This window comes from Kribbella sp. NPDC003505, from assembly GCF_040610875.1.
In the GTDB taxonomy this organism is placed as follows: domain Bacteria; phylum Actinomycetota; class Actinomycetes; order Propionibacteriales; family Kribbellaceae; genus Kribbella.
In genome coordinates this window covers 96,601-548,960 of record NZ_JBEXNA010000006.1, presented here as the reverse complement: position 1 = coordinate 548,960, position 452,360 = coordinate 96,601, and the positions used below count along the sequence as shown (strand labels likewise).

Below are 452,360 nucleotides of genomic sequence, written 5' to 3'. Positions count from 1 at the left end.
CGATCCCGAACCGCTCGGCCAGCGCCTCCCGGTCCGCGTCGGCGGTGACCGGCGTGATCCGGTCGACCATGCAGTTCGGGAACCGCACCTCGTTGTCCAGGAAGTCCGCGGTCGACGGATCCTTCAACCGCGCGAACGCGGCGATCATCTTGCGCGCGACGTGCCCGTTGCCGGGGATGTTGTCGCACGACATCACGGTGAACGGCGGTACGCCGGCCTCCCGGCGCCGGCGCAGCGCCTCGACGATGAACCCGAACGCGCTCCCAGGGGTCGCCCCGGGCTCCAGGTCGGCCTCCAGCCCCGCGGTGTCGAGTTCTCCGGTCACCTGATTGACGTGGTACCCGCCCTCGGTGATCGTCAGCGACACGATCCGGGTCGCCGGATCCACCATCCGCGCCAGCACGGCTTCCGGATCGTCCGGCGCGAACAGGTACCCGACGATCGACCCGACCACCCGAGGCTCGAGGGTCCCGTCCGGATGCTTGACGACCAGTGTGTAGAGACAGTCCTGGGCGGCCATCACCTCGGCCATCCGCCGGTCGTTCGGCAGCACCCCGACGCCGACGATTCCCCAGTCCAGCGCCTTCCCTTCGGTCATCAGCCGATCCAGGTACATCGCCTGGTGCGCGCGATGGAACCCGCCGACCCCGAAGTGCACGATCCCCGGCGTCACCGCCGTACGGTCGTAGGAAGGCACCGGAACGTCGTTGCCCACGGCATCGAGGGAGGCAGCAGCCAGTGCGGTCACTTGACCGCCCCCAGCGACAGCCCCTGGACGAGCTTGTCCTGGGCGGCGAACCCGGCGATCAGCACCGGCAGCGACACCACGATGGACGCGGCACAGACTTTGGCGAGGAACAATCCTTGGCTGGTCACGAACCCAGTCAAGAACACCGGCGCCGTCTGCGCCACCGTGCCGGTCAGCACGCGGGCGAACAGCAGCTCGTTCCAGCTGAAGATGAAGCAGATCAGCGCCGCCGACGCGATCCCCGGCGTGACCACCGGCGCCACCACGGACCGCAGCGTCCGGGTCAGCGACGCGCCGTCGACCGAGGCCGCCTCGAGGATCTCCACCGGCACCTCGGACAGGAAGCTGCGCAGCATCCAGACCGCGATCGGCAGGTTCATCGACGTGTAGAGGATGATCAGCAGCCAGATGTTGTCCAGGAAGTGGACGGACTGCGCGAACAGGTAGATCGGCAGCAGGCCGGCCACCACCGGCAGCATCTTCGTGGACAGGAAGAAGAACAGCACGTCGGTCCACTTCTTCACCGGCCGGATCGACAGTGCGTACGCCGCCGGGAACGCGAGCAGGATGACCAGCACCGTGGACAGGATGCTCGCGGTCAGCGAGTTCAGGATCGACGGCCACGGCCCGGTGTCGAAGAACGCCCGGTAGCCGTCCAGGGTCAGCGGCGCCGCGACGTCCGGCGGGTTCTTCGCCGCGTCCTCCTCGGAGTGGAACGAGGTCAGCAGCATCCACAACACCGGCAGCACGAACAGGATGCCCACGATCCACGCGAGCCCGCTCAAGGCCCAGCCGCCGCCACGGCGCTGATGGCCTTTCACGATCGTGATCTGTCCACCACTCATCGACCGGTCTCCTCTCGGAACAGCGTGGACACCGATCGGAGCGCGAGCGTCGCGATCACGATCGTGCCGATCACCACGATCACACCCGCCGCCGAGGCGCGGCCGTAGTCGTGCGCGGTGTAGAACGTCTGGTAGATCGTGTACGGCAGGTTCGCCGTACCGAGACCGCCCGACGTGATCGTGAAGACCGCGTCGAAGTTCTGCACGACGTAGATCGAGCCGAGCAGCGCGGACAGCTCCAGGTACTGCCGCAGGTGCGGCAGCGTCATGTAGCGGAAGATCTCCCACTGGTTCGCGCCGTCGATCCCGGCCGCCTCGATCACGTCCAGCGGCCGGCTCTGCAGCCCGGCCAGCAGGATCAGCATCATGAACGGCGTCCACTGCCAGACCAGCGCGAAGATGATCGACCACAGCGGCTGGTTGCTGATCCAGTCCGGCTGCGGCGCGTTCTCGCCGAACAACCACTTCAGCACGCCGTTGAACAGGCCGTACGTCGGGTTGTAGAGCGCGTGCTTCCACAGCAGCGCGGCGGCGACCGGGACGACCAGGAACGGCGTGATCATCATCGTCCGGACCGCGCCCCGGCCGCGGAACCTGCGGTCCAGCAGCAGGGCGATCAGCAGTCCGAGCACCAGGCTGATCAGCACGACGCCCGCAGTGAGCACGATCGTCACCCAGATCGCGTGCCGGGTGTTGGCGTCGGTGAGCACGCGGCGGAAGTTGTCGATCCCGGCGAAGCCGCGCTCGTCGGGGTAGTACGCGTTCCAGTCCATGAAGGACACGACGATCGTGACCACGAACGGCAACTGCGTCACGATGATCATGAACACCAGCGCGGGCAGCAACGGGCCGCGCCGGGCCCAGTCGCCGGTCTTGCGCAGCATCGTGCCCTCGGAGCCGGGCGGCGCGGCGCGGCGCGCGGGCTTCACCGCGGTGTCAGGCTTGGCGTCGACGGACATTGGCCCCACCCCTCACTTCGCTTGCCGCGAGCGGTACCGCTCGGCGACGTCGTCGGCGAGCTCCTGCCCGCGTTTCAGTGCCTCGTCGACGCTCATCCGCCCGGCGATCGCCGAGCTCACGTCCTGGCTGACCTGGGTGCCGAGGTCCGGGAACTCCGGGATGTCGACGAACTGGATCCCCGGCGCCGGCCGCGGCTGGGTGCCCGGGTCGGTCGGGTCGGCGTTCTCGATCGCGCTCTTGGTCGGCTCCGCGAACGCGGCGGCCTCCTTGACGTACTCCGGGATCTCGTACGTCGACGCGCGCTTGCCGGCCGGGACGTTGGACCAGCCAACCTTCTCGCCGACGAGCTTCTCGTAGTCCTTGCCGGACGCCCAGGAGATGAACTTCCAGGCGTTGTCCTTCTTCTTCGAGGCCTCCTGGACACCCCAGGCCCACGCGTACAGCCAGCCGGAGCTGTCGGTCTTCACGACCGGCGCCGGCGCGTAGCCCATCTTGCCCTTCACCGGCGAGTTCGGCGCCTCGAGCGAACCGGCCGCCGACGTCGCGTCGTACCACATCGCGACGTTGCTCTGGATCGTGTTGTTCAGGCACTCGGTGAAGCCGGCCTGCGGCGCGCCGGCCTCGCCGTGCGCACGCACCAGGTCGACGTAGAACTTGGTCGCCTCGGTGAACTCCGGCGCGTCGACCTCGGCCTGCCAGTCCTGGGTGAACCAGGTGCCGCCGAAGGTGTTCACGACCGTGGTGAGCGGGGCGAACAACTGGCCCCAGCCGGGCTGGCCGCGCAGGCAGATGCCGCGCATCCCCGGCTGCGCGTTGTCGACCTTGGCCGCGATGTCCGCGACCTGCTGCCAGGTCGGCTTGTCCGGCATCGTCACGCCCTTGGCCGCCAGGATGTCCTTGCGGTACATGAGGAACGACGACTCGCCGTAGAACGGTTCGCCGTAGATCTTCCCGTCCTCCGCGGTCATCGACTGCGTCATCGGCTTCAGGACGTCGTCCTGGTCGAACGACGGATCCTTGCCGATGTAGTCGGACAACGGCGCGATCCACTTGCTCTTGGCATAGATCGGGATCTCGAAGTTGCTGACCGACGCCACGTCGTACTGACCGGCCTGGCTGGAGAACTCCTGGCTGATCTTGTCCCGGACGTCGTTCTCCGGCAGCACGGTGAAGTTCACCTTGATGCCGGTCTGTTTGGTGAAGTTGTCGGCGGTGAGCTTCTGCAGATCGACCATCTGCGGGTTGTTCACCATCAGCACGTTGATGCTGTCGCTACCACCGCCGCCGCCACCGCCGCCACCCCAGCCGGCGCAGCCGCTGACCGCGCTCACCAGGACCGCGACCCCGACCGCTCCGATGCGTTTGCGCCTACTCAGCACATCTGCCTCCGCTCATTTGAGCACGCCTCTGCTCACACCATGAGTGAACCGGGAAGGGGCTTGACCTGTCAAGGGTCTGTGCAACACTTGGGGACACGTGTGCTCATATGAGCGGCCGAGGGATTGGGGAGCGTTGATGGAGACGTTCGGGCCGGCACAGCTGGTGCTGACGGCGTCGATCGCGCGGCGGTACTACGTCGACGGGCGGTCGAAGGTGGAGATCGCGGACGAGTTCCGGCTCAGCCGGTTCAAAGTCGCGCGATTACTCGACCAGGCGCGCAGCAGCGGACTGGTGCGGATCGAGATCAGCCACCCCGGCGCGATCGATCTCGACCTGTCGGCGCGGCTGCAGGAGACCCTCGGGCTGCGCCGCGCGATCGTCGTCGACACCCCCGAGGTCGACGAGCCCGCACTCCGTACCCAGCTGGGCAAGGCGGCGGCCGATCTGCTCACCGAGATCGTGACGCCCGAGGACGTGCTCGGGCTGGCGTGGGCGCGGGCGGTGACCGCGATGACCGAGCAGCTGACGTCGCTCGCGCCGGTGCCCGTCGTCCAGCTGACGGGGGCACTGACCCGCCCGGACGTCGAGGCGAACTCGGTTGAGCTCGTCCGGCACACCGCTCGCCTGTCGGGCGGACCGGCGTACCTGTTCTACGCGCCGCTCGTGGTGCCGGACGCCGCGACCGCGCGGGCGTTGCGGCAGCAGCCCGAGGTCGCGGAGGCGATAAGCCATTTCGACTCGGTGTCGAAAGCGGTCGTCGGGCTCGGGTCGTGGGCGGCCGGGCAGTCGACGCTGTACGACGCGATGGACGAGAAGGCCTGTGAGCAGTTGCAGCGCCGCGGCGTCGTGGCGGACATCTCCGGCGTCTTCGTGGACGCGGACGGCGCACCGGTGCAGAGCCGGGTGACCGACCGGGTGATCGCCATCAACGCCGAGCAGATGGACAAGATCGACGAGGTGATCGCGATCCCGTACGGCCTGGCCAAGGTGGCCGCGGTCCGGGCCGCTGTCCGCAGCGGCCTGGTGAACGCGATCGTTACCCACGCACCCCTGGCGAAGGCCCTGCTGGAGCCGTCAAACTGACGCGCGATGCCTGCTCCAGAGGTCGAGTTGGTCGGAGGTACGGCGAACCGCGGGTTGGTGGTGCGGGTCGGGGATACCGTCCGGCGGCCGCTGCGCGCCAGCAGTACGGCGACGCACGCGCTGCTGCAGCACCTGGAGAGCGCCGGCTTCAAGGGTGCGCCGGCGTTCCTCGGCATCGACGCGCAGGGGCGGGAGGTGCTCTCGTACCTGCCCGGGGAGACGGTGACACCGCCGTACCCCTCCTGGTCGATGACGGACGAGGCGCTCGACAGCGTGGCCGAGCTGCTGCGGGCGTACCACGAGGCCGTCGCGGACTTCCGGCCGACCGGTCCGGAGTGGGCGGAGCCGGTGCCGGCGAGCTACGTCACCGGGCTGATCAGCCACAACGACCCGAACCTCGACAACGTCGTGTTCCGTCACGGGCGCGCGGTCGCACTCATCGACTTCGACCTCGCCGGCCCCGGCTCGGCGCTGTGGGACGTCGCCACCGCGGTCCGCCTGTGGGCGCCGCTGCGTCCCGACGCGGACATCCACGACGTACGACGGGGGCGCGCGCCGGCCCGCCTGCGCCGCTTCGCCGACACCTACGGCCTCACGGACGGCGACCGCCACCGGCTGGTCGACGCGGCCGCCGACAACCACGTCTGGTGCATGGACTACGTCCGCCGCGGCTCCGAGGCCGGGCACCCGTGGTTCCGCCAACGCTGGACCACCGGAGAAGCCGAACTGACCGACCGCACCAACCGATGGTTCAAGCAGTCGGAGGCCGCACTCCGTCTGGCTCTTCTGGATTGAGCTCCCGCTCAGCCTCGGCCCGCCCCTCGTAGTACTTCTCCTGCATCCGCTTCACCCACGGCGGGATGAGCGCCGTCACGATGCTCGGAAAGGTGCCCCACTCCTGGCCCACCGCGTACACCACGAACTCGGCGACGACCAGTGCGATGACGACGATCCAGCCTTCGCGGCAGATTCGAGGTCCCTCGTCGGACATCAGCCCCCGCCGCGTGATCGCTCCGATGCCGAACATCACCCCGATCAGCGCGAACACGGTCGCCCGCGCGATCAGGTACCACTGGTCGGCACCGGCGAACCGGCTGTCCCCGCGAAGAATCATCACCGCGGCGCCAACACCCCCGACCGCGAACAGACCGTAGAACGCGGCCCCCAGTTTCAGCTTCGGCATACCGGGATTATCGAGCCGACCGGATTGGCTGTTACTGCAGGAAGTGGAAGACAATATGCCGGTGCGTTCACGGGTAGTACTGCTGGCGGGGCCTTCCGGCGCGGGGAAGTCGCGCCTGGCGGAGCAGGTCGGCCTGCCCGTCGTCCGGCTGGACGACTTCTACCGCGACGGCGACGACGAGGCGATGCCGCGGTCGCCGCTCGGCATCGTCGACTGGGACGACCCGCGCTCCTGGGACGGCGACCGCGCGGTCGCGGCCCTGGAGCAGCTGTGTACGGCGGGGACCGCCGACCTCCCGATCTACGACATCGCCGCGGACGGCACCGTCGGTCACCGGCCGGTCACCACCGGCGGTTCTCCGCTGCTGGTTGCCGAAGGCCTCTTCGCCGACCGGATCACCGGTGCGCTCCGCGACCGCGACCTGCTCGCCACCGCGATCTGCGTCTACCACCACCGCGTCGTCACGTTCGTCCGGCGGTTCCAGCGGGACCTCCGCGAGCACCGCAAACCGCCGCTGACCCTGCTCCGGCGCGGCCTGCTGCTGTTGCGCGACGACCCGCAGGTGGTCGGCCGCTGCGTCACCGCCGGCTGCGAGCCAATGCACCCCAAGGCGGCCCGGGCCCGGATCGAGACGCTGCTCATCGAAGCGACCTCCTGCTAGCACGCGGCTGTTCGCCTGAAGTTCACCAACTTCTGTTGGTATCGGTGCCGTGAGACGGAATGCGTCAGGCGTCGCCGTGGTCGTGATCGCCGCCCTGCTCGGCATGACCGCCTGCGGGAGTGAGGACAGCGCATCGGCGAGCGCTGCCCAGACCCCGGCCGCGAAGCATTCCGCGCTCTCCGGATCGGCAGGCAAGACAGCGAAGAGCGCCCTCGCCTCGCTGGCCGCGCTCCCCCGTGGATACGTCGCCGACGCCCGCAACGCGCCCCGCCCGTTCACCGCCACGGCGTACCTGAGCACCTGGTCGGCCGACCCGGCGCTGGACCGCGCGCTGCTGCTCAACGCGAGCTTCGTCGAGGGCTACCGGGCGAGCCGGCTCAGCCCGGACAAGAAGAAGCGCTACACCGTTCAGCTGTTCAAGACCGGCTCGGCAGCCAAGGCGAAGACTTTGCAGCAGGGCCTGTGGAGCCAGGACGTTCACGACCACCCGTTCACGATCCCGAACGCGCTCTCCGACGCCCGGGTCGAGTACGACGGCAGCACGGACCAATCGATCGCGATCGCCGAGGCCAGCCTCGCGGTCGGGGCCGTGGTCGTCGAGCTCACCGTCCGCGAATCCGGTGCCCTGGGCACCAGCCTCACCCCGGACACCGCCCTCATCACCGCCCTGGCAAAAGAACAGCACACCCGCCTGACGGCTACCTCCAGCTAGCTAGCCGGCCTTTTCACGCGAGCGGATATCCCCTCGCGCGGGGGGTTCTCGGTTGGTGTGCGCGCGGAGAACCCCCAACAGCAGGGGATATCCCCTCAGGCGATGCGGTCGATCAGCAGGGGGCCGGGTTCGTACGAGTCGGCGACCGCGACCGCGTCGGTCAGCGACTCGAGAGCACGCTCGATGCGGCCGGGATCGTCGGTGTGCAGCGTCAGGAGGGGCTGGCCTTCGGTGATCTGGTCGCCCGGCTTGGCGTGCATCTCCACGCCGGCCACCGCCGACACCGGGTCCTCCTTGCGCGCCCGCCCCGCACCGAGGCGCCACGCCGCGACCCCGACCGCGAGCGCGTCGAGCTTGGACAGTACGCCGGACGCCGGCGCGGGGACGACGTGCTGCTCGGGAGCGACCGGGAGCTCGGCGGCCGGGTCACCGCCCTGCGCCGAGATCATCGCGCGCCAGGCGTCCATCGCCGTACCGTCGCGCAGCTTCTCGGCCGGGTCCACACCGGTGACACCGGCCGCGGCCAGCATCTCGTTGGCCAGGGCTACGGTCAGCTCGACCACGTCGGCCGGACCGCCGCCCGCGAGTACCTCGACCGATTCGCGAACCTCCAGGGCGTTTCCGGCGGTGAGCCCCAGCGGAACGGACATGTCGGTGAGCAGGGCAACGGTCTTCACACCCGCGTCGGTGCCCAGCGCAACCATGGTCTCGGCCAGCTCCCGGGCGTCCTCCAGGTCCTTCATGAACGCGCCGGAGCCGACCTTCACGTCCAGCACCAGAGCCCCGGTGCCCTCCGCGATCTTCTTGCTCATGATCGAGCTGGCGATCAGCGGGATCGCCTCGACGGTGCCAGTCACGTCGCGCAGCGCGTACAGCTTCTTGTCCGCGGGCGCCAGACCGTCGCCGGCCGCGCAGATCACCGCGCCGACGTCCTCGAGTTGCCGCATCAGCTCGTCGTTCGACAGCGCGGCCCGCCAGCCGGGGATCGACTCCAGCTTGTCGAGCGTGCCGCCGGTGTGCCCGAGGCCGCGGCCGGACAGCTGCGGTACGGCGACGCCGCAGGCAGCCACCAACGGGGCCAGCGGCAACGTGATCTTGTCGCCGACGCCGCCGGTCGAGTGCTTGTCCGCGGTCGGCCGGGACAGCGTGCCGAAGTCCATCCGCTCGCCGGACGCGATCATGGCCGCGGTCCAGCGCGCGATCTCGCGCCGGTTCATCCCGTTCAGCAGGATCGCCATCGCCAGCGCGGACATCTGCTCATCGGCGACGTCGCCCTTGGTGTAGGCGTCGATCACCCAGTCGATCTGCCCGTCGCTCAGCTCGCCCTTGTCCCGCTTGGCCCGGATGACATCCACCGCGTCGAAACTCATTACTCCTCCAGAAACTCGGGCCCGAACGCGTCCGGCAGCAGCTCGCGCAGCGGCCGGACCCCGGTCGCGGTCTCGATCAGCAGCGCCGGGCCGCCGTTCTCGTGCAGCAACTGCCGGCATCGTCCGCACGGCGTCAGCAGATGCTCGTGCCGGTCCACACAGGTGAAGGCGACCAGCCGGCCGCCCCCGGTCCGGTGCAGGTCCGACACCAGCCCGCACTCGGCGCACAACGTCAAGCCGTACGAGGCGTTCTCCACGTTGCAGCCGGCAACGATCCGCCCGTCGTCGACGTACGCCGCCGCGCCCACCGGGAAGTGCGAGTACGGCGCGTACGCGCGGTGCATCATGTCGACGGCAACCGCGCGCAACGCCGGCCAGTCGACCTCACTCGGTGACGTAGGGCTCACCGTCGGCCTTCGGTGCTCTGACCCGGCCCACCAGCCCGGCCACCGCGATGATCGTCGCCAGGTACGGCGCCATCAGCAGCAGTTCGCCGGGGATCGGCGTCTGGATGATCTGCAGCTGGGACTGCAGCTGGGTCGCGAAACCGAAGAACAGCGCCGCGACCATCGCACCGATCGGGTGCCAGCGGCCCATGATCAGCGCGGCCAGCGCGATGAACCCGTTGCCCGCGGTCATCTCCTTGCTGAACGAACCGGCGTACCCGACGGTGAAGAACGCGCCGCCGAGCCCGGCCAGGACACCGGCCGCGAGCACCGCGGAGTACCGGATCCGCTTGACCTTGATACCGACCGTGTCGGCCGCCTTCGGGTGCTCGCCGACCGCCCGGATCCGCAGGCCCCAGCGGGTCTGGAAGAGCACGAACGTGACGACCGCGACCGCGATGTAGGTCAGGTAGACCAGGATCGTCTGGTTGAACAGGATCGGCCCGATGAACGGGATGTCGGCCAACCCCGGGATCTTCACCGCCGACAGCACGTCCGGCGTGTTCAGCTTCTCGGCCTGCGGCTGCATGAACTGGTCGAACAGGAAGCCGGTGATACCGGTCGCGAAGACCACCAGGACGACGCCGAGCACGACCTGGTTGACCAGGTACTTGATCGAGAACACGGCCAGCAGCCAGGCCATCACCACACCGCTGGCCGCCGCCGCGATCAACGCCGCGGCGTTGCTGTTCGTCGTACTCGACACCAGCGCCGCGGTGAAGGCGCCGACCAGGAACTGGCCCTCGATCGCGATGTTGATGACACCGGCCCGCTCGCACATCACGCCGGCGAGCGCGCCGAGGATCAGCGGGGTCGCGAAGTTCAGCGTGCCCTGGAACTGGTTGGCCAGCGGGAAGGTCTTACCGGCCGCGGCCCAGCACAGGAAGGCGCCGATGAAGCAGATCCCGAGCAGGGCCGCCAGATAACCGGAGTACGACTGCGGGACCCGGCGGAGCAGGTAGGCGCCCGCGGCGATCACACCGAGGATCCCGAGAACCAGCGCGGTGAACTGGGCGGGGATGCCGAGCAGGTTGTGCTGCAGGTCGCCGGACACCAGCTGGAAGGTCGCCTTGCCGCCTTTGGTGAACGCCGCCAGGGCGAGCCCGATCAGCGCGAACACCAGCATCACGCCGCCGACCCGCAGCCGGCGGGTGCGATCGGCCGGGGCCTCGATCACCGTCGGCTTGGGTGCGGCCTCGGGGACCGCATCCGGAGTCGTCTCGCTCATCCGTTCCAGCCTTTCGCGAGCACTGCGCCGGCGCCGCGTTCCTTCGGCAGGAACCGGAAGATCGAGCGCACCAGCGCCGGGGCCGCGACGAACAGCACGATCACGGCCTGCAGGACAGTGGTCAGGGTCAGCGGCGTCTGCGTCACCAGCTGCATCTGCAGACCGCCGGCGTTCAGCGCGCCGAAGAGCAGCCCGGCCAGCACGGTGCCGAGCGGCGTACCGCGGCCGAGCAGCGCGACCGTGATCGCGTCGAACCCGACCGAGGCCGCGACCCCGTCGGTCAGCGGCAGGTCGGTGCCGAGCACCTGCTGGGTCCCGGCCAGACCGGCGAGCGCACCGGCCACGACCATCGCGATCACGTACGCGCGGCCGACCGACATGCCGGCCGTCCGGGACGCTTCCGCGTTCGCGCCGACCGCACGGAGCTCGAAGCCGATCGTCGACCGGTTCAGCAGCCACCAGACGAAGACCGCGGCGAGCAGCGCCAGGATGAACCCGACGTGCAGCCGGGTGTCACCGAACTTCGGGTACTGCGCGTTGGTGTCGACGATCGGCGAGATCGGGTCGGTCCGCCCGGGCCGCCGGAACGTCGACGTGGTCAGCAGCCAGGCGAGCAGGTAGATCGCGACGTAGTTGAGCATGATCGTCACGATCACCTCGTGCGCGCCGGTCCGGGCCTTCAGCAGGCCGACCACGCCGCCCCAGAGCGCACCGCCGATCAGGCCGGCGACGACCGCCACGATCAGGTGCAGGATCGGCGGCAGGTGCCAGGCGAAACCGACGTACGCCGCGAGGATCGCGCCCATGATCAGCTGGCCCTGGGCGCCGATGTTGAACAGCCCGGTACGGAACGCCAGCGAGACCGCGAGGCCGCCGCAGATCAGCGGTGTTGCCTGGGTCAACGACTCGCTGATCGCCGTCCAACTGCCGAACGCGCCGACCGCGAGCGCCTTGTACGCCTCGCCGACCGCGCTCACCGCCGCGGACACGGTGTCCATCGGGGCGGCGCCGAAGTACTTCACCGCCGCCTGCACCTGGTCGTCGCCGACGATGATCAGGATCGCCCCGACCAGCAGGGCCAGCACGATCGCGCTCAGCGAGACCAGGCCCTGGACCGCCCAGTTCGGCAGGCCGGACCCCCGCGGCTCCTTCGCGGGCGCGGGCGCCGGCGCCACCTCTGTCTCAGTGCTCATCAGATGGTTCCCAGGGTCGTCGGGTGTTCGGTCGCCTCGTCGTGCGCCTCTGCCTTCGACGCGCCGGCCATCATCAGGCCCAGCTCGTCGCGCGGCGTGTCGGACGGTACGACGCCGACCACCTTGCCGCGGTACATCACCGCGATCCGGTCCGCCAGCGCGGCGATCTCGTCGAGCTCGGTGGACACGATCAGCACCGCCGTCCCGCGGTCGCGCTCCTCCACGATCCGGCCGTGCAGGAACTCGATCGAGCCGACGTCCACGCCGCGGGTCGGCTGCGAAGCGACCAGCAGCCGCAGCGGCCGGGACAGCTCGCGGGCCAGCACGACCTTCTGCTGGTTGCCGCCGGACAGCGACGACACCGGCAGGTCGATGCCCTGGGTGCGGATGTCGAACTCCTCCACCCGGGCCTGCGCGTTCTTCTCGATCTCGTCGGTGCGCAGCGCCAGCCCGTTGCCGAACGGCGGCTTGCGGAACAGGTCGAGGACCAGGTTCTCGGCCACCGAGAACGAGTCCACGAAGCCGTCGTGCCAGCGGTCCTCGGGGACGTACCCGATGCCCGCGTCGAGTCGATGCCGGGTGTTCCGGCCGGTCAGGTCCTGCCCGTCCAGCGAGATCGTCCCGGCCGCGATCGGGGTCAGCCCGAGCAGCGCCTCGGCGAGCTCGGTCTGACCGTTGCCCTGGACACCGGCCACCGCGAGGATCTCGCCGGCCCGCACCTCGAGGTCGACGTCGTCGACGGCGGTGAACCCACGCTCGTCGATCACGGTCAGCCCCTCGACCCGCAGGACGGCGTCCTTCGGCGCGGCCGGCTCCTTGTCCACCACCAGGTCGACCGCGCGGCCGACCATCAGCTCGGCGAGCTCCTCCTCGGACGCGGACGGCTCGGCCTGGCCGACCACCTTGCCGCGGCGGATCACGGTGATCTTGTCCGCGATCGCCTTGACCTCTTTGAGCTTGTGGGTGATGAAGACGATCGAGGTGCCGTTCTCCTTGAGCTGGCGCATCACGCCGATCAGCTCGTCGATCTCGGCCGGGGTGAGCACCGCGGTCGGCTCGTCCAGGATCAGCACGCTGGCGTCGTTGACGAGCGCCTTGATGATCTCCACCCGCTGCTGCACGCCGACCGGGATGTCCTCGACCAGCGCCTCGGGGTCGACCTCGAAGCCGTACCGGTCGGAGAGCTCGGTGACCAGCGCGTGGGCCTTCTTGCGGTCCAGGACGCCGCCGGCCCGGGTGTTCTCGCGGCCGAGCATGATGTTCTCCGCCACGGTGAACACCGGGACGAGCATGAAGTGCTGGTGCACCATGCCGATCCCGTGCTTGATCGCGTCGCTCGGCGAGGTGATCTTGACCTTCGCGCCGTCGATCACGATCTCGCCCGAGTCGGGTTGCAGCAGGCCGTACAGCATGTTCATCAGCGTGCTCTTGCCGGCGCCGTTCTCACCGAGCAGGCAGTGGATCTCCCCCGGCTCGATCACCAGGTCGATGTGGTCGTTGGCGACCAGCGAGCCGAAGCTCTTGGTCAGACCGGACAGCTCGAGGTGCATCGGGCAGCCTCCCCTTCAGACGGCGAGCCAGGAAGGCGACGACCTGTGGGCCGGCCTTCCTGGCTCGCACCGTACTACGCGGCGTTGCCGTGGCTCAGGAAGCCTTGGGCTGAACCTTCGACTGGACGGTGATCTTGCCGCTGATGATGTCGGCCTTGATCTGCTCCAGCTCCGACTTCACGTCGGCCGGGATCTTGCTGTCGAACTCGTGGAACGGCGCCAGCGCCGTACCGTTGTTCTGCAGCGTGCCGGTGAACTGGGTGTTGTCGAACTTGTTGTCGACGACCGACACGACCGCGTCCTTCACGGCCACGTCCATCCCCTTCTCGACGCTGCTCAGCAGCACCGAGCAGTACTCCGCGGCGCTCACGCAACCGTCGGTGTCGACCCAGATCGCGTTCACCTTGCCGTTGCTGGCCTTGGCCGCCTGCAGACCGCCCAGACCGGACGGGCCGGCCACCGGGAAGATCACGTCGGCGCCCTGGGTGATCAGGTTCTGCGCGTTGTTCTGGCCCTTGGCCTTGTCCTCGAAGTCACCGGTGAACAGACCCGCCTGCTTGGCGTCGTCCCAGCCCAGGACCTGGACGTTCTTGCTCTTCTGCTGGTTGTAGTAGCGCACGCCCTCGGCGAAGCCGTCCATGAAGATGGTCACGGTCGGGATCTTCAGACCGCCGAAGGTGCCGACCTTGCCGGACTTCGACATCGCGGCGGCCAGGTAACCGGCCTGGAAGCTGGACTGCGCGGTGTTGAACAGCAGCGGCTTCAGGTTCGGGATCGGCTTGGCCGGGGCCGAGTCGACGATCGCGAACTTGATGTTCGGGTTGGCCGTGGCCGCCTTCTCGGTGGCGTCCTCGAGCTTGAAGCCGACGGCGACGATGACGTTGCACTTGGCATTGACCATCGCGGTCATGTTGGTCGGGTAGTCGTTGTCGGACTTCGACTCGGCCTTGACCTCGGTCAGGCCCTTCTCCTTCACCGCGTCCTGCAGGCCCTTGTACGAGGTCTGGTTGAACGACTTGTCGTCGAAACCCCCCGAGTCGGAGACCATGCAGGCCTTGAAGTCCTTGTTGGCGCTGCCGCCTGCGTTGTCCTCGGTCGGCTTGCTGCCACAAGCGGCGACGGCAAGCGTCACAACGCCCACGATCGCCGTTCCCCGCACGTACTTCTTCACCGGACGTCTCCTTCGTCGACCAGATTCTTCTGCCTGCCGCACGCCTTCCCCCACGTGCCGCATCCGCAGACTATAGGGCGACCGCCGTCCTTCTTTGAACGTCAAGCAGGCCTCGATACCGGAAAGTGACCGGCGTTCGCGTCACATTTCGACAACTTCTCCGGTGCGCTCACCCGGTGCTGCCTGGACGTCACGGTGCGCACGCTCCGTGGTTGCGCTCACCGTCCGTGGCCGTGACGGACGGTGACAACTGGGGAGCGCCCCGTCGGGCGGTGGTTGCGGGATGAAACAATCGCGGGATGAGTCATCAGTTGCTGGTCGCGGACGTTCTGGCGCGCGTCGAGTCTGTGCGCGAGGACATGGTCGAGGTACGCCGCGACCTGCACGCGCACCCGGAGCTCGGGTGGCACGAGGTACGGACGACCGAGCTGCTCGAGAAGCGGCTCGTCGACGCCGGCCTGTCGCCGCGGGTGCTGCCGACCGGCACCGGGCTGATCTGCGACATCGGCTCCGGCGACACCTGCGTCGCGCTGCGGGCCGACATCGACGCGCTGCCGGTGTCGGGCGGCGTGGACGCACCGTGGCGGTCGACCGTCGACGGTGTCGCACACGCCTGCGGCCACGACGTTCACACCGCGGCCCTTCTCGGTACGGCGCTGGTGCTGGCCGGGATGGCGCGCGACGGGCAGCTCGACCGGCGCGTCCGGGTGATCTTTCAGCCGGCCGAGGAGGTCATGCCGGGCGGCGCGCTCGGGGTGATCGCGGCCGGCGGCCTGGACGGCGTACGCCGGATCTACGGCCTGCACTGCGATCCGCGACTCCAGACCGGTCAGGTCGGCCTGCGCGTCGGCGCGCTGACCGCCGCCGCCGACAAGCTGCTGGTCCGGCTCACCGGCCCCGGCGGCCACACCTCACGGCCGCACCTGACCGCGGACCTCGTCTACGCGCTCGCCACCCTGGTCACCGAACTGCCCGCCGCGCTCTCCCGCCGGGTCGACCCGCGCGCCGGCATGTCACTCGTCTGGGGCCGCATCACCTCCGGCTCCGCCGCCAACGCGATCCCGTCCCGCGGCGAGGCCGAGGGCACCCTGCGCTGCCTCGACGTCGCCGCCTGGCGCCTGGCCGACGAGCTCATCCCGTCCCTCGCCGCGCAGATCGTCGAGCCGTACGGCGTCGAGGTCGACACCGAGGTCACCCACGGCGTACCGCCGGTGATGAACGACGCGATCGCGATCAACATCCTGCAGAACGCCGTCCACCAGACCCTGGGCACCAGTGCCGCCACCCCCACCGACCAGAGCCTCGGCGGCGAGGACTTCGCCTGGTACCTGGAACACGTCCCCGGCGCCATGGCCCGCCTCGGCGTCCGCCCACCCACCCAGGAAACCGCCGCCGACCTCCACACCCCCGGCTTCGCCCCCTCCGAAGAAGCCATCACCATAGGCACCACAATCCTCACCGCCGCCGCCTTACTGGACTGAACAGGACGGCGCTTCGCGCCGGCCATCTCTCGCCGCCTCCGGCGGCTGCGCGCCCAGGGTGCGCTAATGTCCGCAAGCATGTTCGACGTGCGAGGTAGGACTGCGCATCTGGCGTGGTACCGGACCGATGAGGCGATTGCTGATGTCGCGTTCCTGCACGGCTTCTCGGACTCCGCGCAGTGCTGGGAACCACTGCTCGGCGAGATGCCCGGGATCCACGCGCTCGCGATCGATGCGCGCGGGCACGGTGAGTCCGGGCTCCCGGAGGAACCCTTCCGCTACACCGCCCTCCGCGACGACGCCGCCCTCGTACTGTCGAGCCAGCCACGCGACGGCGGAATGGTCGTCGTCGGCCACTCGATGGGCGCGATGTCGGCCGCGTACCTGGCCGCAGCGAGGCCGGACCTGGTCCGCGCAGTCGTACTGGAGGACCCGCCGACCGGCGGCGCGGATGCCCACCAACCGGACGAACCATGGTCCGAACCGCCCTGGCTCACCGAGATCCGAGCCCTGGACCTGCCGTCGCGGATCGCGCAAGGCCGCGCCAACGACCCCGACTGGCCCAACGACGAACTCGAACCCTGGGCCGTCTCGAAGGCACAACTCAACCCGCACATGTTCGACCTGCCGTACCAGGACCCGCTCTCGCTGACAGACCTGCTCACCGAGATCACCTGCCCCGTCCTCCTCATCCACGGCGACAGCGAACGCGGCTCCTTGATCTCCACCGAGTACGCCGAACGCTGCGCCGAAGCAGCCGCCGGCGACTTCAACGCCGTACACATCCCCAACACCGGCCACTCAATACACCGCGACAACCGCCCGCAGTACCTCGCAGCCCTCACCCCCTTCCTGAACCACCACCGCTGAACCCCTCGACACCTACGTGCATACCGGCGACGGCGGCCGACAGTTGGCGTCGACGAAAAGGTGTGGCCTCTCCCGTCCCACCACATTCCCGGGCGCCGGCAGCACCCCGGCCGACACCACCGTCACGCACCCGCCGAAGGCGGCAGAAGACAGCCACCGCGAAGCGGTGTCGTTTGGGCGGGGGCCTTGCAGGTGTTGGGTCAGAAGGTGTCGGCGGGGACGTAAACGCCCCAGACGTCCCGGAGGGTGTTGCAGACTTCGCCGACGGTGGCTCGGGCTTTCAGGGCTTGTTTCATGGGGTAGAGGCAGTTGTGGTTGCCCTGGGCTGCTTTCTTCAAGGCGGCTAGCGCCTCGTCGACGGCGGACTGGTCGCGGGTTGCGCGGAGGGTGGCGAGGCGGTCGACCTGCTGGGCCTCGATGGCGGGGTCGACGCGGAGCGGTTCGTACGGCTCCTCCTCGGCGATCTTGAACTTGTTCATACCGACGACGACGCGTTCGACGGAGTCGATCTGCTGGGCGATCTGGTACGCCGAGCGCTCGATCTCCTGTTTCTGGAAGCCCTTCTCGATCGCGGCGACCGCACCGCCGTACTCCTCGACCTGGTCCATCAGCTCGACCGCGGCGGCCTCGACCTCGTCGGTGAGCGACTCGACGACGTACGAGCCGGCGAACGGGTCGACCGTCGCCGTCACGTCGGTCTCATAGGCCAGGACCTGCTGGGTGCGGAGCGCAAGCCGGGCGGCCTTCTCGGTGGGCAGCGCGATCGCCTCGTCGTAGGAGTTGGTGTGCAGGGACTGGGTTCCGCCGAGTACGGCAGCCAGGCCCTGGATCGCGACCCGCACCAAATTGACCTCGGGCTGCTGCGCGGTCAGCTGTACGCCGGCCGTCTGGGTGTGGAACCGCAGCATCAACGACTTGGGATTGCGGGCGCCGAACTCATCACGCATCACCCGGGCCCAGATCCGCCGCGCCGCGCGGAACTTCGCGACCTCCTCGAGGAACGTCGTCCGCGCGACGAAGAAGAACGACAGCCGCGGTGCGAACTCGTCGACGTCCAGCCCGGACGCGACCGCGGCCCGGACGTACTCGATCCCGTTCGCGAGCGTGAACGCGATCTCCTGCGCGGGCGTCGCACCGGCCTCGGCCATGTGGTAGCCGGAGATCGAGATCGTGTTCCAGCGCGGCAGCTCCGCCTGGCAGTACGCGAAGATGTCGCTGATCAGCCGCAGCGACTCCTTCGGCGGGTAGATGTAGGTGCCGCGGGCGATGTACTCCTTCAGTACGTCGTTCTGGATCGTGCCGGTGAGCTTGTCCCCGGAGACGCCCTGCTCCTCGGCGACCAACTGGTACAGCAGCAACAGCACGGACCCCGGCGCGTTGATCGTCATCGAGGTGGACACCTGGTCCAGCGGGATCTTGTCGAACAGCACCCGCATGTCGTCGATCGAGTCGATCGCCACCCCGACCTTGCCGACCTCGCCGTGCGCGATCGGGGCGTCGGAGTCGTACCCCATCTGGGTCGGCAGGTCGAACGCGACCGACAGGCCCATCGTCCCGTGGTCGATCAGCTGGTGGTACCGCTGGTTCGACTCGGCCGCGGTGCCGAACCCGGCGTACTGCCGCATCGTCCACGGCCGCTGGGTGTACATCGTCGGGTACACGCCGCGGGTGTACGGGAACTGCCCCGGCTCGCCGAGCTTGGCCGCCGGGTCGAACCCGTCCAGCGGCCCGTACACCGGCGCGAACTCGAACCCCGACTCGCTGCGATGACTCATCCCCCAACGGTATTCCGAACCAGCACCGCACTGGTATGCACCACCGGGTGAGATCGAGCACGCGCGCTGAACTGTTGACTCGTGACGTGGGTCACATCAGGCTGCCGCCATATGCACCGTCGACCGGGGAGGGGCGACATGCGGAGAACGTCGGTTTTCATCGCGGTACTGGCCGTCGTATCGGGGGGACTGGCCGTGGGGCAGGCGGCGACAGCGGCACCGGCGCCAGGAGGTGACGGGCTCGAGGTGTACGTCGGCGACCTGAACGCGCAGCAACTGCAGAAGGTCGTGGACACCGGCGTGGACCGGGCCGACCTGGCCACCGGGAAGGGCGCCGGCGGCACCACGAGGGTCGAGGTCGTCATCTCGGAGCGGCAGGCGGCGAAGCTCCGTTCGGACGGCGTCGATCTGAAGGTCAAGAAAGTGAAGGGACACACCGCCAGCGAGGAGGCCGCACGGCTCGCGGCGGCCGGCCCGACGGTGTTCCGCCCGTACAGCGGGGCCGGCGGACTGCTCGAAGAGCTGACCCAGACGGCGGCCGCGAATCCCGGGCTGGCCAAACTCGTCACGATCGGTACGACGGTGCAGGGCAAGCCGATCGTCGCCGTCAAGGTCACCAAGGACGCCCGCCTGGTCACCGACGGCTCCCGGCCCTCGGTGCTGTACGCGGGCGCCCAGCACGCCCGTGAGTGGATCACCCCGGAGATGGTGCGGCGGCTGATGCACTACGTCATCGACGGCTACGGCCAGAACGCCGAGACCACGAAGATCCTGAACACCAGCGAGCTCTGGTTCCTGCCGGTGGCCAACCCCGACGGCTACGACTACACGTTCGTCGGCGACCGGCTGTGGCGGAAGAACCTGCGCGACAACAACGACGACGGCCAGATCGCTCCCGGCGACGGCGTCGACCTGAACCGCAACCTGGCGACCAAGTGGGGCTACGACAACGAGGGATCGTCACCTGACCCGAGCAGCGACACGTATCGCGGTCCGTCCCCGGGCTCCGAGCCGGAGACGAAGGCCCTCGACCAACTGTTCCAGAGAGTCCGCTTCACGGAGCTGATCAACTACCACTCCGCTGCCGAGCTCCTGCTGTACGGCGTCGGCTGGCAGGTGAGCACGCCCACGCCGGACGACGTGATCGCCGAGGCGCAGGCCGGCGACGACGCGCAACCCGCCGTACCGGGGTACGACCCGGACATCTCGGCGGAGCTGTACACGACCAACGGCGAGACCGACGGACACGTGACAGACACGTACGGGACGATGGCGTTCACGCCGGAGATGTCGACCTGCCAGACCGTGTCGGCCGCGGACCCGAACGACCAGTGGCTGCCCGAGGACTGTGTCAGCGTCTTCAGCTTCCCCGACGACGAGGGCCTGATCCAGGCCGAGTTCGCCAAGAACATCCCGTTCGCGCTGTCGGTCGCGAAGTCCGCGCAGGACCCCGACGACCCGGTCTCCGTGGTCGGGCGGAAGGCCGCTGATCTGGTCGCCGACCCGTTCACGGTCTCGTACGGCACGACCCAGCCGGTCGCCGTGATCGCCAAGCGGGCGTTGAAGAACCTGCGGATCAACTACCGGATCAACGGCGGCGACGCGATCGACGACAAGGTCGCGGAGTGGACGGGCGGCGAGCGGTACGGCGACACCGGCGACCGGTACTACGCCGAGTTCCGCGGCACCGTACGCCGCACCAAGCCCGGCGACTCCGTCGAGGTGTGGTTCACCGGAAACAAGGTGGGGACCGGGGCGGTCTCCAGCGAGCACTTCACCTACAAGGTGGCCAGCGACATCGGCGGACAGGTACTGATCCTGGCCGCGGAGGACGTCACCGGCGCCAGCCCGGCGCAAGGACTGACGACAGCTCGCTACGCCTCCAGCTACGCCAGCGCGCTCACCGCGGCCGGAGTCACTTCGGACGTGTACGACGTGGACGCCAACAACCGGACCGCGCCGCATCCGCTGGGGGTGCTGTCGCACTACAAGGCCGTGGTCTGGGAGACCGGCAACGACATCATCACGCGCAAGATCGGCCAGCCGGCCGGTACGGCTGCTGAGCTGGCGCTCGACCTGGAGCTGTCCGTCCGCGACTACCTCAACGAGGGCGGCAAGCTGCTGTACACGGGTAAGTACGCCGGCTTCGCCAGCAACCAGGACGGCGCCTACTACTACAACCCGTTCGAGGAGCAGCAGGGCGAGTGCACCACACCGCGGGCATACCCGTGTCTGCCGTTGCTGAACGACTTCGAGCAGTACTGGCTCGGCGCGTACTCCCAGGTCGACAACAGCGGCAGCGACAGCAACGGGACCCCGTTCCCGATCACCGGGACGTCCGGCGCCTTCAACGGGTTCGCCGGGACTCTCAACGGCGGCGACTCGGCCAACAACCAGGACCACACCAACGCGTACGTCCTGACGTCGAGTGTCTTGCCGGCAGCCCAGTTCCCGCAGTTCGCGAGCTCGGCACCGTTGAAGTGGCAGCGGCCCGGCGGCGCGCCGTTCGAGCCGTTCACGGGATCGCAGTACATCTACAGCCAGCGCGCGGACATCAGCTACAAGCGGCTGGCCCGGACCGTCGACCTGAGCGGTTTCTCGAGCGGTTCGCTGGCGTTCAAGTTCTCGTACGACACCGAGGCGGACTGGGACTACGTCATGGTCGAGGCGCACACCGTCGGTCAGGACGACTGGACCACGCTGCCGGACATCAACGGCCACACGGCGCAGGACACCGGTCAGAGCTGCCCGGCCGGTTGGGTGCAGCTGCATCCGTTCCTGGCCCACTACCAGGGCGCCGACTGTTCACCGACCGGTACCACCGGCGCCTGGCACGCGTCGTCCGGGGCCAGCGGCGGTTGGCAGGACTGGAAGGTCGACCTGACGCCGTACGCCGGGAAACAGGTCGAGCTGTCGATCACCTATGTCAGCGACTGGTCGACGCAGGGCCTCGGCTCGTTCGTCGACGACGTCTCGATCACGAGGGACCAGAGCACCGAGTCGACCTCGTTCGAGGCCGACCTCGGCGGCTGGGCGGTGACCGGTGCGCCGGCCGGCTCGGCGAAGAACCCGAACGACTGGATTCGGACCACGACCGCCTTCGTCGAGGGCGCAGGCGTGACCACGCCGGACACCGTGTACCTGGGCTTCGGGGCCGAGGGGCTCACCACAGCGGCGATGCGCAACGACCTGGTCCAACGGTCGATGACGCACCTGCTGAACACGCCGTAAACCGATCGTTGGCAGGGCGGCCGATCCTGGCCGCCCTGCCAACGGAAGGCGTTCAGCGCGCCGCGGGGCGATCGACGATGCCCAGAGTTCGCATCCGACTAACCAAGCACAGCCCGGTGGCAACCTGAAGGACACTTCAAGGCCCTGCAGCCGTCGCCAGGCCATCGACGCGGTGTCACGAGAGCGTCGCCCAGGGTTCATGGTCGGTGAGGAACCTTCGAGATGTGCGAATCGTGATGGTGGCCGAGACCTTCCTGCCGCAGATCAACGGCGTGGCGAACACGGCTCGCCACGTCGCCGACCGGCTGCGTGCCCGCGGGCACGAACTGCTGATCATCGCCCCCGGCCCGGGTCCGGACAGCTACGGCGACGTCCCGGTCCTGCGGGCCCGGAGCTTCCGGACGCCGGGGTACAAGGAGTACCCGGTCGGTCTGCCGGACCCCTCGATCGAGCGGGCGATGGCCGACTTCCGGCCGGACTTGGTGCATCTCGCCTCGCCGTTCATCATCGGCGCGTACGGGCTGCGCGCCGCCCGCCGGCTCGGCGTACCGACGGTCGCGATCTTCCAGACCGACATCGCCGGCTTCGCCCGCCAGTACCCCTGGTACGCCGCCGCGGACCGGGGCATCTGGCGCTGGGTACGGCGGACACACTCGCGCGCCGACCGGACCCTCGCGCCCTCGACCTCGGCCGTCGACGCACTCGTGCAGCGCGGCGTACCGCGGGTCTACCGGTGGGGCCGCGGCGTGAACCTGGATCTCTTCGACCCGTCGAACCGGGACGAACAGTGGCGCCGGGAGATCTCTCCGGACGGCAAGCCGATCGTCGGGTACGTCGGCCGGCTGGCGGCCGAGAAGAAGGTCCGGCGGCTCACGGAGCTGACCGATCTGGACTGCCGGATCGTGGTCGTCGGCGACGGGCCGGACCGCGCCGCCCTGGAGCACGCGTTGCCGACGGCAACCTTCCTCGGGATGCGCCGCGGCGCCGACCTGGCGTCGATCTTCGCCGGCCTGGACGTGTTCGTGCACACCGGCGAGCACGAGACGTTCTGCCAGACGATCCAGGAGGCGCAGGCCTCCGGCGTTGCGACCGTCGGCCCGGCTGCCGGCGGTCCGCTCGACCTCATCCACCCCGGCGAGAACGGCCTGCTGTTCGAGCCCGGCAAGTCTGGCTCGCTGCGGGCCGCGGTGAATACGCTGCTCGACCACCCGGCGGCCCGCGGCCGGATGGCGGCCAGCGGCCTGCAGCGCGTGCAGTCGCGCACCTGGTCCGCGGTCGTCGACGACCTGGTCGACCGCCACTACGCCGAGGTGCTCCGGGACGCGGCCGCCGTACGGCGGGTCGCATGACGGGCCTGCGGATCGCCCAGCTGGCCAACTTCGTCGGGCCGACGTCCGGCGGGATGCGGACCGCGATCGAGCACATCGGCCGGGGGTACGCCGAGGCCGGCGCCGAGCGGATCGTGATCACGCCGGGCGAGCGGGACTCCGTGGTCGAGACCGAGCTCGGCACGATCGTCCGGGTGAAGGCGCCGAAGGTGAGCGGCGGCTACCGGCTGATCACCACGCCGTGGACCGTGATCGACGTACTGAAGCGCTTCCGGCCGACCACGGTCGAGATCTCCGACAAGTCGACGCTCCTCCCGGTCGCGCGCTGGGCTCGCAAGAACGACATCGGCACGGTGCTGTTCAGCCACGAACGCCTCGACGCGATGCTCGCCCTCGGAGCGGCGCGCCCGGGTCAGCTGGGCGGGAACGACGTACTCCGGCCGGGCCGGATGCTCGGTGAGCGGCAGGTGCGGTGGGGCTCCGACGGGGTGAAGTACAGCCAGCTCGGCGTGGTCGCCACGGTGTCCGCGCTGTACAAGCTGCTCAGCCGCACGTACGACGCGGTGGTGGTGACGTCGCGGTACGCGGCGGCCGAGTTCGACGAGGTGACGACCCCACTGGTCCGGATCCCGCTCGGCGTCGACCTCGACACGTTCCACCCGTCACTGGGTTCGCCTTCGGACGACGGGCTTCTGAAGCTCGTACACGCCGGCCGCCTCTCCCGTGAGAAGAGCCCGCACCTCGCCGTCGCCACCGCCGCCGAACTGCACCGCCGCGGCGTGAACATCCGGATGGACGTCTACGGCACCGGCCCGCACCTCGACGAGCTGATCGAGATCGCCGGCGACGCCCCTGTGTTCTTCCATGGGTACGTCGACGGCCGCCGTACCCTCGCCAAACACCTCGCCGAGGCCGACATCGCCCTGTCCGTCTGCCCCGGCGAAACCTTCGGCCTGGCAGTCCTGGAAGCCCTGGCCGCCGGCACCCCGGTAGTCACCGCCAACACCGGCGGCGCCCGAGAACTCGTCGACGAATCCTGCGGCCGCTGGGCCCCCGCCAACCCATCGGCTCTCGCCGACGCCGTCCTGGCCCTCGCCCACCACCCCAACCGCCGCGCCGCCGCCCGCCGCCGCGCGGAGCTCTACACCTGGCAATCCTGCATCGACCGCATGCTCACCCTTCACCACCGCCTGGCCCAGAGCCGCCTCGCTGCGTAAGCGCCCGGCGACTGTCCGCCGACCACACTTGCAGGAAGTGGCAAGCGTGTTGCGGTCAGGCCCGGAAACGCGGTAAATCTCTCCCTTTCGCCGGTGCCACTCGGGGTGCGCCGGAGTCCCCTGCCCTGGAGATTCAATGCGCCGCGCCCGCAAACCCGCCCTGTTCCGCGCCGCCCTGGCCACCGCCCTGGCAGCCATCACCATCCCCTTCATCGCCCACGCCGCCTTCGGCGAGGAAACCGCGCTGGGCGTGGTCACCAGGGACATCCTGGTCGTCGACAGCTACGGCACCAAGCGCATCACCGACGACAGCGAGATCACCTCGGCGACCACCCAGGACGGGGAGCTCTACCTGTCGAACGTCTGGTTCGGCCCGCCCCTCGGCCAACGCCTCGCGAACGGCACGACGTACGACGTGGCAGCACAGCGAACCGACTCGGCCGGACTGATCGGCAACGTGTGCCGCACGTTCGACAACCAGGTCTCCCAGGCGAAGTCGGGCGCGCTGACCGTCGACGAGGTCAAGTACGACGGCGACACCATCACCAGTATCTCCGCGAGCTGGACGGTCGAGTGCCAGAACGGTTCGACGACGTCGCAGGGCTTCGTCCGACTGGCCGACGACCGCCCGCACCCACTGGTCGCGCCGGCGCCGGTCACCATGCCCCAGGCGGGCCGGACGGATCCCGTCCAGGCAACCGTGACGCTGACCAACTCCGGCGACGCCGCCACCGGGACGCTCGGCGCGGCCACCGTCGATCCGGCTCTCGCCGACGGCCAGTACTACGACGTCGCCGCCGACAGGTGCGCCGGAAAGAGCCTGGCAGCGGACGAGACCTGCACGGTCGACATCGTCTACCAGCGGGGCACGGCCGGGATCTCCAGGACCCGCATCGCCGTGGCCGCGCCGGGGTATCCAGGGGGCAGGATCCTGGCGGCCGCGACCGGGACGACGATCGTCGCGCCGACGGCTCCCGTCGTCACGCCGTTCCCGATCCTGACCGGGCAGGGCCTCCGCTGGTACGGGGTCATGAACGCCTCGTGGTTGCAGGTCGAACGCCGGCTGCCCGGGGAAACCTGGCAGGACGTCTCCGGCCGGATCGCGGGGACCGCTACGACCTGGGCCGACCGCACGCTCCCGGTCGGCGGAACCGCGGAGTACCGCGTCACGGCCGGAAACGCGGACGGGGCCTCACCGCCGAGCGCCGTCGTGACCGCGACGAGACAGCCGGACGTCGGCACCGGCACAGTCACCGCGCTGTCCGTCGACACCGACGGGCCGGCCGACCGGGTGGTGACGTCCTTCGAGGAGACCTCGGCCGAGGCGAACTACCGCATGCTGCGCTCGCCGGCGCTGTCCGTCACGTTGCCCAATCTGCCCGGACCGGGGGTCTACAAGATCGGCCCGGAGGCCGCGTACCACGTGTCCATCCGGTCAACGCTCGCGTGCTCGATCGACGGCACGCTGCGAGTCGATCAGCTCGCCTACACCGACGACTTCTGGCCGACTGCCACGATGGCAGCGACAGCCGACGGTGTCTGCCGGACGGAGAGCGGCGACGGCCCACACGTAATCCTGGAACTGCGGGTGCACAGCGCACGGCCGCTGGTGGCGATCGCGACCGGCCCGGTCGACGCCGGCCGCGTCGTCGTCGGCCAGGCGTCGGAGCCCAAGACGGTCACCATCCGGAACACCGGCAGCACGCAGGTGCAGCTCGGCGCACCGACCGTCGTCGGAACCACGGCCGGCGACTGGACGATCCAGACGAACCACTGTCCGGCAGCCCTCGCCGTCGGCGCGAGCTGCACCGTCGACGTAGTCGTCCGGCCGTCGGTGTCCGGCGCGCACAGCGCTCAGCTGGAACTGCCGGACAACACAGCCAGAGGGAAGCATCACGCTGCCCTGACCGTCACCGGTGTCGGTACGGCGGCCGCACCGACCAACTTCAAGGCAGTGGGAACGCTCACCGGCGTCGACCTGAGCTGGGATCCGCCGACCGACAATGGGCAGAGCGAGGTGACCGGCTACACCGTGCACCGCCTCGCCGGCGGGACCACGACGACGTTCGAGGTAGCGCCGGCCGCGAACGGAACGACCTCACGCTGGAACGACTCCAACCCGCCGGCCGGTGCGACGTACGCCGTCTCCGCCGGGAACCAGATCGGCGACGGCGTACCGACCGCCGCGCAGGCCCCGCGGCAGACGTCCGATGTTCTTGCCTACAGCAACGGTGGGCTTTACCAGTGGTCGTGGCCGGACGGCACCCAACCGGTTCCGGTCGGCTCGGGCATCCCCGCGCAAGGCATCGGCGAAATGGCTGCCTCGAGCGATGGCCGGTACCTGGCGTACGTGGCGGACGGAGCACTGTGGACCGTTCGCGCGGACTCCCGAGCGGTCTCGACGCCGGTCCGGGTGGCGGCGGTCGGCACCGTGTGGGACATCGCCTGGTCGCCCGACCGGAGCCGGCTGGCCTATGCGCAGACGCAGCCCGGCGAGGATTTCTGCGTCTGGGTGGTCACGCTGCCGAGCGGCGACCCGGTCAAGGTCCGATGCGGTGTCAGACAGCCCAGCTGGCTTCCCGACCTACAGGCACTGGTGGTCGTAGATACCCACGGCGGTGCGCTGCAGAGGGTCGCGGCCACCGCGACCGGCGCCGTGCTCGGCACCTACGCCGGCACCATCGGCGCGACGACGACGGCGGTGTCTCCTGACGGACGCTGGATCGCGTATGCGAGCTCTCCGTTCGCACCCAAGGTGGGCCTCCTCCCCCTGGTCGGCGGCGTGGCACAGTCGACGAGCCTGTCCTACCTGCCCGGCAAGCTGTACTGGTCACCTGCGGCCGACCGCCTCCTCACCTGGGCCCACACCGATACGCACGGCCTGCTGACAGTGGCCGCGGACGGCAAGCTCGGACCCGAGGCGTCGCTCTTCGCGCAGTACATCGAGGGCATTCGGGCGCCCGTGTGGCAGGGCCTGAGCGTCGAGATCCCGCCGACCGCGGCCACGATGGGGAGCGCTGTCAGCATCCCGTTCGACGTCTCCGCCCTCAGCGCCGGCACGTCGACGGTCTGCCGGCTCGACTCGGGCGCCTGGGCGCCTTGTACGTCGCCGTACCGCGCCACCGGCGTGACCGGCGGCGCCCACACGTTCGCTGTGAAGGCCACCGAGCCCAGCGGCCGTACGGTCGTCGGCTCCCGGTCCTTCACCGCCGACGCGACCGGGCCGGTGGCTCGGGTGACCGGGCCGACGTACCAGGCGTCGGTGGCCGCGACGGCGACGCTGACTGTGTCGGCCACGGATGCCGGCGGGGTAGCGTCGTACGACGTTCGGTACCGGCGGGCGACGTCCACGGGGGCGTACGGCGCGTACGTGCAGCCGTGGACGCGGACGACCGCGACGTCGATGAATCTCGCGGTCGCTGCGGGGTACGAGTACTGCGCGTCGGTTCGGGCGACGGACAAGCTCGGCAACGTCGGCCAATGGAGTGCGGACCGGTGCTTCTCGCGGCCGCTCGACGACCGGTCGCTGTCGTTGGCCTCGACCGGGTGGACGCGGGCGACCGGATCCACGTTCTACTTCGGCACCACGACGCAGACCTCGATGTACGGCAAATCGCTGACGCGGACCGTGCAGGGGAAGCGGTTCTTTCTGGTCGCGACCCGCTGCCCGACGTGCGGCTCGGTCGCCGTGTACGCGGGGAACAGGTACCTGATCACCGTGAATCTCTCCTACCCGACGACCCACAAGCAGGTGCTGCTCGGTCTTCCGGTGCAGAGCACGCTCTTCAGCGGCACCCTCAAGTTCGTCAGCGCGTCCAGCGGCAAGCTCGTCCAGATCGACGGGTTGGCAGTGGGCAGAACCTGACGAACGGCAGCTCGACAGGAGGTGTCGCTCAGCCGGGCGCCGGGAGGCGCCTAGCTGAGCGTGAGCCCTCGGTCTGGTGGGCGTATACGTACTGTCGAGCTGCAGACGTCAGGTCAGGTGGTCGTAGTCGCCGCGGACCCAGGCGGCGTGGCGGTCGGCGGAGCGGCGGACTACTGCTTTGGCGTCGACGGGGATGACCGAGCCGAAGTTGTTGTAGAGGCGGTCGTACTCGAAGGGGTCGAGGGAGCGGGCGACCCGGTCGACGACGGCGCCGGACAGGGGGATGCGGTTCGGGTAGCTGCGCATGAAACTGACCGAGGTGCGGTCGGGGTTCGCGAAGATCGTGTCGCCGGACAGGATCACTCCCTTGCCGTCGGCACCGTTCGCCCAGTGCACGACCGCGCTGCCGGGGAAGTGACCGCCTGGCTGGATCAAGGTCACTCCGGGTAGCGGAGTGAGCTCACCGGACCAGGTCTTGATCACCGGGTCCTGCCGCGCGACCCACTCCTTGTCCGCCTCCGAGACGTACACCGGCACGTCGCCGAGGCGGTGGCTCCACTCGACCTGGACGCCGTACATGTGCGGGTGGCTGGCGACGATCGCCACTACCTCGCCCAACGCGCGGATCCGGCCGACGGCGTCGTCGTCGAGGTAGCCGATCGGGTCCCAGAGCAGGCTGCCCTCGGCGGTTGTCAGCAGCATCGACTGCTGGCCGATGCCGACCGGCGGCTTCGAGCGGACGCCGTACAGGCCCGGTTCGACCTCGTCGATGGTGACCTCGGTGCCAGCCGCGGCCAACTCCTCGAGCGTGGTCCAGTGCTGGCCGTCGGCGGGTACCCACTGCCGCTCGTCGGCACAGATCGCGCACACCTCGACCTGCTCCGAGTGCTCCACCGCACACGTCGCACAGATCCAGAAACTCACCGTAACTCTCCCCTCTCAGCGGAAGCCGCCAGTGTTTTCGTTCAAGCCCAGTTGAAGTCAAGGGCATCGAAGGGCCACCGTCGAGGGCCACTCCGGGCCCGTGTCGCTGGGCCACCGACGCGACCGATCTCACACCTGTCAGGACATTTCGGGGTCGGTGGCGGGACTAGCATCGAATCGGCCTGGATTCCGCCAGGCTCGGGAGCTCCGATCGGAGGACGGTTTGCCCAGCAAACCAGCCGGCACGCTCTACCGCGGCCGGGAGGGCATGTGGTCATGGGTCGCGCACCGGATCACCGGTGTCGGGATCTTCTTCTTCCTGCTGGTGCACGTGCTGGACACCGCGCTGGTCCGGGTGTCGCCGGAGGCCTACAACGAGGTCATCGGCACCTACAAGAACCCGGTCGTCGGCCTGCTCGAGGTCGGCCTGGTGGCGGCGATCCTGTTCCACGCCTTCAACGGCATCCGGCTGATCCTGGTGGATTTCTGGGCCAAGGGCCCGCGCTACCAGCGGCAGCTGATGATCGGCGTCGGCGTCGTCTGGGTCGTCCTCTTCGTCCCGTTCGTCATCCGCCATCTGACCCACGTGTTCGGAGGCTGAGATGAGTGACATCGCGGCTCCCCGGTCCAGCAGCCGCTCGAGGAACCTGAAGGGCGGCGGCCGGAACCGCTCCGGCCAGACCAACTTCGAGCTGTACAGCTGGCTGTTCATGCGGCTGTCCGGGCTCGCGCTGGTGATCCTGGTGCTCGGGCACCTGTTCGTGAACCTGATGCTCGGCGGCGGCATCACCGCGCTCGACTTCGGGTTCGTGGCCGGCAAGTGGGCCAACCCGCTGTGGCAGGTCTGGGATCTGCTGATGCTGTGGCTGGCGATGCTGCACGGCACCAACGGGCTGCGCACGATCATCAACGACTACGCGGAGAAGGACCAGACCCGGTTCTGGCTGAAGGCCCTGCTGGTCACGGCCGCGATCGTGATCGTGGTCCTCGGCACCCTGGTGATCTTCACCTTCGACCCCTGCCTCGACCCCAGCTCCACGCTGTCGGTCTGCACCAACAACTAAGGAAGTCATGCAGGTCCACCAGTACGACGTTGTCATCGTCGGCGCGGGCGGGGCGGGCATGCGCGCCGCCCTCGAGTCGAGCAAGCGGACCCGTACCGCCGTCCTCACCAAGCTCTACCCGACCCGCTCGCACACCGGCGCCGCCCAGGGCGGGATGTGTGCCGCGCTGGCGAACGTCGAGGAGGACAACTGGGAGTGGCACACCTTCGACACGGTCAAGGGCGGCGACTTCCTGGTCGACCAGGACGCGGCCGAGGTGATGTGCCGCGAGGCCGTCGACGCGGTTCTCGACCTGGAGAAGATGGGCCTGCCGTTCAACCGGACGGCCGAGGGCAAGATCGACCAGCGGTTCTTCGGCGGCCACACCCGCAACCACGGTGAGGCCGTCGTCCGGCGGTCCTGCTTCGCCGCGGACCGGACCGGCCACATGATCCTGCAGACGCTCTACCAGCAGTGCATCAAGCAGAACGTCGAGTTCTTCAACGAGTACTACGTGCTCGACCTGCTGATGACCGACGGCAAGGCGAGCGGCGTGGTCGCGTACGAGCTGGCCACCGGCGAGCTGCACGTGTTCTCCGCCAAGTCGGTGATCTTCGCGTCCGGCGGTTTCGGCAAGGTCTTCCGGACGACGTCCAACGCGCACACGCTCACCGGCGACGGCATGGGCATCGTGTGGCGCAAGGGCCTGCCGCTGGAGGACATGGAGTTCTTCCAGTTCCACCCGACCGGCCTGGCGGGGCTCGGCGTCCTGCTGTCGGAGGCGGCCCGCGGCGAGGGCGGCATCCTGCGGAACAAAGACAACGAGCGGTTCATGGAGCGCTACGCCCCGACCGTGAAGGACCTGGCGCCGCGGGACATGGTCGCCCGCGCGATGGCGAACGAGGTCCGCGAGGGCCGGGGCTGCGGTCCGGACGGCGCGTACGTGATGCTCGACCTGACCCACCTGGAGCCCGCGCACATCGACGCGAAGCTGCCGGACATCACCGAGTTCGCCCGCACCTACCTGGGCGTGGAGCCGTACACCGAGCAGATCCCGGTGTTCCCGACCGCGCACTACGCGATGGGCGGCATCCCGACCAACATCAAGGGCGAGGCGCTGGCCAACAACGACGACGTGATCCCCGGCCTGTACGCCGCGGGTGAGGTCGCCTGCGTGTCCGTGCACGGTGCGAACCGGCTGGGCACCAACTCGCTGCTGGACATCAACGTCTTCGGCCGCCGTGCCGGGATCGCCGCCGCGGAGTACGCCGAGACCGCTTCCTTCGAGGAACTGCCGGACGACCCGTCGGCGTACGTCGTGGAGCTGGTCGAGGGCCTGCGGACCTCGGCCGGCGAGGAGCGGATCGCGGCGATCCGCGCCGATCTCCAGGCGACGATGGACCTGAACGCGCAGGTGTACCGCACCGAGGGCTCGCTGAAGCAGGCGCTGGTCGACATCGAGGCGCTCAAGGAGCGGTTCAAGAACGTCGGTGTCCAGGACAAGGGCAAGCGGTTCAACACCGACCTGCTGGAGGCCGTCGAGCTGGGCTTCCTGATCGACCTGGCCGAGGTGCTCGTGGTGTCCGCGCTGGCCCGCAAGGAGTCCCGCGGCGGGCACTTCCGCGAGGACTACGACAAGCGCGACGACGTCAACTTCATGCGGCACACGATGGCGTACCGCGACGTCGACGCCGAGGGCAACGTCAACATCCGGCTCGACTACAAGCCGGTCGTGCAGACCCGCTACAAGCCGATGGAGCGCAAGTACTGATGGACGTCAAGGTCAAGATCCTCCGGTACAACCCCGAGGTCGTCGACGAGGCCGAGTGGAAGACGTACTCCGTCACGCTGCAGCCGACCGACCGGGTGCTGGACGCGCTGCACAAGATCAAGTGGGAGCAGGACGGCACGCTGACGTTCCGGCGGTCCTGCGCGCACGGTGTCTGCGGCTCGGACGCGATGCGGATCAACGGCCGCAACCGGCTCGCCTGCAAGACCCTGATCAAGGACCTGAACCCGGAGAAGGAGATCACCGTCGAGCCCATCAAGGGCCTCGCGGTGCTCAAGGACCTGGTCGTCGACATGGACCCGTTCTTCGAGGCGTACCGCTCGGTGATGCCGTTCCTGGTCACCAGCGGCCACGAGCCGACCCGGGAGCGGATCCAGTCGCAGGCCGACCGGGACCGGTTCGACGACACCACCAAGTGCATCCTCTGCGCGGCGTGTACGACGTCCTGCCCGGTGTTCTGGTCCGACGGGCAGTACTTCGGGCCGCAGGCGATCGTCGGCGCGCACCGGTTCATCTTCGACAGCCGTGACGAGGGCACCGAGCAGCGGCTGGAGATCCTGAACGACAAGGAAGGCGTCTGGCGCTGCCGGACCACCTTCAACTGCACCGAGGCCTGCCCGCGCGGTATCGAGGTCACCAAGGCGATCCAGGAAGTGAAGCGGGCGCTCATCTTCCGCCGAGTGTGAGGGTGGGCCCCTCCTCGCGTAAGATTCCTCCGCCGACCTGACCCGCCTCGCGGGGGACATCTCTGCCTTGGGGGGTGACTGTGGAGCCGCGCCTGCGGGAGCTTTCCGACCGCTACTACCGTCGCCTGGCGGAGGTGCTGGAGCGCTGCGGCCTACCCCGCAGCATGCCGCCGTTCCTCGTCCTCGGGGTGCTCGCGGCGACGACCTCGATCGTGCTCGCGGTCGTGCACCTGGCGTCCCACCGGCACCCGTCCGACGGGCCGATCGCGATCGCACCGGCCGCCGCCGGGCGGTCCGGCAGCTCGGTGGTGAACTCCGAGCGGGCGCAGGTGCTGTCGGTCACGATGGTCACCCGGAACCGCTGGGCGGCCGGCTGGTCCGACTGCACCAGCGGCCCGAACTGCCGGTACGCCGCCGTCATCGACCGCGACGGCTCCCGCGCCGTCGCCCCCGAGTGGCCGGTTCCGTATGCGACGCTTCAGGCCGGCAAGGAGGCGATCGCGGTCGCACCGCCGCTCGAGGGCACGCTGACCGGCGCCGCGACGATGATGTTCCGGCTCACGTACGACGGGCCGGTGCTGACCCGGCTCCGGTACCGGCTGCCGACCTCGACGTTCGAGGAGGACGAGATCCTCACCGATCGGATCGTGCCTGGGTCGATCGTCGTGGTCAACCCGCAGGAGTCCTCGGTCCGGCTGCTCAAGACCCGGGGCACCCGGTCGCCGCTCTGCGACGACAGCGGCCGCTGCTGGGTCCTGACCGGGATCGGCCGGACGGACATGCTCTGGACCGACGACGGCGGTCGGAGCTGGGACTCGCGGTCGCTCGACAGCCACAACCAGCTCGGCCGGCTCGCGGTCAGCCCGGACGGCCGCACGCTGCTGACCACCGCGGTGGCCGTCGGCGCCAACGGCCAGACCGTCTCGAAGATGGAGCTGTCCACCGACCGCGGCGCGAACTGGACCACGGTCCAGGACCCGCCGGCCACTCTGAGCGCGTCACCGCTGGCCTTCGACGACGGCACCGCCCTGCTGCTCGGCGGCCGCGCCGGCGACCGCCCGCGGCTCTACCGGGTCCGCGACGGCGCCGCGAAGCTGGACCGCGGCTACCCCGGCGACCTCGCCGACCTGGCCGGCGACTCCGACCTGATGTACGGCTTCGAGGTGCCGAAGCGCCGCACCACCGAGGTCGTGCTCAGCACCGACCAGGGCGCCACCTGGACGAAGTTCGCCCCTCGCTAGTGGTGCTTGGCGGCGCCCTTGAGGGTCTTGTCGACGGCGTTCTTGGGGCCGTAGAGGGCGATGCCGACCAGATCGAGCTCGGCGGTCCCCACCGCCTTCACCGCCGCGCGGTTGTCCTGATCGTTGCCGGTGGCGAACAGGTCCTGGGTGAACACGGAGTGCTCGATGCCCCGGCCGAGAGCTCGCTCGTGCGCCGTGGCCATGAACTCCTTGGAGCCCTCGAACACCATCACCGGCTGCCGGAACATCGGCAGGTACCGCACCCCGTCCGCGTCCTCGTACGCCTCCCCCACGACCTCCGGATGCGTCCCGGCAATCCCACTGACCAGAAACGCCGTCACATTCAACCGCTGCCACACAGCCAGGTCGTCCCGCAACAACACAGCAATCTTCGTATCGAACTTGTCCACACCCCGATGCTCACCGGCGCGCCCGGCTCGGGTCTTGTACGTTCTTAACCACCGGTCAGCAGTTGGGTGACCTGCAGGGTCAGGTAGAAGGACCGCAGCAAAGCGATCGGCGGATCGGTGTCGCGACCAGTCGGGTACACGTCGAAGCCGGCCGACCGGAGCGCCTGATGGCGCTTGTCCAGGTCGCGGTTGAACGCGCCGGACGAGGCCGCGCTGGTGCCGCGCTCGGCCTGTTGCACCAGCCAGTTACGCAGGTCGAGCAGTTCTGTCGGTGCTGCAGGCGTCGCGGTCAGGGCCTGCCCGGTCGCGTGCCGGCGGCGCGAGGCCTCGCCGCCGAAGTGCAGCGCCTCGACCGCTCGCCCGGCAGGGCCCTCGGGGTGGATGAGGCTGAGCGGCTCGCCAACCAGCCCCTCGGCGGTCCTCCTGATCCTGGCCACCACAAGCGTGCCCCGCTCCGGCTCCGGACGTGCTTCGATCGCATCGACCGCGTGGCTAGTCTCCAGCGAGTACGGCAGTCGCAGCGGCAGTACGTCGCCCGCGACATCGGTGACCGGCCATTCGAGTCGTTGCATGACCTCGTCGAAGCGCGCCGGTGCGAACTCGGCGGGTCGCAGTACGGCCCACTCGCGCTGCGGCCCCTCGTGCTCCAGGATGCTCAGCGGTCGCCCTCCGAGCAGGTCGGACCAGCGGTCGGCCGCTGGTACCGCGTCCGCGATCGCTGCACCCGTCATCGGTTCATCGAAGGCGTGCGTTCCGTCTGCGCTCGACAGCCGGCCGTTCGCGGTCAGGCGGGCGCCGGTCAGCTTCAGACGTGCTCCGGTCGTGTGTGACGGGCTGTGCAGGCCGTCCCAGGGACCCGGCGCCGTGTACCGCCCGCGTGGCTCGAAGATCATGCTGCTCGGCCGGCTGTCCGTCCAGGTAACCGGTCGCCCGTCGTCGACCGACCAGAAGACGACCGTCAGGCCGGCGAAGCCCGACGCAGTCCGCCACGGGTACGCGCCGAGACCGATCAACTCGAGCTTGCCCGCGAGCTCGAAGCGCCCGCGCGCGGATCCGACCAGCCGTGGCAGGTCCCCGAGTTCTCCGAGCGCACTGACCAGCGCGTATGTCGTGGCCAGCTGTTCGAGCAGCACCTGTTCGTCGGCCTGGGCCGAGCGGGCCAGCGTCAGCTCGACCTGCCCCGCCATACCACGCAGCAGCCCTGCGAGCCGGTGGTACTCAGCGCCTTGCGCCGAGACCGCCAGCGTCTCGTAGCGTTGGAACAGGGGCTCCGACAGGTGGGCAACACCAAGCTGGACCGTGTCACGCAGCAACTGCTCAACCGCCGACCGCAGCGTACGCCGGTTCTCGCCACCGGACTTCGCCGGCACCCGACGCTCGATGGGCTCCAGCTCCAAGCCACTGGCCCGTTGGTACGCGAGGACGGCCGCGACCTGGTACTTCTCGACCGACCGAAGCCCGCCGTCGACCACGAGGCCACCGAGACCGGCGCCCATCCAGTGGAAGCTGATCCGCGGGCTCAGCAGCGTCAGCACCAGATGCTGCCCCTCTTCGATCCGGATTGCCTCCTCCAGGTCCAGATCCTGCACGTACTCACGGGCCCATCGGTACGCCGCCGTGCCGGCGAACGCCTTGAGGTCGGCCGGCGTGAGCTGGAGCAGCTCCGCGCCCAGCTCCTCGGCGCCATCCGCGGCGCCGTCCTCGGCGCCATCCTCGGTGAGCCACAGACCGGCCGCGATGATGTGCTGACAGGTCGAACCACTCGGGCAGCTACAGGTCGCTCCGGTCGGACCTGTCGGACCGAAGACGACCGTCGCGGTGCCGACTGCCACCTCGAGTGCAGCCGGGCCCTCACCGACGATCGTCGGCGGCGCCTGCTCGAGATCCTTGCGGGCGCGGCGCAGCAGACCCTTCGATGCCAACGCCGCCCAGGCTTCGTCGTCGTACCGGCCGAGCACGGCGACCAACTCCGGACGGATGCTCATCCGGTCACCTCGACGAGCCAGGACGCGAGTTGACCCGGTGTCAGGGCGGCGATCTGCATGCCCTCGTCGGCCAGCCGGCCCGCCATCGCCCGGTCGTAGAAAGGCTCCGCGGTACCGTCGAGCGCCGCGAGTCCGAGTAGCTTCACGCGCGCCTCGGCGAGGCCGCGAATCGCCCGGATCAGGTCCGTCGGCGAGCCGCCTTCGCAGAAGTCGGTGACCAGCACGAGGACGGTCCGGTGCGGGTTCTCGACGAGCCGAGCGCAGTACCGGACTGCCTTGGCGATGTCGGTTCCGCCGCCGAGTTGCACCCGCATCAGTACGTCGACCGGGTCGTCCACGTGCGCCGACAGGTCGACGACCGACGTGTCGAAGACGACCAGCCGGATGCGGAACGCCGGCAACCCGGCCAGGATGCCGGCCATCACCGCGCTGTGGATGACGGATCCGGCCATGCTGCCGCTCTGGTCGACGCAGACGACGATGTCCCAGGGCAGCCGGCGGGCGTTGCGCTCGAAGAACAGCACGTCGGCGAGCACGATCCGCTGCCCGTCCGGGTCGTAGTTCTTCAGGTTGCGGCGGATGGTGCCGTGCGGGTCGAAGTTGGCCGCGACCTTGAGCGGTGAGTGCCGGTGCTGGTGGAGCCGTCCGGCCATCGCCGCCCGGATCTCCAGGTCGAGCCGGCGGCGCAGCTCCTCGACGACCTGGCGGATGATCCGCCGCGCAACCGTGAGCGTCTCCGCACCGAGATGCCCCTTGAGCATGAGCAAGGTCTTCAGCAGGTCCTCGTCCGGCTCGAGGCGTTCGAGCAGCTCCGGATCGGTGATCAGCTCGGTCAGGCCGTAGCGGTCGAGGGCGTGGCGCTCGACAATCTCGACGGTCTCGCGGGGAAACAGCTCGCGCACCTCGGACAACCAGGTGACCAACGCGGGCGCCGAGGCGCCGCTTCCGCCCGGCTGCACCTGGTTCGTCCGGGAGCCGCCTGCGGAACCAGCGTCTTCCTCCCGGACGCCGCGACCGCCGTACTCGCGCCCATACAGGAAATCCAGCGCGGCCTCCATCCGCGCCTGCGGACTGCCGGCCGGCGCCGACCCGAGCCGCCCGTTGGCGTACCGGCCCAGCACCAGCCGCCACCGCTCGACGTCCTGACTCACCCGGACCACCCGCCGAGACCGTCACGCTGCAGCAGCGACCGCGCCTGTTCGGAAACCTGAAGCCGACTGTGCACCTCTTCGGCGGTGGCACTCGGGACCGTCATCGAACCCAAATCGGCGAGGCCCTTCAGCGATGCCACCAGCTTCGCGACCCGATCGGTCTCGATCGGCGTCAGGTCGGCGAACGCCAGCCGGAGCTCGGGCAGGTGCTGCACGAAGGTCGCCTGATCCCACCCGGTCAACCGCCGATCGAGCTCCGCGAGCAGGCTGTGCTCCTGCCACGCCGCCTCACGGGCCGTCAGCAGCAGCCCGGACACGAACGCCACACCAGCCGCAGGTGAGACGCCGCCCGCCAGGTGGCCGGTCACGCGGGAGACCACGTCGTCGGCACCGGAACGGCCCGCAGAATAAGCGATCCCGGCGGCCGCACCCTGCACGAACGGCTCCGCGTGGCCGTCGGCGATCCGGTCCACGAGATCCCAGTACAGGTCGGCGTCGAGGTCACCGCCGGTCTGGGCGACCAGAAGATCTCGCAGCCGCACGAGCGCGTCGGCGGTCGGCCGGGGCTCGCCGACAAGCTGCCGACCGAGGTAGATGGCCCGACGGTACGCCGTACCCAACAGAGCCGGGACCTCGCCGAGTTTGCGCGCCTCGAGCGGCTCCCGAGCCTCCCACAACAGGGCGAGCTGCGTGACCGCGGCGCCCACCGCGGCGAAGGCCACGTCCGCGGCGACACTCGACTTGACCAGGTCCAAGGTCTCGCCGACTCGGTCGTGCAACCCGAGCACGCACGCCTGCGCGAGCAGCGCGACCGCTTCCCGGGCGCCGACAGACGTCGTACGGCGCTCCGCGAGGATCTCTGCGAACCGGGTCGTCACCGCGGTCGAGACGGTCGAGCCGTAGATCGAGGCCTCGACCAACGCCCCCTCGACGAGCGGCGTCCAGCTGTAGTCCCACTTCTCGTGCAGGCGGCCGAGGCCCGTGCCGCGGACGAAGTCGGGACCAGCGGTCCGGTACGCGAACGGGACACCGAGGATCGCCAGGCCGTGCAGAAGCCGTGAGGTCTCGCGATGCGCCGGGTTGCGGTACAGGTCGAGCGAGGTCGACTGCCGGCTGATCTCGTCGACGCGGATCCGCTGCCGGCGCAGTCGTTGCAAGGTGTCCTCGACCAGCGGCGTCCGGCCGGCGCCGGGCGGGAGCTTGCCCATGGCGTCGCCGGTCAGCGTGTACGTGCTCGCCGCGCGGACCAGCACGCCCTCGATGTCGACATCGCCCTTCACGAAGCAGCTCTGCACTGCGTCGAGCAGATCGCTGCGCAGCGGCGCCGGCCGTTCGCGCAACGCGGCCAAGCGCAACGCTTGTTCGAACGCCGCCACGACCGACGGCAGCGGCAGCGGCAGGCGATGCCGCTCACGCAGCTCCATGCTGATGTCGAGCAGCGCGGTCAACGTCGCCGCGACCCGCGGATGCTGGCCGACGGGCGGATCGGTGAGGTTGGTCCAGAGCCGCTGGTGCCAGGCCGGTGAGGTCATCCCGGCGCTGTATCCGTTGAGCCGCTCGAGCCGCTCGAAGGTGTAGCGGATCAGCGCCGAGTCACCCGACACGTTGCCGGTGTCGATCCGCGGACGCGTGGGTGGATCCGCAAGCAGGGCGGGAAATGCGACCGCATGGAACCCGCCGACGACCACCAGCACCGGGCCGTCGTCCGGCGCTCGGGCCGCGAGCGCCTCCCGGACGTGCCACACCATCTCCGCTTCGCGCAGCGTCGTACCGTCGTCGCGCTCGGCGTGATCGGTGCGAGCCATCAGGCAGTACGCCGCCATGCGAGCGATCTGCTCGGCGGTGCTGGTCGTCCGCGCATCGGACTCGAACAACAGCTCCCACAGGTCTTCGGCGTCGGCGCACCCCATCCGCTTCGCCAGCAGGAGGAGACTCTCGCTGTGCCGGAAGTGCCGCTCGTCGAGCAGCGATTGGCCTTCCTCGCCGCCGTCCTGCGGTGTCTGCTGCACAAGGTGTTGCTCGGCCAGTTCCAGGTCGATGAAGCGGCTCGGGATACCGGCAGCTGTCGCGTCGCGAAGCGCCACCAGCTCAGGCGAGTAGTCGCAGAACGGATCGTAGGCCGCCCACCGGTCGCCGTCGCGCGCCGCGTAGGAGTAGACGGCGAGCGGCATCTCGGCCTCGGCATGGGTCAGCAGTGGGATCAGCGGCGTGAAGGCGCGCGGACCTTCGACAAGGACGACGCTCGGGGAGTGTTCCTCGATCAGACGGCGTACCAGCAGCGCACAGGCAGGGCTGTGGTGCCGGACCGGCACCACGACCAGATCGTCGCGGACCAGCTCCGCCGCCAGGTCCCGCACCTCTCCCGCTTCCATCGGACTGCTCAGCGGTCCAGCTCGCGGCGAGCCTCGAGGACGCGGCGCCACTGGCGGTCGGACTTCGCGCGCTGCTTGACCACCACGTCGAAGTAGTGCCGCAGCTTCTTCCCGTCGTCCGGGTTGTCCTTGAGCACCGTCCCGATCAGCTGCCGGGCAACATGTTCACCACCGACCGTCCCGTCGCCGAAGTACTGCGCATCGAGCCCGGCCGCGAACCCGACGGCGACAGCTTCCGCGGACGACAGCACCGCGCTCGGGCGCTCGATCACCGTGCCTTCCGCCGTCACGCCGTCCCGCAGGTCGTGGAACGCCGTGACCAGCAAGGACACCACGTCGTCGGTCAGCCGCGTCTCGACCTCGGACTGCGCGAGCAACGTCGCGGTCTGCTGCTTGACCAACGACTCCTCCAACCGCCGGTCGGCGATCGGCCGCACGGTCTCGAAGTTGAACCGGCGTTTGAGCGCGCTCGACATCTCGTGCACCCCGCGGTCACGCAGGTTCGCCGTGGCCAGCACGTTGAAGCCGCGCTCGGCGAACACCGCGGCCTCGCCGCCGGACAACTCCGGGACATGGATGACCTTGTCGGAGAGAACCCCGATCAGGACGTCCTGGATCTCCGGCTGGACGCGCGTGACCTCCTCGAAACGGCACGGTTTCCCCTGCTCGGCAGCGACGTACATCGGGCCCTTCACGAGCGCCCGCTGGGTCGGCCCCTCGGCGAGCAGCAGGGCGTAGTTCCACGAGTAGGTGATCTGGTCCTCGGTGGTCCCGGACGTGCCCTGGATCGTGCAGGTCGAGTCGCCGCCGATGGCTGCCGCGAACAGCTCGGACAGCATCGACTTCGCCGTCCCCGGCTCGCCGACGAGGAGCAGGCCGCGGTTGCTCATCAGCGTGACCACACAGCGGTCGACCAGCGCGTCGTCGCCGTAGAACTTCTGCCGTACGTCGAGTTCGCGGTCGCCGAGCACGAACGCCCGGACCGCCCGCGGCGACAGCTGCCACCCGGCCGGACGCGCGCCGGTGTCGGCCGCCCGCAACCGGTCCAGCTCGGCGGCGTGCACGACCTCGGCCGGTTCGCGCAGAATCGTTGCCTTGTGCATCAGAACTCCGTCTTCTTCTCCCAGTCCGGATCGAAGCCGGAACCGTCCGAGGCCATCAACCGGACGTCGTTGTAGATCTCCGAGAGCAACACAGCCGGGATGTCGCCGAGCCGCACGGACCTGCCCATGCCACCGCCGTCGGCCGACCGCAGCACCCGGACCACGCCGAGCGCGACCGTCCGGTTCTGCTCGGGCAACGGGTTCCCGGAGAAGCCGACCTCGACGACCAGGCCGAGGGTCGGGAAGCGCTTCTCGTACTCGTAGAACCAGCCGGCGTCCTGCGGCGTACCGCGCGTGTATCCGAGTTTCCCGGTCCGGCCGCGCAGCGCGAACGCCTCGACCAGATGACCCTTGAAGTCTTCGAGGAGGTGGTCGTCGGCGCGCTCGGCCGGCAGCTTGAAGATTCCCTTGCCGAACTGCTGGAACAGCGGCACCACCTCATAGTCGTCGAAGTGCTGCTGCCAACTGCGCACGACGTCGGCGTCCAGCAACGTGTCATGCGCGATCCGCACCACCGCGTCGGCGGCCAACTCGACCTCGTTGTCGTCGGCATCGGTCAAGGTGCCGTCATCCAGCGGCCGGAAGACGGTCTTGTGATCGGCGACCCAGGCCAGCCGCTGGACCAGCCGGCGCATGATCGGATGACCGTTCAGATACCGCTGCCAATCCTCGAACGGCCAGGTCCGCTCGGTGCACAAGCCCTCGTACAACCGGTCGGTCTGCAACTGGACGACCGCCTTCAACTCGCGTCTCGCGGCCGTCAGCGACTTCTTCGCCGCCTTCACCGCATCGGCGTCATCGGACTGCCGTGCCGCCGGCAGCGCCTTGATCTTCTTGCCTTCGGGCGACAGCAGCACGACAGTCAGGTCCGGCTGCAGGACGGCGGTGAACACGCGATCGCCGTACGAGAGCTCGATCCGGCCGTCCTCGTCGAGGCCGGCCACCGGCACGCTGCGGTCGGCGAGCTCGTTGATCGTCCAGCCCTTCCGCTCCGCGAGCGCCTCGGCCTGCCGGGTCGCCTCGTCCTGGAAGCTCTTCGTCCGGAAGCGGGACCCGACCGACAGCATCAACTGGATCGCACTCGGATGGTCGATCCAGGCGAGCATCGCGATCAACGCCTTACCCTGCGCGGCCCGCGTGCCGTACCACTCCTTCAGGTACCGCCCGACCGGCGCTGCGGCCCTCTCCCCAGCACAGGCCGCAACGACCGCCAGCACACCTTTGGAAGCAATCGCCGATCCGGCGGGCTGCCGGCTGAGCGCCGGCAGCATCTGCGCAATCATCTCCTGCTTGCTGAGCCCCGCCATGCCTGGCTGCTGGCTGTAGTACGAGAACCACTGCGTCACCTGCTGCTCGGCGCTCTCGTACGCCTTCTCCTGGCTGATCGGTACGACGTCCTGCGCCAACCAGGACTCGAGCAGATGCTGCCCCAACTTCTCCCGCTCGGTCGCGTCGAACATACCGCAGTACTTGCGCAGCAAAGCGTTCGGCTCCGGGGACTTCGCCTTCACGGCTTGGGCGATCAGCCACTTCAGTACCTCCGGCGGTGCGGCGTCGCCGTTGTCGGCCCAATGCACCTGAGGCAGCAGCTCCCAGCGCATCCATTCGAGGCCCTTGGGCAGCCCTTTCGCCAGGCCTTTCTCGGCGTCCTTGCGGAGACCACCTCGATCGACGTACTTCTCGACGGGCCGCCCGAAACTCTCCAGCGCGTCCAGCAGCGCACCGGTGGTGACGTCGTTCTTCTCCTTGGCGATCGCGGCTTCCAGGGCGGCTACGGCGGGCTCGTAACCCAACCGCTGCAGCCATTGCGCCGCGACCGCACGTACTTCGGCCTTGGTGTCCTGCAGCGCTTTCACGGCCCGCTCCTCGAAGCCGTCGACCCGTGTCAGCGCGTCCTGAGCAGCCCGCCGCTTCGCCTTCTGCGGCCGCAACGCGATCCCCGTCAACGCCTCGACAGCCTCCGCCGGCAACTCCGGCAAGGTCGCCAGCGCCCGGAATGGCGCCTCGTCGCTGGAATAGTAGTCCCCAGTGATCTCCAGCATTTCCAGGAACTGCGGCAAGGCCTGCCGCACGAACGGCGCGACGGCATCGTCCGGCCAATGCGCGCCGAGTCCGTCGTACCGGCGCTTGTAGCGGTCCGCCACGAGCGCGTTGCCGTCGAGGCCCATCGCGTCCAGGATCGCGGCGAGCTCGATCAAGGTCGGCTGCCCGGTCTGACTGAACAAACTGTTGTAGAAGGAGCTCGCCTGATCTGTCAGCAGGTGGTTCCAGCCGGCCATCAGCAGCCCGGTTCTGGCCAGCACCACGGTGGAAACAACCGGCCCCATCTTCGCGGCGTACTGGCCGAGGACCTGGGTCATCCACCAGTTGTGCGGCACCTGGCGCTTGGCGATCTCGCAGGGCACTCCGGTCTCGAGCGTGGTCAGCACCTGCTGCAGGTCGTCCTCACTCAGAACCTCGGCGTCACTGCCGGGCCCGAACGTCCGGTTCCCCCGCATCGCATCGGCCCACACGGTGCGCAGCAACGCCCGCAGCTCGTCGGTGACGGGAACTCGCAGGTCGACGGCACGAATCTCCGGCAGTGGCACGTCCTGGGGCGCGGCGACGGCCCAGGCGTCCAGGAGCTTGCGGACACTGGCGGCCCGGTCGGCGCCGGCGCGCTTTTCGGCCCAGGCCCGCTGCTCGTCGTCACCCGTTGCCCATAGCAACTTCAATGCCTCGAGTCGCTGCTCCGGCTTGCCGCTCTCGGCCAGCACCCGGAGCTCCTCCGGCACGCCCTCGATCGCCAGAAACCGCTGCGCGTCGCCTCGCACCTCGCGGTTGGAGGAGGCGACGATGCACGCCAGCTCCGGCGCGAACTCCGTCAGCGTCTCGGCCGGCAGATGTGTCAGGCACGGGATCGCCGACTGCTGGTGCGCGATCTTGTCGAGCGTCAGCCCGGCCTTGAGCGTCGGGAGGTGCCGCCGTACCGCGTCGTCGTACCCGGTCATGTGGACGACGGCGTGGACGCGGTGGTCCGGGAAATACCCGATGCTGCCGGCCGGCATCTCGAAGGCGATCAGCAGCATCGCGGCAGGGTCGAGCCCCTGCGCGACAAGCAGTTCCTCGAAGCGTTCGTGGCTGAAGGTGGAGCGGACGTTGCCCAACTGAAGCAGGAGTGCGCCGATCCACGACGGCTGGCCGGCCATGTCGCGCGGATAGTAGTGACCGGCGTGCGCCAGCGCCGCACCGAGGACGTTCGCCCACCGCGCCACGACGTCGATCGGCAGCGTCGCAAAGCCGCCCAGGAACCGCCGCAACGCGACCTCTTCGGCAGGCTCTCCGTGCCCGATCACCCCCAGCTTCCAGCACGCTTGATAGCCATCGAATCTGCCGAGAGCCGACCGCGGCGCACCCGTCAGCACATACGACACCAGGTCGTTGTGCAGCACCGTGTCGCCGTCCGCGACCGGCCTGATCGCTGTTCGTAGCGCGGCTTCAAGGTCGGCCGGCACCGTCGTTGTCGTCATCCCCACCCCCAGGTCGTCGAGTCCCCGAAAGCTACCGACGAGCTCCGACAGTTTTCAGCAGTACGGCGGATTCGACGTCACGGCCGTCGCCACCCGCAGGAACACGTTGAAGAGTCGGTAGAGCTGGAGCATGTCGGCTTCGAGGGTCACGGTGCGGTCGTCTTGGCGGGTTACGCCGGGGATGGCGGTGAGGTGGGAGGCTACGGAGGCGGATTGCCAGCGGACGGACAGCGTTCGGGGAGCGGCGGGGCGGGTGGGTGGAGTGAGATTGGCCAGCGCTTCGGTGGTTGTGGACTCGATCGCTTCGCGGGCCTCGGTGACCGGGACCAGTTGGGCGGCGAAGCGGTCCTTGGCGAACTTGACCGGGACGGTCGCCACGGTCGGGTCCCACGCCTTCATCTCGTTGCAGGCGGTGTCGTCGCCGGTCAGGAGGGCGACCGGTACGCCGTACGCCGCGGCGGCCGCGTGGAACAGGCCGATCTCGCCGGTGATCTGGTCGTCGAGCCAGATGTCCTCGATCTCGTGGCCCATGAAGCTGTGGCTGAGCACGCCCAGGACGCCGGCGCGGGCGTGGTACCCGACGCAGAGCGCCGCGTCGTACTCCGGGATCAGGCCCTCCATCATGCCCATCGGCTTCGGGCGGCCCTTGATCAGGCGGGCGCGCGGGTCGAGGAGGTCGGGCAGCAGGTTGCGCATCGGGCCGTGCGCGTCGTTGACCAGTACCTCGGTCGCGCCGGCGGCGTACGCACCGCGGACCGCCGCGTTCACGTCCTCCGTCATCAGGACCCGGGCGCGCTCGTAGTCGCGGCCCGGCGGCTGGACGTCCTCCGCGTCGACGACTCCGGTAACACCTTCCATGTCCGCACTCACGTAGACCTTCACACGCAGCAGCGTATGTTCTGAGTATGAGCGGTCGCGCCGAGGTCCGGGCGTGGCGACCCGGCCTGCCTGGCGTCGTCGAGGTGCTGCACGCCTATTTCCCGTCGCATGCGTACCCGAGCCACACGCACGACGCGTGGACGGTGCTGATCGTCGACGAGGGCGCGGTCCGGTACGACCTCGATCGGCATGAGCACGGGCTCGCGCAGGCACAGGTCTCGCTGTTGCCGCCGCACGTTCCGCACGACGGGCGGTCGGTGTTTCCGGGCGGTTTCCGAAAACGTGTTCTGTACCTGGCGCCGGACCGGCTCGGCGGCACCGACCTGATCGGTGCGGCGGTCGACCAGCCCGAGTACGTCGACGCGCTCCTGCGGCACCGGATCCACCAGTTGCATCGAGTGCTCAGTGACGGACGCGAGGACCTGGAGGCCCAGAGCCGCCTGACGTTGATCGAGGAGCGCATCCAGCAGCACCTCACGCGCCAGGTCGGAGAGCCGGGTAGCGGACGCGTCGGGCCGCTACGGGACGCCGGCGTGGCGGGCCGGCTGCGGGATCTGCTGGACGCCCATGTCGCGGACGGCCTCACGCTGGAGGACGCCGCCCGGATCGTGCATGCGCACCCGGCGCACCTGGTGCGGGCGTTCAGCCGCGAGTTCGGGATGCCGCCGCACCGGTACCTGACCGGGCGGCGGGTCGACCTCGCGCGGCGGTACCTGCTGGACGGGCACCCGGCCGCCGAGGTGGCGACGCTGGCCGGCTTCTACGACCAGTCGCACCTGAACCGGCACTTCAAGAAGGTGCTCGGGGTCACACCGACGAGCTTTGCGGGGCCTTAGCCGCCTTGTAGGCGCGGACACCCCAGGTGCCGAGCAGCGCCGCGATCAGCAGGTTCACGACGATCAGGATCGTGTGCGCGACGTAGTAGCCGGTCGGGCGGTCCTCGGTGTCGACGAGCGCCTTGATGAAGCGCACATAGGTGATGACGTTCCAGGCCGCGATCGCGAGCAGGACAACGGCGTGTTTCCGTTCGAGTTTCACTCAGCCATTCTGACTCGGACGGTCGACCATCCGGAGCAGCTGGGTCCGGTTGGCCACGCCGAAGCGGCGGTACAGGCGGGTCAACTGCGACTCGACTGCCTTCACCGACAGGTACAACGCCGCGGCGATCTCCCGGTTGGTGGAGCCGTCGCGGACCATCGAGACGATCTGCTGCTCGTTGTCGGTCAGCTCCGACGGCTGCCGGCTGCGGCTCGGTACGTCGAGGCGGGCGAGCTCGGTCTCGGCGACCTCGCGCCAGGCGGGTGCGCCGTACGACTCGAACTGCTCGATCGCGTCCAGGAAGGCGGTACGGGCCACCGAGCGGCGCCGCGCCTGCCGCGCGATCCGGCCGCGGGTCAGCTCGCAGCGCGCGAGATCGAGCGGGTAGACCCGGTCTCCCGCCGTACCGACGGCCTTCTCCAGCAGCTCCAGCGCCGCGGCCGGGTCGCCCTGCTTGGCGATCAGCAGCGCCTCGGCGCGATCCAGGCCGAGCTTGACGACGCCGCGGTCCAGGTTCTCGGCGCGGGTGCGGATCTCGGCGATCAGCGTGGCCGCGTCGTCGAGTCGGCCGGCGGCGACCAGGGCCTCGGCGTAGTCGGCGTGCCACGGGATCACCGCCGGGTCCCACGGCATCGCCGCCTCACCCGACTCCGCGATCGCGTCGAACGCCTCCACGGCCCGCTGTGGGTCGCCGGTCAGCACGCCGAGCATCCCGAGACTGGCCAGCGCGGGGCCGGTCCACTCGTCGTTCCCGATCCGGCGGACCTCGTCCAGCGCGGCGTCGGCGAGCTCGCGGCCCATGGCCGCCGTACCGCCCGCCCACTCGGCGCGGCTGGCGATGATCAGACCGACCTCCGCCTCGTCGCCGATGTCGCGCATCAGCTGGTAGCACTCGTGCCCGGCGGCGAGCGCGTCCGCGCCCCGGCCGCTGCGCTCGTAGATCGCCGTCGCCGAGATCAGGACCGAAGCCAGCCAGCGCATCGCGCCGTGGTCGCGGACCTCGTCGGCCAGCGCGGTGATCCCGGTGATCGCCTCGGCCGTCCGGCCGCGGAACAGCTCCTGCATCGCGGCCATCTGGCGCGCGTTCACCGTGGCCTTGGTGAGCGGCAGGCCCTTGGCGAGGTCGGCGGCCTGCTGCAGTACGGCGTCCGCGGACTCTTCGGCGTCCCGGGCGATCAGCACCGAACTGGCGGCGCTGAGCGCGTCGACGATCGCCTCGGTGTCACCGGCCTCGCGCGCCAGCGCCTCGGCGATCCGAGCGTCCTCCTGCGCGTCGTCGAGGCTGCGGTCGAAGTAGTGGCTGTGGCTGCGCTCGATCCGTACCCGGGCCTCGAGCCGCTTGTCCCCCGCGGCCGCCTCGAATGCCTCCGCGAGCAGCTCGACGCGCCGGTCCCGCTCCGGCCAGACGGCGTCCGCGCAGAGCAGCAGCGCCGGCACCTTGATCGCCGGCAGGGTCGCGGTCTGTACGGCGAGACGCGCCATGTCGGCCGACTCCGCCAGATGACCGGCGGCGGCCGCGTCGTCGGCCGCGCGGGTGAGCCGCCGGGCACGCTCGTCCGGCTGCGTGCACGGCGTACGGTCCGCACTCAGACGCCACAGCGTCGCGGCGGCACCGGGCGCTCCACGTCCGGCGGCGACGGTGGCGGCTTCCTCGATCGCCGCAGCCAGTGCCGCGTCGGCCTCCTGGGTGGCGAGGGCGCGGTGGGTCGCGTTCTCGACCGGTTCGTCCACCGCGGCGGCGAGCTGGGCGTGGGCCTGGCGGCGGGCGGCCGACGTGGCCTCGGCGTACACGAACTCGCGGAGCAGCGGATGGGTGAACCGGAGCCGCTCGGCGGAGATGTCGATCAGGCCGAGCGTCTCGGCCTCGGCCAGGTCCGCGTCGATCGGGCGGTCGAGCGACGCCGCGAGCTGGGTCGTGGTCGGGCGCGGCGACGAGGCGGCGTGCAGGAGCAGCTCGTGCGTGCCGGCGGATAGCGTGGCGAGACGTTCGCCGAGCAGGGTCTTCAGGCGGCTGGAGACCGGCAGCGGGTCGTTGGGCGAGACGCTCTTCGGATGCCGCAGTACGGCGCGACCGAGCTCGAGGGCCATGAACGGGTTGCCGGCGCTCGCGGTGAAGATCCGCCGGGCCGTACGAACCGGGAGCGGGCTGGACAGCCGCTGTCGGAGCAGGCCGAGCACGTCGGGCTCGGTGAGCGGCGGAACCTCGAGCTGCAGGACGGGCTCCGGGCACGCGTCGGCCATCACCGGCAGATCGCCGTCGGCGACCTGCTCGGTGGCGAGCAGGTGCACCCCTTCGGTCAGCCGCCGGGCGCAGAACGTGAGCACCTCGAGGCTCGACGGATCCACCCACTGGATGTCGTCGACGACGATCAGCACCGGGCCGGTCGTGGCGAGCCGTCGGAGGACGTGCAGGACGGCCAGGCGCACGGCCAGCTCGTCACGGACCGTGTCCGGCGCGCTCGCCTTCAGCAGCGCCACCTCGAGCGGCTGCCGAAGGTGGTCCGGGAGCACCTGCCAGGCGAAATCGAGCTGGTGGGAGAGCAGGTCGAGGAGCGTAACGTACGGCAGGCCGGCCTCGGCGTTGGACGGTGCCGCGCTGAGGATCCGGCAACCCCGACGAACACGCTCCGCGACCAGCGCCCGGGCCAGGGCCGACTTGCCGATACCGGTCGGGCCGTAGAGCAGCACACTGCCGCTGGTCTCGAGCTGCTTGGTGGCACGCTCGACCAGTCCCTCTCGCCCGACCAGCTCGTCGTCAGTCAATACAACTCCTCGAAGGATTACCTTCGCCGATTATCACAGTCGATCGGTGTTCGACACGGCGAGTGTCACATGAGGAAAGATGCTGGCCACCATCCTGACACCCATTGCTGCCCGGTTCCGAGCAGTCAGCACGGCACGATCGTGCCGGGGCACCGGATGGTCTTTCGACGACTTTGGGCCCCCACCAACCGTTTCACCCCTGCGAGAACGGTTGGTGGGGGCCCAAAGAGCGTGGACGTCAGATGGATTCGAGGTCGCGTTCGATCGCGGCGAGTTCCTCCTCGGTGCCCTGGACCTTGGGGCCGGTGAACCAGCGGCGGGCGGACAGGAACCAGTACGCCGCCGCGAAGCCAAGCACGACGAGGACCGCGACCGGCGTGTAGTTGAACGTGCTACCGGTGACCGGGCTGACCTGCGGCAGCATGAACAGGATCGTGATGAACGCGACCCAGACGATCGCGACGATGCCGATCGGCCGGCTCCAGCGGCCGAGGTTCCACGGGCCCGGCTGGAAGCGGTCACCCTGCAGCAGCCGCAGCAAGGTGGGTAGGACGTAGGCGATGTAGAGGCCGATGACCGCGATCGACGTGACGGCGGCGTACGCGGTGGCGTTCCACAGGTACGGCAGGCCGAGCACGAATGCCCCGCCCGCGGCAAGCCAGATCGCGTTGGTCGGCGTCCGGGTGCGGTGGTTGATCTTGTGCCAGAACTTCGACCCGGGCAGCGCGCCGTCGCGGGAGAACGCGTAGATCATCCGCGAGTTCGCCGTCACCGACGACATCCCGCAGAACAACTGCGCGCCGATCACGACTAGCAGCAGGATCTTCCCGGTGACCATGCCGACCGCGTCGATGAAGATCTGCGCCGGCGGTACGCCGGTGTCGCCGCTGAGCGCGCCGTCGTAGCTCTGGATCGCGAACGTCAGCCCGATCAGCAGCACCCACCCGGCGGCCAGCGACACCAGGATCGACATCACGATCCCGCGCGGGCCCGAGCGGGCCGCGTCGTGCGTCTCCTCGGTCATGTGCGCCGAGGCGTCATACCCGGTAAACGTGTACTGCGCGAGCAGCAGGCCGAGCAGCGCGACGTAAAAGGTGGAGCCCCAGCCGGTGTTGTTGACGAAGTGGCCGAACACGAACGACGCCGACTGGTGCTTGTCCGGGACGAACACGAGCGCGCCGACGATGAACAGCACGCCGACGATGTGCCACCAGACGCTGATGTCGTTGAGCCTGGCGACCAGCTTCACGCCGAACGAGTTCAGCAGTCCGTGCACCAGCAGGATGATCCCGAACAGCAGGATCGTGTGGCCCGGGGTGGCACTGAAGCCGAACTGCAGATCGAGGAACGCGTTCAGGAAGAACGCCGCGCCGAAGTCGATACCGGCCGTCACCGCGACCTGGCCGAGGAAGTTGAACCACCCGGTGAACCAGGACCAGGCGGCGCCGTTCGACGGGGCGAGTTTCGCGGCCCAGTAGTACAGGCCGCCGGCGGTCGGGTAGCTCGAGCAGACCTCCGCCATCGCGAGGCCCACGAACAACGTCATCAGGCCGACGATCGGCCAGCCCCAGACGATCATCACCGGGCCGCCGGTGTTCATCCCGAACCCGTACAGGGTCAGGCAGCCGGACAGGATCGAGATGATCGTGAAGGACACCGCGAAGTTCGAGAACCCGGACATCGTCCGGGACAGCTCCTGCGCGTATCCCAGCTGATGCAGGCGTAACTCGTCGTCGGTCATCGGGGCGGACTCGGTGCGGTCGTTGCTCACTGGGCCTCCTCAGCACTGCGGCTCAATGGTCTCCCCCCAGACCTTTAGCTCATTGAGGCACCGGGTTCCGGACGTGTCAAGGGAAACGGCGCGCATTGACATCGCCGCGTGGGACTGAGTCAATGGTTCAGGGACAGACCAATAGACTCCGGGAGTGTGCCGTGTTGAGCGTGGAGGATTTACGGAGGCTGGTCGACGCCGGTGAGGTCGACACCGTGCTGGTGGCGATCACGGACATGCAGGGGCGCCTTCAAGGAAAACGTTGCGGTGCACGGTATTTCCTGGAGGAGGTGCTGAAGCACGGCACCGAGGGATGCAACTACCTGCTCGCGGTCGACGTCGACATGAACACCGTGGACGGGTACGCGATGTCGTCCTGGGAGCGCGGGTACGGCGACATGGTGATGGCGCCGGACCTCGACACGCTCCGTCTGGTGCCGTGGCTGGAGGGCACCGCACTGGTGCTGTGCGACGTGCAGTGGCTGGATGGTACGCCGGTGATCGCCTCGCCGCGGCAGGTGCTGCGCGCGCAGCTCGACCGGCTGGCCGAGCGCGGCCTGAAGGCGTACGTCGGGACCGAGCTCGAGTTCATCGTCTTCGACGACACGTACGAAACCGCGTGGAACAAGCGGTACCGCGACCTCACGCCGTCCAACCAGTACAACGTCGACTACTCGCTCGTCGGCACGTCCCGGATCGAGCCGCTGCTGCGCGACATCCGCAACGGGATGACCGGCGCCGGCCTGTACGTCGAGTCCGCGAAGGGCGAGTGCAACCTCGGCCAGCACGAAATCGCTTTCCGGTACGACGAGGCGCTGGTCACGTGCGACAACCACTCGATCTACAAGACCGGCGCGAAGGAGATCGCGGCCAAGCACGGCAAGAGCCTGACGTTCATGGCGAAGTACGACGAACGCGAGGGCAACTCGTGCCACATCCACCTGAGCTTCCGGGGTGACGACGGCTCGCCGGTGCTCGCGGGCGACGGTGCTCATGGTTTCTCGCGGTTGATGGAGCATTTCATCGCGGGCCAGCTCGCCTGCTTGTCCGAGTTCACGTATCTGCTGGCGCCGAACATCAACTCCTACAAGCGTTTCGTCCGCGGGAGCTTCGCGCCGACCGCCGTCGCTTGGGGTCTCGACAACCGCACCTGCTCGCTGCGCGTGGTCGGTCACGGCGATTCCCTGCGGGTCGAGAACCGGCTGCCCGGCGGCGACGTGAACCCGTACCTCGCCGTCGCCGCGATCATCGCCTCCGGCCTGCACGGCATCGAGCAGGAGTTGGAACTCGAGCCGCTGCTGGAGGGCAACGCGTACGAGTCCGCCGACAAGGAACACGTCCCAGCCACCCTCCGCGAAGCCGCCGCCCTCTTCACCGGCTCGAAACTCGCCCGCACCGCCTTCGGCGACGAAATGGTCGACCACTACACCAATGCCGCCCGCGTCGAACTCGCCGCCTACGACGCGGCCGTCACCGATTGGGAACGAGTCCGTGGCTTCGAACGCCTCTAGGCCGCGCATCGGCATCACGACGTACCTGGAGCCCGCTTCCTGGGGTATCTGGCAGCGGTCGGCCGCGCTGGTCCCACAGGTGTATCTCGATGCGGTCGTAGCGGCTGGAGGGGTGCCGCTGCTCCTGCCGCCGGTGGGCACCGATCCCTCGGTGCTCGACGTGCTGGACGGTCTGATCATCGCCGGTGGGTGCGATGTCGACCCGTCGTCGTACGCCGCCGTGCCGCATCCGGAAACCGTCGACACCCGCGTCGACCGGGACCAGCACGAAGCCGTCCTGATCCAAGCCGCGCTGGACCGCGACCTGCCGCTGCTCGCGATCTGCCGCGGCCTGCAGATGCTCAACGTGACACTCGGCGGAACGCTGCACCAGCACCTGCCCGACCTCGTCGCCCACGACGAGCACCGGCCGTCGCCTGCAGTCTTCGGTGCTGTCGAGGCGAAGACCGAGCCCGGCACGCTGACCGCGGGCATCCTCGGCGAAAGCGCTCTGGGCAGCTGCTACCACCATCAGGCGATCGACACCGTAGCCTCCGGCCTGAAGGTCACCGCCCGCGCAGACGACGGCACCATCGAGGCAGCCGAGGTGGAAGGCCACACGTTCGCGCTCGGCGTCCAATGGCACCCCGAGGAAACCCCCGACGACCTCCGCCTGTTCACCGCCCTGATCAAGAGCAGCACGTGACATGCCCCCACGTCGCCGGCTGCGACCTCCGCCTGTTCACCGCCTCGACCAGGAGCGGCACGTGACACATCTCCAGATCGCGGCTGTGACCTCCGCCGTTTCCTCGCCCCGGGCGCGCTGCTCGCTCAACTCCCCAGTCCAGGCCGGGAGGCCTCATGACGTATGACGTGATCAACCCAGCCACCGAGAAAGTGATCCGGACGATCTCTCTCGCTTCGGAGGCGGAAGCCGACGCGGCGATCGAACGTGCCGCTCGGGCCTTCGAGACCTGGCGCAACGTGACGCCTGCCGATCGCGGGCGGCTGCTGCGGCGGTTCGCCGACGCAGTGGACGCCGATCTGGAGAATCTGGCCGCGCTGGAGGTCGAGAACGCCGGACACACGATCGGAAACGCCCGCTGGGAAGCCGGAAACGTCCGCGACGTCCTCACGTACTACTCGGCCGCCCCGGAACGCCTTTTCGGAAAGCAGATTCCGGTTGCCGGCGGCATCGACGTCACCTTCCAGGAACCGCTGGGCGTGGTCGGCGTGATCGTTCCGTGGAACTTTCCGATGCCGATCGCGGGCTGGGGCTTCGCGCCCGCGCTGGCGGCCGGAAACACCGTTGTCCTGAAGCCCGCCGAGCTCACACCACTGACCGCTCTGCGCCTCGGCGAACTCGCTTCGGAGGCCGGCCTGCCGCCCGGCGTCCTGGAAGTCGTGCCCGGTAAGGGAACCGTTGTCGGAAACCGTTTCGTCACGCATTCCGCGGTCCGGAAAATCGTCTTCACCGGCTCCACCACGGTCGGCAAGCAGATCATGGCCGGCTGCGCGGACCAGGTGAAGCGCCTGACGCTCGAGCTGGGCGGCAAGTCCGCGAACATCGTCTTCGCCGACGCCGACCTCGAGAAGGCGGCCGCCCAAGCGCCGTACGGCGTGTTCGACAACGCCGGTCAGGACTGCTGTGCACGCAGCAGGATCCTCGTCGAGCGGTCGGCGTACGACCGGTTCCTGGAGCTGCTCGAGCCCGCCGTGAAGCGCTTCAGGGTTGGCGATCCAAGCGATCCGGCGACCGAGATGGGACCGCTGATCTCGGCCGGGCAGCTGGAGCGCGTCGCGTCGTACGTCGAGAACCCCGCGTTTCAGGGGACGGCGCCGGGCGGGCCTGGGTACTGGTTCCCGCCCACCGTCCTGGCACCGGCTTCCGAACGCGCTGTCCGCGAGGAGATCTTCGGGCCGGTGGTCGCGGTGATCCCGTTCGAGGACGAGGCGGACGCGCTGCGGATCGCGAACGACAGCGAGTACGGCCTGTCCGGCTCGATCTGGACCCGTGACGTCGGGCGCGCGCTCCGGGTCGGCCGCGGCGTTGAGGCCGGAAACCTGTCGATCAACTCGAACTCGTCGGTTCGCTACTCGACACCGTTCGGCGGTTACAAGCAGTCCGGCCTCGGCCGGGAGCTCGGAGCGGACGCGCTGGCCGCGTTCACCGAGACCAAGAACATCTTCATCAGCACGGAGGACTGAGATGGACGTCAAGGCACACCGGCTCGAAGGCAGGGTCGCTGTCGTCACGGGTGGGGCGAGCGGCATCGGCCTGGCCACGGTACGGCGGCTCGCGGCGGAGGGCGCGCACGTCGTGATCGGCGACCTCGACCCGGCTGCGGGGAAGGACGCGGCGGACGAGATCGGCGGGTTGTTCGTGCCGACCGACGTCACCGACCCGGCCGCGGTCGACAACCTGTTCAAGCAGGCCTTCGACACGTACGGCGCGGTCGACATCGCGTTCAACAACGCGGGCATCTCGCCGCCCGACGACGCGTCCATCCTGGACACCGGCCTGGACGCGTGGCGCAAGGTCCAGGAGGTCAACCTGACCTCGGTCTACCTCTGCTGCAAAGCCGCCATCCCCTACATGCAACGCCAGGGCCGCGGCTCCATCATCAACACAGCGTCCTTCGTCGCGATCATGGGCGCAGCAACCTCCCAGATCTCCTACTCCGCCTCCAAGGGCGGTGTCCTCGCCATGAGCCGCGAACTGGGCGTCGAATTCGCCCGCCAGGGCATCCGCGTCAACGCCCTCTGCCCCGGCCCGGTCAACACTCCCCTCCTCACCGAACTCTTCGCCAAAGACCCCGAACGAGCCCAACGCCGCCTCGTCCACGTCCCCATGGGCCGCTTCGGCGAACCAGAGGAGATCGCCGCCGCGGTCGCCTTCCTTGCCAGCGACGACTCCTCCTTCATCACCGCCAACACCTTCCTGGTCGACGGCGGCATCTCCGGCGCCTACGTAACCCCGGCCTGAACCCGGCGGCCGGCATCTGGTGGGTAGGCGTCCGAAAGTCAGGGTTGGCAGCCGTTATGCCGATGGCCAACCCTGCATCTCGGACGTCCACCCAGGAGACCGGGGGACGGCGTACCGCGCAGTCCGGCATCTCCGACACCTACGTGACCCCGATCTACGGCCGGCGGCCGGCATCTGGTGGGCAGGCGTCTGAGAGTCAGGGTCGGCGACCGATATCCCGGTCGCCAACCCCGCATCTGCGACGTCTACCCAGCAAACGGGGGACGGCGTACGCCGCGGTCCCCACATCTCCGGCGGTGCAGCCGTCGCAAGGTTGACGGTTCCGGGCTCAGGCGGGGTTCAGCCGTAGGCTGGAGGCATGGTCGTTCAGGCAGATGACGCGGTGTTCCGGCCCGTGCGGGCCGGGAACCCGTTCGAGGAGACGGTCGAGCGGTTGCTGCAGGCAATCAAGCTCGGCGTCGTCGTGCCCGGCGACCGCCTCCCGCCCGAGCGCGAACTCGCCGCCCGCCTGAACGTCAGCCGAGTCACCCTCCGCGAGGCCATCCACGCCCTCACCGAAGCCGGCTACGTGGAGTCCCGCCGCGGCCGGTACGGCGGCACGTTCGTCAACGAGCACCTCCCCAAACCCCGCCGTACGACGGCCAAACGCCTCGCCCGCGACCTGGCCGCCGGCCTGGACGACGCCCTGACCCTCCGCCAAGTCCTGGAAACCGGCGCCGCCGAAGCCGCCGCCGCCCGCGCCCTGACGCCCGCCGAGCGAGACCACCTACAACGCTGCCTGACCGACACAAACGCCGCCACCCTCACGGACTACCGCCGCCTGGACTCGCGCCTACACCTAGCCATAGCCGAGGTGACGGGCTCTCCATCCCTAACCTCCGCAATGGCCGACGTCCGCATGCGCCTCAACGAACTCCTGGACGCCATCCCCCTTCTGGAACCCAACCTCCAACACTCCAATCAACAACACGAGGCGATAGTCACCGCAATCCTCACCAACGACCCCGAAGCCGCCCGCCGCTCCATGCAAGAACACCTATCCGGCACTGAAGCCCTACTCCGAGCCTTCCTCGGCTGACAGCCCCTTTACGCGGGCTCGCACGGCCGGCGACAGACCTCGGAACTCGCCATGTCCCGCAGAAGCTCTTGGACGGTTTCACGCTCGAAGCATTCCCGGTCGGACATCTCGATTGCCCACGGTGCGGCGAGTTGCATCCAGTACGAACGACCGGACCTCCACGCCGATGCGACCGTCAACTCGAGGAGCCTCTCGGGAGTCGAGATTCCACCCCCGCGGAGATCCGGCCAGTGACCGGCAATCTCGGCCAAGACACTGGAGAGATCCCGCTCGAGGTAGGGCCACATCGGGACGAACCCGGACCCGACAAGCGAAGCCCGACCCTCCGACTCAACCCCGACCCCGATCAGTCCGTCGGACATGATCCCGATCCATGCTCCGTCGCCTCGATAGACGACGGGCTTCCAACTGGTCATCCCGACCCCAGCTCAGACAGCGAGGATGGCCTGGGTCATCAGTTCGTTGCGGGCGTCCTGGCCCGTTGGGACGGTGGTGTGAACGCCTTCGCGGAGGTACTGGGACATCTTCGACGGCTGGGTTGCCAGGAATTCGGCCCAGCGGACGATGCGGAGGTTGGCGTACTTCTTGTCGGCGTCGTGGATCTGGGAGTTGATCCAGGCGCTGTTGCGCTGGTCGGCGACCTGGATGGCGGCGGACTTGGCGGTGCGGGAGATCTGGGTGTTGACCCAGATCACGGTGCGGTTCGAGCCGACGATCTTCATCGTGCGGTCCACCTGAGCGGCGAACACCGGCGGGTTGAAGATGTCGTTGGTTCCGGTCGCCATCAGGATCCGCCGCGGCAGGCCGTACTTGATCGCCCAGTTCTCGAGCGCGTCGACGGCGGGCCTGGTCGGCCGCCCCGACCAGTTGTGGACCGCGAGGCTGATGCCGCGGTTCAGGAGTTTTGTGGCCAACGCCTTGCCGTCCTGGACGGCGATGCTGTCGCCGAACATGAACACGCCGTCGTGGTCACGGACATAGGTGATCGTCGCCGTCGTCGAGATCGAGCGGCTGAGAATCGTCCAGTCCCCCAGCTCACCGGAGCCGTAGAGGTCGGCGGCGCTGGCCGACTCCGCTGTCGCCACCCCCGCAACCGCTGCCGCAGCCCCCGCCATCAAGACTTGCCGACGGTTTGGTTTCAGTCTCTTCAAGTTCCCCACAGAGAGGAACTGTGGGCTATACCAATCGGTACGCGCAAGTAGGGCTATTCGAACGTTATATCCGCACGGTGCGGATTGCAGCTTGTTGCAATCCGCACCGGCTGATCCGTCTCAGCTGACGGTCAGAATCTTGTTCGCCGAGAACGCCTGGGCATGGTCGGCGTCGGCCGGGAACCACACCCGGTAGACGATCTGGCCGCGCACGGCCGGCTTGATGCCGAACGCGTACGCGCCCGTGGTGCTCAGCTTGACCGAGGCGATCGACTTCCACGCCCGGTTCGAATACTGCTGCAGGTAGACCAGTTTCCCGTAGTGCGCGGGAGCGACGTACCCGCTGAACTTGGTCACCCCTCCCAGCCGGATGGTTGCCGGTGACAAGGTCGCCGAGATCGTCGGCGCGACCTGCACCGTGAGGTCGACGCTCCGGGTGCCCATCAGGTCCGTGTTGCCGGGGAACGTCATCATGAACACCGACGACACCAGTGGCTTGTACGCGTAGCTGACTGTGCCGGTCGAGGACGTCTTCAGCGCCGCGAGCAGCTTGAACGTCGTCGAGTTCTTCGGCCGTACGTACAGGTTGACCGGCAGCCCGGCGTACACCTTGTTGTCGATCCGCAGCGTGCTCCCGCTCACCGTGATCGTGCCACCGTAGTTCACGAGCGCCGCGGTCGCGCCGATCGTGGTCTTCATCCCCAGCAGCTGGCTGACCGCGACCGGGCTCACCTTCCCGCCGCGGTCCTTGACCCAGGCGGCATAGGTGTACGTCGTGCCTTGCGCGAGGCCGGTGTTCTTCACGCCGGTCGCCGTGCCCGCGTAGACCAGCGTGCCGGTGGTCAGCGTCGGGACCTGGCTGCCCGCGTTCCGCCGAACGACCACCTCGTCCAGATCGGGGAGCGCTGGGATCTGCCAGGTGAGGTTGGCGGCGAGATAGGCGCCTGCGGCGTCGAAGGTCAGCTTCGGCGGCGCCATATCCAGCGTCGAGAACACGCTGCTGAACGGCGCCAGATCCGTCCCACCGGCCTCCTCGACGCCCTTGACGACGATCCGGTACGGGGTGTTGTCCAGGAGCGGGCTGGTCGGTGTGAGGACCGCCTGCTTGGTCTCGGCGTCGTACGTGACGCTGGCGGCGACCGTCGTACCCGTCCTGCCGTGCACGAGGCGGACTGTCGTCGAGTTCACGCTGGTGGCAACGACCGCGCGGGCGAACGTGACGGCCGGGTGAGTGTCCAGCGCCTGCCCGCTCGCCAGGTCAGGCGGCTGGACCTCCCGCACGGGGTAGTCGGCGGTCGGGTTCGTACCGCCTGCGCCGGTCTCCTCGACGGTGAGCTCGTACGGCCGGGTGTCGCGGGAGCCGTTGGCGTTGCGTACGGCGATGAACGTGCTGCCGGTGCCCACGCTGACCTCGGCCGTTGCCGTCAGCGGACCCCACGTTCCGTTGGCGGGGAAGGGGTTCTCGGCGGAGCTCAGTGACTTCAGATCGGTGTCGTAGACGTCGATCCGCGGACCGAAGTTGACCGTGTACTTGTCGCCGTTGAACTCGGGGCCGGTCAGCGTGACCTTGAGGTTGCGGGGCGCCGCCGACACCACCTCGTACCAGTCGGTCTCGCCCTCGGTGCTGATCGTCGTACTGATCTCGTCGGACAGCGGGATCGCGCGCTCAGGGGTGTCGTTGAGGTCGATCGAGTTCATCGGGAAGTCCGGGGCCCAGCGGCCGCCGAGCGCGGCGTACGCGTCGAGGATGCCGGCGCCGTAGTACGGGTCGTTCCCGCGCGGACCGGCGTCGCGGGCAACCGACTTGAGCTTGGCCTCGACCTGCGCCGGGGTGAGCGTCGGGTACTTGTTCTTCACCAGCGCGGCCACGCTGGCGACGATCGGTGCTGAGCAGGAGGTGCCGCTGCAGTAGGCGTACTGGCTCGAGGTTCGAAGGTTGGTGCTGACGACGTCCCAGCCCGGCGCGGCGACGTCGACCCAGTCGCCGTACGAACTGAAGTCGGTAAGGACACCGCCGGCGTTGGTGGCGCCAACCGCGATGACCTCCGGGTAGGCCGCCGGGTACTGCAGCACGGCGCTGCCGTCGTTGCCGGCAGCCGCGACCACGACGACGCCCTTGGCGATGGCCCGCTTGATCGCGTCGCGCAGCACGGGGTTGTCGCCCGGGCTCGCGAGCGAAAGGTTCAGGACGGTCGCGCCGTGCATGATCGCCCAGTCGATGCCTTCGACGATGTCGAGATCGTTGGCGATCCCATTGGCCCCGGCGACCTTCACCGGCATCGCCTTCGCGCTCCAGCCGACACTCGCGACGCCGACGCCGTTGTTGGTGTTCGCGGCGATGATCCCGGTCACCATCGTCCCGTGCCCGTTGTCGTCCACCGGGTTCGGCCGGGTGGTCGAGGTCGCGTTGTACCCGGCGACGAGCCGACCTGCCAGATCCGGATGGCCGGCGTCGACGCCCGTGTCGAGCACCGCGACGAGCTGGCTGCCGGTCGACTTCGACACATCCCAGGCCTGCGGGACCCGGACCGTGTTGAGGTAGGCCTGCTGAAGCGAGCCGTAGTACGGATCATTCGGCACGGCCGCGACCCGTCTGTTGTAGCTCAACGAGGCCAACTCAACCGCCGGATCAGCCTTCACCTTCTTCAGCAGCTCAGGGGCGGCCAACTTGCCCTTCAGCTTGACAATGTCGTCACCGGCCTCGTCCGCCGCAGTCGCCCCAACCTTCGAGGCAGCAGCCCGACGTGCCGACGCGGTGGCCTTCTCCTTGAACTTGACCATCACAGCGTTGGGCTCGAACTCAGGCTTGCCCGTGTCGTGCCGCGAAAACGCCGCCCGCTGCAGGCCAGGCTCAGCCGCGGATCCTGAGGACCCACTCAACGCCACCAAAGACCCAGCCACCAACACAGCCGGGAGCCCACACCGCACCAACTCACCAGCACGCACGAACCCAACACCCCCACCAGATCCCGGAATCACAGTCGCCCGGAGTATGACAGAGGTCTACTCCGGATCGCGCTCCAACCCAGATGCCAAAAGCTGCGAATATTGCTCTTGCACTGTCCGCCACCACCCAGTGACTCGATCGGGTCACTGCTGAGTGGAACTGGCGTTCGCAAAGTCGGGGCTGAGTCCGGAGCCTGTGCCGAATAGCACGGCGGCGTATTCGCCGTTCAAGGCCGAGATATCTGACAGGATCGCCACGTCCGAACCATCCCCGAACACCTCCCGGTGACGCCTCGGCGGGCTTGATATCTGCACTGGAGACGCCACAATCCGCTCGCCACTATCTGATCGCGACACCCACGCCGAATTCACTCATGACATCTAAAACAGATTCCACTAACGCAGCACCCATTCTCTTCTGCGCATCGAGAGAATATTGCCATACCAACTCGAACGGAGCACCCTCACCTCGAGAAAATGCAAGGCATTCGGCAAGTGCGTCAAGATTGGATCCGAAGTATCCGCCCGGGCCATTAATTGATTCCCCGAGCGCGCAATAGAAGCTACTTTCGCCAAATATCTCCCTTCCGTCGATCACGGCAATTTCCGTGGCCCCGTACTTTTTTGCCGCGTGTCCTGTCTCAAACCAGGAGTTCTGAACGACATGGAGCCAGTCACCATGCGATTCCATCGGATATTCAGCCCATTCCCCCTTGGAGATAGGAACCCCCGAAGCCCACCGGCGCCAAATACTGCCCGCCGTAGGGTACGGACAGGTAAGGCCATAGAAGCTCGCAACGAACCCACTCGAGCCTCCGACGTCTCTGACCTCGAATGCGGACCGCAGCATTACGCGTCCGATGTAGTACGAGCCAATCGCCTCGCCAGCCGAGTTGACCACACGCAATTCCATATCGGAAAGATCCTTCCCGATATGAACAGACTCTCGCGCCACACCGAATATTATGACGTCCTCTGGTACCGCGTCATTCGAACCGACAAAGAACCCATCGATTTCCTGCGCCGCAACAATTACTCTTCCAGAGCCCTCTTCAACAAGGTGGTACAACGGAACAGTGGAGTTTCCTCGACTCATCTCAAGCCTCTCTGCTGCCGACACCCAGATCCTAAACGGAGAATCCAAGGAACCATTCACTCCCCTTATGAGTCTCCGTCGTATTCGCTTCTATCCACTACCACCCAGCGTCAGGGAAGTGAGGCGCACTGAAGGGATTAATCGTGCTGTAGTGGTCGGTCGTCCATCCCATGACCGTCCGGCCATCGGGCAGGGTCTTCATTAGAATACGTGAACTGTCACCCTGAGTGCCCGGCACCCGAAATTCCAGTGCTCCAGCCCAGCGCCTCTCGTGAGGCCGCCGCCCTTCAAAAACCTTTTGTAGTCCGGTAGCGGGATCAGTCTGTGGCTCACCTCTCCCTGCCCTGATTGCGTCGTACGCAGAGACGAACTTCCGCGACAATCCCTGCGGGAGCGGATCTGACAATTTCCCGCTGCGGCAGTCGACGTTGTGAACGAGGACCGGCATCTCCCCCGCGAGCACATAGTACGTGTGGAGGTCATCGACGGTCACGTTGTAGGCGGTCGCCACACGTTGTGAGGCGTGGCGGATGCCCTTGACGCGAACCTGGCGGCCGTCGGGCGTCAGAAGCTCATCGCCTGCGTCCAGTTGGTCGGCTTGTTGGAACTCGAGGTCAGTCGCATTCCAGAACGGGTGGTCCTCAGTTGTTGTCAGCGCACCGCTGTCCGTCTCGAGGACGAGCAGGGTGTCGGTGTGGATCCAAAGATGGGTGACTTTTCGCGGGCCGCGTTCACCGGTCTCGGGGTCGGTGGCCAGAACCTCGTCGCCGACCTTCACCTGGGAGATGGGCTTGCGTGTACCGTCGCCCATCTCAACCAATGTTTCGCCACTGAAGCTACGGAAACAACCACCACCTGTGGCACGACTGCCGGTCGGCATCTCCGGCCCGCCGCTGAGGCGAGCACCTCCGCCGTCATGGCCAAGGGGCACTCCCATGGTGCCAGTCGGGGTGTAGGGACCGCATCGGATTCCTGGCTGCTGACACAGTTCCTCGCCGAAGCGTCTGGAGAACACCGTGTCGGACCAGGCGCAAAGCGTGTCCTTGCCGCCTTCGACTTTCCAGGTGTCCAAGTTGTTGCAGCCGACTATCGCCTCATGCCCTTGGCCGCCTTCGTCACCGATGAGTTTCGACTTTGTCGCTTCGTATGCCGGCTTGAAGTCGCTGGTGTCCTGCGCGGTCACCTCGCGGCCGCCGATGGTGATGACCACAGGGTCAGGCGCGCGGCCTCCGCCCGAGGCCAGCGACTCGTTGATGTGGCCGCCGTTCTCGATGCGGCTGATGGGGTTGCCGCCGCCGAACATGTACCTGTTCGCGTTCCACGGGTCGGTGCCAAGCGCGATGTCTTGCAAGGCGCCGTTGAACATGTCGCGGGTGAGGAAGCGGTTCAGGCCGGGGTTGTACTCGCGGAAGCCCATGTCGTACGTGCCGGTGGCGCCGTCGTAGCGGCTGGAGTTGAAGCGGTACGGGTTGACAATATCGGCGTTTGCGGCTGGGTCGTTGTCCTTGATCTCATCGTCGCCGGTGGTACCGATCTTGTCCGGTTGGCCGTAGGCGGTGTAGCGGTATGTCGACGTGGTGGCGCCGGTGGTGGCGTCGGTCAACGTTTCGACGTCGCCGTGGGGGTTGGTGCCGTAGAACGACTTCTTCGAGGTGGTGCCGTTGACTGGGGAGTCGATCAGGGACAGGTTCTCGCCGCCGGCTCCATAGGCGTACGACTTGGAAGTCTTCCAGATGCCGTTGCTGTCCTTCTCCTCCTCGATTGCTACCTGGTCGGCTAGGCCGACGAAGGTGTAGCGGGTGGAGATTGACGCTGCTGCGCCGACCTTTTCGGACTGGTTGGTGACGCGGTCGAAGGCGTCGTAGGTCTGGTTGCGGGTGTAGGTCGGGTTGCCGGCGGTGTCGAACTTCTGTTGGCGGACCAGGCGGTCGTAGCCGTCGTAGGCACTCTGCTCCACGACCTGCGTGCCGGCATCCACTGTGGCGGAGCGGCCGAACGGGTCGTAACGGTAGTTGAGGGTCGTGCCGCCGACGGTCTTGACCAGCCGGTTGCGGTCGTAGGTCATCGTCGACGTCGTCGCGCCGATGACCTGCTCGATGGTGTTTCCGGCCGCGTCGTACTCGTACGACTCGCTGTCACCCTTCTCCACGCCGGTCTTGGTCACCGTGGCCAGTTGTCGGGACGGGGTGTAGGTGTACTTCGAGGCCTGATCCAAGTAGACCGACGAATTCGCCTTCAGAACCTTCTCGACGTCCAAAGAGCGGTCACCGTCGGCGTTGTAGTACAGCGAATGCGACGAGACCAGTTGGCCGAGCTTGGTCTTCTCGGTCTGGATCCGGGGCAGGCCGTCCTCGTGATAGGTGAAGGTCGCGAGGTTCCCGTTCGGCTTCGTGATCGTGGACTGCAGGCCACGCCCGTCGTAGGTGTAGGACCACGTGTCGAGCGGCCCGGCCGGCGACGCACCCGCCTTGACCGTGGCGACCAGGTTCCGGACATCCCACGTGTAGCCGGTGTATCGCCCCACCGCGGGGGTCCCGGTGCTCGTGTCCGCGTCGCGCTGGGCGTTGGTCGACAACACATTGGAGTCGAGGTCGTAGGTGTAGTCAGTCGTCGACTTCCTCGTGCCGGCCTTCAATTCCTGCACCTGCGTCGTACGGCCCAGACCGTCGGAGGTGACCTTGAAGGTGTCGGCCGGGGCGTTCGGATTGGTGTCCTTGACCTCGGTCTGCTGGCTGTTCAGGTCGTAGGTGTAGGTGAACGACCGGGTCTCGGCCGGACTGGTAGAGACCAGCTTGATGGCGTCCGCGCTCACGACGCCGGTCGCCGAGGGCTTCAGCGTGATCGTCTTCGCGACACCGTTCGGGAACGAGTAGTTGCCCAGGTTGATCCACGGTGTGGCCGCAGTGCAAGCCTTTTGATCGACCGTCTTCGTGGCCGCGCCGTCGGAGTGGTTGATCGTGTACGTCGCGGCCGTCGTCGCACCCGTGGCGACCGGGCAGGACGCGTACACGTCGAACGCTCCCGCCACATCGGGCAATACCCGCCAGTTGAACGTGTCGTTGGCCTCCGGCGTACCAACCGCCGCAGCCGCGTGGGTGCGGTAGTTGGCGCCCTGCGTGTTCGTGCCACCAGACACGGTCGCCCACGTACCGGTCGAGGTTGCCTGCCAGGTGTCGGCGTTGTCGACGATGTCGACCGGCTGCTGCGCGGCGGTGTCGGAACGAGCCTGCAACGCACCGTCGGCGTAGTAGGCCCAGGCCTGGGCCCGCTTCGCGTCGTCACCTGGCACAGTCAGCGTGCGGTCGGTCTGCTGACCCAGCTGGTTGTAGCCGTAGGTCGCCGTGATCTGCCACGGATCCGTTGAGGTCTTGATGTCGCCGGAACCGTAATAGGTGAAGTTCGTCCACTGCGCGGCCGGCGGCGCCGTCGCCGTGAATGTCGGCTCGGACTGCGCCTTGATCTCACCGGTCGGGTAGTACTGGATGAACGTGCTCGAGGGCGCCTTGTACGACGACGTCGTCGCCGGGTCGAACGCAGACTTGTTCTGGATCGGCCGGTTGTTCTTGTCGTAGACGGTTTCCGAGTACAGCTCGGGCCGGGTCGGATCGTCAACATCTGCCGGCCGGGTCTGGCGTGTGACGTTGCCGACCTGGTCGTAGGTCAGTTTCGTGACACGCTGCTTCTGGTGTCCGCCGATCGGCGTGTGCGGCACCGACACCTCGATCGGCTGGCCGGCCTCGTCGTACTTGGTCGTCTTCGTGTTACCGGTTTGGTTGACCTCCGACGTGACCAGCCCGTCAGCGTCGTACACCGTCTTGGAGGTGTAACCCGCGGCGTCGGTGACAGCGGTCGGGCGATGGTTCAGGTCATAGACCGTCTGGGTCGTGTAGTCGGTCGCCGGCGACGCGTTCCGCAGCGGATCGAGCACGGCTGTCTGATTGCCGACCTCGTCGTACTCGAAGGTAGTAGTCGGGTTCTGCGCAACCCCAGCTGAGTCGATGAACGGGGTCTCGACCTTCAGCACCTGGCCGATCGGGTCGTAGGTGTACTTGGTGACGAAGTCGTTCGGGTCGGTCGTGGTCGCGACACCCTTCGGCGCGGTCTCGGTGACCTTCCTGCCAAGTACGTCGTAGGTGTAGGCGAGTTGCCGGCCGGTCGTGTTGTTGTCCGGCAGTGTCTTGGTCAACAAGTTGTCTGCGGCATCGAACGTCGACACTGACTGCGCCCCGTTCGGCGCGGTCTGCTTCGTGACGTTGTCGTTCAGGTCGTAGTCGGTCGCCGACGTCCGCACCACCGCGCCGTCGTATGGCTTGGTGATCTTGGTCGGCCGGCCGAACGTGTCATACTCCGAAATGGTCTCCCGCTGGTACACCGTGCCCACCAAGTCCTCGGCGACGCGGGTCACGTTGCCGCGGGCGTCGTAGGTGAACGCCGTCGGGTTGAGTAACGGATCGGTGATCTTGGTCGGATAGCCGCTCGCATCGTACGTGTTGTACTCGGTCACGTTGCCCCGCGCGTCGGTGGCCGTCGCGAGTGTCCCGTCTTCGTTGTAGGTGTACGTCGGCCCGAACCCGAGGCCGTTCATCACCGTCTTGACGTTGCCGTTCGCGTCATAGGTGAACGTGTTCATGCGGCCGGCGGCGCTCTTCTTCGATGTCAGTACAGACATGGGCGCGCCGGTCGCGCCGCTGATCAACGGCTCATAGGTCAGCACGACACCGGGAAGACCGTTCTTGACTGCCATCGCATCTTTCACGACAAGCGGATAGCCGGTCGTCGGGTCGTACTCCCACGTCGACACCGCGCCGTTCGGCTCCTGCAACCGGATCACGTTGTGGTCCTTGTCCCAGGCAAGCAACGTTGCCTTCGGGGCAGCGACGGCGTTCTGGATCGCATCCACGATGCTCGTCGTGCGGCCGAACACATCCACCTTGTACGTCGTCACCGACGGTGTAGCACCATTCACATCGGTGACGGTCGCCACGACATCTTTGGCCGGTGAGACATTCGGATCGGTATAGGAGAAAGTCGTGTCATTGCCACGGCGATCGGTGTACCGCTTGGCGCAGCCGGTGCACTTAGAGTTTTCTGTCGCCGTGTAGTACTCGATCTTGGTGTCCGCCCCTGTCTGAGCGTTGCGTGGGTCCTTGATCGAGCTCAACTTGCCGTTCGTGTTCGTCGACGTGTAGCCGAATTGAAAGGTCTTGATCGCCGCGTCCGCATCGAACGCCTCGGTCAGCGGGTTGAACGGGCCCCCGTCCTCCAGCTTGACCAGTTGCTTCGAGTTGTAGCTGAACTTGAGCGCTCGTCCCGAGATGTCACGAATCCAGCTGACCAGCCCGGAGCCGGTGTCGTAATCCAGCGTCAGGACTGCCCGTCCGAGCGAATCGCGGACGGAAGTCAGCTTGCCCGCGGTGTACTGGTACGACATCGTGTTGCCGTTGCGATCAACGACCGAGGTCTGCAGCTTGGTGCTCTCGTCGAAGTAGAAGCGGGTGCCGTCTGGACGACTGAAGACAAACTCGTGAGCGGTGACATCATGCTTCAGCTCCAGGGCGACACCTGCCGGACGGGTGTAGGTGATCTCCTGAGCGCTGGACGTGTCGACTCTGTAGTAGTGCGTCGTACCGTCGCCGTCGATGAACGAGACCACGTTGTTGCTGTCGACTGAAAGACCTGCACCCAGCCGTGTCAATGTGGCCGCCTGCACAGAGACCCCGTAGCCGGACACCGAATCGCCGTCCTGGCTGTTGTACGCCAGCCTGACGAATGCCGACGGACCGATCGACGGGTTCGACATGGCGTCGTACGACCATACGACGTTTCCGTTGTACAGGTTCGTGAGAACCTGCGACCCGCCTCCGGTCTCCTCGCCGGCGTACGACAAGAACTTCTCGAGACCGAGCCGGTCCGACGTCGGGTCTTCGACGTAGCGGTCGACACACATCAGCCCCGAGATGACGACAGCGCATCCCTGGCTCGGTGCGATTTGATTCGTTGAGGGCCGGTGGTTCTTCGAATACCAGTCGCCGCCTGTCCACAGGTCCAGATACAAGTCGTAGGCCTGCCGCTTTGCGCCGCTGTCGGAGTTGATCGGAGCAACGACCTCCAACTGCAGCACCATTGACTCTCCGGGTGCCAGTGCCCGGCCCAGGGGAGCAAACCGCCGCTCGCTCGACACCGTAATGTCGTCCCAGTTCGGGATCTCGCTAGGCGGAGCCCACCGATACGACAGCTGAGCATCCGCAGGCCACACCTCGTTGGACGTGTTGGACACCGTTACCGAAGTAGTGACATCGGAGTTCGGGTCGAACCGCTCAGGAATCTCGTCAGCTTCGTAGGTGTCGGTGTTGTTCTTCGCCAGGTACTCGATCCACAACCGCGGACGGAGCAGCGTGTCCGGGGACTCGCCGTTCGTGATGCTCACCAATTGCTGGCCCGTCGCGTCCGGTGACTCGTTCTCGGTCTTCAGTAACAGACCGTGGTTGCTGGCCGGGTCGTCGACCCAGGACTGCAGTCTCGTGACCAGATTCGAGGTGATCGCGGTTGACGCGAACTTCAAGCGCTGCGCGTTGCCGTCAGGACGGACCGACCCCAGCGGCTTGGTGGAGTCGTAGTCGCCGCCTGGCGTGGTCCAGTTGATCGTCGACTCGGATCTGTTCCACGTCGCCTGGTCCTCCTTGAACGGCCGGGTCAACGCATACAGCTCGAAGTTGGCCCGACCGCTGCCGGAGCCGTAGTTCGAAAAGAGCTCCACACGAGCGTCGGTGACCTTCGTGCCTTGCTTGATCGCGCGCGTGTCGAACGCGAACACGCCGCGCTCGACCCCGTACGTCGGGTGGTTGTTGCCTACCTGCACCCAGTACCGCGTGTTCGGGGCCTGGGCAGTGCCGCCATCCGGACGCTGCAGGTTGACCGTCGGCAGGGTCTTGCTCAGGGTGGTGTCGGAAATGTCGCCACCGAACGAGCGCATGATCCGGCCCTCGCGCGGCGTCGTCACGGTCTGCACGTTGGACGCGGCCTTGCCGTTGAACGTGCCGTCACCCACCGTCCGCGCCACGACCCAATAGCTGTACGTCGCCGACTCGGATGCGCTCGACGGCTTCGCAGTCGTGTCGGTGAACGACCTCACCTCGGGCGGGACGGTTCCGACCAATGTCAGCGCCGTCGAGGCCGTTGTCGAGAAATAGTCACCGACCGGCGCCGTGCAACCGCCGACCGGCAGGATGCGGCAACCGCGGAAGATCTGGTATTCGACCAGGTCGTCATCGTCGGCCGGCGTCGGATCGTCGTACTTGCTCCACGACAGTTCTGCACCCGAAGCATTGATCGTCGACGGCGCGTTCAGCGTGACACCGGGTTCGTCGTAGGTGACGACCAGATTCGGCCGGGCCGCCGTCTCTCCGCCGAGAGCGTCTTCGCTCGCGGTGTAGTACAGGCCACCGATCGGCGGCGCCGTGATGTCGTCGGCCAGTTTCAGCATCACGCCGTTGTTGGGTACCTCGTTCTTCACCCACTGCTGCACGAGCGAACCGAGCGCGAACGAATGCCAACCATCACGGTCGCCCGCGGCCTTCGTCTGTGTCGAGAACTCCGTCCAGCGCACCGCATCCGCGATCGGCGTGGTCATTGCCGAGGTGTCGCGCTGGATCACCACCCGCGCTGTCTTGCCGGGCTCCGTGTGGACCAGGTTCTGCGGGTTCAACGGCGCCCAACCACCCGACGCCGAACCGACCGTCTGATTCCAGGTCGTTGCGAAGGCGGGCGCCGGAGAACCGGTGATCCAGACTGCCGGCTTGCCACGATAGGAAGCCGCGAAGTAGTAGCCCTCGACCAGATAGTCACCAGCGCTGGGCACCCGCGCATCCCAGGTAAATCTGTCTGCCGTTGTACCGCTCGGCGCAAAGGAGAATGAGCCACCGATAGCGGCGGCGTTGTCGTACTCCTTCCACGCACCCTCGTACGACGTCGACGCCAGATCCTGGTCGTCCACAACCACCCGGTTGTCGGCATACGCCGGGTCCCACGCGGCGTTCATCGACGCCCACGTCGCGGTCGACTCCGACCAGTCCTGTGTCGCCCGGACCGCAACGAAGGTCGGTGTTGTCGTGTCCGAGCCGAACGAGGCTCCGTAGTGCACGTTGAGATCAGCTGAGCGGATCGTCGTACCTGTAGGGATCATCGACGTGTCGAACTTCAGCAGACCGCGCCACGTGTTGTGGCTCGCGTCGTCACCGACAAGCACGGTCGGGTTCGAGCCGTACGGTGTGGTCGCGTTCGCCTGCGAGATCGACGTGTCCTGAGCGGCGTCCGGGTCCGGCACGACGACGATCGTCGGGTCGACGACGATCGGGTAGACCCGCTCCTTCGCGGCCAGCCAGGACCGGTCCGGCTTCAATGTCACGAGGGTCTTGCCACCCTGCTGGCTGATTGTCTGGGTGATCTTGTCCGAGTAGCCCGGTTGGCCAAGCTGGTTTTGTGCCGAGGAGTCGAACATGTTCGGCGCCGGGATGACGTACTTCGGGCGCTCGTCGTCGTTCTTCTTGAAGAAGCCGATCGACCCATCCGGCTGCGTCTTCGCGGTCAGGCCGCTGGTGTGCAGCTCGAACGTGTACTCGTCCGCGGCATCGGCGGGAGCCGTCAGTAGGACGGCTTCCTTCACACCGGTGCGCGAGACGTAGTACCGGACGTCCGCCGTACCGAATACGTCGGGAAAAGCCACCGACGAGTCCTTCATCACCGGCGTCAGTGCCCGCTTCTCACCCGCTGCGCCCAGACCGATCGAAGAACCGTCGGCCTCGAACGTCAGCAGCCGATCGCTCGACTTGCCGAACCGGGTGCGGAAGTTGTTCTTCGCGTTCTCGAAGGAATCGTCACCCGTGCCGGCCGTAACCTTGGTGTCGATGTCCTGCCATTTGCCCTTGGAATCCTTGTAGTGCACGGGTTCCGTCGACAGCTCGACCTGCGTCGTCCCGTCCGACATCCGGTAGCTCGTGGACGACGCGGTACGCCGCTCCTCGAGCTCCCGCACGCGGGTCGGCTTTCCAGCCGCCGCGGCGGTGGTCGACGCGTTCACCACACGCGCGGGCGCGGGCGGCGCCAGCGGACCGAGCGGGGGACGAACCACCTGCGGTACGGCGGCCTGCGCAGCCTGTTGTGGGTGCGCAAGTGCAGTGGCGGGAATCCCGAGTGAGGCGGGGAGGGACAGTAATAGGGCAGACGTCAGCAGAACGCGGGCGCGGCGCATCCAGACTCCAACAGGGGAAGGGGCGGAGATACCAGCGCGGCCCCCGCGGCACCGGTAGAGACGGGCAATTTGTATCCCGCGAACACCCGCCGCGACAACCCCATTGCACGTTGTTGCAGACGACACGCGGGGTCCCGGCGCAGCCATCCCCGACGTGCTAGTGGACTTTGCTGAAACGCCTTGGCCACAACGGCGAATGCCCCGGTCCGCATGGCGGCCGGGGCTTGTCGCGCGAGGTTCAGCTGATGCTGAGGATCTTGTTGACGGTGTACGCCGGGGCGTGGTCGGCGTCACCGGGGAAGAAGACGCGGTAGGCGATCTGCCCGCGGATCGCGGGCTTGATGCCGAAGGCGTACTTGCCCGACGAGCTGAGCTTCACCGACGCGATCGACTTCCACACCTTGCTGCCGTACTGCTGCAGGTAGACGGTCTGCCCGTAGTGCGCCGGCGCCACATACCCGCTGAACACGGCAGTCCCACCCAGCCGGATCGACGACGGCGACAGCGTCGCCGAGATCGTCGGCCGGACCTGCACCGTGACATCCGCGGTACGAGTCCCCATCAGGCTCGCGTTCCCCGGGAACGTCAGCATGTACACCGACGACACCAGCGGCTTGTGCGCCACCGACAACGTCCCGGTCGACGACGTCTTCAACGCCGCCAGCAGCGTGAACTTCGACGAGTTCTTCGGCCGGACATACACGTTCACCGGCAACCCCGCATACGCCACGTTGTCGATCCGCAACGTGCTTCCGCGCACCGTGATCGACCCGCCGTAATTGATAGACGTCGAGGAAACCGAGATGCCCGACTTCATCCCGAGCAATTGCTTCACTGCGGCTGGGCCGTAGTGACCGGCCCGGTCCTTCACCCAGGCCGCATACGTGTACGTCGTACCCTGCGCCAGACCGGTGTTCTTCACCGCCGTCCCCGTACCCGCATAGACCAGTGTCCCTGTGGTCGGCGTCGGCGCCTTGCTCCCGACGTTCCGCCGGACGACCACCTGATCGAAGTCAGGAGTCGAAGGAACAGTCCACGCCAGATTGGCGGACAAGTACCCACCGCCCCCGGTGAATGCGGTCAGCTTCTGTGGCGCCAGGTCGGCGGTCGTGAACACCGAACTGATCGGCGGCAGCACGGTCGAAAAGTCCTGCCGGACACCCGCCATCAGAAGCTTGTACGGCGTCGCGTCGAGCAGCGGCGCGGTCGGGGTGAGTACGGCTCTGCGGGTCGCGGCATCGTAGATCACATCCGCCGGCACCGCCGCGCCGGTCCTGCCGTTGAACAGCCGCACCGTGGTCGCGTTGACAGTATTCGCCTGGACGTCCAGCGCAAGAGTGGTCGACGGCCGCACGGTGACCGCCGCGCCTGCGGAGAGATCGGCCGGCACGACGTCGGAGATCGGATAGATCGATGCGTCCCGCCCACTGCCGGCTCCCTGCCCGAAGACGACCAGCGTGTACGGCCGAGCGTCACGTGATCCGTTCGCGTTACGAACCCGGATGAATGTCCTGTTCGTGACTGCAGGGACGTCTGCGTTCGCGGTCAACGGAACGGTCTGCGGGCGCCCGGTTGCCGGATCGACGTCCGGGTAGGGCTTCTCGCCGTGCTTCATCGGCTTCATGTCCGCGGCGTACACGTCGATGACCGGACCGAGGTTCGCCGGATACTGCGGGTCGTACGCCGCACTGGTCACCCACGTCTGGAAGCCCATGGGGGTTCCCCAGTCGACGACGTACCAATCGGATTCTCCCTCGGTGCCGATGACACCCTTGACTTCGATCGGCTGTCCCCAAGCGGGGGCTGCCACCGACACGGCACGCGACGGCTGATCATTGCCGTCGGCAGGGTTGACCGGAAAGTCCGGAGCCCACCGTCCGCCGAGCACCGCGTAGGCATCGACGACGCCGGCACCGTAGTACTGATCAATACCTCGCGGACCTGCGTCCCGCGCCAGTGTCTTCAGCCGAGTCGCCACCTGCGCTGGCGTATAGGCGGGCCACTTGTTCTTAACCAACGCGGCGACACCGGCAATGATCGGCGCCGCACACGACGTTCCCGTGCACAACCAGATCGGGTCCTGACCGGCCGGCGTCATCGAACGGGCTCCGGTGGTGACGATGTCCCAGCCAGGAGCCGCCACATCGACCCAATCACCGTAGGAGCTGAAATCCGTGAGCGCGCCGCCCTGGTCCGTGGCCGACACCGCGATCACTTCCGGGTACGCGGCGGGGAACTGCGCCGCCGCATTGCCGTTGTTGCCCGAGGCTGCGACAACGACGACGCCCGCGGCGACTGCGCGCTTCACCGCGTCATGCAGGACCGGATTGTCGTACGGACCGGCGAGGGACATGTTGATGACCGTGGCGCCGTGCGCGACCGCCCAGTCGATGCCCTCCGCGATGTCGGCGTCGTACCCCTCGCCGTTCGCGTCGAGCACCTTCACAGGCATCGCCTTCGCGGCCCAGCCGATGCCCGCCACGCCGTACCCGTTGTTCGCCGAGGCTGCGACGATGCCGAGAGCCATCGTGCCGTGGCCGTTGTCGTCGACCGGATTCGGCCGAGTACTGGACACCGCGTTGTAGCCGGGCACCAGGCGGCCCACGAGATCCGGATGACCGGAGTCGACGCCGGTGTCCAGTACCGCGACAACCTGATTGCCGGTCGACCTCGACACGTCCCATGCCTGGGGCATCCGGATCGTGTTCAGGTACGACGCCTGACCGGTCCCGTCGACGACCGGGTAGTACGCGTCGTTCGGCACGGCGGACGCCCACCGCTTGTAGTTCAGCGATGCCAGTTCGACGGCCGGATCGGCCTTGGCCTTCTTCAGCAGGTCCTGAGCGGATTCCGTACCGGTCAGCTTGACAGCCCTGGACGCGACCGAGTCCTCGGTCTTCGCCCGCAGCCTCGTGACGGCGGCCTGCCGGGCAGACGCGCTCGCGGACTTCTTGAACTTGACCACAACCGAGTTCGCCTCGAACTGAGGTGCTGTCGGCGTGTGCGTCAGGGCGAGCGGTGGTCGGTACGGCCGGGACTGCGACGCCGTACCAGCGGAGCCGGTGAGCGCGATCAGACCGGCGGCGACCAAGGCCGCGGGAAGGGCGAGTCGTAGGAGGTTGGCAGGGGTAAGGGCAGGTATGCGGGCGCGGCGCATCCAGGACTCCAGCAGCTAAGGAGGGAGGACCAGTGCGGCCCCCGCGGCACCGGTCTAGACGGCGTCACTTCTATCGTTCGAAGGACCGGTTTCGCAAGCCCGTTGCCGGTTGTCGCAGGCGTCCGGCGCGGTGGTGCCGTGGCACCAGTCAGACACGGAATGGGTTGGCACCCCGCGGGATGGTGGGGAAAATCGCCGGATTCGGCCGCACCGCCCAAAGCGGCCCGATTCGTGGAGGACCGCTATGCGATCTTTCGTTACCCGTCCCCGCGCCCTGGCCGTGCTTCTGGCCGGTACGGCGCTCGCGTTCAGTCCGCTCGGTGGACAGGCGACTGCCAAGGCGCCTGTCGACCAGACCACCGGACCGGCGTGTTTCACGCCGGAGGAAGGCCCGGCCGCCCGTGGTGGCTTCGGTGCCGACCACCGGGACCTCTCGGCGGCCGAGCAGAAGGCCATCGAGGCCAGGACCGCTCAGATCCTGAAGGCCAAGAAAGCGCGCGTCGGCACGCTGGCGTCGGCGAGTGTCCCGGTGTACATCCACGTGATGCTGAGCAAGTCCGGCGCCGGTGACGTCACGTCGACGCAGATCAGCCAGCAGATCGCCGAGCTGAACCAGGACTTCGCAGGTCAGGAGTCCTCGCAGGCGGCGAACACCGGCTTCACGTTCACGCTGGCCGGCGTCGACCGGTACTACAACGACCAGTGGCACAAGGACCGGCAGAGCACCTCGTACCGCTCCCAGACGCGTCAGGGCGGCAAGAACGCCCTGAACATCTGGCTCGTCGACTTCTCCTACCTCGGGATCGCGACCTTCCCGTGGGACTACGCGAGCAACCCGTCGATCGACGGCATCCGGGTGCAGTACAGCTCGCTGCCGGGCGGCTCGGCGACCAACTACAACGACGGCAAGACCGCGACCCACGAGGCCGGTCACTGGTTCGGGCTGTACCACACGTTCCAGGGCGGCTGCACGAGCACGAACGACTCGGTGGCCGACACGCCCGCCCAGAGCAGCTCGTCCAGCGGCTGCCCGGAGGGCCGGGACTCCTGCTCGCTGCCCGGTCTGGACCCGATCCACAACTACATGGACTACTCCTACGACTCCTGCTACAACCAGTTCACGCCGGGGCAGTCGACCCGGATCAGCGACATGTGGACCGCGTACCGAGCCTGACGCTGTGCCTGATTCAGGGCATGAGACCCGACTGTGACATCTGCACCGTCGGCCAACTAGAGTGCCGCCGATGCGTTTGCTTCTGACGGCCTGCGCGACCACCGCACTGGTGGTCGCCGGACCTCTGACAGCGACCGCCGCCGATTCGGGCCCACAAGGCCCGGTCGGCGGCGAGCTGCTGACGGCGAAGCCGACGGTCGTCGCCAACGGGGCGGCACCGCCGGCCGTGCAGGCGTCGGCGTACGTCGTGGCCGACCTGGACACCGGGCAGGTGCTCGCCGCCAAGGCCCCGCACGCGAAGCTCCGCCCGGCCAGCACCCTCAAGACGCTCACCGCTCTGGTTCTGTTGCCCCGGCTGAAGAAGACCGATCCGGTCGTCGGGTCGGATGCGGACGCCGGGATCATCGGCAGCAAGGTCGGCGTGTACCCGGGCCTGCACTACACCGTCGATCTGCTCTTCCAGGGCATGTTCCTGGCGTCGGGGAACGACGCCGTGCACGCTCTGTGCGCCCACGACCAGGGCGGCGTCCCCGCGACCATCCAGCGGATGAACGCGAAGGCCAAGGATCTCGGCGCGCTCGACACCCATGTCACCGACCCGACCGGCCTCGACGCCGACGGGCAGTACTCCAGCGCCTACGACCTGGCCCTGTTCGCCCAGGCGGGGCTCGAGCGCACGGACTTCGCGAAATACGCGTCGACGAAGTACACGAACTTCCCGAACGCCGGGAACAAGGGCACCTACCAGGTCGCGAACCAGAACAAGCTGCTGTTCAACTACGACGGCGCGCTCGGCGTGAAGACCGGCTACACGACGCTGGCCCGGAACACGTTCGTCGGCGCGGCCCGGCGCAACGGGCACACGCTGGTGGTGACGCTGATGAACGCGCCGCACGGCATCACCGGGGATGCCAGCAACCTGCTGACCTGGACGTTCACCAACTACGGCAAGCTCAAGCCCGTCGGCACCCTGGTCAAGCCGGCCGCCGCGCCGCCGAAGACCCAGACGCAGGGCAAGCCCTCCACGACCAAGCAGGGTACGACGACCGGCGCACCGCAGGCCCGCACCGCGCTGACCCCGGGCCAAGCGGTCAAGTCACTCGCCTTCCGCATCCCCGACTGGGCGTACGCCGCCCCGCCGGTCCTCCTGCTCGGCCTGTTCCTCCGCCGCCCGCGGGCGCTCCGCCGCCGCCGTCACCGAGCCCGCGTGTAGGTCAACGCAAGGTTCCCCCGCGGGAACGACTTCACGTCAGCCGGCGGACGAGGTGTCCAGCGCCTGTCAGGAGCGGCGGATGGAGCGAACTGCTCGGAGGCCTTGGAGCGCCAGGGTGGTGATCGTGACGCCGAGGACCGTTCCTGCGGCGACGGCGACCGTGTCTGCCTTGCGTTGCGGGACCGGGACGACCTTGTAGCGCTTGCCGGGCGGGCCGGGGAGCAGCGGTTCGGGCTCGACGGCCCGCGGCTGCTGCCCCGAACCTGCTTCAGACTTCTCTTCCGACCTCTCTTCGCGGGCGTGGGCGTCGAGGGTGGCTTCCTTCGTCCACGCGGCGATCAGCATGATCGCGCGGGTCATCAGGTAGATCCACACCAGCAGCGCCAGCGGCACCGCCACCGCGCCGTACGCCGCGTTCGCGCCGATGACGTGGTTGACGTAGAGGTTGCCGAGCCGCTGGGCGAGGTAGAACACGACGCCGCCGGCGAGCGCCGCGATCAGCGCCACCTTGGGGGGCAGCACGATCCGCGGCAGGACCGTCTGCATGTACAGGAACAGCGCGGCGCCGGCGCCGACCCCGATCACCACGCTGATCAGGCCGAGCCCCCAGTCCGCCAGCCAGGTGCCGTCCAGGTCGACCCAGTCGACGATGCGTTTCGACAACGCGGTCAGGATCGACGAGGCGCCGGTGGCGATCATGCCGATCAGGCCGAGGCCGATCAGGGCGCCGAGGTCGACCGCCTTCAGCTTGACCATGTTGCCCGGCTCGTCGTCCAGTTCGTGCATCGAGCGGATCGAGGCGCGTAGTGAATCGATCCAGCCGAGACCGGTGAGCAACAGCCCGACCGCGGAGATCAGGCCGATGGTCCCGGCGTGCGCGATCAGCGCGTCGATGTCGATCTTGTCGCCGATCCCGGGCAGGTTCTTCTCCAGGGATTTCTTCAGCGCGTCGATCGCCTCGTCGCCGAGCAGCGGGCCGATGATCGCCGCGGCCAGCACGATCAGCGGGAACAGCGACAGGAACCCGAAGAAGCTCGTTGCCCCGGCCAGCCGGTTGCCGCGCCGGGCGCCGTACCGGTTCCAGGCCCGCCACAGCTGCGACCTCGCGAACCGCGCCCAGACACGCTTGATGCTGCCCATGTGACTCCCTGTACCCCGATGAACGAGTCTCAGCCTGCCAGCGGGAACTCGCGCTGTGGGCGCCACACGCCGTCGGCGCCGTGTTCGTAACGGCTGAAGTGCTCGACGTCGAAGGTGCAGTCGTACTCCGACAGGGCGTCGTACGCCCGGTCGAGCGCTTCCTTCTCCAGGTCGTGCGCGACCGTGACGTGCGGGTGGTACGGGAACTTCAGGTCGATGCTGAGCGGGCCGGAGCGGACCTGCGACTGCAGCACCTCGCACGACGAGATGCCCTCCGCCAGCGGGACGAACACCACCGGCGAGATCGGCCGGAAGGTCGCCGTGCCGCGCAGCCGGATCCGGAACCGCGGGAACCGGGCCGCGACCGCGAGCAGGTGCTCGTCGATCAGCTCCAGGTCGCCGGCCTCGATCTCGGTCGGCGGCAGCAGCGTGATGTGGGTCGGGATCGACGCGGCCATCGGATCGCCGAAGTCGGCCCGGTGCTTCTGCAGCTCCGTGCCGTACGGCTCCGCGATCGGGATCGCGACACCGATCGTGGTCATGGGGCCTACCGTCCCTGCGGCGGGCCGGCGACGAAACCGAGGCGGTCGTAGACCCGGGCCAGCGTCGGCTCGGTGACCGCCCGGGCGCGCTCGGCGCCGGCCGCCAGGATCGCGTCCAGCTGCGCCTTGTCGTCGAGGTAGGTCAGCGTCTTCTCCCGGAACGGCGTGACGAACTCGACCACGACGTCGGCGAGGTCCTTCTTGAAGTCGCCGTACCCGCGCCCGGTGTACTCGTCCTCGAGCTCGCTGATCTTCTTGCCGGTCAGCGCCGAGTAGATCGTCAGCAGGTTGGCCACCCCGGCCTTCTCGACCGGGTCGAAGATCACGTCCCGCCCGGAGTCGGTGACCGCGGACCGGATCTTCTTCGCGCTCACCTTCGGGTCGTCCAGCAGGTCGATGATGCCGGCCGGCGAGGACGACGACTTGCTCATCTTCGCCGACGGGTCCTGCAGGTCGGAGATCTTCGCGGTCTCCTTGACGATGTACGGCTCGGGCAGCCGGAAGGTCTTGCCGAACCGGTGGTTGAAGCGCTGCGCGAGGTCGCGGGTGAGCTCCAGGTGCTGGCGCTGGTCCTCGCCGACCGGGACCCGGTCGGCCTGGTAGATCAGGATGTCCGCGGCCTGCAGAATCGGGTACGTGAACAGGCCGACGGTGGCGCGGTCGGCGCCGCCCTTGGCCGACTTGTCCTTGAACTGCGTCATCCGGCTGGCCTCGCCGAACCCCGTCAGGCAGCCGAGCACCCAGGACAGCTGGGCGTGCTCGGGCACGTGCGACTGGACGAACAGGGTGGACCGCTCCGGGTCGATCCCGGCGGCGAGCAGCTGCGCCGCGGACCGGCGGGTGCGCTCGCGGAGCGCCTTCGGCTCGTACTCCACCGTGATCGCGTGCAGGTCGACGACGCAGTAGAACGCCTCGTGGTCGTCCTGCAGGGCCACCCACTGCCGCAACGCGCCGAGGTAGTTGCCGAAGTGGAAGGAGTCCGCCGTCGGCTGGATCCCGGAGAGCACGCGCGGGCGTCGCTGGGAACCGGCTGCGGAGGGGTCAGACGCAGCATGGGACATGCGTCCGATTCTGCCAGCGTTCTCAACTCACCCTGCACCCGGGCGGGTTATCAGTCATATCTCAACGACTATGGGTCACCAGGACCAGCCGCGGGCGGCCAGTTCCTGCTCCTCCTGCCAGCGTTTCTCCTCGGAGCGTTTCAGCTCAGCCTCCCCCGGGCAGCCCGCCAGCCGGCAGGCCTCGTCGAGGAGGTCGTCGTACGCCGCCTCCAGCGCCATCAGCTTGTGCGCACGGGCGTACATGTGCGGCGTGGACTCGATGCTGCGGATCTTGGTGGACAGATGCCCGAGGCGGGTCTGCAGGCGGAGCGTGTCGAACGGGTCCGGCTCGGGCTCCCGATGCCGGTGCAGTCGCGCGGTCAGCCGCGCAGTACGCCGCTGGAGACCGCGCCGCCACCGCGACGGCGGCGGATGCGGCAGCAGCAGACTGAGCAGGACGCACAGCGTCAAGAACAGAACCACGACCGCCAGCCACTCCATCGCACTCCCTCCCCTCCTCCGAGCGTACGGCGGGGAGCGTCGGACGGCGATGGGGTTTTACCCGTTCGTAGCTTCGGGTTTCGTGATTCCGGAGTCGAACCGATGATCAGGTCAGTCCCGGTGGTACTTCGTGACCGCGGAGTCCTGTTTGAGCTTGTCGGCCGCCGCCTGGATCCGCGCGGTCCACTCCGACTGCTGCAGGCCGCCGGCCATGAACTGCCCGGTGGCCGTCGCGGCGGCGTCCGCGAACTGCGGGTACCAGTCGTCGAAGTACCAGATGATCAGCTGGTCGCCGGCCGCGGACAGCAGGTCCCGGGCCGAGCGGAGCGCCGTCCCCATCTCGAGCCCGTCGGCCGCGCCCCGGACGATGGTGAGCTGGCTCGCCTCCGAGGTGACCTGCGCCGCGACGTCGGCCGACAGCAGGGCCCGCAGGTACTCCAGCCCGCCGGCCTTGTTCCGCGCCTTGTCCGGTACGAGGAACGGCGCGGTCGCCGCGACGTGCACACCGCTGGCGAGCGCCGGCGACGAGTCCAGCGGCGGTACGGCGAACATGGTCAGCGCGAAGTCCTGCGGGACCAGGCCCTTCATCTCGTTCTCGAGCCAGTTGCCGCACGGCAGCATCCCGGCCTTGCCGGCGAGGAACCGTTTCTGCGAACCGATGTGGTCGTACGCCGCGGTCCCGGCTGCGAGCAGCCCGCGCTTGGCCAGCTCACCGACCGCGATGATCGCCTTGGTGACGCTCTCGTCCTTCCAGGCGCCGTCCTCGAGGTTGTCGATGCGCTTCACGACGTCCGGCCCGCCGGTCTTGGCGGCCAGCGTCAGCACCAGCTCGAGCAGGTAGTACGGATGGGTGCCGGCGTAGATGAACGGCCCGAGCTTGGCGGCCTTCAGGTCGGCGCCGAGGGCGAGCAGATCCGTCCAGGTGCGCGGCACCTCCCAGCCGTTGCGCTGGAACAGGCTGGCCGAATACCAGATGCCGTAGACACTCGCGATGTAGTTGACGGTGCGCTGAGTCCCGTCGTACCGGCCGAAGTTCAGCAGGTCGGGCAGCAGCTGATCCTTGACCGCCGCGTTCGGGTTGTCCCAGGACGGCGCGTCCAGCAGCTGCTGCAGGTCGGTCAGCTGGCCTTCCTCGACCAGCCGGCCGAGCTCCAGCTCGTCGTCGCCGGTGCTGAGCACCGCGTCGGGCGGGTTGCCCGCGGCGAACCGGGGCAGCAGCTGGCCGGACAGTTGCGGAGCCACCGTCGGCGTGACGACGGCGGCGGCGTACTTCTTCCGGTACGCCGCCGCCGCGAAACCGCCGTACTCCTCACTGATGACCAGGTCGACCGGAGCGGTCCCGTCGACGGTGAACGGGTTCTCCTTCGACACCGGCGGGGCGACCGGCTTCGTGGAACATCCGCTCAGGACCGCGCCGGCCAGCGCTCCCTGCAGTAGTGTCCGGCGTTTCAGCATCCCGGCAGGCTACCTACTTGACGCCTCCGGCGGTGACGGAGACCTGTAGTTGACGCTGGAAGATGATGTAGACGACCAGAACCGGAGCCACCGTGATCACCACAGCCGCGAACAGCGCGCCGAAGTCCACCGCGTAGCCGGCCTGCGACGCGAACGAGGCCATGCCCTGCGAGAGCACGTAGTTCTTCGAGTCGGTGTTCAGCGCGACCGGGAGCAGGAACTGGTTCCACAACCCGAGGAAGTTGAAGATCGCGACTGAAGCCATACCCGGCCGGGCCATCGGCAGCATCACCGAGAAGAACGAGCGCCACTCACCCGCGCCGTCGATCTGCGCCGCCTCGTAGACCTCTCCCGGCAGCGCCTTGAAGAAGGCGTGCAGGAAGAAGACCGTGAACGGCAGTGCGAACGCGACATAGGTGGCGATCAACCCGGGCAGAGTGTTGAGCAGCGCGAGGTTCTTCAGTACGAAGAACAGCGGCACGATCGCCAGGAAGACCGGGAACGTCAGCCCGGCCAGCATGGAGTAGTAGATCAGCCGGTTGCCGGGGAACGTGAACCTGGCCAGCACGTAGGCACACATGGCGCCGAGGATCATCACCAGCACCAGCGCGGAGCCCACGACGATCACCGTGTTCAGGAAGTACCGGCCGATCCCGGCCGTCGTCCAGGCATTGGCGTAGTTCTCGAACCGCAGCTTGCTCGGCAGCGACAGCGGGTTGCCCAGGACCTCCTGCGTCGACTTGAACGAGGACAACAGCGTCCACAGCAGCGGCAGGATCACCAGCAACGACCACAGGATCAGCGCGACGTGGGCGGTCGTCGCCACGCCTCTGCCCTCGCGGGCCCCGTGGTGGGGCGCGCGGCGGGCCCCGGCAACGACGTCGGCCCGGTCAGTGGCGGTGGTTGTCATCGGCGTACCTTCACTTTCCGCTCGCGTCCGCCGGTCAGGGCGTTCACCACGAAGACCAGGAGCGCGAACAGCATCGTCACCGCGGCCAGGACCACGCCCATGGCCGTCGAGTAACCGAACTGCCCCTTGGTGAAGGCAGTGGTGAACAGCTGCTGGGGCATGACCAGGGTGGAGTTCTGCGGCCCGCCGCCGGGGTTCAGCGCCTGCATGTAGACGAAGGCGTCCAGGGCGGCGATCCCGAGGTAGATGTAGGCGGTCTGCACGTTGTCCCGGATCAGCGGCACCACCAGCGACACCGCGGTCCGGAACCGGCCGGCGCCGTCGATCCTGGCCGCCTCGAACACCTCGGGGTCGATACCGCGGATGGCGGCGATGAACAGCACCATGTAGAAGCCGACGAAGCCCCAGATCATCACGAACATCGAGGCCGGCATCGCGGTCCGCGCGTCCCCGAGCCACGCGTAGTTCTCGAACTGCTCGAGCCCGATCTTGGTCAGCACCGCGTCCAGGATGCCCGAGCCGGGCGTGAACACCTGGGCCCAGATCAGACCGATCACGATCGCCGGGATCACGTACGGGAAGAACGAGACGATCCGGTAGAAGCCGGAGTTGCGGAGTCCGCGGACGTTCCCGGTGCCCGCACCGCCGATCGTCACCAGCGTGGCCAGGGTCAGCGCCAGCACGATCGTCACGATCGGCACCACGATCGCGAGCAGGATGTTGTTGCGCACGGCCTTCAGGAAGATGTCGTCGTGGAACAGCTTCACGTAGTTGTCGAAGCCGACGAAGTTCTGCCCTGCGCTGAACCCGGACCAGTCGGTCAGCGAGTAGTACAGCGCCTGCACGAACGGCGAGACGACGAAGATCACGAAAACCGCCAGCGGCAGGCCCAGGAACACGACCATGAAGCTGACTCGATCGAAGGTCAGCGGCCGGCGGCGCCGGGTGACGGACCGCTGGGGTCCGTCACCCGGCACAGCTTCTTGCGTGGTGGTCACTTCGTGACCGGGATCTTCTTGACGGAGCTGTCGTTACGCACCTTGTCGGTGATCTGCTGCAGGCCCTTGGTCAGGCCGGCCGCGTCGATCTGGCCGGACAGGAACGAGTTCCACACCACGAGGTTGTCGGTGTTCATGCCGTACAGGCCGACGAACTGGTAGTCGAAGACGTTGGTGCCGGCCGCGTCCAGCATCTGCGTCTGCGACTGCAGTGCGGTCGAACCGAACCCGTCCGCGGGAACCAGACCCTTGACGATCGTCGGCGCCAGCCGGGTCTTGGCGAAGTTGGTCGCCGCCTCCTTGGACAGCATCGCCCGCAGCAGCTCCTTGCCGCCGGCAACGTTCTTGCCCTTCGACGGGACGATGAACGGCTCGCCGGCCGCGCTGCGCAGCGCCTCGTACGGCAGCTTCGGGGCGTCGGTGAGCACCGGCTCCGGGACGCCCTTCATGTTGAAGCCCGCCTTGGTGGCCTTCTTCATCTCGTTCTCGATCCACGAACCCGAGGGGTAGAGGATGGCCTGCTGGTCGTTGCTCCACTTCGCCTGCGCGGCGGTGAACTGGGTACCGGCGCCACCGGGGACGAAGTACCCGTTCTTGACCATGGTCTCCAGGGCCTTGAAGATGCCCTGGATCTGCGGCATCGACCAGCAGTTCTCCTTGAGGTTCTCCAGCGCCAGCCGGACCTCGTCGCCGCCCTCCTTGATCGCGCCGTCGACGGCCATCGTGTGGTAGTAGGTCGCGGCTTCCTTGCCCCAGACGAACAGGTACTTGCCCTTCGCCTTGGCCTTGGCGCCGAGGTCGAGCAGCCCGTCGTACGTCTTCGGCGGCTCCCAGCCGTTCTCCTTGAACAGGCTGTCGGAGTACCAGATGCCGTAGAGGGTCAGCACGTAGTTCATCGCGACGAACTTGCCGTCGTAGGTACCGGGGTTCTTGGCGCCCGGGTACAGGGTGTCGGCGATCTTCGTGCCCTCGTAGTTGTTGGCCTCGAAGACGTCGTCGAGCGTCGACAGCTGGTCCAGGATCGTGTTGAAGCCGATCTGGTTCGCGCCGGAGTTGTCGATCAGGTCCGGCGGGTTGCCGCCGACGAAGCGCGGCTGCAACTGCTGGGCGATCTGGGTCGACGGAGCGACCTTGAACGTCGAGCCCGCGAACTTCTTCTGCGCGATGTTGGCCGCGAACGTCACGTAGTCGTAGCCGTAACCGCCGTTGAAGATCACCGCGTCGACGGTCGCCTTGTCGGCCATGCCGAACGGGTTGTCCGCGGTCTTGTCGGCACCGCCACTGCCGGAACCGGTGTCGTCGCTGCCACTGCCGGCACAGGCCGCCAGCAGCGTGCTGCCGCCGGTCGCCATCAACGTGCCGACCGCCGCGCGCTGCAGGAACAGCCGCCGCGAGAGGTTGTTGGGAGTGGTCATGTTGCCGCCTTCCGAGTGATGATTCAGGCAGTGCGCCGGATACGACCGGCGTACCGTGCTTCAAGGGCGTGGTTGTGCTCGTCGCCGCCCGGGATGTTCGCGGACAGGTACACCGGCGGCGTCTCGCCGGCGTCCGTCATCCGGCGCAGCACCTCCGCGACCAGCAGCTGCGCGATCAGCGCGGCGGTGATGGACGACACCGCACACACCTTGCCCGCACCGTCGGGCAGGTCGAGGACGGAGTCGCCGTACGGCGCGTGGTTGTCGAGGACCACGTCGGCGAAGTCGATCAGCTTCTTGCCGGACGGGTGCCGCGACTCCATACCGCCGGTGTGCTGCAGCGAGGTGATCGCGATCAGCGGGTGGCCCTTCTCCTTGACCACACTCGCGAGCTCGACGATCGAGCCGTTCACACCGGAGTTCGAGGCGATGACGAACAGGTCGCCCTCGCGGGCGGCGGACAGCTCGTAGAGCTTCCGGGAGTACTGCGGGTCGCGCTCGAGCTCCGCGCTGCGCAGCAGCTCGGTCGGCTCACTGCCGAGCAGCACGAGATCGCGCAGCGCGATCCGGTTGGTGGCGATCAGTCCGCCGGCCCGGCCGGCGATCTCCATCGCCAGCGCCTCGGAGTGGCCGGAGCCGAATGCCTGGATCACGCCGTTCGCGCGCAGCGACGTGGTCATCAGGTCGGCCGCCTGCTGGATCGGGCCGTCGATCTGTGTGGTGACTGCAGCCATGATCGGCATCAGGGTTTGAACATAAGCCTGCGCGCTCACGCCGCTCGTCTCCCCCGTGTTATCGCTGGCCATCAGCGGGCCCACCCCTCGACTACTGTGCTCGCAGCGACACTCCAGGTGCCGACAAATGCGCAAGTTTGCGGTTTGCTGGACAGAACTTTTCTCAACTCGCAGCTAAAGTCAAGGCTCATTCGTGTGATCTCCCCAGATCGGGACCGTTGCGTAACCTTGTTTCCTTGTGCTTACTTATAAGCTCTTTCGAGCAGTTTGGAGCATCGCGTATGTCGGTCGAACGCCCGCTTCCGGACGCTGACGCCGCACCTGTCGACCAGGTGGTCCTGATACCTGCCGGACCGCTGGTCCTCGGCGGCGACCTCGGCGGTACGTCCACCCGGATCGTGATCGCGGACTCTGAGGGCAACGTAATCGGTCGCGGCGCCGCAGCGGGAGGGAATCCGACCAGTCACCCCGCAAGCGCGGCGGCCAACTTCGGGCAGGCGCTTCACGCCGCGCTGGCCGGACTGGACCCGACGGCCGTCCAGGCGGCCGTCGTCGGTATGGCCGGCGGCGTGGCGCTCGCACGGCCGGACGTGGCCGCCCAGTTCGAGGCGGCCTGGACGGGCGCGGGCCTGATCGTTGCCCCCGACTACATCGGCGATCTCGAGGTCGCTTTCGCCTCTGGTACGCCGGAACCGGACGGCACCGTACTGATCGCGGGCACCGGCAGCAACGCCGGTCTGGTGCGCAACCACCAGCTCGTGCGCACCGCGGGCGGGCACGGCTGGCTGCTCGGCGACGACGGCTCCGGTTTCTGGCTCGGTCGCGAGGCGGTCCGCAGCGTGCTCCAGGCACTCGATCTGCGCGAGCCGCTCGGGGTGCTCGGGCAGGCCGTGGTGCAGGCGATCCTGCCCGATCGGGACGAGCACGCTGCTGCACAGCGTGAAGGATACGACGCGTTGCGTGACGATCTGGTGAGGACGGTGAACAGTCGTCCACCCGTTCTGCTCGCCGAACTCGCGCCGACGGTGATCGCGGCGTACGCACAGGACGACGAGACTGCGCGGGCCTTGGTGAAACGCGCAGCCGAACTGCTCACAGAAACGGCCGCCCGGCTGAAGACAACGTCGGACAAGGGCCCGATGGTGCTCGCGGGCAGTGTCGCGGGTGAATCTTCACCCGTCGGACAACTCATCCGGCAGCATTTTGCCGGCGAAGTCCTGACCGCCCGCGACGGCGTGGGCGGCGCCACCTGGCTGGCCCTGGGTGCCCTCGACCCAGCTCTCCCCACCCCTGCCAACCACACCCGCCTGGTTTCACACTGAACCTGAGACCACTTGTGGCGGGCGGAGACCTGGACCAACAGGTCTCAGCCCACCACTGCAGGTCTCAGGTTCGAGGGATCAGTCGAAAACTGACACCGGGCGGACCTCCACCGCGAAGAACTCGGCCTCGGGGATGGTGGCGGCTACCTCCTCGGCGCGGGACTGGGAGGCCACGTCGATGAGGAAGACGCCGGCCAGCTGCTCCTTCGCCTCGGAGTAGGGGCCGTCGGTGGTCGCGCGGACGCCTTCGCGGACGCGAACCACCCGGGTCTTCGACGGCGGGTCGAGCGGCACGGCCGTGATCAGTTCTCCGTTGGCGTCGAGTTCCTTCAGCAAGCCGTCGAGCTGGGCGGCGAGCGCGTCGCGGGCCTTCTTCGGCAGCGCCTTGCCGGCCTCGGTGTGCAGGAACGACGGGTGTCCCCAGGTGATCGGGTTGCTGTGGATCATCAGCAGGTACTTCATGACCGGTGTCCTTTCGGGCAGTTGTCGGATCTTCGCAGCAGAGGTCGGAAGCAACCGGACGCACTCGACATTTCGGCACTTTAGAGTGACGAGCATGGAGGAGATCGACTTCCGGACGGCCGACGGGCGGGTCCTGCACGGGTACGACAGCGCCCCCGGCGACGACGCGCGCCTGGCCGTCGTCTGGCATCACGGCACACCGAACCTGGGGACCCCGCCGGCGCCGCTGTTCGAGGCGGGCGAGTGGCTCGGCATCCGATGGATCTCGTTCGACCGGCCGGGGTACGGCGGGTCGACGGCGGCACCGCACCGCACGATGGCGTCGGTCGCCGCCGACCTGACCGCGCTGCTGGACACGCTCGGCGTCGGCACCTGCGCCCTGATGGGCTACTCGGGCGGCGGCTCGTACGCACTGGGCGCCGCCGCGGTCCTCGGCGATCGGGTCGAGGCAGTCGCGACCTTCGCCGCGATCGCGCCGTACGACGCCGAGGGCCTCGACTGGTACGACGGCATGGTCGCGTCCGGCCGCGCATCGCTGCAGGCCGCCGCCGCGGGCCGGGACGCGAAGGTACGGCACGAGAACTCCGGCGCCGAGTACGACCCCGAGTTCACACCGTCCGACCTGGCCATGTTCGACGGCCCGTGGGGCTGGCTCGGCTCGGTCGCCGGCGAGCAGTCGATGCCCGGCGGCCCGGACGGCCTGATCGACGACGACTGCTCCTACACCCACCCCTGGGGCTGTACGCCGAGTGCGGTCACCGCTCCGACACTCCTTGTCCACGGCACCGCCGACGGCATCATCCCGTGCGCCCACGCCCGCTGGCTGGCCGACCGTCTCCCGGCCGCAACGCTCGAGATCCACCAGGACCTCGGCCATGTCTCGATCCTGAGCCGGGCCGAACCAGCTCTGGAATGGATTCGCGACCGCACTGGCTGAATCGTCAGCTTGTCATCGGGGTACCGGGCGGACGTGCTGCTTGCGGAGCGCTATCGCACGTCCGAGATCCTCGGCCACGGTGGGATGGGCGAGGTCTATCGCGGGTGCGACGAAATCCTGGGTCGCCCGGTCGCGGTGAAACTCCTCCGGCCGGACCTGCGCGATCCGTTCGCCGCGGCACGGTTCCAGCGCGAGGCTCGAGCCGCCGCCATGGTGCGGGATCCGCACGTCGTCGCGGTCTACGACTTCGGCCACTCCAACGGCGAGTACTACCTGGTGATGGAACTGCTGGAGGGCCGCAGCGTCGCGCACGAACTCGCGCTGCACGGTCCGCTCCCCCCGGACCGCGCCGTCGGCATCGTCCAGCAGGTGGCCCGCGGACTGGCGGCCGCGCACCGGCACGGCATCGTGCACCGCGACATCAAGCCGGACAACCTGCTGATCGACGTCGACGGCTCGGTGAAGATCGCCGACTTCGGCATCGCGCACTCGCCCGGCGGAACCATCACGCCGGCGTCGTCGGGCCTGATCCTCGGCACCAGCCTCTACCTCGCCCCCGAGCGGGCCCTGGGACAGCCGGCCACGCCCGCCACCGACGTGTACGCGCTCGGCTGCGTGCTGTACCAGCTCCTCACCGGGCGTCCGCCGTTCGAGGGCGAGAACCCGACCGTGGTCCTCTCCCAGCACGTCCAAGCCACGCCGACCGTGCCCGAAGAGGTTCCGGCACCGGTCGCCGACCTGATCCGCCGGATGCTGGCCAAGGAGCCTGCGGAGCGTCCGACGACCGACGAGGTCGCGTCCTGGGCCTTCACCGACCCGCGGAACGCGACGACGGCCGAGCTCCCTCCCCTACCGCTACGCCGAAACCGGCGAGCGGTTTTCGTTGGCCTGGCCGCGCTGATCGCGCTCCTGGCAGCGGTGATCGCGGGGGTACTCACCAGCCAGAGCGCCGGTACGCCGCCGGCGCCGACGGATGTCGCCCCGTCCCGCACGCCACAGCCGACGGCTCCGTCACCCACGATGGTCACGACGCCGGCCGCGACGGCCACGAAGGTGACCACCACCAAAGCGCCGCCCGCGACCTCGGCACGGCCGACGGCCCGGACCCACGCGACGTCGCAACCCGCTGCCAAGCAGCCTCCGGGCAAGCACAAGCCGAAGCCGGGCAAAACGGGTAAACGCTGACAAGCACTGACATTCCAAGCAATGCCTTGACATCGGATCTGGCCTGGCGCATATTCCAAGCATGTCTTTGGAAAAGGATCCGCGGCGGACGCGGCTGCTGAGTGACCCGCTGGCGATCCGGGCGATGGCGCACCCCGTCCGGCTCGACCTGCGGTCGCTGCTGGGCCGCGAGGGCCCGATGACCGCGGCAGAGGCCGCGCGGCATCTCGGGATCAGCCAGGCGCTGGCCTCCCATCACCTGCGGCAGCTCGCGAAGTACGACTTCGTCGAGCCGGCTCCGGGCAAGGACAACCGCGAGCGGCCGTGGCGCCTGGTCTCGACGTCGCAGTCCTGGCGGGACGCGATGCGGACACCCGAGGGCGCCGCGGCGGCCGAGGTCCTCGAGCAGCTGATGGCCGAGCGCGCCCTCGACGACCTGGCGAAATGGCAGCAGCAACGACTGCACGAGGACCCGGTGTGGCGCGACAACTCCGGCATCGGCCAGACCGGGATCTACCTGACCGGCGAGGAGCTCGCCGAACTCGTCGGGCAGATCGACGCGCTGCTGCAGCGCTGGGTCGACGAGCGGCCCATCGACGACAAGTCCACCCGCCCGCCGGGCAGCCGGCATGTCTCGTTGACCCAGATCCTCACCATCTCACCGGAGCAGGAGGAGCGATGAAGGACTTGTGGGGCGTCCTCGCGCGGCAGCGCGACTACCGGCTGATGCTCGGCGCGGGTCTGATCTCGCTGATCGGCGACTGGCTGCTGCGCACCGGACTCGCGTTCCAGGTGTACGTGCTGACCGGCTCGACGCTCGCGTCCGGCGGCCTGTTGCTGGCGTCGTTCCTGCCGGCCGTCCTGCTCGGCTCGCTGGCCGGCGTCTTCGTCGACCGCTGGAACCAGCGGACCACCATGATCGTGACGAACGTGCTGAACGCGCTCGTCCTGGTCCCGCTGGTCGTCGTCCACGACGCGAGCACGATCTGGATCGTGTACGGCGTCGTCCTCGCGCAGAGCTGTCTGCAGCAGTTCTTCACGCCGGCCGAGCAGTCGCTGGTCCCGGTCCTGGTGAACTCCGAGCAACTCGTGACCGCGAACGCGCTGAACAGCCAGATCCGCGATCTCGCCCGGCTGATCGGCGCCGCGCTCGGCGGTGTGCTGGCGGCCGCCGGCGGGCTGACGCTGCTGGCGCTCGGGGACGCCGCGACGTTCCTGATCGCGGTCGGCCTGGTCGCCGCGATGCGGCATCGGCAGCAGCGGCCCGAGCCGAAGGAGGAGACCGCGGGCGGCGCGATCAAGCGGCTCAAGGACGAGTGGACCGAGGGGCTGCGGCTGTGTGTCGAAGGTCCTGCGATGCGGCTGCTCTTCGTGTTCTGCCTGGTCACCGGGGTCGGCGAGGGCGTCATGAGCACACTGTTCGCGCCGTTCGTCAGTGCCGAGGTCGGCGGCGACGGGAAGGTGTACGGCCTGATCGTGTCGTCGCAGGCAATCGGCGGGATCATCGGCGGCCTGGTCGCCGCCGCGATCGGATCGCGGTGGCCGGCGGCGACCCTGTGGGGCATCGGCGCGCTCGCCTTCGGCCTGATCGACACCGCTCTGTTCCTCTACCCGCTGGTGTCCAGCAGTGTGATTCCCGCGTTCGCCTGCATGATCGTCGTCGGCCTGCCCGGTGCGCTCACCGTCGCCGGCATGATGACGGTCTTCCAGAACCTCACCGTCGACGGCACCCGCGGCCGTATCTTCGGCGCGGTCGGCGCCGCCGAGAGCGTCGCGGTCCTGGTCGGGATCGCCGCGGCCGGCTTCCTCGGCGACGCCGTCGGCATCATCCCGGTCCTCGTCGTCCAAGGCCTCGGGTACGTCGCCGGCGGGCTCGTCGTCCTCAGTCGGCGGCGGATGCTGGCGCCGCGGCCGGAAGCTGTTCTTCCTCAGCCGGCTTGACCCGGTGCAGCCGGACCCGCGCGACCCGGCGGCCGTCCATCTCGGTCACGGTCAGGGTGTGGGTCTCGAACGCGACCTCGTCGCCGGTGGACGGAACCTTCCCGAGCCGCGCGGCGAGGAAGCCGCCGACCGTCTCGTACGGGCCGTCGGGGAGTTCGATCGCGGTGGCGTCGGCGAAGTCGTCGAGGTTCAGCAGGCCGTCGACCTCGATGTCGCCGCTGCGCAGCCGGGTGGTCTCGGCCGCCTCCTCGTCGTACTCGTCCTTGATGTCGCCGATCAGTTCCTCGACCAGGTCCTCCAGCGTGACGATGCCGGCGGTGCCGCCGTACTCGTCGAGCACGATCGCCAGATGCGTGCTGCGGCGGCGCATCTCGGTCAGGGTCGGCAGCAGCTTCGCGGTGTCCGGCAGCATCAGCACCTCGCGCGCCAGGTCGCCGACCCGCACCGAACGGGTCGCGACCGCCGGGTCGAACAGGTCCCGGACGTGCACGAACCCGACGATGTCGTCGGCCGAGCCGTTCATCACCGGGTACCGCGAGTGCGGCCGCTCGGCGGCGAACTTGACGGCCTTGTACGCCGGCATCTCCGCGTCGACGAAGTCCACCTCGGTGCGCGGCAGCATCAGCTCGCGCAACTGCCGGCTGCCGGCCTCGAAGACGTCGTCGACGATCTTGCGCTCCTCCTCGCCGAGCGACTCGTGCGCCGAGACCAGGTCGCGGAGCTCCTCGTCGGTCATCACCTCACGGTTCGCGTTCGGGTCGCCGCCGAGCGCGCGGACCACCAGGTCGGTCGACTTCGACAGCAGCCAGATCACCGGCCGCGCGCCGGACGCGATCCGGTCCACCAGCGGCCCGAGGGCGAGCGCGAATCCTTCCGCCCGCTGCAGCGCCAGGCGTTTGGCGGCCAGCTCGCCGAGCACGATCGACACGTACGAGATCAGGATCGTGATCAGCACCAGCGCGACCGTGTCGGACACCGACTCGGGCAGTCCGAGCTGCTGCAGCTTCGGCGAGAGGCCGTCGGCCAGCGTCGCGCCGCCGAAGGCCGCGGACAGGAAGCCCATCAGGGTCACGCCGATCTGCACGGCGGACAGGAACCGGTTCGGGTTGGCGGCCACTTTCGCGACGATCTCGCCGCGCCGGCCGCGGTGCGAGAGCGCCTTGAGCTGGCTTTCGCGGAGCGAGACCAGGGCCATCTCGGCCGCGGCGAAGACCCCGCCGATCAGCACGAAGACCAGGATCAGGACGATGTTGAGCAGGGTGTCGTTCATGGGTGGGGTTTCCTAGCGCCCTCTCGTCGACAGGCGAGAGGGCGGGCGTTGGGCGTAGTCGTCCATCTACCAACTCTAGCGGTGGGCAGTCCTACCGTGCATGTTCGAGTTTGTTGGTTTACGATGATTCCTGGCCGGACGCGTCGTACGGCCGGGAGGGTCACACGATGAACACACCCCGCGGCGTCCGCCGTACCGACACCAAACTGTCGGACGGCCGCGAGCTGATCTACTACGACCCGGCCGACGCGCCGGCCCGGGTGCCGCTCGAGGACACCCGCGGGCTGCCGGCCCCGCAACCGCAGATCGAGCTGCGCACCGATCCGCTCACCGGGGACGTGATCTCCTACGCGACCCACCGCAACACCCGCACCTACCTGCCGCCGGCCGACCAGTGCCCGCTGTGCGCGAGCAAGCCGGGCAACCCGACCGAGATCCCGGACCACGACTACAACGTCGCGGTCTTCGAGAACCGGTTCCCGTCCTTCGCCGGCCCGGGCCGGACCGAGGTGATGTGCTTCACCAGCGACCACAACCAGTCGTTCACCGACCTCTCCCAGGGCCAGGCCCGGCTGGTCGTCGACACCTGGGCCGACCGGACCGCCGAGCTCGGCGCCCGCGACGACGTCGAACTGGTCTTCCCGTTCGAGAACCGGGGCCGTGAGATCGGCGTGACGCTCAGCCACCCGCACGGCCAGATCTACGCCTACCCGTTCCTCCCGCCGCGGATGCGCACCCTGATGGCGCAGGCGCGCAAGCACCAGGAAGTTGCCGGCAGCAACCTGTTCGCCGACGTGCTGGCCGCCGAGCGCAAGGAGGGCACCCGGGTCGTCGCGGAGAACGGCAACTGGACCGCGTTCGTGCCCGAGGCTGCCCGCTGGCCGGTCGAGGTGCACCTGTACCCGCACCGTCAGGTCGGTGGTATCGACGAGCTCTCGGTCGGCGAGCGCGACGACTTCGCGGAGCTGTACCTCGACGTCCTGAGCCGCTTCGACGGCCTGTACGGCGAGCCGCTGCCCTACATCGCGGCCTGGCACCAGGCCCCGGTCCGGATCGACCGCGAGCTCGGTTACCTGCACCTGGAGCTGTTGTCGATCCGGCGGGCCAAGGACAAGATCAAGTACCTGGCCGGCTCCGAGTCCGGCATGGGCGCGTTCATCAGCGACACCCGCCCCGAGGACGTGGCCGAGACCCTGCGGAAGGTTGGCTCGTGAGCTTTCAGGACGTTTTCGGCACTGCGCCCGACGGCAGCTGGCGGGCCCCCGGCCGGGTCAACCTGATCGGCGAGCACACCGACTACAACGACGGCGTCGTGCTGCCGATCGCCCTGCCGAACCAGATCGTGGTGACCGCCGCCCGGCGCACCGACGGCCGGGTCGCGGTCACGTCCGGCGGTCACACCGGCGTGGTCGAGTTCGCGCTCGACGACCTCGCACCGCACTCGGTCGGCGACTGGGCGGCGTACCCGGCGGGCGCCGCCTGGGTCCTGCGCGAGTCCGGCTACCCGATCGGCGGCGCGAACCTGCACTTCGAGTCCGACCTGCCCTCGGGTGCGGGTCTGTCGTCGTCCGCGGCGCTGCTCTGCGCGACCGCCGTCGCGCTGCTCGGCCTCGTCGACGTGGAGATCGACCCGGCCGAGGTGGCCCGGCTCGCCCAACGCGCCGAGAACCAGTACGTCGGCGCGCCCGTCGGCCTGATGGACCAGACCGCGTCGATGTGCTGCACGGCCGGTCACGCGCTCGCCTTCGACATCCGCTCCGGCGCGCTGGACCAGATCCCGTTCGACCCCGAGGCCGACGGCCTGCGGTTGCTCGTGGTGGACGTGAAGGCGCCGCACCGGCACGCCGACGGCGAGTACGCCGCGCGCCGGAAGAGCTGTGAGCACGCCGCGGCCGCACTCGGCGTACCGGCCCTGCGTTCGGTGGACTACGACGGGCTCGACGCCGCGCTCGCGCGCCTCGACGACGACGTCGACCGGCGCCGCGTCCGGCACGTGGTGACCGAGATCAAGCGCACCGAGGACGCGATCGCGCTGATGCGCGCCGGCCGGCTGCGCGACGTCGGGCCGCTGTTCACCGCCTCGCACGTCTCGTTGCGCGACGATTTCGAGGTCACCGTCCCCGAGCTGGACGTCGCGGTCGACGCGGCGCTCGAGGCCGGCGCCCTAGGCGCGCGGATGACCGGCGGCGGTTTCGGCGGCTGCATCATCGCGCTGGTCGAGACCGCGACGGCCGACTCCGTGCTGGCGGCGATCGAGAAGGCCTTCGCGGAGCAGGGATTCACCGCACCGACCTCGCTCGCCGCGACCCCGTCGGCAGGAGCCTCCCGGATCAGCTAGCGATCACCAGATCGCAGCCCGTGTCCCGCATGGCCTTGCGGGCCGCGGTCGACAGACCGTCGTCGGTGACGATCACGTCCAGGTCGGACCAGGTCGCGAAGGTGCTGAGACCGATAGTGCCCCACTTGGTGTGGTCCGCGACCACGACGACCTCACGGCTCGCCGCGATGAACGACCTGTTGGTCTCGGCCTCCATCAGGTTCGGCGTGCTGAGCCCGTGCTCGGCGTCGACGCCGTGGGCGCCGAGGAACAGCAGATCCAGGTGCAGCGACGCCAGGGCCGCGGTCGCGATCGGCCCGACCAGCGCGTCCGACGGCGTCCGGATGCCGCCGATCAGCACGACGGTGCGGTCCGAGCGCCCGTTGCCGTGGAACACGTCGGCGATCCGCGCCGAGTTCGTGACAACTGTCAAGTTCTCCACCCGCAGCAGCTGACGGGCCAGCGCGTACGTCGTCGTACCGGCGCCGATGCCGATCGCGCTGTCCGGCTGGACCCGGGTGGCGGCCTCGGCCGCGATCGCCTGCTTGGCCGCGGACTCCTGGGTGAGCTTGGCGTCGAACCCCGGCTCGTGCGCGCTGCGCAGGCCGACCGAGGTGGCGCCGCCGTGCACCTTGTGCAGCAGGCCGCTGGAGTCCAGGGCGTCCAGGTCACGCCGGATCGTCATGTCCGAGACGCCGAACCGGTCGACCAGTTCGGCCACCGTGATCGCGCCCCGACTGTTGACCTCGGCAACGATCGTGGCCTGCCGCTGGGCGGCCAACTGGCCGCCGCGGCCGCGTGGCGGTTCTGCTCCGGCTGCGTTCACGCCTCCCAGCCTAATCGCGGAACGTCCCCCTGTCAGGGAAATGTGTTGCCCGGCCGGTGGCAGCGCGTCACGCTGGAGCATGCGATTTCCCGAGGATGTCCCCGAGCTGACCGACGGCGTGGTGACCCTGCGTGCGCACACGGCGGACGACGTCGAGCCGGCGTACCGGATGTGCCAGGACCCGGTGATGCAGCAGTGGACCACCATCCCGGTCCCGTACCTGCACGAGCACGCGGTCGGCTATCTCACCGAGATCATCCCGGCCGGCTGGCGCGAGAACACCTCGTGGGCGTGGGCGATCGAGTACGACGGGACGTACGTCGGCACCGTCGACCTGCGCGACGGCGAGGGCGGGGTCGGCGAGGTCGGCTTCGCGGTGTCGCCGGACGTCCGCGGCCACGGGGTGATGACGCGCGCCCTCCGGCTCGTGGTGCGGCACGCGTTCGACGGGCTCGGCTGGGACCGGGTGATCTGGCGCGCGTACGTCGGGAACTTCGCGAGCCGGCGGGTCGCCTGGAAGACCGGATTCCACGGCCTGGTGACGATTCCGGGCGGCGGGGTGTCGCGCGGCGTCCGCAAGGACGAGTGGGTCGCGTCGATCGGCCGCGACGACGAGCTCGAGCCGCGCGGCAACTGGTGGACGGTGCCGGTGCTCGACGGCGGCGCGATCCGGTTGCGGCCGCTGCGGGAATCGGACGCGCAACGGGTGATGGAGGCGTGCGGCGACGAGCGGACGCAGCAGTGGCTGACCGGCATGCCCTCGCCGTACGGGCTGGACGACGCCAAGGGCTTCATCAACAGCCGGCCGGCCGCCGCGGCCGACGGTGAGGCCGTGGCGTGGGCGGTCGCCGACGCGGTGACCGACGAGCTGCTCGGCAACGTCAGCGTCTTCGGGATGAACCACCGGATGGACAAGACGGTCGGCGAGCTCGGGTACTGGATGCACCCGGACGCCCGCGGCCGCAAGGTGATGTCGAGCGCCGTCGAGCGGGTGATCGCGCACGCGTTCCGGCCGATCGAGGACGGCGGTCTCGGCCGCCGCCGGCTGGTGGTGAAATGCGCCGACGGGAACACCGCGTCCGCGCACGTTGCCGAGGCCAACGGCTTCACCCGGGTCGGCAACGAGCGCCGCGCCGACCGGCGCCGCGACGGCAGCTACGACAACCTCCTCACCTACGACCTGCTCACCGACGAGTACCGCACCCGCCGCTGACATCTCAGGGGTCAACCCCTGAGCAGGCGGGTTGACCCCCGAAAATCCGAGGCCGCAACCCACCAGCTGCGGGGTTGACCCCTCAGACGTCAAGGCGGTAGTGGTGACCGGCTGGAGGCACTGGTTTACGGCCAGTTGGTGACAAACGACACCGGTTCCCCTCGCCGTGGCGCGATCGGGCTGCTTGAATCGACGGGTGAGAGATCGTGAGGAACTCGTCCGCCGTTGGCAGGCCGGGTGGTCCGTCTCGCGGGGCTGGACCACGGTTGAGGAGGACAACGACGGCATCCTGATCGTCCGGGCAGGTGAGGAGAGCCGGCCGACGGAGTACGTCGTACTGGATGCCGACAACAAACCGGAGCGGGTGGAACGAGCCGCCCAGCTGGCCCTCGCCGACGGCGGCGGGCGCGGCTCGGGCTGGATCACGCTGGCCACCGACGACAAGGAGGCCCGGATCGAGCAACTGGAGAATCTCGGCCTGGAGGTCCAGCAGGACCAGGACTGGCTGATGACGATCCAGCTCTCGGAGCAGCCGGCGCTGAAGCTGCAGGACCGCTACGCGCTGCACACCGAGCTCGAGGACGACCTGATCATTACCCGCGCCACGATGCACGGCGGGGTGGTGTCGAGCGGCCGGATGGCAGTCGTCGGCGAGGACGCGGTCGCGGACCGGATCGAGACCGACCCGGCGCACCGCCGGCGCGGACTCGGCAGTGCGGTGATGGCGTCGCTGGTCGAGGCGGCCGCCGCGAAGGGCGCCAAACGCGGCATCCTGATCGCGTCCATCGACGGCCTGCGGCTGTACCGCAGCCTCGGCTGGAAGGTCATCTCCGACATCGTCATCGCGCGCTCCCGCTGACATTCAAACGATTGCCATAGTCAAACCGTTGTAAAGCGCGGTCTTCGCAGGAGTTGGCAAGCTCTTGCCTGGGCAAGGCTGCACAGCATGACGAACCACAGACGTCCCACGCGCAACGGCGTGGTGGGTCCGCTCCTCGCCTCCTTGTCGGCTCTTGCCCTGATGGCCGGGGTCGGGTGGTTCGTCATGCGTACTACGGACAGCAAGGTGACGAGCCAGGAGACGCCCGTCACGACGATGACGACCGCTGCCGACGACGCCCCGTCGACGACCCCGGTCCGTCCGACGAGTCCGTCGTACACACCTCGCCGTACCCCGTCCCAAACCCCGACCACCACCAGGAGCCTGACGCCGCGGCCGACGCGCTCGACGACGGCGCCGAGCCGGGGCGGCACGCCCAGGCCCAGCACGTCGTCACCGACGCCCACGCGCTCCGCGACCCCGACGCCGACCAGGACGACCAAGACCTCCAAGCCCGTCGGCGGATCGGGGCCGGCCGAGTCGCAGGTCCTGGACCTGACCAACCAGGAGCGGGCGAAGGCCGGCTGCGGGCCGCTGCGGACCAACAAAGCCCTCACCCAGGCCGCCGAGGCGCACGCGGCCGACATGGTGGACCAGCACTACTTCGCGCACGACAGCCTGGACGGCCGCACCCCGTTCGACCGGATGAAGGCGGCCGGATTCCGCGGCGGCGCGATGGCCGAGAACATCGCCGTCGGTTACTCCACCGCGGCCGCGGTCGTGCAGGGCTGGATGAACAGCGAGGGGCACCGGGAGAACATCCTGAACTGCAAGTACACGATGATCGGCATCGGCTACGACCCCGGCCAGGTGAAGCCGGAGTGGGGCAACGGCAGCTGGGTGCAAGATTTCGGCGGGTGACCGGTGAGTTCAGTCAATCGTTTTCTTCAGGATTCGTTAAGAGGGTCATCGGCTCTGTAACGATGACCTCGCGCGTCGGTTAAGGTCGCTGTTCGGTGACCAGGGGGGACCTGGCTGTAACACGGGGAACGACGCGCAACTCGGTACGAAAAACGAAGAGGATTCGCCCATCCCATGACGGATTCGCCTACCCCCCGGCGGCACCGCGGCAGTAGACGAGCTCCCCGCAGGAGCCGTGGCCTGGTCGGCCCGATCGTCAGCGCGCTCTCGGTCCTGGTCGCGATCGGCCCAGTGGTCTGGCTGATGTCTCGCGACACGTCCCGGGTCGACGACGCCGGGAAGGTCCTGAACGTCTCCGAGGAGAGCCGCGTCGACGGTGGCTCGGCGGTCGAGGGTACGACGGCCGGCACCCCGCTGATCACCATCACCAAGACCTTGCCGAACGGCCGTACCACCACTGCCGTGGTCGGTACGCCGGCCCTCGGCGGTGCCGCGAACTCCACGACGACCGGCACACCGACCGTCTCGGGTACGCCGAGTGACACGCCCGGCAGCGCGCTCAGCACGCCGACGGCACCCACCGTCGGCGTGACCACCGTGACCGTGCGGCCGACCACGCCGCGCAGTACGGAGACGGAGACCGGCCGGCCGCGGCCGACGAAGACAGCGACCACGACCGCGACCAGCTCGCCGACCAAGTCCCGGAGCACCAGCCCGACCCCGAGCGACACCCCGGAGCCGCCGACGAGCGGCGGCGGGACGAACACGCAGGAGCGGCAGGTCCTCGAGTACACGAACCAGATCCGGGAGCAGCAGGGCTGCGGCCCGCTCCGGCTGGACAGCGCGCTCGTCGAGGCCGCCGGCAAGCACGCGTCGGACATGGTCCGGCGGCACTACCTGGACCACACGAATCCTGACGGACAGGACCCGGGCGACCGGATGGCGGCCTCCGGGTACCGCGGGTCGAGCTGGGGCGAGAACATCGCCGCCGGCTACGACAGCGCGCAGAAGGTGGTCGCCGCCTGGATGCAGAGCGACGGGCACCGCAAGAACATCTTGAACTGCCGATTCACCTCGATCGGCATCGGGTACGACCCCGGCCGGGTGCGGTCGGACTGGGGACCCGGCAGCTGGGTCCAGGACTTCGGCCGAAGCTGAGGCCCGGGCCGACATGGTTGTCATTGTGCCTAGAACACCGAGTGTGGCCGGAACGTTGTCCCAAGGTCACAATGTCCGGCCGGTTCGCGGTCGGTCGCGGCGGGTAGATCCGTCCTTGTCATGTTGCCGGACGTTCCTGGGGGGCTCCGGTGAGACGGCTGGTGAGGCGTCTCGAGCTGACGAGGAACGTCTTGGGGGCGCGACTTTGAAGGGAACAACGAAATAATGTCCGAGTCCGGCAACGGCCGGTACAAACCGCGCCGGAAGGCGACCCGAGCGGCGTCCCGCTCGACGCGGTCCGGCAACCGGTCCACTCCGCCCGCGGAATCCACCCCGTCCGCCCCGGCCGCTCCGCCCGAGCCGCCGCGCTACGCGCCGCGGACCAGCGACGAGTCGCCGTTCTGGGCGAGCGCGCCGAAGGGCGGCTCGTCCAGCGAGTCCCCGTTCTGGGCCAACGGCAACCAGTCGCGCCCTGCCACGCCCCAGTACGCCGCTCGCGGTGCCCTCCCCAGCTACACCGCGCCTGACACCACCTCCGGCCTGCCCACGCGGCCGGCCGAGGAGTCCACCCCCGGTACGGCGAACCGGCGACCTGCCGGTGGTACGCCGTCGTGGGTCGAGCAGTCCCTCGCAGGCGACACCGAAACCCCGAGCCGCGCCCGCCGCGCAGCCCGCGCCGAGTCCCCCGCTCCCCTCGGCGAAACCGCCGGCACCTGGTCCTCCCGCCGAGCCGTCGACGACTGGGCCTCGCTGGCCACCCCCAAACGCCCCGAAGACCGCCCAACCACCAAGGACAGTTCGAGCCGCGCGGGCGCAGGCAGCACAGGCCTGTCGACCGGCACCGGCGGCTCCGGCCTCATGAGCGACCCGAGCGCAGGCGGCGCAGGCCGTGCGGGTCTGTCGACCGGCTCCGGCCTCGCGACCGACCCGGGCGCAGGTCGCGCAGGCGGTGCCGCTGCGGCTGCTGATGATCTGGCCAATGTCGGTCGCCGGTCCGCTGCCCGGATTGACGCGGCAGCGCTCGCCGCCGACCACTCCACCGCAGACCGGCCTACTGCTGCCGGGGGCGGAACTGCGCTCGGGGCGGGCCACTCGACCAAAGACGTGCGGGCTGCCACTGGCGTCGGTGAGGCCGGCCTCGGCGCAGACCACTCGGGCGCAGGCACGCGAACCGCGGCTGGCGCGGGCGGAGCCGCGTTCGGTGCGGACTCGGCTGCAGGCGCGCGGGCTGACGGTGGCATCGGGGCACCTGGGCTCGGGGCTGACCGGTCGGGTGCCGGCGGGCGGGATGGTGCGGTGAGGCTCGGCGCGTACGCGGCGGGTGGAGACGACTCTGCCGCGCATGTTGCTGCGGGTGGCTCCGGGCGCGGTGCTGCTGGACGTGGGGGTTCGGGGCCCGGCAGCGGTGGGCCGGGGCGGCGGGCCGCGGCCCGGTCGGCGGCGGCTGAGCGGGCTTCGCGGGGGCGGCGAGCGGTGATCGCGATCGCGTCCGTGGTGCTGGTGATCACGCCGATCTCGTGGATCCTGCTGCACCAGCCGCAGAACGACGAGGCCGACGCGTCGGTGCCGATCGTCACGCGCACCGACGACACCTACATCACCCCGACCACGAAGGCGGCCAAGGTCACCCCGTCGGCCAAGGTCACCGTCCCACCGACGGCGACCCCGTCGGCGACCCCGACCAGCACCCCGTCGGCCACCCCCTCGACCACGCCGACCGAGAGCCCGACGGACACCCCGACCGACAAGCCGACCAAGTCGTCGACCCGCACCCCCACGGTCGCACCGACCTCGGCCCCGACGTCCGACCCCACCACGGCTCCCACGTCGCCGGGTCGCACGGTCACCACACCCGGCCCGACGCAGACGACCACGACCCCACCACCGGTCGACGGCGGTATGGCGCCCAACGAGAAGCAGTTGTTCGACATGATCGACAACGCGCGCGCTGACAACGGCTGTGCTCCGCTGAAGCAGGACCCGAGCCTGACCACCAGCGCAAGAGGGACAGCAAGCAGCCGGTCAAAGACCGGCAGCGGGATGAACGACTCGTCCGGATCGCAGGTCGGGGCCGGCGGCGACAAGATGAACGCCCAGCAGGCCTACGACGACCTGATGGCGGACAGCAAGGGCACGGTTCTGAACTGCGGGCTGACCACGCTCGGCGTCGGGTTCGGTACGGCCGAGCGGTGCACGCTCTTGCTCTTCTGCACCGACCGCAACGTCTGGGTGGCGAACTTCTCGTAGTAACCCGCGCACGATTCCTCCCTGTTGGTGCGACCATGGTTGGGCGACCTGGTCCACCAACCCGGGGGAGGCTGGATGTTTTCCGAGCGTGATGACGTGGATCGGGTGGAGCCGGCGCATTTCGGGATTCATCCGGACGCGCTGGCGGCGGAGCGGCCGGATCCGCGGCCCGAGGAGGCCAGGCGGATGGGGCTGAGCCGGCACACCGAGGAGGGCGCGGTGCTGTCGTTCGCGTCCTCGCTCGACCGCGGCAAGCCGGCGCACCGGATGATGGCCTGGATCCTGCTCGTCACGTTCGCGGCGCCGGTGATCTACATCCTGCTCGTGCTGCTGTAGAACTCCTGCCGATGCCGCTGCGGCGTCGTCCCCAGCAAGCCGTGGAAGTGATGCCGTAACGCGTCGCTGCTCCCGAACCCGCTCTCCGCGGCCACCCGCTCGACCGGCAGATCCGTTGTCTCCAGCAACAACCGCGCCCGGTCCAGCCGCTGCCGCAGCAGCCAGGCCTGCCCCGAGCTTCCGGTCCGCGCCCGGAACTGCCGGGTGAAGGTACGCCGGGACATCGCCACCGCCCCCGCCCACTCGTCGAGCGAGACCGGCTGGTCGAGTCGCGCCCGCGCCCACACCATCGCCTTCTCGATCACGTCGTCGGCCGGGTCCGGCGGCACCGGCACCGGAATGTACTGCGCCTGCGAGCCGCTCCGGTGCGGCGCGACCACGATGTCGCGGGCAACCTTCTCGGCCATCTCGACCCCGAGATGCGTCCGCACCAGGTGCAGGCAGCAGTCCAGCGAGGCCGCCGTGCCGGCGGATGTCACCAGATCCCCCTGATCCGACCACAGCACGTCCGCCCGCACGTTCAGCGACGGATACCTCGACCGCAGCTCGTCCGCGAACCGCCAGTGCGTGACGACTTCACGTCCCGCCGCGATCCCACTCTCCGCGACCAGGAATGCCCCGAGGCACAGCCCGACCACGGTCGCACCTCGCGCGTGCGCCCGCCGGATGGCGTCCAGCAGTACGTCGGACGCGACCAGCCCGGGCTCCCAGCTCGGCAGCACCACGACATCGGCGCGCTCCATCACCTCGAGCCCGCGGTCCACCGAGATCCCGAACCCGGCGCTGGTGGGAAACGACCCGGGCTGCTCGGCACACACCTGTACGTCGTACCGGTCCGGCAGGCCGCGGCGCTCGCCGAGGACCAGGCACGGCACGGAGAGGTGGAACGGGCTCATCCCGGGATAGGCGAGGACCGCGACAGTACGCATGAGAACAGTATGGCCCGATCTTCGGAAACTATGGCTCCCGGGCCAATGGCGGGACGGGCCGCCAGGCCGGAGGATCGTGGCCATGAAGATCACGCACATCGGCGGCCCGACCGCCGTCCTGAACCTCGGCGGCCTCACGTTCCTGATCGATCCCGCGTTCGACGAGCCCCGGGAGTACCAGCTCCCGGGCAGGGTGATGAAGAAGCTCACCGGACCGGCGATCCCGGCCGCGGAGCTCGGCCCGGTCGACGTCGTCCTGGTGTCGCATGACCAGCACAAGGACAACCTCGACGACGCCGGGCGCGCCCTGCTGGCCGGCATCCCGACGGTGCTCTCGACGCCGGACGCGGCCACCCGCATCTCCGGCGTCCGCGGCCTGGCGAACTGGGAGTCGGTCGACCTGCCGCGTCCGGACGGCGGCGTGATCACGGTGACCGGCGTACCCGCGCTGCACGGGCCGGAGGGTGCGGAGGAGGTCCTCGGCGTGGTCACCGGGTTCGTGCTGAAGGGAGACGGACTGCCGACCGTGTACGTCTCCGGCGACAACGCGTCGCTCGGCCTGGTGAAGGAGATCGCCGACCGGTTCGCGCCGATCGACGTGGCGGTCCTGTTCGCCGGCGCCGCACGCACCACGCTGCTCGACGGAGCCAACCTGACCTTGACGTCCGCCGACGCGGTCGAGGCCGCGCGCCTGCTCGCCGCCGCCGTCGTCGTACCGGTGCACACCGAGGGCTGGGCCCACTTCACCGAAGGCCCCGACCAGTTCGCAGCCGCCTTCGCAGAAGCCGGCCTGTCCGACCGCGTGAAGCTCCTCGAGCACGGTGTCGCGACCGCCCTTGATTGAGCACTTGACGAGCACGGAGCGTGACGGATAGCGTGTGCGACCGCCGGGGGGAACCGGCAGTTCGTGTTCATCGGGCCGGGGGGACGTCGGCCCACTGCCAAGGGGGAATTCCTTGTTCGTACGACGCTTCCGCACGCTCTTTTCCGCTGCCACGGCCGCTGTGGTGCTGGCTGGTTCGGCGCTTCTCGCACCACTGCAGGCCGACGCCGCGATCACCGTGGTCCTGAGCGGCATCCAGTACGACCCGCCGGGCGCCGACGTCCGGACGAACGCCCAGCTGAACAACGAGTTCTTCACCGTGCGCAACATCAGCTCGCGGCCGATCAACCTGTCCGGCTTCCGCGTGCTGGACGCCGCCAACCACCTGTTCGTGTTCCCGCGCGGCTATGTCCTGCCGGGGCAGTCGACGGTCATCGTCCGCACCGGCAAGAACCGCAACCGCGCGCTCACGCTGTACTGGAACCAGAGCTGGTACATCTGGAACAACACCGGCGACACCGCCCGTTTCCAGACGCCGGACGGCAAGACCTTCGACACCTGCACCTACAAGGCCGTCACCGGCCGCTACCGGGTCGCCTGCTAGCCGCGCGTCGCGGGCGCCGGGTCGGCGCCCTCCGGGATCCACTCCTGGACGACGATCTCGTCACCGACCCGAATGGTGCCCGGGGCAAGCACTGCGGCCTTGACGCCGAAGCTCACCCCGCCGCCGTAGGCGGGCTCGCGGCGGTACGTCGCCAGCGTCCGGGTCGGCTCCGGCCCGGACTTGGCGCCGGTCGCCTGGTCGACGGTCGGGACGGCGCAGCGGATGCCGCGCGCGGAGTACCCGATCCCGACCTCACCGGCGGTCATCCGGAGCACCCGGTCCTCGGTGTGCGGCTCGTCCCAGCCGGAGACCACCAGGTTCGGCCGGAAACGGTTCATCGGGATCGCGTCGCCGCCCCGCTCGAGAATGCGGGCGTTCAGCCCGTCGAGTGACGACTGCGACGTGATCATCAGCGCATGTGCGTCGCCGAAGCCGGTCAGCCCGCGATGCGCGCCCCACCCCGGCCGCTCGTGCTCGGGTGTCACCCGGACGAGCGCCGCCGGGGTGCCGAGCCGCTCGGTGAACCACTCGTCGGCGGCCGGGTCCTGGACCACGCCGAGCCCGAACCACTTCTCGAAGAGGCTGACGTCGCGCCGCTTCCCGTCGTACCGGATCCCGATCTCGAGGTCCGGCGCGCCCGGCGCCGACAGCCGGAGCGCGTCACCGGCCACCTCGGCATGCAGCGTCGCCATCGCCGGCAGCTTGCGCTGGCTGAGGAATGTCCCGTCGGGCTGGACGAGCATGAACAACCGGTCGTTCAGCAATCCGGTCGATCCGACCTCAGCGGTCTCGACGGAAATCCCGGCGAGGCCCTTCACCGGGTAGTAGGCCAGGGCAGCAACCTTCACGACAGACACAGGCTCAAGCCTAACTGCCCTTGCTCTGTTGAAACGTGTTGAGTTATGTTTGAACACGTGGAGGACTTCACAGCTGCCTTGCAACAGGTACGTCGGCACGCGGGCCTCAGTTACCGCCGGCTGGCCGAGCGTGCGCACTACTCGCATCCACAGCTGATCCGCGCGACCAGCGGCAAGCAACTGCCGACGTGGGACGTGACAGCGGCCTATCTGCGGGGTTGCGGCGTCCCGGCGGACCTGATGCCCGTCTGGCGCCGGCGCTGGGAGCAGGCGAGCCGCGACCCGCGCGACATCGTGCTGCTGCTGGAAAGCGCCGAGTCCCTCGAAGATCTGGGGGCAGCTGTCGCCGCCCTCGCGCGCCCGCGCTCGCTCCGAGCGCTGGAGCAGGAGACCGGAATCCCCCGCACGACGATCCAGGCCTGGTTCCAAGGCACTCGGAGAGCCGGCCCGGACCGTCTCGACCACCTGGTCCGCTCGGTCGGGGCAACGCCCGAGGAGCGGTCGGCCGTCGCCCGCGCCGCACACCGCCTGAGCGCCGAGCGAGTCGGCACCAGCCGCGACCGGATCAGCTCCGGAACACCGAGGCCGGTGCGCGCGGCGTGAGGTAGCCCTCCGCGTCGGTGAGCGGGGCCGCCTTGCCGGCGAGCTCGCCGAGCGGCATCACGTCGTACGGCGGTTGCGCCCGGCGGCCCGCGTCCGTCAGGTCGGGCACCGGCTGCCGCGACGCGACCATGATCACGTTCCCGAATCCCTTGCCGCGCAGGATCTTCCGCTCCGCGAGCACCACGCCCGCCCCGATCGCCGCCTGAACGGTCGCCGCAGTCCGGCGGATGAACGGCAGGCCGGCTTTGCCGTCGATCAGGTTCGCGACCAGGACGCCGGTCGGCCGCAGCACCCGCGCGCACTCGGCGAAGAACTCCGCCGTCACCAGGTTCGCCGGGACGGCCTCGTGCTCGAAGGCGTCCAGGATCACCAGGTCCATCGAGTCGTCGTACACCTCGGTGATACCCGCACGGCCGCTGACCGGGCGGACCTTGATCCCGGAACGCTTCGGCAGCGGCAGCGCCTCGCGGACGAAGTCGGTCAGGTCCTCGTCGGGTTCGAGCACGACCTGCCGGGACCGCGGGCGGGTCACGGCGACGTACCGCGGCAGGCTCAGCGCGGCGCCGCCGACGTGCAGCACCGCGACCGGCTGGCGTCGCGGCGCGGCCGCGTCCACGACGTCACCGATCCGGCGCATGTACTCGAACGCCAGGTTGCCCGGGTCCGCGAGATCTACCTGCGACTGCGGCGATCCGTCCACCCGCAGCACGAACGTCCCGTCGTGCTGCGCCTCGACACTCGCCAGGCCCGATCCGGTCCGCCGCTCCACCCGGCCATCTTTTCAGGCCGCGATGTGAGCAATCAGGCGGTGCCCCAGCGTTGGGCTGCGACACTCGGCTTGCTAGCGTCCGAAAGACACAATCGGATGAGCTAGGAGCGAGTCGTGAGCACTACACCGGTGAAGGTGGCCGTTACCGGGGCCGCGGGGAATATCGGTTACAGCCTGCTGTTCCGGATCGCGAGCGGGGCGCTGCTCGGGCCGGACACGCCGGTGGAGCTGCGGCTGCTGGAGATCACCCCGGCGCTGAAGGCGCTCGAGGGCGTCGTCATGGAGCTCGAGGACTCGGCCTTCCCGACGCTCGCCGGGATCGAGATCGGCGACGACCCGAACGTCGTCTTCGACGGTGTCAACGTCGCGCTGCTGGTGGGTGCGCGGCCACGGACCAAGGGTATGGAGCGCGGTGACCTGCTGGAGGCCAACGGCGCGATCTTCACCGTCCAGGGCAAGGCGCTCAACGAGCACGCCGCGGACGACGTCCGGATCACCGTCACCGGCAACCCGGCGAACACCAACGCGCTGATCGCGAAGAGCAACGCGCCGGACATCCCCGCCGAGCGGTTCTCCGCGCTGACCCGGCTGGACCACAACCGGGCGCTGGCGCAGCTGGCGAAGAAGACCGGCACGCACGTCACCGACCTGAAGAAGCTCACGATCTGGGGCAACCACTCCGCGACGCAGTACCCGGACATCTTCCACGCCGAGGTGGCCGGCAAGAACGCGGCCGAGGTCGTCAACGACCAGGCCTGGGTGGAGAACGACTTCCTGCCGACCGTGCAGAAGCGCGGCGCGGCGATCATCGAGGCCCGCGGCGCGTCCTCGGCGGCCTCCGCGGCGGCCGCCACCATCGACCACACCCGCGACTGGCTGAAGGGTTCGGCCGACGGCGACTGGCTGTCGATGGCGGTCGTCTCCGACGGTTCGTACGACGTGCCGGAGGGCCTGATTTCGTCGTTCCCGGTGACCACCAAGGACGGCAACTGGGAGATCGTCCAGGGCCTGGACATCAACGAGTTCTCCCGCGGCAAGATCGACGCGTCGGTCGCCGAGCTCGGCGAGGAGCGCGACGCCGTCAAGGAGCTCGGCCTGATCGGCTGACCCTCGTCCTCGGAACAGCGCAGCAGGCCCCCGGTTACGCACCGGGGGCCTGCTGCCGTTCTCACCGCAGGCTGTAGGCGGCGATCACGGTCTGGGTCGTTGTGTTACCGGCCTCGTCCGTCGCCGTCGAGCGCAACGAGACGGTCTTGCCGGCCGGTGTCGGGAAGACCGCCTTCCCGCCCACGACCGGCGCCTGCCGCCAGGTGGCCCCGGCGTCACCGGAGTACTCGATCTTCACCTTCGCGACCGCGCCGCCCTTGACCTCGAACGGCAGCGTCGTGACCGGAGTGCGGGCCATCGTGTTGTTCCCGTCCACGTCGGGCCGGAAGCCGACCGTGTGAATCGGGATGTTCCGCTGGTCCGCGGACGACGTGAACGTAGCCTCCAGGTCCATCCGCGTCGAGAACGGCCAGAGCTGCTGCGTGCCGGTCGTGACCAGCTTGTACGACGCCTTACCCGCCGGCTGGTCCGCGACGCTGACGTAGCCGAACCGGTTCGTGGACCCGACCTCGGTCCCGTCCCGGAACAGCTTCGTGCTGCCCGTCAACTCGATGTGGCCGGCGTGCCCGTCCGCGTCGGTGAGCGAGTACAACGAGATGCCGAGCTGTCCCGCCGACCGCGTCGCGGCGTACACCGACGGCACGAACGCGGCCGCGTTCCACCGCTCCCGGTAGTACCGCCCGGCCTTGTACGGCACCGACTTGCCTTCCAGCGACCACTTGCCGAACGGGAAGTCCGAGCCGTCGGTGTCCTCCTCGGTCGCGCCGCCGAAGCCGTACGGCGTCTCGTCGACGTAGTACCGGATGGTCCGCGGCGGGTCGAGGCGGATGACCCGCGCCCAGCCGCTGTCGCCGTTCGGACCGGTCGGGAACAGCATCTTGAACAGCCGCTTGCCGTCGGCGGAGTTGACCGTCGCGTCGACGGTCGCCAGATCGGACTGCTTTACCAACCGGGCGAAACCGGTCGGGAAGTCGCCGGGGAAGTAGTTCGCGATCCCGTACAGGTACGGCGTGTTGGTGTACAGCCCGTCCTCGCCGGGCACGCCCCACTGCGACGTCACATGTCCGACGAGCTGGTCGGCCGGCAGCTTCGGCCCGGCGTTGTAGGTGAACATCTCGCCGGATCTGAAGCCACTCGCATCGTAGCTGTACGGCCCGCTCTTGATCGTCCGGTCGAACCCGATCCCCGAGTTCGCCTGCTTCGCGGTGGGATCCGGCACCGAGGTGGTGATCGGCTCCGCCTTCCGCGCGTCCAGCACGACGGTCCGGTCCGCGTTCAGCTGCACGCTCGGCGCGACCAGCGTGAAGAAGATCCAGTCCTCCGGACCGCGCTCGAACTCCTGGAACGTGTCGACGGTGTACTCCCCCTGCGGCAGCCGGACGGTGTACGTGCCGGTCGCGTCCGGCATGTTCATGAACGACACCACATCGGTGTCGACACCGAACACGTTCACCGGGTAGTCCACGTCGGGCTTGCCGTCGCGCATCACCATCTTGACGGTCAGGTTGTACGACGGACCCTCCTTGTCGACCCCGACCGGTACGACGACGGTCTGGCCGCCGCCCGTGGCCGTGATCCGCCCGCTGTACAGCCCGTCCGCCCCGCCGAGCGTGGTGTCCGATGTCGCCTGTACGGACGCCGTTCCACCGGCCGGAACCGTGACCGAGTCGGCGCTGAGCTTGAGCGCACCGGCCGGGGCCGCGGCGCCGTCGGGGCCGGTCAGGACCGAGGACAGCGCGAGCGTGACCGGGTCGTCGCCGAGGTTCCGGAACGTCACCTCGCGGGCGACCGGCTGGTCGTCGTCGTGCGGGTACGCCGCGAGGCCGAACGACACGCTGCCCGGCTCGGCGACCACGTTCTGCTTGATCGCCGTGGTCAGGTTGATCCGCCCGGCGCCCTGCTGGAACGCGGTCTGATCCGCCGCGACCTTCGCCGATCCCATCAGCGCGGACTTCAGTTCCGCAGCCGTCCAGGAGGGATGTTCCTGCAGCAGGATCGCGGCCGCGCCGGCGGTGTGCGGCGTCGCCATCGACGTACCGGACAGCCGCAGGTACTTGTCGCCGACCGGTTCGCCGATCGACGAGTCCTTCGACTTCGCCGCGACGATGTCGGTGCCCGGCGCGGTCACGTCCGGCTTCACCGCACTGTCGCCGATCCGCGGGCCGCGGCTCGACGTCAGGTTCAGCTCGTCCTGCTTGGTGACGTTGCCGACCGTGAGCGCCGCGTCCGCGCTGCCGGGCGAATCGATCGTCCCGTCACTGGGACCGCTGTTGCCGGCGGCGACGACGAACAAGGCGCCGGTCTGCGCGGTCAGCCGGTTCACGGCCTCCTCGAGCGGGTCGAGCTCGGGCGTGTCCGGACCGCCGATGCTCAGGTTGACGATCCTCGCCTTGACCTCGGTCGCGGCCCACTCCATGCCGGCCAGGATCGCGGACTCCTCGCAGCCGTAGACCTCGCAGATCTTGCCGTCGTAGATCTTCGCGTCCGGCGCGACGCCCTTGTACCGCCCGTCCGACGCGGCGCCGGTGCCGGCGATCGTCGACGCGACATGCGTGCCGTGACCGACCACGTCGTCGGCGGACTCGGTGGTGAAGTTCTTGGCGCCGGCGATCTGCGGCGCGAGATCGGGATGTGTCGCGTCCACGCCCGTGTCGAGGACCGCCACCGGTACCCCCTTGCCGGTGTACCCGGCCTGCCACGCGTCCGGCCCGCCGATCTGCGGCACGGACTGGTCCAGCAGCACCTTCCGCTTCCCGTCCAGCCAGAGTTTGCTGAACCCGGCGGAGCCGATGAAGTCCTTCGCACCGCTCTTGCTGACCTTCATCGCCGCGCCGCTGATCGACGGCAACTGCCGAAGCACCTTCGCACCCGCGGGCACGGCGCGCTTCGCGTTACCGCTGTACGTCGCGAGCACCGGGATCGTGCTGCTCGACGCGTCGTCGTACCTGTCCTTCACCAAGCCGGCGACATCGAACAGCCGGCGGTCGATCCGGCCGCTTCCAACGTCCTTGCCGACGTCGGCCGGGATCACGTACGTGTGGTCCCGGAACCGTTGCTTGACGAAGCCGACGTTCTCCCGGCCCTTGCCGGGCTCGACGGTCAGCTTGGCGACGTCGCCACCGGGCAGCAGCACCCGGTCGCCGGTGATCAGCGTGACGCTGACGTCCTTGCCGGCACCGGCCGGTGGAACGACGGGTGCCGTTGGCGCCGCCTGAGCAGGCGTCAGGGCCCCGGCGGCAAAGCCCGCGACCGCCAGGACGGCGATCGCGGGCGTTCCTCTGCGCATGTTTCTCGAACTCACAGCCTCACCCCAAAAGTCGGTTGTCGGCGCACCAGCTAGACGCCGCAACCGGCCTTCAGGGTTGCATCAGCCCAATCTGTAGGAACTGATAACGGTCAGGTCCGTTACGTTGCCGGCGCCGTCGACGAGCTGGGACCGCAGCGAGACGGACTGCCCGGCCCGCCAGCTCGCCGGCTTGCCGTCGACGTACAGCGTCGTGGTTCCTTCGCTCAGACCGCCGGAGCCACGGTGGCGTCGGCCTGGCCGGAGGCCGCCAGGGACCGGGCGACGAACCCCGAGGACTTCAGGTCCTCGATCAGGTCGTGGAGGTAGGCAACCGTCTCGGGGCGCTTCGACCTCGCGGTGCCGACAGCCTGCTGGATCTGCATGAACCGCTCGTCGATCAGGCGGAGCTCCGGGTGCTCGGCGACGTACCGGGTGATCGGCTGACGGATGCCGGCCGCCGCCTCCAGCCCCTCGGCCCGGAAGACGTCGACGCCCTCCGCGCCGCGGACGACCGTGGCCTCGCGCAACGTCCTGCTCAGGTAGAGGTCGTACGCCGACCCCTGCTTCACGCCGATCCGCACACCCGCCGCGTCGACCTCGGCAACCGTCGTCAGCGCGGACTCCCGGGGGACGGCGAAGACGCCCTCGATCACGACGTACGGCGCGGTGAACGCGACCTCGGCCGCCCGCGCCGGATCGATCGCGAGGAAGCAGAGATCCGCCCGGCCGGTGGTCATCGCCTCGAAAGACTTCCGGGCCGCGTCGAAGCAGACCAGCTCCAACGGCAGCTCGAGCCGCCCCGCCAGCTCGCGCGCGATGTCGACCGTGACGCCGCTCGGCGCCGCCGCCGTACCCTGCGCCAGCACCGGATTCCCCAGGTTGATCGAGGCCCGCAGAACGCCGTCCGGCGCGAGATCCTCAGCAACAGTTGTCATGCTGCCGACCCTAGACGGCACTGTGTGTGCATGCTGGACAGGTAGTGCGGCTGTGAGACGCCGTACACGCAGACAGATTCACGCTCAGGTGCACTACCTACGCGGCCGACACCTCCTGTCGAGGCTGCACGCCCGCCCTACAGCCGAGGAAGTAGTACAAATGGGGAGCTGATCTCGGCGTTGCACCGTAACCTTCGCTGAGTGGATCTCCAGACTCTCCAGGACCGGTTCGGCGCTCAGCAGGCCGAACCGGTCCACGTCGGTTGTTCCGGAGCGACCGTGGTCAAGCTCAGCCGCGGCCGGGAACGCCTGTACTACAAGGCCGGAGCCGGTCTGGACCTCGAGGCTGACCGGTTGTCCTGGCTGGCCTCGACGGGGTTTCCCTGCCCGCGCGTCGTTGACCGAGGCCACAACTGGCTCCTGACCACGGAGCTCGCCGGCCGGGACGCCTCGCAGGACTGGCCTGCGGCGGACCGTCCCGCGGTCCTGGCCGCTCTGGCCGCGGGTCTTCGCGCCCTCGACGAGCTGACGGGCTGCCCGTTCCCGTCGCCCTTCCCTGGTGCGGGTTCCGCGGTGACGCACGGGGACTACGCGGCGCCGAACGTCTTCATCGACCCGGCAACGCTCCGCTTCGCCGGCCTCCTCGACCTCAGTCGGCTCGGCGTCGGCGACCGCTACCTGGATCTCGCGCTGATGTTCAAGAGCCTCCGCGGCGGCCTCAACCCGCAGTACGGCGGCCTGCCCGCCGCCCGGCGCTTCGTCGAGCTGTACGGCGGGGACCCGGACGACCCGCGTATCGAGCACTACATCACGCTCGACGACACCGGCGACTACGTGCCCCGATAGGCCCGCCGGTAGGCGCTCGGGGTGGTGTGCAGCGCGGCGCGGAACCTGCGGCGCAGATTGGTCGCCGACGAAAGACCGACCCGGAGCGCGATGGCCTCGACGGAAAGGTCCGTTTCCTCCAGCAGAACTCGTGTCCTGGCGATCCTCTGCGCCAGCAGCCACTGCCCCGGAGCCATGCCTACCTGCTGCTCGAACCGGCGTGCCAACGTCCGCGCCGACACGTTCCCGCGGCGCGCCAGATCGTCGACCGTGACGGGCTCCCCCAGCCGCTCCACCGCCCACGCCAGCAGGGCACCCACCCCGTCAGTTGAGCCTCCCGCGCTTCCCGGGCTCTCGGAGCGGTACTGCGCCTGACCACCTTCGCGATGCGGCGGCATCACCATCCGCCCCGCGACCCGCGCCGCATACCCTGCGCCCTGATCACTCCGCACCAGGTGCAGGCACAGATCGATCCCGGTCCCCGACCCGCCACTCGTCGCCACGTCACCGTGGTCGATGTACAGCACGTCCGGATCGACCTTGACCGCCGGGAACCTGCGCTGCAGCTCCTCGGCGTACCGCCAATGCGTGGCCGCCCGGCGCCCGTCGAGCAACCCGGCCGCGGCGAGCAGATAGGCACCTGAGCAGATACTGACGAGCCGAGCGCCGCGTCGATGGGCCCGGGTGAGTGCGCGGACGACGGTCGGGGTCGGCTCGCGGTTGATCGGCAACCACCCCGGCACCACGATCGTGTCTGCCCGGTCGAGCGCGCGCAGCCCGGACGTGACGACCATGTCGAAACCCTCGGTGGTGCGGACGTTTCCCGGCTGCTCGGTACAGACACCGAACCGGTACGGCGCGTCGCGGAAGACTGCGGCGGCGGAGCCCAGCTCGAAACTCGCCTGCGGCGCGGTCACCAGCGCGACAACCCGGTGCATGGCAGAAAAGTACCGCACCAAGACTATCCAGACACTGGGGACAAAGCTGTGGACACCTGTTGGATCAGACGCATGGAGAACTACGAATGGGCGTCCGTCGACGACGCACCGGTCCGCGAACTCTTTCCGGGCATCAGACTGCGCCCGCTCTGGTCCGGGGCGGTCGCGAAGGCGTTCGTCCTGCAGATGGCCCCGGGCTCACGCTGGGAAGGCATCGACGTCCACGATCCCGGACCCGAGGAAGTGTTCGTCGTCGACGGCGTCTTCAACGACGGCGCCCACGACTACCCGGCCGGTTCGTTCATCCACGCCCCGGCCGGGTCGTCGCACGTTCCGCAGTCCGCGAAGGGCTGCACGCTGTTCTTGTTCTACCCCGAGGGTTAGTCGGAGCTGCGGGTCAGTCGGTGCTGCGCAGTTCGGTCGGGGCGCCGTGGACCGCGGGGATGGTGCCGAGCTTGCCGGCCTGGAAGTCCTCGAAGGCCTGGATGACCTCGGCGCGGGTGTTCATCACGAACGGTCCGGCCATCGCGATCGGCTCGCGGATCGGGCGGCCGCCGATCACCAGGACGTCGAGGTTCGGCTCCGCCTGCGGCTGCGACGTGCTCGCCGCCGTACGGATGGTGTCGCCGGGGCCGAAGACGGCCAACTGGCCCTTGCGGATCGGGCGGCGGTCGGCGCCGACCGTGCCTTGGCCGGCCAGGACGTAGACGAGAGCGTTGTAGTCCGGCTGCCACGGCAGCACCATTTCCGCACCAGGGCTGACCGTGGCATGGACGAGCGTGATCGGCGTGTGGGTCGAACCGGGGCCGTTGTGGCCGTCGACCGTGCCGGCGATCACGCGGATCAGTGAGCCGCCGTCGGGAGTGGAGAGCAGAGCGGAGTCGCCGCCGCGGATGTCCTGGTAGCGCGGCGGCGCCCACTTGAGCGCCTTGGGCAGGTTCACCCAGAGCTGGATGCCGTGGAACAGGCCACCGCTCACCACGAGGTGTTCCGGCGGCGTCTCGATGTGCAGCAGGCCGCTGCCTGCGGTCATCCACTGCGTGTCCCCGTTGGAGATCACGCCGCCACCGCCGGTGGAGTCCTGGTGCTCCATGATGCCGTCGAGCATGTACGTGACGGTCTCGAAGCCGCGGTGCGGATGCCACGGGGTGCCCTTCGGCTCACCCGGCGCGTACTCGACCTCGCCCATCTGGTCCATGTGGATGAACGGGTCCAGATCGCGCAGGTCGACGCCCGCGAACGCGCGCCGCACCGGGAAGCCCTCGCCTTCGTAGCCGCTCGGCGCGGACGTCACCGACTTCACGGCACGCTCCCGCACCACGGCCGGGTCCTGCTCGCTGATGCGGGGCAGGACGGTGATGTCGCTGACGGTCACGGCGGGCATGATGTGCTCCTCGCTGGTCGGTAGTTCAAGAATAAACTATCTCCTCGAACCGGAGCAAGAGCGCCCGCATTCCCCGGCTACGCCGCCGCGGAACTGGCCGGCACGCAGCGCCGGATGCGGACCTCCATCACTCACCAACCTCCCGAGAGGCCACTCGTCCGACCAACCTCACGCCGCGCGCACGCGCCCGCGGCGCGCTTGGTGAGTGGCGCACGTCCGCTCACCCGAGAGCGGCCGAGCCGAATGCGACTCGGGCCCGCGCGCGTGGCAGACTCTGGAGTCGTGACGGCGCAGATTCTGGACGGTAAGGCGACGGCGGCGGCGATCAAGGACGAGTTGAAGGTCCGGGTCGCGAAGCTTGCCGAGCAGGGTGTGGTGCCTGGGCTCGGCACGATCCTGGTCGGTGACGACCCGGGCAGCCGGGCGTATGTGGCGGGTAAGCACCGCGACTGCGCGGCGGTCGGGATCGCCTCGATCCAGGTCGAGCTGCCGGCGACCGCGACCCAGGACGAGATCGCCGCCAAGGTCCAGGAGCTCAACGAGAACCCGGACTGCACCGGCTTCATCGTCCAGCTCCCGCTCCCCAAGCACGTCGACACGAACACGATCCTCGGGCTGATCGACCCCGCCAAGGACGCCGACGGCCTGCACCCGGTCAGCCTGGGCAAACTCGTCCTCGGCCAGGACGGCCCGCTGCCGTGCACCCCGAAGGGCTGCGTGGAGATCCTCCGGCGGTACGACGTACCGATCGCCGGCGCGCACGTGGTCGTCGTCGGCCGCGGCGTGACCGCGGGCCGGCCGATGGGGCTGCTGTTCACCCGGCGCAGCGAGAACGCGACCGTCACCCAGTGCCACACCGGCACGAAGGACCTCGCCGCCGTCGTCCGGACCGGCGACATCGTGATCGCCGCCGCCGGTTCGGCCGGCCTGATCACGGCGGACATGGTGAAGCCCGGCGCCGTCCTCCTCGACGTCGGCACCAGCCGCAACGCCGAGGGCAAGATCGTCGGTGACATCGAGGACGCCGCCCGCGAGCAGGCCGCGTGGATCGCGCCGATGCCCGGCGGTATCGGCCCGATGACCCGCGCGATGCTCCTCACCAACGTCGTCGAGGCCGCCGAAGCGAGCCTGGCGCAGTGACCGCCGGCGTACGGCGGAGCGCCGAGACGGGGACGGCGTGCTGATGGCGGGCGAGGCCCAACGCCGCAGCCAGTGGCCGCTGGCGTTGACGCTCCTGGTCGCCCTCACCGGCCTGGTCGTGCTCTGGTTCTACGACTGGCGCAACGGCGTGCTCGTCTTCGCCGGTGCCGTAGGCCTGGCCGCCGTCCTGCGAGCCACCCTCTCCGACACCGCGGCCGGCCTCCTGCAGATCCGCAGCCGCATGTTCGACACCGGCTTCCTGATCCTGACCGCCACCGCCATCGCCGTCCTCGGCCTGATCATCCCGAACTGAGACCGAACAGGGCCCAGGTCTCGGCAGGCCGGTGGTGGAAACGATCAAGGCATCACGCCACCCGAGCATGAAGGAGCTCCGAAGCGGAGCCATCCGCGTGCTCTTCGCGTTCGACCCGATTCCTGATTCGGAGGGAGGAGGAGCGATGAAGTACAGAACGCACGACGAGGTGCGGGGTGAGTTCGTCAAGACCCCGCAGGACGAAGCCGAGCTCGCGGCCTACAAGGACGAGGTGCTGGCGGAGGTGCGGGCGCACCGGCTCGCCGACGTACGTCAGCAGCACGGACTCACCCAGACCGACCTGGCCGACAGGCTGCACATCACGCAGACCGCGGTGTCCAAGATCGAGCGCGGTGAGCTGGCTCGCTCCGAGCTGAGCACCATCCGACGGTACGTCGAAGCGCTCGGCGGGAAGCTCGAGGTGATCGCCGACTTCGGCGACGAACGCCTCGTCCTCGGTTGAAACCAATAACGTGTGCAGAGCGTCGTCGTCATCTGAATAATCTGACGGATGCTGACGATCCGTTCTGCTGGTGATGGAGACGCGCCCGAGATCGCCCGGATGTACGTCGACGCGTGGAACGCGGGGTTCGGCGATCTGATGCCGACGGCAGTGCTGGACGACGCCCGGGTCGCGCGCTGGTCGGAGACGCTTGCCGACGGCGACTGGTGGGTCGCCGAGATCGACGGGGTGATGGCCGGCTTCGTCGGCATCGGCCCGAGCCGCGACCCGATCGACCCCGAACTGGGCGAACTCGACACGATCACCGTCGACGTACCGTACTGGCGCCAAGGCGTCGGCACAGCTCTCCTGCACAAAGCCGTCGAAGAACTGGGCGCCCAGTACGACGAGGCAATCCTCTGGACCCTCGCCAACTACCCCCAAGCCCAGAACTTCTACACCAAGAACGGCTGGACCCTCACCGACACAACCCGCGACAACGGGCACCAGGTCAGCTACCGCCGCACCTTCAGATCGTCCACGCCCAAGGCGCATACACACTGACCCGCACGGCGTCGAGAAGTGGCGGGATGTACTTCACCGAGCATCCCTTGGCGTACGCGTTTCGCGCGGCAAGCACCTTCGCGCGGGTGAGATTGGCCCGCTTGACCTCGTATGCCGTGACGAGCTGCCGCTCCGGCCACGAGTCCTCGGTGTATGACCTGGCCATCCAGTCGTCCGACAACGGATCCGCCGACGAACCGAGCGCGCGGCCGACCTCACTGTTCGCCGGCGGATTCAACTGATCACCACGGTCGTCGCCGGCCCAGTGCCGGCCCGGCGGGTTGTAGTTGGTCTGTACGTCGTACTCGTACTGCCAGCTCCACTCCTCGTACGAGCAGGCGAAGATCACCTGCGCGTACCCCGGACGAGGTGCGCGCAGAGCATCGTTCGGCGCCTTCAGACGCGTCACGGTGATCCGCTGGTACGCCGCCTTCGGCAGCTCGGGCCGTGACGGCAACCGCTTGGTCGGATAGGGCACCGGTGTCGTGGCGCCCGGTGTCCTCAGCTCTCCTGGTGCCGGGGTCGGCTCGATCGCCTTGAGCCCCAACGACACGGACGGCGTCCGCTCACTTTGCGGTGCCGCCTCACTCCCGCAACCCCCGAGCAGCAGCACTGCGACCGCCAAAGCCCCCAGCCTCCGCATGCGCACAACCTACTGCGCGGCGGGGGCCGGGGGTGGATGGTCAGTGGAAGAAGTGGCGGGTGCCGGTGAAGTACATGGTGATGCCGGCCTTGGTGGCGGTTTCGATGGCGGCTTCGTCGCGGATGGAGCCGCCGGGCTGGACGACGGCCTTGACGCCGCCTTCGATGAGGACCTCGAGGCCGTCGGGGAAGGGGAAGAAGGCGTCGGAGGCGGCGACCGAGCCGGTTGCGCGGTCGCCGGCGCGAGAGACGGCGAGGCGGCAGGAGTCGACGCGGTTGACCTGGCCCATGCCTACGCCCACCGAGGCGCCGTCGGCGGCGAGGAGGATCGCGTTGGACTTGACGGCGCGGCAGGCCTTCCACGCGAAGGCCAGGTCGGCCAGGACCTCGGGTGAGGCAGGCGAGCCGGCGGCGAGCGTCCAGGACGACGGGTCGTCACCGGGGGCCTGGAAGCGGTCGCGGTGCTGCAGCAGCAGGCCGCCGCTGATCGCGCGCAGCTCGACCGTCTCGTCGGCGGAGACCTCCGGCGCGACGAGCAGCCGGATGTTCTTCTTCGCCTGCAGGATCTCGGCGGCGCCGTCCTCGAAGGCAGGCGCCACGAGCACCTCGGTGAAGATCTCCGCGACCTGCTTGGCCAGGTCCACCGTGACCGGGCGGTTGGTCGCGATCACGCCGCCGTACGCCGAGACCGGGTCGCACTCGTGCGCGCGCCGGTGGGCCTCGGCGATGTCCTTGCCGACGGCGATCCCGCACGGGTTCGCGTGCTTGATGATCGCGACGGCCGGCTCGCTGAAGTCGTAGGCGGTACGGCGGGCCGCGTCGGCGTCGACGTAGTTGTTGTACGACATCTCCTTGCCGTGCAGCTGCTCCGCCGCGGCCAGCCCGCCCCGCCCGTTCAGGTACAGCGCGGCCGGCTGGTGCGGGTTCTCGCCGTACCGCAGCACAGCCGACTTGTCCCACGAGGCGCCGACCCACGCCGGGAAGCCGGAGCCCTCGCTGGAGTCGGTGAGCACGTTGCCCATCCAGGACGCGACCGCGATGTCGTACTCCGCGGTGTGTACGAACGCCGCCGCCGCGAGCCGCTGCCGCTCCTCGAGCGAGAAGCCGCCCTCGCTCAAGGCGGCGAGCAACGACGAGTACTGCGAAGACGAGGTCACCACAGCGACGTTCGCGTGGTTCTTCGCCGCACCGCGGACCATCGACGGACCGCCGATGTCGATCTGCTCGATGCACTCGTCGACCGACGCGCCGGACGCGACCGTCTCGGTGAACGGGTACAGGTTGCTGACCAGCAGGTCGAACGGCTCGACCCGCATCTCCTGCAGCTGCTCGACGTGGTCGGGCTTGCGCAGATCGGCGAGCAGCCCCGCGTGCACGAGCGGGTGCAGCGTCTTGACCCGCCCGTCCAGGCACTCGGGGAACCCGGTCAGCTCCTCGACCTTGGTCACCGGTACGCCGGCGGCCGCGATCCGGGCCGCGGTGGAACCCGTCGACACCAGCTGCACACCGGCGGCGTGCAGCGCCCCAGCGAGCTCCTCCAGGCCGGTTTTGTCATAGACGCTGATCAGCGCCCGGCGGATCGGCCTGCGGTCGGTGCTCACTTCAGTCGAACCTTTCGTCCGGTGATGGTCCAGCCCTCGCGGACCAGCCGGCCGACCCACTCCACCAACTGGCGGCGTTCGACCTCCTTGATCCGCTCGGTCAGGGATTCTTCGGTGTCGTCGTCGGCCACGGGGACCACGACCTGCGCGATGATCGGCCCGGTGTCGACGCCGCCGTCCACGAAGAACAGCGTCGCCCCGGCGACCTTCACGCCGTACTCCAGCGCGTCCCGGGGACCGTGGATCCCGGGGAACGCCGGCAGCAGCGCGTTGTGGGTGTTGATGTACCGGTCGCCGAAGGCGGCGAGGAAGTCGTCGCCGACCAGCTTCAGGAAACCGGCCGAGACCACCAGGTCGGGCCGGTACGCCGCGACCGAGGCGGTCAGCGCGCGGTCCCAGTCGGGCCGCGACGGGTACTCCTTCACCTTGTGGACGAAGGTCGGCACCCCGGCGGCCGCGGCGCGGTCGAGGCCGGCGATCCCGTCCCGGTCGGCGCCCACAGCGACGACCTGGGCGCCGTACGCCGGGTCGGCGGAGGCGTCCAGCAGGGCCTGCAGGTTCGACCCCGACCCCGACACGAGCACGACGAGGCGCGCTCGCGCCGGATCAGCCGGACCGGGGTCCACAGCAGAAGTCACGGCCGGAAGCCTATCGCCCGGCGTCGGTCTCCTCGTCATCCGGTCGCCCGGGCGGACGCCGGGACGCGACCACCGCCGCCGTGATCGCGGCCCCGATCGCCATCCCCGCGGCCAGCACACCGGCCGCCGGCAGCGCCGCCGGCACCCCGACCGCGGACATCCGCCCGGGCCCGGCCGACCCGCCCGACAGCGCGAGCAGCGCGAACAGGACGACCCCCGCGACCAGCGCCGCCATCGCGCCGCGCAACGCGAACGCGTCCCAGCCCAGCGCGTACGCGTCCCGGTCCACGAGCCCACGCCGTACGACGACCAGCCCTGCCAGCACACCGGCCACCAGCGGCACCACCGCCGTCAGCACCAGCAGGTACGACGGGGTCGCGCCGTCGGCAGGGACCGCGGCCAGCAACGGGAGCGCGGGCAGGTTCCCCACGTCCACGCCGGTCGGGGCGATCGTCGTACCGGTCCCGAGCTGGAACCCGGGCCCGGCGAGGAACGCGACGACGTACAGCACCATGTTCGGCACCAGCATCAGGCAGATCGCGAACAGCACGACCGAGCCGATCACGCCGGCGTCGAGGAGTTCGAGCATCCCGGTGATCCGGGAGAAGTGGATCGCGAGCAGGACGCCGTACAGCAAGGACGCCAGCGCGATCACGGTCAGTACGGCGGCCGTCGCGGCCGGTACGACGTCCCGCAGGCCGGCCGGTGTGGCGTCCGCGAGGTCCTCGCCGGCTCCGGACTCGACCACGATCCCCGCCAGCCCGGCCACCAGCGCGAGCGAGAACGCGCCCAGGAAGGCGGACCACGGCGACACCTTCAGCGAGCCCTCCGCCGTGAGCAACGCGATCACGAGCGCGCCCAGCCCATACACGAGCGCGAACGCGCCGCCCAGCGCGATCAGGTCCTTGGTGCGGTCGGCCGCGCTGGAGCGGGCCGCCGACTTGCCGCCGCGGTACAGGCACCAGGCGAAGAACAGGGTCAGGCCGAGCGGCGCGATGCTGATCCGGCCGGTGCCGATCGTCACCCCGGCCTTGTGGGCGACCAGCCAGGCCGACGCACCGGCCCGGACCGCGCCGGACGCGCCGCCGAACGTCGCCCCCAGCCAGCCGATCACGGCAACGGCGGCGCAGGTCAGCAAACCGGTCAGCAGGCACGCCCCGGCGGAGATCACGGCCGACACGACCAAGGGTTTGGTCCGGGCGGCGATCTCCGACGTCTGCGCAGCGCTCGTTTCGCCGTCCCGCGCGCCCGGGCGGCTCAGCATGTCGGTCATCTGACTCCCATGGTCTCCCCGTCCGCGGACACCACTCGTCCTGACACGCCGGATGTGGGAGACTTCAGGCCGCTTGCTCACGCTCGGTCCACGAGAGTTCGCCTGGTGGTAGCGGAGTGGGGCCCGCCGGGGTTCACCGGGTACTGTCGGGTGGAATCAGTCAGGAGGTCGAGCTTTGGCCGGTTCCCACCGTGCACCACGCGGCGGCGGTCGCGCCGCTGCCCGGGAAGCGCGTCGCCAGAAGGCGCGCAAGCGGAACCAGACGATCGCTGCCGGTGTCGCGGTCGTGGTGCTGGTCGGCGGCGGCGGTGTCGCCGCGCTGAACGCGTTCGGCGGCGACGACAAGGCAGGTCCGAAGGCCGGCAGCGGCCCGTCGGACGACAAGCCGACCAATTCCGACGTCCTGACCGACGACAAGGCGCTGCTGGACGCCGTAGGCGCGAAGACGCTCGGCGCGACCGGCACCTGGGCGGTCACCAAGACCGCGGACGGAGACTCGGCGCCCGACACCGCGTTCGCGTGCCAGTTGCAGCGCTTCGCGGACCCGTCCGGCCTGCGCACCTGGGTCCGCACCCTGCAGAACTCGGCCACCAAGGACACCGCGGTCCAGTACGTCGACGTGTCGAACGACAAGGCCACCGCGGCCAAGACGTACTCGACGGTCGTGCACTGGCTCAGCCAATGCACGACACCGCAGACCCGGTTGTCCGCGGGCTACGTGACGTCCGGCGTCGGCGAGCAGGGCGTGATCGCGGTCTTCGCGCAACTGCCCGGCTCGAAGACGAAGTACCGGACCGTCGCGGTCACGCTGGCCGGGCAGGCGACCATGGTCGTCGAGCACGACACGGTCGCCGCCACCCCGCCGCGACCGGACGCGGTGCTGGCGACCGCGAACGTGGCGGCGAAGAAGATCTGCGCACAGACCGGCGGCTGCGGCACCGGCGCACCGCTGGCGAAACCGGCCCTGCTGCCGAACGTCGACACCCCCGGCTTCATGGCGTCGGTCGACCTGCCGTTGCTGGACGAGATCAACAAGCCGTGGGTGAGCGCCACCGCGAGCACCGGCACCGGCACCGGCTGCGAGAAGATCGACTTCAAGAAGACCAAGCCGGTGAAGTACGGCACGGTCACCTATGTGACGCCGGAGGCGCAGGTACCGACCGAGTTCGGCATGGACGACACGGTCGCCAAGTTCGCCACTGCGGCCGCCGCCTCGAGCTTCGTCAGTCAGGTCAAGAAGAACGTCGACGCCTGCGAGAAGAACGTCTCGAACGCCAAGGTCGAGTCGACCGGCACGGTCAAGACCAGCACCGTCAGCGGCAAGAGCTGGAAGGCGACGTACGACACGGGCGACGGCAAGAAGTTCGTCTACCGGATCGGGATCGCCGGATCCGGGAACCGGGCGGTCTACCTGCTGTACCCGGTCCTGAAGAACCTGGACCTCACCGACGCGACGTTCAACGAGACGCTGATCCGCGCGGTCGACCGCTCCGCCGCCTACAAATAGGAATGGGACCCGCCCGGCTGGGCAGGTCCCGCTCCGTAAGCCTGGGAACTACTTGCTCAGGCCCTGCATGATCTCGCGCATCAGGTTGGCGGTCTCGGACGGCGTTTTGCCGACCTTCACGCCGACGGCCTCGAGGGCCTCCTTCTTCGCGGCCGCGGTGCCGGACGAGCCGGACACGATCGCGCCCGCGTGGCCCATCGTCTTGCCCTCCGGCGCGGTGAAGCCGGCGACGTACCCGACGACCGGCTTGGTCACGTTCTCCTTGATGAACGCGGCCGCCCGCTCCTCGGCGTCACCGCCGATCTCGCCGATCATCACGATCGCGTCGGTGTCCGGGTCGTCCTGGAACGCCTGCAGCGCGTCGATGTGCGTCGTCCCGATGATCGGGTCGCCGCCGATCCCGATCGCGGTCGAGAACCCGAAGTCCTGCAGCTCGTACATCATCTGGTAGGTCAGCGTGCCCGACTTGGAGACCAGGCCGATCCGGCCCTGGCCGGCGATGCTGGCCGGGATGATGCCGGCGTTCGACTCGCCCGGGGTGATGATGCCCGGGCAGTTCGGGCCGATGATCCGGGTCTTGCCGGACGCCTGCGCGGCGGCGAAGAACGCGGCCGTGTCGTGCACCGGCACGCCCTCGGTGATCACCACGACCAGCGGCACCTCGGCCTCGACGGCCTCCAGGACGGCGTCCTTGGTGAACTTCGGCGGGACGAAGATGACCGACACGTTCGCGCCGGTCTCCTTCACCGCGTCGGCGACCGTGCCGAACACCGGGACGGCCTTGCCGTCGAAGTCCTGGCTCTGCCCCGCCTTGCGCGGGTTCACGCCGCCGACGATGTTGGTGCCGGACGCGAGCATCCGGGTGGTGTGCTTGGTGCCCTCGGAGCCGGTCATGCCCTGGACGATGACCTTGCTGTCCTTGGTCAGGAAGATAGACATTGTTCGGCGATCCCTTACTTCGCAGCCAGCTCGGCGGCGCGCTTGGCGGCGCCGTCCATCGTGTCGACCCGCTCCAGACCGGCCAGCCCGGCCTCGTCGAGGATCCGGCGGCCCTCCTCGGCGTTGTTGCCGTCCAGCCGCACGACCAGCGGCTTGGTGACGTGCTCACCGCGGCTCGCGAGCAGCTCGAACGCCTGGACGATGCCGTTCGCGACCGCGTCACAGGCGGTGATGCCGCCGAAGACGTTCACGAACACACTCTCCACCTGCGGGTCGGAGATGATGATCTCCAGACCGTTCGCCATCACCTCGGCCGACGCGCCGCCGCCGATGTCGAGGAAGTTCGCGGGCTTCTGGCCGCCGAACTCCTCACCGGCGTACGCGACCACGTCCAGGGTCGACATGACCAGACCCGCGCCGTTGCCGATGATGCCGACCGAGCCGTCCAGCTTCACGTAGTTCAGGCCCTTGGCCTTGGCCGCCGCCTCCAGCGGGTCGGCCGCCGAGACGTCCTCGAACTCGGCGTGCTCCGGGTGCCGGAAGTCCGCGTTCTCGTCCAGCGTGACCTTGCCGTCCAGCGCCTCGACGTTGCCGTCCTCGAGCTTGACCAGCGGGTTCACCTCGACCAGCGACGCGTCCTCGCCGATGAACACCTCGTACAGCTTGACGATCTCCGGGACCACGGCGTCGATCACGTCGGCCGGGTACTTCGCGGCCTCCGCGATCTCCCGCGCCTTTGCCTCGTCCACACCGGTCGCCGGGTCGATCGAGATCTGCGCGACCGCGTCCGGGTTGGTGTGCGCGACCTCCTCGATCTCCATACCGCCGGCGGCGGAGGCGATGCAGAGGTAGTTGCGGTTCGCCCGGTCGATCAGGAACGAGAAGTAGTACTCCTCGCCGATCGCCGCGGCCGGGACGATGTTCAGGATCTTGACGACGTGACCCTTGATGTCCAGCCCGAGGATCTCGCGGGCCTTCTCCTCGGCCTCGTCCGGGCTCGAGGCCAGCTTGACGCCGCCGGCCTTGCCGCGCCCACCGGTCTTGACCTGGGCCTTCACGACCACCCGGCCGCCGATCTTCTCGGCCGCCGCGCGCGCTTCCTCCGGAGTCGTGACGACCTCACCCACGGTCGTCCGCACCCCGTGCTTGGCGAAGACCGTCTTCGCCTGGAATTCCATCAGATCCACGAGTGTGGTCCCTCTCTCGCCTGTACGGATTCCTGACACTAGCCACCCTCGGGCCGGCAGCGACAGCCGGGGTACTGGCTGAGACGACTGTCACAGCCCTCCCGCCGGTCGTGCGAGGCTGGTTGGCATGACCGATCCTGAGAGCAGACCAGCTGACGACTGGTGGCGTAGCGCCGTCGTCTACCAGGTGTACCCGCGCTCGTTCTCCGATGCGGACGGTGACGGGACCGGCGACGTGAACGGCATCCGGGCCCGGCTGCCGTACCTCGCCGATCTCGGCGTCGACGCGATCTGGATCAGCCCGTGGTACCCGTCGCCGCTGCTCGACGGCGGGTACGACGTCGCCGACTACCGCGACATCAACCCGGACTTCGGGACCCTCGCGGACGCCGACGCGCTGATCGCCGAGGCGCACGCGCTCGGCCTGCGGATCCTGATCGACCTGGTGCCGAACCACTGCTCCTGGGAGCACCCGTGGTTCAAGGCCGCGCTGGCGGCCGGCAAGGGCTCCCCGGAGCGCGACCTGTTCTGGTTCCGCGACGGCAAGGAGGGCGGGCTACCGCCGACCAACTGGCCGGCCGCGTTCGGCGGCGGCGCCTGGCAGCAGATCGACGACGGCCAGTGGTACCTGCACCTGTTCGACATCTCGCAGCCGGACTGGAACTGGGACCACCCGAAGGTGATCGAGGAGTTCGACGCGATCCTGCGGTTCTGGTTCGACCGCGGCGTCGACGGCTTCCGGATCGACGTCGCCGACTCGATGGCCAAGGACCCCGCGATGCCGGACGTGGAGCTGGAGGAGAACGGCGACCCGACGCATGAGAAGTACGTCGGCCACCCGTTCTACGACCAGCCGGGCGTCCACACGATCCACCAGCGCTGGCGCGCGATCGCGGACGAGTACGCCGATACGCCGCAGGGCCCCCGGGTCTTCGTGGCGGAGGCGTGGCTGTCGCCGGCCGAGCGGCTGGCGCAGTACGTGCGGCCGCACGAGCTGCACTCGGCGTTCAACTTCGACGCCCTGCGCGCCGCCTGGGACGCGGCGGAGCTGCGCGAGGTCGTCGACCACACGACCGACAACCTGTGGGCGGTCGGTGCGCCCGCGACCTGGGTGCTGAGCAACCACGACACGATCCGGCACCGCACCCGGTACGGGCGTGACCACAAGGACGCGCTCGAGGGTGCGGGCGTCGTACCGACCGACCTCGCGCTCGGGCTGCGCCGGGCCCGAGCCGCCGCGCTGCTGGAGCTGGCGCTGCCCGGCGGCGCGTACATCTACCAAGGTGACGAGCTCGGACTGCCCGAGGTCGAGGACCTGCCCGAGGAAGTGCTGGACGACCCGACCTGGGAGCGCTCCGGACACACGGTCCGCGGCCGCGACGGCTGCCGGGTCCCGATCCCGTGGTCCGGCTCCGAGCCGCCGTACGGTTTCGGCCCTGGTTCCGGGCAGCCGTGGCTCCCGCAACCCGCCGACTGGGCGGGCCTGACCGCCGAGGCGCAGGCCGGCGACCCCGGCAGCCATCTCAGCCTCTACAAGGATGCGCTCCGGATCCGGCGCGAACACCCGGCGCTCGGCGAGGGCCGGCTGGTCTGGGACGAGGACGCCCCCGGCGGCGTCCTCTCGTTCACCCGCGATCCCGGCTTCCGGTGCGTGGTGAATCTCGGCGAGACCACGGTTCCGCTCCCGCCCCACAGCAAGGTTCTGCTCAGCAGTGAGCCGCTGGCCGGTGCCGGGCTACCGCCCGACACCAGCGTCTGGCTCGAGGAGTAAGCCGCCGTCAGGTGGCTGCCGGTGACCCCGCATCGACCCGTCCGGTCGGTGCGGCCACCGGCGGCTCCGGCTTCCGCCGGCCGACCAGCAGTCCGACGACGATCAGGGCGAGACCGAGAACCAGCAGGATGATCGGACCCCACAGCTGGATCCAGTCGAGCTTGAGCGCAGCATCGTCCGCCTTGGCCGCCGCGTCCGCGACCGACGCCTGGTTCTCGGTCACGTCGACCGCCAGGACCGGGAGCAGCGGGAGCGCGTTGTTGCCGAGCAACACGTTGGCGACCACGGAGCGGTTGATCTTGGTGTCGAGCGGAGCGCCGAGATCGGCGTCGGCCCACACGTCGTACGTGCTGGTGGCGGTGTAGCCCAACGGCACCTGCGCCGGCAGTGCGGCCACCAGCGGAGCGAGCTGCTGCTGCGTCTGCGTCGGCAGCAGCGCGAGCAGTCTGGGCGCCAGCGTCCTCGGCAGTGAGGTCGGCAACTGCTGCTGCAGCGCAGGGTCCGCGAGCGGGCCGGACGCGGTCGCTCGGTAGTGGTACGTCGTGCGCCCCGCGCGGTCCTCGGTGCCGATGTAGGTGACCGGAACAGCCTTCCGGGTCATGGTGTCCCAATAGGTGTAGACGTCGGACGACGGCTCCGGGTCGACCGGCAGAGTCACGGTCAGGCCCCGGTGCTGCTCGACCTGGACGCCGTTGATCGGGTCGGCCTCGGTCATCGTCGTCCGGTCGACGGCGTACGTCTGGTTGCTCTGTGACGACGAGGGGCCGGCCTTCAGGGTCCCGTCGTCGTGGACGATGGCGGTGTCACCGTCGGAGTCACTGACATAGACATGGCGGTCGAGAGTGACCGGGATGTCCCGGGCGAGCGCGTTGGCCACGTCACCCGACTGCAGGGCCGCGGCGTTCAGCACGGTGCCCTTCCCGCTGTACGTCGTGGTGGTGTCGGTATCGCTCGGCAGCTTCGTCGCGGCCGGTGCGACCACGAACCTCAGCGCTGCCGCCAGAATCAGTAGCAGCACTCCGAATCCGATCAGAACCCATGCTGTTCGTCGCATGATGCCCCCTGATTGCGACGACCGCCCCCAGGCGGCCCGGTGTGTGCCGTGGCGGATTCCGCCGTCGATCCCCTGGGGCATCGTCGCAGTCCGCACCGGCCGGCACATCCGCCTGTGCGGATGATGCGACGCGCTGCGTCCTCAGCTGCCGCCATTCCGTGAACACACGTCGGGCCGGGACCTTGGTCGGCCCCGGCCCTCTGTGTCGTCACCTAGCGGTAGCGCTCGCGATCGCGGCGGTCCCGGTCTTCCCGGTCCCGGCGGTCCCGGTCCTCGCGATCGCGGCGGTCCCGGTCCTCCCGGTCCCGCCGGTCACGCTCTTCCCGGTCCCGGCGATCCTGTTCGCGCCGGTCCCGCCAGCTCACTTCACGCCACCTGCCGTGAGGCCGGCGACGATACGGCGCTGGAACAGCAGGACGGCGATCACGAGCGGGATCGTGACCACCACACCGGCGGCCATCTGGCTGCCGAACGGTTGGTCACGGCCCGTGGTCCCGGTGAACTGCGAGACGATCACGTTCGCCGTCTGGATCGACTTCTTGTTGGTCATGCTCAGCGCGATCAGGAACTCGTTCCAGGCCGCGATGAACGTGATGATCGCGGTGGTGAACACACCGGGCGCCGCCAACGGGATGATGACCTTGCGGAACGCCTGGGCCGGCGTACAGCCGTCCACCATCGCCGCCTGCTCGAGTTCCTGCGGCATCTGCCGGAAGAACGCGGTCAGGTTCCACACCGCCAGCGGCAGTGCGAACGACAGGCTCGGCACGATCATCGCCTGGTAGGTGTTGATCCACTTGATGTCGACGAACAGCTTCAGCAGCGGCACCACCAGCGAGATGCCCGGGAACATCGACGTGGTGATGATGATCGCCAGCACGAGGTTCTTGCCCCGGAAGTCGAGCCGAGCCAGCGTGTACGCGGCGATCATGCCGATCACCAGCGTCAGGATCGTCACCGAGCCGGCCACGATCAGGCTGTTCAGCAGACCACGGGGGAACCCGTTGTTGCCGCTGAACACGTCCTTGAAGTTCTGGATCGAGAACGGCGACGGGATCAGCGCGTTCGAGAACTGGTCGGCCGGCCGGCGGAACGCCGAGACGACCATCCAGTAGAACGGCGCCAGGCAGTAGATCACGATCAGCGCGACGCCGAGCAGCGGCAGCCAGCGCTTGACCCAGCCGGACTCGGCGGCCCGGACCTGAGCCGCGTCGGCCCGGGGCTGTGCGGTTGCGGTAGCCATCAGACGTTCCCTCCAGTACCCGGACCGGCGCCAGCGGCGACGACGGCCCGCGCGGCTGCCGTATCCGCGTTGCCGTTCTTCTTCCGGCGTCCACCGCCGCGCTTCTTGGCTCTGGCTTCGCCGATGACATCGGCGCCGAGGATCTTCACGAACAGATAGGCGACGACCGCGACGTAGATGAACAGCACCGTCGCATAGGCGGCCGCCGGACCGAATCTGGTGTTGAAGGCCTCGTCGTAGGCCAGCATCGACAGTGTCTCGACCGAGTTCTTGTGCGCACCGACGAGCACGAACGGCAGGTCGAAGATCCGCAGCGTGTCGAGGATCCGGAACAGCACCGCCACCAGCAGCGCCGGCTTCACCAGCGGCAGCGTGATCCGGGTGAAGGTCTTCCAGGCGTTGGCTCCGTCGACCTTCGCGGCCTCGTAGACCTCGGCCGGGATGGTCTGCAGCCCGGCCAGGACCAGGAGGCCGATGAACGGTGCGGTCTTCCAGGTGTCGGCGATGACGACCGACAGCTTCGACTGCCAGCCCTCGGTCGACCACAGCACCTGGGTGCCGATCACCGCGTTGGCGATGCCGTCGGCCTGGAAGATCCACTTCCACAGCAGCGCCGAGATGACGGTCGGGATCGCCCACGGGACCAGGATGCTGGCCCGGACGATGCCGCGGCCCTTGAAGGCCTTGTGCATGATCAGCGCCATCGCGACACCGAGGGCGGTCTCGAGGATCACGCAGACCACGGTGAAGAACGACGTGTTGTAGAACGCGTTCCAGAACCGGTCGCCGGTCTCGCCCTTGAAGATGGCGGTGTAGTTGTCGAGCCCGACGAACGTCGAGCCCTTGACGATGAACCCGTTCTCGTCGAGCCGCTGACCGCTCTGGTAGAGCGAGTCCCGCAGCGCGGCCATGATCGGGAACAACACGACGACGCCCAGGACGAGCAGCGTCGGGGAGAGCAGTGTCGCGGCCAGCCGGCCGGTGCCCTCGTCGAACCGTTGCTGGCGCTTCGGCTCCTTGACCGGCCGTTCCGCGACCGGCGTACTTGCAGTCACCTGTGCCTCCTTTGCTTCCCGGCCGGAGCCGGGGCAGGGACTGGCCGGGGCCGGTGCGTGGTCACAACCTCCCCACACACCGGCCCCGGCACGACGGTCATTGCGTGATGAGCGATTCGAGCTTGGTCTGCAGCCCGGACAACGCCTGGTCCGACGTCATCTTGCCGTTCAGCGCGTCGTACGCGGCCTGCTGGATCGCGGCCGTGACGTCGCCGTACTTGACCACCCGCGGGCGCGGCTGCGCACCGAGGATCGACGCCTTCAGCGGCGCCAGGTACGGGAACTGCTTGTTCAGCGCGGCGTCGTCGTACAGCGACTGCCAGGTCGGCGCCTGCGACGTCTTCTCGATGTTCGCCTTCTGACGCTCCTCGCTCGCCATGAAGTTGATGAAGTCGATCGCGGTGGCCTTGTTCTTCGCGAACGAGCTGATCGCGTAGTCGTGACCACCGAGCGAGGAGACACCGGCGCCGGACTTGCCCGGCAGCGGCGCGACCGCGAACTTACCGGCGATCTTCGACGAGCCGTCGGTCTTGTTCGCCAGCGAGTAGACGTACGGCCAGTTGCGCAGGAAGAGCAGCTTGCCGTCCTGGAAGGCGCGGCGGCTCTCCTCCTCCTTGTAGGTGATCGCGGCCTTCGGGATGGCGCCGGTCTTGAAGCCGTTCACCAGCTCGTCGAGGCCGGCCTTGGCCTCGGGGGTGTTGACGTTCGGCTTGCCGTCCTTGCCGACGACCTCGCCGCCGGCCGAGTTGACGGCCTCGGAGAAGTTGACGGTCAGGCCCTCGTACTTCTCGAACTGCCCCGAATAGCAGCCCATGCCCTTGCCCTCGGGCAGCGCGGCCACCTTCTGGCACGCGGCGAGCATCTCGTCCCAGGTCTTCGGGGCCTCCGCAATACCGGCCTTCGTCAGCAGGTCCTTGCGGTAGTAGAGCAGACCGCCGTCGGAGGTGACCGGCACGCCGTACAGCTTGTCCCGGTACTTCGCGGTCTCCACCGTCGCCGGGATCAGCTTGCCCAGGTCGGGCACCTTGTCCTCGGGGATCTGGGTGATCCACTGGTTCGCGGCGAACTCCGACGTCCACACGACGTCCATGTTCAGCACGCTGAACGCGTCGGACTGCGCCTGCGCGTTCTGCACCATCTGCTGGCGCTGTGCGTCGGCGTCCTCGGGCAGCTCCTTCAGCTCCACCTTCTCGTTCGGGTGCGAAGAGTTCCAGGCGTTGAGCTGGTTCTGCAGGTTTCCGGACGTGTCCTTGCCGGTGGCGAAGGTGATCGGTCCCCGGCCCTCGAGCGCTCCGGCCGAGCTGCTGCCCCCGCCGCTGCTGCTTCCGTCGTCGCCACTACCACACGCGGTGGCGAGCAGCGCGAAGCTGCTTGCGACGGCCACGAAAGCCGTCCTGCGTGCGTGTGATCGTTCAAACCTCATCGTTTACCTGCCCTCTCCCGATGGGACATCGCTTGGGTCCTGCGTCAGCAGGTCGCAGTCCCCCACCGCGCTGCGATCCGCCCTGTCCGGACAGTAACCGAGAACGGGCCGATGTGTTCTGAGCCACACACAACCCGGCCGGACGGTCTCTGAAACGGACAGCCGCATGGCTGTATGCGACCGCGTTTGGGAAGCCCGCACAACCGGGTATTTCTTAACGATTCGGTATTACCGATTAGTAACCTGACTGAACAGGGCATGACTGTTCAGAACGACTCCGGGCAGTCGTCATTACGCTCCGGAGTGATGCGGAACCAGGCTGCGGGGTCAGGCCGAGGTCGCCGAGGCGTCCCCGACGTTGCTGCGCACCCAGTCGACGATTTCGGTGGTCGTCGCGCCCGGGGTGAAGATCTTGTGCACCCCGAGTTCGGCCAGCGGCTGCAGGTCGGCGTCGGGGATGATGCCGCCGCCGAACACCACGATGTCCTCGGCGTCCCGCTCGGTGAGCAGCTCGCGGACGCGCTTGAACAGGGTCATGTGCGCGCCGGACAGCACCGACAGCCCGATGGCGTCGGCGTCCTCGGCGATCGCCGTCTCGACGATCTGTTCCGGCGTCTGGTGCAGACCGGTGTAGATGACCTCCATGCCGGCGTCCCGCAGGGCGCGGGCGACGACCTTGGCACCGCGGTCGTGACCGTCCAGACCGGGCTTGGCGACGACGACGCGCAACGGACTCGTAGCAGGCATGGGGGCAGGCTAACCGCTGGTGTTCCTCACGGATAAGACACGGAGGCGTGTGTTCCCCCACACGCAGGATGGGAACCGGTTACCTTGGAAGAGATCGGACCACCGGGGGGTCTGGTTTGGTGAGGAGTCGCCATGAGCACCTGGCAGGACGAGGTCCGCGGCGCGCTGGACGGGCTCGCGTACGGCGCCCGCTCGGCCCTCTCGCCCAGCGTGCTGCAGGGAGCGGCGGTCGAGATCGGCTGGCTGACCACGCATCTGGCGATGTACCCGCTCGGCCTGGTCCGCGGCGCCCCCGAACTGCCCGCGCGACTGAACCTCGCCGGCCTCGGCCCGGCTCAGCGCGGCCTGCTCGTCAGCGACGTCCGGGCCGCCGGTACGCCGCTCCTGCTGGCGCACGGGATCATCGACAACCACACCATCTTCGCGCTGATGCGCCGGCAGCTGATCCGTCGCGGGTTCAGCCGCATCCACACGTTCTCGTACTCACCGCTCACGCTGGACATCCGCCGCACCGCCGAGCGGATGGGGCGGGAGATCGAGGCGATCTGCGAAGCGTCCGGGTCGGACCAGATCCACGTCGTCGGGCACAGCCTCGGCGGGCTGATCGCGCGGTACTACGTCCAGCGCCTGGGCGGCGACGCGCGCGTGCACACGTGCGTCACGCTGGGCACGCCGCACCAGGGCACCGTCGCCGCCAAGCTGCTGCCGTGGCCGCTGGTCAAGCAGGTCCGGCCGGACAGCGAACTGATGGCGGAACTGGCCGAGCCGGCGCCGGACTGCGACACCCGGTTCGTCGCGTTCTACAGCGACGTCGACCAGCTGATCGTGCCGCAGCGCAGGGCCCGGATCCGTCACCCTGACCTGACGGCGAGCAATGTCCGGGTGCACGGCGTGGGCCACCTGTCCTTGCCGTTCCACGGCGAGGTCGTGCATCGCATCACCGGCGTACTGGCACATCTGGACGAAGAGCCCAAAACTGCCTGACCAGGAAGCTTCCTGGGCGCTTCCGCCGGATGCACGTGCAGCGGCTCATGCAAAAGTTTCGTGAAGGAGCCGCGGAAAAGTGGGCGGCGGGGTTTGTCACCCCGTGACCCTTCCGTTATGGTCTGTGAGTCCTCCCGGGGAATAAACCCTCCAGGCGGCTGCAGGACAAGCTCCAAGCCCCTCCCCTGTGACCGAAAGGCCACGTTGTGTCCCAGCACCGTGCCGCGGGCGACCGCGTCACGCCCGGCAATGCTGCGCGCAAGCCCGGCGCAGGACGTCAGAGTGCAAAACATCGCGTTGCCAGGCGTAATACCCCCAGCAGTAGCCAGATCGTCGGATTGACCGCCGCGCTCGCCGCGGCAGCCGGAGCTGTCGGCTTCAGTCACAGCTCACTGGCGTCGCCGACCCAGGCGAACTCCGCGGTGAACCTCGCCGCGCTCAGCCTGGACAGTGGTCAGCAGCTGTCCGGTATCACCACGGCCCGCATCCAGGCGCGCCAGCTCGCCACCCGTGACTCCTCCCGGGTCCAGCTGGCCGACACGACCACCACCAAGAAGCAGTCCGCCGCGGCGAAGCTGGCGCAGGCCCGGGCGGTGAAGCTCAGCGCCACCCAGGCCCTGACCGCCAAGCGGGCGAGCGCACTGGCCGCCGCGAAGGCAAAGACCGAGGCTGCCGAGCAGAAGCTCCGCGAGTCGGCCACCCGCTGCGAGATGATGATCTCCGGCTACCACATCACCGCGACGTTCGGGCAGGGCGGCAGCCGCTGGGCCCGCAACCACACCGGCACCGACTTCGCCGCCCCGATCGGCACCCGGATCGGGTCCGTGATGAAGGGCGTGGTGATCTTCGCCGACTGGGCCGGTCCGTACGGCCGTCAGGTCCAGGTCCGGCACGAGGACGGCACCGTCACCTGGTACAACCACATGTCGAAGTTCAGCGTCGAGGTCGGCGAGACCGTGTACGCCGGCGACGAGGTCGGCCGGGTCGGCATGACCGGCAACACCACCGGCCCGCACCTGCACTTCGAGGTCCGGCCGGACGGCGGCGAGCCGATCAACCCGATGCCGTGGCTGCGCAACCACTGTGGCCTGAACCCGTAACGACTCCTTGACTAAGCTGCCGGCATGCGTCCGGCAGTTGGTGAGGTTCTGCATTTCTCCGAGGATCCGACGATCGAGATCTTCCGGCCTTACGTCGCCAGGACCGGCGACAAGATCACCCCGTACGTCTGGGCCGTCGGCCACGACCGGGCCCCCGACTACTGGTTCCCGCGGCAGTGCCCGCGCGCGATGGCCTGGGTCGGGCCGAACACCACTCCCGAGGACGCCGCGGTCGTCACCAGCTCTCTCGAGTTCAGCGGCATCCGGCTCCGCAACGCCCAGCCATGACGTACGGCGAGGTGGCCGAACAGGCCTGGTCCTGGACACTGAGCCAGGTCCGGTGGGACGACAAGGGCCCGTGGATCCCTGATTTCGGCGGCAGCGACACCCCCGACAGGTACCCCGATGGCATGCACAGCGGTGTCGGCGGGCTCGCACACGTGCTGGCCGAGATCCGGCTGACCCGCGCGTGGACCCAGGCCGAGCAGGACCTCGCGACGGCCATCGCGGACCGGGTCCGCGCAACGATTCCGACGACCACGGTGACCACCTTCTTCGACGGGCTGGTCAGCTCGATCGGGGTCTTCACCGCACTCGACGAGCCGGGCACCGGCGCCGCGCTCGCACGCCTGCAGTCCCTTGCGACCGGCAACGGCTGGCACGAGACCTTCCTCGACGAGCCGCGGTACGCGCCCGATGCGGTCGGCAACGACGTCACGCTCGGAACCGGCGCGATCCTGCTCGGGGCCCTGTGGGCGACCCGCCGCGGTGACGACGCCTCGGCGCTCGCGGGCCGGGCCGCGGACCTGCTGCTCGGCGAACGGGAGGAGCTGCCGACCGGGCTCGACTGGCAGTTCGTGTCCCGCCGGTTCCGGACCGACGAGCCGACCGAGATGCCGAACTTCACCCACGGGCTCGCGGGGATCGCGGCGGTGCTCGCGCTGGCCGGGACCGAGCTCGGCCGCCCGGAGCTCGTGGACGCGGCGCGGCGCGGCGCCGAGCACCTGGTCACGATCGGGATCACCGACGAGCGCGGGTTCCGGGTGCCGCGGGTGATTCCGTGGGCGGAGCGGCACGGCGACGAGTTCACCTTCAACTGGTGCCACGGCGGCGCCGGGACCGCGTTGACGTTCAGCGCCCTCGAGCACGCCGGCGTCGAGCAGGTCGCGGGCCAGACACCGCGGACCTGGCGGCGTCGGTGCCTCGACAGTGTGCGGTACTCCGGCATCCCCGAGCGGCTCCGTCCGGGGTTCTGGGACAACGACGGCCGCTGCTGCGGTACGGCGGGTGTCGGCGACGCGTTCCTGGACGCATGGCAGCGCGACGGCGAGAAGCAGGACCGGGACTTCGCCGTACGGATGGGCGACACGCTGCTCGACCACGCGCACCCGGAGGGGTACTGGCGGTTCGTCGAGCACCGCAACGAGGATCCGCTGCTGCCGCCGGGCGTCGGATGGATGCAGGGCGCGGCGGGGATCGCGGCGTACCTGTTCCGGCTGCAGCGGGTGCTCGACGGCGACCAGCGGGCCGTGGAGCGGATGGAGAACTGGTGGGCGCTCAGACCGTGATCACGACCTTGCCGCGGGTGTGGCCGGTTTCGACGTAGCGGATCGCTTCGGCAGCGGCGGAGAGCGGGAAGGTCCGGTCGATGACCGGGGTGAGTTGCCCGGCGTCGGCGTACTCCCGCAGCGTCGTCAGGTTGGCCTTGCTGGGAACGGCGTTGAACATCACGACCCGCTGCGGCACGAACGGCCTCGACAGTTGCCCGCGGATCATCAGCCCGAGCGGACCGAACACGCTACCGCCGCCGTACAGCCCGCCACCGGACAGGACGAGTACCCCGCGGCAGACGAGTGCGCGCCGTAGGGCGGTCAGCGACCTGTTGCCGACCAGGTCGAGGATCACGTCGTACCGCCGATCCCGACGGCTGAAGTCCGACGTCGAGTAGTCGACGACGTCGTCGGCGCCGAGCGAGCTGAGCAGGTCGACGTTCCGAGTGCTGCAGACCGCCGTGACCGTCGCACCGAGGACCTTGGCGATCTGCACCGCGAACGTGCCGACACCACCGGCCGCGCCGTTGATCAGCACGTGCTGCGCCGGCCGGACCTTCGCGGCGTCGCGGAGACACGTCAACGCGGTGTTCGCCGCGAGCGGCAGCGCGGCCGCCTCCTCGAAGCCGAGGCCGGCCGGTTTCGCCGCGACCCGGTCCTGCGGCACGGCGACGTACTCCGCGAACGCCCGCGGCGCCTCGCCGTACACCTCGGCGCCCACCTGTACGTCGGTGACTCCCGGGCCGACCGCTTCCACGTGCCCGGCGAAGTCCGTGCCGCGAATCGCGACGTTCGGCCGCCGCAGGCCGAGATCGGCGGACGGGCGGGCGATGTACGGATCGCCGCGGAGCACGTGCCAGTCGCGCGCGTTCACCGACGCGGCGTGCACCCGCACCAGGACCTCGCCGGCGGCCGGCTCGGGCTTGTCGACGTCGGCGAACGCCAGAACGTCGGGCGCTCCGTACTCGTGCTGAACGACGGCCTTCATCCCATCCCCCTTACAACGTAAGGCTCCTTACGGCGTAAGGTTGCCTTACGCCGTAAGGGACGTCAAGGGGCCTGGCGCGGTCAGCGCCGGCGGTCGAGACCGTCGAGCAGCAGGTCGAGGGCGAACTCGAACTCGGCCTGGTCGTCGCACCAGCCGATCGTCCCGACCGGGTCGTCGTGCGCGATCTCGGCCAGCATCCCGGTCAGGTGCGGGACCTGGTCGGCCAACTCCCGGAGCATCCGCTCGGACGCCGGGCCGGCGCTCGCGGCCGGATCGAACAGTTCCTGGGAGAACCCGAGAGCCCTGCTGCCCAAGGCATGCAGCGCGTGGTGGGCGAGGTCGTACGAGAATCCGCCGGCGCGCATCAACCCGACCAACCGGTCGTGATACCGGACCACCGCGAGGCTCATGGTGGGCCGCGTCTCGAACAGTCGCGGCGCCCACGGGTGCTGCAGCATCACTTCGCGCGCCGACAGGATCCGGCGCCGCATCGCCTGCTGCCAGGTGTCGCCCGGTACGGCGGTCCGTTCGACGCGCTCGTCGATCTCGGCCATCACCAGGTCGACCAGACCGTCGAGCAGATCACCCTTGTTCGCGACGTGGTGGTAGAGCGACATCGCCTCGGCGCCGACCGCCTCGCCGACGCGGCGCATCGTGACCGCCTCGAGCCCGTCGGCGTCGGCGATCGCGACCGCGGCCCGGAGCAACAGCTCGCGACTCAGCGGCGCCCGTGGCTCGGAGTTCGCCTGTGCCACCTGGATTCCCTTCCGACGCTGGGCTTACAGCGTAAGGGACGGCCAGGGAACGGTCAGCGCTGCCAGACCTCGGCGGTGGTCAGGAACGCCGACGAGCCCGGTTTGTCCGGTGAGCCGTCGACCTGGACGAAGCCCGGGACCGACGCGCCGCCGATCGACACCGTGGCGGCGCGGACCGGGGCGATCACCAGGCTGAGGCTGTGGTTGCCGTCGGCGAGCTGGAAGTTGTCGGTCGCGAACAGCCGGCGGTCGAGGACGCCGCTCATCTCGATCTGGATGTCCGCGGCCTTGGCGCTCAACCCGTCGGCGAGGTTCATCGAGACCTGGACCAGGTCCCGCTCGACGGCCGGCTCGTGCCACGGCAGGCCCTGGACCTCGAGGAACGAGCGGACGAAGTACGACTCCAGCCAGGCGGCCAGATCGGGGTCCTCGGACACCACCCGGACGATCCCGTCGAACCACAGCACCACCGCCGTACCGGAGCCGCGGATCGACCAGTCGACCAGCCAGATCGACGCGTACGCCGTGACCTTGCCCTTCTCGTCGAACAGTCGCAGCCCAGGATTCGCCCCCGCCAGGATGATCCGGCGGTTGCTGGCCGACGACTTGGACATGAGCGGGGCACTTCCGGGAGTGGGCCGAAGATCCTTGATTGTCTCAATCTCCGGGTCAGATGCAACGCACCCGTCCAAGAAGTTGACTAGATCTTCTCCACCGGTGCGTAGCGCAGGAGCAGGCGTTTGACGCCCTCGGAGCCGAAATCGATGTCGGCCTGGGCCTGCTGACCCTCGCCGCGGACCACCACGACGGTGCCCATCCCGAAGCTGTCGTGCACCACCCGGTCGCCCGGGTTGAGGCTGATCACCGGCTTGTCGGAGGCGGTCTTGCGGGCCGGCTCGTACCGGCTCGGGATTCCGCTGCCGCGGCTCGTGCCGGTCCCCGACCAGCGGGTGATCGCGGACTCGTCGCGGCGCCAGTCGAGCAGCTCGGCCGGGATCTCCTCCAGGAACCGCGACGGCGGGTTGTGCTGCGGAGCGCCGTACGCCGAACGCACCGCGGCGCGGGAGATCGCCAGTCGCTGCCGGGCCCGGGTGATGCCGACATACGCCAGCCGGCGCTCCTCCTCGAGCTCCTTCAGGTCGGTCAGCGACCGGGAGTGCGGGAAGACGCCGTCCTCCATGCCGGTCAGGAACACCACCGGGAACTCCAGGCCCTTCGCGGTGTGCAGCGTCATCAGCGTGACCACGCCGCCGTCGTCGGCCGCGTCCGGGATCTGGTCGGCGTCGGCGACCAGCGCGACCCGCTCCAGGAACGCCTGCAGGTCGGCGGCCTCGCCGGCCGCGGTCCGCTCCTCGACGAACTCGCGCGCCACGGAGATGAACTCGTCCAGGTTCTCCAGGCGGGTCTCGTCCTGCGGGTCCGGCGACTTCTGCAGGGTCTCGTAGTAGCCCGAGCGGTGCAGCGCGACGTCGAGGATGTCGTCCGGCGGCGCGCCCGAGTCGACCATCGCGGTCAGCTCGTCGAGGATGTCGACGAAGGCCTGCACGGCGTTCACCGACCGCGACGCCATCGCCGGTGCGTCCTGGGCCCGGCGCATCGCCTGCGCGAACGAGATCCGGTCCCGCTGCGCGAGCGCCTCGATCGCGGCCTCGGCGCGGTCGCCGATCCCGCGCTTGGGCTCGTTCATGATTCGGCGCAGCGAGACGGTGTCCTCCGGGTTCACCAGCACCCGCAGGTACGCGAGCGCGTCGCGGACCTCCTTGCGCTCGTAGAACCGGACGCCGCCGACCACCTTGTACGGATGGCCGGTGCGGATGAACACCTCTTCGAACACCCGCGACTGCGCGTTGGTCCGGTAGAAGACCGCGACGTCCGACGGCTTCACCCCGTCGGCGTCGGCCAGCCGGTCGATCTCGTCGGCGACGAACTGCGCCTCGTCGTGCTCGTTGTCCGCGACGTACACCGCGATCTGCTCGCCCTGCCCCTGGTCGGACCAGAGGTTCTTCGCCTTGCGGCCCTCGTTGCGCGCGATCACCGCGTTGGCCGCGGTCAGGATGGTCTGGGTGGAGCGGTAGTTCTGCTCCAGCAGGATCGTCTCGGCGCCGGCGAAGTCCTCCTCGAACGCGAGGATGTTGCGGATCGTCGCACCGCGGAACGCGTAGATCGACTGGTCGGAGTCGCCGACCACCATCAGCTCGGCGGGCGGGGCGGTCGGACCGTTGTAGTCGGCCGCGTCCTCGCCGCAGAGCTCACGGATCAGCGTGTACTGCGCGTGGTTGGTGTCCTGGTACTCGTCGACGAGCACGTGGCGGAAGCGGCGGCGGTAGTACTCCCGGACCTCGGGGAAGGCCTGCAGCAGGTTGACCGTGGTCATCAGCAGGTCGTCGAAGTCGAGCGCGTTCGCCTGGGCGAGGCGCTCCTGGTAGATCCGGTAGCACTCGGCATACGTCTGCTCGAGGTGGTTCTCGGCCTTCGACGCGGCCGTCTCGTGGTCGACCAGCTCGTTCTTCTGGGCGCTGATCCAGTTCAGCACGGCGCGCGGGTTGTAGCGCTTGACGTCCAGGTCGAGCTCGCGGCAGACCAGCGTCATCAGCCGGCGCGAGTCGGTGTCGTCGTAGATCGAGAACGTCGAGTTGATCCCGAACCGCTTGATGTCGCGGCGGAGGATCCGCACACAGGACGAGTGGAACGTCGAGACCCACATCAGCTTCGCCCGCGGCCCGACCAGGTCGACGACGCGCTCGCGCATCTCGGCGGCCGCCTTGTTGGTGAACGTGATCGCCAGGATCGAGCCGGGGTGCGCGTCGCGGGCCGCCAGCAGGTAGGCGATCCGGCGGGTCAGCACCCGGGTCTTGCCCGACCCCGCACCGGCCACCACCAGCAGCGGCTTGCCGGCGTGCACCACGGCGGCGCGCTGCTGCGGGTTCAGCCCGTCGAGCAGCGCATCCGGGTCGGTCCGGGACGTCTTCGGCTCCTCCAGCGGCACCGGGAGCTCATCAGGCGAGAACAGCGTAGTCATCACCCAACACCTTAGGCGCTCCCGCCGACAGTTACCGAAAACCGGTTCGAACCGCGCGTCCGGAGCTGCCAGGATCGGCCCGTGGATGCCTCTGAACTGCGGTACGACGACCTCGTGGACCGGGTCGAGGTCATGTACTACGAGCAGCAGTACCGCGCGGCCGCGGACCTGGTGGACGCGAACAGCGACGGCCTGGAGGCATGGGCCGCCGAGCTCGCCCACCTGAAGGCGTGCCTGCTCGGGGCCTCCGGCGACGCCGACGGGGCGCTGCGGCTCCTGCTCGACGCGAGTACGGCGGGCGCCTGGTGGCGGCCGGCGATCCTCACCGAGGACGACGACCTGGCCGGGGTGCAGGACCGCCCCGAATTCCAGGAACTGGTCAGGGTGTCCGAGACCCGTGTGACCGACGATCCGGCTCCCCCTGTGATCGACCTGCCGGCTCAGGCAGTGGGGGTGGTGGTGGCGTTGCACGGGGCCGGGCAGACGGCGACCCATGCTCGAAGGGACTGGGGTGGGGTGCTGAAGCACGGCTACGCCCTCGTCTGCGTCCAGTCGTCACGCCGCATGTCCCCGATGTACCGCACCTGGCCCGACCGCGACCAGGCGGCGGCAGACATCGCGGCGGCCCTCGCCGAGGCGCAGGCGGTCGCAGGTTTGCCGGTCGTTGCGGCGGGATTCTCCGCTGGTGGGCGGGCAGCCATCGACTGGGCGCTGACCTGCCGGCCCATGGCCGTGGCCGGTGTGCTCGCGATGGCTCCGGCGCTCCGTGAGCTGCCGGCCGGCGCGATGCCATTGTCTCCAGCAACGATCTGGATCGGCGCCGAGGACGACCTGCTGGACACGGTGGACGGCGCGGCCGAACAGCTGACCGGGTTCACGATCGAGCGGATCCCCGGGCTCGGGCACACCTTCCCGGCCGACTTCGCGGACCGGTTGGCGGCCGTTCTCTAGGACAGCTGCCGGGTGAGGTGCAGGACGACCGGCGCGGCGCTGCCCAGCCAGTGCATCTTCGCGTTGTGGTCGTCGTACGACGTGATCCGCAGTCCCGGGACGCCCTCGATCGTGCCCTCGTAGTCCTTCGCGGCCAGGTGCGCGACGACGTCCGCGAGTTCGGGGCCGTCCATCCACTCGATGCGGGCCAGATCGGGCCGCGCCTGCCACATGTCCACCCACGCCGCCGGGTCCTCGCTGAACAGCGTCGTCCGCAGGATCATCGAAACCGCACCGAGCAACGTCGCCGCCGGGGTCGCCGTCAGTTCCAGCAGCGCCCGCTCCTGCTCGGTCAGGTCCTCTGTCAGATTCACCCGCAGGACATTGCCACACCCCCGGCTTCGCTCTGGGCAGACTTGCCGTCAGCAGAAAAGCTGGGACGGACAGGGGCCACCCGGTCAGTGTGGGGACATGGCAGAAGACATGAAACCGCCGCTGTTCAACGAGTCCGCCCGGCAGCGGTTGCTCGGGCAGCGGATCGTCGTACTGGACGGTGTGCTCGACGACGACAACGGGACCCTGCTCGCCAGCCAGATCATGACGCTGGCGGCCGAGGACCCGGACACCGACATCGCGTTGTGGATCCACTCGCCCGGCGGCTCGGTGCCGTCGATGCTGGCGATCCGGGACGTGATGCGGCTGGTGCCGTGCGACGTGTCGACGCTGGCGATCGGGCTGGCCTGCAGCGCCGGGCAGTTCCTGTTGTCGGCCGGTACGCCGGGCAAGCGTTTCGCGCTGCGGCACGCGCGGGTCCTGATGCACCAGGGCTCCGCCGGGATCGGCGGGTCCGCGGTCGAGATCGAGATCCAGGCCAACGATCTGCGGCACATCCGCGACACCGTGCTCGGGCTGATCGCCGAGGACACCGGGCAGCCGTTCGAGACCGTGCACGAGGATGCGCGGCACGACCACTGGTACACCGCGGACCAGGCCCGCGAGTACGGCTTCATCGACCACATCGTCGACTCCTTCGACCAGGTGATGCCCCGAAAGGCGGCCGCATGAGCACCTATACGATTCCGAACGTGATCGCCCAGCACCCCCGCGGCGAGCGCATCATGGACGTCTACTCGCATTTGCTCGCCGAGCGCATCATCTACCTCGGCACGGCGATCGACGCCGGCGTCGCGAACGCGCTGATCGCCCAGCTCCTGCATCTGGAAGCGGACAAGCCCGAGCAGGAGATCAAGATCTTCATCAACTGCGAGGGCGGCGACATGACCGCGATGCTCGCGATCTACGACACGATGCAGTACATCCAGTCCCCGATCGCGACGTTCTGCGTCGGGCAGGCGATCTCCGCCGGCGCGGTCCTGCTGGCGGCCGGGACACCGGGCAGCCGCGCCGTCCTGCCGCATGCCCGGATCGTCCTGCACCAGCCCGCCGCGAGCGGTCGGGGCACGATCCCGGACCTGATCCTGCAGGCCGACGAGGTGGTGCGGGTCCGCGGCCAGGTCGAGGACATCCTCGCGCGGCACACCGGGCAGTCGATCGAGCAGCTGCGGCACGACACCGATCGCGACCACGTGCTGACCGCGGAGGGCGCCAAGGAGTACGGCATCGTCGACCAGGTGATCACCGGGCGGGTGCCGCTCCCCGTCTTCAGCTAACCGGCGGCTTCGAGGACCTTGTCGGCGACGGCCGCGTGGTGGAGGAGGTCCGGCTGTGGGCGGCCGACCCGGTTGGTCAGGTACGCGTACGTGATCCGGCGATCCGGGTCGGCCCAGCCGATGCAGCAGTTGCTGCCGTTGTGGCCGAACGCCCGCGGGCTGCTCAGTGACCCGAGCGACGACACCGTGCCCTCCATCCACCGCGGCCCGCCGAGCTGGAACCCCTGCGACCACCGCACCGGTGCCCGCGCCACCGGGTCGTACTCGCCTTCGCTGCTGGGCTCGACCGCGATCGCGAGCGAGTCGGGCCGCAGCAGCCGGCCCTCCAGCAACGCCTGGTAGAACGCGGCCAGGTCCCGCGCGGTCGTCGACATCCCGGCCGCCGGTACGACGGCCTCACGCGTGCTGCGCCGGTTCACGACGGACTGGATGAACGGCCCGAGCGGACCGGTCGCGCGGATCGGCACGTGCCGGCCCCAGAGCTCGGCGGGCAGGCCGAGGTACGTGTCCGCGACGCCGAGCGGTTCGAGCACGTTGTGCCGTACCAGCTCGTCGATCGGCGTCCCGCTGCAGCGCCGCGCCACCTCGGCGAGGACGAACCCGAACGCCAGCGGGCTGTACGCGACGGTCCCGATCGGCCACCGCGGCGCGGTCTCCTCGATCCGCCGCAGCGAGCGGTTCCAGTCCGTCATCGCGCGGACCTCACCGACGTACGAGCCCGCGTTCGACAGGCCCGAGCGATGCCGCAGCACGTGGCGGACGGTGATCTCCCGCTTGCCGTTGTGCCCGAACTCCGGCCAGTACGCCGCGACCGCGTCGTCGAGGTGCAGCCGCCGGGACTCGACGAGCTGATGGATGACGACCGCGAGGTACGGCTTGCTCGCGGAAAAGAGCCAGAACAACGCATTCGGTGAACACCCGAAGGAACGGTCGACCACCGTCCGGCCGTCCCGGACGACGCACAGCTGCGCGACCGCGCCCCGGGCCTCGATCAGCTCGACCGCCTCCGCGAGCCGGCCGGGGTCGAGGCCGGCGTCCCGCGGGTCGCACGTGCCACCGAACTCCATGAATTCCACTGTGCCCACCCGGGCAAACGGTTAGGGTCGGGAGCGTGACTGTGCCTGAGGCGGACCCGCGGCCGGACCGCGAGATCGAGCGTGTGCTGGTCGTCGTCGCGCACCCTGACGACATCGACTTCGGCGGCGCCGGCACCGTCGCGCTGTGGACCAAGGCCGGTATCGAGGTCCAGTACTGCGTCGTCACCGACGGGCAGGCGGGCGGCTTCGAGCCGGATCGGGACCGCGCCGGGATCCCCGCCGTACGACGGGCCGAGCAGACCGCCGCCGCGCAGCACGTCGGCGTCCGCGACCTGCACTTCCTCGGCTACCAGGACGGTTCCGTCGAGCCGACCCCGCAACTGGTCCGCGACATCAGCCGAGTGATCCGCACAGTGCGTCCGCAGCGGCTGCTCACCCAGTCGCCGGAGCGGTCGTGGCACCGGCTGCAGGTCTCCCACCCGGATCACCTGGCCGCGGCCGAGGCGGCGGTCCGCGCGTTCTATCCCGCGGCCGGGAACCCGTACGCGTACCCGGACCTGGCCAAGGAAGCGTGGGACGTCGGCGAGCTGTGGATGATGGACCACCCGGTCGCGAACCACTACGTCGACATCACCGACACCTTCGACCAGAAGATGGCGGCGCTGATGTCGCACACCAGCCAGCACCGCGACCCCGACGGTCTGCGGGCCGGCATCCGCGCCAACTTCGCGGCCGTCGCCGCAGCGGCCGGCTTCCCGGCCAACCACTACGCCGAGGCCTTCACCGTCGTCCGGGTCTAATCAGTTTGCTTGTCGACGGCTGCGGCCTGGAAGGTTCAGCCATGACGATTTCTCATGCAGTGACCGGGGACGGCCCGGATCTGTTGCTGGTGCACGCCGGAGTGGCCGACTCGCGGATGTGGGCCCGGCAGGTGGAAGAACTGAAGAGCAGCAACCGAGTGATCACGCTCGACCTGCGCGGGTACGGCGAGACGCCGTCGGCGCCGAAGTACTCCGACGCGGGCGACGTGCTCGCCCTGCTCGAGGAGCTCGGCGCGAAGGACGTGACGGCGGTCGGCGCGTCGTACGGCGGGTACGTCGTACAGCAGGTGGCGAGCCGTCGGCCGGAGCTGTTCTCGCGGCTGGTGCTGCTCTGCGCGCCGACCGACAACGTGCAGCCGGACGACGAGCTGCGGGCGTTGTGGGGCGAGGAGAACGCGCTGCTGGAGGCGGGCGACGTCGACGGTGCGACCGATCTCACAGTGCGCCGCTGGATCGGCCCCGAGGCGGACGACGAGGCCCGTGAACTTCTCCGGGTCATGCAGAAGCGCGCGTACGACGTACAGCTCGCGGCCGGTGACGTGGACAACGAGGAATGGCCGGTCGAGCCGGAGAAGATCGGCGCGCCGGTGCGACTGGTCACGGGCGCGCACGACTTCAGGTTCTTCGCCGACAGCGCGGACTACCTGGCAGCCAGGCTCCCGAACGCCGAGCGTGTCGAGCTCCCGTGGGCCGGCCACCTGCCGACCCTCGAGCGCCCCGCGGAAGCGTCAGGCCTGATCGGCTAGCGCGCCCATCGGGTCCCACGCGGGGAGCACGATCGGCTCGTCGTCGAGGCGGGCCTGCAGCTCGGCCGGCAGCGCGGAACGGCGGACGGCGACCTCGAACACGTGCTCGGCGAACCACGAGTCGTTCATCGTCCAGAACCCGTTGTCGGCCTTCTCGTCGCCCCAGCTGTTCTCGACCCGCCACCGGCGCGGCGTGCCGTCCACCACGTCGACGCCGGTGAACAGCATCGCGTGCGTCATCAGTGTCTCGTGGTGCACCAGCCGCTCGGCCTTGTCCAGCGTGAAGTCGGTGTCGTACACCGCGCCGTAGTCGTACAGCTTGGCGTCCCAGAAGCCGAGGTCGGCGTTCATCTGCTTGCCGACGTCGCAGCCGAACCAGACCGGCTCGCCGCCGACGATCGCGTCCTTGGTGAGCTGCTTGATCAGGTCGATCTCGACGTTCAGGTACACCACCGGCGGGGCGTCGATGACGTTGCCGAGGTAGTCCACCGTGAACGTCCGGCCGACCGGGCTGCTCGGGCGCGGGTCGTGCACGAGGCAGACGTACTCGTCGACGGGCAGCTGCACGTACGCCGCCGCGAACTCGGTCGGCGTGGTCCAGCCGTCGCGGTGGAAGCCCTTGTCGCTGTCCTTCCACTGCCACAGGAACTTCTGCGGCGGCGTCCCGAGGTGGATGCTCAGCACCCGGTGCACGGTGGTCAGGATCTCCCGCTTGCGCTCGCGCCGGGCCTCGTCGCCCTCCAGCGCCCGCAGGTCGCGCGCGCCCTGGCGCAGCAGCTTGCGGAGCGTGTCGTTCAGCTGCGCGGTCGCGGACGAGCTCTCGGTCTCCGGCATCGCGGTCTTCGGCACCAGGCCGTGCTTGCGGACCAGCGCGACGAACATGTTCCACTGGCCGCCGTCACCGATCGGGTCGGACAGCAGGTGCGCGACGGTCCGGTCGTCGGCGTCGCGGTCCGCGGTGTCGATCATCGCCTCGAGGAAGAAGTTCGAGCGCTCGAACTTGTCCCAGAACAGCAGATAGTTCTGGGAGAACTCGAAGTCCTTGACCCCGAGCTTCTCGGCCGCGCCGACACGGAGCAGGTTCAGGCCGGCGAACAGCCAGCAGCGGCCGCTCTTCTTCTGGTTGGTGACCTTCCAGTCGTCCAGCAGATGAGACACCGAATGGTCCATCGAGGTGACGATCTGGCGATCCAGGGCGATGCTGTTGACCGGCGTCTGCGTGACGGCGTTCTGCATCACCCGGTACTGCGGGTTCGACGCGAACTCCTTCTCGAAGAGCGCGAGCTGATCGGCTGTGAGATTCCGCTCCATAACAGTCGACGGTATAACAGCCGCCAAGCCCGGACCGCCGCAACGGTGTGGCGAATCGATGCCCTGGCCGAAACACGCCACCCGCGAAGCCTTGCGCTACGCTAGTTGAAAACGACATTCAACAAAGGAGGCGTCATGCCCCGACGCCCGGCCCCGACCGGCAAGCGCAAGCCGAAGCAGAACCCGCTGGACCGCGACGGCATCACCTACATCGACTACAAGGACACCGCCCTCCTCCGCAAGTTCATCTCCGACCGCGGCAAAATCCGCTCCCGCCGCGTCACCGGCCTCACCGTCCAGCAACAGAAACAAATAGCCCGAGCCATCAAGAACGCCCGCGAAATGGCCCTCCTCCCGTACACCTCCTCGGGTAGGTAAGAGCCATCTCAGTGATGGACCTGCCTGAGTTCGATCGCGCGCAGCTGCGCGCGGTCGAGGTACTGCGGGCTGGTGAGGCTGTCGTCGTGACGAGTCCGAGTCCGCTGACGTACGCCGTGGTGGCCCGCGACGCCCGTGCGGTGAATCTCCTGAAAGGCCGCCCTGTCGACCACCCGGTCGGCATCTCGGTCCACACGTCGGCCGCGCACGATCAGCTGTTCCGGTACCTCGACCTGCCGACCAGCGCCCTCGCCATGGTCGACTTCGCGCTCGCCGAGCGGATCGCCGTCCTGGCGCCGATCCTGCCGGACCCGACGATGCCCGAGTGGCTGGCGCCGGCCGTCCAGGACGGCTGCGTGCTGTTCTTCGACGGGTCCTGGGGGCCGCTGGTGTACCTGTGGGACAGTCATCCCTTCCTTTACGGAGGTAGCGCCAACCAAACCGGCCAAGCTCCGGCCGCCTCTGCCGCCGAAGCACGCGCGCAGTTCCCCGCCGGCACTGTGATCATCGACGCCGACGACCGCCGCACGCCGACTGCCGGATATGGAGCCCGCACGGTGATCCGTGTCGACCTGGACGGTCGGCCGACCCTGCATCGAGCAGGTATGCAGGACCGAGCGGCCGGCGGACCCGACACACTCCTGGACCGACTGCGCGAGTTCAGATCGGCGATCGCGGTGCTGGATCCGCCGACCGGCACTCCGCTTGGCAAGACATACCTGTCCACAGCAATCGTTGAAGGCGGCGAGCCCAGGCAACTGCTCCCGAACACGCGTATCCGGCTTGAGTTCGCGCGAACGCCCAACAAGAACGCGGACGGGCCGCGGGTGTACGACGTCGTACGAGCGGACGTCGGCTGCAACAGTCTGGGCGCAGCGAGCGCAGCCGGTGAACTGCTGGCCGACGGGACCCTGTGGATCCCCGGTCTCGGCGGCACCCAGGTCGGCTGCCGACCGCCGCTTCGGAACCAAGAGGAATGGCTCAAGACGTTCCTGACGAGCAAACCCAACTGGCACGTGAACGGCGACGAGCTCACCCTCACCTCCGCAAGTACGACGATCACGCTGCTGGACCGGCAGATCGCCGAACCGGATGTCCCGCTCGACGGGATCAGGTGGAGCGTCGTCACCACCATCACCAACGCCGATCTGCGCCAGGGCTTCCATCGCGCCGACGAGGCGTGGATCAGGTTCGACGACGGGCGCTTGACCGGCTGGACCGGATGCAACGAATTCTCCGGCACCGTCACCCGCACCAACACCGAACTGGCTTTCAGCGACGTCGCCGTCACCGGCCACTCCTGCACAGCCGAGGCTGCCAGGCTGCAGGCGGCGATCCTGGCCACGCTCGGGCCGGCGGTCTCGTACACCATCGACCACAACCGGCTGACTCTGTTGGCCCCGTCCGGCATCGGCCTCGACCTGAAAGCGATGAGTTAGCGGACGCGGAACGTCCGGAATCAGCTGTACGTTGGCGGCATGTCCGACTTCAGGATCAAGGCGCTCACGCCGGAGACGTTCGACGACTTCGCCGCGCTCGTCGAGCGGAACAAGGGCATGTTCGCCGGCTGCTGGTGTACGAAGTTTCATCCCGACTGCGCGGAGAAGGGGCAGAGCGCCGAGGGGAACCGGGCGCTCAAGCAACGTCTGGTGGCCGAGGGAATCGCGCATGCCGCGCTGGTCTACGACGGCGACCAAGCCGTTGCCTGGGCGGAGTACGGCACGCCGGACGAGCTGCCCGACATCCAGCATCGCAAGGAGTATCTCGGCACTGCCGAGCGCCTGCCCGACTACCGGGTCACCTGCATCCTGGTCGAGCGCAGCCGGCGCGGTCAGGGTCTGGCGGTGATCGCCCTGCGCGGAGCTGTCGAACTGATCGCGCAGGCGGGCGGCGGCACGGTGGAGGGCTACCCGCACGACACCGGCGGGGTCCGGAAGAAGAACTCGTCGTTCCTCTACAACGGCACCCGCGCGATGTACGAGCGCGAAGGTTTCACCTACGACCGGCCCAAGGGCCTGGGCAACTGCGTCATGGTGCGCGAGGTGCATTGATACGAGGTCAGCCCGGTGCCGGCCCGGAAATCCGTTGCGGCTGGAGGGCGTCAGGTGCTTGGTTGGTCGGCGACCGCGCCCGGACGAAACGAGATACCTGTGTCGCTGCCTACGCCGACGTTGACCACTGATCGCCTGCGGTTGCGTCCTTTCGGCGACGCGGATGCGGACGCGCTGTTCGCGCTGCACAGCGATGCGTTTGTGCTGCGGTACTGGGACTCGCCGCCGTGGAGTGAACGCAGTCGCGCTGCGCGGTTCATCGCGGCGTGCCGGACGATGGCGGAAGAGGGTACGGGCGCTCGTGTGGCCATCGACCGCGCGTCCGACGGGGAGTTCCTCGGCTGGTGCGGCCTGAGCCAGTGGAACCCGGACTTCCGCAGCGCGTCACTCGGCTACTGCTTCACCGAGGCGTCGTGGGGGCACGGGTATGCGACGGAGGCTGCACGCGCGGTACTGCGATGGGCCTTCGACACACTGGACCTGAACCGCGTCCAGGCCGAAGCCGACACCCGCAACATCGGGTCGGCCCGAGTCCTCGAGAAACTCGGCTTCGTGCGCGAGGGGACGCTCCGGGAAGACTGCATCGTGAACGGCGACGTCTCCGACTCCTGGGTCTACGGCCTTCTGCGCCGCGAGTGGACGCCCACCGCTTGAGGCTTGCTCGGCATGTCGGTGGTCGCGCCTAGCATGCCGGCATGGTCGCCCGGATTCAGATCGCAACCGCCGTCCTTGTGCGCGAGGGCCTTGTGCTCTTGGCACATCGCACCCCTCTGCGCGAGGCGTATCCCGACTGCTGGGGCTTCGTCGGCGGACACGTCGAGCCTGGCGAATCACCTGACCAGGCGGTCCGCCGGGAGTGCCTCGAGGAGGTCGGCGTGCAGATCCACGACCCGCTGCCGATCCCGATGACAGTCGACAACCCCGCCCTCGACATGCGCGGTTTCCTCGTCACGCGCTGGGAGGGGGAGCCGGTCATCGCCGAGCCCGAGGAGCATGACGACCTCCGCTGGTTCCGGCCGGGCGTCCTCGCGGACCTCAACCTGGCCCACCCGGAAAACCTCCTGAACATCCTGAACGCCGTCCAGCGCGCAACCGCCTAGCCCAACGCCGTTCGTTTGCTTGATGCACCCTGCGTCGGGCATCTGCCACTGATTTGGTGGGTGGACGCCTGAGATGCCGGGTTGGCGATCGAGATCCCGGTCGCAAACCCACAATCCCAGACGCCCACCCACCAAACGCCGATGGCCACCGGGCCGCCCGTCCTCGGCTGCCGAGAGGGCGCCGTGTGGATCGACTTAGACCAGGCGGCGGTCGGTGGCCCAGCGGGTCAGTTCGTGGCGGTTGGAGAGTTGGAGTTTGCGGAGGACCGACGAGACGTGGGTTTCGACGGTCTTGACGGAGATGAAGAGCTCGCGGGCGACTTCCTTGTACGCGTACCCGCGCGCGATCAGCCGCAGTACCTCACGCTCGCGCTGCGACAACCGGTCCAGGTCCTCGTCGACCGAAGCGATGTCGATGGCGCCGGAGAAGGCGTCCAGGACGAAGCCGGCCAGGCGCGGGGAGAACACCGCGTCACCCTCGGCGACGCGGTTGATCGCGTCGACCAGTTCGGTGCCGGAGATGTTCTTGGTGACGTACCCGCGGGCGCCGGCGCGGATCACGCCGATGACGTCCTCGGCGGCGTCGGAGACCGACAGCGCCAGGAACTTGATGTCCGGGTGCCGCTGGTGCACCTGCTTCATCACCTCGGTACCGCCGCCACCGGGGAGGTGGACGTCGAGCAGCACGACGTCCGGTTCGGTGCCGACGATCGCCTTCACGGCGGTGTCGACGTCGGAGCCCTCCCCGACGATGTCGACCGAGGCGCCGATCTCGCTGCGTACCCCGGCCCGGAACATGTCGTGATCGTCGACGACGACTACCCGCCTGCTGCTCATCTGTCCATCTCCAGTCGCACTTCGGTCCCTGTCTCCGGATCGGACCGCACCGTCGCGCGGCCGCCGTGCCGTTCCATCCTGCCCATCACACTGTGCCGCAAGCCGAGCCGGTCGTCGGGGACCTCGTCGACGTCGAATCCCTTGCCGCGGTCGCGGACGAACATCTCCACCCGGTCGCCGTCCACCTCGACGAACACGTCGATCTTCGCAGCCCCCGAGTGCTTGGCGGCGTTCACCATCGACTCGCGCGCGGCCCGGACCATCGAGGCGAGCGGTTCGGTCAGGGCGCAGTCGCCGACCGTCACGACCTCGATCGGTACGCCGTGCGAGTCCTCGACCTCGGCGGCCGCCTGCTTCGCGGCGCCGGCGATCGTCTGGTCGGCGTCGTGCTCCTCGTCGTACAGCCAGGACCGCAGCTCACGCTCCTGGGAGCGCGCCAGCCGGGCCACGGCCTTCGGGTCGTCGGCCTGCTTCTGGATCAGCGCCAGCGTCTGCAGGACCGAGTCGTGCAGGTGCGCGGCCATGTCGGCGCGCTCCTGCGAACGGACCCGCTCGGCGCGCTCGGAGTTCAGGTCGCGGGTCAGCCGGTGCACCCACGGCCCGGCGATGACGCCGATCCCGACCACGGCGAGCAGCAGCGCGATCAGGACGTCGCCGACCATCGAGAGCCGGCCGTTCTGCACCAGGAACAGGGTGACCGCGGTGCCGATCAGGACCAGCCCGACGCCGATCCGGACGAGCGACTTCCAGCCGCCCTTGCCGAGCACCAGCCCGAGGATCGGGACCCGGACGTCGCGCGCCCACTTGTCCTTCTGGCTCTCGTCGGCCTGCCGCCAGATCAGTGCCAGACCGGTCGCGGCGAACACCAGCGGCCAGAACAGCTTCCCGGCGATGCCGAGCCCGGCGACCTGCAGCAGGATCAGCAGCCCGGCGCCGATGGCGACCAGCGCGGGCAGCTGCCCGCGGCTCTTCTCCCGTTTCCGTTGCTTCGCCTCGGCGACCGGCGGTGCCGGCTCGTCGGAGCGCAGCCCGCTCCGCGTGTGCGCGGCCAGGCCGGGCGCGGCCGGGACCGTCTCCGGGGCCAGCGGCATCAAGAACCACAACGCGGCGTAGATCAGGATGCCGAACCCGCCGGACACCGTGGTCGCGATCAGCACCAGCCGTACGACGGTGTCCGACACGCCCAGGTGGTCCGCGATGCCACCGGCCACACCGGCGACGACGCGTCCTTCCGTACGGCGGTACGCCCGCCGCGGAGCATCCGTCGGCTGCCGCGCGGAGGCCGGCTGCCCTGGTGGAAGGTACGACTGACCGGGTCCCGAGCCCGCTTGCGCACCCATCCGGGCGGCGTAAGCGGCGTACGGGCCCTGGTACTGCCCTGCCGGGCCTTGCGGCCCCCAGCCCTTGTAACGCCACTGGTCCTGGGTCTGCCCAGGCGGAGGCTCGGGCTGGCCCCCGTTGCTGGAGGTCCCGCCCGGCGGCGCGGCTGCTGGCTGGCTCATCACCACGATCGTCACATGTGGACAGGCCCGACACCAGCAGGCTTGTCCCCGGCCGCCTCCTCAGCCGCTACCCTCCGCGCTCAGGGTCGACTCGGGGAGAACCCCCAAATCCCGCCTCTCCGGGAGTGGTCAGGGTGCATCCCCGATGTCCACGGCGCCCTCTCGTGTGAGTATCGATGGCATGGAGCAGAACCAGAGTGGACCCGCCGGGTTCGACCGCGACCGCCTGCAGAACCCCCAGAGCTGGCGGCGCAGCAGGTCGGACCGCTGGGTCGCGGGTGTCTGCGGCGGCATCGGCCGTGCGCTGAACATCGACCCCGTTCTGGTCCGCGTGGTGATGGCCGTGCTGATCATCAGCGGCCCGGGCGTGATCTTCTACATCGCCGCCTGGGTGCTGATGCCCGACGAGGGCAGTGACCGCTCGGCCGCCCAGGGCGTGCTCGGCGACCGGATCCGGACCGACCACCCGTGGTTCTGGCCGGTGGCGGTCGGGGCCTGCGTGTTCATCGCAATCGCGACGATGTCGTCGTTCGACTTCGGCCGGTTCGTGCCCGGCCCGCTGATCGTGCTCGGAGTCATCTGGCTGATCGCGAAGCAGCGCAAGAGCAACAGCAACAAGCAGGCACAGCGCCCGCAGGACACGGTCCCGCCGGCGTCCCCGGCGTCCTCGCCGTACGTCGGCCCGCAGCCGACCACGGCGTACGTGCCTCCGCAGACCGGCCCGTCAGCTCCCCCGGCGGGCCCGTCGTCCTCGGCCACACAGCGACCCCAGGACCGCACCGTCGAACCGGTCCAGGCTGTGTGGACCGAGGACGACCCTCTCGGCCTGTACGTCGACGAGCCGGCCGCCGCGCCGGCCGCGCGCAAGCCCGCCGAGCCGCCCGCGAAGGGCATGCGCGGGGTCAAGTCGATCATCGTCGTCCTGACCGGTATCGCGATCGGCATCGCCGCGCTGGCCGGCGCGTCCACGGCGACGATGCTGGTCATCGGCCTGGCCACGCTCGGCGGCGGCATGCTGCTCGGCGGGTTCGTCGGCCGCACGCTGGCTCTGCTGCCGCTCGGCATCCTGCTGGCCGCGGGCGCCATCGCGAGCACCGTGTTCCCGGACGTGCCGAAGAACTTCGCCGACACCAACTACGTCGCGCCGGCCAGCCAGACGATCACCGCGACCGGCACCAGCTACCAGTTCGACGCCGGGTCGGTGAAGCTGGACCTGACTCAGGCCAAGTTCGGCCCGGGTGCCAAGGTCGACGTGCACGGCGGCGTCGGCGAGGTGATCGTGAAACTGCCGGCGGACGTCGACGTGCAGGGCGCGTTGTCGACCGAGATGGGAGACGTCGCCTTCCTCGACCAGCACCAGGGCGGCCATAATGCCGAACTGAAGCTCAACGACCTCGGCGCGGACGGCAAGGCCGGTCCGTCGCAGGTCACCCTGGACCTGGACCTCAGGCTGGGCAGTATCAAGGTGGAGCGCGGATGAGCCAGCAACCCCGCAAGACCAGGCCGGACGTGCCGGGTGTGGTGGCCGGCACGGTGCTGAGCGGCGCTGCCACGATCTGGATGCTCACCGACAACGGCGTCCTGCAGACCGACGACCTCGGCGTCACCAGCGCGCTGCTGCTGGTCACCGCCGGCCTGCTCGGCCTGGCGGCGTCGCGTCGCGTCTAACTCGGTAGACGCGGTGGTGGCATTTCTCTAGGCTCCACGGCGTGACCAGCCCGGAGGCGGACAGACCGTAACCACCGGCCGTTCCGTGTGACCCACCGGAACCGCCGGAGACGACTCATGCCGTCCTCCACTGGTTACGGAGCCTCTCCATGCCTTTCGTGCTGTACCTGCTCGGCCTGGCCGTTTTCGCCCAGGCAACGTCCGAATTCATGCTCGCCGGCCTCGGCCCGGACATCGCCCGCGACCTGGGCGTCTCCATCCCTGCCGCCGGCTGGCTGACGTCCGCGTTCGCGCTCGGCATGATCGTCGGCGCCCCGGCGATCGCCGTGCTCGGCGCCCGCTGGCCGCGCCGGCGGACCCTGCTGCTGACGTTGACCGTCTTCCTGGCTGTCCACGTCATCGGCGTCCCGGCCGGCGCCGTGCTCGGCCGGTACCTCGGCTGGCGGTCCGCGTTCTGGGCGGTCGCGATCATCTCGCTCCCAGCGCTGCTCGGGATCCTCCGCGCGGTCCCTTCCCGGGGCGCCGGTCCGGCCACGGTGGGCCGGTTCCACCTCAGGCCCCGACTCGCCGTGCTGTTGTTGCTCGGGGCCCTCGTCAACGGCGCGACGTTCTGCTCGTTCACGTACCTCTCCCCGGTGCTCACCGAGGTCACCGGGCTGGGCGTGGGCTGGGTGCCGCCGATGCTCGCGCTCTTCGGCCTCGGCTCGTTCGCGGGCGTGACGGTCGCGGGCCGGTACGCCGACCGGCGCGACGACCGGTTCGTACTGGTTGCCGGCGGCATCCTGCTCGTCGGGTGGTGCACGTTCGCGCTGACCGCGGCGGCCGTCGTACCGACCGTGCTGCTCGTGCTGCTCGTGGGCGCGTTGTCGTTCGCGGTCGGGTCGACGCTGATCGCCTACAGCCTGTACGCCGGGAGCGCGACGCCCGTGCTGACCGGCGGACTGGCCACCGCCGCGCTGAACGTCGGCGCCGCCGCCGGACCGCTGCTCGGCGGCCCGGCGATCGGCGCGGCCGGGTTCCGCGGACCGCTCTGGGTCAGCGCGGCGCTCGTGGGCGTCGCGCTGGTCGCGGGCGGCTCCATTAAGATTGTGGATCGCGAGGGGCCCGGGTGAAGCGGGTCCCGTGGTCAAGGAGTTCCGATGGTGCGCGGCACCGTGAAGTGGTTCAACGCCGACAAGGGCTACGGCTTTCTGGCCGTCGACGGGCAGGACGACGTGTTCGTGCACTGGAGCAAGATCGTCTCCGACGGGTACAAGACCCTCGAGGACGGCCAGCACGTCGAGTTCCAGATCGTCGACGGGCCGAAGGGCCGGGAGGCCGACGCGGTCACTCCGATCTGACCGGCACGCACCGTCGCGAACCGGTAGCCTGACGTCTCATCGTGTGAGGGGTGAGACGTGGCAGAGCCGGTACCCGTGATCCGGAAGCTCGAGCATGCGCTGGCCGACGACGACTTCGCCTGGTCGCTGGTGCTGACCGGTGAGGACCAGACGGACAAGCTCGCGACGCTGACCGGCGACCTGCGCGGGCCGTTCTCGACGACCGGCGACGGCAAGCAGATCACCTCCGGCTTCTCCTACTGGGGGATCGGTCCGACGATCGCCTGGGCGAACGCGACGAACGACCCTTTCTACCTGGTCATGAAGGCCGGCGCGGAGTCGTTCCAGCGACACTGGCGCAAGGTCCGGCCGCACGTCGAGAACGGCGGCTTCCACGTCGTCAGCCTCGGCGTCGGCACCGGCGTCAAGGACCGCACCATCGTCAGCGACCTGCGTCGGCAGAACCGGAACATGTACTACATCCCGGTCGACATGAGCTCCGAGATGCTGCGGATGGGGACCCAGCCGGTGCGCGACGCCCGGTTCCCGGTCGCCCAGGTGCTGCCGGTGCAACTGGACTTCTCGATCGCGGACAACATGGAAGAGCTCGCCGAGATGCTCGCCCGGCTGGTCGGCGACGAGCCGATCCTGTTCACGCTGACCGGCAACACGCTGGCCAACTTCGACAGCGACGAGGAACTGCTCGGCACCCTGACGCAAGGGCTGCGCGCGCAGGACCGGCTGCTGCTCGAGGTGGCCAGTACGACGCGCCTCGACCAGGAGACCGCCGACGCGGCCGCGGACGAGTACCACCAGACCCGCGCGTTCGCGGAGTTCGTCACCAGCGCGCTGCGGTACAACACCGACCTGAAGATCAACAACGAGCTGGTGAAGTTCGCCGGGGAGGTCGAGGACGAAGACGCCCTGCTGGTGAAGATCTTCTGGCAGAACGACACCGGCGAGGAGGTCCGGATGGAGCTGCCGGACCACACCGAGGTGGTGCTGCCGATCGGTGACACGATCCGGCTCTACACCACTCGCAAGTACTCCACGACCCGGCTGAAGCGGCTGACCGAGGCCTGCAAGCTGACGCCGGTCGAGGCGATCCAGTCCCAGTTCCGGTACACCCGCCGTCCGAACCCGTTTGGCCTGGAGCTGCTGCTGCTCGCCCCGGAGGCGGCCGGCGGGGGCGCCCGCAGCCTCGCCGACGACATCTGGGCCACGTGAGCCGGTTGAACCGGCGGGCCGTCGTCAGCGTGGTGACGTACGGCCTGCTCGCGCTGGCGTTCGTGCTCGGTGTCATCTGGTTCTTCTGGCCGGAGAACTCGCGCTGGGAGCCGGCCGTCAACTCGCTCACGCTGGTGGCCGGCCTGACCGGCATCTTCGTCGAGCGGCTGACCGCCGAGGCGGAGCGCCGTACCGAGGTGCTGCGGGCCGTCGCGGACGAGCTGCACGAGAACACCCGGCTGCTGAACGACGAACGGTTCTCGCCCGACGCCCCGAGCGCCCGGCAGGTGTATCCGCGGCTGGTGGTGTCGGCGGTCGATCTCGCGCTGGTGTCCGGTGCGCTCGGCCTGCGCCGCGACGCCGAGCTCGTCGGGCAGCTGCACCGGTGGCGGGACACCGTGCACCTGTTCAACCGGCGGCTCGACCTGACCGAGATCAGCACGTTCTCGAACTCCATCTCGGCGGCGGAGCTGGCCGCGTTCCACCGCGCGCTGCACCGCGAGAACAGCTACTTCGCGGCCACCCGCGAGAAGCTCGAGAAGCTGCTCGGCGCGCTGCCCGGACTTTAACGGCGGGGGCCGTATTGGGACCGGTTGCTGTCAGTAGTGGCAAATTCTCCCGAGCCGTTGACTTGCCCACGCCGCGAGAGCTTCACTTTCGGACAGGACCGTAAATAGGCCCCCGGAGGCAACCGCATGCGATCAGTCCGCTCACTTCTCGCACTGGTACTCGCCGCTCTGCTCGCCGCACCGCTGACCACGCCGGCGCAGGCAGGGCAGCAACCGCCCGTCGGCACCCTCGTCTCGCTCGGCACGCCGCTGTCCGACGTACTCCTGATCGGAGGCACCGTCGCCCCCGGCCCGAACGGCAAGGCCGCGATCTGGAACGTGTCCACCGGAAGTCCGGCGTACCTGAACGCCATCGACCCGGCCACCGGCGACAGCCTGCTCTCGGTGGCGCTGCCCGGCGCGGACGGCAGCTACGCGGTCGCCGCGACACCGGACGGCACGATCTACGTCGGCACCTACAACAACGGCCACCTGTACCGGCTGCGTCCGGGCGGCGCCGTCGAGGACCTCGGCCGGCCGATCGCCACCGAGACGTTCATCTGGCGGATCACCACAGACGAACAGGGCAACGTGTACGGCGGGACGTTCCCGCACGGGAAGGTGTTCCGATACGACGACGAGACCGGCGCCGTCCGCGACTACGGCACGGTCCTGGCCGGCCAGACGTACGTCAAGAGCATCGACTACGCTGGCGGCAAGGTGTACGCCGGCACGATGCCCGACGCGCACATCCTGGAGGTCGACGCGGCCACCGGCGCGATCACCGAACTGCCGTCGCCGCCCGGCCTCGGCGACCCCTCCGACAAGGTCGTGTACGACCTGAACGCGCGCGGCGGGCGCGTGTACGCGCGGATCAGCACCGCCTTCCCCGGCCCGCTGTACGTCTGGGACATCGCTTCGCGGACCTGGGTGGACGAGATCCCGAACGCGCACGGTCTGGACATCTCCCCGATCGGCGCGGACGGCTCGCTGTACCTCATCCAGAGCAGCGAACTGAAGAAGTACGACCCGGCCACCAAGACGCTGACCGGCACCGGCCTGACCTTCACCGGCCGGATCCAGAACGCCCGCTCGATCGGGTACGCCGACCTGGGCCTGCCCGACTACCCGGGCACCAGCGTCGTCGGCACCCTGTGGCGCGGCGAGGAGTTCCGGTACAACCCGCAGACCGGCAAGTCCGAGATCTTCACCACCAAGGTCCGGCGGGAGCCGATCGAGATCCTGTCCGTGGCGGGCGGCAAGGACGACATCTACGCCGGCGGTTTCCTCAACGGCGGGGTCTCGGTGGTCAACCCGGCCACCGGCGAGGCGAAGTTCAACCGGTTCTCCCAGGTCGAGGCCCTGCTGGAGGGTTCCGACGGCACCGTCTGGGTCGGCGCCTATCCGGAGGCCCGCCTCTACTCCTACGACACCACGAAGCCCTGGAGCAGCCCGGAGTACTCCCCCGGCCCGCCCGGCACGCCGGACAACCCCAAGCAGGTGCTGAACCTGAAGCCCGACCTGTTCCAGACCCGGGCCCGCGCGCTGACCGAGGTGAACGGCAAGATCGCGGTCGGCACCGTGCCCGACGGCGACCGGCTCGGTGGGGCGCTGGTGATCTACGACCCGGCCACCGGCGCCGCCGAGAAGTACCGCAACGTCGTACAGGACGAGTCGGTCTTCGGCCTCACCTCCCACTGCGGCATCATCTACGGCGGTACGTCGATCGCCGGCGGGCTGACCACCACGCCGCCGACCCGGGAAGCAGGCACAGTATTCGCGTGGGACGTGGCCAACAAGAAGAAGCTCTGGGAAACCGTGCCGGTGCCGGGTCGCGCCACGGTGTCCGCGGTCACGATGGGGCCGGACGGCCTGGTCTGGGGCGTGGCCGGGAAGACGGTGTTCGCGGTGGCCCCGGACAGCGGCAAGCTGAAGAAGTCGTTCACGCTCGGTACGACGAACTCCAGCGGCGACATCGTCGCGACCCCGGAGGCCGTCTACGTGAGCATCGACCTGAACAAGATCTACCGGATCGCGCCCGGGGCGAATTCCGTCCCGACGCTGTTCGTCGAGCACGCGCACCGGCGGCTCGGCGTCCGCGGAGATCGCCAACTGCTGATGACGAGCGGCTCCGAGCTGTTCCGGATTGATATCAGCCGTTGACAGCCGAAATTCACCCCAGCTACTTTCGGTCCTGACCGTTATTCGGTTTCACTACTTCCGGCCCTGACTTCCGGACACCCTGGGGGTGCGATGAGATCCACCGTCCGCCGTATGGCGGCACCACTCACGGCGCTCGTGCTCGCCGCCGCGCTCAGTTCCTGCGGCGGAGGCGACTCGGGCTCCTCGGACTCGAAGAAGAGCGTCACGCTCTGGATGTACCCGGTGATCGCCGACCAGGCGGCCAGCGACGCGTACTGGAAGAAGGTCGAGACCGACTTCGAGGCGGCCAACTCCGGTGTCGACCTGAAGCTGGAGAACCAGCCGTGGAAGGGCCGCGAGGAGAAGGTCGCGGCCGCGTTCTCCGGCGGGAAGGGCCCGGACGTCCTGCTGATGATCCCGGACCAGATCCCGCAGTACGTGAAGAGCGGCTCGCTGGAGCCGGTCGACGACGTGGTCGCGCCGGAGAAGGACAAGTTCCTGCCGGCCGCGATCCCCGGCCTGACGGTCGAGGGCAAGGTGTACGGCGCCCCGATCTACCACACGGTCACCACGACGATGTACAACAAGGCCGTCCTGGCCAAGGCCGGGATCAGCAAGCCGCCGGCGACCTGGGACGAGATCAAGGCCGCCGCACCGAAGCTCAAGGCGGCCGGGTTCTCCACGCTGGACTACTCGGCCTCGCCGGAGGCGACGCTGAACCTGAACTTCTACCCGCTGCTGTGGCAGGCGGGCGGGAAGGTCTTCGCCGACGACGGCAAGAGCGTCGCGTTCAACCAGGCCCCGGGTCTGGAGGCGCTGACCTTCCTGAAGAGCCTGTGGGACCAGGGCGCGATCCCGAAGACCGCGCTCACCGCGGGCAACGTGGTCGCCGACTCGCCGTTCGGCAAGGGCCAGGTCGCGATGGCGATGACCAGCGTGCCGGCCGACGTCGCCACGGTGACGCCGACCTGGGGCGCCGCGAACGTCGAGCTCGGAGCGCCGCTGACCGGCAAGAAGCAGGTCGGGTTCGGGCTCCCCGGCGGTCTGGTCCTGAACGCGGCCTCGGAGAACGTCGACGGCGCGAAGAAGTTCCTGTCGTTCATGATGCAGTCCGCGCAACTGGACGCGCTCAGCAAGGCGTCCGGGTTCTACTCGCCGCGCAACGACGCCAAGTCCGAGTCGACCGACCCGAACGCGGCGAAGTTCCGCGACGCGCTGCAGTACGCCGTACCGGGTGAGCCGAACCCGTCGGCGCGGCAGGTGATGTCGTTCCTGAGCACCGAGATCCAGGCCGTGCTGACCGGCAAGAAGCAGCCCCAGCAGGCCCTGGACGACGCGGCCAAGCAGGCCAACGACCTGCTCTCGAGGCAGCGTTGACCGAAGCACGGCAGCCGGACACGGCGGCGGGTCGGGCGGGACCCGTCGCCGGTCCGGCCCGGCGCGGCACGCTCAAACGCCCGTGGGTGGGCTTCGTGTTCGTCCTGCCCATGCTGGTCTTGTTCTTGTTGTTCCGGTTCCTGCCGGCGATCGGGGCGTTCTTCCTCTCGCTGACCGACTACCGGATCAGCGGGAAATGGGACTTCATCGCGCTCGACAACTACACCCGCCTGCTCTCGGACAAGGTGTTCCACGAGGCCCTGCTGGTGACGATCACCTACACGGTGATCTTCGTCCCGTTGACGGTCCTGCTGTCGCTCGGCACCGCCGTCCTGCTGCACCAGGTGGTGTGGCGGCGCGGCTTCTTCCGCGGCGTGTTCTTCCTGCCGTACGTGACCAGCATCGTGCTGGCCGCGGTGATCTGGAAGTGGATCTACGACGCGCAGGACGGGCTGCTGAACGCCGTCCTCGGGCTGGTCTCGATCGGCCCGATCGACTTCCTCAGCCAGTCGAACACCGTGCTGCCCTCGATCGCCCTCACCTCGGCCTGGAAGGGCTTCGGGTACTCGATGCTGATCCTGCTCGCGGGCCTGCAGGCGGTGCCGAAGTCGTACCTCGAGGCCGCGATGATCGACGGCGCCGGGACCTGGCAGCGGTTCCGGTACGTGACGCTGCCGCAGCTGCGGCCGGTGCTGTTCTTCGTGCTGGTGATCGAGACCATCGGCGCGTTCCAGGTCTTCGACGCGATGTACGTGATGACCGGCGGCGGCCCGGTGCGCTCCAGCTACTCGCTCGTGTACTTCCTGTACGACAGCGGGTTCAAGTACTTCGACTTCGGCTACGCCAGCGCGATCGGCCTGGTGCTGTTCCTGATCGTGCTGATCGTCTCGCTCGTACAGCGCCGGCTCGTCGGGAGGGACGACTAGATGGCCCAGGTACTCGACCGCCCGCCGGTCCGCCCGGTCGCGGAGCCGCCGGCGGCGGCCCGGCGTGGGACCGCGGCCCGGCTGACGCTGCCGACGCTGCTGACGCTGACCGCGATCGTCACCGTCGTACCGTTCGCGGCGATGGTGCTGGTCGCGTTCGCGCCGCCCAGCGGGCAGACGTTCCCGGACGCGCTGAACCCGGCGAACTTCACGCTGGAGAACTTCTCCAAGGTGCTGTCCAGCTCGGACATCCCGCGCTGGACGGTGAACTCGCTGCTCTACTCGCTGGTGTCGGTGGCGCTGGTGCTGCTGTTCGCCGCGATGGCCGGGTACGCGTTCGCGAAGAAGAAGTTCCCCGGCCGCGAGATCATGTTCTGGGCGTTCCTCGCCACGCTGATGGTTCCGTTCCAGGCGACGCTGATCCCGTCGTACATCCTGGTCGCGAAGCTCGACTGGGTGGACAGCTACTGGGGCCTGATCGTGCCCACGCTGGCGAACTCGCAAGCCGTGTTCCTGATGCGGCAGTTCATCCTGCAGCTCCCGGACGAGCTCTTCGAGGCCGCCGAGATCGACGGCGCCCCCGAATGGCGGATCTTCACCATGATCGTGCTCCCGCTGGTCCGCCCGGTGCTGGCCACGCTCGGCATCTTCGTCTTCCTCTGGCACTGGAACGACTTCCTCTGGCCGCTCGTCATCGGCCAGTCCGGCAAGATGCAGACTCTCACCGTCGGCCTCGCCACCCTCCAGGGCCAGGCCGTCCCGATCAACCAGCTGATGGCCGGCGCAACCATCACGGTCGTCCCCAGCCTGCTGGTCTTCGGCCTCCTCCAGCGCTACCTCACCGACTCGATCGCGATGTCGGGCCTCAAGGCCTGACGTCCGCCATCACCCGGCGCGGACGATGCCGGGTGCCGGGCGGGTGCGCTCTACTGACCTCGTCCGGCCGGAATCCGGACGGGGAGGGGTACGCAGATGAGCAGCGACGCGCCGGCCTCCGGCGTGCGCACGGCCACCGGCTCGCGGACGGTTCTGATCACTCTGGCGTCCGGCCAGTTCCTGATGGCGCTGGACAGTTCGGTGATGAACGTGTCGATCGCCACGGTGGCCGCGGATCTCGGGACGACGGTGACCGGGATCCAGTCCGCCATCACGCTCTACACCCTGGTGATGGCCTCGCTGATGATCACCGGCGGGAAGCTCGGCCAGATTCTCGGCCGCAAGCGCGCCTTCGGGATCGGCTGCATCATCTACGGGGCCGGCTCGCTGACCACCTCGCTGTCGCCCAACCTGACGGTGCTGATGATCGGCTGGTCAGGGCTGGAAGGGATCGGCGCGGCGCTGATCATGCCCGCCATCGTCGCGCTGGTCGCGTCCAATTTCGACAAGTCCCAGCGGCCGCGCGCGTACGGCGCCGTCGCCGCGGCGGCCGCGATCGCCGTCGCGCTCGGCCCGCTGATCGGCGGCCTGTTCACCACGTACCTGTCCTGGCGCTGGGTGTTCGCCGGTGAGGTCCTGATCGTGCTCGGCATCCTGGCGATGACCCGCCGGATCGCCGACGTACCCGCCGATCGCTCCGCGAAGCTCGACCTGGTCGGTACGGCGCTGTCCGCGGCCGGGCTCGGTCTGATCGTCTTCGGGGTCCTGCGGGCAGGTTCCTGGGGGTTCGTCAACCCGAAGCAGGGCGCCCCGTCCTGGCTCGGTCTGTCGCCGGTGGTCTGGCTGATCCTCGGCGGGGGCGCCGTCCTCGTCGGCTTCATGGCCTGGGAGCGCCGCCGGACGAACCGCGGGGAGGCGGTCCTGGTCGACCCGGCGATGTTCGGCAACCAACGGCTCCGGGCCGGGCTCACCTCGTTCCTTTTCCAGTACCTGCTGCAGGCTGGGCTGTTCTTCGTCGTCCCGTTGTTCCTGTCGGTCGCCCTCGGCCTGTCGGCGATCGACACCGGGCTGCGGCTGCTGCCGTTGTCACTGGGGTTGCTGGCCACCGCGATCGGCGTACCGAGGCTCCGGCCGCAGGCATCGCCGCGGCGCGTGGTCCGGGTCGGCTTCGCCATGCTGTTCCTGGGGATCGTGTTGCTGATCGCAGGGCTCGACATCGGCGTCGGGGCCGACGTCGTGACCGTGCCGCTGCTGCTGGCCGGGCTCGGCATCGGAGCGCTGGCGTCGCAGCTCGGCGCGGTCACCGTCAGCTCGGTCCCCGACGAGGAGAGCGGCGAGGTCGGCGGCCTGCAGAACTCGATCACGTTCCTCGGCTCCTCGATCGGAACCGCCCTGGCCGGCGCGATCCTGATCTCGGCGCTGACCACGTCGTTCCTGACCGGGATCAAGAACAATCCGGACGTTCCCGCGAGCGTGTCGTCGCAGGCGGAGGTGAAGCTCGCCGGCGGCGTACCGTTCGTCTCGAACGACCAGCTCAGTCAGGCGCTCTCCGACGCCAAGGTGGACCAGACCACCGCCGACGCCGTCATCGACGAGAACGAGCAGGCCCGGCTGGACGGGCTGCGCGCGTCCCTGGCCGCCCTGGCGTTGATCTCGCTGCTGTCCCTGTTCCTGTCGGCCCACCTTCCGACCCGGCAACCCACCGCCGATGCACAACCCGACCCGAAGACCTAGCGCTTGCGGGCCTCGAGCATCGTCCGCATCTCGTCGCCGTGCACGGTGAGGGCCCAGATCACCAGGATGTCGACGGCGATCAGGATCGTGGACCAGATCGGGTACGCCGCGAGGAAGGCGGCGTTCACCACGATGCTGAGCACCGCCAGGACCACCCCGACGATCCGTCCCCACAGCCGGCCGTCGAGCAGCGCGATCCCGGCGAGTACCACCACGAGCCCGAGGATCAGGTGGATCAGCCCCCAGGAGTCGTAGTCGAGCTCGATCGCCAGCCGGGCGGTGCGGACCAGGAAGTAGTCGTCGTGGAAGATCGCGATGAACCCCTGGAACGCGTGCAGGATGCCGAGCACGATCATCATCACGCCGGCGAAGAGGATCCAGCCGACCCATCGGCTCGGCCACTCGGGCACCTCGACCTCGCCCGGGCGCCGGTGCGTCCCGGGGGTGTCGCCGTCTGACATCGTGAGCTCCTCGGTTCGGTGTGCGGTCTAGGGCGTGACCTCGTTCTTCGCGGCGGCGGTGCGGTACTCGTTGACCGGGTGGTACCGGTCGTAGAGCACCGTCAGGATGCTGAACAGGAAGATGAAGAAGAACGTGTCGCCGAGCGACAGGCCGTCGCCCCGGCGGCTCAGCAGCAGGTCCTCGACGAACACGATCAGCACGTTCAGCCCGAAGACCACGGCGAACGAGATCGCGGCCGAGTCCCATCCGTAGCCGCGCCGGGCGGCCCACAGGCCGATCGCGGAGTTGATCACGACGAAGAACGCGATCCCGAGGAAGAGCTGGAAGTCGCTGACGTCGACGCCCGGCAGCACCCGGCCGTAGATCACGCTGATGATGCCGATCAGGAAGATCTTCTCCACCGCCGACCAGCCGAAGACCCTGCCGTGCTCGGCCCGGAACGCGGCCCGCTCGCCGGCCTCGTCGATCGCGGCCGGCAGCGGATCGGCCGTCAGCCGCAGCCGCCAGTCCGGCGGCCGCAGTCGCGGCCGCACCACGAACCACACCACGGCGGCGAGGGCGAGCAGGCCGATCACCACGGCCGGCCCGAACCAGGCGACGTCGCGGACCGTGTCGGTGAAGTCGAGTTCGGCGACGTGGATCCAGTACTCCTGCGGCAGCTTGACGAAGATCCAGATCCCGGCGGCCACCAGCACCCAGAACCGCAGGCTGTAGCGCAGCGGGTTCCGGCGGGCGCGGATCCCCTCGTAGGCGATGAAGAAGTACTCGAACGTGTTCGGGAAGATCAGCAGCAGCGCCCGGACACCGGTGAGCTCGAACAGCAGCACACCGATCTGGCGGTAGAAGAACAGGAAGCGGCTGACCTTGACCGCGTGCAGGTTCGACCAGTTGCGCAGGCTCGCCAGGTAGGCGATGGACAGGTAGAACACGTCCATCGCCTTGTCGTAGCTCTGGTAGAACGGCGGGTCGTACCCGAACGCCTGGAAGATCGTCTGGTCGGCGGCGTCCAGCACCAGCGAGGCCAGCACCGCGGGCAGCGGCCAGCGCGGGATCAGCAGCGGTACGGCGAAGCGCAGGAAGACGACAATCCAGAAGACCACCTCGGCCATCCCGCTCGCCTCCCGTCGACGGTCAGCCGTGTCCCGCCGGCAGTGGCGGGACAACCTCCGTCACCAAGAGGTTACGACGTACACCCTGCGTAACGCCTCACCTGGAACCGATGAGATTTCCGAACGCCTCGATCGAGCGCAGCACGTCACGCTGCGGCATCCCCGGCGGCTGGATCCGCAGGACGATGCCGTCGGCCCCCATCTGCTCGTAGTGCGCCAGCCGCTCGGCGCACTCGGCCGGCGAGCCGATCACGCTGCGGTCGGCGATCTCGTCCCAGCCCTGGGTGTAGCGGCTCGCGTCGGCGGAGGTGCGCTTCCAGCCCGTGTAGGCGTCGTACAGGTCGCGCAGCGGCTCCTCGAGCGTCTGCCGGGCGTCCTGCGAGGTCGACCCGCAGAATCCCTCCCGGCAGAGGATCACCTCGGCGCCGAGCGTGCCCTCGCCGCGCGGGTACGAGAGGTACTCGGCGATCTTGCCGGGCAGGTCCGCGTCCAGTTCGTTGAACGACGTCGTCCAGCCGTCGCACATCCGGGCGGTCCGTTCCAGCACCGCGGACACCCGGCCGCCGTTCCACAGCCTCGGCCGCGGGTTCTGCACCGGGCGCGGCGACAGGTAGGCCTCGCTGATGGTTGTGAACTTGCCGTCGTAGCTGACCTCGTCCTCGGTCCACAGCCTGGTGACGATGTCCAGGCACTCCTCGAACCGCGCGACCCGCTCGGCCTGCGTGACGCCGTACAGCGCGAACTCCTCCGGCCGGTACCCGAGCACGAATCCGGCCGTCAGCCGCCCGCCGGACAGGACGTCGATGTGCGCCAGCGTCTCGGCGAGCACGACAGGGTCGTACAACGGCGCCACGATGCCGGCCGTCGCGATCCCGATCCGCGACGTGTGCGCGGCCAGCCAGGTCATCGACGTCAGGATCTCGTGGTACCCGGGCCGGTGCAGGTGCCGCTCGCCGAGCACGACCCACTCGAACCCGGCCTCCTCGGCCAGTCGCGCCTGCTCGACGGCGTCGGCCAGGTGCGGCCGCTCGTCCGGGGTGCCGTACAGGTTCAGATACAGACCCAGCCGCATCGGGGTGCCACCTTCCGTTGACAGGGAGCGCTCACGGTATTTACGGTCTTGACCGTAAATGCTTTCCGCGCAGATTGCGACCCTAGGAGCCGGAAATGAGTCTTGCAGCACTACCGGCGGGGTTGCCGGCCGGGGCGGCGCCGATCAGCGCGGTCAAGACGCGTGTGGTCAGCGCGCCGTACCGCCGGCCGTTCCAGATCAGCAGCGGGGTCAGCAACGAGCTGATCAGCCTGGTCGTCGAGGTGCACACGGCCGACGGCGACGTCGGGATCGGCGAGACCTCGCCGATGACGGCGTACACCGGCGAGACGCTGGCCGGCGTCCAGGCCGCGATCGAGGAGCACCTCGCACCGGCGCTGATCGGCCACGACCCGCTCGACCGTGCGGGCGCCCACGTCGCCATGGACGGCGTACTGCGCGGCCAGCAGGTCGCCAAGTCCGGCCTGGACATCGCCCTGTTCGACCTCGCCGGCCGGATGAGCGGCTGGCCGGTGCACGCCCTCCTCGGCGGCAGCGTCCGGGACCGGGTGCAAACGACCTGGGTGGTCGGCCTCGGCACGCTCGACGAGATGGCCGCCGAGGCGGCCGAGTACGCCGGCCGCGGGTTCCGGCACCTGAAGGTCAAGGGCGGCCACGACCCGGCCAAGGATCTCGAGCTGATCCGGGCCGTCCGCGCCGCGATCCCCGCCGACGCCGAGCTGTGCCTGGACGCCAACGAGGGGTACGACGCAACGACCGCGCTGCCGTACCTCGCCAAGATGAGCGCGGCCGGGCTGACCCTGCTCGAGCAGCCGCTGCCACGGTGGGACCTGGCCGGCCTGGTGCGGTTGCGGGACCGCCTCGACGTGCGGGTCATGGTCGACGAGAGCATGCACTCACTGCACGACGCGCTGGAGATCGCCCGCCGTGGGGCGGCCGACGTGCTGAACATCAAGATCCTCAAGGTCGGCGGCCTGCACCGGGCGCTGCAGATCGCCGCGGTGGCCGAGGCCGCCGGGCTGGCGGTGAAGGTAGGCTCGATGCCGGAGCTGGGCGTGGCCACACTGGCCGCCGTACACCTGGCCGCCGCCGTGCCCGGAGCGACCGTCGCGGCGGACCTGGTGGGGCCGTTGATGGTCGACGAGGACCCGTTGGCCCCGAGCGTGTTCGCCGACTGCGACGGCTGGATCGACGTACCGAAACGCCCCGGTCTCGGGCACCAGGTCTAACAGGGGTCTGAGAGGACATCATGCATCCACTCGTCGAAAGGCTCCGCGGGACGCTGCTTCCCGCGGTCGTCACCCCGATGGACTCCGACGGCGTCGTCGCGTACGACGCGCTCTCGGCGTACGCCGTGACGCTGACCAAACACGCGATCGGCGGCGTCGCCGTGTGGGCGCACACCGGCCGCGGGCTGTACCTGACGCCGGGCGACCGCGCGAAGGTGCTCGAGACATGGCGGTCCGCCACCGACGTGCCGATCGTCGCCGGTGTCGGCGTACCGAAGGCCACCGCGGCGCAGTCGCTGGAGGACGCCGCGGACGCGACGGTGGAGATGGCACGGGCCGCCGCGGCCGGCGGCGCCGATGCGGTGATGGTGTATCCGCTGGCAGCGTTGGGCGAGCGGCCGGACGGTCACGCGCAGGCCGTCGCGCTGCACGAGCGCGTCGCGGCCGAGAGCGGGCTGCCGCTCGTCGGGTTCTACCTGCACGGCGAGGCGGGCGGGTACCCGTACCCGCCCGAGCTGATCCGGGATCTGCTGTCACTGGACGCGATGCTCGGCGTGAAGACGGCGACGCTGGACCGCGCGATCGGCTGCCAGGACGCGATCTGGGCCGGGCGCGGCACCGGGAAGCTCCTGATCACCGGCGAGGACCGGATGTACGGGCCGTCGTTCATGTGGGGCGCGGACACCGCGCTCGTCGGGATCGCGTCGGCGCAGGTCGAGCTGTCGGCCGCCGTACTGCGGGCCTGGACGGCCGGCGACCACTCGGGGTTCCTGACCGCGTCGGAGCGGCTGGACCGGTTCGCGGCGGCGACGTTCTACGCGCCGATCGAGGGCTACGTGCAGCGGATGCTGTGGGCGGCCGAATGGGAGGGGCTGGTGCCGGGCGCGGCCGCCCACGACCCGTACGGGCCGGAGCTGCCGCCGGGCGAGCGCGATCTGGTGATCCGCTGCCTCGAGGAGCTGCACTAGCCAGGGAGCAGTGAGGTGGCGCGCTCCCTCCTTCGCTCCACCGCACCGACGCTCCCCGTGCCCACCGCAAGGGGTGGCGGCAATTGTGGTATTGACCGAAACTAGGAGAGCAAGGCCTGAACGTCAAGATCTCGGAGCCCGCTGCGCTATTCTGCGACTTGAGGGCCAGACCAGAAGTCGTCGGAGGACCGCCGTGAGGATCTGCTCAGCTCCAGGCTCGGTGGACTGATGGCGCTAGCGGTCGGGGTGGTCGGGCCGGAGGACCTGGTCCAGCGGGTGACCGTGGTCGGCGCCCCCAGCGGGACCACACTGCTGCCGCTGCCGTACCGGCACGAGACCGAGGCCGTCGAGCTCGTCGAGCAGGCGCACAGCGACGTCGACGCGTTCCTGTTCACCGGCGTCGTCCCGTACACGATCGCCACCGAGGCCGGGGTGATCGACCGGCCCGCGATGTACGTCTCGTACGACGGGGCGACCCTGTTGCGCGCACTGGTCGAGCTGCTCCGGCTCGGGCACAACGTCACCCAGTTCTCGATCGACACGCTGCGGCGGACCGAGGTCCTGGAGACCCTGATCGAGGCGAAGCTGCCGACCGATCAGATCCAGGTGCTGCCGTACCGGCCGGGCCTGACGTCGGACGACATCGTCGCGTTCCACCGCACCGCGCGGGACAAGCACGACACGAAGGTCGCCATCAGCTGCCTGGGCTCGGCGTTCCACCTGATCGAGAACGAGATGCCGTCCGTGCGGCTGGCGCCGTCGCGGTACTCGATCCGCTCCACCCTGCAGGCGCTGATCCTGACCACCACCGGCCAGCACGTCGGCGACGCCCAGGTCGCGCTCGGCGTCATCGACCTCCCCGAACCCGACGACGCGCTGGCCGCCGACCTCATCACCCTCGGCGGCAGCCTCGCCGCCCTGCCCGACGGCCGGCACCTCGTCGTCACCACCCGCGGGCTGCTCGAACAGGCCACCGAACAGTTCTCCCGGATGCCGCTGCTCGACAGCCTCGCGGCCCGGCACACCACGGCGTACGTCGGTTTCGGCGTCGGCCGGACGGCAGCCGAAGCCGAAGCACTCGCCCGCCGGGCAGTCGGCCGCGCCGCCTCGATCGGCACTGTTGCCGGGGTGGTCTCGATGTCCGACGACGTCGAGATCGTCATCGAACCCTCCGGCGAACAACCGGCCGGCGCCCGCGGCACCGAAAGCCTCCCGCTCCTGGCCCGGCGCGTCGGCCTCAACACCCAAACCCTCGCCCGCATGCGAGAACTCACCGCCGCCCTCCCCGACGGCCTCACCACCCAAGACGTAGCCGACCACCTCGCCGTCCAACTCCGCACCGCCCGCCGAGTCCTCAAACGCCTCGAACGAGCAGGCCTGGCCGCCCCCACCGGCACCCAACAACACGGCCGCACCGGCCGCCCACCCACGGTCTACCTGATCCGCCTGTAACCGGGTGCAGAACCGGCTACGGGGTGATGACTGTGACGCCGGGTGGGGTGCCGTTGGAGAGGTCGGCCAAGGCCGCGGGGGTTTCGTCGAGGGTGATGGTTCGGGTGATGAGTTCGGCCGGCTTGAGGTTGCCGGTGGCAACTAGCTCCAGCATCTCGGGGTACGCGTGGGCCGGCATGCCGTGGCTGCCCAGCCAGGAGAGTTCCTGGCCGATGAGGCGGCCTACGTCCAGCTGGACGCCGCTGGGGAGAAGGCCGACCTGGACGTGGCGGCCGCGGGGGCGGAGAGCTGTCAGGGCCTGCTGGACGATATCGCTGGATCCGAGGGCATCGATGCTCACGTGTGCACCGCCGAGATCGCGCAGTTGACTGACGGTGTCGGCGGAGGCTTCGAGGATGTGCGAAGCGCCGTAGGTGCGGGCCAAGGTCAGGGCTGCCGGATTGGTGTCGATGGCGATCACCTCGGCGCCAAGAGCTGCGGCGATCATGACGGCAGAGAGGCCGACGCCGCCGCAGCCGAAGATCGCGACGCGTTCGCCGGCGACGACCTTGCCGACCTGGTCGACGGCGCGGAACGACGTGGCGAAGCGGCAGCCCAGGCCCGCGGCGGTCGCGAAGTCCATGTCGTCGGGCAACCGCACCAGGTTCACCTCGGCGTACGGTACGGCGACGTACTCGGCGAACGAGCCCCAATAGTTGAACCCGGGCTGCAACTGATTCGGGCAGACCTGCTGATCACCGGCAAGGCACTGCTCACACGAACCGCACGCGCAGATGAACGGCGTCGTGACCCGATCCCCGACCGCCCACCCGGACACACCGGCCCCGACCGCAGCGATCGTCCCGGCCAGCTCATGCCCCGGCACATGCGGCAACACGATGTCGGAGTCGTGCCCCATCCACCCATGCCAGTCACTGCGGCACAGCCCGGTGGCCTCGACCTTCAAGACCACCGAACCGTCCGCGGCAACAGGCTCCGGAACCTCACGAACCTCAGGCAGTACGCCGTACTCCGAGACAACGACCGCTCGCATCAGAGCAGCTTAATCAGCCGCCGGCGACCGCGGGGATGATCGAGACCTGGCCGCCGTCCTTGATGGTGGTCTGCAGGCCTTCGGCGAAGCGGACGTCGTCGTCGTCGACGTACACGTTGACGAAGCGGCGGAGTTCGCCCGAGTCGTCCAGGACGCGGCCCTTGATGCCGGGGTACGACGCGTCGAGCGAGTCGAGCACCTCGGTCAGGGTCGTGCCTTCGGCGGAGACCTCGGACACGCCCTGGGTGTAGGGCCGCAGGATGGTCGGGACGCGAACGCTCACACTCACTGCAGGCCTGCCTTCACGAAGGCGTCGTACGACGCGGGGATGGTCACCTTGGGGCCGACCCGGTCGGCCACGGCGTCGAGCGTCTTCAGCCCGTCGCCGGAGTTGATGATCACCGTTTCCGCCTCGGGGTCGAGCTGACCGGTCGCGATCAGCTTCTTCAGCGTCGCGACCGTCACCCCGCCCGCGGTCTCGGCGAAGATGCCCTCGGTGCGGGCCAGCAACTGGATGCCCTCGACGACCTCGTCGTCGCTGACGTCCTCGATCGCGCCACCGGTCCGGCGGGCCACGTCCAGCACGTACGGACCGTCGGCCGGGTTGCCGATCGCCAGCGACTTCGCGATCGTGTCCGGGCGCACCGGCTTGACCACGTCGTGGCCGTCGCGGAACGCCTGCGCGACGGGCGAGCAGCCGGTCGCCTGCGCGCCGTACACCTTGTAGTCGGTGGCGTCGACGAGGCCCAGCTTGCCGAGCTCGGTGAAGCCCTTGTCGATCTTGGTCAGCTGTGACCCGGACGCGACCGGGATCACGACCTGCTGCGGCAGCCGCCAGCCGAGCTGCTCGGCGATCTCGAAGGCGAGCGTCTTGGAGCCTTCGGAGTAGTAGGGGCGGACGTTCACGTTCACGAACGCCCAGCCCTCCTCTTCGCCGGCGATCTCGGAGGCGAGCTTGTTCACGTCGTCGTAGTTGCCCTCGACGGCGACCAGCGTCCCGCCGTACACAGCGGTCGTGATCACCTTCGGCCGCTCGAGGTCGTGCGGGATGAACACGACCGAGCGGATGCCGGCCCGGGCGGCGGCCGCGGCGACCGCGTTCGCCAGGTTGCCGGTGGACGGGCAGGCGAAGACCTTCATGCCGAGCTCGCGGGTGGCGCTCAAGGCGGAGGCGACGACGCGGTCCTTGAAGGAGTGCGTCGGGTTGCCCGAGTCGTCCTTCACCCACAGCTTGCGCAGCCCGAGCTCGCGGGCCAGGTTCTGCGCGTCGACGAGCCGGGTGTAGCCGGGCTCGGTGTTCGGGAAGCTGGCCACGTCCACCGGGACGGGCAGCAGCGGCTGGTACCGCCAGATGTTCTTCGGGCCGGCCTCGATCTGCTCGCGGGTGATGTTCGGGTACTCGTACCCGACCTCGAGCGGACCGAAGCACTCCATACAGGCGTAGAACGGGCCGAGCGGCGACTTCGCCCCACAGGCGCGACAGCTCAGGTGCGTACCGTTGCCGAAGGCACCTTCACGGATCGTGTGGGTGGCGGTCAGGCTCATGAGTGAGGTTCCCTCCTCATCTTCCCCGGTCGCCGGATCTCGGCGCGGGACGGATTTGGCACCGTTCCCTCGCGGAGAGCCCCGGACGGGGTCTCGACGGGGAGGGTTGCCGGGACGTCAACGGGCCGTTTCCCTCAGTCCCTCTGGATGAGCTCCCCCGAGATTACCCAATCGGGTCCATATTGTGTCCCGCGTTCCCAGCATCCGAGACGCGGGATCTCAGCCCCGGCGCTCCAGGAAGCGCATCACCGGCGTCGCCGCGACCCCGTGCACAACAACGCTCAGGACCACCGTGAACCCCAGTGTCGCCCAGAGCCACGGCAGGTCGTCCCGGAAATGCGCTCCGACCGCGGCGAGGTAGTACACCGACGACACGCCGCGGACGCCGAACGCCGCCGTCGCCCAGCGTTCGGACCGCCGGAGCCCCGAGCGCGCGAGCGACAGCCACCCGAACAGCGGACGAACCACGAAGACCAGCAGTACGCCGACAGCGGCGCCTGCGACCGTGAGCGGCTTCAGCAGCCCGGCGGTGACCGCGGCGCCGAGCAGGAGCAGGACGCCCCACGTGAGGATGTGTTCGAGCTCACCGATGAAGTCGTGCAGCTCGCCGTGGAACGCGTGCTTGCTCTCCACCGACCGCAGCGTGAGCGCCGCGACGAACACGGCGATGAACCCGTACCCGTGCAGCACCTGGGTGAGCCCGTACACCCCGACCGTCAGAGCGAGCGCGAGCACCGGCTCCCGGGCCTCCGACAGCCGAAGGCTCCGGGACGGCGCCGAGAACGTCATCCGCCCGAGCAACCAGCCCGCCCCGAAGCCGATCGCGACCCCGATCACCGACTTCCCGACCACGTCCCAGGCGACCCACTGCCACGGCGACAGGGTCTTGGTCGCCACGAAGACCGCCAGGTACACGAACGGCGCCGCCATCCCGTCGTTGAGGCCCGCTTCGGACGTGAGCGCGAACCGCACCTCGTCGTCCTCGTCCAGCTCCGCGTCCTCACCAGTCGTCGGTCCCTCCACCTGGACGTCGGACGCGAGCACCGGATCCGTCGGCGCCAGCACCGCCGCGATCAGGAGCGCGGTCGCCGGTGCGAGCCCGAGCAGCCAGCCGGCCCCGGCCAGCGCCGCGATCCCGGCCGGCATCGCGACGAACAGCAACCGCCAGGTGACTGCCCAGGTGAGCAGGCTGATCGGCCGGTCGATGGCCAGGCCGACGCCCATCAGCGCGACGATCACGGTCAGTGCCGCCAGATGCTTCGTCAGCGTCGGCTGCGCGATCGGACTCAGGTCAGCGCGGTCGACGGCAAGGCCGAGGATCAGGCCCGCACCGAGGAAGGCGATCGGCGCGGAAACGGCGTACCGCGCCAGTAACCGGGGCAGTACGGCACCGAGCAGCAGCGCCAGGCCTGCCACGAGATACAGGCCGTCCCCGTTGATGATCATCGTCAGGCACCTGTGCCCAGAGCTACCTCAGGCGATGCGTGGCCCCTGGCGTGTGCGTCGGCAGGGACTTGCGCGGGCCGAAACGAGGATGGCCGATGCCCGCCAGCTCGATCAGGCGCTGCACCCGGAAGCGGTGGCCGCGGTACGGCTCGATCAGTTCGGCGCAGCCGTCGTCGTCGAGCTCTTCGCCGATCAGCGCGTACGACACGTTGCGCGAGACGTGGTAGTCCGCGAACGAGAACGCGTCCGCGTCTCCGTGAGCCCGCTGGCGCACCTCGGCCGCCGTCCACACGCCGACTCCCGGCAGCGACCGCAGCCGCCGCTCGATCTCGGCGGAGTCGCTCAGCTCGAGCGTCCGCTCCAGCGCCTTCGCCCGGGTCGCGGCCGTGACGACGACTCGCGATCGCCGGCCCTCGACACCGGCGCGCAACCACTGCCAGGACGGGATCTGCCGCCACTCCTCCGGCGCCGGCGGCACCATCATCACCCGGTTGCCCTGCTGATGCGGCCCTGGCGCCGGCTCGCCGTACTCCCGCAGCAGCAGCCGCCACGCCCGGAACGCCTCCTTGCCGGTCACCACCTGCTCGATCCCGGCGGCCGCCATCGCCTCGAACACCGCCCGGGTCCGCGGCACCCGCAGATGCGGGAACCGCCGCGCCGCGTCCACCAGCACCCGGTGCTCGGGCAGCGGCTCGAACCCGTCCCAGCTGTCCCGGTCGCCGAGCAGCTCCGGCACCCCGTCGAGCGCCCACTCCGACCCCGGCCCCCAGGCCTCCGTCTCGACGAATCCGGCGTACGGCGTCAGGCGCAGCAGCACCGGCCCGTCCGGCGTCCGCGTCGCTCGCCACACGGTCCGCCGCCCCGCGTCGAACACGTACGCCGGGTCACCGGGCCCCTTGCGCAGCCCGCCGATCACCGACTGCGGATCCACGACCCGCCCAGGCCGCCAGACCCGCACCACCGAACTCACCCGCCAAGTCTTACCCACCGCTCCGACAGAATTCATACTGATCCCCATGAACGCCTGGCAGTGGGTCAAGGTGGTGGGCAACTTCGTCAACCTGTCCACCGTGGCCGGCGCCTTCGTCGGCGTGCTCGGGCGGGCCAAGTTCACTCGAGGGCCGCGTGGGCTGTTCTTCGCGAACGAGTACAAGCTCGGCTTCCCGATCGCCGGCGCGTTCACGATCGGCAACGTCGTACTCAGCAAGCACGACCGCTCGTACTTCGACAACCCGGCCCTGGTCCGGCACGAGGAGCGGCACTCGTGGCAGTACTTCTGCCTGATCGGCCTGCTGATGCTCCCGCTGTACGTCGTGGGCGTGGTCGTCTCGTTCCTGCTCACCGGCGACCCGGCGTCGCGGAACCCGTTCGAGCGGCTCGCGAACCTGAAGGACGGCGGCTACGTCGAGCGGCCGATCCAGCCGATCGGCAAGACCGTGACGCAGACCCTCAGCGTGCTGAGATCGCGTCCGAAAGCGCCGTGAGCACGGTCACCACACCGCTCGGGTCGTCGACGACGACGTCCGCGGCTTCGATCAGCTCGGTGGCGTTCGAGGACCGCGTGGCCAGCAGTACGGCGCGCAGCCCGGTCTCTCGCTCGGCCTGGATCGCCCGGTACGCCGCGAGGTCGCCCAGGTCGTCACCGGCGTACAGGATCGATCGGGCGCCGGTCGACTCGATCAGGCCGCGGAGCGCGACGCCCTTGTCGATCCCGGGCGGCCGCAGCTCGAGCACGAGGTTGCCCGGCTCCAGCCGCAACGAAGTCTCCTCGGCGAGTGCGGTCAACGGCGCCCGGAGGAGTTCGAAGGCCGCGACCGGATCGTCCAGCCGGCGGGTGTGCACCGCCAGCGAGCTGTCCTTGTCCTCCACGAACGCGTCCGGTACGCCGGCCTCGCGCAACAGTCCCGGCAACCGGTCCCGAGCCGTCGTGACACCGGGCGGCACCGGTTCGCTCGTCACCTTGCCGGTGGCGGCGTCCCAGCGCTCCAGCCCGTAATGCCCGAGGACGACGAGATTCCCGAGCCCCGGGTGACCACTCACCCCGGACAGCTCGGTGGCGACCAGCGCGGGCCGTCCGGTGACGATCGCGACCTGGTTCACGCTCCGGGCGAGCCGGGCCAGCGCGTCCAGGGCGCCCTCGACCGGGCGGGACAACGCCGGGTCCTCGACGAGCGGCGAGAGGACGCCGTCGAAGTCCGACGAGATCACGGCACTCGCCGGGTCCGAGACGATGGCTTCCCAGCCTTCCCGTCCCGCCTCGGTCTGAATGACCGGAGTACTCATCCTGAGTAGTCCGAGGTCAGGATCACGGTCAGGCGATCCTTCTTCATGTTGTCCAGCGCCCCCTTGGTCCGGCCGACGCCGAGGTCGCGGGCGAGCTGGTTGGCGGCGTCGAGCATGCCCGGCGGGTAGTACACCGTGCTCTCGGCGATCTTGCCGTGCCAGTTGTCCGGCGAGCCCGCCACCGTCCAGCCGGCCTGCCGCGCCCGGTTCGCGACCGAGTCGGCCAGGCCCTTTTGCGAGGTGTTGTTGTACACCTCGATCGCCGGGCGCTCCTCGGCCGGGATCGTCACCGGCTGGGTCGGCTTCGGCGGCTGCGTGGTCTCGGTCGGTTGGGTCGGCTGGGTCGGCACCGTCGACGGCGGCTCACTGCTGGGCACGGTGGACGGAGCGCTGGTCGGGGCACTCGTCGGCTTGGTGGACGGCCGCGGCACGCTGGCGCCGACGGTCGTCGGTCCGGCGGACGGCTTCTCCGACGCTTTCGGCGTACTCGCGCCGGCCGGCTTCTCGTCGGCCTTGCTGTCGTGGCCCCGGGTCCCGAACAGCACGAGCAGTCCGGCGACGATCGCGACCACGGCAGCCACAGCGACGAGGGAGGACAGCACCTGCCCCTGCTCACCCCGCGGGCGCGGGGCAGCCAGGCACGCCCTGAGGCGGCGGGACATGGTCAGACCTCGATGCCCAGGCGGCGTGCGGAGCGGGCGCGCTGGCGGGCGGCGCGGAGGCGGCGCAGGCGCTTGACGAGCAGCGGGTCGTGCGCGAGGGCCTCAGGGCGGTCGATGAGCGCGTTCAGGACCTGGTAGTAGCGGGTCGCCGACATCTGGAACTGGTCCCGGATCGCCTGCTCCTTCGCACCGGCGTACTTCCACCAGTGCCGCTCGAAGGCAAGGATCTGGCCGTCCCTCTCAGAAAGTCCGGCGATGACCGGCGGCGCAGCTTCGGCGGGGCCGGGAGAGCTGGCGTTGGCGCTGTCCATCTGCTGCTGACTCCTGTGCGGTCGGTGATCGTCCGTCCGCCAGCCACTCTACGTGCAGAACGACAGCCATGTCATTCACCGCCGGATCGACACGAAGCGTGTCGCTGACAAGGCAACCGGACGCAGCCAACTCTGGCAGGATCGTTCCAGTGAGCTCAACTTCTTCCAGCGTGGCGCTCGTGGAGGAGTTGCAGGGGCGGATTCGTGAGGTCGACCAGCTGGTCAACGCCGTCTGCACTCCGAACCCCGCGGCACTCACCGATGCCGCCCGCCTCGACACCGAGCGTGACGAAGGGCGGGTCCGTAGCCCGCTGCACGGCGTCCCCGTGCTGGTCAAGGACAACATCGACACCGCCGGCCTGCCGACCACAGCCGGCTCGCTGGCGCTGGCCGACCAGCCACCGCCGCCGCAGGACGCACCGCTGGTCCGCCGGTTGCGCGAGGCGGGTTGCGTGATCCTGGGCAAGACCAACCTGAGCGAGTGGGCGAACTTCCGCGGCTCGGCCTCCTCGTCCGGCTGGAGCGCGTACGGCGGCCTGACCCGCAACCCGTACGCGTTGAACCGGTCGGCGGGCGGCTCCTCCTCCGGGTCCGGCGCGGCCGTCGCGGCCGGGCTCGCCGACTACGCGATCGGCACCGAGACCAACGGCTCGATCGTCTGCCCGGCCGCGCTGAACGGCGCGGTCGGCCTGAAGCCCACCGTCGGGCTGATCTCCCAGCAGGGCATCGTCCCGATCTCGCACTCGCAGGACACCGCCGGACCGATGACGAGAACGGTCACTCAGACGGCTGCGCTGCTCTCGGTCCTCACCGGCGGTCACACGGACTACACCGAGTACTGCCGCGGCACTGACCTCAGCAACGTGCGCATCGGCGTACCGCGCGGTCCCCTCTGGGGCTACTCGACCGGCCTGGACCAGGTGACCGAGCGGGCGCTGGAGCTCCTCAGTCAGTGCGGAGCGACGCTGGTCGACCACTTGTCGTTGCCGACACCGGGCGGCGACGAGGACCAGTTGCAGGTGCTCTCCCACGAGCTGAAGGTCGACATGGCGGCGTACCTCGCCACCCGTGCGCCCGGCGGTCCGCGGACGCTGGACGACCTGATCGCGTTCAACAACGAGCATGCGGACCAGGAGCTGCAGTGGTTCGGTCAGGAGCTGTTCGAGCGCGCCGCGGCCACCGAGGGTCTCGACGCCCCGGTGTACGTCGCCGCGCGCCTCACCGCGCTCCGTGCGGGGCGGGACGGCATCGACAACCTGCTGCGTGACAACCAGCTCGACGCGCTCGTCAGCCCGTCGTACTCCCCGGCCTGGGCGATCGACCTGGTGAACGGCGACCACGTCCTCGGCAGCTCGTCGTCACACGCCGCTCTGGCGGGCTACCCGCTGCTTTCGGTGCCGTCCGGGACGGTCGCGGGACTGCCCGTCGGGATCACGATCAGCGGTACGGCGCGAAGTGAGGTCACGCTCATTCGCTTGGCTCACGCCTTCGAAACCGCGAGAATCGTTGCAGACGGACCGTTCCCGACCCCGGAGTTCACACAGTGGGTATAGATCGCGTCAGGTGGGGAATCGTTGCGACCGGCAACATTTCGACCCAGTTCACGCACGATCTGGCGCTGCTCCCGGACGATGCGGTCGTGGCCGCGGTCGCGTCCCGCTCCGAGGAGAGCGCGCGGAAGTTCGCCGCCGAGTTCGGCATCCCGCACGCGTACGACGACCACCGGCGACTGATCGACTCCGGCGAGGTCGACGTGGTCTACATCGGGACGCCGCACCCACAGCACTACGCGATCGCCCGGACGGCGCTGCAGGCCGGCGTCGCCGTGTTGTGCGAGAAGCCCGTCACGCTGACCGCCGCGCAGGCCGAGGACCTGATCGCGGTCGCCGCCGAGCACCGGACGTTGTTCGCCGAGGCGATGTGGATGCGCACCGACCCGGTGATCCAGGCGGTCTTCGCGGATCTGGAGCGGGGCGTGATCGGCGAGCCGCAGCAGGTGGTCGCGGACTTCGCGTTCCACAAACCTTCACTGCCGGTTCGCCTGCTCGACCCGGCGCTCGGAGGAGGCTCGCTGATGGACGGCGGGATCTACCCGATGACGTTCGCCTACCTGGCGCTCGGCCGCCCCGCGGAGGTGAAGGCCGTCGGTTCGCTCAACCACGACGGGATCGACCTGAACGTCGCGATGGCCTGGCGCTACGACTCGGGCGCGGTCGCCGCGCTGACCTGCGGCCTGCGCTCGCAGAACACGTGGGTGGCGTCGATCAGCGGCCCGGACGGCAACCTGCAACTCCCGCACCGCTTCCACCACCCCGAGTACTACGTGCGCACGACCGCTTCCGGAGCGGAGCGGATCGACATCCCGACGCATGGCCGTGGGTACCACTACGAGGCGGCAGAAGTGATGCGCGCGCTGCGCCAGGGACTGATCGAGGTTCCGGCTCTCCCCCACGCCGGCACGCTCGAGATCCTCGAACTGCTCGACGAGACCCGGAGCCAGATCGGGGTGCGCTACCCCGGTGACGACGACGACCTGAGTGGATGACGCTGAAGATGCCGAACGGTAGGAGTTCCTTCGTTGTGGTGGCCAACCGGCTGCCGGTCGACCGGATCGAGATGCCCGACGGCAGCACCGCGTGGCGCCGAAGTCCCGGTGGCCTGGTGACCGCGCTGGCGCCGGTGATGCAGGGCCACCACGGCGCCTGGATCGGCTGGACCGGCAGCCCCGACGAGAAGCTGGACCCGTTCGACAACGACGGCATGCACCTGGTGCCGGTGATGCTGTCCGCCGAGGACGTGCAGCTGTACTACGAGGGCTTCTCGAACGCGACGCTCTGGCCGCTGTACCACGACGTGATCGTGGCGCCGGAGTTCCACCGCGAGTGGTGGGAGTCGTACGTCGCGGTGAACCGGCGGTTCGCGGAGGCCGCCGCGGAGGCCGCCGACGACAACGCCGACGTCTGGGTGCACGACTACCAGCTGCAACTGGTCCCGGCGATGTTGCGCCGGCTGCGTCCCGACGTACGGATCGGCTTCTTCCTGCACATCCCGTTCCCGCCGACCGAGCTGTTCGCGCAGATGCCGTGGCGGCGGCAGATCCTGGACGGCCTGATGGGCGCGGACCTGGTCGGTTTCCAGCGGCCCGGCGCGGCGTCGAACTTCGCCCGGCTGGCCCGCAACCGGATGGGCCTGCGGACCCGCGGCGACCGCATCCACCTGCCGGACGACCGGATCGTCCGGGCGAAGGCGTTCCCGATCTCGATCGACGTCAACGAGCTGGAGAAGCTCGCCCGGCAGCCGGAGACCACCGCGCGGGCGGCCGAGATGCGCGAGGAGGTCGGCAACCCGACGCACATCCTGCTCGGCGTCGACCGGCTCGACTACACCAAGGGCATCCGGCAGCGGCTGCGGGCGTTCGGCGAGCTGCTGGACGAGAAGCGGATCTCGGTCGACGACGCGGTGTTCATCCAGGTCGCGACGCCGTCGCGGGAGCGGGTCGAGCAGTACCGGGTGCTCCGCGACGAGATCGAGCTGCTGGTCGGCCGGATCAACGGCGAGCACGGCCGGATCGGTACGCCCGCGATCAACTACCTGCACACGTCGTACTCGCGGACCGAGATGGCCGCGCTGTTCCGGGCCGCGGACGTCGCCGTCGTGACCCCGCTGCGGGACGGCATGAACCTGGTCGCCAAGGAATACGTGTCGACGCGGTACGACGACACCGGGGCGCTGGTGCTGAGCGAGTTCGCCGGGGCGGCGGACGAGTTCCGGCAGGCGTTCCTGGTGAACCCGCACGACATCAACGGCATGAAGGACACGATCGTCGACGCGATGAACACCGACGACCGCCAGCTCGGCCGCCGGATGAAGGCGATGCGCAAGCACCTGGCCGCACACGACGTGAACGTCTGGGCGCAGACCTTCCTGAAGGCTCTGCATGACGAGGACTGACGGGAAGGTCCTCGCGCTGGATCTGGGGACGTCCTCGGCGCGGGCACTCGTCCTGGCGGCGGACGACGCCGCACCGATCCCGGGCGCGCTCGCACGGCACAAGATCTCCCCGGCCTACGGCCACGACGGCTCGGCGACGCTCGACCTGCACGAGTACGTCGAGGGCCTGCTCGGCTGTCTCGACGAGCTCGAGCAGAACGGCCACCTGGACGGCATCGGCGCGATCGTGCTGTCCTCGCAGTGGCACTCGATCGTTGCCCTCGACACCAAAGGCGCGGCGCGCACCCCGGTGATCACGTGGGCCGACACCCGCTCGGTCGACCTCGGTCTCGGGACGTCGTTCGACGAGCCCGCCTTCCACGCCCGCACCGGCGCATGGCTGCACCGGCTGTACTGGACCCGCCGGATTCCCTGGCTGCTGTCCACCGCCTCCGCCGATCAGTTCGCCGGCCTGCCCGACCTGGTACTGGAGCGGTTGACGGGTGAGCGCGTCACGTCGGTTTCGGTCGCCTCCGGCACCGGCACGCTCGACCTCGCCACCGGTGCGTACGACGACGAGGCGCTGGAGATCGCCGGCGTGACGGCCGACCGGCTGCCGCCGATCGTGCCGACCGGGTGGACGGGCACGTTGTCGGCCGAGTACGCACGCCGCTGGCCCGGGCTGGTCGGCGTACCGGTGCATCCGCCGACCGGTGACGGAGCCGCGTCGAACGTCGGCACCGGCGGGTACGACGCGGGCACCGCCGCGGTGACCGTGGGAACGTCGGCCGCCGTGCGGGTCGTGCACCCGATCGAGAACGCGCCGGAGCTGCCCTGGGAGCTGTGGCGGTACCGGGTCGACGACAAGCGCGCCGTGACCGGTATGGCGTTCTCCGCGGCCGGCAACCTGCACGCCTGGCTGACCGGCGTCCTGCGGCTGGAGTCCGACGAGCCCATCGGCATCGAGATCGGGACGACGAACGCGATCGCGATCCCGTTCATGGCCGGCACCAGGCCGCCCGCCGTCGTACCCGGCGGGTCCGGGGTGTACTTCGGCTTGTCGTTCGACGACACTCCGGCCGCCCTGCTCGCTGCGGCCCTGCAAGGTGCCTCGCTGGAGATCGACCGCGGGCTGCGGACCCTCGACGCGCTGTTCGGGCAGCAGCTCGACGTCGTCCTCGGCGGCGGCGGGATCGACGCCTCGCAGTGGTGGCGCCGCTGCCTGACCGCGACCTTCGCCCGCCCGACCACGGTCTGCGCCGAGCCCGAGGTCGGCGCACGGGGCGCGGCCGCCGTGGCGCTCGGCCTCTCCCCCGAGCCGGGCGGCGAGCACCTCACCCCGGTCGAGGCAGAGGTCACCCGCCTCGCCGAGCTCCGGGAGCGCTACGAGGCCCTGCGGGAGCTGGCGATCCAGGCTTCGGCTCTGTGAATCGGCAGCTCGACAGGATGTGTCCGGTCGGTCCGGCCGCGCTCACGCTCAGCGGGACGGCCGATCCCGCCTAGTGGACGTATACGTACTGTCGAGGTGCGGCTCTACTGCGTCTGCGGTACGACCGGGATACCGCCGCAGGACGAGGCGGTCCGGGGAGCGGACACGTACTGTGAAGGGATGGAACGGCTCATCCGGTTCTGCCGTGCCTCGGCGCGGCATCCGCTGGCGCTGGACCTTGCTCTCGCCCTGACGATCCTGCTGATCAACCTGCTGGTTCCCGGCGGCAAGCACGTCGGCGAGCGGATCGAGCTGAACGCGACGGTCGTCGTACTGGCCGTCGCGGGTGCCGTTGCGCTCACGTTCCGGCGACGGGCGCCGATCACCGTGCTGGTGGTCACGACGGGGGTTGCGATCGCCTTCGTCATCGCCGAGCAGGCCAAGAGTCCGATCGTGCTCTTCATGGGCGTCGCGGTCTTCACGGTCGTCCTGTCGAAGGACGACCGTCTGACCCGCTGCGTGGTGGTCGTCGGCACGGCCCTGGCGACACTGGTCGCCGAGGCCTTGTTCGTCAGCGGAGACGTCCTGGACAACCTCGGTCTGGTCTTCTTCGTGCTGTTCTCGGGCGCGATCGGCGAGGCGGTGCGGAACCGGCGCGCCTGGCTGCTGGAGCTCGAGGAGCGGGCGCTGCGAGCCGAGCGATCGCGCGACGAGGAGGCCCAGCGGCGGGTGATCGAGGAACGGCTACGGATCGCGCACGAGCTGCACGACGTCATCGCCCACCACATCGCGCTCATGAACGTGCAGTCCGGCGTCGCGGCCCACGTCCTCCGGACCCAGCCCGACGAGGCCGAACGCGCCCTGGCCCTGGTCCGCTCCGGCGGCCGCACCGTGCTGCAGGAACTGACCGTCCTGCTCGGCGTACTCCGCCGTTCCGGCTCCCCGCTCCCGACCGCACCGGCCCCTTCGCTGAACGAGCTGGACGCCCTCATCCACTCCTTCACCGCCGCGGGCGTAGAGGTCAACTGGACCCCAACGCCGGCACTGGGCGAACTCCCGGACGTCACAGAACTCACGGCCTACCGAGTCGTCCAGGAATCCCTGACCAACGTCCTCAAACACGCCCCGGGCGCAACCGCCGACGTCCGCATCACCCGCACCTCGACCAGCCTGACGGTAGAGGTGACAGACACCGGCCCTCACCCCGCCGGGCCCGTCGTCACCCACCTGGGTGCGGGCCACGGCCTCATCGGGATGTGTGAGCGTGTCGCCGCCGTCGGCGGCACTCTGCACACCGGGCCGCGGGCATCAGGTGGGTGGGCCGTCCGTGCTGTGCTTCCTCTGGAGACTGGAGTTGATGGTGACGATCAGGGTGTTGCTGGCCGACGACCAGACGCTGATCCGGAGCGGGTTCCGGGTGCTGGTGAGTTCAGCGCCAGATCTGGAGGTCGTTGCTGAGGCCTCGAACGGGCGGGACGCGGTGGAGCTCGCGCGGTCCGAGCGGGCCGACGTGGTGCTGATGGACATCCGGATGCCCGAGGTCGACGGGCTCGCGGCGACCCGGATGATCACCGCCGACGAGGCGCTCGCGGGCGTGAAGGTGCTGATCCTGACCACGTTCGAGGTCGACGAGTACGTGTTCGACGCGATCCGCGCCGGCGCCAGCGGCTTCCTCGGCAAGAGCGTCGAACCGGCCGAGCTGATCGACGCCATCCGGGTGGTCGCCCGCGGCGACGCCCTGCTGTCCCCGAAGGCGGTCCGCGGCCTGATGAACCGCTTCCTGGCCGAACCCACCGCCGGGCACGCGATCGGCGACGGCATCCTCGACGCGCTCACCGACCGCGAGCGCGAGATCGTCGGCCTGGTCGCCCTCGGCCTGTCCAACGACGAGATCGCCGACCGCCTGGTGCTCTCCCCGTCGACGGCGAAGACCCACGTGAACCGCGCGATGGTGAAACTCGACTGCCGCGACCGCGCGCAGCTCGTCGTCCTGGCGTACCAGACCGGCCTCGTGCGTCCCGGCGTACCGCAGCCGCGGTAGCCGGTACGGCGAACGCGGTACGCCGAGAATCCCGCCACGGGCAGACGCGGGCGACGGCGTACCGCCGGAAGCATCGGCGGCATGGCTACGTATCTCTATCGCCTCGGCCGTTTCGCCTTCCGCCGGCGACGGTTCGTCGTGCTGATCTGGCTCGGTCTGCTCGCCGCGGGGATCGCGGGTGCCGCGACGCTGTCCGGCCCGACCGCCAACGGTTTCTCGATCCCCGGCACCGAGTCGCAGCGCGCCGCGGACCTGCTCAACGAGCGCTTCCCGCAGGCAGGCGCCGACGCCGCGACCGCCCGGATCGTGTTCCAGGCACCGGCCGGCCAGAAACTCACCGACACGCCCCCGGTCCGGCAGACCCTGGACCGGCTCGCCACCGCGCCGCAGGTCGCGCGCGTCGTGGATCCCTTCACCGCCAAGGCGATTTCCCCCGACGGACGCACCGGCTACGCGCAGGTCACCTACAAGGTCACCGCCCAGGAGGTCACCCCCGAGGCCCAAGAGGCCGTCGCCGCGGCGGTCGAACCGGCGCGCGCGGCCGGCCTCACCGTCGAGTACGGCGGCGACGCGATGCAGGCACAGGGCGAGCAACAGCTCACCGAGGTGATCGGTATCGGTGTCGCCGCCGTCGTCCTGCTGATCACGTTCGGCTCGCTGATCGCCGCCGGCCTGCCGTTGCTATCGGCAATCATCGGCGTCGGGATCGGCGTCACCGCGATCTCGGCGATCAGCGGTTTCGTCGACATCGGCTCCGGGACGCCGATCCTCGCCCTGATGATCGGGCTCGCGGTGTCGATCGACTACGCGCTGTTCATCATGTCGCGCTACCGGCACGAGCTCAGCACCGGGCTGGAGCCGGAGGAGGCGGTCGGCCGCGCGGTCGGCACTGCCGGATCGGCCGTGGTCTTCGCGGGGCTGACCGTGGTCATCGCCCTGGCCGGCCTGTTCGTGGTCGACATCCCGTTCCTCACCCAGATGGGCCTCGCGGCCGCGTTCACCGTGGTCATCGCGGTCGCGATCGCGCTCACGCTGCTGCCGGCGTTGCTCGGGTTCGCCGGGCGGCGCGTGCTCGGCGGCCGGATCCCCGGTCTGCGCGGCGGCGATCCGGAAGCGGCCGGACGGTCGACGGCCGGACGCCGGTGGGCAGGGTTCGTCACCCGGCGACCGCTGGCCGTGCTGCTGGTGACCGTCATCGGTCTCGGCACGCTGGCGATCCCGGCGACCGACCTCGAACTCGGACTGCCCGACGACAGTACGGCGGCGCCCGATTCGACACAGCGCAAGGCGTACGAACTGCTGTCGGAGGGCTTCGGGCCCGGGTTCAACGGCCCGCTGATGGTCGTCGTGGACGCCGGCGCGTCTCCCGATCCGCGCGCCGCGGCGACGGCCACCGCGTCCGCCGTACGCGGGCTGCCGGACGTCACGATGGTCACGCCACCGGTCTTCAACCCGGCCGGGAACACCGCGCTGCTGACGGTGATCCCGTCGAGCGGACCGAGTACGCAGGAGACCAAGGACCTGGTCACGGCGATCCGGTCGATGCCCGACAGCGACCGCGCCGAGGTGGCGGTCACCGGGGCGACCGCCGTCAGCATCGACATCTCGGACAAGCTCGGCGGCGCGTTGCTGCCGTACCTGTCGCTGATCGTCGGGCTCGCGTTCCTGCTGCTGATGCTGGTGTTCCGCTCGATCCTGGTGCCGCTGAAGGCGACGCTCGGGTTCCTGCTGACCGTGGTGGCGACGTTCGGCGCCCTGGTCGCGGTGTTCCAGTGGGGCCGGCTGGCCGGGCTGTTCGGGATCGAGGGGCAAACCGGGCCGGTGATCAGCATGCTGCCGATCTTCCTGATCGGTGTCGTGTTCGGGCTCGCGATGGACTACCAGATCTTCCTGGTGACCCGGATGCGCGAGGAACACGTGCACGGCGCGGCGCCGCGGACGGCCGTCGTCGACGGTTTCTCGCACGGAGCCCGGGTGGTGACGGCGGCGGCGGTGATCATGACGGCGGTCTTCTCCGGGTTCATCCTGTCCGGCGAGACGCTGATCCGCGAGATGGGCTTCGGCCTGGCCCTCGCGGTCGCGCTCGACGCGTTCGTGGTCCGGATGACCGTCGTACCGGCGGTGATGGCGCTGCTCGGCCGCCGCGCCTGGTACCTTCCCCGCTGGCTCGACCGCCTGCTCCCGAACGTCGACGTCGAAGGCGAAACCCTGCGCAGGAACCACCCGCCCGTCCCCGCGCCGAAGGAACCGGAACCGGCGCACTGAACCGGTTGGGTGATGGCGGCCACTGACAGAAGCCCGGATGGGCCGGATCATGGCCGCCATGTGGCGGGAAATGATGAAGTCGAAGGTGCACCGGGCGACGGTGACGCAGGCGGACCTGGACTATGTCGGGTCGTGCACGCTGGATGCCGAGCTGATGGCGGCGGCCGACCTGCTGCCCGGTGAGAAGGTGGACATCGTCGACATCACCAACGGCGCGCGGCTGTCGACGTACCTGATCGAGGGACCGCGCGGGTCCGGGATCGTCGGCATCAACGGCGCGGCGGCGCATCTGATCCATCCGGGCGACCTGGTCATCCTGATCGCGTACGGGATGTTCGACACCGCCGAGGCCAAGGTCTTCGAACCGAGCGTAGTCTTCGTGGACGAGCACAATGCGATCACCCGGATCGGCTCCGACCCCGCCGAGGCGCTGCCCGACACCGGCACGCTGCGCGGGGACGAACTGCACCCGTAGCGCCCCGAACCGCTGAGATGAGGACTGGTCGACGATGACCGAGAACGCTGCCGAGAACGCCGCGCCGAAGACCGCGTCGCACGACAACGAGCCGAGCCCGAAGCTGCGCGCGTTCATGAATTCCGGCTGGGCCGACTCCGAGCGGCACGATCTGTCACTGAGCGATGCCGGGGTGTGGGCGGCGAAGCGCCGGGACGCGCTGTCCCAGGCGTTCCCGGGCGAGCGTCTGGTGATCCCGGCCGGCACCTACAAGGTCCGGTCGAACGACACCGACTACGTCTTCCGCCCGCACACCGACTACGTCTGGCTGACCGGCAACCAGACCTCCGACGCGGTGCTCGTCCTGGAGCCGAACGGCACCACCGGCCACGACGCCGTGCTGTACTTCCGCCCGCGTGCCGACCGCTCGCAGGGCGAGGAGTTCTGGCGCGACCGGATGTACGGCGAGTTGTGGGCCGGGCGTCGGCCGTCGCTGACCGAGACCGCGAAGGAGTTCGGGATCGAGACGCGGCACGTCGACCAGCTGGCCGATGCGCTGAAGAGCGACGTACCGACGCGGGTGCGGCGCGACGAGGACCAGTCGATCGCCGCGCTGCTGACCGGCGCCCGCACCGACGACCTCAAGGACAACGAGCTGGCGGCCACGCTATCGGAGCTGCGGCTGGTCAAGGACGCGTACGAGCTCGAGCAGCTGCGGGACGCGGTCGCGATCACCCACCGCGGCTTCTCCGACGTCCTCGCCGAGATGGACAAGGTCCGGCAGTACGGCGAACGCTGGATCGAGGGCACATTCTGGCGCCGGGCCCGGGCCGAGGGCAACGACGTCGGCTACACGTCGATCGCCGCGGCCGGTCCGCACGCCACCACGCTGCACTGGATCGAGAACGACGGCCCGGTGACCGACGGCACGCTGATGCTGCTCGACATGGGTGTGGAGAACCGGCAGCTGTACACCGCCGACATCACCCGGACGCTGCCGGTGAACGGCGAGTTCACGCCGCGCCAGCGGGACCTGTACCAGCTTGTCCTGGACGCGCAGAACGCGGGGATCGCGGCGCTCACGCCGGGGGCCGCGTTCCGCGCCGGGCACGAGGCCGCGATGGAGGTCATCGTCCGCGGTCTCGACGCGATGGAGCTGCTGCCGGTGTCGGCGGAGGAGGCGCTCGACCCGGAGAGCCGGCTGTACCAGCGCTACACGCTGCACGGCGTCAGCCACATGCTCGGCCTCGACGTGCACGACTGCGCCGCGGCCCGCGACGAGAACTACCGCAAGGGCAACGTCCAGCCCGGCTACGTCCTCACCGTCGAGCCCGGCCTGTACTTCCAGTCCGACGACCTGACCGTCCCCGAGGACCTGCGCGGTATCGGCATCCGCATCGAGGACGACATCCTGATCACCGACGACGGTCCGGAGAACCTCTCCGAGGCCATGCCCCGCACCGTCGACGGCATCCAGAACTGGATGGCCTCCTAGCTCGAGTCTGGTAGGAAGAGCCGGTGCACATCATCGGGAGCGAGCTGACGGCAGCGCAGTTGTACGACGTGCTCCGGTTGCGCGTCGACGTGTTCGTCGTCGAGCAGGAGTGTGCGTACCCGGAGCTCGACGGGCGCGACCTGCTCGCCGGTACGCATCACCTGTGGATCGAGGAGCAGGACGCGATCCAGGCGTACCTGCGATTGCTGACCGAGCCCGGCCGGATGCGGATCGGCCGGGTGGCGACCGCCGCGCAGGCCCGCGGCCGGGGGCTGGCGGCGCAGCTCATGAAGGACGCCCTGGAGATCGTCGGCGACATCGACAGCGTGCTCGACGCGCAGACGTACGCCCAGGGGTTCTACGAGAAGTTCGGTTACGTTGCCGAGGGCCCCGAGTTCGTCGAGGACGGCATCCCGCACCGGACCATGTGGCGCCGGGTGCGCTGATCCCGGCACCTGATCCAGCCGCCTGATCCGGCGCCTGCGTCGGGCGCCGGATCAGGTGACGGGTCGTGCTACCAGATGCGGACGCGGTCCTCCGGGGCGAGCCACATTCCGTCGGAGTCGGTCGTCCGGTAGGTGGTGTGGAACGCGTCGATGTTCTTCACCACCGCGTTGCAGCGGAACTCCGGCGGGGAGTGCGGGTCGATGGTGAGGCGGCGGGCGGCTTCCTCGGGACGGGTCTTGGTGGCCCAGGCATGCGCCCAGGCGGCGAAGAACCGTCGGCTGCCGGCCTCGTCGGCCTCGCCGCCGTCCAGGGACAGCTGGTAGGCGACGTAGGCGATCGACAGGCCGCCGAGGTCGCCGATGTTCTCGCCGAGGGTGAGCTTGCCGTTGACCTTCTGGCCGGGGGTCTCGGCCGGCTCGAGCGCGTCGTACTGCGCGACGAGCTTGTCGGTGCGCTGCTCGAAGGCCTTGCGGTCCTCGTCGGTCCACCAGTCGTTCAGGTTGCCGTCGGCGTCGTACCGCGAGCCCTGGTCGTCGAAGCCGTGGCCGATCTCGTGGCCGATCACGGCGCCGATCGCGCCGTAGTTCGTCGCGTCGTCGGCGACCAGGTCGAAGAACGGCGGCTGCAGGATGCCGGCCGGGAAGACGATCTCGTTCATCCGCGGGTTGTAGTAGGCGTTGACCGTCTGCGGCGTCATCCGCCACTCGTTCCGGTCGACCGGCTTGCCGAGCTTGGCCAGGTCACGCGCGGTCTCCACCGCGACCGACCGGCGGACGTTGCCGAACAGGTCGGCCGGGTCGATCTCGAGGGCCGAGTAGTCCTTCCACTCGTCCGGGTACCCGATCTTGGGCACGAAGGTGCCGAGCTTGTCGAGCGCGCGCTGCTTGGTGTCCGGACCCATCCAGTCCAGCGCCTCGATCCGCTGCCGGTAGGCGGCGACCAGATTCTGCACCAGGTCGACCATGCGGGCCTTGGCGTCCGGCGGGAAGTGCTCCGCGACATACAGCTTGCCGAGCGCCTCGCCGAGCGCCGACTCGACCGCGCCGACGCCGCGCTTCCAACGCTCCCGCAGCTCGGGCGCACCGGTCAGGGTCTTGCCGTAGAAGGCGAAGTTCTCGTTGACGAAGGCCTGGCTCAGCAGCGGCGCGGCACTGTGCACGATCCGCCAGGCGAGCCACTCCTTCCACCGGTCGATCCCGACCTCCTGCAGCGCGGTCGCGGCCGCGGTCAGGTAGTCCGGCTCGCGGACCACGACCTCGGCGAAGGCACTCTCCGGCACGCCGGCGCCGGCCAGCCAGGTCGCCCAGTCGAAGCCGGGGGTCAGCTCGTCGAGCCCGGCCCGGTCGAGCTTGTTGTAGGTCAGCTGCACGTCCCGGTCCTTGACCCGGTCCCAGTGCGAGCGGGCCAACCGGGTCTCCAGCTCAAGGATCCGCTCGGCGGCGGCGGTCGCGTCGGACAGCCCGGCGAGCTCCAGCATGGTCGCCACGTGCGCGACGTACGCCGTCCGGATCTCGGCGAAGGTGTCCTCGCGGTAGTACGACTCGTCGGGCAGGCTGAGGCCGCCCTGGGTGAGGTGGACGATGTTCTCGTCGGACTTCTTCGCGTCGGCGTCGACCCAGTAGTGGAAGACACCCGGCACGCCCTGCAGCTCGAGCTGCCCGAGGACCGACACCAGCCCGGCCACGTCGGTCACCCCCTGGACGAGGGCGAGCTGGTCCGCGATCGGCTCGGCGCCGAGGCGCTCGACCGTCTCGGTGTCCATGAAGCTGCTGTAGAGGTCGGCGATCTTCCGCGGCTCGCTGCCTTCCGGATGCCCGGCGGCGACGGTCTTCTCGACGATCGCGCGGACGTCCTGCTCGGCGCTGTCCCAGAGCGCGTGGAACGCGCCGTGGATCGCCTTGTCCGCGGGAATCTCGTGCTCCGCGAGCCACGTCCCGTTCACGAAGCGGTACAGATCGTCCTGCGGGCGAACCGCCGCCGAGTCGTCGATTCCTGCTGTCATCCCTGACCCCTTGTCCCAAGTCGAGTTGCTGTCAGCGAACATACCCGGTTCGCGAATCCGCCGGTCTGAACTGTCCACAGGACGCGGCGCACTTCACCGACTCACAGCAGCCGGTCTTCTCCAGGCTCTCCGGCAGAAGGCCGAGACGATCCCGACGACTTCCGCACCGCCGCCGACCGTCCTACGGTGGGCCGCAGGGGAGGAATCATGAACATCCGGCATGTCCGTCATGTGATGGCCGCTCTCGGCCTGCCCGTCCTGCTGATGGGCCTCGTCTCCACGTCGGCGGCCGCCTCCGGTGAACCAGCGCCGGGCCCGGCCGTCGTCAAGCAATCGGTCTACGACTCACCGTGCGACAAGGTCCGCTTCGGGACCGCGCAGACGTCCCGGCAGTCCAAGGTGTTCCCGACCCGGATCGATCTGCCGAACGGCTTCCAGCCCGAAGGCATCGCGATCAGCCGGGCCACGGCGTACTTCGGCTCGCTCGTCGACGGCGACATCTACGCCGCCTCGCTGCGGACCGGACGCGGGAAGGTGATCAGCCAAGGACCCGGTACGCCGTCGGTCGGCCTGAAAGCTGACAACCGCGGTCGGCTGTGGATCGCCGGCGGTCCGAGCGGGACGGCCCGCGTCGTCGACATCCGGACCGGCAAGATCCTGAAGAGCTACCCGCTGACCACCGAAACGGCGACGTTCGTGAACGACGTCGTGCTGAGCCGGACCAGCGCCTGGTTCACCGACTCCAGCCGTCCCGTCGTCTACCAGGTGCCGATCGGCCGCCACGGCCAGCTGCTGAACCGAGTGCGGACCGTCCCGCTGAGCGGCGACTACGTGCACGACCCGACCGGGTTCAACGGCAACGGCCTGACGCTGACCCCGGACGGCCGGGCGCTGATCATCGTCCAGTCGTCGACCGGGTTCCTGTTCCGGGTCGATCCGCGGACCGGTGTCACGAAGCGCGTCGACCTCGGCGGCACGCTGATGACCAACGGCGACGGCATGCTGCTGCTCGGCCGCACGCTGTACGTCGTTCAGAACTTCTCCAACCAGGTCGCCGTCGTGCAGCTGAACAAAGGCGGAACAGCGGGCCGGCAGGTCCGCACCATCACCGATCCGGGCTTCGACGTCCCGACGACCGCGGCCGCGTTCGGTCACCGGCTCTACCTGGCGAACGCGCGGTTCAGCACCCCGCCGACGCCGACCACTCGCTACTGGGCCACGGCGGTCCGGCGCTGACGGTCAGCTGACGGTCAGCGAACGGTGCGGAGGTCGCCTCGGGCCGCGGCCTTGAGGCGGCTTCCGCACGACAGCCGCACCGAGTAGCCCGCCGGGATGCTCAACGGCTCGCCGGTCTGCGGGTTGCGGCCGGTGCGCGGCGCGCGCAGCACCCGCTCGATGCTGAGCAGGCCGGTCAGCGACACCTTGTCGCCACGCCGCACGGCTTCGGTGACGACGTCGCCCAGCGCGTCGATGACCTTCTCGGCCTGGCTCCGCGGGACGCCCGCCTGCTGCGCCACGCCGGCGATCAGTTCGTTGCGGTTCACGGCTCTCCTCAGACTCGGTTGCTCGCTTCCGAAGACACCTTAATCGAAATGATTGTCATTCGCGACTAGCGTTCACAATCCGTCCTGGTCGTGCCAGTGGTGCTGCCAACGGGCGTCGACGGCGTCGTCTGCGCGCTGGTAGCGGATGTCGGTCGAGAGGCGCATGTCCGTCGACACGTTGTCGAGGGCCGCGTGGACGGTGTGTGCGGTGTGGACGACGACATCTCCGGCCGCGTAGTCGGTCACCAGCCAGTTGGCGTCGTACTGCGCCGCCAGAGCGGGCAGGTCCGCGGTGATGGACGCGGCCGGCCGTTTCAGCCGACCGGCCGCCTCTTCTTCAAGCACTCTGTGGTGGCTGCCTTCCAGATAGGTCAGGCCACCGCGGCTGACCGGGCAGTCACCCAGTGGGATCCAGGCGGACAGCACCTGGTCGCTGCCGCCGCGCAGGTACACCAGGTCGTAGTGCGCTTGCGTCGCCGTACCGATGCCGTTCTCGCCCGGCGCGGTCTGGCGGATGATCTTCCGCCGGTGCAGGAACGGCTCACCACCGAGAAACCACTCGAACCAGCCCTTCAGCGCCGGCTGCGCACAGAACGCCGCGTACTCCGCTCCCGGCACGATCTCCTCGAACAGCACCTGCCGGTACGACGCCCTGTCCGTGGCGGCACCCGTCAGCCCGAAGTAGTACTCCCGGAACGCCCACACCGCCGCCGGGTCGAGCAGTCCGGTCAGAAACAGGTATCCGTCGTGCTGCAGCCTGGTGCGCAACGCAGTCCGATCACCCCGCTCCGCCTCGGGTACCTCAACCAGTTCACCCAACCGCCGCTCATCGAGCACGTATCCGTTAGACGTCAGCACGGCTCCATTCCACCGGCGTACCGCTTTCAGGGGAATGGACACCCGGTACCGGCTTCTTGGACTCTTGTTGTCGTGCAGAACTGGTCGACATACCTGACTCCAGGGGCTGTCGAGCGTCAGCTTGGACTCTTCTGTCTCGGTGCCGGGGAGCAGACACACGGCCCGGGCGCCGCTGCGGAGCGCGCTCTCGGCTGCCATGCGCTCGTCTGGCTCAAAGAGGGACGGGGCGAGCTCCTGCACGGCCCTGACCGCGAGTTGTACGAGGTGCGCGCGCCCGCCCTGCTGACGCTGTTCCCCGGCGTACTTCACGGCTACCGGCCCAGCACGCCCTGGCGGCAAGCTTGGACGTTGTTCAGCGGGCCCGCGACCGTAGCGCTCACCTCACTCGGGCACCTCGATCCCAGCCAGCCCGTCCGGCGGTACAGAGACCCGCGGCCGATCGACCGCGCCTTCACCCGTCTGCTCCGCGTCAGCACGCAGCACAACGCCGTACAGCTCACCGGAGCGCTCTACGACCTGATCGGTCACGCCGGCACGACCGCGGGTGACGGTGTGGCCGCGCGACTCGCGGAGCTGGCGTGTACACCGTTGAGCATTCAGGACTACGCCAGTGAGCTAGGTCTCACGGTCAGCGAGCTGCGCGACGCAGTACGTCGTACGACGGGCTCAACTCCGCATGAACTCGTCCTGAACACCAGACTGAGCTCTGCAAAGGTTCTGCTCGCCGAGGAGGACCTGTCCGTGGCCGCGGTCGCGCGGCGGGTCGGGTACGACGATCCGGCGTACTTCAGCCGCCTCTTCGCCACCAGAGTGGGGATGTCGCCGGTCGCGTTCCGGCGGTCCGGTTCGATCTCGGGGCGGATTTTCCTCCCTTTGACGGAGGCGCCGTCGACTTTCCGACGTGTAAAACCATTCACCGGGGTGACGTGTTTCGGGGCCCGGCACCGATACGGTCGTGGCCATGAGTGAAACGCAGCCCATCGACCCGCGATACGCGAACCCGTCGCGACGCCCGAAGAAGCGCCGCAACTGGTTCCTCCGGACCGTCGGACTGATCGTCCTGCTGTTCGTCCTCATGCTGATCGCGGTCCCGCTCTACGCGTGGAGCCGGATCGACAAGATCGAGGCGATGCCGACCGGTCAGCGGCCGGCCGAGACGCCCGGCACGACGTACCTGATGGTCGGTTCGGACGCCCGCGAGGACCTCAGCCGGGCCGAGCGCGCACGGCTGCACACCGGCGGTGACGCGGGACCGCCGCGGACCGACTCGATCATGCTGATGCACGTCCCGAAGTCCGGGCCGACGGTGCTGATCAGCATCCCGCGCGACAGCGCGGTCAACATCCCCGGCGTCGACGGCAAGCAGAAGATCAACGCCGCCTTCAACAAGGGCCCGGCGTTGCTGATCCAGACCATCGAGAACAACACCGGGCTGCGGATCGACCACTACGTCGAGGTCGGCTTCGGCGGCTTCGCCTCGGTGATCGACAGTGTCGGCGGTATCACCATGTGCTTGCCGAAGGCAATGAAAGACAAGGACGCGCACATCGACCTGCCGGCCGGTTGCCAGGAGCTGGACGGTGTGAACGCGCTCGGCTACGTGCGGTCCCGCAAGGCCGACGGCAAGAACGACTTCGGCCGCACCGAGCGGCAGCGCCAGATGGTCGGCGCGGTCGCGAAGAAGGCCGCCTCGCCGTCGACGTTCCTGAACCCGGTCCGGTACTTCGACGTCGCGACCAAGGGCGTCGACGCCCTGACCGTGGACCAGGACATGAGCCTGTTCGACTTCGTCCGGTTCGCGCGCGGCATGCAGGCGATCTCCGGCAGCGGCGGTGTCGCGCTGAGCGTGCCGACGAGCGACGACAACTACGGCCTGTGCTGCAACCGGGGTTCCGCGGTGAAGTGGGACACGGCCAAGGCGAAGGCCCTCTTCGACGCCATCAAGAACGACAACACCACCGGCCTGAAGAGCAGTTGACCTTCCTCGTCCACGCGGTGGTGAGCCTGGGGATGCTCATCGTCGTACCCCTCGGACTCACCCTCCTGCCGACGCGAACCACCAGCACCCGCTGGTGGTTCGCGTTCGCCGTTCCCGGAGCTGTCGCGCTGTGGCTGCCGCGCGGCGTGGTGTCGATCACCCTGGCGTCCATCTACCTCACCGGGACACTCGTCCTGATCGGCGTGGCCGCGCGGCATTTCCTCCAGCAGAGATCGCTCAGACCGCGACAGGTGGCTCTGTACACCGCACTGGCCACTCCGTCGATCGCAGCGCTCGCGCTGGTCGCGGAGCGTGCGTCGTACGAGCTGTTCGGCTTCAACCTGACCGTCCTGTCGCTGACAGTCGCCCACTTCCACTTCGCGGGCTTCGCGGCTGCGCTGATGGCCTACCTGGCTGCTGACGGTGTGGCGGCTGTGAGCGTCCCGCTGGGTACTGCGATCGTTCTGCTCGGGTTCTTCCTCGGCGACCTGGTGGAGCTTGCGGGGGCCGTCGTACTGACCGCCGGCATGTGGCTGGTCGGCTGGAACCTGTGGCGGCGGTCGCGGCGGACGGACCGGACAACAGGCGTGCTGCTGGTCGTGTCCGGCTCGGTGCTTGTGCTGACGATGCTGCTGGCCGTCAGTTGGGCACTGGGACATGTGATGGACACCCCGTACCTGCCATTGGAGTGGATGGTTGCCACGCACGGTGTGGCGAATGCGGTGGGCTTCGGGTTGTGCGGTGTGCTGGCGATGCGACGGGAAGGAGCCTGATGAGGCTTGAAGACCTGGCGAGGTTGCGGTTCACGTATGACGAGGTGGGCTGCACGGACTACGACGAGACGCCCGAGGGGTACCACCGGCTGGAGTACCGGGAGCGGATCGGCGCCGGGGACGAGGTGTTCCGGCGGGCTGCTGACGCGTTGCTGGCGTGGCGGATGCACCGCGCGGCCGGTATCCCGGTGACGGCGACGTCCACACCGCCCGAGGTCGGCACCGACTCGCTCGGACGCCTCGGCCCCGGGCTGCTCGTCCCACCCCTCCGGACGCGCACCCAACTCGGCCTGCCGATCCCGTGCCGCGTCGTCCGGGTCGTCGACGAGCCGGACCGCGTCGGCTTCGCGTACGGCACCTTGCAGGGCCACCCCGAGGCTGGCGAGGAGTCCTTCCTCGTCAGCCGTGACTCCGACGGCGTCCACGTCACCATCCGCGCGTACAGCCGCGGAGCCACCTGGTACACCCGCGTCGCCGGCCCTCTCACCCGCATGGCCCAGCACTACGCCGCCACCCGCTATGCGGCAGCCCTACGCCACCTGGCCGCATAGCAAAGGCCCCGCAAGCTCATACCTTTGCGGGGCCGCGACCTTTGTACCTTGGCGGGCAAGACCGGCGCTCGAGCGACACGCGAACAGCAGGCGACAACCCGGGGTGCATTGCGACCCGTAGTCCTGCGAGACTGTGGCGGGTGAGTCCCAAGACGTTGTCGGATCTGGTGGCGCCGGACTGGGCCGAGGCGTTGGCCCCGGTCGAAGGCACTGTGGCGCAGATGGGTGAGTTCCTGCGCGGAGAGATCTCCGCGGGCAGGACCTACCTGCCGGCCGGGGAGAACGTGCTCCGCGCGTTCCACCGACCGCTGGCCGAGGTGAAGGTGCTCGTGGTCGGGCAGGACCCGTACCCGACGCCCGGACACCCGGTGGGGCTCAGCTTCTCGGTGGCCCCCGACGTACGGCCGATCCCGCGGAGCCTCGCGAACATCTACCGCGAACTGATGGCGGACGTCGGCGTACCGGCGCCGTCCAACGGTGACCTGACGCCCTGGGCGGATCAGGGCGTGCTGATGCTGAACAGAGTGCTGACCGTGCAGCCCGGTAAGTCCGGCGCCCACCGCGGCAAGGGCTGGGAGAGCGTCACCGAGCAGGCCATTCACGCGCTGGTGGACCGCGGCGGTCCGCTGGTGGCGATCCTGTGGGGCCGCGACGCGCAGACCCTCAAGCCGATGCTGGGCAGCACGCCGTACGTCGAGAGCGCGCATCCGAGTCCCATGTCCGCGGACCGCGGCTTCTTCGGCTCCCGCCCGTTCAGCCGCGTCAACGCCCTGCTGGTGGAGCAAGGAGCCGAGCCGGTCGACTGGCGCCTCCCCTAACAGTTCCCACGCCGCACCGACGACGCGCCGGACCCATATCGCCAACTCTGCCGTTCACCGCCGCGCGGACCAGATTCCGCGCGGCGATTGACACCTGCCCTCATCGCGCCGTACGGTCTCCGGCTAATAGGAAACTTTCCTAACAGTTCGGATTCTCAGCGCGGCGAGTACCCGCGGGCGGCGAAGGCAGGCAGGGTTGGCCCATGGCAACGACACCCGGAACGCCGCGCCTGCTGCGCGCGATGAACGACCGCGCCGCCCTGGACCTGCTGCTCAGCCAGGGCCCGCTCTCCCGCACCACGCTCGGCAACCTGACCGGGCTGTCCAAGCCGACCGCTTCGCAGCTGCTCGCGCGGCTGGAGGCGGCCCGGCTGGTCCGTCCGAGCGGCACCACCGCGGGCCGTCCCGGCCCGAACGCGCAGCTGTACGAGATCAACGGCGACATCGCGTACGTCGGCGGTCTGGACGTGACGCCGACCCGGATCCGGGCCGCCGTCGCCGACCTGACCGGCAACGTCGTCGGCCACTACGAGCTGGCCACCCCGGGCCGCAGCGCCAAGGGCACGGTCGACCGCGTGGTCAAGGCGATCGAGGGCGCGGCCGGCGAGGCGGGTCTGAGCCGTGAGCGGCTGCACCGGGTCTCGATCGGCACCCCGGGCGGTTTCGACCCCACCACCGGCCGGCTGCGGTACGCGACCCACCTGCCCGGCTGGCACGCCCCGCACCTGCTGGACGAGCTGGCCGCCGCGATCGCCGTACCGCTGGAGGTCGAGAACGACGTCAACCTGGCCGCGATCGCCGAGCAGCGGATCGGCCACGCCCGGCAGCACGACAACTTCGTGCTGCTCTGGGGCGAGGAAGGCATCGGCGCCGCGATCGTCATCAACGGCCGCCTGCACCGCGGGGCGACCGGCGGCGCCGGCGAGGTCGCGTTCCTGCCGCTGCCGGGGACGCCGCTGGTCCGCAACGTCGGCCGCAACAACGCCGGCGGCTTCCAGGAACTCGCCGGCGGCGAGCCGGTCCTGGAGCTGGCCCGCTCGCACGGTCTGAAGGCCCGGACGCCGGAGACCGCGATCGCGCTCGCCTTGCAGACCGAGGGCGCGGGCGACGAGGTACTGAGCGAGTTCGCGCACCGGCTCGCGGTCGGTCTGGCCGCGATCGTCGCGGTCGTCGACCCGGAGCTGATCGTGCTGGCCGGAGGTGTCATCACCGCGGGCGGCGAGCGGCTGCGCGGCCTGGTCCAGGACGAACTCGCCGAGCTCGCCGTACCGCGGCCGCAGCTGTTGATGACCGCGATCAGCACCGACCCCGTGCTCTCCGGGGCACTCCAGTCCGCACTGAGCACCACCCGCGACGAGGTCTTCGACACCGCGGGGCCACCCATCACCTAGTAGGAGACCGGATGCAGAGCTTCACCCCTGCCCGACGCCTACGGCCTGTACTACAACAAGACCGCCTCCAAGGCCGCCGGCATCACCGCGCCGCCGAAAAAGCCTTCATCGAGGGCGTCATACTGACAGGGGTCAAGGGATGAAACTGACAGTCGTCGGTGGCGGGTCCACCTATACGCCTGAACTTGTCGACGGATTCGCCCGGTTGCGGGATACGTTGCCGGTGTCGGAGCTGGTGCTGGTCGATCCGGTGGCCGACCGGCTGGAGCTGGTCGGTGGGCTCGCGCGGCGCATCTTCGCGAAACAAGGCCATGCCGGCCGGGTCGTCACGACCTCCGACCTGGATGCGGGCATCGACGGTGCGGACGCCGTCCTGCTGCAGCTGCGCGTCGGCGGGCAGGCGGCGCGCAACGAGGACGAGACCTGGCCGCTGGAGTGCGGCTGCGTCGGCCAGGAGACGACGGGTGCGGGCGGTCTCGCCAAGGCGCTGCGGACCGTGCCCGTCGTGCTGGACATCGCCGAGCGGGTACGGCGTACCAACCCGGACGCATGGATCATCGACTTCACCAACCCGGTCGGCATCGTCACGCGGGCCTTGCTGTCGCACGGGCACAAGGCAGTCGGACTGTGCAACGTGGCGATCGGATTCCAGCGTCGCTTCGCCGCCATGCTCGGCGTCACACCGGAGGAGGTGGCGCTCGACCACGTCGGGCTGAACCACCTCACCTGGGAGCGAGCGGTCCGCGTCAACGGCGAGGACATGCTGCCGAAGCTGCTTGCCGACCACCTCGGCGAGATCTCCGACGATCTGCATCTCCCGTCGCACGTCGTACAGCAGCTGGGCGTCGTCCCGTCGTACTACCTGCGCTACTACTACGCACACGACGAGGTGGTGCAGGAGCTGCGCACCAAGCCGTCCCGGGCCGCCGAGGTCGCTGCACTCGAGAAAGAGCTGCTGGACATGTACGCCGACCCGCAACTCGACGAGAAGCCCGCCCTGCTCGAGAAGCGCGGCGGTGCGTACTACTCGGAGGCCGCGGTCGCCCTCGCCTCGTCACTGCTCAACAACACCGGTGACGTCCAAGTGGTCAACACCCTCAACAACGGCACACTCCCGTTCCTGGCCGACGACGCTGTCATCGAAGTACCTGCCAAGGTGAACGCAGACGGCGCAAAGCCGATGCCGGTGTCTCCACTGGAACCCTTGTACGCCGGACTGGTCGCGCACGTGACGGCGTACGAGGCCTTGGCGCTGGAGGCTGCTGTCAAGGGTGGCGCCGAGCGCGTGTTCCAGGCGCTGCTGTCGCATCCGCTGGTCGGCCAGATCGCTGTCGCGCAGGAGCTGACGGACAAGCTGCTGGCGCACAACAAGGACTACCTGCCGTGGGCGCGCTAGTTCCGGGCGGCATCCTCGCCTTCGACGCCGGCAACAGCAAGACCGACGTCGCACTGGTCGCCGCCGACGGCACACTGCTCGGTACGGCGCGTGGCGCCGGGTTCGAACCGCAGCGGATCGGTCCGGCGGCGGCTGTCGACGGACTGGGGCCACTGGTGCGGGCTGCCGCAGCGGAGGCCGGACTGCGGGTCGGGGACGGACCGCTGGTGCAACACATCTCGGCCTGCCTGGCCAACGCCGATCTGCCGGTCGAGGTCGAACAACTGACCGCTGCCTTCGAGCACCGCCGCTGGGCGGAGTCGGTGTACGTCGCCAACGACACGTTCGCCCTGCTCCGGTCCGGGGTCGACGAGCCGCGCGGGGTCGCAGTGGTGTGCGGAGCGGGCATCAACTGCTCAGGCATGCTGCAGGACGGGCGGACCGCGCGCTTCACGGCGCTGGGGAAACTGACGGGCGACTGGGGCGGCGGCGCACAGTTGGCGGAGGAGGCGTTCTGGTCGGCGTCACGGGCAGCGGACGGGCGCGGTCCGGCGACCGCGCTGCGGACCGCGTTCCCGATGCACTACGGGCTGCCGACACTGACCGCGGTGATCGAGGCCTTCCACCTCGGCGACCTGCCGGCCGAGCGGCAGCTGGAAGCGGGGCCGGTGTTGTTCCAGGTCGCGGCCGCCGGTGATCTCGTTGCCCTGGGCATCGTTCAGCAGCAGGCCGAGGAGATCGTCGCGATGGCCTCGAGCGCGTTGCGGCGGCTCGACCTGCTGAGCGAACCGGTCACGGTGGTGCTCGGCGGCGGCGTCCTGACCGCGGGGCACCCGGTCCTCCTCGACCAGGTCACGCGGTTGCTCGCCGAGATCGCCCCGAAAGCGGTACCGCGCGTCGTCGACGTACCGCCGGTGGTTGGCGCGGCGCTGCTCGGTCTTGACCACACCGCCGCCGGAGCGAGCGCTCAGGAACGGCTGCGTGCGGCGTTCGCGCCATCGCCGGCGGCCTGATATTGCAGCCGTGTTTCATTCGGAGCCGATGCAAACTCCCGAGTGCGGCGTCGCGTCCCACCAAGTAGGACCACATCCACTCGGGAGGTCGATGATGATTCGAAGGATCATGGGTCTCGGCGCCACCACCGCACTCGCGGTGACCGCACCGCTGCTTCTCACCGGTGCCGCGCCGGCCGATGCGACAACCACCACCTGCCGCGGTTCCGCGGCGGGTGTTTCCGCGGTGACGTACGCCGACCGGCTCGTCCGCGCATGGGGTAGCGGAGACACCGCGACCGCCGGTTGCTACGCCTCGACGGCCACCTCACGCACGCTCTTCGGACAGGCGTCGCCCGGCGGCATCCACTGGCGGCGCGTCTCCACCGAGGGCGCCGCAGGGACCATCTACGTGACGTACCACGACGACGCGCGCGGCGGGAACCTGACGATCGGCGTGCAGAACGTCGGCCTGCGTGCGGCGAACGGCTGGCACGCGGCGTACACCGCCAAGTTCACCGGCGAACCGAAGGCGTGGAACGCGGTCCAGTGGGCCGACAACCTCGTCCGCGCCTGGGGCCGCGGTGACACGAAGTGGACGGCGTACTACGCGACGCCTCGCGCGGCGCAGCAACTGCACGCGGTCGCGGCGACGGGAGGCCCGCACTGGACGCGGATCGCGACCGAAGGCACGGCCGGCACGACGTACGTCACGTATCGCAACAACGTCACCCGGCACACGCTGGCCATCGGCGTGTCGAATGTCGGGCTGTCACAGGGCGACGCGCATGCGGCGTACACCGTTCAGTACCACTAGATCCTTGAGCTCGACCTGCTTCGATGTAATCATGATTACATGAGTACGCAGACAGAGCAGGAGAAGGTGCGGGGCTGGCTGACCGGGCGGTTGCCCGGCGACTGGTTCGAGGGCGAGACCGAGCTGGAGATCGACCGGGACGAGATCCTGATCGTCGGCCGGATCCCCGCACCCGAGCAGACCAAGGACGTGAGCGCCGCCGAGCGCTCCGCCGCCGAGAGCGGACGGATCAAGCAGTTCCGCGAGGACACCCGCGACCGCCGGATCGAGATCGCCCGCGAGTTGGAGCACGCCACCCGGCGCAAGGTGGCGTGGGGCGTGCGCTGCGGTGAGACCAGGACGGTCTTCACCTCGCTGTCCGCGCCGGTGATGACCAGGCTCCGCCAGCCCGAACGCCAGGTCCTCGACACCCTCGTGGACGCCGGCGTGGCCCGCTCCCGCAGCGACGCCCTCAGCTGGTGCGTCAAACTCGTGGCCCAGCACAGCGAGACCTGGCTGGCCGACCTCCGCGAGGCGATGACCAAGGTCGAAGAGGTCCGCAAGGCAGGCCCCGACAACAGCTGACAGGCCCCCCGCACCTGTCTGCTGTTGCTGAGCAACGGGCGGCCACCCGGTGGGGTTGCCGCCCGTTCCCGTTCTCGTGGAGACCGCTCGGTTACTGACCCTGCTGCCAGTTCCCGTTCGGCGGGGTTCCGTTGGACCAGTTGCCGGCGCTGTGCGCGGCCGGGTGCTGCCCGGGCTGCGCCTGCGGCATCTGCTGGGTGGGCTGCTGGTAGTCACCCTGGTAGTCACCCTGGTACTCGGCTTGGCCTTGGTAGCTGCCCTGGTAGTTGCCCTGGGCCGCGTACGCCGCCGTGCCGTTGTCCATGCCGTTCTGGTCGGCGGGCTTGACCATCTTGTCCTTGTCGAACAGGTTGCCCAGGGCGCGGCCGGCCATCTCGCGGCCCCCGAGGCCGAAAGCGAGGCCGAGAGCGAGCGCGGCGCCCGCGAGGACGATCAGCAGCGTGTTGCCGGTGAGCTGGACAGCGACGCCGAGCTGGGTCAAAGCGGCGAACGTGGCGTACACCAGGACCGCGTACCGGGCCACCTTGGCGAGGGTCTCGTTCCCGGTCGCGCCGCGGATGATCGCGGCCAGGAAGTTGGCGAACAGCGCCGCCAGGCAGACGATCACGATCGCGGCGAAGATCCGCGGGATGTAGCCGAGCATGTCGCTCATGAAGTTCGAGATCTCCGGCACGCCGAGCGCCGAGGCGAACATCGTGAAGCTGATCAGGAACACGAACCAGAACACGACCTTGCCGAGCATCGCCGAAGCGGTCAGCCCCGTGCCCGACCGTTGCAGCACGCCGGAGACGCCGGCCCGTTCCATCCAGCCGTCGAACCCGACCCGGCCGAGCAACCGGCCGACGAGATTGCCGAGGATCTTGGCCACGAAGTAGCCGACGAGCAGGATGACCAGACCGCCGAGCAGGTTCGGGACGAACGACAGCAATTTGCTGAAGGCATCTTCGAACGGCTGGGTGAAGTCGATTGCTAATGCTGACATCGGATGAACCCTTTCGGACTGGCCCGCATCCGCTGTCGGCACAGGACTGCACCAACCCCGGCACGGGCGGATGCAGTGGTGTCCAGTATGACTCGTACCCTCAGGTGCCGAAGGCAAACAGCTGTCCGGGCGCGGCGGGCAATGAAGAGTGTTTGCATAAGGCAATCACTGTTCTCGCGCTTCGGTCCTTACCCTGGCGGCTGAACCGCTTCAGGCGTTTGCGATCCTGTGGGTATGAACGATGTGCTGATCCGCCGGGCCACCGCCGCCGACGTCGCCGCGATCGTCGCGATGATCGCCGACGACCAACTCGGCGCCACCCGCGAGTCGCTCGACGACCTGACGCCGTACCTGGCGGCCTTCGAGCAGATCGACGCCGACCCCAACCAGCTACTGGTGGTTGCCGATCGCAACGACGAGGTGATCGGCACACTGCAGCTCACGATCATCCCCGGCCTGTCCCGCCGCGGCTCCACCCGCGGCCTGATCGAAGCCGTCCGCGTCGCCGCCCCCGCCCGCGGCTCCGGCCTCGGCAGCACCCTGATCCGCTGGGCCGTCGAGGAGTCCCGCACCCGCGGCTGCACCCTCGTCCAACTCACCTCGGACAAGACCCGCACCGACGCCCACCGCTTCTACACCACCCTGGGCTTCACCAACTCCCACGAGGGCTTCAAACTCAAACTCCACTGACCTGCTTCGCCGGTGCCGGCCAGGTGTTGCAGCCCGCGGGGCCCCTCGCCTCGAACGCCTGCCGCATCCACCGGTCGAAGTTGACCATGTCGGCGGCGTGGCGGTCGTAGCCCGGGTGGCCGTAGTGCGCGAGCCGCTCACCGCGGATCCGCAAGGTCTCCCGGTTGGCACCGAAGACCGCGGCGGCGAAGCAGTGCGCCTGCATCTCGCTGCGGTTCTCCTCCGCCTGGCGCGCGGCTCCTCTCGCGGCCCAGTAGCGCTCGCCGTACTGATCCGCGATGCCGGTCAGCCACTGCACATGGTGGCCGTACTCGTGACCGATGAGCCACTGCACGGAGTTCTCGGCATCCTTCTGATCGTAGGATCCCTCGACGACGTACTCGGGCCAGTTGAAGTAGATGCCTCGGTTGTCCTGGCAGTACATGCCGTAGACGTCCTTCTCCATCTCGCCGCAGGCCGTCCTGGTTCCCGGCGGAGCCGCGAACACCGCGGACGGCCGCACGAAGTCGAACCCTGCGCGGGTGATCACGGGCTCCCAGGCCCTGTCCAAACAGGCAACGAACGCAGTCGCATAGCGGATCATCGCCCGCTCGTTCACCAACTGCGCGTCCGGCAGCGAGCACCTGACGGCCGCGATCTGTCCCGACCGGTAGAGCTGGTTGTACAGCAGGAACTTGTCCTTGACCGGCTCGGGCGCCTGAACCATCCGCCCCACAGGCGCCCGCACCGACACCGTCGCCGGAGTTGCCGTGGGGGCCATCCGCGTGTCATCCACCTGACGAGTGCAGCCCCCGACCAGCACCACGGCAACAAGTAGCCCGGCGAGGCCGAGCAGGGTCGCCGGGCGCACGATCAGCTCACCTTGGCGGGTGCGGCGGTGAAGGTGTTGCAGAGTTTGAGGTCGGTGGACTTGAAGGCGGGCTCGGACCAGAGCCAGTGGTTCTTGCGGGAGCCGTGGTCGCGGATCTTCTTCGGGTTGTACTCGTCGCCGCTGTGCTGGGTCTCCCACTCCCACAGCTCCAGCTTGCGGCCGGTGAGGCCGAGCGCCTGCTTGTTCGCACCGAGGAAGGCCGCCCCGAAGCAGCTGGCCTGTAACTCGGTGCGCCGGCGCCACTCGAGCTTCTCCGCCGGCGCCTTCTCCCAGCCCTCGCGAGACCAGGCGGCGGTCAGCATCTCGGTGAGGTTCTGCACGTGGTGGCCGTACTCGTGCGCCATCGTGTCGATCATCCACACCCGCGCCGCGAGCGGCTCGTCCTTGTAGTACTTCAGGTCCTTCTTCCAGCTGACGTAGATGCTCTCGTCGCCCGGACAGTAGAACGCGACGTTCTCCTGACCGGTGCAGGTCGCGGAGGTCGTCTGGTTCGTCTGCAGGACGACCTTCGGCGCCCGGAACGGATATCCGGACTTCTTCAGCACCGGAGCCCACGCGTTGTTCAGGCACGGGAGCAGAGCCCGGTAGTACCTGAGGATCGCCGACTGCGAGTTCGGTTTGATCGCCGGCTCCTTGCAGGCGACAGTCGCGACCTTGCCCGCGCTGTAGATCTCGTTGAAGCGGAGGCGGATCACGTCCGGGACCACGGGTGCCGTGACGGTGACGGTGGGGTTCGGCGGGACGGGGAGTGGGGCCTCTGACTTCTTGACCGATGGCTGGGACAGGGGGCGTTGGACGCCGTAGGAGTTGACCAGCTTGAAGCCGCCGATGGTGGCGGCGGTGAGCATCACGACGACCAGGATCGACAGGCCCGCGATGACCGGGCGGGAGTACTGGCGCGGCGGCGCGGCCGGGGCCGGCTCCGAAGTGAACTGGGCGCCGGAGCGGGACGGGTTCGAGTGCCAGCCGGACGGACGCGAACCGCCGACGCGGCGGGTGCCGGTCAGCGGCGGAAGTGGCGCTCGGGTGAGCGGTGCGGTCGGCGGGCCGCTGTACTCGCTCGTGGTGCCGGGCTCGGTGGGCAGGGGGCGGGCCTTGCGGCGCATCGACGAGTCGTCGTACGCCGTCGAGCGCGCCCGGCCCAGACCGGCGGGTTGCGCGGTCTTCAGGGTCAGCGGACGGGAACCGGGTGCGGGCTCGCCGCCGGACAGGAAATGCCCGGGTTTCGGCGTACCCTCCTCGGGCTCAGGCATCGATCGCTCCCATCTGGCTCAGCTGACCTTGGCTGATGCTGCGACGAAAGTGTTGCAGGCTCCCGGGCTGGTTGTCGCGAAGCCCTGGTTCATCCACAGCGCGAGACTCTTGCTGGAGCCGTGGTCGCGGACCTTGTCCTTGGTGTGTTCGTCGCCGCGCCGCTGGATCAGGCCGGTCCGCTGGCGCAGCAGTTCCCCGCGCAACGGGAAGCTCGCCTTGGCCGCCCCGAAGAACACGGCGCCGAAGCAGTACGCCTGCAGCGCGGAGCGCCGCTGCACCTCGAGCTGGGCGTTCTTGTTCGCCGCGGTGTCGGCGAGGTTGTCGGCGGCGTCGGCCATCCCGGTCAGGTTCTGCACGTGGACGCCGTACACGAAGCCGAAGGACTGCGCCATTTCCGCGCGCACCTCGGCCTTGTTCTTCGGGTAGTCCTCGACGATGTTCTGCCACGGCATCGTCACGCTGCCGCCGTGCTCGTCCTGGCAGTAGAGCGCGAGCTCGTGCTGTACGCCGCAAGCGGTTTCGTCTCCGTCGTCGAAGACGATCAGGTTCGGCGAACGGAACCCGAAGCCGGCCTTCTCGACCACCGGCTGCCAGGCCTTGTCCAGACACGCGGTCAGCGCCTGGTAGTACGAGCGGACGTTCTCCTTCGACGTCGGCCGGAACGCCGGTTCCGGGCATTTCGCCACCGCCAGCCGCCCGACCGAGTAGATCGCGTTCTTGCCGACGACGTCGGCGTCCGGGGTCCCCTTGCCGACCGGTTGCTGGGTCGTCGTCGTGCCGCCGCTCGGCTTCGGTGACGGCGTACCGATCGGGTTCACGCTGAAGTCGCTCGACGAGAGCACCTTCACCGCGAAGGTCGCGCCGCCGCCGAGGAGCAGCAGCGCCGCCACGACGACGAGGGCGATCAGGCCCTTGGACCGCTTCTTCGGGACGAACGGGATCGGCTCGGGGTGGAACACCTCGCGGTACGCGGCGGCCGCGCGGTCGTCGGCCGGCGGCGGCCCGAGGCGGCTGCCGGAAAGCGTCGTACGGCGGGAGTCGATCCGGGAGCCGGTCAACTGCGGCGGGGTCGGCGGCGCCTCGCCTCCGAGGCGCGGCGTGGGCGCCGCCAACGGAGCAGCGCCGCCCGCCGTACGAGCATCGGCCGTGCCCTGCTCACCCTCGCCACCCGGCAGGAAATGCCCAGGCTTGGGCGCCGGCTTGTCCGCCATAAGTTTCTGCTTCTCCCCAGTCACCGGACAGCGCCGGTCCCACCCGATCATCGAACGGGCCGGAACACCCCCAGTGCCGGCCGCCGGCTGATATTACGGCCTGGACCGCCATCCGGAGAACCGGATTGCAGCTATTGACACCGTTCCGCGACCGTTCCACGCACCGTGTTCAGTCGGCTACGCGACCGTGCGCCAGGAAGTGCGGGCTGCCGGCCTGGAGTCTGGGGTCGGACTCGACCTGCCGGGCCAGAAGTGCGGCAGAGGGGAGCAGGCTGTCGACGATGTCGGGCGCGGCGTTCTGGAGGATGTTGGCGGCGGGGCCTTCCACGCCCAGGACCTCGACGTCGGCGAGGCCGGCCGCGATCAGTTCGGCGCCGAGCGCGTCGGCGTGGTGGAAATAGGCGACCGTGAAGCCGTAGGAGCCGTCGATGCTGCCGGAATGGAAAGCGTCCAGGAAAAGGGGCAGATTCTCGTCGGTGAGCGTTCCGTTGCTGCCGGCCTCCAGCAGACCGCCGAACCGGTTGATCGCCGCCGCGACCACCACCCCGCCGGGCCTCGTCACCCGGACCGCCTCGGCCAGCGCCTGAGCACGGTCGGCAGCGTCCACCAAGTGGTAGAGCGGCCCGAGCAGCAGCGTCACGTCCACGCTCGCGTCCGCCTGCCGCAGCGCCCGCGCATCGCCGACCTCGGCAGCGAAGGTGCCGATCGCCGCCGCCTGCTCCACGTGCTCCTCCACCGGATCCACGAGCGTCACCTGATGCCCGTCCGCCGCGAGCCAGCGCGCGTGGACGCCGGTCGCGCCACCGACGTCCAGTACGGCGGCCGCGGGCGGCAGCCAGCGGCGCAGCAGCTCCTGGGTGCGCAAGTACTCGAGCCGGCCGTGGCCGGGGACGACCAGCCGGTCGTTCTCGAGGTACCGGTCCCGATAGAAGGAACGAATCGCCGGATCGAGTTCAGTCATCCACCCACTGTGCGGGACGAAAATTGCCGGGCACACCCCGTTTTGCCGCCGCTACCCTGTGCCGGTGACAGATCTGAAACACGACGCCTACCCGCGCTCCAGCACGTACGACGCCGAGTGGCTGCTGGCCAGGGACATGGGCCCGAATCCCCTGTGGCTGCTGGAGGATCTCGCCCGCGACCTCGACCTGCGCCCCGGCCAGCGCGTGCTCGACCTCGGCTCCGGCAAGGGCGCCACCGCAGTCTTCCTCGCCAAGGAGTACGGCGTCCAGGTCTGGGCCGCCGACCTGTGGATCGACCCGACGGACGCCGCCGCGCACATCGATCGCGACGACGTCGTGACGCTGAAGGCCGAGGCCCACGCGCTGCCGTTCGCGCAGGGATTCTTCGACGCGATCGTCTGCATCGACGCGTACGAGTACTTCGGCACCGCGGACAACTACCTGCCCTACATCACGAGCTTCCTCAAACCCGGGGGGCAGTTCGGCATCGCGACACCCGCGATGCGGCAGGAGGTCCGCGAGCTCGGCCACATCCCGGCGCACATCAAGAAGGCGGTGGGTTGGGAGGCGCTCGCCTGGCACACGGCCGACTGGTGGCGGTTCCAGTGGGAGATCACGGAGCTCGTCGACGTCACCGCGGCGCGGCTGCAGGACAACGGCTGGGCCGACTGGATCCGCTGGTCGCGCGCGGTTTCGGAGTTCCGCGGCGAGGACAAGAGCACCCTCGAGATGCTCGAGGCCGACAACGGCCAATACCTGACCTTCGCCGTCCTCGCCGCCCGCAAACGCTGACCCGCCTGGCATGCTGGGGGCATGAGCTGGGCTGTCTATGCGATGCGCGGACCAGGAGGCGTACGGCGCCTCGACGATCTACCGGTCGACTACGAGCCGCCGGCGGTGGGTCTGGTGACCGATGTGGTGGCCACCGTCCGGGAAGTGGTGCCGGACGTGGACACCAGCAAGCCGTCCTGGCTGGCGCTGCGAAGTCCGGAGTACGACGTCGAGATGACGATCGGCAAGGGCGTCGAGGTCCGGGACATCACCTTCTACCTGAACGACGGCCCGCGCTCGATCCCGATCGTGATGGAGATCAGCCGGCGCCTCGGCGTCACGCCGTACGACACCGAGTCCGGCGATTTCCTCACCGAGGAGTCCCGGCCGCCGGTCCCGCCGCCGATGACGCCGGACGAGATCAAGATGAACAAGCCGAAGTGGTGGAAGTTCGGCCGGAAGTAGGTCCGGGATTCAGGACCGGGTGGCGACCAGGGTGCCGATCTTGTTGATCCGGTGCTCGGGGTTGCCGATTTCGTCGTGCCAGTAGTTGCCGGCCGCGTGGTCCTCCGGGGTCGCGCAGGTGGAGATGGTGATCATGGCCCGGGTCGGCGTGGCTCCGGGGTCTCCCGGGACGGCGGCGTTCTGCTGTGCCTTCTCGGCGGGTTCGCGGAACGAGATTGTCATCGTCCGGTTGATGACGTAGTCGTACACGGTGCCGCCCGCGGTGATCAGGACGTGGTCGCCGTTACGGAGGTCCGGGGCGTGTTCGAGGGGCCGGTTATGGCTCACGCGGTGGCCGGTGACGATGAAGTTCCCGATCTCACCCGGGCCGACGCCGCCCGCCCGGCCGCGTGGGCTGGCGGCGAATCCGCGGTCCTGGATGCGGGTGCCGGGGCGGTCGTCCGCAGTCCCGGTGTAGGCGACCACCCGCAGGTTGCGCACACCGATGGCCGGAATCGACATCGACACCGGCCCTGCTGCCGTCGGCCTCGCAGGCGTCGGTGTGCGGGTCGGCGAGGGGGGCGCGGAACTGGACGCCGCCGGGCTCGACGGGGTGGCGGCGGTTGGCGGGGCGGAGCTGGTGGACGGCAGGGGTGACTCGCCGGACGGAGCGACATCACTGCATCCGGCCAGCGCCAGCACCACGACCAGAGCGCCCGCCAGCCTCACCCCTCGACAGTAAACACAAGAGCCGAAAACTGCCCGAAAGGGCAGCAGCTCGACAGGTAGTGCACCCACGAGACGCTGTACGCGCGGACCAGATCACGCTCAGCTGCACTACCCGCCCGCCCGAAACCTCCTGTCAAGCGGTCCGCTCAGTCCAGCAAGAGCAGCTCAGCCGGGCCGAGCCGGAGGGTGCCGGAGGTGAGCGGCGTCGAACGGATGCCGCCGCGGCCGCGCAGGGCCTTTATGGCGCCGGGGGCGAGGACTGTGTCCATCCAGGCGCACGGGTTGGCCGGGCGGTTGGCCTGGAAGGTGACCGGCCCGTCGCCCGAGTCCAGCGTGAACCGGCGTCCGTCGACGCGGGTACCGTCGGCGGTCCGGCGTGCGGCGAGTTCGTCGATCGGGAAGCCGCGCAGGACGATGTTGCGCCGGGTGAGCCGCGGATCGAGCGGCGCGGGCAGACCGAGCTTCTCGACCACCTCGTCCAGCGCGGCGGCGTCGATCAGCGTGACGGCGGCGTTCTTGTGGATCGACTGGGCGTAGTACCGGTCGCCGACGATCCCCAGGCCGGCGCGGAGCTCGATCGACGTCCGGTCGGTCGGTTCAGGGTCGGGGCGCGGCCCGTCCTGCGGGCGCCCTTCGTAGGCGTGCCGGCTGGAGACCACCAGTGCGATGACGTCGACTCTCATGGTTCAGCCCCAGGTGAGCGGGTCGAGGAGACGGAAGAAGTACAGGCGGCGCGGGTCCGGATCCGGGACGCCGTACGCCTCGAGGAACGGCGCGGGATCGGCCGACCACTCGTCGTGGAGCTGGATCGTGGCGAGCGCGAGGTCGGCGTACCGGTCGGAGACGCCGAGCCGGCCGAGGTCGATCAGCCCGGTGACCGCCAGGGTGTCAGGGTCGAAGAACACGTTCGGCAGGCAGGCGTCGCCGTGGCAGACGACCGGCTCCAGGACACTCTCGACATAAGGGCGCTCGGCAACAACCTGCGCCAGCAGTTCGGCAGGATCCAGCCGGCGCCACTCGTCGGTGAGGAACTGCGGATTCACCGCACCCCGCCGTACGACGTCGGCCGCGGTCGCGATCACCTGCTCCAGCGGACGCTCGAACGGGCAGTCCTTCAGCGCATGCAGGTCGCGCAGCGCCGCCCCCAGACTCCGCATCGCGCGCTCGTGAGTGCCGGGCGGCAGCGTGTCAGCAGGCACGCCGGGAACGGCCGACGTCGTCAGGCACGCACCGTCGGGCGAGGCCGTCCAATCGACGACCGTCGCCCCCGGGAAGCCTGTCCCCGCGAGCCACTCGACGCGGTCGCGCTCGGCGGTCAGTTCCGCGATCCGATCGGGTCCGCAGCACTTGGCGAACACGTCGCCGCGCCGGTAGACCGACAGACCGGACTCGCCGACGTCGACCGGTGTCCAGTCGTCAGCCGATGGCGTGAGCAATTCTCTCCCTCGTGTGCTGGAGGATCGCCGTCACCGGCCGCCCGGCGATCAGATTGCCGTCGGCAACGAAACCTTCCTCGCGGCCGGTCAGATCCTGGATCAACCGCTCGCGCCACAGGTCCCGGAGCTCGGGCTGCGTCTTCGCCAGGTTCCGCAGCTCACCGGGATCCTCGACCAGGTCGAACAGCTGCTCCACACCCCGCTCGGACCCCCAGACGTACTTGGTCCTCCCGTCCGTCACCCACTGGATCGACTGGCCGAAATGCAGGTGCTCGCCGTGCAGCCACTCGCGCACCGGCACCGACTCCCCGCGCAGGAACGGTGCCAGCGACACCCCGTCGACCGACGACGGGATCGGTACGCCGGCCAGGTCGAGCAACGTCGGCATCACGTCGCGCAACTCGACCACCTGGTCCACCACCCCACCGCGCACGGAACCAGCCGAAGCGCGATCCGCGACGATGAACGGCACCCGCGCCGACCCCTCGTAGGGCACCGACTTCCGGAACATCCGATGGTCGCCCATCATCTCGCCGTGGTCGGACGTGAACGCGAAGATCGTGTCGTCGGACACCCCGAAGTCGACCAGCGCCTCGCGGATCCGGTTGATCTGCAGGTCGATCTGCGCCATCAGGCCGTAGTACCCGGCCCGGGCGCGGTGCACGACCCGGTCCGGCAGGTCCCCGATCGATGCCTGGTAGTCCCCGTCCGTGCGGAACTCGTCCCAGTCGCCTTCCCAGTCCCCCAGCTCCCGCTCGTACGGCGGGAGCGCGTTGTACTGGTCGAACGCCCACGCCGGCGGGTCGTACGGCGGGTGTGGCCGATGGAACGACAGGTACAGGAAGAACGGCCGCGACGGATCCCGCCGGTACAGCCACTCGATCGTCTGGGTGCCGACCCAGTGCGTCGGGTGCAGCTCCTCCGCCTTGTCCCACGGCCGCGCGACCACCGAGTTGCAGTTCACCCCGTGATCGAAGTACTCCGCGTCCGGCGGCACCCCGGGCTGCCGCCGCAGCCAGGGCACGTAGTCGTCGAAGAACCCGAACTGCTGCCGATGCGTACGCCGGGCGTGGTGCAGGAACCCGTCGTGCAGAACCACGTCGTCGAACCCGAGCCGCGCCCGCTCCGGCCAGACGTGCATCTTCCCGATCGCCTGCGTGTGGTACCCCGCGCGGCGGAACTCGCCCTGCACCGTCACCGGATGCGCGGCGTCGAACGGCACGCCGTCGGTGTACCCGACCCGCCCGTGCCGCTCCTGCGACTGCCCGGTGAACAACGCCACTCTGGCCGGCACGCACGTCGGCGTCGCGGAGTACCCGCGGCTGAACCGCACCCCGGTGCGCGCCAGTTCGTCCAGGTGCGGCGTCTCGACGTACGGGTGGCCGGCGCACGACAGCGCGTCCCCGCGCCACTCGTCGACACAGATCAGGACGACGTTGGGTCGACTCAAGAAGACTCCCGAACGATGAGTTGCCAGGGGAAATCGAACACCTCGCCGGGCGCGCCCTCGCGGTCCGTCAGCCGCCCGACGATGATCTTGGCCAGCGCCTCGTTGAAGTCGACCGGCCCGACGGTCGACAGCGACGGGTCGAGATGCTCGCCCTCGGGCGTGTTGCCGACGCCGACGATCGCCAGCTCCCGCGGTACGTCGATCCGCAGCCGGTGCGCCGCCCGGACGGCGGCGATCGCGGCGAAGTCGGTCGTGCAGTAGATCGCCGTCGGCCGGTCCGGCTTGGTGAGCAGCGCCATCGCGGCCCGGTACGCGCCCTCGGGATGCTGCTCGAAGATCTCGATGTCCTCGTCGCGGATCGGCTGACCGGCCGCGCGCAGGGTGTTCAGGTACGCGTCGAAGCGCGCGAAACCGGTGGTCCGCGACGTGAGCGCACCGACTCGGTCGTGATGCTCCAGCAGGTGCTCGACCGCGAGATGGCAGCGCGGCTCGGCGCCGGACCGGATCACGTCGAAGCCCTCCGGCTCCAGGGTTTCGCTGAACACGACGATCTGCACGCCCTGCGCCGCGAACGCGGCCAGCTCCGCGATCTGCTCCGGGTCCGGCGCGATGCTGTCGATGAAGATGACGTCGGGCGTCCGGTTCGACAGCACGGTGCGCCAGTCCCCGTCGGCGACGATCAGCGCGGTCTTGCCGAGCGGGGTCACCGCCGTACTGACGGTGGCCGCGACCGCCTGCGACCACGGGTCCGCGAGCACGTTCAGCGACAGCAGAACCAGGTCCGACTTGCCGGTCCGGATCGCGCGGGCCGCGTCGTTGCGCCGGTAGCCCAGGCGCGACGCGGCCTCCCGGACCCGGTCGGCGGTCGAGTCCTTGATCGTGTGGCTGCGGTGCCGTCCGGACAGCACGTAGGACACGGTCGCGACCGAGACACCGGCCTCTTTCGCGACCATCCGCAGCGTCGGCCGCTCAGCCAAAGGTGAGGACATATGTCGATTCTTGCAGATCAGCCCTTGACCGCACCGGTGATGACGCCCTTGGTGAAGTGCCGCTGGAGGAACGGGTACACCATGGCGATCGGGACCAGCGCGACCACCACCACGGCCATCTGCAGCGACTGGGGCTGCGGCGGCGGATGCACGCCGAGCTGGTCGGCCGACAACGACTTGCCCTGCAGGACGTAGGTCCGCAGGATCACCTGGACCGGCCACTTCGAGGTGTCGTTCAGGTACAGCAACGCGTTGAAGAACGCGTTCCAGAACCCGACCGCGTAGAACAGCCCGACGACCGCGATCACCGCCTTCGACAGCGGCATCACGATCCGGCGCAGGATGGTGAAGTCGCTCGCGCCGTCGATCCGCGCGCTCTCCAGCAGCTCACCCGGCACATTCATGAAGAAGGTGCGCAGGACAACGAAGTTGAAGGCGCCGAGCGCGCCCGGCAGGATCAGCGACCAGAGGCTGTCGAGCAGCCCGAGCTGCTTCACCACCAGGAACATCGGGATGATGCCCGGCGCGAACAGCAAGGTGAACAGCACCATCAGCAGCACCGGCCGGCCGAACAGCACCGGCCTCGACGTGGCGTACGCCAGCGCGATCGTGACGGCCAGCGCAATCGCCGTACCGACCAGCGTCACGAAGACGCTGACCAGGATCGCCCGTCCCATCAGGCCGCCGCTGAACAGCGTCTGGTACGCCTTGAACGTCGGGTGCGACGGCCACAGCACGTACCCGCCCGCGTCGATGATGTCCTTGTCGCTGGCCAGCGACGTCGAGATCACGACCAGGATCGGGATCACGATGACGAGCGCGAAGCCGCCCAGTACGACGGCCTTGATCGCCTGGTACGCCGGAGAAGGGTTCTCCTTCCACACCGGTCTCATGAAACGCCTCGTTTCTGGAAGATGCCGGGCTCACCCAGGCGGTGGGCCAGCGCGTTCGCGCCCCACAGCAGGAGGGCTCCGACGACGCCCTTGGCCAATCCGGCCGCGGCACCGCTGCTCCAGTCCCCGCCGACCACGCCCGCGTAGTACGTGAACGTGTCCAGTACTTCGGCAGCACCCGGTCCGACCGAGTCGCGTTGCAGGATGAACTGCTCGAAGCCGACGCTGAGGATGTCGCCGATCCGCAGGATGAGCAGCAGCACGATGACGGTGCGCAGCGACGGCAGCGTGATGTGCCACAGCCGCCGCCAGCGCCCGGCGCCGTCCGCCGCGGCGGCCTCGTACAGCGACACGTCGACCGTGGTGAGCGCCGCGAGGAAGATGATCATCGCCCAGCCGGCGTCCTTCCAGATCAGCTGCGCGACCACCAGCAGCGGGAAGGTGTCCGGATTCGTCATGAACGGGATCGGGTCCAGGCCGGCCTGCCGGAGCAGGTTGTTGACGAACCCGGCGCCGCCGAGCGACTGCTGGAACAGCGTCACGACCAGCACCCAGGACAGGAAGTGCGGCAGGTAGGCGATGGTCTGGAACCAGCGCCGAAAACGGTTGCTGACCAGCGAGTCGACGATCAGCGCCAGCCCGATCGGCACCGGGAAGAACAGCAGCAGCTGGACGCCGGCCAGTAACAGCGTGTTCCGCAGCGCGTCCCAGAAGTCCGGGTTGTCGTACAGGTTGAGGAAGTTCTGCAGGCCGTTCCACTCACTGTGCATGATGCCGAGGTACGGCTGGAAATCCTGGAACGCGACCACGTTGCCGAGCACCGGCAGGTAGAAGAACACCAGCAGGAACAGCACGCCGGGGATCATCAGCAGCACCATCTGCCAGTCCCGGCGCCATTTCGCCTTCAGCGGCAGGCCGTTGGCGACCTGCCGCTTCGAGGAGTTCGGCTTCAGCATCGATCAGGACCCGGTGACCGGCACGGTGGACGGGAGCACGGCCGCGAACTCGTCGCGCATCTTGTCACCGCCGCCGGACTTCCAGCGCTTGAGCGCCTCGTCGTACGCGTCGATCTTCTGCCGGCCGGTGACGATGTCCACGATCGTGTCCCGGAACGCCGCGGTCAGCTTCGGACCGACCTTGCTGCTGGTGTCGGAGTACGTACCCGCGGTCGGGTTCCGCATCGCGAACTTCAGCAACTGCTGCTCGGTCGCGTAGATCTTCTTGGTATCGTCGGGGTACGCCGGGTTGAAGATCACGCTCTCCGGCGAGTTCATGATCTGCAGCGCACTGACCAGACCGGGCGCCTGCTGCTGGCCGGCCTTCGTCAGCACCGGGTTCTGCTGCGCGTCCAGCTGGTACTGCTGCCCCTCGACGCCGAAGTTCTTGACCAGGTACTCCTTGGTGCCGAACGGCGCGGAGAGGTAGTCCATCAGCGCGAGCAGCTCGCGAATCCGGCCCTCGTCGGTCTTCTTGAACGGCGTGAACCCGACCGTGCCGTAGCCCATGTCGTAGATCGGCTTGGCCTTGCCGTCGTGGCCGAACGGGATCATCGTGTCCACGAACAGCGACGGGTCCAGCGCCCGGAAGTCGGCGGTGGCGCGCGGGCCGACCACGACCTGCGCGGCGATCTGGCCGTTCACGGTCTTCGGCGTGGCGTCGGCCAGGTTCAGGTCCGGGTAGAACACCTTCGCGGCCCAGAGCTTGGCGGCGTACTCGACGGCGGCCTTGTAGTTGTCGGTCTCGTACAGGTGGGTCAGCGACCGGTCCTGGTTCACCCGCCAGCCGTTCGGGGCGCCGAACCACTCGCCGAACATGTGCAGCATGTTGATGATCGCCGGCTCGAGCGCGTAGTTCGTGCCGTTGGTCAACTCCTTGCACTTGGCGAAGAACTCGTCCGCGGTCGCGCACTGCAGGCCGCCGACCTTCGCCCAGGTCTTCGGGTTGCCCATCATCACCTGGCCGAACGGCGTCGACGGGATCGGGGCGCCCCAGATCTTCCCGTTCACCACCGCGGTCCGCCAGGAGGCCGGCTTCAGCGCGGCCAGGTTCGGGTACTCCAGCACGGCGTCCCCGGACAGGTACTTGGTCAGGTCCTGGAACTTCGCCTCGAGCATCGGGCCGATGTTCGGGATGCCCTGGTTCGGCGGCAGCCACATCAGGTCCGGCAGCGAGTCGCTGGCGAGCAGCGTCGCGAACTTCTCCGGGTAGCCCGGGTCGGTGCCGATGGTCAGCCGGAGCTCACCGCCGAGTGCGGAGTTCAGCGCCTGCCACATCGGGTTGCTGCCCATCGGCGGCGGAGGCGTCGCGAACGTCTCGGTCAGCGCAGTGACCGGGCCCTTCAGCGGCGGCGCCTTCACGCTCGCGACCGCGTCCGCCGGGAACTTCAGGAACCCGGGCTCGAGGCCGGACTCCGCGCCCGGCAGCTCCGGGTGCAGCCCCTCGAACGGCTTGTACGTCGGCAGCTTGAGCTCGCCCGACGCCTTCGCACCACCGTTCGACGCACCGCCGTCACCACAGGCCGCGAGCGAAGAGGTGGCAATCGCCGCACCGGTCACCTGCAAGAACCGTCGCCGACTGATCATAGTTGCTCCAAGTTTCGAAGAAGTGCTCACTAACACTCACTTAAACGTTAACCCGGACCGTAAACCTCACCCGCCCCTGGATGCAAGACGTGGGCAGCAAAAGAGCCGGCGGCCGCGGGGACTCGAGAACCCGCGGCCGCCGGCCGTCGTAGAAGACCTCAGTGCGTCGTCAGCAGCGCACGACCAGCCCGGTCAGCGCGCTGCAGCTCTTCGTGGCCTTGTCGTTCGTCGCCACCGGGTCGTTCGGCGAACTCGCCGTGCGCTGCGCCGTCGCGGTCAGCGTGCCGGCCGTGAGCATCCCGGTGTTCACCGTCAGCGTCCGGGTCACGGTCTCACCGCTCGCCAGCGTGGCGAAGTCGCAGTTCGCCGACCGGGTGGTCCCGACCCGCGTGCAGGTGCTCGCGTAGTACGCCGTCGCGGCCGGCGCCGTGGCGACCACCCGAACCCCGGTCGCCGGGTTCGGCCCGTTGTTCTTCACCGTGATCGTGTACGTGATCCGCGCCGTCGTCACCATCTTCACCGACGCACTCAGCGCGACGGCGATGTCGGCCGCCTTCGGCACGATCGTGATCGTCGGGCCCGACAGGATCTCGTACCCGTAGTTGTCCGCGAACAACTGGTTCCGCAGGATGAACGGATCCAGCTTCGTGTCGTCCCGCACCCGCAGCGTCCACACCACGGTCCGGGTCTCGTGCGCGCCGACGTCACCGAACGAGGCCCGGACGTGCGTCCCCTCGGCGGTGAAGCAGTTCGCACCGGTGCAGCTGACCAGCTCGATCCAGTCGGTCAGCGTCTGGTCCTTGGCGTACAGCGCGGCCTTGGCGCCTTCGAGCGTGAAGTCGCCCTTGTTGTACACGGTCTGCGTGACCGTGAACGTGTCCCCCGGACTCAATGTGGTCGCACTGACCTCCACCGCGCTGGTCGGCGGATCCTCGGCCGAGGCCGCGAGCGGCGCGGTCAGCGACGCTCCGAGAATCCCCACGATCAGCGCAGCACGAATCAACTTCAAGGCATGCACAACTTGCCCCCCTTGTTCCCCATGATCACCCCAGCTGCCCCCACAGCCCGCCGACGGCGGTGCAAGCAGTATGTAGTCGGCACTGTCCGTGGTCAACCATTCGGCGGCCGTCGCGGGTTCGGTGCGGGTTCGGTGCGGGTTCGGTGCGGCTTCGATGCGGGTACGGTGCGGGTTCGTTGCGGCGGGCAAGGTCCTAGAGCGACACGCGGCCCAGGAGTTCCTCGACGCGTTCGGTCCGGCCGGTGCGGCGGTGCCGCTCCCAGTCCTCGCGGGTCAGCGTGTCGCCGACGAGTTCGAGGGCCTCCGCGAGCTCCTCCTCCCGGTACGGATTCGGGATCTCCAGCCGCTCGCCCATCGCCTCCTCGGCGCCGAACAGCTGCGCGGCGCGGACCGGATCGCCGCGGCGGATCAGAAGATTCATCACGGTGTTCGAGAACGCCATCGTGAGCGTCGGGCTGCCGAGCGCCGTCACGGTGGGAATCAGGCCACGGGCCAGCTCGCCGGCCTCGTCGAGACGGCCGGCGAGGGTCAGCAGGTAGGCCAGGTTCTGCCCCACCACGGCGAGCTCGTGCACGTCCCCCTGCGACTCGGTGATCCGCAGCGACTCGCGGAGCAGCTCCTCCGCGCGCTCGAAGTTGCCGAGGTCCTCCTCGATCCCGCCCAGGTGGTTGAGCACCCGGGCCAACCGCCACTCGTCGTCCAAGGAGCGGAGCCGGTCCACGGCCTCGGTCAGCGTCGCCCGCGCCGCGCGTGCGTTCCCTCGCTGGCCCTGCATCGAGCCGAGCACGGTCATTCCGTACGCGATGCCGGCCGGATCGCCGAGGTTTCGGGCCATCTCGACGCTGCGGGCCGCCACCTCTTCGGCGTGCTCCGCCTCCCCCTGGATGAGCAGGACGTTGCTGAGTCCCCGCAGACAGGCGGCCAGCTCCGGCGAGGACGTCGTACCGGCGGCGGCGACGACCTGCTCGTGCCAGGCGCGGCTCTCGGCCAGGTAGCCGCCGACGGTCCAGACCCAGGCCAGGGCCGAACAGAGCCGGAGAGCGGTCCGTACGTCGTGGCGGGTCGCCCAGCTCAGGGCGGTACGGAAGTTGTCGAGGTCGATCTCGGCCCGATCGAGCGGCAGGTCGGACGTGGTCCTCTTGGTGTTCTCGAGGGTCTCGGCAAGGTCGGCGTAGTAGGCGGCGTGGAGACCGCGGACGGCGGCATCCTCGTCCGTGGCTCGCAGCTCGTCGGCGGCGTACTGGCGGACGGTCTCCAGCATCCGCACCCGGGTCCCGTCCGGTCCGTCGTACACCGTGATCAGGTTGGTGTCGTGCAACTCGGCGACGGCGTCGAGCAGGTCGAGGCCAGTGGCAACTTTCTCGACCGCGGTCAGGTCGGCGCCGCCGGAGAAGACGGCCAGGCGGCGGAACGTCCGGCGGTGTTCCGGCCCGAGCAGCTCGTACGACCAGGCGATCGTCTCGCGTAACGTCCGCTGCCGTTGCGGCGTCGCCGCACTCGTGGACTCCATGTCGAGCGACTGGTCGACCCGCGCGAGCAACTCCTTGACGCTGAGCAGCCGCACCCGCGGTGCGCACAGCTCGATCGCCAGCGGGAGACAATCGAGCCGGCGGCAGATCGCGACCACATCGGCGGTGTTCTCGGCGGTCAGCGTGAACGCGGGCCGAACGGCCTGCGCGCGTTGCACGAACAGCTGTACGGCGGCCGAGTCCGGGCCGGCCGCGATCGGCAGCGGCAGCACCGGATGCTGGTGCTCGCCGGTGAGGCCCAGCGCTCGTCGGGAGGTGGCGATCAGTTGTACGTGCGGCGCGCCCTCGATGATCTCGGCGACGACCTTGCCGGCGTCCGGCAACTGCTCGAGGTTGTCGAGGACGAGCAGCAGGGTGCGCTGGGCCAGGTACGCAACGACCCGGCCGCGGTCGCGCGGCGGGATGTCGAGGACCTCGGCGATCGTCGTCCACAGCACGGGCGCGGACGTGACGGCCGCGAGCGGGACGAAGTACACACCGCCCGGGAACCTGGTGGTCAGCCCCGCGGCCGCGCCGATCGCCAGCCGGGTCTTGCCCGCTCCGCCCGGTCCGGTCAGCGTGACGAGCCGTACGTCGGGCCGCCCGAGCAGCTCGCCGATGCGTTCGAGATCCGGTGCGCGCCCGAGCAACGGGGTCGCCGGCGACGGCAGGCTCGTCGACGTACCGAGGGTGCGCGGCGGCGGGAACTCGGGCTGCAGACCGTCGACGGTGACCTGGAACAGGTGCTCGGGCTCCGGGATGTCCTTCAGGTGATGGGTGCCGAGATCGCGCAGCGTGACGCCCTCGGGCAGTTGGGTCAGCTGACCGGTGACCGCCGACACCACGATCTGCCCGCCGTGGGCGGCCGCCCCGATCCGCGCGGCGAGATGGACGTCCATCCCCCAGTAGTCACCGTCGTACACGCCGGGCGTACCGGTGTGGATGCCCATCCGCACCCGCAGGCTCTCGTTGCCCGGCCACACGTGCCCGGCGAGCTGTCGCTGCCCGTCGGCCGCGGCCCGGACCGCGTCCCCGGCGGTCCCGAACACGACGAAGAAGCTGTCGCCCTCGGTCCCTATCTCGGTTCCGCCGTACGCCGTCCACACGGCGCGCAGGATCCGCCGGTGATCCTCCAGCGCGTCCAGGTACCGGTCGCCCAGCCGGCGCAGCAGCAGCGTCGACCCTTCGATGTCCGAGAACAGCATGGCCACCATGCCCCCACCCATGCGGCCAGTCTCGGATGCGCGCGGGCGATGCGCCAGGGTCAACCGATACCGGTGGTGCTCTCGCGGACGACGAGACTGAAGGGCGCCTGCAGGCGGACGGGGGCGGCGCCGGGGCGCTGGTCCTTCAGCGCCTGCAACGCCAGCCGCGCGATCGCGACCCGGTCGGGCGCGACGGTGGTCAGGGTCGGCAGCGTCGCGAGGTCGTACGGAATGTCGTCGAATCCGACCACCGCGACGTCCTGCGGCACCCGCAGACCGCGCAGCACGAGGGCCCGGATCGCGCCCATCGCCAGCCAGTCGGTGGCCGCGAAGACCGCGTCCGGCGGCGCGTGTCCCGAGTCGAGCCACTCGCCGAGGGTGCGCTCGGCGTCCTGGCCGCGCAGGCCTCCGGTCGGCAGCACGATGTCCTCGTCGACCGGCAGCCCGGCGGCGGTCAGCGCGTCGCGGTAGCCGTTGATCCGCTCGTCGTCCATCCGCGGTCCCGGCGCGAGCGCCATCACCTGCCGGCGGCCGAGCTCGAGCAGGTGCTCGGTCGCCACCTTGCCGGCCTCGCGGTTGTCGATGCCGACGTGGTCCGCTTGGTGCTCGACGCCGGCCTTCTCGCCGAGCAGGACGAGCGGCAGCGCCGGGTCGCGGCCCCGCACGTCCTCCGCCGTCAGTCCGAGCGGACTCATCACGATCCCGTCGAGGCGGGCCGGGTGCCGTTCGGTGAGCAGGGCGAGCTCGGCCTCGCGGCGGCCGCCGGTCTGGTGGAACTGGACGATCCAGCCGAACGACTCCGCCTCGTCGAGCATCCGGGCCGCGAGCGAGGCGAAGTACGGACGGTCGAGCTGCGGTACGGCGAGCGCGATCACGCCGCTGCGGCCCTGGGCCAGGTTGCGGGCCGCGATGTTCGGCCGGTACCCGAGCTTCTCGATCGCCGCCAGCACCCGTTGCCGGGTCTCCTCGCGGACGTGCTCGGCGCCGTTGACGACGTTCGACACCGTCTTCATCGACACACCGGCCGCCTCGGCGACGTCGGTCAGGCGCGGCCTCATAGCTGGCAGGATCTCATTTGAGGCCGGTGTGGGCCATTCCGGCCAGGATCCGCCGCTGGAAGATCACGAACACCACGACCACCGGGACCAGCGTGACGACGCTCATCGCGAACAGTGCTCCCCATTCCGAGCTGCCGGTGGCGTCCAGGAACCCGCGCAACGCGACCGGCACCGTCAGCCGGGTCCTGGTCGACAGGTAGATCAGCTGGCTGAAGAAGTTGTTCCAGGTCCAGATGAAGGAGAAGATCGCCGTCGTCACCAGCGCCGGCGACAGCAGCGGCAGGATGATCCGCCGGTAGATGCCCCACGCGCCGCAGCCGTCGATCCGGGCCGCGTCGTCGAGCTCGACCGGGATCGAGCGGATGAACTGCACCATCAGGAACACGAAGAACGCGTCGGTGGCCAGGAAACTCGGCACGATCATCGGCCAGAACGTGTCGATCCAGTTGAGGTTCCGGAAAATCGAGTACTGCGCGATCAGCGTGACGTGACCGGGCAGCATGATCGTCGCCAGCATCAGCCCGAACAACGTTTTCCGGCCCACGAACGAGAGCCGCGCGAACGCGTACGCGGTCAGCGAGCAGGTCAGCACGTTGCCGATCACGACCGCCGCGCAGATGATCAGCGAGTTCATCAGGTAGATGCCGAAGCTGGAACCGGTCGACGACCAGCCGAGAGCGTAGTTCCCGAGCGTCGGGCGCTCGGGAATCAGCCCGGCGTGCTCGAAGATTTCGGTGTTCGGCCGCAGCGAGGCGCTGATCATCCAGAGCAGCGGGTAGAGCATCACCAGTGCCCCCGCCGCCAGCCCGGTGTGGGCCAGGATGCGTTTCATCGGCGTGCCCCTTCGTCTCCGTAGAACACCCAGGTGCGGCCCAGGACGAAGTTCAGCCCGGTGAAGACCGCGATGATCAGCAGCAGCACCCAGGCCATCGCGGCGGCGTACCCCATCCGGAAGTTTCCGAACGCCTGCTGGTAGAGGTACAGCGTGTAGAACAGCGTCGAGTCCGACGGGCCGCCCTTGCCGCCGCTGATCACGAACGCCGGTGTGAACGCCTGGAACGCGCCGATGATCTGCAGCACCAGGTTGAAGAACACCACCGGCGACAACAGCGGCAGCGTCACCCGCCAAAATCGTTGCCATCGGCCCGCACCGTCGACCTCGGCGGCCTCGAGCACCTCGTCGGGGATCTGCCGCAGACCGGCGAGGAAGATCACCATCGGGGCGCCGAACTGCCAGACCCGCAGCACGATCAGGGTCCACAGCGCCGTACCGGGCTCGGAGATCCAGCCGCGGCCGTGGATGCCGAAGACGCCGAGGACGTCGTTGAGCAGGCCGTCGCTGCCGAAGATCTGCTGCCACAGCAGGGCGATCGCGACGCTGCCCCCGAGCAGGCTCGGCACGTAGTACAGCGCTCGATAGACGGCCAGGCCCTTGAGTCCTCGATTGAGCAGTACGGCGACCGCGAGCGCGAACGCCATCTCGAGCGGGACCGAGACGCCGACGTAGATGAACGTGACCTTGAGCGATTGCAGGTACCGCGAGTCCTGGAACAGGGCCGTGTAGTTGTGCAGCCCGGTCCACTCGGGGGTGTTGAGCAGCGCGTAGTCGGTGAACGAGTAGTAGAGCGACAGCAGCATCGGGCCGATCGTCAGTCCGAGCAGCCCGATCAGCCAGGGCAGCAGGAACAGGTACGCCGGAACGCTCTGCCGGAGCCGGGCGATCACTGCCCGAGGGTCTTTCCGGCCAGGTCGACGAACTCCTGCGCGCCGGCCGCCGGCGTGGTCTTTCCGAAGCCGATGTTCTCCGCGATCCGGCCGAAACCGGTCAGCAACTCGCCGTACCCCTTGGGCCACGGCTTCGGCGACGGACCGACCTTGCCCTCCAGGCCCTCGACGTAGGTGATCGCCCGGGCACCGGCCGACCCGGCATCCGCGGACACCAGATCACGCGCCTTCTTCGACGGCGGGACGCCGAGCAGGATGCCGATCGCTTTGATCGCCTTCTCGTCGTTGAGCAGGAACCCGATCAGTTTCGCGGCGTCCTCGGGGTGCTTGCTCGCGGCCGAGACGCACCACAGGTCGAGGCCCTTGACGAACTGGCCGGACAGGTCGCCGGCCTTGGCCTGCGGGACCGGGAGCACGCTCAGCGGTCCTTACACCAGCGGCTGGTAGAAGGTGACCTGCTGGACCCAGCCGAACTGGAGCGGCGCCTTGCCCTTGGCCACCAGCGACTTCTCGATCGCGGTCGTCTCCGCGCTGATGTTCTGCGGCGGGGCGGCCTTCGCGTCCCGCAGTCCGGCCCAGTACTGGAACCATTCCTGGACGGTTTCCTTGCTGGTGGCAAGCTTTCCGCCGTCGTCGGAAAACAGTTCCGTGCCGTGCTGGCGCGCGTACACCTCGAACAGCTGGAAGTTTCCGGCCTGGTCGGTGGAGCCGTAGGAGCCCTGGATCGATCCGCTGTAGTCCCGGGCGAACTCGGCGAACGCGTCCCAGGTCCAGCCCTGGGCCGGGACCGTGCCGCCGGCGCGCTTGACGGCGGCCTCGTCGACGTACATCGCGTAACTGATCGAGCTCTGCCCGACGCCGTAATTCTTGCCGTCGGCGACACCGCTGCTCGCCACGTCCTTGTCGAGCCCCGTCGTGTCGATCCCCAGCGACCCGAGGTCCTTGAGCGCGCTGCGGCCCGCGTAGTCGCTGAAGTAGCTCATCGACATCCGCAGGACGTCGGGTGCGTTGTTGCCGGACGTCTGCGTGGCGAGCTTGTCCCAGTAGTCGTCGAACGGCGCGCTCTCCGCGGCGTACTCCGCGCCGCCGCTGGACTTCCAGGCCTCGAGGGCCTTGTTCAGGGCCTTGGTGACCGGGTCTGGGCCGTACCAGGAAACGCGCATCGGGCCGGATTTCCCCGAGCAGCCGGGGAGTGTGATCGCGGCGGCGGTGGCGGCGCCGAGGCCCAGCAGGGTGCGGCGGTTAAACGTGTTCATCGTGGATCTCCTTGGGTGCCCAGCGCCAGTTGTGGGGCAGGCGGAGCGAGGTGTAGTTGCCGTGCGGGAGGTCGTCGGTCAGCCGTGCCTGCCAGCGGGCGAGCTGGTGCAGGAGGCCGGCGCGAACGGCCAGGTGTGCGTCGTCGTCGAAGAGGTTGGTGAGCTCGGCCGGGTCGGTGTGCAGGTCGTAGAGCTCGCCTTCGAGATCGGCGTGCACGATGAGCTTCCACTGCCCGCTGCGGATCATCCGGGCGGCACCGGACTGCGTGACGGTGTTGAGCTCGTCGAAGGTCGGGCCGTCGTAGCTGAAGTGCAGCGGCGGCCGGGCGGCCACGTCGTACGCGCGGCCGCCGAAGCCCTGCTCGGCGACGATGCTCCGGAATTCTGTTTCCGGCGCCGCCTTGCCATGCGCGAGCGGGAGCAGGCTGCGGCCCTGGACGCCGTCGGGGATGGGTCGGCCGACGGCTTCGCAGACGGTGGGCAGGACGTCGACGATCGACACCGGTTCGTCGCGTCGCTGCACCTCGACACCGTCGCCGGTGACGATCAGCGGGATCCGCATCAGGAACTCCGACAGGCCGGCGCCCTTGCGTTGCAGTCCGTACTCGCCGACGTAGTCGCCGTGGTCGGCGAGCACGATGGTCAGTCGTGGTCGTTTCCGTCGGGTTTCGAGACCCTCGTGCAGGCGGCGGATCTGGTCGTCGAGCAGGCGGAGCATGCCGAGGTAGTTGGCGGTGTAGCGACGCCAGTTGTCGTCGTAACCGGGTCGTTTGTCTTCCTGGAGTCTGCGCAGCCAGGCGTAGCTGCCGCCCTTGAGCTCGGAGGCCTCCGGACCCGTCGTGCGGTCCGGGACGTCCTCGGGTTTCACCAGGTCGAAGTAGGGTCGCGGGACCTGGTACGGGTTGTGGGGCTCGGGGTAGGAGACCCAGAACAGACCCGGCCGGTCCGGGTCCGCGTCCTGCACCGCTTGCAGCGCGTCGGTGGTGATCCGGTACGGCAGCTGCGTTTCCAGGGCATGCGGTGTCGGCTCGTCGGCGACCCCGTGGTCGAGGCGCTCGAGCCAGTCGTCGAAAGCGTGTTCCGCCGCGTTCCGTTCCGGTCCTTGGGTGTGGAAGTACGGTCCGGCGAAGGTGTCGAAGTCCTGCGCGCCGCGGGGCATGTGCGGTTTGCCCGCGAAGTGCAGCTGGTAGTCCGCGGTCCGCAGGACGTCGAGCAGGTCCTGGTCGTAGCGGGCGTACTGCGCGTTGCTGTTCTGCCGCACCTGGTGGACGCTCGGGAACCGCCCGGTGAGCAGGCTGGTCCGCGCCGGAACACAGGCCGGCGCGGCCGTGTACGCGTTCCGGAAATCCGTTCCGCGCTCCGCCAGGCCGTCGACGAACGGCATCGTGTCCACCGGATACCCGCTGCGCCGCGTCAGCCCCACCCGCTGCTGATCGGTCATCACGATGACGATGTCGGGACGCATCGGCCTGCTTTCTCTCGGCGGATTTACAGCGCTGTACTACAGCGCTGTAAACCATGCAGCAGACGGCCGCGCCACGTCAAGGGGTGGCCTTGGCGCCCGGTAATCTCCCGGTCGCGCCGAGCCGTCCGAGAAGGGCCTACTTGAGGTTCTCGGCCAGCCGGCGAACGCCGCGCTCCGGGCTCACTGCACCGTGGTGGGCAGCGTCGCGATGACGCTGACGCGATCGCCCGTGCGCACCGCCTCGTCCGCCATCGCCTCGTCGACGCGGTACACCGGGACGCCGAGACGGTCCGCGAGCGGCGCCGCATACTGCGAGATCGAAGAACACGTGAACATCAACGCTTCGGCTCCGGCCGCGACGGCGGCGTCACCCAGGTCCGCCAGCCGCTGCGCCACCTGCCCGGGCGCAACGCCCGCGCAGGCGTGGGTTCACGCGGTCAGGCGGAGGTAGTCGAGGTTGAAGCCGCCGGTCTCGCAGTACACCGTGATCTCTTGGTCTCCGGCGGGGAGAGCGATCTGTGTGCCGATCGACTGGTAGGTGCCCCAACCCCCTGTGTCGGGGACGGTGACCTTGGCGAGCACGGTGCCGTTGGCGTCGCGGATCGAGATCGCGTCCTGGGCGGGCGCGCCGGTGCCGTTGGCGACCCGGAGTTCGAGGTTGTAGGTGCCTTGGGCCACGTCGACGCGGTACTGGAGCCAGTTGCCCGCCGCGGTCCAGCCCACGTTCTTGCCGCCGCTCGCCGCCGGGTTGCTCTCGATGAAGTTCGCGCCGCCGTCCGTCCAGCCGTGCTGCGCGACGTACGACTCCGCCTCGATCTTCGCCCCGACCGGCGCACCGTGCGGCCGGACCGTCACATGCACCGTGACCTCGTCATGCGCTGCGCCGTCGGTGACGCGGAACTTGAGGTCCTGCTCCCCGGCGACCGTCGGTTCCAGGCTGACCGTCCCGGTGCTCGCATCGAGACTGACGCCGGCCGGTAGGTCCGTCGCGTAGTACGCGAGGCTGTCCTGGTCGCCGTCGGTCGCCTGCAATTGAAACTGCGTGGTCTGGTACTGGTGGGCGACGACATTCGGTACGTCGCCGAACTGCGGCGCCTGGTTGTGGCGTGCCGACGGCACGTCGCCGTGCCAGCGGTACGTCGCATAAGCGTTGGCCGGCACCGTCACGACGAACGACTTGTCCGCGAGCGTGACACGGACCTTGGCCGGCGTGGCGTTGGCGTTTCCAACGATCGCGACGAAGTTGTCGCCGCGGTCCTTGAACACCGCGTTGCTGATCCCGTTCGCCGTACCGCTCGACTCGACGCGGGTGTGCTCCGGCCCGAGGTACTTCGCGAACTGTCCCATCGCGAAGAGCTCGGACCGTACCGAAAACGTTTTCATCGTCGTGTCGACCTTCACGAGCCGGTTCGGCCACTTGGTCGTCCGGCCGACCTCGTCCCAGTCGATGTCGTTGTCGCGGGCCGGCGTCCAATGCAGGGTGCCGCCGTCCTGGTCGGTGGTCTGCGCCCAGAGGACGTACGATGACGCGTCGAGCCGGAAGTAGTTCAGGATCGTTGCCGGGTTGAGGTCGCTGGTTTCCGTCATGTGCACGGGTTTTCCGAACTCCTGGTACGCGTCCCGCATCACCACCGGGTCGCCCCAGTACGGGTGGAACGCGATCGCGTCCGCCGCTTTCCGGGTCGCCGGATCGTTGAAGATCCGGTAGTAGTTCTTCGTTTCCGTGCTGTTCGGGTCGCGCCAGTCCCAGAAGTTGAAGTCGTGCACATACAGTTCGGTCCGCAGCCCGGCCCGCCGGACCTCGTGCTTGATCGCGACCGCCAGCTTCTGCTGCTGCTCGACGCCGATGTCCATCGCCGGGTAGACCACGTCGATCCCCGGCTCGTTGAGCAGCGTGAGCGCGTCGACGGTGATGCCGTACTGCGCATACGCCTGCAGGTACTTCACGTAGTACCTGGCGAACACGTCGATGCGGTCGTCGCGGAGCTTGCCGACCTGGTAGTAGGACGTCGTACTGCCGGGCTTGAGCGCGACCTCGCCGGTGAACCGGTTGTTGGTCTTCATCCAGGCCGGCGCGCTCCACGCGGACGCGAAGAACGTGGCCCGCGGGTTGTACTTCTGGATGAGCTTCACGGTGTCGACGATGTGCGCGTCGACGTCCCGCTTGATCGAGAAGTACTTCAGGTCCGGGTCCTCGGTGACGCCGGGCGGCAGTTCGTCGTACGACCAGAACGGCAGGTGCTCGATCAGGTCCGGGCTTCCGATCGTCAACCGGAATCGGTCGAACCCGGCGCCGGTCCGCGGATCCACCAGCAGGCGGACCGCCCGCTCGCGCTCCCTCGGCGTCAGCTTCCACAGGTTCGACACGCTCGTCTCGTCGAGCGAGAACCCGACGCCGGTGTACTTCTGCCGGCTGATGCTCGGATCGACGACCACCGTGGCATCCGCTGCCCCGGTGTCGTTCCCCACGTACGCCGCAGGCAGCGCCTCCCAAGCGTGCTCCGGACCGCTCGAGTACGTCCCGCTGACCACCGGCCCGCGCTGCGCCACGGCCGAACCGCCGCCGCCCGCGATCCCCGCCGCCACCACCGCTACCGACACCGCGAGCCCAAGAGTCCGCCTCACAAGCCCCTCCAACGTCGACCGGAAAGCCCTTTCAAGCAGGCCGACTCTAGGTTCGGAAACGCTCCGCGAACACCCCCGGCCGGTTCCGGAACTGGTTCCGGAACTATCCGTCAGCGTTCCGCGCGACACTTGAGCAGTACTCGACGAGAGGACGTGTGATGGACGCCGACGCGAAGTTGAGGGTCAAGGACGCTCTGCTGGCGCATCTCGAGGCGCAGCAGCGGGCGACGGGGACGGCGGTGGGGCGCGAGGACTCGGCCGCGCGGCTCGACCCCGACTCGTCGTTCTCGGTGGACGACCAGTCGCAGGCGGCCGCGGCCGGCGATCTCGGCGTCCTGTACGAGCAGGTCGAGGAGCGCCAGCACAGCACCGTGGCCAACGCGGAAACCATCGACTTCGCGCCCACCAGCGAGATCCGGCCGGGCGCGATCGTCGTCCTCGACGGCGACCACTACGTCGTCGGCGTGGTCAGCTCCCCGTTCGACTGTGACGGCGTCACGTACGAGGGCATGACCACCGGCGCGCCGCTCTACGCCGCGATCAAGGACCTGCACGCGGGCGGCACCTTCACGTTCGCCGGGACGGAGCACCACGTCGACTCGGTGGCCTAGAGTCGGCGCATGCGGCGAAGGACGGGACTGGCGATCGCCGCGGCTGCGGTGCTGGCGTGGGGCGCGTGGTTGAACTGGCGCTGGTCCCGAACGCTCGTGGGAAACAGCGCAGGTGCCACCGAGGCCGTGGTCGTGCTGGGTTTCCGCAACCCGCAGCCGACGGCGAACTTCATCAACCGCTGGCGGGTCCGCGCCGGAATGCGCGCAGGCCCTGGGCGCCTCAGTGCAAGGCGACGGACAGCAGCAGAACCGACGCGGTCCGGGCGTGTACGTCGTGGCGCTGCGGCGGCACCGCCACCAGATCTCCTGTCCGCAACTCGGCCTCGGCGTCACCCGCGCGAAGCACCACGTCGCCCTCCAAACACATCAACGACGCGTCGCCCGGACTCTGATGCTCGCCCAGCGTCTGGCCGGCGTCCAACGCGATCAGCGTCTGCCGCAAGCGCGCCCCGGCCCGGCCGTACAACGTCGTCGCACTCCGCCCGCTGCCGTTCTCGCCCGCCAGCCCTAGGTGAACCGCCGCCAACTCCTCGACCCGCAAGACCTCCATCCCCCGATCGTCGCACCGGGCCGCTGAAGACTCCACCCCTCCCCACCCCGGCGTCCGACCCTGGTCGGAGACCGCTCAGGTCGGCTCGTGCTGGGCCTTCCGCACGATCTTGCGCGCCTGCCGTTCCGGAATGAGCAGGGTTGTCAGCACGGTGAGCAGGAAGGAATCACGGCCGTCGGGCGTGTCCGGCGCCGGATGACTGATCTCCGGCACCATGCGGCCCCCGACGCGGACGAACCCGACGCTGCGGAAACACGCTCCGCTGACGTCGTACTCGTACATCAACGGAAGGGCGGTCGATCGGTCGATGGTCAGTACCACTGCGCGGAACATTCCCATCCGCCAATTGTTCCTTGTCCGCGCCGACCGCGCAGAGACACGCTGCCGGCCTCAACGGCGCCGGCGGCCGAACAACGACCGCCGGCCGGACAGCGCTCGGATCACCTGGCTGAGGTCCGTCGCATCCATCAACGGACCGCTGAACGCCCGCGGCTGCCGCGCGGCCAAACGGCGATAGCGCACGACCGACTCGTCGACAGCACGCCGAGCCTCGCTCCACCGATCCATTGCACCGAGCCGTACGCACAACGCCGAGAACCCGAACAACGAGCGCGCAAGATCGGCATCGTGCGCGGAACGCCGCCGCAGTTCCACCGACCGGCCGATCGCGTCGAGTGCCTCGTCCGCCCGCTCCACGGCGGCGTACCGGAAGGCCAGATTGAAGAGGGCTCTCGCCAGATCTGCGCGGAACACCTCCGGGTCGTTCGCGGCCAGCTGCTCGAAGATCTCCACGGCCGACTCGCACGCACCGAGTGCCTCCGACGGCCGGTCGACGGCGGCCAGCCGGATGCCGAGATTGTCGAGGGCCTTGGCCAGATCCACGTCGTGCCGCGCCGGATTGTCCGCGGCGAGCCGCCGGAACACCTCGACGGCCTCCCGGCCGGCGGCGAGAGCTTCGTCTGGGCGTTCCACCAGGTCGAGCTGATCGCCGAGGTGGTCGAGTGCGGCGGCCAGCTCGACCTGGTGGGCCGACAGGTTGGCCGCGCAGAGACGCCGCAGGATCGCCACGCATTCGGCCGTGACGACCACCGCTTCGTCCGGCTCGCCGAGCTGGCGGTGGCAGACGCCGAGATGGTTGAGACTCTTCGCCAACTCCGGTTCGAACGCCGAAGGGTTCCCGTCGGCGAGCTCCCGCCACCGTGTGACCACGTCCGCGGCGACCATCGCAGCCTCGTCCCAGCGGCCGACGCCGATCAGACGAAGATGCAGATTGCCCAAGCGTCTGGCCAGGTCAGGCCGATGGGTCGCCGGATCGCTGAGGTCGACAGCGCGGCGCGCGGCGGCCAGCGCGTCGTCCGCCCGGCCGACATCAGCCAACCGGCTACCCAGGTTGTCCACCGCGAACGCAAGATCCTCCGGAACGGAGTCGTGCAGCGCGACCGCCTCCTGCGCCGTCGCGAGTGCTCGCTCGCGTTCACCCGCGGCAGCGAGATTCATACTGAGATTGGTCAGCGCTTCGGCGAGCAGCGGACCGAAGTGCGGGCTCGTGCCGGCCAGCCGACGGAACAAACTTGCCGTACGCTCGCTCGCCGACAGCGCCTCGCGACGACGCCCCAACCGCGACAACGGCCGCGTGAGACTCCCGAGCGCACCGGCCAGCAACAGCTCGTAGCTCGCCGGGTCGTCGGCGGCCACACGTTCGCACAGCGAAGCAGCTTGCTCGCCAGCATCCAGCGCTTCACCGTGTCGCCCCGCGCTGTCGAGCCTGGCGCCGAGCCCCAGCAACAGCAGGACCCGATCGGCGTCGGTCGCCGCGCCGGCAAGCCGCAATTCCGTCAGCCGTAGGGCGATGTCGGCGATCCCGACGTCGAGATCAGGCTGGGACTCCGCGGGCAGCTGCGGTTCGATCGCCTCCAGGACCTCCAGGCCGAGCTGGGGAACCGCCGCGATCGCGGACAGTGCGGCACTCCCCGCGAGCACCGCCGTACGAGGTCGCTCGAGCAGCATCGGGAAGAGGTGATCGGGCCCCACGTGCGCCCAGCGCGCGGCGGCCGCCGCGAGAAAGATGACGGCCCGCGACGGGTCCGGGGTGTTGTCCAGTACGGCGATCGCGGTGTCGTCCGACCAGTCCTGCGCGGGATAGCCGGCCTGATGACCGGCCAGGCTCAAAGCCAGGAAATCCTCGGCCAGCCGGTCCGGGTACAACGGCTCCAGCACGGTTCCCGGCGCCGGCGGATAGCAGACCGCGTGGTCGCCGAGTATCTGTGCCGTCGGCAACGAAAGGTCCAGCTTGTCCAGCACCGCGGTCCCGGTCGCGGGCGGCACGGAACCGGTGAGCGCGGCTGTGAACACCGCGCGATTCATGACTTCCGGCGGCGTTCGGTAGTTCGATGCGGCCGGTCCGAGGCGGTGCGCCTGGTCGCCGTACCGCCGCGTCCAGTGCAGGTGCTCACGATCCAGCAGGTAGCACGTCAGGCCGGCGACATCGGTCGGCGCGCGCTGTCCGCCCGCGTGCGCGTCCACGGCAACGAGCGCCGCCATGTGCAGTGCGAGGGGCAGACCGAAATCGTCGTGACCCAAGGGTGGAAGGACAACGGAGTCCGGCTCGTCGATCTCGTAGACGGTCGCGTACCCGTCACGCGCGGACCGGAACATCTCCGACCGGGACCCGTCGTTCAACGGCGGCAGGAGCTGTGCGGACGTCTCCGCCTGATAGTCGACTAGCGCCGCCCGCACCGGCGGCCAGCTGTCCAACGTGCGCCCGATCAGCAGCACCCGCACCGGCACGCCAGGCCTGTGCAGCAAGGCGTTGCTGAAGAGCCAGGTCAGATGGGTCAGCGGCCAGCGGTCGGCGTAATCGACCACAAGCAGCAGCCCGGCAGCGCCGTCGAGCCGCAGGTCTTCCTGCCGGCCCGAGGGCAGCACGGAACCGGGACCGTGTACGGCGACGACGACCTTCCAGCCTGCCGCACGCGACTCGTCCGCGAACCGCGCTGCCAGACGCGACTTCCCCTGCCCGGCCGGACCGTGCAACCAGCGCACCGCCATCCGAGGGTTGCTCTGCCGCCACCGATGCAGCTCGGCCAGCTCGTCGACGCGGCCGGTGAACTCCGACACCGCGAACCGGGCGTTGAGCATCCGGCTCGGCATCTCGCGCAGCCAGTCCGGATCCGGCGCCGGGCCCGGCGCCCAGCTGAGCAGGAGATACAGCGGCACGCCGTCGCCGAACACGTGCAGATCCGCGCCGACGACGCCGTACCCGACGCCGCTCTCGACGCGGACGACCTGGCGATCCACGATCAGCTCTCGTCGTCGGTCGCCGGCCGGTGCTCGTGGTAGTGCAGATCCCCGCCCTGGACGCCGAACGCGCGCCCGCCGTCGCGCGCAACGACGGTCTGCACGTACTTCGGCTCGTCGAGGACACGCTGCAACTCGTCGGCGGCCGACGGATCCGCGCCGAGCAACTCGTCGAGCCTGAGCCGCCACCGCTCGATCAGCTCTTGCTGCACCTGCTCGCGACCGTCCTCGTCGGCCTCCGCGAGCTGCTTGGCGTCCGCCTCGAGCTCCGCGAGGACGGCGTCCCGCTCACCACGCCGACCGAACAGCTTGGCGATGCCGTCGCGCGTGACACGCCAGGCATCGGTCGCCATCGCGCCCACCACCGCGGCCCCGCCGGCGGCTGCCACCTCGACCAAACCCACCATCGACCCCTCTCGCCGGCCCGAATCCCACCCCTAGCTCAGCACGTCCTGGGGTGCACGGGTCAGCGGTCCGGCAGGTTGAGGCGCTTCAGGCGCTCGTAGGCACCGAGGATGTGTTTGTCGATGCCGTCCTGGGCCGCCTGCGGATCGCCGAGGGCCAAGGCGTCGCGGAGCTCCTTGTGCTCGCTGTAGCCGACCTCGAGGAAATCCGGGAAACTCGCGTTCCGGGCCCGCAGGAAAACCGTGACCTGCCCGCGGATCGATTCCCACACGCGCTGCACCCGGCCGTGGTCGCAGTACGCGTAGATGATGTCGTGGAACTGGAGGTCCAGCCGGACGGCGTCCTCCGGAGCGATCCTCGTGTCGACGCTCTTCATCTGCTCCAGCACGGCGTCCATCTCGGCGAACCCGGCGCCCTGCATCCGCGTGCAGGCGCGGCCGGCGGCCAATCTCTCGATCGCGCCGCGCAGCGTGTGCACCTCCTCGACGTCGGTCTTGGTCAGCGTGCTGACGAATGCGCCGCGATGTCGCCGGAGCTCGACGTGGCCCTCTTCCTCGAGCCGGGCCAACGCCTGCCGGATCGGCCCGCGGCTGACCTTCAGCGCCTCGGCCAGCTCGGTCTCCTTGAGATGCTGACCGGGCTGGAACTTGCCGCCGGTGATCATCTCCCGGAGCACGTCGGTCACCAGATCACCGAGCGCGCGCTGCGACGGCAGCGACACGACGTCGTCGGGCATCATGCCGACCACCTCCTCCACGCAGTCTCCACGGATCGAACCTTAACCCCAACTGAGGTCTCTCTGTAGATTGTAAACAGTAAGTCATTGACAGTAAATCAAGTGCAAGAGCAGACTCGGAACCTCCAGCCAGGCAGAGCGGCACCGCGCCGACGCCGATGTCGGCCGACCGTGAGGCAGCCCGGTCCCCCCCGGGCAGAGAGAGGTCACGACGACGATGACCACCGAAACCGTGGTTCACACCGGACGCACCGCACTCGGCCCGTTCCCGCCGGCCGCTCCCCGCGATCCCGCGGCGCCGCACGTCACCGCGGCGGCGATCGACGTCGACGCCGGCGAGGTCCAGGGCCCGCTGGCCCGCGTCTGGGAAAGCTTCGGCTACGACGAGTTCAACTGGACCTACACGCCCACCGGCAAGCGGCTGCTGCAGACCTTCACCGACTTCTCCGGCGGCGGGTACTTCGTCCGGCCGCACTACATGTACTGCTCCGGCAGCGGTTTCGGCATCCCGCACTGGAGCTCGGGCAACGTCTACCACGAGGACGCCGACGGCAATCCGTACTACGACTTCACGCTCCTCGACCAGGCGTACGACGCGATCGTCGGCGCCGGGCATCACCTGCTGGTGGAGCTCGGCTTCACGCCGCGGGAGCTGTTGCCGCCCGAGGCCGCCGAGTTGACCGTCGTACCGAGTCCGACGGCGTACACCAGCTACGAGGCCGGCGCGTGGGGATACCCGCCGAGCGACTACGCGAAGTGGGGCGGCCTGGTCAGTGCGACCGTCCGGCACTGCATCGACCGGTACGGCGAGGCAGAGGTGAAGACCTGGCTCTGGGAGCTGTGGAACGAGCCAGACATCTTCTACTGGCGCGGCACGCTCGACCAGTACAACGAGCTCTACACCGCGACCGTCGAGGCGATCCGGACCGTGCTGCCCGAGGCCAAGGTCGGCGGCCCCGCGGTGACCAGCGGCGGACTCAACTTCCTGCGCGGCTTCCTGGACTACACGTCGCGGCGGGGCGAGCCGCTGGACTTCATCTCGTACCACACCAAGGGCTGCCACTTCCCGACCCGCGACTACAAGCCGTTCGACGAGGCGCCGGGCGAGCTGCTCAGCCCGTCGTCGACGAAGATGCTGTACGACCTGCGCGAGTTCAACCGGCTGATCGGCTCGTACGACGGGTACGCCGACCTGCCGGTGATCGTCGACGAGTGCGACGCCGCCGTACCGGCGCACTTCGGGCGTTACGACAACCGGAACTACAGCTTCCAGAACACCGAGTACTACCCGGTCTTCCAGGCGAAGCTGATGAAGAAGATCCTCGACCTGAACGCCACGGAGACGGCACAGGTCGCCTACGCCACGTCCTGGAGCTTCTACTTCGAGGCCGAACGCTACTTCGAGGGCACCCGCTCGTTCCTCACCGCGGGCGGCGTCGAGAAGCCGTTCCTCAACGCGTACCGCATGCTGTCGCTGCTCGGCCGGGACCGCCTGCGCGCGACGTCGGACGCGGCCTGGCAGGTCGGCGAACTCGAGGGCACCGACGGCAGCAGCATGCGCGAGGAGGTCGACGCGCTCGCCTCGCGGTCGGAGGACGGAAGCGTTGCTGTCTTGATCTGGCGTCACATCGACGACCAGTGGCAGACCAGCGAGGCCCTGACCTCCGCGACCGTCACCGTGCGGAATCTGCCGGCCGGGTCGTACCGGTTGCGGCATCTGCGGATCGACGCCGATCACAGCAACGCGTTCACCGTCTGGCAAAAGCTCGGCTCCCCTCAGGACCCGACCGCCGAGCAGTTGGCCGCGATCACCAGCCGGCAAGGGCTGGAGGAGTTCGAAGGTGAGCGGACGCTCACCGTCGACGGCGACGTCTCCCTGGAGGTCGCGCTGCCGTTGCCGTCGGCCTCGTTGCTGATCCTGGAGCCGACGACGTGATCACGCTCAACAACGGGGTACGGATTCCGCAGCGCGGCTTCGGCGTCTTCCAGGTGCCGCCGGGCGACACCCAGGCGGCCGTCGAGCAGGCGATCGAGATCGGCTACCGGCACATCGACACGGCCGCGGCGTACAACAACGAGGCCGGCGTGGGCGCCGCCGTGCGGGCGAGCGGCCTGCCCCGCGACGAGCTGTTCGTCACGACGAAGCTGCGCAACGGCGAGCACGGGTACGAGTCGACGCTGACGGCGTACGACGAAACCCTGCAGCGTCTCGGGCTGGAGTACGCCGACCTGTATCTCGTGCACTGGCCCAACCCGACTGTGGATCGCTATGTCGACAGTTGGCGTGCTCTGGAGCGGATCTACGCCGATGGACGGGTGCGAGCCATTGGGGTGTCCAACTTCCTTCCCGAGCACCTGGACCGGTTGGCCAAGGAGTCCGAGATCGTCCCGGCGGTCAACCAGATCGAGCTGCATCCGACGTACCAGCAGCGCGAGCTGACCGAGCTGTGCGCCGAGCGGTCGATCGCGATCACGGCGTACTCGCCGCTCGGCCAGGGCGGCGACCTCGATCACCCCGTGCTCGCGGCGATCGCCGACGCTCACCGGGTGACGCCGGCCCAGGCGATCCTCCGCTGGCACCTGCAGCGCGGACACATCGTCATCCCCAAGTCGGTGAACCCCGAGCGGATCCGGGCCAACTTCGCGCTCGACGGCTTCGAGTTGAGCGACGACGAGGTTGCCGCCGTCACGGCGCTGGAGAACGGGAACCGGCTCGGCAGCGACCCGCGCACCTTCGCGATCAGCCAGATCAGGTAGGCCGGTCATGTCGATCAGATCCGTCCAACTCACCCGGCGGCAGACCCGCCGCGTCGCAGCCCTCGACCGACCGCGGTCCGGCTGGAAGAAGACCACCTGGATCTGGATCTTCCTGCTGCCGACCACGGTGCTGTACGGGATCTACACCATCTACCCGATCATCGCGAGCTACTGGTACTCGCTGGTCGAGTGGAACGGGTTCGACGCCGACCAGAAGTTCGTCGGCCTGAGCAACTACCGGACGGTCTTCGCGGACCCGCTGTTCTGGAACTCGTTCAAGGTCACGTTGCTGTTCATGCTGCTCGTGGTGCCGGCCCGGGTGCTGCTGACGCTGTTGCTCGCGATCGTCCTCAACTCACCCAAGTTGCCGCTGATCGGCGTCCTGCGGTCCGCTTTCTTCATCCCGGTGGTGACCACGACGGCGATCATCGGCGTGGTGATGCGTTTCGTCCTGGATCCGTCCAGCGGACCGGTGAACTCCATCCTGACCAAGGTGGGCGTGGGCGGCATCGACTTCCTCGGCAATCAGCACCTGGCGCTGCCGACGGCCGCGGTCCTGTACATCTGGAAGTTCTTCGGCGTCACGATGATCTACTGGCTGGCCGCGCTGCAGACCATCCCGTACGAGTTGTACGAGGCGGCCCGGATCGACGGGGCCGGCCCGGGGCAGGTCTTCCGGCACATCACCGTGCCGATGCTGCGGCCGTTCCTGATCATCATCACCGTGCTGACGGTCGAGGAGACGTTCCACAACTTCGACCTGATGTACACGCTGACCGGCGGCGGGCCGTACTTCCACACCGAGATCATCGAGATCTACATCTACCGCTGGGCCTTCGGCGCGTCGATCCCGCAGCTCGGGCAGGCGTCCGCGGCCGCGGTGTTCTTCGGGCTGCTGGTCGCGGTCGTCGGCGCTCTGCAGCTGTGGGGCGTGTACGCCGGCCGCCGGCTGAGAGGAGAGCAGCGATGACCGCTGTCGTCGAACGCACGGACCGGCACCGGCGGATGCTGCGCCGGCTGCCGTGGTGGACCGCCGCGATCTGCCTGGTGGGCATTGCGGTGCTGTGGATCTTCCCGTTCCTGTGGATGCTGTCGGCGTCGCTCAAGGACAACATGGAGATGTTCACCGGCGGCCTCAAGCTCTGGCCCTCGAAGTTCGTCTGGGACAACTACGCGCGGGCCTGGAACGACGCGCACTTCGGCCGGTACCTGATCAACACCGTCGTGGTCACGCTGATCACCGTCGTCCTCGTCACGATCCGCTGCGCGACGGCCGGGTACGTCCTGGCCCGCTACACGTTCCGCGGGTCCAAGATCTTCCTCGGCGTCCTCGTCGCGACGCTGTTCGTACCGACCGGCTACACGATCATCCCGGTGGTCAAGATCTCGATGCAGCTCGGCCTGATCGACTCACTCGGCGGGATGATCCTGGCCCTCAGCGGCGGGGCGTACGTGTCGGCGATCCTCATCTACTACGGCTATTTCCGGCAGATTCCGCGAGAGCTCGAGGAGGCCGCTGTCGTCGACGGCGCCGGGTTCGTCCGGACGTTCTTCTCGGTGATGCTGCCGCTGGCGATGCCGGTCACGGCGACGGTCGCCGTACTCACCTTCATCACCACCTGGAACGCCTTCTTCCTGCCGCTGGTGTTCACCTTCAGCCGGCCCGACCTGCGGACCGTGAGCGTCGGCATGCAGGCGTTCGTCGGCGAGACCGCCACCGACTGGTCCGGTATGGCCGCGGCCGGCGTGATCTCGATCGTCCCGGTGGTGGTCCTCTTCATCTTCCTGCAGCGCTACTTCGTCGAGGGAATCTCCGGAGCAGTCAAGTCGTAACTCGTGAGGAGCGGAAACATGCCTGGTTTGACACGTCGCAGCCTGCTCGGCGCCTCGGTACTGGCCGTCGCCGGAGCCGCGACCGGATGCAGCAGCAACTCGAGCGCCCAGAGCGGAAGCGCGAACGCCGGCGCCACCGGAACCCTGGACTGGTGGGACCACTTCAGCTCGTTCAAGCATCTCAACGACAGCTGGGCCAAGTCTCAGTCCTCGCCGTTGAAGACCAACGTCGCGCACACGTACTACGACGCGTCCAAGGCGACCCAGGCGTTCCAGTTGGCGCATCAGGCCAACAAGATGCCGGACGTCTACTCGAATGTGATCGGCCTGCCGTTGCCCGCTTTGATCAGCGGCAAGTGGGTCCACGAGATGGTGATCCCGGCCGACATCAAGGCCAAGCTGCCGAAGGACGCGTTCACCGAGGGCATCACCCAGCTGGACGGCAAGCTCTACGGGTTCCCGATGCTCAGCTTCCGGCAGAGCTCGACGCTGGTGTGGGTGAACAAGGACCACTGGTCCAAGGCCGGGCTCGACCCGAGCAACGTGCCGTCGGACTACGCCGCCTTCAAAGATGCCTTGGGCAAGTTGAAGTCGTCCGGCATCCAGCCGCTCACGCTGGCGATCGGCGCGGACGGCGGCCGCATCCGCGACCAGGTCGACGACATGGCGCAGGCGGCGGGCTTCCCCGGGTACCAGGGGCTGCGGTTCGACACCGGCGAATACGCCTACCACCACGACACCTATGTGGGCGTGATCGAGTTCTTGAAGCAGCTGAACGACGACAAGCTGATCATGCCCGGGTCGAACAACTTCGGTGTCGTCGACGCCCGCACCCGGTACGCGTCCGGCGCGGTCGGGACGTTCATCGACGGGATCTGGTGCGCCGGCGGGTCGAAGGCGCTGGCGCCGACGATCGTCGACAAGCTTGCTTCCGGGCGCATTCTGACGCCGACGTCCGGCATGAACCCCTGGTGCTACCGGGGCCGGCCGTCCTCGACGTACTTCGTCTCCGCGGACAGCAAGAACCCGGACGCGGCCGGGAAGCTGATCGCCTCCTTCATGTCCGACGAATACCAGACCGGCATGATCGAGGCGATGGACCAGCCGCCGCTGAACCTCGACCTCGTCGCCTCCTCGAAGGCCGTCGACGCCTACAAGAAGGGCGTCGAGTTCTGCAAGGAAAACGTGTTCCTGATGCCCCAGGCGATCGTGAAGAACCCCGCCATCGCTCGTGTCGACGCACTGCGCAAGCCCGTGACGCCGCACGTCGGCAACATCGTCCAGGGCTACCTGGGCGGATCGATCAAGGACCTCAAGGCCGAGCTGAAGAAGCTCAGCGACGCGACCACCGCCGACCGTGCCCAGGCCCTGCAGAAGGCCAAGGCCGCCGGGGCCAAGGTCTCCGAATCCGACTATGTCTTCAGCGACTGGAAGCCGGGCCAGGACTACGGAGCCGCCAAGTGAACCGCACCGCGATCGTCACCGGCGCAGCCTCACCCCGCGGCATCGGCCGCACCACCGCCCTGTTGCTCGCCTCCCAGGGCTGGAACATCGGCCTCCTCGACATCGAGCCCTGCGACGACCTGGCCGCGGAAATCGTTGCCACCCACAACGTAAAGGCCTTCGCCGCCACCGCCGACGTCTCCGACGAAACCGCCGTACGCACCGCGATCGACGACCTCGAATCCACCCTCCCACCCCTGGCCGCCCTTGCCAACATCGCCGGCGTCAGCTCCCCCGTCCCCTACCTCGAACTCCCCTCCGCCGAGTGGCACCGAGTCATCAACATCAACCTCAACGGCGTCCACTACGTCACCCGCCGAGTCGCCGAGAGCATGGTCACCCACGGCTACGGCCGCATCGTCAGCATCTCCTCCACCTCAGCCCAACGAGGCGGCGGCACCTACAGCAAAACCCCTTATTCCGTAGCCAAAGCCGGCGTAATAGGCCTGACCCGAGCCCTGGCCCGAGAGCTGGGCCCGCACGGCATCACCGTCAACGCGGTCGCCCCCGGCCCCATCGACACCGACATCATGGGCGGCCCCCTAACCCCCGACCGCCGCACAACCATGGCCGCCGACCTCCTGGTCAACCGAATCGGCGACCCTCACGACGTAGCCTCCGCCATCGCCTTCCTGATGTCAGAAGACGCCGGCTACATCTCCGGCCACACTCTGAATGTGGACGGCGGCCTATACATGCACTGAAACCAGCTCGTGGAGAGCATCACGGGTCTCCGGGTCCGGCGAGTAAAGCACCGTCCCCGACATGCCGCGGGTCAGGAGAACCTTGTAGGTATTGCGAACGAGGCGATCGAAGGTCACGTCATCGGTCGTCTTCCGGTTCTTGAAGGCCGGATCCTTATTGGCGTCGCGCACCGCGACGAACCGCCCGTCCCGCCAGACAAGATCCGGCCCGAGAATGACACCACTCCAGTCGTACTCGAACCCTTGAGCCGTATAGATACAGCCGACCTGACCGAAGCCGTTCGAATCGGTGGCCCAGAGCGGCGCGGGCGGCGCGGGCGGCGCGTCCCCGGCTTTACGATCACCCTTGACGTTCCAAGGACGAGCCCAGTCCCCGATCCGGACGTCCTCTACCAACGTCTTGTCGGAACGCGCGTCACTCCAGGGCCAGCAATAGCCCGCTGAGATACGTGCCCCGTACCCGGCCGCGATCTTGTCCTGAAGCAACGCCTCCATAGCCTGAGGGCTGTTGGCAACTCGGACCTCGAACGCTGGATCGCCCGGCCACTGTGTCGGTCCATCCTTCGCGAGGCCGAGCAGCCGTTGGACCCATTGCACGTACTCCTCGCTACCACCACACCGGAACTGGGCATCGAGGTCGACCTGATGTACGTCGAAGCCCAGCGCGGCGGCGTACCTCGTGATCTCCTCGGGTGTCCCGAGCTCGCCTGGTTTCACGACCTGGTTCTGATCGAGCAGAAACACCGGAACCCGCGCAGCCGCGATCAGCTCGTCGACCTGCGGTCGCCCAGTGCGGAGCGCCGCCTTGGTGTAGCGGTCGACAGAGGTTTCCCGGATGCGGTGAGCTTCGTCGAGGATCAGCACATCCAGGTCGTTGGGCTCCGCTTCCATGAACTGGTTGAAGTACTTGAACATCCGCTGCACCCGCGGCTGCCGTTCACCGGCGACCTTGCGGAGCGTCTGCGTGAACGAGCGTGAGCCGGTCGCATGGAGGACGCTCCGTCCGCGTCGGGCCAGATCACCGAGCAGGGACAACGCGATCACGCTCTTGCCGCTCCCCGGCCCGCCCGTGACGATGACGACCGACTTGCTGTCACGGCGCCGCGCGCGTTCGACCTCGTGCAGCACGATCGAGTGCGCAAGCTTCTGTCCGGCGACCAGGACGAATTGCTCCCTGCGCTGGACCTCGTCCGCGGCGACCGCGAGCAACTGCTTCGACGGTGCGACGCGGAGTTGATCAGCTGATCGGCGTACGGGCTCCCTGGAACGTCCGGGTCGAGCCGATCGCGAAGGAATTCGATGAACTCGCCACGACGTGCGCCGGTGAAGAGCTGCTTCTTCCTGTCCTGTGGGTAGCCGTAGAGGTCTCGGACGTCTGCTTCGGCCATCGCGTTGTGCAGATACGCCGCACCCGCGACAGCGTCCGGCTGACCGTCGAGGAACTTCGCAAAGTCGGCCAGGTACTCGCAGTACCCCCGCACCTGCGCGACCGGGTGCAGACGCGGCGCGTTTGGGTACCCGTCGATCAGGACGAGCTCCCGGTCCTCGTCCCAGGCGGCCGCCCGGCTCCACTGCTTGAGTTCGACGACGACGTACGACGGTCCACCCGTCCGCGGGTGACGACCCGCGAGCACGACATCGGCGCGCTTCGACGTCAGCGGGAGGTGGTGTTCGACCAGCACCTCGACCTTGCTGAGCTCGGCCTGCTCGAGGTCCTGAGCCAGCACCGGCAGACTCCGCTCCCACGACCTGACCTCTGCCGGCCCCGCCCGACGACCGGTATGGAAGTGCATCTGCTCAGCGATCCTCAAGGCGAACTGCTGCTCAAGCGTCAGCATCACGAACCCGGCACCGGATTGGCGGAACAGCGTCACGAGTGAGTCCCCAGGCAGCACGAATCAAGGTCGTGCGGGTGGGGGCATGTCCTGCGAACGCTGTCGCTCAGCGGAAGCCCGTCGGGCCGTGCCCCCGACTTTACCTACTGAGCAGAAGCACCACGATCCGTGTCATGCTCGCGGCGTGTCCGATCTGATCGAGCTCCGAGACCGCATCCGGGTCTTCACCGAGGAACGCGACTGGGCCAAGTTCCACGACCCCAAGTCCCTGATCCTCGCCCTCGTCGGCGAGGTCGGCGAACTCTCCAAACTCTTCCAGTGGCTCCCCGCGGACACCGCAGCCACCCGCGCCCACGAGGATCCCCTCCACACCCGGGCCGGCGAAGAACTGGCCGACGTCCTGATCTACCTCGTCCGCCTCGCCGACATCCTGAACATCGACCTCGCCGACGCCGCCTCCCGCAAACTGACCAGTTCCTCGACCCGCTTCCCCACCACCCAGTTCCACGGTCAAGCTCCGGACAAGACCTGAAGGCACACCAGATGGTTGACCTGACTCGGCATGGATCCCCGGTCGCCGCGGTGTTCGATCTCCTCGGCCGCGACGAGAACGATCTGACCGCCGCGCTCGGATTCACGCTCTCCCGCTCGCCGGCCTTGATGAAGGCACTGCTCGCGCAGGTCTGGCCGGCGACGCGGCTGGCTGTTACCGTCGTTCGAGCAGCTGGCCAGTTATGCGCCAGGGATCTCGGCACGGGGAGGCGGCGCGCTCGTCACGCTCTCACAGGCAAGCCACGCGCTGGCAGCCGCCCGCCTTCCAACCCGGGTGGATGGCGTTCCGGTGCTGCACTTGCCATGGCGCGACGTACTCGACATGGTCGACGAGAGTCGCCGCCTCGAGCGCGGCCTTCAGCCAGTACGTAGCAGAGGATCTGCGGTACTTCCACCCGTACGGCATCGGCGGGTGGCCGACCGAGCCGCCCAACTTCATGGCCTTCCGGTGGCAGGGTGCCGTTCATCGCATCCACCGTGTGGTCAAGGCGGACGTCGTGCCGAGCCTCCTGGACCGGTGGCCGGACATCCCAGCGACCGAAGACACCGTCCGCCCACACGCCGTGTACGAACTCGGCCCGCGGCTCCCGCCGTGCGAGCCGATCATGAACGGTGCTTCCTATCGAGCCTCCAGACTGCGGGTCCTGCTCGACCAACTCCAGAGCTCGGAGACTCTCGCCCAGGCGATGGCGGGGACAAGGCAACTCACCGGACGAGGATGACCTCGCACCCGTAGCAGTCAGAAAGGAGCACAGTGGCCGAGGGACAGCTGCCGACGTGCCCCGGTTGCGGGCGCGGCGTACCGCCGGTCGCCTGCTGCCGCCGCATCGATCCCTGCAGGTCGTACTGCCGAACCTGCACGCGCGGCATCCGAGCCCGCCAGGTCGACGGATTTCCGGTCGATCTGCTGACCTGCACAGTCTGCGGCGATCGTGTCATGGTGCACCGCGGCGAACGACGGCCGTGCTTCGAGTGTGACATTCACGAGATTCCTGTCGACCGCTTCCTGGCCGGCCTGCTGACTCAGCGTCGTGTAGAGGAAGCAGCCGCGGGCTTCCAGCACGTCGCCTACGCACGCCACCACCTACTCAATACCGGTGGGCGAGCCGAGTACGCGTCGTCTGTCTGGTACCGACATGACGACTGCGGCGCGATCGTCCCGGCTTGGCAGTTCCGCCGAACCGACCCGAAGACGGGCCAGGGCGCACCGCCCCTCTGCTACTACTGCGGCGGCGAACCCTGGAGACGATCGCCCGGACGAGACCCTGCTGCTCCCGCCCTGCTGTACCTGGTGCGATTCCAGGCCCGCGGGCGCCGCTTCCTCAAGATCGGACTCACCGCGCCAGGACTCGACCGCCTGGACGGGCATCTACGACTCGGCGCCGGCGTCGTACAGGTCGTCGAGGCGCGCTTCGACAAGGTCGCCAGGGCCGAGAAACAAGTCATCGACCTGTGCAGCCACCTACGCACCGAGCCGCACGCCTTCATGGCTCATTTCGGCACAAGAGAGACTTTCCGCCTGTCCGCCCAACCCCTGATCGGCGACCTCACCACACGCATCGGCCGAGGCGCCCACGATCACACCGATGACTGGCGCCAACGCGCCCGCCAACGCCGACTCCGCTAACCCGCGCGACGTCACCGCCAGCTCGCGCGTGGGGTTGTACTTCTGGTGAGAGCCGGTGAGGGGACTCGAACCCCTAACCACCGCTTTACAAGAGCGGTGCGCTGCCAATTGCGCCACACCGGCGTGGTGTCGGTACATAGTAGTGGATTGTGTGGGGTGTGCTGCGGGGGTCGGGTGGGTTTCGGGGGCTTTGGGGTGCTCGGGTGGTGTCGGTGCTCGGGGACTCGTTGGGGCTGGTGGCGTTGCTGTTGTATGTGCAGCGGGCGACGGGGGCGGCGCTGGCGGTGGCGTTGCTGCTGTTGGCGGGGGACTTTGTGCCGGGGTTGTTCGGGGCGGTGGCGGGGGCGGTCGGGGATCGGTTCGATCTCAAGCGGGTGATGGTGGTTTGTGACGTCGTCCAGGGGGTTTTGACGGTCGTCATGGCAGTGAGTTTGCCGCCATTGCCGGTGTTGCTTGTGCTGGTGGCGGTGCGGGGTGTCACGGCGCAGGTGTTTCTGGCCGGCTCGCGGAGTGCGATGCCGCGGTTGGTGCGGGACGATCAGTTGGAGGCGGCGAACTCGGCGTTGGGTGCGGGAACGAACGGGTTGGAGGCGGTCGGGCCGCTGATCGCGGCAGGGTTGTTCCTGGTCACCGACGTCCGCGGGATCCTGTACATCGACGCCGCGACGTTCTTCGTGTCGGCGGCGCTGCTGAGCCGGTTGCCGAGGATCCAGGTGGAGCGGTCGGGGCACAGCCTGCTGAAGGATGCGCGGGACGGGTTGGGGTACATCGTCCGGACCCGGGCCGTCCGCGTGATCGGGATCGGGTTCTTCGCGGTCGTTGCGTTCAACGGGGTGGACGACGTCGCGATGGTGTTCCTCGCGAAGGACGAGTTGCACGGGAGTGACTCGGCGGCGGCAACGTTGTACGCCGGAGTGGGGATCGGGCTGATTCTCGGGTTCGCGATCCTGGCGCGGTACGCCATTCGGTTCAAGATGCCCGTCCTGATGCTGCTCGGGTTCGCGGTGAGCAGCGCCGGCAATCTGCTCACCGGTCTCGCGTGGGCGATCTGGGCGGCGCTCGCGTTGCAGGTGATTCGCGGGCTCGGGATCGCGGGCATCGACGTCGGGGTCAACACCCACCTGCAGCGCGTCGTACCGCCGCAGCTGCTGAGTCGCGTGTTCGGGAACCTGTACGGCGCGATCGGGCTGGCGGCCGGGATCTCGTACGTCGGGGGTGGTCTGCTCCTGCAGCACACCGACGCCCGTACGACGTTCGTTGCCGCGGGCGCGGGTGGATTGGTCGCTACGGCTGTGACTGCGATCGCAAGGCGGCGATCGGGCGACGCAGGGAGCGAGCCCCGGGGACCGCGATGAGGGCGATCGCGGCCATCACCAGGAATGCGGCTGACGGGTGGCCGACGAGCAGGCCGACGATCACGGCGACGATCAGGCCGCCGAGGTTGCCGGCCATCCAGATCAGGCCGGCGGCGGTGCCTTCGGCTTCGCCGGTGCGGCGCTCGACGAGCTCGAGCACGATCGGGAGCGCCGGGAGGAGCAGCAGGCCGATCAGCGTGATCGCGACGAAGCCGGTGATGACGCCCGGGGCGACGGCGAGCAGGACGCAGGCGGCGGCGGTGGCGGTCAGGCTGACGACGAGGAGGGTGGATTCGGCGCGGTGCCGGGCGACGAGGATCGGGATCGTGGCGCTGCCGAGGACACCGGCGACGACCTGCACCAGGAGGATCGTGCTCGCGGTGCCGCCGCTCACGCCGGCCGGCTGCAGGAGTGCCTGGGCGAAGGTGCTCATGGCAACGAACACGCCGAAGGGGAAGAGCGCGAGGACGCACAGCCGGCGGATCAGCGGGTCACCCCAGGAGGTGGCGAGCGCACCCCGAACGTGGCGATGCGGCAGCTCGCCGGGTGTGGCCGGCGAGCCGGCGGTCACAGCGTGTCCGGCGGCCGCCGCGGGGCCGGTGGGCGAGGCGGTGGAGGGTGTGCTGAGCGCGGCGGGGTCGGTGTGTGGCGAGGCGGGGTCGAAGGGGGCCTTCGAGCGGAGGGCTGCGGCGAGGACGAGGGCCGATGCGATGCAGAAGATGGCGGTGAGCACCAGCATCGTGGGGAGGGAGGCTGCGGTGGTGAAGATCGCTGACAGGAGGAAGGCGATGACCATGCCGGCGAAGATGCTGGCGGTGCCGATCGCGATGCCGGTGGGGCGGTCCTTTTCGGTCAGGTAGCGGCCGGTGATGCCGGTGACGGCGTTCAGGACCAGGGGCTGGGCGATCGAGGCGAGGATCTGGCCGGCGAGCAGCCAACCGAAGTCGTCGCCGATCAGCCGCACCGCGGCGCCGACGGCGGTGAGTACGGCGCCCGCGAGCAGCGCGGACCGGAACCAGCGGTCGAGAGCGAGGCCGCACGGGATCGCGAGGACGACGTACAGCAGCGGGAAGACCTGGGCGAGCCAGCCGATCGCGCTCTCGGACACGCCGTACCGCGCGGCCGCCACGGTGGTGACGCCCGCGAAGTTGAGCCAGACGAGCTGGGTCGCCGCGCCGACCAGGGAGTAGCCGACGATCGCGGACCACCGGCTCCTGTTGTGCATGGCCGAAGCGTACAAAGGAGACATGGTCGATTGGGAGGGACCGCTCACGGAGGCCTATGAGCGGGCGACGGCGTACTTGGACGGGCTACCGGAGCGCAGGGTCGGCCCGCGCGCGACTGCCGGCGAGCTCCGGGAAGCGCTCGGCGGGCCGCTGCCGGCCGGGCCGACGGATCCGCGGAAGGTGGTCGCGCGACTGGCGGAGGGGGTCGAGAACGGACTGTTGCCGAGCGGTAGCGGACGGTTCTTCGGGTTCGTGTTCGGTGGCGCCACGCCGGCGTCGCTCGCCGCCGACTGGTTGACGACGACGTGGGACCAGAACGCGGGTCTGTACGCCGCCTCGCCGGCCGCCGCGGTGGTCGAGGAGGTCGCGGCCGCCTGGCTGGTCGAACTCTTCGGACTGCCGAGGAGTACGTCGGTGGGCTTCGTGACCGGGGCGCAGATGGCGAACTTCACCGGATTGGCGGCCGCGCGCCACGAGGTACTGCGCAGAGCCGGATGGGACGTCGAACGGGACGGGCTGGTCGGCGCGCCGCCGATCCGGGTACTGGCCGGGGCGGAACGGCACGACACGATCGACCGGGCGCTGCGCTTCCTCGGGCTGGGGACGAACTGCATCGTTCCGATCGCGGTGGACGACCAGGGCCGGATGCGCGTCGATGCGCTCGATCAAGCCCTCACCGACGACGTGCCGCAGATCGTGTGCGCACAGGTCGGCAACGTGAACACCGGAGCGATCGACCGGCTCCCGGAGATCTGTGCGAGAGCACATGAGCATGAGGCCTGGGTCCACGTCGACGGCGCGTTCGGTCTCTGGGCCGCGGTCAGCGAGCAGCTGAGCCCGCTCCTCGAAGGGATCGAGCTGGCCGACTCGTGGGCGTCCGACGCGCACAAGTGGCTCAACGTGCCGTACGACTCCGGGCTCGTCCTCTGCGCCCATCCCGAGCCGCACCGGGCGGCGATGTCGATCCGCGCCGCCTACCTGATCCAGGACGAGAACGGCGAGCGGGACTCGCTCGACTTCAACCCGGAGTTCTCGCGGCGGGCCCGGGGCATCCCGGTGTACGCCGCGATCCGGGCGCTCGGGCGGTCCGGGATCGCGGACATCGTCGACCGGTGTCATGCGATGGCACAACGGTTCGCCGAGACACTTGCCGCGGGCGACGTCGAGGTGCTCAACGACGTCGTACTCAACCAGGTCCTGGTGCGGTTCGGCGACGACGAGCTCACCAGGCAGGTGGTGACGAAGGTGCAGCAAGAAGGTACTTGCTGGATGTCGGGTACCACCTGGCACGGCCGCGCCGCCATGCGGATCTCCGTGACCAACTGGACGACCGGCCCGTCCGACATCGATCGCTCGGCGAACGCGGTACTGCGGGTCCGCGACGAGCTGATCCGTAGCTAGGAGGACCTGCAGACATCCAGCAAAACTGCCGTGTCGATTCCGGGCCGGCTCGTTCGACGCTCTGGTGTACGACGACCACTCAGGAGGAAACCATGTCGTTCCAGGCGTACTTGGACAAGATCGAGGAGAAGACCGGAAAGACCCCGCGGGAGCTGGTCGACGAGGCGAAGAGCCACGGGTACGACGCGCCGCAGGTGAAGGCCGGGACCATCCTCGACTGGCTGAAGACCGACTACGAACTCGGCCGCGGTCACGGGATGGCGCTGGTGCACGTGATCAAGAACGGGCCGCAGATCAGCGACAAGCACGTCGGGCGCCCGGGTCCGCACGGCGACCCGAGCAACATGCTCTGGCTGGACGGGAAGGCGACCAACCCGGCGCTACGGTAGGCGGGTGGATTCGAAGAAGTCGCCGCGGGACAGGTGGATCACGGTGTACGGGCGCAAGCCTGTCCTGGAGGCGTTGCACGACCCGAAGCTCTCGGTCGCGAAGGTGGTCCTCGCGGACAACGCGACCGGACACTCCATGCAGGAGATCCTGCGGGCGGCGGAGAAGTACGGAACGCCGGTCGAGCGGGCGACCGCCAGCCGGGTGAAGTGGCTGGCCGGCAACGGCAAGCACGACCAGGGCGTGGTCGCGGACGTGGACGCGCCGCGGATGACGCCGCTGGAGGAGTTCGTGCGGGCCCGCGGAAAACGGCCGACCAACGTTTTCCTGCTCGACGGCGTGACCAATCCCGGAAACGTCGGCATGATCCTGCGGACCGCGACCGGCGCCGGGTTCGACGGGGTGATCCTTCCCCGGGCCGGTACGCCGCATGTCGGGCCGCTCGTCATCAAGGCGTCGGCCGGCGTCGCGTTCCAGGCGCCGATCGTGAACACATCGACGGCGAAGGCCGCGGTCGACGTACTGCGGACCGCCGGGTACCGCGTGTACGGGTTGTCGGCGCGGTCGCAGGACTCGCTGTTCAAGGCCGAGCTGGCGCCGCGCGCGGTGTACGTGCTCGGCGGCGAGACCAACGGCGTCACGGTGTCCACCGACTCCGACCTGCAGATTCCGCTGCACGCCGGCGTCGAGTCGCTGAACGTCGCGGTCGCCGCCGCGATCGTCGCCTTCGAGGTCACGAACCGCTGATGCAACCGAATCCCGCGCCGGCGCGTTCATTGCGCAGCGCGAGATGAGGAGGCCGGGTTGGACAGCGACACAGAGGGCGACTACACCGCCTTCGTGACCCATCACGCCAACGCCATGTGGCGCACGGCGTACCTGCTCTGCGGTGACCGGCGGCGGGCGGAGGACGCGACCCAGGAGGCGTTGCTGCGGCTGTACCGGCGGTGGCCGAAGATCCGCAAGGGCGGGGTCGTGGCGTACGCGCGCAAGGTCGTCGTCTCGACGACGCTCGACGCGCTCCGCCGCCGGTCCAGCACCGAACTCGTCGGCGGTGACACCTACTTCGCGGCCGAGGCGGATCCGGCCGATCACGTCGGGCGGGCCGAGCACCGGCTGGTGATCACGCAGGCGCTCGCCGAGCTCCCCGACCGGCAGCGGGCGTGCGTCGTGCTGCGGTACTTCGACGACCTGTCCGTCGACGAGACCGCCGAGGTCCTGGGCTGCCGGCCCGGGACCGTGAAGAGCCAGACGATGCGCGCGCTCGAGAAGCTCCGGCTGCATCCCGCCCTCGCCGGGCTGGACCTCGCGGAACTGGGAGGCTGACATGACGACCCATCTCAAGGAGCTGATGACCGAGGCCGTCGACGCCCAGGCGCCGTACGTGCCCGATCTGGACGCGCTGGTGCGGACCGGCCGACGGCAGGTCCGCCGACGCCGTACAACCGGTGTGCTCGCGACCATTGCGGCCGTCGCGGTGGTGGCGGGTGCGACCACGGTCGCGGTCGACACGATCAACCGGTCCAGCGACGTCCCCGTCGCGCCGAGCACCACCGGGCCGTCCGTCGGCCCCGACGGCAGTACCGGTCTGTGCACGACGGCCGATGGCACGCCGGTCCCCGCGTGGAACCGCTGGACGCTCGTCGTGTACGCCCAGGACGATTTCGGGATGTCGATGGTCTACCGGTCGCCCGACGACCCGAAGGTCGTGGCGTTCTGCACGACCCAGCGCGGCGACGGCGCCCGACAGTCGGTCGTGCCCGGTGGGGCAGTGAACGGCATCGTCGTGCGCAAGAACGCGGTGCGCGAGCTGCCCGGGTCGAGCGTGACAAGCGTGTTCGGCAGTGTGGACAGCGGGCCGACCGGGCTGGCGGTGGTCAGGGTCGAGACCGCCGACGGTCACATCGGCCTCGCCGAGGTCAAGGACGGGTACTACGTGTACCGCCGCCTGGAGCACACGCCGTGGCCGGGAGCTGTCCCGCAGGTGACCGTCCGGTTCAAGTACTCGGGCGAAACGCTGACCTGGAAGATCAACCGGTGATCTTGGCGGCGAGTTCCTCGGCGGTGTCGCGGGTGTAGGAGCCGGAGATCTCGATCTTGCCACCCGGGATCGCCGACTGGACGGACGGTGCAGCGACGACCTGGCCGCGCACCACGATCGCGAGCTGGTTCGCTGGTGGTTGCTGCTGGGCGACGGCTGCCGTGAGTTGCTCGAAGAGCTTGGCGCCTTGCGCGTCGAGCGTCAGGCCGACGTACCATCCACTGGCGCCGTTCTGCTGGATCGCCGCCTTCACCTCGGACACGTTGCGGCCGTCGAGCTCGACCTTGCCGAGCGTGTAGCGGTTCCCCTGGTCGTCGCAGGCCGTCCCCGAACGTGCCGGAGTCGAGCAGGTGCCCTGCGCAACCGTCAGGACCCGGCGGAACTCGACCGCGGCCGGATCGGACGGCTTGGTCCGGCCGGCCGGGGTCGAGCTGCTGGCCCTGGGTTTGCCGTCGTGGTCGCGGTTCAGGAAGACCACGAGGCCGGTCGCGACCACGGCGACGAGCACCAGCAGGAGACCGCCGACGATCACCAACGGCACCCAGGTGCGACGAGGAGCGGGCGGCGGAAAACCCGGGTACGGCGGCTGCTGGGGCGGGACCGGCGGCTGGGTCATGGAAGCCAATGCTAGGTAATCAGGAAGTCACCGTGAGCAGACGAGCGGCCAGCTCGGCGTTCCGCCGGGCGAAGGCCCGCCACAACTCGGGCGTCTCGGCGACCCGCTTCCGCGCCACAGCCTCACCGGCCGCGCGTTGCGTCCACGTGCACATCCGCCCGCCGCGCAGCTCGAACCGCACGAGTACGCCGTCCGCCCACCCGTACACGTCCGCGTCCCGCGGCTCGAGCCACGCGACCTTCTGCTCCGCACAGATCCAGTCGAGCGCCTCGATCTCGCCCTGCACCTTGGCCGCGAACTCGTACCGCAACTCCGCCGCCGCCCGATCACGCCGCCGGACCAGCTCGTCGCGCAACGCCCCGACCGCGGCCGGATCCCGTTGCAGTACGGCGATCGCGGTGCGCGTCAGCGCGTCCCGATCACCTGGCCCGATCCCGAACAGCCGCCCGAACTCCTCGGCCGAACCGTCACCCGCGACGGTGTACTGCAGCGGCAGCACCCGGTGCAGGCCGGAGATCGCCTGGCGGATCCGCAACCCGCCGAGGTACGGACCGAAATGCAGCGCATTCCCGCTGATCAGGTGCTCGAACCGCAAGCCGGGTTTCGTTCCGTCGCCGAGCCGGATGTAGCCGACCACCTCCGCGCCGCCCTCGGTCCGGTTCCACCGCGGCTTGGAGTGTTCGAGCAGATTGCGTTCGAGCCATGCCGCTTCGTGTTCGGAGTCGCACCAGACACCTTCCACGCGGGCGATCCGCCGCACCATCCGGCGCAGATGCGGCCGGTCGCCGAGATTCACCCAGTACGACTGCACGCGCCGGCGCAGGTTGCGGGCCCGCCCGATGTACAGGACCTTCCCGGCGTCGTCCCGGAAACGGTAGACGCCGGGGCCTGTCGGCAACTCCCGGACGCTGCGAATCATCAGCCCAGTGTGCCCGGTCCGACCGGCCGAGTGATCGCGCGGTGGATTGTTCGAAACGAATGCGGGCCGGGGCTTGCGCAGTATCTGTGCCGGACGTCATCCTGACGCGATCCGAGTGCCCGCAGGGGGTTGTGGGGACGGGCGCCGGAACTTCGGCCTGGGGGGCTTCGTGAGGATATCTGCCCAGTGGCTGCGCCGTGCGCTGTCCACTCTGTGCGTGGTACTGCTGCTGCCGGTCGTCGCGACCACACCGGCACGGGCTGCAGTCACGCCCACCGGTTTCAGTGAGCAAGTGGTGTTCAGCGGGCTCGACAGTCCGACGAACGTCGCGTTCTCACCGGACGGCCGGGTGTTCGTCGCCGAGAAGAGCGGCCTGATCAAGGTCTTCGACTCACTCGACGATCCGACGCCGAGTGTGTACGCCGACCTGCGCACCGAGGTGCACAACTACTGGGACCGCGGGCTGCTCGGCCTCGCGCTGCATCCCGATTTCCCTGCGGATCCGCGGATCTACGTGTTGTACACGCACGACGGCCTGATCGGCGGTCCGACTCCGAAGTGGGGTACGCCGGACACCGACGCCGACCCGTGCCCGTCGCCGCCCGGTCCGACCGCCGACGGCTGCCAGGCCAGTGCACGGCTCTCGGTGCTGAACGCGAACGGCGCGGAGCAGGTGCTCGTCGAGGACTGGTGCCAGCAGTACCCGAGCCACTCGATCGGTTCGATCGAGTTCGGCCCGGACGGCTACCTGTACGCCGGCGGCGGTGACGGCGCGAGCTTCAACTACGTCGATTACGGGCAGGACGGCTACACCACGTCCGACGTGACCCCCGACAACCCGTGCGGCGACGGACCTGCGCCGGTCGGCGCGACACTCCTGCCGCCGACCGCCGAGGGCGGCGCGCTGCGCGCACAGGACCTGCGAACCGCGGGCGATCCGGCCGGCCTCGACGGGTCGATCATCCGCATCGACCCCGACACCGGGCAGGCCGCACCGAACAACCCGCTGATCTCCAGCCCCGACCTGAACGCCCGCCGGATCGTCGCCGAGGGCCTGCGGAACCCGATGCGGTTCACGTTCCGGCCGGGGACGAACGAGTTGTGGATCGGCGACGTCGGGTACTCGACCTGGGAGGAGATCGACCGCATCGTCGTACCGACAGCGGGCGTCACGAACTTCGGCTGGCCGTGCTACGAAGGCCCCGCCCGCCAGCCCGGGTACGACAGCGCGAACGTCTCCCTCTGCGAGAACCTGTACGCGGCCGGCTCGTCCGCGGTCGCCGCGCCGTACTACGCCTACCGGCACGCCGACAAGATCGCCGACACCTGCACCGCCGGCAGCTCGTCGATCTCCGGATTGTCCTTCTACAAGGGCGGGAACTACCCGTCGACGTACGACGGTGCGCTGTTCTTCACCGACTACAGCCGCAAATGCGTGTGGGCGATGATGAAGGGCAGCAACGGTCTCCCGGACACCGCGAACATCCAGCTCTTCGCCTCCGGATACGGCGCGACGCGTCTGCAGACCGGCCCCGGGGGCGACCTCTTCACGGTCGACTACGACAACGGCCGGATCCTGCGCTACGTCTACAACGGCACCAACAACCCACCGACCGCGGTGATCCAGGCCGACCCGTCGAGCGGGCCGACTCCGTTGACGGTGACGTTCGACGGGACCGCGTCGAACGACGCCGACGGCGATGCGCTCACCTACGCGTGGGACCTCGACGGCGACGGGGCGTACGACGACTCGACGGCCGCGACCGTGCAGCACACGTACACGACGACCGGCACCGTGACCGCGCGCCTGCGGGTGTCGGACGGAACGGCGAGCAGTACGACGTCGACGCAGATCAACGTCGCCAACACCGCGCCGACCGCGACGATCACGTCGCCAGGTCCGGCGCTGACCTGGAAGGTTGGGGACTCCATCAACTTCTCGGGTTCGGCGACGGATCCCGAGCAGGGCACGCTGCCGGCGTCCGCGCTCACCTGGTCGTTGATCATGCATCATTGCCCGAGCGACTGCCACACGCACACGATCACCTCACTGAGCGGGGCGAGCGGCTCGTTCACGGCGCCGGACCACGAATATCCGTCGTACCTGGAACTGAAGCTGACCGCGCGGGACGCTCAGGGGCTGACCGATTCGAAGAGCGTGCGGCTCGATCCGAAGACCGTGACGACCACGTTCACGACCACGCCCGCGGGGTTGCCGGTGACGGTTCAGGACAAGAGCGGCAAGAGTCCGCTCGGCGCCACGACGATCATCGGTTCGAGTGTGTCGGTCGCGACGGATCCCGTGCAGAACGTGGCGAACCAGCTCTACCGGTTCGGTCTGTGGTCCGACGGCGGGGCACGCGACCACAACCTGATCGCGCCGGCGACGGCTGCGACGTATCGGGCCGCCTTCGGCCTCAAGCGGAACCTCGCCCGCGGCCGGCCGGCTGTCGCCTCGAGCGTCTATATCGCCGGGCGTGAGCCGTCCAAGGCCGTGGACGGTTCGATGAGCACCGCCTGGTCGAGCGCACGGACGGACCCGCAGTGGTTCCAGGTCGATCTCGGCTCGGTGCAGGTCGTCAACCGGGTGATGATGAACTGGCTGTCGACGGCGTACGCGAAGGCGTTCCAGATCCAGGTGTCCGGGAGCGGGCGCACGTGGAAGACGGTGGCGTCGAGCGTGGGCGGCGACGGCGGGACGGACAACATCAAGTTCGCAGCGAACTACGCGCGGTACGTCCGGATCGTCGCGACGAAGCGAGCTGTTGCCGGGAGCTACTACTCCTTCTGGGAGTTCGGGGTGTTCCAGGACACCGGCCCCGCGACCGGGATCGGCGGCAAGTGCATCGACGTCTACCAGGCGCTGACCGCGGACGGTACGCCGACGACGCTCTACACCTGCAAGGGCTCCGTGAACCAGCAGTGGACCCCGTCCACCGACGACGGCACCATCCGCACGATGGGCAAGTGCCTCTCCGCGCGCGGCACCGCTGTCGGCACGCCGGCGGTGTTGTGGAGCTGCGACAACTCGGCCGGTCAGCGGTGGATCCCACAGACCAACGGCGCTTTCGTCAACGCCGCCTCGGGGCTCTGTCTCGACGCAACCGGCGGGTCCACCGCGAACGGTACGAAGCTGATCCTCAACACCTGCAACAGCGCGCTGAACCAGAAGTGGGTCCTTCCGTAATTCGATCGTCGTCGCGGCCGTGCCGGATCTATCGTCGTGCCCATGAGTCAGGGTTGGGCAGATGACGGGTTCGGTGCGGTCGCGGACGCCTTCACGGAGAACTTCTCGCTGTTCCCCGAGCTGGGTGCGGCGGTCAGCGTGTACGCCGGCGGCCGCCGGGTGGTCGAGCTCTGGGACGGAGATGCGGCGCCGGGGCGGCCGTGGACGCGCGAGACCGTCGTACCGGTGTTCTCCTGCGCGAAAGGGCCGGTGAGTGTCGTCGTCCACCTGCTGGCGCAGGACGGGCGGCTCGACCTGGACGCGCCGATCGGGACGTACTGGCCGGAATTCGTTGCGGAGGGCAAGGACGCGATCACGTGCCGGATGGTGCTCGGTCACCGGGCCGGGATCCCGGTGCTGGACACGACGCTCACGTTCGAGGAGATCGCCGAGTGGACCCCGGTGATCAAGGCGATCGAGGAGCAGAAGCCGCTGTGGGAGCCGGGGACGGCGTTCGAATACCACGGGCACGTGTTCGGGTTCGTGCTCGGTGAGGTTGTCCGGCGGATCACCGGGCAACTGCCTGGAGCGTACTTCCGGACCGTCGTCGGCGACCCGCTCGGGCTGCGGGCATGGATCGGGTTACCGGCCGCGGAGCTGCCGACGCTGGCGCGCCTGGAGGAGGCTCCCGGGCGGCCGCCTGCGCTCGATCCTCAGCACCTGCTGATGCGGATCGTCACGATGAACGGGGCGCTCGAGTTCCCCGGTCTCGACGTACCGCACGGGTGGAACGATCCCGACCTGCTGGGGATGGAACTTCCCGGGGCCGGTGCGGTCGCGTCCGCGAGCGGCCTGGCCGGCGTGTACGCCGCGGCCGTCACCGGCATCGACGGATCCGCGCGGCTGCTGTCCCCCGAGACCGTCGGCGACGCGGTGCGTGAGCTCTCCTCCGGCGCCGGATTCCTCGGCTTCGACGCCGGCGCCCGCTGGGGCTCCGGTTTCCTGCTCGACTCCCCCTTCCGCCCGACCCTCGGCCCCCGCAGCTTCGGCAACGACGGCGCCGGCGGGCAGTTCGCCTTCGGCGACGACGAGCACGGCATCGCCTTCGCCTACACCGCCAACCGGATGCTCGGCCACGGCGACCCCCGAGCCACCCGCCTCATCGACGCCCTCCGCACCTGCCTTGCTTAGCGATCGTGGAGCGGGTGCCACGTGAAGGTCGAACCGTCGCGCTGGACGTGACCCAGGCCTGGGAACGGGAGATGGTAGGCGTGCACGAGGATCTGCTCGTCAGCAGCGCGTTCCAGCAGGTGGCGACGGCTCGCGACCGAGGCCGGTGCGTCCAGGTCCCACGGGGTGGCCCAGGTCGGGTTGGTGAGTTGGAGCGGGTCGTAGAAGGTGTCCCCCACACACAGCAGGCGTTCCCCCTGGGACTGCAGGAGGATCGCCGCGTGCCCGGGAGTATGGCCAGGGGCAGCGATCGCTTGTACGCCGGGGAGGATCTCGGCGCCGTACTCGAAGGGGCGCAGCTTCTCGCCGAACAATCGGATGGTTTCGCGGGCGACTTCGAGATGCGGTCGCGCCGACGGGAGATCGACCGAGCCTGACCAGAACGCGACCTCCGCGGAATGCGCGAACGCGGTCGCGTCGGGGAAGGTCAACTCCCCCGACCAGATCGCACCGCGGGAGTGGTCCTGGTGCAGGTGCGTGAAGACGACCGCGGCCAGGTTCGAGCGGGACAGGCCGACGGAGGTCATCCCGTCCCCGAGTTTCCCGACGAGCGGTTCGATGTACTCGCCGTACCCGAGGAAGCTCGCCCCCAGCCCGGTGTCGACCACCGCCGTCCCGTCCGGCGTGCCGACGAACAGGCAGTTGTAGCCGCAGGTCAGTGTCGAGCGCCCCCGGCAGGCGTCCCGCAGTACGTCGGCCGGCACTCCTGACTCAGGCGTGTAGAAATCACCCAGCGACGGCTCGAACGGCGGCCCGGGCTGGCCATCGCTCACCACCACGCACTCCAACCGCCCGACCGAGAACTGATAAATCACCACACCATCCTTGCAGCGGCACCGCTCGCCTAGCCCGCCCGGGAATCGACAGCGCAGACGAAATAGGCCCCCGGTGTGTGATGTCTGGTTGGTCACGTCACATCCGGGCCCTGGCGGACGTCAGGTGTTTGTTCGATGAGGGCAAACACGAAGGAACGTCATGAGCGCTGTAGTCGAAGGATTCGCTGGAGAGATTGTCGGACCGGAGGACGAGGGGTACGACGCCGCGAGCCGGACCGTGCTGGTCGGGGGCACCCCGGCGTACGTCCTCAGGCCCGCGAACGTCGAGGACGTCCGGAAGGCCGTCAGGTACGCCGCGGACAGCGGGCTGCCGCTCGCGGTGCGCGGCGGTGGACACGCGTTCCCAGGATTCGGGACGAACGACGGCGGGGTGGTGATCGACCTCGGCTTGCTGGCCGGCGTCGAGCTCGTCGACAAGGAGCGGCACGTCGTCCGGATCGGGGGCGGCGCCACCTGGGGTCAGGTCGCGGCCGCGCTGGCGCCGCACGGGCTGGCGATCTCGTCCGGTGACACCAAGAGCGTCGGTGTCGGCGGGCTGACGTTGAGCGGCGGTATCGGGTGGAAGGTCCGCAAGTACGGGCTCGCCCTGGACTCGCTCGTCGCGGTGGAGCTCGTGACCGCCGCCGGCGACGTCGTCCGGGCGTCCGCGGACGAGAACCCCGAGCTGTTCTGGGCCGTTCGCGGCGGCGGCGGAAACCTCGGGATCGTGACCGCGTTCGACTTCGCGGCGCACCCGACGACGGACATCTTCTTCGGCAAGGTGAGTTTCCCGGCCGCGGAGATCGCGGACGTGCTGCCCCGCTGGGCGGAGTACCTGCGCACCGCGCCCGTGGAGCTGACCTCGATCGCGTCGTTCGCGAACCCGTTCCTCGGCGGCCCGGACGCGCCGCTGGAGATCCAGGTCGCCTACGACGGTGACGACGCGGACCTCGCCGCGCAGGCGATCGACCCGATCCGCGCGCTCGGAACCGTGATCGCCGACGAGGTCGCGCTGACGCCGTACGCCGAGGTGCTCGTGGACGGCATGGTGCCGCCGCCCGGGATCCGGCTCGTGACACGGAATGCCTTTGTCGACAAGGATTCCGTGCCGGACGTGCTGCGGATCCTCGCCGAGGCCGGCCGGGCACAGGGCGCTCCGGTCATCGCCGTCCGCAGCCTGGGCGGCGCGGTGGCGCAGGTCGCCGACGACGCGACGGCGTACGCGCACCGCCAGGCAGACCTGATGTTCATCACCACCACGATCGGCCCGCCGCCGGTGATCGAGGCGACGCGCCCGGCCCGGCAGCAGCTGTGGGATCGCCTGAGCCCGCACGTCGACGGTGCGTACGCGAACTTCCTGTCCGACGCCGGGGACGCCGACGTCGCCGCGGTCTACCCGGCCGCGACATACGAACGGCTGGCGGCGGTGAAGCGTGAGTACGATCCGGAAAACGTGTTCGCCGGCAACCACAACGTCCGGCCTAGCTAGGTTCGCGATGCAGCCCGACCGCGGCGACGATGATCGCGACCGCCACGATTTCGGCGGCCTGCGGGATCTGTCGCAGGACGACGGCACCGATCACCGTCGCCGTGGCGGGCAGCAACGCCAGCATCAGCGCGAACGTCGACCGCTTCAGCCGCGCCATCGCCAACTGGTCCGCGACATACGGAATCACCGACGAGCACACCCCGACGCCGACCGCGGCGGCCAGCAACCTGACGTCGATGAACGCCGGGACCGCCGCCCAGACGCCGACCGGTAGCGCGAGCACCGTCGCCACACCCATCGCCAGTGCAAGCCCGTCGATCCTTCGCAGGCCGCCGGTCCTCGACACGCGATGCCCGAGGACGACGTACGCCGCGAAGAGCAGCGCGTTCGACGCCGTGAACACCAGCCCGATCCAGTCCCCCGACAGGCGGATGTCAGTCAAGAGATAGACGCCGACCACGGCAAGCAACACCGCGAGCACGTTCCGGAGGCTGCGCACCGCGATCGCCGCGAGCACAATCACCGGCGCGAACTCGGCCGCGGCGACCGTGCCGAGCGGGATGCGCTCGATCGCCAAGTAGAAGCAGGAGTTCATCAGCGCAAGGACAAAGCCCCACCCGGCCACCAGCCGCCGGGCTGGGCCGGGCAGGACTTGCCACGCCCGCCACGGACGACGCCACACAGCGAAGATCAGTCCGGCCGAGGCGATTCGCAGCCACGCGACGCCGAGCGGTTCGATGCGGACGAACAGCAGCACCGCCAGCGCGGGGCCGAGGTAGTGGAAGACGGCGCTGACGACGAAGTAGGTCTGCGGCGGAACGGTTCTGCGCACCGAACTCACGCTAGGAACCGGCCCGTCGCACGACCATGCCGTTCCGGTAAGCCGGAAGGCGCTGGGCTTTCCACACCGGTAATGACCCCGGCGCCCAGAAATACTGTGTGTCATGCGTCGATCGGGGATGTTTGCCGCGCTGGCCGGATGCCTACTGCTAGTCGTGTCACCGTTGACGGCGCACGCGAAGGTGGAGGCCACGACCGTGAAGACCTTGACGTTCAACATCCACCACGGCGCCGGCGTCGACGGCAAGCTCGATCTGGAGCGGGTCGCGAAGACGATCGAGGCGTCGGGGGCCGCGGTCGTCGGCCTGCAGGAGGTCGACAAGTTCTTCGACGCGCGCAGCAACTGGGTGGACCAGCCGGCCTGGCTGGCGGCGCGGTTGCAGATGAACTACGTCTTCGCCGCCAACCTGGACTGGGATCCCGCGGAGCCGGGCAAGCCGCGGCGTCAGTACGGAACCCTCGTGCTGTCGAAGTACCCGATCGTCGATTCCCGCAACACCCTGCTGCCGCTGCACGCGGGCAGTGAGCAGCGCGGCCTGCTCGAGGCCGTGATCGACGTGAACGGTACGCCGTTGCGCTTCGCCGACACGCACCTGACGACGATCAACGACGGCGAGCGCCTGGAGCAGGTGAACGCGATCGTCGCGCTGCTGAAGGACGCCCCGGACGCGACGCTGCTGGTCGGCGACTTCAACGCCGTACCGACGTCGACCGAGGTCCGGACGCTGACGACGCACTGGACCGACACCTGGCCGGAGAAGGGCTTCGGGCTCGGGCTCACCAGTCCCGTGCCGTTACCGACCAAGCGGATCGACTACCAGCTGCACAGCACGCAACTGGTGACGACCGCCGTGTCGGTCCCGGTGAGCTTCGCGTCCGACCATCTTCCGGTCGCGGCGACCTATTCGCTCAGCTGACGCTCGTACGCCTCCGGGCTCCAGCCGGCCACGGTCTTCGTGACCAGCTTGGCGCCGAGGCGTTCGTAGAAGCGGTATCCGGCGGTGTTCTCCAGACGCAGCCCCCAACTGATCGGCAGCCGGTCCGGCAGCGCGAACCGGGCCAGCGCCAGCATGAGCTGCCGTCCGACACCGGCGTCGCGGAACTGTTCGCGAACGTAGAGATCGTCCAACGCCAACTGGTCTCCACCGACCCACAGGTACGGCCGGCGCAGTGCCGAAACGTACCCGGCGACGGCGCCGCCGACCTCCGCGATCAGCACGACCACCTCCTCGCGCCCGAGGAATCCTTGCCAGTCCGCGACACTCGCGGTCAGGTACGCGCCCTGGTCCTGGTAGTCGGCCAGCTCCCCCAGCATCGTGTGCACGGCTGCCGCGTCCGCGCCGGCAGCGCGGCGAATCTCAATGGACATGAACCCCTCCGGTCGAAGGCTTGAACGCCGGTACGACGACCAGCGCGAGGACTGCCGCGACCGCCGCGGTGACCGCGGCGAACGTGAATCCACGGGTGAACCCGGTCGACACCGTTCCGCCGAGACTCGCCGCCGCGACACTCGACACGACGGCGACGCCGAGCGACGCGCCGAACTCGTGGAACGTGCTCAGGATCCCGGACGCCAGCCCGGCCTCGCGGTGGTCGATCTGCGCGAAGGTCGTGGTCGACGCCGCCACGAACGCGGCGCCGAGCCCGATCGTCCCGACGGTCATCCCGATCACGATCACGGCCGTACCCTCCCAGATCGCGGGGACGGCCACGCCCGCCGCGGTGATCAGGAATCCGGCCATCGCGATCGGCCGCGCACCGGTCCGGCCGACAAGGTGCCCGGCCAGCTGAGCGCCGACGATCGCGGCGACCGCCACCGGGAGGAACAGCAGGCCGGTGCGCAAGGCGCCGTACCCCTGGAAGTGCTGCAGGTAGAACGAGCCGAGGAAGAACATCGAGATCATCAGCGCCGTCGCGACCAGGATCATGAACGTCCCGGCGGTGACGGGACGGCGGCTGAAGATCCGCAGGTCCATCAGCGGTGACCGCACGGTGCGCTGCACCCAGGCGAACACGCCGTACAGCACAAGGGCTCCGGCCAGCGTGCCGAGCGTCGCGGCTGACAGCCAGCCGTGGTCACCGGCGTTGATCAGCGCGTAGATCGCCGTACCTGTGCCGGCGGTGACCAGCAGCGCACCCGGTACGTCGAGACGTCCTGGCTGCTCGCTCGGACGGTCGGCCGGCAGCATCCGGACCAGGAGAGCGAACACGACCAGGCCGATCGGCAGGTTGATGTAGAACACCCACTGCCAGCCGGGACCCGCGGTGAGCAGACCACCGAGCAGTACGCCGATCGCGGCGCCCCCACCGCCCATCGCGGACCAGATGCCGAGCGCCTTGTTGCGCTCCTCGGCGTCGAAAATCTTCGTGACGACGGCCAACGCCGCCGGGGAGAGCATCGCGGCGCCGATCCCCTGCGCGACCCGGCCGCCGAGCAGAACCTCCGGCCCGTTGGCGAGTCCCGTGACGAGCGACGCGAGCGTGAACACCATCAGGCCGGTCAGGACGACCCGGCGGGAGCCGAACAGGTCGGCGGCGCGACCGCCGAGCAGCATCAGGCCGCCGAACATCAGCGTGTACGCACTGACCACCCAGGTCAGCGTCTCGCGCTGGAGATGGAGGTCGGTCTCGATGTTCGGCAGCGCGATCGCCACCACGGTGACGTCGAGGATCAGCATGAACTGCGCGACGGCGAGCAGCCCCAGCAGTCGCCACCGCCGGGGGTCGGGTTGAGTCATGGTCTCGTCCTTAAGTTGAACAGGTGTGTACGGGTTATATTCGGTACGGTAACTCGTACACTGGTGTTCGACAAGAGGAATTCGTACAGCGGTGTTCAAGATCAGGGAGGTCCCGGATGGCTGTCACCACCAGGCGCGCGGACGCGCAGCGCAACATCACGGCGATCCTGACCGCTGCGGCCGAGTGCCTGAGCCGTGATCCGGCGGTGAGCACGTCGGAGATCGCGAAGGCAGCCGGGGTCGGGCGCGTCACGCTGTACGGGCACTTCCCGTCCCGGGCCGAGCTGGTCGACGCGGTGTTCGTGCAGGCAATCGCGACCGGCGAGGAGACGCTGGGCCAGGTCGATCTGACCGGAGACCCGCGGGAGGCGCTGACCCGGTTGATCGCGTCGAGCTGGCACCTGGTCGACCAGTACCGGGCGCTGCTGATCGCGGCTCAGGACGCGCTGCCGCCCGGCCGTGTGCGCGACTTGCACGCCGATCCGATGGCGCGCGTCGAGCGGCTGCTCGAGCGCGGCCGCAGCGAAGGGGTGTTCCGGACCGACCTGCCGACGTCGTGGCTGGTCAGCGTGATGCACAACGTGATGCACGGCGCCGCGACCGAGATCCAGGCCGGCCGGATCACCTCCGACGAGGCAGCGCCGTACATCACCGCGACCCTGCTGGCCGCGTTCACTCCGCCTGAGTAGCTACTCCAGCCAGGTGGTTTCGAAGGTCGGGTTGGCGTGGATGTGCACCGCTTCGTAGCCGCCGGGGCCGGTCCGGAACTTGTGCGGGGTCTCGGCCGGGACCACCAGGATCTGGCCGGCCCTGCCGACGATCTCCTCGCCGCCGACCGTGAACGTCGCCGAACCGCGCCGGATGATGAACGTCTCGGCGTACGGATGCAGGTGCAGCCGCGGGCCGACGCCCTCCTGCGTGGTCGACTCGAGAATCAGCGAGACCCCGGCGCCACCCGGCAGCTCGGTGTAGTTCTCGGTCCACTCCTCGCCGTCGTCCCGCCCGTCGGCCCGGCTGATCACCGCGGCCCCCGACTTCGCGATCTCCGTCATGCCACCCTCCTCGATCGATCCTGTCACCGTAGCCTCGTCCCTGGCTCTTTCACATCCCTTTCACCGTGGGGCGAAGCCGCCAGCCGTCCCGCCACTGGGGCGAGTGCGGCGACGACCACCGCCAGGACGGCGACGCTCGCGAGGGCAGTCGGCAGCGACCAGGCGGACGAGAGCGCACCGACGGCGGCCGGGCCGACCAGGAAACCGAGGTACGCGATCGTGGTCACCACCGCGATCGCTCCCGCGCGACGCTCCGGCCCGGCCCAGGCCCCGGCCATGCCGATGATCGTCGGCGCGCACACCGACGTACCGAGACCGGCGATTCCGATCCCGGCGAGCGCCGTCCACGGGTTGCTCGCCGCGGCGGCGACGAGCGTTCCGATCGCGGCCACCACCCCGCCGGCGACCAGGAGCGGCACCGGTTGGATGCGCTGCAGCAACGCGTTGCCGGCGAAGCGGCCGGTGGCGGCCGCCGCGGCGAAGACCGCCGGAGCGATCGACGCCAGACCTGCCGGGGCGTCCAGCGAGGTGTCGAGGTGAACGGCGCTCCAGCTCTGCCAGGCGTTCTCGACCAGGTAGGCGAGCGCGCACAGTGCGCCGAGCACGAGCAGTACGGGCTGGAGCCGGGCGCGTTCTTCGGTGGGCGTCGTCCGAACCGTGCGGGTTGCTCCGGGCGCGAGCGCGACGACCGCCGTGATCACGATCAGCGCCGCCGCACCGCCCAGCACCGGCAGCGCGCCGACACCCGCGGCCCGGAGACCCGCCGTACCGAGGCTCGCCACCACGACCGCCACCGAGAACATGCCGTGGGCAAGGTTCATCACCGGGCGTCCCGTGGCTGCCTCGGCGTGTGATCCGGCCGCGTTGATCGCCACGTCCGTCGCGCCTGAAGTTGCTCCGAGCAACAACAGTGCGGCGCTCAGCGGGACCACGGAACCGGCCAGCGCCGGCAATACGCCGCAGAGTGCGAACAGCACCATGACGACGGGCAGCACCATGCCGCCGTACCGGTCGATGAGGTATCCGGTCAGCCGCATCGACAGCAACGCCCCGAGGCCGATCATCAGCAGCGCCACACCGAGCTCGCCGTCGTTCACTCCGGCCCCGGCGCGGATCGCGGGCAGGATCGCGCCCCACGCACCCCAGAACAAACCGAACGCTGCGAACCCGGCGACTGGTTTGAGCATCCACTCACCCTAGTTGGAGGCCAGGCTCGCGGGCCCGGTACGCCGATTTCCGGGATCACGATCACTGGCTAGGGTGTGGCGCATGCCGCTGTACTCGTTCGAAGGTAAGCGCCCGACCGTCCACCCCGACGCCTGGATCGCGCCGACCGCCACCCTCGTCGGCGACGTCGTCGTCGAGGCCGGGGTGTCGATCTGGTACGGCGCCGTGATCCGCGCCGACCTCGGCACCATCACGATCCGCGCCGGCGCGAACATCCAGGACAACACGGTCATCCACGTCGGCCACAACGGCTGCGAGATCGGCCCGAACGCGACCGTCGGCCACCAGTGCCTGGTCCACGACTGCACCATCGGCGAACAAGCCCTGGTCGGCAACGGCGCCATCGTCCTCGACGGAGCCGTAGTCGGCCCCCGCTCCCTCATCGCCGCCGGCTCCACCGTCACCCCCGGCGCCGTCATCCCACCCGAGTCAGTCGCCATGGGCAGCCCCGCCAAGAAAGTCATCCCACTCGACGGCACCGCCAAACTCTTCGTAGACCACAACGCCACCGTCTACCGCGCCCTCGCAGAACGCCACGCCGCCACCGTCGAACTCGTCGAGGACTAAACCCCAACCCCGAGCCAGAGCCCTCTTCCTCGTCGCCCGCTCCGCGACTTCCCCTCGCCGTGCGCTCCCCGTACAGCGCGGCACACACCTCCCGGCCGACGCCGGTGTTTCCGGCCGACGCGGGAGGTCCCGGCTATCGCCGGGTGCAGCCAACTGCCGCCCGCCGGGCCGGCGATGCATTGGGCATGGTGACCAGCCGGATGGGGTCGGGTGACCTTGGCGACCAGGGGGAACGGGCAGCAGAACAAGCCAGTGGCGCCGCGGTGTACGCGATCGCCGCGAGCAGCGCGGTGTGGACGAGTGACTCCTTTCCGGCGCGACCCCGCGTCGGGTGAGTATTGGCGGTGTGATCGACGATTTCGCGAAGGCCTCTCTGCACGACGCTCTCCGCTGGGTACGTGAAGGGCTCGTGGCGAAAGTCGACGGATTGTCCGAGTACGCCGTACGCCGGCCGCTCACCCACACCGGCACCAATCTGCTCGGCCTGATCAAGCACCTGACGATCACCGAGGCGCGCTACCTCGGCGAGATCTTCGACCGCCCGTACGCCGATCCGCTCCCGAGCTTCACCGATCCCGGCTACGCGAACCACGACCACCTCTGGGTCAGAGAACACGAAACCCGCGCGCAGGTCCTCACCAACTATCGCCGCGCCTGCGAGCACGCCGACGCCACCATCGCCGAACTCCCGATCGACACCCGCGCCACCGTCCCCTGGTGGCCGCGCCCCGACGTCATGCTGTTCAACGTGATGGTCCACGTCCTCACCGAATCGAACCGCCGCGCCGGCCACGCCGACATCCTCCGCGAACAACTCGACAACACCACCAACACCGACCCCAACGTCGACTGGACCGCCCACCGCAACCGGATCGAACAGGCCGCCCGAGCCGCAGACCCCTCCCAGTGAGCCGTCCCGGCCGGTATGGAGGGCAGCAGGTCCGGCGGACTGATCCTCCGCCGCTGAGCCGCTGCAACCCGAGCCGGACCGGCCTCCATTCACCGGTCAGCGCGGCGTCAGATCACCGGAATTCGCCATGGTTGTCCGCGCGATGGGGCAACACCCACGAGTCGAGGCGGGTTCACGTCGGTCGCCGAGGCGAGGCGATGTTGCGGTGCCGGGTCCCTCCTCGACCATGTCATGTCTCGGGACATCGGTGACGCTTCCGGGGCACTTGGTGGTGACACTTCTTCGGCCCGGCATGCAAGGCATGTCCTTCCGAACCTGCCGATGAGCGAGCAGTTCCCCGCCAGCTCGGCCGCTACTCCGTCGGCCCCAGGAATTCATGAAGTGCGCCCATCGTCCGGCCGGTGAGCTTGGCGCCGTCGTCGTCAGAGCTGACCTCGCAAAGGGCCCACGACGGGAGGTCGCCCGGGTCGTCAAGCTCGTCGTCGCAGGGGTCGCCAAGGAGGTATGCAAAGCCCTGCGCTGTGTCGGACGCGACGTCCTCGACAATCACCGCCAGCTCGTCCAAGGTGATCCCGGCCGCGAGACACTTCCCGATCACCTCTGCGACAGCCGTTGAGGGTGACCCCGGGCGACGATCTCGCTCACGTTGAAGGTTGGTCCACCAGACGTCCATGCTCTCGCGTCGGCCCAGCAGATTCCTCCGCACGAGTCGTTCTAGTCGGGCATACGCCAACTGGGGGATGTTTTCTCTGATCTCGGACCGCGCCGCGGCCTGCGGATCATCGACACCCAGTCTCGTCAACTTCTGAATCAGCACAGCTTCGTCTGCGTGCATCAGTTTCGCCTCCTCGTGGCCGCAAGCCGACCCGTCGCAGCCTAGGACCGGACGGTGGCTGTCAGATATCCGTCCGCGCGTTCATGCCGCCCAGACAGCGTGCGCTGCGGCGTCCGAACTCCCGCGATCAGCGCTCTCACTCCGACGTTGGTGAGAGTCCCAGGGACGGCCGGTTCCGGGGCGCGGTGCGAGCTCTGCAGTCTGATCATGGTCCCGTGGGCGAGAAGAAGTCGCGACAGTCCGATGAGATCGGCGCCGGCGGCGACGTGTCCTGGAATCCAGCGGCGGTTGGCTGACGTGGCCACGGCCGCTACATGATCGCGAGTGGGTCGACAACGACGGGAGTGCCTGGCGGATGCGCGGTGGCCAGTGTCACAGATGTCTTGAGAGATCGAGTGTCACCGATGTTCTGATGCAGAACTGTCACCGATGTCTTGAGACATGACAGTCCCTCCTCGACCATTCCGTACGGCGCGGTGGAACTGGAGAGCCGGTTGGTGTGCTCATGCGCCGGGGCGTGGCCCGGTTCTGCGGTCTCGGGTTTGTCGAGGTGGGAGTTGGTGGGTGCCGTTGTGGTCGACGAGGAAGCGGAAGCCGTGGGGGCTGGTCCATTCGATGGCGCCGGTGGGCAGGCGTCGGTTTCTCCAGCCGCCGAAGGTTTTGGCGCGGTGATGGAGTCGGCTTTGCGGTATGAGGTTGTCGACACTGGTTTGCCCTGGCGGCCCGGTGCGTTCCGGCGGGCGTGTCTGACCGGGCGGGCCGGTGCGATCCGCTGAGCTGGTTCGGCCTGGCGGGGCGGTACGGTCCGGCGCGCTGGATCGCCCCGGCGGCTTGGCCGGTGCTAACGGCGACGACGGCCACACTGGTCGCTCGGTGTGGCGGTAGGGGGTGATGTGGTCTTGGTCCATCCGGGTGGTGGCTTCCGCGCCGCCGTACGGGAACATGTCGACCGGGTGACGCAGGCGAACGCGCTCGCGGATCCGATCCGGGATCTCATAGCTGTGGACGCTGACCTGGTCGTGCAGGTCGATCACCGGCTTGACGACTACCTGGTCGTGGCCAAGCAGCTCGGTCAGTTGGCTGGCGAGGAGCGGACCGAGCTTCTCAACCCGCAGCACCCCGGCGCCGGTCGCCAGGGTCTTGTCGGTGAGGTGCACGTACAGGATGTGGCGGTCACGCCGCCCGGCCACCGCGCCGAGGCCTGTGCCGTAGGCGTCGCGCTTGATCGCGGCGAAACGGGCCGCCACCGTGCCGGCCAGCGCTCGGCGAGTGAACCCGTCCTCACCCTCCGCCTCGCCACTGGCCGCCGTGGGGGCAGCCACTGAGTCGGTCATCATGGCGTCGGTCACCTCAGCATCAGTCGGCTCACCGCCGACAGCACCAGCAGCCTTGCTCGCCACGCGGTCGGCGTCGGCGGGCTCATCGACCGGCGGGGATTGCACGCGGGCGAGGTGGCGGGCTACTTCGATGAGGTGGTGGGCGGATGCGGGGTCGGAGATCCAGCCGACAGCCTTGGCGCGGCGTTGGTCGAGGGTGTCCGTGTCGCCGAGGGCTTCGAGGGCTTGCGCAAGGTCGTCGATCTTGGCGTCGAAGCGGATCACGTCGCCGGCCGCTGCACGCACCCAGATCCTCTTGGTGCCGTGGTCGTCGGATTGGGAGACGAACACACCCCGGGTCTTGGCGGCGGCTTCGGCGTTGGCCCGGGCTTGCTCCGGGTCGGCCGCCCAGATCGCGGCGGTGGTGATGGCGGCCAGTTTTCTGGGGGTGACGGTGTTGATGATGGCGGCAACGCGGCGGTCGACGATCGCGGCGGCTTCCTGGGACAGGGTCAGGCAGGCGTGGGCGATCTTGCGGGCGCGCCAGGCGATCGCGGTGCCGGACAGGACGGCGGCCCAGACGGTGGGGAGGCGGTGGCGCAGGGCGAGGGCTTCGCCGATGAGGGAGGCGGCGGCGCCGCTGGAGATGCCGAGGACGGCGCCGAGCTCGATGGGGGCGAATTCGGCGACACCGGGGCAGCCGTCGCCGCCGTAGACGACGACGCGTTCGTAGCCGGGGAGGGGCTCGTAGCCTTCGGCGACGGCATTGCGGTCGGCGTAGGCGAGCGCGGCTTCCAGGATGCGGGTGGCGGCGCGGTTCTCGATCTGGGCGTACTCGGCGGCCGCGGCGAGCAGGTCCGCGGTGGCGAGATCCTCCAGATCAGTATCGAACATGTGTTCTATTCTAGATCACGGTTCGGTTACAGCCAAATCGGCAAGGCACCGGAATCCCTTGCAGGCCAGGGAATTGCTGGTGTCGCCGCCGAGCACAGTCGGTCGAGACCAGGGCAGTCTTCGGCGCTGTCGGTCCCGGGCGGGAGCGAGCCGGCGCGGTGAGGAGCGACGAGGTGAGCGCCTGCGGTGCGCGCGTAGGAGGTTCTAGGTTCGCCAGGTGTAGCGGCGTTCGGGGCGGCCGGTGGTGCCGTAGCGGAGGGTTACTTCGGTTCGGCCTTGGGCGGCGTAGAACTCGAGGTAGCGGCGGGCGCTGACGCGGGAGATGCCGATCTTCTCGGCGCATTCGGCGGCGGAGAGGCTGTCGGGGGTGGCGCGGAGCGCGGCGGCGACGAGGTCGGCGGTTTCCTGGCTGAGGCCTTTCGGGAGCCGGTTGACGAGTTGGCGGGTGGGGGCGAGGACGCGGTCGACGTCGGCCTGGGACGTGACCTGGTCGGGGACGCTGGCGCGGCGACGGGCGTACTCCTGGAGCCGGATCCGCAGATCCTCGAAACCGAAGGGTTTCAGCAGGTAGTTCACGACACCTTGCCGTACGGCGCCGCGCACGGCCTCGGCCTCGCGGGCCGCGGTGATGACGAGGATGTCGACATCGGGCCGGACGGCGCGCAGCCGGGCGATCAGGTCGAGACCGAACACGTCCGGCAGGTACAGGTCGAGCAGGATCAGGTCGGGAGCGAGGTCGGCGAGCGCGGCCACCGCCTGGTCGCCCGAGTTCGCGGTGCCGACGACCTCGAAGCCGTCGACGCGGTCGACGAACCCGCGGTGGATGCGCGCGACCATGAAGTCGTCGTCGACGACCAGGACGGTGATCATCGGGCTCCTTCCGGGGTCCGCTGGGTGGACATCCGCGCCACGAACGCGGCGCCGCCCTCGGACAGGTTGGTGACCGCGACCTCGCCGCCGCGGCGCCGGCAGATCAGACGTGTCATTGCCAGGCCGATCCCCCGCTCGCCCTCAGCCGCGGCCTTGGTGGTGAAGCCGTGTGCGAACACCTCCTGCGCCAGCTCGGGCGCGACCCCGGGTCCGGAGTCGCGGACCACGATCTCGACGCTGGTCGCGTCCTGCCGCAGCTCGACCTCGACCCACGCGGGCGACAGCGGTGTGCCGGACTGAGCCGCGGCATCCACGGCGTTGTCGACCAGATTCCCGAGCACGGTCGCGATGTCGGCGGAGAGCGCCGGATCGAGGCGCAGCAGGGTGGTCCGCTCGGACACCCGAAGCTCGACGCGGCGCTCGGCCGCGAGCGAGGACTTCGCCATCAGCAGGGCCGCGACCGTGGTGTCGTGGACCCGCTGCGTCACGGTCAGATCGAGCGATTCACGGTAGCGGTTGAGCGCACCGACGTACGTGACCACCTCGTCGTACTCCCCGATCTGGATCAGCCCCGAGATCGTGTGCAGCTGGTTCGCGAACTCGTGCGTCTGCGCCCGCAGCAGCTCGGCGGACGAGCGGAACGAGCCCAACTCACGCTCGAGCCGCGCGAGCTCGGTCCGGTCGCGCAGCGTGGTGACGGATCCGAGCGACCGCCCGTCCTTCAGCACCTCCATCCGGTTCATCACGAGCACCCGCCCCCGCCGTACGACGACCGCGTCGCGCGCCTCGTCGTCGCCGGCGAGCACCTCGCGCAGCCGACCTTCGATCCCCAGGTCCCGCAGCGATTTCCCGACCGCGTCGGCCGGCAGGTCCAGCAGCCGGCGGCCGACGTCGTTCACCAGCGTCACGCGCAGCTGGGGGTCCAGGGCAACAACTCCTTCGGCCAGCCCGTACAGCATGGCTTCGCGGTGCTCGGCCAGACCGGCGATCTCCCGCGGTTCGAGCCCCAGGGTCTGCCGCTTGATCCGGCGCGCGAGCAACCACGATCCGAGCAGCCCGAGCACACAGGCGATCCCGAGATAGATCGCCAGGTACGACGACGCGCCCCGCAGCCGCTGCAGTACCGAAGGAGAGCGCTCGCCGACCATCACGGTGCCGATGTGGTCACCGAGCGTCCCGTCCGGATTGCCCAACTTGTCCCTGCCCTCGCTCAGCACCGGGACCTGGGCGACCAGCTCCATTCCGTCATCGCCCCGCAGCTGGCCGGACCAGCCCTTCCGGACATCCGGATCACCCAGCGTGAGCTTGGTGCCGATCAGCGTCACGTTGGTTGCCGCGATCACCTTTCCCTTGGCGTCGGCGACCGTGATCGAGGTGACGCCGGACTGGGCGATGCTGGTCTGCAGGGTCGGCGCGAGCATCTCCGCGGGGGCCGGGTTGCGGATGCTGAAGCGCAGCGCGGGACTCGCCGACAGCTGCTCCGCGAGCAGAGTCACCCGGCGGCCCTCGACGCGGTTGAACGTGGCGGCCGACTGGGCGAGCGAGACCGCGGCCACGGCGACGAGCACGATCACCACGATCGCCAGCTGCAGCACGAGCAGTTGCCCGGCCAGCGTCGGTCGCCTTCCCAGCCTCGCCACGTCCACCTCCTCGCCCTTTCCGAACCGCATGATCACCGGTCCGGAGCCCGAGTGCCACACTTCACCCAGGTTCCGCCTGTGACCACAATGAACTCAACCACCGCTGCGGACACAACGCAGACGCCCGTACCACCGGAGGTCCACGATCGTCGCCACCTGAACCCCTCAAGGAAAGGACTCAGCCGATGAGGTCTAGGCCGATGCTCTGGGTCACCACGGCGCTGCTCGCCCTGGTCAGCGCGACCGCGTGCGGTGCGACCGCGAACAAGTCCGGCGACGCGAACGACGACAGCGGGAAGCCGGCCACCGGCCTGCGGCTGATGGTGCCGAACACCGCCGGCGGCGGGTACGACACCACCGCCCGGACCGCCGCGAAGGTGATGGAGGACGCGAAGATCGCGACCGGCACGCAGGTGTTCAACCTGCCGGGCGCCGGCGGTACGGTCGGCCTGCAGCGGATCGTGAACGAGAAGGGCAACGGCAAGCTCGCTATGCAGATGGGGCTCGGCGTGGTCGGCGCGACGTACACGTCGAAGTCGAAGGCGACGCTCACCCAGACCACCCCGATCGCGAAGATGATCGAGGAGGCCGGCGCCATCGTGGTGCCGAAGAACTCGCCGTACAAGACCATCCAGGACCTGGTCACCGCGTGGAAGGCGAACCCGAAGGGGCTGGCGGTCGGCGGCGGCTCGTCGCCGGGCGGCCCGGACCACCTGCTGCCGATGCAGCTCGCGCAGGCGGTCGGTATCAACCCCAAGGACGTCAACTTCGTCTCGTACGACGGCGGCGGCGAGCTGCTGCCCGCGCTGCTCGGCAGCAAGATCGCCTTCGGGGCCAGCGGTTTCGGCGAGTTCCTCGACCAGGTGGAGAGCGGCCAGGTCCGGGTGCTCGCGGTGACCAGCGAGAAGCCGATCGACGCGCTCAAGGACGTGCCGACGCTGAAGGACTCCGGGATCGACCTGGTGTTCACGAACTGGCGCGGCATCGTGGCGCCGCCGGAGATCAGCGACACGGACAAGAACGTCTGGATCGACGCGCTGACCAAGATGCACGACTCGGCGGAATGGAAGGCCGAGCTGACCAAGCACGGCTGGACCGACGCGTTCGTGACCGGTGACGCGTTCGGGAAGTTCCTCACCGACCAGGACAAGGCGGTCGCCGACATCCTGACCAAGCTGGGTCTGGCGGCATGAGCGAGCGCAGCGAGGTCATCATCAAGCACAGTGCGATTCGTGCCTCATCCGCGCCCGGAGCGAAGCGAGGACGCGGATGAGCTTGGCCGCTGCCCGGCGGCCGGATCGTGCGCAGTACGGAGTGTGCGGGTTCCTGGCGGTCGTCGGCGCCCTGGTGATCGTCGACGCCGCCCGGCTCCAACACATTGCCAACAGCAACGATCCGATCGGCCCGAAGCCGGTCCCGATCGTGCTCGGCATCCTGCTCCTGGTGGTCGCCGCGCTGTACGCCGTCGACGTCGCCCGCGGCGGCACCGGCGCGGCCGAGGAGGGCGAGGACGTCGACGTCACGTCGCCCGTCGACTGGCGCACCGTGCTGCTGCTGATCGCCGCGTTCGTGGTGAACCTGGTGCTGATCGACCCGCTGGGCTGGGTGATCAGCGGGACGGTGCTGTTCTGGGGCTCGGCGTTCGCGCTCGGCAGCCGGCACCACATCCGCAACCTGGTGATCGCCGTCGCGCTGGCGCTGATCACGTTCTACGCGTTCGCGATCGGGCTCGGCGTCAACCTGCCGGCCGGCGTACTGCAAGGGATTCTGTGATGAACAACCTGATGAACCTGCTGAACGGGTTCGGCGACGTGCTGACGCCGCTGAACCTGCTGCTGGCGCTGCTGGGAGTCACCGTCGGTACGGCGGTCGGCGTGCTGCCCGGGATCGGGCCGGCGATGACGGTCGCGCTGCTGCTGCCGATCACGTACGGACTCGAGCCGGTGCAGGCGTTCATCATGTTCGCCGGCATCTTCTACGGCGGCATGTACGGCGGCTCGACCACGTCGATCCTGCTCAACACACCGGGCGAGTCGTCGTCGGTGGTGACGGCGATCGAGGGCAACAAGATGGCCCGCGCCGGCCGCGCCGCGCAGGCGCTCGCGACGGCCGCGATCGGGTCGTTCGTGGCCGGGACGATCGGCACCCTGCTGCTGGTGCTGGTCGCGCCGCAGGTGGTGAAGTTCGCGATCAGCCTGGGCGCGCCGGACTACCTGGCGATCATGCTGCTCGCGTTCGCCGGCGCCACCTCGGTGCTCGGGTCGTCGCGGATCCGCGGGTTCGCGGCGCTGCTGCTCGGCCTGGTGATCGGGCTGGTCGGGATCGACAAGGTGACCGGCCAGCAGCGGCTGACCCTCGGGATCCCGCAGCTCGCCGACGGTATCGACGTCGTGGTGGTTGCCGTCGGCATCTTCGCGGTCGGCGAGGCGCTCTGGGTCGCCGCGCACCTGCGGCGGAACCCGGGCACGGTGATCCCGGTCGGCCGGCCGTGGATGGGCAAGTCCGACTGGCGGCGCTCCTGGAAGCCCTGGCTGCGCGGAACGGCGTACGGCTTCCCGATCGGCGCGCTGCCGGCCGGCGGCGCGGAAATTCCGACTTTCCTGTCGTACGCGACCGAGAAGAAGCTGTCCAAGCACCCGGAGGAGTTCGGGCACGGCGCGATCGAGGGCGTCGCGGGACCGGAGGCTGCGAACAACGCGTCGGCCGCCGGGACGCTGGTGCCGATGCTGGCGCTCGGCCTGCCCACGAACGCGACCGCGGCGGTGATGCTGGCCGCGTTCACGTCGTACGGCATCCAGCCGGGCCCGTTGCTGTTCCAGCGCGAGCCGAAGCTGGTGTGGGCGCTGATCGCGAGCCTGTTCATCGGCAACCTGTTCCTGCTGCTGCTCAACCTGCCGCTCGCGCCGGCCTGGGCGAAGCTGCTGCAGATCCCCCGCCCGTACCTGTACGCCGGGATCATCTTCTTCGCCTCGATGGGCGCGTACGCCGTGAACGCACAGCCGCTCGACCTGCTGCTGCTCCTGCTGCTCGGCCTGCTCGGATTCGGGATGCGCCGGTTCGGCTTGCCGGTGCTGCCGCTGATCATCGGCGTGATCCTCGGCCCGATCGCGGAGCGCCAGGCCCGGATGGCGCTGCAACTGTCGAACGGCGACGTCTCGGGGCTGGTGGGCGGTCCCGTCGCGTACGTCATCTACGCCGTCATCTTGGTGCTGATCGCCGCGCCGCTGCTCGACAAGCTCCGCCGCCGAATTATGACGAAAGATGTCGCATATTCGGCCTCACAGTAGGTGCATGAACGATCTGAACAGGGCCTGGCTGGGTGTGGTCTCCGCGGACCACACCCGGCGGGCGGTCGACGGCGGTTTCATCCAGCTCAACCACGGCAAGCGGTACGGCGTCGCCCGGCTCCGCAAGGGCGACGGCTTCGCGATCTACTCCCCGACCGAGCGGTACGGCGAGAAGACTCCGCTGCGCGCGTTCACTGCACTCGGAGTGGTCGCCGACGACGCGCCGTACCAGGCCGAACCGATGAGTATGGGCGCGCGCGGCACGATCGAGCCGTGGCGGCGGCGGATCGAGTTCCTGCCCGTACGCCGGGCCGCGCTGCGCGACCTCGACCTGGAGCTCACCCGCCAGGCGAACTGGGGTTACCAGCTCCGCCGCGGTCTCGTCCCGCTCGATCCGGACGATTTCGCGGTCCTTCGGGAGGTGATGTCAATTCCGTGAGGTCGCGTTCGACGGAGGAGTATGAACACGACATTCCGGCGGTTGCTGATCAACACCCTGGTCGCGAACGTGACGACCACGTTCCTGAGCTTCGGCTTCGCGTTCTGGGTGTACCTGGTGACGCACTCGGTGCTCGCGGCGTCGCTGGTCTCCGGCGTCTCGATGCTCATCGGGGCCGCCTCCGGGACGATCTTCGGGGCGGTCGTCGACGCGCACCGCAAGAAGACCGCGATGGCGTTCTCGTCCTCGATCACCGGCGTCGCCTTCGCACTCGCCGGCGTCCTGTACGCCGTGGCCGGCCGCCGCCTGACCGACTGGCACGGGCCGTGGTTCTGGGTGTTCACGCTGCTCGTCCTGGTCGGCAGCACTGCCGGTCAGCTCCGCAGCATCGCGCTGTCCACCGCCGTGACCCTGCTCGTCCCGGCCGACCGCCGCGACAAGGCGAACGGCCTGGTCGGCACGGTCAACGGCGTCGCGCACCTGATCACCAGCGTCCTGAGCGGCCTGTCCGTCGGGTTCGTCGGCATGGGCGGCACGGTCGCGATCGCCGTGGTGTTCACCGTCGCCGTCCTCGTGCACCTGCTGCTCGCGATCCACCTCGACGAGCCGCGGCCATCGCATCACGAGCGCGGCCGGATCGACGTACGCGCAGCGTGGCTGACGATGCGCGGAGTCCCCGGGCTGCTTCCGCTCGTCCTGTTCAGTACGTTCAACAACCTGATCATGGGTGTCTTCATGGCGCTGATGGACCCGTACGGGCTGAACCTGTTCTCGGTCCAGTCGTGGGGCGTGGTCCTCGGCATCACCAGCATCGGCTTCATCGCCGGCGGTGCACTGGTGGCCCGCTTCGGGCTCGGCCGCTCGCCGCTGCGGTTGCTGCTGCTGGCGAACGTCGGCATCGCGGTCGTCGGCCTGGGGACCGCGGTGCGCGAGTGGCAGTCGCTGCTGGTGCTCGGGATGTTCGGGTTCATGCTGGTGATCCCGATCGCAGAGGCGGCCGAGCAGACGATCCTGCAGCGGATGGTCCCGTTCGAGAAGCAGGGCAGGGTGTTCGGGTTCGCGCAGAGCATCGAGACCGCGTCGACCCCGATCGCCGCGTTCGCGGTCGGCCCGGCGGCGCAGTTCCTGCTCATCCCGTACATGGACTCGGCGTCCGGCCGCAGTACGTTCGGCTGGTTGCTCGGCGCCGGGCAGGCGCGCGGCATCGCCCTCGCGTTCGTCGCCGCGAGCCTGTTGATGCTGATCGTGGTCCTGCTCGCCTTCCTGAGCGCGGCCTACCGCCGCCTCAACCTCAACTACCACACCGAGCCCGTCCCCGCCTGACAAGCACCCCACGCGCGAGTGACTACCGCGCGAACGAGGAGGCGACAGGTTCGCGATCTGGCGGCACCACGCCCCCAGGGCTGAAATCCCCCGCAGGCTCCATCGCCGCCTGAACAGCCCACGACGGTCCGCGGCCACCACGGCCCAAGTGCCTGCGATCCCGTCGCGGTGACGTTGCCGAGCTGCCCGGTTCGTCGTCCAGCAGGCCTACTCGCCAACGGCCGTGCCGCGCAGAACCGCCGTCAATCCCCAATCGCTCGGCAGCCGATGTGGGGAAGTGCGGGAACTCGTAGGATCCCTCGCATGCCTAGTGCGACACCGGCGGTTCCTCCACGCCCACTGGAGGTAGGCGACATCGTCATCGCGCCGAACGACCTCCTCGGAGAGTGGACTGCAGCCCAGATCACCGCCGACATTGACCCGGCCTGGAAGAAGGTCGGTGTGCTCGAACTCGACTGGTCCGGTCCCGAACCTGACTCAGTCGACGTACTGCGCGGCACGCGGCCCCTCAGACTCACTCATCACGCCTGGCGCGGAGGGCTGTCACACTGCAACTGCGATTGGGTGCTTCCGCGCAGCTATCGGGTCATCGGCAACCTGCCGCTGCTGCACGACCGGCGCTCAAACAGCTACACCAGTCTGTGGCACTTGGGCGACCAGCTGTTCCACCAGCGAACCTGGGATCGCGGTGTGCGCGATTGGTCCGATCCAGCGGCGCTCGAACTGAGCGGACCCGAGCTCGCCGACGCTCTGTCAGCCGGCTCCCCCGGCAGGGGTAGCGACGTCCGCCGGCTCATGGCCACCGGTATCAAGACCGTCGACGCTGACCGCCTGGTCGACGTCTACCCCAACCTGACCAGCCTGACGCTCGGCGGAAACCTCGGGCAACTGGTCAACGCCGCGAGCCTCAACCGTCTCAGCTCGCTGAGGGAACTGTCCATCAACAACCTGTTCGGCATGAGCAGCGCGGACTGCCTGTTGCCCGACGAGACGCGCGCCCTGGAATTTCTCGGCCTCCATAGCATCCCTCGCGAGTACGCAGTGGCAATGCGCTCACGTTGGCGCGCTGAGATCGCTCACGGCACCAGCTTGGAAATCACCGGTGCGCGCAAGCCCGAGTGGGTCCAGGAGAATCTGAACAACCCGCTGCGTGACTGGGACGGCCGCGACCACATCAGCAGCGCTCGATTCAAGAAGGCGGTCGCCCAGTTCAAGCAGACTCGGCGCGCGATCCTCGCGCTGCTCGACGAACCGGACGATGCGACCAGGCTCGGACGCCTCACCCAGCTCGGCCGCGATTACGGCGCCGCATTCAACCGGCTCGATGGGCGCTCACCGTTCATCGAAACCGAGGAACGCGATGAGCTCTACACCGCCCTCGAAGCAGTCCTCGACGAGTCCGAGCAGGCCACCGGCCGCGCACTCTCGACCGAACGAGCGGCCCTGCTCACCGGAGTGGACGACGTACGCGAGTGGTGAGGCCTAACGTCCGCACATGGCCGCTGTCCGTGAAGCACGGATCTGGCGATTTGCGGATGCTACGAACGACCTACGCGAGAGGTTGATACGAGTCGTGTCGCCATAGAAGATGACTGCCTGTGTGGCTTGCTCCGGGGTCGGCACTGCACCAGCTCGCCACTCACGCCAGACTCTGATGACCTCCTTGGCCAGGTCGACCTCCAAGAGGTAGGCGAAGGCCGGCGCGCTCGGGGCCACGCCGTTGACCGCATCCTCGTTCAGGACGACCGCTTCCGAGTACGCGGTCCAGGGTTTGCGCACGAAGATCGTGGGCTCAACGTCGTACGGGTCGCCGTCCGGAATTCCATCGAGCGTTGCGATCACCTCGACCAGGGTTGCCACGCATCGGATGATGCCAGACGACTGTCCGCTCACAGACTCATGAGTTTCGCCTGCGAGTCGAGCCGAGGCCTTGATCGTCTACCCACCAATAGCCTCCGGGTACTTCGGGAAGCTGACCGGCGAGCAATTCGTCCAGGGCACCCAGAACCTTGCGAACCCATGAACCGAGCGCCGCAGGTGCGTCGACTGGCGGGTCCACGCCGACAGCGGCGGCACGACGCAGGAAGGCGGGATCTGTCACCTCGACCAGGGCGTCGCCGACGATGCGGTCCTGGATGGGCGGAATCGCCGCATGAATGAGTTCGACGATGCGATCGTTCGTCACGTAGGTGTCCAGCGCTGCGTCCACAGCGCCCGTAACCACCAGAGCAGCGCTCAGGGCCCATCGGTCCAACAAGGCGTCATCTTCGACCAGGACCCTAGTCCCGTCTGGGCGTTGAGGGTCGCCCCTCAGTCGTTCTCATGCAACGCAAGCCGTCGGCCGTGGTTTCGCGGAGACGGCCGCCCGTAAGCCCGCGACGGGAATCGTGTAGGTGCGATCGGTGCCCGCCCAGGTCGTCGAGGGCGGCGGCTCTGCTGCCGGCTGGGCATCAGCTACCCCGCACGGCCTTCCAGCCTGCTGGAAAGGTCTTGGAGGCGATTGTCGATAGCAGCGTCGATTGTTCGGCGGTCGCCCATCCAGGGGGCCGCGGCTGTCTGTCCAAGTGACGCCTGGACAAGGTCGCTCAGCACCTGGAGGTGATTTCTCGCCACGCTGAGGAACAGATCCGGGCCGGCCCAGGCCAGGGCACCACCAGCATCGACGTACGCAGCGAGAATTCCCCGGATCCGCTCGGGATCTCCCCCTCCGAAGATGTAGGCGGTGCGGCCTGCCTCCAGGACCGCGCTGTCGGTGCGGACGCTGTCCCAATCCACCAGGACCGGTCCGGACAGAGAGCACACGATGTTGTGGGGCTTGAAGTCGCCATGAGTTGTCACGAGGTCCGGTACTCCGTTGTCGCAGAGCTCGGCGAGGCGCGCGGTGGCGGCGTGGATGAGCGGAAGGCTGTCCGACAGCCGATCCGCCCACCCGACATCCCGGCTTCGTGCCTTGGCGATCCAGTCGTCCCAGACCGCGGGCGGTTTGATCGCTTGCCGCCACCACTCAGGTAAATCTCCTCCGCCGAGTGGCTCCAACTGATGGACTTGTGCCATCGTCCGGCCGAGCCAGATGTCGACGTCGGGCGCGCAGCTCAACGGCTCGATCCATCGGTGGACCCGGAACAGCCGATCCTCAACTCGGGCGGCCCATCCCACCACCGGATCGGCCGGCTCGACCGGCTCCGGCATGTCCAGGCCCGCCTCGAGCGCGCGCCCCTCGAACGCCATCGCGACCGTCAGCTGGTCGGTCACGTCCTGGAGGTATCCCTTGACGAAGTAGCTTCCGGTGGAGGTGTCCAGCCGCCACGCGTCGGCATCGCCGCGCCGGACGTGGGTGAGCCCGCCGTCGGGATTCCCTAGCTCGAACGCGCGCGCAATCTCGTCCGGGGTGGGCGTGAGCAAGTCCGTCTCCAGCGTCGAAGTGTCCCCGGCAGCGTATAGGTTCGGTTCATGGCGGCCGTTGGTGATGACGTCTCGGTGGAGAGCGCGCGGCGGGTTGCCCTGCGGGCGCAGGGGTTCGGCGGTCCGCGCGGGCGTGCGGACGTACGACGGGTGCGGAAGGCGATCCGGCAGACCGGCGTACTGCAACTGGACTCGGTCAACGTGGTGTGCCGCTCGCACTACCTGCCGGCGTTCGCACGGGTGGGGGACTATTCGCGGGCGAGCCTGGACCGGCTGAGCTGGGGCGCGGACCGGGAGCTGTTCGAGTACTTCTGGGGCCACAAAGCGGCTCTGCTCCCCTTGGATGTCTTCCCGTTGATGCGGTGGCGGATGCTGGCCGCCGAGCGACAGGTGTGGGACGACGAGCTGAGCCCAGACGTGACCGCGCCGTGGTCGGTCGTCGCGGGGATGCGCCGGCTGACGGCGGAGCGGCCCGGGTACGTCGACCAGGTCCTGCGGCTGGTGACGGAACAAGGGCCGCTGACTGCGGGCGAGGCGAGCCCGGACGGCGTACGGCGCAAGCGCACCGATCCGCACCCGGATCCGTCCACCGGCACGATGTGGAACTGGCAGGACGCGAAGATCGCGATCGAGTACCTGTTCTGCACGGGCCAAGTGACGATCGCGGGCCGTCGGCATTTCGAGCGGATCTACGACCTGACCGAGCGCGTGCTGCCCGCCGGCGTCCTCGACGCCCCGGTGCCGACCGCCGACGAGGCACGGCGTGAGCTGGTCCGGATCGCCGCGCGTGGTCTGGGGATCGCAACGCTGAAGGAGCTCTGCGGCGGCAGCGGCCAGGCGCACTTTCCGTTGCCTGCCGCAACCGGTCGCGAGGTCATCGCCGATCTGGTCGACGCCGGCGACCTGGTGCCCGTCCGGGTCGAGGGCGTCAAGCAGCAGTCGTACCTGTGGCATGAGGCGGAGGATCGACCGGTCGAGGCGCAGGCGCTGCTGTCGCCATTCGATCCGCTGATCTGGAACCGCGACCGCACACACCACCTGTTCGACTTCTTCTACCGGATCAGCATCTACACGCCCGCGCCGCAGCGCGTCCACGGGTACTACGTGCTTCCGTTCCTCCTCGGCGACCGGCTGGTCGCCCGCGTCGACCTCAAGGCCGACCGCCAGAACTCGACGCTGGTCGTGCCGACCCTCACCGCCGAGCCGGGCGCCCCCGATTTCGTCGAGCAGTTGGCGGCCGAGCTCCGCCTGATGGCGGACTGGCTCGACCTCGAGCACATCGCCGTCCCCGCCGATGGGCGTACGGCGGCTCAGCTGACCGAGCGGATCCGGGTCACGAGGACGCCGGCCAGAAGCGTGACCGCGGACGCCGAGAAGTAGAGCACCGGGTAGCCGCCCAGGTGTTTGACGATCGGCGCGGCGATGACCGGCGCCAGCACCTGCGGCAACGAGTTCGCGATGTTGATGACGCCGAGATCCTTGCCGCGGTCGCGTGCGCTCGGCAGGACCTCGGTCAGCAGCGCGAAGTCCACCGACAGGTACACGCCGAAACCCGCACCGAGGATGATCGCCCCGAGAATCGCGCCCGGCCAGGTCGGCCACACGGCGAGGACGACCCCGGCCGCCGCCATCACCCAGCCGGACGCGGTGACGAACACCTTCCGCCTGCCCGCCCGGTCCGACCACCGCCCGAAGCCGATCGCGGTCACCAGCACGCACACGCTGTAGATCGCGGTCAGGATCAGGACACCCGTGTCCGGGTCGTCGACGCCGACCTTGTCCTGCAGGTAGTAGAAGAGGTACAGCGTGCCCAGCGCGTTGCCCACGTTGAACAGGAACCGTGTCAGCCACGCCCAGCCGAAGTCCGGGTAGCGTCGCGGGCTGATCCAGAAGCCCTTCAGGAACTCGCCGAGCACGAACGGCGGCCGCTCCGTCAGCGGGACGTCGTGGCTACGAAAAAGGTACGGAACGACCGACAACAGCAGGAACGCGGCGCAGGCGAGGTACCCGAGCGTGTAGCTTTCGAACGCGGCTGCGAGCGCCGTCCCGACCAGGGCGCCGAGGACCTGGGAGATGGCGACCCAGCCGCCGACCACTCCACGTTGGGCGACAGGGACCCGGTCCGGTACCACGGCTGTGGCTGCGGCGAGCAGCGCGTTGCCGAACAGCTGCATCAGGCACCAGCCGACGAGCATCAGCGCGATCAGGTGTGCGCCCGACAGAATCGCGAGGCCGACGGCGCCGCCAACGGCACCGGCGATCACCCACGGAACACGGCGGCCGTGCCGGGACGTGGTCCGGTCCGAGAGCGCACCGAAGGCCGGATTCGCCACCACGGACACCGCCGCACCGACGCCGGTCACCAGCCCGAAAACGTATTCCTTGTTGCCCGGCGCAACGGTTTCGGACTGCTTCGCCAGCAGCACCTGGATCGGCCCGAGCCAGGCGGCGAACACCCCGACGTTTGTCAGCACCACAGCCGCCGTCCACCCGCGCCGCACCCGGACGGTCGGCTCTGCCAAGGCGGACGGCACCACGCCGGGCTCGGGAATCATCGCCGGTTCTGGGCGATCAGGGCCTGGAGCCAGAAGTACGACGCTTTCGGCGTGCGCTCCAGGGTCTCGAAGTCGACGTGCACCAGACCGAACCGCTGCGAATACCCGGCCGCCCATTCGAAGTTGTCGAGCAGCGACCACTGGAAGTACCCGCGGACATCGATCCCGTCGTCGATCGCGCCTTTCAACGAACGCAGGTATCCGTCCAGGTAGTCGATCCGGCGCTGATCGGTCACCACCCCGTCGACAGGACCGTCGTTGATCGCGCACCCATTCTCGGTGATGTAGATCGGCGGCAGCTTGTCGCCGTACCGCTCCTTGAAGGTCCGCAGGATCTCGCCGAACGCTTCCGGCACGACCGGCCACCCGAAGTCGGTCGTCGGGTATCCCTCGAGCCGGCGGGGTTCGAACGGCAAGCCGGGCGGCAGCTGAACACCGTCGGTCGCCCCGGTGTCCGGCCGACCGGTGGCGACGCCGACGGAGACCGGCGCGTAGTGGTTGATACCGAAGAAGTCGAGCGGGGCCGAGATCACCGCGAGGTCGTCCGCGACCGGCCCCGGCATCGCGTCGCCCATGCCCGCGGGATACTCGCCGAGCAGGATCGGATCGGCGAACAACCAGTTGACCAGGTTGTCGTAGAGCGCCGCCGCTTCCTTGTCCTCCGCGCTGTCGCTCGCGGGCCAGGTCGGCGCGTGGTTCGACGCGATGCCGATCGTCCGGGCGCCGGCGGCCCGCAGCGCCTGCACCGCGCGGCCGTGGGCGAGCAGCTGGTGGTGCGCGACCGGGAGCGCGTCGAACAGCAGTTCCTTGCCAGGCGCGTGCGCGCCGAGCGAGTACCCCATCAACGTCAGCACCACCGGCTCGTTGATCGTGATCCACAGCGGCACCCGGTCCGCGAAGCGGGCGCCCAGAATGGCGGCGTACTCCGCGAACCGGTCCGTGATGTCGCGGGACAGCCAGCCCCCGGCGTCCTCGAGTGGTTGCGGAGTGTCCCAGTGGTACAGCGTCGGCGCCGGCTGGATCCCGGCGCCGAGCAGCGTGTCGATCAACCGGTCGTAGAAGTCCAGGCCGGCCGCGTTCCCCGGACCGCTCCCGGACGGCTGGATCCGCGGCCACGCGAACGAGAACCGGTACGTGTCCACCCCGAGCTCACGCATCAGCGCGACGTCCTCGGCGTACCGGTGGTAGTGGTCGCACGCCACCGCGCCGGTGTCGCCGTTCAGGATCCGGCCGGGCTCGGCGCAGAACGTGTCCCAGGTGGACGGACCGCGGCCGTCCTCGGCCACGGCGCCCTCGATCTGGTACGCCGACGTCGAGACCCCCCACCGGAATCCGGGCGGAAACGTAAGGTCAGCTGTCATTCGCATCGTCCTCGTCGGGTGTCGTGTCCTGGGCGCGCGGCGGCTCGATCTTCCGGACGACGACCGCCGTGCCGTAAGCGGCCACCTCGCTCATGGTCTGCGCGATCTCGTTGCAGTCGAACCGCATCGCGAGGATCGCGTTCGCGCCCATCTGCTGCGCCATCTGACACATCCGCATCACGGCGACGTGCCGCGACTCGGCCAGCATCTGGGTGTACTCCGGCACCTCGCCACCGCCGAGCGACCGGAAGCTCGCGGTGAAGTTCGACCCGATGTTGCGGCTGCGCACCGTCAGCCCGAAGACCTCCCCGAACACCTGCTCCGCGGTGTAGCCGGGCAGGTCGTTCATGGTCGAGACCAGCACCGGGTACGGCGACCCCTGCGGAGCGACGTGCGGTGCTGTGGGCTGAGCGGGCTGGGCCGGCTGGCTGTAGCTCTGCTGCTGATACCCCTGCTGCTGATACCCCTGCTGCGGGGGACCCTGCTGGTACCCCTGCTGCGACGGACCTTGGTACCCGGGCGGCGGGCCCTGCTGGTAACCGGGCTGCTGCGGCGGATACGGCTGGTTCGGGGGAAAGTTCTGGTTCATGCGCCCATGGTGACAGGCGCCGGGGTGTCACCACCTGAAGACTTGCAGCTCGTAGAGTGAATAGCCGTACGACGTCGCGCGCTGGGTCCCCGTCATCCGCACGAACCGGGCCGGAACGGCGCCGAACCGGACCACGTCCTGGCCGCCGTCACCCGCTGTCGTCGCGTACACCTGCTGCCAGGTCGAGCCGTCCCGGGACACCTCGACCTGGTAGGCCTTCGCATACGCGGCCTCCCAGTACAGCACGACCCGGCTGACCGGCTGCTCGTTGCCGAGGTCAACCTTCAGCCACTGCGGATCGGACCAGTCGCTGGCCCACCGGGTGTTCAGCTTTCCGTCCACCGCCTGGGCCGGCGGCGAGTTGTACCAGCCCTTCTCGTAGCTGCTCGCGGTCGCCGTCTTCCCGGCCGCCAGGTTGCTGACGTCGTCGCCGCGCTTCGCCGGGAACTCGACCACCTGCTGGTACGTCGGCCGGTTGACCCACGCGATCCGATCCTGGGTGATGCCGCCCATCGGGTTGTGCGCGATCTGGTCGGCGCAGAACTGGTCGCCGGCCGCGCAGTCCGCGGTGGCCGGGTAGGTCGTCGACGCCGGGACCTTGATCGCCGCCAGCAACGTCTCGGTGAGGGTGGTGCGGCAGGCGGCCAGTGACCCGCTGCCGCAGAAGGTGACTGGCTGGTCAGCCTGTACCGCGTCGCCGAGGACCTTACGGAGGTCGCGCTGGACGAAGCCCCACCAGCCGCTCTGGAAGGCGGATCCCTGGGCGCTCGGGCGCTCGTCGATCTTCAAATTGGCGGTCAGTGCGCCGTAGAGATCCGGCCCCAGGGCCTTGAACTGTGCGGGGACGAGCAGGGGCCACCATGCGTCGAGGATGCGGATGGCGTCGGCGTTGTCGTACGTGCGGGATGCTGCACCGGGAGTCTTGCGATGCGCGCCGGCCTGTTGCCAGGCGGTCAGTTTCGCGACCGCGTCGGCGACCGCGGGGTCCGTGATCGGTGCGGATTTGAGCACTCTCAGGAGGTAGGGCAAGACTTGGTCGCCGCGCAGGTCGACCGTGGCCGCGTCCTCCATCGCCTCGACCAACTTGCCGCGAGTGAACTTCTGGCCGCTGCCGATGACCGCCTTGATCCGGTCGTCGAGCGGCTGGCTCCGGTAGACCGCGTTGTAGCCCCACTGGCCGTCCGACGCGGAGTACCCGGGCGCCTGCTTGTTGTTCCAGCTGGTCAGGTAGTCCTGGTTCACCACCTGCGGGTGCTGCGCCGCCGGTGTGTACGTCGCGCGGTTCGTGGCCGGGTTCCAGCCCTGCCACTCGTACGAGCTCCAGGTCGGCAGGTTGGGGTCTGCGCCGGCCGCGCGGACCGGGTTGTCACCGGAGTTGAAGTACGCGATCGAGTCCTTGTCGGTGTAGAACCAGTTGAAGGTGTACCCGATGTTCGCGGCGGCCTTCTGGAAGTCGGCCGCGGACTTGACCTTGTCCGGGTCGTTGAACTGCATGAACCCGAGCGCCGACCCGGCCTCGTTGCCGTACGTCGAGCGGTTCTTGGTGAACAGCACCGGCGTTCCGCCGACCGTGCCGCGGTGCGTGACGATGCCGTACTTGGTGCGCAGGGCAACCAGCGTGTACGACCCGGCGGGCTCCGACGAGCCGAGGCTGGAGTACCACGCGTTGTGCCGCTCGAGCCGCTCGATCGGCACGCACTGGCCGCGGAAAACGTAGTATTGCGACGTTTTCGTCGGCGTTCCGCCGTTCGGCTCGCACAGCGGCACGGCGAACGTGTCGGTGATGTCCTGCCCCGCGGACGTGGCACTCCACGAGTAGTCGGGGCCGCGGCCGATCAGCGTGTAGAAGTTCAGGCCGGCGAAGGCGATTCCACGCGAGCTGACGCCGGGGCCCTGCAGTTCCTGGCGCAGCAGCAGTTGCGGCGCGAAGTAGCCGGTCTGCGGGCCGTAGACCGCGATCGGGTGGCCGGACTGGGAGTGCGCGCCGGAAACCAGGAGTGCGTTCGACAGGCCCTTCTTTCCGAAACCTTCCGGAAAGAGTCCGCCGTCGAAGATTCCGCGCAGCCTTTCCGCGTTTTCTGGCGCCGGCGCGGCGGTCGCTGCCTTGTTGACCGTCTGGTCGATCACCTCGGGCTCCGGCGTGACCGAGCCGCGATCCGGCAGTGCACGGCCGGCCGGGTCCGGACCGGTCGTCCCGTACGGGAAGGTCGCGCCGTTGTGCACCGTCGTACTGGCTTCCGGGTCGTTCTGGGAACGGAACGACTCCCACACCTTGGTGCCCTGGGCAACGCCGTACTTCGCCTGCGCCTCGAGCAGCGCCAGCGCCGACGTCACCTCGGAACCGCCGCCGGTGCCGAAGATGCCCGCGACCACGGCCGCGGTGGCGACCACGTCGGTCACCTTCCAGTGCGGCGTCGGCCACTGCAGGCCGAGGGCGACGTACTCACCGGGATATGCGATGCCGACCGTGTCGATGTAGTGGTTGACGCCGTCCACCCAGGCCTGGATGTCCTGCTGCATCTTCACACCGTCGGCACCGTACAAGTCGTCCGCGTCGTCGAACTGCCGCTGCAGATCTGCCTCGGTGTACGGCGCGGTCCGCCAGAACTCCTGCTCGAACTCCCGGTTCGCCGCCGCGCCGCCCGCGAACGGCGTCAGCTGGCCGCGGCCGAGGTGCCGGAACACGTCCATCACGAACAGCCGGTCCTGCGCGCCGGCGTACCCCGCACCGAACATCGTGCCCAGCCGCGTGGTCCCGATGATGTGCGGGATACCGCGCGACTTGTCGCGGACGATCGTCACGTCGCTGCGCGGCTGGACGGTACTTGCCACGTCGTCCGGTTTCACGCCGAACGACGAGTCGTCGAAGTACGGCGCGAGGCCTGCGTCCGTGATGCCCTGCGAGTTCCAGACCAGGTCCTGATACGGCTTCACCGTGTCGCTGAAGTGCGCCGGACGGGCCCCCAACGCCTTGAAAGCAAGGAGATCCGTGAAGGTTGCGTTGCCGTTCTGCCCCGGCGGCAAGATGTCACGGCACTGCTCCAGGCAATAGTCGGTGGGGCTCGCGGCAACGGCTTGCGACGCGAGCTGCGAGGCCGCTCGGGTCGGCACGGGCAGGGCCGCGAGGACGGCGGTGACAGCGGCCGCGGCGGCCGCCGTACGAAGGCGGGTTCGGAGTGCGGGGCGGGGCACGGTCCCTCCTCAGGTCGGTAAAAGTGAGAATGACTCACGAGTAGCTTCGGGTCAAGATCTTGACTGCTCTCGGCCTCTCGCCAATTGCTGTCCGTGACCACTACGCTCGGCAACACCATGAGCATCCACGATCGTTATCGGTTGAGTGTGGTGATCAACGCCAAAGGGACGTACACCCCGCTGGGGGTGTCGAGGAGCCCCGACGGGGTGGCGGCGGCGGTCGCCCAGGCGTTGCCCGAGTTCTTCGACATGGACGAGCTCGGCGACCGGGCCAGTGAGGCCATCGCGCAGGTGACCGGCGCCCAGGCCGGCGCCGTCGTGCACTGCACCGCGGCCGGTGTCACGCTCGCCGCCGCGGCCACGATGACCGGCGGCGACCCCCGGCGTACGGCGGCGTTGCCGGACGCAACGGACATGCACAACCGCGTCGTACTGCCGGCCTGCCACGTCATCGACTACGGGCATTCCAACCTGCAAGGCCTCCGGCTGGCCGGCGCGCAGGTCGACCTGGCCGGCGCCGAGGACGGCTGCACGATCGACGATCTGGAGGCCGAGCTCGACGGCCCGGACGTCGCCTGCCTGATGCTGGTGTCGTCGCGGTTGACGCGCGGCGAGCCGATCGACCTGGTCGCCGCGATCCGGGCCGCGCACCGCCGCGGCGTACCGGCGATCATCGACGGCGCCGCGCAGTTCCCGCGGATCGCGGACCTGCTCGCGACGGGTGCGGACCTGGTGCTGGTGAGCGGGCAGAAGTACCTCGGCTCGCCGACCGCCGGGCTGGCGGCCGGGAGCTGGAGCCTGGTGCAGGCGCTGCGGGCCCAGGAGAAGGGCATCGGGCGGGTGATGAAGCCGACGAAGGAGGCGATCGTCGGCGTTCTCGCGGCCCTCGAGGAGTGGCAGGCGTTCGACCGGGTGAAGTGGGAGGCCGACGAGCTCGCCAAGGTGGACGCGTTCGTCGACGCGGCCTCGCGGATCCCCGGCATCACTGCCGTGGCGGTGCAGGATCCCACCGGCCTGCAGGTGTCCAGGGTCCAGCTGACGGTCCCGGACGCGAAACGCGTCGCCACCGAGCTGGAAGCCGGCACACCACCGATCTACGTGATGACCGACCGCATGGCCGAAGGCGAACTCATGCTGGAGCTCGTCCCACTCGACACCGAAGAGATCGCTATGATCCTCGCCCGCCTCTGGGCCGTCCTGACCTGAAACAAGAAATGGTGGGCTGAGACAGGTCATTGCCTGTCTCAGCCCACCATTTGTGGGTCTCAGCCCTACGTTCCTTAGTGCTGGTAGGACTTTCCGTCGGTCCGACGGGGGCCACCGTTACTGCGGCGCGGGCCGCTGCCGCCACGGCTGTCGTGGCCGCGACCGGGGCGGCTGCTGCCGAACCGCTTGCCGCCCTTGCTGAAACGCTGCGGCTTCGGCGCCGGGAGCTTGACCGGATAGCCAGAAGGCTTGCTGCCGCCGGTCAGCTCGGTGACCAGCTCGTCGCCCGGACGGGCCCGAACGGGCTCGGCCTTCACGCCGGCCGTCTCGGCCATCCGGATCATCCCGCGGCGCTGGTGCGGCAGAACCAGCGTGACGACGGCACCCTTGCCCCCGGCGCGCGCCGTACGACCGGCGCGGTGCAGGTAGTCCTTGTGCTCGGCGGGCGGATCGGCCTGGACGACCAGGCCGACGTCGTCGACGTGGATACCGCGGGCCGCGACATCCGTGGCCACGAGCACCGGAACAGAGCCGTCCTTGAACTGCTCGAGCGTCCGGTTCCGCATCCCCTGCGTGAGGCCGCCGTGCAGGGCCGCGGCCATCACGCCACGGTCGCGCAGCTGCGTCGCGATCCGGTCGGCGCCCAGCTTGGTGCGGACGAACACGATCGTCCGGCCGTCACGGCTGGCCAGCTCCGCGGTCAGCGACTGCTTGTGCGCCGGCTCGATGACGAGCAGGTGGTGCTCCATCGTCGTGACGGTCGCCTGGCCGGACTCGGTCGAGTGCTGCACCGGGTCCTTCAGGTACGTCTTCACGATCGTGTCGACGTCGTTGTCCAAGGTCGCGGAGAACAGCAGCCGCTGGCCCTCGGGCGGGGTCATGTCGAGCAGCGTGGTCACGGCCGGCATGAAGCCCATGTCGCACATGTGGTCGGCCTCGTCGAGGACCGAGATCTCGACCGCGCCGAGGTCCGCCGCGCCCTGCTCGCACAGGTCGATCAGGCGGCCCGGGGTGGCGATCAGCAGGTCGACGCCGCGGCGCAGCGACTCGATCTGCTTCGGGTACGGCAGGCCGCCGGCGATCAGCTTCAGCGACACGTTCATCACGTGCGCGAGCGGCTCGAGGGCGTCGTGCACCTGCATCGCGAGCTCACGGGTCGGCACCAGGATCATGCCGCGCGGACGGCGCGACTCGGTCCGGCCGCCGGCCAGCCGCATCAGCGTCGGCAGACCGAAGCCGAGCGTCTTGCCGGAACCGGTCTGACCGCGGCCGAGCACGTCCTTGCCGGCCAGCGCGTCCGGGATGGTCGCGGCCTGGATCGGGAACGGCGCGGTGATCCCGTCCCGGGCCAGCCGCTGCACGAGCCGCGGCGCCAGCCCGAGCGCGGCAAACTGGTTGTCCTCGGCAACAGTACCGAGGTCCACCGGCTGCTCCGCCCGCTCGCTCCGCCGGTCGTCCCGCTGCACTCGCTCGTCCCTCCGATAGCTCTTGTCGTCCCGCTCGAAACGGGGCCGGTCCTCCCGGCTGTACTGCGACCGGTTGTCCCGGTTGTCCCGGTTGTACTGCGGACGGTCATCGCGGTCGAACCGCGGCCGCTCGTCCCGGTTGAACCGCGGCCGGTCGGTCCGCTCACCCTGCGAACGGTCGTCCCGCCGGTACGACGAACGCTCGTCGCGGTTGTACTGCGGACGGTCGTCGCGGTTGAAGCGCGGACGCTCGTCACGGTTGTACTGCGGACGGTCATCGCGGTTGAAGCGCGGACGCTCATCGCGGTTGTACTGCGGACGGTCGTCCCGGTTGAAGCGCGGACGCTCGTCACGGTTGTACTGCGGACGGTCGTCCCGGTTGAAGCGCGGACGCTCATCGCGGTTGTACTGCGGACGGTCGTCCCGGTTGAAGCGCGGACGCTCGTCACGGTTGTACTGCGGACGGTCGTCGCGGTTGTACGGACGGTCGTCGCGGTTTCGCTGGCCGCGGTCGGGGCGGGGCTGCTCGGTGCGGTAGCCCTTCACCGGCGCACGGTCCGCGCGCGGTGCGTCGTACGTCGCATCCGCGGCCATCCGCTCGCCGTACGACTGGTTCTGGTGCTTCTTGTGCCGGGGCTTCTTGATCCGCCCGTCGGCGGACTCGGGGTCGTGCTGGTGGTGCTGGGTCACGCAAACTCTCTCTCGGATTCACGGACGATTGGCGCCGGATCGCAGCCGCACGTGAGCGCCGGTCACGAAACATGACCGGACAAGCTACGTACTTCAGCAGGAGACGGGCATCGACCTGCGGGTGCTATCGCGTTGCACCCATGTCGCCGGGATCTTCAGCCGGATGCTGAAACCGACGGGTCGGAGCGCCTGGGAACATCTCTGGTGACGCGACGCGCGCACCGACACCAGAAAAGTATAACCGATCGTGACGACCGCCCCGACCACCCGCCGCGGACCAGACCACCTGCCCAACTGGTGCTCTCGGCACCCGTCGCCCCACAGTTCAAGCGTGGTTGAGTTTTTGGAATGCCGTCCTAGGGTGGCGGTATGGGAGAGGAGAACGTCCCCAGCAAAGAGCATTGGCTCTCGATCGGGGAGATCGCGCAGCGGTCCGGGGTGGCGGCGTCGGCGTTACGGTTCTACGAGGATCAGGGCTTGATCGCGTCCCGGCGGACGGCCGGCAACCAGCGGCAGTACCAGCGCAGCACGCTGCGGCGGATCGCGTTCGTGCAGGCGGCGCAGCGGGTCGGTCTCGCGCTCGCCGAGATCAAACAGGCGCTGGACTCGCTCCCCGAGGACCGGACGCCGACGCGCGCCGACTGGAGCAAGCTCTCGAAGTCCTGGCGCAGCCGTCTGGACGAGCGGATCTCCGAGCTCGAACGGCTCCGTGACGACCTCGACTCCTGTATCGGGTGCGGCTGCCTCAGCCTCCAGCGCTGCAACCTCTACAACAAGGAGGACCGCCTCTCCACCCGCGGACCCGGCGCCCGCCTGCTCAACGTCGGCATCCCCGGCGAGGCCTAGGGCATGTCTGATAATCCAGACATGCCCTAACTCAGGAACCCACGCTCCACCACGTCGACCAGCAGCTCGGCGGCGGCCGCTGCGTCGTACGCCGGATCGGCGAGGGACTCGGCCACGATCGCGTCGATCCCGCCGCCGATCAGCAGCGCGGCGGACCGCAGATCCATCGGCTCCGTCAACCCCCGGGCAGCACGGGCCGCGGACAGCAGGTCCGCGACCGCGGACCAGCGCGCCGTCGAATCGGTCAACGGCGCGACCGACGTCATCGCCTCGATGAGCATCCGCACGTGCCGCGGCCGCTCCCGGAGGTGCCCGACCATCGACCGGATGTACGCCGATGGGCCGTCCGCCGGGCCCGCCGCGTCGACGGCCGCGCCGACCGTCGCCACCAGCGCCGACAGGACGTGCTGATAGGCAGCCTCGACCAGGGCCTGCCTCGACGGGAAGTGGTACAGCACGCCGGCCTTCGTGATCCCGGCGCTCTCCGCGATCCGCCCGAGCGACGCCGCGGCGTACCCGCGATCGGCGACCAGCTCGATCGTGACATCGACCAGCTGCGCCCGGCGGGCCTCCTCGGTGAACGTGAGGTTCCGGCCGCGCGCTGAAGGCATGGCCTCAACTTACCGTAGGGTGGGATTACCTACCAACTGGTTAGGAGACGCCGATGCCCAAGAATCCGGTCGGTCACTGGAACAGCGCTGCCGGGTACGACGACTACCTCGCGAAGTACGACGCGGCGATGCGGGACGTGCCTGCTCCGGCAGCGGCACACGACCTTCGCACCGAGTACGGCGTCGTCCGCGTGTACCGGTTCGCGGGTGCCAAGGGGTACCGGCATCCCCTGGTGCTGCTGCCCGGAACCTCGTCGGGCACGCCGGTGTGGGCCGCCAACCTGAAATCGCTGCTCGCGATCACCGACGTCTACGCGATCGACCTGCTCGGCGAACCCGGGATGAGCATCCAGGGCAAGCCGATCACCTCCGACGCCGACAAGGCCGCCTGGCTGGACCAGACGCTGGCGGCCCTGCCGGAGCAGCGATTCAACCTCCTCGGCCTGTCCATCGGCGGCTGGACCGCGATGAACCTCGCCGTCCGGCGCCCCGACCGGATCGCGACGGTCACCACCCTGGACGCGGTCTACGTGTACGACGGATTGCCACTCGCGGTCGTGATCCGCTCACTGCCGGCCACGGTGAAGTGGCTGCCGCGCTCGTGGCGGGACAGTTTCAACTCCTACACCGCCGGCGGCAAGCCGGTCGAGCACGTGCCGGTGGCCGACATGATCGAGTCCGGCATGAAGAACTACACGATGCGCCAGCCACAGCCGCACCGGATCACCGAGGAGCAACTGGCCGGGCTGCCGATGCCGGTGCTCGCGATCATCGCCGGGCGTTCGGTGATGCACGACCCGGCGAAGGCCCGCAGTACCGCTGAGCGTGCGTTGCGTACGAAGACCGTCGCGTTCTACCCGGACGCGTCGCACGCGGTCAACGGCGAGTACCCGGACCGGGTCGCGGGGGACCTGCGCAGCTTCCTGGACACCCACGACGCCCCATAACCACAAAGCTATGGGCGGCATAGAACGATCGGCCCGGTTCGCGGGTTAACCCGAGGGTTTTCCGCGATCCGATGCGAAATCCGGTGAGTCTTGGCAGCATCCGTTGGTAGCGATCGGTGATCCACCCGTCGCTATCCGCCACCGATTCGGAGTGAGGCCCTCCATGTCGCATCGCCGTATCCTGACCAGCTTCGCGGGGCTCGCCGCCGCCGCGCTGGCCGTGCCCGCGTTGGCAGCGTCCCCCTCGACTGCCGCGCCGGCCACCGACCACACCGTCTCCGCTGTCTCTACCGCCGCCACCCGGGCGGCCTACGTCGGTTCCCCGCAGGACGAAGCCGCCACCAAGGCGTTCTACGACGCCGTCATGAAGTCCGCGCGGGCCAAGCTGGCGCAGCAGGCGAAGGCCGGCCGCAAGGTCACCGCTGTGACCGTCACGTACGCCGTCGACGCGCCGACGTTCGCGTCGCAGATCTCCTCCAGCACGCAGATCTGGAACTCGTCGGTGAGCAGCGTGAAGCTCGTCGAAGGCAGCAACTACGACTTCTACTACACCGAGGGCAACGACCCGCGCGGTTCGTACGCGTCCACCGACGGGCACGGCAGCGGGTACATCTTCATCGACTACGCGCAGTCCCAGCAGTACGACAAGACCCGCATCGTCGCCCACGAGACCGGCCACGTCCTCGGCCTGCCCGACCACTACTCCGGCCCCTGCTCCGAGCTGATGTCGGGCGGCGGGCCCGGCCCGTCCTGCACCAACCCCTACCCGGACTCGACCGAGCGCTCGAAGGTCAACCAACTCTGGGCCAACGGCTTCGCCGCCGCCGGCACCGCGGCCTTCCACACCTCCAAGTAGTCCCCCGAGTCCTCCGGCCCGGAGCCGCCCGGCAGGGGACGGCACCGGGCCGGAGCTTTTACTCTGAACCATGCGGAGATGGGCTGGGGCCGCGGCCGCGGCAGTCGTCGGTACGTCGACACTGACCGGCTGCGGGGTGCCTCCGGGCGGGATCGTCGGCGTGACAGTCGACGCCCAAGGTCAGCCGTTGATCGTCGTCCAGATGTGCGAGGGCCACATCGACGGAGCGAGCATGTACCTGCGGGATCCACGTCCCGAGCCGGAGACGCCCGAGGACAAGGCCATGGGCCGCTGGGAGGTCACGCCGGCCGTCGCCGGGTTTTCGCAGTTCACGCTGACCGCCGGTGAGAACGGGTGGCGCCTGATCGGAACTCTCGCGCGCCGCGATCCGGCCACGCGGTACACGATCTACGGGTGGACGCATGACAGCAGCTGGTCGGCGAGCCACGTGGAGTTCGCCGAGCAGGACCTCGCGCGGCTCCAACTGGGCACGGTGTGGGTCGGCACCGACAATGAGCGGCACATCGAGTCGCTGACCGACTTCCGGACGAAGACCTGCGAGCACTGGATGTGAGGACATAGGACGTACTACGACACGCCGGAGAACCCGTCGACTCGCGTCGGTTCTCGCGAAGACTGGTGCGCATGAGATTCCGCCGGGTGGTGCTTGCGCTTCTTGTGGTGGTCATGGGCTGTCTGACAGCTCCGGCGTACGGCGCAGGTCTGGAGGGAAAGGCGATCCTGTCGCCCGGAACCGCGGGGTACACCTGTTTCCGGATCCCGGCTCTGGTGCGCGGGAACGACGGCACGCTCGTGCTGTTCGCCGAGGGCCGGAAACCGACCTGTGGCGACCTCGGCACGCACGACGTCGTGATGGTTCGCTCGACGGACGGCGGCGCGACCTGGAGCGCGCCGCAAGCCGTGCACGCGGGTGTGGACTCGACCGCGCACAACCCGGCCGCGATCGTCGACGCCGACACCGGCCGGATCACGTTGCTGACCACGCGCGACTACAACACGGTGTGGGCGCAGTACAGCGACGACAACTGGGCAACCTGGAGCGCACCGCGCGAGATCACCAGCAGCGTGAAGTTGCCGGAGTGGAGCAGTTACGCGACCGGTCCTTCGCACGGCATCCAACTGCGACGCGGACCGCACGCCGGCCGGTTGGTCGTCGGCACGCATTACTCCACCACTGACGGCGACCACAAAGGCGGGGCTCTCGTCTACAGCGACGACAGCGGTACGACGTGGCACCTCGGAGCACACGACAACTCCGCGGATCCGGCCCTCCGCGTCCAGGAGCTGTCCGTTTTCGAGCGCCCGGACGGCTCCCTGTTCGCCTTTGCCCGCGACGAAGGCGGCACCAACCCGTCCACGGTCGCGTCGGCCGTGTCGAGCGATGCCGGACAGACCTTCTCCACCGGCTTCCACGCCGACGCCGCGGAGCAGAGTCTCGCCGTACCGACCGTGCAGGCGTCGACGCTCGAGCTCAGGGCGACCGATCGCGGCGACCGCTACAACCGCGTGCTGCTCGCCACGGAGACCCGCCAAGGGACGACCCGGGAGAACCTCACGATCCGCTCCACCTTCAAGGGCGGCACGGAGTGGGTCGACCCCGGTGGCGGCACGGTCGTCTACAGCGGCATGGCGGCGTACACCGACATGACCCGGATCAACGACAGCACCGTCGGTCTCGTCTACGAGCGCGCCGCCAACTGGTCGCACGGGTACATCTGGTTCACGACCTTCACCGAGTCCGACCTCGGTCTGCCCGACGGCAACACCGCCGGCGTACCCACCACACCCGATGCCTCCGGCAACAACCTCGACGGCTACCTGCGCGGACCGGTGCCGGTGGCCGGCAAGTTCGGTACGGCGGTCGCGCTCGACGGCGCCGACGACTACGTGCAGCTCCCGTTCGCGGAACAGCTCGCGGTGAGCAGCGGCGACTTCACCTGGACCGGCTGGTTCAAGTACGGCGCCAGCACTGCTGACCAGCCGCTGCTGTGGGCCTACAACCAGGGCGACGTCTACTCCCAGCTCTGGCTCCGCGCGGAACCGTCCAAGAACCGGCTGCGCGCTCTCGCCCAGAGTGGCGAGACCGCGATCACCCTGCAAACCGGGAAGCCCTACAACGACCAGGCCTGGCACCACTTCGCCCTGAGCCGCCAAGGCGGCGCCTTCACCCTGTACGTCGACGGCGTGGCAGCAGCCAGCGCTACGGGCAGCATCGGATCGGTCAGCCCCAAGCGTCCGTTCCAGATCCACTTGGGGCAGCGCCTGGACGGTCTGCAGAACCTCAAGGGCGCGCTCGACGACTTCAGGCTCTACACACGCGCGTTGACGCCGACAGAGCTCTCCGAGATCTACACCAGCAACGCGACGACGGCCCCCGGCTTACGGCTCAGATACCCGTTCTGACCGGGCCGGTAGACCCACGGACGACGAGCTCCGGGCGGAACAGGAACTCGGTGTGAGGTGTGGTGTGCCCGCGGACTTCTTCCAGCAGGGACTGGACCGCGGCCAGGCCCATCGCGTGCACAGGCTGGCGGATCGTGGTCATGGGCGGGTCGGTGAACTCCATCATCGGCGCGTCGTCGTACCCCACCACCGAGACGTCCCCGGGCACGGTCAGACCGCGCTGCCGGGCGGCGCGGATGACGCCGAGCGCCATCATGTCCGAGCCGCACACGACCGCGGTCACGCCGGCGTCCAGCAACTGCCGGCCGGCCGCCTCGCCACCCTCGACACCGAACATGCTCAGCGCGACCATCGGGTTCAGGTCCTCGTCCGGCAGCCCCAGCTGGGCCTTCATCGACGTCCGGTACCCGGCCAGCTTCCGCTGGACGACGATGAACCGCTCCGGACCGGACGCGAACCCGATCCGGCGGTGCCCGAGAGCTACCAGGTGCGAGACCGCCAGCTCCATCGCGGCGTACTCGTCCGAGGACACGAACGGCGCCTCGACCGACGGCAGCCAGCCGTTCACGAACACCACCGGCAAGCGGCGCTCGACCAGCAACTGGTACCGCTCGTGGTCCGCGCCGGTGTCCGCATGCAGGCCGGACACGAAGATGATCCCGGAGACGCCGCGCTCGAGCAGCATCTCGACGTACTCCTCCTCCGTGGCCCCGGACGGCGACTGCGTGCACAGCACCGGGGTGTACCCGCGCTGCGACAACGCCGACTCGATGACCTGGGCGAACGCCGGGAAGATCGGGTTGATCAGCTCCGGCATCACCAGCCCGATCAGCCCCGCCGACCGCCGCCGCAACCGCGACGGCCGCTCGAAGCCCAGTACGTCGAGGGCAGTCAGGACCGACTGCTTGGTGTCGTCGGCCACCCCCGGCTTCCCGTTCAGCACTCGCGAGACCGTCGCCTCACTGACCCCCGCCTTGGCCGCGATGTCCGCCAGCCGTGCTCTGCTGCTCACGCCCGGCACTGTACCCAGCCACCTCTGACTTTTCAGCAAGATCCTGCAAGAACTTGCAGGCTGCACACAGGTGTCCACAACGTGAACAGAACGGACACGTCACACGCCGTACACCTTGTCAGGACTAGCCGGGGCGGGCGAGGATAGGCGGACTCCCCCGCCCGGGGGAACCTTTACTCGGATCGTCCGGCACGTTCCTGCCGGTGAAGGGAAAGAACAGTCATGGCTACTGTGTCGTTCAAGGCGGCAACCCGGATCTACCCCGGTGGTGACACCCCCGCCGTCGACAAGCTCAACCTCGAGATCGAGGACGGCGAGTTCATGGTGCTCGTCGGCCCGTCGGGTTGCGGCAAGTCCACCTCGCTCCGGATGCTCGCCGGCCTCGAAGAGGTCAACGAGGGTTCCATCTACATCGGCGACCGCGACGTCACGCACCGTCCGCCGAAGGAGCGGGACATCGCGATGGTGTTCCAGAACTACGCGCTCTACCCGCACATGTCGGTCGCGGACAACATGGGCTTCGCGCTGAAGATGCAGGGTGTCTCCAAGGAGGACCGGGCGAAGCGGGTCGGCGAGGCCGCCAAGCTGCTCGGCCTGGAGGAGTACCTCGACCGCAAGCCGAAGGCCCTGTCCGGTGGTCAGCGCCAGCGTGTCGCCATGGGCCGCGCGATCGTCCGTAACCCGCAGGTCTTCCTGATGGACGAGCCGCTGTCGAACCTCGACGCCAAGCTGCGTGTCCAGACCCGTACCCAGATCGCCGAGCTGCAGCAGCGTCTCGGCGTCACCACCGTCTACGTCACCCACGACCAGGTCGAGGCCATGACGATGGGCGACCGGGTCGCGGTGCTCAAGGACGGTCTGCTCCAGCAGGTCGACACCCCGCTGAACCTGTACGACAACCCGAAGAACAAGTTCGTCGCGGGCTTCATCGGCTCGCCGGCGATGAACCTGATCACCGCCGACATCGCCGACGGTGGCGCCAAGGTCGGGGACTACATCATCCCGATCGGCCGCGACATCCTGGCCAAGGCCGGCAGCGACAAGACCCTGACCGTCGGCGTTCGCCCGGAGGCCTTCAAGGTCGCCGACGAGGGCCTGCCGGTGAAGGTCGCCGTCGTCGAGGAGCTCGGCGCCGACGCGTACCTGTACGGCACCGCGGAGCACAACAACGAGCACCAGCAGATCGTGGCGCGGATCGACGCCCGGATGCCGGTCGAGAAGGGCTCGACGGTCCGCCTGGCGGCGGTGCCGGACAAGCTGCACCTGTTCTCGACCTCCACCGAGGAGCGGCTCACCGCCTGATCCTCAGCAGTAGCTGTCCTACCGGCCCCGGGTGGTTCCACCGCCCGGGGCCGGTGGCTTTTGGTCCAGCCGGTCCGCGGGGTTCATGTTGGTCTGCTTGAGCAGGTAGTGCGGGCGCTTCTTGGTCTCGTAGTAGATCCGGCCGATGTACTCGCCGATCACGCCGAGCATCACCATCTGCAGGCCGCCGAGCCCGACGATCGCGGCGATCAGCGTGACGTAGCCCGGCATGTCCACGCCGCGCACGATCGCGGCGACGAGCACCCAGACGGCGTACCCGGCGGCGACCGCGGTCAGCAGCAGGCCGACGTAGATCGCCATCCGCAGCGGCTTGCTGTTGAACGACAGCAGCCCGTCGAACCCGTACTCCAGCAGTCGCCGGAACGTCCACCGGCTCTTGCGGTCCGGCGGCGCCTTCACGTTGTCGTACTCGAACAGGATCGACTCGAACCCGATCCAGGCGAACAGGCCCTTCGAGAACCGGTTGTACTCGTTCAGCTCGAGCAGTCCGTCGACCGCGCGCCGGGACAGCAGCCGGAAGTCGCCGACGCCGTCCACCAGCTCGACGTCGGCCCATTTGTTGATCAGCCAGTAGTACGCCCGCGCGAACAGCGTCCGGCTCGCCGGGTCGCCGGTCCGGTTGCGGCGCGCGATCACCTGGTCGAACCCGCGCTCGTACTCCTCCAGCATCCGGCCGATCAGCTCCGGCGGGTGTTGCAGGTCGGCGTCCATGATCACCACCGCGTCGCCCGTCGCGTAGCGCAGGCCGGCCAGCATCGCGGCCTCCTTGCCGAAGTTCCGGCTGAACGACAGGTACCGCACCGATTCGTCGCTCGCTGCCAACCCGACGAGTGCGTCGAGCGTCCCATCAGAACTACCGTCGTCGACATACACGATCTCGTACGGCCGCCCGGTCCCCGCGAGCTCGTGGCTGAGCGCCTGATGGAACCGCGAGATCACCTCGACCTCGTTGTAACACGGCACCACCAGACTCAACCGCATCGTTGTCCCCATCCGCCTCGCACGCCGACCGTGATGCGATTCTTGTCCATACCAGAACTACCCGCTAGCTTTGGCGACCGAGCGAGCGGAACGAAGGGGCGGCCAATGGTTTCCGAGGACAGTGCTGAGGGAGGGACTGTCCGGCGGCGATCGGCGTTGCTGCCGGCCGCCGTCGCAGCCGTCGGGGTGGCGGCGGTGTTCGCCGCCTCCGGAATCATCCGCGGTACCTTTCCCTTCGGTTCGCTGTCCCGCAGTACCAACGATCTTGGCACGCAGTACGTCCCTTTCTTCGCCCACCTCTGGGACGTCCTGCACGGCCGGGCCCAGGGCGACCTGCTGTTCAACTGGCAGAGCGCCTTCGGCGTCGGCTTCCTCGCGGACGTCGGAGTCGATCTCGGCAGCCCATTGTCACTGCTCGTGGGTCTGTTCCCCCGGGACCAGATCGATCTCGCCGTCTACGTCGTCACCACCCTCAAGCTGAGTCTCGCCGCGGCCGCGATGGCCGCCACACTTCTGAAGATGCGCCCAGGACCCCGCTGGGTTGCAGCGATCCTGGGTGTTTCGTACGGCGCCTGCGGCTGGGCACTCGACGACGGATCCTACGTGCCGATGTGGCTCGACGGCCTGATCGCCCTGCCGATGTTCTTCCTGGTCGCCGAGTGGTCACTGCGCCGTACCAACCGGCTGCTGAGTGTGCTGGTCGTGGCCGTCTTCTGGCTGTCCAACTTCTACACCGCCTACATGGCAACGATCGCGGGTGGGATCTACCTGCTCGCCCGGCTGCTCAGCAGCGACCTGAGTTGGTCGCTGCGCCTCCGGTCGGTCGTGCGGCACGGCGTCTCGTTCGTGCTCGGCATGGCGCTGGTCGCGCCCGTCCTGCTCCCGATCGTCACCACGAACCGGGCCGCGACGCCGTCCCCATCGGGGATCTTCCACGCGTCGGCGATCGACGTGTTCCTGTCCCGGCTGCTGCCGCTGTCCGAGGGCGTCGGCCGGACCGCCAGCCTGTACGTCGGCACGATCGCGCTGCTGCTCGCGCTGACGATGCCGTTCAACAAGTTCGTCCCGTGGCGGGAGAAGGCGATCTGGGTCGTCACGATCGTCGCCGTCGCGTGGTCGTTCCGCTGGGCGCCGACGCAGGAGTTCTGGCACGCGTTCGACACCCCGAACGGCAGCCAGTACCGCGAGGCGTTCGTGCTCTGCGGCCTGCTCGTCGCGGTCGCGTGGATCTCGGTCGCGCACAAACTGCCCGGGCCGATCGCTCTGCTGGGCGGGGCGGCCCTGCTGGCGCTGATCGCCGTCCTGTCCGAGGGAAGCCCGCTGCTGACCGAGCACTGGCTGATCGTGCTGATCGCGTCCGGATCGCTGACCGTGGTTGCGTTCGGCATCATCTGGACGTTGCGCCGGATCCCGGGAACCCGCCGTACCAAGTGGCCCGTCGCAGCGGCGTTCGGCGTACTGCTGGCGGTCGTCGCGGTGGAGACCACCTGGACCGCGGTGATCACCGACGTGCAGCGCTCGAAGGTGCTCAGCACGTCGGCCGCGCCGTGGGACGACAAGCAGACCGCGCGGTACGACGCGCTGCGCGACGCCGGCGGGTGGCCGGCGTACCGGACCGAGCCGGGGACGTCGATCACGCCGAACGATCCGATCCTGCTCGGCGGGCAGGGCGCCGGCCTGTACAGCAGCCTGCTGCCGCACTCGGTCAACCAGATGATGACCGAGCTCGGCTTCGGCTGGTCCGGGTACGGCCGTGCGGCCCACACGCTCGACAATCCGGTGACGGACGCGATCTTCTCGGTCGGCGCGCGGATGCGGCTGATCGGCGACGGCGCCCCGGAGATCGGCCGCGCGACGGTGCCGCCGCTGGTCACCGTACGGCGCCGGCTCGACGCCGCGGTGCCGCTCGACACCAACGCCCCGAACGCGTATGCCGCGCAGGAGCGGCTGCTCGGCAGCAAGGTGTACGAGGTCCCGGAGTACAAGGGCACGCGGTTCGCGAGCGGTGACGTCAAGCTGGTCGCGAAATGCACGCCGGGCAGCTCGGCGTACCTGTTCATGCCGCGGGTCGGCGGTCGCGCCCGGCTCGCCGACGGCCGCTGGTGGGAGCTGAGCTCGACGCGCCGGCCCGGCATCAACACCAGCAGCGCGATGGTCGGGCTCGGCACCGTGCCGGCCAACGGCATCGTGCTCATCGAGGTCAACTTCGGCGACGCCCCGCAGGGCATCCCGCCGCGCAACGCGATCGGTTGCCTCAGCCCTGCAGCGCTCCGCAAGGCAGTGAAGTCGTTGCGGGCGACCGGGGCGACCGAGGTGGAGGCGAGCGGCCACTCGCTGCACGCGACCTTGCCCGCGGACAGCAAGGGCTGGGCCGTCATCGGCGTACCGAAGATCAGCGGCTGGACCTGCCGGGTCGCCGGCGGCAAGCCGCAGACCCCGCGGAACTTCGGCGGTCTGATGGCTGTTCCGTTGACCGGTGCGGCGGACCGAGTCGACTGCACGTTCGTGCCGCCGGGGCTGCGCCGCGGGCTCGCGATCGGCGCGGCCGCCGCCGTGGCCACGCTCGGGATCGTGCTGATCGGCGCGGTACGACGGCGGCGGCGGACGGCTAGTTGACGTCGCGGCGGTTGAAGACCCAGGCGCCGAGCAGGACCACGACCGCGGTGAGGGCCGCGAGGTACCACGCGCCATGCTCGAAGGACAGCGTTTTCTGCACGTAGTCGCAGGCGTAGCTGCCGTCGCCGCCGGCCTTGCATTCCGTCACGTAGTACTGCGTGTCATGCCGCACGAAGGCGTCGAAGTTGAGCTTCACCAGCCACGGCTGGGCCTTCTCCAGGAACGCGGCGAACACGCCCTCGGCGAGCACCAGGTACGCCATGACGACACCGATCGCGGCGGCGGTGTGCCGGAGCAACAGGCCGACCACACAGCCGAGCGCAGCCGCCAGCGCGGTCGTCACCACGGCGCGGCCCCCGATCGCAGCCAGGTCGCCCCAGACCTTCCCCGTCGTACCCGCGGTGTCGCCCAGCTTGTCGACGATCAGGAACGTTCCGAACAGCACGACCGCCAGGACGACCGCGGCCACCGGTACGAACCCGGTCGCGGCGGCGAGCAGCTTGCTGCCGTACACCCGCAGCCGACGCGGCTCGAACGTCAACCAGTTGCCGATGGCACCGGAGCGGAACTCGGCGCCGAGGAAACTCGCCCCGATCAGGAACCCCGCGAAGGCCAGGAAGTACGACGAGCCCCGCAGCAACTCCGGCGTGATCTGGCTGAACACGGTCTTCGGCTTACCGAAATCCTCCAGCCTGGGCTCCGGGTACGCGCACATGTCCTCGAGCTTCGGCTTCGGGTCCGGCTGCGTCTTCCAGTCCGCCTCGCACTGCTTCCGCGTCTCGTCGGCGTGCTCGACCCACTCGTGGTGCGCGATCTCGAACTGCTGCTGGGCCCGCTGCTGCTCGGCGGCCGACAACGGCCGCGCGTCGAACCAGGTGGCCACCAGCAGCAGGATCGTGATCAGGAACAGGCCGGCGAGACCGATCACCGTCAACCGCCGCGCGGTCAGCCGCCGAAGCTCGACCTTGGTCAGGCGGATCATCGCAGCCCCTCACCTTCGGTCAGCTCCAGGAAGACCGACTCGAGATCGGCGCGGACCGGGACCAGCTCGGACACGTACAACTCCTGATGGGCCAGGCGACGCGTCACCTCGGCCGGGTCGGGCGCGCCCTCGACGAGCAGGTACCTGCCGTCGGCGCGCACCGTCATACCGGACGCGGTCAGGATCCGGGTCGCGGCCTCGTGGTTGTCCACAGCAACCTTCACGGCCGCCGCCGTACCGGCGCCGATCACGTCGGCGACCGTGCCGGACGCGAGCAGCCGGCCGTGGCCGATGATCGACACGGTGTCGGCGACCTGCTCCACCTCGGCCAGGATGTGGCTGCTGACCAGCACCGTCTTCCCTTGCTCGCCGAGACCGCGCATGGTCTCGCGGATCTCCCGGATACCCGCCGGATCGAGACCGTTCGTCGGCTCGTCGAAGATCAGCAGGTCCGGCTCCTTGAGCAACGTGGCCGCGATCGCCAGGCGCTGCTTCATCCCCAGCGAGTACGACCGGAAGCGATCCCCGCCCCGCTCACCGAGCGACGTCTGCTCGAGCACCTCGCCGACCCTCGCGCGCGGCGCACCGATCGCCTCCGCGAGCAGCTCCAGATTCTTCTCCCCCGTGAACGCCGGGAAGAACTTCGGCGACTCGACAATCGCCCCCACCCGTCCGACCACCTCCGGCAACCGCGCCGGCACCGGCTCGCCGAACACCGTCATCGTCCCCGCATCGGCCCGCACCAGCCCCAGCAACATCCGGATCGAGGTCGTCTTCCCGGACCCGTTGGGCCCGAGAAACCCGTGCACACCCCCAGCCGGCACCTCAAGATCCAGCCCCTGCACCGCCACCACCTTGCGCCCCCGGCGGGTCCGATACGTCTTACGCAACCCACGCGTACTGACGGCCACGTCGGACATCCACACCCCTCTCGTCGTTCAGCAGACGCACAGCGTCCCAGGTTTGTTCAGCAGAAGTGCTTGGGGGTGGAGGCAGCGCGGTGGATGAGGCGGGGAGGCGGTGAAGACGGACGTGGTAAGGCGGAGTGGCCAGGCGCGTCCACGACGCCACACCAGCCGGTCGGTGAGCCAGGCTCGGAGGGTTGGGCGACGCCGTGATGCAGGCCACCGGCTGACCCCGGCAGGAGGGGGCCAAGCACCTGTGCTCCAGGCTGCCTGGGACTTGTCCCCGGATCTAAGGCCGTTCGCGGTCGGAGGCTGCTCGGTTGGTCGTTGGACCGTGGCGTAAGCGAGCGGTGGTCTGGCCGATCGCCGCGATCTGCCCGGCCAGTCGTGGATGGTTCTCCTGGAGATGCGGCTCGGCCTGTGCCAGTGGATCGAGCAGGGTAGTGGTGTCCGCGTCACCGAGTGCGGTGTGGATCTCGTCGGCGCGTTCTTGAGCGGCGGCGTCGAGTCCCTCGAGCGCGCTGACCTGCGAGGCCAGCCGTCGCAGGTCGGCGGCATTGGCGTGCGCCCATTGAGTGACCGCGCGTTGGCCGGCGCGACGGTCGCGGGCGGCCTGGATCCGTTGTTCTCCGGTCATTCCGGCGGGGTCGGCGCTGTGCGGGTTGACGCGTAGATAGCGGCGTTCGGCTGCCTGGCGACTGCCCACTCCGAGAGCGGGGGCGATCGCGGCCCAACTCGTGCCTTGGAGGCGGGCCGCGCCAATGAGCAGCGGCTCCCAGGCGGCGAGCTGTTCCTGCAGGGCGCGAAGCTTGCTCAGCGCGGCCAGGATGTCTGTGGCGCCGACGGACCCCGCGGGCCGGGTCTCAGACGCGTCGCGGGTGAGCTCCTGCACGACTTCCTCCACGGTAGCGACAGCGGCCGCCGCAGACTGCATGCCGCCTGCGCTCTCCGCACTCTCCGCGCTCTCAGCACCCTCAGCGCTCTCCATACTCTCTCCGCGCTCTCTGTTCCCCGTCGTCCGGACTTCCTTCACATCGCCACCTCCTTCGCCCAGTGTGTCATCGACCGGATGACAATTCCTCCTTGTCATCCTTCCGTTGACATGCTAAAAGAGAAGTGCGTGTTGACACCACCGTTGAATCGACGCTTCAGGAGGTGCAGGACGATGTTGATGCGCACAGACCCCTTCCGGGAGCTGGACCGGTTTGCCCAGCAGTTCTTCGGCAGTCAGACGCCGGGCACATGGTCGCGCCCGACGCCGATGCCCATGGACGCCTACCGCCAAGGCGACCAGTACGTGGTGTCCTTCGATCTGCCGGGAATCACCCCGGACGCGATCGATCTGGATGTCGAGCGCAACGTGCTGACGGTGAAGGCCGAGCGGCGCCCGCTCGAGCTCGGCGAGGGCGTGGAGATGCAGGTTTCCGAGCGGCCGCTCGGGGTGTTCTCCCGGCAGCTGTTCCTCGGCGACACCTTGGACGCCGACCGCATCGAGGCGAGCTACGAGGCCGGCGTACTGACGCTGAAGATTCCGGTCGCCGAGCAGGCCAAGCCGCGCAAGATCGCGATCGCGAACACCGAGAGCGGCCAGAAGCAGATCGACGCCTGACCACCGACCTGGCAGGCACTTCACAGCCGCGTGACGGCGATCCGACGCCGCCGTCACCGGCGGGCATTCGTCGATGAGGTGAGATCGATGAGCGCGACCGGCACACAGCCGACAGTCGACGAGGCCGAGGTCTTCGTGGACCTCGTGCTCAGCGACGACGAGCTGGTGCGTGCGGAGTTCGACGCTCTGGTCGCCGCCTGCTGGGATGAGCCGTGCGAACCACCCACCCGGCGGCCCTGTCCATCCGTCGGAGCCTGGGCCGAGCGGCCATCACGCCGATGGTCGCGCCGGGTGGGCCTGCCACACAGCCACGTTCCCCGGCGGCGGCCACACGGCCGCCAGCGCGGCCCTCCGCCGCACCGAAGCACCTGCCTGAATCCCTGCATGCACAGAGGAGGTGAGCAGACCGAAAATCGACAGCGCCATTGAAGCCCGGTGATGCGGCCGCCCGCCCAGTCACATCTCGACCCAAGCGGCGGTGACCCGACGATCCGCCATCTGTCCTTCCAAGGACGTAATCTCCGGCGGGCCGCCGCATCACCCCGGCCCGATCCGACCCGGTACTCGAGGTTCACCACAAGCAGGGGGTGAGCGTGATGATCGACCGCGTGGCCCGCCGGCAGGATGCGGTGCGGTGGCTGCCGACGGAGCCGTTCGCGCACCTCGACGACATCCATCGCCGGATGAACCAGCTCATGCACAGACTCTCCATGTCCTCCTCACCGGCGACCGGGTGGACGCCCGCGGTCGACATCGAGGAAACCGACGACGAATGCGTGATCGACATCGACCTGCCCGGCGCCACCGCCGGCGACGTGGTCCTGGAGTGGGCAAACGACCGCTCCCTTACCGTCCGCGGCCGGATCCCTGATCGTGAACATCACGGCGTGCTGCACCGGCGCACCCGGCCCACCGGGTCGGTGCATCACGTCATCGACCTTCCCTGCCCGGTACTCGGCGACCGGACCACGGCGACCCTGACCCACGGCGTTCTGACCGTCCACGCCGCCAAGGCGCACCCCGGTCCCGCCCATCGCATCCACATCGTTGACCTCGACGACCCGGTGGACCCCGGCGAGCCAGGGCGCCCCGGCGGAGTACAGCCATGACCGCGGCACCGATTCCCGACCTGTACGGCGTCCTCGGCGTGAGCCCCGACGCCACCGGCGACGACCTCGACCACGCCTTCCGCAGCCTCGTCCGCCAACTCCATCCCGACACCCGGACGCCGTCCGATCCGGACAACGCGGCCGACGAGCGCCTGCAGGACATCCTCGCCGCCTACGCCGCCCTGCGTGACCCTGTCCGCCGCGCCGCCTACGACCGAACCCGATCGGCAACCGCGAGCAACCCTCCCAGACCGCAACCAGATGTCCGGGGCGAGCCTGCGACAACCGCGCGGATACGGGTCACACCCGACGTCCGGGTCGGGCCAGTGCACTGGCAACCGCCGGCCTGAGGAGGCGCCCATCGACCGCGCAACCTGCCGCGAAGCGGTCAACTCGCGATCAGGTCGAGGAGTGATCCGGCGATGAACAACGACGCGGCCGCCCAGCGGAGCGGATGTGCAGGCTCCGCTCGATCCATGAGATGGGTGATGAACCGCGCTGGGAGGACCGGTAGATGCTGGACGAGGGCCCACAGCCACATCAGCGCGACCACGGCGGAGCGTCGTAGGTCGGGTTCGGAGGTCAGCAGCGCGAAGATCGAACCTGACCAGAAGAGCAGAAGCGCCGGCACCACTGCGAGCGGAAACGGTACGACCGGCATCAGAAACTTGAGGATCAGCATGGCTCCGCCGACTCCCACGAGCAGCCCGAGGCAGGAGCCTCCGAACGCCCACCGCTGCACTCCGCCTCCGCCGGAATAGCGCCAGGCCACCTTCTCCTTCCTGGTCAGGTCGTCGACAACGGCTGCTTCGACGTACGCACTGAGGATCGTCCGCCCGTGCCGGCAATCCCACTTGAGTCGATGCTCACCAGGAAGCGGGACGATCTGCACCCACCCCGTCTTGGTCACGACGCTGGCAGTACATGAGCGGCAGACAACGTCCCCGTCGAAGGCTTCGAACATGTTGTCCAGCAACAACTGGTAGGTGGCGTCGTTGACGCCGGAAGGCGGCGTTTGCTCGCGCTGCTCCGCCCTTGGAAGGTCTTTCTTCACGTGGTTCTCGAGCCACTGGATCTTGTCGACTACTCGTGCCGCGTCGCGTGTGTAGGTGATGCGCCGGCGCGCCGTCTCCAGCCGTCGGCGACCGCGCCTGCCGTAAGCCCGTAGCGCGTCGGGACCGATCAGATCGAGGACGACCACCAGACCCGCTACGAACTGGAACACTTTGCCGATGCGTCCCCAGGCAAGAATCGGCCATCCCAGCAGCTGATCATCAGCAGCCAGCGGGCCGTACCACCACCAACTCGTCCACAGCTCCCCCCACCGGTCGCGGAACGCCGCCGCGAACACGAGCAGCGGCAGACCACCGGACGCTGTTCCAGTCACGTCCCTCGGGCTGTTGGCCTGTTGAATCTCACCGGGCGGTAAGGGCGCTCGGCGGACAGCCCTCACCGGATGCCCCGCCCGGACCCACCTCCGACAGATACCCCCAACAGGTATTGCCGCAGGGCTTGCATTCGATACCCGGAGGGGGTAACTTCTTGGGCGTGGAGATACCCCGGAGGGGTAGCTGAGGGCCAGGAAGAGGGTTGCGAGATGAGCACCGAGCAGACGCATGTGCACGGATACACCGCCGAGAAGAGCAGTCACCTGAAGCGGCTGCGGCGGATCGAGGGGCAGGTTCGTGGTCTGCAGCGGATGGTCGAGGAGGACAAGTACTGCATCGACATCCTGACCCAGGTGTCGGCGGCCACGAAGGCGCTGCAGTCCTTCTCGCTGGAGTTGCTCGACGAGCACCTGTCGCACTGCGTGGTCGAGGCCGCGCAGAGGGGCGGCCCGGAGGCCGACGAGAAGGTCCGGGAAGCCTCCGACGCGATCGCCCGTCTGGTCCGCAGCTGACGTTCTCCCATCACACCCCGTTTCGAGCAAGGAGCATCGATATGAGCACCACGACGACCTACTCCGTCACCGGCATGACCTGCGGCCACTGCACTTCGTCCGTCACCGAGGAGATCAGCAAGCTCGTCGGTGTCCAGGACGTGAAGATCGACCTCGTCGCGGGCGGCACCTCCGCGGTGCACGTGACGAGTGAGTCCGCTCTCGACGAGGCCGCCGTGCGCGACGCCGTCGACGAGGCGGGCTACGAACTGGCGGCGTCGTGAGCCGGGCCGCCGCGCTCCGGCTCGGCGCGTTCGCCGGTGCGGTGGCGCTCGCCTTCGGGGCGGCGTTCGGCATCGGTTCCGCGATCGACCCGATCGCGGCGGCCGACGACACCTCCGCGGCACCGGCCCACGGAGAGGAGATGGGTGGTATGGAGCAGACCTCGGGACACGGTGGACACGACGGCGGCGGGCAGTTGCCCGGGCTGGCGGTGTCCGACGCCGGCTACACGTTCGCGCCGGCGAGGACGTCCTTCACGTCCGGCGAGAAGTCCGAGTTGCGCTTCACGATCCAAGGACCGGACGGCAAACCGGTCACGCAGTACACCAAGACGCACGAGAAGGACCTGCACCTGATCGTGGTGCGGCGGGACCTGTCCGGGTTCCACCACGTGCACCCGACGATGGCGGCGGACGGGACGTGGAGCATCCCGTTCACGTTCACCGCCGGCGGCACCTGGCGGCTGTACGCCGACTTCCAGCCGGCCGGTCACGACAGCACGATCACGCTCGGCACGGACGTGAACGTCGTCGGCATGTATGTCCCGGTCCCGGTCGCCGAGCCGGCGAGCATCTACAGCTTCGACGGGTACGACGTGACGCTGCAGGGCACCCCGGTCGCCGGCAAGGAGTCGGAGCTGACGTTCACGGTGAGCCGTGGCGGAAAACCCGTCACCGACCTGCAGCCGTACCTGGGCGCCTTCGGGCACCTGGTCTCGCTGCGCGGCGGCGACCTGGCCTACCTGCACAACCACCCGGCGGAGCTCGCCGAGCCGGGTATGAAGGGCGGACCGTCGATCACCTTCGGTACGACGTTCCCGACCGCGGCGACGTACAGCCTGTTCCTGGACTTCCAGCACGGGGGCAAGGTGCACACCGCCGAGTTCACCGTGAAGGTGGGCGCCACCGGTACGACGATCGTCCCGCCGAAGGCAGTTCCCAGCGCAGCATCCAAGACCCCGGCGCACGCCGAGACGCCGCACGGCCACTGAGAGGAGGCACTTCATCATGACCAGCACCGAGCCCGGTCAGTCCGTCGAACTCATCATCGGTGGTATGACGTGCGCCTCGTGCGCCGCCCGGGTGGAGAAGAAACTGAACCGGATGGAGGGCGTCACCGCGACCGTCAACTACGCCACCGAGAAGGCGAAGGTGACGTACGCCGACGGCATCTCGACCGACGACCTGGTCGCCACCGTCGAGAAGACCGGCTACACCGCGAGTCTCCCGACGCCGGCGGTCGAGCCGACGGACGACGAGCCGGACGAGCTGAAACCCCTGCGGGAGCGGTTGATCGCGAGCATCGTGCTCGCGGTGCCGGTGATCGTGTTCGGGATGATCCCGGCGCTGCAGTTCGACTCGTGGCAGTGGGCGTCGCTGACGCTGGCGTTCCCGGTGGTGACGTGGGCGGCCTGGCCGTTCCACAAGGCCGCCTGGACCAACCTGCGGCACGGCGCCGCCACGATGGACACGCTGATCTCGCTGGGCGTGGTGAGCGCGTTCCTCTGGTCGCTGTACGCACTGTTCTTCGGCTCCGCCGGCGAGCCCGGTATGAAGATGCCGTTCACGCTGATCCCCTCGCGGGGCAGCGGGGCCGAGGAGATCTACCTCGAGGTCGCGGCCGGGGTGACCACGTTCATCCTGGCCGGCCGGTACTTCGAGGCGCGCGCCAAGCGCCGCTCGGGCGCCGCGCTGCGGGCCCTGCTCGAGCTCGGCGCGAAGGACGTCGCCGTCCTGCGAAACGGGACCGAGACCCGGATCCCGACCGACCAGCTCGTCGTGGGTGACGAGTTCGTCGTCCGGCCGGGCGAGAAGATCGCGACCGACGGCGTGGTCGTGACCGGCAACAGCGCGGTCGACGCGTCGATGCTGACCGGTGAGTCTGTACCGGTCGAGGTCGGCGAAGGCGACGCGGTCGTCGGCGCGACAGTCAACGCCGGCGGCCGGCTGGTGGTGCGGGCGACCCGGGTCGGCGCGGACACGCAGCTGGCGCAGATGGCCCGGCTGGTCGAGGACGCGCAGAACGGGAAGGCCGCGGTGCAGCGGCTGGCCGACAGGGTGTCCGGGATCTTCGTCCCGATCGTGATCGGGCTGGCGCTCGCGACGCTCGGCTTCTGGCTCGGCAACGGTTCGCCGCTGGAGGTCGCGTTCACCGCCGCGGTCGCCGTACTGATCATCGCCTGCCCGTGTGCGCTGGGCCTGGCCACGCCGACCGCGTTGATGGTCGGGACCGGCCGCGGCGCGCAGCTGGGCATCCTGATCAAGGGGCCGGAGGTCCTGGAGTCCACGCGGCGGGTCGACACCGTCGTACTGGACAAGACAGGCACCGTCACCACGGGCCGCATGGAGCTGGTCGACGTACTGCTGGCTCCGGATCAGGACCGCGCCGAGGTACTGCGGTTGGCGGGGGCGCTCGAGCACTCGAGTGAGCACCCGATCGCGCAGGCGGTCGCCCGGGCCGCGGCCGCCGAGGGGAAGCTCCCGGACGTCGAGGACTTCGGCAACGTCGAGGGCCTCGGTGTGCAGGGAATCGTCGACGGACACGCGGTCCTCGTCGGACGGACGCAGTTGCTGGAGGAGTGGAGCCAGCACCTGCCGGAGGATCTCGCGCACGCGAAGGAGCACGCCGAGGCCGAGGGCAGTACGGCGGTGGCGGTCGGCTGGGACGGGCAGGCACGAGCTGTGCTGGTCGTCGCGGACACCGTGAAACCCACGTCCGTACAGGCGATCCGGGACTTGAAGGCGCTCGGCCTGCGGCCGGTGTTGCTGACCGGTGACAACGAAGCGGTGGCGACGAAGGTGGCCGGCGAGGTCGGCATCGACGAGGTGATCGCCGAGGTGCTGCCGGCCGGCAAGGTCGACGCGGTGAAGAAGCTGCAGGACGAGGGTCGCGTGGTCGCGATGGTCGGCGACGGCGTCAACGACGCGGCCGCGCTCGCCCAGGCCGACCTCGGCCTGAGCATGGGGACCGGTACGGACGTGGCGATCGAGGCGAGCGACCTGACGCTGGTGCGGGGCGACCTGCGCGCGGCCGCGGACGCCATCCGGTTGTCCCGCAGCACACTGCGCACGATCAAGGGCAACCTCTTCTGGGCCTTCGCCTACAACGTAGCCGCCCTCCCCCTGGCCGCGGCCGGCCTGCTCAACCCGATGCTGGCCGGCGCCGCAATGGCCTTCAGCTCGGTCTTCGTGGTCTCGAACAGCCTCCGGCTCCGGCGGTTCCGCCCGCTGGCCTGAACAAGCGCCGGGGCCAGGGGACAAGCAATACCTTGTTCCCTGACCCCGGCAGGTGGTCAGCGAACCCAGGCGGTGGCGTCGGACGGCAGGCGGCCGGCATCCAGCGGGACACTGGAGATCAGCAGCTCGTCGTACGGCGGCAAGTCGACCGCGCCGGCGCTGAGGTTGGTGATGCAGGTCAGGTTCTCGCGGCGGAACGTGAGTACGTCGGCGGGCGAGTCCAGCCACGTCAGCGCCCCGTCGCCGAGCAGTGCGCGGCGGAGTTTCAAACCGCTGCGGTACAGGGAAAGCATCGAGTTCTGGTCGTGGCGCTGGGATTCGACCGTCAGGTTCTTCCAGTCCGCCGGCTGCGGCAACCACGGCGTACCGGACCCGAAGCCGAACGGCGGCTCCTTGCCCGACCACGGAAGGGGCACACGGCAACCGTCTCGACCACGGTCGAGACCACCCGACCGGGCGAAGATCGGGTCCTGCAGCAACTCGTCCGGCAGGTCCTCGACTTCCGGGAGACCGAGTTCTTCGCCCTGGTAGACATAGAGGCCGCCCGGTAGCGCCATGGCCAGGAGTGCGGCCGCGCGGGCGCGACGTTCGCCCAGGACCAGATCGGTACGCATCCCGTGCTTGCGGTCCTGATGCGAGAACGACGTGTCGGGACGGCCGTACTTCGTGACCGGCCGGGTCACGTCGTGGTTCGACAGCACCCAGGTCGGCGGCGCGCCGATCGGGACGTGGGTGGACAGCGTCAGGTCGATCGACGCGCGGAGCTCGCCGGCCTCCCACGGGCGGGACAGGAAGTCGAAGTTGAACGCGGTCTGCATCTCGTCCGGCCGCAGGTACAGCGCGAACCGTTCCTGGTCCGGCATCCACATCTCGCCGACGAAGAAGCGGTCGTCATAGGCGTCCGAGACGCGCCGCCAGCCGCGGTACACCTCGTGCACCTCGTCGTGGTCGGTGTACGACTCCTCGACGCTGTCCAGGTCCTTGAACAGGACGGCGGCGCTGTCGATCCGGATGCCGTCGACGCCACGGTCCAGCCAGAACCGGAGGATGTCGTGGAACTCCTCGACGACCTCGGGGTTGCGCCAGTTGAAGTCCGGCTGCTCGGGAGCGAACAGGTGCAGGTACCACTCGCCGTCGGCGACCTGGGTCCAGGCAGGTCCGTTGAAGATCGACTGCCAGTCGTTGGGCGGTCCGTCGCCGCGGCCCGGACGGAACAGGAAGCGCTCACGTTCGGGCGACCCCGGCCCGGCCCGGAGTGCCTCGACGAACCACCTCTGCTGGTCCGAGCCGTGGTTCGGGACGATGTCGATGATCGTGCGGATGTTCAGCGCGTGCGCCTCGGCGATGTACGCCTCCGCCTCCGCGAGGGTGCCGAACGCCGGGTCGATCGCGCGGTAGTCGGCGACGTCGTACCCGCCGTCGGCCATCGGCGACGGGTACCACGGGTTCAGCCAGATCGCGTCGATCCCGAGCTCGGCCAGGTACGGCAGCTTCTGCCGCAGCCCGGCGAGATCGCCGATCCCGTCGTCGTTGCCGTCCGCGAAACTCCGCAGGTAGACCTGGTAGATCGCAGCGCCGCGCCACCAATCGTCGGCCATCGAATCTCCTAACCTTTCAGGCTTCCGGCCGTCAGACCGGCCATGATGCTGCGCTGGAAAATGAAGAACACGAGGATGGTCGGCAGGCTGGCGATGACCAGGGAGGCGATCAGGACGTTCTGCGGCATCTGGGCCGACAGCGACGCGATGCCGACGCTGATCGACATCTTGTCCGTCTCCGGCAGCACCAGCAGCGGCCAGACGAAGTCCTTCCACACCGTCACCACGGACAGGATCGACACCACGCCGATGATCGGCCGCGACACCGGCAGCACGATCGACCAGAGGATCCGCAGCGGTGCCGCCCCGTCGATCTCCGCGGCCTCCAGCAGTTCCTTCGGGATCGAGTCGAAGAACCGCTTGAGCAGGAACACGAAGAACCCGTTCGCCGCCGCGGGCAACCAGATCGCCCACGGTGTGTTCAGCAGGTCCAGGTGCAGGACCGGCAGGTCCTTCGCCACCAGGTACGTCGGCAGCAGCAGGACCATCGGCGGGATCATCAACGTCGCCAGCATCGCGCCGAGCACGAGCTTGCCGAGCACCGGCCGCAATTTGGACAGCGCGTACGCCGCGGTGACGTCGACCGCCAGCGTGAACAGCCACGCGCCACCGGCGTACAGCGCGGTGTTCTTGAGGAAGACGCCCAACTGGAGCTGATCCCAGGCTTCTTTGTAGACGCTGAAATCGGCCGACTTCGGGAGGAAGCTGGGTGGGATCTGCGCCAGCTCGTCGGGCGACTTGAGTGCGCCGCTCACCATCCAGTAGAACGGGAACACGAACGCCCCGGTGAAGCCGACGACCGTGACGGTGAGGACCGTCCAGTAGATGATCCGGCCGTGCGGCGTCCGCAGCGCCAAAGGTGACACGAGGGTTCTCATCGCTGAGCCTCCTCACGCGACACCCGCAGATAGACCGTGGAGAACACCAGCAGGACGACCATCAGCATCAGGCCGAGCGCGGAGCCGCCGCCGAAGTCGCCGAAGTTGAAGGCGTACTGGTACATCAGGTAGGCGACGGTGACGGTCGCGTTCTCCGGGCCGCCGCCGGTGAGCAGGTACGGCTCGATGAAGACCTGCATGGTCGCGACGATCTGCAGCAGCAACATCACCAGCAGGATCAGCTTGGTCTGCGGGATCGTCACGTGCCACACCCGCTTCAGGAGACCCGCACCGTCCAGCTCGGCCGACTCGTACAGGTCGCCCGGGATGCTCTGCAGCGCGGCGAGGTAGATCAGCGTGCCGGTGCCGAGATTCATCCAGGTCGACACGATCACCAGGCTGACGAGCGCCGTACTGGTGGAGTCCAGCCAGCTGAGCGGCGGGAGGTGCACCGCGTCGAGCGCCTGGTTGAACAGACCTGCTCCGGGGTCGTAGAACCACTTGAACAGCAGGACCGCGACGGCCGGCGGGAGCATCACCGGCAGGTAGACGACGAAACGCAGGTACGCCTTCGCGTGCCTCAGCTCGTTCAGCACGACGGCCAGCACGAACGGTACGGCGTACCCGATCACCAGGGCGAGACCGCTGAACGCCGCGGTGTTCAGCCACGCGGACCGGAAGGCCGGGTCCGCCACCACGGTCCGGAAGTTGTCGAACCCGACCCACTCCCCCGGATCGACGAAGTTGTTCTGCTGGAAGCTCAGCACGATCTCCCGGATCATCGGATACCAGGAGAACACCGCGAAACAGATCAGGGCGGCGCACAAGAACCCGTACGCCGTGAGGTTCCGCCCCACCGCGCGCCGCAGGGCGCCGTGGTCGTCGGGTGATCGCGGGTCCGTCGCCCCCAGCGCCTGGGGACGACGGACACGCTCTTGTGTCACGGTCATTACGTGTTCTTCGCGAGGATCTTGTTGGCCTTGCCCTCGGCGTCGCTCAGCAGCTTGTCGATATCGGCGTCCTTGCGGGTCAGGACGGCGGACATCGCGACGTCGAGCACGGCGTACAACTCCTGCGCCTTCGGCGGCTCGAGCTTGTTGGTGATGTTGCCCTGGGCACTGACATACGGCGTGAAGTTCTCGACCGGGACGGTGGCGTACTGCTTCCGCAGCGTGTTGATCTCGTTGCCCGGGGCACTGTTCCCGTACAGGTCGGGGATCGGCAGCCCGACCGGACGGCCCTGCTCCTTCGACCGCGCGTAGTTGAACTGGCCCTGTCCCGGCGTCAGCTCGTGGAACTCCAGCCACAGCAGGCCGGCCTTGATCTTCTCCGGCGACGCCTTCGGGTTGAACATGTACCCGTCGCCGCCGCTGAGCGAGAACTTCCCGTCGGACTCCGGCACGGCCGTGACGCCGTAGTCCTCGAACTTGCCCTTGAAGTCGTTGTTCACCGACTGCACGACGTCCGGCGCGCCGATCATCATGCCGAGCTTGCCGCCGCCCATCATGCGCATCAGGTCCTCCCACTGCAGCAGCTGCTTGCTGCCCATGGAGTTGTCGTCCCAGCGCATCCTCTTCAGGTTCTCCAGGACCGCCTTGCCCTCGGCGCTGTTGAACGCCGCGGTCTTGCCGTCGTCGCTGACCATCGACCCGCCGCGGGCATACAGCGACGCGGCGAAGTGCCAGCCGCCGGTGTTGCCGGCCGAGTACTCACCGAACCCGACGTACCCCGGACCGAGTGCTGCGATCTTCTTCGCGGCCTCCCGGACCTCGTCCCACGTCTTCGGCGGGTTGGCCGGGTCGAGACCGGCCTGGGTGAAGAGCTTGCGGTTGTAGACCAGGCCCATGTTGTAGTTGTTGCGGGGCAGGCCGTACGTCTTGTCGCCATCCTTGAAGACGCTCATCACGTCCTGGCGCAGGTCCTTGGCCTTGCCGACCGTGCCGACGTACTGGCTGATGTCGGCGGCCTGCTTCTTGTCGATGATCTTCCGGACGTCGGTGTAGTAGACGTAGAAGAGGTCCTCCTGGGTCCCGCCGGCCAGCTTCGCCTGGAACGTGTCCGGGTTGATGCAGGGGAACGCGTCCTTGCCCTCGACCGTGATGTTCGGGTGCGCCTTCTGGAACGCGGCGACGTCCTCCTCCCAGGCCGTCCGCTCCTTCGGGTTGCTCTTCGGCGGCTCACAGCCGACCGTGATCGTCACCGGGCCGTCGGCGGCCGGCGTCTTGTCTTCCCCCGAGCCGCAGGACGCGGCCACCAGCCCGAGTCCCGCAACCAGCAGCAGGCTGAGCCCGCGGCGCGTTGTCGTCATGTCCACCCTCTCCCTCGGATCGTGGGGCAACCGTAGGGAACTGGACGCAAGAGCGCAATACTTCGATTTGAGATTGCAAAAACGTGACTGCCTATGGGAGATTGCCTGGCGCAGGGCAAACGACAGCAGCCGCCGACCCGATGGGTCAGCGGCGGCCTGGTGGTGTGCCCTAGATCCGGGCCCGGGCGGTCGACGCGCGGACGACGAGCTCAGGTTCGAACAGGAGCTCGTCGGCAGGTACGGTGGCGCGCTCGATCAGCGCGACCAGCATGTCCACGGCGGCGCGACCCATCGCGTCGATCGGCTGCCGGACGGTGGTCAGCGGCGGGTCGGTGCAGTTCATCATCGCGGAGTCGTCGTACCCGATCACCGAGACCTCGTCGGGGACACTCAGGCCGGCCCGGCGGACGGCGCGGATGGCTCCGAGCGCGAGGATGTCGCTGGCGCAGACGATGCCGGTGACGCCGTTGGTGACCAGTTTGGTCGCGGCCGCGTGACCGCCCTCGAGCGAAAACATGGTGTGCTCGACCAGGTCCGGATCCGTCTCCTCCGCAGCCACGAACGCCTCCAGCTTCCGCCGCGACGGGATGTGGTCACGCGGGCCGAGGACCATCCCGATCCGCCGGTGCCCGAGCGCGCGCAGGTGGCCGATCGCCATCTCGGCGGCGACGTAGTCGTCCGACGAGACCTGCGGGAACCCGAGGTGGTCGACGGCCGCGTTGACCAGCACGGTCGGCAGCTTGCGCTCCTGGATCAGCTCGTAGTGCTGGTGCGGCGCGTCCGCCTGCGCGTAGAACCCGCCGGCGAAGACGACCCCGGACACCTGCTGCTGAAGGAGCAGGTCCACGTAGTCGGCCTCGGACACGCCGCCGACCGTCCGGGTGCAGAGCAGGGACGTGAAGCCCTGCTGTGCGAGCGCCCCGCCGACGACCTCTGCGAACGCGGGAAAGATCGGGTTCTGCAGCTCCGGCAGCACGAGACCGACCAGCCGGGCACGATCGCCTCTGAGCTGCGTCGGCCGCTCGTACCCGAGCACGTCCAGTGCGGTGAGCACGGCTTCGCGGGTCGCCTCGGACACGCCGGGCTTCCCGTTCAGCACGCGGCTGACGGTGGCTTCACTGACGCCGACCTTCTTGGCCACCTCTGCAAGTCGTCGTGTCATGACGCAAACTCTACGCCTCATCACGCAAGAATTTGCAACCACTTGCGTACGTCGCTGAACACTCAGACACTCTCCCGGGATTCCTGACACACTGGTGGCCGTGCCTCGATTCGTCGCCACCCGTCCGGACACCGGTCTGCTGTCGCTCCCGTGGGACGTCCCGCTGGAGGACTGGCCCGAAGACCAGCTGGTCGCGCTGCCGCGCGGTATCTCGCGGCACGTGGTCCGCTTCGTCCGGGTCAACGGCAGCGTGTACGCGATCAAGGAGGTCCTCGAGCACCTGGCGATGCACGAGTACCGCCTGCTTCGTGACCTCGAGCGCCTGGAGGCGCCGTCGGTCGAGCCGGTCGGCGTCATCACCGACCGTGTGGACCGCAACGGCGAGCCCATCGACTCGATCCTGATCACCCGGCACCTGCAGTTCTCGCTGCCGTACCGGGCCCTGTTCTCCAGCACGCTGCGTCCCGACACGGTCAACCGCCTGATCGACGCGCTGGTCGCCCTGATCGTGCGGCTGCATCTGAACGGGTTCTTCTGGGGCGACTGCTCGCTGTCGAACACCTTGTTCCGCCGGGACGCCGGCGCGTTCGCGGCGTACCTGGTGGATGCCGAGACCGGCGAGCTGCACCAGGACATCTCCGACGGGCAGCGCGCGCACGACCTCTACACCGCGGAGATCAACCTGTTCGGCGAGTTCCTCGACCTGCAGGAGGGCGGTCTGCTCGACGAGTCGATCGACCCGCAGGAGACCGTCGAGTCGATCCAGAAGCGGTACGAGGCGCTGTGGGCCGAGCTGACCGCGCCGGAGGAGTTCGCCACCGACGAGATGCACCGGCTCGACTCGCGGATCCGGCGGCTGAACGAACTCGGCTTCGACGTCGCCGAGATCGACATCATCACGGACTGGGACGGCAGCCAGGTCCGGATCCAGCCGAAGGTCGTGGACGCCGGCCACCACTCCCGGCGGCTGCTCCGGCTGACCGGTCTGGACGTCGAGGAGAACCAGGCCCGGCGGCTGCTCAACGACCTCGACTCGTTCGCGGCCGCCACCGACCAGCAGAACGAGGACGAGGAGATCGTCGCCCACCAGTGGCTGACCGACGTGTTCGAGCCGGTCGTGCAGTCGGTCCCGCGCAACCTGCGCCGCAAGCTCGAGCCGGCCGAGGTCTTCCACGAGGTGCTCGAGCACCGCTGGTTCTTGTCCGAGCAGGCCGGCCACGAGGTCGACACGATGGAAGCGGCCCGCTCGTACGTGAACGACGTACTGGCCGCCAAGCCGGACGAGAAACTGTCGCTCCCGACACCGGCAATCTCCGAAGCCGACTGACGCCCGAATGGGCCACGTGAAGATCGGCACGACGACGGATCGTTCGACATGGTGAGCGCGCCGACCCCGCCGATGGGGTGGAACAGCTGGGACTGCTTCGGGACGACGGTCACCGAGGCCGAAGTCCTGGCGAACGCACAGGTCATGCACGACCGGTTGCTGCCGTTCGGGTGGGACACGGTCGTCGTCGACATCGCCTGGTACGACCCGACCGCCCGCTCGCACGGCTACAACGAGAACGCACCGGTCGTCCTGGACGACCACGGCCGCCAACTGCCGGCCCCGCTGCGGTTCCCCTCAGCCGCAGGCGGCGCCGGCTTCGCGCCGCTGGCCGCGAAGGTGCACGAGCTCGGGCTGAAGTTCGGCCTGCACATCATGCGCGGCATCCCGCGGCGCGCGGTCGAGCTCGACCTCCCGGTGTACGGGACGGAGTGGACGGCTCGGCAGATCGCGGACCCCGAGCATGTCTGCCCGTGGAACCCGGACAACCTCGGGCTGAACCACGACCACCCCGGCGCGCAGGCGTACTACGACGCGCAGGTCGCGCAGTTCGCCGCCTGGGGCGTGGACTTCGTGAAGGCGGACGACATGCTCGCGCCGTACCACGACCGCGAGATCGCGGCGTATGAGCGGGCGATCGAGCGGAGCGGGCGGGACATCGTGCTGTCGTTGTCGCCCGGCACACACCTGTCCACCCATCATGTCGAGCATCTGCGGGCCAACGCGCAGCTGTGGCGGATCTCGGACGATCTGTGGGACCGATGGGAGGACGTGCACGCGCAGTTCGCCCGGCTCGCGCGCTGGGCGCCGTTCCAGCAGGCCGGCGGTTGGGCGGACGCAGACATGCTGCCGCTCGGCCACATCGGCATCCGCGCCGAGCGCGGCGCCGACCGGGAAAGCCGCCTCACCGTCGACGAACAGAAGACGCTGCTGACCCTGTGGGTGATGGGACGCTCGCCGCTGATGATGGGCGGCGACCTTCCCACCAGCTCCCCGGAAACCCTTGCGTTACTGGCGAATCCGGCCCTCGCCGAGCTGCTCCAGTCGTCGTCCGACGGCCGCGAGATCGTCCGCGAGCCGATGGACGACGGCGAGCTGATCGTCTGGACCGCGCAGGGCGACAACTGCTCCTACGCGGCGTTGTTCTGGACCGGTGCCTCACCCCGGGAGATGTCGCTTCCGGCCGAGCTGCCCGCGCCGACGCACGACCTGTGGACCGGCGCGCCGACGACCGAGCGCACGTACGCCGTTCCGGCGCACGGCGTCTGCTGGCTTCGGCTCAGCTCAGCGCTGTGAGGAGCTACTTGTAGACGACCCAGAGCTCGTAGTCGTCGCCGGGGTACGCCGAGCCGTTGACGCACTTGTACTTCGTCCACTTGGTGCCGTGCCGAAAGGGGTGCGCAACTACTCGACGAGTGCCCTGAGCAACCACTTCGACAGCGGCGCATCCGCTAGTTCCTGAAGGTTTTTCACCCATCGGGCCTCGGCGATCTCCGCGGACAGGTGCAGCGCGTCGTCGAAGGCGAACGCGGTGAGGATCGTGAGAGTGTCGTGTTTGCCCTGGAGTGTGGTGACGGCGGTGTCCACGAGCCTGAAGGCGGAGGCGGGTACGGTCAGGCCCAGTTCCTCGTACACCTCCCGAGCCGCTGCCTGCGCGGGGGTTTCGCGGTCGGGGTTGTAGCCGCCGCCGGGGATGGCCCAGCGGCGGGTGTCGGCGTAGGAGTGGCGGACCACGAGGAAGCGGCCGTCCTCCAGGCGTAGCAGGGCTTTGACGCCGAAGGTGGTAGGGCGGCGGATCCGCCACCAGAGTTGGAGGATCGGCGAGCCCGTGCGCAGCAGGGCCGCGCGGACGCGCATCAGCGCGGTGGCATGCGGAGGGCGCCGTCGAGGCGGATGACCTCGCCGTTCAGGAGCTGGTTGTCGACGATGTGCCGGACCAGCGCGGCGTACTCCGACGGCTTGCCCAGGCGGGACGGGTGCGGGACCTGCTGCTCGAGGACCGTGCGGGTCTCCTCGGGAAGCCCTGCGAGCATCGGCGTCTCCATCGTGCCCGGCGCGATCGTGACGACCCGGATGCCGTTGTCGGCGAGGTCCCGTGCGGCGGTCAGCGTGAGCGCGACGATCCCGCCCTTGCTCGACGCGTATGCGGCCTGGCCGACCTGCCCGTCGTACGCCGCGATCGACGCCGTCATCACCACGACGCCGCGGTCACCGTCGGCGCCGGGCTCCGACGCGATCATCCGCTCAGCGGCCAGTCGCAGTACGTTGAAGGTGCCGATCAGGTTGATCTCGATCACCTGCCGGAACGTTGCGAGCGGCAACGGACCCTTGCGGCCGACGACCCGGCCGGGCGTCGCGACACCGGCGCAGTTCACCACCACGCGCAGCGTGCCGAGCGCCTCGGCGGCGTCCAGCGCGGCGCCGACCGCGGTCTCGTCGGTGACGTCGGTCGGCGCGAACACCACCCGATCACCCAGCTCGTCGGCGACGGCCTTGCCCGCGGACGAGGGCAGGTCGACGATCACCACCCCGAGCCCGTCCGCCGCCAGCCGTCGTACCGTCGCCTCTCCGAGCCCGGAACCACCACCGGTGACCAGGGCGACGTCGGACGGGCCAAGAATCATGAAGCACTCCTGAGCAGGTCGCGGCTGATCACCAGCCGCTGGATCTGGTTCGTACCTTCGAAGATCTGGGTCACCTTGGCCTCACGCATGTACCGCTCGGCCGGGAACTCCCGGGTGTAACCGTACCCACCGAGCACCTGGACGGCATCGGTCGTGACTTTCATCGCCGCGTCCGTGCAGACCAGCTTGGCGATCGCGGCCTCCCGGGTGAACGTCCGGCCCAGGTCGCGCCGCCGCGCGGCGTGCAGGTACGTCGCCCGCCCGGACTCGACCGCCGCGGCCATGTCGGCGAGCAGGAACTGCACACCCTGGAAGTCCGCGATCGCCTGCCCGAACTGCTGCCGCTCCTTCGCGTACGCCGTGGCGACGTCGAGCGCCGCCTGCGCCAGGCCGACCGCACAGGCTGCGATCCCGAGCCGGCCGGAGTCGAGCGCGGACAACGCGATCCGCATCCCGTCACCCTCTGCGCCGATCAGGTTGCCGGCCGGGACCCGGACGTCGTCGTAGTTGACCAGCGTGGTCGTCGACCCGGTCAGGCCCATCTTCCGCTCCGGAGCCCCGAAGCTGAGGCCGTCGCTGCCGGCCGGCACGTGGAACGCCGAGATGCCGTGCGTCCGGTCGTCGGAGGTCCGCGCGAACGTGGTGTAGAAGTCCGCGTGCGAGCCGTGGCTGATCCACGCCTTGGTCCCGTTCAGGACGTACGAGTCCCCGTCGCGGACCGCCCGCGTCGTCATGCCGGTGATGTCGGAGCCGGCCTGCGGCTCGGACAGTGCGTAGGCACCGAGCAGCTCGCCGCCGATCATGTCCGGCAGCAGCCGCTCGCGCTGCTCGTCGGAGCCGAAGTGCGCCAGTGCGTAGCTGGTCATCGTGTGCACCGAGACGCCGACGCCGACCGACATCCAGGCAGACGCGATCTCCTCGAGCATCTGCAGGTACACCTCGTACGGCTGCTCGGCGCCGCCGTACTGCTCCGGATAGGGCAGGCCGAGCAGGCCCGCCTTCCCCAGCGTCCGGAACGCGGACCGCGGGAAGGTCTCGCTCTCCTCCGCGTGCGCGGCGTGCGGAGCGAGCTCGTGCTCGCACAGGTCTCGCACCAGGGCGAGCAGGTCGATGGATTCGTCAGTGGGCAGGAGTCGGTCGACAGCCATCAGAGCCCCCTCTCAACAACTCCCGAAATGATACTCGGAACGATACTGGAGCACATAGTTCAGTATCGTTCTATGCTGTCTCGATATGACAACAGTCGTTCCGGGGCGGCGCACCCGCCGGCAGTCCGAGCTGCTCGACCGGCTCCTGTCCCTGTTCCTCGAGCAGGGGTTCAGCCGGTTCACCCTGGACGACCTGGCCGCCGAGCTGCGCTGCAGCAAGACGACGCTCTACGCGCTGGCGCCGAGCAAGGAGCAGCTGGCCGTCGAGGTGGTGAAGCACTACTTCAAGAACGCCACCGCGCAGGTGGAGTCCGCGGTCGCCCGGCAGACCCGGCACGACCGGCGGATCGCGGCCTACCTGAACGCGGTCGCCGACGCCCTGCGGCCGGCGAGCAGGACCTTCCTGGACGACGTGGCCACCTTCGCGCCGGCCCGCTCGGTGTACGAGCGGAACACCCGGATCGCGGCCGAGCGGGTCCGGCAGCTGATCGAGGACGGCATCAACCACAAGACCTTCCGGCAGGTCGACATCGCGTTCGCGGCCGAGATGATCGCGCACACCATGCAGGCGATCCAGCGCGGCGACATCGCCCGGCGGACCGGGCTGAACGACGCCGAGGCCTACCGCGAGCTGGCCTCGTTCGTGCTGCACTCTCTGCGGCTCGACTGAACCGTCGGCCCCATTAGGGTTGGTGCCCGTCCTCTTGCTGCCATACCGCGCATCAGAGCCGTACGCCCCGGAAGGCTGATGATATGAAAACTCTCCGACGAACAGCGGCCATGGTGGCGGCCGCCGCCCTCGCCCTGACCGCCGCCGTGCCGGCGGGGGCCGACCCGGTGAAACCGCCCAAGCTGTCCGCGAGGGCGATCACCGCGACCTTGAACGACCAGATCCACACCCCCGGTACGGCGTGGATGACGCAGCCGGACGGGACCGTGCTGGTGTCGTACGACCCGACGGTCACGGGCACGAAGCTGAGCAAGCTGACCGGCCTGACCAAGCAGCTCGGCCCGAACGTCAAGCTCGAGAAGCTGCCCGGCAAGCTGCAGAAGTACATCAGCGGCGGCATGGCGACGTACGGCGGCGAGTACAAGTGCACCGTGGGCTTCAACGTGCAGCGGCGCGGTAAGTACTACTTCCTCACGGCCGGTCACTGCGGCGTCGAAGCGGCCCGCTGGTACCAGGACCCGGGCCACAAGGTGTTCACCGGCGCGGTCCACCACGCCGCGTACCCGTACCACGACTACTCGCTGGTCGTGTACCGCACCGACATCCCGCTGAAGGTTCCGGGCGGCAGCGTGTACCTCTACAACGGGCGCTCGCAGGACATCACCCGGGCGATGAACCCGGGCCTCAACCAGCTGGTGTACCGCTCGGGCGCGACCAGCGGCCTGCACAGCGGACGGGTGACCGGGCTGAACTCGACGGTCAACTACGGCGACGGACGCGTGGTGGGCCTGATCCGGACCAACGTCTGCGCCGAGCCGGGCGACTCGGGCGGGCCGCTGTTCTACCGGCAGTACGCCTTCGGCCTCACCTCCGGCGGCTCCGGCGACTGCACGTCGGGCGGCGTGACGTACTTCCAGCCGGTCGTGCAGGCTCTGAACGCGTACGGGGTCTACATCTACTGAGCGCAGGTTTCCCCTACTCTCCGAGATTGTCTGAATACTCAGGGAGATAGTGGGTAGGACTCGTCACGGTTGAGTCAAGGACGCCCCGCCCCGAAGGCGTCCTCATCGTGAGGAGGCATCAACCATGAACATGTCCCCCTTCCGCCGTACCCTCGCTGTTCTGGCCGCGGCCGGGCTTGCTGCCACCGGACTTCTGGCGACGCAGGCCTCGGCCGCACCGGTCAACCCGTCCAGCCTGTCGGCCGCCGCGATCACGTCCGCCCTGAGCGAGAACGCGACGATCCCCGGGACGGCGTGGCAGACCGACCCCGACGGCCGGATCATCGTGTCGTACGACGAGACCGTCACCGGCGCGAAATTCTCGAAGCTGACCAGTGTGACCAAGCAGTTCGGCGACCGGATCAAGCTCGAGAAGATGTCCGGCAAGCTGACGAAGTACATCGCCGGCGGCGACGCCATCTACGGCGGGCAGTACCGCTGCTCGCTCGGCTTCAACGTGCGGAACAGCTCCGGCGTCTACTACTTCCTGACCGCCGGCCACTGCGGGAACATCGCGTCCAACTGGTACGCGAACTCCAGCAAGACCACTCTGCTCGGATCGGTGACCGGCTCGAGCTTCCCGACCAACGACTACGCGATCGTGAAGTACGCGTCGACGTACACCAACCACCCCGGCGTGGTCGACCTGTACAACGGGTCGACTCAGGACATCACGTCGGCCGGCAACGCCTACGTGGGCCAGTCGGTCAAGCGCAGCGGTAGCACGACCGGCGTGCACAGCGGCTCGGTGACCGGGACGAACGCCACGGTGAACTACGCCGAGGGCACCGTCTACGGCCTGATCAAGACCACCGTGTGCGCGGAAGGTGGCGACTCCGGCGGCGCGCTGTTCGCCGGCTCGGTGGCCCTCGGCCTCACCTCCGGCGGCTCCGGCAACTGCTCCTCCGGCGGCACCACCTACTTCCAGCCCGTCACCGAAGTACTCTCCCGCTACGGCGTGAGCGTCTACTGATCCACACAGCTGCGCCCCGGACCATCCTGGTCCGGGGCGCAGTCGGTCAGGCCGGCGACAGCACCGGAAAGCCGAGTTCCTCGGCCGCCGTGGTCAGCTCCTTGTCATACGTCACGAATTCGGACAGGTCGGAGCGGAACGGTTCCGCGCTGGCCAGGTGGATGGCGTCCAGTGAGCCTAGCTTGGCCGTCCGGTACGCCATTGCACGTCCGAGCACTGTGGAGGTGAGATCCACCAGGTAGATGCCGCGGACCGCCTGCCCCGCGAAGTACGGCACCTGTTGGTGGTCGACCCCGGCACGGAGAAGGGTACGGGTGATCTCCAGGCTCGCCAGCTCGCTGGTCAGCAACTCGGTTTCCGCCGGCAACGCCTCCCGCCATGCACGCAGAGCCGTCGACTCGGCTTCGGGCTTGATGAACTTGAGCAGTGCGCAGGAGTCCAGATAGATCACCTGCGCCGCTCCTTGTCCCGGTCCTCGATCAACAGGTCGGACAGGCTGGCGACGTCGGGCGCCAACTCCAGCATCAGATCCGGCATTCCGAGTTCGGCCGGAGGAGTCACCTCGCCCGAGTCGAGCAAATGCTGCAGCACGCCTGGGCGGGCATCCTCAGGTACCAGACGGAGGACCGGGCGACCGCGATCGGTCACCACGATGGTCTCGCCGGCGCGCACTCTGGCTACCGCCTTCGACGGGTTCTGATTCAGCTCCCGCAGCCCGATCGTCCTCATGCCACCAATGTAACTACATCACGTAGGTACATCAAGCGCGGCGGCGGGAGATCTCGTAGAGGGTGACGCCGGCGGCGATGCCGGCGTTCAGCGACTCGGTGGCCGACGTCATCGGGATCGAGACGATCAGGTCGCAGTTCTCGCGGACCAGGCGGGCCAGGCCCTTGCCTTCGGAGCCGATGACGAGGACGAGCGGCTCGGTCGCGGCCTCGAAGGACGGGAGGTCGACGGCACCGTTCATGTCCAGGCCGATGACCAGCAGGCCGGCTTCCTTGTAGGACTTCAGCGCCCGGTTCAGGTTGCCCGCGCGGGCCACCGGGATGCGGGCCGCGGCGCCTGCCGAGGTCTTCCAGGCCGAGGCCGACATCGACGCCGTCCGGCGCTCCGGGACGACGACGCCGTGCGCGCCGAACGCCGCCGCGGAGCGGGTGATCGCGCCGAGGTTGCGCGGGTCCGTGACGCCGTCGAGCGCCACGATCAGCGGCACCTCCTGCGCCTCGTACGCCCGATCCAGCAGGTCGTCGGGATGCGCGTACTCGTACGGCGGGATCTGCAGCGCGACCCCCTGGTGGGCGCCGCCCGCGGTGACCCGGTCGAGCTCCGTGCGCGGCACCTCGAGCACCGACACACCGGTCTCGACCGCGACCAGCAGCGCCTCGCGCAGCCGGGCGTCCCGTTCGGTGCCTTCGGCAACGTGCAGCGCCGCGGCCGGTACGCCGGCCCGCAGCGCCTCGACCACCGGATTCCGCCCGTACACCCACTCGACGGAGGAGTCGCCGTCCTTGCGCGCCGGGCGGCGGCTGCGCTCCCGCTCCTTGGCCCGCTCGGCCGCCTTCGCCCGCTTGTGGGCCGGGTGCTTGACCCGGTCCACCGCCTTCGGCGTCGGACCCTTGCCCTCGAGTCCGCGGCGGACCCGGCCACCGGAACCTGCCGTCGGGTTGCCCCGCGGCTTCTTCCGGATGGCACCCTTGCGCTGGCTGCTGCCTGGCACGTCAGTTTCCTTCGTCTGTAGATGCGAGGGACCAGCGTGGTCCCTGCGGGGTGTCCTCGACGACGACGCCGAGCGCCTTCAACCGGTCGCGGACGTCGTCCGCGGCGGCGTAGTCCTTGCGTGCCCGGGCCGCCTGCCGCTGCTCGAGCAGAGCCTTCACCAGCCCGTCGACGACCTCGGTGAGGGCGTCATTGCCGCCGGCGCGCGACACCCACGGCTCAGCCAGCGGGTCCAGACCGAGCACGCCGAGCATCCCGCGCACGGCCGCCAGCACCTCTCGCAGGGCCTCCGAGTCGCCGTCGGCGACGAGCTTGTTGCCGTCCCGCACGGTGTTGTGCAGCACGGCCATCGCCGCCGGCGTCCCCAGGTCGTCGTCCATCGCGGCCACGAAGTCGCCGGGCAGCTCGGCGGCGGGCTCGACCCCGCCGGTCACCTCGGCGGCGCGGTGCACGAAGCCCTCGAGCCGCTGGAAGCTCTTCGCCGCCTCGTCGAGCGCCTCGAACGAGAACTCCACGACGGAGCGGTAGTGCGACTGGACCAGGTAGTACCGCAGCTCGATCGGGCGGACCCGCTCGACCACGTTCCGCACGATCGCGCTGTTGCCCATCGACTTCGACATCTTCTCGCCGGCCGTGGTGACGAGCGCGTTGTGCATCCAGAACCGGGCGAACTTCTGCCCGACCGCGGTCGACTGGGCCAGTTCGTTCTCGTGGTGCGGGAACCGCAGGTCCAGCCCGCCGCCGTGGATGTCGAATTCCTCACCGAGGTACTTGCCGGCCATCGCCGAGCACTCGATGTGCCAGCCCGGGCGGCCGCGGCCCCACGACGCCGGCCAGGAGGCGGTCCGCGGCGTGGCCTCGGTCCAGCCCTTCCACAGCGCGAAGTCGCGCGGGTCCCGCTTGCCGCGCGGGTCCGCGTCCTCGGCGGCCTCCATGTCGTCGATGCGCTGGTGCGACAGCGCGCCGTACGCCGGCCAGGAGCGGACGTCGAAGTAGACGTCACCCGATCCGTCCGGCGCGACGTACGCGTGCCCGCGGTCGATCAGCTGCTCGATCATCTCGAGCATCTCCGGGATGTGCCCGGTGGCGCGCGGCTCGTACGTCGGCGGGCGGCAGCCGAGCACGTCGTACGCCCAGTGCAACTCGCGCTCGAACTCGTAGGCGTGCGCCCACCACGGGACGCCGCGCCCGGCGGACTTGGCGAGGATCTTGTCCTCGATGTCGGTCACGTTCGCGATCACGGTGACCTCGTAGCCGGACCGCTCCAGCCAGCGCCGCAGGACGTCGAAGACCACTTCCTTGTAGATGTGCCCGACATGCGGGGCACCCTGCACCGTCAGCCCACAGTGGTAGATCCCGACCTTGCCCGGGTGGACCGGCTCGAAATCTCGCACTGCTGCTGTTGCGGTGTCGTACAAGCGAAGTGTCACCGGTCAAGGGTAACGGGAGGTGATGCCGGTAAATAATCACCGAACAACCGGCCTCAAGGGTTGGTTGTTGCCGAATGCGGGTAAGACCATCGCCGAGCGCTCTGTCCGCCCCTCATCGCTCTGGAGGAAACCGTGAAGTCCGCCCTTTTCACGGGTGCCGCCGTCGCTCTTGGCCTGATCCTGGCCTCGACCGGCTCCGCCCAAGCAAGCAGCACTCCCCAGCCCACCGCACAGGCCCGCCAGCACGGCATCGACAAGGCCGGCGACGCCTACATGGGCTGGACCCAGAACACCACCACCAGCAGCAGCAGCGCCGCCGCGCCCGCCGACATGGGCATCACGGCGACGGTCGAAGGCATCGACGTGTCCAGTCACCAGGGCAACGTCGACTGGGCCTACTGGTGGGGTCAAGGCAAGCGGTTCGCGTACGTGAAGGCGACCGAAGGCACGTCGTACAAGAACCCGTACTTCGCCCAGCAGTACAACGGGTCCTACAACGTCGGCATGATTCGCGGCGCGTACCACTTCGCCCTGCCGAACAGCTCCAGCGGCGCGACGCAGGCCAACTACTTCGCCAGCAGCGGCGGCGGCTGGTCCCGTGACGGCAAGACGCTGCCGGGTGCGCTCGACATCGAATACAACCCGTACGGCGCGACCTGCTACGGGCTGAGCGCGTCGGCGATGGTCAGCTGGATCCGCGACTTCCTCAACACCTACAAGTCCCGTACCGGACGCGACGCGGTGATCTACACGAACTACGACTGGTGGAGCCGGTGCACCGGCAACACCACCGCGTTCAACTCGACCAACCCGCTGTGGGTGGCGCGCTATTCCTCCACGGTGGGGACACTGCCGGGCGGCTGGCCGTTCTACACGTTCTGGCAGTTCACCTCGTCGCCGATCGACCAGAGCCACTTCAACGGCGCGTACGACCGGCTGCAGGCACTCGCCAACGGCTAAACGGGTTGCGGTGGTCGCATAGTCTCGATCGGTGAGCTACTCGCTGCCGATCGAGACTGACCGCCTGACCCTTCGACGCTACGTCGAGAACGACTACGACGACCTGCTGAAGCTGCAGTCCAACCCCGACGTCACCCGTTATCTGCTGTACGACGTACGGACGCCGGAGCAGGTCAAGGAGGCCCTCACGGGCCGGTTGGCCGATGTCCCGATGGACACCGACGGTCAAGCGCTCACCGTCGCGGTCGTCCTGCGGGACACCGGCCGGCACCTGGGTGAGGTCACGCTGTTCATGAACAACGTCGACCAGCGCACCGGCGAGATCGGGTACGTCTTTCACCCGGAGTCGCACGGCCACGGGTACGCCGCGGAGGCGTCGGCCGAGCTGCTGCGGCTCGGCTTCGAGGAACTCGGCCTGCACCGGATCATCGCCCGCCTGGACGCGCGCAACACCGGGTCGGTCAAGCTGCTCGAGCGGCTCGGCCTGCGGCAGGAGGCGCATTTCGTGCAGAACGAGTACCTCAAGGGCGAGTGGACCGACGAGCTGGTGTTCGCGATGCTCTACAGCGAGTGGGACAAGCGTTCGTAAGTTTCTGCCCGCGGCGCGCCGTCTTGATGACAGCAACTGCCGACCGGTCTACCTTCGGAACATGACTTCTGCCCGTTCCGTCACCGCCCTGATGCTAGGGGTGGTCGTGCTCAGCGCCGGCGCCCTGCCGAGCGAAGCCGTCAAGGTCTCACCCGCCCGGCAGATCGCCTACCGGACCTGGACGTCCAGCGCCGACTTCCTGGCCGGCCAGCAGTCCGGCACCACCGTCGCCGACGGCGCCCTCACGTTCGGTACGTCGACCGGCACCACGTCGTACGTCGACCCGTTCGGCGACGGCACCGCCAAGTCCTACGACCGGACCAGTTGGGTCTCGCCGCAGGTCAGCACCGGCTTCGGGCTGACCGAGCTGGTCGCGTCCTGGAACGCGACCACGCCGCCCGGGACCTGGGTCGAGGTATCCCTGGCGGGGACGACCAACCTCGGTACCACCACGAAGTGGTACGTGCTCGGCCGCTGGTCCGGCGGCGACGACACCGCGGCCGGCGACATCCACCGGACGTCGGTGCCGAGCCAGGGCGACGCCGACGGTTCCGTTGCCGTGGACACCTTCCAGGCCGCGACCGGCAAGTCGCTGGACCGCTGGCAACTGAAGGTCACCCTGTACCGGCTGAGCGGCACGACGCAGTCCCCGGTGGTCCGCTCCGTCGGGGCGATGGCATCCCAGCTGCCGTCGGACAAGAAAGTTGCCGTCAGCCCCCTCGGCGGCGCGGAGGGCATCGTTCTCGACGTACCGACGTACTCGCAGGAGACGCACATCGGCCACTACCCGCAGTGGGACGGCGGTGGCGAGGCCTGGTGCTCGGCGACCTCGACGGCGATGGTCCTCGACTACTGGGGCGCCGGTCCGACCGCGGCCGAGACGGCATGGGTCGATCCAACCGATCCCGATCCACAGGTGGACCACTCGGCGCGGTCCGTCTTCGACTACGCGTACGACGGTGCGGGCAACTGGCCGTTCAACACGGCGTACGCCGGCTCGCGCGGCGTGGACGCCTTCGTCACCCGGCTGCGTTCGCTGACCGAGGCGGAGCAGTTCATCAAGGCGGGCATCCCGCTGATCGCGTCGCTGTCGTTCAAGAAGGGCGACCTGCCCGGCGCGGGCTACGGGACCAACGGGCACCTGATGGTCATCGTCGGCTTCGACCAGGCCGGCAACGTGGTCGTCAACGACCCGGCGTCGCATCTGATCGCCAGCAACGACCAGGTGCGGACGACGTACGACCGGGAGGCGTTCGAGAACGCCTGGGTGCCGCACTCGGGCGGGCTGGTCTACGTGCTCCACCCCGAGGGCACACCGTTGCCGGCGCCAACAGATCCGCAGCACAACTGGTAGGGCCACCCAGAAACGACAGTGCCCGCCACGCCGGGGCGGCGTGGCGGGCACTGTTCTTGTGGACCTCAGCGGGCGAAGAGCGCGCCCGTCAGGTTCGTGGTGAGGTTGCGCAGCGAGTCCGGCAGGTAGTGCAGGTGCCAGCCGCTGGGACCGCGGTACCAGGTGAAGCCCTCGTCCGCCTCGTCCGGCGTGGTGTCGGTCGCGACGAGGGCGTCGATCCAGCGCTCCGAGCCGCCGAGCACGACGGCGTACGGCAGGGCGCGTGAGCAGAGCTCGGCGTGCTGGTCGGTCGGCAGCTCGCTGACGTCCATCTCCAGCAGCTCGCCGCGGATCGCCGCGACCTGGCCGAGGACACGACCGGCGGCCGGGGCCTTGGCCGGCATGTAGCGGCCGACCACGAGCAGGCCGACGCCGACCAGCGTGATGGCCAGACCGAGCAGGCCCCAGGTCGTCAGCAGGGCCAGCAGGACGGTGGCGACCACACCGACGACCGTGGTCGCGATACCGATCGTTGCCCACAGCGACCGAGTGCGGTCCGGGCGCTCGGTGAACCAGCCGCGCTTGACCACGCCGTCGTACAGGGCGTCCTGGACCTGCTCCAGGTTCGCGCGGACCTGCTTGCCCAGCTCCGAGACCAGCACCGAGTCGGCGTCGCCGAAGATCGCGCGGATCAGGACGTTCTCGTACCGCTGCAGTTCCTCCGCGGGTGCGCTCGACACCCGGCGCAGCTCCCAGTCCGGCCGCGCGAACTCGGTGCTGTGCTCGAGCTCGGTGATCGTCAGATGACCGCGGACGGCCAGGTCGATGATCGTCGCGGTGACGTCGACCGGGTCGATCCGCTCGTCGATCAGCGTGCCGACCTCACCGGGGCGCAGGTCGGACGGCGGCGTGAAGTCGATCCGCGCGTCGGTGCCGAGGCTGAACAGCGACGCCGGTACGACGCGGCGCGGGTCGACCTGGTCGCGGCCGCGCAGCCGGTACAACGCGAACAGCGCGATCGCGCCGAGCAGCAGCACCGCCAGCGCGGTGATCAGCTGTGCCGCGTCGGTGGAGAAGGCGCGCTTGAAGGTGTGCCGGTACTCGATGATCGAGTTGTCGGCGATCTGTCCCTTCGGGAAGCCGACGGCCATCCGGACCGTGTTGCCCGGCGGCAGCGCGGTCTGCTGGAAGGTCGGGCCGGAGGTCTCGCCGATCTGCGCCAGCGAGCACGGGATGTTGCTGTCGATCGGGCCCGCGAAGCAGGAGACGTGCGAGACCTCGGGGACGCTGAAGACCACGTTCGCGGCCTGGATCGGGAGGCTGATCCCGGTCAGCGGCGCGAACCGCACCTCGGTGCCGTCCAGGGTCTTCGCCACCGCGCCCTTCACGGTGTACGTGAAGTCGAGCTGCGTCGTACCGCTGCTGACGTCCGGGACGGCGATCGACGTGACGTCGCCCTCGGTCTTCAGCTCGGCCTTCTTGTCCTGGCCGCCGGCCTTGACCGTCAGGTCGCCGATCTCCTGGACGTGGTCGATGTCGTCGGGCAGGTGGTCCCGCGTGACGATGAACCGGGTGAAGGTCCCGTTCACATTGCTGAGCTTCCAGGTCTCGGCGACCCGGAGCAGGCCGTCGCGCTCGACCCGGACCTGGCTGTCGTAGTTGGTCACCACCGGGTCGGCGGCGGCGCTGGTTGCGTCCGCGGCCGCGGCGCTGCTCGCACCGGCTGGGACAGTGGACAGGCCGAGCAGGCCGAGGGCACACAGGGATAGCCCGAGGAGACGTAGACGCATCGCCCAATCACACCGTAGAGAGAGGGTCAGGTTGACACCGGGCACGATAGCGTCTGGGGAGTGTCAGGCAACCAATGGGGACCGGGACCCGGTCAATACGGCCCGCCGCCGCAGCAGGGCTACCAGGGCGGTCCCCCGCCGCAGTACTCCGTGCCCCCGCAGTACTACGCGCCTCCGCCGCCGCCCGGCCCGCAGTACGGATGGGGACCGTTGCCACCGCAGCCGCCCCGGAAGAAGTCCGGCGGTGCGGCGCTGCTCGTCGTCGCACTCCTCGCCGTGGTCGCGGCCGGTGGCGTGTTCCTGGTTGTGAAACTCACACAGGGCAACGACGGACCGGCCGCGACCGTGCCGGTCGCCACCGAGTCCGCAACCCCTGAGCCGGCAACAACCTCTGTCCCGGCCACCACCGTGCCGTCGAAGACCGTCGCTCCGCCGCCTCGGGCAACGACCACGACGACGAAGGTCACCCCGCCGAAGCCGGTGCAGACCGTCAGCCCGGCGACGTTCAACGCGACCCACCGGCTGTACAAGACCGGTGCGATGCGGACGGTCAACTGCAAGCAGGCCCGGACCGGGCTCGGCAACGGCTCACAGTCGTCGGCCTACTTCAAAGCGATCAAGACCTGCCTCGACCGCGCCTGGCCCAAGCAGGTCGCCACGTCCGGCGGCCGCTACCGGTCACCCGGACTGATCGTCTGGGGCGGCTCTGTTACGACACCGTGCGGCAGCGGGGTCGGGCGCTCGTTCTACTGCCCGACGACGCACACCATTTATATGGAGTCACCGTCGATCGTCACGTTCTACCAGCAGAACCCGACGTTCGGCCGGATGGTCGGCACCTTCACCATGGCGCACGAGTACGCGCACGCGGTGCAGTGGATGACCGGGCTCGGCGTGGCCTACGAGAAGCTCCGGTACGACGCGTCCGCCGCCGGAGCGTTGCAGCTGAGCCGACGGCTCGAACTGCAGGCCTCCTGTCTCGGCAACGTGTTCTTGGGCGCCAACCGCGCCAGCTACGGGATCACCGGGTACGCGTACCAGATGTGGCTGTACGACGTGAACAACAGCGGCGACCGGCCGCCGTACCCGCGGGACCACGGCAGCACCACCAACCACGGAGCCTGGAGCCGCGAGGCCTTCCAGAGCCGTAACCCGGCCAGCTGCAACACCTGGTCCGCCTCGCCTGCCCGAGTAAGTTGAGCCCTGGCTCCGGTAGCGTCCCAGGTGTGTCAGGCAACCAATGGGGACCACCGCCCGGGCAGCAGTACCCGCCGCAGCAGCCGCCTCCGCCCTGGCAGCAAGGGCCGGGGTACGGCGGCACACCGCCTCCTGGTCGCCCGCCTGGCCCGCCACAAGGGCCACCCCAGGGCCCGCCGTACCAGAGTTCGCCGTACCAGGGGCAGCCGTTTCCCGGGCAGCCGTTTCCTGGGCAGCCGTTTCCTGGGCAGCCGTTCCACGGACAGTCGTTCCAGGGGCAGCCGCTCCCGGGACCCGGGCAGCCGCAGTTCGGCTGGGGTGCTCCGCCTGGCGGACCGAAGCCGCCGAAGAAGGGGCGCGGCGGGCTGATCGCCGTGTTCGTGCTGCTCGGTGTGCTCGTGGTCGGTGTGATCGGGCTCCGGATCGTGTCGTTGGCGCTCGAGCACAACGGCGATCCGTCGTACGCGGAACCGACCACCACGACGTCGTACAGCCCGACCAACGAGCCGACGCAGAAGCCGTCCGCCAGCCCGACCAGCGCCGAGCCGACCACCACCCGGCCGACCACCCGGCCGACCACGCAGGCACCACGGCCGACCACTTCGCGGTCGACCACGACCGCGACCAGCAAGCCGACGACCAATCCCGGTCCGACCGACAGCGACCTGGTGCTGCGCAACAGGTTGTACAAGGCCGGTGCAATGGCCTCGGTGAGTTGCAAGGAGTCCAAGGCACGGCAGAGCACTGTGGCCGGTGCGCGGGCCAACTACAAGAACCTTGTGGGCTGCCTGAACCGAGCCTGGGCGCCGCTGGTGACCAAGGCCGGCGGGCGGTTCCGGGCGCCGAAGGTGCAGGTGTTCAGCGGCAGCATCACGACGCCGTGCGGGACCAACAGCGACTCCGGGCCGCCGTTCTTCTGCGGCACCACCGACACCATCTACATGAACCTCACCGAGGACATCGGCAACTACAACCGCTACCCGCAGAGCTACCAGAAGGTGTGGGCGCGGATGTGGATGCTGCACCAGTTCGCCCACGAGTACGGGCACCACGTCCAGAACAACATGGGAATCCTGCAGGCCTACGCGCGGATCCGGTACGAGCGGCCGACGTACGCGATGGAACTGCAGGACAGCCGGCGGCTCGAACTCCAGGCGTCCTGCTTCTCCGACATCTTCATCGGCGCGAACCGGCGCAGCTACCCGATCACCGGGCAGTCGCTGTTCCAGTGGCGCTGGCTGATCGGGCACGTGACCGACGACGCGAACGACCACGGCGACGCGAACAACCACCAGTACTGGGCGACCCGCGGGTGGAACGCCCGCAACCCGAGCGCCTGCAACACCTTCGTCGCACCTGCCGCCAAGGTGCAATGAGGGGCGAGAGCGGTCCAGTTCGGGGCGACCGGCCGAGATAGCTAGCCTGGTGGATCCGGATCGCGCAGAGTATGTCCGGGGGGAGGCGGCTTCGGCGCCCCACCAACGCGCTGTAGGAAGCAAGGTCGTGAGGAGCATCGATGTCGGACAACAGGAACCAGCCCCCGGGGAGCGACCCGGCTGACGATCAGCCGGGCCGCCCGCAGGAGCCCGTTCCCGGTCAGGACCAAGGTCGTGGGTGGTTCGGCTCCCGGGACAACGAGGGCGGACCTCGTGGGGACGTTCCCGGTGAGCAGGGCCGTGGGGAGGGTCAGCCGGCCACCTGGTGGACCGGCGACACCGACGCCAAGCGGGAGTTCGGCAACCCGGGCCAGTCCGAACAACCCGCCAACAACTGGTTCGACGGCGGCTGGGACCCCAACCGCCGAGAACACCCCGACCAGCCCGCCCCAGGCCAGTCCACCTCCCCTTGGGCCGGCCCGGCACAGGGCGGACCGGCACAGGGCGGACCGGGACAGGGCGGACCGGCACAGGGCGGACCGCGTCAACCAGGTCCGGGTCAGCCCGGTCCTTCGTGGGGCAGCCGGCCGCAGTCGGGCCCCGGGCACTCGGGCCCAGGCCAGTCCGGTTCGGCGCAGGGTGGCGCGGTGCAGGGCGGGGCTGGTGGGTCGGGGTCCGGGCGGCCGAATGCATCGCAGCCTGATGCTGGGCAGTCGGGTCAGCCTGGTTCTTGGCAGTCCGGGTCGACCCCGCCGGGGCCTCCCGCAACCAGCCCGTGGCAGTCGAGCCCGCAGCAGTCGGCTCCCCAGTCCGGCGGGCCGGGTGGGGCGGGGTGGTCGGCGACGGGGCAGTCGGAGTCGAGTGCTTGGCAGGCTTCGCCTTCGCAGCAGCCGGCTCGGCCGCAGCAGAGCGGGCCGCACTCGGAAGGCTCTTACCTCTGGGGCCCGCAGGACGGACAGAGCCGGCAGCCGGCCTCCCCGTGGAGCAACGCCCTCCCACCGCAGCAGCAGTCCGGCCCCCGCCACGCCGCCCCGCAGGGAGGCAACCAGATCGGTCCGATGGGCCAGCCGGTCCAGCAGTCCCCGACCTGGCAGTACCCGCCGATCCCGATTCCGCAGCCACCGGGCGGCCGGCGGCGGCGCAAGAAGAAGATGTCCCGCGCGCTGCTGATCGGCTTGGTCGTGCTCGCGGTCCTGGTCGTCGGCGGCGGCGTCACGCTCCTCGTCCGCGGCCTCAGCGGCGGCGAGCCCGAGGCGAAGCAGACACCGACGACGGCGCCGTCCTCGGAAACCCCGTCCCAGACGCCCTCGGAGAGCCCGTCCCCGTCGACGCCGCGCGGCCCGACGGTCGACGAGGTCGTCAAGGGCAGCCGGCTGTACTCGATCGGCCCGGTCGCCGCGTCGAAGTGCGCGGAGCCGCCGTTCGCACCGGTCACCGTCGCGGCGGCACAGCAGTACTACAACCGCCTGCTGCCCTGCCTGAACCGCACCTGGTGGCTCGCGATGAAGAAGGCGAACCTCCCGTTCCGCAACCCGAAGGCCGTGGTGTACGTCGGCAAGATCCCCTCGCCCTGTGGCATCCAGCGCAGCGCGCGGGCGGCGTACTGCACCGCGAACGAGACCATCTACCTGCCGTTCAGCCGCGACAACGCGTACTACAAGAGCAACCCGGTCTACACCCGGGCGATCATGCTGAACAACTTCGTCCACGAGTACGGCCATCACGTCCAGAAGCTGAGCGGGATCCTCGCCGCGTCGATGTCGCGGCAGCAGAGCATGACGCCGAACCAGAAGCTGACCGAGAGCCGCCGGCGCGAGCTGCAGGCGACCTGTCTCGGCGCGGTCTACCTCGGCGCGAACGCGGCGTACGTCCCGATGAACGGCGTGCTGCTGAACAACTGGAAGTTCCTGATCTCGCACTCGGGTGACGACTACGCCCGGCCGCGGGTGCACGACCACGGCAACCGGGTCAGCAACTACCAGTGGTCGATCGCCGGCTACAACAGCAAGAAGCCGGACTCCTGCAACACCTTCACCGCGGCCGACGTCCGGGTGAACTAGGTCCTGTCTGGTGATTCAGCGCAGTACCCCGCAGTAGGCGATGGATTACCAGACAGGGCCTACACCGCGGTACGGCGACCGCCGCCCGTCAGCCGAAGAGCCGGCGGGCGGTGGTCAGCGAACCCCCGAACGACGTCACGAAGTTGCTGAGCGACTCCCCGATGTCGGACAGGTGCCAGTTCTCCGGCCCGGAGTACCAGCCGATACCTGCGTCGGGGTCGTCGTCGTCATCGGTCGCAGCGATCTCCAGCGCCCACTTCTCGGTCAGGCCGAGCACAGCGGCGTACGGCAGGCAGCGGGACGCGAACTCGAGCCGGTGGCTGTCCGGGAGGTCGGCCGACGACCCGTTGGCCAGGTAGTGCTGCAGACCAGCGACCCGGCCCAGCACGGCGGCACCGCGCGCGGTGCGGGCCGGCGCGGCCTGACCGACGAGCGCGAGCACCAGACCGGCCGCCATGACAGCGAGACCGACCAGGGCGAACTTGCTGACGATCGCGAGCACGATGGTCAGTACGACGCCCGCGCCGAGCAGCACCACGCCCGCGGTGGTCCACCGGTTCCGGACCGCGTCCGGACGGTTGTTGAACCAGCCCTGCGTGACGACGTCGGCGTACAGCTGCTCGCGGACCAGGTTCAGCCGCGGCCGCAGCGACGGTCCGAGCGCGGAGACGAGCACCTTGTCGCCGTCGGCGAACACCGCGTCCAGCAAGGCCTTCTCGTAGGCCAGCAGCTCGGGGCCGCCCGGGTGCAGCCGCTGCAGCTCCCAGTCCAGCTTGCCGAAGTGCGACTCGCGCGGCTGCTCGACGATGGTCAAGTAGTTGCGCACAGCAAGGTCCAGCAGAGTCGCGGTGATGTCGACGACGTCGGCCGTCTCGTCCACCACGGTGCCGACCTGGCCCGGCCGGATGCCGTCCGGCGCGGCGAACTGCGGGCCGTCGGCGCCGTCGAGCACCGGACGCTCCGGCGCGCCGTCACCGACCTTCGCGGCGTCCCGGCCGCGGAAGAACCACAGGCCGACCGCACCGAGGAGCCCGAGCCCGAACACCAGCACCGCCAGACCGCCGGTGGTCGTGTCCACGGTGAACGCCCGTCCCAGCGACCAGCGGGTGGAGTACTGCGCGTTGGGCTGCACGCCGGCCTGGTCGCTCAGCCCGGTCAGGAAGGTCACCCGGCCACCGGCGGGTACGCCGTTCTGCTCGATCTCCAGCGCGGCCGACTCGCCCAGCTGGGACGACGTACACGGCATGCTCGACCCGGCGCGGCCGGCGAAGCAGGTCACCCAGGTCGCGAACGGGACGCCGACGCTCAGCTCGGCCTTCGGGATCGACGTGCCGAAGCCCTGCACGATCGGCCAGCTCACCTGGCGGCCGTCGATCGAGTCGGCGACCACGTTGTCCACGGTGTAGCTGTAGACGATCTTCGACTGCCCGGACACGTTCACCGTCAGCTTCCGGCCGTCGTCGGTGCTCTCGTTCCGGAAGCCCTGGGCGGGCTGCCCGTTGACGGTCGCGGAGACGTCCTTCAGCTCGTACGTCCGGTCGCGCTCGGCGTCGGACCGGACCCGATCGGCCAGCGTGCGGCTGAACGTCGTACCGCCTGCGGTCAGGTCGACCGTCTCCTTGACCTGCAGCTCACCGTCCTTGGTCAGCGTCGCGTCCGCGGAGTACGCCGTGATCTGGTCGTCGGCCTGGGACCCGGCCTGGGCAGGCAGCATGCCGAGAGCAACGACCAGTGGGGCGGTCAGGGGCATCAGCAGGGCAGCCGTGAGGAGGCGGCGCTTCGGTGACATGGGTCGAGAGTAGTCTCGTGCCGGTTCGTGCAGCGAACTCGACCGACCGACCACATGGAGGCCAGAGCGTGAGCAGCCCGTACGGCTACGGCGGACCGCCGCAGGGCACACCGCAGGGCAGGCCGGTCGGCCCGCCGCCCGGTGTCCTGCCCCCTCCGCAGTCCGCACCGTGGCCGCCGCGGCAGGGCCAGTACGGACCAGGGCCGATGCAGGGCCCTCCGCAAGGCGCGCCGTACGCGGGCCAGCAGTACCCGCCCCAGTGGCAGCCGTATTACGGCGGTCCGGGCCAGTTCAACGGGTTCCAGCCGCCGCGTAAGCGGGGCGGCCCGCTGCGGCTGATCCTGCTCAGCTTCATACTCCTCACCTTCATCGGCGTGTCCGTGGCAGTGCTGGCCGCGCTGCTGGGCTCCAGCGGCAGCGACTCGACGACGGCAGAGCCCACGGTGAGTGGCCCGTCGATCGTGCCGACGCCCACGACCACCCCGGAGAAGGGCACCGCCGAGGACTTCCTGCTGAATGCCGACGTCTACCGCACCGGTCCGCTGCCGCAGCAGAACTGCCCGGCGGCCAACCTCGGCAGCGCCAGCCTGGCGGCGCAGAAGGTCTACTACCAGCGCCTCTTCAAGTGCCTGAACGACGCGTGGCGCCCGGCCTTCCACGAACTCGGGCAGGACAAGCCGGACCCGGGGCTGGTCGTCTTCGACCAGCCGGTGACGACCGCGTGCGGTAACTTCCAGCCGCTGTCCGGGCGGGTGCTGGCGTTCTACTGCTACGGCAACCAGGTGATGTACGTCGACGTGAAGCAGATGAACCGTGCTTTCGGGCCGCAGCAGGACCTGGCCTACCTGATGACGATCGCGCACGAGTACGGTCACCACGTCCAAGGCGTCACGGGGCTGTTCTACGCCCGCATGGCCTATCTGCAGGACCACCCGGAGGAGAAGCTGGAGAGCTCGCGGCGCAACGAGTTGCAGGCGTCGTGCTTCGGCGGCGTGTTCAGCAAGGCGGTCGCGAAGTCGTACCCCTTGACGGACCGGCTGGACGAGTTCAAGGAGCAGTCCAGCAACAGCTTCGGAGAGTCGCCGAGCACCCCCGAGGACGAGCGGACGCACGGTCTGGCGACCAGCCAGGGCTTCTGGATCCAGAACGGTTTCAACATCGGTGAGAACAAGGCATGTGACACGTTCGCGGTTTCGGCCGACCTGGTGATGTAACTGATCCGTTCCACCGCGTCGTGAACAAGCGGTTGATGGACGCACCCACTGTTCGCTTCGGGTTATCGGAGTGGTAATCGGGCGGCGTATTATCCGGCCGTGACGTTGCGACGCGGGAAGTTGGCGACGGCGGCGCGGACGTTGGTGCAGGTGTTCGAGGAGACGGCCGGACAGTTCGCCGACGAGCCGGCGCTGGACGACGGCAGCGTCAGCCTCAGCTACCGCGAACTGCTGGCCCAGACCACCAAGTTCGCCGCCCGGCTGACCGCGGCGGGGATCGGACCGGGAGACCGGGTCGGCATCCGGATCTCGTCCGGGCACAACGACCTGTACGTCGCGATTCTCGGCACCCTGCAGGCCGGCGCCGCGTACGTCCCGGTCGACGCGGACGACCCGGACGAGCGCGCCGAGCTGGTCTTCGGGGAGGCATCCGTCGCGGCCACTGTCGGTGACGAGCTCGAGCTCACCCTCACCCGCCCGTACCAGCCGCCGCTCGCCGACAACGACGCGGCCAACGGCGCCTTCGACTACCCGTACTCCGCCCGCATGGACGCCACGAGCACGACCGGCGCGCCGCGCGGCGCAGCCGGTCCCGAGCCGGCCGACGACGCCTGGATCATCTTCACCTCCGGCTCGACCGGCGTACCGAAAGGTGTGGCGGTCACGCACCGCTCGGCGGCCGCGTTCGTCGACGCCGAGGCCCGGCTGTTCCTGCAGAGCGAGCCGATCGGGCCCGACGACCGCGTCCTGGCCGGCCTGTCCGTCGCGTTCGACGCGTCCTGCGAGGAGATGTGGCTGGCCTGGCGGCACGGCGCCTGCCTGGTGCCCGCACCCCGCTCACTGGTCCGTACCGGTATGGACCTCGGTCCCTGGTTGGTTGCCCAGGGCATCACCATCGTCTCGACCGTGCCGACGCTCGCCGCGCTCTGGCCGCCGGACGCGCTCGACCAGGTCCGGCTGCTGATCTTCGGCGGCGAGGCGTGCCCGCCGGAGCTGGCCGAGCGGCTGGCCGTCGACGGCCGCGAGGTCTGGAACACCTACGGCCCGACCGAAGCCACCGTCGTCGCGTGCGCGGCCCAGCTCACCGGTGAAGGGCCGGTGCGGATCGGCCTGCCGCTGGACGGCTGGGACCTGGCCGTAGTAGATGCTGCAGGCAACGAAGTCGCGGACGGTGAGATCGGCGAGCTGATCATCGGCGGCGTCGGCCTGGCCCGGTACCTGGACCCGGTCAAGGACGCCGAGAAGTTCGCCCCGATGCCGACGCTCGGCTGGGAGCGCGCGTATCGCAGCGGCGACCTGGTCCGGTCCGACCCACTGGGCCTGCTGTTCCAGGGCCGGGCCGACGAGCAGGTCAAGCTCGGCGGCCGGCGGATCGAGCTCGGCGAGGTCGACGCCGCCCTGCAGGCGCTCCCTGGTGTCTCCGGCGCGGCGGCCGCCGTACGCAACAGCGCCGCGGGCAATCAGCTCCTCGTCGGGTACGTCGTACCGGACGATCCGGAGTCGTTCGAGACCGCCAAGGCCACCACGCGGCTCCGGGAGGAGCTGCCTGCCGCGCTCGTACCGCTGCTGGCGATCGTCGACACCCTTCCGACCAGGACATCGGGCAAGGTCGACCGGAACGCGCTGCCCTGGCCGCTGGCCGGTATGGACAGCGAAGGCCCGGCCGCGGACCTCGACGGTACGGCGGGCTGGCTGGCCGAGCGCTGGACGAAGGTCCTCGGCGCCAAGGTCACCGGCGCCGACAACGACTTCTTCCTGCACGGCGGCGGCAGCCTCGCCGCGGCGCAGCTCGTGTCCGCCCTGCGTGAGCGGTACCCGGAAGTCACCGTCGGCGACATCTACGAGTACCCGCGCCTCGGCGCGCTGGCCGACCGGCTCGACGACGTCCAGCCGGTCGCGCTCGAGCCGGTCGAGGTCCGCGAGATCCGGCCGACCCCGAAGGGCACGCAGGTCCTGCAGACCGGGCTGACGCTGATCCTGCAGACCGTGGTCGGCCTCCGCTGGCTGGTCTACCTGTTCACGCTCAACAACCTCCTCGCCGCACTGATCGACCCGCTCCCGTGGGCGCGGACCGTGTCCTGGTGGTGGATCCTGGCCGGCTGGCTGATCCTGATCAGCCCCGCGGGCCGGATGGGGATTGCGGTGATCGGCGCCCGGATCCTGCTGCGGGGGGTGAAACCCGGGACGTACCCGCGCGGCGGCACCGTCCACGTCCGGCTCTGGGCGGCGGAGAACCTCGCCGACGCGGCCGGCGCCGCCAATCTCGCAGGCGCGCCCTGGATCGCGTACTACGCCCGCGCGCTCGGCGCGAAGATCGGCCGCGGCGTCGACCTGCACACGCTGCCGCCGGTGACCGGCATGCTCACCATGGGGCGCGGCGCCTCGATCGAGCCGGAGGTCGATCTGGCCGGCTACTGGATCGACGGCGACCAGCTGCACATCGGCCCGGTCACCGTCGGCGCGGAGGCGGTCGTCGGCTCCCGCAGCACGCTGCTCCCGGGCGCGGAGATCGGCCGCAACGCCGAGATCATGGCCGGCTCGGCTGTGTCCGGAAAGGTGCCTGAGAACGAACGCTGGTCCGGCTCCCCCGCGGCGCGGATCGGCCGCGCACGGCACCCGTGGCCCGACCACCGTCCCGCCCGCGCTCCGTGGTGGGTCGCGGCGTACGGCGCCCAGTCGGCCGCGATGTCGTTGATCCCCGTCGCGGGTGCGGCCGCGGCGTTCGCGGTCCTGGGGAACGCGGTGCGCGGCACGCAGGACCTGCAGGATGCGGCGCTGCACGCCCTCGGCGCGGTGCCGCTGATGACGCTGGTCGGTTTCGCCACCATCGCGGTCCTCACGCTGGCCGGCGTCCGGCTGCTCGGTATCGGGATCAAGCCCGGTCACTACCCGGTCCGCAGCCGGATCGGGTGGCAGGTCTGGGCGACCGAGCGCCTGCTCGACTCGGCGCGGACGCTGCTCTTCCCGCTGTACGCGAGCCTGCTGACGCCGTGGTGGCTGCGAACGCTGGGCGCGAAGATCGGCCGCGACGTCGAGGCGTCGACGGTCCTGCTGCTGCCGAAGATGACCACCGTCGGCGAGGGTGCGTTCCTCGCCGACGACACGATGATCGCGTCGTACGAGCTCGGCGGCGGCTGGCTGCACGTGGCCGGCGCGAAGGTCGGCAAGCGCGCCTTCCTGGGGAACTCCGGGATGACCGCGCCCGGCCGCAGCGTGCCGAAGAACGGCCTGGTCGCGGTGCTGTCCGCGGCGCCGAAGAAGTCCAAGGCCGGTACGTCGTGGCTCGGCTCGCCGCCCGTGAAGCTGCGCCGCCAGGCCGTCGCGGGTGACCAGAGCCGGACGTTCAACCCGCCGTACAAGCTCAAGGTGGCGCGCGCCCTGGTCGAGCTGTGCCGGTTCGTCCCGATGATGTGCACGGTGCTGATCGCGCTCGGCGTGCTGTTCGCGCTGCAGGCGCTGGACCTCTGGCTCGGGCCGTGGTGGACGATGCTGCTGTCCGGCGCGGTGGTCCTCACCGCCGGCGTCGTCGCGGGCGGGATGGCGACGGTCGCCAAGTGGCTGATCGTCGGCCGGACGAGAGCCGTCGAGTATCCGCTGTGGAGCTCGTTCGTCTGGCGCAACGAGGTGGTCGACAGCTTCGTCGAGCTCGTCGCCGCGCCCTGGTTCGCGAACGCCGCCGCCGGGACGCCGGTGCTCAACCTCTGGCTGCGGTCACTCGGAGCGAAGATCGGCAAGGGCGTCTGGTGTGAGACGTACTGGTTACCCGAGGCGGATCTGGTCACCCTGGGCGACGGCGCCACGGTGAATCGCGGTTGCGTGCTGCAGACGCACCTTTTTCATGATCGAGTTCTCTCCATGAACACAGTCACCTTCGGCCCCGGGGCGACCCTCGGCCCGCACGGCATCGTCCTCCCGGCCGCCGCGGTAGGAGCAGGCGCTACCATCGGCCCGGTGTCGCTCGTGATGCGTGGTGAAGGTGTGCCGGCGGGTACGCGCTGGGCCGGGAACCCCATTGCGCCATGGCAGCACAGCGCTCCGTGGCAGGGCTGATGGTTGACCCGTATGTGCCCACCCACGGGAACCCCGGTTACCACGTCGAGTCGTACGACCTGGACCTCGACTACCGCGTCAACAGCAACCGGCTGACCGGCAAGGCGACCATCACGGCGTTCGCCACCGAGCGGCTGTCCCGGTTCAGCTTCGACCTGTCCGGCCTGCGGGTGTCGAAGGTGTCGGTGAACGGCCGCCGCCCGCAGCGCTTCACCCAGCGCGCGGGCAAGCTCTTCGTCACCGCGAACATCCCGGACGGCGCCGAGTTCTCGGTCGACATCCAGTACGGCGGCAACCCGAGGCCCGAGGACAGCCCGTGGGGCGAGCTCGGCTGGGAGGAGCTCACCGAGGGCGTGATCGTCGCCAGCCAGCCGAGCGGCGCGGCCACCTGGTTCCCGTGCAACGACCACCCCGGCGACAAGGCGCACTACCGCATCTCGATCACCACCGACTCGCCGTACCAGGTGGTCGCGAACGGGCGGCTGGTGTCCCGCCGGGTGAAGGCGAGCCGTACGACGTGGGTGTTCGACCAGGCGGCGCCGATGGCGACGTACCTCGCGACCGTGCAGATCGGCCGGTACGACGAGGTGGACCTGGCGGCGTCGCCGGTGACGATCCGCGGCGTGCTGCCGGCCGGCCGGATCCGCGAGTTCCGGCACGACTTCGGGCGGCAGCAGGACATGATGAAGCTGTTCTGCCGGCTGTTCGGGCCGTACCCGTTCGGCGGGTACACGGTCGTGGTGACCGACGACCCGCTGGAGATCCCGCTCGAGGCGCAGGGCATCTCGGTGTTCGGCAGCAACCACGTCGACGGGCGGAACGGCTCGGAGCGGCTGGTCGCGCACGAGTTGGCGCACCAGTGGTTCGGCAACAGCCTGACGCCGGCGAACTGGCAGCACATCTGGCTGAACGAGGGCTTCGCCTGCTACGCCGAGTGGCTGTGGTCGGAGGAGTCGCGCGGGCTGACCGCGGGTCAGCAGGTGGCCAAGGCGTACTCGCGGTTGAAGGGTCTGCCGCAGGACCTGATGCTGTCGGATCCGGGGCCGGACCTGATGTTCGACGACCGCCTGTACAAGCGCGGCGCGATCACGCTGCACGCGCTGCGCAACCACCTCGGTGACGACGCGTTCTTCGAGCTGCTCCGCACCTGGACCAAGACGCACCGGCACGGGTCGGTCACCACGGCGGAGTTCATCGCGCTCGCCACGACGTTCAGCCCGGACGAGGAGGCGCTGCGGCACCTCTTCGCCGCCTGGCTGGACTCGTACGAGCTGCCGCCGTTGCCCCGTCGGCGCTAGGCTCGTGCGACCTCGGCGGCGGCTTTCACGAAGCGTTCCGTGAGCGGGGTCCTGGTGGCCCAGGCAGCGCCGGTCCACCAGGTCGCGGCACGGCCGGGAAGTGGGACCAGGCGGATCTCGGGCGGAGCGATCCGCTCCGCGGTCTGCGGTACGACGGCGGGTCCGACGCCGGCCGCGGTCAGAGCGAGGACGGTCTGCAGGTCACCGGCTTCCTGAAGTATTTGCGGGTGGCAACCAAGCTCGGCGTACAGCGTGTTGATCTGCGCCGTCAGCCCCGGCCCGCGGCCCGGTGTGAGACGGACGAGCGGCCGTGCGTCGATCCAGCCGACGAGATCGCGTGGCAGCTCCTGATCGGCCGGTACGGCGAGGGCGAGCCGGTCCCGTCGTAACCGAAGGTGCTCGAGCCCCGCGGGCACCGGCAGCCGGACGAACCCGATGTGCAGGCTGCCCGCGAGCAGCCGCTCGCACTGACTCGCCGACGACATGTCCTCGAGCGAGATCGTCACTCCCGGCCACCGGCTCCGGAACAGTGCCACCGCCCGCGGGGCCAGCTCGATCCCGGACAGACCGAACCCGATCGCCAACGATCCCTCGGCCCCGGAGGCCACCTGCGCAGCCCGTCGTTCGAAGGCCTCCGAGCGGTCCAGCAACTCCAGAGCGTCAGCAAGCAGCAGCTCACCGGCCGGGGTCAACCGGGCGCCGTGACGGCCGCGGTCGAACAGCATCGCGCCGACCCGGCGCTCCAGCACCTGGATCTGCTTGGTCAGCGCCGGCTGGCTGGTCGACAGCTCCGCGGCCGCGGCACCGAAGGTCCGCAGCCTGGCCACCGTGACGAACGCCCGGAGCAAACGGAGATCCATAACCCCAGGATATGGAATCGACCCGAACGACTATTGGACGTCATAGATGCCTGCGCGTTTCGATAGGGACATGACGTCCTTCCGCGCAGCCGTTGTCCAGTTCGAGCCGACCCCCGACGACCCCGCCGCCAATTTCGCCACCGTCGAGCGGCTGGCCCGGGACGCAGTCGGCGACGGCGCCCGGCTGATCGTGTTCCCGGAGATGTGCCTGCTCGGCTACTGGCATCTCCGGAACCATCCGCCGTCACGGCTGCGGGAACTCGCCGAGCCAGCCGACGGGCCGCTGGTCGGCCGGGTGCTTGCTCTGGCCAAGGAGCTCGGGGCCGGGATCGGCGTCGGGTTCCTGGAAGATGCCGACGGCACGTTGTTCAACGCGTACGCCGTCTGCCTGCCGGACGGACGGGTCGAGGTGCACCGCAAGCTGCACGCGTTCGAGCACGAGGAGATCGCGAGCGGGTCGACGTACACGGTGTTCGACACGCCGTGGGGGTTCCGGGCCGGCGTGCTGATCTGCTGGGACAACAACCTGGTCGAGAACGTCCGGATCACCGCGTTGCTCGGCGCAACCGTGCTGCTCGCGCCGCATCAGACCGGCGGGACCGACTCGCGCAGTCCGTACGGGATGAAGCCGATCCCGTTGCCGGTCTGGGAAAATCGCGTGGCAGATCCTGCGGCGGTCGAAGCGGCGTTCAACGGTCCGAGCGGGCGCGGGTGGCTGATGCGGTGGCTGCCGGCGCGGGCCCACGACAACGGCTTGTTCGTGCTGTTCAGCAACGGGGTCGGCCGGGACGACGACGAGGTCCGCACCGGCAACAGCATGATCCTCGACCCGTACGGCCGGATCGTCGCGGAGACCCCGGTCCCCGACGAGGCCGTCGTCACCGCCGACCTCGACCTCGATCTGGTGCCGCTGGCAACCGGCCGCCGCTGGCTCCGCGGCCGCCGCCCCGAGCTCTACACACCACTCACCCAGCGCCTCGGCAACGAACTCGACCCCCGCGCCGCCCGCTTCTCCCCCGACCCCGTCGACGTGCCGTCCCCGGGTCAGTAGATGAGCGCTGTGGCGAGGGCGGCGATGCCTTCGCCTCGGCCGGTGAGGCCCAAGCCGTCGGTGGTGGTGGCGCTGACCGACACCTCGGCGTCGCAGGCGGCGCTCAGGGCCTTCTCCGCCTCCTCGCGGCGGGCGGCGAAGCGGGGGCGGTTGGCAACGATCTGGACGGTCACGTTGCCGATCTCGAAGCCGGCCGCGCGGACGCGCCGGGCCGCCTCGGCCAGCAGCGCCGCGCCGGACGCTCCGGCCCACTCGGGCTCGGCGGTCCCGAAGTTGGAGCCGAGATCGCCCAGCCGCGCCGCGCTGAGCAGCGCGTCACAGATCGCGTGCGCCGCGACGTCGCCGTCGGAATGACCCGACGGGCCGGACGTCTCCTCCGGCCAGTGCAGGCCGGCCAGCCACATCGGGCGGCCTTCCTCCAGCGGGTGGACGTCGATCCCGTTGCCGACCCGTGGGAGTTTCACCCGAGCCGCCTCTCCGCCAGCAGGGCCTCGGCCAGTAGCAGGTCCTGCGGCCGGGTCACCTTGAACGCGTCCGGCGAACCCTCGACCGTCCGCACCGTCACCCCGAGCCGCTCGCACATCATCGCATCGTCGGTCACGCCCGCGTCCGCGCCGGCGGCATGCGCGCGTCGCAGTACGTCGGGTGCGAAGCCCTGCGGCGTCTGCACCGCGACCAGGCTCGACCTGTCGGGCGTGTCGACCACCTCACCCGCCGGACCGACCCGCTTGATCGTGTCGGTCACCGGCACCACCGGTACGACGGCCTCGGCGCCGCCTCGCACCGCCGCGACCACCCGCTCGATCGCCTCGACCGGTACGAACGCCCGCGCCGCGTCGTGGACCAGGACGCAGTCGATCCCGTCGACCGGCACCACGTCCAGCGCCGCCCGCACGGAGTCGGCCCGTTCACCGCCGCCGGCCACCACGAGCAGCTGGGCGTCCCCGACGTACGGCGTGAGCTCCTTGGCGACCGTCTCCTCGGAGCCGGCCGGCACCGCGACCACGAAACAGACAAGGTCGGCGGCGGCCGCTGCCTTCAGCCCACGCACCGCGTGGACCAGCAGCGAGTCGCCACCGACCTCTCGAAACGCTTTCGGGGTCTCACCACCGAGTCGCAGCCCCAGCCCGGCCGCGGGAATCACGACCGCGCTACTCATACGAAGCTGCTTCGGACTGCGTTCGGCTGTTAGGAGGCGAGGACCTCGTCGAGGATGGCCTCGGCCTTGTCCTCGTTGGTGTGCTCGGCCAGGGCCAGCTCGGAGACGAGGATCTGGCGAGCCTTCGCCAGCATCCGCTTCTCACCGGCGGACAGGCCGCGGTCACGCTCACGGCGCCACAGGTCGCGGACGACCTCTGCCACCTTCAGCACGTCACCGGAGTGCAGCTTCTCCAGGTTCGCCTTGTAACGTCGCGACCAGTTGGTCGGCTCCTCCGTGTGCGGTGCCCGCAGCACGTCGAAGACGCGCTCCAGCCCGGCCTGATCCACGACGTCACGCACGCCGACGAGATCGAGATTGCACGCGGGGACCCGGACGACCAGGTCGTTCTGAGCGACGATCCTCAAGACCAGATAGGTCTTGTCCTCACCTTTGATCTGACGGGTCTCGATGTCCTCGATGACGGCCGCTCCGTGATTGGGGTAAACAACCGTCTCGCCGACTGTGAAAGTCATGTGTGAAGTGCCCCTTTCCAAGATCTATCCTACCACGCGGTCGGTGGTCCGGTTGGGGCGTTTGCGCTGGTCAGGGCCCACATCTCGCCTTGACAAACGCTCGGCCGCATGCCTCGTGCGCGCGCGCAGAGCTGCTCCGGACACCGCCGCGGACCCCCTCCGGAGGCATCCCGGCGTCCGGCTCGCCGACCCCGAGGGCTACGCTGTGGTGCGCCGGAGGCCGCTGCCTGACGGCATCCACAGACGGTCCGCAGTCGCCGCACACCGTGCCGACAGACCCGAAACAGCTTGCACGAGAGGGATTCCAGTGCCGATCACGTTGTCCTCGCGGTTCGCCCGGCGTACCGCGCTGGCGGGTGCCGCCGCCACTCTCAGTATCGCGCTGGCGGCGTGCAGCGCGAGCTTCTCCGCGCCGACCCTGCAGCCGTACCAGGCCGCCGAGGGCACCAACGTCGAGTCCGGCCAGCTGAAGGTCCGCAACATGCTGGTGCTGGCCGATGCCGAGGGCAAGGGCGAGTTGCACAGCGTGATCGTCAACGACGGCGACACCGCGGACACCCTGGTCAGCATCAAGCAGGCCCCGCCCGGGACCTCCGACGGCCAGGCCGGCGGCGACCAGCCCACCGAGGTCACGTTCGAGGGCATCAAGGAGCCGGTCGACCTCGCGCCCCACTCCGCGCTGCTGCTGCCGGGCACCGGCTCCGAGACCCCGAGCGCGTCCCCGAGCGCGACCCCGTCCGCCACCCCGACGGACACGCCGACGGAGACCCCGTCGGCCCCGACCCCGGGCGCCGAGGACGGCGGGCCGACGGTCGTCGTGACCGGCGCGAAGCCCGGCCAGATGGTCAACGTGACCATCACCTTCGGCACCGCGGCGCCGATCTCCACCTACATCCCGGTCCTCACCGACGACCACTACTCGCCGTCCGCGGCCCCGGCCGAGTAACTCTCCCCGCCTCGAACGACACAGCGAAACGGGCCGCCCCGGCGTGGGGCGGCCCGTTCGCCGTCTGAACCTCTGAGGGGTCGACCCCTGCACTTGCCGGTTGGCCCCTGAGATTTCGAGGGGCCAACCGGCAAGGTCGGGGGTTGACCCCTCAGATGGGCGGGCGGGGCGCAGGTGCGCGGGCCGGGCGTAGGTGGACGAGCCGGCCGGCGGGGCTTGGGGGTTCAGCCCTTGCGGGCCGAGGCTGCCTTCGAGAGGCCCGGGAGGACTTTGTCGAGGACCCACGGGACGCTCAGCACGCTGACCGCGCTCATCCCGGAGATCACCTGCTGGTCCTGCAGCGGGTACGCGCCACCGGTCTTGACCGCCTCGAGCGACGAGTAGACCGGGTCGGCCAGGAACGTCTGGGTCCCGATCCCGTCGACGTACGCGATCAGCACGTCCGCGTCGACGTCGGCGACCTTCTCCTTGCTGACCGTCAGCGAGAACTCCTTCTTCGCGTTGGTCTTCTCCAGCGCCTCGACGCCCGGCGCGTTCTTGAATCCCATCTCGTTCAGGATCTGCACCCGCGGGTCGCCCGGCATGTAGATGTAGTTCTCGGCGCCGAACGAGCCGACCGTGATGGTCTTGTCCTTGAACTCGGGGTGCTCGGCCGCGACCTGCTTGATCTTGTCCTGGATCCCGGTGATCAGCTTCTCCGCGTCGGCCTTCCGGCCCAGCGCCTCGCCCACCAGCAGCGTCTGGTCCTGCCAGGTGGTCTGCCACGGCGCCCCCGGGTACGCGACGGTCGGCGCGATCCCGCTCAGGGTCTTGTACGTCGCCTCGTCGAAGCCCTCGTACGGGGCCAGGATGACGTCCGGCTTCAGCGCCGCGATCTGCTCGAACGGGTACTTGTCGCCGGTGTCCAGCAGCGTCGTCTTCGACTTGTCGAACTTGCCGGCGTCCCACGCGGTGACACCCTCGGGGGTGGGGCCGTAGGTGACCTTCGGCATCCCGACCGGGGTCTCGCCGAGCGCGTAGACCACGTCCTGGGCGTTCCAGCCGAGCGTGACGATCCGCTCCGGCTTCGTGGTGATGGTCGTCTCGCCGAACGTGTTCTTCAGCGTCACCGGGAACCCGGACTGTGCCGCACCGGCCGCTCCGGCCGACGACTCGGCCTGCTTGTCGTCGTTGCCGCAGGCGGCCAGCGTGGTCGTGGCGAGCAGCACGGCACCGACCGCACTGACGACCTTGCTACGGGACCAGGACATGGATGACTCTCCTTAGTTCGGCCTCAACTAAGGAGAGCCTAAGCTAACCCAACGGGCCGTTGCGACCCGCGGGCGTGTGACTCAGGACTCGAACTTGTAGCCCAGACCACGCACCGTGACCAGGTGCTGCGGGTTCGACGGGTCCTTCTCGAGCTTCGAGCGCAGCCGCTTGACGTGCACGTCGAGGGTCTTGGTGTCGCCCACGTAGTCGGCGCCCCAGATCCGGTCGATCAGCTGTCCCCGGGTGAGCACGCGCCCGGTGTTCCGCAGCAGCATCTCGAGCAGCTCGAACTCCTTCAGCGGGAGCCGGATCTCGGCCCCGGACACCGTCACCACGTGCCGTTCGACGTCCATCCGGACCGGGCCCGCCTCGAGCGTGTCCGGCAGCAGTTCGACGTCCTGCCCCCGCCGCAGTACGGCGCGGACGCGGGCGAGCAGCTCGCGCGGGCTGTACGGCTTGGTCACGTAGTCGTCCGCGCCCAGCTCGAGCCCGACGACCTTGTCGACCTCGGTGTCCTTGGCGCTGACGATGATCACCGGGACGTTGCCCCGGCTGCGGAGCGCCCGGCAGACCTCCGTGCCGGACAGACCCGGCAGCATCAGGTCGAGCAGGACGATGTCCGCACCGGCGCGGTCGTACTCGTCCAGCGCGTCCGGGCCGGTCTCCGCGACGGCGACCTCGAACCCTTCCTTGCGCAGCACGTACGACAGCGCGTCGCTGTAGCTCTCTTCGTCTTCGACGACCAGCACTCGGGTCACGAAGCTGTCTCCTTTGCGATCTGACCTGACGGGGTAGGCGTCAGGTGTGTTGCCGCCTCCTCCTGGCTGGCGGAGTCGGCCTGTCCCGAAGCGGGGTCGAGCCGCAACGGAAGTCTCACGGTGAAGGTGGAGCCCTGGCCCTCGACACTCCAGACCCGCACGTCACCGCCGTGGATCGACGCGATGTGCTTGACGATCGAGAGGCCCAGGCCGGTGCCGCCGGTCTCCCGGCTGCGGGCCCGGTCGACGCGGTAGAACCGCTCGAAGATCCGCTCCAGGTCGCCGCTCGGGATGCCGACGCCCTGGTCGGACACGGTCACCTCGACCAGGTCGCCGATCGGGTGCGCGGCGACCGCGACCCGAGTGCCGTCCGGGCTGTAGTTGACGGCGTTCTCGACCAGGTTGCCGATCGCCATCGCCAGCTGGTCCTCGCTGCCCAGCACCTCGAGCTCCGGCTCGGTCTTCACCACGATCTTGATGTCGCGGTCCTCGGCGTCGATCCGGCAGCGGTCCACCGCCGCCTCGATGACCGCGTTGACGTCGACCGGGCCGGGGTTCTCCAGCGGGTCGTCGCCCTGCAGCCGGGACAGCTCGATGATCTCCTTGACCAGCCGGCTCAGCCGCGACGCCTCGATCCGCATCCGGTCCGAGAACCGCTGCACCGCCTCCGGGTCGTCCGAGGCCTCCGAGACCGCGTCGGCCAGCAGGATCAGCGCGCCGACCGGGGTCTTCAGCTCGTGGCTGACGTTGACGGTGAAGTCCCGCCGGATCGCGTCCAGGCGGCGCTCCCGGGTGCGGTCCTCGACCAGCACCAGCACCAGCTGACTGCCCAACGGCGCCACCCGGGCGCTCACGTACTGCGTGGCGCCGAGGCGGCCCCGGACGATCTCCAGGTCCTGCTGGCGGATCTCGCCGTCGCGGCGGACCTGGCGGACCATCGTCAGGATGTCGTCGACCACGAGCCGCTCGCCGCGGACGATGCCGAGCACGTGCGCCGGGGCGCTGGCCTGGAGCACCTGGTCCTCGGGCCCCATCACGACCGCCGAGGACCGCAGCACCGACAGCACCGTGGCGACCCCCGAGGGCACAGCCGGCTCCGGGGACTCCGGGATCTTGCGCTGCGCGCGTTCCGACAGCATCATCGCGCCGAGCGAAAGCAGAGCCAGGGCCGCGCCGATGACGCCGCCCAGCACCGCAGCCAGCGTGGGGTCCACGGCAACGATGCTACGCGGGCGACCAGCAGGGAAAGCCCGAATGAGCACCGGATGACCGGGACACGACTCAACTGTTCATCAGGCGTTCACCACTCGTCGCCGTCCGGCAACCTCGACGCCGTACGGTCACCGGTGGGCGGGGCGCCGTACCCGGTTCCCGCCGCGGCACCGGACACCACAGATCGGATTCGAACACCATGCGTGACACGTACCACGAGCAGCTCGACGACATCCTCGCCGAGCTGGAGCGGATGACGCGGACAGTGTCCACCGCCGTCCGCCGGTCGACGTCGGCCCTGCTCGAGGCGGACATCCGCAAGGCCGAGGAAGTCATCGCGGCCGACATCCAGCTCGACGCCGCCGGTGAAGGCGTCGAGGAGAAGGTCTTCGAGCTGATGGCCCGCCAGTCCCCGGTCGCCAACGAGCTGCGGATGCTCGTCGCCGCGCTGCGGATGGTCGCCGACCTCGAGCGGATGGGCGACCTGGCCGCGCACGTGTCCAAGATCGCCCGGCTGCGCTACCCGGCGCCCGCGATCCCGGCCGAGCTGCACGACGTGATCGAGTCGATGGGCTCGGTCGCCGGCAAGATGGTCGACGCCGCCGGCGACGTGATCGCCTCCCGCGACGTCGAAGCCGCCGGCCGGCTCGAGGCCAGCGACGACGAGATGGACAAACTGCGCTCCAACCAGTTCCGGCTGATGATGGACGACCACTGGCCGCACGGCGTCGAGGTCGCCGTCGACATGGCCCTGCTCAGCCGCTACTACGAGCGCATCTCCGACCATGCGGTCGCGATGGCCCGCCGCGTCGTCTACCTCGTCACCGGCGAACTCCCTGTCGCCGTCGGCGGCACCGCCGCCGGCTCCGGCGCCGGCGCCTCCACCCCCAACCCCAACGGCAACTGACCCAACCCCCAACAGGCGCCCCCGGCAGCAAGTTGCCGGGGGCGCCTTTGCGTCCGGGTCGCACTGTGCACTCTCGACAGGACGTGTCAGCAGCTGGGCTTGCCAGCTCAGCGTGATCAGGTCCGCGCCGTACACCGTCTCGCCAGTGCACTACCTGTCCAGCGTGCACATAGCGTTCCTCAATCGCGCCGCAGTCTGTCCGTGCGTTCCGGTAGCGTCCTTGCCGTGGACGATTCTGTGACCGACCGGCTGATCAACGTCGACCTCTCCGGCATGAGCGGGCCTGAGCTGCTCGCACACCTCGACGCGGTGGAGCAGCACATGACAAGGCTGCGCCGAACCGAACTCGCTCTCCTGGAGGGCTCCCCCGGTCAGCGGCCCTGGTTCTTGACGGCTTCGATGGCGGCTTGGGCGGCGGCCGGGTCGAGGTATTCGCCGCCGGCGGTGACGGGCTTGAAGTTGTCGTCGAGCTCGTAGTAGAGCGGGATCCCGGTCGGGATGTTGAGGCCGACCACGGTCTTCTCGTCGAGGTCGTCGAGGTGCTTGACCAGGGCGCGGAGCGAGTTGCCGTGGGCGGCGACCAGAACGGTCTTGCCGGCGTTCAGGTCGGGCACGATCGCGTCGTACCAGTACGGGAGCATCCGCTCGACGACGTCCTTCAGGCACTCGGTCGCGGGCAGGATCTCCGGCGGAAGTCCGGCGTACCGCGGGTCGCCGGCCTGGTCGTACTCGGAGCCGCGCTCGATCGCCGGCGGCGGGGTGTCGTACGACCGGCGGAACAGCATGAACTGCTCCTCGCCGAGCTCCTCCAGGGTCTGCTTCTTGTCCTTGCCCTGCAGGCCGCCGTAGTGCCGCTCGTTCAGCCGCCAGGACCGCCGCACGTCGATCCACTGGCGCCCGCACTCCTCGAGCGCGATGTTCGCGGTGCGGATGGCGCGGCGCAGCACCGACGTGTGCAGTACGTCGGGGAGCAAGTCACGCTCGAGCAGCAGCTGACCGCCGCGGTGCGCCTCCTCGACGCCCTGCGCGTTCAGGTCGACGTCGACCCAGCCGGTGAACAGGTTCTTGGCGTTCCAGTCGCTGTGGCCGTGGCGGAGCAGGATCAGGCGATAGGTCATACCTGCATGTTATCGAGGCTCCAGCCAGCCCTTGAACGCGTCCAGGTTTCGGGTCGACTCGCCGCGCGCCACCCGCCACTCGTACTCGCGCCGGATCGACGACGCGAAGCCCATCTCGAGGATCGTGTTGAACGACGAGTCGGCGTACTCGAGCACCGCGCCGAGCAGCCGGTCCACCTCGGCCGGGGTGATCGCGTGCAGCGGGACCCGGCCGTCGAGGTGGATGTCGCCCAGGTGGTCGACGGCGAACGCGACGCCGTACATCTTCAGGTTCCGCTCCAGCAGCCAGCGGTACACGGCCGCGTGGTTCTCGTCCGGGTGCCGCGCGACGAACGCGTGCACCTGGACCGCCTGCGGGCCGACGGTCAGCGAGACCGTGGTCTTCAGCTTCCGCTCCCCCGGCAGGTCCACGACGAACGCGCCGGGTTCACTCTCGGTGAAGTCGAGCTCGTTCTCGGTCAGCACCTGGCGGATCACGTCCGCCGCAGAAACTCTCACCCAGCTACCTCCGCCGCGATCTCCGCCGCCATCGTCTGCGTGGCGGTCCGGTACGCCGCCAGCGTCTTGCGGGCGGTCAGCTCCCAGCCGAATCCCCGGGCATGCTCGACCGCCGCGTGGCTCATGCTCTCGCGGGTCGCCGGATCCGTCGCGATCCGCGACAGCGCGTCGGCGAAGTCGTCCACCCCGTGCCCGCGGACGAGTAACCCGGTCCGTCCGTGCAGCACCGCCGTACTCAGGCCGCCGACCGCCGCCGCGACCACCGGCGTCCCGCAGGCCTGCGCCTCCAGCGCGACCAGCCCGAACGACTCCGAGTACGACGGGACGCACACGACCGACGCCGCGCGGTACCACGAGGCCAGCCGCGTCCGCTCCATCGGCTTCACGAAGCGCGTGACGTCGGAGATCCCCAGCGCCCTGGCCAGCTCGGCGTGCGACTCAGGGTGCTCCATCCCGTTGCCCGATGGCCCGCCGATGATCGCGACCACCAGCCGGGACCGCAGCGACGGGTCCCGCTCGAGCATCCGCGCCGCGGCCCGGAGCAGCAGGTCGGGCGCCTTCAACGGCTGGATCCGGCCGACGAACGCGAGGACGACGGCATCGGCCGGCAAGCCCACTTCCTGCCGCGCGGCCAGCTGCGACCCCGGACTGAACAGCTCCAGGTCCACCCCTGGATTGACCACGCCGACCTTCGCCGGCGCGGCGCCGTACAGGTCGATCAGCTCGCGGGCCTCGTCGTCGGTGTTGGCGAGCAGCCGGTCCGCGGCCTCGACGACCTGCTCCTCACCGAGCAGCCGCGCGGGCGGTTCGGGTACGTCGTCGTCGGCGAGGCTGGCGTTCTTCACCTTGGCCATCGTGTGCATCGTGTGGACCAGTGGGACCGCCCAACGATCGCGGGCCAGCAGGCCGACCTGTCCGGACAGCCAGTAGTGCGAGTGGATGACGTCGTACCAGCCGGGCTCGTGGATCGCCTCGGCGCGCAGGACGGCCCGGGCGAACGTGCACAGCTGCGCCGGGAGCTCGTTCTTCGTCAGGCCCTCGTACGGGCCGGCGGCAACGTTGCGGACCACCACGCCGGGCAGCAGCTCGACGCGGGCCGGCAGCGCGGACGCGGTCGCCCGGGTGAACACGTCGATCTCGATGCCCAGTCCGGCCAGTTGCTTGGACAGCTCGACGACGTACACGTTCATGCCGCCGGCGTCGCCGGTTCCGGGCTGGTCGAGCGGTGACGTGTGGAGGCTGATCATCGCGACCCGCCGGAGGGGACGGTCGGCGGAGAAGTCGGTCACCTGGTCAGGGTAACTCCGGGGTCTCGGCGGGGAATCGGGACTTCTCCCTATCGGCGGCGGTCCAGCTCGCGAGCAGCCGGAGGTTCTGCTCGGAGGTGGAGCCCGGCTCGACGGTGTACGTGACCAGCAGCTGGTCGGGTTCGCCCGGCGGCTGGAGCGTCTCGTACTGGACGGTGATGTCGCCGACCAGCGCGTGGTGCTGCGTCTTCGTGCCGAACGTCTTGTCCTTCACGTCGTGCCGGGCCCAGTGTTCCCGGAACTCCGGACTGCGGATCGAGAGCTCGCCGATCAGCTCGGTCAGCTCGGGATCGTCCGGGGACCGGCCGGCGTACATCCGCAGGTAGCCGACAGTCTCCTCCGCGACCGCGTCCCAGTCCGGGTAGAAGTCGCGCGACGCCGGATCGAGGAAGACCAGCCGCGGGATGTTGCGGTCCTTGCGGTCCAGGCTGCCGAAGTCGGCGATCAGCGCCGCGGCCAGCCGGTTCCAGCCCAGGACGTCCATCCGGCGGCCGAGTACGAACGCGGGCACGTCCGGCATCGAGTCGAGCAGCCGCTGCATTCCCGGGCGCAGGCGCTGCTGCGGGCGGCGCCGCGGAGGGCGGCGGACCGGTTTCGCGAGCAATGCGAGGTGTCTGCGCTCGTCATCGGTCAGCTTCAGGACGTCGGCGACCGCGTCCAGGATCTCCTGCGAGACGTTGTCGGTGCGGCCCTGTTCGAGGCGGACGTAGTAGTCGGCGCTGACTCCGGCGGCCTGGGCGAGTTCCTCACGGCGCAGACCGGGTACGCGGCGCCGCCCGCCGTACACCTTGATGCCGAGGTCCTCCGGTTGCACGCGCGCCCGGCGCGACTTCAGGAACTCGGTCAGCTCCGCACGGCGATCCATGGCTTCCAGTATCCAGATCACCCGGGCCCCCAACCTGGTCCTGCCAGAACCAGGCTCAGCAGACACCTGGGTAAGCCGCGGCGGCCGCTCCAGGATCGGTGCCATGACCAACTTGAGCATTCGCAACGCTGTAGTCACCGGTGCCGCCAGCGGAATCGGCGCCGCGATCGCCACCCAACTGGCCGACGCCGGCGCGTCGGTCGCGCTCGTGGCGCGGCGGCAGGACCGCCTCGACGATCTGGCCGGCAAGCTCGGACCGCGGACGTTCGGCGTCGGGCTGGACGTCACGTCGCAGGAGTCCGTGGACGCCGGTTCGGCGCGGATCCACGACCGGCTGGAGACCGTCGACCTCGTGGTGAACGCGGCCGGCGTGATGCTCGCCGCGCCGGTCGCCGACGGACGGCTCGACGACTGGACCCGGATGATCGACACCAACCTGACCGGCGTGCTGCGCCTGGTGCGGGCGTTCACGCCGGACCTGATCGCGGCGGCCGGCGCGGGCCGGACCGCGGACCTGGTGAACATCTCGTCGATCGGGGCGCACGTGGTCTTCCCGGGGTACGCCGTGTACGGCGCGACGAAGGCGGCGCTGACCCATTTGTCCGCGTCGCTGCGCGCGGATCTCGCGCCGTACGACGTCCGCGTGACGAACATCGAGCCCGGGCTGACGGACACCGAGCTGGCGACGCACCTCGACGCCCCGGGCCAGCGCCTGATCGCGTCGATGAACGAGCAGATCGGGCCGCTGCACGCCGACGACATCGCCGACGTGGTGACGTTCGCGGTGAGCCGGCGCCGGGAGCTGAACCTGCGCCAGATCATCGCGCTGCCGACCCGCCAGGCGTGACCTTTGGTGGGGCTACGTCCACCCCCACTGGCGGACTCGCACCACTGCTTCCCGGGCGCCGCGCCGAAAGCATTGAGGACATGCGTACAGTCCTCCGAGAAGTCAGGTCCTGGCATCGTCCGTTGGTGCTGATGGTGCTCGTCATGTCCGGTCTCGTCGCGGTGTCCGGGATCGGTCTGCTGGTCGACGGCCGCGAGATCCTCAACGAGTCCGTGTGGCTGAAGCCGTTCAAGTTCGGCCTGTCGTTCGTGCTGTACGGCGGCACGCTCGCGTGGCTGCTTTCCAAGCTGCGCAAGGCGAAACGCTTCGGCTGGTGGACCGGGACGGTGTTCGCGGTCACCGGGATCGTCGACGTCGGGTTCATCGCCGTCCAGGCCGCGCGCGGTACCTTCAGCCACTTCAACGCGAACACCGACACCTTCAACCAGGTCGGGCAGCAGGTGTTCATGTCCGGCGTGATGGGACTGTTCGGGGCGAGCCTGGTGGTCGCGATCATGCTGCTGTTCCAGCGGATCGGCGACGCGCCGCTGAACCGGGCGATCCGGGTCGGCATCGGCCTCGCGGTCGCGGGGATGGCGATCGCGTTCTACCTGGTCGGGTCGCACAGCCAGCGCGAGCAGGTCACGGACGCGTACGGCCACGAGGTCACGTTGGCCGGCAGCCACGGCATCGGCGTCGAGGCTGGCGGCCCGGGGATGCCGCTGACGCACTGGAGCACGGTCGGCGGCGACCTGCGGATCCCGCACTTCGTCGGACTGCACGCGATCCACTTCCTGCTGCTCGCGGTCCTGGCGCTGAGCCTGCTCGCCGCCCGCGTCGAGTGGCTGCGGCCGGAGCGGGTCCGCAACCGGCTCATCGGTGTCGCGGCCTTCGCCTACACCGGCGTGATGCTCACCGTGACCGTCCAGGCCTTCCGGGGGCAGGCGCTCATCCACCCGGACGGGCAGACGCTGGCCATGCTGGGCGGATTCCTGGCCGCCAGTTCCGTGGCACTCGCCGGTGTCATCGTGTCCGCCCGCCGGCGTCCCGCCGTACCCGCGCACGCGGCGTCGCGGCAACCTGCCGGAGCCGGCCGGTCCTGAGACACCCGGCTTCCGCGGCCAGAGGGTTTGAGAGACTCGGGCCATGACTTCCGAGCGTCCTCTGGCCGTGGTGACCGGTGCTAGCAGTGGGATCGGGGCCGCGTCGGCGCGCTACCTCGCCCGCGAGGGTTTCGAGGTGATCTGCGCCGCGCGGCGGCTGGACCGGATCGAGGCGCTGGCCAAGGAGATCGACGGCCGTGCGGTGCGGTGCGACGTGACGTCGGCCGACGACGTCGCCGCACTGACCGCGGCCGTCGGTGACGAGCTGCAGGTGCTGGTGAACAACGCCGGCGGCGCGTTCGGGCTGGAGCCGGTGGCCGAGGCCGACCTGGACGCCTGGCGGCGGATGTACGAGGTGAACGTGATCGCGGTCGCGGCCATCACCAAGTCGTTGCTTCCGGCACTGATCGCCGGGCGCGGCACGATCATCGTGATGGGCTCGACGGCCGGCCAGGTCGCCTACGAGGGCGGCGGCGGGTACGTCGCCGCCAAACACGGCGCGAAGGCCGTCGTCGACACGCTCCGCCTCGAGCTGTACGACCAGCCGGTCCGGGTCAGCGAGATCGCGCCCGGCATGGTCCGCAGCGAGGGCTTCGCCCTGACCCGCTTCGGCGGCGACCAGTCGAAGGCCGACGCGGTGTACGCCGGCGTCCGCGAGCCGCTCACGTCCGAGGACGTCGCCGACATCGTCGCCTGGATCGCCACCCGCCCCGCGCACGTGAACATCGACCGCATCACCGTCCGCCCCCGCGCCCAGGCCGCCCAGCACAAGGTCTTCCGGGAGCAGTAAGAAGCAGTAAACGGTTCACGTGAGCCGCCTCACGGGCAGGGCGCTTGCAATTGCAAGCACCCTGCTAGCACACTGGGGACATGGCCAAGTTGAGTGATCGGGCAGCTGGGGCGGTGGGCTCCCTCGGGGAGTACCTCGCCGAGCAGCGGCGGCAGGCGCAGTTGTCGCTGCGGCAGTTGTCCGACCTGGCCGGAGTGTCGAACCCGTACCTCAGCCAGATCGAGCGCGGCCTGCGGAAACCGTCGGCCGACGTGCTGCAGCAGCTCGCGAAGGCGCTGCGGATCTCCGCGGAGACCCTGTACGTGCGGGCCGGCATCCTCGATCCGGACGAGAGCCAGGAGGGCAAGCAGTCCTCCGGTGTGGTCGACGCCGTCCTGCTCGACCCGGCGTTGAACGAACGGCAGAAGCGTGTGCTGCTGGACGTCTACACGTCGTTCGTCCGCGAGAACACCCCTGCCGAATGACCCCGTACCTGCTGATATCCCGAGGAGAAGCCTGATGGCTACCCGTACGCCTGTTACCCCGTTCTACGCGATCGCCGGTGCCGGCGACCTCGCGGTCGAGAAGGTCCGCGCCGTCGGCGAGGACGTGACCGCCCGGTTCGCCAAGCTGGACCAGAAGACCCTGCAGGCCGAGCTCACCAAGGAGCTGACCAAGGCGCAGGGCGAGCTGACCAAGCGGTTCGAGGCGATCGTCGCCGACGCCCGCACCGCCCCGGCCAAGCTGCGCGAGCTGCCGAAGACCGCGCAGGCCGGCTTCACCGTCGTCCTCGGTCAGGCCGAGGAGACCTACGAGGACCTGGCCGGCCGCGGCAAGGACCTGGTCGAGCGGATCCGCCACCAGAAGGCGACCGAGGACCTGGTCACCTCCGCCAAGACCACCGCGAGCAAGGCCAAGGCCACCCGGACCACCACCCGGAAGACCGCCCAGTCCGCGACCCGGACCGTGAAGGCGACCGCGACCAGCGCCCGCAAGACCGCGAAGGCCGCCACCAAGGCCGCCCGGTCCGCGGCCGAGAAGGTCGGCGACTGAAAGTCTCGCCTCACCACGGACAGTGACGATTCGCCCACTGCGCGGTGAATCCTGGGACCGGGCGGTCCACAGCTGCGGCTGAGCAGCGGTGGGCCGCCCGGTCTGTCGGTTAGGCTCGTAGCATGATCACCTTCCAGAGCCTGATCCCCGGGTTCGACGATCCGCTGTCGGTCATCTGGTGGGTGCTGCTTGCGATCAAGCTGGTCGCGCTCGCCGACGCCGTCTTCCGGCCCCGGGCGGTCTTCATCGCCGCCGACAAACTCACCAAGCCCGGCTGGGTGCTGATCCTGTCCGTGTTCACCCTCAGCCAGGTCTTCCAGGGCTGGCTGAGCTTCTTCGGCCTGATCGGCATCGTCGCCTCGGCTGTCTACCTCGTCGACGCCCGCCCTGCCCTCCGCGCCGCCACCGGCCGAGGACGCGGCGGCTGGGGCGCACTTCGCCGCCGCCGGGGCCCCCGTCCGCTCTGACCTACGAGCGGTAGACGATGACCTTGTCGCCGACGTGGACCTCGTCGAAGAGGACCTTGATCTTGGCGAGGTCGCGGACGTTGACGCAGCCGTGCGACGCGCCGTTGTAGCCGCGGGCGGCGAAGTCTGACGAGTAGTGCACGGCCTGGCCGCCACTGAAGAACATCGCATACGGCATCGCGGAGTCGTACAGCTTCGAGACGTGGTTGCGGCTCTTCCAGCCGACCGTGAAGCTGCCTTCGCGGGTCGCGGTCTTCACGGCGCCGAACCGGACGTCCAGCTGCATCTTGACCACGCCGTCCACGACGTACCGCAGCTTGCGGCTGGTCTTGTCGATACACAGCGCCACCCCGGTCGCGCAGCGCGCGTCGAGCTTCTTGCCGTTCACCACCGGCACCGGCGGGTACAGCTCGGTCTGCGTCGGCTCGTGGGTGAGCTTGACGAGCTGGTCCCACGTGTTCTGGTCGATGTACCCGAGCGCCGGGATCCCGTGCGCCTTCTGGAACTTCTTCACCGCGGAGCGGGTCATGGTGCCGAATTCGTTGTCCAGGTAGCGCTTCTCGAGCACCTTGAGCTGCACCAGCCGCGCCTCGACCTTGCGCACGTTCACGCCGGAGGAGCCGTTCTTCCACAGCGCCTTCGGGTAGATCGGCAGCTCGCCGCTGACCTCGAACGGCACCGTCTTCAGGTCCTGCGGAGCCGCGGTCGCGCTGGTTCCGGAACTCATAAGTGCAGCAATCGTGCCCGCGACGACCAGCCCGCTCAGCACCTTGCGAATGATCTGCCCGCGCATCGGACACCCTCTCGGTAGCCCATTCCTACACTTGTAGGACGTCCTCACAGCCATTTCGGTTGGCCCAGCGTACCTGGAGGATGACCGCATGGAGACCGTTGTCGACACTGTGAACCTCGGCACGCCGATCGCCTACCGCTCGGCCGGCAGCGGGCGTCCGGCGGTGTTCCTGCACGGCAATCCGACGTCGTCGTACCTGTGGCGGGACGTCCTCGGGCCGGTCTCCGCGATCGCCCGCTGTATCGCGCCGGACCTGGTGGGGATGGGCGGATCGGGCCCGTCGGACGCGGACCCGAGCCTGCGATACCGGTTCGTCGACCATCGGCGCTACGTCGACGCGTTCTTCGAGGCACTCGGGCTGACGGACGACGTGATCCTGGTCGGCCACGACTGGGGCGGCGTGCTCGCGGTCGATTGGGCCCGGCGTCACCCGGACGCCGTTCGCGGCATCGCCTACCTCGAGACGCTCGTCGCACCGGTCACCTGGGACAGCCCGAACGCTCCCGCTCCGGAGCTGTTCCGCAGACTCCGGAGCCCGGAGGGTGAGCAGCTCGTGCTGACGGACAACGTCTTCGTCGAGGCAGTGTTGCCGAGCGGCACGCTGCGCGAGCTGACCGCCGACGAGCTCGCGCAGTACCGAGCGCCGTACGTCGAGCCCGGGGAGAGCCGGCGTCCGATGCTGACCTGGTCCCGGGAGATTCCGATCGACGGCGTCCCGGGCGACGTCCACGACGTCGTCGCGGCGAACGCCGAGTGGATGGCCACGTCGCGGGTACCGAAGCTGTTCGTGAACGCCGATCCGGGGGCCCTGCTGAACGGACCGCTGCGCGAGCAGTGCCGCCGTTGGCCGAACCAACGGGAGGTGACGGTCGCCGGACTGCACTTCCTGCCCGAGGACTCGGCGACGGAGATCTCCGCCGCGCTCCTCGACTGGATCCCCACCGTCTGAAGGATGGAGCCGCCTGTGGAGATCGTGCTGAGCACCGCCGACATCACCACGGTGCCCGCGGACGCGATCGTGAACGCCGCTCACCACGCCCTGCGCGGCGGCGGTGGCGTCGACGGCGCGATCCACCGGGCCGGCGGCCGCGAGATCCTCGACGAGCTCATCGAGCGGTACCCGAACGGCACGCCGACCGGTACGGCGGTCTGGACCACGGCCGGCGCGCTGCCGGCGTCGTACGTGATCCACGTCGTCGGGCCGAACTACACCGCCGGCCAACGGGATCCCGCGCTGCTCGAGTCCTGCTACCGCAACGCGTTGCGGATCGCGGACGAGCTCGGGGTGCAGACGATGGCACTGCCGGCGGTCTCGGCCGGGATCTACGGCTGGCCGGCGCAGTCCGCGGCCGACATCGCCGTACAGACGCTGCGCCGTACGCCGACCGGGGTGGTCAAGGCAACCTTCTGTCTGGTGGAGCCGCGGCTCTACAAAGCCTTCAGAAACGCAACAGCGGCCGGGGAGTGAGACTCCCCGGCCGCCGGCGCTCAGATCACTTGCTGTAGACGACCACCCGGTCGCCGACCTTCACCCGGGCGAAGATCCAGGCGATCTTCTTCTTGTCACGGACGTTCGCACAGCCGTGCGAGGCGCCGTTGTAGCCGCGGGCCTTGAAGTCCGACGAGTAGTGCACCGCCTGGCCGCCGCTGAAGAACATCGCGTACGGCATCTTGGTGTGGTACAGCGACGAGACGTGGTTCTTCGACTTGCGGTAGACGCGGAACACGCCGTTCCGCGTCGGGGTCCGGCTGGAGCCGAACCGCACGTCCAGCACCTGCACCGGCTTGCCGTTCACCATGTAGACCAGCTTGCGGGTCTTCTTGTTGATGCACAGCACCCGCCCCTTGGTGATGCAGCGGCGGTCGATGCGGTACTTCGCGATGAGCTTGCTGTTCGAGGTCGCCTTCGTCGCCGCGGCGGCCTTCGGCGGCAGACCGACCGGAGCCGGAGCCGTCGTCGATTTCTGCGCCGACGTCGCGACCTGAGGCGCGGCCTCAGCCGTGGTGGACGCCGACAGTGCACCGACGCCCACGAACGCGGCAGCCGTCAGGGTAGCGCCGAGCTTACGCAGAATGCCCATGTTTCCCTTGTCCTTCCCCCAAAGAGTGCTTCCACAAGACAGACGTCGCTACTTCACGTCTGGTTGGTAACGAATCAAAACTTTCTTCCCCGCCACGGACCGAGAAATGGTGTATCACACCTACGGAGCGCTGCGCGCGCTCCGTAGGTGACCGTTTCCAGTTCGTGTTCTACGACGCCAGCGCGCGCAACCGGCGCAGGACCTCAGGGGCGCCGAGCGCCTGCGCGGTCGCGTGCAGGTCGGGGCTGCGGGTGGCGCCGGTGATCGCGACCCGGACGAGCTGCGAGGCCTCCCGGATCGAGCCGACGTACGCGTCCGGATCCTTCTTGTATTCCTTGGCGTTCGGCGCGAACCGGTGCTTGCCGGCGAGGGTACGGATCTGGTCGAACCACTCCTGCGGATCGTCCAGGTGCTCGTAGTTCTCCACCAGGTCCGTGGCGAACGCGGTGACCACGTCCGCGGCCACCCCGAGCGGAGCCAGCCGCTCGTCGGACGGCCCGTCGACCGGGACGAACAGCTCGGGGAAGAAGAAGCCGTACGCCGGGCGGAAGTCCGACCACTTGCGCAGGTCCTTGCGCGGGTTGTCGACTCCGTCCCGCTCGACCGCCAGCGCCCGCAGCGCCAACTCCTTCTCGGTGTCGAGCACGGGAACGAGGCCGGCGTCGTACTCCACGGCCCAGGCACGGACGGCGTCGAGGATCTGCGGCCCGCTCAGCGTCGCGATGTGGTCGGCGCTGATGTCCTCCAGCTTCACCAGGTCGACGAGCGGACCGGCGACACCGCACTGGCTCAGGTCGATCGGCGTCGACAGCGCCTCGGCCAGCGGCAGCTCCGCGAGCCGGCCGTTCGCCAGGCCGCGCAGGTAGTACAGCACCGCGTCGGCCGGGTAGCCCGCGCCGATGTAGAAGTCCACACCGGCCTCGGGGTCCTTGCGCTTCGACAGCTTCCGCTTGCCGCCCGGGATCTGCTTCATCAGCGGCGCGATGTGCGCATACGTGATCGGGTCGAACTCGAGCGCCGCGAACAGCTGCTGGTGCAGCGGCACCGAGGAGATCCACTCGTCGCCGCGGATCACCAGGTTCACCCGCATCAGGTGGTCGTCGACGGCATGCGCGAAGTGGTAGGTCGGCAGCCGCGGAGACTGGTCCGAGGCCTTCAGGATCACCGCGTCGTTGCGGTTCGCCTCGTGCTCGAGCCGGCCGCGGATCGCGTCCACGAAGCTGGTCCGCGTCTCGCCTTCAGGTGCCCGGAAGCGCACGACGTACGGCGCACCCTCGGCGAGCTTGGCCGCGACGTCGGACGGGTCGGCGTCGCGCCAGATCGCCCACTTGCCGTAGTACCCGGTCGGGACCTTCGAGGCCTGCTGGCGGGCGGTGATGTCGGCCAGCTCGTCCTTGGTGGCGAAGCACAGGTACGCCTTGCCCTGGCGGAGCAGGTGCCGCACGTAGGTCAGGTAGATCTGCTCGCGCTGCGACTGCAGGTACGGCCCGTACGAACCGTGGTCGTGGTCCTCGTCGGAGCTGATGCCGAAGTACTCGAAGGCGCGCGCGAACTGCTCGAGCGCACCCTCGACCTCGCGGGACTGGTCGGTGTCCTCGACGCGGACCAGATACACCCCGCCGGTGTTCGACGAGATGTCCCGGTCGATCATCCCGACGTACACACCGCCGATGTGGATGAACCCGGTCGGCGACGGGCCGAGCCGGGTGACCTTCGCGCCCTCCGGCAACTGCCGGAGGGGATAACGGTCCTCCCAGTGCTGCGGCTCCGGAAGGTCGGTCGGGAACAGCCCGTCGATCACAGCACGATCCAGCATCTCTCAGCTCTTCGTCTTGCGACCGAGCTTCGCGCGCTCGATCTGGGTGAGGGCGACCTTGCGCATCCGGATCGCGTCCGGCGTGACCTCGACGCACTCGTCCTCGCGGCAGAACTCCAGCGACTGCTCGAGCGACAGCTTGCGCGCCGGGACGAGCTTCTCGAACTCGTCGGCGGTGGAGGACCGGACGTTGGTCATCTTCTTTTCCTTGGTGATGTTCACGTCCATGTCGTCGGAGCGCGAGTTCTCGCCGACGATCATTCCCTCGTACACCTCGGTGGTCGGCTCGACGAACAGCGTGCCGCGCTCCTGCAGGTTGATCATCGCGTACGACGTCGCGGCGCCGGCCCGGTCCGCGACCAGCGAACCGCTCGGCCGGGTCCGCAGCTCGCCGAACCACGGCTCGTACCCCTCGAACACGTGGTGTGCGATACCGGTACCGCGGGTGTCGGTGAGGAACTCGGTCCGGAAGCCGATCAGGCCGCGGGCCGGCACCAGGAACTCCATCCGGACCCAGCCGGTGCCGTGGTTGGTCATCTGCTCCATCCGGCCCTTGCGGACCGCGAGCAGCTGCGTGACCGTGCCCAGGTACTCCTCGGGGCAGTCGATCGTCAGCCGCTCGACCGGCTCGTGCCGCTTGCCGTCGATCTCACGGGTGACCACCTGCGGCTTGCCGACGGTCAGCTCGTACCCCTCGCGGCGCATCTGCTCGACCAGGATGGCCAGCGCCAGCTCACCACGGCCCTGCACCTCCCAGGCGTCCGGCCGCTCGGTCGGGAGCACCCGGATCGACACGTTGCCGACCAGCTCCTTGTCGAGGCGGTCCTTGACCAGGCGGGCGGTGACCTTGGTGCCCTTCTGGCGGCCGGCCAGCGGGGACGTGTTGGTGCCGATCGTCATCGAGATGGCCGGCTCGTCGACGGTGATCAGCGGCAGCGGCTTCGGGTTCTCCGCGTCGGCGAGGGTGTCGCCGATCATGATCTCCGGGATACCCGCGATCGCGACGATGTCACCCGGCCCGGCGGAGTCGCCGGGCACCCGCTCGAGGGCCTCGGTGACGAGCAGCTCGGTGATCTTCACCCGCTCGATCGTGCCGTCGTGCTTGCACCAGGCGACCTGCGCGCCCTTCTTCAGCGTGCCCTCGTGCACCCGCACCAGCGCGAGCCGGCCGAGGAACGGCGAAGCGTCCAGGTTGGTCACGTGGGCCTGCAGCGGCGCGTCCTCGACGTACTCCGGGGCGGGCACGTTGGCGAGGATCGTCTCGAACAGCGGCTCGAGGTCCTCGGAGTCCGGCAGGCCGCCGTCCTCCGGCTGGGTCATCGACGCCCGGCCGGCGCGCGCCGACGCGTACACGACCGGGAAGTCGAGGGCGCTCTGGTCGGCGTCGTGGTCGAGCAGGTCGAGGAACAGCTCGTAGGTCTCGTCGACGACCTCGGAGATCCGGGCGTCGGTGCGGTCCACCTTGTTCACCACCAGGATCACCGGCATCTTGCGGGCCAGTGCCTTGCGGAGCACGAAGCGGGTCTGCGGCAGCGGGCCCTCGGACGCGTCCACGAGCAGCACGATGGCGTCCACCATCGACAGGCCGCGCTCGACCTCGCCGCCGAAGTCGGCGTGGCCGGGGGTGTCGATGATGTTGATCGTCACCTGCTCGCCGTTGGCCATCTTGTGCCGGACGGCGGTGTTCTTGGCGAGGATCGTGATGCCCTTCTCACGCTCCAGGTCGCCGGAGTCCATCGCCCGCTCGTCCACGTGCTGGTGGGCTCCGAAGGCGCCGGACTGCCACAGCATCGCGTCGACGAGGGTGGTCTTCCCGTGGTCGACGTGGGCCACGATCGCGACGTTGCGCAGGTCGTTACGGACAGGCATGAAGGAGCGCTCCAAGTCATCGATGGGTGTTAGGCGGTGGCTACGGCTGGTTTCACGTGCCACTCGACACAGGGCGCAGCGCTCACATCTTACCTGTCACCGTTCGTGTCCAGAAAACGGGAAGGCCATTGACTCTTGTTGACTGGACGTCCAGTCTATTAATGGCGCCTGGGGAGGGGCCGCAACAACGGGGGGGTCAGCCCGAGGCGCCGGGCACGAGGGTGAGGGGGTTGCCCGGCGCTTCAGGCTCCGACCGTGAGAGGAATCAGTGCCGCGATCGGCCGTCGTGAACCAGGAGATGCGGGAGCGGTCCCGCGAGCGGATCCTGACCGCCGCGCTCGAGACGTTCGCCGCGAAGGGCTACGAGGCCGCCTCGATCTCCGACGTCACCGCCGCCGCGGGCGTCTCCCGCGGCCTGGTGTCGTACTACTTCGCCACCAAGGAACAGCTGGCCGCCGAGCTCCTGGACCGCTGGCTGGACGGCATCGCCGGCCTGTTGTCCATCCAGGGAACTCCTGATGAACGTCTGGCCGGCATCATCGACGGCGCGCTGATGGCGGCCGCGACCACGCTGCCGATCCAGCGGCTGGCGATCACGCTGATGATGCAGCCCAGCACCCACGACGTCTTCGCCCGCGTCGAGCAGGCCAAGTCCGAACGGCTGTCGCTGGTCGAGGACGCCATCCGCGACGTCTTCGCGGCCCGCGGCGCCGCCGAACCGGCGATCGAGGAGATGTTGCTCAGAGCAACTTTGGAGGGCGTCACCGTCAAGCTCGCGATCTACCGCGAGACCTTCCCGCTCGAGGACATCCGCCGCCGCCTGTACGCCGGGTACGACCTGCCCACTCCGGCCGTACCGCTGCCGATCACGTCACCCCCGGTCGACCGCCTGCGCGCCAAGTGACCCCGGCGGGTCAGGCGAAGGTCGGGGCGTGCGGCCGGACTGCTCCGACCACGGCGTCGCCGCCGGTGAGGTCGAAGTGCAGGTGGTTCTCGATCGTCTCGTTGGTGATGCCGAGCCGCTGGAGGGTCGCCGCCATCACGACCTTGCGGGCGCGCGGCGTACCGTCCTCGAGCTTCAGCGCGATCCCGGTGCCGTCCGCGAGGCCGACGGCGTACACACCCTCCGCACCTGCCTTGCAGAACAGGCCGTTGACGGCCCGCATCAGCTCGGCCTCGTCACGCGTACTCCCGCTGGCGTACTCCGGGTACGCCCGGAACGCGTCGGCGATCCGGCCTTCGAGGGTGCCCGCGGCCGCGCCGGCGAACCGCCCGAAGGACCGCGCCAGACCGGCCAGCGTCAGCGCGAAGATCGGCGCACCGCAGCCGTCGACCGCGACGTACGAGACCTGCTCGCCCGCGGTGTCCTCGATCGCGGTCCGGATCTCCTTCTGCAGCGGGTGATCCGGCGAGCGGTAGTCGTCGAGCGACCAGCCGTTGAGCTTGCTGGTCAGCAGCATCGCCGCGTGCTTGCCGGAGCAGTTCATCACGATCCGCTCCTTGCCGTGACCGCCACGCACCCAGGCGTCCCGGGCGTCGTCGTCCAGCGGGTACGCGGCCGGCGTCCGCAGTGCCGACTCCTCGAGCCCGGCCTCCGCGAGGATCTTCCGGACACCGTCCAGGTGGAACTGCTCACCGGAGTGCGACGCGCCCGCGAGCGCGAGCAGCTCGTCGGTCAGCGGCAGACCGCGGCGGAGCATGCCGAGGGCCTGCATCGGCTTGTTGGACGAGCGCGGGAACATCGGCTGGTCCACGACGCCGACGGCCCAGTCGACGGTGCCGTCGGGGTTGGTCACCACGACGGAGCCGCGGTGGTGGCCTTCGACGAAGTCGCTGCGGACGACGTCGGCCAGGAGCACAGGTTCGGTCACGGCTGAACTGTACAGGTGCAAAACGCTGTGTTGCGAATGATTCCCCTCACAAACGCGAGCGGACGTGCAGGCCGACCTCGGGGTCGACCAGGAGCTCCTGGGTGGCGGTCACCGTGGGCTGGTCCTCGGCGACGATCTCCAGCACGGCCTCGGGGTCCACGTTGCGCTTGACCAGCGCGAGGGCGATCGGGCCGAGCTCGTGGTGACGGGCGGCGGAGCCGATGAAACCGACCTGCTTGTCGCCGGCCTTGACGGCATACCCATGCGCCGGGAGGTGGTCGACCGAACCGTCCAGGTGCAGCAGCACGAGGCGGCGCGGCGGACGGCCGAGGTTGTGCACCCGGGCGACCGTCTCCTGGCCGCGGTAGCAGCCCTTGTTGAGGTGTACTCCGACACCGAGCCAACCGAGCTCGTTCGGGATCGCGCGCTCGTCGGTGTCCAGCCCGAAGCGCGGCCGGCCCGCCTCGATCCGCAACGCCTCGTAGGCCCACACCCCGGCCGCCGGGCCCTCAAGACCGGCCAGCTCGGCCCGCGGCAGGAACACCTCGTGACCACCGAGCGAGTCCTCGCCGCTGCGGGTCAGGTGGTCACCTCGAGCAGGGCCCGACGTCCAGATGATCGCGTAGTCGTCCGTCACGTCGGTGATCTCGACGCGCGACATGAACACCATCTCCTGCAGCCACTCCACCAGCGCGGCGGCCGCGCCCGGCTCCGTGTGCAACCAGAACGTCTCGCCGTCGTCCACGCCGTACATGACGTGCTCCACGTGTCCCGTCGGCGACAGCAGCAGTGCCGTCGTCGACGTCCCCGGCTTGAGACCTTCGAAGTACTGCGTGGTCAGCGCGTGCAGCCAGGTGAGCCGGTCCGGGCCGGTGATCGTGACCACGTCGCGGTGCGACAGGTCGACGAACGCCTCGCCGGCGACCAGGGCCCGCTGCTCGCGCAGGTCCGAGCCGTAGTGCGCCGCGACACCGGCGTCGAGTCCGTCGGCCTCGACCGCGCCGGGCCGGTCCAGCAGGGGGCTGCGCTTGCGTGACATGTCACCAGAGTACGTCGAGCGGCGTACGGCGAACGCCTCCCGTCGTGGGATGTGGACAGACCCCCTGCCCGGAGACGCTGTGAGTACGACAGGGAGTACGACAGGCGAAGGGAGCAGGGTGATGAACGACAAGCAGTTCCGGTTCGGTGTGGTCGGCAGTCCGACGACCGGTTCGGAGTGGATCAAGACGGTTCGGCAGGCGGCGGATCTCGGGTACTCGACCGTGCTGATGCCCGACGGGCTGCAGTTGCCGTCGCCGTTCCCGTCGCTGGCGACGGCCGCCGCGGTCGCGGACATCCGGGTCGGCACGTTCGTCGCCGCCGCTCCGTTGCGTACGCCGCGGGCCGCCGCGTGGGAGGCGCACACGTTGACTGTGCTCACCGACGGCCGGTTCGAGTTCGGCATCGGCACCGGGCGGCCGGTCGCCGAGCAGCAGACGGCCGAGCTCGGCCTGCCGTGGGGCTCGGCCAAGGAGCGCCGCGATCAGGTGCGCCAGACGCTCGACCACCTGCAGCAGCTCGACGGCGACCGCCGTACGCCGATCATGCTCGCAGCCGGTGGACCGCGAGCGCTCGCGCTGGCTGCTTCGCGCGCTGACATCGTCTCGCTGGCGAAGGACGCGATGACGCCGCGCGCGGAGGTCGCTCAGCTGGTCCGGGACCTGCGGGAGCTGGCCGGTTCGCGGGCGGACGACATCGAGCTGGCGATGAACCTGTTCGCCGCCGGGACCCGCGAGCTGCCGCCGTGGACCAAGCGCGCGGCCGGCGTCGAGCCCGAGGTGCTGGAGGCGAGCGACTCGCTGATGATGCTGCGCGGTACGCCGCAGGAGATGTCCGACGAACTGCAGCGCCGCCGGGACGAGTTCGGCACGTCGTACATCAGCGTCAACGCGACCTACCTCGAGGACCTGGCCCCGGTCGTCGAGCTGCTGAACGGCAAGTAGGCCTGCAGCTCGACAGTACGTATAGGCCCACTGCGCGGCACGCCAGGCGGGGGCGCAGGCCGGCAGGGCGGTAGTGGACGCATACGTACTGTCGAGCTGCTGACAGCGCTGCCCGCCGGTCTGTGGCCCGGCGGGCAGCGCTTGGAGGGGTGGGAAGGTGGCTAGTGACTGGCCGGCGCGTCGCCGACGGGGGCGGTGAGCGGGACGTCCCCGGCGTGGGTGTCGCCGGCGGCGAAGGCGACCTCGTCGAACGGGTCCTCGCCGGCGAACACCTGGCGGGCCTGTTCCTTGTCGAACTCGCCGACCCAGTGGCCGACCAGCACGGTCGCGACCGCGTTGCCGGCGAAGTTCGTCAGCGCCCGGGCCTCGGACATGAACCGGTCGATACCGACGATCAGGCCGACGCCGTCGACCAGTTCCGGCCGGTGCGACTGCAGACCGCCGGCCAGCGTCGCCAGGCCCGCGCCGGTGACCCCGGCGGCGCCCTTCGACGCGACGATCATGAACAGCAGCAGCGAAACCTGCTGACCGAGCGAGAACGGGGTGTCCATCGCCTCCGCGATGAACAGCGACGCCATCGTCAGGTAGATCGCCGTACCGTCGAGGTTGAACGAGTAACCGGTCGGGACGGTGATGCCGACCACGGACTTGTCGACGCCGAGGTGTTCCATCTTCCCGATCAGCCGGGGCAGGGCGGTCTCCGACGACGACGTGGACACGATCAGCAAGAACTCGCGGCCGAGATACCGCAGCAACTGGAAGATCGAGATCCCGGTGACCACCCGCAGGATGGTGCCGAGGACGACGACCACGAACAGCAGACAGGTGATGTAGAAGGCCAGCATGATCTTGCCCAGGCTGACCAGTGCGTCGGTCCCGGTGGCGCCGACGACGGCCGCGATCGCACCGAACGCGCCGATCGGCGCGGTCCACATGATCATCGACAGGACCTTGAACACCAGCCGCTGAAGATGCGCGATGCCGTCCAGGATCGGCTGGCCCTTCGCGCCCATCGTCTGGAGGGCGAAGCCCACGAGCAGCGCGACCAGCACCGTCTGCAGAACCTCACCCGAGGTCAGCGAGGAGACGATCGTCTTCGGGATGATGCCCAGCAGGAAGTCGGTGGTGGTCGCGTGCGCACCGGCGGCCTGCTTCTGGCCACTCTCGCGGAGCTTCTCGGTCAAGTTCAGCCCAGACCCAGGGTGGATCAGGTTGCCGACCACCAGGCCGATGGCGAGCGCGACCGTCGACATCACCAGGAAGTAGACGAGTGCGAGACCGCCGACCTTGCCGACGCTGGCCGCTTTGCGGACCGAGCCGATGCCGAGCACCAGCGTGCAGAAGATGATCGGACTGATCATCATCTTGATCAGGTTGACGAATCCGGTGCCTAGCGGTTTCAGTTCGACCGCGAAGTCCGGGAACAGCAGGCCGACACCGATGCCGAGCGCGACGGCGACGATGACGGCGATGTAGAGGAAATGGGTCCGGTCGTTGCGCACCGGAGTCGGGCGGGGTTCGGTCGGGCTCGACATGGTCGGGACTCCCTGTATCGGCCTGGCGGAGGGGTGTTCGAGTAACTGTGACGTGACGCACAGGAGAACCGTGCATTTCGTTCATATAGTTCGCCGCATCTCTCGCCGGGCGAAGTCGGTGCAGACTGTTCGCTGTGAAACGACGGCCGTGGGAGTTGCGCCGCCAGGTCCTCTGGCTGCAGACCGTCACGGTCACCGTACTGATCGCGATGGTCTGGATCGTGATGGTCAGCCGCTCCCGCGCCCAGGCGTTGCGGGACCACGCCGCGAGCGGGATCCCCGTCCCGGGCTGGTGGGAGCTGGTCCGACTCGACCTCCGTTCGATGCTCGGTATCGCCAGTTTGATGCTCGGGGTGGCGATCGCCGGCAACGCGCTCGTCACCTGGCGGGTCCGGCGGGCCACCCGCGGCGTGGGTACGCAGTCGCTGGCGCGGATGCTCGACTTCTACGAGGGCGTGCTGCACGCCGCGCGCGAAGGGCTGATCCTGCTGGATCTCCACGGCCGGGTCCAGCTCGCGAACGACGAGGCGCTGACGCTGCTCGGGCTGCGCGCCGTCGATCCCGGTACGCCATTGGAGGAGCTTCACCTCGGCGCTCCGCTGGCCGAGCTGCTCGCGACCGGGCGGACGGCGTACGACGAACTGCACCTGGGCGCGCGGGGCGTCGTGGTCGTGAACCAGCAGCCGTCCGGGCGCGGGCGGATCGTGACGCTGCGGGACCACACCCAGCTGCAGCGGCTGCTCGGGGAGCTGGACGCCGTACGCAGCCTGGCGGAGTCATTGCAGGCACAGAACCACGAGGCGTCGAACCGGCTGCACACGGTCGTCAGCCTGATCGAGATCGGCAAGCCGGAGCGGGCCCGGGAGTTCGCGGTGTCGGAGCTGCAGTTCGCCCAGGCGATGACGGACCGCGTCGTCGGCACGGTCGGTGACCCGGTCCTCGCGTCGCTGCTGCTCGCGAAGCTGGCGCAGGCCCAGGAGCGCGGCGTCGTGCTGACCCTCGATCTCGGGCAGGAGGCGCTGAACACCCGGCTGCCGGCGCAGGACGTCGTGACCGTCGTCGGAAACCTGCTGGACAACGCGATCGAGGCCGCGCGCGGCGGTCCGGCCCCGCGGAAGGTCGAGTTCCGGGCGGCGACCACCGCGGACGCCGTCGACCTGATCGTGACGAACACCGGCGCCGAGCTGGGATCGGTGGAGCTGGCGCACATGTTCGAACGCGGCTGGACGACGAAGGCCGAGCCGGGCCACGGGTTGGGGCTCGTCCTGGTGCGCAGCACGGTCGAGCGGTGGCAAGGTTCACTCATGGTGGATCCGGATTCCGAGCTGGACGACGTACCGGCGCTGACCGTGCGGGTGCGGTTGCCGCGGGCGGTGAGCGCCAGTGCCTGACCTGCGGGTCCTCGTCGTCGAGGACGACCCGGTCGCCGCGGAGGCGCATCGCACGTACGTCGAACGGCTGACCGGGTTCACCTGCGTCGGAATCGCCGGTACGGCGGGGCGTGCGCTGCAGGTGCTCGCGCGCGGCGACGTCGACGTCGTCCTGCTCGACATGCACCTCCCGGACGGGCACGGACTGGACGTCGTCCGCCGGATGCGGGCCCTCGGCAACCAAACGGACGTGGTCGCGGTGACGTCGGCGCGCGAGGTCGCGGCGGTGCAGGCGGCGGCGCGGATCGGCGTCGTGCAGTACGTGCTGAAACCCTTCGCGTTCGAGACGTTGCGGGACCGGTTGACGGCGTACGCGAGGCAACGGCGGGCCGCCGCGCTCGGCGAGGTCGTCGCGGATCAGGACGAGGTCGACCGGTTGTTGCACCCGGCAACCGTCTCGTCGGTGCCGAAGGGCCTGGCCGGCGGCGTACTCGACCGTGTCGTCCAGCTGCTCGCGAACCGTGAAGGGTGGACCGCCGAGGAAGTCGCGACGTCACTCGGCACGTCCCGCATCACCGCGCGGCGCTACCTCGAGCACCTGGCCGACCAGGGGCAGGCGCTGCGGACCCAGCGCTACGACGGGCGCAGCGGACGGCCGAAGGTCGAGTACTGCTGGGTGGCTGAGAGCTAGGGCATCGTCCGACAATGCCTGCGCCAGATCTTCCGAGAAGCGCGGCGGGGGGATCGGGCAACAGCAGATATGAACCAACCGCGGACAGCGTCGCTCGGTCGCGAACACATACCTGAGATCCATGGCCCACCACCCCCGATATCAGCTCCGATACCAGCGTCGGCGACCACCGGCTCCGGGGTCACGACCTGGACCCCGGACGACTTCGCACTGTTGTTCGACACGCATGCCCCCGCGATCCATCGGTACATCGCTCGTCGACTCGGTACCAGCGAGGCGGACGACCTCGTCGGTCAGACCTTCCTGATCGCCTTCGAGAGCCGGGACCGCTTCGACGGGTCGTCGTCCGGAGCGCTGCCGTGGCTGTACGGCATCGCGACCAATCTGATCCGCCGACGACGACGCGACGAGATCCGTCAGTACCGGGCGTACTCGCGCTCCGCCCCGGGCGCAGCGCCAGCCGGCATGGACACGCTCTCGGCCGAGGTCGTCGACCGAGTCGACGCGGAGACGACCTCCCGCGCCCTGGCCGGCGTACTGGCCGGTCTCCGGCAGACCGACCGGGACGTCCTCCTGCTCTACGCGTGGGAAGACCTCAGCTATCCCGAGATCGCCGCTGCCCTGAAGATCCCCGCCGGGACGGTTGCGTCCCGCCTGCACCGTGCCCGTCGAGTCCTGCGCGCCGCGCTCGGCTCCGACTTCCAGGAGAACCGTTCATGACCGAGATCGATGCGCTCAAGCGCCTGAACGACGACGTACCGCCGGCCACCCCGCTGGCTCTCGCGCGCGCCCGTCAGCGGGCACTGACCCCGCGGCCCGCCGAGCGCCGCTCCACCGGACGCCGCCGGATGGTGCTCGCCGGCGCCCTCGCCGGAACGCTGGCTGTCGGCTTCCTCGTCAACGATGTCGTCACCAAGACCGACGGGACGGTGGCGCCCGGCGCGGTGGCCGACGCCGGCACGTTCCTGGCGACCGCCGCCGACCGGTCGACCGGTGCCCCGGACGCCCCGATCCCGGCCGGCCAGTACCGGCAGGTCACCCAGCGGACGCAGGAAGGATGGAACTTCGGTCCGCGCAACGCGTACCACGGCACTCGCCTCTCGGTCACCGACTGGTGGGTTCCGTCCACCCGGACGCCGCCGTTCACCGCGATCTCGGTGCTCGGCGCGAAGCAGGAGTTCTCCAGCGCGGCTGCCGAGCAGCTCTGGCACAAGATCGATCCGCTGAACGTCAAGCCGCAGAAGATCAAGACCGCGAACGCCTGCGCCGTCATGACCGGCGGCGGCATTCTCATGCAGCCGAACGGTACGACGAACAGCTGCAAGGGCAGCTGGCTGAGCCCGTCGACCGAGTTCGTCGCCGGGCTGCCCCGGGACCCGGCCGCCCTGCTCGCGGCACTGCGGAAGAACGACCACACCTGGCCGGGACTGGGCGATGCTCCGGCACAGGGCGACTACCGGGCGTTCGAGCGCGCCGGGAGCATCCTGGTGTCCGGGTTCGCGACCTCGGAGCAGCGGGCCACGCTGTACAAGGCACTGCGCGGCATCCACGGCATCCAGCTCCTCCCGGACACGGTCAATCTGGACGGGAGGGCCGGCCGGGCGATCAGCCTGGTGGAGCTGTGGGGTATCCGCAAGGAGCTGATCATCGACTCGAAGACAGGCCAGTTCATCGGTCTGCGTGAGGTCGCTACGGTGACGGCACCGCTCAATGGCGACGGCGACCCGATGCCGTACAAGAGCGGCGACATCGTCAACTGGACCTCGGTCGCGACACGCATCACCCCGAGCCACCCGAAGGTCTGAGGACGGGCCGAGAGTAGGAGCTCAGGCCGGCGCCTGGGCTCCTGCTGGACCGAGTCCGGCACGGTTCGATGGCCCTGGCCGGGTCTACGAGCGGACGAGGGTTGCCCAGAGGTGGGGCTGGAGCGACTGGCCTTCCGCGGCCATGTCGTACGCCCACAGGAGCTCGCCGTTCACCAAGCCGTACAACCGGTGGCCGGCGGTGACTTCCTTCGCGGAGGTGGTGCGGGCAACCACGTCCGTCTGCAGCTCGATCTTCGCGCCGTCGACGTCGCCGTACCAGATCTCCGCGATACCGGTCGGGTGCGCCAGGATGACCTCGACCTTGTTGTCCGGCTGCGGCCGCCAGAACCCGGTCTCGACGGCGAGCGGACGCTCCTTGGTGCCGTCCTCGCCGACCACGAACGTCTGGCTCACATAGTGCAGGTACGGCTTGCCGTTGTGGGTGAAGTCGATCTGCTGCCCGAACTCGAACTTCTCGATCGTCGGGTAGTCACCGTGCCCGCGGCCCTCCCAGCGGCCGAGCAGCCACGCCAGCGGCATCAGGTCCGGGTGCAGGTTCTGCGGGATCTCGAACGGCATGCGATCACTCAGTTCGCACTGCGGCCGCGGTACAGCCGGTAGACGACGAACGCCGAGAACCAGCCCATGAACACACAGACCAGGACCAGCAAGGTGGTGAAGACGACATGCAGCACGTCGGTCAGTCTAGAGGATGAGTACGGCGGTCCTCGCCCGGCTCCACCGTGACATCCCGCACCCCCGCTCTCGGCTACCGTGGCGTGATGCCCCGCACGCTGGTGATCAAACTGACCGCAGGCGCCGAGGAAGCGGAACGCGCCAACCAGGCTTTCACCGTCGCCGCCACCGCCGTCGCGTCCGGCGCCACGGTCTCCCTGTGGCTGACCGGCGAGGCCGTCTGGTTCGCCGTCCCCGGCCGCGCCGAAACCTTCGAACTCCCCCACGCGGCGCCCCTCACCGACCTCCTGGCCGCGGTCCTGGAAGGCGGCCAACTCACGGTCTGCACCCAGTGCGCCAAACGCCGCTCCCTCACCGAGGCCCACCTACACCCCGGCACCCGAATCGCCGGCGCCCCCGCCTTCACCGAAGAAATCCTCACCGACAACACCCAAGCAATCGTCTACTGACCTCACACGCCTCGGTGAGGGCGGGGTAGGCGCGCAGCCCGCCACAGGCAGCTCAGGTCGGCGTACGCATGTGGCGCTCGGCGGCCGGGCGGAGGTGGGGGCACGTGAGACAGCCGTCCAGCACCCGACGTGCCCACCGGTAACCGGCGAGCCGGCCGATGACGGCGTACACCCAGCACACAGCACACACCAGAGGCACCAGCCGGACCGAGGGGCCAAGGGTGGTGGGTAGATCAGCCAGGTACGGCGTACGCACTCGGCGCAGCGGTCGTCATAGGCGCCCGGCGTACGGCGGCACCAGGCGCGGGTGGCGCGCAGGTGCCGGCGTGTGCGGGTGGCTGCGTCGGTGCCGGTCGTGGGCGGGCAGTAGGCGCGGGGCGATGGCCGAGGTGGGGACTGGCGTTCGTGGGCGCTCAGCCGGTGGGCCCGGCGCGCCTGTGTGGGTGCGCCGGGCGGGGTGGGTTTAGCGGCTGCGGCCGCCGTCGTCGCCTCGGCCTCGGTCGGAGCGGGTGCGGTCTTGGTCGCGTTGGGCGGCGGGGGTGCCGGGGCGTTCGGTGGTGGCTACGTTGCCGCCTTCGACCTTGACGGCGCTGAGGGGCTTCTGGTCCTGCCTGATGTGGTCGAGCTGGGCTCGCTCGTCGGGCGGGAGTTGCTGGCCTGGGCCGCTCTTCGGCTGGTTCGCCTGGCGGGCTTCGGCGATCGCCGGGTCCTCTGGCGGGCGCCACTGTGAGCCCTGCACCTCGCTCGTCTGACGGCCCTCAGCCTGACCACCCGGGCTCTGGCCGGCCTGCCCGTCCTGGCCGAGGCCGGCGGTCTCGTCGACCGCGGACTGGGAGGCGTTCGCGAGCTGCTGGGTGTCGGGGCCCTTCGCCTGTGGGACCTGGTCGGCTCCCTGCTCACGGCCCTGCATCTGCTGCGTCTGTATGTCAGCCTGCGGCGCCTCGACCTCCGCAGCCTCCACCTGCTGGCCGTTCAGCTGCTGGCCGTTGAGCTGCTGACCATCCTGACCGAGGTCGGTCCCGTTCTGGTCGAGGTCGGTGCTGTCTTGCTCGAGGTCGGTGCCGTCCTGGTTCAGGTCGGTGCCTTTACGGCCGGTTTCCTCGGCTACGTACGGGTCGACACCGTCCTGCTCCGCGCTGACGTCCGTGTCCTGGCCGGCGTCCGCCGCGTCGAGGGTGGCGTCTTGCTGCGGGTCGTCCTGTGCGAGGTCGGTTTCCTGCGTGCGGTCGGTCGGGTCGAGGGCGCCTTCCTCGGCTACGTATGGGCTGACGCCGTCCTGCTCCGCGCTGATATCCGTGTCCTGGCCGGCGTCCGCCGCGTCGAGGGTGGCGTCTTGCTGCGGGTCGTCCTGTGCGAGGTCGGTTTCCTGCGTGCGATCGGTCGGATCGAGGGCGCCTTCCTCGGCTACGTACGGGTTGACGCCGTCCTGCTCGGCGGCCGTGTCGGTCTGGCGGACGTTGTCCGCCTCGGTCGACGGGTCGTCCAGTGCGTTGTCGGCTTCCGCGTCGCGGTCCTGCTGCAGGTCCTCGGCGCGGTCCTCGGCGCGGTCCTCGGCGCGGTCTTCGGCGCGGTCTTCGTCCAGGTGGTCGCCGATCTCGTCAGCTGCGATCGTGGCGCCGGCTGCCGCGCCGGCTGCGGTGGCGGGGGCGATGCCGTCCTCGCGGTCGCGCTGCTGGCCCTCCTGTTCCTCGCGCCTGCGGCGCTCCTCGTCGGCCTGCTCCCGCTCGTCCTCGCGGCGCTCGACGGCGTCGTCGACGCCGTCGCCGTCGCGGTCGTTGGCAGCGTCGTTGTCCCGGTCGACCTCGTCGCGGCGCTCGGTCGCGTCGTCGCGATGGTCCCGGTCGAAGTCGGTGCGGTTCTCGACCCGGTCGTCGATCCCGTCCCGGTCGCGGTCGTTGTTGAGATCCGCGTCCCGCTGCTGGCGCTCCCGCTCGAGATCGCCCTCCAGCTCGCGGTTCTGCCGCTCGAGATCGTCGACCTGCCGCTCGGCCTGCTTGGCGACGCGCTCGAGCTCGGCGGTCCGGTCCCGGGCGTCGTCGCCCTCGCGGTCGGGGCCCCAGCGGTCCTGGTTGAGCCCGCGCTCGATGGCCGAGCGACGCCGCTGCGAACGGTTCAGCAACCGCCAGATCTGCTGCCCGCGGGTCCGAGCGGTCCGGACGAACTTCCGGAGCTCGGTGACCATGATCCGGAGCAGGTCATCGGCGTCGACTTCCTCAGCCATCAGGCCACCTCGTTGGCATAGACGGAGTACCCGAAGCCGGCGGCGGTGTCGTCCGGGCCCGGCTGGGATGCGTACAGGTGGAACTCGGCGCCCGGCCGGAGCCAGACCGCCAGGTGCCGGCGGCGGCCGCGCCACTCCGGCGGGATGCGCAGGTCATCGCCCGGCCCGACATACACCGGTGGCCCCCAGTAGCGGCGGGCAAGCTCGAGCTGGGTCGGCCAGTGCGCGTCGAGACCTTCCTCGGCGAGCTCCAGCTCCGACGCACCGATCTCGTACGCCGACCAGCCGCTCCGCGGGCTCTCCGGCAGGACCGCGTCGGGCAGCACGAGCATCACCGTCTCGCGCTGGGTGACCAGACCCCAGGTGTACCGATCCGGGTCGATGTTGCCCGGCGCCCACGGACGCCAGCCGGTGGCGGTGGTGACGCGGTTGACCAGGGCACGGATCGCGTCCATCCCCGTGGCCGGCGGTCCCCAGATCGGTCGCCAGTCGACGACCTCGGCCAGATCCGCCATCGCCCGCTCGTCATCGTCGGACGACCGCTCCTGCGTCTTCACGCCGCCACTCTCCTTCCGTCAAGTTTGCCCAGAGTATGCCCCGATCGGTGCCACCGGCCGACGTACGGACGCAGACCTGTGGATAACTGGTTCCGACGCTGCCGTTCGCGAGCAGTAACCGATGAACGCCGCACACACCGCTCCGGCTGCGTTGTAGTGGAACCATGAAGCTTCCGGCACCACCGACGGAGAAGTCGTTCCCGTCGCCGCTGCACCATCCGCGGGTCGCGACCGTCATCGGCCGCTGGCTCGGGACCGCCGTGACGATCTGCTTCCTGACCGGGCTCTACAGTCACTTCCTGCAGGACACCCCGAGCTGGCTGCCGATCCCCAGCCGGCCCGCGAATCTGTACCGCGTCACGCAGGGCCTGCACGTACTCAGCGGCATCGTCGCCGTCCCGCTGCTGCTGGGCAAGCTGTGGACGGTCTACCCGAAGCTGTTCGCGAAGTTCGACCCGAAGGCGATCGGCCCGGCGATCGAGCGACTGTCGATCCTGGTGCTGGTCTCCTCGATGGCACTTGAACTCTTCATCGGGTTCGTCAACACGCTGCAGTGGTACCCCTGGCCGTTCCCGTTCCGGCAGACGCACTACGCGCTCGCCTGGATCATCGTCGGCGCGCTCCTCGTTCACCTGGCCGTGAAGCTCCCGCTGATCCGCGCGAACTGGCGCCGTACGCCGGAACCCGCGCCCGAGTCACTGCCCGCCGAAACCACCGGCCTGACACGCCGCGGCCTGTTCCGTACGGTGGCCGGCGCGGCCACGCTCGTCGGCATCACCTCGGTCGGCCAGTCCGCACCCGCGTTCGGCCCTGTCGCCGTCCTCGCGCCGCGCGAGCCGAACGTCGGTCCGCAGGGGCTGCCGGTGAACCGTACGGCGGAAGCGGCCGGAGTGACCGGTATCGACGCGGACTGGCGGTTCACGATCGTGGGCCCACGGCAACTGTCCTACACGCTCGAGGAACTGCGCGCGCTGCCGCAGAACTGCTCCGACCTGCCGATCGCGTGCGTCGAGGGCTGGAGTCAAGGCGCGCGATGGGAGGGCGTACGGATGCGCGACCTGCTCGCCGCCGCCGGTGCCGCGCCCAATTCGCGAGTGCGGGTGGTGTCGATGGAGAAGGGCGGGTTCTACGCGACCAGTGAACTACCGGAAGAGTTCGCGGCCGACCCGCTGACATTGCTGGCGTTGCGGCTCAACGGTGCGGAGCTCGCGCTGGATCACGGGTTCCCGGCGCGGATCATCGCACCGAACCGGCCTGGGGTGTTGCAGACCAAGTGGGTTCACCGGCTGGAGGTCATCGCATGAGGCTGCGCATCGGACTGCTGCTCGCGGGCGTGCTCATCGCGTTGTGGGGTGCTTGGGAGTTGTTCAGGGCCGTTGACGTCCCAGCCCTGGTGCGGTTGCCGCTCTGGTTGGGCGGAGCGGTGGTGGCAGACGACTTTGTGATCGTGCCACTGACAGTCGGAATCGGCTGGCTGGTGACACGCTGGTCCGCGGGGCCTGGGCGGCATCGTACGGTCGGCGTGGTGCGGACGACCTTGTTGTACGTCGGAATCACCAGCCTGATCGCCCTGCCGTTGTTGTTACGGCAGGGCACGGGCGCGAATCCGACCGTCCTCCCCCGCGACTATCTGCGCGACTGGTTATTGCTGGAGGCAGCGATCGTTGCGGTCGGCTACCTCTGCTTGATGTTCAGGAGGGCGCGGGCCTCGTCGGGTGACATCGGCGGCCGCTGAGCCAGGGTCGCCAGCGCGGCCGCCCGCTCGACCAGCTCGGCGTTGTGCGTGACCGAGTGCCCCTTCGCCAGCGTCAGCGTGTCCTCCATGCCGACGCGGAGGTTGCCGCCCTTCGACAGTGCGGCCAGCGCGACCGTCAGCGACGTACGGCCGATGCCGGTGGCCGACCAGGACGTGACCGCGGCCGGCAGGGCGTTGACGGCCGCCACGAGCGCGTCCGCCGTACCGGGCATGCCGCCGGGGACACCCATCACCAGGTCGCAGTGCACGCGGCCGCCGTACGGCAGGCCGAACTTGTCCAGCAGCCGATGCAGCGCAGCGACGTGGCCGAGGTCGAACAGCTCGAACTCCGGGACGACCTCGCGCTCCTGCGTGAGCTGGAAGAGTTGGGTGACGAACGGCCACGGGTTCATGAACACGTCGTCGCCGAAGTTGACGGTGCCCATCGTGAGCGAGCAGGAGTCCGGGGCGGCGTCGAGCACCCGGAGGCGGTCCTCGTACGGATCGGTGACCGCGCCGCCGGTGGACAGCTGGACGATCAGCGCGGTGTTCTCGCGGACGGCGGCGACCGTGTCGGTCAGCCGGCCGAGCTCCAGCGTCGGCCGGTGCTCGCCGTCCCGGATGTGGATGTGGATCATCGCCGCTCCCGCGGCCTCGCAGCGCTTCGCGGTCTCGACCAGCTCGTCGAGCGTGGTCGGCAACGCCGGGCAGTCCGCCTTCGCGGTCTCGGCACCGGTGGGAGCAACAGTGATCAGAGTCGACGCCATGGACAAATCCTGCCAGATCGGGTCGCGAAACGGATATTTGCCGGTCGGAGGGTCCGATGACCGGACGATCTCCGGCAGGGGAGGATGTTGCCATGAGAGCCGTAGTACAGCGAGTCAGCCGCGCGTCGGTCACCGTGGACGGCGAGGTGGTCGGGGCGATCGAGGGGCCCGGGCTGGTGGTCCTGCTCGGCGTCACCCACGACGACACGCCCGAGAAGGCAGCCGCGCTGGCCGCCAAGATCTGGACCCTCCGGATCCTCCACGACGAACGCTCGGCGGCCGACGAGCAGGCCCCGATCCTGGCCGTCAGCCAGTTCACCCTGTACGCCGACACACGCAAGGGCCGCCGCCCTTCCTGGAGCGCCGCCGCGCCCGGCCCAGTCTCCGAGCCGCTCTACGATTCCTTCTGCACCGCACTGGAAGCCCTTGGCGCCAAGGTGGAGCGCGGCGTCTTCGGCGCGGACATGCAGGTTGCCCTGACCAACGACGGTCCGGTCACGCTCATCTTGGACGCATAGCAGAAACCGGCCCCCGGATCCGTGCGGGATCCGGGGGCCGGTTGTTTCTGCGTCGGTGAGGTTCGACTCAGAAGGTGTCTGCTGAGATCAGCTGACGACACCGGCGGCCGAGTGGCCGACGACGACCTTGGTGTTCAGGCCGGGAACCTCGACGACCAGCGCGTTCACCGAGATGTAGCGCTTCTGCCGCATGACCTGGTTGAAGGTCAGCCTGGCGACACCCGGGATCTCCAGCGTCTGGTTCTCGCCGGTCTTGACCGGGTAGGTCTTGTTGCCGACCTTGATCGAGGCGATGCTCGAGGACGAGCTGACGCCGGCCTTGCCGTCCTTCGTCTTCCACGCCGACGCGGAGGACTCGACGGCGCCGATGGACAGCGTGCCGACCTTCACGCCCGCGACGTGCGAGGTGAAGTTGATGTACGACTTCTCCTCGCCGATGGCGCCGTTCTTGGTGGTGTAGACACCGCCGACGTAGGCGACCTTCGGGATGTTCAGCTCGCCGACCGCGACCCGGACCGTCTTGCCCTCAGTACCCTGGCAGGTGGTCTGGAGCGACGTCGGGCCGGACACGACCAGCTTGTCCGCCGTGGCCTTGGTGCCGTACGCGTCGCCGATGACCAGCGCGGTGGCCGGCTTCGAGATCTCCGCGCGGGTCTTCAGAACCGCGACGTCGACGCCCTGCGGGACGTACTGGTTCTTGACCGTCGCGTGGATCACGACCGCCTGCGCGTACGAGTAGATGCCGGTGGCGGTCTTCACGCCGCCGACACGGTTCAGCACGATATAGCCGAGGCCCGGAACGGCGACCTTGGTGTTCGGCTTGGGGTTGAGCAGCGACGGCACCGAGATCGCGCCGATCTTCACACCGACGAAGCTGGTGCTGCCGGTGTAGGACAGCTGGCCCTTCGCGTACTTCGACGTGGTGGTGGTCTTCACGCCGGTCAGCGTGAGCAGCGTGCCCAGCCGGATGTCGGCGGCCGTCGCGGTGCTGGTGACACCGGTGCCGCTCTTGTCGTTGAACGCGTGCGTGTCGGTCTTCACCGAGCGCGCGATCGCCTGCTCGTTCACGTTCGCCGTGGCGAGGTCGTTCTTGTCAGCCTTGGTGGCGTCCGTGGTGCAGCCGAACTTGCTGACCACCTGCGGGCCGCTGTTCGCCAGACCGGATTCGACGTCGGTGCCGTACGAGTAACCGCTGTATCCGAAAACCGGCGAGGCGGATGCCGAACCCGAGGTCAGCGCGATCGTAGAAGCCACGCCGACAACCGCCGCAACTCCGACGGCGGCGAGCTTCTTGTATCCGATGCGGGGTCGCATTGACCCCTCCTCCCTGAGTGATGACGTGACCCGCAGCGCGGGTCAGGACACAGACACAACTCAGCCGATTGCGGTAGGTGACGAGGCGACCCCGCTCCGAGACCAAACCGTTACCTTGCCGCTCGCTCCACGAGATTTCCCGGCCACACCCGTAACTCGGTTGCGATGACCGAAACCTCTTGTCCCATGAGGGATTCCGGACATGCCGAGGGGCCCGGACGCGCAAGGTCCGGGCCCCTCGGTGCTTACTTCAGGGTGGGCCACCTCGGGTGGTGGTGGCACCTTCTGTAACGAACGACTGCTCAGACGGTGACGGCCACTTCCGCAACCTCGCCGTACTGCGCGACCACCTGACGGTCGACCGGGTCGGCCTTCGGGGCCAGCGTGCGCAGCGTCCAGCTGCCCGGCGCCGCGAAGAACCGGAAGTGCCCGGTCGCCGAGGTCGGCACCTCGGCGGTGAACTCACCGGTGGAGTCCAGCAGCCGTACGTACGCGCCGCCGACCGGCTCCTCGCCGCGCAGCACCTGCCCCTGGATCACGGCTTCCTTGTCGACGTCCACGCCCTTGAGGTCGAGGCCGCCCTGCTTAGCTCCGCACATGTGTCACGCCTTTCCGGGCTCGTCGCCGAGGGCAACGGGTACGCCGACCAGCGAACCCCACTCGGTCCAGGAACCGTCGTAGTTCTTCACGTTCGCCTGGCCGAGGATCTCGTGCAGCACGAACCAGGTGTGCGCCGAGCGCTCGCCGATCCGGCAGTACGCGATCGTGTCCTTGCCGAAGTCCACGCCGGCGTCGGCGTACAACTGCTTCAGCTCGTCGTCGGCGCGGAACGTGCCGTCGTCGTTGGCCGCCTTGCTCCACGGGATGCTGGCCGCGGTCGGGATGTGGCCCGCACGCTGCGCCTGCTCCTGCGGCAGGTGGGCCGGGGCGAGCAGCCGGCCGGCGTACTCGTCGGGGCTGCGCACGTCGACCAGGTTCTTCACGCCGATGGCGTCCTTGACCTCGTCGCGGAAGGCGCGGATCTCCAGGTTCTGCGGCTGCGCGGTGTACTGGGTGGCCTCGCGCTTGACGACCTCGTCGGTCAGCTCCCGGCTGTCGAGTTCCCAGCGCTTGCGGCCACCGTCGAGCAGCCGGACGTCAGCGTGGCCGTAGAGCTTGAAGTACCAGTACGCGTACGCCGCGAACCAGTTGTTGTTGCCGCCGTACAGCACGACCGTGTCCTCGTTCTTGACACCACGGTCGGACAACAGCGCCTCGAACTGCTCCTTGCTGACGAAGTCGCGCCGGACCGGGTCCTGCAGGTCGTCCTGCCAGTCGATCTTGATCGCGCCGGCGATGTGGCCGGCGTCGTACGCCGAGACGTCTTCGTCGACCTCGATCAGGACAACTCCGTCGTCGAACTTGTGCTCCTCGACCCAGTCGGCCGAGACGAGCGCGGATTCCCTGCTCATGTGTGCTGCCTCTTCTCAGTTGGTAGCGGTGGTTGGCGTACGAATGCGATGGATCAGCAGATAGGCCTCGCAACCGAGGCAGAGCCCGACGGCCGCGTTCACGAACGCGGCGACCAGGGCGAATCCGGTGGCGACCACGCCCAGAACGGTGGCGCCGGTCAGGTAACCGGCCAGGCCGGCGACCGCGAAGACGAGGCCGACCACCTGGGCGAACCGCGGCGGCGCCGCGTCCTCCAGCTCCTTCGGCGGCCCCAGCCGGGGCCGGACCAGCCGCTTGAACAGCAGCCCGTACGGCGACGCGCCGACGCCGAAGGCGACCGACACCGCGAACACCACGGCCTGCACCGCGAGCGGCCAGGGGTTGTTCAGGACGAGCGTCAGAGCCAGGACGACGGTGGTCACACCCGCGGCGAACCGGAGCCCGCGCGGATCCACCTTGGCTGTCTTTTCGGACATGACGACTCCCGGAGGAGAGGGATGTCGAGCCGGAACCCGCCCGGATACGCGGGAGGCGACGTACGCGGAACCGTGCTCAGCGACCGGTTCCGCAGCGCTCTGGACGCCGCCTGGTCAGCGGCGTCGACACAGCGACGAGCGCACGCGGCAGTTGTCCACCGCGCGCCGCTTCGTCAGCCAAGTCGTGTAAACCACGCATCGAGAGTACGGAACCCGGGCGGACCCACCACCCGTGGTCCCATCAAATGAGACAACTGATCAAATCGTGGACTCGTCGTGCGTCAGACCCGGACCACGTTCGTACCGGCGACCTTGTCGTGCAGCGCCTGCTTCTTGTCGTCCCAGAGCGGCCAGAGGTAGTTGAGCAGGATGGCCAGCGAGGCGAAGATGCCGAAGATCGGGATCGACCCGGCGAGGTACAGGACCAGGTCGAAACCGCAGCGCTTCGCAGCGGCGCCGCGCGGCGGCGGGCCCGGGACGTCCCGCAGCCGGACCGCGATCCCGGTCGCCATCTTGCCCGGCGTACGGCCCTTCGTGACGAGGAACAGGTACTCGTACACGAAGAAGACCAGATACCCGATCACCGAGGCCGGGATGGCGTACTTGAACACCTCGGGCGGCATCGCGACCGGAGTCGTACTGCCTGCCCGCGCGGCGTCCATCACGTCCTCCAGCCACGAGGTCATCACCTGGCTGGACTGGTAGTAGAAGTATCCGGTCAGCGGCAAGGCGATGAACCAGGCGATGATCGAGTCGAGGATGAGCGCGAAGACACGCCGCCACCAGCCCGACAGCGGCTGGCCGTCCGGCGTGGTGCCGGAGCCCTGTCCCCGGTACCCGAAGCCCGAGTCGGCCTGGGGGTACGCCGGATAGCCGCCCTGCTGCGTGACACGCTGGCCATACTGCGGAGCCGGCTCGGCCTGCTGGCCGTACACCTGGCCGTGCTCCGCGCGCTGACCGTACTGCGGGGCGTCGGCGGTCCTCGCCTGACCGAACTGGCCCCGGTACGGCGCTGGGCCCTCCTGCGGCCGGCGCTGATCCGTCCAGGCGCTGCCGTCCCAGTACCGCTCCTGGGTCGGGTCCTCGGGGTCGGTGTACCAGCCTGCTGATTGAGAGCTCACCGGGAGAGTCTTGCTTACCTGCAGGTCCATTGGCCATCCGGTAGCGACTACCGGACGCGGTCAGCTGGGCTGGCGGTCGATCGCGACGGCCAGCGCGGCGATCACGTCAGGCTTCCGGGGAGCCCCGCTGGCGCGCTTCACCACCGCTCCGGTGCTGTCCAGCACCAGCGTGGTCGGCGTACGCAGGATGTCCAGACGGCGTACCAGTTCGAGGTGGGCCTCGGCGTCCAGCTCGACGTGGCGCACGCCGTCGACCATGCCTTCCACCTCGGCCAATGTCCGCCGGGTGACCCGGCACGGCGCGCAGAACGCCGACGAGAACTGCAACAGCGTCGCCCGCTCGCCCAGCTCCGCGCCCAGCTCCGCAGCCGTCACCCGCTCCACGTCGTCCTCGTTCTTCCCGCGAAACCGCCCGTCGACCCAGGCCTTGAGCACGCTCAACGCCACGCCGGCGACGACCGCCGCGACGAGTACCCACAGGCCCAGGCTCACAGTTACCCACGGTACGACGCGCCGTTCACGATTCAACTGCCCGTTTCACGTGCTGAGAAGCACCTGCGGGTCCACGGCGAGGCGATGGCTCGACCGGCCGGTCGGCCAGGGCAGGCAGTCGTCGCCGTCACCCGGGTACCGCGGGACCACGTGCAGGTGCAGGTGGTCGACACTGCGGCCGGACCCGGGTCCGCTGGCGTTCAGCAGGCAGACACCGGTTGCTCCGAGCCTCTCGACCATCCGCTGCGCGATGCGCTGGGCCAGGTCCATCACCTGGGTCAGGTCACCCGGCTTGGCGTCCAGCAGCCCCGCGCCGGTGTGACGGCGGGGCACGACCAGCGTGTGCCCCGGAGCGATCTCCTCACTCGGCAACGGGAGGAACGCGACCGCCACGTCCTCCTTGGCGATCCAGCGGGCCGAGTCGGCGGAGATCAGGCCGCAGAAGACGCAGGCATCCATCCGTCGATTCTCCTCTTGTCTAATAGGTCCTGTGGAGAGCGGAGTGACAGTGCGGTCGGGGGTGGTGATCCCCGAGGCCGAGCTGGCGTGGCGGTTCTCCCGGTCGAGCGGACCGGGCGGGCAGTCGGTGAACACCACGGACAGCCGGGTCGAGCTCAGCTTCGACGTCGCGGGGACGTCGGCGTTGAGCGACGTACTGAAAGCCCGGGCGCTCGAGCGGCTGGGGCCGCGGCTGGTCGACGGTGTGCTGACAATCGCCGCCTCGGAGTACAAGTCGCAATGGCGCAACCGGGAGGCGGCGCGGGAACGGCTGGCCGTACTGGTTCGTGAGGCAATCGCTCCACCGCCCCGCAAGCGGCGCCCGACAAAGCCGAGCAAGGCGTCCGTACGGCGCCGGCTGGACGACAAGAAGCGCCGCGGCGAGACGAAGCGCCTGCGCGGCCGCCCGAACGACTAGGTCCTCGGGCGGCCCTTTGGCTGGATAGGCTTCCGCCGTGCAGGAAACGGGGAGCGGGGGAGCTGAGCAGTATGAGCCGGAGGAGCTTCCGGAGTTCCAGGACCTCAAGGTGCGCGGGCGTTCGCTGCGGACCTGGGGGCTCAGCGCCGGCGCCGTCCTGCTGGCGATCTCGGCGGCCTTCGGCGGACTGAAGAAGGCGGGCGACGAGACCCCGCAGGTGGACGCCGGAACCGCGATCGACGCCGGCCAGTTCGAGGTCACGATCCAGCGCGTGGTCACCGTGAAGGACCTGAAGCCGCTGTTCACCCCGGACAACGGTGGCGCCCTGATCGGGGTCGTGACCAAGCTGAAGGTGACCGACGACACCGGCACCACACCTCCGCCGGACCTGATCCGCCTGATCGGCGTCCCCGGCGTGAAGGACACCGATCCGCCGCTGGGCACCACCAACCTCCGCGACGCCACGATGAACCCGGTGCTCACGCCGGACGCCGCCGAGGACGTCGCGTACGTCTGGAAGCTGCCGAACGCGAACCAGCTCCCGGCCGAGGTCAAGCTGACCGTGCAGGGCTACCAGCACGAGGACGAGTCGATCCTGGACCACCACGAGAAGTGGCTGCCGGACGCGATCGTCGCGGACAGCACCGGCAAGGTGAAGGACAACACCAAGTGAGCCGGCGCAGGCTCCTGAACGCCGGCCTCACGCTCGCCGTCCTGGTCGCGATCGTCGGTCTGTACCGGCTCACGCCGACGCAGAAGGACATCCAGGACCCGACCGCGGTGAAAGGCATCCCCGGACGGGTGGTGCACACGCCGCGGTTCGACCTGACCGTCGACGACGTACGGGCCGGCAAGAAACTCCGGATCCCGCGCTCGACGCCGGACCGCGACTCGCTGACCGCCTTCGTGGTCGTCGACGCCACCGTCACGGCGAACCGGGAGCCGATGCACATCTTCGACGTCCGGATCCGCTCCGCCGACGGCGTCACGTACCTCGGCGCCAACCGCAGCGGACTGGACCAGGTCGACCTGACCGGGACCGAGTTCGCGCCGGACATCCCGGTCCGCGGCTCGTTCGTGATCGAGATGCCGGCCGACAAGGTGCCCGGGGCAACGTTGCTGGTGATGGAGAAGTCGATGCTGAACGACCTCGAGCCGCAGGTCACCGTGCCGCTCGGCGACGACGCCCCCGCGGTGGAGGACGTCGTGTCCCTGACCGCTGCGAGCGACACGTGACCAGCGCCCGGCGGGCCCGGCGCGGATGGTTCCGCAAGAACACGGTCGCGCTCGCAACCCTGGTCGTGGCGATCCCGCTGGCCGCGTGGTGGACGACGCGCAGCGACTACAAGTCCTGGTACGACGACGAGCCCCGCGACGCTGTCGACGTGGCGGCCGGCGGTACGTCGTACAACGGCGCGACCTGGTACGCCGCGAGCGTCGAGGAGAACCCGCGACCGTCGCGCGCCGGTTCCGATCAGGACGAGCTGCCCGACGGGACGACGCGGATCCGGGTGTACTTCCGGCTGCAGGTCGACAATCTGTCCGCGCTCGACGGGCTCGGCGGATGCCGTATGCACCTCCGCGCGCCGGACGGCCGGATCTGGGACGAGGCCCAGATCGCGGACGACTACCAGGACCGTCCGACCGGCTGCACGGGCGGCAGCGACGACCAGCCCTCGAGCTGGCGTGGCACCGCCGCGCCGTACTACCTGAAGCCGGTGGCCGGGAAGCCGTTCGAGACGGTGGCGGTGTTCGTCGTACCGACGTCGGTCGCCGGCAGCGTGCAGCCGACGATCACCTGGGCTACGAAGCTCCCTCAGTACCTGGCATTCCCGAGGTAGCCGCGCTGAGGTCGGTGACGCCGTGGTCACCGGCGGGCTGCTCATGCACCGCCCGGGTCCGCGGGGTGAGGTAGCCGGCCAGGCCGCCGATCATCCGGTCGTACGCGGCGGCGAGCAGGCTGACCTGCAGCATGATCTTCAGGCCGTCGGTGACAAGGTTCAGCGGCTCGTCGATGACCTGCCAGAACTGGAGCGTGTGCGGCCCGAGGACCCACACCTTCAGGGCGATCCACACGGCACTCGCGGCGAACGTGACGACCGCCCAGGCCAGGAAGTACCCGAGCATCGGCCGCAGACCGGAGCGGACCACCAGCCGGAACGCCTCCACGACGGGCGTCCAACGGTCCTTCCAATCCGACACCACCGAGTTCCCGGCGACGCGGACGATCCGCGGCGTCTGCTGCCAGCGATGGGTGATGCGGTCGAACCGCCAGCGCGGCTTGTCGAGCTTCTGCACGACACGGCCGTAGATCACCGCGGTCATCGTGATCCACATCAACGGGAGCACGGCGGCGTCCCAGAGGTCGGCGATGCCCGCGGCCACGAAACCGGCGACGGTGTCCCACACCTCACGGACCTGGTCGACGCCCAGCACGTGGTCGAGCACCCACGTGTACCCGTCGTGCAGCCATTGCCAGACCTGGCGCTCCTTCAGCCAGGTCTTCGGCGACGGGATGTACGAGGACGCCTGGTAGATCACCACGAAGATCCACAGCGCCTCGAGGTAGGTGACGAGCAGCTTGCGGACCGGGCCTTCCTCGTCCTTCTTCCACTTCTTGAACGCGAACCGGAGCAGGTACGCCGTGACGCCGAGGCCGATGAACAGCCAGGTGGACAGCGACTGCAGGCCCGTGGACTGCGGCGCCACCGTGCCACCGGTCAGCACCGTCGCCGCCGTCTCGTTCACCTTGTGGACGGCCAGCTGGTACTCGTAGTCGAGCGCCTCGGTCTGCAGGAACTTGTACGCCGCGTAGAACGCCAGGAACGGCAGCAGCGCCGCCGCGATCGCGTCGAGCAACTGGTTCTCGCGGCCCGGTTCCACACCGTCCGGGGCGAGCACGCCCTCGGCGACCGCGCGGCGGTGGAACGGGAGCTCGCCGCGCAGGACCAGGAACATCGTCACGTACATCGCGAGCGAGACCACGACGAGCAGCGCCAGCACGGCAATGCCGGCCGCCTGCGCCTTCGCGCCCGCCTCGACCGCCACCCATTGCAGGCCGCGGTGCGCCAACTGCGCCACCAGGAAGACCGCCAGCAGACGCGGCCAAGCCTTCCCGAACAGAACCCCCGCCCGCCCCACCGTAGTGAGCAACGTCCCCGACTCCATCGCCACGGCGAAGAATCTACCTCCCGACAAGGCCTCACCAGCCGGCCGCCGGTCAGCCGCCGGCGAAGGGGGGGAGCGCGTCTACGAGGGCGCCGTCGGTGAGCGGCGTGCTCGGGTCGGCCCGCTCGCCGTCCAGGAGGAACGTGCAGATCGACAGCACCCGCGCCAGCTCCGGCCGGTCGGTCGACACGGTCGTCACCAGGTCCCGGATCGAGCCCGCGTCGGCGGTCGCCGTCGACTCCCCGGCCGCCGAACGCGCGGCAGCGAAGTACCTGATGGTCACTTCCGGCATCTGGTCCGCGCCTCACTAATCGGTTAAGTCTCGGCTATTATGTCAGCTTGCTGTTAGACCCAGTGTGTCTCAGGCCCCCGGCAACGACGCCGCCGGGGCCTGACGTGCACGAGGACCGGATCGCTGGTTCTGGATCCGACGATCAGCACAAGGAGACGGCGTGAGCACGTTGCTTCTGCTGACGAACGCACTGCAGGCCTCCACCGAGGTGCTGCCGTCGCTCGCCCTGCTCCCCCACCAGATCCGCATCCTGCCCGCCGAGGTCGCCGCGCTGGTCGACGCGCCGGACGCCGACGCCGTGCTGCTCGACGCCCGCCGCGACCTGGTCGCCGTCCGCAGCGCCTCCCGGCTGATCCGCACCACCGGTATCGACGTCCCGCTGATCCTGGTCGTCACCGAGGGCGGCCTGACGGCGGTCAACGCCGACTGGGGCGCGGACGACGTGCTGCTCGACACCGCCGGCCCCGCCGAGATCGAGGCCAGGCTGCGACTCGTCATCGGCCGTCTCGCCGCGACCCGCAACGACGAGCCCGAGTCCACCCTGATCCGCAGCGGCGACGTCGTGATCGACGAAGCGTCGTACACCGCGAAGCTCAACGGCCGCGCGCTCGACCTCACGTACAAGGAGTTCGAGCTGTTCAAGTTCCTCGCGCAGCACCCGGGCCGGGTCTTCACGCGGGAACAACTGCTCCAGGAGGTCTGGGGCTACGACTACTTCGGCGGCACCCGCACCGTCGACGTGCACGTACGGCGTCTGCGCGCCAAGCTCGGCCCCGAGCACGAAGCGCTGATCGGCACCGTCCGGAACGTCGGCTACCGCTTCGTCGTCCCGCCGGCTCCCACCACCCGCGAGCCCGCCGAGGCCAGGTCCTGACTCACAGCTCCTGACTCAGAGGAAGAACTTCAGCAGGGTGAAGGCGAGCGCGGCCGCCGTGACGAGCGCCGCCTTCCCGGACCCGACGCCCTGCCGGACCGCGGCCACGAACACTCCGATCGTGATCGGCACCAGCATCACCAGCAACGTGACCCCGGCCGCGTGAACGCCGACATGCGACTGCAGCGTCAGAAGCCAGCCAACCACGAACGCGAACGTCAACCCGAGCCAGCTGGTGATCTGCACCGGCCCGTCCGCGCTGCGATGCCCGCGATGCGAAGCCCTGGTGGCCCGCCGGTGCGAGGTCGGAGCAACGTGCGCCATCGCTCACCTTCCGTAAGTGCCTGAGTACGCAAGGTACCAGCAACTCTGACGAGAACGAAAAGCCGGTACGCCGCGGTCGGCGCGACGTACCGGCCCTCGTTTCAGCCGCTGGCTGCGATCAGGAACCGACGGAGATGCGGTCGGTCGCGACCGGCGTGTACGGGTCGTGCGCGGTCAGGTAATTGGCGAACGCGTCGATGTCCAGGCCGCCGAAGAACTTGTTCGTCGCCGTGGTGAAGGCCGGGAACCCGTCGCCACCGTCGGAGAGGAAGTTGTTCGTGACGATGCGGTACGTCGTGGCGTCGACCAGCGGCTGGCCGGCGATCTTGATCGAATCGGCCACCACCTTCGAGCCCGCCGGCGCGGCCGGGTTCCAGGTGTAGGTGATGCCCGCGACCTGGAGCACCTTGAACTTCGCCGCGTCCGGACCGTTCACCCCGGAGAACTGCTGCTCCAGCAGAGCCTTGATCTGCGTCCCGGTCATGTCCATCGACACCAGGTAGTTGTTGAACGGCTGGACCGTGAACGCCTTCCCGAAGGTGACCTCGCCGTTCGTCGAGATCAGGTCGGCGCGGATGCCGCCCGGGTTCATGAAGGCCACGACCGGGGTCTTCCCGCCGGTCACGACGCTCGGGTCGGCGAGCTGCGCGTCGGCGATCAGGTTGCCCAGCGGCGACTCGAGCGAGTCGTCGTTGGTCCGCACTACCGACTCGGTGGTGAGGTGACCGATCACCTTGTTCTCGATCGGGGCGACCAGCGTCTTGTACTTCGCGACCAGGTTCGCGGTCTTCGTGTCCGGCACGACGTCCCGGGTGACGATCTGGTTGTTCGCCATGGTGTTCAGGCGGTCGACGTCACCGGTCGCGTTGTCGATGCTCAGGCGGACCTCGGTGACCAGCCGGCCGAACGACGACGCGCTGGTGACGAGCCGCGGTTTCTTGTCCTTGTCCGGCAGCGAGCAGTTGTAGCCCTGGTGGGTGTGGCCGGAGATGATCGCGTCGATCTCGGGGTCCAGGCCGGCGTTGATGTCGACGATCGGGCCGGAGATCCCGGGGCAGCTGTCGTACGCCTTCGGGTCGGCCGGGAAGCCGCCTTCGTGCAGCAGCACGACGATCGACTCCACGCCCTCCTTCTTCAGCTCCGGGACCAGCGCGTTCGCGGTGTCGACCTCGTCCTTGAAGGTCAGACCCTCGACGCCGGACTTGGTCACGATGTTCGGCGTGTTCTCCAGCGTCATGCCGATGAAGCCGACCTTCTTGCCGTCCTTGAAGGTCTTGATCGTGTACGGCGCGAACAGGGTCTTGCGGGTGTTCTCGAAGAACACGTTCGCGGACAGGTACTTGTACTTCGCGCCCTCGAACGGGTGCGCGGCGTCGGGGCAGGAGTTCTGGTTGTTCTGCCCGTCGCCGTCGGGCAGGCAGCCGCCGGTCTGCATCCGGAGCAGCTCGTGCCAGCCCTCGTCGAACTCGTGGTTGCCCACCGACGCAGCCGCGAGTCCCATCCCGTTCAGCGCTTCGACCGTCGGCTCGTCGTGGAACGCCGCCGACAGCAGCGGCGACGCGCCGATCAGGTCACCGGCCGCGACCGTGACCGAGTCCTGCCCCTTCGCCGCGGCAGCCGCCCGGAGCTGCTTCAGGTGCGTCGCCAAGTACACCGCGCCGCCGGCCGGAGTGCCGTTGATGTTGCCGCCCGAGCCCGACGGCGGCTCCAGGTTGCCGTGGAAGTCGTTGATCGCGAGCAACTGGATCTGACTGTGCGTCGGCTTCGGCTTGGCCTGCGCCTGTGCGTTCTCCTCCGCCGCAGCGTCCTGCGTCGCGGCTCCTGCCTGGCTCACGGATCCCCCCGCAGCCAGGGCGAGCGCCGCGGCCGTCCCGGCGGCGAGCAGCCCCACTGCCCGCCCCCACCGCGTCCTGCCTCGTCCTGTGATGGCCATTTCTTCTCCGTCGTCGTCTCGGTCACCGCTGTTTGCGGTGCCGGGAAAGTTACCGGTGGCGACGCGCCCTCGCCAGGACCTGGGCATGAACTGAACCGGACCTTTTACGGTATTCAGGTGACTCTCGAAGCCGTGCCCTCACCGTTGCCCTCGGCCACCGCCGCCGCCGTCACGGAACTCGCTCGCGCCGCAGCACACAGCGACGGCGTCAACCCGCTCTCCGAACGCACCCTCCTGCACCTGGACGGCGAGCACCCCGACGACGTCCACGTCCTCGCCTACGAAGGCGATCCGGGCACCATCGAGGTCACCGGCCTGCAGAGCGCCCGTAACCTCGTCGGATACGGCGCCTTGTCTCCCGACGGCTCGGCCGAACTCTTCGTCACCCCACCTTTCCGCCGGCAAGGCTTCGGCGCCGCCCTCCTGCGCATGCTGCTCGACCACGGCGGCAGCCGTACCCGCGTCTGGGCCCATGGCCGGCTGCCCGGCGCCGACGAGCTGGCCCACCGCCTCGACCTCGAGGTGGCGCGAGAGCTGTACTTCCTCCGCCGTACCAGGGCCGACCTCCCGGAACCCGTCTGGCCCGACGGCATCGACGTACGGACGTTCGTCCCCGGCCAGGACGACGCCGCGTGGCTGCGAGTCAACGCGGCAGCCTTCGCCGACCACCCCGAACAGGGCAGCTGGACCGAAGCCGACCTGACCGAGCGCCTCCACCAGCCATGGTTCGACCCGAACGGCTTCTTCCTCGCCGTCGACTCCGCAGGCGACGTCGCAGGCTTCCACTGGACCAAGGTCGAGGAGGGCGTGGGTGAGGTCTATGTAGTAGGAGTCTCCCCCACCCACCAGGGCCTGGGCCTCGGCAAGGCGCTGACCCTCCAGGGCCTCCATTACCTGCAGTCCACCCGCAACCTCGACGAGATCGTCCTCTACGTAGACGGCACCAACACCGCGGCGAGAGCCCTCTACAACTCCCTCGGCTTCACCACCGCCGCCCTGGACGTCCAGTACGCCCCACGCTCTTTGTGAACGACATCACAAGAACATTCCGCGTCATAAACCCAGCCACCCCCCGTCCCACTAGCAACCAGGAGCCGTCCGAGCCTCTAACCCCCCAGCCGGGCGGCTCCTGGCCCCAAACCCGGTTGTCCACAGCCTGCACCTTTTGACATAGAGCCCCCCGCCCACCGCCCGTTACGATCGTGACGACTACGGAGGGCAGACACCCGTGACACACCGCAACAGGCCAACAATCGCACTCCTGGCCTGCCTAGCCACCGCCACACTCCTCACCAGCTGCACCCAGGAAAGCCCAGAGGCCGGCAGGCCCAACACGGCCCCGTCATCGGCATCCACATCGGAGGCCGCTACAACCGCGCCGCCCGCGTCCTCGACGACTCCGACAGGCGTACCTCAGCGACCGACCGCGGCAGCAGGCCTCAGCCTGACCGCCGGAGAGGCCTTCGTGCGGTACTACGTCAGCCTCATGAATTACGCCTCGACGACAGGAGACATCGCACCGTTGATGTCCGTCACCACTACGAATTGCAAGCAGTGCAAAGGATTCGCGGATTACGTTGCGAAGGTCAACGCCGCGAATGGCGGTCTGACCGGGGACTACCTCGAACGTGTCGACGACGTGCCCGATCTGTTTCGCGGAGAGGGTGGCCGCCTGGGTGGGTACGCGGCAGTAACTATCGGCGCCTACACATCGAAGGATTCCCCGTCGGCCAAACCCGTGACGAGTACCGTGCGAAAGTACAGGCGGGAATTCACCCTGCTCGCTCAGCAGGGCTCGTGGGTCATGGCTGCGACGAGTCTGGTCTCGCAATGAGATCCCGCCCGGTTGCGATGGCGGTACCGATGATGATCCTGACATCCGTCATGTGCAGCGGTGCGGTCGCAGCGAACGCAGAGACGCCGAGTCCACCCGTAGTGGCCGTGAAGCCGAGCAGAGAAGGAGCCCAGGCAGACGCGGACGGAATCATCAGGCGACACGGAAAGAAGACACCCGCCAGCGGGAAGACCAAGCCTGCTCCGCCCAAACCGGCTCGGCCGGCAGGCGACAAACCAACGGGCGGCGATCAGCGTCGAGACGATGCGCAGCACTCGGTTGACGACGATCGTGAACTCAACATCGGGATCTGTGGGCGGGTGCAGCCTGATGGGTCGGTGCCTGGGCCTTATCGGTGTCAGCCGGGTGGGGACGAGCGGCGGGTTACGTTGCGGACGGTTCCGCCGGAGGTTGTGCGGCCTCGGCCTCAGGATGTCACGTGGGAGCAGGTGCGGTCTGAGACGAAGAACGTGGTGTTCCCGGGGCTTTCGGTGAAGGTGCAGCCTGCAGGCCGGACGTTGGTCAATCTGGACACCATCGTTTACACCACTGACAGCAAGGTTTCGACCACGACGGTGACCCTGCTCGGGTTCCCGGTGGTCGTCGAGGCGACGCCGGTCAGCTACACGTGGCAGTTCGGCGACGGTTCACCCGCGCTCACCACGAGTACGCCGGGCAAGCCGTACCCGTCAAAGGAGATCACCCACAAGTACATGAAGCGCGGCGGGGTCAGCCTCAGCCTGACCACCAATTACGCCGCCCGCTTCAACGTCGCCGACACCGGCTGGCAGTACATCGACGGCACCGTTCCCATCACCGGCCCCGCCACACCACTTCAGGTCCGCGAGGCCGTGCCGGTCCTGGTGGACCCTGGCCGCTGACTCTCGCGCGGTTCAGGTGGTGCGGTTGACGGGTCAGTCTCGGAGCGGCGAGTGGCCCGGGCGAGTGTGGGGATTGACTGTCGGGGTGGCGTGGCGGGTGCCTTGGCCGAGTTGGGGGCGGTGGGTGATGGCACCTGCCGGCGAGGGCTGGGAGGCCAGGAAGCGGAGGCCTTCGAGGGTGTCTTGGCGGGCGGCGGATGACGCCGGCCGGCGCTCAGAAGCGGGAATCGGTCCACTTACTTGGCGCGGGACGGTCAGACGGTAGTGCCGGCGGAGTTCGTCGACCTTTGCGTCCAGGTCGGAGCGGATCTCGCGGGCGACCATCTGGCCCGTGGCCGCGGACGCACCCGGAAGCGTCGGCCAGTAGTTGTGCAGCATCGGCTCGATGAGCTGAGCCCGCACGGCCTGTTGGGTTGGCCGGTCGCGGTGCATCAGTTCATTCAATTGGTTGACGACAACGGCGTGAGCGAACTGGTCGAAGTGCAGCAGCCCGGGCCCCCGGCAGGCATCGTTGATCAGGGCATGTCGCGAATACGCTGGTCCGGCGATGTGGGCCATGAGATCGCGCGTTGCCGCGAAGGCGCCGGGATACTGAGGATTGCCGAACGTCAGGCCGCCGCACCCCGCTCGATCCGCGAAGGCATCGAAGTCGACGAAGGTGCGGACCTCGGCGAAACCCTCCATGACACCACGCGAGTGCTCGGTCCACACCGCGTTCGGCTCACCGGGCGCCTTGATCTGCATCGCACCGTGCGTGGCCTCGTGCAGAACCGTCGCCAATGCCACGGCCTGGTCATCCAGCTGACCAGGCAGCACAGATCCCGTCAGGTACAGCAACACCCGGCTCTCGGACAGTCGAAGGACGCCAGTCTTCGGATCAAGACCGCCCAACGTGTCCAGGCTCGTCTTGTACAGCTCACGGTTCCAGCGGGCGGCTGCCGCCGGCCGCAGCGAGAGCGCGATCCGATACAGACGCTCGACCTCTCGGTAGACGAACGAGTCCGGGGAGACCCGCTGGCCGAGGCTCACCGTCAGTCCTCAGGCCAATGCCCACGCAGCATGATCTCCAGGTGATGCAGCGCCCGCGTCATGCCCCGGATATGCGGCGCCTCGTCGGCCGGAGCCTGATCGGCGATTGCCCAGATCTTGTGCCGGGCCTCGGCCAGTGCGTCCGCCTTCTCCTCGTCCGTGCCTTTGAACGCGAACGCCTCCGCATGGATCGCGCCCGCCTGGTGATAGAGCGGGCCGTACTCCCGGGGCGGAGGCGGCGGCTCGGCCAGCTTGTTGATCATCCGCATGGCCCACGCGCGGTCCTCGCCCTCCGGCTCGTCCGCGACCAGCTCACGCAAGCTCTGCTGAGCCGCCGCCAGGTCGAAGCCGGGATCGCTGTCTCGCCGGTCACGAGCCTCGGCGAACGCCGAGTTGAACCGCGCGACGTCCATAAGACTCCTCCAGAGCTCCTCGTCTACTGCTCGCCACGATATCGACGCGCGCCGTGAGCTCGCGGAAGTTATCCACAGGGCTACTGGAGGGTGGCGCGGAGGTGGTTGGTGAGGTGGGTGTGGGCTTCGCGGGTGGTGCCGGGGACTGTGAGGAGGCTGGCGTAGCCGTGGGCCAGGGTGGGGTGGTGGGCGTGGGTGAGGGTGTTGCCGGCTGATGCGAGGGCCTTGGCGTACTCGATGCCTTCGTCGCGGAGGGGGTCGAAGCCGGCGGTGGTGAGGTAGGTGGGTGGGAGGCCGGTGAGGTCTTCGGCGCGGAGGGGGGAGACGATCGGGTCGGGGCGGACGGTGGGGTCGGGGGTGTAGAGGTCGCGGTACCAGATGATGTCGTCCTCGGTGAGGATGAAGCCCTCGGCGAAGAGGTCCCGGCTGGGGCGGCGGGCGACGAGGTCGAGTGCCGGGTACAGCAGGACCTGGAGGGCCGGCTGCGGCAGGCCGCGGCGGACGGTCTGCTGGGCGACGACGGCGGCCAGGTTGCCGCCGGCGCTGTCGCCTCCGACGGCGATCAGCGCGGGGTCGGCGTTGAGGTCCTCGGCGTGGTCGACGGCCCAGGTGAACGCGGCGATGGCGTCCTCGGCGGCAGTCGGGGCGGGCGCCTCGGGGGCGCGGCGGTAGTCGACGGACAGGACGCGGATTCCGGCGTCGGCGGCGATCGCCCGGCAGAGCGCGTCGTGCGTGTCGAGATCGCCGACCACCCAGCCGCCGCCGTGGAAGAACACCAGCAGGCCGCGGGAGTTGGCGGCCGGCGGCACGTACAGCCGGGCGCCGAGCTGGCCGTCGGCTCCGCGCACGGTCAGCTCGGTGACGCGCTGTACCTCCACGGGCGTCCCGGGGATCAGCTTGCACAGGTTCTTGAACCGGACACGCGCGCTCACGGCGTCGGTCTTGGTTGTATGTGGCAACAAGTTGTCGACCCGGACGAGCAGCTGCAGGTCCGGGTCCAGGGTGTTCCCGTCGATCTGGATCGGTGCCCCGGCCAGCCGCCGGCGTACGGCGGCGGGCAGCGCGTACAGCGGGGCCAGAGCGTTCGCTTGAATGGCGGTCACCGTGTCACGCACTACGGAATCCGGTCGTAGGTTCACAAGGTGTGACGCTAGCAACTAACGCGCTGACGGCTACCCGTTGTTCACCAAACGGTGGGATCCTGGTGAGCGTGGCAGGAGACTTGCTGGCATCGCACAACCGGGAGTACGACGTCGAGCCGCCGTACGACATCAGTGCGGCCGGTGATCTCCCCGTGGACCGGTTCTCCGACCGGGAGCTGAGCTGGCTGGCCTTCAACCAGCGGGTCCTGGAGCTCGCCGAGAACGACCGGATCCCGCTGCTCGAGCGGGCCAAGTTCCTGGCCATCTTCGCGAGCAACCTGGACGAGTTCTACATGGTCCGGGTGGCGGGTCTGAAGCGCCGCATCGCGGCCGGGGTCGCGGTGAAGGCGGCCAGCGGCCTGCTCCCTCGCGAGGTGCTCGACCGCAGCCTGGCGCGCAGCCGGGAGCTGATGGACCGGCACGCGGAGACCTGGCGGAAGTCGGTGCAGCCGGCGCTGACCGAGCAGGGCATCGACATCCTGCGCTGGGACGAGTTGGAGCAGGACGAGCGCGAGGAGATGACCCGGTTCTTCCGGGAGCGCGTGTTCCCGGTGCTGACCCCGCTGGCGGTCGACCCGTCGCACCCGTTCCCGTACATCTCCGGCCTGAGCCTGAATCTCGCCGTCGTGGTCCGGAACCCCGACACCGGCGGAGAGCACTTCGCCCGGGTGAAGGTGCCGCCGCTGCTGCCGCGGTTCGTGAATGTCGCCGAGGGCCGCTTCGTGCCGCTCGAGGACGTGATCGCCACCCACCTCGGCCAGCTGTTCCCGGGCATGGAGGTCATCCAGCACCACACCTTCCGGGTGACCCGCAACGAGGACCTCGAGGTCGAGGAGGACGACGCGGAGAATCTGCTGGCCGCGCTCGAGAAGGAGCTGCTGCGCCGCCGGTTCGGCCCGCCGGTCCGGCTCGAGGTCGAGGAGTCGATCGACCCGCAGGTCAAGGCGCTGCTGCTGACCGAGCTGGGCGTCACCGAGGCGGAGGTGTTCGAGCTCCCCGGCCCGCTGGACCTGCGGGGACTGTTCACGATCGCCGGCCTGGACCGGGCCGAGCTGAAATACCCGGCGTTCGTGCCGTCGACGCATCCGCACCTGGCCGAGGTGGAGACCTCCAACCCGGCGGACATGTTCCACGCGCTCAAGCAGCGCGACGTGCTCGTCCACCACCCGTACGACTCGTTCTCCACGTCGGTGCAGCGCTTCATCGAGCAGGCCGCCGCGGACCCGCACGTACTGGCCATCAAGCAGACGCTGTACCGGACCAGTGGTGACTCCCCGATCGTCGACGCGCTCATCGACGCCGCCGAGGCCGGCAAGCAGGTGCTGGTGCTGGTGGAGATCCAGGCGCGTTTCGACGAGCAGGCGAACATCAAGTGGGCCCGTCAGCTGGAGCACGCGGGCTGCCACGTGGTGTACGGCGTGATCGGCCTGAAGACGCACTGCAAGCTGTCGATGGTCGTCCGTGACGAGCCGGACGGCCTGCGCCGCTACGCCCACATCGGCACCGGCAACTACCACCCGAAGACGGCCAGGCTCTACGAGGACTTGGGCCTGCTGACCAGCGACAAGGTGGTCACCGAGGACGTCGCGCTGCTCTTCAACCACCTGTCGGGCTTCGGCCGCAGCGCCGGCTACCGGCGGATCCTGGTCGCTCCCCAGTCGGTACGGCGGGGGCTCGTCGAGCGGATCGACCGCGAGGTGCAGCACCACCTGGCCGGGCGCCCCGCGCGGATCCGGATCAAGGTGAACAGCCTGGTCGACGAGGCCCTGTGCGACGCGCTGTACCGGGCGTCGCAGGCGGGTGTGCCGGTGGACCTGTGGATCCGGGGCATCTGCACGCTGCGTCCCGGCGTACCGGGCCTGTCGGAGAACATCCAGGTCCGCAGCATCCTGGGCCGCTTCCTCGAGCACAGCCGCGTGTTCCTGTTCGAGAACGGCGGCGAGCCGGAGGTCTGGATCGGCTCGGCCGACCTGATGCACCGCAACCTGGACCGCCGCGTCGAGGTGCTCGTGCAGCTGAAGCAGCAGGACCATGTGACCGAGCTGGGCGACCTGTTCGACCAGGCCCTGGACGACGGCACCGGCTCCTGGTGGCTGCAGGCCGACGACACCTGGCAGCCCCGACTGAGCGGGCCGGACGGTGAGCCGCTGCGGGACCTGCAGGAGCGGCTGATCGCGACCCGTGGCAGGCGCCGGACCTCCGACGGAATCAGTTAGTCGCGTCCTAGAGTGAAGACATGAGCAACCCGGCGACGGTTATCGCCGCGGGTGGTGTCGTGTGGCGTGAGCGCCGCGGCACCCGGCAGGTGCTGCTGGTGCACCGTCCCCGGTACGACGACTGGTCCCTCCCCAAAGGCAAGCTGAACGCCCATGAGCACGTACTGCTCGGTGCGCGGCGGGAGATCGAGGAGGAGACCGGGCTGCAGGTCGTCCTGGGCCCTCCGCTCGGCGTCCAGCGGTACCAGATCCACAAGAACGGCGGGACGGCGCAGAAGCTCGTGCACTACTGGTCCGCCGAGCCGGTCAGTGACAGTGACTTCGAGCCGAACGACGAGGTGGACCAGATCAGCTGGCTGCCCGTGGACAAAGCCCGCGCGAAGCTGAGCTACCCGCGCGACGTGGACATCCTGGACGTGCTGGACCGGGTCGTACCCGTCGTTTCCACGGTGGTCGTGGTGCGGCACGCGGAGGCGCTGAAGCGGAAGGACTGGGACCACAAGGACTCGCTGCGCCCGCTCTCCACCTCGGGTACGGCGGTCGCACAGCGGCTGACCGGCGTACTGGCAGCGCTGGGTGTGAACCGGATCATCAGCAGCGACGCGGAGCGGTGTGTCGCGACGGTCACGCCGTACGGCGCTCTCATCGACCGGCACATCCACCTGTGGCCGCAGATCTCCGAGCGCGGGTACAACACGGACCCGGACGGGATGCGCGGTCTGTCCGAGCGGGTGTGGAAACCGGGCAAGGTGACGGCCGTCTGCTCGCACCGGCCGGTTTTGCCTGCGCTGGCGCGGGAACTGGGCCTGAAAGTTGGCAAGTTCTCCACCGGCGCGTTCCTGGCCGCGCACCGGCTGGCGGACGGGACTGTGATCCACGAGCGCTTCAGCGCGCCGTAGGAGTAGGGCGCGACACGGCTCGGTGACGATCCAGGCACAGCCGCAGGGGCGATCGGGTGACACTGGAGGTGACGGGTATGTTCCTACCCGAGGAACCGGCTCCCCACCGGGTGCCGGTCTGAGGAGAGGTTCGGGGCGCACCATGACGATGATGCGAGAACTGACACTGATCGGGATCCGGATGGAATCGCCCAACCGGGCCCCGGTGATGATGCTTCGGGAGACCGAGGGCTACCGCTACCTGCCGATCTCGATCGGCTCGGTCGAAGCGACCGCGATCGCGTACGAGGAGCAGGGCCTGCGTCCGTCGCGTCCGCTCACCCACGACCTGATGCGCGACCTGATCGAGGCCTTCGGCGTCCACATCGACGCGGTCGAGATCGTCGAGCTGCGCGATGCCGTGTTCTATGCCGAGCTCGTGCTCGCCAACGGCGCCCGGGTCTCGGCGCGCCCGAGCGACTCCGTGGCGCTCGCGGTCCGGCTCGGCACGCCGATCCGCTGCACCGAGGCGGTGCTGCGCGAGGCCGGCGTCGCCACCCCCGAGGAGGAGCAGGCCGAGCTGGAGCGCTTCCGCCAGTTCCTCGACGGCGTCGCCCCGGAGGACTTCTCCAGCTGACATTCGCCCACCCGGCCGACTGTGCGCTACCTTTCGATCGCGTACTGTCGGCAGGGGTGCCCGCCAGGCGCATGTCACCTGGGGGACACCATGCGCAGAACCGTCGCCGGCGTCATCACGGCCGTACTCCTCGCCGCCACGCAGACCACTACGGCGGGACCTGCCTGGGCTGCGGGACCGGCCGCGCCGACCGATGTACAGGTTGGGTGGAACGACGCGGATCTGCACGTGATGCACACGAGTTGGAGCGGCGGGGGTTCTGACAGCAAGGTTCGGATCGAGTACCAGGACGGCTCCGTGCCGACGGCGTGGTCCGCGGCCTCGGGGAACGAGTTCTTCCGGCACTGGGCCGTGCAGTACGGGAAGGTCGCCCGGGTCGCGGTGGTGACGACCGGTACGGCGGGTGACAGCGCTCCGGCGTACTCGCCGTGGTTCGACACCAATCTCGCGGGGGCGCCGAAGCTCACCGCGGCGGTGCCACAAGCCGACGGGTCGTTGCGGCTCACCTGGACCAACACGGCGGCACCCGCCGACACGACACCGGGCGACCCGCTCGACCTCCCGCCGGCCCAGGTAGGGAAGGTCGGCGTGAAGATCTGGACGTCGCCCGACGGCAAGGACGAATGGTTCCCGTACGCACTGGGTACGACGGCCGCCGTCGTCCCACCCCGACCACACCCTCAGCTCACCTGGGTGCTCGCCACCAACGAGTGGGGCTCGGCCGCGTCCGCGGAGATCCACTACGACGACATGAAGCTCTTCGTCACCAAGGCATCGGCGTACGGCGTCTTCGGGAAGCCGATGGCGATCCGGGGCATGGCCGGTGCCGTCGAGAACTCCGGGCCGGACCTGTTCACCGGATCGAACATTCAGGTGACGATGCAGACCAGGGCGAACGCGTCCCAGCCCTGGGCGTACGCCGGACGTTACGAGTCGAACCCGCACGGCTTCCTGATCGAGCCTGTCGCGGTCGGGGGTCGCGAGTACCGCTTCTACGTACCGGCCTGGAGGTACGACCCGGTCGTCACCGGGCAGGTGATCTCCGCCTCGAGGTACATCCCGACACTGGCCGACTTCGCCGTGGCCGGGTTCAACGTGACCAGTGCGCAGGTGGGGCAAATGGTGAAACTCACCGTCGACGTGCGCCCGGGCGGGACCGTGAAGGGTGCGCTGCAGCGCTGGGACGGGAAGTACTGGCGTAGCGTGCTGACAGTGCCGGTGGTGAAGGGCAAGGCCGTCCTGTACGTCCGGGCCGCCGGGCGGGGCACGACGACGACGTACCGTGTGGCGGTCCCGGGGATGACGTATTACGGCCTGCCGATCCAGACCACGGGCAGCCGGTCGTTCACCTTGACGGTGCGCTGAGAGTTACCGGAATGTGAGCCGTACGCCGTTGATTTCAACGGAGAGTGACGGCTCTTAACTCAGTTCACCTAATGGCCGCCTGGCGGCACGCCAGACGTCGCACACGCTACCGGAACCGTTCACCGCTCGTTCACCGGCGACGGACCGGTCGGTCACCTGGTCTCCCTACCGTCTGTGGAAGTTCAGAAGTCTGATTCCCGCAGAAGGGCAACACTCTCGTGTCCGTCAATCGCCTGTTCCGCGTCGGCTCCGTCGCCGTGGCGTCCCTCGGCGTCCTCGCACTGAGCGCCTGTGGCAGCGACCCCGAGCCGTCGGGTTCGTCGACCCCCGATTCCGCGTCGTCGTCGGCCGGTGCCGAATGCCCGAAGGGCACGCTGAACGCTGAGGGCTCCTCGGCGCAGAAGAACGCCATCGAGGAAGTCATCAGCAAGTACAACGAGAAGTGCGCCGACGTCACGGTGAACTACAACCCGACCGGTTCCGGCGCGGGTATCAAGCAGTTCAACGCGAACCAGGTCGACTTCGCCGGCTCCGACTCGGCCCTGAAGACCGAGGGCAAGGACGGTGCCGAGTCCGAGGCCGCGCAGGCCGCGAAGCGGTGCCAGGGCAACCCGGCGGTGAACCTGCCGATGGTCATCGGCCCGGTCGCGATCGCCTACAACGTCGACGGCGTGACCAAGCTGGTGCTCGACGGCCCGACCGCCGCCAAGATCTTCCAGGGCACCATCAAGACCTGGAACGACCCGGCGATCGCCAAGCTGAACGCGGGCGTCACGTTGCCGTCGGCACCGATCTCGGTGTTCTTCCGCTCCGACGAGTCCGGCACCACGGAGAACTTCACCAAGTACCTGAAGGCGGCCGGTGGCGGCGCCTGGACCGGTGAGCCGGCCAAGAAGTGGACCGGTACCGGCGCCGGCAAGGAGAAGTCGGCCGGTGTCGCCGAGGGCGTGAAGAGCACGAAGAACTCGATCACCTACGTCGAGTGGTCGTACGCGGTCGACAACAAGCTGGGCGTTGCCCAGATCGACACCGGCTCCGGCACCCCGGTGGAGCTGTCCGCCGAGTCCGCCGGCAAGGCGCTGGCCGCCGCGAAGCCGGCCGGTACCGGGTCGGACCTGGCCCTGAAGCTGGACTACGCGACCAAGGCCCCGGGTGCGTACCCGATCATCCTGGTCACCTACGAGATCGCCTGCACCAAGGGTCTCCCGGCCGAGAAGACCGCGCTGGTGAAGAGCTTCCTGAGCTACTTCGTCAGCAAGGACGGCCAGTCGTCGCTGACCGAGCTGAACTACGCGCCGCTGCCGGCCGAGATCCAGACCAAGGTCGACGCCGCGATCCAGGCGATCAGCTGATCGCGGAGCGGTCCTGATGCGAGCCCCGGCCGGTCCGAGTCATCGGAGGACGGCCGGGGCTCGTACCCATGCAGGCCTCGTTTCGAACCAGACGTGACACATCACGACTCAGGCGCTTGGAGCACCAACGATGAGTAGTCCAGACGGCACGGCACCGCCCGACCGGCCGGACGGCACGGCCGATCAAGCAGCACCCCGGATCGAGGATCTGGTCCACGAAGACGCCGGCCCGGCCCCGCAGTTCGGCGGTCTGGCCTCCGAACACGCCGAACACGAGGCGGCCCAGCAGTCCGTCGAGGTGATGACCGAGTCCGGCGTCGAGAGCGCCGGTACGACGACCGCACCGGCGCCCGACGGCAAACTCGAACTCGGTGCGGTCGGGCACCTCGGCGACCGGCTGTTCGGCGGGCTCGCCCGCGGGTCCGGCGGCCTGGTGGTCCTGATCGTCGCGTTCGTCGGCATCTTCCTGCTGGCGCTGGCGATTCCGGCGCTGGCCGATGACAAGAGCAACTTCCTGTTCTCGCGGATCTGGGAGCCGGGCGGCGACGACCCGCGGTTCGGCATCGCCGCGCTCTTCTACACCACCGTGGTCAGCTCGATCATCGCGATGATCATCGCGGTCCCGATCGCGATCGGCGTCGCACTGTTCGTCACGTACTACGCCCCGAAGCGGCTGGCCGCTCCGGTCGCGCACGCGGTCGACCTGCTGGCCGCCGTACCGTCGATCGTCTACGGCCTGTGGGGCATCCTGTTCTTCGCCCCGATCCTGCGGCCGGTGATCGACGGTATCTCGACGGCGCTCGGCTGGATCCCGCTGTTCGAGAAGCCGCCGGGCGACAACGTCGGCGTGGTCTTCACCGCGTCCGTCGTGCTGGCGATCATGATCCTGCCGGTGGTCACCGCGATCAGCCGGGAGATCTTCGCGCAGACGCCGATCTCGCACCGCGAGGGCGCACTGGCGCTCGGCGCGACGCGCTGGGAGATGATCCGGCTGTCAGTGCTGCCGTACGGGCGCTCCGGTGTGGTCAGCGCCTCGATGCTCGGTCTCGGGCGGGCGCTCGGTGAAACCGTCGCGGTGCTGATCATCCTGTCGGTGCCCAACGGCAACGACCCGTGGAACTCGTCGATCTTCGCCGGCGGTGAGACGTTCGCCTCGAAGATCGCCAACAACGCCGCCGAGTTCGACTCGCCGGAGAAGACCGGTGCGTACATCGCGGCCGGCCTGGTCCTGTTCGTGGTCACGTTCCTGGTCAACTCCGCGGCCCGGATCATCGTCGACCGCAGCGCCCCGGGCGCCAAGCGTCCCCGCCGCAACCGCCGCGCGGGAGCGGCCGAAGGAGCGTCCGCATGACCGCCATCGCCGAGAACAAGCCGGCCTACGACGGCAAGGTCCTGGACCTGACCGGGAAGTCGGGCGTCCGCGCGTTCAAGAACACGCTGGCCACCGTGCTGATCGTGCTCGCCTTCGCGATCGCGATGGTTCCGCTGCTGTGGATCCTCATCACCGTGATCAGCAAGGGTTACCACCTGCTGCTGAGCGCGGACTGGTGGAGCCAGTCGCAGCGCGGTATCACCGTACGCCGGGAGGGCGGCGGCGCGTACCACGCGATCATGGGCACGCTGATCATGGCCCTGATCACCGCGGTGATCGCGGTCCCGATCGCGATCCTCGGCGCCGTCTACCTGGTCGAGTACGGCAAGGGCACCCGGGCCGCGAAGGTCGTCAGCTTCATGATCGACATCCTCACCGGTGTCCCGTCGATCGTCGCCGCATTGTTCGTCTACGCGGTCTGGATCACGGTGTTCGGCTTCAACCGCGTCGGTTTCGCGGTGTCGCTGTCGCTGGTGCTGCTGATGCTGCCGGTCGTGCTGCGGTCCACCGAGGAGATGCTGAAGCTCGTCCCGGACGAGTTGCGCGAGGCGTCGTACGCGCTCGGCGTACCGAAATGGAAGACGATCCTGAAGGTGGTCGTGCCGACCGCGTTCGGCGGCATCGTCACCGGCGTGATGCTCGGCCTGGCCCGGGTGATGGGCGAGACCGCGCCGCTGCTGATCCTGGTCGGCTACTCGAAGAACATCAACCTGAACCCGTTCAACGGGTTCATGGGCGCGCTGCCGACCATGATCAACCAGGACCGCACCGAGCTCGCCCTGCAGCCGGCCGCGGACCGGGTCTGGGCAGCGGCCCTGACGCTCATCCTGCTGGTCCTGGTCCTCAACCTGCTGGCCCGGCTGGTCGCCCGGTTCAGCACCATCAAGTCGAAATAGTCACGAGAGGTTCTGAGTCGATATGGCGAAGCGCATCGAGGTCAGCGGCCTCAACGTCTACTACGGCGACTTCAAAGCCGTGGAGGACGTGTCGATGACGGTCGAGCCCCGCTCGGTCACGGCGTTCATCGGCCCGTCCGGCTGCGGCAAGTCCACGTTCCTGCGCACCTTGAACCGGATGCACGAGGTGATCCCCGGCGCCCGCGTCGAGGGCAAGGTGATGCTGGACCAGCAGGACCTGTACGGGTCCGGTGTCGACCCGGTCGCGGTCCGGCGGGTGGTCGGCATGGTGTTCCAGCGGCCGAACCCGTTCCCGACGATGTCGATCTTCGACAACGTCGCGTCCGGCCTGAAGCTCAACGGCGTCAAGGACAAGAAGAAGCTCACCGAGGTCGTCGAGCAGTCCTTGCAGGGCGCCAACCTGTGGAACGAGGTGAAGGACCGCCTCGACAAGCCCGGCGCGGGACTGTCTGGTGGCCAGCAGCAACGACTCTGCATCGCCCGGGCGATCGCGGTCGAGCCCGAGGTGATCCTGATGGACGAGCCGTGCTCGGCCCTGGACCCGATCTCCACGCTGGCGATCGAGGACCTGATCGAGAAGCTCAAGGACCGTTTCACCGTCGTCATCGTGACGCACAACATGCAGCAGGCGGCCCGGGTCTCGGACCAGACGGCGTTCTTCAATCTGGCCGCGACCGGAAAACCCGGCCGGCTGATCGAGATGGCGCCGACCAAGCAGATCTTCTCCAACCCGGCCGAGAAGGCGACGGAAGACTACATCACCGGCCGCTTCGGCTGACCGGTCCCCGAACAGAGGAACGGCCGCCGCGACGATCTCGTCGCGGCGGCCGTTGTGATCTGACGGCGTCTACACGCAGAGCGTCCGGGCAAAGTTGACCCGGGCAAGCACATCGGCCACCTGGTTGGGCGAACTGACACCGACGTGGGTGTTGTGCGAGCGGTTGCCGTGCTGCACCGTGACCTGGACGAAGCCAGTGGTCTTGCGCTCCTTGACCAGCAGGAACAGCAGGCCGAGCAGGCAGGCCAGGAAGAAGATGATCGCGAGCACGATCGCCCAGGCGGGGATCTTCTCCTCCGTGCGCGACATGTCCATCGCCGACCAGTTCGCACCGTGGGTCGGCAGCACGCCCGCAGGCGTGACGATGCGCTGCTGCTCGACGGAAATGTCCCCGATCGTCACCAGCACAGGCCCCGCGGGCAGGCCGTCGGCGGGCAGCGACTGGCCGTACTGAGGCTGCGGCGGCTGCTGATACCGGCCGCCCACAGGCGGTGGGAACGCTCCGGGCTGCGGACCGTACGGCCCCTGCTGATCCTGCGGGCCAGGCCCGGAAGCGGGCCACTGCGGTTGCGCCGGCAAGTTACGAGCGGTCTCGGCACCCTCATGATTCTGGTCAGGTGCGGGCGATTGCGGTGTCTCGGTCACAGGGAGAAACCCTAAGGGCTTCCAGCCCGGAGTGGGAGCATGACCGCGAACCTGTGGAAAAGATAGTCTGCGCTGATTCCACGACGTTCTCAGAAGGGAACCGCGGTGAGCACACCGACGCCACCCCCAGGCGACGACCAGAACGACCAGAACGGACCGCAGGGCTACCCTGGCCAGCAGCCAGGCCAGCCCGGTCAGCCAGGTCAGTCGGGCGGTTACGGACAGCAGCCGGGATCGTACGGACAGCCCGGTCAACCGGGATCGTACGGCCAGCCCGGCCAGCCCGGCCAGCCCGGATCGTACGGCCAGCCCGGACAGCCCGGACCGTACGGCCAGCCCGGACAGCAACCGCCGGGCGGCTACGGCCAGCAGCCCGGCGGCTATGCCCCGTACCCCGGCGGGAACGCTCCCTACGGCGGAGCTGCAGCGCCGCAGAGCAACACGCCGAAGGTCCTGTCGATCATCGGCATCGTGTGTTGGTTCTGCTGTTCGCCGGCCGCCATCGTCCTCGGGCTGATTGCGCAGGGCAAGTACCGGGAGCAGGGCCAGCCGGACACGCTGGCCAAGGTCGCTTGGATCGGCGGGATCGTCTTCCTGGTGCTCGGCGTCATTTCCTACTCCACGGGAATCTACCGCCCCGGCCAGTAGACTCTGCGGCCGGGCGATGCCTGTCGCCCGGCCGTGGTTCTCAGAACACGTTGCGCGCCACGCCGTACGCGATCAACAGCGCGACCACGGCGTTCACCGTCCAGTCGACCACGCGTCGGCTCATTCGCAGGCGGGGCAGCTTCACCAGCCGGAGCGATTCGAGCGTCCAGGCAAGTACCTGGTAGCCGACGCCGGCCCCGATCAACGGGCCGAGGACGAAGACCACGGGGTTGAAGTGCCACGCCACGTCCAGATCGCCGCGCAGCATGGCCGCAGCCATCCTCGTCGACCCGCACAGCGGGCAGTTCAGACCCGTGGTCGCGTGGAGAATACACGGCACCCCGATCCGCTCGCCGGATAGCCGGTAAACGCCGGCCAGTACGAATCCACCGATCCCGACCGCGGCCAGGCCCCACACCCGGCGATCCAGCGGCTGGACCGGGCCGGTGGGCCGGAGTACGACGCTCTGCGAGACGCTCACCGCACAACGGTAACTCTCATCACCTGGGATCCGTCGGCGACTCTGATCCGTCCGACCACTAGCCTGCAACTCACTCCTCAACCGCACTTCGCCAGAAGGGATCGTCGTGAGCTCTCCGACGCCGCCGCCGGGTTACGGCCCGCAAGACCCACAGCACCCCGGCCAGCCGGGCCAGTACGGGCAGCAGCCCGAGTACGGCCAGCAGCCCGGGTACGGGCAGCAGCCCGCCTACGGGCAGCAGCAGCCGGGCTACGGCCAACCGCCCGCCTACGGCCAGCAGCCGGGCTACAACCAGCAGCCGGGACAGCCTGGTCAGTACGGTCAGGCGCCGGGGCAGGCTGCACAGGCTGGACAGTATGGACAGGCCTACGGCCAGCCGTCGTACGGCGGCTTCGGAGCCGTCCCCGGCAACCTGGCGGACTGGCCGAGCCGGGCCGGCGCCTTCCTGCTCGACATGGCGATCATCGGTGTGCCGGCCGGCATCGGCGCCGCGATCGCTGGTAACGCCAACAACGCTGTGCTCGCGATCATCGGCCTCATCTTCTACCTTGCGGGCATCGGGGTGGCCATCTGGAACGTTCTCGTCCGCCAGGGAACCACAGGTCAGACGGTGGGCAAGCAAGTGCTCGGCATCAAGCTCGTCGGCGCCGAGACCGGTCAGCCGCTCGGCATCGGCAAGACGTTCGTGCGGCAACTGACCCACTTCCTCGACGGCGCCGCCTGCTACATCGGCTATCTGTGGCCGCTGTGGGACGAGAAGAAGCAGACCTTCGCCGACAAGATCAACAACACTTATGTCGTGAAGCCCTGATACGGATCGACGGCTTCCGGACGCCGCAGCCCGAGGCGGGCTGCGGCGTCCGTCTTTCCAGATAGGGCCTAGCGAGGAAGCGGACTTCCCAGATGAGTACACCCGGGTACGGTCAGCGACCCGACGCTCAGCCGACATACGGGCAGCAGCCGTACGCACAGTTGCCGTACGGGCAGCAGCCGGGGTACGGGTACGGGTATGGGTACGGCGTGCCGATGGCGCCGTTGGCCGACTGGTTGCCGCGGGTCGGTGCCTCACTGATCGACAGCCTGATCTCAGCGGTACCGATCCTGCTCGGGTACGGCGTGATGATCGGTGCTGCCATCAATCAGTCGGCCAACGATCCTTACAACGACGATCCGCCGGTCTATGCGCTCGTGTTCCTCCTTGTGGGCATGATCACGAGCATCGCGCTCAGTCTGTGGAATCGCGTGTTCCGGCAAGGGCGGACCGGTCAGAGCGTGGGTAAGAGCGTCCTGCGCATCAAGCTGATCGACGCCACCACCGGGCAGACCATCGGAGCCGGGCGGTCCTTCCTGCGTGACTTCCTGAGCGGGATTTTCAACAATGCCTGCTTTCTGAACCTGCTCTGGCCGCTGTGGGACGAGCAGCACCAGACCTGGCACGACAAGGTCATCAACACCTATGTGATCAAGACGTCAGTGTGACCGCAGCAGACCTGCACAGGTCACTGCCCACAGGACGCTGGAGAACGTGCCGATGATGAACCGCTCCGCGACGGCTTGCGGGGTCACGGACGCGGGCTGGTCGGGGCTGCGCAGCTCCGGGTACCTGGCGAGTCCCTTGATCGCCAGCACGATGGCGATGCCTTCCGGCCAGCCGGACACCAGCGCCGCGTAGATGGCCGTTCGCTCGAGTGCACCGATCAACGCGCCGCCCCGCAGCACCTCACCGGCTTTCTGCGTCGACTGGGCGCGGGTGTTGCCTCGGTCGGCCAGCGCCATGACAGAGGTCGTCAGCGGCCCACCACCTGTCACTGCGAGCGCTCCGGCCAGTAGGAGCAGCACGTTCCACCAGCGCTCGGCCCACCCGGCCACACCGTCCCCGGCGAGCAGCAGTACACCGACGGCGGCCAGACAGGCCAGCATGACTGCGCTGAGGGCGATCTCGAGGTTGGAGCCGGACTGAGGAACCCATGCCAGGACGGCGAGCACCAGTGCGGCAGCGGTCAACGACAGGACCAGAGCCGTCACGCAGCGACCCCGCCGGCGAGCAGGTCCGCGGCCAGCACCCGGCCGCGCTGTTCCTCGGCGAATCCCGCAGCCTGGGCGCGTTGAGTCACCGCCGACTGGCTGATTCCGAGTTTCACGCCGATCTCCCGCCTCGTCAGTCCCTCGCCCAACAGGTCCGCCACTGCCCAGCCGCGGTCGCTCCGGCGCCGCAGGACGGACGCCATCAACCACAGCACCGTCTCCACCTGCTCGGCCAGGTGCGGGTCCGCGCCGACCACGTTCACGTGGTGCGGACTGGACTTCGCCCGCGTCACCGCCTCGCGCGCGAACACGTAAGCCTCGCCGCTGCCGGCGCGGGTGCTGCGCGGCAGCGGCTCGGTGACCGCGCCGATGCCGAGTCCGACGTACCAACTGTCCGCCCGCAGCAGCTCGACGATCACGTCGATGGTCACTCGGGCCTCGGAGAGCACGCCCTGCACCTCGTCGCCGGCGGTCCGCTCGAACTTGCGCAGCAGGCCGGTCCGCCGCGGCCGGCGGTTCAGGGAGTTCAGTAGCTCGGGTACGAGATCGCTCGTGCTTCGGCTGCCGCGCTGATCTACCGTGAGAACGAAGACCATCGTCCTGTACCTCCTTCCGGACGGCTTAAGGCTACAGTCTTATTCACGTAGAGTGAAGGTCAAAACCTGAATCGGTTCAGCCCGTCACTCACCGTATCCGGCCCGGAGTGCGGCGCACGCCGGACCGGACGGCGCCCCGATTCAGTCCGTGATCGGCAGGTAGAGCTTCTGGTCGGCCGACTTGAAGGTCTCCGACATCTCCGCGAAGCCGGCCTCGATCGCCTCGGCCGACGTCAGGCCGCGTTCCTCCGCGTACGCGCGGATGTCGGCAGTGATCCGCATCGAGCAGAACTTCGGCCCGCACATCGAGCAGAAGTGCGCGGTCTTCGCGGGCTCGGCAGGCAACGTCTCGTCATGGAACGACCGGGCCGTGTCCGGATCCAGCGAGAGGTTGAACTGGTCCTCCCAGCGGAACTCGAACCTTGCCTTGGACAACGTGTCGTCCCAGGCCTGCGCGCCCGGATGCCCCTTGGCCAGGTCGGCCGCGTGGGCGGCGATCTTGTACGTGATCACGCCGGTCTTGACGTCGTCGCGATCCGGCAGCCCGAGGTGCTCCTTGGGTGTGACATAGCAGAGCATCGCCGTCCCCAGCCAGCCGATCTGCGCCGCGCCGATCGCCGACGTGATGTGGTCGTACGCCGGCGCCACGTCCGTTGCCAGCGGCCCCAGGGTGTAGAACGGCGCCTCACCGCACAGCTCCTCCTCGAGCCGGACGTTCTCGGCGATCTTGTGCATCGGGACATGCCCCGGGCCTTCGATCATGACCTGGACCTCGTGCTCCCAGGCGACCTTCGTCAGCTCGCCCAGCGTGCGGAGCTCCGCGAACTGGGCCTCGTCGTTGGCGTCCGCGATCGATCCCGGCCGCAACCCGTCGCCGAGCGAGAAGGTCACGTCGTACTCGCGAAGGATCTCGCAGAGCTCCTCGAAATGCGTGTACAGGAAGGACTCCTGGTGGTGCGCCAGGCACCACGCGGCCATGATCGACCCGCCGCGCGACACGATCCCGGTGATCCGCCGCGCGGTCAGCGGGACGTGCCGCAGCAGGACGCCGGCGTGCACGGTCATGTAGTCCACACCCTGCTCGCACTGCTCGATCACCGTGTCGCGGTACACCTCCCACGACAGCGCGGCCGGATCGCCCTTGACCTTCTCCAGCGCCTGGTACAGCGGCACCGTGCCGATCGGGACGGGCGAGTTCCGCAGGATCCACTCCCGCGTCTCGTGGATGTTCTTGCCGGTCGACAGGTCCATCACCGTGTCGGCGCCCCACCGGGTCGCCCAGACCAGCTTCTCGACCTCTTCCTCGATCGAACTGCTCACGGCGGAGTTGCCGATGTTCGCGTTCACCTTCACCAGGAACTTCTTCCCGATGATCATCGGCTCGCTCTCCGGGTGCCGCCGGTTCGCCGGGATCACCGCCCGCCCGCGCGCCACCTCGGCCCGGACGAATTCCGGATCGAGCCCTTCCCGCAGTGCGACGTACCTCATCTCCTCGGTGATCACCCCGGCCCGCGCGTGCCCGAGCTGGGTCCGCGGCTCGCGCCCGGCGATCCACTCGCGCCGCAGCGCGGGCAGACCGGCCTGGACGTCGATCCCGGCGGACGCGTCGGTGTACGGACCGGACGTGTCGTAGAGGTCGAAGTGCTCGCCGTTGGTCAGCTGCACGCGGCGCGCCGGTACCCCGAGCTCGCCGCGATAGATCTTCTCCGAGCCCGAGATCGGGCCCGTGGTGACGGCCGGACGGATCGTGCTGACATTCACCATTGCTGCTGCTCCCTACGCCGGAATTACCCGGACAGGTTCGGCGGTCGGCGGCGCCGGCAGCAGAGTCTTCTCTCTGGCCAGCCGCCCTCTCAGCCCACTACGGTGCGAGCTCCCGCGATCTTTAGTTGTCACGGACCACCCTAGGGCATGTCTGATAATCCAGCGCCGTCGCGAGGAGGTGCTCGGTGCGGTAGCTCGGCGTGCGGGAGCGAAGGTCTCGATGCGGCGCATCGTGGCCTTTGCTCACGTGCGGCGAGGTGCCGTGCCGAGTGCCCCGCAGTAGGTGCTGGATTGTCAGACATGCCCTAGACGAACCCGGTACCGTCTAGGGATGCGCGACCTCGTCTACCCGCCTGTCATCGCCTTCGCGAAGACCGCGTTCACGGTGCTGGACCTCAAGATCCGCCGCACCGGGACCGAGCACGTCCCGCGCACCGGCGGGGCCCTGATCGCGATCAACCACATCAGCTACGTCGACTTCATCCTGGGCGGGTACGGCGCGCTGCCGGCCAGGCGGCTGGTGCGCTTCATGGCCAAGGAGGTGCTGTTCCGCAACCGGTACTCCGGCCCGCTGATGCGCGGCATGCACCACATCCTGGTGGACCGCGAGGCCGGCGCCGCGTCGTACGAGCAGGCGATCCGCTACCTGAACGCCGGTGAGCTGGTCGGCGTGTTCCCGGAGGCGACGATCAGCCGGTCGTTCGAGCTCAAGGAGTTCAAGTCCGGCACGGTCCGGATGGCCGCGGAGGCCGGTGTACCGGTGCTGCCGATGATCCTGTGGGGCACGCAGCGGATGTTCACCAAGGACCACCCGCGGGACTTCAGCCGGCACCGGCCGATCTCGATCAGCATCGGCGCGCCGATCACGGTGACCCGCGACGACGATCCGACCGAGGCGACTGCCCAGCTGCGCTCCACGATGGCCGGAATGCTCGACGAGACGATCCGCACGTACCCGGAGCAGCCACCCGGCGCCTGGTGGCTGCCCGCCGCGTACGGCGGCAGCGCACCGACCCCCGCCGAGGCTGCCCGCCTGGACCAGGAAGAACTCGCCCGCCGCGCCCTGAAGAAGAAGTAGACCTCAACCCCTCCGGTCGAAGAGCGTGCCGGGCACCAGGCGCAGGAACGGGTGCGGGCTGGGCGAGCCCTGGGTGAAAGCGTCGGCGGGAGGGTCCTGCCAACTCGAGGCCAGGGTCAGGAGTGCGTCGGTTCGGAGGTTCACGGCCTTTCGCTGGGTGCCGTTGATCGAGTACGACGGCAGTACGGCGGTGCCGGGTGTGCCGGCGAGGTCGGCGTACGGCAGGGCGTCCGGCGACGGTTCGTCGTACCCGCGCCGGAAACCGGACAGCCAGGTGTCGAGGCCGGCCGTCGCGGTGCGGAACCTGATCCAGCGATGGTTGTCCCAGCCGTTGCCGAGGACGAAGCGGGTGACGAGCTTCTTCGCGCCTGCCTCACCGCGCTCGACCAGGTCGGTCACCACCGTGTCCTTCATCGTCAGGTTCAGGCCGCCTTCGTCGTGATCGTGGTAGATCGTGACGATCCGGTCGCGGTAGCCGGGCATCACCAACTGCGCCTCGTCCACCCAGCCGCGCGCGGTGTCCAGGATCGACCGGCCGAACAGTGCGACCAGCCCGAGCCCCTGACCGGTCCACCGGGTCCAGCGCCGGTTCAGCCCTCCCTGGTTGACGACCGGCAGGCGGGTGTTCTCGGCCTGGTCCTCCAGGTTCTTCGGCACGCCCGGCGGGAACAGGGCCAGGTCGACCGCGAAGGTCGGTCGGGCCGGCAGCGGCGAGTCGAAGAAGTGCACCGGCAGGTTGCTCGCGATGCCGCCGTCGGAGAACCAGTTGACCTCGAAGTCCGGCGCGGGGACGGCAGGCAGCGCCTGCTCCGGCCCGGCCTGCGGGTTCGCGTCCCGCCATTCCGACACCGCGGCACTGACCTTGCCGTACGCCGGGTGCGTGAAGTCGATCGCGTACAGCGGCACGGCCGAGATCAGGAACGGGAAGCTGAGGCTCATCCGGGTCGCGACGATCACCGGCAGATCGGCGGCGAGCGGGAACGGCCGCTTCGGGGCGGCCTGCAACCGGCGCAACTCGCCGGCCCACCGCTTGGCCGGTTGCGGGGACAACGGCGGCGGGTGCTCACACATCCAGTCCACGACCTCGGCCGGGAACAGCTGTTCGAACTGGCCCGGGTCGAAGAAGTACTCGCGTTCCGGCCAGGGCATCCGCATCGGCTGGTGCCGGGTCAGGTTGGTGGTCATCATCCGCAGCTCGACACCAGCCGCGGTCAGCTGCCCGAAGGTGATCGGATCCGCGTCCCCGGCCCGGCCGGCGAAGTCCTGCAGCTTGCCGTGCAGCCAACGGGTCAGCGGCTCCGCGCCGCCCTCGGACCTGCCAGCCATCCCGTTGCACAGCCCGAAGTTGTTGTCCGGAACGTTCTTCGCGAGGCTCCGGAGCACGCCGGCCGTGACGGCCACGACGACACCGACGACGGCCAGCAGCGCACCGGCAATCACCGCGGCCCAGGCCGCCACGCCCTGACCGAGGATCCCGAGGACGAGCAAGACGACGCCGGGCACAGCGCCGGCCAGCGCCCACAGGGCGAACGCGGACAGCGCGGCGCGAACGATGCGCGCTACCCGGCCAGTGCCGGAGGCGCCGAGTCCGGCCGTGAAGACCTTGAACAAGGACGCCGTACCGCGCTGTGGCTGGAACAGGCGGAACAGCAGCGAGGGGCCTCCCGGGCGGTGGGCCATCAGATCGTCGGGCAGTCGTTCGAGCTTTCCGAACCCGCCGGCGTCGCGGCCCAGCTCTGCCGCGGCCGCGGCCGCCGCCGCGATGGCGCCCGCCGACGATCCCCCGACGGACGCCAGCTTGTAGTGCCGGGCGAGCTCGCAGACCGCGCTCGGATAGATCACCCCGCTGGTGATGCCGCCTTTCATCAGTACGTCGCAGCTCCGCGGCGGCGCGGGTACGTAGGCCGTCATGTCATCCCCCGAACAGTCGTGCGAAGTAGGCCTTGATCACCTGGTGCGTCATCGCGACGTACTCGTCGTCGTCGGTGAACGTCTCCCGGACCGCGACCACGGCGTCCTCGAACGCCTTGCGCGCGTCGGGGTCGCCGGGCGCCTTCGCCGCCTCGGCCTTGCGCTGCGCCACGACTTCGAGGAACGCGATGAGTTTGATCAGATGCCGCCGGCGGTTCGCCACCAGTCCCAGTCGCTGGAGTGCGCAGACCTCGATCGTGGTGCGGCCGCGGACGCTCTCCCGGCCGTGGACCTGGCGGGGCCTGATCTGGCCGTCGTCGACGGTGCCCGTGCCCCAGACGAACTCCAGGTGCTCTTCGGGATCGTCGAAGTACGGATGCAGCAGCAGCGGTCGCTCGTTCTTCTCCTCGCCGTCGTGGTGCGCACGGCGCTTCTCGGTCGGCAGCGGGAACGCGTTTGCTTTGCCGGCGGTCGCGGGCAGACCGGCCGGGAAGTCCTGCTTGCGTGGGCTGTTGCAGTCGGTGCAGGACGGCAGGAGGTTCTCCCACTTGCTGGCCAGCCACCAGTACCCGGGCGGGGTCCGCTGGCCGGCGATCGTCACTTCGCCCTTCGGCCGGAAGTGCTCGACGGCCGTCGGCTGCGTCGCGTCGTAGAACGTCTCGCAGTACGCGCACCGGCCGCCGAAGGCAGCCTTCAGTGCCTGCCGCACCTGCTCGTGCCGGTATGCGTTGAACGTGCCCGGATAGCGCGCGGACTCGTTCGCCGGATCGGCGTAGAACGTGGCGAGCCTGGTGCGTTCGCGCTGGGCGGCGGCACTCGACAGGCTGGCCGGCGGCTGCGGGATCGGCATGCGGCGCATCCGATCACCTCCCGGAGTCCGAGGTCGGAAGGTGTGCGGCCCACACCGCGGCGAGGTCCGCATCGAGCGCCGCCGACCGCTCGTCGCGTTCCTCGACCGGCACCGGATCGCCTTCGGCCCGGCGACGAGCGATGAACTTGTCCGCCGAGTCGAGCAGCAGGCGTTCGCGCTCGCTGCGGCCGAGCTGGTCGAGTTCGTCCAGCCGGCTGCGTACGTCGGCCAGCCGGGCACGCGCGCGACCGTTCGGTTTCCGCAGCTCGATCAACTGGTAGTACTCGGTCCAGAGGTCCGCGACCACCGGGTCGTCGGTGCTGCCGAGGCCGAAGTGCTCGGAAGTGAGCAGCTGATCGACCCGCATCCCCTGCACCGGCGGGAGATCGCTGATCGCCACGATGCGGTTCTGTGGATTGCGGCGGATCACCGTCACCTCGCCGTCGAGCACTCCGCGCAGGCACAACGGATCGTGGGTGGTGACCACGAACTGGACCCGCGGCAGCAGCTGCCGCAGCGCCGCGACGATGCGCATCCGCCACCGCGGATGCAGATGGGCGCCGAGCTCGTCGATCAGCACGATGCCCTCGGCCAGGGACACGTGCTCCCACAGGCCCAGCACCGTACTCATCACGTCACACGCCAGCACGAGCATCGACTGGTAGCCGTCGCTGAGGTCGTCCAGCGAGCTGCGCTGCCGGCCCTCGCGGACCTGGACCACGCGCCGGTCCCGGTCGGCGACAAGCCGGGCGCCGGACGGCAGATCGAGCAGCCGGGTCAGTCCGTCGGCCACGACGGCGTACGTCGGTTCAGGCAGCGAGAGCAGCCATTCGGTCGGGTCCGCCATCGCGAGGAAAGGATTGAACAGGTTGTCCACGCGGCTCATGCCGGTCCGCGGCGGCATCACGACCGCTTGCGGGCGGGGCAGCAGCCGGGTGGCGCCGTACCCGAGCAGCAGCACCCGAGCGGCTTCCGGCCCCTTGAACTCGGTCGAGGTGCGGTCGAAGGTGACCTGCAGCGGGACCGGGTCCCCGGTCAGGGAGACCTCGATGCTGCCTCGGCGGCTGCCGTACCGCAGGAGCCGTTGCGGCGCGATGCCGAGTTCACGCCGGTACCCGCCGCCGATCAGGGCCAAGGCGATCGCCTGCAGGATCGAGCTCTTGCCGGAACCGTTCTCGCCGAGCAGCACGCGCCACGGGCCGGTCTCGCTGACGGAGCGGGAGAAGTCCAGATCGAGGTCCTCGATCGGGCGGAAGTTGCGGATCCGGACGCGCTCGATCCAGCGCACGGTACTGAAGTAGTTGGACTTCTCGACCTCGCCGAGCGGCCCGACGGACTCCAGGTTGTAGTAGTCACGGGCCAGCGGGGTCGCCGTCGGCTGCGCCCGCTTCGGCAACGCGGACAGCTGCCGGCGCAACGCCTGGAACTCGTCGAGCGGACTCGGCTCGCCGCGCTCCTTCGCGGCCGAGCGCCTGGCCGACACCAGTGAGGTGCGGTTCAGCGCGAGCACCTCGACGGTGGTGGCGCCGCGCTGGGTGGCACCGACGACCGTGCCGTCCGGCTGGAAGATCAGGTGCGGGTCCGGATCGTCGACGCTCGGGTCCAGCAGGTACGGGAGTTCGCGGTCCAGCCGCTCGCGCCGCGACGCGCGATCCGGCCGTTCGATCGGGAACCGGTTGCCCTTGGCCCGGATACAGTCCGCACAAGCCGGCAGCAGGTTCTCCCAGGTGTAGGCGAGCCACCAGTAGTGGTCCATGCTCACCGCGCCGGCGTGGTCCACCGCACCCCAGGGCGGGCGGTAGTGGGTCACGGACGCGCCCAGGCTGCGGCTGGCGTAGCCGTCGACAGCGATCCTCCGCTCACAGAACGCGCAGCGCCCACCGGTCATCGCGATCAGCGCGTCGAAGACCTCGGCGCCGTAGAGGAACTGGCCCAGCTCGGGCGGCGTGGCGGCTCGGGTCCGCAGCTGGTTCCACAGACCGAGTCGTGGTCCGGTCGACCGGAGGACCTTCGGTACAGCAGGTCGTTCGAGTCTGATCACGACACATCACCCCCAGGGCCCGCGGCCCACCCCAGCTCTCATCATGCACCCGCCGGGCACCGACAGCACAGGCGTCAAACGTTTGCGTGAGCACGGCACCGGCTACCGGACGAGAGCTTGACCCTCGGGCCGGAACGAGGGTACGAAGGGCTGTCGTTTGACGAAGCAGGAACCTGGGGGGTCCCTGTGCAGCGGGTCCGCGTCGGTGGGTCCGTGGACACGAGCGGGCGGGGAAAGTTTTGTTCGATACACCCGAAGAGCTGCATCTGTTCGATCCAGGAGCGCTGACGCCGGCGCCGCACGTGGCCGAGCACATCCCGGACGCCGGGGCGTTCTTCGTCGACTGGGCGGTGCGAGGGCTGTCCGCCGACCGCGCCCGGGAGATCGAGTCCGCGGTGAACGGCCGGCGCAACCAGAACGGCTGGTTCCCACTCGAGACGCTGGACAACATCGGCCGCAAGGGCTTCTGGCGGGGCCCGCTGACCTATCTCGCCCGGATGACCGGCGACGACTCGCGGATCCTGCAGCAGTGGGCCACGGACCACCTCGACAGCGAGCAGGCGACACGGATCGAGGCGACTGTCGACCACCTGCTCCACCAGCAGGGCCATGCGGCCGCGGCCACCTGGGCCGTCGCTGTGCGGCCGCGCATGTTCCTGGACGCCGAAGTGCTCGGCGACCGCCTCCTGGCCGCATGGGAGTACAACCTCGGCTCCATCCGCTCCAAGGACGTGGCCAAGGCCGTCCGCCGCTGGAACCGCTAGCAGGCTGTTCGGGACCTTACTCGAGGATCAGGTGGGCCAGACCGTAGACGGCGGCCGCGACGATACCGGCGGCCGGGATGGTCAGGACCCAGGCGGTGACGATGCCCTTGGCGACGCCCCAGCGGACGGCCGACAGGCGCTTGGTGGCGCCGGCGCCCATCACCGCGGAGGTGATCGTGTGCGTGGTGGAGACCGGCGCGTGCAGTCCGATCGCCATCACGTACAGAACGCCCGCGGCGATGGATTCCGAGGCGAACCCGCGGGCCGGGTCCAGGTGGATGATCCGGCGGCCGAGGGTTCGCATGATCCGCCAGCCGCCGGAGTACGTGCCGAGTGAGATGGCCGTCGCGGCCGAGATCTTCACCCACAGCGGGATGCCGTCGCCCTGCTGCACGTGCCCCGTGGTGAGCAGCGCCAGGAAGATCACGCCCATCGTCTTCTGCGCGTCCTGCAGACCGTGCCCGAGCGCCATCGCGGCGGCGGACAGCGACTGCGACATCCGGAAGCCGCGGGTGGTCTTGCCCGGGTTGCGGTGCCGGAACAGCCAGAGGATCGCGAGCATCAGCAGGAAGGCGCCGGTGAAGCCGATGGCCGGCGAGAGCACCATCGGGATCACGACCTTGTCGAGGATGCCGGACCACAGCACCGTGCTGGCCGAGGCCAGGCCGGCCCCGACCAGGCCGCCGATCAGCGCATGCGACGAGGAGCTCGGCAGACCGAAGTACCAGGTGATCAGGTTCCAGGTGATGGCGCCGACCAGGGCTGCGATCACGACCACCAGGCCGTGTGTCCCGGACGGTGCGGTGATGATGCCCTTGCCGACCGTCTCGGCCACCTCGGTGCCGGCCAGCGCGCCCAGGAAGTTGCACGCGGCAGCCATCAGCAGCGCCACCCGGGGCGTCAGCGCCCGGGTGGACACCGAGGTCGCGATCGCGTTGGCGGCGTCGTGGAAGCCGTTGGTGTAGTCGAAGGCCAGCGCGATGGCGACGACGGCGACGACGAGCGCGAGCTCCACGCTCAGCTCTCCTTGACCGCGATCTGCTCGACCGTGTTGGCGACGTGCTCGAACGCGTCGATCGCGGCCTCCAGCAGGTCGACCACGGTCTTCAGCTTCATCACCGTCAGCGCCTCGTACTCACCGCTGAACAGCTTGGCGATCAGCCGCCGGTGGACCGCGTCGCCGGTGTTCTCCAGCCGGTTGATCTCGATCCAGTACTCGGCCAGGTCCTTCATGGTCCGCAGCCGCGGCATGGTCTCGGCGGTCAGCTGCGCGGCCCGCTGGAGCACCTCGATCTGCTCGGCGATCTCCTCCGGCAGCTTCTCCAGGTTGAAGAGGTGGATGGTGTCGACCGCCTCCTCCATGAAGTCCATGACGTCGTCGAGGTCGGAGGCCAGCCGGTAGATGTCCTCCCGGTCGAACGGCGTGACGAAGGTCGAGTTCACCCGGCGGATGATCGAGTGGGTGGTCTCGTCGGCCGCGTGTTCGGCGTCCTTCATCTGGGCGGCGATCTGATGACTCGCGGAGAGCCCGGTCCCCGCCGTACTGCCGAGCAGCTCCGCCAGGATCCTGGATCCTTCGACCAGGTGGTTGGCAGACTCGGTGAAAAGGTCGTAGAACGTCGGGTCGTTCGGACGCAGACGTAACGGCACTTCAAGCTCCGGATGAACGAGGGACAAACCGTGAACATGCTAGGGGGAACGGACCGCTGACGTGGCATCCGCCAGGTCAACGTACCGCGTCGGTATGAACTCGCCGCCGGACGATATACGGCCGGTAACTGATCGGTTTCACCGTGTGATCACGGCGTACAGGTCGAAAAGCCCGACGACGAGGACCAGACCGGCCGCGATCCGCAGGATGTTCTGATGGCCGAGAGCGTGCACGGCACCCCCCTCGGAGCGACGGTAGACGGCGCTCGCCGCGGCCCAGCAGCCCAGCGCCAGCACGAGAACGACGATTCCGAGGCCCGTCCGGACCTCCGACGAACCGTGGCCGGAGGCAAGCAGCAGGACGCCGTTGGCGATCAGTCCGAGCGCCGTACGCCGCCACGCGAGCAGCGTCCGCTCCGGCTGCCGACCGGGATCGGGTGTGCTCATCGCCACACTGAGAACAACAGACCGATCAGTCCGACCACGGCGATCGTTGCTCCGAGCATCAGCGGCAGCCTGGTCACAGGGAGTGCGCCGCCGCGACGCATCGCGGTCAGGTTGAGCTGCCAGCGCCGGAAGGCACCCGCCGTCGTGACGATTCCGGCGAGGACCAGAACGATGCCGATGATCCGGGCCGGCCAGCGGTCCGGACCGAGGTCGAGGAACTGGACGGCGGACAACCCGCCCGCGTAGCAGGCGAGGGAGGTCCGAAGATACGCCAGGTAGGTGCGCTCGTTCGCCAGCGTGAAGCGGTAGTCAGGCTCTTCTTCCGTCATCCGCAGGTCACCAGACCGTGGTCCTGTTTGAGGGTCAGCACACGACGCACGCTACTTGTCAGCTGCGCGGCGAAGGACTCGTCCTCCTCCGCCTTGTCGACCAGGGCCGTCACCATCGTCGCGGTCAGCCCGGCCTTGGCGTTGATGACGATGTCGCCCCCGGCCGCGACGAACCGGGTCGCCCGCTCTCCGGCCGGGACCGTCGCGACCTCCGCGGCGGCGCCGACGTCGTCGGTGATCACGACACCGCGCCAGCCGAGATCGCCGCGCACCATGCCCTGGATGACGGTCGGCGAGAACACCGCGCGGTTCTTCGGATCGATCTTGGTGTAGGTCACGGTCGAGATCATCACCATCGACGTACCGGCCTTGATCCCTTCCGCGAACGGCCGCAGGTCGGCGTCGCCGCGGACCGTGACGTCGTCGACGACACCGGCCGAGAAGTCGGTGTTGCCGCGGACGCGTCCGAGCCCGGGGAAGTGCTTGACCGAGGTCGCGACCCCGGCGTTGCGCATGCCCTGGACGAAGGCCCGCACGCCCTTGGCCGCTTCGGCCGGCGTGTTGCCGTACTCACGGTCCAGCTGGCCGATCGGTGCGTTGCTGGACTTGAGCGAGCTCGGTACGACGTCCGCGACCGGTGCGAGGTCGACGGTGACGCCGGCCCGCTTGAGCTGGCTGCCCCACTCCTGAGCCTGCGCGGTGAGCTTGGAACTCGACCAAGTGCCCTGCACCGTCGCGGCCGGGATGCGATCGAAGCCGGGGCCCTTGAGGCGCTGGATCTGGCCGCCCTCCTGGTCCGCGGCGATCAGCGGACGGATGCCCTTCACGGTCGCGGCCGAGGTCACCGCCGCCATCGCCGTGCGGGTGTGCGACAGGCTGCCGCTGCTGCCGATCAGGAAGACGCTGCCGGACTTCTGCTGCTGTACGACGGCCTGCTGGGCGTCCGACATGCCATCGGCGTTGATGCCGGTCATGATGAGCTGCGCCGCCTGCTCGCGCAGGGTGAGGGCCTTGATCTTCTGGTCGACGCAGTTCGCGGCCGTCGGCTTCGACGACGAGGACGGCACGGACGTCGGTGCCGTGGGCGACTCCGTCGGTGCCGTGGGCGACTCCGTCGGGGTGGTGGGCGGCACGGTCGGTTCGGCAGTCGTCGGGATCGACGAGGACGGCACGGTGCTCGGCCCCGCCGTCGGGGTTCCACTGTCACCGCAGCCGGTCACAGCGAGGGCAGTCAGCGCGATCAGCGCGACCGGACGCCTCATCTCAGGTCCGCTCCCACGCCGCACGATCGACGGTGTCGCCGGAATGCCGGGCCAGTGTCGCGCAGACGTCGTACAGGTGCTCGACCTGCTCGGGCGTGAGCGCGTCGAAGATCGCCCTGCGCACCTCTTCGACGTGGCCGGGCGCCGTGTCCACCAGCTTCTGCCGGCCGAGCTCGGTGAGGATCGCGACCTGGCCACGGCGGTCGGACTCGATGCCCTCGCGCTTCACCCAGCCGTTCTGCTCGAGCCGGTTGACCGCGTGCGACAGCCGGCTACGAGAGCCGAGCGTGGCGACCGCGAGCTCACTCATCCGCAGCCGGTTGCCCGGCGCCTCGGACAGCCGGACGAGAATCTCGTAGTACGTGTGCGGGATTCCGGCGTCGCGTTGCAGCTGCTGCTCGATCCGGCTGCTCACCACGCGCTGCGCCGCGATGTACGCACGCCAGGCGTGACTCTCCTGCTGATCCAGCCACCGGGGTTCCACCATCCCCGCAGCGTACTTGCTGCCCGAGCCGGATCAGCAGTACGGCGGCAGCACAGACCAGCATGCCGACGACGGCGAGCCCGCCGATCGTCTCGTGGAACAGCAGGAACGCGAACACCATCGTGGTCGGCGGCACCAGGTACAGCAGCGAACTGATGCGCGTTGCGCCCGACAGCTTGAGGTTGACCAGGTACAGACCCCAGCCGCCACCAGTTGCCAGCAGCACCAGCCAGAACACCGCACCGTAGAAGCCCGGATCAGCGGGCACACTCATCCGGCCGGTCGACGCGGCCAGGGCGGCGAAGAGGATCGCTGACACGAGACTCTGGACCGCCAGCGCATCGAGCGAGGTCGTGGCCGGCTTGCGGAGCCGATCGAGACACGTGCCTGCGACCAGACCGAGCAGGCCGCCGATGGGCAGCAGGAAGAGCAGCGCCGAGCCGTGCCCGGCGTGGAGGTCGTCGGCCACCACCAGAGCGACGCCGGCCAGACCGAGGAGCAGCCCGACCCACTGGCGTCGGCTGACGCGCTCGCCGAGCAGCGGTCCGGCGACGGTCGCGATCAGGAGCGGCTGGAGCGAGCCGATGAGCGCGGTGACACCGGCCGTGATGCCGTGGTCGATCCCGGTGAAGATCAGTCCCAGGTACACGAACTGGGTGAGGAAGGCCATCCACGCCTGGGTCACGAGGTCCCGGCGGGAGATGCGCGGCCGCCGGATCGCCAGCACCGCGGCGGCGATCGCGCCCGCGACGAGGAACCGCCAGGCGAGCAGGTCGAACGCGTTCGTGTACTGCGTCCCCCAGCGGGCGCCGATGAAACCGCAGCTCCAGAACACGACGAACCCGGTGCCGGCGGCCAGCGTGAGCGCCTTGTGCGTGGTCATGGAAGGACGGTAACCACACCGGTCGGTATACTGTCAGTATGCTCGACCAGCAGGTGAGACTGATCGTGGACCGGGAGATCCCCGCGGCGCCCCGGCTGACGCCGGCCGGCGAGCGGATCCTGGCGGCCGCGTCGACGATGTTCTACGAGCAGGGGATCCGGACCGTCGGCGTCGACGCGATCGCCGCGGCGGCGGACGTGACGAAGAAGACGCTGTACGACCGGTTCGGGTCGAAGGACCGGCTGATCGCGGCGTACCTCGAACGCCGGGACCGCGCCTGGCACGAGTTCCTCGACGAACAGCTGATCGCGCGGAACCCGACCACGCCGGAGGCGGTGATCCTGGCGCTGTTCGGCGCGCTGACGGACTGGCTGGCCGGATCGCGCAACGGGTGCGGATTCATCAACGCGAGTGTGGAGCTGGCCGCGCCGGACCATCCGGCGATGCCGGTGATCGTCGGTCAGAAGCGGTGGATGCGGTCCGAGTTCGAGGCGCAGGCGCGCGCGGCGGGGTTCGCGGACACCGGCGAGCTGGCCGACCGGCTGCTGCTCCTGCACGAGGGCGCCCTGGTCAGCTACCGGGTCGCCGCGATGACCTCGGCGCCGGAGGTGGCGGCCCGAGCAGCCGCGGATCTGCTGGCGGGGTGGCCGCGAAGCTAGCTGTTGCTTCGCTTGGTGATTGTGAGGCCGACGAGACGGGACACGACCATCGCGACGTACCCGAGCCCGGCGAGTTGTTCGAGCATGACGACCGAGCGGCTCCAGGACGTGATCGGGACGATGTCGCTCAGGCCGGTGCTGGACAGCGTCGTGAAGCTCAGGAAGAGCAGCTCCATCCAGGTGCGGTCGTTGGCGGGGTCAACCGCCGCGGTGAAGCTGCCCGGTACGAGGACCTGGACGAACACGTACAGATAGGCGAAACCCCAGGCCACCAGGGTGAAGGTGGCGCCGGTCGCGAAGAGTTCGTCGACGCTGACGTCGTGGTCGGAGAGCATGTAGCGAAGCAGGCAGTAGGCCGCGTAGAAGTAGAAGGCCGCGTGCAGCGCGCCGGAGATCGCGACCACCGGCTCGGTCGGGTTGACCGCGTCGAGCAGCGACAACGCCACCGCCGGAATGCCCAGGCAGACGCTGACCCAGGTGAGCCCCGGGGTCGCGCGAACCGAGAAGACCGCGAGCACGAGGACGACGATGCCGAGGATCTCGAACCCGACGCGGCCGGCACGCGATCCCTCCATCGCCGGATAGACGAGTACGCCGAGCAACTGCACCACGAGCAGCACAGCGGACGGGTTCCGCCGGGCGTGCGCGAGAACGCTCATCGGGATTCCTCGCGGGAGGCGATGATCGCGGCGCGGCGGGCCAGCCGGTGGCTGCGGCGGATCTCGGCCTCACGCAACCGCCGCCGGTCCTCGTCGGTCTCCGGCACCACCTGCGGCACCTCGCGGGGCTTCCCCTCCTCGTCCACGGCCACGAACACCAGGTACGCCGACGCGACGTGCACCTGCGGGCCGACGGCGTCCCAGCGGTCGGCGGTGATCCGGACGCCGACCTCCATCGAACTCCGGCCGGTCCAGTTCACCTGCCCGCTGAAGTGCACGACGTCACCGACGCGCACGGGGACCAGGAACACCATCTCGTCCATGGACGCGGTGACCGCGGCACCACCGGAGTGCCGCGCGGCGACCACCCCCGCGACCGAGTCGACCAGCGTCATGATCACGCCGCCGTGCACAGTGCCGAGCAGGTTCGTCTCGTTCTGCGCGGTGATGTGCGACAGCGACAGCCGCGTCTCCGAGGTCGGTCGCGACGACGGGCTGCTGGACATGCGCACTCCTTGTTTGCTGGACGTGGGTCTGCCGCACAGTATCCCGACGGCTTGTCCACAGGCATGGACTCGCGTGCTCCGGCACGCGCCGATCCTCGTACCTTCTCTGCCGACTTCTCTGCCGACAAGGAGGTCCGCCGATGCCCATCGACACCACCGAACATGCCCAGAGCAACGACTTTCCCGAGACCAGCTCTCCCGACCCGGTGCTGCCGCCGTTGTCGCGGCGACAGGCCGATCGGCTCGTGCACCTCGCCCTGCGCACGGCCGCCGACCTCGGCGTCGCCGTTCGCTACCAGGGCGGTGCCGCGCTCGTGCCCGCCGACCGCTCGGTGGACACCCCCGTGCTCGGGCTGAGCAACCTCGCGCGCATCCTGTCCCGCTTCGACGAGCACAGCTGGCCGGCGCTCATCGAGGAACACTTCCGCCAGATCCTGGAACAACTCCGCGAAGGCCCACCGACGCCACCGGCCGACCCCGAGCGCGAGCTGATCCAGCGGCTGGTCCCGCGCGACGCGTTACCGCCCGACTGGACCGCGGATCGACCCGACTTCCTGCCCGGTCTGGTCTCCGTGCCGTCCACGCAGACCGACGGCATCGTGACGATGTACCTCGAGCCCGCCGACCTGGATCTCACCTGGTCGGATGCCGAGCGCTTCGGCCTCGCCAACCTCCGCCGCATCCAGGACGAGGTCGAGTATGTCGAGCACGACGACCTCCGCCTGGCCGTCGTCACCGGGACAGCCTTCGCCGCCTCCCGCGCACTCGTCCTCGACACCGTGTTGCACGAGTCGCTACGCCTGGACCACGCACCCCACGGCCTCCTGGCCGCCGTACCCGCTCGCGACACCCTGCTGCTCCACGTGATCGAGGACCTCACCGTCATCCCCGCCCTCGGCGTCCTGCTGAACGTCGCCGCCCGCTGCCACTCCCGCGATCCCGGCCCGCTGTCCCCGGACGTCTACCTCGTGAGCCCCGACTTCACCTGGCATCCCGCCACCACCGCACTCCCCGACCACACCCCGCTCCGCCTGTCCCCGGAGCTCGAGTCGTTGACGAAGCTTCTCGCCACCCGGGAGCCGCCGCCTGGCACGTCATGAGGAGGTTGCTGACGGCAAGCTCTGGCGGTGTCTTCGTCAGTCTGCCGGGCTTTCGCCCTCAGGTTTCTCAAAGTGGCCGGGCCAGTCGGTGTAGCGGATCCGGGTGATGGAGCGGACTTCGCCGAGGGTGGTCCACTCGTCCCTGCCCAGCCGGGCGAGAGGGCGGAGGCGGTGGATGTCGGGGTGGTTGCCGTCCAGCATCGTCTCGTCGATCGCGAGGTGGCGGACCTGACCGATGACCAGGGTGCAGTCGCCGAGCTCGAGGGTGGTGTGCAGGGTGCACTCGAGCGCCACCGGCGATTCCGCGACGCGGGGGACGGCGACCGTCCGGGACGGCTCGGCGGTCACCCCGATCGCCTCGAACTCGGAAATCTCCGGTGGGAAGTTCGTGCCGGACGCGTTCACCTGCTCGTAGAGGTGCTCGGCGGCGAAGTTCACCACGAACTCACGGGTCGCCTCGACGTTGTTCAGGCTGTCCTTCCGGCCGACCGAGGTGAACTGCACCATCGGCGGCTGCACGGACGAGACGGTGAAGAACGAATGCGGCGCCAGGTTCAGCACGCCGGCGGCGGACAGGCTCGACACCCACGCAATCGGCCGCGGGACGACCACCGAGTTCAGCAGCGCGTAGAACTCCCGCCGTCCGACGGCCTCCGGATTCACATCGACACGCACACCGGCAGTACATCAAATGGTCAGGGAGGTGTATCAACGGCCGGCTGAGTCGGGCTCTCGAAGGGAGGTGATGGTGATCCGAGACGAAGGCGGCGCGGATGTCAGAACACAACTCTGTGGAAGTCGAACTGCTTGCGATCGGTGCGGGGCCGTCGAATCTCGGGCTGGCGGTGGCGCTCGAGGAGCTGGCGCCCGATCTGGCGGCGGACACCCTGCTGATCGACCGCAACCCGGCGATCGAGTGGCAGTCCGGCATGCTGATGCCGTGGGCGACCAGCCAGGTGTCGTTCCTCAAGGACCTGGTCACGCAGCGGGATCCGAGCAGCAGGTTCTCGTTCCTGAACCATCTGTTCGAGACCGGCCGGCTCGACGAGTTCGTGAACATGAGCACCTTCACGCCGTACCGGGTCGAGTTCACCGAGTACCTGCGCTGGGTGGCGGAGTCACTCACCGGGGTCCAGATCCGGCTGGGGTGCGAGTGCCTCGGGGTGCGCGCGCGGCGCGACGACACCGGCGCGGTGACCGGGTGGGTCACCAGCCTCGCCGACGGTACGACGATCACCAGCAGATACCTGGTGTACGGCGGCAGCCGGGAACCGAACATCCCGCCGGAGCTCGCCGGCCTGCCCCCGGAGCGCGTCGTCCACAGCACGCAGTACCGCCACCGGGTGGCGGAGCTGTCCGGCGACCTGCCGTACCGGGTGGCGGTGCTGGGCAGTTCGCAGAGCGCCGCCGAGATGTTCCGGGCGCTGCGTGACGATCTGCCCGACAGTGACATCGCGTGGCTGATGCGGTCCATCGGGCTCAGTTCGGACCAGTCCAGCAAGTTCACCAACGAGATGTACTACCCGTCGTTCGTCGACGAGTTCTTCGACGCCCCGCCGCAGGCGCGGGAGCAGATCCTCCGCGAGCTGTACCGGACCAACTACTCCGTCGTCACTCCCCCGATGCTCGAGCACCTGTACGCCGACCTGTACCTGGACCACTTCCAGCAGCGCACCGATCGGCGCCTGATCACGATGGTCGACATCACCGCCGCCCACGAAGCCGAGGACGAGCTGGTGCTGGAGCTCACCGACCGGCGGACCGGAGCCGTCACCGAGCTGCGCCGCGACGTGATCTTCCTCGGCACCGGTTTCGACACCCGGATGCCCCGGCTGGTGCGGGATCTGGCCGACGACCTCGGCCTGGACCGCATCGACGTCACCCGGCAGTACCGCCTGGACCTCAACGGCACCGGCGGCGAAGGCAGCAGCGCGGCCTGCTACCTGCAGGGCGTCAACGAGGAGACCCACGGCATCTCCGACTCGCTGCTCAGTGTGCTGGCGCAGCGGTCCGAGGAGATCTGCCGGGACATCGTCGCGCACCGGGAGCGGATCCCGGCGGCGGCTGTATCAGCCAACGGGCCGGCCGGGCTCTAACGGATGGGAATAGCCCCAGCCCGCGAGGAGAACCGGATGACAACACTCGAACTGGATCGTCCGCCCGGCCTGGCACAGGCCCGGGACCGGACGTTCACAGGTCTGCGTGCCGCCATGCCGCCCGGCGTCATGGACGAAGCGTTGCGGTGCAGCGGCCAACTGCTGGCGGAGCTGCCGCATCAGCCCGAGCTGGAGCGCAACCTGGTGCTGGTGGCGTTCGGCGGCGGCAAGGACAGCTCGTACACGCTGGCCTTCGTCCGGGCGATGCAGCTGATCCTGGACCGGGTCCACGGCCGCACGTTCCGGATGCGGGTGGCGACCAACCGGCACGCGGGGATGCCGCGTGCGGTGATGGAGAACATCGACCGCGAGTACCGCGCGCTGGAGCTCTTCGACGACCCGGACTGCGAACTGCTGCTGGTGGACGGCGACGAGATCAGCGAGTTCTACGTCGACTCCCCGCAGCGCGAGCACGTCGTCCGGCGCAACCGGCTGGACATCCTGATGACCGGTCACCGCACGTTCGCCGACGGGCGGCCGACGTTCTGCAACTCGTGCAACCTGAGCGTCTTCAACGCGTTCGGGCTGGCCGCCGCCTACGGTGACGGCGCCGACGTGCTGATCACCGGCGACTCGCCCCAGGAGCAGCATCAGTACAGCTTCTGGGTCGGGCGGCTGGCCCGTCGGCTGCGCACCGGCCCGGCCGTACGGCCGCGGGCGCGTGGGAACGGGTTCGGCCGGATCCTCGGCCAGCTCGACGACATCTCGCAGGCGTACTTCGCGGACATCCACGGCGCGGACGCCGACGACGCGATCAGCGAGCGCCGGGTCAGCACCGACGTCCCGGACCGGCTGAAGTTCTTCACGGTCTACGGCGAGACGGCGTACCGGGCCGGCGACCACTTCGACCTGCTGACCGGTTTCCTCGGCTTCCAGTTCGACGACCTCGCCTTCAGCTTCACCGAGTCCGACTGTGCGAACCCGGCCCTGATGGCGCACCTGCGCGGGATCAAGGCCGAGCGCGTGTTCGAGCGGTCGTACGACGAGGGCCTGGCCGAGTACGTCGAGTTCGCGCTCGGCCTGATGCGCAAGAAGGACATCCCCGACCAGCTCGTGGAGATGATGCGCGCCCGGTACGACAGCCCGGACGCGCCGGCCCGGATGCGGAAGGCCGCCGAGGAGTACGCGCTGCAGACCTTCGGGCTCACCGGCGATCACCTGGTCTGCATGACGTACTCACCCTTCGCCGGGCACGGCGCCGGACTGGAGCGATTCCTGGAGCGCGAGCACCCGCACCTGTCCGACCGGCTCGACGAGATCCACAGCCTGCTGGCCGGCGCGGGCGACGACCTCGCGCTGGACGCCGAACTCGAGCGGATCAGCGGCCTCACACCGAGCCAGTTGCGCGTGCTCTACAGCCGCTCGGTGCAGAGCGCCGCCGGCGGGACGCCGGTGATCGACCTGATCCTGGCCGGCGATCCGCACAAGGCAGTCATCGAGACCCGGCACTCCAAGGACGGTCCGGACACCTACGAACAGATTTCGGGACGGTAGCCATGGTCGTACACATCTCCCGGCTGGATCGCGACAACCTGCTGCACGAGTACGGCGTGGACACCCAGCGCCTGCAGCCGTGGCCGGTGCTGAACGCGCCCTTCGAGCTCAGCTACGCGGTCTGCCGGGCGGGAACGGTCTCCAAGCTGCACACCCACCACGAGCAGGAGATCTTCGTCGCCGTCTCCGGTGAGTGCGTCGTCGAGTGCGGCGGCGAACGGCAGCCGTTCCGCGCCGGCGACGTCTCGTACTTCACGCCCGGCCAGCTGCACCGGGTGCACAACACCGGCGACGAGGACTTCGTCTTCTGCAGCATCTGGTGGGACCCGGAGATGTCCCACAAGTTCCTCGCCGAGTACGCCGGCTCGGACACCGAGCGGTTCGCCGTCGAGGCGGCCGCGAAGGTCGACGAGAACGGCCGGGCCGCCGAGGCCATCGAGTCCGCCGAGCGAGTAGGAGCCAGCCAATGACCCGACCCCTGCCGTCCGACGACGACCGTCCGGTTCTCGTCCTCGGCCCGAACCCGACGCCGAACGGCGGGATGCATCTCGGGCACATCGCCGGTCCGTACCTGGCCGGCGACGTCTACGCCAGGTACCAGCGGGCCCGCGGCCGCACGGTGATCTTCACGTCCGAGACCGACGACAGCCAGACCTACGTGGTGGCGTCGGCGGGCCGGGAAGGCATCACGCCGGAGGAGCTGTGCAAGCGCTCGACCGCGAAGATCCAGGAGGCGCTGAGCGCGATCGGCATCTCGATCGACGGATTCGGCCCGTTCGACCAGACCTATCGCGCCACCGTGCTGCAGTACTTCAGCGCACTGCACGCGGCCGGGGTGTTCCGGCTGAAGACCGTCCGCCTGCCGTATCTGGAACGGACCGGCGAGTTCATGGTCGAGGGCCTGATCGAGGGCGACTGCCCGGTTTGCCTGACGACCAGCCGCGGCGGGCTCTGCGAGACCTGCTGCCACCCGAACAACTTCGACCAGCTGATCAACCCGCACTCGACGATCAACCCGGAGGACAAGCTCACCTACCGCGAGGCCACCATCATGGTGCTGCCTCTGGAGGAGTACCGCGAGCAGCTGACGACGTACCACGAGAACCTCAAAGAGCACCGCCGCCCGCACGTGCGGCAGATGATCGCCGAGCTGCTGTCCCGGCCGCTGCAGGACGTGCCGATCACGTTCCCGCTGAACTGGGGTATCGACCCGCAGTTCCCGGAGGTCCCCGGGCAGGTGCTGAACGCCTGGCTCGAGCTGATCCCGGCCGGCATGTTCACCACGTCGTACGCCGCCGCGAAGCTCGGCCGGGACACCGTGCCCGGCGAACTGTGGCGCAAGGCTGCGGATCACACGACGAACCTCCGCATTGTGCACTTCCTCGGCTTCGACAACGCGTACTACTTCTGCCTGCCGCACATCGCGATGCTGATGGCGCACGGCGACAAGTACGTGTGGCCGGAGTCGATCATCAACAACGAGTTCTACGAGCTGGAGAGCTCGAAGTTCTCGACCAGCAAGGGACATGTGCTGACGCCCGAGGAGCTGCTCGAGGAGGTGCCGCGCGACGTCGCCCGGCTCTACCTGGCGCTGACCGCCCCGGAGTACCAGCGGTCGACGTTCAGCCGGGCGGGCCTCGACAAGATGGCCGAGGACCGGTTGGTGGGCCCGTGGAACCAGCTGGCCGGCGTTCTCGCCAAGGCGGTCGCGAACGCAGGCGGCAGCGCCCGGCTGCCGGTCTCGGCCGCCGCACGGCAGCGCGTCACGCTGATGCGCGACCGGTTCGACCTCGGGTACGAGATGCCGACGTTCAACCTGAACCGTTCGGCGGACACGGTGCTGGTCCATATCGACCGGTTGCGGCGGCATGCGCTGACGCTCGACGGCACCGGCCTGGACGAGCAGCCGGAGGCCTGGGGAGACCTGTTCTGCGAGGTGAAGGCCCTGCTCGCGGTGGCGTCGCCGTTGCTCATCGATCTCGCCGCCGCGGCCGGTGAGGCCGGGGCGTTCGACGAACTGCCGGACGCCGGGGTGCTGGTCACCGGATCCTTCGAGCTCGCCGAGGTCACGCCGTTCGTGCCGCCGTTGCTGGCGGCCGGGACGGCGGACGGCGAGCTCGCCGGAGGTCGGTGATCCCGATGCGGATCACCGTGGTCGGCGGCGGCGTGATCGGACTGCTGACCGCGATCGACTGCAGTCGCGCGGCCGGCGTCGAGCAGGTGGACCTGTTCGACGCCGGCCCGATCCCTTCGCCGACGGCGACCTCGCACGATCGGCTCCGGGTGGTGCGCGCGCTGCATCGCGGCGAACCGGCGCTGACGCTCGCGGCCGCCCAGGCCCACGAGGCCTGGATGGAGGTCGAGGGACTGGTCGGCGCGCGCTTCTACCACCCGGCCGGGGCGCTGACCGCGATGCCGGAGCCGGAGGCGGCGGCATCGCTCGCACTGTTGACCGCCGCCGGCGCGCGGGCGTGGGGTCTCGCGCCGGACGAGCTGGCGCGCCGGTATCCGCAGGTGCGCTTCCCGGTCGGTTCCGGGGCCGTGCTGGAGGCCACCGCGGGCGCCGTGCTCGCCGACCGGGCCCTGATCGCGCTGGCCCGCTGGCTGGGCGGCCGGCCGAATGTCCGGTTGCATCCGCACCGGCGGGTCGTCGAGGTGTCCGGGAGCGACCGCGGCGGCGTGATCCGGTTCGCCGACGGCGACTCCGCGACCGCCGACCGGGTCGTCATCGCGGCCGGTCCCTGGTCGCGTGAACTCGTGCCGGGCGTCATCGCCTCGACGCTCACGCTGTACCGGCAGACCGTGCTCTCGTACCGGCAACCGGAGTGGGTGGGACTGCCCGCGGTGCTCGGCCTCGGGCCGGATCGCGACGCCTGGCTGATGCCGACGGTGCCGCACGCGGACGCACCGCTGCGGTTGAGCGCCGCGAGCGCCTGCCGGCCGACCCGCGAGATGTCCGACCGGACCACTCCCGACCGCTGGCGGGAACACCTGATGACCGTGTTCGCCGACGTACTCCCGGGGTTCGATCCGGCCGCGGTGACCGATGCCACCGACGGCTACTACCTCGCCGAGCGGGCGCGCGGCGGACCGCTGCTGTCGTCGTACGGCGGCGGCGCGGTCTGGGCGTACGCGGCGTGCGGCGGGATGTCCTTCAAGTTCGCGCCCCAGATCGCACGGACGATCGCTGATCGCGCGGTGGGCGCCCCGCCCCGGCCGGTCGGCCTGGACCCGATCGACAGGCCGCGGCAACTCGCCGCGGTCGGTGAGGAGTAGGTGCCATGAAACTGCTCGCCCTGGAAGCCGTGCAGAACGCCGGCTACTACCAGTCCCGCTACCGCCAGATCGAGGAGTTCGGCGGGACCTTGTTCGTGCTGAACGGACTCGGTGAGCCGGACTACTGGCCGGCCGACCGCTACCGGATCGCCGGCTCGCGGCACATCGACGACATCATCGCGGCGGCTCGCGAGTGGCACGCCACCGAACAGTTCCACGGCGTCCTGACGTTCTCCGAGTCCGGCGTACTCACGGTGGCCGCGGTGGCGGAGGCGCTCGGGCTGCCCGGTGTCGGTCTGGACGCGGCCAGGATCAGCCGCAACAAGCTCCTGATGCGGGAGGCCCAGGAGCTCGGCGGTGCGCCGGTGCCCAAGTTCCGGCTGGCGGCCGACCTCGACGCTGCGCTCGCCACCGCGGAGGAGTTCGGCTACCCGGTCATCCTGAAGCCCACGTTGGGTGCCGCGAGCAACTTCGTGTTCAGGATCGACACCCCGGACGAGATGCGGACCCGGTTCCCGCAGGCGCTCGAGGGCATGGCCGGGATGTCGTGGTTCCGGATGGAGGCCGAGGGCCTCGACGTCGGCCCGTACGGGCTGCTGGTCGAGTCGTTCCTGGACGGCCGCGAGATGCAGATCGAGGCGCTCGCCTGGGACGGCGAGGTGTACCTGGGCTCGATCGTCGACCGGATCACGATCGAGGGCAACACCTTCGACGACGACGCGCATCGCGCCCCGACCACCCTCGACGAGGACCAACTGGCCGCCGTGCACGAGGTGGTGGCAACGGCCGCGCACGCGCAAGGGCTGCGGCGCAGCGTGATGCACGCCGAGGTCCGCTTCCACCGCGGCAAGCCGCACCTGCTGGAGATCGCGGTGCGGCCGGGCGGTGGCGGGCTGGACTACTTCGCCCGGCTCAGCACCGGCTACTGCCCGATCCGCGCGACGATGGCCGTCGCCGCCGGTCTCAAACCCGAGGTCCAGCACTACCGCCCGACCGGTGTGCACCTGGCCGGCACCTGCCTGATCGGTCCGGCAGGCGTGATCGAGCAGATCACCGTGCCGACCGAGGTCGCCGAGTCCGACCGGGTGTTCTTCCTCAAGATCACGGCGCAACCGGGCGACGTCATCCGGCGGCCGCCCGACGGCAACAACATCCTCGGCTTCCTCTGCACCAGCGGAGCGACGTTCGACGAAGCGATCGGCACGGCGTACAAGTTCGCCGAGCAGATCGACGTACGCCTGGCCGCGCCGGATTCCTTCCCCGCCCCACCGCCCCGGTCGGCGGCAACCAAGCTGACGGCCTGATCCAACTCACGAGAGGTGACCTGGATGTCCACTGTGCTGACCGAGCACCAGTCCGACCAGCCGTCCGAGGACGGCCGGCCGATCAAGGGTGGCACCGTCACCTGGGCCTGCAACCCGGGCTTCCCGCCCGCGGCCATCTTCCCGTTCACGCCGCGGGAGCGGATCGGCATCCGCAACCTGTACGAGTTCCAGGTGCTGATGTTCCGCCCGCTGTACTGGCTCGGCCGGGAGGGCAGGCCGGAGGTGAACCCCGACCTGAGCCTGGCCTACCCGCCGGAGTGGAGCGAGGACGGGCTGAGCGTCACCGTCACGCTGAAACCCTGGCAGTGGTCCAACGGTGAGCCGATCTGCGCCGACAACGTGATGTTCTGGGTGAACATGATGGCGGTCAAGGGCGACCGGCTCGGCTACTACGTCCCCGGCTACTTCCCGGACAACCTCACGTCGTACGAGAAGATCGCCGAGGACAAGGTCCGCTTCACCTTCGACGAGGTCTACTCCAAGACCTGGGTGGAGATGAACCAGCTGTCGCTGATCACGCCGATGCCGAAGGCCTGGGACCGGACCGAGGACGGGCCGGCCCGTGCGTCGTTCGACAAGGCCGACATCCCGGCCGTCTACGACTACCTGGTGAGCCAGAACGGCGACTGGACGGTCGAGGCGAACCACTTCCGCGGCGGCTGGGCGGACAGCCCGGTGTGGAGCGTCGTCAACGGCCCGTGGCGGCTGAAGAGCTACACCCTCGACGGCGTCGTCACCTTCGTCCCGAACGAGAAGTACTCCGGCCCGAACAAGCCGCACCTGGACGAGTTCCGCCAGGTGCAGAACGACACCGACGAGCTGATGTACGAGCGCCTCAAGGCCGGCCCGGACGCGCCGGACGGGATCCAGGTCGGGTACCTGCCGCCCGGCTTGGAACTGACCGACGACGAGCTCGCGGACAAGTACCGGCTCGTCGCGCAGGACCTGTTCGTGGTGCGCTACATGCCGTTCAACTTCGACAACGACTCCACCGCCGCGGCGATCTACAAGCACGCCTACGTCCGGCAGGCATTGCAGATGTGCCTGGACCAGGACCGCGCGATCCGGGAGATCTTCCACGGCAACGCGTACCGGATGGACGGCCCGGTGCCGATCTCCCCGGCCAACCCGTACGTCTCGCCGAAGCAGCGCAACGACCCGATGCCGTTCGACGTCGACGCGGCCCGGCGGCTGCTCGAGGCGCACGGCTGGGACACCAGCACGCTGCCGGCCGGCTGCGTTCAGCCGGGTGAGGTGGCCGGCTGCTCCGGCGAGGGTGTCGAGATCGGCGACCGGCTCTCGTTCACGATCCGGTACGTCGAGGGCAAGGTCGCGCTGACCCGGATGCTGGAGATGTTCAAGGAAGATGCGGCGAAGGCCGGAATCGAGCTGAAGCTGGAGCCGGTGTACGGCTCGGTGATGGTGGCCGAGGACCACAGCCCCGGTCCCGCGAAGCGGCTGTGGGAGATCAACAGCTGGAACGGCGGCTGGTCGTTCTACGGGCACCTGACCGGCGAGATGCTGTTCCGCACCGGCGGCGGCAGCAACTTCGGCGACTACAGCGACCCGAAGGCCGACGAGCTGATCGACCGGACCGTGCACAGCGACGACCCGCAGGCGATGTTCGACTACCAGGACTACATCGCCGAGCAGGTGCCGACGATCTGGTCCCCAGGCTTCCCGAACCGGATGTTCGAGGTCGCGAAGAACCTGCGCGGTCTCGAGCCGGTGAACCCCTACGGCCTGATCACGCCCGAGGACTGGTACTACGTCGAGGAGTGAACCGTACCTACAAAAAACACTGCCCCAGCCGATCGGCTGGGGCAGTGTCATGTCCGGCGAGGTTCAGGACTTCGGCGGGATGGTCGCCGCCGGCAGGTGGTGCATGCCGCGCAGCAGGGTGCTCGGCTCCCACTCCAGGTAGCTCGGGTCGGCCGTCATCCGCAGGTCCGGGAAGCGCTCCAGCAGCCGGGTCAGCGCGATGTTCGTCTGCATCTTGGCCAGCGGCTGGCCGATGCAGAAGTGCGGGCCGTGACCGAATCCGAGGACGCCCTTCGGCTTGCGGTCCAGGTCGAGCGTGTTCGCGTTCTCGTACTGCTCGTCGTCGCGGTGCGCCGACAGGATCGACAGCGCGAGGATGTTGTCCTTCGGTACGACGACGTCGCCGATCTCGATGTCCTCGGCGGTGAACCGGAAGGTGGCCACGCCGACGCCGCCGTCGTACCGCATCAGCTCGTCGATCGCATGCCCCATGATCGACGGGTCGGACCGCAGCCGGGCCATCGCCTCGGGGTGCGTGAGCAGGCTGAGGATCGCGTTCGACAGCGTGTGCTGCGAGGTGATGTGACCGGCCACCGTGTACAGGAAGATCATCGCGACGAGTTCGTCGTCGGTCAGCCGGTCACCTTCCGGCGAACCCTCGATCATCGCGCTGACCATGTCCTCGGCCGGGTTCTTGCGCTTCATCTCGATGATGTGCCGGCCGTACTCGATGACGTTCTTCGAGGCGTTCTCGACGACCTCCGCCGGGTGGCCGGCGCCGACCAGCTCGACCGCCCACTGCTGGAACCGCTCGCGGTCCTCGAACGGGATGCCGAGCACGTCGCAGATGATCACGATCGGCAGCGGCTGGGCGAACTCGCCGACCAGGTCGACGTCGTCGCGGCCCTCGAGCTTGGTCAGATAGTCGTCGACGAGCTGCTCGATCCGCTCCCGGAACGCCTCCATCCGGCGCAGCGTGAAGGCCTTGCTGACCAGCGAGCGCAGCCGGGTGTGCCGGGGCGGGTCGCTGTTCAGCATGTGCTGGGACAGCTCGTCGTCGAAGCCGACGTCGGGCTTCTCGTCCTCGACGTAGGTCCCGGTGTGGCGGGCGAACATCTCGTTCATCCGCGTACCGTCCTTGCTCACCCTGGGGTCCTGGAGCAGCGTCCGTACGTCGGCGTACCGGGTGACGAGCCAGACGTCGGCGCCGTGCGGGAAGACCACGTGGTGCACACGGCCGGCCTTGCGGTACGGCTCGAGGATCTCGTACGGCCTCTGCATGAAGTCGTCCGGGATCCGCGGGAGGGCCTCCGTCATTTCGGTTGTCATAGGTCAGATCCTCCTGGGAACAAGGCATGTCGACAGGGGCGCACGTGCGCTCCGCTACGCGTCGCCGTCATTCATCAGAGGCGTCGGCCGGCCCGCCCTGATACGCCTTGTTTTGTTGCTTTTGGGGACTGTCGGTACGGCGCTGCGAGCGGTAGCGTGCAGGACCGAATGCCTTCTGGCACAAGCCCGCCGGGGGCAGCGTGGTCACCGGCACAGAGGGGTGGAGTAACTGATGAGCGAAGAAGTCGACCGCGAACCGAGTTCGACCGGGCAGCCGGGTGAAGGACTCGGCGCCATCGCGACCTGGCGCCAGACGTCGATCACGTCGAAGGCACTGCTGTTCGGCGTCTTCGTCAACCGGCTGGGCGCGTTCCTGCAGATCTTCCTGGTGCTGTTCATGACGCACAAGGGCTTCAGCGCCGGCCAGGCCGGTTTCGCCCTCGGTGTCTACGGCGCCGGCCATGTCCTGGGGTCGTTCGTCGGCGGCTGGCTCACCGACCGGTTGAGTGCGCGGGCGGCGACGTTGATCAGCATGCTCGGCTCCGCCGCGCTGATCGTCTCGATCCTGTACATCAACGTCTACTGGGTGATCCTGCTGGCGATCCTGACGGTGAGCACCGTCAGCATGCTGAACCGGCCGGCCGCGCAGGCGATGCTGGCCGAGCTCACCAAGCCGGGCCAGCTGGTGATGACGATGGCGATGTACCGGCTGGCGATCAACCTGGGCACCGCGGTGACCCCGATCGTCGGTGTCGCGCTGGTGTCGGTCTCGTACAACCTGCTGTTCTGGGCCGAGGCGTTCGCCGCCGTCCTGTACAGCGCGATCGCCTGGCGCTTCCTGCCCGGCAAGGCCGCACCGGAGGAGGCCGCCGCCGCCGCCGACGCCAAGGCCGCGGAACCGAAGCAGGGCTATCGCGCCGTGCTGGCCGACTGGCGGTACGACTTCTACCTGGCCGCCGTGTTCCTCGTGACGATCGTCTACTGCCAGTACATCGCGGTGCTTCCGCTGGCGATCGTCGACGACGGCAGCAGCCTGTGGTGGTACAGCCTGGTGGTCTCGGCCAACGCCATCGTGGTGGCCGTCTGCGAGGTGCCCGCGACCAAGTACGTGCAGACCTGGCCGCTGCGGCTGACCGCCATCGCCGGGTTCGGTCTGGTCGCGGTCGGGTACGGCGTCTACGCGATCGCGCTGGTTCCGGTGCTGCTGATCCTCGGCACGCTGATCTGGACGATGTCGGAGATCATCGGCGCGCCGACCACGTTCGCGTACCCGGGCATGGTGGCGCCGCCGCACCTGCGCGGCCGGTACTCCGGCGCCATGCTGAGCGTCTTCGGCCTGGGCAACGCGGTCGGTCCGGCCGTCGGTGTCTGGCTGTGGGACCAGGTCGGGCAGACATTCTGGCTGTGGGCGGCCGGGGTCGCCGTGCTGTCCGCAGTCTGCGCCCGCATCGGCATGCGCCGTCCGGATGAGGAGCCGGCCGTCGCAGAGGCCAAGGCCGACACGACCGCACCGGACACCACCACCCCGGAAGCGGCGACCTAAGAACGCAGAAGACGGAAGATGGAGTGGGAGCTGGGTGCCCGGCTTGGTTCGGCGGTCGGCATTCCACGTCCCACACCATCTTCTGCCTTCGAGGCTCGTTCAGAAGTCTCGAACAGGCCATCAGGCAGAGACCAAGAAACTGAGCTTGGTGGCCGGCTTCGGCGGTTGGCCGGAGGTTTGCCAGCGCGAGCTGAGCGCCGCCCTGCTCATCAGCAGGGCCGGTCCTCCGACAATCCCAGAATTCGAAACCGCCAGGTGAGCAGGATCAGCCGAACCGGGGCCGTCGCTCGTACGCCGCCCCATCACCACCCGATCCCACAGGCAGCCCGGTTCAGCCCCCGCGCTCGGTGAGCACGCCGAGGAGGGGCGCGGATGACCGGTGAAGGATGACCTGCGACGCGGCTCTGTCCGCGAGTGGAGGTTGCGCCGGTTCGGTTCGGGCAACAGGACGAGCCGCACGAAGGCGAAGGCCACTGGGAAGCTTCGGCCTCCCCTGCCCCGTCGCAGCACAGCAACCTCCTACCCGCTGGTCCGCGGGGGAGGTTGATGTGTTCTCCGGCCTCAACCGGTAGCTGCGAAGTCGGCTGCTTGCTGGAGCGCAGCCTCATCGGCCCTCCATCGCGAGCGGTCGGCGAACGTCGCCACCGCGACGCCCGCGGACACCCACTGGATGGGCTCCGTGGGCTCCGTCGGCTCCGTCGGCTCCGTCGGCTCCGTCGGCTCCGTCGGCTCCGTCGGCTCCGTCGGCTCCGTCGGCTCCGTCGGCTCCGTCGGCTCCGTCGGCTCCCGT

The 452,360-nt window shown here is 69.1% G+C and carries 423 protein-coding genes, 1 tRNA gene and 2 riboswitches (1 of these 426 running past the window's edge); of the genes, 212 read left to right on the top strand and 212 right to left on the bottom strand.

Annotated features, from left to right (window positions below; translation table 11 throughout):
- The 4 genes in view from ABZX12_RS23780 to ABZX12_RS23765 are tightly spaced (at most 47 nt apart) and all read right to left on the bottom strand, a layout consistent with a single transcriptional unit that may run on beyond the window.
- On the bottom strand, nucleotides 1–697 hold the 5' end (the start) of the coding sequence (locus ABZX12_RS23780; RefSeq protein WP_355696345.1) for a mannitol dehydrogenase family protein. It extends 713 nt beyond the left edge of the window; only the first 697 of its 1,410 coding nucleotides appear in the window; its start codon is at nucleotides 695–697; the stop codon falls past the left edge of the window.
- A 47-nt stretch (nucleotides 698–744) separates the two neighbouring features.
- Nucleotides 745–1,593: a carbohydrate ABC transporter permease gene (locus ABZX12_RS23775; protein WP_355696343.1), complete on the bottom strand. Its 849-nt coding sequence runs from the start codon at nucleotides 1,591–1,593 to the stop codon at nucleotides 745–747.
- The gene (locus tag ABZX12_RS23770) at nucleotides 1,590–2,552 is read right to left on the bottom strand and encodes a sugar ABC transporter permease (RefSeq protein WP_355696342.1); all 963 of its coding nucleotides are present in this window, start codon (nucleotides 2,550–2,552) and stop codon (nucleotides 1,590–1,592) included. Before ABZX12_RS23770 ends, ABZX12_RS23775 begins: the two co-directional genes overlap by 4 nt.
- 12 nt (nucleotides 2,553–2,564) lie before the next feature.
- Entirely contained in the window at nucleotides 2,565–3,932 is a 1,368-nt protein-coding gene (locus ABZX12_RS23765) for a sugar ABC transporter substrate-binding protein (protein ID WP_355696340.1), read from the bottom strand.
- Between the two features lie 136 nt (nucleotides 3,933–4,068).
- Here ABZX12_RS23765 and ABZX12_RS23760 point away from each other — a divergent pair, with 136 nt between their 5' ends.
- Both ABZX12_RS23760 and ABZX12_RS23755 read left to right on the top strand, forming a co-directional pair.
- The gene (locus ABZX12_RS23760) at nucleotides 4,069–5,016 is read left to right on the top strand and encodes a sugar-binding domain-containing protein (protein WP_355696338.1); all 948 of its coding nucleotides are present in this window, start codon (nucleotides 4,069–4,071) and stop codon (nucleotides 5,014–5,016) included.
- A 6-nt stretch (nucleotides 5,017–5,022) separates the two neighbouring features.
- Nucleotides 5,023–5,811: a phosphotransferase gene (locus ABZX12_RS23755; RefSeq protein WP_355696337.1), complete on the top strand. Its 789-nt coding sequence runs from the start codon at nucleotides 5,023–5,025 to the stop codon at nucleotides 5,809–5,811.
- Here the strand turns inward: ABZX12_RS23755 and ABZX12_RS23750 are convergent.
- A complete protein-coding gene (locus ABZX12_RS23750) occupies nucleotides 5,768–6,199 on the bottom strand; it encodes a hypothetical protein (protein WP_355696335.1) in 432 nt (143 codons plus the stop codon). The genes ABZX12_RS23755 and ABZX12_RS23750 overlap by 44 nt on opposite strands.
- A gap of 61 nt (nucleotides 6,200–6,260) precedes the next feature.
- Here ABZX12_RS23750 and ABZX12_RS23745 point away from each other — a divergent pair, with 61 nt between their 5' ends.
- Entirely contained in the window at nucleotides 6,261–6,860 is a 600-nt protein-coding gene (locus tag ABZX12_RS23745; protein ID WP_355696333.1) for an ATP-binding protein, read from the top strand.
- A gap of 49 nt (nucleotides 6,861–6,909) precedes the next feature.
- Nucleotides 6,910–7,572, top strand: coding sequence for a hypothetical protein (locus ABZX12_RS23740; protein ID WP_355696332.1), 663 nt, complete (start codon nucleotides 6,910–6,912; stop codon nucleotides 7,570–7,572).
- Between the two features lie 95 nt (nucleotides 7,573–7,667).
- On the opposite strand, the gene ABZX12_RS23735 is transcribed toward ABZX12_RS23740, so the two are convergent.
- The 6 genes from ABZX12_RS23735 to ABZX12_RS23710 all read right to left on the bottom strand — a co-directional run bounded on the left by ABZX12_RS23735 (nucleotide 7,668) and on the right by ABZX12_RS23710 (nucleotide 14,530).
- Nucleotides 7,668–8,942 carry a thymidine phosphorylase gene (locus ABZX12_RS23735; protein WP_355696330.1) on the bottom strand — a complete coding sequence of 425 codons (1,275 nt, stop codon included), beginning with the start codon at nucleotides 8,940–8,942 and terminating at the stop codon, nucleotides 7,668–7,670.
- Nucleotides 8,942–9,349 carry a cytidine deaminase gene (locus tag ABZX12_RS23730; protein WP_355696328.1) on the bottom strand — a complete coding sequence of 136 codons (408 nt, stop codon included), beginning with the start codon at nucleotides 9,347–9,349 and terminating at the stop codon, nucleotides 8,942–8,944. Before ABZX12_RS23730 ends, ABZX12_RS23735 begins: the two co-directional genes overlap by 1 nt.
- Nucleotides 9,327–10,616 carry an ABC transporter permease gene (locus ABZX12_RS23725; RefSeq protein WP_355696326.1) on the bottom strand — a complete coding sequence of 430 codons (1,290 nt, stop codon included), beginning with the start codon at nucleotides 10,614–10,616 and terminating at the stop codon, nucleotides 9,327–9,329. Before ABZX12_RS23725 ends, ABZX12_RS23730 begins: the two co-directional genes overlap by 23 nt.
- A complete protein-coding gene (locus ABZX12_RS23720) occupies nucleotides 10,613–11,809 on the bottom strand; it encodes an ABC transporter permease (protein ID WP_355696324.1) in 1,197 nt (398 codons plus the stop codon). Before ABZX12_RS23720 ends, ABZX12_RS23725 begins: the two co-directional genes overlap by 4 nt.
- Nucleotides 11,809–13,359 (bottom strand): ABC transporter ATP-binding protein, encoded by a 1,551-nt coding sequence (locus tag ABZX12_RS23715; protein ID WP_355696322.1) that lies wholly within the window; start codon nucleotides 13,357–13,359, stop codon nucleotides 11,809–11,811. Before ABZX12_RS23715 ends, ABZX12_RS23720 begins: the two co-directional genes overlap by 1 nt.
- A 94-nt stretch (nucleotides 13,360–13,453) precedes the next feature.
- A complete protein-coding gene (locus ABZX12_RS23710; RefSeq protein WP_355696320.1) occupies nucleotides 13,454–14,530 on the bottom strand; it encodes a BMP family ABC transporter substrate-binding protein in 1,077 nt (358 codons plus the stop codon).
- Nucleotides 14,531–14,829: 299 nt separating this feature from the next.
- On the opposite strand from ABZX12_RS23710, the gene ABZX12_RS23705 reads away from it, so the two are divergent.
- Both ABZX12_RS23705 and ABZX12_RS23700 read left to right on the top strand, forming a co-directional pair.
- On the top strand, nucleotides 14,830–16,011 hold the full coding sequence (locus ABZX12_RS23705) for an amidohydrolase (RefSeq protein WP_355696318.1): 1,182 nt from the start codon (nucleotides 14,830–14,832) through the stop codon (nucleotides 16,009–16,011).
- A 78-nt stretch (nucleotides 16,012–16,089) separates the two neighbouring features.
- Complete coding sequence (locus tag ABZX12_RS23700; protein WP_355696316.1) at nucleotides 16,090–16,881, top strand: alpha/beta hydrolase; 792 nt, start codon at nucleotides 16,090–16,092, stop codon at nucleotides 16,879–16,881.
- Between the two features lie 200 nt (nucleotides 16,882–17,081).
- Here ABZX12_RS23700 and ABZX12_RS23695 read toward each other — a convergent pair whose 3' ends face one another.
- Nucleotides 17,082–18,656: a methylmalonyl-CoA mutase family protein gene (locus tag ABZX12_RS23695; protein ID WP_355696315.1), complete on the bottom strand. Its 1,575-nt coding sequence runs from the start codon at nucleotides 18,654–18,656 to the stop codon at nucleotides 17,082–17,084.
- 138 nt (nucleotides 18,657–18,794) lie between these two features.
- On the opposite strand from ABZX12_RS23695, the gene ABZX12_RS23690 reads away from it, so the two are divergent.
- From ABZX12_RS23690 to ABZX12_RS23675, 4 genes are all read left to right on the top strand, one after another.
- Entirely contained in the window at nucleotides 18,795–21,887 is a 3,093-nt protein-coding gene (locus tag ABZX12_RS23690) for a M14 family zinc carboxypeptidase (protein ID WP_355696313.1), read from the top strand.
- 224 nt (nucleotides 21,888–22,111) lie between these two features.
- Complete coding sequence (locus tag ABZX12_RS23685; RefSeq protein ID WP_355696311.1) at nucleotides 22,112–23,236, top strand: glycosyltransferase family 1 protein; 1,125 nt, start codon at nucleotides 22,112–22,114, stop codon at nucleotides 23,234–23,236.
- Complete coding sequence (locus ABZX12_RS23680) at nucleotides 23,233–24,432, top strand: glycosyltransferase (RefSeq protein WP_355696309.1); 1,200 nt, start codon at nucleotides 23,233–23,235, stop codon at nucleotides 24,430–24,432. Before ABZX12_RS23685 ends, ABZX12_RS23680 begins: the two co-directional genes overlap by 4 nt.
- A 136-nt stretch (nucleotides 24,433–24,568) precedes the next feature.
- On the top strand, nucleotides 24,569–28,297 hold the full coding sequence (locus tag ABZX12_RS23675) for a choice-of-anchor D domain-containing protein (protein WP_355696307.1): 3,729 nt from the start codon (nucleotides 24,569–24,571) through the stop codon (nucleotides 28,295–28,297).
- Between the two features lie 108 nt (nucleotides 28,298–28,405).
- On the opposite strand, the gene ABZX12_RS23670 is transcribed toward ABZX12_RS23675, so the two are convergent.
- Nucleotides 28,406–29,221 (bottom strand): MBL fold metallo-hydrolase, encoded by an 816-nt coding sequence (locus ABZX12_RS23670; protein ID WP_355696306.1) that lies wholly within the window; start codon nucleotides 29,219–29,221, stop codon nucleotides 28,406–28,408.
- Nucleotides 29,222–29,444: 223 nt separating this feature from the next.
- On the opposite strand from ABZX12_RS23670, the gene sdhC reads away from it, so the two are divergent.
- The 5 genes from sdhC (at nucleotide 29,445) to ABZX12_RS23645 (ending at nucleotide 33,980) form a co-directional block, all read left to right on the top strand.
- Entirely contained in the window at nucleotides 29,445–29,822 is a 378-nt protein-coding gene (gene sdhC, locus ABZX12_RS23665) for a succinate dehydrogenase, cytochrome b556 subunit (protein WP_355696304.1), read from the top strand.
- Nucleotide 29,823: 1 nt separating this feature from the next.
- Nucleotides 29,824–30,285, top strand: a complete 462-nt coding sequence (locus ABZX12_RS23660; protein WP_355696302.1) for a succinate dehydrogenase hydrophobic membrane anchor subunit — start codon at nucleotides 29,824–29,826, stop codon at nucleotides 30,283–30,285.
- Nucleotides 30,286–30,292: 7 nt separating this feature from the next.
- Entirely contained in the window at nucleotides 30,293–32,035 is a 1,743-nt protein-coding gene (gene sdhA, locus ABZX12_RS23655; protein ID WP_355696300.1) for a succinate dehydrogenase flavoprotein subunit, read from the top strand.
- A complete protein-coding gene (locus ABZX12_RS23650; protein WP_355696298.1) occupies nucleotides 32,035–32,739 on the top strand; it encodes a succinate dehydrogenase iron-sulfur subunit in 705 nt (234 codons plus the stop codon). The genes sdhA and ABZX12_RS23650 overlap by 1 nt, the downstream gene beginning before the upstream one ends.
- 74 nt (nucleotides 32,740–32,813) lie before the next feature.
- Nucleotides 32,814–33,980 (top strand): hypothetical protein, encoded by a 1,167-nt coding sequence (locus ABZX12_RS23645; protein WP_355696294.1) that lies wholly within the window; start codon nucleotides 32,814–32,816, stop codon nucleotides 33,978–33,980.
- Here the strand turns inward: ABZX12_RS23645 and ABZX12_RS23640 are convergent.
- Genes ABZX12_RS23640 through ABZX12_RS23610 form a run of 7 tightly spaced genes read right to left on the bottom strand, consistent with a single transcriptional unit; the run spans nucleotide 33,977 to nucleotide 45,392 of the window.
- Nucleotides 33,977–34,390: a DUF2000 domain-containing protein gene (locus ABZX12_RS23640; protein WP_355696292.1), complete on the bottom strand. Its 414-nt coding sequence runs from the start codon at nucleotides 34,388–34,390 to the stop codon at nucleotides 33,977–33,979. The two genes, ABZX12_RS23645 and ABZX12_RS23640, sit on opposite strands and share 4 nt — an antisense overlap.
- A gap of 44 nt (nucleotides 34,391–34,434) precedes the next feature.
- Nucleotides 34,435–36,375 (bottom strand): SWIM zinc finger family protein, encoded by a 1,941-nt coding sequence (locus tag ABZX12_RS23635; protein WP_355696291.1) that lies wholly within the window; start codon nucleotides 36,373–36,375, stop codon nucleotides 34,435–34,437.
- On the bottom strand, nucleotides 36,372–37,526 hold the full coding sequence (locus ABZX12_RS23630) for a VWA domain-containing protein (RefSeq protein ID WP_355696289.1): 1,155 nt from the start codon (nucleotides 37,524–37,526) through the stop codon (nucleotides 36,372–36,374). The genes ABZX12_RS23635 and ABZX12_RS23630 overlap by 4 nt, the downstream gene beginning before the upstream one ends.
- Nucleotides 37,523–39,898 (bottom strand): DUF5682 family protein, encoded by a 2,376-nt coding sequence (locus ABZX12_RS23625; protein ID WP_355696287.1) that lies wholly within the window; start codon nucleotides 39,896–39,898, stop codon nucleotides 37,523–37,525. The genes ABZX12_RS23630 and ABZX12_RS23625 overlap by 4 nt, the downstream gene beginning before the upstream one ends.
- Nucleotides 39,899–39,906: 8 nt before the next feature.
- Nucleotides 39,907–41,001 (bottom strand): AAA family ATPase, encoded by a 1,095-nt coding sequence (locus ABZX12_RS23620; RefSeq protein ID WP_355696285.1) that lies wholly within the window; start codon nucleotides 40,999–41,001, stop codon nucleotides 39,907–39,909.
- A complete protein-coding gene (locus tag ABZX12_RS23615; RefSeq protein ID WP_355696283.1) occupies nucleotides 41,001–44,510 on the bottom strand; it encodes a DUF4132 domain-containing protein in 3,510 nt (1,169 codons plus the stop codon). The genes ABZX12_RS23620 and ABZX12_RS23615 overlap by 1 nt, the downstream gene beginning before the upstream one ends.
- A 54-nt stretch (nucleotides 44,511–44,564) precedes the next feature.
- Nucleotides 44,565–45,392 (bottom strand): M55 family metallopeptidase, encoded by an 828-nt coding sequence (locus tag ABZX12_RS23610; protein ID WP_355696282.1) that lies wholly within the window; start codon nucleotides 45,390–45,392, stop codon nucleotides 44,565–44,567.
- Nucleotides 45,393–45,415: 23 nt separating this feature from the next.
- Between ABZX12_RS23610 and ABZX12_RS23605 the strand changes: the two genes are divergently transcribed.
- Nucleotides 45,416–46,225, top strand: a complete 810-nt coding sequence (locus ABZX12_RS23605; protein ID WP_355696280.1) for an AraC family transcriptional regulator — start codon at nucleotides 45,416–45,418, stop codon at nucleotides 46,223–46,225.
- Here ABZX12_RS23605 and ABZX12_RS23600 read toward each other — a convergent pair.
- From ABZX12_RS23600 to ABZX12_RS23590, 3 genes are all read right to left on the bottom strand, one after another.
- The gene (locus ABZX12_RS23600) at nucleotides 46,197–46,427 is read right to left on the bottom strand and encodes a hypothetical protein (protein ID WP_355696278.1); all 231 of its coding nucleotides are present in this window, start codon (nucleotides 46,425–46,427) and stop codon (nucleotides 46,197–46,199) included. The genes ABZX12_RS23605 and ABZX12_RS23600 overlap by 29 nt on opposite strands.
- Nucleotides 46,428–49,190 (bottom strand): AAA family ATPase, encoded by a 2,763-nt coding sequence (locus tag ABZX12_RS23595; protein ID WP_355696276.1) that lies wholly within the window; start codon nucleotides 49,188–49,190, stop codon nucleotides 46,428–46,430.
- A 238-nt stretch (nucleotides 49,191–49,428) separates the two neighbouring features.
- Nucleotides 49,429–50,961, bottom strand: a complete 1,533-nt coding sequence (locus ABZX12_RS23590; protein WP_355696274.1) for an amino acid permease — start codon at nucleotides 50,959–50,961, stop codon at nucleotides 49,429–49,431.
- Between the two features lie 170 nt (nucleotides 50,962–51,131).
- Here ABZX12_RS23590 and ABZX12_RS23585 point away from each other — a divergent pair, with 170 nt between their 5' ends.
- The 5 genes from ABZX12_RS23585 to ABZX12_RS23565 all read left to right on the top strand — a co-directional run bounded on the left by ABZX12_RS23585 (nucleotide 51,132) and on the right by ABZX12_RS23565 (nucleotide 56,515).
- Complete coding sequence (locus ABZX12_RS23585; RefSeq protein ID WP_355696273.1) at nucleotides 51,132–52,472, top strand: glutamine synthetase family protein; 1,341 nt, start codon at nucleotides 51,132–51,134, stop codon at nucleotides 52,470–52,472.
- Nucleotides 52,453–53,157, top strand: coding sequence for a gamma-glutamyl-gamma-aminobutyrate hydrolase family protein (locus ABZX12_RS23580; protein WP_355696271.1), 705 nt, complete (start codon nucleotides 52,453–52,455; stop codon nucleotides 53,155–53,157). The genes ABZX12_RS23585 and ABZX12_RS23580 overlap by 20 nt, the downstream gene beginning before the upstream one ends.
- 155 nt (nucleotides 53,158–53,312) lie before the next feature.
- Nucleotides 53,313–54,659 (top strand): aldehyde dehydrogenase family protein, encoded by a 1,347-nt coding sequence (locus ABZX12_RS23575; protein WP_355696269.1) that lies wholly within the window; start codon nucleotides 53,313–53,315, stop codon nucleotides 54,657–54,659.
- A gap of 1 nt (nucleotide 54,660) precedes the next feature.
- Nucleotides 54,661–55,437 (top strand): 3-oxoacyl-ACP reductase, encoded by a 777-nt coding sequence (locus ABZX12_RS23570; RefSeq protein WP_355696267.1) that lies wholly within the window; start codon nucleotides 54,661–54,663, stop codon nucleotides 55,435–55,437.
- Between the two features lie 358 nt (nucleotides 55,438–55,795).
- A complete protein-coding gene (locus ABZX12_RS23565; protein ID WP_355696265.1) occupies nucleotides 55,796–56,515 on the top strand; it encodes an FCD domain-containing protein in 720 nt (239 codons plus the stop codon).
- 8 nt (nucleotides 56,516–56,523) lie between these two features.
- On the opposite strand, the gene ABZX12_RS23560 is transcribed toward ABZX12_RS23565, so the two are convergent.
- The 6 genes from ABZX12_RS23560 to ABZX12_RS23535 form a co-directional block, all read right to left on the bottom strand.
- Complete coding sequence (locus ABZX12_RS23560) at nucleotides 56,524–56,877, bottom strand: hypothetical protein (RefSeq protein ID WP_355696264.1); 354 nt, start codon at nucleotides 56,875–56,877, stop codon at nucleotides 56,524–56,526.
- 66 nt (nucleotides 56,878–56,943) lie between these two features.
- Nucleotides 56,944–57,600 carry a hypothetical protein gene (locus ABZX12_RS23555; RefSeq protein ID WP_355696262.1) on the bottom strand — a complete coding sequence of 219 codons (657 nt, stop codon included), beginning with the start codon at nucleotides 57,598–57,600 and terminating at the stop codon, nucleotides 56,944–56,946.
- 186 nt (nucleotides 57,601–57,786) lie between these two features.
- Nucleotides 57,787–60,447, bottom strand: a complete 2,661-nt coding sequence (locus ABZX12_RS23550; protein WP_355696260.1) for a S8 family serine peptidase — start codon at nucleotides 60,445–60,447, stop codon at nucleotides 57,787–57,789.
- A gap of 505 nt (nucleotides 60,448–60,952) precedes the next feature.
- Nucleotides 60,953–61,732, bottom strand: coding sequence for a barstar family protein (locus tag ABZX12_RS23545; RefSeq protein WP_355696259.1), 780 nt, complete (start codon nucleotides 61,730–61,732; stop codon nucleotides 60,953–60,955).
- A gap of 73 nt (nucleotides 61,733–61,805) precedes the next feature.
- Nucleotides 61,806–70,835 (bottom strand): DNRLRE domain-containing protein, encoded by a 9,030-nt coding sequence (locus ABZX12_RS23540; protein ID WP_355696258.1) that lies wholly within the window; start codon nucleotides 70,833–70,835, stop codon nucleotides 61,806–61,808.
- A 358-nt stretch (nucleotides 70,836–71,193) separates the two neighbouring features.
- Nucleotides 71,194–74,112, bottom strand: coding sequence for a S8 family serine peptidase (locus ABZX12_RS23535; RefSeq protein ID WP_355696256.1), 2,919 nt, complete (start codon nucleotides 74,110–74,112; stop codon nucleotides 71,194–71,196).
- A 244-nt stretch (nucleotides 74,113–74,356) separates the two neighbouring features.
- Between ABZX12_RS23535 and ABZX12_RS23530 the strand changes: the two genes are divergently transcribed.
- Both ABZX12_RS23530 and ABZX12_RS23525 read left to right on the top strand, forming a co-directional pair.
- A complete protein-coding gene (locus ABZX12_RS23530) occupies nucleotides 74,357–75,286 on the top strand; it encodes a zinc metalloprotease (RefSeq protein WP_355696254.1) in 930 nt (309 codons plus the stop codon).
- A gap of 70 nt (nucleotides 75,287–75,356) precedes the next feature.
- The gene (locus tag ABZX12_RS23525) at nucleotides 75,357–76,499 is read left to right on the top strand and encodes a D-alanyl-D-alanine carboxypeptidase family protein (protein WP_355696253.1); all 1,143 of its coding nucleotides are present in this window, start codon (nucleotides 75,357–75,359) and stop codon (nucleotides 76,497–76,499) included.
- A gap of 66 nt (nucleotides 76,500–76,565) precedes the next feature.
- Here the strand turns inward: ABZX12_RS23525 and ABZX12_RS23520 are convergent, their stop codons facing one another.
- The 9 genes from ABZX12_RS23520 to ABZX12_RS23480 all read right to left on the bottom strand — a co-directional run bounded on the left by ABZX12_RS23520 (nucleotide 76,566) and on the right by ABZX12_RS23480 (nucleotide 85,306).
- On the bottom strand, nucleotides 76,566–77,639 hold the full coding sequence (locus tag ABZX12_RS23520) for a YihY/virulence factor BrkB family protein (RefSeq protein ID WP_355696252.1): 1,074 nt from the start codon (nucleotides 77,637–77,639) through the stop codon (nucleotides 76,566–76,568).
- A 29-nt stretch (nucleotides 77,640–77,668) separates the two neighbouring features.
- Complete coding sequence (locus ABZX12_RS23515; protein WP_355696250.1) at nucleotides 77,669–78,181, bottom strand: 2'-5' RNA ligase family protein; 513 nt, start codon at nucleotides 78,179–78,181, stop codon at nucleotides 77,669–77,671.
- Between the two features lie 5 nt (nucleotides 78,182–78,186).
- Entirely contained in the window at nucleotides 78,187–79,242 is a 1,056-nt protein-coding gene (gene trpS / locus ABZX12_RS23510; protein ID WP_355696248.1) for a tryptophan--tRNA ligase, read from the bottom strand.
- Between the two features lie 75 nt (nucleotides 79,243–79,317).
- Nucleotides 79,318–79,722 (bottom strand): hypothetical protein, encoded by a 405-nt coding sequence (locus tag ABZX12_RS23505; protein WP_355696247.1) that lies wholly within the window; start codon nucleotides 79,720–79,722, stop codon nucleotides 79,318–79,320.
- 111 nt (nucleotides 79,723–79,833) lie between these two features.
- Nucleotides 79,834–81,177 (bottom strand): N-acetylglucosamine/diacetylchitobiose ABC transporter substrate-binding protein, encoded by a 1,344-nt coding sequence (gene ngcE, locus ABZX12_RS23500; protein WP_355696245.1) that lies wholly within the window; start codon nucleotides 81,175–81,177, stop codon nucleotides 79,834–79,836.
- Nucleotides 81,178–81,190: 13 nt separating this feature from the next.
- Nucleotides 81,191–82,087, bottom strand: a complete 897-nt coding sequence (locus ABZX12_RS23495) for a carbohydrate ABC transporter permease (protein WP_355473812.1) — start codon at nucleotides 82,085–82,087, stop codon at nucleotides 81,191–81,193.
- Complete coding sequence (locus ABZX12_RS23490) at nucleotides 82,084–83,085, bottom strand: sugar ABC transporter permease (RefSeq protein WP_355696243.1); 1,002 nt, start codon at nucleotides 83,083–83,085, stop codon at nucleotides 82,084–82,086. The genes ABZX12_RS23495 and ABZX12_RS23490 overlap by 4 nt, the downstream gene beginning before the upstream one ends.
- The gene (ngcE, locus tag ABZX12_RS23485; protein WP_355696242.1) at nucleotides 83,082–84,500 is read right to left on the bottom strand and encodes an N-acetylglucosamine/diacetylchitobiose ABC transporter substrate-binding protein; all 1,419 of its coding nucleotides are present in this window, start codon (nucleotides 84,498–84,500) and stop codon (nucleotides 83,082–83,084) included. The genes ABZX12_RS23490 and ngcE (ABZX12_RS23485) overlap by 4 nt, the downstream gene beginning before the upstream one ends.
- 23 nt (nucleotides 84,501–84,523) lie before the next feature.
- On the bottom strand, nucleotides 84,524–85,306 hold the full coding sequence (locus ABZX12_RS23480; protein WP_355696240.1) for an SIS domain-containing protein: 783 nt from the start codon (nucleotides 85,304–85,306) through the stop codon (nucleotides 84,524–84,526).
- A 209-nt stretch (nucleotides 85,307–85,515) separates the two neighbouring features.
- Between ABZX12_RS23480 and ABZX12_RS23475 the strand changes: the two genes are divergently transcribed.
- Nucleotides 85,516–86,556: a BadF/BadG/BcrA/BcrD ATPase family protein gene (locus ABZX12_RS23475; RefSeq protein WP_355696238.1), complete on the top strand. Its 1,041-nt coding sequence runs from the start codon at nucleotides 85,516–85,518 to the stop codon at nucleotides 86,554–86,556.
- Between the two features lie 78 nt (nucleotides 86,557–86,634).
- Here the strand turns inward: ABZX12_RS23475 and ABZX12_RS23470 are convergent, their stop codons facing one another.
- Nucleotides 86,635–87,018, bottom strand: a complete 384-nt coding sequence (locus tag ABZX12_RS23470; protein WP_355696236.1) for a YciI family protein — start codon at nucleotides 87,016–87,018, stop codon at nucleotides 86,635–86,637.
- A 94-nt stretch (nucleotides 87,019–87,112) separates the two neighbouring features.
- On the opposite strand from ABZX12_RS23470, the gene ABZX12_RS23465 reads away from it, so the two are divergent.
- The 4 genes from ABZX12_RS23465 (at nucleotide 87,113) to ABZX12_RS23450 (ending at nucleotide 91,060) form a co-directional block, all read left to right on the top strand.
- On the top strand, nucleotides 87,113–87,955 hold the full coding sequence (locus ABZX12_RS23465; protein ID WP_355696234.1) for an alpha/beta hydrolase: 843 nt from the start codon (nucleotides 87,113–87,115) through the stop codon (nucleotides 87,953–87,955).
- 33 nt (nucleotides 87,956–87,988) lie between these two features.
- Nucleotides 87,989–89,140 (top strand): protein kinase, encoded by a 1,152-nt coding sequence (locus ABZX12_RS23460; protein ID WP_355696232.1) that lies wholly within the window; start codon nucleotides 87,989–87,991, stop codon nucleotides 89,138–89,140.
- A 61-nt stretch (nucleotides 89,141–89,201) separates the two neighbouring features.
- Nucleotides 89,202–89,801, top strand: coding sequence for a helix-turn-helix domain-containing protein (locus ABZX12_RS23455; protein WP_355696230.1), 600 nt, complete (start codon nucleotides 89,202–89,204; stop codon nucleotides 89,799–89,801).
- Nucleotides 89,798–91,060, top strand: coding sequence for an MFS transporter (locus ABZX12_RS23450; RefSeq protein ID WP_355696228.1), 1,263 nt, complete (start codon nucleotides 89,798–89,800; stop codon nucleotides 91,058–91,060). Before ABZX12_RS23455 ends, ABZX12_RS23450 begins: the two co-directional genes overlap by 4 nt.
- On the opposite strand, the gene ABZX12_RS23445 is transcribed toward ABZX12_RS23450, so the two are convergent.
- The gene (locus ABZX12_RS23445; RefSeq protein WP_355696226.1) at nucleotides 91,002–92,330 is read right to left on the bottom strand and encodes a hemolysin family protein; all 1,329 of its coding nucleotides are present in this window, start codon (nucleotides 92,328–92,330) and stop codon (nucleotides 91,002–91,004) included. The two genes, ABZX12_RS23450 and ABZX12_RS23445, sit on opposite strands and share 59 nt — an antisense overlap.
- A gap of 167 nt (nucleotides 92,331–92,497) precedes the next feature.
- Here ABZX12_RS23445 and galT point away from each other — a divergent pair, with 167 nt between their 5' ends.
- Nucleotides 92,498–93,544: a galactose-1-phosphate uridylyltransferase gene (gene galT, locus ABZX12_RS23440; protein WP_355696225.1), complete on the top strand. Its 1,047-nt coding sequence runs from the start codon at nucleotides 92,498–92,500 to the stop codon at nucleotides 93,542–93,544.
- Nucleotides 93,541–94,668, top strand: a complete 1,128-nt coding sequence (gene galK, locus ABZX12_RS23435; protein WP_355696223.1) for a galactokinase — start codon at nucleotides 93,541–93,543, stop codon at nucleotides 94,666–94,668. Before galT ends, galK begins: the two co-directional genes overlap by 4 nt.
- On the opposite strand, the gene ABZX12_RS23430 is transcribed toward galK, so the two are convergent.
- On the bottom strand, nucleotides 94,661–95,473 hold the full coding sequence (locus ABZX12_RS23430; protein WP_355696221.1) for a DeoR/GlpR family DNA-binding transcription regulator: 813 nt from the start codon (nucleotides 95,471–95,473) through the stop codon (nucleotides 94,661–94,663). The two genes, galK and ABZX12_RS23430, sit on opposite strands and share 8 nt — an antisense overlap.
- 79 nt (nucleotides 95,474–95,552) lie before the next feature.
- On the opposite strand from ABZX12_RS23430, the gene ABZX12_RS23425 reads away from it, so the two are divergent.
- The 6 genes from ABZX12_RS23425 (at nucleotide 95,553) to ABZX12_RS23400 (ending at nucleotide 102,168) form a co-directional block, all read left to right on the top strand.
- The gene (locus ABZX12_RS23425) at nucleotides 95,553–96,686 is read left to right on the top strand and encodes a GNAT family N-acetyltransferase (RefSeq protein ID WP_355696219.1); all 1,134 of its coding nucleotides are present in this window, start codon (nucleotides 95,553–95,555) and stop codon (nucleotides 96,684–96,686) included.
- Nucleotides 96,687–96,882: 196 nt separating this feature from the next.
- Nucleotides 96,883–97,545, top strand: coding sequence for a GNAT family N-acetyltransferase (locus ABZX12_RS23420; RefSeq protein ID WP_355696217.1), 663 nt, complete (start codon nucleotides 96,883–96,885; stop codon nucleotides 97,543–97,545).
- A gap of 186 nt (nucleotides 97,546–97,731) precedes the next feature.
- Nucleotides 97,732–98,427, top strand: coding sequence for a CAP domain-containing protein (locus tag ABZX12_RS23415; protein WP_355696216.1), 696 nt, complete (start codon nucleotides 97,732–97,734; stop codon nucleotides 98,425–98,427).
- Between the two features lie 174 nt (nucleotides 98,428–98,601).
- The gene (locus ABZX12_RS23410) at nucleotides 98,602–99,585 is read left to right on the top strand and encodes a CAP domain-containing protein (RefSeq protein WP_355696214.1); all 984 of its coding nucleotides are present in this window, start codon (nucleotides 98,602–98,604) and stop codon (nucleotides 99,583–99,585) included.
- 225 nt (nucleotides 99,586–99,810) lie between these two features.
- Nucleotides 99,811–101,832, top strand: a complete 2,022-nt coding sequence (locus ABZX12_RS23405; RefSeq protein ID WP_355696212.1) for a hypothetical protein — start codon at nucleotides 99,811–99,813, stop codon at nucleotides 101,830–101,832.
- Nucleotides 101,833–101,907: 75 nt separating this feature from the next.
- Nucleotides 101,908–102,168 carry a hypothetical protein gene (locus tag ABZX12_RS23400; RefSeq protein WP_355696210.1) on the top strand — a complete coding sequence of 87 codons (261 nt, stop codon included), beginning with the start codon at nucleotides 101,908–101,910 and terminating at the stop codon, nucleotides 102,166–102,168.
- Here ABZX12_RS23400 and ABZX12_RS23395 read toward each other — a convergent pair.
- Nucleotides 102,144–103,097 (bottom strand): helix-turn-helix domain-containing protein, encoded by a 954-nt coding sequence (locus tag ABZX12_RS23395; RefSeq protein ID WP_355696208.1) that lies wholly within the window; start codon nucleotides 103,095–103,097, stop codon nucleotides 102,144–102,146. The genes ABZX12_RS23400 and ABZX12_RS23395 overlap by 25 nt on opposite strands.
- 82 nt (nucleotides 103,098–103,179) lie before the next feature.
- Between ABZX12_RS23395 and ABZX12_RS23390 the strand changes: the two genes are divergently transcribed.
- Nucleotides 103,180–103,941, top strand: coding sequence for an MBL fold metallo-hydrolase (locus ABZX12_RS23390; protein WP_355696207.1), 762 nt, complete (start codon nucleotides 103,180–103,182; stop codon nucleotides 103,939–103,941).
- A 112-nt stretch (nucleotides 103,942–104,053) separates the two neighbouring features.
- A complete protein-coding gene (locus ABZX12_RS23385) occupies nucleotides 104,054–104,524 on the top strand; it encodes a lamin tail domain-containing protein (RefSeq protein ID WP_355696205.1) in 471 nt (156 codons plus the stop codon).
- Here the strand turns inward: ABZX12_RS23385 and ABZX12_RS23380 are convergent.
- Nucleotides 104,521–105,381, bottom strand: a complete 861-nt coding sequence (locus tag ABZX12_RS23380) for an MOSC N-terminal beta barrel domain-containing protein (protein ID WP_355696204.1) — start codon at nucleotides 105,379–105,381, stop codon at nucleotides 104,521–104,523. The genes ABZX12_RS23385 and ABZX12_RS23380 overlap by 4 nt on opposite strands.
- Before the next feature lie 57 nt (nucleotides 105,382–105,438).
- Between ABZX12_RS23380 and ABZX12_RS23375 the strand changes: the two genes are divergently transcribed.
- Complete coding sequence (locus ABZX12_RS23375; RefSeq protein WP_355696202.1) at nucleotides 105,439–105,984, top strand: helix-turn-helix transcriptional regulator; 546 nt, start codon at nucleotides 105,439–105,441, stop codon at nucleotides 105,982–105,984.
- Here ABZX12_RS23375 and ABZX12_RS23370 read toward each other — a convergent pair.
- Nucleotides 105,947–106,753 carry a fused MFS/spermidine synthase gene (locus tag ABZX12_RS23370; RefSeq protein WP_355696200.1) on the bottom strand — a complete coding sequence of 269 codons (807 nt, stop codon included), beginning with the start codon at nucleotides 106,751–106,753 and terminating at the stop codon, nucleotides 105,947–105,949. The genes ABZX12_RS23375 and ABZX12_RS23370 overlap by 38 nt on opposite strands.
- A 114-nt stretch (nucleotides 106,754–106,867) precedes the next feature.
- On the opposite strand from ABZX12_RS23370, the gene ABZX12_RS23365 reads away from it, so the two are divergent.
- Complete coding sequence (locus tag ABZX12_RS23365; RefSeq protein WP_355473860.1) at nucleotides 106,868–107,860, top strand: malate dehydrogenase; 993 nt, start codon at nucleotides 106,868–106,870, stop codon at nucleotides 107,858–107,860.
- A gap of 61 nt (nucleotides 107,861–107,921) precedes the next feature.
- On the opposite strand, the gene ABZX12_RS23360 is transcribed toward ABZX12_RS23365, so the two are convergent.
- Entirely contained in the window at nucleotides 107,922–111,161 is a 3,240-nt protein-coding gene (locus ABZX12_RS23360; RefSeq protein WP_355696199.1) for a S8 family serine peptidase, read from the bottom strand.
- Nucleotides 111,162–111,370: 209 nt separating this feature from the next.
- Entirely contained in the window at nucleotides 111,371–112,081 is a 711-nt protein-coding gene (locus tag ABZX12_RS23355; RefSeq protein ID WP_355696197.1) for a transporter substrate-binding domain-containing protein, read from the bottom strand.
- Nucleotides 112,082–112,282: 201 nt separating this feature from the next.
- On the opposite strand from ABZX12_RS23355, the gene ABZX12_RS23350 reads away from it, so the two are divergent.
- A complete protein-coding gene (locus ABZX12_RS23350) occupies nucleotides 112,283–112,927 on the top strand; it encodes a phosphotransferase (RefSeq protein WP_355696195.1) in 645 nt (214 codons plus the stop codon).
- Here ABZX12_RS23350 and ABZX12_RS23345 read toward each other — a convergent pair.
- The gene (locus ABZX12_RS23345; RefSeq protein WP_355696194.1) at nucleotides 112,912–113,844 is read right to left on the bottom strand and encodes a helix-turn-helix domain-containing protein; all 933 of its coding nucleotides are present in this window, start codon (nucleotides 113,842–113,844) and stop codon (nucleotides 112,912–112,914) included. The genes ABZX12_RS23350 and ABZX12_RS23345 overlap by 16 nt on opposite strands.
- A 72-nt stretch (nucleotides 113,845–113,916) precedes the next feature.
- Here ABZX12_RS23345 and ABZX12_RS23340 point away from each other — a divergent pair, with 72 nt between their 5' ends.
- Nucleotides 113,917–114,228 carry a cupin domain-containing protein gene (locus tag ABZX12_RS23340; RefSeq protein ID WP_355696192.1) on the top strand — a complete coding sequence of 104 codons (312 nt, stop codon included), beginning with the start codon at nucleotides 113,917–113,919 and terminating at the stop codon, nucleotides 114,226–114,228.
- Nucleotides 114,229–114,241: 13 nt separating this feature from the next.
- Here the strand turns inward: ABZX12_RS23340 and ABZX12_RS23335 are convergent, their stop codons facing one another.
- Nucleotides 114,242–115,228, bottom strand: coding sequence for a pirin family protein (locus ABZX12_RS23335; protein WP_355696190.1), 987 nt, complete (start codon nucleotides 115,226–115,228; stop codon nucleotides 114,242–114,244).
- A 282-nt stretch (nucleotides 115,229–115,510) separates the two neighbouring features.
- Here ABZX12_RS23335 and ABZX12_RS23330 point away from each other — a divergent pair, with 282 nt between their 5' ends.
- From ABZX12_RS23330 to ABZX12_RS23315, 4 genes are all read left to right on the top strand, one after another.
- Nucleotides 115,511–116,368, top strand: a complete 858-nt coding sequence (locus tag ABZX12_RS23330) for a bifunctional methylenetetrahydrofolate dehydrogenase/methenyltetrahydrofolate cyclohydrolase (RefSeq protein ID WP_355696189.1) — start codon at nucleotides 115,511–115,513, stop codon at nucleotides 116,366–116,368.
- Nucleotides 116,369–116,411: 43 nt separating this feature from the next.
- On the top strand, nucleotides 116,412–116,681 hold the full coding sequence (locus ABZX12_RS23325; protein WP_355696187.1) for a DUF3017 domain-containing protein: 270 nt from the start codon (nucleotides 116,412–116,414) through the stop codon (nucleotides 116,679–116,681).
- A 145-nt stretch (nucleotides 116,682–116,826) separates the two neighbouring features.
- Nucleotides 116,827–117,144, top strand: coding sequence for a helix-turn-helix domain-containing protein (locus ABZX12_RS23320; protein ID WP_355696186.1), 318 nt, complete (start codon nucleotides 116,827–116,829; stop codon nucleotides 117,142–117,144).
- A 48-nt stretch (nucleotides 117,145–117,192) separates the two neighbouring features.
- Nucleotides 117,193–117,687 carry a GNAT family N-acetyltransferase gene (locus tag ABZX12_RS23315; protein WP_355696185.1) on the top strand — a complete coding sequence of 165 codons (495 nt, stop codon included), beginning with the start codon at nucleotides 117,193–117,195 and terminating at the stop codon, nucleotides 117,685–117,687.
- On the opposite strand, the gene ABZX12_RS23310 is transcribed toward ABZX12_RS23315, so the two are convergent.
- The 4 genes from ABZX12_RS23310 to ABZX12_RS23295 are packed head-to-tail and all read right to left on the bottom strand — an operon-like array spanning nucleotide 117,653 to nucleotide 121,841.
- Nucleotides 117,653–118,330, bottom strand: coding sequence for a hypothetical protein (locus tag ABZX12_RS23310; RefSeq protein WP_355696183.1), 678 nt, complete (start codon nucleotides 118,328–118,330; stop codon nucleotides 117,653–117,655). The two genes, ABZX12_RS23315 and ABZX12_RS23310, sit on opposite strands and share 35 nt — an antisense overlap.
- 40 nt (nucleotides 118,331–118,370) lie before the next feature.
- Complete coding sequence (gene purH / locus ABZX12_RS23305; RefSeq protein ID WP_355696181.1) at nucleotides 118,371–119,930, bottom strand: bifunctional phosphoribosylaminoimidazolecarboxamide formyltransferase/IMP cyclohydrolase; 1,560 nt, start codon at nucleotides 119,928–119,930, stop codon at nucleotides 118,371–118,373.
- Complete coding sequence (purN, locus tag ABZX12_RS23300; RefSeq protein ID WP_355696180.1) at nucleotides 119,927–120,568, bottom strand: phosphoribosylglycinamide formyltransferase; 642 nt, start codon at nucleotides 120,566–120,568, stop codon at nucleotides 119,927–119,929. Before purN ends, purH begins: the two co-directional genes overlap by 4 nt.
- 10 nt (nucleotides 120,569–120,578) lie before the next feature.
- Entirely contained in the window at nucleotides 120,579–121,841 is a 1,263-nt protein-coding gene (locus ABZX12_RS23295) for a DUF6350 family protein (RefSeq protein WP_355696178.1), read from the bottom strand.
- A 175-nt stretch (nucleotides 121,842–122,016) separates the two neighbouring features.
- On the opposite strand from ABZX12_RS23295, the gene ABZX12_RS23290 reads away from it, so the two are divergent.
- On the top strand, nucleotides 122,017–123,348 hold the full coding sequence (locus tag ABZX12_RS23290; RefSeq protein ID WP_355696176.1) for a hypothetical protein: 1,332 nt from the start codon (nucleotides 122,017–122,019) through the stop codon (nucleotides 123,346–123,348).
- 48 nt (nucleotides 123,349–123,396) lie between these two features.
- Here ABZX12_RS23290 and sucD read toward each other — a convergent pair whose 3' ends face one another.
- Together sucD and sucC are read right to left on the bottom strand one after the other, a co-directional pair.
- Nucleotides 123,397–124,287 (bottom strand): succinate--CoA ligase subunit alpha, encoded by an 891-nt coding sequence (sucD, locus tag ABZX12_RS23285; protein WP_355696174.1) that lies wholly within the window; start codon nucleotides 124,285–124,287, stop codon nucleotides 123,397–123,399.
- A 14-nt stretch (nucleotides 124,288–124,301) separates the two neighbouring features.
- A complete protein-coding gene (gene sucC / locus ABZX12_RS23280) occupies nucleotides 124,302–125,474 on the bottom strand; it encodes an ADP-forming succinate--CoA ligase subunit beta (protein WP_355696173.1) in 1,173 nt (390 codons plus the stop codon).
- A gap of 127 nt (nucleotides 125,475–125,601) precedes the next feature.
- Between sucC and ABZX12_RS23275 the strand changes: the two genes are divergently transcribed.
- Nucleotides 125,602–127,245, top strand: a complete 1,644-nt coding sequence (locus ABZX12_RS23275) for a glycoside hydrolase family 13 protein (RefSeq protein ID WP_355696171.1) — start codon at nucleotides 125,602–125,604, stop codon at nucleotides 127,243–127,245.
- Nucleotides 127,246–127,252: 7 nt separating this feature from the next.
- On the opposite strand, the gene ABZX12_RS23270 is transcribed toward ABZX12_RS23275, so the two are convergent.
- From ABZX12_RS23270 to ABZX12_RS23245, 6 genes are all read right to left on the bottom strand, one after another.
- Complete coding sequence (locus ABZX12_RS23270) at nucleotides 127,253–128,299, bottom strand: porin PorA family protein (RefSeq protein ID WP_355696170.1); 1,047 nt, start codon at nucleotides 128,297–128,299, stop codon at nucleotides 127,253–127,255.
- Between the two features lie 212 nt (nucleotides 128,300–128,511).
- Nucleotides 128,512–128,664 carry a hypothetical protein gene (locus ABZX12_RS23265; RefSeq protein WP_355696169.1) on the bottom strand — a complete coding sequence of 51 codons (153 nt, stop codon included), beginning with the start codon at nucleotides 128,662–128,664 and terminating at the stop codon, nucleotides 128,512–128,514.
- Nucleotides 128,661–129,542 (bottom strand): carbohydrate ABC transporter permease, encoded by an 882-nt coding sequence (locus tag ABZX12_RS23260; RefSeq protein WP_355696167.1) that lies wholly within the window; start codon nucleotides 129,540–129,542, stop codon nucleotides 128,661–128,663. Before ABZX12_RS23260 ends, ABZX12_RS23265 begins: the two co-directional genes overlap by 4 nt.
- The gene (locus ABZX12_RS23255; RefSeq protein WP_355696166.1) at nucleotides 129,542–130,597 is read right to left on the bottom strand and encodes a sugar ABC transporter permease; all 1,056 of its coding nucleotides are present in this window, start codon (nucleotides 130,595–130,597) and stop codon (nucleotides 129,542–129,544) included. Before ABZX12_RS23255 ends, ABZX12_RS23260 begins: the two co-directional genes overlap by 1 nt.
- 97 nt (nucleotides 130,598–130,694) lie before the next feature.
- The gene (locus ABZX12_RS23250) at nucleotides 130,695–131,981 is read right to left on the bottom strand and encodes an ABC transporter substrate-binding protein (RefSeq protein ID WP_355696164.1); all 1,287 of its coding nucleotides are present in this window, start codon (nucleotides 131,979–131,981) and stop codon (nucleotides 130,695–130,697) included.
- A gap of 366 nt (nucleotides 131,982–132,347) precedes the next feature.
- Entirely contained in the window at nucleotides 132,348–132,767 is a 420-nt protein-coding gene (locus tag ABZX12_RS23245; RefSeq protein WP_355473907.1) for a cobalamin B12-binding domain-containing protein, read from the bottom strand.
- Nucleotides 132,768–132,899: 132 nt separating this feature from the next.
- Between ABZX12_RS23245 and ABZX12_RS23240 the strand changes: the two genes are divergently transcribed.
- The 4 genes from ABZX12_RS23240 to ABZX12_RS23225 all read left to right on the top strand — a co-directional run bounded on the left by ABZX12_RS23240 (nucleotide 132,900) and on the right by ABZX12_RS23225 (nucleotide 136,419).
- Entirely contained in the window at nucleotides 132,900–133,751 is an 852-nt protein-coding gene (locus tag ABZX12_RS23240; protein WP_355696163.1) for an alpha/beta fold hydrolase, read from the top strand.
- A gap of 338 nt (nucleotides 133,752–134,089) precedes the next feature.
- Entirely contained in the window at nucleotides 134,090–134,851 is a 762-nt protein-coding gene (locus ABZX12_RS23235) for a M23 family metallopeptidase (protein ID WP_355696162.1), read from the top strand.
- Between the two features lie 24 nt (nucleotides 134,852–134,875).
- The gene (locus tag ABZX12_RS23230; protein WP_355696161.1) at nucleotides 134,876–135,139 is read left to right on the top strand and encodes a DUF6886 family protein; all 264 of its coding nucleotides are present in this window, start codon (nucleotides 134,876–134,878) and stop codon (nucleotides 135,137–135,139) included.
- Nucleotides 135,136–136,419: a lanthionine synthetase LanC family protein gene (locus ABZX12_RS23225; RefSeq protein WP_355696159.1), complete on the top strand. Its 1,284-nt coding sequence runs from the start codon at nucleotides 135,136–135,138 to the stop codon at nucleotides 136,417–136,419. The genes ABZX12_RS23230 and ABZX12_RS23225 overlap by 4 nt, the downstream gene beginning before the upstream one ends.
- Here the strand turns inward: ABZX12_RS23225 and ABZX12_RS23220 are convergent.
- From ABZX12_RS23220 to pcrA, 4 genes are all read right to left on the bottom strand, one after another.
- Complete coding sequence (locus ABZX12_RS23220) at nucleotides 136,409–137,389, bottom strand: NAD(P)-dependent alcohol dehydrogenase (RefSeq protein WP_355696158.1); 981 nt, start codon at nucleotides 137,387–137,389, stop codon at nucleotides 136,409–136,411. The two genes, ABZX12_RS23225 and ABZX12_RS23220, sit on opposite strands and share 11 nt — an antisense overlap.
- 80 nt (nucleotides 137,390–137,469) lie before the next feature.
- Nucleotides 137,470–138,144: a TetR/AcrR family transcriptional regulator C-terminal domain-containing protein gene (locus ABZX12_RS23215; RefSeq protein ID WP_355696156.1), complete on the bottom strand. Its 675-nt coding sequence runs from the start codon at nucleotides 138,142–138,144 to the stop codon at nucleotides 137,470–137,472.
- Nucleotides 138,145–138,197: 53 nt separating this feature from the next.
- Nucleotides 138,198–138,758: a hypothetical protein gene (locus ABZX12_RS23210; protein WP_355696154.1), complete on the bottom strand. Its 561-nt coding sequence runs from the start codon at nucleotides 138,756–138,758 to the stop codon at nucleotides 138,198–138,200.
- Nucleotides 138,759–138,844: 86 nt separating this feature from the next.
- Nucleotides 138,845–141,163, bottom strand: a complete 2,319-nt coding sequence (gene pcrA, locus ABZX12_RS23205; RefSeq protein WP_355696152.1) for a DNA helicase PcrA — start codon at nucleotides 141,161–141,163, stop codon at nucleotides 138,845–138,847.
- Nucleotides 141,164–141,244: 81 nt separating this feature from the next.
- On the opposite strand from pcrA, the gene ABZX12_RS23200 reads away from it, so the two are divergent.
- Nucleotides 141,245–142,114: a phospholipase gene (locus ABZX12_RS23200; protein WP_355696150.1), complete on the top strand. Its 870-nt coding sequence runs from the start codon at nucleotides 141,245–141,247 to the stop codon at nucleotides 142,112–142,114.
- On the opposite strand, the gene ABZX12_RS23195 is transcribed toward ABZX12_RS23200, so the two are convergent.
- The gene (locus ABZX12_RS23195; RefSeq protein WP_355696149.1) at nucleotides 142,111–142,467 is read right to left on the bottom strand and encodes a hypothetical protein; all 357 of its coding nucleotides are present in this window, start codon (nucleotides 142,465–142,467) and stop codon (nucleotides 142,111–142,113) included. The two genes, ABZX12_RS23200 and ABZX12_RS23195, sit on opposite strands and share 4 nt — an antisense overlap.
- A gap of 97 nt (nucleotides 142,468–142,564) precedes the next feature.
- On the opposite strand from ABZX12_RS23195, the gene ABZX12_RS23190 reads away from it, so the two are divergent.
- Together ABZX12_RS23190 and ABZX12_RS23185 are read left to right on the top strand one after the other, a co-directional pair.
- Nucleotides 142,565–143,158 (top strand): ATP-dependent Clp protease proteolytic subunit, encoded by a 594-nt coding sequence (locus tag ABZX12_RS23190; RefSeq protein ID WP_355696147.1) that lies wholly within the window; start codon nucleotides 142,565–142,567, stop codon nucleotides 143,156–143,158.
- On the top strand, nucleotides 143,155–143,763 hold the full coding sequence (locus ABZX12_RS23185; protein ID WP_355696145.1) for an ATP-dependent Clp protease proteolytic subunit: 609 nt from the start codon (nucleotides 143,155–143,157) through the stop codon (nucleotides 143,761–143,763). Before ABZX12_RS23190 ends, ABZX12_RS23185 begins: the two co-directional genes overlap by 4 nt.
- On the opposite strand, the gene ABZX12_RS23180 is transcribed toward ABZX12_RS23185, so the two are convergent.
- Nucleotides 143,760–144,830 (bottom strand): serine hydrolase domain-containing protein, encoded by a 1,071-nt coding sequence (locus ABZX12_RS23180; RefSeq protein ID WP_355696143.1) that lies wholly within the window; start codon nucleotides 144,828–144,830, stop codon nucleotides 143,760–143,762. The genes ABZX12_RS23185 and ABZX12_RS23180 overlap by 4 nt on opposite strands.
- Before the next feature lie 44 nt (nucleotides 144,831–144,874).
- On the opposite strand from ABZX12_RS23180, the gene ABZX12_RS23175 reads away from it, so the two are divergent.
- Entirely contained in the window at nucleotides 144,875–145,600 is a 726-nt protein-coding gene (locus ABZX12_RS23175; RefSeq protein ID WP_355696141.1) for a PIG-L deacetylase family protein, read from the top strand.
- 41 nt (nucleotides 145,601–145,641) lie between these two features.
- On the top strand, nucleotides 145,642–146,367 hold the full coding sequence (locus ABZX12_RS23170) for an alpha/beta hydrolase (RefSeq protein ID WP_355696139.1): 726 nt from the start codon (nucleotides 145,642–145,644) through the stop codon (nucleotides 146,365–146,367).
- Here the strand turns inward: ABZX12_RS23170 and ABZX12_RS23165 are convergent.
- Nucleotides 146,350–147,678: a C1 family peptidase gene (locus ABZX12_RS23165; protein WP_355696137.1), complete on the bottom strand. Its 1,329-nt coding sequence runs from the start codon at nucleotides 147,676–147,678 to the stop codon at nucleotides 146,350–146,352. The two genes, ABZX12_RS23170 and ABZX12_RS23165, sit on opposite strands and share 18 nt — an antisense overlap.
- A 135-nt stretch (nucleotides 147,679–147,813) precedes the next feature.
- On the opposite strand from ABZX12_RS23165, the gene rpsR reads away from it, so the two are divergent.
- From rpsR to ABZX12_RS23140, 5 genes are all read left to right on the top strand, one after another.
- Nucleotides 147,814–148,056, top strand: a complete 243-nt coding sequence (rpsR, locus tag ABZX12_RS23160; RefSeq protein WP_355473940.1) for a 30S ribosomal protein S18 — start codon at nucleotides 147,814–147,816, stop codon at nucleotides 148,054–148,056.
- Between the two features lie 14 nt (nucleotides 148,057–148,070).
- Nucleotides 148,071–149,495, top strand: a complete 1,425-nt coding sequence (locus ABZX12_RS23155) for an META domain-containing protein (RefSeq protein WP_355696136.1) — start codon at nucleotides 148,071–148,073, stop codon at nucleotides 149,493–149,495.
- Nucleotides 149,496–149,534: 39 nt separating this feature from the next.
- A complete protein-coding gene (locus ABZX12_RS23150) occupies nucleotides 149,535–150,107 on the top strand; it encodes a GNAT family N-acetyltransferase (RefSeq protein WP_355696135.1) in 573 nt (190 codons plus the stop codon).
- A gap of 99 nt (nucleotides 150,108–150,206) precedes the next feature.
- Nucleotides 150,207–150,761, top strand: a complete 555-nt coding sequence (locus tag ABZX12_RS23145; protein ID WP_355696133.1) for a GNAT family protein — start codon at nucleotides 150,207–150,209, stop codon at nucleotides 150,759–150,761.
- Nucleotides 150,762–150,802: 41 nt separating this feature from the next.
- Nucleotides 150,803–151,207: an NUDIX domain-containing protein gene (locus ABZX12_RS23140; protein WP_355696131.1), complete on the top strand. Its 405-nt coding sequence runs from the start codon at nucleotides 150,803–150,805 to the stop codon at nucleotides 151,205–151,207.
- A gap of 195 nt (nucleotides 151,208–151,402) precedes the next feature.
- On the opposite strand, the gene ABZX12_RS23135 is transcribed toward ABZX12_RS23140, so the two are convergent.
- Together ABZX12_RS23135 and ABZX12_RS23130 are read right to left on the bottom strand one after the other, a co-directional pair.
- On the bottom strand, nucleotides 151,403–152,044 hold the full coding sequence (locus ABZX12_RS23135; protein ID WP_355696130.1) for a response regulator transcription factor: 642 nt from the start codon (nucleotides 152,042–152,044) through the stop codon (nucleotides 151,403–151,405).
- Nucleotides 152,041–153,546 carry a PspC domain-containing protein gene (locus ABZX12_RS23130; RefSeq protein ID WP_355696128.1) on the bottom strand — a complete coding sequence of 502 codons (1,506 nt, stop codon included), beginning with the start codon at nucleotides 153,544–153,546 and terminating at the stop codon, nucleotides 152,041–152,043. The genes ABZX12_RS23135 and ABZX12_RS23130 overlap by 4 nt, the downstream gene beginning before the upstream one ends.
- Nucleotides 153,547–153,727: 181 nt before the next feature.
- Here ABZX12_RS23130 and ABZX12_RS23125 point away from each other — a divergent pair, with 181 nt between their 5' ends.
- The 11 genes from ABZX12_RS23125 to ABZX12_RS23075 all read left to right on the top strand — a co-directional run bounded on the left by ABZX12_RS23125 (nucleotide 153,728) and on the right by ABZX12_RS23075 (nucleotide 165,363).
- Nucleotides 153,728–155,026 (top strand): PspC domain-containing protein, encoded by a 1,299-nt coding sequence (locus ABZX12_RS23125; RefSeq protein WP_355696126.1) that lies wholly within the window; start codon nucleotides 153,728–153,730, stop codon nucleotides 155,024–155,026.
- Nucleotides 155,023–155,214: a hypothetical protein gene (locus ABZX12_RS23120; protein ID WP_355696124.1), complete on the top strand. Its 192-nt coding sequence runs from the start codon at nucleotides 155,023–155,025 to the stop codon at nucleotides 155,212–155,214. The genes ABZX12_RS23125 and ABZX12_RS23120 overlap by 4 nt, the downstream gene beginning before the upstream one ends.
- 149 nt (nucleotides 155,215–155,363) lie before the next feature.
- A complete protein-coding gene (locus ABZX12_RS23115) occupies nucleotides 155,364–156,326 on the top strand; it encodes an MFS transporter (protein ID WP_355696123.1) in 963 nt (320 codons plus the stop codon).
- Between the two features lie 27 nt (nucleotides 156,327–156,353).
- A complete protein-coding gene (locus ABZX12_RS23110; protein ID WP_350278708.1) occupies nucleotides 156,354–156,554 on the top strand; it encodes a cold shock domain-containing protein in 201 nt (66 codons plus the stop codon).
- Nucleotides 156,555–156,611: 57 nt separating this feature from the next.
- Nucleotides 156,612–157,760, top strand: coding sequence for an L-histidine N(alpha)-methyltransferase (locus tag ABZX12_RS23105; RefSeq protein WP_355696122.1), 1,149 nt, complete (start codon nucleotides 156,612–156,614; stop codon nucleotides 157,758–157,760).
- A complete protein-coding gene (locus tag ABZX12_RS23100; protein ID WP_355696120.1) occupies nucleotides 157,757–158,329 on the top strand; it encodes a hypothetical protein in 573 nt (190 codons plus the stop codon). The genes ABZX12_RS23105 and ABZX12_RS23100 overlap by 4 nt, the downstream gene beginning before the upstream one ends.
- 126 nt (nucleotides 158,330–158,455) lie before the next feature.
- On the top strand, nucleotides 158,456–160,471 hold the full coding sequence (locus tag ABZX12_RS23095) for a hypothetical protein (RefSeq protein WP_355696119.1): 2,016 nt from the start codon (nucleotides 158,456–158,458) through the stop codon (nucleotides 160,469–160,471).
- Between the two features lie 111 nt (nucleotides 160,472–160,582).
- The gene (locus ABZX12_RS23090) at nucleotides 160,583–161,827 is read left to right on the top strand and encodes an extracellular solute-binding protein (protein ID WP_355696117.1); all 1,245 of its coding nucleotides are present in this window, start codon (nucleotides 160,583–160,585) and stop codon (nucleotides 161,825–161,827) included.
- Entirely contained in the window at nucleotides 161,824–162,753 is a 930-nt protein-coding gene (locus ABZX12_RS23085; RefSeq protein ID WP_355696115.1) for a sugar ABC transporter permease, read from the top strand. The genes ABZX12_RS23090 and ABZX12_RS23085 overlap by 4 nt, the downstream gene beginning before the upstream one ends.
- Complete coding sequence (locus ABZX12_RS23080; protein ID WP_355696113.1) at nucleotides 162,754–163,629, top strand: carbohydrate ABC transporter permease; 876 nt, start codon at nucleotides 162,754–162,756, stop codon at nucleotides 163,627–163,629.
- 96 nt (nucleotides 163,630–163,725) lie between these two features.
- Nucleotides 163,726–165,363, top strand: a complete 1,638-nt coding sequence (locus ABZX12_RS23075) for an MFS transporter (RefSeq protein WP_355696111.1) — start codon at nucleotides 163,726–163,728, stop codon at nucleotides 165,361–165,363.
- Here ABZX12_RS23075 and ABZX12_RS23070 read toward each other — a convergent pair.
- From ABZX12_RS23070 to ABZX12_RS23060, 3 genes are all read right to left on the bottom strand, one after another.
- Complete coding sequence (locus tag ABZX12_RS23070; protein WP_355696109.1) at nucleotides 165,360–165,824, bottom strand: hypothetical protein; 465 nt, start codon at nucleotides 165,822–165,824, stop codon at nucleotides 165,360–165,362. The two genes, ABZX12_RS23075 and ABZX12_RS23070, sit on opposite strands and share 4 nt — an antisense overlap.
- Nucleotides 165,825–165,851: 27 nt before the next feature.
- Nucleotides 165,852–166,934 (bottom strand): hypothetical protein, encoded by a 1,083-nt coding sequence (locus ABZX12_RS23065; RefSeq protein ID WP_355696107.1) that lies wholly within the window; start codon nucleotides 166,932–166,934, stop codon nucleotides 165,852–165,854.
- Between the two features lie 97 nt (nucleotides 166,935–167,031).
- Nucleotides 167,032–168,006 carry an LLM class flavin-dependent oxidoreductase gene (locus ABZX12_RS23060; RefSeq protein ID WP_355696105.1) on the bottom strand — a complete coding sequence of 325 codons (975 nt, stop codon included), beginning with the start codon at nucleotides 168,004–168,006 and terminating at the stop codon, nucleotides 167,032–167,034.
- Nucleotides 168,007–168,101: 95 nt separating this feature from the next.
- On the opposite strand from ABZX12_RS23060, the gene ABZX12_RS23055 reads away from it, so the two are divergent.
- The 3 genes from ABZX12_RS23055 (at nucleotide 168,102) to ABZX12_RS23045 (ending at nucleotide 171,634) form a co-directional block, all read left to right on the top strand.
- Nucleotides 168,102–169,214: an enolase C-terminal domain-like protein gene (locus ABZX12_RS23055; protein ID WP_355696103.1), complete on the top strand. Its 1,113-nt coding sequence runs from the start codon at nucleotides 168,102–168,104 to the stop codon at nucleotides 169,212–169,214.
- A gap of 20 nt (nucleotides 169,215–169,234) precedes the next feature.
- Nucleotides 169,235–170,182, top strand: coding sequence for a dihydrodipicolinate synthase family protein (locus ABZX12_RS23050; RefSeq protein WP_355696101.1), 948 nt, complete (start codon nucleotides 169,235–169,237; stop codon nucleotides 170,180–170,182).
- A 228-nt stretch (nucleotides 170,183–170,410) separates the two neighbouring features.
- Entirely contained in the window at nucleotides 170,411–171,634 is a 1,224-nt protein-coding gene (locus ABZX12_RS23045; protein ID WP_355696099.1) for a hypothetical protein, read from the top strand.
- A 16-nt stretch (nucleotides 171,635–171,650) separates the two neighbouring features.
- On the opposite strand, the gene ABZX12_RS23040 is transcribed toward ABZX12_RS23045, so the two are convergent.
- The 5 genes from ABZX12_RS23040 to ABZX12_RS23020 all read right to left on the bottom strand — a co-directional run bounded on the left by ABZX12_RS23040 (nucleotide 171,651) and on the right by ABZX12_RS23020 (nucleotide 176,628).
- Complete coding sequence (locus tag ABZX12_RS23040) at nucleotides 171,651–172,667, bottom strand: zinc-dependent alcohol dehydrogenase family protein (RefSeq protein ID WP_355696097.1); 1,017 nt, start codon at nucleotides 172,665–172,667, stop codon at nucleotides 171,651–171,653.
- Between the two features lie 13 nt (nucleotides 172,668–172,680).
- Nucleotides 172,681–172,956, bottom strand: coding sequence for a ubiquitin-like small modifier protein 1 (locus tag ABZX12_RS23035; RefSeq protein WP_355696095.1), 276 nt, complete (start codon nucleotides 172,954–172,956; stop codon nucleotides 172,681–172,683).
- The gene (gene thrC / locus ABZX12_RS23030; RefSeq protein ID WP_355696094.1) at nucleotides 172,953–174,212 is read right to left on the bottom strand and encodes a threonine synthase; all 1,260 of its coding nucleotides are present in this window, start codon (nucleotides 174,210–174,212) and stop codon (nucleotides 172,953–172,955) included. The genes ABZX12_RS23035 and thrC overlap by 4 nt, the downstream gene beginning before the upstream one ends.
- A gap of 13 nt (nucleotides 174,213–174,225) precedes the next feature.
- Nucleotides 174,226–174,366, bottom strand: a riboswitch (SAM riboswitch).
- A 65-nt stretch (nucleotides 174,367–174,431) separates the two neighbouring features.
- A complete protein-coding gene (locus tag ABZX12_RS23025) occupies nucleotides 174,432–175,658 on the bottom strand; it encodes a cation:proton antiporter (protein WP_355696092.1) in 1,227 nt (408 codons plus the stop codon).
- Between the two features lie 22 nt (nucleotides 175,659–175,680).
- Nucleotides 175,681–176,628: a DNA-3-methyladenine glycosylase 2 family protein gene (locus ABZX12_RS23020; RefSeq protein WP_355696090.1), complete on the bottom strand. Its 948-nt coding sequence runs from the start codon at nucleotides 176,626–176,628 to the stop codon at nucleotides 175,681–175,683.
- A gap of 46 nt (nucleotides 176,629–176,674) precedes the next feature.
- Here ABZX12_RS23020 and ABZX12_RS23015 point away from each other — a divergent pair, with 46 nt between their 5' ends.
- Nucleotides 176,675–177,142, top strand: coding sequence for a hypothetical protein (locus ABZX12_RS23015; RefSeq protein WP_355696088.1), 468 nt, complete (start codon nucleotides 176,675–176,677; stop codon nucleotides 177,140–177,142).
- On the opposite strand, the gene otsB is transcribed toward ABZX12_RS23015, so the two are convergent.
- The 3 genes from otsB to ABZX12_RS23000 are packed head-to-tail and all read right to left on the bottom strand — an operon-like array spanning nucleotide 177,108 to nucleotide 178,914.
- A complete protein-coding gene (gene otsB, locus ABZX12_RS23010; protein WP_355696086.1) occupies nucleotides 177,108–177,941 on the bottom strand; it encodes a trehalose-phosphatase in 834 nt (277 codons plus the stop codon). The genes ABZX12_RS23015 and otsB overlap by 35 nt on opposite strands.
- Nucleotides 177,938–178,603, bottom strand: coding sequence for a LytR C-terminal domain-containing protein (locus tag ABZX12_RS23005; RefSeq protein WP_355696084.1), 666 nt, complete (start codon nucleotides 178,601–178,603; stop codon nucleotides 177,938–177,940). The genes otsB and ABZX12_RS23005 overlap by 4 nt, the downstream gene beginning before the upstream one ends.
- A 2-nt stretch (nucleotides 178,604–178,605) precedes the next feature.
- Nucleotides 178,606–178,914, bottom strand: a complete 309-nt coding sequence (locus tag ABZX12_RS23000) for a DUF3263 domain-containing protein (protein ID WP_355473994.1) — start codon at nucleotides 178,912–178,914, stop codon at nucleotides 178,606–178,608.
- 68 nt (nucleotides 178,915–178,982) lie between these two features.
- Between ABZX12_RS23000 and ABZX12_RS22995 the strand changes: the two genes are divergently transcribed.
- The 10 genes from ABZX12_RS22995 to ABZX12_RS22950 all read left to right on the top strand — a co-directional run bounded on the left by ABZX12_RS22995 (nucleotide 178,983) and on the right by ABZX12_RS22950 (nucleotide 190,974).
- Nucleotides 178,983–180,467 carry an amidase gene (locus ABZX12_RS22995; protein WP_355696082.1) on the top strand — a complete coding sequence of 495 codons (1,485 nt, stop codon included), beginning with the start codon at nucleotides 178,983–178,985 and terminating at the stop codon, nucleotides 180,465–180,467.
- Nucleotides 180,458–181,459, top strand: a complete 1,002-nt coding sequence (locus ABZX12_RS22990) for a Gfo/Idh/MocA family oxidoreductase (RefSeq protein WP_355696080.1) — start codon at nucleotides 180,458–180,460, stop codon at nucleotides 181,457–181,459. The genes ABZX12_RS22995 and ABZX12_RS22990 overlap by 10 nt, the downstream gene beginning before the upstream one ends.
- Before the next feature lie 8 nt (nucleotides 181,460–181,467).
- Nucleotides 181,468–182,865, top strand: a complete 1,398-nt coding sequence (locus ABZX12_RS22985; RefSeq protein WP_355696403.1) for a trehalose-6-phosphate synthase — start codon at nucleotides 181,468–181,470, stop codon at nucleotides 182,863–182,865.
- Nucleotides 182,852–184,273, top strand: a complete 1,422-nt coding sequence (locus tag ABZX12_RS22980; RefSeq protein ID WP_355696078.1) for an FGGY family carbohydrate kinase — start codon at nucleotides 182,852–182,854, stop codon at nucleotides 184,271–184,273. Before ABZX12_RS22985 ends, ABZX12_RS22980 begins: the two co-directional genes overlap by 14 nt.
- A gap of 180 nt (nucleotides 184,274–184,453) precedes the next feature.
- A complete protein-coding gene (locus tag ABZX12_RS22975) occupies nucleotides 184,454–185,731 on the top strand; it encodes a sensor histidine kinase (RefSeq protein WP_355696076.1) in 1,278 nt (425 codons plus the stop codon).
- Nucleotides 185,631–186,314: a response regulator transcription factor gene (locus ABZX12_RS22970; RefSeq protein ID WP_355696075.1), complete on the top strand. Its 684-nt coding sequence runs from the start codon at nucleotides 185,631–185,633 to the stop codon at nucleotides 186,312–186,314. The genes ABZX12_RS22975 and ABZX12_RS22970 overlap by 101 nt, the downstream gene beginning before the upstream one ends.
- 81 nt (nucleotides 186,315–186,395) lie before the next feature.
- Nucleotides 186,396–188,579, top strand: coding sequence for an MMPL family transporter (locus ABZX12_RS22965; protein ID WP_355696073.1), 2,184 nt, complete (start codon nucleotides 186,396–186,398; stop codon nucleotides 188,577–188,579).
- Nucleotides 188,580–188,637: 58 nt separating this feature from the next.
- Complete coding sequence (gene panD / locus ABZX12_RS22960) at nucleotides 188,638–189,054, top strand: aspartate 1-decarboxylase (protein ID WP_355696071.1); 417 nt, start codon at nucleotides 188,638–188,640, stop codon at nucleotides 189,052–189,054.
- A 34-nt stretch (nucleotides 189,055–189,088) separates the two neighbouring features.
- The gene (locus ABZX12_RS22955; protein ID WP_355696069.1) at nucleotides 189,089–190,528 is read left to right on the top strand and encodes an aminopeptidase P family protein; all 1,440 of its coding nucleotides are present in this window, start codon (nucleotides 189,089–189,091) and stop codon (nucleotides 190,526–190,528) included.
- Between the two features lie 23 nt (nucleotides 190,529–190,551).
- On the top strand, nucleotides 190,552–190,974 hold the full coding sequence (locus tag ABZX12_RS22950) for a GNAT family N-acetyltransferase (RefSeq protein WP_355696067.1): 423 nt from the start codon (nucleotides 190,552–190,554) through the stop codon (nucleotides 190,972–190,974).
- A gap of 68 nt (nucleotides 190,975–191,042) precedes the next feature.
- Here ABZX12_RS22950 and ABZX12_RS22945 read toward each other — a convergent pair whose 3' ends face one another.
- Nucleotides 191,043–192,977, bottom strand: coding sequence for a M13-type metalloendopeptidase (locus ABZX12_RS22945; protein ID WP_355696065.1), 1,935 nt, complete (start codon nucleotides 192,975–192,977; stop codon nucleotides 191,043–191,045).
- Nucleotides 192,978–193,184: 207 nt separating this feature from the next.
- Between ABZX12_RS22945 and ABZX12_RS22940 the strand changes: the two genes are divergently transcribed.
- Nucleotides 193,185–194,213, top strand: coding sequence for a superoxide dismutase (locus tag ABZX12_RS22940; RefSeq protein ID WP_355696064.1), 1,029 nt, complete (start codon nucleotides 193,185–193,187; stop codon nucleotides 194,211–194,213).
- A gap of 14 nt (nucleotides 194,214–194,227) precedes the next feature.
- Here ABZX12_RS22940 and ABZX12_RS22935 read toward each other — a convergent pair whose 3' ends face one another.
- Together ABZX12_RS22935 and ABZX12_RS22930 are read right to left on the bottom strand one after the other, a co-directional pair.
- Nucleotides 194,228–194,521 (bottom strand): HU family DNA-binding protein, encoded by a 294-nt coding sequence (locus ABZX12_RS22935; RefSeq protein ID WP_355696062.1) that lies wholly within the window; start codon nucleotides 194,519–194,521, stop codon nucleotides 194,228–194,230.
- 72 nt (nucleotides 194,522–194,593) lie between these two features.
- Nucleotides 194,594–195,340, bottom strand: a complete 747-nt coding sequence (locus ABZX12_RS22930) for a phytanoyl-CoA dioxygenase family protein (protein ID WP_355696061.1) — start codon at nucleotides 195,338–195,340, stop codon at nucleotides 194,594–194,596.
- A gap of 111 nt (nucleotides 195,341–195,451) precedes the next feature.
- Between ABZX12_RS22930 and ABZX12_RS22925 the strand changes: the two genes are divergently transcribed.
- The 10 genes from ABZX12_RS22925 (at nucleotide 195,452) to ABZX12_RS22880 (ending at nucleotide 204,638) form a co-directional block, all read left to right on the top strand.
- Nucleotides 195,452–196,348, top strand: a complete 897-nt coding sequence (locus tag ABZX12_RS22925) for an AraC family transcriptional regulator (protein WP_355696059.1) — start codon at nucleotides 195,452–195,454, stop codon at nucleotides 196,346–196,348.
- Nucleotides 196,341–197,357 carry an LCP family protein gene (locus ABZX12_RS22920; protein ID WP_355696057.1) on the top strand — a complete coding sequence of 339 codons (1,017 nt, stop codon included), beginning with the start codon at nucleotides 196,341–196,343 and terminating at the stop codon, nucleotides 197,355–197,357. Before ABZX12_RS22925 ends, ABZX12_RS22920 begins: the two co-directional genes overlap by 8 nt.
- Nucleotides 197,354–198,130 carry a YndJ family protein gene (locus tag ABZX12_RS22915; protein ID WP_355696055.1) on the top strand — a complete coding sequence of 259 codons (777 nt, stop codon included), beginning with the start codon at nucleotides 197,354–197,356 and terminating at the stop codon, nucleotides 198,128–198,130. The genes ABZX12_RS22920 and ABZX12_RS22915 overlap by 4 nt, the downstream gene beginning before the upstream one ends.
- Nucleotides 198,130–198,681, top strand: a complete 552-nt coding sequence (locus ABZX12_RS22910) for a DUF1990 domain-containing protein (protein WP_355696053.1) — start codon at nucleotides 198,130–198,132, stop codon at nucleotides 198,679–198,681. The genes ABZX12_RS22915 and ABZX12_RS22910 overlap by 1 nt, the downstream gene beginning before the upstream one ends.
- A gap of 140 nt (nucleotides 198,682–198,821) precedes the next feature.
- The gene (locus ABZX12_RS22905) at nucleotides 198,822–199,499 is read left to right on the top strand and encodes a uracil-DNA glycosylase (RefSeq protein ID WP_355696052.1); all 678 of its coding nucleotides are present in this window, start codon (nucleotides 198,822–198,824) and stop codon (nucleotides 199,497–199,499) included.
- A gap of 203 nt (nucleotides 199,500–199,702) precedes the next feature.
- Nucleotides 199,703–200,890, top strand: a complete 1,188-nt coding sequence (locus ABZX12_RS22900; protein ID WP_355696050.1) for an ROK family transcriptional regulator — start codon at nucleotides 199,703–199,705, stop codon at nucleotides 200,888–200,890.
- Nucleotides 200,891–201,029: 139 nt separating this feature from the next.
- Nucleotides 201,030–202,286 carry a 6-phospho-beta-glucosidase gene (locus ABZX12_RS22895; RefSeq protein WP_355696048.1) on the top strand — a complete coding sequence of 419 codons (1,257 nt, stop codon included), beginning with the start codon at nucleotides 201,030–201,032 and terminating at the stop codon, nucleotides 202,284–202,286.
- Entirely contained in the window at nucleotides 202,274–203,278 is a 1,005-nt protein-coding gene (locus tag ABZX12_RS22890) for a BadF/BadG/BcrA/BcrD ATPase family protein (RefSeq protein ID WP_355696047.1), read from the top strand. Before ABZX12_RS22895 ends, ABZX12_RS22890 begins: the two co-directional genes overlap by 13 nt.
- A 91-nt stretch (nucleotides 203,279–203,369) precedes the next feature.
- A complete protein-coding gene (locus ABZX12_RS22885; RefSeq protein WP_355696046.1) occupies nucleotides 203,370–204,074 on the top strand; it encodes a hypothetical protein in 705 nt (234 codons plus the stop codon).
- Nucleotides 204,075–204,113: 39 nt separating this feature from the next.
- A complete protein-coding gene (locus ABZX12_RS22880) occupies nucleotides 204,114–204,638 on the top strand; it encodes a hypothetical protein (RefSeq protein ID WP_355696044.1) in 525 nt (174 codons plus the stop codon).
- 91 nt (nucleotides 204,639–204,729) lie between these two features.
- On the opposite strand, the gene ABZX12_RS22875 is transcribed toward ABZX12_RS22880, so the two are convergent.
- Nucleotides 204,730–205,620, bottom strand: coding sequence for a hypothetical protein (locus ABZX12_RS22875; RefSeq protein ID WP_355696042.1), 891 nt, complete (start codon nucleotides 205,618–205,620; stop codon nucleotides 204,730–204,732).
- 234 nt (nucleotides 205,621–205,854) lie between these two features.
- Here ABZX12_RS22875 and ABZX12_RS22870 point away from each other — a divergent pair, with 234 nt between their 5' ends.
- Nucleotides 205,855–206,310, top strand: a complete 456-nt coding sequence (locus ABZX12_RS22870) for a GNAT family N-acetyltransferase (protein WP_355696041.1) — start codon at nucleotides 205,855–205,857, stop codon at nucleotides 206,308–206,310.
- Here the strand turns inward: ABZX12_RS22870 and ABZX12_RS22865 are convergent.
- The 4 genes from ABZX12_RS22865 to ABZX12_RS22850 form a co-directional block, all read right to left on the bottom strand.
- Nucleotides 206,297–207,160, bottom strand: coding sequence for a neutral zinc metallopeptidase (locus ABZX12_RS22865; RefSeq protein WP_355696040.1), 864 nt, complete (start codon nucleotides 207,158–207,160; stop codon nucleotides 206,297–206,299). The genes ABZX12_RS22870 and ABZX12_RS22865 overlap by 14 nt on opposite strands.
- Nucleotides 207,161–207,162: 2 nt before the next feature.
- Nucleotides 207,163–208,434, bottom strand: a complete 1,272-nt coding sequence (locus tag ABZX12_RS22860) for a neutral zinc metallopeptidase (RefSeq protein WP_355696038.1) — start codon at nucleotides 208,432–208,434, stop codon at nucleotides 207,163–207,165.
- Nucleotides 208,435–208,452: 18 nt separating this feature from the next.
- The gene (locus ABZX12_RS22855) at nucleotides 208,453–209,646 is read right to left on the bottom strand and encodes a neutral zinc metallopeptidase (RefSeq protein ID WP_355696036.1); all 1,194 of its coding nucleotides are present in this window, start codon (nucleotides 209,644–209,646) and stop codon (nucleotides 208,453–208,455) included.
- Nucleotides 209,647–209,815: 169 nt separating this feature from the next.
- Nucleotides 209,816–210,607 carry a class I SAM-dependent methyltransferase gene (locus tag ABZX12_RS22850; RefSeq protein WP_355696034.1) on the bottom strand — a complete coding sequence of 264 codons (792 nt, stop codon included), beginning with the start codon at nucleotides 210,605–210,607 and terminating at the stop codon, nucleotides 209,816–209,818.
- A 64-nt stretch (nucleotides 210,608–210,671) separates the two neighbouring features.
- Between ABZX12_RS22850 and ABZX12_RS22845 the strand changes: the two genes are divergently transcribed.
- Both ABZX12_RS22845 and ABZX12_RS22840 read left to right on the top strand, forming a co-directional pair.
- Complete coding sequence (locus ABZX12_RS22845) at nucleotides 210,672–211,400, top strand: methyltransferase domain-containing protein (RefSeq protein WP_355696033.1); 729 nt, start codon at nucleotides 210,672–210,674, stop codon at nucleotides 211,398–211,400.
- Nucleotides 211,401–211,421: 21 nt separating this feature from the next.
- Nucleotides 211,422–211,844: a hypothetical protein gene (locus ABZX12_RS22840; protein WP_355696031.1), complete on the top strand. Its 423-nt coding sequence runs from the start codon at nucleotides 211,422–211,424 to the stop codon at nucleotides 211,842–211,844.
- 9 nt (nucleotides 211,845–211,853) lie between these two features.
- On the opposite strand, the gene ABZX12_RS22835 is transcribed toward ABZX12_RS22840, so the two are convergent.
- From ABZX12_RS22835 to ABZX12_RS22750, 18 genes are all read right to left on the bottom strand, one after another.
- Nucleotides 211,854–212,345, bottom strand: coding sequence for a class E sortase (locus tag ABZX12_RS22835; protein WP_355696030.1), 492 nt, complete (start codon nucleotides 212,343–212,345; stop codon nucleotides 211,854–211,856).
- A 353-nt stretch (nucleotides 212,346–212,698) separates the two neighbouring features.
- A complete protein-coding gene (locus ABZX12_RS22830; RefSeq protein WP_355696029.1) occupies nucleotides 212,699–213,235 on the bottom strand; it encodes an MOSC domain-containing protein in 537 nt (178 codons plus the stop codon).
- A gap of 3 nt (nucleotides 213,236–213,238) precedes the next feature.
- Nucleotides 213,239–213,988 carry an aminoglycoside 3'-phosphotransferase gene (locus tag ABZX12_RS22825; RefSeq protein WP_355696028.1) on the bottom strand — a complete coding sequence of 250 codons (750 nt, stop codon included), beginning with the start codon at nucleotides 213,986–213,988 and terminating at the stop codon, nucleotides 213,239–213,241.
- Nucleotides 213,969–215,438, bottom strand: a complete 1,470-nt coding sequence (locus ABZX12_RS22820) for an arylsulfatase (protein WP_355696026.1) — start codon at nucleotides 215,436–215,438, stop codon at nucleotides 213,969–213,971. The genes ABZX12_RS22825 and ABZX12_RS22820 overlap by 20 nt, the downstream gene beginning before the upstream one ends.
- A complete protein-coding gene (locus ABZX12_RS22815; RefSeq protein ID WP_355696024.1) occupies nucleotides 215,435–216,427 on the bottom strand; it encodes a LacI family DNA-binding transcriptional regulator in 993 nt (330 codons plus the stop codon). The genes ABZX12_RS22820 and ABZX12_RS22815 overlap by 4 nt, the downstream gene beginning before the upstream one ends.
- 17 nt (nucleotides 216,428–216,444) lie before the next feature.
- Nucleotides 216,445–217,320, bottom strand: a complete 876-nt coding sequence (locus ABZX12_RS22810; protein WP_355474079.1) for a carbohydrate ABC transporter permease — start codon at nucleotides 217,318–217,320, stop codon at nucleotides 216,445–216,447.
- Entirely contained in the window at nucleotides 217,317–218,276 is a 960-nt protein-coding gene (locus tag ABZX12_RS22805) for an ABC transporter permease subunit (protein ID WP_355696022.1), read from the bottom strand. Before ABZX12_RS22805 ends, ABZX12_RS22810 begins: the two co-directional genes overlap by 4 nt.
- A gap of 3 nt (nucleotides 218,277–218,279) precedes the next feature.
- On the bottom strand, nucleotides 218,280–219,902 hold the full coding sequence (locus tag ABZX12_RS22800; RefSeq protein ID WP_355696020.1) for a sugar ABC transporter substrate-binding protein: 1,623 nt from the start codon (nucleotides 219,900–219,902) through the stop codon (nucleotides 218,280–218,282).
- Nucleotides 219,903–220,071: 169 nt separating this feature from the next.
- A complete protein-coding gene (locus ABZX12_RS22795; RefSeq protein WP_355696019.1) occupies nucleotides 220,072–220,911 on the bottom strand; it encodes a hypothetical protein in 840 nt (279 codons plus the stop codon).
- Between the two features lie 202 nt (nucleotides 220,912–221,113).
- Complete coding sequence (locus tag ABZX12_RS22790; RefSeq protein WP_355696018.1) at nucleotides 221,114–223,654, bottom strand: adenylate/guanylate cyclase domain-containing protein; 2,541 nt, start codon at nucleotides 223,652–223,654, stop codon at nucleotides 221,114–221,116.
- Between the two features lie 38 nt (nucleotides 223,655–223,692).
- A complete protein-coding gene (locus ABZX12_RS22785; RefSeq protein ID WP_355696016.1) occupies nucleotides 223,693–224,691 on the bottom strand; it encodes a LacI family DNA-binding transcriptional regulator in 999 nt (332 codons plus the stop codon).
- A gap of 13 nt (nucleotides 224,692–224,704) precedes the next feature.
- Complete coding sequence (locus ABZX12_RS22780) at nucleotides 224,705–225,523, bottom strand: carbohydrate ABC transporter permease (RefSeq protein ID WP_355696014.1); 819 nt, start codon at nucleotides 225,521–225,523, stop codon at nucleotides 224,705–224,707.
- A complete protein-coding gene (locus ABZX12_RS22775) occupies nucleotides 225,520–226,416 on the bottom strand; it encodes a sugar ABC transporter permease (protein ID WP_355696013.1) in 897 nt (298 codons plus the stop codon). Before ABZX12_RS22775 ends, ABZX12_RS22780 begins: the two co-directional genes overlap by 4 nt.
- A complete protein-coding gene (locus ABZX12_RS22770) occupies nucleotides 226,413–226,832 on the bottom strand; it encodes a hypothetical protein (RefSeq protein WP_355696011.1) in 420 nt (139 codons plus the stop codon). The genes ABZX12_RS22775 and ABZX12_RS22770 overlap by 4 nt, the downstream gene beginning before the upstream one ends.
- A gap of 12 nt (nucleotides 226,833–226,844) precedes the next feature.
- Entirely contained in the window at nucleotides 226,845–227,672 is an 828-nt protein-coding gene (locus ABZX12_RS22765) for an extracellular solute-binding protein (RefSeq protein ID WP_355696009.1), read from the bottom strand.
- Nucleotides 227,659–229,137, bottom strand: coding sequence for a sulfatase-like hydrolase/transferase (locus ABZX12_RS22760; RefSeq protein WP_355696007.1), 1,479 nt, complete (start codon nucleotides 229,135–229,137; stop codon nucleotides 227,659–227,661). Before ABZX12_RS22760 ends, ABZX12_RS22765 begins: the two co-directional genes overlap by 14 nt.
- Nucleotides 229,138–229,317: 180 nt before the next feature.
- Nucleotides 229,318–229,533 (bottom strand): aspartate/glutamate racemase family protein, encoded by a 216-nt coding sequence (locus ABZX12_RS22755; RefSeq protein WP_355696006.1) that lies wholly within the window; start codon nucleotides 229,531–229,533, stop codon nucleotides 229,318–229,320.
- 33 nt (nucleotides 229,534–229,566) lie between these two features.
- A complete protein-coding gene (locus tag ABZX12_RS22750; RefSeq protein ID WP_355696004.1) occupies nucleotides 229,567–231,762 on the bottom strand; it encodes a carbohydrate-binding protein in 2,196 nt (731 codons plus the stop codon).
- A 158-nt stretch (nucleotides 231,763–231,920) separates the two neighbouring features.
- On the opposite strand from ABZX12_RS22750, the gene ABZX12_RS22745 reads away from it, so the two are divergent.
- Nucleotides 231,921–232,373, top strand: a complete 453-nt coding sequence (locus tag ABZX12_RS22745; RefSeq protein WP_355696003.1) for a hypothetical protein — start codon at nucleotides 231,921–231,923, stop codon at nucleotides 232,371–232,373.
- Nucleotides 232,374–232,593: 220 nt separating this feature from the next.
- Here ABZX12_RS22745 and ABZX12_RS22740 read toward each other — a convergent pair whose 3' ends face one another.
- From ABZX12_RS22740 to ABZX12_RS22720, 5 genes are all read right to left on the bottom strand, one after another.
- Complete coding sequence (locus ABZX12_RS22740) at nucleotides 232,594–232,923, bottom strand: cupin domain-containing protein (RefSeq protein WP_355696001.1); 330 nt, start codon at nucleotides 232,921–232,923, stop codon at nucleotides 232,594–232,596.
- A gap of 75 nt (nucleotides 232,924–232,998) precedes the next feature.
- Nucleotides 232,999–233,262, bottom strand: coding sequence for a hypothetical protein (locus ABZX12_RS22735; RefSeq protein ID WP_355696000.1), 264 nt, complete (start codon nucleotides 233,260–233,262; stop codon nucleotides 232,999–233,001).
- A gap of 51 nt (nucleotides 233,263–233,313) precedes the next feature.
- Nucleotides 233,314–236,220 (bottom strand): tetratricopeptide repeat protein, encoded by a 2,907-nt coding sequence (locus ABZX12_RS22730; RefSeq protein WP_355695999.1) that lies wholly within the window; start codon nucleotides 236,218–236,220, stop codon nucleotides 233,314–233,316.
- Nucleotides 236,221–236,222: 2 nt separating this feature from the next.
- Nucleotides 236,223–236,627, bottom strand: coding sequence for a hypothetical protein (locus ABZX12_RS22725; protein ID WP_355695997.1), 405 nt, complete (start codon nucleotides 236,625–236,627; stop codon nucleotides 236,223–236,225).
- Between the two features lie 59 nt (nucleotides 236,628–236,686).
- Nucleotides 236,687–237,382: a GntR family transcriptional regulator gene (locus ABZX12_RS22720; RefSeq protein WP_355695996.1), complete on the bottom strand. Its 696-nt coding sequence runs from the start codon at nucleotides 237,380–237,382 to the stop codon at nucleotides 236,687–236,689.
- Nucleotides 237,383–237,578: 196 nt separating this feature from the next.
- On the opposite strand from ABZX12_RS22720, the gene ABZX12_RS22715 reads away from it, so the two are divergent.
- Genes ABZX12_RS22715 through ABZX12_RS22690 form a run of 6 tightly spaced genes read left to right on the top strand, consistent with a single transcriptional unit; the run spans nucleotide 237,579 to nucleotide 244,158 of the window.
- A complete protein-coding gene (locus ABZX12_RS22715; RefSeq protein ID WP_355695995.1) occupies nucleotides 237,579–239,297 on the top strand; it encodes a glycoside hydrolase in 1,719 nt (572 codons plus the stop codon).
- Nucleotides 239,294–240,118, top strand: a complete 825-nt coding sequence (locus ABZX12_RS22710; protein WP_355695993.1) for an aldo/keto reductase — start codon at nucleotides 239,294–239,296, stop codon at nucleotides 240,116–240,118. Before ABZX12_RS22715 ends, ABZX12_RS22710 begins: the two co-directional genes overlap by 4 nt.
- A 7-nt stretch (nucleotides 240,119–240,125) precedes the next feature.
- Nucleotides 240,126–241,088: a sugar ABC transporter permease gene (locus tag ABZX12_RS22705; RefSeq protein ID WP_355695991.1), complete on the top strand. Its 963-nt coding sequence runs from the start codon at nucleotides 240,126–240,128 to the stop codon at nucleotides 241,086–241,088.
- On the top strand, nucleotides 241,085–241,951 hold the full coding sequence (locus ABZX12_RS22700; protein ID WP_355695990.1) for a carbohydrate ABC transporter permease: 867 nt from the start codon (nucleotides 241,085–241,087) through the stop codon (nucleotides 241,949–241,951). Before ABZX12_RS22705 ends, ABZX12_RS22700 begins: the two co-directional genes overlap by 4 nt.
- 18 nt (nucleotides 241,952–241,969) lie before the next feature.
- A complete protein-coding gene (locus ABZX12_RS22695; protein WP_355695988.1) occupies nucleotides 241,970–243,415 on the top strand; it encodes an ABC transporter substrate-binding protein in 1,446 nt (481 codons plus the stop codon).
- Nucleotides 243,412–244,158 (top strand): SDR family NAD(P)-dependent oxidoreductase, encoded by a 747-nt coding sequence (locus ABZX12_RS22690; RefSeq protein ID WP_355695986.1) that lies wholly within the window; start codon nucleotides 243,412–243,414, stop codon nucleotides 244,156–244,158. Before ABZX12_RS22695 ends, ABZX12_RS22690 begins: the two co-directional genes overlap by 4 nt.
- Here ABZX12_RS22690 and ABZX12_RS22685 read toward each other — a convergent pair.
- Nucleotides 244,144–245,367, bottom strand: a complete 1,224-nt coding sequence (locus ABZX12_RS22685; RefSeq protein ID WP_355695985.1) for a DUF2075 domain-containing protein — start codon at nucleotides 245,365–245,367, stop codon at nucleotides 244,144–244,146. The genes ABZX12_RS22690 and ABZX12_RS22685 overlap by 15 nt on opposite strands.
- 11 nt (nucleotides 245,368–245,378) lie before the next feature.
- Here ABZX12_RS22685 and ABZX12_RS22680 point away from each other — a divergent pair, with 11 nt between their 5' ends.
- A complete protein-coding gene (locus ABZX12_RS22680; RefSeq protein ID WP_355695983.1) occupies nucleotides 245,379–246,038 on the top strand; it encodes a hypothetical protein in 660 nt (219 codons plus the stop codon).
- A 139-nt stretch (nucleotides 246,039–246,177) separates the two neighbouring features.
- Nucleotides 246,178–246,525 carry a nucleotide pyrophosphohydrolase gene (locus tag ABZX12_RS22675; RefSeq protein WP_355695982.1) on the top strand — a complete coding sequence of 116 codons (348 nt, stop codon included), beginning with the start codon at nucleotides 246,178–246,180 and terminating at the stop codon, nucleotides 246,523–246,525.
- Nucleotides 246,526–246,774: 249 nt separating this feature from the next.
- Here ABZX12_RS22675 and ABZX12_RS22670 read toward each other — a convergent pair whose 3' ends face one another.
- Nucleotides 246,775–246,984 (bottom strand): hypothetical protein, encoded by a 210-nt coding sequence (locus tag ABZX12_RS22670; protein ID WP_355695980.1) that lies wholly within the window; start codon nucleotides 246,982–246,984, stop codon nucleotides 246,775–246,777.
- Between the two features lie 498 nt (nucleotides 246,985–247,482).
- On the opposite strand from ABZX12_RS22670, the gene ABZX12_RS22665 reads away from it, so the two are divergent.
- Nucleotides 247,483–248,172 carry a hypothetical protein gene (locus tag ABZX12_RS22665; RefSeq protein ID WP_355695979.1) on the top strand — a complete coding sequence of 230 codons (690 nt, stop codon included), beginning with the start codon at nucleotides 247,483–247,485 and terminating at the stop codon, nucleotides 248,170–248,172.
- Between the two features lie 50 nt (nucleotides 248,173–248,222).
- Here the strand turns inward: ABZX12_RS22665 and ABZX12_RS22660 are convergent.
- Nucleotides 248,223–248,295, bottom strand: a tRNA-Thr gene (locus ABZX12_RS22660).
- A 26-nt stretch (nucleotides 248,296–248,321) separates the two neighbouring features.
- Between ABZX12_RS22660 and ABZX12_RS22655 the strand changes: the two genes are divergently transcribed.
- Nucleotides 248,322–249,527: an MFS transporter gene (locus ABZX12_RS22655; protein ID WP_355695977.1), complete on the top strand. Its 1,206-nt coding sequence runs from the start codon at nucleotides 248,322–248,324 to the stop codon at nucleotides 249,525–249,527.
- On the opposite strand, the gene ABZX12_RS22650 is transcribed toward ABZX12_RS22655, so the two are convergent.
- The gene (locus tag ABZX12_RS22650) at nucleotides 249,457–250,752 is read right to left on the bottom strand and encodes an MFS transporter (protein WP_355695975.1); all 1,296 of its coding nucleotides are present in this window, start codon (nucleotides 250,750–250,752) and stop codon (nucleotides 249,457–249,459) included. The two genes, ABZX12_RS22655 and ABZX12_RS22650, sit on opposite strands and share 71 nt — an antisense overlap.
- A gap of 22 nt (nucleotides 250,753–250,774) precedes the next feature.
- Here ABZX12_RS22650 and ABZX12_RS22645 point away from each other — a divergent pair, with 22 nt between their 5' ends.
- The 5 genes from ABZX12_RS22645 (at nucleotide 250,775) to ABZX12_RS22625 (ending at nucleotide 254,582) form a co-directional block, all read left to right on the top strand.
- The gene (locus ABZX12_RS22645) at nucleotides 250,775–252,154 is read left to right on the top strand and encodes an aminotransferase class V-fold PLP-dependent enzyme (RefSeq protein WP_355695973.1); all 1,380 of its coding nucleotides are present in this window, start codon (nucleotides 250,775–250,777) and stop codon (nucleotides 252,152–252,154) included.
- Nucleotides 252,155–252,246: 92 nt separating this feature from the next.
- Nucleotides 252,247–252,543 (top strand): DUF4287 domain-containing protein, encoded by a 297-nt coding sequence (locus tag ABZX12_RS22640; protein ID WP_355695971.1) that lies wholly within the window; start codon nucleotides 252,247–252,249, stop codon nucleotides 252,541–252,543.
- Nucleotides 252,544–252,547: 4 nt separating this feature from the next.
- The gene (locus tag ABZX12_RS22635; RefSeq protein ID WP_355695970.1) at nucleotides 252,548–253,288 is read left to right on the top strand and encodes an RNA methyltransferase; all 741 of its coding nucleotides are present in this window, start codon (nucleotides 252,548–252,550) and stop codon (nucleotides 253,286–253,288) included.
- 57 nt (nucleotides 253,289–253,345) lie between these two features.
- Nucleotides 253,346–253,867, top strand: a complete 522-nt coding sequence (locus tag ABZX12_RS22630; RefSeq protein WP_355695968.1) for a SigE family RNA polymerase sigma factor — start codon at nucleotides 253,346–253,348, stop codon at nucleotides 253,865–253,867.
- Between the two features lies 1 nt (nucleotide 253,868).
- Complete coding sequence (locus ABZX12_RS22625) at nucleotides 253,869–254,582, top strand: hypothetical protein (protein ID WP_355695966.1); 714 nt, start codon at nucleotides 253,869–253,871, stop codon at nucleotides 254,580–254,582.
- Here ABZX12_RS22625 and ABZX12_RS22620 read toward each other — a convergent pair.
- Nucleotides 254,572–255,198 carry a hypothetical protein gene (locus tag ABZX12_RS22620; RefSeq protein ID WP_355695964.1) on the bottom strand — a complete coding sequence of 209 codons (627 nt, stop codon included), beginning with the start codon at nucleotides 255,196–255,198 and terminating at the stop codon, nucleotides 254,572–254,574. The two genes, ABZX12_RS22625 and ABZX12_RS22620, sit on opposite strands and share 11 nt — an antisense overlap.
- A 19-nt stretch (nucleotides 255,199–255,217) precedes the next feature.
- A complete protein-coding gene (locus tag ABZX12_RS22615; RefSeq protein ID WP_355695962.1) occupies nucleotides 255,218–256,117 on the bottom strand; it encodes a GIY-YIG nuclease family protein in 900 nt (299 codons plus the stop codon).
- Nucleotides 256,118–256,334: 217 nt separating this feature from the next.
- Here ABZX12_RS22615 and ABZX12_RS22610 point away from each other — a divergent pair, with 217 nt between their 5' ends.
- Entirely contained in the window at nucleotides 256,335–259,304 is a 2,970-nt protein-coding gene (locus ABZX12_RS22610; protein ID WP_355695960.1) for a PQQ-dependent sugar dehydrogenase, read from the top strand.
- Between the two features lie 42 nt (nucleotides 259,305–259,346).
- Complete coding sequence (locus tag ABZX12_RS22605; protein WP_355695958.1) at nucleotides 259,347–260,474, top strand: serine hydrolase domain-containing protein; 1,128 nt, start codon at nucleotides 259,347–259,349, stop codon at nucleotides 260,472–260,474.
- Here the strand turns inward: ABZX12_RS22605 and ABZX12_RS22600 are convergent.
- Nucleotides 260,471–261,328: an MBL fold metallo-hydrolase gene (locus ABZX12_RS22600; protein WP_355695956.1), complete on the bottom strand. Its 858-nt coding sequence runs from the start codon at nucleotides 261,326–261,328 to the stop codon at nucleotides 260,471–260,473. The genes ABZX12_RS22605 and ABZX12_RS22600 overlap by 4 nt on opposite strands.
- 160 nt (nucleotides 261,329–261,488) lie before the next feature.
- Between ABZX12_RS22600 and ABZX12_RS22595 the strand changes: the two genes are divergently transcribed.
- A complete protein-coding gene (locus tag ABZX12_RS22595) occupies nucleotides 261,489–262,817 on the top strand; it encodes an FAD-binding oxidoreductase (protein WP_355695954.1) in 1,329 nt (442 codons plus the stop codon).
- Here ABZX12_RS22595 and ABZX12_RS22590 read toward each other — a convergent pair.
- Nucleotides 262,810–263,649, bottom strand: coding sequence for an EamA family transporter (locus ABZX12_RS22590; protein ID WP_355695952.1), 840 nt, complete (start codon nucleotides 263,647–263,649; stop codon nucleotides 262,810–262,812). The genes ABZX12_RS22595 and ABZX12_RS22590 overlap by 8 nt on opposite strands.
- A gap of 112 nt (nucleotides 263,650–263,761) precedes the next feature.
- On the opposite strand from ABZX12_RS22590, the gene ABZX12_RS22585 reads away from it, so the two are divergent.
- Nucleotides 263,762–264,574, top strand: coding sequence for an endonuclease/exonuclease/phosphatase family protein (locus ABZX12_RS22585; RefSeq protein WP_355695950.1), 813 nt, complete (start codon nucleotides 263,762–263,764; stop codon nucleotides 264,572–264,574).
- Here ABZX12_RS22585 and ABZX12_RS22580 read toward each other — a convergent pair.
- Both ABZX12_RS22580 and ABZX12_RS22575 read right to left on the bottom strand, forming a co-directional pair.
- Complete coding sequence (locus ABZX12_RS22580; protein WP_355695949.1) at nucleotides 264,559–265,026, bottom strand: GNAT family N-acetyltransferase; 468 nt, start codon at nucleotides 265,024–265,026, stop codon at nucleotides 264,559–264,561. The two genes, ABZX12_RS22585 and ABZX12_RS22580, sit on opposite strands and share 16 nt — an antisense overlap.
- Nucleotides 265,016–266,395 (bottom strand): MFS transporter, encoded by a 1,380-nt coding sequence (locus ABZX12_RS22575; protein ID WP_355695947.1) that lies wholly within the window; start codon nucleotides 266,393–266,395, stop codon nucleotides 265,016–265,018. Before ABZX12_RS22575 ends, ABZX12_RS22580 begins: the two co-directional genes overlap by 11 nt.
- A 116-nt stretch (nucleotides 266,396–266,511) precedes the next feature.
- Between ABZX12_RS22575 and ABZX12_RS22570 the strand changes: the two genes are divergently transcribed.
- The gene (locus tag ABZX12_RS22570) at nucleotides 266,512–267,084 is read left to right on the top strand and encodes a TetR/AcrR family transcriptional regulator (protein WP_355695945.1); all 573 of its coding nucleotides are present in this window, start codon (nucleotides 266,512–266,514) and stop codon (nucleotides 267,082–267,084) included.
- On the opposite strand, the gene ABZX12_RS22565 is transcribed toward ABZX12_RS22570, so the two are convergent.
- Both ABZX12_RS22565 and ABZX12_RS22560 read right to left on the bottom strand, forming a co-directional pair.
- Nucleotides 267,085–267,447: a cupin domain-containing protein gene (locus tag ABZX12_RS22565; RefSeq protein WP_355695944.1), complete on the bottom strand. Its 363-nt coding sequence runs from the start codon at nucleotides 267,445–267,447 to the stop codon at nucleotides 267,085–267,087.
- A gap of 23 nt (nucleotides 267,448–267,470) precedes the next feature.
- On the bottom strand, nucleotides 267,471–268,634 hold the full coding sequence (locus ABZX12_RS22560) for an MFS transporter (protein ID WP_355695942.1): 1,164 nt from the start codon (nucleotides 268,632–268,634) through the stop codon (nucleotides 267,471–267,473).
- Nucleotides 268,635–268,716: 82 nt separating this feature from the next.
- On the opposite strand from ABZX12_RS22560, the gene ABZX12_RS22555 reads away from it, so the two are divergent.
- The gene (locus tag ABZX12_RS22555; RefSeq protein WP_355695941.1) at nucleotides 268,717–269,241 is read left to right on the top strand and encodes a gamma carbonic anhydrase family protein; all 525 of its coding nucleotides are present in this window, start codon (nucleotides 268,717–268,719) and stop codon (nucleotides 269,239–269,241) included.
- 346 nt (nucleotides 269,242–269,587) lie between these two features.
- On the top strand, nucleotides 269,588–270,151 hold the full coding sequence (locus ABZX12_RS22550) for a DinB family protein (RefSeq protein WP_355695939.1): 564 nt from the start codon (nucleotides 269,588–269,590) through the stop codon (nucleotides 270,149–270,151).
- A 352-nt stretch (nucleotides 270,152–270,503) separates the two neighbouring features.
- On the opposite strand, the gene ABZX12_RS22545 is transcribed toward ABZX12_RS22550, so the two are convergent.
- From ABZX12_RS22545 to ABZX12_RS22530, 4 genes are all read right to left on the bottom strand, one after another.
- The gene (locus ABZX12_RS22545; protein WP_355695937.1) at nucleotides 270,504–270,986 is read right to left on the bottom strand and encodes a hypothetical protein; all 483 of its coding nucleotides are present in this window, start codon (nucleotides 270,984–270,986) and stop codon (nucleotides 270,504–270,506) included.
- Nucleotides 270,987–271,489: 503 nt separating this feature from the next.
- Nucleotides 271,490–273,196, bottom strand: a complete 1,707-nt coding sequence (locus ABZX12_RS22540) for a hypothetical protein (RefSeq protein ID WP_355695936.1) — start codon at nucleotides 273,194–273,196, stop codon at nucleotides 271,490–271,492.
- 204 nt (nucleotides 273,197–273,400) lie between these two features.
- Nucleotides 273,401–274,066, bottom strand: a complete 666-nt coding sequence (locus tag ABZX12_RS22535) for a response regulator (RefSeq protein WP_355695934.1) — start codon at nucleotides 274,064–274,066, stop codon at nucleotides 273,401–273,403.
- A complete protein-coding gene (locus tag ABZX12_RS22530; protein ID WP_355695932.1) occupies nucleotides 274,063–275,706 on the bottom strand; it encodes an ATP-binding protein in 1,644 nt (547 codons plus the stop codon). Before ABZX12_RS22530 ends, ABZX12_RS22535 begins: the two co-directional genes overlap by 4 nt.
- 185 nt (nucleotides 275,707–275,891) lie before the next feature.
- On the opposite strand from ABZX12_RS22530, the gene ABZX12_RS22525 reads away from it, so the two are divergent.
- The 6 genes from ABZX12_RS22525 (at nucleotide 275,892) to ABZX12_RS22500 (ending at nucleotide 282,234) form a co-directional block, all read left to right on the top strand.
- Entirely contained in the window at nucleotides 275,892–276,899 is a 1,008-nt protein-coding gene (locus ABZX12_RS22525; RefSeq protein ID WP_355695930.1) for a tripartite tricarboxylate transporter substrate binding protein, read from the top strand.
- A gap of 76 nt (nucleotides 276,900–276,975) precedes the next feature.
- Nucleotides 276,976–277,479, top strand: coding sequence for a tripartite tricarboxylate transporter TctB family protein (locus ABZX12_RS22520; protein ID WP_355695929.1), 504 nt, complete (start codon nucleotides 276,976–276,978; stop codon nucleotides 277,477–277,479).
- Nucleotides 277,479–278,993, top strand: a complete 1,515-nt coding sequence (locus tag ABZX12_RS22515; RefSeq protein ID WP_355695927.1) for a tripartite tricarboxylate transporter permease — start codon at nucleotides 277,479–277,481, stop codon at nucleotides 278,991–278,993. The genes ABZX12_RS22520 and ABZX12_RS22515 overlap by 1 nt, the downstream gene beginning before the upstream one ends.
- A 4-nt stretch (nucleotides 278,994–278,997) precedes the next feature.
- Nucleotides 278,998–279,432, top strand: coding sequence for an EVE domain-containing protein (locus ABZX12_RS22510; RefSeq protein ID WP_355695925.1), 435 nt, complete (start codon nucleotides 278,998–279,000; stop codon nucleotides 279,430–279,432).
- Nucleotides 279,433–279,453: 21 nt separating this feature from the next.
- Nucleotides 279,454–280,755, top strand: a complete 1,302-nt coding sequence (locus ABZX12_RS22505; RefSeq protein ID WP_355695923.1) for an MFS transporter — start codon at nucleotides 279,454–279,456, stop codon at nucleotides 280,753–280,755.
- Between the two features lie 303 nt (nucleotides 280,756–281,058).
- Nucleotides 281,059–282,234 (top strand): hypothetical protein, encoded by a 1,176-nt coding sequence (locus ABZX12_RS22500; RefSeq protein ID WP_355695921.1) that lies wholly within the window; start codon nucleotides 281,059–281,061, stop codon nucleotides 282,232–282,234.
- A 3-nt stretch (nucleotides 282,235–282,237) separates the two neighbouring features.
- Here the strand turns inward: ABZX12_RS22500 and ABZX12_RS22495 are convergent, their stop codons facing one another.
- The 3 genes from ABZX12_RS22495 to ABZX12_RS22485 form a co-directional block, all read right to left on the bottom strand.
- Nucleotides 282,238–282,615 (bottom strand): hypothetical protein, encoded by a 378-nt coding sequence (locus tag ABZX12_RS22495; protein ID WP_355695920.1) that lies wholly within the window; start codon nucleotides 282,613–282,615, stop codon nucleotides 282,238–282,240.
- A 37-nt stretch (nucleotides 282,616–282,652) separates the two neighbouring features.
- Nucleotides 282,653–282,964, bottom strand: a complete 312-nt coding sequence (locus ABZX12_RS22490; RefSeq protein WP_355695918.1) for a hypothetical protein — start codon at nucleotides 282,962–282,964, stop codon at nucleotides 282,653–282,655.
- Between the two features lie 245 nt (nucleotides 282,965–283,209).
- Nucleotides 283,210–284,007, bottom strand: coding sequence for a phosphotransferase (locus ABZX12_RS22485; protein ID WP_355695916.1), 798 nt, complete (start codon nucleotides 284,005–284,007; stop codon nucleotides 283,210–283,212).
- A gap of 198 nt (nucleotides 284,008–284,205) precedes the next feature.
- On the opposite strand from ABZX12_RS22485, the gene ABZX12_RS22480 reads away from it, so the two are divergent.
- Nucleotides 284,206–285,537 carry a crosslink repair DNA glycosylase YcaQ family protein gene (locus ABZX12_RS22480; RefSeq protein ID WP_355695914.1) on the top strand — a complete coding sequence of 444 codons (1,332 nt, stop codon included), beginning with the start codon at nucleotides 284,206–284,208 and terminating at the stop codon, nucleotides 285,535–285,537.
- Here ABZX12_RS22480 and ABZX12_RS22475 read toward each other — a convergent pair.
- From ABZX12_RS22475 to ABZX12_RS22460, 4 genes are read right to left on the bottom strand one after another with little or no spacing between them, the layout of a single operon-like run.
- Nucleotides 285,468–286,712: an MFS transporter gene (locus tag ABZX12_RS22475; RefSeq protein WP_355695912.1), complete on the bottom strand. Its 1,245-nt coding sequence runs from the start codon at nucleotides 286,710–286,712 to the stop codon at nucleotides 285,468–285,470. The two genes, ABZX12_RS22480 and ABZX12_RS22475, sit on opposite strands and share 70 nt — an antisense overlap.
- A complete protein-coding gene (locus tag ABZX12_RS22470; RefSeq protein WP_355695910.1) occupies nucleotides 286,709–288,073 on the bottom strand; it encodes a GH1 family beta-glucosidase in 1,365 nt (454 codons plus the stop codon). The genes ABZX12_RS22475 and ABZX12_RS22470 overlap by 4 nt, the downstream gene beginning before the upstream one ends.
- Nucleotides 288,063–288,662: a YbjQ family protein gene (locus tag ABZX12_RS22465; protein WP_355695909.1), complete on the bottom strand. Its 600-nt coding sequence runs from the start codon at nucleotides 288,660–288,662 to the stop codon at nucleotides 288,063–288,065. Before ABZX12_RS22465 ends, ABZX12_RS22470 begins: the two co-directional genes overlap by 11 nt.
- Nucleotides 288,663–288,689: 27 nt before the next feature.
- On the bottom strand, nucleotides 288,690–291,854 hold the full coding sequence (locus tag ABZX12_RS22460; RefSeq protein WP_355695907.1) for a penicillin acylase family protein: 3,165 nt from the start codon (nucleotides 291,852–291,854) through the stop codon (nucleotides 288,690–288,692).
- A gap of 117 nt (nucleotides 291,855–291,971) precedes the next feature.
- Here ABZX12_RS22460 and ABZX12_RS22455 point away from each other — a divergent pair, with 117 nt between their 5' ends.
- Nucleotides 291,972–293,060, top strand: a complete 1,089-nt coding sequence (locus ABZX12_RS22455) for an aminotransferase class V-fold PLP-dependent enzyme (RefSeq protein ID WP_355695906.1) — start codon at nucleotides 291,972–291,974, stop codon at nucleotides 293,058–293,060.
- A gap of 74 nt (nucleotides 293,061–293,134) precedes the next feature.
- Here ABZX12_RS22455 and ABZX12_RS22450 read toward each other — a convergent pair whose 3' ends face one another.
- The gene (locus ABZX12_RS22450) at nucleotides 293,135–295,216 is read right to left on the bottom strand and encodes a DEAD/DEAH box helicase (protein ID WP_355695904.1); all 2,082 of its coding nucleotides are present in this window, start codon (nucleotides 295,214–295,216) and stop codon (nucleotides 293,135–293,137) included.
- A gap of 369 nt (nucleotides 295,217–295,585) precedes the next feature.
- Between ABZX12_RS22450 and soxR the strand changes: the two genes are divergently transcribed.
- Nucleotides 295,586–296,062, top strand: coding sequence for a redox-sensitive transcriptional activator SoxR (soxR, locus tag ABZX12_RS22445; protein WP_355695902.1), 477 nt, complete (start codon nucleotides 295,586–295,588; stop codon nucleotides 296,060–296,062).
- Between the two features lie 26 nt (nucleotides 296,063–296,088).
- Here soxR and ABZX12_RS22440 read toward each other — a convergent pair whose 3' ends face one another.
- Nucleotides 296,089–296,673, bottom strand: coding sequence for a TetR family transcriptional regulator (locus ABZX12_RS22440; protein WP_355695900.1), 585 nt, complete (start codon nucleotides 296,671–296,673; stop codon nucleotides 296,089–296,091).
- A gap of 53 nt (nucleotides 296,674–296,726) precedes the next feature.
- Between ABZX12_RS22440 and ABZX12_RS22435 the strand changes: the two genes are divergently transcribed.
- The 4 genes from ABZX12_RS22435 (at nucleotide 296,727) to ABZX12_RS22420 (ending at nucleotide 300,900) form a co-directional block, all read left to right on the top strand.
- Nucleotides 296,727–297,620, top strand: coding sequence for an alpha/beta hydrolase (locus tag ABZX12_RS22435; RefSeq protein WP_355695899.1), 894 nt, complete (start codon nucleotides 296,727–296,729; stop codon nucleotides 297,618–297,620).
- 163 nt (nucleotides 297,621–297,783) lie between these two features.
- On the top strand, nucleotides 297,784–298,476 hold the full coding sequence (gene snpA, locus ABZX12_RS22430; protein WP_355695897.1) for a snapalysin: 693 nt from the start codon (nucleotides 297,784–297,786) through the stop codon (nucleotides 298,474–298,476).
- 70 nt (nucleotides 298,477–298,546) lie between these two features.
- The gene (locus ABZX12_RS22425) at nucleotides 298,547–299,050 is read left to right on the top strand and encodes a hypothetical protein (protein WP_355695895.1); all 504 of its coding nucleotides are present in this window, start codon (nucleotides 298,547–298,549) and stop codon (nucleotides 299,048–299,050) included.
- A 71-nt stretch (nucleotides 299,051–299,121) separates the two neighbouring features.
- Nucleotides 299,122–300,900, top strand: a complete 1,779-nt coding sequence (locus ABZX12_RS22420; protein ID WP_355695893.1) for a sialidase family protein — start codon at nucleotides 299,122–299,124, stop codon at nucleotides 300,898–300,900.
- Here ABZX12_RS22420 and ABZX12_RS22415 read toward each other — a convergent pair.
- Complete coding sequence (locus tag ABZX12_RS22415; protein WP_355695891.1) at nucleotides 300,884–301,912, bottom strand: LacI family DNA-binding transcriptional regulator; 1,029 nt, start codon at nucleotides 301,910–301,912, stop codon at nucleotides 300,884–300,886. The two genes, ABZX12_RS22420 and ABZX12_RS22415, sit on opposite strands and share 17 nt — an antisense overlap.
- Nucleotides 301,913–302,134: 222 nt before the next feature.
- Between ABZX12_RS22415 and ugpC the strand changes: the two genes are divergently transcribed.
- Nucleotides 302,135–303,214 carry a sn-glycerol-3-phosphate ABC transporter ATP-binding protein UgpC gene (gene ugpC, locus ABZX12_RS22410; protein ID WP_355695889.1) on the top strand — a complete coding sequence of 360 codons (1,080 nt, stop codon included), beginning with the start codon at nucleotides 302,135–302,137 and terminating at the stop codon, nucleotides 303,212–303,214.
- Between the two features lie 18 nt (nucleotides 303,215–303,232).
- Here ugpC and ABZX12_RS22405 read toward each other — a convergent pair whose 3' ends face one another.
- Nucleotides 303,233–304,216 (bottom strand): glycosyltransferase family 2 protein, encoded by a 984-nt coding sequence (locus ABZX12_RS22405; RefSeq protein ID WP_355695888.1) that lies wholly within the window; start codon nucleotides 304,214–304,216, stop codon nucleotides 303,233–303,235.
- A gap of 105 nt (nucleotides 304,217–304,321) precedes the next feature.
- Here ABZX12_RS22405 and ABZX12_RS22400 point away from each other — a divergent pair, with 105 nt between their 5' ends.
- Entirely contained in the window at nucleotides 304,322–306,832 is a 2,511-nt protein-coding gene (locus ABZX12_RS22400) for a YfhO family protein (RefSeq protein WP_355695886.1), read from the top strand.
- Here the strand turns inward: ABZX12_RS22400 and ABZX12_RS22395 are convergent.
- The 3 genes from ABZX12_RS22395 to ABZX12_RS22385 all read right to left on the bottom strand — a co-directional run bounded on the left by ABZX12_RS22395 (nucleotide 306,825) and on the right by ABZX12_RS22385 (nucleotide 309,707).
- Nucleotides 306,825–307,814 (bottom strand): ABC transporter permease subunit, encoded by a 990-nt coding sequence (locus ABZX12_RS22395; RefSeq protein WP_355695884.1) that lies wholly within the window; start codon nucleotides 307,812–307,814, stop codon nucleotides 306,825–306,827. The genes ABZX12_RS22400 and ABZX12_RS22395 overlap by 8 nt on opposite strands.
- Complete coding sequence (locus tag ABZX12_RS22390) at nucleotides 307,811–308,734, bottom strand: ATP-binding cassette domain-containing protein (RefSeq protein WP_355695882.1); 924 nt, start codon at nucleotides 308,732–308,734, stop codon at nucleotides 307,811–307,813. The genes ABZX12_RS22395 and ABZX12_RS22390 overlap by 4 nt, the downstream gene beginning before the upstream one ends.
- A gap of 274 nt (nucleotides 308,735–309,008) precedes the next feature.
- A complete protein-coding gene (locus ABZX12_RS22385) occupies nucleotides 309,009–309,707 on the bottom strand; it encodes a hypothetical protein (protein ID WP_355695880.1) in 699 nt (232 codons plus the stop codon).
- A gap of 177 nt (nucleotides 309,708–309,884) precedes the next feature.
- Between ABZX12_RS22385 and ABZX12_RS22380 the strand changes: the two genes are divergently transcribed.
- The 3 genes from ABZX12_RS22380 (at nucleotide 309,885) to ABZX12_RS22370 (ending at nucleotide 311,787) form a co-directional block, all read left to right on the top strand.
- A complete protein-coding gene (locus ABZX12_RS22380; protein WP_355695878.1) occupies nucleotides 309,885–310,328 on the top strand; it encodes an Hsp20/alpha crystallin family protein in 444 nt (147 codons plus the stop codon).
- A gap of 596 nt (nucleotides 310,329–310,924) precedes the next feature.
- On the top strand, nucleotides 310,925–311,437 hold the full coding sequence (locus ABZX12_RS22375) for an Hsp20/alpha crystallin family protein (RefSeq protein ID WP_355695876.1): 513 nt from the start codon (nucleotides 310,925–310,927) through the stop codon (nucleotides 311,435–311,437).
- Complete coding sequence (locus tag ABZX12_RS22370) at nucleotides 311,434–311,787, top strand: J domain-containing protein (protein WP_355695875.1); 354 nt, start codon at nucleotides 311,434–311,436, stop codon at nucleotides 311,785–311,787. Before ABZX12_RS22375 ends, ABZX12_RS22370 begins: the two co-directional genes overlap by 4 nt.
- Before the next feature lie 38 nt (nucleotides 311,788–311,825).
- On the opposite strand, the gene ABZX12_RS22365 is transcribed toward ABZX12_RS22370, so the two are convergent.
- Nucleotides 311,826–312,788, bottom strand: a complete 963-nt coding sequence (locus ABZX12_RS22365) for a hypothetical protein (RefSeq protein WP_355695873.1) — start codon at nucleotides 312,786–312,788, stop codon at nucleotides 311,826–311,828.
- A gap of 267 nt (nucleotides 312,789–313,055) precedes the next feature.
- Between ABZX12_RS22365 and ABZX12_RS22360 the strand changes: the two genes are divergently transcribed.
- Genes ABZX12_RS22360 through ABZX12_RS22345 form a run of 4 tightly spaced genes read left to right on the top strand, consistent with a single transcriptional unit; the run spans nucleotide 313,056 to nucleotide 316,834 of the window.
- Nucleotides 313,056–313,337, top strand: a complete 282-nt coding sequence (locus tag ABZX12_RS22360; RefSeq protein ID WP_355696401.1) for a metal-sensitive transcriptional regulator — start codon at nucleotides 313,056–313,058, stop codon at nucleotides 313,335–313,337.
- 41 nt (nucleotides 313,338–313,378) lie between these two features.
- Nucleotides 313,379–313,600: a heavy-metal-associated domain-containing protein gene (locus ABZX12_RS22355; protein WP_355695871.1), complete on the top strand. Its 222-nt coding sequence runs from the start codon at nucleotides 313,379–313,381 to the stop codon at nucleotides 313,598–313,600.
- Nucleotides 313,597–314,589, top strand: a complete 993-nt coding sequence (locus ABZX12_RS22350; RefSeq protein ID WP_355695869.1) for a hypothetical protein — start codon at nucleotides 313,597–313,599, stop codon at nucleotides 314,587–314,589. Before ABZX12_RS22355 ends, ABZX12_RS22350 begins: the two co-directional genes overlap by 4 nt.
- 16 nt (nucleotides 314,590–314,605) lie before the next feature.
- Complete coding sequence (locus ABZX12_RS22345) at nucleotides 314,606–316,834, top strand: heavy metal translocating P-type ATPase (protein WP_355695867.1); 2,229 nt, start codon at nucleotides 314,606–314,608, stop codon at nucleotides 316,832–316,834.
- 56 nt (nucleotides 316,835–316,890) lie between these two features.
- On the opposite strand, the gene ABZX12_RS22340 is transcribed toward ABZX12_RS22345, so the two are convergent.
- The 5 genes from ABZX12_RS22340 to ABZX12_RS22320 all read right to left on the bottom strand — a co-directional run bounded on the left by ABZX12_RS22340 (nucleotide 316,891) and on the right by ABZX12_RS22320 (nucleotide 322,780).
- The gene (locus ABZX12_RS22340) at nucleotides 316,891–318,432 is read right to left on the bottom strand and encodes an alpha-amylase family glycosyl hydrolase (protein ID WP_355695865.1); all 1,542 of its coding nucleotides are present in this window, start codon (nucleotides 318,430–318,432) and stop codon (nucleotides 316,891–316,893) included.
- Between the two features lie 8 nt (nucleotides 318,433–318,440).
- Nucleotides 318,441–319,310 carry a carbohydrate ABC transporter permease gene (locus tag ABZX12_RS22335; protein ID WP_355695863.1) on the bottom strand — a complete coding sequence of 290 codons (870 nt, stop codon included), beginning with the start codon at nucleotides 319,308–319,310 and terminating at the stop codon, nucleotides 318,441–318,443.
- The gene (locus ABZX12_RS22330; protein WP_355695861.1) at nucleotides 319,307–320,260 is read right to left on the bottom strand and encodes a sugar ABC transporter permease; all 954 of its coding nucleotides are present in this window, start codon (nucleotides 320,258–320,260) and stop codon (nucleotides 319,307–319,309) included. The genes ABZX12_RS22335 and ABZX12_RS22330 overlap by 4 nt, the downstream gene beginning before the upstream one ends.
- Complete coding sequence (locus ABZX12_RS22325) at nucleotides 320,260–321,618, bottom strand: extracellular solute-binding protein (RefSeq protein WP_355695859.1); 1,359 nt, start codon at nucleotides 321,616–321,618, stop codon at nucleotides 320,260–320,262. The genes ABZX12_RS22330 and ABZX12_RS22325 overlap by 1 nt, the downstream gene beginning before the upstream one ends.
- Before the next feature lie 169 nt (nucleotides 321,619–321,787).
- Complete coding sequence (locus tag ABZX12_RS22320; RefSeq protein ID WP_355695857.1) at nucleotides 321,788–322,780, bottom strand: LacI family DNA-binding transcriptional regulator; 993 nt, start codon at nucleotides 322,778–322,780, stop codon at nucleotides 321,788–321,790.
- A gap of 100 nt (nucleotides 322,781–322,880) precedes the next feature.
- Here ABZX12_RS22320 and ABZX12_RS22315 point away from each other — a divergent pair, with 100 nt between their 5' ends.
- Together ABZX12_RS22315 and ABZX12_RS22310 are read left to right on the top strand one after the other, a co-directional pair.
- Complete coding sequence (locus ABZX12_RS22315; RefSeq protein WP_355695855.1) at nucleotides 322,881–324,107, top strand: DUF4032 domain-containing protein; 1,227 nt, start codon at nucleotides 322,881–322,883, stop codon at nucleotides 324,105–324,107.
- A gap of 48 nt (nucleotides 324,108–324,155) precedes the next feature.
- Complete coding sequence (locus ABZX12_RS22310) at nucleotides 324,156–325,403, top strand: glycoside hydrolase family 27 protein (protein WP_355695853.1); 1,248 nt, start codon at nucleotides 324,156–324,158, stop codon at nucleotides 325,401–325,403.
- Between the two features lie 108 nt (nucleotides 325,404–325,511).
- On the opposite strand, the gene ABZX12_RS22305 is transcribed toward ABZX12_RS22310, so the two are convergent.
- Genes ABZX12_RS22305 through ABZX12_RS22295 form a run of 3 tightly spaced genes read right to left on the bottom strand, consistent with a single transcriptional unit; the run spans nucleotide 325,512 to nucleotide 327,879 of the window.
- Entirely contained in the window at nucleotides 325,512–325,964 is a 453-nt protein-coding gene (locus ABZX12_RS22305) for an NUDIX hydrolase (protein ID WP_355695852.1), read from the bottom strand.
- A complete protein-coding gene (locus tag ABZX12_RS22300) occupies nucleotides 325,964–326,731 on the bottom strand; it encodes an SDR family NAD(P)-dependent oxidoreductase (RefSeq protein WP_355695850.1) in 768 nt (255 codons plus the stop codon). The genes ABZX12_RS22305 and ABZX12_RS22300 overlap by 1 nt, the downstream gene beginning before the upstream one ends.
- Nucleotides 326,728–327,879 carry an acyl-CoA dehydrogenase family protein gene (locus ABZX12_RS22295; protein ID WP_355695848.1) on the bottom strand — a complete coding sequence of 384 codons (1,152 nt, stop codon included), beginning with the start codon at nucleotides 327,877–327,879 and terminating at the stop codon, nucleotides 326,728–326,730. The genes ABZX12_RS22300 and ABZX12_RS22295 overlap by 4 nt, the downstream gene beginning before the upstream one ends.
- Nucleotides 327,880–327,964: 85 nt before the next feature.
- Here ABZX12_RS22295 and ABZX12_RS22290 point away from each other — a divergent pair, with 85 nt between their 5' ends.
- From ABZX12_RS22290 to ABZX12_RS22280, 3 genes are all read left to right on the top strand, one after another.
- Nucleotides 327,965–328,549, top strand: a complete 585-nt coding sequence (locus ABZX12_RS22290) for a TetR/AcrR family transcriptional regulator (RefSeq protein WP_131460575.1) — start codon at nucleotides 327,965–327,967, stop codon at nucleotides 328,547–328,549.
- Between the two features lie 83 nt (nucleotides 328,550–328,632).
- Nucleotides 328,633–329,511 carry a S1 family peptidase gene (locus ABZX12_RS22285; protein WP_355695846.1) on the top strand — a complete coding sequence of 293 codons (879 nt, stop codon included), beginning with the start codon at nucleotides 328,633–328,635 and terminating at the stop codon, nucleotides 329,509–329,511.
- A gap of 124 nt (nucleotides 329,512–329,635) precedes the next feature.
- A complete protein-coding gene (locus ABZX12_RS22280; protein ID WP_355695844.1) occupies nucleotides 329,636–330,523 on the top strand; it encodes a S1 family peptidase in 888 nt (295 codons plus the stop codon).
- Nucleotides 330,524–330,569: 46 nt separating this feature from the next.
- Here ABZX12_RS22280 and ABZX12_RS22275 read toward each other — a convergent pair whose 3' ends face one another.
- The 4 genes from ABZX12_RS22275 to cysS are packed head-to-tail and all read right to left on the bottom strand — an operon-like array spanning nucleotide 330,570 to nucleotide 333,672.
- Nucleotides 330,570–330,974: a type II toxin-antitoxin system VapC family toxin gene (locus tag ABZX12_RS22275; RefSeq protein ID WP_355695843.1), complete on the bottom strand. Its 405-nt coding sequence runs from the start codon at nucleotides 330,972–330,974 to the stop codon at nucleotides 330,570–330,572.
- Nucleotides 330,971–331,252, bottom strand: coding sequence for a type II toxin-antitoxin system prevent-host-death family antitoxin (locus ABZX12_RS22270; protein ID WP_131294084.1), 282 nt, complete (start codon nucleotides 331,250–331,252; stop codon nucleotides 330,971–330,973). The genes ABZX12_RS22275 and ABZX12_RS22270 overlap by 4 nt, the downstream gene beginning before the upstream one ends.
- Before the next feature lie 31 nt (nucleotides 331,253–331,283).
- Nucleotides 331,284–332,243, bottom strand: a complete 960-nt coding sequence (gene rlmB, locus ABZX12_RS22265) for a 23S rRNA (guanosine(2251)-2'-O)-methyltransferase RlmB (RefSeq protein ID WP_355695841.1) — start codon at nucleotides 332,241–332,243, stop codon at nucleotides 331,284–331,286.
- 1 nt (nucleotide 332,244) lies between these two features.
- Nucleotides 332,245–333,672: a cysteine--tRNA ligase gene (gene cysS / locus ABZX12_RS22260; RefSeq protein ID WP_355695839.1), complete on the bottom strand. Its 1,428-nt coding sequence runs from the start codon at nucleotides 333,670–333,672 to the stop codon at nucleotides 332,245–332,247.
- A 132-nt stretch (nucleotides 333,673–333,804) separates the two neighbouring features.
- Between cysS and ABZX12_RS22255 the strand changes: the two genes are divergently transcribed.
- From ABZX12_RS22255 to ABZX12_RS22245, 3 genes are all read left to right on the top strand, one after another.
- Complete coding sequence (locus ABZX12_RS22255; protein ID WP_355695837.1) at nucleotides 333,805–334,632, top strand: lysozyme; 828 nt, start codon at nucleotides 333,805–333,807, stop codon at nucleotides 334,630–334,632.
- A 31-nt stretch (nucleotides 334,633–334,663) separates the two neighbouring features.
- Nucleotides 334,664–335,221, top strand: coding sequence for a GNAT family N-acetyltransferase (locus tag ABZX12_RS22250; RefSeq protein ID WP_355695835.1), 558 nt, complete (start codon nucleotides 334,664–334,666; stop codon nucleotides 335,219–335,221).
- Between the two features lie 61 nt (nucleotides 335,222–335,282).
- Nucleotides 335,283–336,575: a peptidase C39 family protein gene (locus ABZX12_RS22245; RefSeq protein WP_355695833.1), complete on the top strand. Its 1,293-nt coding sequence runs from the start codon at nucleotides 335,283–335,285 to the stop codon at nucleotides 336,573–336,575.
- A gap of 65 nt (nucleotides 336,576–336,640) precedes the next feature.
- Here ABZX12_RS22245 and ABZX12_RS22240 read toward each other — a convergent pair whose 3' ends face one another.
- Nucleotides 336,641–338,344, bottom strand: a complete 1,704-nt coding sequence (locus ABZX12_RS22240) for a DUF2207 domain-containing protein (RefSeq protein WP_355695831.1) — start codon at nucleotides 338,342–338,344, stop codon at nucleotides 336,641–336,643.
- Between the two features lie 60 nt (nucleotides 338,345–338,404).
- Between ABZX12_RS22240 and ABZX12_RS22235 the strand changes: the two genes are divergently transcribed.
- From ABZX12_RS22235 to ABZX12_RS22225, 3 genes are all read left to right on the top strand, one after another.
- Nucleotides 338,405–339,544 (top strand): neutral zinc metallopeptidase, encoded by a 1,140-nt coding sequence (locus ABZX12_RS22235; RefSeq protein WP_355695829.1) that lies wholly within the window; start codon nucleotides 338,405–338,407, stop codon nucleotides 339,542–339,544.
- 26 nt (nucleotides 339,545–339,570) lie between these two features.
- The gene (locus ABZX12_RS22230) at nucleotides 339,571–340,917 is read left to right on the top strand and encodes a neutral zinc metallopeptidase (protein ID WP_355695827.1); all 1,347 of its coding nucleotides are present in this window, start codon (nucleotides 339,571–339,573) and stop codon (nucleotides 340,915–340,917) included.
- A 1,058-nt stretch (nucleotides 340,918–341,975) separates the two neighbouring features.
- A complete protein-coding gene (locus ABZX12_RS22225; RefSeq protein ID WP_355695825.1) occupies nucleotides 341,976–342,977 on the top strand; it encodes a neutral zinc metallopeptidase in 1,002 nt (333 codons plus the stop codon).
- A gap of 88 nt (nucleotides 342,978–343,065) precedes the next feature.
- Here the strand turns inward: ABZX12_RS22225 and ABZX12_RS22220 are convergent, their stop codons facing one another.
- On the bottom strand, nucleotides 343,066–344,766 hold the full coding sequence (locus tag ABZX12_RS22220; RefSeq protein ID WP_355695823.1) for a DUF2207 domain-containing protein: 1,701 nt from the start codon (nucleotides 344,764–344,766) through the stop codon (nucleotides 343,066–343,068).
- 68 nt (nucleotides 344,767–344,834) lie between these two features.
- On the opposite strand from ABZX12_RS22220, the gene ABZX12_RS22215 reads away from it, so the two are divergent.
- From ABZX12_RS22215 to ABZX12_RS22205, 3 genes are all read left to right on the top strand, one after another.
- Nucleotides 344,835–345,980, top strand: a complete 1,146-nt coding sequence (locus ABZX12_RS22215) for a neutral zinc metallopeptidase (protein ID WP_355695821.1) — start codon at nucleotides 344,835–344,837, stop codon at nucleotides 345,978–345,980.
- 99 nt (nucleotides 345,981–346,079) lie between these two features.
- A complete protein-coding gene (locus ABZX12_RS22210) occupies nucleotides 346,080–350,030 on the top strand; it encodes a Pls/PosA family non-ribosomal peptide synthetase (protein WP_355695819.1) in 3,951 nt (1,316 codons plus the stop codon).
- Entirely contained in the window at nucleotides 350,030–351,328 is a 1,299-nt protein-coding gene (locus ABZX12_RS22205; protein WP_355695817.1) for a M1 family metallopeptidase, read from the top strand. Before ABZX12_RS22210 ends, ABZX12_RS22205 begins: the two co-directional genes overlap by 1 nt.
- Here the strand turns inward: ABZX12_RS22205 and ABZX12_RS22200 are convergent.
- On the bottom strand, nucleotides 351,325–352,188 hold the full coding sequence (locus ABZX12_RS22200) for a LysR family transcriptional regulator (RefSeq protein ID WP_355695815.1): 864 nt from the start codon (nucleotides 352,186–352,188) through the stop codon (nucleotides 351,325–351,327). The genes ABZX12_RS22205 and ABZX12_RS22200 overlap by 4 nt on opposite strands.
- 70 nt (nucleotides 352,189–352,258) lie before the next feature.
- Between ABZX12_RS22200 and ABZX12_RS22195 the strand changes: the two genes are divergently transcribed.
- Complete coding sequence (locus ABZX12_RS22195) at nucleotides 352,259–353,239, top strand: nitrilase family protein (protein ID WP_355695813.1); 981 nt, start codon at nucleotides 352,259–352,261, stop codon at nucleotides 353,237–353,239.
- Here the strand turns inward: ABZX12_RS22195 and ispF are convergent.
- Genes ispF through ABZX12_RS22180 form a run of 3 tightly spaced genes read right to left on the bottom strand, consistent with a single transcriptional unit; the run spans nucleotide 353,233 to nucleotide 354,913 of the window.
- A complete protein-coding gene (gene ispF, locus ABZX12_RS22190) occupies nucleotides 353,233–353,703 on the bottom strand; it encodes a 2-C-methyl-D-erythritol 2,4-cyclodiphosphate synthase (RefSeq protein WP_355695811.1) in 471 nt (156 codons plus the stop codon). The genes ABZX12_RS22195 and ispF overlap by 7 nt on opposite strands.
- Nucleotides 353,700–354,398, bottom strand: a complete 699-nt coding sequence (gene ispD, locus ABZX12_RS22185) for a 2-C-methyl-D-erythritol 4-phosphate cytidylyltransferase (protein WP_355695809.1) — start codon at nucleotides 354,396–354,398, stop codon at nucleotides 353,700–353,702. Before ispD ends, ispF begins: the two co-directional genes overlap by 4 nt.
- Before the next feature lie 29 nt (nucleotides 354,399–354,427).
- Nucleotides 354,428–354,913: a CarD family transcriptional regulator gene (locus tag ABZX12_RS22180; RefSeq protein ID WP_130446326.1), complete on the bottom strand. Its 486-nt coding sequence runs from the start codon at nucleotides 354,911–354,913 to the stop codon at nucleotides 354,428–354,430.
- Between the two features lie 307 nt (nucleotides 354,914–355,220).
- Here ABZX12_RS22180 and ABZX12_RS22175 point away from each other — a divergent pair, with 307 nt between their 5' ends.
- On the top strand, nucleotides 355,221–355,859 hold the full coding sequence (locus tag ABZX12_RS22175; RefSeq protein WP_355695807.1) for a hypothetical protein: 639 nt from the start codon (nucleotides 355,221–355,223) through the stop codon (nucleotides 355,857–355,859).
- Nucleotides 355,860–356,083: 224 nt separating this feature from the next.
- Here the strand turns inward: ABZX12_RS22175 and ABZX12_RS22170 are convergent, their stop codons facing one another.
- The 3 genes from ABZX12_RS22170 to ABZX12_RS22160 all read right to left on the bottom strand — a co-directional run bounded on the left by ABZX12_RS22170 (nucleotide 356,084) and on the right by ABZX12_RS22160 (nucleotide 359,082).
- Entirely contained in the window at nucleotides 356,084–357,109 is a 1,026-nt protein-coding gene (locus tag ABZX12_RS22170; RefSeq protein WP_355695806.1) for an iron-siderophore ABC transporter substrate-binding protein, read from the bottom strand.
- Between the two features lie 81 nt (nucleotides 357,110–357,190).
- Nucleotides 357,191–357,868, bottom strand: coding sequence for a response regulator transcription factor (locus tag ABZX12_RS22165; protein WP_355695804.1), 678 nt, complete (start codon nucleotides 357,866–357,868; stop codon nucleotides 357,191–357,193).
- Nucleotides 357,865–359,082 carry an ATP-binding protein gene (locus tag ABZX12_RS22160; protein ID WP_355695802.1) on the bottom strand — a complete coding sequence of 406 codons (1,218 nt, stop codon included), beginning with the start codon at nucleotides 359,080–359,082 and terminating at the stop codon, nucleotides 357,865–357,867. Before ABZX12_RS22160 ends, ABZX12_RS22165 begins: the two co-directional genes overlap by 4 nt.
- 197 nt (nucleotides 359,083–359,279) lie before the next feature.
- Between ABZX12_RS22160 and phoU the strand changes: the two genes are divergently transcribed.
- On the top strand, nucleotides 359,280–359,987 hold the full coding sequence (gene phoU, locus ABZX12_RS22155; RefSeq protein WP_355695800.1) for a phosphate signaling complex protein PhoU: 708 nt from the start codon (nucleotides 359,280–359,282) through the stop codon (nucleotides 359,985–359,987).
- Between the two features lie 371 nt (nucleotides 359,988–360,358).
- Here phoU and ABZX12_RS22150 read toward each other — a convergent pair whose 3' ends face one another.
- Genes ABZX12_RS22150 through ABZX12_RS22135 form a run of 4 tightly spaced genes read right to left on the bottom strand, consistent with a single transcriptional unit; the run spans nucleotide 360,359 to nucleotide 363,775 of the window.
- Nucleotides 360,359–361,105, bottom strand: coding sequence for a phosphoglyceromutase (locus tag ABZX12_RS22150; protein WP_355695798.1), 747 nt, complete (start codon nucleotides 361,103–361,105; stop codon nucleotides 360,359–360,361).
- A 9-nt stretch (nucleotides 361,106–361,114) separates the two neighbouring features.
- Complete coding sequence (locus ABZX12_RS22145; protein WP_355695796.1) at nucleotides 361,115–361,603, bottom strand: YbjN domain-containing protein; 489 nt, start codon at nucleotides 361,601–361,603, stop codon at nucleotides 361,115–361,117.
- A complete protein-coding gene (mshA, locus tag ABZX12_RS22140; protein WP_355695794.1) occupies nucleotides 361,600–362,892 on the bottom strand; it encodes a D-inositol-3-phosphate glycosyltransferase in 1,293 nt (430 codons plus the stop codon). The genes ABZX12_RS22145 and mshA overlap by 4 nt, the downstream gene beginning before the upstream one ends.
- 4 nt (nucleotides 362,893–362,896) lie before the next feature.
- A complete protein-coding gene (locus tag ABZX12_RS22135) occupies nucleotides 362,897–363,775 on the bottom strand; it encodes a helix-turn-helix transcriptional regulator (protein ID WP_355695792.1) in 879 nt (292 codons plus the stop codon).
- 103 nt (nucleotides 363,776–363,878) lie between these two features.
- Here ABZX12_RS22135 and ABZX12_RS22130 point away from each other — a divergent pair, with 103 nt between their 5' ends.
- From ABZX12_RS22130 to ABZX12_RS22105, 6 genes are all read left to right on the top strand, one after another.
- Nucleotides 363,879–364,622, top strand: coding sequence for an SDR family oxidoreductase (locus tag ABZX12_RS22130; protein WP_355695790.1), 744 nt, complete (start codon nucleotides 363,879–363,881; stop codon nucleotides 364,620–364,622).
- 80 nt (nucleotides 364,623–364,702) lie between these two features.
- Complete coding sequence (locus tag ABZX12_RS22125) at nucleotides 364,703–365,704, top strand: hypothetical protein (RefSeq protein WP_355695789.1); 1,002 nt, start codon at nucleotides 364,703–364,705, stop codon at nucleotides 365,702–365,704.
- A gap of 43 nt (nucleotides 365,705–365,747) precedes the next feature.
- Nucleotides 365,748–366,494, top strand: coding sequence for an SDR family NAD(P)-dependent oxidoreductase (locus ABZX12_RS22120; RefSeq protein WP_355695787.1), 747 nt, complete (start codon nucleotides 365,748–365,750; stop codon nucleotides 366,492–366,494).
- 80 nt (nucleotides 366,495–366,574) lie between these two features.
- On the top strand, nucleotides 366,575–366,958 hold the full coding sequence (locus tag ABZX12_RS22115; RefSeq protein ID WP_355695785.1) for a helix-turn-helix transcriptional regulator: 384 nt from the start codon (nucleotides 366,575–366,577) through the stop codon (nucleotides 366,956–366,958).
- 34 nt (nucleotides 366,959–366,992) lie between these two features.
- A complete protein-coding gene (locus tag ABZX12_RS22110) occupies nucleotides 366,993–367,526 on the top strand; it encodes a hypothetical protein (protein WP_355695784.1) in 534 nt (177 codons plus the stop codon).
- Nucleotides 367,527–367,648: 122 nt separating this feature from the next.
- A complete protein-coding gene (locus ABZX12_RS22105; protein WP_355695782.1) occupies nucleotides 367,649–367,993 on the top strand; it encodes a DUF2516 family protein in 345 nt (114 codons plus the stop codon).
- Nucleotide 367,994: 1 nt separating this feature from the next.
- Here ABZX12_RS22105 and ABZX12_RS22100 read toward each other — a convergent pair whose 3' ends face one another.
- Nucleotides 367,995–368,786 carry a L,D-transpeptidase family protein gene (locus ABZX12_RS22100; RefSeq protein ID WP_355695780.1) on the bottom strand — a complete coding sequence of 264 codons (792 nt, stop codon included), beginning with the start codon at nucleotides 368,784–368,786 and terminating at the stop codon, nucleotides 367,995–367,997.
- An 88-nt stretch (nucleotides 368,787–368,874) separates the two neighbouring features.
- Here ABZX12_RS22100 and ABZX12_RS22095 point away from each other — a divergent pair, with 88 nt between their 5' ends.
- Nucleotides 368,875–369,735, top strand: a complete 861-nt coding sequence (locus tag ABZX12_RS22095) for a haloalkane dehalogenase (protein WP_355695778.1) — start codon at nucleotides 368,875–368,877, stop codon at nucleotides 369,733–369,735.
- Nucleotides 369,736–369,738: 3 nt separating this feature from the next.
- Entirely contained in the window at nucleotides 369,739–370,254 is a 516-nt protein-coding gene (locus ABZX12_RS22090; protein WP_355695776.1) for a macro domain-containing protein, read from the top strand.
- A gap of 25 nt (nucleotides 370,255–370,279) precedes the next feature.
- Here the strand turns inward: ABZX12_RS22090 and ABZX12_RS22085 are convergent, their stop codons facing one another.
- From ABZX12_RS22085 to typA, 3 genes are all read right to left on the bottom strand, one after another.
- The gene (locus ABZX12_RS22085) at nucleotides 370,280–370,867 is read right to left on the bottom strand and encodes a L,D-transpeptidase (protein WP_355695775.1); all 588 of its coding nucleotides are present in this window, start codon (nucleotides 370,865–370,867) and stop codon (nucleotides 370,280–370,282) included.
- A gap of 169 nt (nucleotides 370,868–371,036) precedes the next feature.
- Nucleotides 371,037–372,683, bottom strand: coding sequence for a glutamate--tRNA ligase family protein (locus ABZX12_RS22080; protein WP_355695773.1), 1,647 nt, complete (start codon nucleotides 372,681–372,683; stop codon nucleotides 371,037–371,039).
- 3 nt (nucleotides 372,684–372,686) lie between these two features.
- The gene (gene typA, locus ABZX12_RS22075) at nucleotides 372,687–374,552 is read right to left on the bottom strand and encodes a translational GTPase TypA (protein WP_355695771.1); all 1,866 of its coding nucleotides are present in this window, start codon (nucleotides 374,550–374,552) and stop codon (nucleotides 372,687–372,689) included.
- Nucleotides 374,553–374,820: 268 nt separating this feature from the next.
- Between typA and ABZX12_RS22070 the strand changes: the two genes are divergently transcribed.
- Entirely contained in the window at nucleotides 374,821–375,456 is a 636-nt protein-coding gene (locus ABZX12_RS22070; protein ID WP_355695769.1) for a helix-turn-helix domain-containing protein, read from the top strand.
- A gap of 10 nt (nucleotides 375,457–375,466) precedes the next feature.
- On the opposite strand, the gene ABZX12_RS22065 is transcribed toward ABZX12_RS22070, so the two are convergent.
- Together ABZX12_RS22065 and ABZX12_RS22060 are read right to left on the bottom strand one after the other, a co-directional pair.
- Complete coding sequence (locus ABZX12_RS22065) at nucleotides 375,467–376,423, bottom strand: asparaginase (protein ID WP_355695768.1); 957 nt, start codon at nucleotides 376,421–376,423, stop codon at nucleotides 375,467–375,469.
- A 46-nt stretch (nucleotides 376,424–376,469) separates the two neighbouring features.
- Nucleotides 376,470–377,462: a glycine cleavage T C-terminal barrel domain-containing protein gene (locus ABZX12_RS22060; RefSeq protein WP_355695766.1), complete on the bottom strand. Its 993-nt coding sequence runs from the start codon at nucleotides 377,460–377,462 to the stop codon at nucleotides 376,470–376,472.
- A gap of 121 nt (nucleotides 377,463–377,583) precedes the next feature.
- On the opposite strand from ABZX12_RS22060, the gene ABZX12_RS22055 reads away from it, so the two are divergent.
- A complete protein-coding gene (locus tag ABZX12_RS22055; RefSeq protein WP_355695764.1) occupies nucleotides 377,584–378,405 on the top strand; it encodes an LLM class flavin-dependent oxidoreductase in 822 nt (273 codons plus the stop codon).
- 161 nt (nucleotides 378,406–378,566) lie between these two features.
- Here ABZX12_RS22055 and ABZX12_RS22050 read toward each other — a convergent pair whose 3' ends face one another.
- Nucleotides 378,567–379,940, bottom strand: a complete 1,374-nt coding sequence (locus ABZX12_RS22050; RefSeq protein WP_355695762.1) for a cation:dicarboxylase symporter family transporter — start codon at nucleotides 379,938–379,940, stop codon at nucleotides 378,567–378,569.
- 134 nt (nucleotides 379,941–380,074) lie between these two features.
- On the opposite strand from ABZX12_RS22050, the gene ABZX12_RS22045 reads away from it, so the two are divergent.
- The 4 genes from ABZX12_RS22045 to ABZX12_RS22030 all read left to right on the top strand — a co-directional run bounded on the left by ABZX12_RS22045 (nucleotide 380,075) and on the right by ABZX12_RS22030 (nucleotide 383,806).
- Nucleotides 380,075–381,331: an ATP-binding protein gene (locus ABZX12_RS22045; RefSeq protein WP_355695760.1), complete on the top strand. Its 1,257-nt coding sequence runs from the start codon at nucleotides 380,075–380,077 to the stop codon at nucleotides 381,329–381,331.
- On the top strand, nucleotides 381,324–382,001 hold the full coding sequence (locus tag ABZX12_RS22040) for a response regulator (protein ID WP_355695759.1): 678 nt from the start codon (nucleotides 381,324–381,326) through the stop codon (nucleotides 381,999–382,001). The genes ABZX12_RS22045 and ABZX12_RS22040 overlap by 8 nt, the downstream gene beginning before the upstream one ends.
- 213 nt (nucleotides 382,002–382,214) lie before the next feature.
- Entirely contained in the window at nucleotides 382,215–382,721 is a 507-nt protein-coding gene (locus ABZX12_RS22035) for a sigma-70 family RNA polymerase sigma factor (protein WP_355695757.1), read from the top strand.
- Nucleotides 382,718–383,806: a CU044_5270 family protein gene (locus tag ABZX12_RS22030; protein ID WP_355695755.1), complete on the top strand. Its 1,089-nt coding sequence runs from the start codon at nucleotides 382,718–382,720 to the stop codon at nucleotides 383,804–383,806. Before ABZX12_RS22035 ends, ABZX12_RS22030 begins: the two co-directional genes overlap by 4 nt.
- A gap of 84 nt (nucleotides 383,807–383,890) precedes the next feature.
- On the opposite strand, the gene ABZX12_RS22025 is transcribed toward ABZX12_RS22030, so the two are convergent.
- Complete coding sequence (locus ABZX12_RS22025; RefSeq protein ID WP_355695753.1) at nucleotides 383,891–384,385, bottom strand: FABP family protein; 495 nt, start codon at nucleotides 384,383–384,385, stop codon at nucleotides 383,891–383,893.
- Between the two features lie 203 nt (nucleotides 384,386–384,588).
- Here ABZX12_RS22025 and ABZX12_RS22020 point away from each other — a divergent pair, with 203 nt between their 5' ends.
- The gene (locus tag ABZX12_RS22020) at nucleotides 384,589–384,951 is read left to right on the top strand and encodes a DsrE family protein (RefSeq protein WP_355695751.1); all 363 of its coding nucleotides are present in this window, start codon (nucleotides 384,589–384,591) and stop codon (nucleotides 384,949–384,951) included.
- A 463-nt stretch (nucleotides 384,952–385,414) separates the two neighbouring features.
- Here the strand turns inward: ABZX12_RS22020 and ABZX12_RS22015 are convergent, their stop codons facing one another.
- The gene (locus ABZX12_RS22015) at nucleotides 385,415–387,172 is read right to left on the bottom strand and encodes a hypothetical protein (RefSeq protein ID WP_355695749.1); all 1,758 of its coding nucleotides are present in this window, start codon (nucleotides 387,170–387,172) and stop codon (nucleotides 385,415–385,417) included.
- Entirely contained in the window at nucleotides 387,172–387,729 is a 558-nt protein-coding gene (locus ABZX12_RS22010) for a hypothetical protein (protein ID WP_355695747.1), read from the bottom strand. Before ABZX12_RS22010 ends, ABZX12_RS22015 begins: the two co-directional genes overlap by 1 nt.
- Nucleotides 387,730–387,893: 164 nt before the next feature.
- Between ABZX12_RS22010 and ABZX12_RS22005 the strand changes: the two genes are divergently transcribed.
- Entirely contained in the window at nucleotides 387,894–389,033 is a 1,140-nt protein-coding gene (locus ABZX12_RS22005; RefSeq protein WP_355695745.1) for a molybdopterin-dependent oxidoreductase, read from the top strand.
- A complete protein-coding gene (locus ABZX12_RS22000) occupies nucleotides 389,030–389,464 on the top strand; it encodes a hypothetical protein (protein ID WP_355695743.1) in 435 nt (144 codons plus the stop codon). Before ABZX12_RS22005 ends, ABZX12_RS22000 begins: the two co-directional genes overlap by 4 nt.
- Here the strand turns inward: ABZX12_RS22000 and ABZX12_RS21995 are convergent.
- Entirely contained in the window at nucleotides 389,404–390,231 is an 828-nt protein-coding gene (locus ABZX12_RS21995) for a 3-keto-5-aminohexanoate cleavage protein (RefSeq protein WP_355695741.1), read from the bottom strand. The two genes, ABZX12_RS22000 and ABZX12_RS21995, sit on opposite strands and share 61 nt — an antisense overlap.
- Before the next feature lie 92 nt (nucleotides 390,232–390,323).
- Between ABZX12_RS21995 and dtd the strand changes: the two genes are divergently transcribed.
- Complete coding sequence (dtd, locus tag ABZX12_RS21990) at nucleotides 390,324–390,749, top strand: D-aminoacyl-tRNA deacylase (RefSeq protein WP_355695740.1); 426 nt, start codon at nucleotides 390,324–390,326, stop codon at nucleotides 390,747–390,749.
- An 87-nt stretch (nucleotides 390,750–390,836) separates the two neighbouring features.
- Here the strand turns inward: dtd and ABZX12_RS21985 are convergent, their stop codons facing one another.
- From ABZX12_RS21985 to ABZX12_RS21955, 7 genes are all read right to left on the bottom strand, one after another.
- Entirely contained in the window at nucleotides 390,837–392,063 is a 1,227-nt protein-coding gene (locus ABZX12_RS21985; protein ID WP_355695738.1) for a choice-of-anchor P family protein, read from the bottom strand.
- 302 nt (nucleotides 392,064–392,365) lie between these two features.
- A complete protein-coding gene (locus ABZX12_RS21980) occupies nucleotides 392,366–392,662 on the bottom strand; it encodes a DUF1416 domain-containing protein (RefSeq protein WP_131294190.1) in 297 nt (98 codons plus the stop codon).
- 3 nt (nucleotides 392,663–392,665) lie between these two features.
- On the bottom strand, nucleotides 392,666–393,514 hold the full coding sequence (locus tag ABZX12_RS21975; protein WP_355695736.1) for a sulfurtransferase: 849 nt from the start codon (nucleotides 393,512–393,514) through the stop codon (nucleotides 392,666–392,668).
- Between the two features lie 15 nt (nucleotides 393,515–393,529).
- Nucleotides 393,530–393,970 carry a DUF4395 domain-containing protein gene (locus tag ABZX12_RS21970; RefSeq protein WP_355695734.1) on the bottom strand — a complete coding sequence of 147 codons (441 nt, stop codon included), beginning with the start codon at nucleotides 393,968–393,970 and terminating at the stop codon, nucleotides 393,530–393,532.
- Between the two features lie 281 nt (nucleotides 393,971–394,251).
- Entirely contained in the window at nucleotides 394,252–395,091 is an 840-nt protein-coding gene (locus ABZX12_RS21965; protein WP_355695733.1) for an RDD family protein, read from the bottom strand.
- Nucleotides 395,092–395,151: 60 nt separating this feature from the next.
- Nucleotides 395,152–395,583 carry a thioredoxin family protein gene (locus tag ABZX12_RS21960; protein WP_355695731.1) on the bottom strand — a complete coding sequence of 144 codons (432 nt, stop codon included), beginning with the start codon at nucleotides 395,581–395,583 and terminating at the stop codon, nucleotides 395,152–395,154.
- A gap of 45 nt (nucleotides 395,584–395,628) precedes the next feature.
- Nucleotides 395,629–396,042, bottom strand: a complete 414-nt coding sequence (locus ABZX12_RS21955; protein ID WP_355695729.1) for an HIT domain-containing protein — start codon at nucleotides 396,040–396,042, stop codon at nucleotides 395,629–395,631.
- Here ABZX12_RS21955 and arfB point away from each other — a divergent pair.
- Genes arfB through ABZX12_RS21935 form a run of 4 tightly spaced genes read left to right on the top strand, consistent with a single transcriptional unit; the run spans nucleotide 395,924 to nucleotide 398,340 of the window.
- Nucleotides 395,924–396,499, top strand: a complete 576-nt coding sequence (arfB, locus tag ABZX12_RS21950) for an alternative ribosome rescue aminoacyl-tRNA hydrolase ArfB (RefSeq protein ID WP_355695728.1) — start codon at nucleotides 395,924–395,926, stop codon at nucleotides 396,497–396,499. The two genes, ABZX12_RS21955 and arfB, sit on opposite strands and share 119 nt — an antisense overlap.
- Before the next feature lie 37 nt (nucleotides 396,500–396,536).
- The gene (locus ABZX12_RS21945) at nucleotides 396,537–397,172 is read left to right on the top strand and encodes a hypothetical protein (RefSeq protein WP_355695726.1); all 636 of its coding nucleotides are present in this window, start codon (nucleotides 396,537–396,539) and stop codon (nucleotides 397,170–397,172) included.
- Entirely contained in the window at nucleotides 397,169–397,735 is a 567-nt protein-coding gene (locus tag ABZX12_RS21940) for a hypothetical protein (RefSeq protein WP_355695725.1), read from the top strand. The genes ABZX12_RS21945 and ABZX12_RS21940 overlap by 4 nt, the downstream gene beginning before the upstream one ends.
- Nucleotides 397,732–398,340, top strand: a complete 609-nt coding sequence (locus ABZX12_RS21935) for a hypothetical protein (RefSeq protein ID WP_355695723.1) — start codon at nucleotides 397,732–397,734, stop codon at nucleotides 398,338–398,340. Before ABZX12_RS21940 ends, ABZX12_RS21935 begins: the two co-directional genes overlap by 4 nt.
- Here the strand turns inward: ABZX12_RS21935 and ABZX12_RS21930 are convergent.
- Complete coding sequence (locus ABZX12_RS21930) at nucleotides 398,303–399,667, bottom strand: hypothetical protein (RefSeq protein ID WP_355696399.1); 1,365 nt, start codon at nucleotides 399,665–399,667, stop codon at nucleotides 398,303–398,305. The genes ABZX12_RS21935 and ABZX12_RS21930 overlap by 38 nt on opposite strands.
- 52 nt (nucleotides 399,668–399,719) lie before the next feature.
- Entirely contained in the window at nucleotides 399,720–399,959 is a 240-nt protein-coding gene (locus ABZX12_RS21925) for a MoaD/ThiS family protein (protein ID WP_355695721.1), read from the bottom strand.
- A gap of 160 nt (nucleotides 399,960–400,119) precedes the next feature.
- Between ABZX12_RS21925 and ABZX12_RS21920 the strand changes: the two genes are divergently transcribed.
- Nucleotides 400,120–400,833 (top strand): response regulator transcription factor, encoded by a 714-nt coding sequence (locus ABZX12_RS21920; protein ID WP_355695720.1) that lies wholly within the window; start codon nucleotides 400,120–400,122, stop codon nucleotides 400,831–400,833.
- 15 nt (nucleotides 400,834–400,848) lie between these two features.
- On the opposite strand, the gene ABZX12_RS21915 is transcribed toward ABZX12_RS21920, so the two are convergent.
- On the bottom strand, nucleotides 400,849–401,157 hold the full coding sequence (locus ABZX12_RS21915) for a hypothetical protein (protein WP_355695718.1): 309 nt from the start codon (nucleotides 401,155–401,157) through the stop codon (nucleotides 400,849–400,851).
- A gap of 118 nt (nucleotides 401,158–401,275) precedes the next feature.
- Complete coding sequence (locus ABZX12_RS21910) at nucleotides 401,276–403,090, bottom strand: bifunctional metallophosphatase/5'-nucleotidase (protein WP_355695716.1); 1,815 nt, start codon at nucleotides 403,088–403,090, stop codon at nucleotides 401,276–401,278.
- A gap of 117 nt (nucleotides 403,091–403,207) precedes the next feature.
- Here ABZX12_RS21910 and mshD point away from each other — a divergent pair, with 117 nt between their 5' ends.
- The 3 genes from mshD to ABZX12_RS21895 all read left to right on the top strand — a co-directional run bounded on the left by mshD (nucleotide 403,208) and on the right by ABZX12_RS21895 (nucleotide 405,805).
- Complete coding sequence (gene mshD, locus ABZX12_RS21905; RefSeq protein WP_355695714.1) at nucleotides 403,208–404,119, top strand: mycothiol synthase; 912 nt, start codon at nucleotides 403,208–403,210, stop codon at nucleotides 404,117–404,119.
- A 199-nt stretch (nucleotides 404,120–404,318) separates the two neighbouring features.
- Nucleotides 404,319–404,924 carry a DUF6318 family protein gene (locus ABZX12_RS21900; RefSeq protein WP_355695712.1) on the top strand — a complete coding sequence of 202 codons (606 nt, stop codon included), beginning with the start codon at nucleotides 404,319–404,321 and terminating at the stop codon, nucleotides 404,922–404,924.
- A 449-nt stretch (nucleotides 404,925–405,373) separates the two neighbouring features.
- Nucleotides 405,374–405,805, top strand: a complete 432-nt coding sequence (locus ABZX12_RS21895) for a PKD domain-containing protein (protein WP_355695711.1) — start codon at nucleotides 405,374–405,376, stop codon at nucleotides 405,803–405,805.
- Nucleotides 405,806–405,838: 33 nt separating this feature from the next.
- Here ABZX12_RS21895 and ABZX12_RS21890 read toward each other — a convergent pair whose 3' ends face one another.
- From ABZX12_RS21890 to ABZX12_RS21880, 3 genes are all read right to left on the bottom strand, one after another.
- Nucleotides 405,839–406,834: a hypothetical protein gene (locus ABZX12_RS21890; RefSeq protein WP_355695709.1), complete on the bottom strand. Its 996-nt coding sequence runs from the start codon at nucleotides 406,832–406,834 to the stop codon at nucleotides 405,839–405,841.
- Nucleotides 406,835–406,836: 2 nt separating this feature from the next.
- Complete coding sequence (locus ABZX12_RS21885; protein WP_355695707.1) at nucleotides 406,837–407,247, bottom strand: hypothetical protein; 411 nt, start codon at nucleotides 407,245–407,247, stop codon at nucleotides 406,837–406,839.
- 80 nt (nucleotides 407,248–407,327) lie between these two features.
- Nucleotides 407,328–408,350, bottom strand: a complete 1,023-nt coding sequence (locus tag ABZX12_RS21880) for an alpha/beta hydrolase (RefSeq protein ID WP_355695705.1) — start codon at nucleotides 408,348–408,350, stop codon at nucleotides 407,328–407,330.
- A 167-nt stretch (nucleotides 408,351–408,517) separates the two neighbouring features.
- Here ABZX12_RS21880 and ABZX12_RS21875 point away from each other — a divergent pair, with 167 nt between their 5' ends.
- The 8 genes from ABZX12_RS21875 to pstB all read left to right on the top strand — a co-directional run bounded on the left by ABZX12_RS21875 (nucleotide 408,518) and on the right by pstB (nucleotide 417,904).
- Nucleotides 408,518–410,605, top strand: coding sequence for an RNA degradosome polyphosphate kinase (locus ABZX12_RS21875; RefSeq protein WP_355696397.1), 2,088 nt, complete (start codon nucleotides 408,518–408,520; stop codon nucleotides 410,603–410,605).
- A gap of 20 nt (nucleotides 410,606–410,625) precedes the next feature.
- Nucleotides 410,626–411,504, top strand: coding sequence for an NUDIX domain-containing protein (locus ABZX12_RS21870; protein WP_355695703.1), 879 nt, complete (start codon nucleotides 410,626–410,628; stop codon nucleotides 411,502–411,504).
- A 151-nt stretch (nucleotides 411,505–411,655) separates the two neighbouring features.
- Nucleotides 411,656–412,120, top strand: coding sequence for a bifunctional nuclease family protein (locus ABZX12_RS21865; protein WP_355695702.1), 465 nt, complete (start codon nucleotides 411,656–411,658; stop codon nucleotides 412,118–412,120).
- Nucleotides 412,121–412,210: 90 nt separating this feature from the next.
- Nucleotides 412,211–413,485 carry a hypothetical protein gene (locus ABZX12_RS21860; RefSeq protein ID WP_355695700.1) on the top strand — a complete coding sequence of 425 codons (1,275 nt, stop codon included), beginning with the start codon at nucleotides 412,211–412,213 and terminating at the stop codon, nucleotides 413,483–413,485.
- 218 nt (nucleotides 413,486–413,703) lie between these two features.
- Nucleotides 413,704–414,837, top strand: a complete 1,134-nt coding sequence (gene pstS, locus ABZX12_RS21855; RefSeq protein WP_355695698.1) for a phosphate ABC transporter substrate-binding protein PstS — start codon at nucleotides 413,704–413,706, stop codon at nucleotides 414,835–414,837.
- A gap of 130 nt (nucleotides 414,838–414,967) precedes the next feature.
- Nucleotides 414,968–416,188: a phosphate ABC transporter permease subunit PstC gene (gene pstC / locus ABZX12_RS21850; protein WP_355695696.1), complete on the top strand. Its 1,221-nt coding sequence runs from the start codon at nucleotides 414,968–414,970 to the stop codon at nucleotides 416,186–416,188.
- On the top strand, nucleotides 416,185–417,105 hold the full coding sequence (gene pstA / locus ABZX12_RS21845; RefSeq protein WP_355695695.1) for a phosphate ABC transporter permease PstA: 921 nt from the start codon (nucleotides 416,185–416,187) through the stop codon (nucleotides 417,103–417,105). Before pstC ends, pstA begins: the two co-directional genes overlap by 4 nt.
- A 22-nt stretch (nucleotides 417,106–417,127) precedes the next feature.
- Nucleotides 417,128–417,904 (top strand): phosphate ABC transporter ATP-binding protein PstB, encoded by a 777-nt coding sequence (pstB, locus tag ABZX12_RS21840; RefSeq protein WP_355474424.1) that lies wholly within the window; start codon nucleotides 417,128–417,130, stop codon nucleotides 417,902–417,904.
- Between the two features lie 69 nt (nucleotides 417,905–417,973).
- Here pstB and ABZX12_RS21835 read toward each other — a convergent pair whose 3' ends face one another.
- A complete protein-coding gene (locus ABZX12_RS21835) occupies nucleotides 417,974–418,549 on the bottom strand; it encodes a hypothetical protein (RefSeq protein ID WP_355695693.1) in 576 nt (191 codons plus the stop codon).
- Between the two features lie 105 nt (nucleotides 418,550–418,654).
- Here ABZX12_RS21835 and ABZX12_RS21830 point away from each other — a divergent pair, with 105 nt between their 5' ends.
- Nucleotides 418,655–419,197: a DUF4190 domain-containing protein gene (locus tag ABZX12_RS21830; RefSeq protein WP_355695691.1), complete on the top strand. Its 543-nt coding sequence runs from the start codon at nucleotides 418,655–418,657 to the stop codon at nucleotides 419,195–419,197.
- A 40-nt stretch (nucleotides 419,198–419,237) separates the two neighbouring features.
- On the opposite strand, the gene ABZX12_RS21825 is transcribed toward ABZX12_RS21830, so the two are convergent.
- Nucleotides 419,238–419,678 carry a DUF2752 domain-containing protein gene (locus tag ABZX12_RS21825; protein ID WP_355695689.1) on the bottom strand — a complete coding sequence of 147 codons (441 nt, stop codon included), beginning with the start codon at nucleotides 419,676–419,678 and terminating at the stop codon, nucleotides 419,238–419,240.
- Nucleotides 419,679–419,784: 106 nt separating this feature from the next.
- Between ABZX12_RS21825 and ABZX12_RS21820 the strand changes: the two genes are divergently transcribed.
- Together ABZX12_RS21820 and ABZX12_RS21815 are read left to right on the top strand one after the other, a co-directional pair.
- Nucleotides 419,785–420,489 (top strand): RDD family protein, encoded by a 705-nt coding sequence (locus ABZX12_RS21820; protein WP_355695688.1) that lies wholly within the window; start codon nucleotides 419,785–419,787, stop codon nucleotides 420,487–420,489.
- A 215-nt stretch (nucleotides 420,490–420,704) separates the two neighbouring features.
- A complete protein-coding gene (locus ABZX12_RS21815) occupies nucleotides 420,705–421,157 on the top strand; it encodes an RDD family protein (protein ID WP_355696395.1) in 453 nt (150 codons plus the stop codon).
- Here ABZX12_RS21815 and ABZX12_RS21810 read toward each other — a convergent pair.
- From ABZX12_RS21810 to thiC, 3 genes are all read right to left on the bottom strand, one after another.
- Nucleotides 421,149–421,703 (bottom strand): hypothetical protein, encoded by a 555-nt coding sequence (locus ABZX12_RS21810; protein ID WP_355695686.1) that lies wholly within the window; start codon nucleotides 421,701–421,703, stop codon nucleotides 421,149–421,151. The two genes, ABZX12_RS21815 and ABZX12_RS21810, sit on opposite strands and share 9 nt — an antisense overlap.
- Nucleotides 421,700–422,299: a transposase gene (locus ABZX12_RS21805; protein WP_355695685.1), complete on the bottom strand. Its 600-nt coding sequence runs from the start codon at nucleotides 422,297–422,299 to the stop codon at nucleotides 421,700–421,702. Before ABZX12_RS21805 ends, ABZX12_RS21810 begins: the two co-directional genes overlap by 4 nt.
- A 141-nt stretch (nucleotides 422,300–422,440) precedes the next feature.
- Nucleotides 422,441–424,063 carry a phosphomethylpyrimidine synthase ThiC gene (gene thiC / locus ABZX12_RS21800; RefSeq protein ID WP_355695683.1) on the bottom strand — a complete coding sequence of 541 codons (1,623 nt, stop codon included), beginning with the start codon at nucleotides 424,061–424,063 and terminating at the stop codon, nucleotides 422,441–422,443.
- Nucleotides 424,055–424,189, bottom strand: a riboswitch (TPP riboswitch). Its footprint overlaps the gene before it by 9 nt.
- Before the next feature lie 205 nt (nucleotides 424,190–424,394).
- On the opposite strand from thiC, the gene ABZX12_RS21795 reads away from it, so the two are divergent.
- Nucleotides 424,395–425,141 (top strand): lysophospholipid acyltransferase family protein, encoded by a 747-nt coding sequence (locus ABZX12_RS21795; RefSeq protein WP_355695681.1) that lies wholly within the window; start codon nucleotides 424,395–424,397, stop codon nucleotides 425,139–425,141.
- Nucleotides 425,142–425,144: 3 nt separating this feature from the next.
- Here the strand turns inward: ABZX12_RS21795 and ABZX12_RS21790 are convergent, their stop codons facing one another.
- The 3 genes from ABZX12_RS21790 to ABZX12_RS21780 are packed head-to-tail and all read right to left on the bottom strand — an operon-like array spanning nucleotide 425,145 to nucleotide 429,943.
- The gene (locus ABZX12_RS21790; RefSeq protein WP_355695679.1) at nucleotides 425,145–427,052 is read right to left on the bottom strand and encodes a hypothetical protein; all 1,908 of its coding nucleotides are present in this window, start codon (nucleotides 427,050–427,052) and stop codon (nucleotides 425,145–425,147) included.
- A 1-nt stretch (nucleotide 427,053) separates the two neighbouring features.
- The gene (locus ABZX12_RS21785; protein WP_355695677.1) at nucleotides 427,054–427,911 is read right to left on the bottom strand and encodes a hypothetical protein; all 858 of its coding nucleotides are present in this window, start codon (nucleotides 427,909–427,911) and stop codon (nucleotides 427,054–427,056) included.
- 4 nt (nucleotides 427,912–427,915) lie between these two features.
- Complete coding sequence (locus ABZX12_RS21780) at nucleotides 427,916–429,943, bottom strand: AAA family ATPase (protein WP_355695675.1); 2,028 nt, start codon at nucleotides 429,941–429,943, stop codon at nucleotides 427,916–427,918.
- Nucleotides 429,944–430,182: 239 nt separating this feature from the next.
- On the opposite strand from ABZX12_RS21780, the gene ABZX12_RS21775 reads away from it, so the two are divergent.
- Nucleotides 430,183–430,707 carry a hypothetical protein gene (locus ABZX12_RS21775; protein WP_355695673.1) on the top strand — a complete coding sequence of 175 codons (525 nt, stop codon included), beginning with the start codon at nucleotides 430,183–430,185 and terminating at the stop codon, nucleotides 430,705–430,707.
- A 16-nt stretch (nucleotides 430,708–430,723) separates the two neighbouring features.
- Here ABZX12_RS21775 and ABZX12_RS21770 read toward each other — a convergent pair whose 3' ends face one another.
- From ABZX12_RS21770 to ABZX12_RS21740, 7 genes are all read right to left on the bottom strand, one after another.
- On the bottom strand, nucleotides 430,724–431,722 hold the full coding sequence (locus ABZX12_RS21770; RefSeq protein WP_355695672.1) for an inorganic phosphate transporter: 999 nt from the start codon (nucleotides 431,720–431,722) through the stop codon (nucleotides 430,724–430,726).
- A gap of 2 nt (nucleotides 431,723–431,724) precedes the next feature.
- Nucleotides 431,725–432,357 carry a DUF47 family protein gene (locus tag ABZX12_RS21765; RefSeq protein WP_131460665.1) on the bottom strand — a complete coding sequence of 211 codons (633 nt, stop codon included), beginning with the start codon at nucleotides 432,355–432,357 and terminating at the stop codon, nucleotides 431,725–431,727.
- Between the two features lie 138 nt (nucleotides 432,358–432,495).
- A complete protein-coding gene (locus ABZX12_RS21760) occupies nucleotides 432,496–432,804 on the bottom strand; it encodes a DUF202 domain-containing protein (protein ID WP_355695670.1) in 309 nt (102 codons plus the stop codon).
- The gene (locus tag ABZX12_RS21755) at nucleotides 432,801–433,133 is read right to left on the bottom strand and encodes a DUF202 domain-containing protein (RefSeq protein ID WP_355695668.1); all 333 of its coding nucleotides are present in this window, start codon (nucleotides 433,131–433,133) and stop codon (nucleotides 432,801–432,803) included. Before ABZX12_RS21755 ends, ABZX12_RS21760 begins: the two co-directional genes overlap by 4 nt.
- Nucleotides 433,130–434,395, bottom strand: coding sequence for a glycoside hydrolase family 3 N-terminal domain-containing protein (locus tag ABZX12_RS21750; protein WP_355695666.1), 1,266 nt, complete (start codon nucleotides 434,393–434,395; stop codon nucleotides 433,130–433,132). The genes ABZX12_RS21755 and ABZX12_RS21750 overlap by 4 nt, the downstream gene beginning before the upstream one ends.
- 1 nt (nucleotide 434,396) lies before the next feature.
- On the bottom strand, nucleotides 434,397–434,810 hold the full coding sequence (locus ABZX12_RS21745; protein ID WP_355695664.1) for a MarR family transcriptional regulator: 414 nt from the start codon (nucleotides 434,808–434,810) through the stop codon (nucleotides 434,397–434,399).
- Complete coding sequence (locus ABZX12_RS21740) at nucleotides 434,698–435,762, bottom strand: DMT family transporter (protein WP_355695662.1); 1,065 nt, start codon at nucleotides 435,760–435,762, stop codon at nucleotides 434,698–434,700. Before ABZX12_RS21740 ends, ABZX12_RS21745 begins: the two co-directional genes overlap by 113 nt.
- A 38-nt stretch (nucleotides 435,763–435,800) precedes the next feature.
- On the opposite strand from ABZX12_RS21740, the gene ABZX12_RS21735 reads away from it, so the two are divergent.
- A complete protein-coding gene (locus ABZX12_RS21735) occupies nucleotides 435,801–436,421 on the top strand; it encodes a TetR/AcrR family transcriptional regulator (protein ID WP_355695660.1) in 621 nt (206 codons plus the stop codon).
- Here ABZX12_RS21735 and ABZX12_RS21730 read toward each other — a convergent pair.
- Together ABZX12_RS21730 and ABZX12_RS21725 are read right to left on the bottom strand one after the other, a co-directional pair.
- Complete coding sequence (locus ABZX12_RS21730) at nucleotides 436,418–437,080, bottom strand: potassium channel family protein (RefSeq protein ID WP_355695659.1); 663 nt, start codon at nucleotides 437,078–437,080, stop codon at nucleotides 436,418–436,420. The two genes, ABZX12_RS21735 and ABZX12_RS21730, sit on opposite strands and share 4 nt — an antisense overlap.
- Nucleotides 437,077–437,586, bottom strand: coding sequence for an acyl-CoA thioesterase (locus ABZX12_RS21725; protein WP_355695657.1), 510 nt, complete (start codon nucleotides 437,584–437,586; stop codon nucleotides 437,077–437,079). The genes ABZX12_RS21730 and ABZX12_RS21725 overlap by 4 nt, the downstream gene beginning before the upstream one ends.
- A gap of 140 nt (nucleotides 437,587–437,726) precedes the next feature.
- On the opposite strand from ABZX12_RS21725, the gene ABZX12_RS21720 reads away from it, so the two are divergent.
- On the top strand, nucleotides 437,727–438,686 hold the full coding sequence (locus tag ABZX12_RS21720) for a hypothetical protein (RefSeq protein ID WP_355695655.1): 960 nt from the start codon (nucleotides 437,727–437,729) through the stop codon (nucleotides 438,684–438,686).
- Between the two features lie 36 nt (nucleotides 438,687–438,722).
- Here the strand turns inward: ABZX12_RS21720 and ABZX12_RS21715 are convergent, their stop codons facing one another.
- A complete protein-coding gene (locus ABZX12_RS21715) occupies nucleotides 438,723–439,361 on the bottom strand; it encodes a flavin reductase family protein (protein ID WP_355695653.1) in 639 nt (212 codons plus the stop codon).
- Between the two features lie 98 nt (nucleotides 439,362–439,459).
- Here ABZX12_RS21715 and ABZX12_RS21710 point away from each other — a divergent pair, with 98 nt between their 5' ends.
- From ABZX12_RS21710 to ABZX12_RS21680, 7 genes are read left to right on the top strand one after another with little or no spacing between them, the layout of a single operon-like run.
- Entirely contained in the window at nucleotides 439,460–440,782 is a 1,323-nt protein-coding gene (locus tag ABZX12_RS21710; RefSeq protein ID WP_355695651.1) for a SidA/IucD/PvdA family monooxygenase, read from the top strand.
- Nucleotides 440,783–440,818: 36 nt separating this feature from the next.
- Nucleotides 440,819–442,336 (top strand): PqqD family protein, encoded by a 1,518-nt coding sequence (locus ABZX12_RS21705; RefSeq protein WP_355695649.1) that lies wholly within the window; start codon nucleotides 440,819–440,821, stop codon nucleotides 442,334–442,336.
- Between the two features lie 2 nt (nucleotides 442,337–442,338).
- Nucleotides 442,339–442,806 (top strand): cupin domain-containing protein, encoded by a 468-nt coding sequence (locus ABZX12_RS21700; protein WP_355695648.1) that lies wholly within the window; start codon nucleotides 442,339–442,341, stop codon nucleotides 442,804–442,806.
- On the top strand, nucleotides 442,803–444,470 hold the full coding sequence (locus tag ABZX12_RS21695; protein ID WP_355695646.1) for a class I tRNA ligase family protein: 1,668 nt from the start codon (nucleotides 442,803–442,805) through the stop codon (nucleotides 444,468–444,470). Before ABZX12_RS21700 ends, ABZX12_RS21695 begins: the two co-directional genes overlap by 4 nt.
- Before the next feature lie 5 nt (nucleotides 444,471–444,475).
- On the top strand, nucleotides 444,476–445,612 hold the full coding sequence (locus ABZX12_RS21690) for an FAD-binding oxidoreductase (RefSeq protein ID WP_355695644.1): 1,137 nt from the start codon (nucleotides 444,476–444,478) through the stop codon (nucleotides 445,610–445,612).
- A 5-nt stretch (nucleotides 445,613–445,617) separates the two neighbouring features.
- On the top strand, nucleotides 445,618–446,916 hold the full coding sequence (locus ABZX12_RS21685; RefSeq protein WP_355695642.1) for an ATP-grasp domain-containing protein: 1,299 nt from the start codon (nucleotides 445,618–445,620) through the stop codon (nucleotides 446,914–446,916).
- 24 nt (nucleotides 446,917–446,940) lie between these two features.
- A complete protein-coding gene (locus ABZX12_RS21680; RefSeq protein WP_355695640.1) occupies nucleotides 446,941–448,719 on the top strand; it encodes an ABC transporter substrate-binding protein in 1,779 nt (592 codons plus the stop codon).
- 63 nt (nucleotides 448,720–448,782) lie between these two features.
- On the opposite strand, the gene ABZX12_RS21675 is transcribed toward ABZX12_RS21680, so the two are convergent.
- Nucleotides 448,783–450,027 (bottom strand): cytochrome P450, encoded by a 1,245-nt coding sequence (locus ABZX12_RS21675; protein WP_355695639.1) that lies wholly within the window; start codon nucleotides 450,025–450,027, stop codon nucleotides 448,783–448,785.
- A gap of 232 nt (nucleotides 450,028–450,259) precedes the next feature.
- On the opposite strand from ABZX12_RS21675, the gene ABZX12_RS21670 reads away from it, so the two are divergent.
- Nucleotides 450,260–451,570 carry an MFS transporter gene (locus ABZX12_RS21670; RefSeq protein WP_355695637.1) on the top strand — a complete coding sequence of 437 codons (1,311 nt, stop codon included), beginning with the start codon at nucleotides 450,260–450,262 and terminating at the stop codon, nucleotides 451,568–451,570.
- A gap of 561 nt (nucleotides 451,571–452,131) precedes the next feature.
- Here ABZX12_RS21670 and ABZX12_RS21665 read toward each other — a convergent pair.
- A partial coding sequence (locus ABZX12_RS21665; protein WP_355695635.1) for a hypothetical protein occupies nucleotides 452,132–452,360 on the bottom strand: 229 nt, incomplete at its 5' end.

Bases quoted from the DNA above. Each gene is read 5' to 3' on its own strand.
- ABZX12_RS21865 (WP_355695702.1), top strand. From the start codon at position 411,656: ATGCGAGAACTGACACTGATCGGGATCCGGATGGAATCGCCCAACCGG.
- ABZX12_RS21915 (WP_355695718.1), bottom strand. From the start codon at position 401,157: ATGGCGCACGTTGCTCCGACCTCGCACCGGCGGGCCACCAGGGCTTCG.
- ABZX12_RS23260 (WP_355696167.1), bottom strand. From the start codon at position 129,542: ATGGCTACCGCAACCGCACAGCCCCGGGCCGACGCGGCTCAGGTCCGG.
- soxR (WP_355695902.1), top strand. From the start codon at position 295,586: ATGGGAGAGGAGAACGTCCCCAGCAAAGAGCATTGGCTCTCGATCGGG.
- ABZX12_RS22510 (WP_355695925.1), top strand. From the start codon at position 278,998: ATGAACGATCTGAACAGGGCCTGGCTGGGTGTGGTCTCCGCGGACCAC.
- ABZX12_RS22555 (WP_355695941.1), top strand. From the start codon at position 268,717: ATGCCGCTGTACTCGTTCGAAGGTAAGCGCCCGACCGTCCACCCCGAC.
- ABZX12_RS22995 (WP_355696082.1), top strand. From the start codon at position 178,983: ATGTCATTCACCGCCGGATCGACACGAAGCGTGTCGCTGACAAGGCAA.
- ABZX12_RS21975 (WP_355695736.1), bottom strand. From the start codon at position 393,514: ATGAGCAGGGAATCCGCGCTCGTCTCGGCCGACTGGGTCGAGGAGCAC.
- ABZX12_RS23225 (WP_355696159.1), top strand. From the start codon at position 135,136: ATGACGTACGGCGAGGTGGCCGAACAGGCCTGGTCCTGGACACTGAGC.
- ABZX12_RS22270 (WP_131294084.1), bottom strand. From the start codon at position 331,252: ATGAGGACGATCGGGCTGCGGGAGCTGAATCAGAACCCGTCGAAGGCG.
- ABZX12_RS22440 (WP_355695900.1), bottom strand. From the start codon at position 296,673: ATGCCTTCAGCGCGCGGCCGGAACCTCACGTTCACCGAGGAGGCCCGC.
- ABZX12_RS22500 (WP_355695921.1), top strand. From the start codon at position 281,059: ATGCCTAGTGCGACACCGGCGGTTCCTCCACGCCCACTGGAGGTAGGC.
- ABZX12_RS22885 (WP_355696046.1), top strand. From the start codon at position 203,370: ATGATGATTCGAAGGATCATGGGTCTCGGCGCCACCACCGCACTCGCG.
- ABZX12_RS21795 (WP_355695681.1), top strand. From the start codon at position 424,395: ATGCGCGACCTCGTCTACCCGCCTGTCATCGCCTTCGCGAAGACCGCG.
- ABZX12_RS22715 (WP_355695995.1), top strand. From the start codon at position 237,579: ATGACCACCGAAACCGTGGTTCACACCGGACGCACCGCACTCGGCCCG.
- ABZX12_RS21925 (WP_355695721.1), bottom strand. From the start codon at position 399,959: ATGCCGGAAGTGACCATCAGGTACTTCGCTGCCGCGCGTTCGGCGGCC.
- ABZX12_RS21755 (WP_355695668.1), bottom strand. From the start codon at position 433,133: ATGACGGAAGAAGAGCCTGACTACCGCTTCACGCTGGCGAACGAGCGC.
- ABZX12_RS22420 (WP_355695893.1), top strand. From the start codon at position 299,122: ATGAGATTCCGCCGGGTGGTGCTTGCGCTTCTTGTGGTGGTCATGGGC.
- ABZX12_RS22840 (WP_355696031.1), top strand. From the start codon at position 211,422: ATGAGCTGGGCTGTCTATGCGATGCGCGGACCAGGAGGCGTACGGCGC.
- ugpC (WP_355695889.1), top strand. From the start codon at position 302,135: ATGGCTACTGTGTCGTTCAAGGCGGCAACCCGGATCTACCCCGGTGGT.
- ABZX12_RS22205 (WP_355695817.1), top strand. From the start codon at position 350,030: ATGGTTGACCCGTATGTGCCCACCCACGGGAACCCCGGTTACCACGTC.
- ABZX12_RS22395 (WP_355695884.1), bottom strand. From the start codon at position 307,814: ATGATCCGCCTGACCAAGGTCGAGCTTCGGCGGCTGACCGCGCGGCGG.
- ABZX12_RS23715 (WP_355696322.1), bottom strand. From the start codon at position 13,359: ATGCACCTCGAGCTGTCCGGTCTGACCAAGAGCTTCGGCTCGCTGGTC.
- ABZX12_RS23520 (WP_355696252.1), bottom strand. From the start codon at position 77,639: ATGGGCAGCATCAAGCGTGTCTGGGCGCGGTTCGCGAGGTCGCAGCTG.
- ABZX12_RS23115 (WP_355696123.1), top strand. From the start codon at position 155,364: ATGCCTTTCGTGCTGTACCTGCTCGGCCTGGCCGTTTTCGCCCAGGCA.
- ABZX12_RS23410 (WP_355696214.1), top strand. From the start codon at position 98,602: ATGACGGATTCGCCTACCCCCCGGCGGCACCGCGGCAGTAGACGAGCT.
- ABZX12_RS22985 (WP_355696403.1), top strand. From the start codon at position 181,468: ATGCCGAACGGTAGGAGTTCCTTCGTTGTGGTGGCCAACCGGCTGCCG.
- dtd (WP_355695740.1), top strand. From the start codon at position 390,324: ATGAGAGCCGTAGTACAGCGAGTCAGCCGCGCGTCGGTCACCGTGGAC.
- ABZX12_RS21785 (WP_355695677.1), bottom strand. From the start codon at position 427,911: ATGCGCCGCATGCCGATCCCGCAGCCGCCGGCCAGCCTGTCGAGTGCC.
- ABZX12_RS22735 (WP_355696000.1), bottom strand. From the start codon at position 233,262: ATGGGAATGTTCCGCGCAGTGGTACTGACCATCGACCGATCGACCGCC.
- ABZX12_RS22540 (WP_355695936.1), bottom strand. From the start codon at position 273,196: ATGTTCGATACTGATCTGGAGGATCTCGCCACCGCGGACCTGCTCGCC.
- ABZX12_RS22330 (WP_355695861.1), bottom strand. From the start codon at position 320,260: ATGACCGTGACACAAGAGCGTGTCCGTCGTCCCCAGGCGCTGGGGGCG.
- ABZX12_RS23075 (WP_355696111.1), top strand. From the start codon at position 163,726: ATGAGCAGCGACGCGCCGGCCTCCGGCGTGCGCACGGCCACCGGCTCG.
- ABZX12_RS23395 (WP_355696208.1), bottom strand. From the start codon at position 103,097: ATGCGTACTGTCGCGGTCCTCGCCTATCCCGGGATGAGCCCGTTCCAC.
- ABZX12_RS22325 (WP_355695859.1), bottom strand. From the start codon at position 321,618: ATGACGACAACGCGCCGCGGGCTCAGCCTGCTGCTGGTTGCGGGACTC.
- sdhA (WP_355696300.1), top strand. From the start codon at position 30,293: ATGCAGGTCCACCAGTACGACGTTGTCATCGTCGGCGCGGGCGGGGCG.
- galT (WP_355696225.1), top strand. From the start codon at position 92,498: ATGAACACACCCCGCGGCGTCCGCCGTACCGACACCAAACTGTCGGAC.
- ABZX12_RS23455 (WP_355696230.1), top strand. From the start codon at position 89,202: ATGTCTTTGGAAAAGGATCCGCGGCGGACGCGGCTGCTGAGTGACCCG.
- ABZX12_RS23275 (WP_355696171.1), top strand. From the start codon at position 125,602: ATGACCGATCCTGAGAGCAGACCAGCTGACGACTGGTGGCGTAGCGCC.
- snpA (WP_355695897.1), top strand. From the start codon at position 297,784: ATGTCGCATCGCCGTATCCTGACCAGCTTCGCGGGGCTCGCCGCCGCC.
- ABZX12_RS22975 (WP_355696076.1), top strand. From the start codon at position 184,454: ATGGAACGGCTCATCCGGTTCTGCCGTGCCTCGGCGCGGCATCCGCTG.
- ABZX12_RS22300 (WP_355695850.1), bottom strand. From the start codon at position 326,731: ATGATTCTTGGCCCGTCCGACGTCGCCCTGGTCACCGGTGGTGGTTCC.
- ABZX12_RS22055 (WP_355695764.1), top strand. From the start codon at position 377,584: ATGAACGACAAGCAGTTCCGGTTCGGTGTGGTCGGCAGTCCGACGACC.
- ABZX12_RS22880 (WP_355696044.1), top strand. From the start codon at position 204,114: ATGAGTACGCAGACAGAGCAGGAGAAGGTGCGGGGCTGGCTGACCGGG.
- ABZX12_RS23165 (WP_355696137.1), bottom strand. From the start codon at position 147,678: ATGGAGCGGAATCTCACAGCCGATCAGCTCGCGCTCTTCGAGAAGGAG.
- ABZX12_RS23135 (WP_355696130.1), bottom strand. From the start codon at position 152,044: ATGAGCAGCAGGCGGGTAGTCGTCGTCGACGATCACGACATGTTCCGG.
- ABZX12_RS22725 (WP_355695997.1), bottom strand. From the start codon at position 236,627: ATGGTGGGTTTGGTCGAGGTGGCAGCCGCCGGCGGGGCCGCGGTGGTG.
- ABZX12_RS22900 (WP_355696050.1), top strand. From the start codon at position 199,703: ATGGCAACGACACCCGGAACGCCGCGCCTGCTGCGCGCGATGAACGAC.
- ABZX12_RS21815 (WP_355696395.1), top strand. From the start codon at position 420,705: ATGGCGCCGTTGGCCGACTGGTTGCCGCGGGTCGGTGCCTCACTGATC.
- ABZX12_RS22030 (WP_355695755.1), top strand. From the start codon at position 382,718: ATGACCGAGATCGATGCGCTCAAGCGCCTGAACGACGACGTACCGCCG.
- ABZX12_RS21985 (WP_355695738.1), bottom strand. From the start codon at position 392,063: ATGCGACCCCGCATCGGATACAAGAAGCTCGCCGCCGTCGGAGTTGCG.
- ABZX12_RS22705 (WP_355695991.1), top strand. From the start codon at position 240,126: ATGTCGATCAGATCCGTCCAACTCACCCGGCGGCAGACCCGCCGCGTC.
- ABZX12_RS22100 (WP_355695780.1), bottom strand. From the start codon at position 368,786: ATGCGCGGGCAGATCATTCGCAAGGTGCTGAGCGGGCTGGTCGTCGCG.
- ABZX12_RS23025 (WP_355696092.1), bottom strand. From the start codon at position 175,658: ATGATCATCAACGGGGACGGCCTGTATCTCGTGGCAGGCCTGGCGCTG.
- ABZX12_RS22850 (WP_355696034.1), bottom strand. From the start codon at position 210,607: ATGACTGAACTCGATCCGGCGATTCGTTCCTTCTATCGGGACCGGTAC.
- ABZX12_RS22405 (WP_355695888.1), bottom strand. From the start codon at position 304,216: ATGCGGTTGAGTCTGGTGGTGCCGTGTTACAACGAGGTCGAGGTGATC.
- ABZX12_RS22085 (WP_355695775.1), bottom strand. From the start codon at position 370,867: ATGGGCATTCTGCGTAAGCTCGGCGCTACCCTGACGGCTGCCGCGTTC.
- ABZX12_RS22920 (WP_355696057.1), top strand. From the start codon at position 196,341: ATGAGTGAAACGCAGCCCATCGACCCGCGATACGCGAACCCGTCGCGA.
- ABZX12_RS23050 (WP_355696101.1), top strand. From the start codon at position 169,235: ATGCATCCACTCGTCGAAAGGCTCCGCGGGACGCTGCTTCCCGCGGTC.
- ABZX12_RS23525 (WP_355696253.1), top strand. From the start codon at position 75,357: ATGCGTTTGCTTCTGACGGCCTGCGCGACCACCGCACTGGTGGTCGCC.
- ABZX12_RS22240 (WP_355695831.1), bottom strand. From the start codon at position 338,344: ATGCGTCTACGTCTCCTCGGGCTATCCCTGTGTGCCCTCGGCCTGCTC.
- ABZX12_RS23620 (WP_355696285.1), bottom strand. From the start codon at position 41,001: ATGCACAAGGCAACGATTCTGCGCGAACCGGCCGAGGTCGTGCACGCC.
- ABZX12_RS22475 (WP_355695912.1), bottom strand. From the start codon at position 286,712: ATGATTCCCGAGCCCGGCGTGGTGCCGTCCGCCTTGGCAGAGCCGACC.
- ABZX12_RS23325 (WP_355696187.1), top strand. From the start codon at position 116,412: ATGGCGGGCGAGGCCCAACGCCGCAGCCAGTGGCCGCTGGCGTTGACG.
- ABZX12_RS22355 (WP_355695871.1), top strand. From the start codon at position 313,379: ATGAGCACCACGACGACCTACTCCGTCACCGGCATGACCTGCGGCCAC.
- ABZX12_RS22645 (WP_355695973.1), top strand. From the start codon at position 250,775: ATGGTCGATTGGGAGGGACCGCTCACGGAGGCCTATGAGCGGGCGACG.
- ABZX12_RS23015 (WP_355696088.1), top strand. From the start codon at position 176,675: ATGAACGCCTGGCAGTGGGTCAAGGTGGTGGGCAACTTCGTCAACCTG.
- ABZX12_RS22195 (WP_355695813.1), top strand. From the start codon at position 352,259: ATGACGTCCTTCCGCGCAGCCGTTGTCCAGTTCGAGCCGACCCCCGAC.
- ABZX12_RS22425 (WP_355695895.1), top strand. From the start codon at position 298,547: ATGCGGAGATGGGCTGGGGCCGCGGCCGCGGCAGTCGTCGGTACGTCG.
- ABZX12_RS21710 (WP_355695651.1), top strand. From the start codon at position 439,460: ATGTCAGAACACAACTCTGTGGAAGTCGAACTGCTTGCGATCGGTGCG.
- ABZX12_RS23775 (WP_355696343.1), bottom strand. From the start codon at position 1,593: ATGAGTGGTGGACAGATCACGATCGTGAAAGGCCATCAGCGCCGTGGC.
- ABZX12_RS23240 (WP_355696163.1), top strand. From the start codon at position 132,900: ATGAGCACCTGGCAGGACGAGGTCCGCGGCGCGCTGGACGGGCTCGCG.
- ABZX12_RS22855 (WP_355696036.1), bottom strand. From the start codon at position 209,646: ATGGCGGACAAGCCGGCGCCCAAGCCTGGGCATTTCCTGCCGGGTGGC.
- ABZX12_RS22370 (WP_355695875.1), top strand. From the start codon at position 311,434: ATGACCGCGGCACCGATTCCCGACCTGTACGGCGTCCTCGGCGTGAGC.
- ABZX12_RS23150 (WP_355696135.1), top strand. From the start codon at position 149,535: ATGTCCGACTTCAGGATCAAGGCGCTCACGCCGGAGACGTTCGACGAC.
- ABZX12_RS23470 (WP_355696236.1), bottom strand. From the start codon at position 87,018: ATGAAGTACCTGCTGATGATCCACAGCAACCCGATCACCTGGGGACAC.
- ABZX12_RS23770 (WP_355696342.1), bottom strand. From the start codon at position 2,552: ATGTCCGTCGACGCCAAGCCTGACACCGCGGTGAAGCCCGCGCGCCGC.
- pstB (WP_355474424.1), top strand. From the start codon at position 417,128: ATGGCGAAGCGCATCGAGGTCAGCGGCCTCAACGTCTACTACGGCGAC.
- ABZX12_RS21730 (WP_355695659.1), bottom strand. From the start codon at position 437,080: ATGAGCGTTCTCGCGCACGCCCGGCGGAACCCGTCCGCTGTGCTGCTC.
- panD (WP_355696071.1), top strand. From the start codon at position 188,638: ATGTGGCGGGAAATGATGAAGTCGAAGGTGCACCGGGCGACGGTGACG.
- ABZX12_RS22150 (WP_355695798.1), bottom strand. From the start codon at position 361,105: ATGACCTATCGCCTGATCCTGCTCCGCCACGGCCACAGCGACTGGAAC.
- ABZX12_RS23170 (WP_355696139.1), top strand. From the start codon at position 145,642: ATGACGATTTCTCATGCAGTGACCGGGGACGGCCCGGATCTGTTGCTG.
- ABZX12_RS23415 (WP_355696216.1), top strand. From the start codon at position 97,732: ATGCGTACTACGGACAGCAAGGTGACGAGCCAGGAGACGCCCGTCACG.
- ABZX12_RS22575 (WP_355695947.1), bottom strand. From the start codon at position 266,395: ATGACTCAACCCGACCCCCGGCGGTGGCGACTGCTGGGGCTGCTCGCC.
- ABZX12_RS22585 (WP_355695950.1), top strand. From the start codon at position 263,762: ATGCGTCGATCGGGGATGTTTGCCGCGCTGGCCGGATGCCTACTGCTA.
- ABZX12_RS21870 (WP_355695703.1), top strand. From the start codon at position 410,626: ATGAGCAACCCGGCGACGGTTATCGCCGCGGGTGGTGTCGTGTGGCGT.
- ABZX12_RS23005 (WP_355696084.1), bottom strand. From the start codon at position 178,603: ATGTCCCGCCGCCTCAGGGCGTGCCTGGCTGCCCCGCGCCCGCGGGGT.
- ABZX12_RS22650 (WP_355695975.1), bottom strand. From the start codon at position 250,752: ATGCACAACAGGAGCCGGTGGTCCGCGATCGTCGGCTACTCCCTGGTC.
- ABZX12_RS22120 (WP_355695787.1), top strand. From the start codon at position 365,748: ATGACTTCCGAGCGTCCTCTGGCCGTGGTGACCGGTGCTAGCAGTGGG.
- ABZX12_RS21805 (WP_355695685.1), bottom strand. From the start codon at position 422,299: ATGGTCTTCGTTCTCACGGTAGATCAGCGCGGCAGCCGAAGCACGAGC.
- ABZX12_RS21725 (WP_355695657.1), bottom strand. From the start codon at position 437,586: ATGTCCAGCAGCCCGTCGTCGCGACCGACCTCGGAGACGCGGCTGTCG.
- ABZX12_RS22335 (WP_355695863.1), bottom strand. From the start codon at position 319,310: ATGAGAACCCTCGTGTCACCTTTGGCGCTGCGGACGCCGCACGGCCGG.
- ABZX12_RS23390 (WP_355696207.1), top strand. From the start codon at position 103,180: ATGAAGATCACGCACATCGGCGGCCCGACCGCCGTCCTGAACCTCGGC.
- ABZX12_RS23095 (WP_355696119.1), top strand. From the start codon at position 158,456: ATGCGATCAGTCCGCTCACTTCTCGCACTGGTACTCGCCGCTCTGCTC.
- ABZX12_RS22805 (WP_355696022.1), bottom strand. From the start codon at position 218,276: ATGCTGAAGCCGAACTCCTCGAAGCGGCAGGTCGCCAACGGCCTGCCG.
- ABZX12_RS22620 (WP_355695964.1), bottom strand. From the start codon at position 255,198: ATGACCCAGCCGCCGGTCCCGCCCCAGCAGCCGCCGTACCCGGGTTTT.
- ABZX12_RS22220 (WP_355695823.1), bottom strand. From the start codon at position 344,766: ATGTCACCGAAGCGCCGCCTCCTCACGGCTGCCCTGCTGATGCCCCTG.
- thiC (WP_355695683.1), bottom strand. From the start codon at position 424,063: ATGGTGAATGTCAGCACGATCCGTCCGGCCGTCACCACGGGCCCGATC.
- ABZX12_RS22860 (WP_355696038.1), bottom strand. From the start codon at position 208,434: ATGCCTGAGCCCGAGGAGGGTACGCCGAAACCCGGGCATTTCCTGTCC.
- ABZX12_RS23690 (WP_355696313.1), top strand. From the start codon at position 18,795: ATGCGGAGAACGTCGGTTTTCATCGCGGTACTGGCCGTCGTATCGGGG.
- ABZX12_RS23675 (WP_355696307.1), top strand. From the start codon at position 24,569: ATGCGCCGCGCCCGCAAACCCGCCCTGTTCCGCGCCGCCCTGGCCACC.
- ABZX12_RS23070 (WP_355696109.1), bottom strand. From the start codon at position 165,824: ATGTCAGACGGCGACACCCCCGGGACGCACCGGCGCCCGGGCGAGGTC.
- ABZX12_RS23125 (WP_355696126.1), top strand. From the start codon at position 153,728: ATGGAGCAGAACCAGAGTGGACCCGCCGGGTTCGACCGCGACCGCCTG.
- ABZX12_RS21695 (WP_355695646.1), top strand. From the start codon at position 442,803: ATGACCCGACCCCTGCCGTCCGACGACGACCGTCCGGTTCTCGTCCTC.
- ABZX12_RS23295 (WP_355696178.1), bottom strand. From the start codon at position 121,841: ATGACCGACATGCTGAGCCGCCCGGGCGCGCGGGACGGCGAAACGAGC.
- ABZX12_RS23530 (WP_355696254.1), top strand. From the start codon at position 74,357: ATGCGATCTTTCGTTACCCGTCCCCGCGCCCTGGCCGTGCTTCTGGCC.
- ABZX12_RS23230 (WP_355696161.1), top strand. From the start codon at position 134,876: ATGCGTCCGGCAGTTGGTGAGGTTCTGCATTTCTCCGAGGATCCGACG.
- ABZX12_RS23425 (WP_355696219.1), top strand. From the start codon at position 95,553: ATGCGATTTCCCGAGGATGTCCCCGAGCTGACCGACGGCGTGGTGACC.
- ABZX12_RS21720 (WP_355695655.1), top strand. From the start codon at position 437,727: ATGCCCATCGACACCACCGAACATGCCCAGAGCAACGACTTTCCCGAG.
- ABZX12_RS22870 (WP_355696041.1), top strand. From the start codon at position 205,855: ATGAACGATGTGCTGATCCGCCGGGCCACCGCCGCCGACGTCGCCGCG.
- ABZX12_RS22285 (WP_355695846.1), top strand. From the start codon at position 328,633: ATGAAAACTCTCCGACGAACAGCGGCCATGGTGGCGGCCGCCGCCCTC.
- ABZX12_RS22465 (WP_355695909.1), bottom strand. From the start codon at position 288,662: ATGAACCAGAACTTTCCCCCGAACCAGCCGTATCCGCCGCAGCAGCCC.
- ABZX12_RS23680 (WP_355696309.1), top strand. From the start codon at position 23,233: ATGACGGGCCTGCGGATCGCCCAGCTGGCCAACTTCGTCGGGCCGACG.
- ABZX12_RS21670 (WP_355695637.1), top strand. From the start codon at position 450,260: ATGAGCGAAGAAGTCGACCGCGAACCGAGTTCGACCGGGCAGCCGGGT.
- ABZX12_RS23180 (WP_355696143.1), bottom strand. From the start codon at position 144,830: ATGGAGTTCGGTGGCACGTGCGACCCGCGGGACGCCGGCCTCGACCCC.
- ABZX12_RS22020 (WP_355695751.1), top strand. From the start codon at position 384,589: ATGCCCCGCACGCTGGTGATCAAACTGACCGCAGGCGCCGAGGAAGCG.
- ABZX12_RS22505 (WP_355695923.1), top strand. From the start codon at position 279,454: ATGAACACGACATTCCGGCGGTTGCTGATCAACACCCTGGTCGCGAAC.
- ABZX12_RS22605 (WP_355695958.1), top strand. From the start codon at position 259,347: ATGAGTCAGGGTTGGGCAGATGACGGGTTCGGTGCGGTCGCGGACGCC.
- ABZX12_RS22280 (WP_355695844.1), top strand. From the start codon at position 329,636: ATGAACATGTCCCCCTTCCGCCGTACCCTCGCTGTTCTGGCCGCGGCC.
- ABZX12_RS22375 (WP_355695876.1), top strand. From the start codon at position 310,925: ATGATCGACCGCGTGGCCCGCCGGCAGGATGCGGTGCGGTGGCTGCCG.
- ABZX12_RS23475 (WP_355696238.1), top strand. From the start codon at position 85,516: ATGTCGGTCGAACGCCCGCTTCCGGACGCTGACGCCGCACCTGTCGAC.
- ABZX12_RS22470 (WP_355695910.1), bottom strand. From the start codon at position 288,073: ATGACAGCTGACCTTACGTTTCCGCCCGGATTCCGGTGGGGGGTCTCG.
- ABZX12_RS23220 (WP_355696158.1), bottom strand. From the start codon at position 137,389: ATGAAGGCCGTCGTTCAGCACGAGTACGGAGCGCCCGACGTTCTGGCG.
- ABZX12_RS22000 (WP_355695743.1), top strand. From the start codon at position 389,030: ATGAGGCTGCGCATCGGACTGCTGCTCGCGGGCGTGCTCATCGCGTTG.
- ABZX12_RS21860 (WP_355695700.1), top strand. From the start codon at position 412,211: ATGCGCAGAACCGTCGCCGGCGTCATCACGGCCGTACTCCTCGCCGCC.
- ABZX12_RS22895 (WP_355696048.1), top strand. From the start codon at position 201,030: ATGAAACTGACAGTCGTCGGTGGCGGGTCCACCTATACGCCTGAACTT.
- ABZX12_RS22135 (WP_355695792.1), bottom strand. From the start codon at position 363,775: ATGGATCGCCGTGCGGAGCTGACCGAGTTCCTGAAGTCGCGCCGGGCG.
- ABZX12_RS22615 (WP_355695962.1), bottom strand. From the start codon at position 256,117: ATGATTCGCAGCGTCCGGGAGTTGCCGACAGGCCCCGGCGTCTACCGT.
- ABZX12_RS21970 (WP_355695734.1), bottom strand. From the start codon at position 393,970: ATGTCCGAAAAGACAGCCAAGGTGGATCCGCGCGGGCTCCGGTTCGCC.
- ABZX12_RS22665 (WP_355695979.1), top strand. From the start codon at position 247,483: ATGGTGCACCGCGGCGAACGACGGCCGTGCTTCGAGTGTGACATTCAC.
- ABZX12_RS22105 (WP_355695782.1), top strand. From the start codon at position 367,649: ATGATCACCTTCCAGAGCCTGATCCCCGGGTTCGACGATCCGCTGTCG.
- ABZX12_RS22760 (WP_355696007.1), bottom strand. From the start codon at position 229,137: ATGCGTCCCGACATCGTCATCGTGATGACCGATCAGCAGCGGGTGGGG.
- ABZX12_RS22520 (WP_355695929.1), top strand. From the start codon at position 276,976: ATGAGCTTGGCCGCTGCCCGGCGGCCGGATCGTGCGCAGTACGGAGTG.
- ABZX12_RS23720 (WP_355696324.1), bottom strand. From the start codon at position 11,809: ATGAGCACTGAGACAGAGGTGGCGCCGGCGCCCGCGCCCGCGAAGGAG.
- ABZX12_RS22695 (WP_355695988.1), top strand. From the start codon at position 241,970: ATGCCTGGTTTGACACGTCGCAGCCTGCTCGGCGCCTCGGTACTGGCC.
- trpS (WP_355696248.1), bottom strand. From the start codon at position 79,242: ATGTCCCATGCTGCGTCTGACCCCTCCGCAGCCGGTTCCCAGCGACGC.
- ABZX12_RS22965 (WP_355696073.1), top strand. From the start codon at position 186,396: ATGGCTACGTATCTCTATCGCCTCGGCCGTTTCGCCTTCCGCCGGCGA.
- ABZX12_RS23660 (WP_355696302.1), top strand. From the start codon at position 29,824: ATGAGTGACATCGCGGCTCCCCGGTCCAGCAGCCGCTCGAGGAACCTG.
- ABZX12_RS22955 (WP_355696069.1), top strand. From the start codon at position 189,089: ATGACCGAGAACGCTGCCGAGAACGCCGCGCCGAAGACCGCGTCGCAC.
- ABZX12_RS23515 (WP_355696250.1), bottom strand. From the start codon at position 78,181: ATGACCACGATCGGTGTCGCGATCCCGATCGCGGAGCCGTACGGCACG.
- ABZX12_RS23535 (WP_355696256.1), bottom strand. From the start codon at position 74,112: ATGCGCCGCGCCCGCATACCTGCCCTTACCCCTGCCAACCTCCTACGA.
- ABZX12_RS22110 (WP_355695784.1), top strand. From the start codon at position 366,993: ATGGCTACCCGTACGCCTGTTACCCCGTTCTACGCGATCGCCGGTGCC.
- ABZX12_RS22785 (WP_355696016.1), bottom strand. From the start codon at position 224,691: ATGAGGCCGCGCCTGACCGACGTCGCCGAGGCGGCCGGTGTGTCGATG.
- ABZX12_RS21685 (WP_355695642.1), top strand. From the start codon at position 445,618: ATGAAACTGCTCGCCCTGGAAGCCGTGCAGAACGCCGGCTACTACCAG.
- ABZX12_RS23400 (WP_355696210.1), top strand. From the start codon at position 101,908: ATGTTTTCCGAGCGTGATGACGTGGATCGGGTGGAGCCGGCGCATTTC.
- ABZX12_RS21995 (WP_355695741.1), bottom strand. From the start codon at position 390,231: ATGGCGTCGACTCTGATCACTGTTGCTCCCACCGGTGCCGAGACCGCG.
- pstA (WP_355695695.1), top strand. From the start codon at position 416,185: ATGACCGCCATCGCCGAGAACAAGCCGGCCTACGACGGCAAGGTCCTG.
- ABZX12_RS23060 (WP_355696105.1), bottom strand. From the start codon at position 168,006: ATGCGGCTGGGTCTGTATCTGAACCTGTACGGCACCCCGGACGAGCGG.
- ABZX12_RS23760 (WP_355696338.1), top strand. From the start codon at position 4,069: ATGGAGACGTTCGGGCCGGCACAGCTGGTGCTGACGGCGTCGATCGCG.
- ABZX12_RS23450 (WP_355696228.1), top strand. From the start codon at position 89,798: ATGAAGGACTTGTGGGGCGTCCTCGCGCGGCAGCGCGACTACCGGCTG.
- ABZX12_RS21690 (WP_355695644.1), top strand. From the start codon at position 444,476: ATGCGGATCACCGTGGTCGGCGGCGGCGTGATCGGACTGCTGACCGCG.
- ABZX12_RS22790 (WP_355696018.1), bottom strand. From the start codon at position 223,654: ATGGGTGGGGGCATGGTGGCCATGCTGTTCTCGGACATCGAAGGGTCG.
- ABZX12_RS22115 (WP_355695785.1), top strand. From the start codon at position 366,575: ATGGCCAAGTTGAGTGATCGGGCAGCTGGGGCGGTGGGCTCCCTCGGG.
- ABZX12_RS23090 (WP_355696117.1), top strand. From the start codon at position 160,583: ATGGCGGCACCACTCACGGCGCTCGTGCTCGCCGCCGCGCTCAGTTCC.
- ABZX12_RS22130 (WP_355695790.1), top strand. From the start codon at position 363,879: ATGACCAACTTGAGCATTCGCAACGCTGTAGTCACCGGTGCCGCCAGC.
- ABZX12_RS22945 (WP_355696065.1), bottom strand. From the start codon at position 192,977: ATGACAGCAGGAATCGACGACTCGGCGGCGGTTCGCCCGCAGGACGAT.
- ABZX12_RS23320 (WP_355696186.1), top strand. From the start codon at position 116,827: ATGAAGTACAGAACGCACGACGAGGTGCGGGGTGAGTTCGTCAAGACC.
- ABZX12_RS22830 (WP_355696029.1), bottom strand. From the start codon at position 213,235: ATGAGAGTCGACGTCATCGCACTGGTGGTCTCCAGCCGGCACGCCTAC.
- ABZX12_RS21740 (WP_355695662.1), bottom strand. From the start codon at position 435,762: ATGACCACGCACAAGGCGCTCACGCTGGCCGCCGGCACCGGGTTCGTC.
- ABZX12_RS23695 (WP_355696315.1), bottom strand. From the start codon at position 18,656: ATGAGTCATCGCAGCGAGTCGGGGTTCGAGTTCGCGCCGGTGTACGGG.
- ABZX12_RS22170 (WP_355695806.1), bottom strand. From the start codon at position 357,109: ATGTCCTGGTCCCGTAGCAAGGTCGTCAGTGCGGTCGGTGCCGTGCTG.
- ABZX12_RS23185 (WP_355696145.1), top strand. From the start codon at position 143,155: ATGAGCACCTATACGATTCCGAACGTGATCGCCCAGCACCCCCGCGGC.
- ABZX12_RS22800 (WP_355696020.1), bottom strand. From the start codon at position 219,902: ATGATCAGTCGGCGACGGTTCTTGCAGGTGACCGGTGCGGCGATTGCC.
- ABZX12_RS21980 (WP_131294190.1), bottom strand. From the start codon at position 392,662: ATGTGCGGAGCTAAGCAGGGCGGCCTCGACCTCAAGGGCGTGGACGTC.
- otsB (WP_355696086.1), bottom strand. From the start codon at position 177,941: ATGAGTACTCCGGTCATTCAGACCGAGGCGGGACGGGAAGGCTGGGAA.
- ABZX12_RS22305 (WP_355695852.1), bottom strand. From the start codon at position 325,964: ATGCGCGTCCGCGCGGCCCTGCTGCGCACGGGCTCGCCGATCCTCCAA.
- ABZX12_RS22570 (WP_355695945.1), top strand. From the start codon at position 266,512: ATGGCTGTCACCACCAGGCGCGCGGACGCGCAGCGCAACATCACGGCG.
- ABZX12_RS23000 (WP_355473994.1), bottom strand. From the start codon at position 178,914: ATGGACAGCGCCAACGCCAGCTCTCCCGGCCCCGCCGAAGCTGCGCCG.
- ABZX12_RS21700 (WP_355695648.1), top strand. From the start codon at position 442,339: ATGGTCGTACACATCTCCCGGCTGGATCGCGACAACCTGCTGCACGAG.
- pcrA (WP_355696152.1), bottom strand. From the start codon at position 141,163: ATGACTACGCTGTTCTCGCCTGATGAGCTCCCGGTGCCGCTGGAGGAG.
- phoU (WP_355695800.1), top strand. From the start codon at position 359,280: ATGCGTGACACGTACCACGAGCAGCTCGACGACATCCTCGCCGAGCTG.
- ABZX12_RS22125 (WP_355695789.1), top strand. From the start codon at position 364,703: ATGCGTACAGTCCTCCGAGAAGTCAGGTCCTGGCATCGTCCGTTGGTG.
- ngcE (WP_355696245.1), bottom strand. From the start codon at position 81,177: ATGCTGAAACGCCGGACACTACTGCAGGGAGCGCTGGCCGGCGCGGTC.
- ABZX12_RS23465 (WP_355696234.1), top strand. From the start codon at position 87,113: ATGGAGGAGATCGACTTCCGGACGGCCGACGGGCGGGTCCTGCACGGG.
- ABZX12_RS22320 (WP_355695857.1), bottom strand. From the start codon at position 322,780: ATGACACGACGACTTGCAGAGGTGGCCAAGAAGGTCGGCGTCAGTGAA.
- ABZX12_RS23405 (WP_355696212.1), top strand. From the start codon at position 99,811: ATGTCCGAGTCCGGCAACGGCCGGTACAAACCGCGCCGGAAGGCGACC.
- ABZX12_RS22910 (WP_355696053.1), top strand. From the start codon at position 198,130: ATGAGGCTTGAAGACCTGGCGAGGTTGCGGTTCACGTATGACGAGGTG.
- ABZX12_RS22295 (WP_355695848.1), bottom strand. From the start codon at position 327,879: ATGGCTGTCGACCGACTCCTGCCCACTGACGAATCCATCGACCTGCTC.
- ABZX12_RS23575 (WP_355696269.1), top strand. From the start codon at position 53,313: ATGACGTATGACGTGATCAACCCAGCCACCGAGAAAGTGATCCGGACG.
- ABZX12_RS22340 (WP_355695865.1), bottom strand. From the start codon at position 318,432: ATGGCCGACGATTGGTGGCGCGGCGCTGCGATCTACCAGGTCTACCTG.
- ABZX12_RS22745 (WP_355696003.1), top strand. From the start codon at position 231,921: ATGGACGCCGACGCGAAGTTGAGGGTCAAGGACGCTCTGCTGGCGCAT.
- ABZX12_RS23570 (WP_355696267.1), top strand. From the start codon at position 54,661: ATGGACGTCAAGGCACACCGGCTCGAAGGCAGGGTCGCTGTCGTCACG.
- ABZX12_RS21910 (WP_355695716.1), bottom strand. From the start codon at position 403,090: ATGGCCATCACAGGACGAGGCAGGACGCGGTGGGGGCGGGCAGTGGGG.
- ABZX12_RS23705 (WP_355696318.1), top strand. From the start codon at position 14,830: ATGAGTCATCAGTTGCTGGTCGCGGACGTTCTGGCGCGCGTCGAGTCT.
- ABZX12_RS21705 (WP_355695649.1), top strand. From the start codon at position 440,819: ATGACAACACTCGAACTGGATCGTCCGCCCGGCCTGGCACAGGCCCGG.
- ABZX12_RS22560 (WP_355695942.1), bottom strand. From the start codon at position 268,634: ATGCTCAAACCAGTCGCCGGGTTCGCAGCGTTCGGTTTGTTCTGGGGT.
- ABZX12_RS22535 (WP_355695934.1), bottom strand. From the start codon at position 274,066: ATGATCACCGTCCTGGTCGTCGACGACGACTTCATGGTCGCGCGCATC.
- ABZX12_RS22595 (WP_355695954.1), top strand. From the start codon at position 261,489: ATGAGCGCTGTAGTCGAAGGATTCGCTGGAGAGATTGTCGGACCGGAG.
- ABZX12_RS23550 (WP_355696260.1), bottom strand. From the start codon at position 60,447: ATGGTCAAGTTCAAGGAGAAGGCCACCGCGTCGGCACGTCGGGCTGCT.
- ABZX12_RS23315 (WP_355696185.1), top strand. From the start codon at position 117,193: ATGCTGACGATCCGTTCTGCTGGTGATGGAGACGCGCCCGAGATCGCC.
- ABZX12_RS22290 (WP_131460575.1), top strand. From the start codon at position 327,965: ATGACAACAGTCGTTCCGGGGCGGCGCACCCGCCGGCAGTCCGAGCTG.
- pstC (WP_355695696.1), top strand. From the start codon at position 414,968: ATGAGTAGTCCAGACGGCACGGCACCGCCCGACCGGCCGGACGGCACG.
- ABZX12_RS22780 (WP_355696014.1), bottom strand. From the start codon at position 225,523: ATGAAACGCATCCTGGCCCACACCGGGCTGGCGGCGGGGGCACTGGTG.
- ABZX12_RS22380 (WP_355695878.1), top strand. From the start codon at position 309,885: ATGTTGATGCGCACAGACCCCTTCCGGGAGCTGGACCGGTTTGCCCAG.
- ABZX12_RS23045 (WP_355696099.1), top strand. From the start codon at position 170,411: ATGGCGCTAGCGGTCGGGGTGGTCGGGCCGGAGGACCTGGTCCAGCGG.
- typA (WP_355695771.1), bottom strand. From the start codon at position 374,552: ATGCCTGTCCGTAACGACCTGCGCAACGTCGCGATCGTGGCCCACGTC.
- sucD (WP_355696174.1), bottom strand. From the start codon at position 124,287: ATGTCTATCTTCCTGACCAAGGACAGCAAGGTCATCGTCCAGGGCATG.
- ABZX12_RS23565 (WP_355696265.1), top strand. From the start codon at position 55,796: ATGGTCGTTCAGGCAGATGACGCGGTGTTCCGGCCCGTGCGGGCCGGG.
- ABZX12_RS23065 (WP_355696107.1), bottom strand. From the start codon at position 166,934: ATGGCCGAGGTGGTCTTCTGGATTGTCGTCTTCCTGCGCTTCGCCGTA.
- ABZX12_RS22525 (WP_355695930.1), top strand. From the start codon at position 275,892: ATGAGGTCTAGGCCGATGCTCTGGGTCACCACGGCGCTGCTCGCCCTG.
- ABZX12_RS22455 (WP_355695906.1), top strand. From the start codon at position 291,972: ATGAGCATCCACGATCGTTATCGGTTGAGTGTGGTGATCAACGCCAAA.
- ABZX12_RS21955 (WP_355695729.1), bottom strand. From the start codon at position 396,042: ATGGATGCCTGCGTCTTCTGCGGCCTGATCTCCGCCGACTCGGCCCGC.
- ABZX12_RS22050 (WP_355695762.1), bottom strand. From the start codon at position 379,940: ATGTCGAGCCCGACCGAACCCCGCCCGACTCCGGTGCGCAACGACCGG.
- ABZX12_RS22180 (WP_130446326.1), bottom strand. From the start codon at position 354,913: ATGACTTTCACAGTCGGCGAGACGGTTGTTTACCCCAATCACGGAGCG.
- ABZX12_RS23605 (WP_355696280.1), top strand. From the start codon at position 45,416: ATGAGCGGTCGCGCCGAGGTCCGGGCGTGGCGACCCGGCCTGCCTGGC.
- ABZX12_RS23310 (WP_355696183.1), bottom strand. From the start codon at position 118,330: ATGCGGAGGCTGGGGGCTTTGGCGGTCGCAGTGCTGCTGCTCGGGGGT.
- ABZX12_RS22390 (WP_355695882.1), bottom strand. From the start codon at position 308,734: ATGTCCGACGTGGCCGTCAGTACGCGTGGGTTGCGTAAGACGTATCGG.
- ABZX12_RS22225 (WP_355695825.1), top strand. From the start codon at position 341,976: ATGGGCCAGCCGGTCCAGCAGTCCCCGACCTGGCAGTACCCGCCGATC.
- ABZX12_RS23750 (WP_355696335.1), bottom strand. From the start codon at position 6,199: ATGCCGAAGCTGAAACTGGGGGCCGCGTTCTACGGTCTGTTCGCGGTC.
- ABZX12_RS21790 (WP_355695679.1), bottom strand. From the start codon at position 427,052: ATGACGGCCTACGTACCCGCGCCGCCGCGGAGCTGCGACGTACTGATG.
- ABZX12_RS22095 (WP_355695778.1), top strand. From the start codon at position 368,875: ATGGAGACCGTTGTCGACACTGTGAACCTCGGCACGCCGATCGCCTAC.
- ABZX12_RS22025 (WP_355695753.1), bottom strand. From the start codon at position 384,385: ATGCCGTTCGAGATCCCGCAGAACCTGCACCCGGACCTGATGCCGCTG.
- ABZX12_RS21735 (WP_355695660.1), top strand. From the start codon at position 435,801: ATGCTCGACCAGCAGGTGAGACTGATCGTGGACCGGGAGATCCCCGCG.
- ABZX12_RS22580 (WP_355695949.1), bottom strand. From the start codon at position 265,026: ATGTCCATTGAGATTCGCCGCGCTGCCGGCGCGGACGCGGCAGCCGTG.
- ABZX12_RS23190 (WP_355696147.1), top strand. From the start codon at position 142,565: ATGGCAGAAGACATGAAACCGCCGCTGTTCAACGAGTCCGCCCGGCAG.
- ABZX12_RS22765 (WP_355696009.1), bottom strand. From the start codon at position 227,672: ATGAACACGTTTAACCGCCGCACCCTGCTGGGCCTCGGCGCCGCCACC.
- ABZX12_RS22625 (WP_355695966.1), top strand. From the start codon at position 253,869: ATGACGACCCATCTCAAGGAGCTGATGACCGAGGCCGTCGACGCCCAG.
- ABZX12_RS22400 (WP_355695886.1), top strand. From the start codon at position 304,322: ATGGTTTCCGAGGACAGTGCTGAGGGAGGGACTGTCCGGCGGCGATCG.
- ABZX12_RS23120 (WP_355696124.1), top strand. From the start codon at position 155,023: ATGAGCCAGCAACCCCGCAAGACCAGGCCGGACGTGCCGGGTGTGGTG.
- ABZX12_RS23735 (WP_355696330.1), bottom strand. From the start codon at position 8,942: ATGAGTTTCGACGCGGTGGATGTCATCCGGGCCAAGCGGGACAAGGGC.
- ABZX12_RS21930 (WP_355696399.1), bottom strand. From the start codon at position 399,667: ATGGAGTCGGGGACGTTGCTCACTACGGTGGGGCGGGCGGGGGTTCTG.
- ABZX12_RS23155 (WP_355696136.1), top strand. From the start codon at position 148,071: ATGGACCTGCCTGAGTTCGATCGCGCGCAGCTGCGCGCGGTCGAGGTA.
- ABZX12_RS22015 (WP_355695749.1), bottom strand. From the start codon at position 387,172: ATGGCTGAGGAAGTCGACGCCGATGACCTGCTCCGGATCATGGTCACC.
- ABZX12_RS23725 (WP_355696326.1), bottom strand. From the start codon at position 10,616: ATGAGCGAGACGACTCCGGATGCGGTCCCCGAGGCCGCACCCAAGCCG.
- ABZX12_RS23270 (WP_355696170.1), bottom strand. From the start codon at position 128,299: ATGCGACGAACAGCATGGGTTCTGATCGGATTCGGAGTGCTGCTACTG.
- ABZX12_RS22980 (WP_355696078.1), top strand. From the start codon at position 182,852: ATGACGAGGACTGACGGGAAGGTCCTCGCGCTGGATCTGGGGACGTCC.
- ABZX12_RS22640 (WP_355695971.1), top strand. From the start codon at position 252,247: ATGTCGTTCCAGGCGTACTTGGACAAGATCGAGGAGAAGACCGGAAAG.
- ABZX12_RS22670 (WP_355695980.1), bottom strand. From the start codon at position 246,984: ATGAAGTTGGGCGGCTCGGTCGGCCACCCGCCGATGCCGTACGGGTGG.
- ABZX12_RS22700 (WP_355695990.1), top strand. From the start codon at position 241,085: ATGACCGCTGTCGTCGAACGCACGGACCGGCACCGGCGGATGCTGCGC.
- ABZX12_RS23080 (WP_355696113.1), top strand. From the start codon at position 162,754: ATGGCCCAGGTACTCGACCGCCCGCCGGTCCGCCCGGTCGCGGAGCCG.
- ABZX12_RS22060 (WP_355695766.1), bottom strand. From the start codon at position 377,462: ATGTCACGCAAGCGCAGCCCCCTGCTGGACCGGCCCGGCGCGGTCGAG.
- ABZX12_RS21885 (WP_355695707.1), bottom strand. From the start codon at position 407,247: ATGGACGTCGCGCGGTTCAACTCGGCGTTCGCCGAGGCTCGTGACCGG.
- ABZX12_RS21750 (WP_355695666.1), bottom strand. From the start codon at position 434,395: ATGAGGCGTCCGGTCGCGCTGATCGCGCTGACTGCCCTCGCTGTGACC.
- ABZX12_RS23480 (WP_355696240.1), bottom strand. From the start codon at position 85,306: ATGGCCAGCGATAACACGGGGGAGACGAGCGGCGTGAGCGCGCAGGCT.
- ABZX12_RS22940 (WP_355696064.1), top strand. From the start codon at position 193,185: ATGAACATCCGGCATGTCCGTCATGTGATGGCCGCTCTCGGCCTGCCC.
- ABZX12_RS23755 (WP_355696337.1), top strand. From the start codon at position 5,023: ATGCCTGCTCCAGAGGTCGAGTTGGTCGGAGGTACGGCGAACCGCGGG.
- ABZX12_RS23495 (WP_355473812.1), bottom strand. From the start codon at position 82,087: ATGACAACCACCGCCACTGACCGGGCCGACGTCGTTGCCGGGGCCCGC.
- ngcE (WP_355696242.1), bottom strand. From the start codon at position 84,500: ATGACCACTCCCAACAACCTCTCGCGGCGGCTGTTCCTGCAGCGCGCG.
- ABZX12_RS23635 (WP_355696291.1), bottom strand. From the start codon at position 36,375: ATGAGCATCCGTCCGGAGTTGGTCGCCGTGCTCGGCCGGTACGACGAC.
- ABZX12_RS22815 (WP_355696024.1), bottom strand. From the start codon at position 216,427: ATGTCCTCACCTTTGGCTGAGCGGCCGACGCTGCGGATGGTCGCGAAA.
- ABZX12_RS22200 (WP_355695815.1), bottom strand. From the start codon at position 352,188: ATGGATCTCCGTTTGCTCCGGGCGTTCGTCACGGTGGCCAGGCTGCGG.
- ABZX12_RS23505 (WP_355696247.1), bottom strand. From the start codon at position 79,722: ATGGAGTGGCTGGCGGTCGTGGTTCTGTTCTTGACGCTGTGCGTCCTG.
- ABZX12_RS23340 (WP_355696192.1), top strand. From the start codon at position 113,917: ATGGAGAACTACGAATGGGCGTCCGTCGACGACGCACCGGTCCGCGAA.
- ABZX12_RS22515 (WP_355695927.1), top strand. From the start codon at position 277,479: ATGAACAACCTGATGAACCTGCTGAACGGGTTCGGCGACGTGCTGACG.
- ABZX12_RS23615 (WP_355696283.1), bottom strand. From the start codon at position 44,510: ATGACGACAACGACGGTGCCGGCCGACCTTGAAGCCGCGCTACGAACA.
- ispD (WP_355695809.1), bottom strand. From the start codon at position 354,398: ATGAGTAGCGCGGTCGTGATTCCCGCGGCCGGGCTGGGGCTGCGACTC.
- ABZX12_RS22080 (WP_355695773.1), bottom strand. From the start codon at position 372,683: ATGCTGGATCGTGCTGTGATCGACGGGCTGTTCCCGACCGACCTTCCG.
- ABZX12_RS23345 (WP_355696194.1), bottom strand. From the start codon at position 113,844: ATGCACCGGGTTGTCGCGCTGGTGACCGCGCCGCAGGCGAGTTTCGAG.
- ABZX12_RS22245 (WP_355695833.1), top strand. From the start codon at position 335,283: ATGACTTCTGCCCGTTCCGTCACCGCCCTGATGCTAGGGGTGGTCGTG.
- ABZX12_RS22345 (WP_355695867.1), top strand. From the start codon at position 314,606: ATGACCAGCACCGAGCCCGGTCAGTCCGTCGAACTCATCATCGGTGGT.
- ABZX12_RS22005 (WP_355695745.1), top strand. From the start codon at position 387,894: ATGAAGCTTCCGGCACCACCGACGGAGAAGTCGTTCCCGTCGCCGCTG.
- ABZX12_RS22875 (WP_355696042.1), bottom strand. From the start codon at position 205,620: ATGTCAGCATTAGCAATCGACTTCACCCAGCCGTTCGAAGATGCCTTC.
- ABZX12_RS23335 (WP_355696190.1), bottom strand. From the start codon at position 115,228: ATGCCCGCCGTGACCGTCAGCGACATCACCGTCCTGCCCCGCATCAGC.
- ABZX12_RS23055 (WP_355696103.1), top strand. From the start codon at position 168,102: ATGAGTCTTGCAGCACTACCGGCGGGGTTGCCGGCCGGGGCGGCGCCG.
- ABZX12_RS22970 (WP_355696075.1), top strand. From the start codon at position 185,631: ATGGTGACGATCAGGGTGTTGCTGGCCGACGACCAGACGCTGATCCGG.
- ABZX12_RS22480 (WP_355695914.1), top strand. From the start codon at position 284,206: ATGGCGGCCGTTGGTGATGACGTCTCGGTGGAGAGCGCGCGGCGGGTT.
- ABZX12_RS22310 (WP_355695853.1), top strand. From the start codon at position 324,156: ATGGTGAGCGCGCCGACCCCGCCGATGGGGTGGAACAGCTGGGACTGC.
- ABZX12_RS22435 (WP_355695899.1), top strand. From the start codon at position 296,727: ATGCCCAAGAATCCGGTCGGTCACTGGAACAGCGCTGCCGGGTACGAC.
- ABZX12_RS23245 (WP_355473907.1), bottom strand. From the start codon at position 132,767: ATGCCTGCTACGAGTCCGTTGCGCGTCGTCGTCGCCAAGCCCGGTCTG.
- ABZX12_RS22810 (WP_355474079.1), bottom strand. From the start codon at position 217,320: ATGAGACCGGTGTGGAAGGAGAACCCTTCTCCGGCGTACCAGGCGATC.
- ABZX12_RS23560 (WP_355696264.1), bottom strand. From the start codon at position 56,877: ATGTCCGACGGACTGATCGGGGTCGGGGTTGAGTCGGAGGGTCGGGCT.
- ABZX12_RS23110 (WP_350278708.1), top strand. From the start codon at position 156,354: ATGGTGCGCGGCACCGTGAAGTGGTTCAACGCCGACAAGGGCTACGGC.
- thrC (WP_355696094.1), bottom strand. From the start codon at position 174,212: ATGAGCCTGACCGCCACCCACACGATCCGTGAAGGTGCCTTCGGCAAC.
- ABZX12_RS23040 (WP_355696097.1), bottom strand. From the start codon at position 172,667: ATGCGAGCGGTCGTTGTCTCGGAGTACGGCGTACTGCCTGAGGTTCGT.
- ABZX12_RS21760 (WP_355695670.1), bottom strand. From the start codon at position 432,804: ATGAGCACACCCGATCCCGGTCGGCAGCCGGAGCGGACGCTGCTCGCG.
- ABZX12_RS23700 (WP_355696316.1), top strand. From the start codon at position 16,090: ATGTTCGACGTGCGAGGTAGGACTGCGCATCTGGCGTGGTACCGGACC.
- ABZX12_RS23445 (WP_355696226.1), bottom strand. From the start codon at position 92,330: ATGAACGACACCCTGCTCAACATCGTCCTGATCCTGGTCTTCGTGCTG.
- ABZX12_RS23625 (WP_355696287.1), bottom strand. From the start codon at position 39,898: ATGGAAGCGGGAGAGGTGCGGGACCTGGCGGCGGAGCTGGTCCGCGAC.
- ABZX12_RS21675 (WP_355695639.1), bottom strand. From the start codon at position 450,027: ATGACAACCGAAATGACGGAGGCCCTCCCGCGGATCCCGGACGACTTC.
- rpsR (WP_355473940.1), top strand. From the start codon at position 147,814: ATGCCCCGACGCCCGGCCCCGACCGGCAAGCGCAAGCCGAAGCAGAAC.
- ABZX12_RS22740 (WP_355696001.1), bottom strand. From the start codon at position 232,923: ATGGAGGTCTTGCGGGTCGAGGAGTTGGCGGCGGTTCACCTAGGGCTG.
- ABZX12_RS23650 (WP_355696298.1), top strand. From the start codon at position 32,035: ATGGACGTCAAGGTCAAGATCCTCCGGTACAACCCCGAGGTCGTCGAC.
- ABZX12_RS23140 (WP_355696131.1), top strand. From the start codon at position 150,803: ATGGTCGCCCGGATTCAGATCGCAACCGCCGTCCTTGTGCGCGAGGGC.
- ABZX12_RS21680 (WP_355695640.1), top strand. From the start codon at position 446,941: ATGTCCACTGTGCTGACCGAGCACCAGTCCGACCAGCCGTCCGAGGAC.
- ABZX12_RS23130 (WP_355696128.1), bottom strand. From the start codon at position 153,546: ATGAGCCAGCCAGCAGCCGCGCCGCCGGGCGGGACCTCCAGCAACGGG.
- ABZX12_RS22565 (WP_355695944.1), bottom strand. From the start codon at position 267,447: ATGACGGAGATCGCGAAGTCGGGGGCCGCGGTGATCAGCCGGGCCGAC.
- ABZX12_RS22545 (WP_355695937.1), bottom strand. From the start codon at position 270,986: ATGCACGCAGACGAAGCTGTGCTGATTCAGAAGTTGACGAGACTGGGT.
- ABZX12_RS23355 (WP_355696197.1), bottom strand. From the start codon at position 112,081: ATGACAACTGTTGCTGAGGATCTCGCGCCGGACGGCGTTCTGCGGGCC.
- ABZX12_RS22090 (WP_355695776.1), top strand. From the start codon at position 369,739: ATGGAGCCGCCTGTGGAGATCGTGCTGAGCACCGCCGACATCACCACG.
- ABZX12_RS22835 (WP_355696030.1), bottom strand. From the start codon at position 212,345: ATGTCGATTCCGGCCATCGGTGTGCGCAACCTGCGGGTGGTCGCCTAC.
- ABZX12_RS23210 (WP_355696154.1), bottom strand. From the start codon at position 138,758: ATGTCCAAGTCGTCGGCCAGCAACCGCCGGATCATCCTGGCGGGGGCG.
- ABZX12_RS22385 (WP_355695880.1), bottom strand. From the start codon at position 309,707: ATGGAGAGCGCTGAGGGTGCTGAGAGCGCGGAGAGTGCGGAGAGCGCA.